Genomic DNA, 460,081 nt, shown 5'->3' with positions numbered 1-460,081 from the left:
CGCCATTTCATAATTAACGTCGGCAATATCCAAACCAATGACCAGCCGTGACTTATCTGCTCCCATCTTTTTTGGCTGACGGAAGTTTTGATACCAATCGCAAGGACACGGTCATGCCTTCCAATTGGTAATGCGGGCGCAAATAGAAATGTGCGCGGTAATAACCCGGATCGTCTTCAACATCCTCAACGCGAACTTCGGCGGCGGCCAATGGGCGGCGCGCTTTCGTCGCTTCCGTCGACACGGAAGGATCGCCATCCACGTAATTCATCAGCCAGTCATTCAGCCACAGCTGCATATCGTCTCTGGAACGGAAAGAACCGATTTTGTCGCGTACGATACATTTCAAATAGTGCGCAAAGCGGCACGTGGCGAAAATATACGGCAACCGGGAGGAAAGCTTGGCGTTGGCCGTCGCATCCGGATCTTCATATTTCGCCGGGGCATGCATGGTGCAAGAACCGATAAAGGCAGCGAAATCAGAATGTTTGCGATACACCAAAGGCAAGAACCCGGCGTCTGACAGCTCTTGCTCGCGCCGATCGGAAATGGCGACCTCCGTCGGGCACGTCAGCTCATAACCGCCCTCATCGGAAGGGAACGCATAGGCGGGCAGTTCCTCCACCGAGCCGCCGGATTCGATGCCGCGGATTTTCGAACACCAGCCGTACTCATGGAAGGCGCGGTTGATGTTGACGCCCATCGCATACGCCGAGTTGGCCCAGGAGAAATCATCATCCATATCCGGCCTGACGGCCTCCTCGAAAGCGAACTCTTCGATCGGGTTGGTCTTTGCGCCGTAAGGCAAACGCGACAGGAAACGCGGCATGGTCAGCACCAGATAACGCGAATCGTTGCTTTCGCGCAGGCGGCGCCAGGAAGCGTATTCCGGCGTGGTGAAAATCTTGCCGATATCCCGCGGGTTGCCCAGTTCGTTCCACTTGCTCATTTGCAGCAGCGACGGCGAAGCGGCGGAGATGAACGGACAGTGCGAGGCGGCGGAAATTTTCGCCAGCTCCGTCAGCAGCGTCACGCTCATCGGGCTGTGATCAAACTCAAAATCGCCGATGATGCAGCCGAACGGCTCGCCACCAAACTGGCCATACTCTTGTTCATAAATTTGTTTGAACACCGGGCTTTGATCCCAGGCCGATCCTCGATAGCGTCGCAAATTGCGCGTCAGCTCATCCTGACTGATGTTCAATACCCGAATCTTCAGCGTTTCGCTGACGTTGGTATTGTCGACCAAATAACTCAGACCTTGCCAGGCGGACTCCAACTTCTGGAACTCCTTATGGTGCAAGATATTGTTCATCTGCTGCGAAAGCTGCTCATCGATCTGGGCGATCAGCGATTCAATGGTCAATACGACATCCTGGCTGACCTTGACCTTGCCCTGGTTGGCATATTCGGACAGCGTGCCGATGGCCCGACGAACCGCTTCTGAGGCCTCGTTCGTTCTGGGCCGGAACGAACGCTTGAGCAGACCGTCAAGCTCGTTTTCCGTTTCCTGCGTTTCAACTTCAGCGACTGCCGTTGCCTGCTGTTTAGCTGAATAGCGTCGTTGCCTCGCTCTCATTCCTCATCTCCTTTATTGCCCGAATCCTGCACATCCTGTTCCGCATCCGCGACCGTTTTACGTGCATCCGTCACCAAACGATGCAGAAAATCGGGCTTCTCCAGCAGATTCTTCACCACCTCTTCCGCGCTGGATTTACCGTCCATATACGTGATGAGTTCCGTGAGATGTTCCCGGGCCTCCAGCAGGCGTTGCATCTGCGGAACCCGTTTGGCGATGGCGCCGGGCGAAAAATCCTCCATCGATTCAAACTCTAATTCCACATCCAACAGCGCATCGTCCTCACTCAGCGTATTCTCCACGTAAAATTGAAGACGAGGTTTAATGGCGCGCATGCGGTCGTTGAAATTGTCCTGATCAAACGTCAGGAATTTCCGCTCTTCGATCGGCAGCAAAGGCTTTTTCCGATGCCCAGAGAGATCGGACATGACCCCCGTGACGAAAGGTAACTCTACTTTCTTTTGTGAACCGTAGAGCTCTACGTCATATTCAATTTGCACGCGGGGCGCGTTATTTTTACCGATAAATTTCTGAGAGCTTGAGTCCTTAGCCATTGGAAAACTCCTTTGTGAGAAAAATTACTTCCCGGACAATTGATTTAACGAGGCCAGAGATTCCGGCAAAAGCTCCTCAACAATCGTCGCGAAGTCCATACCGATCATTTTTTGCGAACGTCGAATAAGAATGGGGGCCGGATGGCTGGGCTCATAGTTTTGGAAGTAGTCCAAAACCTGGTCCAACAGCAAGATGACATCCTGCCGGGAACGGATATATTTGCCAGGCAGCGTGGCCGGCGCCTCCGCCGCTTCCGCGTCGGCCGGCGCAGCGCCGATCTCCTCCGGCAATTCCTGCTGTTCGAGAGAGAGCAATTGGCGGCTGAAGAGCGCTAAATAGTCGCGTACCTGGCGGCAGTCCAGCCGGTAATCTTCAGCCTGCAGGTTGGCGTAGTTTTCCACGCGCTCCAGGGCGTCGATTCCCTGCGACAGCTGTTCTTTTAATGACGGCATATTTCTGCCGGCAAAATAGCTGTCAGCCTGCCCCAACACCTTCACCACTTCCGAAAAGTGCAGGCTTTTGCCTTCCTGCTCGTCAATTCGCATATTGAGCAGTTCATCGGTGGTTAACGGCGTGTCGGGGAAGATCTTGCTGTTTTTGATTTCGTGCAGGCAGGACGAGGTGGCGAGCCAGCCTAATGCGGCAGCGTGAAAACTGTCCGCCGCCGGCTCCATATCGGCCTGAGGGAATATAGTGCTCCCCTCTTCGGCATATTTGCCGTCGATAGTCGTGATGCCTTGATAGACAGCCGAAAAACCATCGATATGAAGATTAGCGCGCATAAACCACAGCACGACATGCAAATCGAAGCACTGTTCAAGCAAGGCGGCAGATTGCTCGCGAATAGCATGCCAATTGATATCGCGTGCATTGTCCACGGCATTCAGCGGATCGGTTTGGCTATCGAATTCCGATAACGTGAATTCAATTTCACTGTATCGAGGGTCAAATTCGACGCCGTTAACTGCTATTGAGATGACTTCATTCATGGCCTGATATCCTTTTCATCAGCACTACAAACATAAAGCCTATAAACATGGGCTTTTACATTCGCCAGTCTTTCCCAGAGTCCTTTTAGCGTAATTAGTCGTCACCAAGCCCGCAAATTGTTTAGATGTATTAATATTAACAACAATAATAGATTAAACCTATCAATAAAAACCCAGTGATCGGTTTAAACTATTTTACATTTACATATTTATTTTTTCATTTTAAAATCAATAACTTGCAAACAATAATTATGCAAGCTAATAATAGGAAAAAAATCAAAAAATGCCGTAAAAACAACGTTTCTCTGTTGGTAGGACAATTCCAATAAAACACCCGAATATAAATAATTTATTAAACAAATGATAACTACAGTAAATAGTGAAATTTTTTCATAAAACCATGACAGTCATTCGTTTCTTGCGAGCGGGCAGCACGCAATGATCATGAGAACACGATGACAGTGTGACTTTCATTTCCAGCACTCAGTACTTACAAATGCGAAACCTGGTGTGAAAATAAACAATTTGGCGAGAGTTTTGATTATTAATTTTAAAGCTTAGGTTCTGCGTTAACATTCCGCCGTGGCGCACCTAACGCGGTATTGACGCGCAAACAGCTGGGTTGATAAAGCACATTTTTTATAGTTAACCCAGGGTAATGATCAGATTAACTTAAGATTCATCCCCCCCATTCACCGACGTATTCTTTTACGTCCGGCCAGCACTGAGTCAGCATCTAAAAAATCGCTGGGTTCGATAAAGTGGTATAAATAATATCACTTCACCTGCCGGCAAAATAACCACTTCAACCTTACGGCAGCGACAACCCCGTTATGGCCAGCGATCCACTCCATGCTCAAAGGATGTTTTCCTAACTGATAAGACCACTAATTTGATACTAGCAAAGCCAAAACCAATATCAAGGTAAATTATTATTTTTTTAATAAAAAATTAACAAATTAATATACAAACACCAAACAATTCAGCAACTTGAAAAATCAGTAATTCTATTATTTTTGGTCTGATAAAAATAGTTCACCAAAGTTTACAGCCGATCATAATGCCACTCATAAAATCAGTCGGAATCTCTTCACCGTTGAATTCACATCAAAAAAAAAGGGAAAAACCGGAAATAAAAGCAGCATGCGGCATTCCTTCCCACAGGATCAACTTTCGCAAAACAAAATAAGCAAGATAATTCCCAATAAGATGGCGAAAAAGAACCGCTAATTAGTTAGCGGTTCAAAATAAAAACAACATTAACCCTATAGAGTTACACCACACGCGCGTCGTCGATTTTTATTAAGGAAAAAAACCTTATTGATCTTTATGTTGCCGCCATCCTCACACAGTGATGCAGCCGCAACTCCGGGGGCAAAAACAGGCATAAAAGGAATGTGCAGCAGCATAACCAGGTAACGCATGAAAACGACCCAGAGACTTTTTTTACCCTACGTTCAGCCGGTGTGAGAATGTTATTCCGGGTGAAAAAGCTGAACGCAACCTCCCCTCCCTCCTTGAACGTGCGTTCCCTGAGAGAGCCGCCGCCTTTCAGCTATGCCTCCACCTCACGCGAAAAGTCGGTGCGAAGCCCACCGTTTTACTGATCCAGGACATCTTTCGCATTCACCTGGCTGGTACATTGATTGAAAATCATTCCTATTCAGGAGAAAAGGCCATGGTTAAGTCACTGAATGCGGCATTCATTCGTCTTTTTGATCGCCCGGACGCCGGCAAGTTGGCGCTCAGATTGACCTTCGGCGGGCTGATGTTGTTTCACGGCGTAGCGAAAATTCAGCATGGCGTCGGCTGGATCGCCGACGCGCTGCAGGAACAGGGGCTGCCCGCCTTTATCGCCTATGGCGTGTATGTGGGCGAGATCCTGGCGCCGATACTGATCATTTTGGGGCTGTTCACCCGCCCCGCCGCACTGGTTTACGCCATTACGCTGGTGGTGGCATTCCTGATGGTGGGCACCGGCAAGGTATTCACCGTCACCGACGTCGGCGCCTGGGGCATTGAAAACGAACTGGTGTTCTTTATGGGGGGGCTCGCTATCCTGCTGCTGGGCAGCGGGAAATACGCGATTGCGCGCAATGAAGCCTATCGATAAGCGGTAGCATTAATAAGGAGGTTCTTGGTTTGAACCTCCTCGGTGCGGAAACGGCGTTTAACTCTCGGCCAGGCGGTACACCGGAACCTTGCGCGTCGTGCCGGTCAGGGTGTCGAAGATCTCCGTTTCCGCCGTCACGATCGCCATGCCGGATTTTCTTAGCCTGCGCACCTCGGCGGCAATGCGCTGGATGCCGAACCAGAACAGACCGTCCAGCGCCGTGATCCGCAGCCCTTGCTCCAGCGCCAGCTTAAGCCGCTCCCGCGGTGCCTTGAGCGTTTTGGCGATTTCCCGGTAAGGCAGCGCATCCACGCCCGACGCAGATGTTCGGTGAATACGGGTCGACATGCTGTACTGAAAGGCCTCCGGCACGCCGCTCAAATCGCTTTTCAAGCTGTAGACGCAGCCGAAACGCTTGCCGTTGAACACCACATTCTTCTGGCTGAGCGGCAGCTCATCCCGAATTCCGGCGATCAGCTGCGGCGCCCTGACCAACAATAACCGGAAAGGCAATTCGAAACTGGTTACGTAGTCTACGTTGAGCAGCGCAATGCGCAGCCGCTCCTCCGCCCCGGCCTGCGTCTCGCGGCACTCGTTCAGCACCTCGCTCCACTGGTGCGCGAGCCGCGGGGCCTCATCCAGCGGCGCGAAATGGTATTTCTCGATGTGATAGTCGATTTTTTCGTTCATGTCCGTTGGCCCCCGCGTCAGTCATCATTGCCATCAGCAAATTACCTTACCTGCGGGCAACAGTACACTATCACCGCATTCACTTTCCTGAGGAAAGCCGGGGCGAATCATCAAGCATGAGGGAAAAAAGCCAAATATCGTGCTGGGTGAAAACGATGAGCATCATGACGGCACGCCACGCGTCGATGGGACCACCTGCCCCGATTCCAGCTTGATGATGCGATCCGCCAGGTAGAAATAGCGATCGTCGTGAGTAATCGCGATGACCGTTTTGCCTTCGGCCTTCAGCATCGGCAAGAGTTCAAGGTAAAACACCGCCTTAAACTCAGGATCCTGATCGGCGGCCCACTCATCAAACAGATAAACCGGGCGCTCTTCCAACCACGCCTGCAGTAAAGCCAGCCGTTTTCGCTGCCCCTGAGAGAGCGCGATTGTTGAAAAACGGCCGTGGGCAAAACTGACTTTATGGCTTAACTTCAGCAGGCGCAGCAGATGTTCGACCTGCTTTTGCGTGCGCTCAGTGACGAACGCCACATCGTCAAAAAGAAAGAAGTCGTTGAACACCACCGAAAAATGCCGACGGTATATTTCCAGAAGATCGTCGCTGACCGGCTCGCCGTTAAGCAAAATCGCGCCGTTATCAGGCGGGTAAATTCCCACCAGCAGATTCGCCAACGTCGTCTTGCCGCTGCCGTTGCCACCGACGATAAAAATGAGTTCACCGGGCGCAATGTGCATATTCAGCGGGCCAAGGGTGAAATGCTCCCCTTCTTCGTTCTGATATTGGTAACGGACATTATCCAACGCCAACGAAGCAAAAGGGGGTGGCGTAAAATGGCGCTGTGGAACTTCGGGCCTGAGTTGCGCGCGCAGCGACTGTACCCGCTGCATGGCCACCCGCGCGCCGGCCAGGGTGGGCAGCGCGGATAACAGCCCTTCGACCGGCACAATCATATACAGAAACACCATGATATAGCCGGTAAGCGCCCGTTCGTCCAAAGCCAGCCCGTCACGCAAGCTGAACAACACCAGGCCGATGAAAGCGAAAAACAGCGCGCTTCCCCAACTGCTCGCCAAACCGTACAACACGTAACCGCGGGTTCTCTCCCGGCGAACCGCGTCAATATTCTGCGCCAGTTCACCGCTGACGAATTGACGACGGCGCACCGCGTTCAGCCGAAACTCCCTCGCACCGTCAAACAATTTTTTGCATTGCTGAATCAGCGTATCTTCGCGCTGACGCGATCGGCGCAACAAACGCATCGCGGGGCCGTGCGCGGCGCGGTAGCCCAGGCTGCCGCAGACAATCACCGCCAATGCCAGCGCCAGTACGCTCAATGACAGGCTGCCAAGGTAAACCAGGCAGCCAACGATAACGGCGCCGAAAATCAGCAGATTGGGCAGATTGACGAAAAACACCACCAGCGTATCGAGATCCTGTGTCAGCACCGACAGCGTTCTTGCCATCCCCGCTTTCTCCAACAGCAGCCAGCGCGTTTCGCTGACGTCTTGCACCAGCTCGCTGCGCAAGCGCGCCTTCACCTTTTGTCCCAGCGCCATAAACGTGGTTTGAGAAACCACGCGCGTCGCCAGCATCAACAGCGTCAGTAACGCAAAATCGCCTCCCGGACTCAGCCATGACGCCTCATTGGATTGCGTCAGACCATGATTGATCATCGCCAGCAAAGAGGCATTGCACAGCCCGCTGACGACACCGGCGACCACGGCGAGCAGTAGCCAACCGCGCACCATACGAAACAACATCATTAATACCGACATGCCGAATTCCTTGCTCATACTCACACTTTTTATGGTTTTGACCGGGCTGTCTTATTACGAATTAACGGCCATACCAGCAGAGGGACACCGATCAGCGACGCCACCAACCCGACCGGCAGCTGGCGCGGGTAGAGCGCATTGCGCCCCAGCCAGTCGGCAACGGTCATGATGGCGGATGACAACAGCGCGGCGGTGTAGAGCTGCATCAGCGGCCCTTTCGCGCCCATCTTGCGCGCCAGATGCGGCCCCAGTAGGCCGATGAAAGACACCGGGCCGACCAGTAACGTCGCCAGCCCGGTCATGACGGCCGCCATAGCCAGCACGCTGAAACGTGCGCGCGGCAAGGGCACACCGAGCGCGCCGGCGACGTTGCCCATCGGCAACAGCACCAGCCAGCGGCGGAACAGCGGCATCAGCGCCAGGAGAACCAGCGTGATGACAAACACGCCTTCGGCCAACGACGCGCCGACGTAATAGGTACTGCCCGTCATCAGCGGCAACAACACCGCACTTGCGGCAAGATTGTTGAGCATCACGATGCTGACCGCTGCCTGGCATAGCGCATTCAGCGCCAAACCATTGAGCAATACCCGCTGCGGATTAAAGTCACTTCGACGGCTGTTCCACAACGTCAGCAACAGGCTTATCAACGCGCCCCCCAGGCTACTCACCAACAGCCAGCCACTGCCGCCAGCGGGAAGCAAAAACACAAAGGCCGTAACGCCCATGGCCGCGCCACCGCCAATACCCAGCACTTCTGGGCTGGCGAGCGGGTTCCCGCTCACCCGCTGCATCAACACGCCGGCCCCCGCCAGCAGCGCACCGGCGCTCATCGCCGCCAGCAGTCGTGGCAACCGCAATGGCAGCAGGTTCGCCAGCTCCCCTCTTTCCGCCCAGTGCCAATGCTGCAGTCCATGACCGAAACATAAAGAGACCCCGATCCCCGCAGCCAGAATGCCGGCCGACAACCAGATGAACCGTTGTTGATGCGAGGTCTGCGACACCGGCAACGGCGGCGCAAGATCGATGCTTTGCTGTCGTGCAAAACGCGCCAGCAGCATCAGCAACGGGCCGCCGGTAAGGGCGGTCAGCATGCCGACGGGCAGCAGCTGGCCGCTCTCCAGCGACACGCGAGAGACGCAAAGATCGGTCAGCCACAGGAGACCCGCACCGATGAGCGCCGTATGCAACACCATTTGCCGGGATGTTCGCGCGCCGCCAAAGCGCGCCAGATGAGGCGCTGCGAGCCCCAAAAAACCGATGACGCCGACTGCGTTAATGATGAGGGCGCTCATGGTCAGCGCCAGCAGCACCGCGGCGGCGCGGATGCGCACCGGCGATGCGCCGAGGCTGCTGACCACGGTTTCCGGCAGTTGCAGCAGTTCAAGCGGGCGTAGCAAGAACAACAGGCCCACTACGCAGACGGCGAGCCACGGCAACATCCGCAGCAGAATTTGCCCGTCTTCCACCGCCAGCGAACCGCCTCCCCACATCAGCACCTGAAGTAAAAAGCGATCGTTGATAATGGCGATCAGCAAGGTCAGCGCCCCGCACCACAAATTGATCATGATGCCCGCCTGCACCATCGCCAGCGGCGACATACGCTGACGCCAGCTGAGCGCCAGCACGCACGCCAGCGCCGCAATCTCACCGGCAATCACCACGGCGGTGCGCGCGCCGACCAGCAGCGACGGCAACCACAACGACGCCAGCCCCATCGCCAACGTCGCCCCGGCGGTCATGCCGAGCGTCATCGGCTCCGCCAACGGGTTGCGCAACGCACGCTGCATTAACCAGCCGCACAGCCCCAGCGTCGCGCCCCCCACCATCGCCATACCCTGACGCGGCAACCACATGCTATGCAGGATAATGGCCGTCGGATCGAGATTATGCTCGGAGAACAACGCGACAATGCCGCCCTGCCGATGAATATCGGCCAGCGCCAACGGCAACGACATCAGCCACAACGCGGCGATTACCCCCCAGGAAAGACGGCGGGAAAAAGATTCATGCATCACGCCACCTCATCATCATCCCGGTAAAAATATCGGCAAAGCGCCCGGCGGTAATCAGGGCGCCGGCATCGCTGATGTTTTCTTCTATCAGGTTCAGGTTGCGCGCAGAGGTCAGCGGCAGACGTTGCCACAGCGGGCTTTGGCGCCATTGAGACACCAACTCCCGCTGTTCGTCAGGCGTCAACAGCATCAGCCGCGCATTCAGATCGGCGATGCGGGTCAGCTCCACCAGCACGCTACCTTCGGCTCCCGCGCCGCCCTGCCATCCGTTGCGCAGCCCGCAGGCGGCCAATACGTCACCGGGAAGGCTGCCTGCGGTGTATACCCGCAGGTGCAGCGCATCTACCGGGGCGGCGAGCAGCGCCGGACGTTCAACCTGCCGCGCCAGCAGCGAGGCGCGGCTCAGCTTGTCGTTCAGGCTGGCCAATATCTGCGCGGCCTGAGGCTGCCGCTGAAGCCGTTCGCCCAATTGCCGGGCGGCGCTGATGAGTTCCGCCAGCCCATGAGCCGGTAGCGCGATCGTCGGCGCGATGCGTTCAAGCGCCGGCTTCAGCAACGCATGCTGCGGCGTGATGACAATCGCGTCCGGCCGCAGTGCGTACAGCGTTTCCAGATTGGGCTGGAACAGCAGGCCAAGATCCAACGCCGATGCAGGCAGCGCAGGCGTCGGGATCAGCTTGCGATACCAATCCGGCGCCGAGACGCCCGCCGGAGTCACCCCCAGCGCCAACAGAATTTCCGTCAGTCCCCAATCCAACACGGCCAGCTTTTGCGGCGGCCGGCCGGCGTCGGCCCGCGCATAAAGCGGGGCCAACAGGAGAGCGGTCAACAACCTGCGTCGTGACAGCATCGGTCACCACTTATAGCTGAGGGTCGCGATGTACTGGCGTTTCAGCGCATACTCGCAGCCATTGTTGGAGCAGGAAGCCAGGTAGGTTTTGTTGCCGAGATTGGCGGCATTCAGCGCCAGCTGCCATTGGCGCCACTGATAGCCGACGCGCGCATCGTAGACCGTGGCCGCCGGCACCTTCAGGCCGTTGTCCGTGGTGGCGTAGCTGGTGCCGACATAGCGCACGCCGCCGCCCAGCGTCACACCGTCAAGCGCACCGTCGAAGGCATACTGGCTCCAGAGCTTGGCGGTATTGCGCGCAATGCCCACCGGACGCTTGCCCTGCGTATCGTCGTTGGCACTCAGTACTTTCGGATCGGTCAGGTTGTACGACGCCAGCACCGACCACGCCGGCGTGATATTGATGCGGCCATCAAGCTCAACCCCGCGCGAGCGCACTTCGCCGGTCTGCACGCTGAAGTTCGGGTGATCGGGATCGGCGGTCGCCACGTTGGTTTCCCGCAGGTCGTACAACGCCAGGGTAAACAAGGCATCCAGCCCGACCGGATCGTATTTCAACCCCACTTCCGTCTGCTTGCCTTCGGTCGGTTTAAAGGCGTGGCCGTAAAAGTCATTGCTGCTGCTCGGCACAAACGACGTGGAATAGCTGATGTAAGGCGCCAATCCGTTATCGAAGTGGTACAGCAGCCCGGCGCGCCCGGTCGTTGCATAGTCATTGCGCTCGGTACGAGCGTCGTTCAGCAGATCGATACTTTTGGTTTTCGCCGCGTCGTAACGGCCGGCCAGGTTCAGGATCCAGCTCCCCAGTTCGAGTTGGTCCTGGAGATAGAGCCCGGTTTGATCGAGCGTATTGTGCGTACTGCTATCGAGCGGCGGTATGGCCACCGGCACGCTATAGTCCGGGTTGAGGAAGTTAATCGGGCTGGCGTCGCCGTAGCCCGACTGGCTGCGCACCGAGGTATGCATGCGATCAATCCCGGTCAGCAACGTATGTTTCACCCGACCGGTATCAAAGTGGAATTCAGCCTGGTTATCCACCGCGAAGTTGGTCATGCTCTCCTTCAGGTTCATCGAATAGCGATCGATGAGCGGCGCATCCGCATGCACACCCCATGGATAGACCATCAGATAGTCGCCGGTGCTGCTGAGGTAACGCAGATTCTGGCGGAAAGTCACCGTATCGTTGAAATCGTGCCGGAACTGGTAACCAATGCTGCCCTGCTGGCGTTCGTACTTGTCGAAGCCCGGCTGGCCACCATAAAAACGGGTCGAGATGTGGCCGTACGGGTTGGGCGTCAAGGTGCCGGAAAGCGGCATCTGGTTGTAGAATCCGCTGTCCGGATCTTTGCGCAGCTGCGAAATAATCGTCAGGCTGGTGTGCGCATCCGGCTGCCACGTCAGCGACGGCGCGATGTCATAATGCTGATAGCGGGTGTGATCGACCTGGGTTTCGGTATCAAAAAAGGTCCCCGCCACGCGCCCCAACAGCGTGCCGTTATCGTTCAGCGGCCCGGTGGCGTCGACGCCGGCGCCAAACTGGTTTTCGTTGCCCGCGCTGACATACACCTCACCGGACGGGGTCGCCTGCGGCGTTTTGCTGACCAGGTTGACGATCCCGCCGGGATTCGCCTGGCCATACAGTACCGAGGAAGGGCCTTTGACCACTTCGATACGCGACAGCAGGAACGGATCCCACGCCGGACGGCTCCACCACGCTTCGCGCGGCAGCCGCAGGCCATCAAGGTATTCGTCGGCTTCAAAACCGCGCACGATGATGGTGTCGAAACGGGTATCCGGTCCGGCGCTCTCCGAGTTGACGCCGGAAACATAGCGCAGCGCTTGCGGGACGTTTTTCGCCGCTTGCGCGTCAATCTCCGCTTGCGTCACCACCGAGATGCTCTGTGAAGTGCGGCTAATTGGCTGGTTTGACTTCGTCGCGGAGGCGGCGCCGTGCGCCACCAGCGTGCTCTCGTCATCCTGATCCTGAGACGCCGCCGCGCTCACCACCAGCGTCTCTTCTTTTGTGGTATGCTGCCCGCCATCCGCGGTAAAGGCTTGCCCGCTATAGCCTGCGATTATCGTATATACCAGCACTTTCAACGGTTTTTCCCTGAAAAATTTGCCCATCTGTCTCATCGCCTTTCCGACTGTTAGTAGAATTTGATGGAAATGATAATTATTCAACTTTAAAAGAGAAGCCCGTTCATGGCAGAATGGCGCTACCGACAGTCAGGATGTCGCCAGACGGACAAACGTTGTCCGTTATCGCAGCAATAGGCACAAATGGTGAGAACCGGACAGAGGCAGGTAAACATGACATCCCATCACGCTATTGAAGGCCTGCGTCAGCTGCGCTACAGCCCCGGCAGCCAAGAGCCCGTCCATCAGCATGAGCAGGGGCAGCTGATTTTGCCGCTGCGCGGCGTGGCGAAAATCGCCACCGCGCAGCATATCTGGCTGCTCTCGCCGGGCCGCGCCATTTGGCTCCCCAGCGGCACGCCGCACGGTCTGGAAGCCATCAATGACGTCGTGACGTACAACATCTACTTTACGCCGCCCTTTTCTCGCCGCTATGGCGCACGGCCTCAGGGGCTGAGCGCCACTCCCCTGTTGTATCCCCTGATTGCCGCCGGGCTTGAAAACGCCATTTCCGCCGAACGGCTTACGCTCATTCAAAATCTGCTGAGCGATGAGTTTCAACGCATGCAAAGTGGCCAACTGTGTCACGTGGCCCTGCCGAACGACCGGCGCCTGCGCCAGGTATGCGATGCTTTATGCCGCGAGTTGGGTCATGGCGAGACGCTCGCCTGGTGGGGAAAAAAGGTCGGCGCCAGCGAACGCACCCTGGCACGGCTGTTCCGCGAAGAGACCGCGTTGAGTTTTTCCGAATGGCGCCAGCAAATTCGCCTGTTGGAGGCGGTATGCAATCTGGCGCGCGGCGTGGCCGTGGGTCAACTGGCCCACGAACTGGGTTATGCCAGCCCTAGCGCGTTCATCGCCATGTTTCGCAAAAAACTGGGCGTGTCGCCGCAACGCTATATTCAAAGCGCGCTGGAAGTATGAGAGTCAGGGGAACTTCAGGTGACGGAATACCACTATGGCGCGCGAATACGCGGAGAAAATCGGCATCAGGCAATGGATTGTGGTTCAGTGATTTGGCGCCAGGCCAGCGCTATCTGTGATGGGGATCGTTGAAAGATTTATTCGTAAGTGATTGAATAGTGGCGGAGAGAGGGGGATTTGAACCCCCGGTAGAGTTGCCCCTACTCCAGTTTTCGAGACTGGTCCGTTCAGCCGCTCCGGCATCTCTCCTAACAACGCTTGCTATCATGCCCGCTTTTACGGCATTTTTACAGCATTAGCACACCGCTGAACGTTCAAGTGACGACTTTACGAGCAACCTGATGATTAAATGGCCGTGGAAAGCGACTCAACCCTCTCAACCCCAGGCAGACACTCAGGCCCAGTGGCAGGACGCGTTGGCGATCCCGCTGCTCTCGCCGCTGAATGAGCAGGAGCAGCAGCGGCTGGTGGCCGTTGCCGGGCAGATCTTGCAGCAAAAGCGCATCGTGCCGCTGCAGGGGCTGCAGCTCACCTCGCAAATGCAGGCGCGCATCGCCCTGCTGTTCGCCTTACCGGTGCTGGAACTCGGCGCGGAGTGCCTCGACGGCTTCAACGAAATTCTGCTCTACCCCACCCCGTTCGTGGTGGAAGACGAATGGCAGGACGAAATTGGCCTGGTGCACTCGGGGCCGGTGGTGCAGTCCGGCCAGAGCTGGGAACAGGGGCCCATCGTGCTCAACTGGCAAGACGTGCAGGACTCTTTCGATCTTTCCGGTTTCAATCTGGTGATCCACGAAGCGGTGCACAAGCTGGATATGCGCAACGGCGGCGTCGCCACCGGCGTGCCGCCGATCCCGCTGCGCGAAGTGGCCGCCTGGGAGCACGATCTGCACGCCGCGATGGAAAGCCTGCAGGACGAGATAGACATGGTCGGTGATGAGGCCGCCAGCATGGATGCCTACGCCGCCACCGATGCGGCCGAGTGCTTCGCCGTGCTGTCGGAGTATTTTTTCAGTGCCCCCGAGCTGCTGGCCGAACGCTTTCCGGCGCTGTATCAGCACTTTTGCCGCTTCTACCGCCAGGATCCGCTGGCGCGCCTGCTGCGCGCCCAGGCGGAAAACGACGCGCAATGGGCTGATTGACGGGCGCATTGCTCAGATACCGAGCAGTCGCACCACTCCAGGCAATTTAGCGTTGACACACCCGGGGCCGCTGGATATCATGCGCCCCGTTCACACGATTCCTCTGTAGTTCAGTCGGTAGAACGGCGGACTGTTAATCCGTATGTCACTGGTTCGAGTCCAGTCAGAGGAGCCATATTTAGAGAAGCCCGCTTAAGGAAACTTAAGCGGGCTTTTTGCTATGGGGCGTTTACAGCCCGCGTTTTTCCATCAGCAGCGCCAGATCGACCAACCGATTGGAGAAGCCCCATTCGTTGTCATACCAGGCGAGCACTTTCACCAGGTTGCCGCCGATGACCAGCGTAGACAAACCGTCGATAATCGACGAACGCGCATCGCCCCGGTAGTCGCTCGACACCAGCGGTTCATCGCTGTAGCCCAGGATCCCTTTCAGCGGGCCGGACGCCGCCGCCGCGCGGAAAGCGGCGTTGATTTCCTCCACCGTCGCCGGGCGTTTCAGCGTCACCGTCAGATCGACGATCGAGACGACCGGCACCGGCACTCGCAGCGAGTAACCGGTCAACCTGCCGTCCAGATCCGGGATCACCTTGCCGAGCGCCTTGGCCGCGCCGCTGGAATAAGGCACGATCGATTCCGCCGCCGCCCGCGCGCCGCGCAGATCTTTTTCCGGCTGATCGTGCAGCGCCTGGCTGTTGGTATAGGCGTGAGTAGTGTTCATCAGCCCGTATTCGATGCCGAACGCCTGATGCAGCACCTGCGCGGCGGGCGCCAACCCGTTAGTGGTACAGCTGCCGTTGCTGACCACTTTATGCAGCGCCGGATCGTAGAGCTGGTCGTTAACCCCCATGACGATAGTGATGTCGTCATTCTTGGCCGGCGCCGAGATAATCACCCGCTTGGCGCCGCCGTGCGTGATGTGCACTTCCGCCTTGGCCTTGTCGGTAAAGAAGCCCGTCGCTTCGATCACCACGTCTACGCCCACGCTGCTCCAGGGGATCTCGGCGGGATCGCGCTGCGAAAACACCTGAATCGGCCGGCCGTCCAGCAGCAGCTGGTTGTCGCCGGCTTCCACCCTGGCCGCCAACGTGCCGGAAAGCGTGTCGTATTTCAGCAGGTGCGCCAGCGTTTTGCTGTCCGTCAGATCGTTGATCGCCACCACTTCAAAATCGCTGCGCCCCAGCGCCGCGCGCAGCACGTTGCGTCCGATCCTGCCAAATCCATTAATGCCTACTCTCACCATGATGCACTCCTCGTTTTGGGCTTTGCCTCAAATCTAGCCCTGCCCCGAGGCGGCGTAAATGACGTTTACCGATCAATTTACGCCAAATTGCGCGCATGAAAGCGTTCGCGGTATTCGCTCGGGGTCAGCTGCAGTTTGCGCTCAAACACCCGCCGCAGGTTAAGGCCGTTGCCAAAGCCGGTGGCCAGGGCGATCTGCTCGATGCCTTCCACACTTTGCTCCAGACGCTGTCTGGCGGTATGCAACCGCCCTTCTTCGACGAATTTGGCGGGAGAAATGCCCGTCTCGCGGGTGAACACGCGGGTAAAGTTGCGCGGACTCATCGCCACGCGTTCGGCCAACCGATCGACGCTGAGATCGTCGGCGAGGTTTTCCAGGATCCAGGATTGCAGGTCGCGGATCGGGCCCGGCGATTTGGCCTGGTTGAGCGGGTAGCGGCTGAACTGCGCCTGCCCGCCGGGGCGACGCAGAAACATAACCAGATCCTGCGCCACTTCGCGCGCCTGCACGAAGCCGTAATCGTCCTCCACCAGCGCCAGCGTCAGATCAAAGCCGGAACTGACGCCGCCGGAGGTCCAAATCGGCCCGTCCTGCACGTAGATCGGGCCGTTTTCGACCTGCACCCGCGGGAAGCGTGCCTGCAGCGTTTCCGCCAGCCGCCAGTGAGTGGTCGCCCGCCGCCCGTCCAGCAATCCGGCTTCGGCCAGCAGCAGAGCCCCGCCGCAAACGGAAGCGATACGGCGCGTCTGTGGCGCCGCGCGGCGCAGCCAATCCGCCACCAGGGCGCCCTCTTCTTCCGTCGCCCCCTTGCCGGCAACAATGACGGTATCGCGCGGCAGGGCCGGATCGAGATCCACCAGGCGATGATCGGCCAACAGGCTCAGCCCGGACAGGCCGTGCACCACCCGATGGGATTGCGTGGTGGCGACCGCGATCTGATACAGCGGCGTCTCGGCAGGGCTCAGACGGTTAGCCTGCATCAGGATATCCGCGATGCCCGCCGCTTCGAACAGCATGCCCCCTTCAGGGACGATAATCAGGAATGTGTGCATGGCAAAAATAGAGAAAACAGTCAAAACAGGCCAGACAACCACTGTATAAGAAAAGCGCCGCGGGTTCACCCTGCGGGCATAAAAAAGCCCGCCGATAACCTCGACGGGCCAGGAAGGAATAACCATTCAAACCTGCGGCAAGCTCACCCCGCCAGCGCGCGCCAATTGCGCCAACAGCGCCGTTTGAAACGCCTCGTCGTGTACCGCCGCGTGGGGTTCGAGGCGCTGCTGATGGTGCCAATAACCGCCGGACGCCAGAGCCTGCGGTTCATCGCTGCTCACCAGCCACGCCTGCGTCACATGCCCCAGCGCCAGATCGTCGGGCGCGTCCGCGCCGCCCATTTTTGTCGGCACCCAACCGGGATCGACCGCGCTGCTGATCACGTCAGGCCACAGGCGCGCCACGGCGGCGGCCAGCGCGGTGACGAACAGTTTGCTGTCCGAATAAGAGCCTGCGGCGCCGCCAAGCCAATCCACGCCGTTCAGTTCCGCCACGCCGTCAAAGTGCATGCTGCTGCTCAGGTAGACGATACGCGTGGGGCGTTCGATCAGGGCCGTCAGCAGATAGGGCGCTATGACGTTCACCGGCATCACCTGCGGCCCGGTAAACATGCCGGCATTGTGGATCACCGCGTCCGGGCGACCGAGGCGATTGACCAGCTCGGCAAGCTGCCGGATCTGCTGTACATCGGACAGATCGCCGATCGTCGCCTGAGCGCCGCGATCCAACAGATCGCGCACCGCGTCCAGACGGCCGGGCTCACGCGCATGCAGAATCACCTGATGCCCTTCGTCCAACAGCGTTTGTGCGGCGGCGCGGCCCAGCCCGTCTACCGAACCGGTAATGAAAATGCGTGACATGTCACTCCTCCGTTTAGCGCCAGCCGAGCGCCGGCGCGACATGGGTTAAAATCGATTCGATGACGTGGGCGTTGTAATCCACGCCCAGCTGGTTAGGCACGGTCAGCAGCAGCGTATCCGCTTCGGCGATGGCCTCGTCCTGTGCCAGTTGCTTGATCAGCACGTCCGGCTCGGCGGCATAGCTGCGGCCGAAAATCGCTCGGGTCTGCGCGTCGATATACCCCAGTTGATCGCCCTCCTTGCCACCGCCGCCGAAGTAGTTGCGATCCCGCTGGTCCACCAGCGCGAAGATGCTGCGGCTCACGGAAACCCGTGGCTCGTGCGCGTGGCCGGCCTCTTGCCAGGCGGCGCGGTAGGCGCGGATCTGCTTGGCCTGCTGGATGTGGAAGGGTTCGCCGGTCTCGTCGTTCTTGAGCGTCGAGCTTTGCAGGTGCATGCCGAGCTTCGCCGCCCAGACGGCGGTGGCATTGGAACCGGCGCCCCACCAGATGCGGTCGCGCAGCCCGGCGGAAAACGGCTCCGGCCGCAGCAGCCCGGGCGGATTCGGGAACATCGGCTGCGGATTGGGTTCGGCGAACCCTTCGCCGCGCAGCGCTTCCAGGAACACTTCGGTATGGCGGCGGGCCATGTCTGCGTCGGTCTCGCCGTCGGCCGGGGCATAGCCGAAATAGCGCCAGCCATCGATCACCTGCTCCGGCGAGCCGCGGCTGATGCCGAGCTGCAGCCGCCCGCCGGCGATCAGATCCGCCGCGCCGGCGTCTTCCACCATGTACAGCGGATTTTCATAACGCATGTCGATCACGCCGGTGCCGATCTCGATGCGTTGGGTTTTGGCGCCGATGGCGGCCAGCAGTGGGAACGGCGACCCCAGCTGGCGCGCGAAGTGGTGTACGCGAAAATAGGCGCCGTCCGCCCCCAGATCTTCGGCGGCGACCGCCAGATCGATAGACTGCAGCAGCGCATCCGCCGCGGAACGGGTGCCGGACTGGGCGGAAGGCGACCAGTGGCCAAACGAGAGAAAACCAATTTTTTTCATCGGGAATCGTCCTCAAAGGCAAAATCATCGGCCTACAGTGACAAAAATCGCGCGCTCTGCGCCAGCAAAATCGCCCCCGATCGCACTAAACGAACCGATTGCCGCCGCGCCGCCCGGCGATTGTAATCAAAAAACAAATGTCGTATAACAAGCAGCTCCGAGGGGTGTCCTGTTACGGGCTGAGATGGCGCAAGCCGAACCCTTTGAACCTGATCTGGGTCATGCCAGCGAAGGGACGGTTAGGCAACAACGCTCTCACCCGTTGCCTGTTCATACCCCAGCGTGCCCGGATCTCCACTGACTCAAGGAGGTCCCATGTCCATCACTACCCTGTTCGAAAGCGGTCTTTACGGCCGGCTGCGCCACCATGCCGGCAGCCACTGGCAAGATTACGTCGATCACCCGTTTCTGCAGCAGCTGGCCGCCGGCACCTTGCCTGAACGCGCTTTTCGCCGCTACCTGACGCAGGACTATCTGTTCCTGCTGCACTTCGCCCGCGCCTACGCGCTGCTGGTCAGCAAGCTGCGCACCCTGCCGGAGATGCGCGCCGCCACCGCCTCGCTCAACGGCATCGTCGCCGAACTGCCGCTGCACGTGGCCTACTGCGCCGAATGGGGGTTGAGCGAAGCGCAGATCGCCGCCCAGCCGGAAGCGGCGGAGACCATGAACTACACCCGTTACGTGCTGGATATCGGCCATGCCGGCGACGCCCTCGACCTGCTGGCCGGCCTGCTGCCCTGCGTGGCCGGCTATGCCGAAATCGGCCTGCGGCTGCTGCACGATCCCGCCACCAAGATGGAGGGCAATCCTTACGCCTCCTGGATCCGCAACTACGGCGACGAGGGCTATCTGGCCGGCGTGCGTGCCGCCATCGAGCTGCTCGAGACCGTCGGCCACCAGCGCGGCGCGCAAAGCCGCCTCACCGAGCTGGCGCAGATTTTCACCACCGCCACCCAGCTGGAATCGGCATTTTGGCAGATGGGGCTGAACGCTTCATGACCTCCCCGCTTCTCCCGCCCGGCATCCAGGTGCGGGATCTCAGCCTGCGTTTCGGTCAGCAAATCGTCTTCGACCGGCTGAGCTTCGACATCGCCGGCGGCAGCTTCGTCGCCCTGCTCGGCGCCAGCGGCGCCGGCAAAACCAGCCTGCTGAAGATCATCGCCGGCCTGGCGCAGGCCAGTTCGGGCACGGTGACCGGCAGCGACGGTTTGCCGATCGCCGGGCGCATCGCCTACATGGGGCAAAAAGACCTGCTCTACCCGTGGCTGACCGTCGAAGAGAACGTCGCCCTCGGCTCGCGGCTGCGCGGCGAAGTGACGGATCGGGCGTGGGTGGCGCATCTGCTGGAGCGCGTAGGCCTGGTCGCGCATGGCCGCAGCCTGCCCGCCGCGCTGTCCGGCGGCATGCGCCAGCGCGCCGCCATCGCCCGCACGCTCTACGAACGCCAGCCGATCGTGCTGATGGACGAACCCTTTTCCGCGCTGGACGCCATTACCCGCGCCGAGATCCAAAGCCTGGCCGCCGAGCTGCTGGCGCAAAACACCGTACTGCTGATCACCCACGACCCGATGGAAGCCTGCCGCCTGAGCCACCGGCTGCTGGTGCTGTCGCCCTGGCCGCTGGGCCTCGACGATACCCACCGCATCAGCGGGCAACCGCCACGCGCGCCGGATGACGCCGACCTGCTGAAAAGCCAGGCCGAGCTGCTGCAACAGCTGGTGAGGGCCGCGCAATGAAGATTGCCAAAGAGCGTGGGCTTACCCGCCTGCGGCGTGGGCTGACGGTGTTTGCCGGGCTGCTGCTGCTGTGGTGGCTGGCGGCGCAAAGCGGCATTCCGGCCTTTCTGCTGCCCACGCCGAGCGCGGTGGCGCAGGCGCTGTGGGACGGGCGCGGCTATCTCGCCTGGCACACGCTGGTCACGGCTTCGGAGATCGTCAGCGGGCTGGTGCTGGGCGTGATGCTCGGCGCGGCGCTGGCGCTGTGCATGATCTTCTCGCCGCGGCTGCAGCGCTGGCTGATGCCGCTGGTGCTCACCAGCCAGGCGATACCGGTGTTCGCCCTGGCGCCGCTGCTGGTGCTGTGGTTCGGCTTCGGCATGAGCGCCAAGGTGGCGATGGCGGTGCTGGTGATTTTCTTCCCGGTGGTGTCGGCCTTTTTCGACGGGCTGCGCCGGGTCAACAACGACTATCTCGATCTGGCGCGCACGATGCGCGCTTCGCGCTGGGCGCAGCTGCGGCACGTGCGGCTGATGGCGGCGCTGCCGGCCTTCGGCTCCGGCCTGCGCATGGCCGCCGCCGTCGCGCCGATCGGCGCCATCATCGGCGAATGGGTCGGCTCGGCCGAAGGTCTGGGCTACGTGATGCTGAACGCCAACGCGCGCATGCAGACCGACGTCTGCTTCGCCGCGCTGTTTATTTTGGTGCTGATGACCGTGCTGCTGTGGGCCGCGGTGGATGCGCTGCTGCGGCGCCTGATCGCCTGGGCGCCGGAAAACGACTGATGATTGCAACCATAACCAGGGATAAAGGAACGACCATGATCAAACAAACCCTCTGCGGGCTGCTGCTGGGCGCCGCCATCACCGGCCAGGCCGGCGCGGCCGAAAAGCTGACGCTGGTGCTCGACTGGTACATCAACCCCGATCACGCGCCGATTATGGTGGCCGAGCAGATCGGCGCCTTCAAGGCCGCAGGGCTGGACGTCAAGATCGTGCCGCCGTCCGATCCGGCGCTGCCGCCGCGGCTGGTGGCCGCCAAACAGGCCGACCTCGCCATCACCTATCAGCCGCAGCTGCATTTCTTCGCCGATCAGGGCCTGCCGCTGATGCGCGTCGGCACGCTGATCAACACGCCGTTGAATACGGTGATCGCGCTGGATAAAAACATCACGTCGCCGGCGGATCTCAAGGGCAAAACGGTGGGTTACTCGGTCAGCGGCATCGAACAGGCGACGCTGGCCACCATGGTCGAACACGAGCACCTCAAGCCGCAGGACATCAAGCTCATCAACGTCAACTTCCAGCTGACCAGCGCCCTGCTGGCGGGCCAGGTCGATGCGGTGATCGGCGGCTACCGCAACATCGAAGCGCTGGAGCTGAAACTGCAGGGCAAGACGCCGGTGGTGTTCAACGTCGAAGATTACGGCGTGCCGGCCTACGACGAGCTGATCATCGTCGCCAACCGCGATGCGGTGAACGAGCCGAAAATCCGCAAGTTCCTCGCCGCGTTGAAGCAAGGCAGCGACTACCTGCATGCGCACCCGCAGGACACCTGGCTGGCGTTCGCCAAAGCGCACCCGGAGCTGAATACCGAGTTGAACAAACAGGCGTGGCAAGCCAGCCTGCCGCTGTTCGCCCGCGATCCGGCCAAGTTGGATCGCGCGCGCTACCAGGCTTACGAACAGTTCCTGTTCGACAACAAGCTGATCAAGAAAATCACCCCGCTCGAGGCATACGCCGTCGAATTACGTTGAGATTGTCACCGCCGGCGCGCGCTGCCCGCCGGCGGTGACCCCATCGCTCCGCGAAAATCGAGCGACGGGGCCAGGCGCCCGTAAAACGCCGTTTCACGGCCACATGCGCTCACCTGAAAATACCCGCCTCGAAAAATGATTCTCTCAGCATTCGACGATTAAACGTTATCGTCAAAACGGTATCCGTTAAAATAATTACCCGCAAAAAACCATCCACGCTAATAATTAATTTCGATTAAAAAACCACGATTGTTTTATCTACTAATAATATCCCTCAGAGAAACCACACTCTTATATACCAAAATATAATACCCGCTAACATTGAATAAACTCGCACCGACAATTAATACTTAGTGTCCGAGCAAGGAGATTTCACGTCATTATTTCAACGCCCGCAGAGATATACGCGGCACGGTTTTCGCGCTTATGCGCAACAATAATTATTTCATAACGCCATCTCCCGCTCCGATGCTGAAAAATCAATAAATCCGTGAAGTTGAAAATAGAGAGTATCCGTTTCACGAAATATTTCGTGAAACCATCAACCCTATACGAGAGGAAATCAACATGTTGGATAAAAAGAAAGCCTCAATCAGCAGCCCGGTAATAACCAAAAACCTGTTTATTCGGTTGGTTGCCGATGATAATAATTTCGACAATATCATTTCAATTACCGACCCGTCCGTTTTAATTCTGGCATTGAAAACGGCGGCCCTTTTCCAGGGCGCGCTGGTTCCCGCCGAAAACAACTCGCTACGATTCGATGTGCAGAAAGCCATGGAGCTGGTCAACCAAAACCCAGAGCTTTCAGTCACTAATTATACCGACATTAAAAAAGAAACGTCTGACTCAAGAACCTCCGTCATGACCGACATGGTGCTGTCGACGATCAAAACGGTTCTGGGCATCGTATTGGCTCCCGCCCCGGCCCAACAGCTTCAATCAGCCATTGAGGGCGCCTACGTCGGGCTGGACGAAACCAAAGACAGCGCCTGGATCTTCTGGGAGAAGAAAAAAGACACGAAAACCACTTACCAATACAATATTACTTTCTCTGTCGAAGCCGGCCCGACCGGGCTGGTGCTGTTAACCTGCCCGATGGGGTTAACCATTGAAGTCAATAAAGAATATGAGCGGGTGCTCTTTATCACCTTAACAGACAAAGAATCCTACTCCTGCCGCATCCAGGCGCTGACGACGGCCCAGTTGGCCAAACCCGCCGCTAAAAACGCCGAAGCCGCAGAAGTGCTCAGCGTCCTGATCGGCGACGGCCCGCGCCGCGTCTAATAAAATCGCACTCGCCGCCTTTACCTTCGTAAAGCGGCCGCCAGCCCGCAGAGCACGCTCTGGCGGGCTTTTCGCTTTTTTTACCCCGCGAAGCCTCTATAATGGGGGCAATGTCACAATATCGTCATAGAGCAAGGCATTCCCGGCGCATATCGCGGCGTCGTCGCATTGACCCTGTCGCATTCAACACGCTATATAGCGTTATCTGACGGTGCAAGCCGTCATGACGGTCACGTTTTTCTCCCCTCCAGACAAGGTTCGACGGATGGTTTCTGCAGTAGTGTCGTTTGTGCTTTTCTTCGCATCGATTTTGATTTATCGCACCCGGGCCGCCGCCAACCGCTGGTGGTTCGCCATTTTGCTGACGCTGCTCGGCAGCTATCTGGTGCTGAACGTCATCCTGATCGCCAGCAACTACTTCACCGGCGACGGCATCACCGACGCGGTGATTTACACCGTCACCAGCAGCCTCAAAGGTGCGGGCATCAGCAAATACGTGCTGCCGTTTATCGGCCTGCTGGCGGGGTTGGGGCTTATCTTCGCGGTGCTGGCCCGCAGCCTGCTGCGCCGCAAGGCCAAAGGCAGCAGCGTGGCCTACAGCGTCGTCGCCGTGCTGCTGGCGCTGTTTTCGGTCGGCACCACCCCGGCGTTTCAGGACATCTCGCTGCTGGTCAAGAGCCAGATCGTCGGCGATACCGCCGATTTCACCACCTACTACAAGGCGCCGAAAAAGACCGTGCAGGGCAAACGGCCGAACCTGGTGTACATCTATGCCGAGAGCCTGGAGCGCACCTACTTCAACACCGAGCTGTTTCCCGGCCTGGCCGACGAGCTGAACGCCCTGCGCACGGACAGCATCGATTTCAGCAACACCCAGCAGTTGCCGGGCACCGGGTACACCATCGCCGGCATGGTCGCCTCGCAGTGCGGCATTCCGCTGTTCGCCCCCTTCGACGGCAACGCCTCCAGCGCGGTCTCCACCTTCTACCCGGAGAACGTCTGCCTGGGCGACGTGCTGAAGGCCGCCGGCTACAGCAACTATTTCTATCAGGGCGCCGAGCTGGCGTTCGCCGGTAAAGACACCTTCCTGAAATCCCACGGCTTCGACCACGTTTATGGCTTCAAAGAGCTGCGCGATCGGGTCGCCGATCCGAGCTACAAAAACGACTGGGGCTGGTACGACGACAGCGTGCTGGACGTGGTATACGGCAAGTTCGTCGAGCTGTCCAAACAGCGCCAACCCTTCTCGCTGTTTACCCTGACCGTCGATACCCATCACCCGGACGGCTTTATCTCCGCCGGCTGCAGCAAGAGAAGTTACGCCTGGCAGAACAAGGAAAACCGCTCGCTGAGCGCGGTGGCCTGCAGCCAGCAACACATCGCCGCGCTGATCGACAAGATCAAACGCTCGCCCTATTTCAACAACACCGTGATCGTGGTGTCCTCCGATCATCTGGCGATGAACAACACCGCCTACGATATCCTGACCAAACAGAAGCGCCGCAACCTGTTCTTTATCATCGACGGCACCCGGCCACTGGCGGAACAGCGCAACGAGAAACGCAGCACGCTGGACAACGGCGCCACGGTGCTGGACGTGATGGGCGGCGACAACTACATCGGCCTCGGCCGCAGCAGCCTGTCGGCGCCGTCGCTGTCTACGGTGTTCCTGAACATCGAAGAGAAAATCAACGGCTGGAAACCGGCGGTGATCAACCAGTGGGGCCTGCCGAACCGCATCAGCGACTACAGCGTGGATACGCGCCAGCGTAGCTTCAGCTTCTCCGGCGTCACCTACAAGGTGCCGTTCATCCTGCGGGTGGGCGATAACCGTATCGAACCGATGTTCAACGTCTACCTCTCCACCCCGCTGCGCAAGCAGCTGGCCGGACTGGGGGCGGGAGAGAAATTCGTCTGGGTCGATAAATGCTACGAGATCGGCCGGGTCTGGGCGCCGAAACTGGCGCTGAGCACCGACATCTGCGTGGCCTCCGGCACCCTGGCCTCGCCGCCGCAGATCGTGCAGGCCAGCGGCGAACGCTTCCGCGGTAAGGTGAACTTTACCGCCCCGGCGGCGGACAGCGTCGCCGATTACCAAAACGCCGTCGCTCGCCTGCAGGTGGACGACGCGGCGATGAAGTACCAGGCGGACAGCATCGAGTTCATGCTGCCCGGCCTGCCGGAGCAGGTGAAGGCCATCACCGGCGTTTCCGGCGTCGAGGAGTGGGGCCGCTGGTCCGACGCCAACCTGGCGCCGGCGGTCGACATCGATTACGTCGACCCGCTGCCGAAGACCTTCGTTCTGGTGCTGCGCGCCCGCGCCTACGGCAACAACGTCGGCGAACCGATTTCGGTGCGCGTCGGCGACGAAGAGCGTTTCGTGTCGCTCGGCGAACAGGACAGCACCGTCACCCTGCGCTTCGACAACCCGCACGGCGCGCAGAAGATCAGCATTACCCCGCCGGCCCCCACCGAGCCGAAAGAGAGCGCCAGCGGCGGCTTCACGCCGAAGAAGCTGGGCATCGGGCTGGTGTCGCTGAAGGTCGAAGCGGCAAGCCCCGCCTCCTGACCCCCGGCACGCTACGGGCGCGGCGTTTTCTTTGCCGCGCCCGTCATTTCGACCAAGCTTTTACGCCCTTCTTCGGCTAACCTGTGACGGTAAAACGCCGCAGCCCCGCCACAGAGCCGGGACATCCAAGGAGAAAGTATGAGCTATGCCCCACCTCGCAGCGGCCTCAGCGCCGATCAGGCACTCGATCAACTGGAAGCCCTGTATGACGCCGCGGTAGACGCGCTGCGTCAGGCGGTCAGCGACTTTATCAGCCACGGCACGTTGCCGGATGCGCAGGCGCGCGCCGCCGGGCTGTTCGTGTATCCCGAGCTGCGTGTCAGCTGGGACGGGCAGCAATCCGGCCCGAACAAAACCCGCGCCTTCGGCCGCTTTACCCATCCCGGCAGCTACAGCACCACCGTGACCCGGCCGCAGCTGTTCCGCCACTATCTGGCCGAACAGCTGGCGATGCTGGAGCACGATTACGCCGCCCATATCGAAGTGGCGCCGTCGCAGCAGGAGATCCCGTTCCCTTACGTGATCGACGGTTCCAGCCTGGCGCTCGATCGCTCAATGAGCGCCGGCATCGCGCAGCATTTCCCCACCACCGAGCTGGCGCAGATCGGTGACGAGACCGCCGACGGCCTGTATCACGCCACCGACAACCATTTCCCGCTGTCGCATTTCGATGCGCTGCGCGCGGATTTCTCGCTGGCGCGTCTGCGGCACTACACCGGCACGCCGGTGGAGCATTTCCAGCCGTTCGTGCTGTTCACCAACTACACCCGCTATGTGGATGAGTTCGTGCGCTGGGCCTGCGCGCAGATCGCCGATCCGGCCAGCCCGTATATCGCACTCTCCAGCGCCGGCGGCACCTACATCACGCCGGAAACCAGCGCGCCCGAGCAGGCGGTGTCCGATCTGGCGTGGAAAAACCACCAGATGCCGGCCTATCACCTGATCTCGCGTACCGGCCAGGGCATCACGCTGATTAACATCGGCGTCGGCCCGTCCAACGCCAAAACCATCTGCGATCACCTGGCGGTGCTGCGCCCGAGCGCCTGGCTGATGATCGGCCACTGCGGCGGCCTGCGCGAAAGCCAGAAGATCGGCGACTATGTGCTGGCCCACGCCTATCTGCGCGACGATCACGTGCTGGATGCGGTGCTGCCGCCGGATATCCCGATCCCGAGCATCGCCGAGGTGCAGCGCGCCCTGTACGACGCCACCAAGATGGTCAGCGGCATGCCTGGTGAAGAAGTCAAACAGCGTTTGCGCACCGGCACCGTGGTCACCACCGACGATCGCAACTGGGAGCTGCGCTATTCCGCTTCGGCGCGGCGTTTCAACCTTAGCCGCGCGGTGGCGGTCGACATGGAGAGCGCCACCATCGCCGCCCAGGGTTACCGCTTCCGGGTGCCGTACGGCACGCTGCTGTGCGTCTCCGACAAACCGCTGCACGGCGAAATAAAACTGCCGGGCCAGGCCAACCGCTTCTACGAAGGGGCGATCTCCGAGCACCTGCAGATCGGCATCTGCGCCATCGATCTGCTGCGCGCCGAGGGCGATCGCCTGCACTCGCGCAAGCTGCGCACCTTCAACGAACCGCCGTTCCGGTAACGGTGCTCAGGCCCGCTGCGGCGGGCCGTTTTTTCCTCAACGCACCAGCGCCAGCGCGCGTTTCTCCTGGCTGCGGCCGCCGGCGATCGACAGCAGCAGGTCTTTCACCAGCAGCGCCGGGGCGGACAGCGCCTGTTGGCCCGACATGCACAGCGCCAGCGGCACCGACATCGTCGGCGCATTGATGCGCGCCATCCAGGCCTTGGCCGGGCCGATCATCGCGCGCGCCACCGACTCCGGCAGCACGGTCGCCCCCAGCCCGCCGGCGATCGCGGCGCTCAGCGCGCCCGAGGATTCGATCTCTCCCACCACGTTGACAGCCAGCTTGCGCAGCGCCATCGCCTCCTCCAGCTGGTTACGCACTGCATCGCCCTCGCGCGGCAGGAACAGGTTCAGCCGCGCCACGTCCAGCAGATCGACGCTGTTGCCGGGATGCGGCACCGCGCGCGTCGCCACCAGATAGAGATCTTCCCGCATCAATGCGATGGCGTGTAGACCGGCGGGCATTTTGGCGCCGTAGACCATCGCCATGTCCAGCGTCTGGTTAGCCACCTGCCCGGCCAGCGCCGCACCGCTGTTTTCATGCAGGCTAAGCAGGATGCCCGGTTGCTGATCGCGCAGGCTCTGCAGCAGCGGCAGCGCCAGCTGCGCCGCGGTGCTGCCCGACGCCAGCCCGAGAGACACCTGGCCACTCATCGCCTGCCCGGCACTGTTGACCGCGCTCTGCGCCTGCTCGCACTGGCGCAGAATGGTCTGCGCGTGGGCATAGAGAATATTGCCGGCCTCGGTCGGCTGTACGCCGCGCTTGGTGCGGATCAGCAGCTGTTGTTTCAGCTCCCCCTCCAGCGTCGCCAGCTGCTGGCTGAGCGCCGGCTGGGCGATGTGCAACACCTCCGCCGCCTGGGTCAGGCTGCCGATATCGACGATTTTCACGAAGTACTTCAGACGTCTGAAATTCATAGTGCCTCCAGCGAGCCGCTAAATTGAGAATGCCGAAATCCGGTCATGCAATCACAGCAAGATCCAGGCCAGAGTCGGTAAACGGCCGTGGAAGCGGGGTACAAGGCGGTAAATGGCCGTTCGCCGGGCGGCGCGCGCCACCGTGCAGGGCAGGCGTTGCACCATCGGCAGGCAAATGCGCCAAACAACGGGCCATCCGGGGGCGCTGCGCGCGGGATAAGCGACAAAAGCGAGAAAAAGCAGCAGGTTGGGCAATCTTGCAGCAAACGGACGCGTCGGGCGTTTTCGCGCTTTACAAGCCGCAACCGCCCCGCTATTATTCGCCCCGTTCACACGATTCCTCTGTAGTTCAGTCGGTAGAACGGCGGACTGTTAATCCGTATGTCACTGGTTCGAGTCCAGTCAGAGGAGCCATATTTATGTTTTCATGCATCTTCACGAATCTTTATACGATTTAGATTCAACAAGTTAGCGTGAAAAGTCTTCCCGATGCATTTTCATTTCCCCCTCCGCATCGGGCAAGATTGGTGGTCTGATTTGGGGTCATTTCAGTTCGATTATGGAGTGACCACCATATGTCTCTGAACGACACTAAAATCCGTAGTTTAAAACCATCCGCTAAACCTTTCAAAGTTTCCGATTCTCATGGACTGTACCTTTTAGTCAATCCAGGCGGTTCACGTCTCTGGTATCTCAAATATCGTTTCAATGGTAAAGAATCCCGCCTCGGCTTAGGTGCCTATCCCGATGTTTCTCTGGCTTACGCTCGTCAGCAACGTGATGGTATACGCAAGCTGCTAACGCAGAATATCAATCCATCACAGCAACGTATCGCAGAGAAAGCTGCCCGCTCACCGGAAAAAACACTTAAGCACGTTGCAATGAGCTGGCATATAAGCAACAGAACATGGTCAGAGAACCACGCCTCCCGTCTGCTTGCCAGCATGAACAATCATATTTTTCCTGTGATTGGACACTTGCCAGTAGCTGAACTGAAACCTCGTCACTTTATCGACCTGCTGAAAGGCAAATTGTCATGGTTTTTTCTCCGTCAGTGTGTTTTTTTCGTCTTCGTATCGCCTGACGGTTCGCTTTCCCGGCATCGTTCTGTCCTGCAAGGGCGCAGCATGCGTGCCATTTACCCTTGCGGGACGGGTTGTGTTGGGAAACGATTAACCGGAAGCCGATACAGGAAAGAAAAACTCACAGGAGAAAAATCCTATGACCAGCTCCTGCATAGCCGGGCGTAGCGCCCCTTACTTCGCAGTGGTAAGTAGATTGGTGGTGTTGAATGGGGATTTGCACTGGTGTAGGTGTGCGTATGCTCTATTGGTGGACGAGACGTTACTCCGGCCCTGTTATTTCAACTATATTTATACAAATTGAACACAAGGAAGAGATAGTATCTCCTTATTGAAAATAACCTGCTAATAGCAAATTAATTCATTGCCAGTTACATCCACCCAAAAAACTTAATACAACAGAGTAATTAAACAGGCTAAGCTATATTCAATCACATCTCGTTAACTAATTCTGGCTTGTTACTTACTGGCATGTTTTTTAATTTAAAGCAAACTTATTTTTTGCACTCTGCAGCCTAAAAAATCCTCTTAAGATACATGTTTAATGTAAAATGACTTTCTTTTTTCAAACACCCATATAATAGGGGTGCGCATCAACAAATTGGCAAAGATTGAGATCAAAGAATCTAGAAAAAATCTTCTACACGGTAAGTAAAGGTAGCACCAGTTAAGATATCCTGAACATTAGCCATTACTTTTGTAGCTTGAAGAATACCGCCAAATTCAAATGACTTAGTCAGTATTTCATAATGAATTTCGTGTAATTTAATTGACACATCTGAATTGATTCGAATATAAGCATCGTCTATCACTTTGCTTACCCACCCTTCACCTTCGTGACAGGAAGTAACCTCCCTAACAAATTCATCAACCGTACTAATATAATCACCATTCGCTTGATGTAGTATTAAATCACCAGCTTGCCCATTCTTTAAAATATATTTCCACTCACGTAATTGCTCATCCGTTGTGATGACAGGATCAGGACAAATCAGAATATCATTAACTCGAGTAATACCAAACTCAAGTGTTTCCCCAGGTGATGCTTCAAACGTGACTTTTAATAATTTCACATCTGGTCTACTTTTTGCAGCTTCAATTACTCCGGACTGGAAGCCTACAGTTGTTACAAGTACTCCCCTTGCTTTTAAAGCATCCATATTATAAACAAGTTGCCTGAAACAATTTAAGTCTGCTGCCTTATTATAGTTCTTACATTCAACTAGAGTTAGAAAACTCACACCAGCAACATTATGCCTCCAGCAAACGTCAATCTGATTCCCACAAATGGTTTGGTTATGCAACACCTCTACATTTGGGTATGCTTTAGTTAAAGTTTGATAGAGCCTTTGCGTATACAATTCGTATTGTTTATCTTTATTCATATAAAATATGTCGATTTTAAAAAAAATTAATCACTATTCTCGCATAGAATCTCACATTTTTTCGAACTTTTCACACAAAAAATGAAGCATTTTAAGACAAAATACGTTGATCAATACGTTCCAAGTCAGTTGTTGGATAGCCTTAGAAGCGATATAGCCTCTGACGATCCAAAGGCATCAACACCGTGCTGTTTTTGTCCAGCCCGACAATTCTTTTGCGTAAGGGGAGACCTTCACTCTGCGGCAAACAATGCACGAGCTATATCTTCGATATTTCTCCCATAGCTTTGGCAGGATAATCTGCTTGTGACCCTGACCCAAAATCCTGCTCCATTCAGAAACAGAATTCCGGCATGATAATGACTCCCCTGAACGGAGGATGTACCGATGAAAAAGTCACGATTCACCGAAGAGCAGATTGTTTTTGCCCTGAGGCAGGCTGAACTGGGTACGTCAGTGCCGGACGTCTGTCGCAAGCTGGGCATTTCGGATGCCACTTTCTATACGTGGCGTAAAAATACGGCGGCATTTCTCCTTCTGAACTGAAGCATATGCGGCAACTGGAAGAGGAAAATCTACGACTGAAGAGGCTGGTTGCCGATCTGAGCCTCGGCAAGGCGATGCTGCAGGACGTGCTGGCAAAAAAGAGCTGACGCTGGCACGCCTGCGCGAATGGGTCAGGGATTTGCAAGCCCGCTACGGGGCCAGTGAGAGACAGGTCTGTTTTGCGCTGCGGGTCAGCCGCAGCTCGTTTCGATATCGTTCTGTGGCCGCCGACGACAGCGCACTGCGGCTACACATCCGTGAGATAACCGAAATCCGGGTTCATTACGGGTACCGCCGGGTACATGTGATGCTCAGGCGGGAAGGCTGGCGCGATAATCACAAAAGAATCTACCGCCTCTACTGTGAGCAGGGTCTGTCGCTGCGCCTCAAACGGCCAGGCCGCAATAAATCGGCCCAGCGCCGACAACCGCAGCCTCAGGGTCTGTATCCGAATCACGTCTGGGGCATGGATTTTGTCTCTGATGCGTTGTTTGACGGGCGACGGCTGCGCCTGCTGACGGTCATCGACCTGTACACCCGCGAATGCCTGGGGATCTGCGTGGGGCAGAATTTGCGTTCAACAGAAGTGGCAGAAATGCTGAACAGCATAGCGCTCAGACGTCCTTTACCTCAGTTGCTGAAAACCGATAATGGTTCTGAATTTGCAGGGAAAATGCTGGACAGATGGGTGTACGAAAGAGGCATCAGAATCGACTTCTCACGCCGGGAACACCGACGGACAATGCGACGGTGGAGTCCTTCAACGGCAGGTTACGGCAGGAATGCCTGAACGAAAACTGGTTCATGTCCCTGGAGGATGCACGGTGCAAAATCGAGGCCTGGCGCATACACTATAACCAGAGACGTCCCCATTCTGCACTGGGCTGGATGACGCCATCTGAATTTGCTGAAAAGTCTGCCGGTTGCCTGAATATGCAGCCAACATGAAGCCGGTTATTCATGATTATGACTGGAGCATATTCGGGGTCAGGGTCACCAACCGACATTACTAACTGAAGGTAATATCTAATCCTAGGGGCAGGTCACCTCACAATCCTTTATTCCACAGAGAATATAGATCGTCCTGTACAGCTCCTTACCCAGCTTATCTTTCAAGATCCTGAATCGGTACTTGGGCGTCCAGACTATGTGGTATTTGCAACGCCAATATACATGTGATGAACTCCTGTAAAGTACCATGTCAGTTTGTCTCCTTTTACTTGTGGAGAGTAAGCAGAGATATTCCGACATGGGCATTCTTCAGGCTATAGCCTTACAGGATCAATCACCACATCCCTAGGAGGTGGTTTAGGGATGACAATCAAAAAAGCATTCTGCTTTTTCTTAACACGATCCGTCGCCAGGAGCTAAGGTAGATTGAGAGTAGCATTGTAGCAAAACTAAGATTTACGAGATGGAAGAAAGACTCTAATTGCACTAATATTTGTTCGAATGGGCTGGTAACTCCGTTATTCCCCAGAAATTTCTGACATAATGAGTGACCGACTGAGGTCACTCATTTAATTTTATTTCCAATCCTTTAATTGTTGGTTTCGATGCTATTTCTATAGATGTATCTATTACTTGGAATGTATTCTTTTCTCTGCATTAGATTGACAATTTTAACACTTTCACCATGTTTAAGATATTTGTAAGCAAAGTATCTTGACACTTTATCTTCATGAGTGGAAAGTACTAACTGTTTCCCTTTGAAGTCATTCCTTAGCAACTCTATTAATGATGTCATATTTATATCATCCATTGTTTGAACTGGATCATCAATAAATATACTAGATAGCCTATTACAGTATACTTTATTTAGCGCTAAGGTTAGGGATATTACAATAGCAGATATTTGGCCAGAACTCATTGTGTTAAGAACATCATGATCACTTTTCCAATTAGACACTAACCTAACATTCTTCAGTTCATCTACTCCGGTTGGGTCTTTAATAAATATCCCCTTACCAAGGCCAGCCTGATGTGTTTGTAATATTTTCCCCGAATATATATAAAAAGGAATTTCGATATCTGTAATTAATTTCTTCCTATAACGTCTTATTTGTGTTCTTACAACATCAATAATATTACCAGTAGCATGCAATGCACGCTCTAACTTTTTCTCTTTTACTTTCAGTATTCCAAGTTCATCTATAACATTTCGTAATGAATCAAAGTACAAACCTTTTATATAGTTTTCTTTTTTCTCTAAATCATCCATTTTTATCTGATTCAAAAGATCTTGGTTACCGTTAAAATAGTCTACAAACATCCTTTCAAAAACTTTAGCAGCATCTGCTTCATAATAACCTTCAGGTACATTTCCAGTGGCTGAGATTATCCGTGATATCAAATTTTCTGCAGAGGATGAAACATGAGCTGTTCCTGTTTCAACAGGAAAATCTGTTATTAAAAGATCATTATACTCTATTCCCTCTGAATCAAACCAGTTTCTAAGTTTTTCTAATCGATCCTTTGCTAAGAATGCCTTATGAAGATTATGCATTTCCTCCTGTGTATAATATTTTTGCTTCGAAATATAATCTCTGCATGCATAAATTAATGGATCCAAATATGTTTTATTGAATACATCACGAGATTCCATGAGATCCTTTTCATTCCCGGAAAGCTCCATTCTAATTAACTGGGCATGTTCTGAGATGGCATGAATAAGAGAGTCATGGATTAGATAGTCATGCCCGCATAATGGGCATGCGCTTTCACTAGGAATTCTAATTATGTCTCTATACATAAGATCATGGTGTTTAATAATCTCAGAGTAAACAGTATTTATACCGACTACCTTAGACAATTTCGTTTCCAGTGAGGATAATGCCTCCAGAAATAAATTATGATTTTCCATTGATAAATTTGAATAAAGAGTTTTGATATCAACAAATTCTTTTATTTTTAAGACATCATAACTACTTAATATATCTAAACATCCTCTTACCTGTTCATGAATTTTATATTTTTCAGTTAGTTTTTCATAGTTTTTTTGCGAATGATAATACCCTATATATAAATTTATCAAATCTTTTTGATGTGCAGTATTTTCGATTGAACGACTTCTTGCAAAAAAAACTCGATACTTAGCTAAATTCTTTATGTTATTTACTTCTCGCAAAATGCTATTGAGTTTTTCTTCGGTTAGATCTGGAATTGTGCTCGCATCCCAGAATGGGGTTTTAGACTCATTGACTAACCATGGAAAAATTTCGAAATAGGGTTCAGCATTTCCAATCAATGCACTCGTACCATCATCAATTTTGTATAGTTCTTTAATACTAGATATTTTTGCTGAAACCTCCCTCTTCACAGAGCTTAGCTTATTCGAAACTTCATTCAACCTTTCTAAATGCTGATCTGACTCTCTTGTATCTCCAAATAATCTCGACAACTCTTCAGCTCTTTGTACCTCATTGTTATTTTTGAGAAAACTAGAGCTTTCCTCTTGCTGTACATAATGAAATAGCAGAAAATCTCGAGAAAAATCAATACTATCAAAATAATCATTTAAAATTGTTTCAGAAATCGGAGTTAATTCTCCATTTATGATTTCGTGCAACTCCCATAGTTCAGTAAACCTTGATATTTTCTTTGAGCCATTTAAAATTTTATTTTTAAGCTTTCTTTGGAAAGTTCTTATAATCCCATTAGAATCAATAAACTCAAGAATAATCTCAACAGCATGAGCTCCATTATGAGCAACAACAACATCATTAGGATTCTGTCTGTTTTCTAGAGAAATTAATCTAGAAATATTACCCGTTAATCCAAGTTCAATGGCATCAAATACAGATGTTTTTCCATATCCATTTGGGCCATCAAGTAAAACTAGATTACTATCGTTAAAATTAATAACGTATGGACTATGATCGAATATTTTAAAATTCTTAAGTGTTAACTTATTCAATTTGATCATTATCTTTATCCCATAGTTTGGAAAAAAAATCATAAAGATTATCACTTGTCCATTCTTCAACAGAAACCAATTTATCAAATAAAAGTTGCTGATCCGGAGAAAGATTTGTTTCAATTTCCTTCCTTAAATTAACCAATTCCTTTTCTTCAGTGCTATACGTTAGAAATGGTAGTTTAAGAAAAACTTTCATTAAAAGAGAGTAATAGCTATGGTTGTTTACACTCTCATTTTTAAACTTTATAAACGACTCACCATTGTTCTCATTGATTATACTTTTCAATGAGGCATTTGTCAGTTTCTCGATACCATTACCAGAGAGGTGCCTTTTTAATTCATTCAATTCATTATCTGAATAAATAATCATATTTTTTTTAAAATTATAAAGATCCTCTTCAATAGTCAGAGCGGTCAATCGATCAATGCCCTTTTCATTTTGACAAATAATTAAAGTACAATTTTTTTCAAAGTATTGTTCTACTTTTCCAGAGTTGTTAATTTCATCAAAAATAAATTGTGCTTTTTCTTCTAAATTTTGGTGTGTTTTTTCCATCAACTGTTCCGTTGATTGAAGTACGACAAAATATTCTTCTTTTTCAGTTGGACGTTCAGGATAAAATACGTAACAAAGCTCTCTTTCCAGAAGAGGCTTCATCTCTAACTTTATAAATCTATTGCTTTCGAAAATATTACCTATGATATCAATAATCATAATAAAGAATCCTTCGCTATTGAAATTGGTACTAAATTTATTATCCGCAAAGTTTCATTTTGCTTTCCTCTTGGGTCATCTCCTACTTCTACTGGTGCTTCGGCATTAGAACTCAATACTGGAGAGAATTGATGGTGTTTATTTCCATGGTATATCACGTTTCCAACTTCATAAAGCAGTTCATTCACGCCCGGATTTTTAATTATCTGATTCGCTATTTTTTCGGGAGACGTTATATCGAATATTGTTGTAGGCAAATAATTACCTTCAGGCGCAGCGGATATTCTATACGTAAATTTATGCCTTTCGATATCATGAACTGCGCGAGTGTGATCTATCAAATAAAATATTTTAGTTAAAACATTGCGAATCCCTTGGCCATCTACATCAAATGCATTTTCAATATTAGACGCATGCTCTAAATATGTATGTGGGGAAAAACTTCTATAATATGACCATAAATCCATAGCAGTTAATGAAAGCAAGTAGTCACGTGCAACAATAAGATTACAAACTTTATCCTCCGATGGGGATTTATAATCATCTTCATCAGCTATGAATTCATCTATTTTACTTGAGAAATAATTTTTAAATTTAAAGGCCAAATATCGCTTACTTATATTCTCACGGTCTTCAAGGATTAATTGAATAACATTTGAAAATGGAATGAATATTTTTTCATCTTCTTGTTTTTGTTCGTGACGCTTGATAACATACTCATCTATCATCCCAAGAAGGTAATGAAAAGTTCTGTCAGTCTGCACATCCGTGGTTGCTCTTCCCCGAGATTCCAAAAAAATTTTTATTTCATTTTTAATTTTAACACCTATTGAATCTAAGTCACAAAAATCGTTTCCATCATCATATAAATATGTTTCGAGCCTTACTAGAGCGTTATTTGTTCCATTATATATAGAGTCAATAATTGAATGAATTTCATCAGCTGTTTTATTACTTAAGGCTTCACGTAGGATAGAGGCAACCTTTGGAATACCACTATCCCCTGACACTGCTTTCTCAATCAATGAATTTCCGTTTCGAGGCATAGGTTCATATTGAGACAACAATATACAAAGATCATCTTTTATCGAGTCAATTAAAGTGGTGAATGACTTTTTGAAGCCTATTTTTTTCCATGTGTGAATAAAACCTTTCGAATCATGTTTTTTGTACAATGCTAAAGTGATTTCTAAAAGCGCATTGGAATAATTACTATAACTTGCCGAATTGTATGCTTTCACTTGATGTAAAGACTGATATACTCCAGCATTGAGAATTTCAAAATCCTCTATATTTTCAAGCATTAGGCGTCTACCAGAATGGTCAGTATCCGCGGGATGTTCATTTATAACTTTTAAAGTATGATAGAGAGCAACCTTTCCTTGATAGTTGAAGCCACTCCAAGAGGGGGACGCATCAAAAGCCATTTAAAGCTCCTTTAAGCCAAGTCTGTTTTTTTATATCTTACCAAAATAATCTTGATTTATTGTCTTAATCTATGGGATTTAATGTCCTACTTTGCCAGTTCCCAGTATTAGATACGATACTCAGATAGCAGTGTTGAACCTGACCCGCTCCTCATATGTGATCCATACATAATCAGTAATAACCAGCTTCTTAGACGAGCATTAAACCTAGTAGTAGATAGCATCAAAATTACTTGCGAGTACGGTTACTCTTTCCAAGGAACACGCCAAGTACTGCCATCTTGCTTGTCTATATATGGCCTACCGCCATTCTCATGTTCATCTGTCCGGAAACATCTTTTACCATCTTCGCAGAAGGCCCATTTCAGACTGGAATTATGGATCTGCTCATTAAGAGATGACAGTTCTGCCCGGCGTTGCTGAATCTCGTCCAGCGAAGGCATCAGAAATAAAAATGATGCGATAAAAACCAGTATCAATATGCACTGAGTGCCAAGAATATAGCACCAACATTTTAAATTGATGTTTTCTGCCGCTTTCTGATACTGTTCTGTTGCAATTTTAGCCGCATTATTTGCCTGTTGAAATTTGACACTCAGCAGATCGGCCGCTCGGTTGGCGGTTGTTTCCGCTGAAATATTTATTTTGTGGGAAACATCGTCTTCCAGCTTCTGTAGACGGGCGCTAATCTTGTTAGCAAAAGAAGCCAAAACCATTGTTGCTTCTCTAGCTTTCTCACCATCACGCTCTGCTGCCTCGCGCAGTTTTTCTGCTGCGTCAAAGAACAACTGAACATCACGATCCGTCAAGCGTATGTCCACGTTATCTCTCATATTCCCATCCTCGCTCCCTTCGCTGCTCTTTTTTCTCAAGCTCGCGTTCCAGTACTCTTTCCATTTTCAATTCCCTTTCCTGTCTGTAAGATATCCATTTTTGATAGGACATGTTCAGCGCCATTAGATCCTCCAAAGCAACAAATTCCATGTCACCACCTGTGCTCACAACCACGACAAGCGCGCCAGAACCTGTTTCTCCCGAACCCTGACACCAGCGCACAAGCTTCAGATAATCCTTCTCCAGTATATCCCGTTCATCGCTTCTCGACGAAATAACATTATCCGCCACGGATTCAATGAACCCCTCTAGAGCAAATGGCTTTTTCGCAGGTTTCTCTGCGTCGAATGCATCAATATAAGGAGAAAAAAATGCTTCTATCCCTTTCAAAGGAAGTGGTGTCGTTTCCACGTACCAGTGAACTCTGCGGGAGATAGCCAGCATTCCCTGCTGCTCTTGTATAGTCGGTAATAGTTTCCTGTACCGAGTAAGTTCCTTTTTAGAACGGTTCCCCTGTGCCTTGAACTCGATTAGACGCAATGTCCCTGGAAAATCGAGCAGAACATCACCTAGCGCCTTATCTTCCGGAGTCTGCTGCAACAAACTGACAGCCCCAGGAATATATCCTGATTTGAGCCGCCCCCCTATAGAAACGCCCAATCCATAAAGGAAATTACCAATGACCACGTTTTCATAAAGTTTCACGATCGTCCTTCCGCTGCTCATTAACCACGTAACATTTTTTCTCTCATGCATCTTTCCTATGAACAACTACACCCCTAAAGTTCTCTGCCTCATGGTGCCATATATTATTCAATTTTATCAAAGCATTATCGTAGAACTACAAAAGCAGCACTAGGGTTAACCCCCTAGTTACTCGTTCTGACGGCGCTTACTACTATATGAAACATCATTACCATGATCACTCCATGCAGTAGACTACTTAATACCAGATTTATGTAACCTACAACTATTGGTGGTCATTCTGGTGGTCTTGACAGGATGAATATTCAGGTTTAGCTTACTTATTAGCCAGTTACTGGCAAAGGCGATCCCAGTCAGAGGAGCCATATTTAGAGAAGCCCGCTCAGGGAAACCCGAGCGGGCTTTTTGCATTTCAGCCGTCGTCAAAAGCTGCGTTTCGCCACCAGATAGGCGCCCGCCACCAGCAGTAGGGCGCCGAACAGCGCCGGCAGATTCTCGCGCAGCGCCGCCGGGCCGGCGCGGTAGACGTCCACCAGCAGCCCCATGCACAGCTGGCTGGCGACCAGGATCGAGATGGTGGCCGCCGCGCCCAGTTTTTGGTAGCCCAGGATGCCGGCGAACACGAACAGCGATCCCAGCAGCCCCGGCAACAGCATCCACCACCTGGCGGCGCCGGTCACTTCCGCCACCGCGCCGAGGCCGTTTTTGGCCAGCAGCAACCCCACCAGCAACAGCAAACCGACGCTGGAGTTGATCACCAGCGTGATAAGGATGGTCGAGACGCTTTCGGTAATGCGCACCATCAGCAGATTCTGCACCACCAACCCCATCCCCGCCGCGATCAGCAGCAATAGCATATTCATCGCTCTGTCTCCCGGGATCAGCGCGCCGGCGGCGCCGCCCGCTCGTCGAGCGTCAGCTGCAGGAAAGTCAGATCCAGCCATTGGCCAAATTTGGCGCCCACCTGCTCCATGCGCCCCACCTCGCGGAACCCGAGCGCCAGGTGCAGCTGAATGGAGGCCTGATTGCCGGATTCGATGCCGGCCACCATCACATGCTTGCCGATCTCCCGCGCCCGTGCAATCAAGGCGATCAACAGCGCCTTGCCAATCCCGGCGCCGCGATGCGCCTGATGGACATACACCGAGTGTTCTACGGTATGGCGATAGCCGTCCCAGGCGCGCCAGTCGCCGAACGACGCGTAGCCGATCGCCTCGTCCGCGCCGTTCACCGCCACCAGCACCGGGTAGCCCGCCGCCTGCCGTTCGCCGATCCACGCCGCGCGATTGGCCGCATCCACGGTTTGTTCATTCCAGATGGCGGTGCTGTTCAACACCGCGTCGTTATAGATGGCGGCAATCGCCGCGCTATCGTTGAGCGTCGCATTTCGTATAATCATGGTTTACCCCAGCCAATTGTCCACTATAATACTACGATATGAATATTAAATTAGACAATCTAAATCAGCTGATCGGCGCACGCATTCGCATTGAACGCGAGGCGCGCCACTGGTCGCTGTCCGATCTGGCCGAACGGGCGGGCGTTTCACGGGCGATGGTGCACAAAATCGAGCGCGGCGAGAGCAGCCCGACGGCGATGCTGCTGGGCAGGCTGGCGGGAGCGTTCGGTCTCAGCATGTCCAAGCTGATCGCCCGGGCGGAAACGCAGGAAGGCCGGCTGCTGCGCCGGGAAGATCAACCGGTCTGGGTCGATCCGGAGAGCGGCTACGTGCGGCGCCACGTGTCGCCGCGCACCGATCTGCCGCTCGATCTGGTGCGTATCGAACTGCCGGCCGGCGCGACGATCCCGATGCCGGCTTCGGTGTATGCCTTTAAGCGCCAGCTGATCTGGGTGTTATCCGGTGAGCTGGTCTTTCTTGAGGGTGAGGCGCGCCATGAGATGGCCGAGGGAGACTGTCTGGAGCTCGGCCCACCGGCGGACTGCCGCTTTGAAAACCAGAGCGACCAACCGTGCGTGTATATGGTGGCGGTGCTGAGCGCCGCCTGACGCCCCGCCCGCGCTAGCCCTGCGCCGGTCGGTTATAGCCGGCGCGGAAAAACTTCTCCGCCAGCCGGCTGTCGCCGCCGGAAAAGAACTCGCTCATCGGCTCACTGCCAAGGCCATAGGCGCGGCTCAGCTGCCCGGCCTCGAACGCCGCCCGGTTCTCGTCGCCGCAGCGCTGCGCCAAATGGTGCGCATAGCCGAGCACAAAGCCTCGTTTGTAGTCGGAGCAAAAGCGCGACAGCTCCGCCTCCGGCTTCAGGTTCTCCGCCTTTAACCCCGCCAACAGCCCTTTGCCAAAATGATCCCCCACGGTTTTCTCCTCATCACGCAATCGCTATATAACAAAATATACAGCGAATGAGCGAACGAGAACATACTCCCTAAGTTTTACTCGCCGCATTAAAAAGGCCCGCCAAGCGGGCCTGAGGGAAAGCGGGCAATCACAGCGTGAAATTCAGCCCTTCGCTGACGGTCTTGCCCAGCGGCAGGCGGCCCGACGGCGCCTCTTTTTCCTGCAGGAAATCCGGCAGGCGGGCTTTGTCGCCCGGCTTGCCGATCGCCACCATGGCGTGCACCGCATAGTCGTCCGGCAGCTGCAGCGCCGCTTTGATCTTGTCGTGGTGAATGCCGCTCATGCAGTGGGTCAACCAGCCTTTCAGGTGCGCCTGATGCGCCAGGCTGGCCCAGGCAGCGCCGGTGTCGAACGCATGGGTCGGGTTGTCCACCAGCCGCTCGCCGTTCAGGCTGGTGGTTTTGGAGACGATCACCACCAGCGCCGAGGCGTGCTGTGCCCAGCCGCGGTTGAAGTCGATCAGGAATTCCAGGTAGTTCTCCCAGCTGTCGGAACCGTGCTTGCTGTAGGCAAAGCGCCACGGCTGAATGTTGTAGGCCGATGGCGACCAGCGCGCCGCTTCAAAAAAGCTCAGCAGCGTTTGATCGTCGATGGCGTCGTTGGCCATCGCGCGCGGCGACCAGCGTTCGATAAATTGCGCATCAATCGGGTAATCGGAGGTTCTTGGCTGGCTCATGATAGGTTCTCGCAGTGAAGTAAAAACAAAAGTTCGCTGATATTCCCACAGCTTAGGACGGTAAAACTTTTATTTCGTGCCATTGCCCTGCGGCAGCTCCTGCTGCAGCCAGGCGAGGAATGCCCTGACCGGCGGATGCCGTTCGCGCCCCGGCGCGCACAGCACGCTGTACGCGGCGCCCGGTACGCGCACCTCCGGCCGATACGCAACCAACAGACCGTTGTCCACCATATCGGACACCATCACCGAACTGGCGAGCACCAGCCCCTGCCCGGCCACCGCCGCCTGCAGGGCGTAATGCTCCTCATGATAGCTGCGCATCGCCGCATGACTCTGCCACCAGTCTACGCCGGCAGCCTGGCACCAGTCATGCCAGCCGCTGTCGTACAGCGCCGAATCTCCCCATTTGACGGTGATCAGCACCGGATTTTCCGGTTCGGCGGCGGCCAGCTCCGGCGCGGCGTAAACGCCAAAGCTTTCCTCCAGCCGCGCCGTCTGATGCAGCGCGGGATAGTGTGCGCGGCTGTAACGCACCGCCACGTCCACGCTGGCGTCCTGCTGCAGGTCGATCACCTCGGCGCAGGCCTCCAGGCGCACCAGATAGTGCGGGTACGCCTGGTAGAAACGCCCCAGGCGCGGCACCAGCCACAGCGCCGCGAAAGAGTGCGTGACCGAGACGCACAGCGATCCGGTGCTGGGCTGCGGCCGCAGACCCTCGAGCGTGGCGGCGACGTCCAGCAGCGCGCCGTGCACCCCGGCGAACAGCGTTTCTCCCTTCGGTGTCAGCCGCACGCCGCGCGGCACCCGCTCGAACAGCGCAAACCCCAACTGTTGCTCCAGCGCTTTGATCTGGTGCGAAATCGCCGTCGGCGTCACCGCCAGTTCGGCCGCCGCCAGCTTGAAACTGCGCAGGCGAGCGGCGGATTCAAAGGTGCGCAGTGCGTTGACGGGCAGCGTGGCGAACATGGCGAAACCTCTTGAGATGAGTTGAGTTCATCCTGGCAGAAAAGCCGTCATTTGTCGCCTGCCGGTGCTTGTTTCTAGAGTAGGACTGAATCCACTTCACACCGAGGAATATGACATGAATGCAACTCATCAATCCAAACGTCTGGTGGTGCTGGTCGGCAGCCCGCGCCGCGACGGCAACAGCGCCACGCTGGCGCAGGCGATCCTGGCGGGCGCCGCCGAAACCGGCACGTCCGCCAGCCTGCACTTTCTCGATGATTACCTGAGCGGTTTTCTGAGCGATGAACGCCATACGCCGCCACCGGGCGATCGCTACGCCGAGCTGTTCCTGGAGCACTTCCTGCCGGCCGACGGCGCGGTCTTTTGCACGCCAATTTACTGGTACGGCATGTCGGCGCAAACCAAGGCCTTTTTCGATCGCTCGTTCAGCTTCTATTCCAACGCCTACCCTCAGGCGGAACAGGTGCACCAGCGCATGAGCGGCAAGCGCATCGGGCTGGCGGTGGCGTCGGAAGAAACCTACCCCGGCGCGGCGCTGGGCATCGTGCATCAGCTCCAGGAGTTCAGCCGCTACACCCATTCCGCCTTCGTCGGCGTGGTGCACGGCGCCGGCAACCAGCGCGGCGAGATCGCCCGTGATCCGCGCAATCCGCTGCAGGCCGCCCGCGCGCTGGGGCGCGAGTTCTTCACTCGCCCCTATTCGGATTATCAGATGGACAGCCCGCGCAGTACGCAGGTCTGGGAGGAGTAAGCGCGGCGCCCGAAGGCAATTGCAAGCATAACGTTAGCATCTGTCGCAATCTGTTGCGGGCCATTGGCCTGCCGTGGCCGCGCTTGTATGATACGACGCGGCGCCAGACGGTGGCCACCGAACTCAAGCGGAAGCGAACGGCAATGTCTAAACAGTGGAAAATAGCGGCGGCCAACGCCGGTTTGCGTCTCTATACCCGCATCGCGGGCAATTTCCGGCCCGCAGCGAGCTTCGATCCGCAGCAATCCTTTGAACGCATCGTGATTTTCTCCACCAGCGCCCTCGGCGATCTGATGTTCAATACGCCCGCCATCCGCGCACTGTGTGAGCGCTATCCCGGCGCGCAAATCACGTTGGTCTCCAGCCACAAAAACCGGCAGCTGGTCGAAGGCAGCCCCTGCTTTCATGACGTGATTTACTGGGATCACAAGGCTAAAGACATGTTGGGCGTTATCCGGCGCCTGCGAAAAAACCGGCCACAGCTGGCGGTCATCCTGCACTCGAAGGCCCCTTACGACGTGCTGGTCGCCATCGCCGCCGATTGCCAATACCTGTTCAAAGACGTTTATGGCAACAAACCGAGCGGCATGGAGCGCTGGCTGACCGGCGTCAGCCACAGCAGCGACGGCCATTTGATTCAGCGCAAGCTGGATATGGTGGGGCAATTGGGGTGCCGTACCGACAATCCTGACATGTTCATCCCGGTCGCTTTTCCCGCGCTTGAGAAACCGGCGGGCAAGATCCCGATCGGCTTTCAGATGGGCGCCTCCGAAACGCTGCGCCGCTGGCCGGTCGACCGCTTTGTTGAGCTGGCACAACGGCTGCTGGCGCACTCCCCCGACTGTCAGATCGAGTTGATTGGCAGCAAGGCGGAGCGCAGCCTCGAGCGGGAATTTATGGCGGGTTTGAGCGAGGAACAGCAACAGCGGGTGGTAAGCCATATCGGCGCGACCACGTTACCGCAACTGCTGGCGACGATCGCCAATCTGCAGGTGCTGGTGACCGGCGATACCGGGCCGCTTCACCTCGCCGTGGCGTTGAAAACCGCCACCGTCAGCCTGTTCGTCACCGCTAACCCGCGGCATACCGGCCCCTATCAGGACAGCGAACGACATCAGGTGATGCACGTGCCGGTTGACAGCGCCGCGCTGAGTGCCGCTGAGCGCCGCCAGCCGCTTAGTATTATCGCGGCGGAACAGGTGCTGGAGAAGACGCTGGCGGCGCTGTCGTCTGCACAGTCCCGATCGGCCGCCGTTTAGGCTGCGACAGCAGCAGCGCCAGCGGCAGCCAAAACAGGTACCAAAACTCCGCCGGATTGGCGATCACAAACATGCCCTGCGAACTGTAGAACACCAGCATAAACAGAAACAGGCCCGCCTCCCAGCGCCGCCCTGCGCGCCAGTGTGCGATGGCGAGCCGCACGCCATATCCCAGCAGCGCGAGCAACAGCAGGAAACCCACGCAACCGCCCTTCAGCAACGCGCCAAGGTACAGGCTGTGCGTAGTGTGGTTCAGCTCGCCGGTGTAATTGAGAAAGTTAAGCTGCTTATCAAAACCGTAGCCGAAGAAAGGTGCCTGCTCAATCAACGCCAGGCTATGCTGCCAGATGCTGATGCGAACAAAGCTCTGTTGATACAGCTCGCCAAAGCGGGTGAGCAACATCTCGCCGACTGCGCTGTAAACGACGGCGAAAAACACAGTCAGCACGCCTGGGAGCAAGATCCACAGCCACCGTCTCGGTCGCTGTCGATAAGGCATCGCCACCACCACCGCAAGCGCCAGCGCGATCAGCGGGCCGCGGCTTTGCGTCAGCACCATGAAAGCCAGCAGCGGCGGGATAAAGCACAGCGCCACTTTTTGCCCGGTATCGCGGAAAATCATCAGGCTCAACAAAATGGCGAGGGCGGCGTAACCGGCCAGATCGATCACGTTGCTCGGCCCCGGGTTGCGGGCGGTGGTCTCCCGCAGATGATAAATCGATGGGGTGTCGACCAGCGTCAGATACAGGCACAGCGCCGTCATACCGCTCAGCATCGCCCACTGCAGCTGGTGACGCCGCTCACCGTCGAGCAGCGTCACCAGCCAGGCGAGATAGAGCAGGATATAGGCGCTGTGGGTCAGGGCCGACGGCAGATCACCAGGCGTCTCGCCCCACAGTGCGCTGAGGGAATAATAAAGTAGAAACATCAGCGCCAATCCGGCGCCCCACAGCGCCTTGCGGTTGCTCAGCAACTGCCGCCGCAGCGGCGGCCAGGTGAACACGGCGGCCAGCCACAGCAGCGCCGCCAGATGAAACAGGTTGTTGACGCGGGTCTGCCCGCAAAAGATCGCGCTGAAAAACGCGAAGGCTAAAAACAGCGCGCTGCCGAAGCGATAACACCGCTCAGGCTTGCTGAAAGTAAACATTGCCGTCCACCTTCTCGAAGATGTCGCTGCCGATAGCGCTGTGCAGGGAAAGGTTTCTTATCGCGATCTGCTGCTTTTTCATGATCGCACCGGCGTGCCGGAAAGCGGGGATCACCAGCGACGCCACCTTGTCCGCCAGGAACGTCGGCAACCGATCCTGCTCGGTCTCGTAAAAACGCGGCTGGTGGAAGTTGTTCATGTCCAGCCCGGCGATAAACAGCTGCTTGAAGCCGAGATAGGCGATGATTTGCAGCGCCCAGTAGACCACGGTACCGGCATCGAAAATGCCGCAGCGGATATCCTGGCTGAAGCCGAGCGTGCGGCACATGGCGGCAAAGACCACGCCGTTTTCCCGGCAGTAATGATCCCACAGCGCGCCGCTGTCAATCCGGGGGCGGTAAATCTTGCAGGCCGCGTCTTCGACGATCGCCAAACTGCAGCCGACCGCCGCCTGGCCAAATCGGTCAAGGATCCGCGCCACGCCGTGCACGGTGGTGAACAGCGTCAGCTCAGGCCGTTGAATGACGTCGCGCACGATCTCTGGGCGGCTGTCGATAAAGCCCATGTCCACGATGACGTAGAAGCGAAAATCCACTTGCCGATGCAGAAAATAGGCGCCGTTGACTCCGATGGCGGGCATGGCGGGAATATTTTCGAAGCGCAGCGTCTTCACCGACGGGCCGGAGGCCGTCAACAGCACCTCACCCCGGCAGCTGTTGCGCAGTTCGCTCAGCGGGACGATCGGCACCGGCCGGTGCTTGTACCATAAGGCGGTGATTTCACCGCCTTCGCCGCGCGCGATCTTCACGTAGGGCCAGAGATTTTCGTTATGCCGATAAGGGCGCGCGTGGGAATAGCGATAGACCTGCTTAAAAAAAGAGCCCATGTGGCGGTGTCCTGTCCAGAGTGCGTGGCGATACCTACCGAGGCATCTTTCTGTATGCTCAGAATTTAAAAACATGTCAGCACTGGCCAGGCCGTACAGCGAGTATCTAAATATTCGTTTAGTGAGGCAATTTTTGTAATTTGAATTATTCGTCAACATATCACCAAGAGATATGTCCAAACGTTAATCAGGTGAAAAAATGTTGCAGTGCGTAAGTATCATAAAAAAGAAAAGCTCACTGCGTTTCCCGCCGTTTCGTCGGCAAAGCATGACATTCACGCCATGATGACCCGGTAACGCCTGCCGGATTTTGGCACGAGCAGAATAGCCATTGACTGCCAGCCTGAAGCAAAAGGCGATATCCGACCAGGGAGAACTCCGCGAACACATTTTTAGGTAAAATATACAGCCGCCGTCAGTGCTAGGATTAACTCGCTATCATTTTATGTGCACTTTCAATTAACGTTACCCTGTTATTTTCGCATTCGCCGATCTTCACGATCGGCTTTTTTATTCCCCGCGCACGCCATCCAAAATATCACTTTTTGGTAAGAAGCTTTGGAGCCGTTAGGGTTACATACCCACTGCATGCCTTTATTCTTCTGTGCATAGGTGTGCGTCCCAGAGAGATTATTGATGTTTCATTCGCCGGTGCCCAAGCCGGCTTTTTTTTAATTTCATCATCGGTATCAACAACGGCGAAAAATACCCGATTTTATACCGTGTCAGCCTCCCGATGTCGTACGCTGAATCTTTTACTTGATGGCGCCACCGTGTGACATGCCCCCACCGCCTTATCGCAAGATAAGGCATCCACATTTTTACCTATTCGTGAGGGTAGAGAACACTTTTCGGTAAAGAAGAAAGGCAAACACCCGCTATTATTCCAACTGTAGTTCTGTCATACCTATTGAATACCCCATGCTTACCGGCCCTCGCGGTCGGTTTTTTTTCTTTCTCGCCAGCCGACGAACCGGGCTCCTTCCATTCGCTTATGAAAGAGAGCCTGCGGTTGTCGTTAAACTAAATATTTATCAATCACATAGAAAAGCCACAGGCGTACTTTTACCTCTGATAAGGCCAATGAGAAAGGGTTATTTAATCGGAATAAAATACCACATGCTGATGTCTTCCTTTTCTCCTGGAGCAGGATCATGGATTTTAAACATCACATTTTCAACAATGGCAATATCCTGTGAAGCCAAAATCCCTTCATAAACTGACAGGATAAACTCGCTTTCATCCATCTTTTCTTCATTGCGCCTGATCGCCATGTATTTTGCCGATGAATTGTACAGTCCACAACTCAGTGGACTCTTAGCGATTATCTTTATTTGTCCCCGGCTCATTACCGGGGAAAGCAGTTGCACCCGCCTTTTTTTCTCATAATACTCATGCAAATTCAGGTATACCATGCTGCTGGGAAAAGGCGCTTTGTCGAAGCCAATAATCGGTTGATAATTTAAAAAAGGCCAATGGCTCAGGGTTCTAAATGTTCTCGGAGGGCAGCCAAATTGATTTGAAAAAGCACGGCTAAATGATTGCTGAGAACTGAATCCAGACAGTAAAGCAATTTCATAAATCTTCATATCCGTACGTTTCAGCAACAACGTCGAACGACTCAGCCTTCGCTTTCTGATATAGGTCCCTATCTTCATCCCTTGATACAGATAGAACATCCGCTGTAAATGCCCGATGGAATACCCTGACTTGATGGATAACGCTCTTATTGAAACATTACTTTGGGTATCAATAGCCTTTTCAATGATACAGATTATCTCATCTAAAATATTGCGTCTGAACTCGTTAGAACAATCCATAGTAAAGCCTGTCATCTTGCTATCTTTATTATTGAATGCACTTCTCTTCTTCATATAAAAAGCCGTTCAACTTGCTTTATATTGAAAATAGCATTCACATACCCATTAAAGCACCAAACTGTACAAAACCCTTTTCAGGGTAAAGGGTGTCGATTCACCTCTCGCACAAGATGAGACTCACAGAAAAGCCGTGTGGAAAAACGCTGATAAAGCGCAGGCGAACAGAAACACTCTCAGCGTTTATTTGTCATCAAAAATAAATCCTCCGGTCAGAGGGTAAATAGCTCGCTATTTTTTGCGAAAATGAAGCCCCCATACGCCTCCCTGAATGTCATTAGCCTGGATACACCATTTGGATTAGCCATTCTTTTATTGTGCAATCATCCGTGTATTTGCACCTTAACCATCCACCCTTAAACATAGAATAGTTAATTATTTCGATTCGAAAAGATGTTACTGTCAATAAATTGGAAGGCATATAAAGTTTTTATCTATCAATGAGTAAAAATTGCGCACCTCCCCGCTTTGCATCCCCTGTTGAAAATTTCAACAAATCAAATGAAAATCAATAAATTAAACACAAAGTAGATCATCACATCATGTTACGGCCGCGCGCCTGGTGCTGTTATTTTGCAAATGACACTTTTGAATACATTTTTTTTAATTCACCACGTTAATATGGCGCGCGTTCTATACTCAGGATATTGCCTAAAAGATCGGATCAATCAGGTCATTATCGTTGACTATCGATAGTGCGTTATTTTACCTGACGCAACCATTAGGCAGATAACTAAAAGGGAGCTCCTGCATGTTTATAACAAAAGTCATTGAGGAGCTGCTCGCCTGGGTCGAGGAAAGTGGGTTCAATGAGAAGCTCACTATTGAGATGCTTTCAGAAAAAAGCGGATATTCGCGTGGGCATATCCAGAAAGCATTTAAAGATGAAACAGGAATGACTTTCGGCAACTATGTGAGAGGCAGAAAACTCACTCGCGCCGCATTTATGTTGAAAGCGACGAGCCTCTCCATTTCCCATATCGTCAAAGAGCTAAAATTCCAGTCATACCAATCATTTGGTCGAGCATTTCGCAAGCAGTTCAGAACGTCGCCGATGCAGTATCGCAAGAGTAAATCGTGGGACGTGTCCTCTTCCATCCCCTTACTGTTTCTCGATGGCATACCCGAACATCGCTATGTACACCTGCCGAAATTTTTTGACGAATCAGGTGATTGTGTTGATGCCGAGATCTATCACTTCCACCCTGCTGCCTCGGCGCTACGGTTGGCGGCAATTGGTGGCATGCAAAAAACAGACGGCGGCATAATTAATTTTTTCAATTTTAAAGCCAGCGTCAAGAAAGAGAACCACGTTAGCATATATTTAAAGACAATCTATGTTTCTGAAGACGCTGACATTAGCACTGTTCTTGCCTCGCTGGCCGATGATGCGCAGGGAAAAAAAGACATGCAACTGTTTGCAGAATTCAGTTTTGATGGCGCAAGCGATGAGGCACAAAAATTCACACAAAGCATTTACACCAAATCCTTCCCTATCAATAAAGTGGGTATGGTCGACCGCTTTCTCATCGAAATAGTCACGCCAAAAGGTGACAATAGAGTAGAGATGAAAACCTACATCCCTATCGTGTTCCCGATCAAGAAGAGAGAGAAATGAGGCGTAAGCACCAGAATGAGAGCCATGCACACATCGGCATTACTATTTATTGAAGAAGGAAATAACTTCTATTAATCAATAAGCATCCATGATAGCTCAGCGATCAAAGTCACTCATTATCCACTCACCCATAAAACATCTACTTTGAGATTTATCCAATTGGAAAACCCCATAATGATTCCTGAAAAATCGAGTCCGGGTGGCGTCGGCAGAGCCGCCGAGAGGAGAGTCGCTTAGCCACTGATCGGCCGCATCAATATGATTAACGTACCAATACCTTACATATCAATGAGTTATGATAATTTGCTTTTTGTGCGATTATTCTTTTAACTATTTGTTTTTATTTGGTTTATTTAAACCCCCCTTATCTGGTCATACCTGCCGATTTTCTCTTTATCCCACCCGCCATCCGGTAGACATCCCCAGATAGTGACGATATTTTATTTCCATGAGATTTATTTCTACGGGTGCTATCAACATGCCTTAAACGTGAATGAAATCTGTCAGGAAAATGGAACCATGAGCATTCAAGTATGGTCAAAAAACTTAAAAAAACATTACCCAGACGTTAATGTGGAAAAGGTCACCGTCGGCGATCGCGGAAAAGGGTATATAGTCTATGTCGATGGAGAAAGAATGGCGTTGAACCATTTTTTTCGCCGTTTTTATCGACACCGACTTGATAAAGAATGACGTTACCCCTGACCCCAAGGGGTGTGAAACCCTGTTATTTAAAAAAATAACCCCGAATCATGTTATCACTCTAAATAATTAGCCTGGAGCGGCGCCCTCATTAATCGCACACATCACCGAAAGAGAGTATTTAGATTCTTTTTCATGCTAAAACTATAACGAGAAGAGACTGTTACAACCCAATATTTAATGAAGCGGTGATGAATATCTTATATCACGCACGCTCTGTCATTACTCAATACAAGGCTTTTATCTTGATTGGGTAACCGATCCCGCCCCCCACCCTATGAAATGGAAATTAAAACGGCAACCCCATGCCCTTAAAGCGTTAAAGAATGGCAAGTCTCAAGGCGGAGAAAGGCATGCCTTTCAGGCCGACAATTTCGCGCTTGGGTAACGATGGACAGCGATCCTCATCGGATTTAAAAGTCAAAGGAAAACATATGATTAAAACATCGTTTGGCAAGAGAGCCTCAGTAATCACGTTCTTCTGCTTGCTGGTTTTTTCTGGCGTGGCGTTAGCCGTGGGCGGCATTTGGCTTATCGCCCTCGGAGGATCGTTTTACTATGCCCTTGCCGGGATAGGCTATATCGCTGCCGCGCTACTGGTGCTCAAGCGCAGCAAATGTGCTTATTACTTAACCGGCCTATTGTTTCTCATGACGGCACTGTGGGCGCTTTGGGAATCAGGACTTAACTACTGGGCATTGTTCCCCCGCCTGCTGGTTCCCGCTGGCCTCGCTATCATTGCCGCGTTTTTACTCCCCGCATACCTGCACAGCGCCAAGAGTATAAAAAGGGCTTACATTGCAGGTACGGTATTATCTTTGGCGTTTGTGGTTTTCTTTATCGGCGCCTTCTTTCCCCATGGCGAAATTACACCTTCTGGCAACGCAACCTTTATCGAGAGCAAAAGCGATAATGCCCCTGCCGATTGGAGCGCCTATGGCCGCACGACGGAAGGAACGCGCTACGCGCCGTTCAATCAGGTGAACCGCTCAACCATCAAAGACCTGAGACTCGCCTGGGTTTATCGAACCGGCGATTTCAGGCCGGGCGTGGATCAAAACACCCCGCTCGCGATTGATGATTTGGTGTATAACTGCACCCCCAACGGTCTTATCACCGCCCTCGATGCCGATACGGGCAAAGCGCGCTGGGCATTTGACTCGCATTCCACTTCCCCCGTTTGGCAACGCTGCCGCGGTCTGGGTTACTACAAGAATGATGATGTCGCACCAGGCTCTTTGTGCGAAAAAGCGATCATTCACACCACGATCGATGCCCGCATCATTGCGCTGGATGCCAAAACGGGCCAGAAATGCCCCGCGTTCGGTCAAAACGGCGAGGTAAACCTTGGCCAGCATATGGGGGAGGTCAAACCAGGTTATTACTTCCAAACCTCAGCGCCCACTATTGCCAGAGGGAAAATTATCGTCGGCGGTTGGGTCATCGATAATGTGATGACCGGTGAACCCTCTGGCGTTATCAGGGCCTTTGACGCCAAAACCGGCGAGCTGGACTGGGCGTGGGATTTAGGCAACCCGGGCATCACCAAAGCCCCGCCGGCCGGAAGCACCTATACCCGCGGCACGCCTAATATGTGGACTACCGCCGCCTATGATGACCAATTAGGCCTGCTGTATGCGCCGCTGGGCAATGCCACGCCCGACTATTACGGCATGAATCGCCCTAAAAACTCGGACGACTACAACTCTTCCCTGGTCGCCATTGATATTGAAACCGGCCGCGAACGCTGGAAGTTCCAAACCACGCACCACGACATCTGGGATTATGACCTTGCCTCCCAACCCGCCCTGGTGGACGGTTTCGATGAGCAACACAACCCGGTGCCCGCCCTCTTGCTCGCCACCAAACGCGGGCAAATTTTTTACCTGAACCGTGAGACAGGCAAACCGCTGGCGCAGGTTGAAGAAAAAGCCGTACCGACCCAGGGCGCAGCGGTGGAAGAAAAGCTCTCGCCCACCCAACCATTTTCCGTCGGCATGCCGACCATCGGCGCCGAGCGCCTGACCGAAGCCAAAATGTGGGGAACCACCCTGTTTGACCAAATGGCATGCCGGATCCTGTTCAAAAAGCTGAACTATCAAGGCGACATGACGCCGATCGGTACGCGCCCCACGCTCGAACAGCCCGGCAATTTAGGCGGCCTCAACTGGGGGAGCCTATCGATTGATCCCGTGAACCATATGGCTTACATGAACGATGTGCGGATCCCGAATGTCTTCTGGTTAGTGGCACGAGACAACTATGAGCGCGTCGCGAAACGGTATCCGCAAAAGGTGATTGATGGCCATGGGCCTTCGCCCATGATCGGCACGCCATACGGCATGATCACGTTGATGTGGATGTCGCCGCTCGACGTGCCTTGCAACCAACCACCTTACGGCACGATCACCGCCGTCGATTACAAAAACAAAAAAATAGCCTGGCAGATCCCTGCCGGCACCGCCGAAAAAATGGGGCCGTTGGGCATCAGATCGCACCTGCCGATGCCGGTTGGCATGCCCACCTACGCGGGCACCATGACGACGTCCGGCGGCCTGGTCTTCTTCGCCGGCTTCCAGGACTACTATCTGCGAGCCTACAACAGCAGCACCGGCAAGGAGGTCTGGAAATATGCGCTGCCGGTCGGCGCAAGCGCGACGCCGATGAGTTACGTTTCACCTAAAACCGGCAAGCAATACATCGTCATTGTGGTCGGCGGCGCGGCGCATTCATCAGAAACCGGCGATTACGTCATGGCGTTTGCGCTCCCTTGACCACCAAGCTTAGCCCCCTGGCCTTTCAAACCGGTCAGAGGGCGGCATGCGGTAATGTTGACGGCGGCCGCCCATGGCCGCCGTCGCGTCAAGGAGATGAAGATGGGGAGAGCCCCAGTCACGATCCTGCGCCTTCCTTTTCATCACCCGATAAGCTTTCCAGGTGACGCTTGGCAGCGCACTCATTCTGTTATAATGTATCATGAGTTAACGTAAGGAAGACGACGATGAAAATCCAGCTGTCGCTGCTGTTTCTCAGCCTGTTGGCCGGCAAGGCCGCGGCGTTTCAGTCGAAAGTGCCCGAACCGCGCCCGGAACAGGCGCGCGCGGCGGAACAAAACATCGAAAATCTGTTTTACGGCTTTCACGCCATGGACGCCCAGCCGGTGAACATCGGCAGCTGCGCGGCAGTGCCGGTAGCGGGATGCCAATGCGCATTCTGCACCCAGCTGCGACAGGCCGGGCGTTGAGCCGCTCCCCCTTATTCAACCCAGCTCATACTGCACGCTCAGCTGCCCTTTCTTCATTTTTAGGCCGGTGATAACGATCGCGCCCACCTCGCCCAGCGTGGCCACATGGGTGCCGCCGCAGCCGTAAGCGGGCAGCTCGCCGAAACCGACCTGGCGCATACCGTCCACCGCCTGCTGGCGGCGCGGTAAATCGGCGGCTATCAAGCGCGCCAGCTCCGCCTGCAAAAAGTCCGCTTCTATCGTCTGCGCATCCGGTCCCGGCGCGAAAGTGACGCGCCCTTCCCCCGGCCAATGATGCGCCTTGACCGGCCGCCACCCCCGGGTTTCGCCCAGCCAGCCGATCAGATGCCCGCCGGAGTGCCAGCGGGCATGCAGCCGACGCTGCGCTTCATCGATTTGCATCGTGACCGGCCCGATCGGCAGCGGCGCGGCGGTAAAATGCACCACGGAATCCCCCTGCTGTTGCACCCGCAGCACGGCGACGCCGCCTAACACCCCTAAGTCGAACGGCTGGCCACCGCCCTGTGGATGAAACAGCGTAGCGTCCAACTCCACGGCGTAAGCGCCCGCCTCTGCCGGCACGCAGCTCAACACCTGCGCCTGGCCCTGTAAATCGTCGCTGTAGTAATAACGTCGTTCGGTCATCATTTTTCTCCTCGGTTCGAAGAGCCATTATATTCATGTCATAATCGGAGCATAATCCGCCACCATCACAATGGACCTTTGCGTCATGAGCACAAATCTTTCTTACGCGCTGTTGCCCGAAATGGCCATTTTCGTTCAGGTGGTAGAGAGCGGCAGCTTTTCCGCCGCCGCCCGGAAGCTGGGCGCTTCGCCTTCCGCCGTCAGCCGCAGCGTGGCGAAGCTCGAACAGGCGCTGGCGCTGCAGCTGCTGCACCGCACCACCCGCAAACTGCGGCTGAGCGAAAGCGGCGAAGAGGCGTTTGCGCACTGCCGCACCCTGCTGGCGGCGGCCGACGCGGTCATGGCGATCGGCGGGCGCGGCGCCGCGGAGCCCGAAGGACTGGTCAGCGTCAGCGTGCCCAAGGCGGTGGGCCGCTTCGTGCTGCATCCGCACATACCGGAGTTCCTGCGCCGCTACCCGAAGGTGGACGTGAGGCTGCGGCTGGAAGATCGCTACATGGATTTGATCGACGATCGGGTCGATCTGGCGCTGCGCATTACCGATCGCCCGTCGCCCGGATTGATCGGCCGCCAGTTGATGAGAATAGACCATCTGCTGTGCGCCACGCCGCACTACCTGGCGCAGCACGGCACACCGCAGCACCCGCACGATCTGGCGGCGCACAGCTGCATCTATCTGGGAGAAACGCCGAGCGACGCGCAATGGAAGTTCCGCCGCAGCGGCAAAACGGTGACGGTCAACGTGCGCGGCCGCTACGCCGCCAACCACACCGGCGTGCGGCTGGACGCGGTGAAACAGCATATCGGCATCGGCAGCCTGCCGTATTTTACCGCCCGCCAGGCGCTCGACGACGGCGAGATCGTGCAGGTATTGCCGGAATGGGATTTCCTCAGCAGCTATCACGGTGGCCTGTGGTTGCTTTACGCGCCTAACCAGTATCTGCCGCCCAAACTGCGGGTGTTTATCGACTATCTCGTCGCCTGCCTGGCGCAAGAGCCGCAGCTAAAGCGCCTTGCGTAGCGTGATGTTGATGCGGTGCGGCCCCACCAGCGAGTGGTAGCCTTCTTTGACCGGCAGGATGCCGTGAAAACAGAGCCGCGATGGGCCGCCCCACACCACCACGTCGCCGTGCGCCAAGGGGATGCGCCGCGCCCGGTCGCTGCGTTGCAGCCCGCCGAACTGAAATACCGCCGGCAGCCCGAGCGACACCGAGACGATCGGCGCACCGAAGTCGTGTTCGTCTTTATCCTGATGCAGCGACAGCTTGCTGCCCGGATCGTAACGGTTCATCAGGCAAGAGTCCGGCACGAAGGGGCCGAAGCCCGCCTGCTGCGCGGCTTCGTCCGCCAGCGCCATCAGGATAGGCGGGATCGGCGGCCAGCGTTTGCCGCTGCGCGCGTCGCGTTCCGAGTAACGGTAGCCGCGGCTGTCGCTGGTCCAGCCGTTGCCGCACCAGCTCATCGCCACCGACATCACGTGCCCACCGGGCGTGGTCAAATGCTGCCACGGCACCTGGGCCACGACGCCCTGCACCGCCGCCAGCAGCTCCGGCCCGTGATCGCGCACAAAACCGTGCATCACCACCGCGCCGGGGGCGATCTCTTCGCGCCACGGCGGCGGCAGCGCGTCTTCAAAAAGATCGATTGTCATCGCCATAACCTGTATGAATACACAGTAGTCATTGTAACCCGCCGCCGCCGATTGTCCAGCGCCCGGCAACGCCATTGTCGTTGGCGGCAAATTTCTCTACAGTAGCCGCCATAAAATCAATCACTCACCAGGAATGCGTGTGATTAAGGGCATTACTCTTTCGGTCGTCGCCTCCATCTTGTTCGGCGCGATGTATTACTTCACCTCTACCCTCACCCCGCTGAACGGCGAGCAGGTCTACGGCTGGCGCACGCTGCTGACGCTGCCGTTCCTGACGCTGTTCATGGCGCTGTCCGGCGATTGGCGCAAAGTGGGCGACACGCTGGCCTGGATCGGCCAACGGCCGCAGCGCCTGCTGGGCCTCCTGCTCACCTCGGCGCTGCTGGGGGTGCAGCTGTGGCTGTTCCTGTGGGCGCCACTGCACGGCAAGGCGCTCGACGTGTCGCTCGGCTATTTTCTGCTGCCGCTGACCATGGTGCTGGCGGGCCGTTTGATCTACCGCGATCGGCTGTCGCTGCTGCAAACGCTGGCGGTGGCGTGCGCCATGGTGGGGGTAGGCAATGAGCTGTATCAGGCGGGCGGCGTCTCGTGGCCGACGCTGGTGGTGGCGCTGGGCTATCCGCTCTACTTTATTTTGCGGCGGCGTTTCGGCACCGACAATCTCGGCGGGCTGTGGTGCGAACTGGCGCTGATGCTGCCGGCGGCGGCCTGGTTCGCCTTCGGCGACGGCGGCGCGGCGGCGCTGTCGATCAATGCCGAGCTGTATTGGCGCATTCCGCTGCTCGGCGTCATCAGCGCCGTGGCGCTGGTGTGTTACATCCTCGCCAGCCGCCTGCTGCCGTTCAGCCTGTTCGGCCTGCTGAGCTATGTGGAGCCGGTGCTGCTGGTGATCGTCGCGCTGCTGCTCGGCGAGAGCATCAGCCAAAGCGAATGGCCAACCTATCTGGCGATCTGGCTGGCGGTGCTGCTGCTGGCGGCGGAAGGCGCGCAGCACCTGCTGCGCCGCCAGCGGGTCTGACTCAGGCGGCCAGCGTCGCGCCGCCGTCGATCACGATGTCCTGCATGGTGATGTGGCTGGCCAGGTCGGAGGCCAGGAACAACACCGCGTTGGCAATCTCGTCCGGACGGGCGATTTTGCCCAGCGGGATCCCCAGCTTGAACATCTCGGGGAAGCCGGCGATGGTGCGTTGCTGCGCATCGTCGGTCTGCCACATGCCGCGCTGCATCGGCGTGTCGGTCGAGCCCGGCGACACCAGATTGCACCGCACGCCGAACGGCGCCATTTCCAGCCCCACGCAGTGGTTCAGGCTGGTCAGCGCCGCCTTGGAGGCGCAGTAGGCCGCCATCTGCGCGCGCGGTACATGCGCGGCGTTGGAGCCGATGCTGACGATCGCCCCGCTGCGCTGCGCCTTGAAGTGCGGCAGCACGGCGCGGAACAGGTAAAACGCCCCCGAAGCGTTGACGTTGATGCACTGATGCCAGTCATCCACGCTCAGATCTTCGGTATTGCCCATGCGCAGAATGCCGGCGGCGTTGACCAACACGTCCAGTCGCGGGTTCTCCGCCAGCTGTTGGCGGCACACCGCCTCCACCTGCTCCGGCCGGCTGATGTCCAGCGTCACGCAAGGGTAAGGCAGATCCGGATTGGCGAACTCGCGATCAAACCCCACCACCTCGGCGCCCTGCGTCAAAAAATGCCGGGCGATCTGCTCGCCGATGCCGCGCGCCGCGCCGGTCACCCACACGCGTTTGCCGGTGAAATCCATCTGAATGCTCATGCGCACACCGCCATCCGGGCGCACAGCCGGGTCATGTTGTTGTTCATCGTTATCTCCTGCGAAAAGGATAGGATGCGGCGCGCACTGCGCCGCAAAGAGGCCCTACAGCGCGCCGCTGTTCAGGCCGAAAGCGTTGAGCATGGTGCCCAGTTTGGCGGCGGTTTCCATCCACTCGGACTGCGGCGTCGAGGCGGCGACGATACCCGCGCCGGCGAACAGCTGCACCCGGTTGCCGCGCAGCAGGCCGCTGCGGATGACGATCGCCCACTCGCCGTCGCCGTTGACGTCGCACCAACCGACGATACCGCTGAACAGGCCGCGATCGTGCGGTTCCAGATCGGCGATCAGCTGGCGGGCACTCTCGGTCGGGAAGCCGCACAGCGCCGGCGTCGGATGCAGCAGGCAGGCCAGCTGCATCACGTTGAGATTCGGGTTCAGCAGCTCGCCGCGAATGCGGGTGGACAGGTGCCACATGGTGCCGGTGCTGAGCAGCGACGGGCCGCTGGGCACGCTCAGGCTGGCGCACAGCGGCGCCAGGTGGCGGCGAATGTCGTCGATCACCAGCTTGTGTTCGTATTTGTCTTTGGTCGAGCGCATCAGGCGTTCGCTGCCGAGGCGATCCTGCTGCGGATCGTCCTGACGGCGTGCCGAACCCGCCAGCGGGTTGGTGTGGATCTCGCCGCCCTGCTTGCGGATCAGCAGCTCCGGGCTGGCGCCGATCAGCACGCCGCCATCGGCCAGCGGCAGGGAAAAGTGGTAACCGGTCGGGTTCTGCACCATCAGGTTATTGAGGATCTGGTGGCCCGCCACCGGCTGCTCCAGCTCGATGTCGAGGACGCGCGACAGCACCGCCTTGTCCAGCTTGCCCTGTTTAAAGCGGCTGACCGCTTCCGCCACCGCATGCTTGAAGCGCGGCTCGTCCGGAATGCTGGTGCAGGCGGCCAGGCGATGCGGCTGTTGCAGTATCGGGCGCGCGGCGCGGGTAAAGCTGTCGTTGGCGACAAACTGGCAGTTTTCAGGCACGTACAGGCTGGAAGGCCGGCGCGTATCGAACGGAATGGCGCCCACCACCACCGGCGTCTCCTGGCCGGCGGCTTTGGCGCGCGCCAGCGCCTGGCGGATATGCTGCGCCAGCGCGCTATCTTCCTGCTCGCCGCCGAACGCCGGCGTCTCGATACGCTCGAACACGCCGCTGGCGGAGAGGGAACGGAATTCGGACCGGTACAAAAAGGTCGATTGTTCGGCGTACACAAACCCGGGGAAGGTTTGGTTTTCTGTCGTCAGTGTCGCCACTAGACCACTCCTTTGTTGCGCCTTACCAATGATAATGTTTATGCGAATAATTATCATTAGCTATAAAAGGAGGATAAATTACACCGGATCCCCACCGTGGGTCAATCTCCGATGAATGAATCTTTCCGCCCGCTGCGGCAAATCCGCGTTACGGCAAAGTAAGAAATAACACACTGTTATTATTGTGTTTTAGCAGAAAATAAAAGTCGTGACGTCGTCACCTTCACGCCAAAAACGCCCGTTAAACCGGCGGCCGGCGGGGCAATTTGGCGTCAAGGTCTTAAGCAACGCTAATACAAACGTCTGCCGCTGCGTATCCACGGCGACCATGCGCGCATCGAGAAAATCGAAGTAACAGCGCACCTGCGGATAAAGCGCCTTGAACAGGCTCTCTTTGGCGGAAAACGTCAGCGTCAGCAGCTCATTGAACGGCAGCGCCTCGCGCAGCAATGTCTCGCGCTCCGCCGGGGAAACGATCGCCCCCCACAGCTCCTCCGCCCGCACGTCGGAGAGCAGCGTCTCCACATCCAGCCCAACGCCGCCCAGCCCGCTCTCGCGGTGCACGGCGCACAGCGCGGTATCCGAATTATGGCTCAGCGCCCCGGCGATGCCCGGCGGCCACTGCGGCGCGCGATCTTCGCCGCGCGCCAGGGTGAAATCGGCAAAACCGAGCGGCGCCAACAGCTGCCGCGCCAGAACACGCCCGGCCAGATACTCCGCGCGGCGCTTCGGCACCGCGCGCGCCAGATGCTCCGGCAGCGCAAAGCCCGCCTCGGGAAAATTCTCGTCGCGATACTCCGCCAGCGCAAACTGGCAGCGCGCCACCTGGCCCGGATAGCCGTCCGGCGTGAAAAATTCGATATTGCGGATAAAAGTGGGCAACGGCGATATCCATGATAAGCAGGCAGGCTGATGATGTTAGCCCCCGAAACGGCCTGCAACAATGACCCTGGGCAAAATAAATGGCGTTAAGACCGGCACGGCGGCGCGTTAGCCGGGATGGGGAGAGGCCTCTCCCCCGCGCACGGGAGAGAGGGTGGGCATTACAAGATGCCTTTCATGGTCTTCTCGAAATCGCTCCAGGCGCAGAAGCCGTCTTTGTCGATCGGGCAGCCTTTCAGCGCCAGCGTCACCCGCTGCGGCGGGGTTTGCAGCGTCAGCGGCGTCGCCTTGCGCAGCTGTTCGGTGGACTGATAGACGTACTCGATCTTCAGCAATTCACGGTCGTTCTGCGCGTCGCGCCAGCGCTGGAACACCAGTTTGCCGCCGATCGGCGTTTTCTCATACTGCTGCGGCAGCTGATAAGGCTGGAACTGCATGGCCGACAGCAACGAGGCAATATTGGAATCGTGGCCGACCAGCACCGTCAGCTTCGGCGCGTCCGGTTTGCGCTCGCCGAGCAGCGCGTTGTTGATGTAGGTCAGCAGCGGTTTGGCGACGTTCTGCGCCACCACCTGCGAGGTGAACAGCGAGTCCTGATAGCCGTCTTTCAGCTGCGCCAGCTGCTGCCACTGGTGCGGGGTGGCGATTTTGCCCCAGGCCACCTCTTTCATCGGGAAACCTTCGTAATACTGCAGCATAAAGGCGTCCACCAGCGAGTTGCCCACCCGCAGCGGGCCGGAGACGCCCGGCTCTTTGCCCGGCACCGCGCTCATCACGCTGGCTTCTTTGGTCAGGTCGCAGTGTTTGTCGGTCTTGCAGGCGGCGGAATCCTTGTAGTCGATGATCTTCGCCAGCTGTTGGTAAGCCGCGTCCAGCTTCAGCGAGCCCAGCGCGGCGTTCATCGCCGCCAGCGCCTGCTGGTTGAAGGCTTCGCTGGTGTCGGTGATGATCGGGTTGAAGGTCGGATCCATCTCGCCCATCTTGTCCTGATGGTGCACGCTGACGTCGCAGCCAGGGAACGCGCCGTTGCTGAAGAACTGCGCGGTGGCGACCGTGCGCTGCAGGCTGTTGGCATAGACGTACACGCTGCCGGCGGTCGGGCAGCCCTCTTGCGGCAACAGGCCCGTCTGCTTCAGCCAGGCGTTGAAATAGTGCCCCATATACACTTCCAGCACCCCGCCCTTGGTGGTCAGCTGGCCGCCCGGCGTTTCCCAGGCCGGCCAGGCCTTCGGCGTGGACTGCGCCAGCACGCTGCCGTTGTTGGCCAGCGGCGCACGCAGGTTATGGCGGCTCATCACCAGCACCTGCTCCAGCTGATAACCGCCGGCGTCCGCCAGCGCGTTCCCGGTGAATAACAAAGGCAGGCACAGCAATAACGTTTTTTTTCTCATCCGCAGAGGCTCCCGGAAAATGATTATTTTTAAGGTGTTAGCGTTTGCCTGCGTATGATGGCGGGGTTAGTGTGACAAGTGTGTGACAGGGTTCACGGGAAAGGATCGTAACCGCGGCCACCGGGCGGTGGCCGCGTGGCTTCAACTCAGTACCACAGGCTCATGATCGGCCAGCCGATCAGCAGCAGCGCGGCGATGTACACCACGCCGAGAATGCCGCCCAGGCGCCAGTAGTCTTTCGACTTCACATAGCCGCAGCCGTAGATGATCACCCCCGGCCCGGTGGCGTACGGCGTCAGCACGCCCATGATACCGATCGACAGCACCAGCAGCATAGACAGTTGCTCCATCGGCACGCCCGGCAGCCCTTTGCCGACCGCCAGGATCACCGGCAGCATGGTGGCGGTGTGCGCCGACAGGCTGGCGAACAGGTAGTGGGCGAAGTAGAACACCAGCACCAGCGCCACCACCGTCATGTTCGGCGAGAAGCCGTCCAGGTGGGTGCTCATGGTCTGGGCGAACCAGTCGATAAAGCCGGAGCGCGTCAGGCCGTTGGCCATCACCACCAGCGTCGCCAGGTTAACCAGCGTGTTCCAGGCGCTGGAATATTTGGTGATCTCTTTCCACGACACCACGTGCAGCGCCAGCATCAGCGACACCGCCAGCAGACACACTGCGGTGGCGTCCAGCATTTTGCCGCCGAACACCCACAGGCACAGGCTGAGCAGCACCAGGCCGATCAGGGTGTATTCCTTGCGCGTCAGCTTGCCCATTTCCCCCAGCGCGGTATCCGCCCAGGCGGCCACTTCGCTGCTGTGGGTCACACCCGGTTTGTACAGGTAGTAGGAGATCAGCGGCGCGATGATCAGCAGCAGCAGGCCGACCGGCAGGAACGCCAGGAACCACTGCATCCAGCTGATGTGCACCCCGGCAATCTTGCCGACGAACTCGATGCCCAGCACGTTCGGCGCGGCGCCGGTGACGAACATCGAGGAGCTGATGCTGGTGCCGACCACCATCATCCACATCAGGTAACCGCCGATGCGGCGTGAAGAGGGGTCGTTAGGGAAAGAATCGAACAGCGGCGGCAGGTTTTTCACCACCGGGAACACCGTGCCGCCAGTGCGCGCGGTGTTGGACGGCGTGAACGGCGCCAGCAGGATATCGATGATCACCACCGCATAGCCCAGCGTCAGCGTGCGCTTGCCCATGAACTTCACCAGGAACAGCGCGATGCGCCGCCCCAGCCCGGTGGCCTCATAGCCCAGCGCGAAGATAAAGGCGCCGAACACCAGCCAGACGGTGGTGCTGGAGAAGCCCGCCAGCCCCCATTTCAGCGCCTCTTTACCGGCCTTGAAGCCCGGTTCCGCCAGCTCCTGCGCGCCGAACAGCACCCAGTTGGCGCTGAGCACGCTGACGGTCACCGCGATAAAGCTGATGGCGGTGGCCGGGATCGGCTCCAGAATCATGCCGACGATCATCGCCACGAAGATGGCGAAGTAGTGCCAGGCCTGCGGCGGCATGCCGTCGGGCACCGGTATCAATAACAGGATCGCGAGCACCGCCAGTGGCGCTATCGCTTTCCAGACCTTTTCCTGGGTTTGGGACATTGGGACTCTCCTGAAGGCTTGGTTATTATTCTTGGGCACCCAGCTGCGCCAGCAGCCAGGTCACTATCAACAGGTCGGCGCTGCCGCCGGGGCTGAGGTTACGGGCGATGCAGTCGGCATCGAAGCGTTGCAGACGCGCCAGGCCCGCTTCCCCGGCCGAGCCGCCCTGCGCCAGCAGCCAGGCCGCCCGGCGCCGCAGCCAGCGCAGCCCGTGCAGGCCGCCGCGCGAGGCGACGTTGGTGTCGTCGTTGTGGGCCATCAGCCACAGCAGGCTGTCCAGCAGCGCCCGCTGTTCGTCGCCATCGGCGGCCAGCCGTTGCCGATACAGCGGCAGCGCGCCGTCAATGACCAGCCGGAAACCCGCCTCCGCCTCGCCGCGTGCGCCGCTCAGCTCGTGCGCGGCGAACAGCCGCTGGCCGGCGGTCTGCCCGGCGTTGTTGCGCCGCAGCTCGCGCTCCACCAGCCCCCGGCACATCGCCGCCACCTCGGCGCACAGCGCTTCGGCGCCGATGGCGCGGCCCTGCTGCTGCAGGCGGCCGAAGGCGGTGCACAGCAAGCCGAGCGAGAACACGCTGCCCTTGTGGGTGTTAATGCCGCCGGTGGCGCGAAACATCTGGTTTTCGCAGGCCAGGCCAAGCGGCCGCAGCCGCGCCAGCTGCTGCTCTGCCGGCAAAACGGCGTCTTCGCGCCCGCGTTGGATAAAGCGCGGCAGCCACACGCCGATGGCGCGGGCGCTGCGGTAGAAGTGCCCGAGATCCATGTCGCGGTGTGCGCCGGTATTATGGCGATCCACCAGCCCCGGTTTGGGCGTGAGGTTGACCTCCACCAGCAGCGCGCGGAAAGCGGCGCGGGCGAAGTCGCAGGCCGGCTCGGTGCGGCGGGCAGGCAGATTAATCGGCAGAGATCGCATCGTTGAACATCCTTTCCATTTCATGCAGCAGCTGCTCGCTGCTGTGCCTCCGTTGGCGGGCGCAGATCTTGGCCGGTTGGCCGCACAGCAGGCAGCGCCGTTCCGGCAGGCCGATGTCGCGGCGCGACAAAATGCGCCCCCGCGTATCCAGCACGTCGATATCCCACAGCCGGCCGATCGGGCGGCTCACCTCCAGCTGCATGGCGCAGTCTTTCACCCGCTGGGCATCGGCGCGCAGCGCCACAAACCCTTCGCAGCCGGTGGCGAGCGCCAGCGCCTCGGCCTGCGGGCTGGGCCAACCCTGTTCGGCGCACAGCCGCAGCAGCGCCGCCCACCCCAGGTTGAAGATGCCGCGCGTCAACGCGCTGTCCTTCACCGGACCGGGCACCACCAGCGTCAGCACCAGCAGCGTGCACTCGTGCTGCGCCAGCCACGCCTGCTGGCGCGCCTGGCGGCATTCGCGGCTGGTGAGCAGCTCCGGCAGACTGACCGCACGTTCGGCGGCCAGCTGGGGATCGACGGCGGCCATCGTTTACTCCGCCACCTGATGCACCACGTCGATCACCGAGCCGTCGCGGTAGCGCACCACCGCCACCACCTTGTCGGTAAAGGCGATCGGCTGCGGTTCGCCGGTCAGCTGCAGCGCACGGGCGCGCAGCCAGTCGATGCTCACCACCTCGAGCCCGGCCTCGCGCAGGCGCTGCGCCAGATCCGGCCGCGCCGGATTGACGGCGATGCCGTGGTCGGTCACCAGAATGTCGATGCTGGAGCCCGGCGTGACGCAGGTAGTCACCTGCTCCACCAGCGTCGGGATGCGCCCGCGCACCAACGGCGCAACGATGATCGCCAGCCGCGCGGCGGCGGCGGTGTCGCAGTGGCCGCCGGACGCGCCGCGCAGCACGCCGTCGGAGCCGGTCAGCACGTTAACGTTGAAGCCGGTGTCGATTTCCAGCGCGCTCAGCACCACCACGTCGAGCCGATCGACCGACGCGCCCTTGGAGCTGAAGTTGGCGTACTGGTTGGCGCTGATTTCGATATGGCGCGGGTTGCGCGCCAGCGAGGTCGCCGCCGCCCGATCGAAGCTCTGCACGTCCAGCAGCTTGCCGATCAGCCCTTTCTCGTGCAGATCCACCATGGTCGAAGTGATGCCGCCGAGGGCGAACGCGGCGCGAATGCCGCGGGCGCGCATCTTGTCTTCCAGGAACCGGGTCACCGCCAACGAGGCGCCGCCGGTGCCGGTTTGCAGCGAGAACCCTTCGGTGAAGTAGCCGGAACCGGCGATCACCTCGGCGGCGCGGCGGGCGATCAGCAGCTCGCGCGGGTTCGAGGTCATGCGCGTGGCGTCGGCGCCGATCTTGTCGGCGTCGCCCACCCGCTCCAGCTGCACGATCAGATCCACCCGATCCTGCGCCAGGCTGGCGGGATGATGCGGATACGGCACCAGCTGCTCGGTCAGCAGCACCACGGTGCCCGCCGCTTCGGCGTCCACCCGCGCATAGCCGAGCGAGCCGCAGCAGGCTTCACCGCTGTAGCCGTTGGCGTTGCCGAACTCATCGCAGGCCGGCACGCCGAGGAAGGCCACGTCTATCTTCAGCTCGCCGGATTCGATCAGGTTGACCCGGCCGCCGTGCGAGTGAATTTGCACCGGCTCCGCCAGCAGGCCGCGCGAAACCGCGTCCGCCAGCGGGCCGCGCAGCCCGGAGGTGTAAATGCGGCTCACCACACCGTGGCGGATATGCTCAACCAGCGGCGCATGGCAGTCGGTCAGCGAGCTGGACGCCAGCGTCAGGTTGCGGAACCCCATCGCCGCCAGCGTCTCCATCACCTGATTGAGGGTCAAATCGCCACCGCGAAACGCATGGTGGAAGGAAATGGTCATGCCGTCCTGCAGCCCGCTGCGGCGCACCGCTTCCTGCAAGGAGTCGCACAGCTTGAGATCGCGCGGTTTGCGCGCCTGCAGGTTGGCTTTGGACACGTCCTGATAGCCCGGCAGATCCGCCGGGTTGGCGAAGGTCATCAATCGTTGTTGGCGGTTCATCATGCTTCCTCCCCGTGCTGCGCCGGTTCTTCCCGTAAGCCGGACAGCGCGGCGCGCTCCAGCACCAGCCGGGCGCGTTCAATCACCGGGCTGTCGACCATTTTTCCGTTGAGCGACACCACGCCGCGCCCTTCCCGCTCCGCCGCTTCGGCGGCGTCCACCACCCGCTGCGCGTGCGCCACCTCTTTGGCGCTCGGCGCGTACAGGTTGTGCAGCAGCTCAATCTGGCGCGGGTTGATCAGCGATTTGCCGTCGAAGCCGAGCTGTTTGATCAGCGCCGCTTCCTGCAGGAAGCCGGCTTCGTTGTTGGCGTCGGAGTAGACGGTGTCGAACGCCTGAATGCCGGCGGCGCGCGCCGCCTGCAGCAGCGAGCAGCGGGCGAACAGCAGCTCGATGCCCTCCGGCGAGCGCTCGGTGCGCAGGTTGCGCACGTAGTCTTCCGCCCCCAGCGCGATGCCGATAAGCCGCGGCGAAGCGTGCGCGATCGCCACCGCGTGGGTGATGCCCTGCGCCGATTCGATCGCCGCCAGCAGCCCGGTGCTGCCGACCGCCCGCCCGCAGGCCGCCTCGATGGCGGCGATCTCGCGCTCCATGTCGACAACGTCCTGCGCGCTGTCGGTCTTCGGCAGGCGCACGATGTCCGCGCCGCCGCGCACCACCGCCTGCAGGTCCGCCAGGCCGTAGGCGGAGTCGAGCGCATTGACGCGCACGATGGTTTCCACCTCCTGGTACAGCGGATGCTGCAGCGCGTGGTACACCAGCCGGCGCGCCGCGTCTTTTTCACGCAGGATCACCGAGTCTTCCAGATCGAACATCAGGGCATCGGCCTGGTAGATAAAGGCGTTGCTGACCATCGCCGCGTTGGCGCCGGGAACGAACAGCATGCTGCGGCGCAGCCGGGTTTTATTCAGCGTCTTCATCTTTCGCCTCCCACGGCAGTTGGCCGCCCTCGCAGGCGCGCATCAGCGCGGTTTCCAGCCGGGCGCGCAGCACGCAGTCCAGCGCCCCCTTGTCGTCGACGATCACCTGCACCGGCTCCACCTCATAGCGCTGCAGCACCTCCAGCAGGGTGTGGCGGATCGCCGTGCCGAACTGTTTTTCCACGCTGCTGGCGATCAACAGATCGTGCTGCGGCCCCTCAGCGGGCGCGATGCGCACCATGACATCGCTGGATTCCAGCGTGCCGGCCATTGCTTCTCGGATAATTTTCATCATTCACCTGATTGTGCGGACTCAAAAGGATGCGGGGCCGCCTTGGCCCGGCGCTGCGTTTGCAGATCCTGCAGGTAGTACAGGGTGTCCGGCGGCACCAGCGGCGCGGCGGCGTGGAAGTCCCCCGCCGCCAGCAGCTTGCGCACCCAGGAGGCGGAGATCGCCGTGCCCTGATATTGCAAACGCTCGATTTCCACCAGCGCGATCGGCGGGCTGGGCAGCGCCGGCGTTTCCAGCCAGTAACGCATGTCGCGGTTGTATTTCGCGGTTACCGCGCAGAACGGCTCGTTGCCGACGAAGCGGTGGGTAATGCCCAGCGCGGGCGCCAGATACTGGCGGAAGATCTTCAGATCGATTTCGGTGTAACAGTCGTCGGCCACGCCCTGATCCTTGATGAAGTAACAGGGGAAGGTGGCGCGCGAGATCACGTACTGCGAGCCTTCGTGTACCGTAAGGTTGGGGATATCGGCGGTGCCGGCCAGCACCAGCCGGCGCCGGTCTTCATAGCTGAAGCGCGAGGTGTTTTCCTTCACCAGAAACAGGTGCAGCCAGTCGCAGCGTTTGGCCGCCTGACGCACCAGATACTGATGCCCGCGGGTGAAGGGGTTGGCGTTCATCACGATACTGCCGATGGTCTCGCCCGGCCGGCGCTGGCTCGCCAGCTGGGCGGCGTAGCGCTTCAGGCGGCACGGGCTGTTTTCCATCAGCACCACGATGCCCGGCACGGTGGCGATCGGGTAGAAACCGCACTGGCGGAACAGCGGCTCGTTCTGCACCTTGGTGTAAATAAACAGCTGGGTGTGATGGCGCTCGTAGGCCAGGTTCACCAGCTCGGTCGCCAGCGCCAGCGCCAACCCTTCGCCGCGCATCAGCGGACTGATGGCGACGCATTTGATAATATTGTCGGCGATGCCGCCGCAGGCGACCAATTTGTCGTGCTGGGTAACGGTAATAAATATTTCAACCGTGGTGTCGATATTCAGATCGTTACTGCGCAAGAAGGCGCTTATTTCCGAAATCGCTTTATGATCCGATCGCTTTACCCGATTAAATACGGCATCGCCTAACATAACACGCTCTCTGGGTTAACTGACAAACAACAAATTAAATACAAAAAAGCATTTTAATTAACATCAACAAGGATAATTAAAACCTTAAAAACCATGGAGATAAACGCCATCTCGCGTTCGATAAATCAATGGTAAACAGAAAAAAAACGCCGATTATTGACCTATTTCACAAACCGTTCCCGGTTAATAAGTTATTTAATGTTCTTTATTTGCTTAATTAATCTTATGGTGTTTATTATTGAGATAATCTTTATTTGTCGCCGCAATTTACTTACATTCATTTAGCATCTTGATTGCAATAGTAGGTTTCATTATGGAATGGCTGAACATCCTGATCGTTGAAGACGAAACGCCGCTGGCGGAAATGCACGCGGAGTTTATCCGCCAGAACGGCGGCTGCCGCCAGATTTGGCTGGCCGGCACTCTGGCGCAGGCGCGCGCCATGACCGAGCGCTTCAAGCCGGACCTGATCCTGCTGGACAACTTTCTGCCCGACGGCCAGGGCATCACCCTGCTGCGCGAACTGACGCTGAGCGGGTATCGCGGCGGCATCGTGTTCATCACCGCCGCCAGCGACATGGCCACCGTGGCCGAGGCGTTGCGTTACGGCGTGTTCGACTACCTGATCAAACCGCTGGCCTATGACCGGTTGAGCCAGACCCTGCAGCGCTTCAGCCAGCGCCGCGAAGCGCTGAAGGACAAAGCGCGCCTCAACCAGCGCCGCATCGACGAGATGTTCAACACCTACGCCCGCGGCGAACAGCAGGCGGCACTGCCCGCCGGCATCGACGAGCTGACGCTGGGCAAGGTCCGCGCACTGTTTGCCGAACCCGCCGCGCGCCACACCGCTGAAAGCGTTGCGCAAAAAATGGGGCTCAGCCGCACCACCGCGCGCCGTTACCTGGAGTTTTGCACCGCCGCGCAGCAGCTGCGCGCCGAGATCATTTACGGCAAGGTCGGCCGCCCACAGCGGATCTACCGCGCTGGCGAACCGCATTAACGGTTATTTGATCGCCCTTGCAAGGTTGCGTGTAACCGCTTTACTTTTTATGCGCCGGTCAGCATCTTGGTGAGCATCACCTAGCCGACTGGACGATCGCCGATGCCCGCTGTGCCCCTTGCTTCCCTGACCGAGATCCTCGCCCGCCGTGACTGGCAAAACCCGGCCTGCACCCACTACCGCCGGCTGGACGCTCACCCGCCGTTCGCCAGCTGGCGCACGGTGGAAGACGCGCGCGACGATGCCCCCAGCGCCAGCCGCCGGTCTCTGAACGGCGAGTGGCGCTTCAGCTATTTCCCGCGCCCAGACGCGGCGCCGGAAGGCTGGCTGCAGCAGGATCTGCCGGACGCCGCCCCGCTGGCGGTGCCGGGCAACTGGCAGCTCGCCGGCTACGATGCGCCGATCTACACCAATGTGCGCTACCCGTTCCCGGTCGATCCGCCGCGCGTGCCGGCAGACAACCCCACCGGCTGCTATTCACGCACCTTCAGCGTCGATCCGGCCTGGCTGGCCGCCGGCCAGACGCGCGTCATCTTCGACGGCGTTAACTCGGCATTCTATTTGTGGTGCAACGGCCACTGGGTCGGCTATTCGCAGGACAGCCGCCTGCCGGCAGAGTTCGATCTCAGCCCGTGGCTGCAGCCGGGAGAAAACCGGCTGGCGGTGATGGTGCTGCGCTGGTGCGACGGCAGCTATCTGGAAGATCAGGACATGTGGCGCATGAGCGGCATCTTCCGCGACGTCAGCCTGCTGCACAAACCCGCCGCGCACCTGAGCGATGTGCACATCACCACACCGCTGCATGACAGCTTTACCCGCGGCGAACTGGTGGTGACCGCGCGCGCCAATCGGCCCGGCCCGCTGCAGGTGCAGGTTCAGCTGTGGCGCGATGGCGCGCGGGTGGCCGAACGCATCCAGCCGCTCGGCAGCGAGATCGTGGACGAGCGCGGCGCCTATAACGATCGCGTCACGCTTCGCCTGCCGGTGGAACGCCCGGCGCTGTGGAGCGCCGAAACGCCCACGCTGTATCGCGCCACCGTCGCCCTGCTCTCGCCCGAGGGGGAGATTATCGAGGTGGAGGCCTATGACGTCGGCTTCCGCCAGGTGGAGATCAGCGGCGGGTTGCTGAAGCTCAACGGGCAGCCGCTGCTGATCCGCGGCGTTAACCGCCACGAGCATCACCCGCGCCACGGCCAGGTGATGGACGAGGCGACGATGCGCCACGACATCCTGTTGATGAAACAGCACAACTTCAACGCGGTGCGCTGCTCGCATTACCCCAATCACCCGCTGTGGTACCGGCTGTGCGACCGTTACGGGCTGTACGTGGTGGACGAAGCCAATATCGAGACCCACGGCATGCAGCCGATGAACCGCCTGGCTGACGATCCGCTGTGGCTGCCGGCGATGAGCGAGCGCGTCACCCGCATGGTGCAGCGCGATCGCAACCACCCCTGCATCATTATCTGGTCGCTGGGCAACGAGTCCGGCCACAGCGTGAACCACGATGCGCTGTACCGCTGGGTGAAAAGCCAGGATCCGACCCGCCCGGTGCAATATGAAGGCGGCGGCGCTGACACCGCCGCTACCGACATCATCTGCCCGATGTATGCCAGAGTGGATCAGGATCAGCCGTTCCCGGCGGTGCCCAAATGGGCGCTCGGCAAGTGGATCGGCCTGCCGGAGGAACAGCGCCCGCTGATCCTGTGCGAATACGCCCATGCGATGGGCAACAGTTTCGGCGGTTTCGAGCGCTACTGGCGCGCATTCCACCACTATCCGCGCCTGCAGGGCGGCTTTATCTGGGACTGGGTCGATCAGGCGCTGATCAAACGCGACGAGCGCGGCGAAGAGTTCTGGGCCTACGGCGGCGACTTCGGCGACACCCCCAACGATCGCCAATTCTGCCTGAACGGGCTGGTGTTCGCGGATCGCACCCCGCACCCAGCGCTGTTCGAAGCGCAGCGGGCGCAGCAGCTGTTCCGCTTCGCCTTCGACGCCGCCTCGCTGAAGCTGACCGTCACCAGCGATTACCTGTTCCGCCACACCGACAACGAGCAGCTCAACTGGCGGCTGGAGCTGGACGGCGTGGAGCGCGCCAGCGGCAGCTTCGATCTGGCGCTGCCGCCGCAGGGCAGCGCTAGCTTCACCCTGCTCGATCGCCTGCCGATGCTGCATCAGCCCGGCGAGCTGTGGCTGAACGTGGAGGTGGTACAACCGCAGGCCACCGACTGGTCCGAAGCGCACCACCGCTGCGCCTGGGATCAGTGGCGGGTGCCGCGCGCGCTGCATCCCGCACCGCCGCCGGCGCAGGGCGTGCCGCCCACGCTGACTGAAGACGATCAGGGGCTGACGCTCACCCACGGCGACCAGCGCTGGCGCTTCGAGCGTAGCAGCGGCCACCTGACGCAGTGGTGGCAGAATGAGCAGCCGCAGCTGCTGACGCCGCTGCGCGACGGCTTTGCGCGCGCGCCGATCGATAACGACATCGGCGTCAGCGAGGCGGACCATATCGATCCCAACGCCTGGGTCGAACGCTGGAAGCTGGCGGGCCTGTACCGGCTGGAGGAACGCTGCACGCGGCTGCAGGCCGATGCGCTGCAAAACGGCGTGCGGGTGGTGAGCGAACACCAGTTCGGCGTGGACGGGCAGATTTTACTGCTCAGCCGCAAACAGTGGCTGTTCGATGCGCTGGGCGCGGTGAACGTGAGCGTGGAGGTCGAGGTGGCCGACGTCCTGCCGCCGCCGGCGCGCATCGGCCTGCACTGCCAATTGGCGACGGTGCAGCCGCAGGCGGAATGGCTGGGCCTGGGCCCGCACGAGAACTACCCCGATCGCCGCCTGGCCGCGCAGCAAGGGCGCTGGCGCCTGCCGCTGGCGGAACTGCACACGCCGTATATTTTCCCCGGCGAGAACGGCCTGCGCTGCGACGCCCGCAGCTTGCGCTACGGCGGCTGGCGCATCGACGGCCGCTTCCACTTCTCGCTCAGCCGCTACGGCCTGCAACAGCTGATGGCCTGCAGCCACCAGCACCTGCTGCAGCCGGAAACAGGCACCTGGCTGCATCTGGACGGCTTCCACATGGGGGTGGGCGGCGACGATTCCTGGAGCCCGAGCGTGCACCGGGATTACCTGCTCACCGCCGGCGTTTACCGCTATCAGCTGCGCCTGCAGCGGGCGCCCGAGGGCTAAATCTGCCAAAAAACTCAACGGGTTGCGCATTCTGTAAGCAAACAGTCACAGAATGTGTAATCCGCCTTTGACATGCCGACGGCGCCTCGCTATTATTCGCCCCGTTCAAACGATTCCTCTGTAGTTCAGTCGGTAGAACGGCGGACTGTTAATCCGTATGTCACTGGTTCGAGTCCAGTCAGAGGAGCCATATTTAGAGAAGCCCGCTCAGGGAAACCTGAGCGGGCTTTTTGCTGTTAGGCGGATCATAATCGGTGATCCCCTGCACTCTCCCTACCCCAAACCGTTCAGCCATCCGTTGAACGGGTGAGCTTCTCCCATTGTTCAATTTCCTGACCTAACGCCTCGAGCTTTTGCCGCACCAAACTTAATGCGTCACTGCCTAACAACAGATGCGTGGGTGGGTTCCCGCTCTCGATCAATGCCAGCATGGCGTGAGCCGCCTTAACCGGATCGCCGAGTTGCTTGCCGCTTTTTTCCTGACGCGCCTGACGAACAGGTTCAAATAACGCGTCATAGTCCGGAAGACGACGAGGGCTGCGCACCATTGAACGCCCGGCCCAGTCCGTTCGAAACGAGCCGGGCGCCACGGCGGTCACGTGTAGGTTGAACGGGGCAAGCTCTTTACTTAAGGTTTCTGATATTCCTTCCAGTGCAAATTTGCTGCCGCAGTAATAGCTGATACCGGGCAAGGTAATGAAACTGCCCATTGAGGTGATATTGATAATGTGGCCCCGACGGCGCTGGCGCATGCCCGGTAGCACGGCTTTGATCATCGCCACCGCGCCAAACACATTGACGTCAAACTGGCGGCGCAGCTCTGCAAGCGGGGATTCTTCCAGAATGCCTTCATGGCCGTAACCGGCATTGTTCACCAGCACATCTATCGGACCGACGGCGGACTCTATCTCTCCAACCACCTCATCAATACGTTCATCGTCCGTGACATCAAGCAGATAGCCAAAAGCCCGCTGCGTATCGAGCGCGGCGAAAGCCTGCAGTGCTTCGCTGTTGCGCACTGTCCCTACAACCCGATGCCCTACGGCGAGGGCTTCTCGCGCCAGCGCCTGACCAAAGCCACTGCTGACGCCGGTAATTAAAATCGTTTTTGCAGATGCCATAAAAAGAACTCCCATGAACCAAGAAGGTTGCATGGTATTCTCTGTTCTGCCGCATTTTTAGGCCGTATTTTCTCTTTTTCTTGCCTGATTTTATGAGGTGGTGGGATGTCCGACATGATTGCCCTGATGAATAGACTTGCGGTGCAAGAGGGATACAACCTCACTGCCCTACCTGATGTGCGAATTTTGCGTTCCGATCGCCCGCTTGCCAGAACGCCGGTGCTTTACGATCCGGGGATCGTGATCGTCTGCCAGGGCAGCAAACGCGGCTATTTCGGTCAACAGACCTATTTATATGATGAGCAGCACTACCTGGCGGTTTCGGTGCCGGTGCCGTTTGTGATGGAAACCGACGCGTCGGCAGCACATCCGCTGCTGGCGATTTATATGCATCTGGATTTTCAGCTTGCCGCGGAACTGATGTTGCAGATTGAACAGCATGGCGCCCCGCATCCTCCCGTCGCGCCACAAAGCATGATGTCGAGCCCCATGGACGGCGCGATAAAAATGGCCGTACTTCGCTTACTTGAAATCCTGGCTAACCCGCTTGAGGCGGCGATCCTCGGCCCGGCGCGGGTGCGTGAGCTTTATTTCCGCGTGCTGACAGGCGCACAGGGCAACGCAATGCGTGCCGCGTTGGCCTTGCAGGGCCAGTTTGGCAAAATCGGTAAAGCGTTGCAGCACATCCATGCCGCTTACGCGGAGCCGTTAACGCTGACGCAGCTGGCGATGATGGCCGGCATGAGCGTGCCGACCTTTCATAGCCATTTCAAGGCGATAACGCAGATGCCGCCAATGCAGTATGTGAAATCGGTACGCCTGCACCAGGCACGGATGCTGATGGTGCGCCAACAAATCACCGCCGCCGCCGCGAGTTACGCCGTTGGCTATGAAAGCCCATCGCAATTTAACCGCGAATTCAAGCGTCTGTTTGGCCTGCCACCGGCAGAGGAGATAAAACGCATGCAGCGTCACTTCGCCATTCCGCCCGCGCAGCCTGCCTCGGCATTTGTTTCATCGCACTGAGGCTTAGTTGGTAAGGCGAAACGATAGTTCGCTATGAGCGAAGTGCAGACTTCGGCGTGAGCAAAATTACGCTCAGTTGACAAAGCTATATGATATAATTTTATCATGCTAAATCGGCGGATAATTCGGTAGAGTAGTACTAAGTATGCGTTACGTTGCTATTAAGAATGAGACAGTAAATTGAAAACAAAACAGTCAAAAATCCCCAAATCAATTTATAGGCCCATGCATGACGACGAGTTTGACCTCTGGGGGGGCCTCTCTTTAAATGACTATGTTGAAGACCTGATGGCAAATCATCGGTACAGTTGTAAAAAAGCCCAGATAGAGGCGTCGAAATCATTTAAAGCAGCCTTGCCAGCGGGTATCAATACTCAAAATAACCATTTTAGAACTTATGAACATGACAGTCAGGCTGCGGGATATCTGTGGTTCAGCCTGGAAGATAACTCAGCCTTTTTGTCAGATATAATGCTTCTCCCAGAATTTCAGGGTAAGGGAATGGGTCGGGATTTTATCCGTGCATTCCTGAATGAGCTGACTCAACAGGGCGCATATGAGGTGGAACTCAGAGTGTCACCGGACAATCAAAGGGCTTTGAAATTATATAAAGAGTTTGGTTTTCGGATAACTGGTTTTGATATGAGTCTTTTGCTAGGATCCGACTGATCAGCAATCCGTTAATCATAATTTTCGGAGACAATCTCGGGTAATATCAACTATCGATAGGCAATCTACCACTATATATCCTCACATCATCAATGTCCGTTTCTGGCACGCAACGGACAGGCTACGTGGTCATTGGGCCTGCTTTGAGCGAGTAGCGGGTACTGAAAGGGCTATTATCGGGCTAACCGCGCATATCGAAGCCCGATTTTTGAAAATCTCTATAGACTTCTGGATTGTTGAAGGCTGGAAATTTGGCTTTATGGGCTGCTGACTTTATCGCTTCGCAATAGGCTGTATTGCCATTGCTGGTTGATACGTTTAAAGCCGTGCCATCCTGAGCAAATTCAATATGCAACCTGCATTTTTTCCCCTTCCAGTTTTGCGGCTCATCAAGTTCAGCATTTATTGCCGCCCTGATTGCCCTCGCTTGCACGCCCCATTCATCCTGATCATCCCAACGTCCTGAACTGCAACTACCCGTTGCCGTGGTCTTATGACAGCCGGAAGGATGTAACGGTGCGCAACCCGCAGTAAGACTAGCCAAAATGGCCAGCATAACGATTTTCTTTACTGTTTCAGGCGAGCCCACTTTTTGCCCCTCAACCCATTTAAACTCAGCAATATAGGCCTATTCTTCCGTCATTCCTGGCACCTTTCAACCACTAATTATCTACATCAACTAGATGTTTCGAATGATCTTTCTGAATATGTAGAAGCGGGGAAGAGACTGCAATTTATTACCTAATAATTAGTACAAGCAGTTTATACGTCCGCTCCTGGCACAAAACCGACCGCCAGAGTCCCCACTCCGGCATTTCCTCACCCCATTCCACACCCCAGCAGCGTTGGAGCGCCCCCCTGCGTTGCCTTCGGTGTGAATCCGCAAAGCGGCAGCCACAACCACCACCATAACGCCAACGCTTGGCCAACCCCTACCAGCGAAACCCGCTCTTTTATCTAAGAAGATTCCTAACCCAGCTGACGGATATCCCTTCCTGACGCCAATACGCAGGTTAACCCGCAGATTTACAGAAATAATCCTGTAAAAACAATCGATAAGAGAATTGTTCGCACTCGGTAAGTTGCGTCTATCCTTTCGTATGGGCGCCTGCCGCCCATCGTTCGCTGCGGCTCGCGGCATGCGCGTTTCTGGCTGTACGGGTTTCGGTTTATTCCATCGCGCGCCTCCATTCATCATGTTGAATTTCACAGCAATCTCTCAGCAACAAGGAGTGTTTATATGGCTTACGTCATTACCGACCGAGAAAAACTGCAAGCGATTTGGGAGGCCGCCAAAGCCGGCGACTGGCCGGCCGTGTATGCCGCATCCGTCAATGCGCTCACCGATCCCAACCATGCCAACCAACCTATTCAAGGCGTGGATATCGCGGTCTATACCTGGATCAAAGGCGCCTATGGCGTGAACTCGAATCAGGGGGCGTTTGCCCATTACATTCGCGACCAAACCAAGCTGCAGTATGAGCTGCGCACCGGGCATGTTCCCGATGACTGGGAAACGCGCATTCAAAATGCCTCCGACAACATCGCCAAAAACTTTGCCAAGACGCTGTTTGGCGTCGATCTGAGCAGCGATCCCAACGCGCCGCTGCCGGATGCCCCGCCCACCAGCGCCAAAGTGCCGGACATTCACGAGGTCGGCCTGATCGACGCGGGCGCGGCGGCATCCGAGGTGTTCACCGATGCCTCCTCGACCGGCGCCCCCAACTATTCCCCCTGGGCCGGCACCACGCTGTTCTCTTATTTAGGCGATACCTCGTTCTTTACCGAATGGGTGGCCACCAACGACACCTCGCCTTTTAAGGTCGAAAGCGGCACCTACGATTTGATTGCGGCGGCGCAGGTCTCCATGCAGATGAAAAACCTCAGCTACGTGGTTGAAACGCTGCTGGCGGGCGAAGTGCCCACCTATTTGACCACCCTCGGCATTGGCCACGAGACCATCCGCCTCGCCGCCGAAGCGGCGCGTGATTTCTACACCGAATCCTACGGCAGCAGCGTGACCGGCGGCGGCAGCCTCATTCCCGGCAAGCTGGATATCGGCTCGGCGATTTTCAACGACATTGCCGACGTGCTGTCCACGCCGAATCTGTACCGCGTCGGTACGCTGTATGACGATGATTTCACGCTGGCGTTCGGCAATATCGCCGTTAACACCGGCAGCGGCGACGACACCATCAGCGTGCCGCGCGGCTGGCAAAACAACGCCGGCAACTACGGCTGGACGGTCATCGACGGCGGCAGCGGTCATGATACGGTCGATTATTCCAGCCTGTCGCACGGGGTAAACCTGAAGTTTGACGCCCAGGGCAGCTACGGCGGGCGCGGGGTGGTCGAGAAAAACGGCATCGGGCTGTACGGTTTTAAGGACGGGCTGTACAACATCGAGGCGGTGAAGCTGACGGACTTTAAGGATAACGTCACCTTTAACGATCGGGTGCTGACGCCGGCCAACGGCCTGGAGGTTAACCTGGGCAAAGGCTCCAGCGAGATTCGCTTCGAGCACGGCTATACCACTGCGCCGGGTGGGAGTGCGCCGCAGGATTATCTCGGCGTGAACCTGAGCATGTTGTCCAACGATGTGCCTTTCCCCAACAGCCTGCTGAATATTCCCGTGAAGCAGACCCACAATATCTACATCGACGACAGCTTCGAGCTGGGCTTTTTACAGGCCTCTTCCCTGTCTATCGATAATCACCTGCTGGCCTTCGGCGCCGAAGGCTCAAACAGCAGCTTCTCGCTGAACTACAACGCGCAAACCCATACGCAGGATCTGTCGATATTCATGCAAGGCGAAAGCGCGCTCAATCAGCACATCGTCAATATCTACAATTGGGATCAAGGCGACTTCGGCATCACGCTGGAGCAGCCGGCCATTCAGCTCGTCGGCTTGCAAACCGTTACGCCGCAAGAGCTGGCGGCCGCCTAAGCGAAGCCCGCCCGTTCCCCCGGGCGGGCTGTTTATCTTCAACGTGGTGACTCACTCCCTGTCCCGCTCCGCAATCCGCGCCATCAACGCCCCCAGCAACGCCAAATCGACCAGCAGCGCCAGCGCGAAACAGGCTCCCTTTATCCCCGGCGCGGCATAGGTTTGCACCAGCGAAACGGCAACCACTACGGCCACGATAGTCACCACCGTCGTCAGCCCGCACGCCACGGCGAACGCCGCTTTCTCTCCCACCGCCGTGCGGTAGGCGACGCCTTGGCCCAGGCCGCCGAGGGCAATGCCCGCCAGCAAGGCCGGCCAATCATGGCCGCCGAACAGCATCAGCAGCGTCAATAGCCACCCCGCCGCCGCCAGCAAAAAACCGTAGCGGAGCATAGCCAGCGCAGGCCGGTTCCGCAGCGGCTGCCGGCGGGCCAGCGCGGCGCCGCCGAGAAACGCCAGCGCCAATGCCGTTAGCAGCATCAGCGTTGCGCCGATGCCCTGCAGGCTCTCCGCCCCCAGCAGCAAAGCGCCCGCCGCGACCGGCACGCTGAGCGCCAGGGCGCTCGCCGCCGTTACCGTGTGTTCCATGGCGCCCAGGGCACCGTTGTTGATATAAAGGCTCATCGTTCACTCCCGACATGATGGAAATGATGAAATAAATTCATTTCCCTGTTCACATGCCAGTAGCCTATCTCTTGTATAATCGGTCAGACAAACTCATAGTTTTCAGCCTTAGATGAGAATAACTCAGCCATGAGAAAACCCCGTTTGCCGCCGCTGGGCGCGCTGCGCGCCTTCCACGCCGTGGCCGGCTGCCGTAGCTTCAAGCTGGCCGCCGAAGAGTTGGGCGTCAGCGCAACGGCGATCAGCCATCAGATCAAGCTGCTGGAATCGGTGTTGGAATGCCGGGTGTGCGAGCGCAGCGCGCAGGGCGTCAGCCTGACCGAGACCGGCGAGATCCTGTATGCCGGCACCCAGCGCGCCTTCGCCGCTCTGGAGCAGTCCGTCGCCCAAATCACCCGCGCCCAGCAGCCGCCGGCGCTGACCGTCACCACCACCTCCAATTTTCTCACCCACTGGCTGGTACCGCGCCTGGCGGATTTCAAGGCGGAGTTTCCCACCATCGATCTGCGCCTGCACACCAGCGTCGAGCGCGTCGATCTCAGCCAGCGCACCGTGGACGTCGCCATTCGCTACCGCGAAACGCCGGAAAGCGATCTGCACTGCACCTTGCTGCATGAGGATCGTTTTATCGTGGTGGCCAGCCCGGCGCTGGCGCTGGAGCGCATCGAAGATTTGCAGCGGGTAACGCTGTTTCACGTGGAACATCGGCAGGTGCCCGCCGACGCGCCGACCTGGGAAAACTGGCGACGGCGCTACGGGCCGGAAGGGTTGAACGTGGAAGCCGGGCTGACCTTCAGCGACGAAACCCATGCGCTGCAGGCGGCGGTGGCGGGCCAGGGGGTGGTGATCGCCAGCCGGCTGCTGGCGCGCGATTTGTTGCAGCGCGGCGTGCTGGCCGCGCCGTTCGAGATGTCGTTACCCGGCGCCAACTACTATCTGGTGGCCACCGAAGAAACTGCGCAGCGCCCCGATATCATTGCGCTGCGCGAGTGGCTGCTGCGGCAAATGGCGGCGGGCTAACGGCGCTTGGGGGCGATCTCCCCCAGGCGAATCGCCACGCTGATCGCCTGCGCGGTGGTGGCGGCGCCGAGGCGTTGGCGAATGCGGCGCAGGTGGTTTTCCACCGTGCGTTCAGACAGGCCGAGCATCGCAGCGATATCCGCCTGCCGCCGGCCGATGGCGGTCCAGCTTAGCACCTCGCGCTCGCGCGCCGACAGCCGGCCCTCTCCCTCGCCAGCCGCCGGTTCAAACAACCGCCGCGCCGCCAGAAAGGCCGCCGTGCCCACCAGCGACAGCGCCAGCCGCACCGGCGGCGAGGCATCGATGCGCTCGCCCCCCAGGCTGACGGCCCCCTCCAAACCGGCCGGGCCAAACACCGGGATCTGCACGCCGTGCAGGCCGGCGCCGCGCGGCGTGCGCACAATCCGGTAGCGCTCGCCCTGCTGCGCCCGGGTTTTAGTCCAGAAGAACGGCTCGCTGGCCCGCAGCATGTGCCGGGTCACCGGGCAGTGCCGCACGTAGGTCAACGCATCGACGGCCTCGCCGTCGCCGAACCAGTCGCCCTCGACCCAATAGATATGCTCGATCCCCGCCTCCGCCGTGGCGGAAGCGGAAAACAGCACAAAGCGATCGAAGCCGAACGGCGCGGCGAAGGCGCGAACCCGCCCCTGAATGGCGGACAGGGTTCGCTCGTGGTCCATCGCCAGCGCCGTCTGGAAAGCGCGCTGCGCGATCTCGTCGCTCATCGCGCGGCGACGTCGGCCAGCAGCGTCTCTGCCGCCAGTTTGCCGAGGTTGTTGGAAGCCAGCGGGCTGTCGCCGGTCAGCAAGCGCCGATCTTTATGCACCTTGCCGGTGATGTCGGCGTTGACGATCTTAACGCCCCGCTCGCGCAGGCGTTCGCCCACCAGCCAAGGCATCGGGCCGGGGATATAGCCGATGTCGATGTTGGCGCCGGTATCGAGCGAGTCCGGGAACACGCACATCTCATAGCCGCGATAGAGGAAATCCTCTTTGTTCTCGCCAATGCCCGCCGCCAGCAAACCGGCCGGCCCGTGGCACAGCGAAATCACATAGCGATCGTTGTCATGCGCCCAGTGCAGGGTCTTTTTCACCTCTTCGCTGAACGGGATATCATTGAGCACGCCGTGGCCGCCGGGAATGAAAACGCCGAGGTAGTTGCCGCCATCCAGATCCTTCACCACTTCCGTCAGCTTTTTCGGCTGCTTGAGCTGGCTGCGGTACTTCTCGTAGGTGGCCTTGACTGCTTCATCTTCATGCGGGAACGCCCACATCTCCAGCTTCACCGGATCGCCGGACGGCGTGGCGATGTCGATCTCGAAACCGGCCAGATCCAGGTGATACATCGGCAACAGCATCTCGACCGGGTGGTTGCCGGTCGAGAAGAACTTGCCGTTTTGCATCAGCAGGTAGCGCTCCTGCGAGGCGATCATCAGCACCTTCCACTTGCCGCCGCGATAGGCGTTCGGGTAGCTGGCGCCCGTAAAGTCGGTTTTGGATGAGGTGTACTGGCTGAGGGAGTAAGGCGATGGGAAGAACGCGTTGTCTTCCGCCACATCCGGGGTGGGATTACGATCGTTGGACACTGAATCAGTCATGATTATCTCCATATTCACCGTTACATTGCCCTTTCAGCTTAAATAACCGCCGGCGGGGCCGCAATGAGGGATATCCCTCAATCACCCTCGCGACGTCGGCACTCAAGCATGATGCCGTAGCGCGACAATGAACGTTTCTTCGCTGACGCCGGCATATTCATACCGGCACTTTCTCACCGGCACCTGGAAATAACGCTCCAGGATGTCCTCTTGCAGCAGTGCATTTTTATCGCCAAACATGCACTGCCGCTGGTTCATCAGCAGGCACTTGTCAGAGATGCGATCGGCGTAGTGCAGAAAATGCGTATTCAGCACGATCGTCATCTGCCGCTCTTTGGCGAGGCGCCAAAGCATCTCGATCATTTTAGCCTGATTGTAAAAATCCAGATTCGATTCCGGTTCGTCGAGGATCATGACGTCGGGATCCGCCGCCAGGGCCTTGGCGAAATAACACATCTGCAGTTCTCCACCGCTGATCTGGTTGATATTTTTCTGCGCCAGCGGCGCGATCTCCAGCGCATGCAACACCGCCTGCGCCCTGGCGACATCTTGCCGCCGCGGCCTGGCGAACCATCCCGCCTGGCGAGCACAGCCGAAAGTGACAAAATCGAGTACCCCATAAGCGAAATGCGGCGTTTTCGCCTGCGGCACATAGGCCAACCGGGCGGGCCGATTGTCGACCAGGCCGATCTTGCACCCGCCAGACAGGGGCCGGCACAGGCCCGCGATGTGTCTCAGCAACGTGGTTTTACCGGCGCCGTTCGGCCCGAGCACGCTAAGGATCTCGCCCCGCGCCAGATGAAAACTGACGTTGTCGAGAAGGGGTTCTCGCCCCTTGAAACCCAGGGTCAGCTGGTTAACTGTGATCATGTTTGCTGCTCATAATAAAAAGGAGAGCGAAAAGCGGCGCGCCGATCAGCGCGGTCAGGATGCCGATCGGGATTTCAGCATAGGTGGCACCTCTGGCGATATTGTCGATCGCCAGCAAAAACAGCGCCCCGCTCAGCGCCGAAGCCGGGATCAGGCGGCCGTGGTTATATCCCAGCACGCTTCTCACCAAATGCGGGATCACCAAGCCGACCCACCCCACCACGCCGGCCAAGCTCACCGAGGCGGAAACCAGCAGGGAGGCGGCGATCAGCAGCAGGATCTTCAGCCGGGGTGGATTCAGGCCGGCGATGCGCGCCTCGTCGTCCCCCAGCGAAAGAATGTTCATGTTCCACCTGAGCCGGTAGATAGTCAGGTAACACGTCGCAAACAGTGGGATAAGCCAATAAACCTGCGCTTTCGCTACCGAAGCGAAGCTGCCCATCAGCCAGAAGACGATCGCCGGCAAGGTATCCTGCGGATCGGCGACATATTTTATGACCGAGACAAACGCGATAAACAGCGACGCGATAATCATGCCGGACAAAATCGTGGTGAGCGCATCCTGTCGGCGTTTGAGGCGGCAAATGCCCAGCACCAGCAACAAACTCACCACGCCGAAAAGAAACGACAGCAGGGAACTCAGGGCAAAAGGCAAACTCAAGAGAATGCCCAGCGCCGCGCCAAAGGCGGAGGCGGAAGAGGTGCCCAGCACGTCCGGACTGGCCAACGCGTTTTTCAGCACCGCCTGAAAGGTCGCGCCGGCGACCGCCAACCCGCCGCCCACCAGCATCACCGCCACCACCCGCGGCGCGCGCAGGTTAAAAATCACCGAATAGCGGGCCTGGTTTTCCCCCGCCATGTTCCCCCGCCATAAAATCTGCACCACATCATGGGCCGACAAGGCATAGCGGCCGGCAAACAGTGATGCGAAGGCGACCACACAGAGCGAAATAAACAATCCCGCCATGATCGCCACATATTTTCCTCTGCCCGGCATCCCCAAGCTCCTCCAACGAACTCACGCTATTCAACCGTGGCACTAGCGCTGTGCCAGCACCTCATCCAGCAACCGGTCCGGGATCGCATAAGAGAACATCGTCTGATAATAGCGGCGCGTCTCCTCCCGCAGCGTTTTGTCGCTAATGTCTTCAGGGGCATACCGGTTGATCATAAACAGCGGCAGCAGTGACGTTTCCGCCGACAGGCCCCCCCAGTTATGAATGCCCACCGGCGTCGAGAAAACCTTGCCGTTTTTTACCGCCCTGAGCGTCTCCCACGCCTGGCCGGGGATCCCCCCGTGCAGCAGCGCTTTGGCGCTGCCGAACACCACGAAAATCACATCCGGGTCCCAGGCCATGATCTGCTCCATCGAAACGTTGATGTACCTGCCGGCATCCCCCTTCACCGGCAAATCCCCGGCGACGTTGTCCATGCCGGCCATTTTCAGGTAGGTGTCGCCGTAGGTATGCGGGCCGCTCACCTTCAGCTGCCTGCCGTCGCTTTCTTCGAGATACAACGCCCTGACGTGCTGCGCGCGGATGGCGGCGGCATAGGGGCGGATCTGCTTCAGGGTCTTTTCCCAGGCGTCTTTGAATTTATGCGTGCGCGGCAGGCCGAGGGTGTCGGCGAAGGTATTTTCCCAATACACCTGGGTGACCATCGGCTGGTATTTGGTCTTCCCACCGGCATCCAGATCGACGGTCATCACGCCCGCCCTTTCCAGCCGATCGTCCTGGCTTTTGCCGTAGTAATAAATGATGTCGGGCCGGAGATTCATTAACGACTCCATGTTGACCCGATAGTCCTTATTGATGAAATCGGACGTGATCCTGCCGATATCCGGCTTCATGTCCTTCAACACATGCCTATCGGCATGCATGAACGCCCAGGGCCCCACGCCGACGACATGCCGATAGGCCGCCTCGTTCGCCAGGATCACGCCGAAGGGGCAGTTGCCGGTGATGACGATCCGCGGGTAGCTGCCGGGCAGGGTTTGCGTCGCCGCGCTTTGCAACGGCTCGGCCGCCGCCGGCAGGCTGGCGCCGGCGCAAGGCGCGGTCGGCAAGGCGAATAGAGCCAGCAGCGCGGTGGCGATAAATTTCACTGTGACGCACATGGTGCCTCCTGTGCGCACGCTCGGCGGCGTGCGTCGATGGGCTGTATTAGGCCGACGCGGCGATGCCTGCTGCCATAATGGTGATCCCGGCCACAAACACGATTGCCGTGGTGGCGACCGCGCCGCCACCAACCAACGCGGCGGTTTTTCCCGTGGAAAGGTCTTTGCGTTGCAGGAAAGAAAGCTCTGCCAGGGGAATGATTTTTCCGCTGTCGGCGACGATGTCTTTAGGTTCAACCTTCGCCACCGTCAGCTCGCCGCCGCTGCCGTCCTTCAGGCCATATTTCAACTGGTCGCCGACATAGACCGGCGGCTGCAGCAGGTAATACGGGCTATTGAGCCCCGCCTCTTGTTGTTGCAACGCCACGTCGTGGTAGGTCGTGCAGCCGGCAAGGGAAAACGCCGCCATCCCGATAACCAACGGCACTAATGGGATAAATCGCATGGGAAACCTCGTGCTTCTATTTGCTGGTTTTTAACGTAACGGCGGACTTGAAGCGCATATAGCTCACGACCAGAGAAAGGAACGAGAATGCCGCCCCCGCCATTAAACTGATATTCGTCGCTTGCGCGCCGCGCATATTGAAGAAAATCGCCACTAACGCCGAACCGACGATTTGCCCGATCAATCGGGAGCTGCCCAACAGGCCGCTGGCGATGCTGCTGTTTTCATGGGACACAGAGGTCATGATCAGCAGGTTGTTCGGTGATTGAAACAGGCCGAAACCGATGCCGCACAGCGCCACGCGCCATACGATCGCCCCATTCGACGGATCGCTCGGCAAATTGGCCATCAGCAGCATGCCTGCCAGCAGACAGGCGAGGCCCGAGAGGGCAACAAGATTGGGATCGTATTTCTTGGCCAAATCGCCGGAAATCAGCGAAGACGCCATGGTGGCCAGCGGCCAGGCGGTCAGCAGCAGGCCGATGTCCACCACGTTTCTTTGCAGGACATTGTGGAAATAGAAAGGCAGCGATACAAAAGCCAAAAGCTGGGTGCTGTAGGACAGCATCGACATCAGCAAAGACAATGACAGCGTCGGGTTATGCAGCATCGCGATCGGGATCAGCGCAGCGTTGGCCTTTCTTTTCTGATTGATGTACAGCAACCCGGCCAGCCCGGCGAATACCACAAAGCTGAGCGCCGCCGCCGGCAGATGGTGGGTGGTCATACTCATCGTGCTGAGCGAGAAAGCGATGAACAGCACAAACACCAACAGAGCCCCGCCGCTGTCGAATCCACCGCTGCGCCGCTCGCGGGGGGCCAGGAAGATCAGGCTCAGCAGCAGCGACAGGCAGGCGATGGGAACATTGATGGTAAACAGCCAGTTCCAGCTCGTCTGAGAAAGTATCGCCGAGGCGATGGACGGCCCGGCGGCGGCGGAAACCGACACCACCATCACATTAATCCCCAGACCGCGCCCCAGCAGCCTTTCCGGGTATATCTCCTTGATCAGCGCCGCATTGACGCTGAGCACCGCCGCCGCGCCGAAGCCCTGTATCACCCTGAATGCCGTCAGCATCGACAACGTCGTGGACAGCGCGCAGCCCAAGGATGAAAAAGCGAACAGCACCACCCCGGCTATAAAGATCTTTTTATTGCCCACCGCGCGGCCCAGCGCCGCGAAGGGCATCAAAGAGGCGACAACGGCAAACTGGTAAGCATTAATAATCATGATGGAGGCCGATTCGGAAACGCCGAAATCTTTGGCGATCACCGGCAGCGCCACGTTGGCGATAGTACTGTCGAGCATGGCGATGACCGTGCTTAACGAGACGGCGAGAACGGCGAATACATTAAGCGTCTCTTTTTGCTGGTGTTTAAAAGTCATGTTAACTCTCCAAAAACGTGAGTCGTTTCATGCCGGCGGCAAAGACCCCGTTTTTTATCCGTTTAATAATTACGTTATAACATATCAATTAAAGATGGTAATAAATCTCATTTGAAATATTGGATTACATAGTGTGTCAAAATAAGAATTAACAAACACAAAACAAATTAATATCAATACAAACATTCAATAAACAAAATAAATGCAGTATAAAAAACCAGTGAATTTAAGGAATGACATTAAAAGTAACAGCCGCTAACAGACAACCCCGCCGGTGAGTGAAATTGTTATGTTATAACAAAAACACCCTTTCCTTTTATGCTGGTTACCCTTATGGCTAAGACGGACCTTTTGAACACCCGGTTATCTCGCCGCAGAATGATGTTGGCAGGGTTGGCGGCCCTGGCGCTGAACGGCGCCGTTTCCCCGCTGGCTCACGCGCACGGCCTGCCACGTCCCAAAAAGCAGAACGGCCCTCACGGGGCGCGAAAAAGATTCCTGGTCATGTTGGATCCCGGTCATGGCGGCATCGACTCCGGCGCCATTGGCCACACCGGTTCGCTGGAAAAACATGTCGTTCTGGAGATCGCCAGAAATGTGCGTGCACAGCTTGATCGACACGGCATCGATGCCCGCCTGACGCGCGACAGCGACGTTTTTATCCCGCTTTACGATCGGGTGGAGATCGCGCACCGGCATGGCGCGGATCTTTTCATGTCCATCCACGCCGACGGCTTTACCTGCCCCAGCGCCTGCGGCGCGTCGGTCTTTGCGCTTTCCAATAAAGGCGCCAGCAGCGCGATGGCGAAATACTTATCGAACAGTGAAAACGCGGCGGACGATCTCGCCGGCCCTAACGTCATCAAGAAAGACCGCTATTTGCAGAAGATACTGTTTGATTTGGAGCAGACGGAAACGATCAAAGAGAGCCTGGCGCTGGGCTCGCACCTGATTCAGCATATTGCGCCCATCCATCACTTGCATGCCAAAAATACCGAACAGGCGGCCTTCGTGGTCTTGAAGTCCCCGTATATTCCTTCCGTCTTGGTGGAAACCTCTTTCATCACCAACCCTGAGGAAGAAAGGCTGCTCGGCACCCCCGCCTTCCGAAATAAAATTGCCACGGCGATCGCTCAGGGGATCGTCAGTTACTTTAAACGCGAAACGTACGCTTAAGCTTCGCCAGGGCGGCAAGCTCACGGGCTTGCCGCGCACAGGGATGGTGCCATCATGATAAAACGCAATCCTCGTTATTTTTCGGCGGGCATGCTTTTCCCTCTGCTGGCTCTGTTGCCGCGCGGCGCCTTCGCCGTGTCGTTGACGGGATCGCAGCAAAACAGCCTGAATTTCTACGGCACGATTATCGCCAGACGCTACAGCGGCCAAAACGAACGCGACGACGGCGACCGCAGCTACCTCTATTTCGGCCTGATAGGCAAAAAAAAGATCGCGCCGTGCTGGCAGGCCTACGCCCACTGGGAATATACCGTCAGCTTCGCCGACGCGACTCGCAACAGCACCCGGCTCGCCTATATCGGCGTGCAAAACGCCACCCTGGGCAGCCTCGATATCGGCCGCAACTGGGGCGTGCTTTATGATGTGACCGCCCTGACCGATCGCTCCCCGCTGTTTAGGGAAATGGCCTACAACTACATCGATAACTTTATGCGCGGCCGGGCGCATAACCTGCTCACTTACCGCCAAACTTTCAGCCTGTTTCAGCGGCGCGCCGCCCTCGCGTTGCAATATCAGTTCAAAGACGGCGACGATCGGCAAGCGCCGGGCAAACAAAACGGCAACGGCTTCGGCGCCTCGTTCCGTTATGCGCTGACGCCGACGCTCAGCCTCATCGCCGCCGCCTCGGCGTCTCAAACCACGCAGCGGCAGCAACACGCCGCCGGCTATCGCCGACGCATCGATACGCTGGCCGAAGGGGTTCTCTATGCGTCGAAAAAAATCTATCTTGCGGCCGTGTTCACCCAAAGCGATAACGCCATCAGCCCGCAACAAACCGCTAACCGCGGCTCGGCGTCAAGTTATGAAGCGCTCGTCAAATACCGGCTGACGGACCATATTCAGCCCAACATCGGCTATACCCGCTTGATACAGGCCCGGGCAGGCCGCAACACCGACTTATTGAACTACGAGGAGCTGGGGGTGACCTGGTTGCTCAATAGCAACATGCAGGTGTTTATTAACTATGAATTCAATAACCTTTCCCAGCACGCGGCCGGCGTCGATGCGTCGGACAAGCTCGATATGGGCATCAGCTATCACTGGTGATCCGCTTTCCCGCAGCCAATAAAAAGCCCCGCCCGGTGAGGGGCGAGGCTCGCTTAATGGCTCGAGTGGGCCTGCAGCCCAGCGTAACGCGCTATGGCTAGCCCTGGCGCGGCGGGCATCTTAACGCCGCGCTTGCGCGTTCTTCCACTCCCGCCAAATCGTTTCCAGCCCCGCGCGATACGTCGTGACGGCGAAGTCGGGAAAGCGCTGCTTGAACTTGGTCGAGTCGAACAGGTTGTCGTGCTCGTAGCGCGGCAGCAGCTCGCGCATCTCACGCGCGCCGGATGAAACCAGCCCTGCGGCGATCAACGCCCATTTGCCGATGACGGAATATGAAATGTCCTTACCAAACACCTCGCAGGCCAAGGCGGCGAACTGCGCGTAGGTGAGCCGTTCGTCGCAGCACGGCAAATGCCACGTCTGGCCGAACGCGTCGGGCGTATTGCCAAGCCGGGCTAACCCACGGCTGGCGTCGGGCGTCCAGATCAGCGTGCGCAGTCTGTCATCGCGAACCGGCACGCGCGGTTTTTCCCCCGCTTTCAACCTGTCGACGATCAGCGCATTGGTGAAGCTCTGCGTTTTTCCCGGCCCATAAAACTCGGGCGCACGGCCGATCAGCACGGGGATCTGCTTGCGCTTCATCTCGTCGAGTACCTTATCGGCCATCAGGGCGCGTACCCGTCCCTTGCGCCCCTGCGGCGCGAACGGCGTCGATTCCGTCTGCGGTTCGCCGTTCTGCGGATACATGTACGTATTGTCGAAATAGACGAAGGGCACGCCTGCGGTACGGCTGGCGTCCAGCGCATTCTGCAGCATGGTCGGAAATTGCCGCTCCCACAGCGCCGAATCCGGCGGCAGGCCGGCGGCGAAATACACCACGTCGCTGCCCTTCACCGCCGCCAGGGTCTGCTGCGCGTCGAGCAGGTTGGCCGCAACCAGCGTATCGCTGTCGTTGACCTTCTTTGGGTTGCGGCTGACCAATCTTAAATCATCGGTGTACGCGCGCTTCAGTTCACGCGCCAGCTCTTGGGCGATCTGGCCACTGGCGCCCAGGATCGTTTGCATTTCCGTTCCTCATCGTAATGAAAAGAGGCCCCGCCCAACCGGGCGGAGCAAGCACCTATTTCTCGCGCTTAGCTGTTCACGAACGCCAGCAGATCGGCGTTGACCTGCTCGGCATGGGTGGTCGGTATGCCGTGCGGCGCGCCCTTATAGGTATGGAGCGTGCCGTTTTGCACCAGCTTGGCCGAGAGCACGCCGGAGTCCTGATAAGGCACCACCTGATCGTCGTCGCCGTGGATCACCAGCACCGGAATGGCGATCTTCTTGAGATCCTCGGTGAAATCGGTCTGCGAGAAGGCGACGATGCCATCGTAGTGCGCCTTGGCGCCGCCCATCATGCCCTGCCGCCACCAGTTCCAGATAATCGCCTCCGACGGTTTGGCACCCGGGCGGTTATAGCCATAGAACGGGCCGGCCGGCACGTCGTAATAGAACTGCGCCCGGTTGGCGGCCAGCTGCGCCTGGAAATCATCGAATACCGCTTTGGGGGTGCCCTGCGGATTGGCGTCGGTTTTTACCATCAGCGGCGGCACTGCGCTGATCAGCACCGCTTTGGATACTTTGTCCTCGCCGTGACGCACGATGTAGCGCACCACCTCACCGCCGCCCGTCGAGTGGCCCACGTGCATGGCGCCCTGTACGCCGAGGTGTTTTACCACCGCGGCGACGTCATCGGCGTAGTGATCCATGTCGTGCCCTTCCCAAACCTGGCTGGAGCGGCCGTGGCCACGGCGATCGTGCGCCACCACGCGGAACCCTTGGTTCACGAAGAACAGCATCTGGGCATCCCAGTCATCGCTGGACAGCGGCCAGCCGTGGTGGAAATAGATAACCTTGCCGTTTTTGGGGCCCCAATCCTTGTAGAAAATCTCGACGCCATCGCTGGTCGTTACATAACCCATGTCGTTTCTCCCGTTTACACTATGGTTAAAAAAGAAGGTTTATACTGCGCGCGGCGCCGGGATCTCTGGCTCCCTCATCCCGGTTGGCCGACGATCTTGCGTTGATCGTTTAACGAGTATAGGTTTAAAGTTCACTTTAAGGTCAATGGCGGCCCGGCAAGCGGTATTTCCCTCAGTAACGCGTTCGGCATCAGGAGTATTCAAGTGCAAGGAAATGACACCGCCACAATGATGGAGCAACGGCTTGCCGCCCAGCGCCACGCCTTCCTGCGCGACGGCGCGCCGACGATGGATCAGCGCAAGGCCGCCCTGCGCCGCCTGCGGAGCGCCATTCTGGCCCAGCGCGGTGCGCTGGCGGCGGCCGTCAGCGCGGACTTCGGCCACCGCTCGCCTTACGAAACCGACATCCTGGAGATCCTGGTCACCGTGCAGGCGATCGATTACCTGCTGCGCAATCTGAAACGCTTCATGCAGCCGGAACGCCGCCACGTCGCCCTGCCGTACCAGGCCGGGCGCGCCTACGTGCAATACCAACCTAAGGGTGTGATTGGCGTCATGGCGCCGTGGAACTACCCGTTTTCGTTGACCTTCATCCCGCTGGCCACCGCCCTGGCCGCCGGCAACCGCGTGATGCTGAAACCTTCGGAGCTCACGCCGCATACCAGTCAGCTCATCGACACGATGCTGGCGGCGCTGTTTCCCGCCGATGAAGTCGCGGTGGTGACCGGCGGGCCGGACGTCGGGGCCGGGTTCAGCGCACTGGCGTTCGACCATCTGGTGTTCACCGGCAGCACGGCGATCGGCCGTCAGGTCATGCAGGCGGCCGGCAAACATCTGGTGCCCTTGACGCTCGAGCTGGGCGGCAAAAGCCCCGCCGTCGTGGCGCCCGGCGCGCTCACCGCCAGAACCGTTAACAGCCTGGCGTTCGGCAAGCTGTCGAACGCGGGCCAAACCTGCATCGCGCCCGATTACCTGTTGATCCATCAGGACGATGTGGAAAACTTCATCACGCTCTACGATGCGGCGGTCAAAGCGTTTTACCCCGACGGGCCGACGAGCCATGACTACGGCGCCATCATCAACGACAGGCACTACCACCGCTTGCAGGATCTGCTCACCGACGCACAGGCGCGCGGCGCGCAAATCCATCCGGTCGGCCATCGCCCGAACTCGGCGGCGGAACGGCCGAAAACCCTCGCCCCCACGCTGATCGTCGGCGCCCCCGACGACAGCCGGATCATGCACGAGGAGATCTTCGGGCCGCTGCTGCCGATACGCACCTACGCCGCCTTTGATGAAGCGATCGACGTTATCAACGCCGGGCCGCGCCCGCTGGCGCTGTACTACTTTGGCCCAGGCGGCACGCTGCAGGACAGACTGCTGGCGCGCACCACCTCCGGCAACGTCAGCGTCAACGCCACCCTACTGCATTTTGCCCAGGACGATCTGCCGTTCGGCGGCATCGGCCCCAGCGGCATGGGGGCCTATCACGGCATTGAAGGATTCCGGGCGCTGAGCCACGCCAAGGGCGTCTTCATCCAAAGCCGCTGGCACTTCACCGATCTGCTGCGCGCACCGTTCGGCAAGCTGGCAGACGCGGTGCTCAAGGTGATGCTGCGGCGTCGATAAGGCGGCGTGCCGGCTATCAATAACACAGCCATGAATCGCCGCAAGCTATCGCAATATTCACTCATTCCTATTTTATCTCTCCGCCGCCGCTGACTAAGCTTAGCCATGAGTCGCCCTGTGCCCGTTAGCGGCCAGGGCGATGTGATTCCATTGAGTTCAGTTATTTAGCGCAACACCCGACGCAAGCCTGACCCGCATGCCTTGTTAACCGCTCCACGCCCGGCGGCTGGAGCACCCTTACGGAAGCAGAGAGCGCATTATGACAACTGAAAGCAAATGCCCGTTTTCGGGCGGCAAGCAGCCCGCACCGCAAGACGGCCCCACCAATCAGGATTGGTGGCCTAATCAGCTCAGCCTGAAACCGCTGCATCAGCACTCCCCCCTGTCCGATCCGATGGACAAAGACTTCAACTACGCCGATGCCTTCAACAGCCTCGATCTGGCGGCGGTCAAACAGGATCTGCACGCCCTGATGACCGACTCGCAGGCATGGTGGCCGGCGGACTTCGGCCACTACGGCGGCCTGTTCATCCGCATGGCCTGGCACAGCGCCGGCACCTACCGCATCGGCGACGGCCGCGGCGGCGCGGGCGAAGGCCAGCAGCGCTTCGCCCCGCTCAACAGCTGGCCGGACAACGTCAGCCTCGACAAGGCGCGCCGCCTGCTGTGGCCAATCAAACAGAAATACGGCCGCAATATCTCCTGGGCCGACCTGATTATCCTGACCGGCAACGTGGCGCTGGAATCGATGGGCTTCAAAACCTTCGGCTATGCCGGCGGCCGCGCCGACACCTGGGAGCCGGACGACGTCTACTGGGGTTCGGAGAAGATCTGGCTGGAGCTGAGCGGCGGGCCAAACAGCCGTTACTCGGGCGACCGCGATCTGGAGGACCCGCTGGCGGCGGTGCAGATGGGCCTGATCTACGTCAACCCGGAAGGCCCGGACGGTAATCCCGATCCGGTGGCCGCCGCGCGCGACATCCGTGAAACCTTCGCCCGCATGGCGATGAACGACGAAGAAACCGTGGCGTTGATCGCCGGCGGTCACACCTTCGGCAAGACCCACGGCGCCGGCCCGGCGTCTAACGTCGGCGCCGATCCGGAAGCCGCCGGACTGGAAGCGCAGGGCCTCGGCTGGCACAGCACCTTCGGCACCGGCGTCGGCAAAGACGCCATCACCAGCGGCCTGGAAGTCACCTGGACCACCACCCCAACCCAGTGGAACCACGACTTCTTCCGCCACCTGTTCGAATACGAATGGGAGCTGAGCCAAAGCCCGGCCGGCGCGCATCAGTGGGTGGCGAAAGACATCGGTGAAACCATTCCCGACGCCTTCGATCCGAACAAAAAACGCCGCCCGACCATGCTGACCACCGATCTGTCGCTGCGCTTCGATCCGGCCTACGAGAAGATTTCGCGCCGCTTCTATGAGCACCCGGAGGAGCTGGCCGACGCCTTCGCCCGCGCCTGGTTCAAGCTGACCCACCGCGACATGGGGCCGCGTGCGCGCTACCTCGGCCCGGAAGTGCCGCAGGAAGAGCTGATTTGGCAGGATCCGATCCCGGCGGTCGATCATCCGCTGATCGACGAGCAGGATATCGCCGCGCTGAAAAACGCCGTGCTGGCTTCCGGCCTGCCGGTGTCGGCGCTGGTCTCCACCGCCTGGGCTTCCGCTTCGAGCTTCCGCGGTTCCGACAAACGCGGCGGCGCCAACGGCGCGCGCATTCGCCTGGCGCCGCAAAAAGACTGGGCGGTCAACCAGCCTGCGCAGCTCGCCACGACGCTGGCCAAGCTGGAGAGCATCCAACGCACCTTCAACGATGCCCAGACCGGCGGCAAGCGCGTCTCGCTGGCAGATCTGATCGTACTGGCCGGCGCCGCGGGCGTGGAACAGGCGGCGAAGAACGCCGGTTTGGCCCTGACGGTGCCGTTCGCGCCGGGCCGCATGGACGCTTCGCAGGAACAGACCGACGTGGACTCTTTCGAGGCGATGGAACCGCTCGCCGACGGTTTCCGCAACTTCCTGAAGGGCAAATACCGCGTGCCGGCCGAAACGCTGCTGGTCGACAAGGCGCAGCTGCTGACCCTGACCGCACCGGAAATGACGGTGCTGGTCGGCGGGCTGCGGGTGCTCGGCGCCAACGTCGGCGGCACGCAGCACGGCGTGTTCACCCAGCGGCCGCAGGCGCTGACCAACGACTTCTTCGTCAACCTGCTCGACATGGGCACCACCTGGCACCCGGTCGGTGAAGACGGCCTGTTCGAAGGGCGCGATCGCCGCAGCGGCGCGGTCAAATGGACCGGCAGCCGCGTCGATCTGGTGTTCGGTTCACACGCGCAGCTGCGCGCGCTGACCGAAGTCTACGGCAGCGCCGACGCGCAGGAGAAGTTCGCCCACGACTTCGTCGCCGCCTGGAACAAAGTGATGAACCTCGATCGTTTCGATCTGGCGTAAACTCCCCCCAACGGCCTGCTTTGGCAGGCCGTTTTTTCTCCCGAGATCAACACCGCCTCCACTCAACGCCAGCCGCAACGCCCGTCGTTATATTTCATTTACCCGCTTATTCGTATTTACTCAACAAGTCATATAAAAATTTGATGGGCGGCAATTCTTTTAATGCTGTATTTATATTTAGACGGCAATGAAGACCGTAAACTCAGCTGGCTAATGCGATATATCCCATCAAGGAGAACACCATTATGGATTATCCTCAATTCACCTCAACACGCGGCGAGGCAGGCCTCATGACCATCGCCATGCCTTAGCGGCAGCGGGCTGAGCCGGCAAAGGCGCCCCACCTTTCCAAGCCCATAAAAAGAGATATTTTGCACCTGCGCGATATTCGCTTAGGCGCCAGGACCTCGCCCTTATTTAATGTTTCACGACGCGCATTGCGTTTTTCGTTTTTATTTTTCAGCCGACGGGAAAGCTCATAGGAAATTACGCATCACTCAGGACAATAACCGCTACCTGGAGGTCAACATGCAACATATTATCGGCATTTCTTCTCGTCGGCTGAGGATATCGGCCCTTGCGCTGCTGCTCCCGGCGATGTCATGGGCGGCCGATACGGCGTCTCTCGCCGTGGGGCTGCAATATGACACCACCCATGTCTACGTCGAACGCGGCAAGATGGATGCCTTTGTCGACAGCATCCTGAAAACCTTCGGCGGCACCAGCACCGAACGCGTGCTGGTCAACGTCACGCCCACGCCGAGCGAAACCTACTCCCAGCTGATACTGACGCCGGCCGGCAGCTTCTCGGTGTTCGATTTCAAAACGCCGATCCCGCATCCGTTTGGCACCGAGCGCAACGGTTTTCTGGTCAGGGATATGGACGCCGCCATCCGCCAGGCCAGGGCCGCCGGTGCCGATGTGCAGGTTGCGCCTTTCGACGATCCGATCGGCCGCGACGCGGTGATCCAGTGGCCCGGCGGCGTCAACATGCAGCTCTATTGGCACACCAAGGCGCCCAACTACAAGCCGCTGCTGAGCGTGCCGGAAAACCGCCTGTATCTCTCCGCCTACCGCGTCGACGATTTCCTGAAAAGCTACCAGGCGTTCTCGCACGGCAAGGTCGTGAGCGACGAACTGGTCAGCGATACGGCGATCGGCCGCAGCGACAACGGCAAGATCCGCCAGATCGCGCTGGATTCCCACTTCGGCAAAACGCGCATTTTCGTCACCGACGGGCATCTGCCTTATCCGTTCGGCCATGAGCGCACCGGCTATGGCGTCGACGATCTGCCGGCCACGCTGGCCAAAGCGACGGCCAGCGGCGCGCAGGTGCTGTGGCGTTCGACGGCGGCGGAACGCCGCGCCTCGGCGCTGGTGCGTTTCCCCGGCGGCTACATCGCCGAAATTCACCAGACGGCTAAATAAACCCAAGGCGCGCTGCGGCGCGCTTTTTTCTTCGGATATCCATGATGAAACGCACGCTTCCCGCACTGTTGCTGTTCTCCACGCTCCCCGCGCTGGCGGCGGAGCCTGCCGCGTCCCCCTGGAAAAACATCCCGTTGGGCGATGCGGCCACCCTGTCTTTCGACGGTTCACTGCGCGAGCGCTATGAATGGACGGATCAACGGGATCTGAGCGGCGGACGCGACGACACCTTCATGCAGCGCCTGCTGATTGGCGCGCGCCTCGACTATGGCGACAACTTTGGCGCCTATGTTCAGTTGGGATCGTCGCTGGCCACCCCACGCGATCGCGGGCGCAAGCCGACCGACGAAGATCATGCCTATCTCGGCCAGGGCTATGTGGATATGAAACTGCCCACCGCCTACGGCCTCGGCACCCTGCGGGTCGGCCGCCAGGAAATTGCGCTGGGCTCGCTGCACCTGCTGGGCACCCGCGACGGCCCCAACGTGCGCCGTTCCTTCGATGCCATCCGCGCCAGCTGGGCCAAGGATAAAAACCGCCTCGACGCCTTTATCGGCCATCCCGTCACCCTCAAAACCGGCAGTTTCGACGACGATACCGACAACAGCCAAAAGGTGTGGGGGCTGTACGGCACCACGCCGCTGGCCGCGCTGGCTTCCGCGCTCGATCTCTACACCTTCGGCTTTGAGGATAGCGACGCCCACTACGCGCAGCTCAGCGGGCAAGAGCGGCGCTATACCGTCGGCGCGCGCATTTTCGGCGCGACGCAGGGGTTCGACTGGGATAATGAAGCCGCCTGGCAGTTCGGCAGCGCAGGACAGCGCGACATCCGCGCCTGGTCGGCGTCGGCGCACGCCGGCTATACGGTGAGCGACTGGCGCTGGCAACCGCGCTTCGGCGGCAAGATTGGCATCGCCAGCGGCGATAAAAACGGTCACGATGGGCAGCTCAACACCTTTAACGCCATGTACCCCAAGCTGCCCTACCTGACCGAGAACGGGCTGGTGGCGCCGGCTAACCTGATCGCCATCCACCCTTCGGTCACGATGACGCCGTGGCAAACCCTGACCATCGATTTCAGCTGGGACGCGTTGTGGCGGCAACGCCGCGAGGATGCCTTCTACCTCGGGCCGATGCGCCCGGTGAAAGGCAGCGAGCAAGGCTCGCGCTTTATCGGCAATCAGTATCAGGTCGAAACCACCTGGACGCCACGCAGCGATCTCCAGTTCAAAGTGGCCTATGTCTACTTCGACGTCGGCCACAGCCTGCAGCAGCATGCCGGGCTTAAAAACATGAACTTCGTGCTGGCGCAGGGCACCTACAGTTTTTAACGCCAGGCCAAGAAAAAGGGCGCCAAATCTGGCGCCCCGTCTGCCTTACAGCGCTTCCAGCTCCGCCGCCAGGGTGGCGACCAGCTCCGCCGCCGGCATCGGCCGCGCCAGGCCCACGCCTTGCCCGGCCCACAGCGACATAAATTCCCCGCGCCCGGCCTTGGCCGCCGCCTGGCGGATATCGCCGGTGAGCGCGTTCTGCACCGGATAAGGCAGGATCTGCGCCTCTTCCGCGCGCATCTGCCGCATGAAATCATTGACGATGCCGCGCGCCGGGCGGCCGCTGAAGGCGCGCGTCAGGCGCGTGCTGTCATCGCCGGCGTTACGCAGCGCCGCCCGCCAAGCTTCGGCGATGCCCGACTCCGGGCTGCACAGGAACGCGGTGCCCAACTGCGCCGCCTGTGCGCCCAACAAGCGCGCCGCCGCGATGCCGCGCCCGTTCATGATGCCGCCCGCGGCGATCACCGGGATCTTCACCGCCGCCACCACCTGCGGCAGCAGGGCCATCAGGCCGACGCAGGATTGCTCAATGTCGCCGAGGAAGGTCGGGCGGTGGCCGCCCGCCTCCGAGCCCGAGACGCAAACGAAGTCGGCGCCCGCCTCTTCCCAGGTGCGGGCTTCCGCCACCGTGGTGGCGGTGCCGATCACCCGCGAGCCGGCCTTCTTGAACTGTGTGACCGTGGCGCGCGGCAGCACGCCGAAGGTGAAGCTGGCCACCGGCGGCGCCGCCTCCAGCAAGGCCGCGATCTGGTCGCGGTTGTTTTCGGCGAATTGGGTGGGGATCGGCGGCTCGCTCAGCCCCAGCGCTTCGCGGAACGGCCGCAGCAGGTGCTGGGCGCGCTTGAGCTCGGCGAGATCCGGGTGCTGCTCATCGAGCAGAAACAGATTGATGTTGAACGGCGCGGCGGTCTGCGCGCGGATCTGCTGCACGCGCTCGAGGATCACCGCCGGTGAAAACAGCGCCGCCGCGCACGAGCCCAGCGCCCCGGCGTTGCTCACCGCCACCGCCAACGCCGGCGGCGACGCGCCGTTCATCGGCCCCTGAACGATCGGATAGCGCAGCCCAAGCTCGCGGGCAAAAGCAGAAGGTGCCGTCATCAATGTGTCTCCCTGTGCTGACTACATTCGTCTTACGGCGGCCGCGCCGCCGAACCGACCAAAAGCATAGCACCTTCTCGCCGCCTGGCCGTGCAGTTAATGCTTCACCTGATGCCGGTCGAGCGACAGGAAGTGATGCACCACCGGTTTCTCCGGGCCGATGTGGAAGCGCAGCGCCTCCTGCTGCAGATCGGCGTCGGCGTGCGACACCCGCTGGTGCTGCCGCAGGTGCTCCGCCCAGGATTCCACCAGGAACCACTCCATGATGCATTCCGGATCGCCGGTATGCTCGGTGATGCCCCAGGCGTAAGCGCCATCGCGGCGACGCGCGCGCTCCAGCATCAGCAGCGTGCGCAAGAACTGCGGCCGATCCTGTTCGCGGATGCGGTACTCCACCTGAATCATCACCGGGCCGCGATCGTTTTCAACTGGCGTGTTGACCAACGGCTCCGGCCAATGGTTCGACGGCTGCAGATCGGCTTCGCCGGTCGGCAGACGCAGGCGGTGGAACAGCAGCCCCGCCGCCAACAGGCCGACGCCGCCGACCAGCAGCGTGGCGGCCACGCCCAGCTCCTGCGCCACCAGCCCCCACAGCAGGCTGCCCGCCGCCATCGCGCCGTTGAACACCATCAGGTAGATGGCCAGGCCGCGGCCGCGCACCCAGTTGGGCAGCACGCCCTGCGCCGCGCCGTTGAGCGTGGTCAACGCGATAATCCAGCCGGCGCCCAGCACCAGCAGCAGCACCACCGCCAGCCACTGCGGCGGCGCCAGAGACAGGGCCGCCATCACCACGGCGGTGAGCACCGCCGCCAGCAGCACCAGCCCGTCGGCATTCAGCCGCTGGCGCAGGCGCGGCAGCGCAATCGCCCCGAGGATCGCCCCGGCGCCTACCGCCCCCAGCAGCACGCCATAAAAACCGGCGCTGCCGCCCAGCATGCGGCGCGCCACCAGCGGCAGCAGCGCCCAGACCGAGCTGGAGAAGGCGAAGAACACCGCCGCCCGCAGCAGCACCACGTGCAGCTCGCGGCTGGAACGGGCATAGCGCAGGCCGGCGCGGAAGGCGCCGAAGAAGTGTTCCGACAGGCCGCTGTCCTCGGCCTTCGGCCGCTTCCACCACAGCAGCGCCGCGATCACCAGCACATAGCTCATCACGTCCGCGCCGTAGGCCGCGCCGGCGCCGAAGCTGGCCAGCAGCAGGCCGCCGGCCGCCGGGCCGATGGAACGGGCGATGTTGATGCCCAGCGAGTTCAGCGCCACGGCGTTTTTCAGCTCGGTGCGCGGTACCAGCTCCGGCACGATCGCCTGCCAGGTCGGCCCCATCAGCGCCGCGCCGATGCCGCCGACGAAGGTCAGCGCCAGCAGGTATTCCACCGTCAGCGCGCCGGTCTGCGACAGCACCAGCAGGCTGCCGCTGACGCAGGCCAGCAGAATTTGCACGAAGATCAGAAAGCGTCGCCGATCGAGGATGTCCGACAATACCCCGGCCGGGATCGCCAGCAGGAACACCGGCAGCGTGGCGGCGGTCTGCATCAGCGCCACCGCCGAAGGGTTGCTCGACAGGTCGGTGATCAGCCACGAGCTGGCGACGTCGCGCATAAAGCTGCCGACGTTGCCGAGCACCGTGGCACCCCACAGCACCGCAAATAATGGGATTTTCAGCGGCGCGAAGCCGCCCGCCGCCGCCTTGTTTTCCGTCTGTTCAGCCATCCGTTCGCTCCTTCAAATCGTTAAATGCCACCAGCAACAGCGCGCCGGCCAGCCCGAGGTGTTCAAAAAATCCGTTCATCATCTGGCCGCGCTCCGCCCCGTCGAACTGCCAGAACGGATTGGCCATCAGCGTCGCCATCAGGGTAAAACCGGCCAGCGCCAACGCGCCGAGCCAGCGATAAAAGCCGCTCAGGATCAGCGCCGACGCCGCCAGTTCCAGCAGCGTCACCAGCACGGCGAACAGCGCCGCCGGCTGCAGGCCGAAGTGGGTCATCTCAGCAACCGCGCCTTCGACGTTCAGCGCCTTGACCAACCCGCCCTGGATGTAGGCGGCGCAAATGGCGAGCAGCAGCAGCCAGCGCAGCATGGGCGCATGCAGCCGCTGCGCGCAGCGGGCGGCGATAACAGTCAGGTTCATCGCGCCCCCTTAGAACGGCGAATTCTGGATAAAGGCCAGCAAATCGGCGTTGAAGCGATCGGGATCGACCTGCGCCAAGCCGTGAGCACCGCCAGCGTATACGTTCAGCTCCGCCTGTTGCATAAGCTTAGCGGCTTTCAGCGCCGAGGCACCGATCGGCACGATCTGATCGGCGTCGCCGTGCACCAGCAGCGTCGGCTTGTCGATCGCCAGCAAATCGGCGGTGTAATCCACTTCGGAGAACGCGCGCACGCCGTCGTACTGCCCTTTCACGCCGCCCTGCATGCCCATCAGCCAGAAGTGGTCGATCAGCCCCGCATTGCTCTCCACCTCGTCGCAGTGGAAGCCGTAGAAGGGCACCGCCAAATCTTTGAAGAACTGCGAACGGTTGCCCGCCACGCCGCTGCGAATGCCGTCGAAGGCCGCCATCGGCGAGCCCTCAGGGTTGACCGGCGTTTGCAGCATCAGCGGCGGTACGGCCCCCACCAGCACCACCTTCGCCACCCGCTCGCTGCCGTGACGGCCGATATAGCGCGCCACTTCGCCGCCGCCGGTGGAATGGCCGACCAGGATCAGATCGCGCAGATCCAGCGTTTCGATCAGCAAGGCCAGATCGTCGGCGTATTGGTTGATGTCGTTGCCGTGCCAAGTCTGATCCGAACGGCCGTGGCCGCGACGATCGTGGGCAATCACGCGGAACCCGCTCTGGCCGAAAAACAGCAGCTGGTTGTCCCAGGCGTCGGCGGACAGCGGCCAACCGTGGGAGAACAGGATCGGCTGGCCGCGGCCCCAATCCTTATAGAAAATGCGCGCGCCATCGGGCGCGGTGAGGATGCTCATGACGTGTTCCCCGCTCGGTATTGAATTGGATTTTGTACCGGGTAACAGTACGGCAGGCGCAAAGGCAGTGATAACGGAATAATTTTCGCATGATCGCGAGTTTTTTTGCTGAAGAGGCCGGCGTCGCCGCCGGCGCAAAACGTCAGATGTTTTCCAGATCGATGCCGCGCGTTTTCGGGCCGAACAGCCCGATCACCAGCATCACGATCAGCATGCTGGCGACGATAAACGCGATCACCCCCAGCGAGCCGCCGTACTGCAAGATAATGCCGATAATGATGCTGCTGAATACCGTCGACAGCCGGCTAAAGGAGTAACAGAAACCGACGGCGCGGGCGCGGATATGGGTCGGGAAGATCTCGGATTGATAGGAGTGGTAGCTGTAGGTCAGCCAGGCGTTGGACCAGGTGATGAAGAAGCCGCACAGGATCAGCCACAGCGGGTTGTTCTGCAGCGCGAACAGCGAGCCGAAGATCACCGTCACCAGGCAAGACAACACGATCTGCCACTTGTTCTCCATCTTGTCGGCGTAGAAGCTGCACAGCAGCGAGCCGAGCGGGTAGGCCAGCGTGATGAAGAAAGCGTACAGCAGGCTGTGGGTAACCGAGGCGCCCTTGCCCGACAGCAGCGCCGGCAGCCAGTTGCCGAAGCCGAAGAAGCCGATGGCCTGAAAGAAATTCATCACCACCAGCATCAGCGTGCGATCGCGGTACTGCGGCGCCCAGATGTCGCGAAAGCGGCCGCGCGGCGGCGCCCCCTCGGCATCGTCTACCGGGCGCGACGGGAAGTCCGTGGCCGCCACGCCGCAGCGCCGTTCCATATCCCGCATCACCTGCCGGGCCTGCGCATAGCGCCGCTGCTGCACCAGCCAGCGCGGCGACTCCGGCAGCCCCTTGCGCACCAGCCAGATCACCAGCGAAGCCAGCGCGCCGGCGATCACCACGTAGCGCCAGCCGCTCAGGCCCCAAATCGTCTTCGGCACCAGCCACCAGGACATCAGCGCCACCGCCGGTACCGACAGGAACTGCACGAAGAACGCGAAGGCAAAAGCCCGGGTACGCAGATGCGCGGGCACCCACTCCGTCAGGTAGGTGTCGATGGTCACCAGCTCGATGCCGAGCCCGACGCCCACCAGAAAGCGCAGAAAGATCACCCATTCCGCCTGCTGTTGAAACGCCAACAGCAGCGAGAAGGCGCCGTACCAGATCAGGGCGAACATAAAGGTGGCACGCCGGCCGAAGCGATCGGCGTACGGGCTCAGCAGGCTGGCGCCGACGAACAGGCCGAGAAAGGTGGCGGAGGCGAAGGCCGCCTGATCCGACACGCCGAAGACACCCAGCGCGCCGGTGTGGAAAATGCCGTCGGCGATAAGGCCGGTGCTGATATAGCCGGTCTGGAACAGATCGTAGAGTTCGAAAAAGCCGCCCAGCGACAGCAGAATGATAAAGCACCACAGGCCGGCCGACGCGGGCAAGGCGTCGATTCTGGCCGCCAAATCCCGCGCATGGATCGGCGACGCCGCTACAGAGTCACTCACCGTTAACCTCGCATTAACATTTTTGATGACTTTCTATGCTAGCGAAGCGGCGTCGGAGTTAAATTTTTAATTAGCAGACTATGAAAAAAAGTTAAGCATAAAACGCTGCAGCAGCCTGTTTTATAGCAGGAAAATGCAACCTGGGATGCCGCAGCGGCATCCCGAATCGGTGGCTTAACGGCTGGGGTGCTGCTGCAGCCGTTCGCTGCGGTAGACGCTCAGCAGGCACCAGCCGAGGGCGATCAGCGCCAGCGGCGCGGCGACGAAGCCGATATTGCCCATGCCCAGATGCAGGCTCACCTGGTTGCCCAGCAGCGCCCCGCTGCCGATGCCGAAGTTGTACAGGCCGGAGAAGATCGCCATCGCCACGTCGGTGGCGTCCGGCGCCAGGCTCAGCACTTTGGCCTGCATCGACAGGCCGATGGCCATGATCGCCATACCCCAGAAGATGCACAGCACGGTCAGGTGGCTTTCACTGCCGGCGGCCGGCAACAGCAGCAGCAGGCTCAACGTCAGCAGCGCGATGGCGCCGATAAAGAAGCCGGAAGGGAAACGCTCGCTGTAGCGGCTGAACAGCAGGCTGCCGACGATGCCGGCGGCGCCGAACAGCAGCAGCATCAGCGTGGTGAAGTTCTCCGAGAGCCCGGCCACGGTCTGGATAAACGGCTCGATGTAGCTGTAGGCGGTGAAGTGCGCCGTCACCACGATGACGGTCAGCATGTACAGCGCCAGCAGCGCCGGGCGTTTGAACAGCAGCGGCACGCTGGCCAGCGAACCGGAGTGCTCGCTTTTCAGCACCGGCAGCAGGCGCCACAGCAGCACCAGCGCCAGGGTGGCGCACACCGCGATGCCGATAAAGGTCATGCGCCAACCGAGCAGCTGCCCCACCACCCGCCCAAGCGGCAGCCCGAGCACCATCGCCAGCGCGGTGCCGCCCGCCAGCAGGCTCAACGCCTGGGCTTTCTTGCCCGGCGGCGCCACGCGGATCGCCAGCGAGGCGGTGATCGACCAGAACACCGAGTGCGCCAGCGCCACGCCGGCGCGCGAGATAACCAGCGTGGTGAAGTTCCAGGCCACGGCGGTCAGGATGTGACTGGCGATAAACAGCATGAACACGCCGATCAGCAGCTTGCGGCGCTCGATTTTGCTGGTCAGCAGCATGCACGCCAACGAGGCGGCGGCGACAATCCAGGCGTAAATGGTGATGATCAGGCCGACCTGTTCGGTTTGCATCGAGAAGCTGGCGGCGATATCGCTCAGCAGGCCGACCGGGATAAATTCGGTGGTGTTGAAGATAAAGGCCGAGACGGCGAGGATAACCACGCGCAACCAGGCGGTTGAGCGCGAAACGGGAGCGTGTTCCATGGTAAACAAAATCCGGACAGGTGCGGGCAAGTAGCGATATTTTAACCAACCGGCCAGCTAAATGCGATACGCGTCACACTTTAATTGTGTGGTTTTTTTCGCCGCATTTCGACACATTCGCAGACACACGGTTGCACAAATGCTGTGCTAATCTCTTGAAGCGTACCAATTTTTCCTGCCGCTCTTCCCTTCCGGCCCCCGCAGACGACGCGCCACGCCGAAGAACCGCGCGCAGTGTCCATTTGGCGTTTTCTGAGGCGAGGTCATTATGTCCGCGATTTATGATTGGTCCGTGCTCGCATTGCGCAATGTTTACGATCGCCGCATTCAGGGCAAACCGGTGCTCGACAGCGCCGCGCTGTTCCCCGACGCCGAACGTTTCACCGCCCAATGGCGGCAGATCCGCGAAGAGGCGCTGACCGTCGCCCACGATCTGCACAATATTCCGCGCTTCCACGAGATCATGATCCAGCAGGCGTCGATCTCCGCCAACGACGCGCGCGACTGGCGCATGTTCATCATGAAGGCCTACGGCCAGCCGATCGCCCGCAACCTGGCGCGTTGCCCGACGCTGGCGGCGCTGATCGCTTCGTCGCCGGACGTGCTGTCCGCCTCGCTCTCCTTCCTGGCGCCCGGCAAACAGGTGCCACCCCACCGCGGGCCGTTCCGCGGCATTCTGCGCGGCTATCTGGTGCTGGACATGCCCAAACGCGCCGACGGCGTGCCGGCGGCGGTGCTGAAAGTGGACGGCCGCGAATACCGGCTGCACGAGGGGGAGTTCATGCTGTGGGACGATACCTTCGAACACGAGGTGTGGAACGACAGCGCGCAGGTGCGCACCGTGCTGCTGCTGGACATCCGCCGCCGCGATATGCCCGGCGGGTTGCGGCTGCTCTCCAGCGCCATCATCGCCCTGGTGCGGCTGAACGTGCGCTGGATGCAGCGCCAGTTCTGAACACGGGCATCCCTGCCCAAGGGCGGCGCTCAGCCGCCGCCCAGATAGGCCTTTCTCACCTCCGGATCGTTCAACAGTTCCTGGCCGCTGCCGCTGAGGCGGATCTGGCCGTTGACCATCACATAGCCGCGATCGGACAGCTTCAGCGCGTGGTTAGCGTTCTGCTCCACCAGAAACAGCGTCATGCCGCTGCGGGTCAGCTCACGTAGTACGCCGAAGATCTGCCGCACCACGATCGGCGCCAGTCCCAGGCTCGGCTCGTCCAACAGTAGCAGCTTCGGCCGGCTCATCAGCGCGCGGGCGATCGCCAGCATCTGCTGCTCGCCGCCGGACAGGGTCATCGCCCGCTGATTGCGCCGCTCCTTGAGGCGCGGAAACAGCTCGAACATGCGCGGCAAATCCTCGTCCAGGTAGCGATTGCCGACGGTGATGGTGCCCATCAGCAGGTTCTCCTCCACGCTCATGTCCGGAAAGATGCGCCGCCCTTCCGGCGCCTGCGCGATGCCGCCGGCCGCCACGTAGTGCGTGGAGCGGCGGCTGATGTCCTCGCCGCTAAACAGGATCTGCCCGCCGGCGATACGCGGCTGGCCGAAGATCGACATCAACAGCGTGGATTTGCCCGCGCCGTTGGCGCCGATCAGCGCCACCGTCTCCCCGGCGTTAACCTGCAGCGACACCTGACGCAGCGCCTGGATCGGCCCGTAAAACACGTCCACTTCGCGAAATTCCAGCATCGCCTCGCTCATCCCGCCAGCTCCTCTTCGTCCGCGCCCAGGTAGGCGGCGATCACCGCCTCGTTGTGCTGGATCTCCTGCGGCGTGCCGCGGGCGATCACGTCGCCGTGATCGAGCACGATCACCCGATCGGAGATCTCCATCACCATGCCCATGTCATGCTCGATCAGCAGCACCGTGATGCCGTGATGCTGGCGCAGAAAACGGATGATGCGGCTCAGCGTGGCCGTCTCCACCGGGTTCAGCCCGGCGGCCGGCTCGTCGAGGCAGATCATTTCCGGCGCGGTGCACATGGCGCGAGCGATCTCCAGCCGCCGCTGCTGGCCGTAGGACATCTCCCCCGCCAGCCGGTTGGCGCAGTCCACCAGATCCACCACCTCCAGCCAGTAGAAGGCGTGATCCAGCACGGCGCTTTCCGCACGGCGGTAGCCCGGCGTATTCAGCACCCCGGCGATCAGGTTGCGGTTGCTCTGCATGTGCTGCGCCACCAGCAGGTTCTCCACCACCGACATTTCGCGGAACAGACGGATATTCTGGAAGGTGCGCGCCAGCCCGGCGCGGTTGACCAGGTGGGTGCCGCCGAACATCTTGTAATAGAGGCGCGAGCCGAGCCGCTTCGGGCGAATCCAATCGCCGGCGCGAAACTTCTGCCCCAGCACCTGGATCACGTCGGTCGGCCGCTTGTGGGTATTGAGCAGGATCGCGCCGCCGGTGGCGCGGTAAAAACCAGTCAGGCAGTTGAACACCGTGGTCTTGCCGGCGCCGTTGGGGCCAATCAGGGCAGTGATGGAGCCGCGCTCCACCTCCAGATTGACGTCGTTCAGCGCTTTGATGCCGCCAAAGCGCATCATCAGGTGCTCCACCCGCAAAATGGCGTCGCTCATGGCGCCACCCCCTTGCGTTCGGCGAAGCTGGCGCGGCTGATGCGCACCAGCCCGCGCGGCCGCCAGATCATCATCGCCACCATTAGCACGCCAAACAGCAGCACCCGGTATTCCGCGAAGCTGCGCAGCAGCTCCGGCGCCACCGTCAGCACGAAGGCCGCCAGCACCACGCCGAGGGTGGAGCCCATGCCGCCCAGCACCACGATCGCCAGGATCAGCGCCGACTCGAAGAAGGTGAACGAGGTCGGATTGACGAAGCCCTGATAGGTGGCGAAAAACACCCCCGCCAGCCCGGCGGTGGAGGCGCCCAGCATAAACGCCGACAGCTTCACCAGCACGTGATTCAGCCCGAGAGAGCGGCAGGCGATCTCATCCTCGCGCAGCGCCTCCCAGGCGCGGCCGATCGGCATGCGCGTCAGCCGGTGCTTGATATACAGCACCAGCAGCACCACCAAAAACAACACCGCGTAGATGAAAATGAACTTGAGATTCGGGTTGTAATCGATGCCGAGAAACTCGTGGATCGGCACGCCGCCCTCTTTGGCGCGGCGGCCGAATTCCAGGCCGAACACCGTCGGCGCCGGCACCGAGACGCCGTTCGGCCCGCCGGTAAGCGACATCCAGTTGTTAAGCACCAGCCGGATGATCTCGCCGAATCCCAGCGTGACGATCGCCAGGTAGTCGCCGTGCATGCGCAGCACCGGAAAACCCAGCAGTGCACCGGCCAGCGCCGCCATCAGCGCCCCCAGCGGCAACATCGCCCAAAACCCCAGACCGAGGTACTGATAGCCCAGCGCCAATCCGTAGGCGCCGATGGCGTAAAACGCCACGTACCCCAGATCGAGCAGCCCCGCCAGCCCAACCACGATGTTCAGCCCCAGGCCGAGCAACACATAGATCAGGCCGAGGATCGCCACCGTCAGCAGGTATTTGGTGGCGACGAACGGAAACAGCAGCGCGATCGCCGCCATCAGCGGCAAGATCCAGCGCAGGTTGGATTTATAACCCAGCGGCCGTACGTAGACGCCGTCGTTGCCGCCGTCGAAGCGCGCCAACACCCTGCGCCCCGGCGCGGTTTGCAGGAACAGGCTCAGCAGCAGCCGCCCGACCATCACCGCGACGATAATCCACACCAGCCGGTGCGGTTCGAAGTTGAAACTGTAGCCGTTCAGCACGATGCCGACGATCGGCCCGAACACGATCAGGGCGATCAGCCCGGCCAAGACGGCGTCCAGCAGGCTGCGTTTAACGTCCAGCCCGCCGTTGATCACGGATTGCGACATGGCGTTCTCCTTAAACCTTGGCGATCAGCGGCCGGCCGAGCAGGCCCTGCGGACGGAAGATCAGGATCGCCACCAGCAACCCGAAGGAGAACACGTCCTTGTAATCCGAGTTCACCATGCCGGCGAACTGCGCCTCCGCCACCCCGAGCAGCAGCCCGCCCAGCATGGCGCCCGGCAGCGAGCCGATGCCGCCCAGCACCGCGGCGGTGAAGGCCTTGATGCCGATGATAAAGCCGACGTAAAAATCGAAGGTACCGTAGTTCATGGTGATCAGCACTCCGGCCAGCCCGGCCATGGCGGCGCCGATCACAAACACCAGCGAGATCACCCGATCGGTATTGATGCCGAGAATCGAGGCCATTTTACGATCCTGCTGGGTGGCGCGGCAGATGCGCCCCAGCCGGGTACGCTGAATGATGTAGGTGAGGATCGCCATGCCGAGCAGTGACGCCACCAGAATGAACACCTTGGTGTAGGTGATCTGCACCACGCCGCCGTCGAACTCCAGGCGGAACACGCCGCTCAGCAGCGTCGGGATGCCCTGCTGGCGCGGCCCTTGGCTTATCTGCGCGTAGTTTTGCAGGATTAACGACATGCCGATGGCGGAGATCAGCGGTGCCAGGCGGGTAGAGTTGCGCAGCGGCTTGTAGGCGATGCGCTCGATCACCCAGCCGTACACCCCGGTGATAACGATGGTGAACACCAGCGTGCCCAAGATCAGCAGCGGGAACGAGTGCAGCCCGAAGAACGACAGCAGCGCCAAACCGATGGCGCACAGGTAGGCGGAGATCATGTACACCTCGCCGTGGGCGAAGTTGATCATGCCGATGATGCCGTAAACCATGGTGTAGCCGATGGCGATCAGGCCATACACCGCACCGAGGGTCAGGCCGTTGATCAGCTGTTGCAGAAAGAATACATCCATAATGAGCAGTCTCGCCTGGTAAGGCCGCCAACGCAGTCCGACGCGGCCCAAAGGTCATCGCGGAACGGGCACGCCAGGGCGGCGAGCCCGTCTGTCATAAAGTCACAACGTCAGTATTGGGTTGTTCAAAGCTGGTGATATTTGCCCTTGTCATCCCACTGATAGACCACGTAGTCCGACACCTTCAGGTCGCCCTTCTGGTCCCAGGCTTTCTTGCCCATCACGGTGTCGACGTCGTGCGACTTCAGCCATTCGGCGGCCTTGGCGCTGTCTTTGCCGCCGGTGGCGTTGAAGGCGGCGGCGATCGCCTGGATCGAGGCGTAGGAGTAGAGGGTGTACCCTTCCGGCTCAAAGCCGCTGGCGCGGAACTTGGCGATCACCGCCTTGCCTTCCGGGATCAGGCGCGGATCGTTGCCGAAGGTCATCAGCACGCCGTTGGTGTACTGCGGCCCGCCGGCGGCGGTCACCAGCTCTTCGGTCACCACGCAGTCGCCGGAGAAGAACTTGGCGGTCACGCCCTGTTCGCGCATCTGGCGCACCAGCGGCCCGGCTTCCGGATGGCAGCCGCCGAAGTAGACCACGTCCGGCTTGACCGAGGCGATCTTGGTCACCAGCGCGTTAAAGTCTTTCTCGCCGCGCGACAGCCCCTCATACAGCACTTCCTTGACCCCGCGCTTGTTCATCGCCGCCTTCGCTGCATCCGCCAGCCCTTGGCCGTAGGTGTCTTTATCGTGGATCACCGCGATGCGTTTGGCCTTCAGGGTATCCAGCATGTAGTTGGTGGCGATCACCCCCTGCTGATCGTCGCGCCCGCACATGCGGAACATGGTCTTCATGCCGCGCTCGGTGATCTGCGGGTTGGTGGAGCCAGGGGTGATGGCGATGATGCCGGCCTCGTCATACACCTCGGAGGCCGGCATGGTGGAAGAGGAGCAGAAGTGGCCGACCACCGCCGAGACCTTGTCCTGATCCACCAGCCGGTTGGCGACCGCGACCGCCTGTTTCGGTTCGCAGGCGTCATCCCCCTGCACCAGCTTGATTTTTTCCCCTTTGATGCCGCCGGCGGCGTTGATGTCCGCCGCCGCCTGAGAAGCACCGCGCCAATACTGATCGCCGTAGGTGGCGTTCGGCCCGGAGAACGGCCCGGCGACGCCAATGACGATATCGGCCTGCGCGGAAAACGCCGTACCTAAACAACCGATGAGCAAAGCAGCGAGCGGACTTTTTATCAATTTCGATGACATTGTTATCTTCCTCAGCACTGTTTTCATACCCTAGATAATTGGCGTTGCATCCAGGCGGCAAGAGCATGAGCCCCGAGAGCTGACTCAAGGTCAGTGACCGGGGTAAATGCTCGCAGCCAACACCGAGGCAGCGTCAAGTATGACGGGTATAGCGGAACGCCCGGGGGCGCGGAACTTTCACTTTATGTGTAGACGGGGAAAATAATTTTCTTGAGAGCGCAGTCGCATTCCCCAAAAATGGGTAAGCAAAAATCCAGCCATTGTGACGACGAATACATATTGTTTGCTTATTCATCCTACATATCAGTTGCGGCACGGCGTGTGGCGGGGATAACGGGGGTGAGCCGTACGGCTAAGATGGGAAGGTGCAGGATAGCGAGAGTGACCCTGCACCATCGCTGTGCAAGGGCATGTGCAAGCGACGCGATAACGAGACCGGCGGCAAACATCACCGCCTGGCGATGTAAAATGCCGAAAAACAGCGCAAGGTGCTCATTCCCTCAGCAAACGCACTTTTTTTGCAGTTTAGCGCTTTGACAAACCCCAGGCGCCCCGCTATTATTCGCCCCGTTCACACGATTCCTCTGTAGTTCAGTCGGTAGAACGGCGGACTGTTAATCCGTATGTCACTGGTTCGAGTCCAGTCAGAGGAGCCATATTTAGAGAAGCCCGCTCAGGGAAACCCGAGCGGGCTTTTTGCTTTCTGCCGTTAACCGGGCAACGGCGTCTACAGCACCACTTCGTAGTGAGAGCCGTCCGGCAGTTCAACATCCAGCCGCAGTTTGCCACCGGCCGCCTCAACATAACGTTTGAGCGAAGACAGTTTCAGATCGCGGCCCGGTTTTTCCATCACGGCCACGGTCGGCTGCCGGATCCCCAGCGCCTGCGCCATTTCAACCTGCGTTTTCTGTACTTTTTCGCGCAGCTCGGCAAGGTGAATGTTCAGCATGATGTCCGCCGCCAGCGCCTGCGCGTTGGCCACGACCTCGGGCTTTTCATCCGCAATAAGCTGTTCCAGCGTTCTGCCCATCGCGTCACTCCTTCTCGTTTAATGTGTTCAGCCAACAGGTGAATTCCCGATCGGCAATCTGAAGCATTCGATCGTAAAAGCGTTTTTCATTGCCGGCTTTATTGTCCGCGCAAAGCACAATGCCAATACGGTACGGATCGAAGGCGAAGAATGCCCGCAACGGTTCGCCTCGGCACTGAATGCGCAGCTCTTGCATATTGCTGTAACGTGAGCCTTTCACCGTATCGGCATAGGGTCTGGGCAGACCCGGCCCCTTTTCCCGCAGGACCATCAAAGCGGCAAGCACGCCGGCCCGATCGGCATCGCTGAGTGATCTGAACCCATGATCAAATGCATCCGTTGTTTTAATTTCCCACACGGGACCTCCCTGAAATATAGATCAAAAACTATATAGATTTAAAGCTATAGAAGAGAGGTGCAGGGATGACATGCAAAGGCATGCGTTGTTACTGCAAGGCTGAACGTACATCCGAGCATTTTGCAAACGCAGTACGAGGCATTCACCTTTTTACGAGCGGTATCGAACAATCGTTCAGAGCCACGGAGCGTTTCCCTGCCGCCCCTTTATGAACCCTGTCACAAAACGCGCATGCCGTTTTCGACGCCCGCCGCCGCAGGCGATACCCCTCATACTTGTTAACAGCGCGTTACAACCGGTCGCGCAAAGTTGTTAACGCAGATTGATGCGCCACACGCATCGCGCCATGCGTTTATTGCGCTTATTTACTTTATTTTCCTGAGCGAATCTTCAGCAACAGGCGCGGCGTCAGGCGCCAATAGCAAACTGGAGATAAAGATGCATTCCTCTTCCTCACCCATGACCATCCGGGCCAGATCCGGCGCGATCCTGCGCGTCACATCCGGCAACTTTCTGGAACAGTTCGACTTCTTTCTGTTCGGCTTTTACGCCACCTACATCGCACACACCTTTTTCCCGGCCAGCAGCGAATTTGCCTCGCTGATGATGACCTTCGCGGTATTCGGCGCCGGTTTTCTGATGCGCCCCATTGGCGCCATCGTGCTGGGCGCTTACATCGATAAAGTCGGCCGCCGCAAAGGGCTGATCGTGACCCTGTCGATTATGGCTACGGGCACCTTCCTGATCGTATTGATCCCCTCTTACCAGAGCATCGGGCTTTGGGCGCCGCTGCTGGTGCTGTGCGGACGCCTGTTGCAAGGCTTCTCGGCGGGCGCGGAGCTGGGCGGCGTGTCCGTCTATCTGGCCGAGATCGCCACGCCGGGCCGTAAGGGCTTCTACACCAGCTGGCAGTCCGGCAGCCAGCAGGTGGCTATCATGGTGGCGGCGGCCATGGGCTTCGCGCTCAATGCGGCGCTGGAAGAAGGCGCCATTCGCGAATGGGGCTGGCGCCTGCCTTTCCTGTTCGGCTGCCTGATCGTTCCCTTCATCTTCCTCCTGCGCCACAAGCTGGAAGAGACGCAGGAATTTACCGCCCGACGTCACCACCTGGCGATGCACGACGTGTTTAAAACCCTGCTGAAAAACTGGCCGGTGGTGATCGCCGGCATGCTGATGGTCGCCATGACCACCACCGCGTTTTACCTGATCACCGTCTATGCGCCGACCTTCGGCAAAAAGGTGCTGTTGCTCAGCGCTTCCGACAGCTTGCTGGTCACTCTGCTGGTGGCGATCTCCAACTTCATCTGGCTGCCCATCGGCGGCGCGCTGTCGGACCGTTTCGGCCGCAAACCGGTGCTGGTCACCATGGCGCTGCTGACGCTGGCCAGCGCCTACCCGGCGCTGAGCCTGCTCGCCGCCGCCCCCAGCTTCAGCATGATGCTGGCCGTGCTGCTGTGGTTGTCCTTCATTTACGGCCTCTACAACGGCGCGATGATCCCGGCCTTAACCGAGATCATGCCAACGGAAGTGCGGGTCGCCGGCTTCTCGCTGGCCTACAGCCTAGCGACGGCGGTGTTCGGCGGCTTTACGCCGGTGATCTCCACTGCCCTGATCGAATACACCGGCGATAAGGCTTCACCGGGCTACTGGATGAGCTTCGCCGCGCTGTGCGCCCTGCTGGCAACGCTGTATCTGTATCGCCGCATCGCCATACCGCTGCAAACCGCACGCTAACCCGTAATCGCAATAGGGAATCATGTCATGCAGAAACTCACTCGTTCGATCCTCGCCACGCTGGTGTGCGCCTCCTTCAGTACGGCGGCACTGGCCAAAGACGTGACCGTGATGATCTCCGGCGGCTTCAAAGCCGCGCTGGAGAAGCTGGCCCCGGAATATGAAGCCCAAAGCGGCGATAACATCATTCTGGTGTCCGGCCCCTCCATGGGGAAAACGCCGCAGGCGATCCCCGCGCGGCTGGCGCGCGGAGAGAAAGCCGATGTGGTGATCATGGTAGGCGACGCGCTGTCCCAACTGGACAAAAGTGGCTGGACCCAGCCGGGCTCACGCGTGGAGCTGGCCGATTCGCCGATCGGCATGGTGGTGAAACAGGGCGCGCCCAAACCGGCGATAAAAACGGATGCCGAGCTGCGCAATGTTTTGCTGCAAGCCGACTCTTTCGCCTATTCCGACAGTGCCAGCGGCCGCTACGTCAGCGGCCAACTGTTCAAAAAGCTGGGCATCGAGGAACAGGTGAAAGGAAAGGCGCATAAGATTGAGCGCATCCCGGTGGCCTCTGAAGTGGCGCAAGGGAAATACGCGCTGGGCTTCCAGCAGGTCAGCGAATTGCTGCCCGTGGCGGGCGTCACCTTTATCGGCGAGCTGCCGGAAAACGTGCAGTACATCACCCGCTTCGCCGGCGCGGTGACCGCCAAGGCGGAGCACCGCCGCGAAGGCAAAGCGCTGCTGGACTTCCTCGCCTCCTCTCAGGCGCAGCCGACCATTCGCGCGACCGGTATGCGAACCGTGCCGGCACAGCAGCCGGTCAGTCAGAGTGATACCGTTCAGTAATCAGCTTTTCCAGCTCGGCGGCGACGAAAGACTGCATGCGGCCGCCGCGTCTGATGAGGCCTACGGTGCGTTTTACCACCGGATCGACCAGCGGCACCGACGTCAGCACCGAATGCTCTGAAGCAGGCATCGACATGGCGGGCACGGCGGCAATGCCGATGCCCGCCTCAACCATGCCCAGCATGGTCGTCACATGGCGAGTTTCGCACACGCTGGGGCGTTCCGGCACGAGGTGTTCCAGGCGTTGATCGAGCAGATTACGATTGCCGGAGGTTTTATCCAGCGACACGTAGTCCTGCTGATAAAATTCCCGCCAGGTAAGGCTCTTTTTACCGGCGAGCGGGTGGTCGCGCCGACAGGCGGCCACGTAGACGTCCCCCACCAACGGCACAAACTCAAGATTAGGCTGCAGCCGCCCGGCGAAGCAGATGCCAAAATCGGCCTGGCCGCCGGTGACCGCCTCGATGACATTGCCGGCGCTGCCGTCGATCAGCTTAACGCGCACGCGGGGATAGCGAAGCCGGAAACGGCGTATCACGTCGGGCATGAAATAGTAGGCCGCCGACGGCACCGTGGCGACGGTGATCAACCCCACCCGCTCTTGGCTGACCTTATCGATATCGGCCATCACCGCTTCGACGTTCATCAGCAGCTGATCCGAACGTTCGGCAAAGGCCTGCCCGTACAGCGTCAAAGTCACGCGCCGGGTGGTGCGATCGAACAGTTTGATGCCCAGCGCGTTTTCCAGCTTCTCAATCCTGCGGCTCAGCGCCGATTGCGACAGGCAGATAGACTCTGCGGCCAGCCGAAAATTGCCGTACTCCACCAGCGCGCGAAACGCATAGAGATCGTTGAGATCAAAATTCACGGGCATAACGGCCAACTCTCCTTGCTGAAAGGGCAGAAAACGCAAAACAACGATGATAACCGCCGATATCGCCACGGTAACCGGCTTGGTGGTTCAGCCACCAAAGCCCCTATCGCCCCAGCAGCACCGTTGCCCAAACCACAATGGTCAGCACCACGGCCACCAGCTGCGCTGCGCCGCCCAGATCTTTGGCGCGTTTGGATAACGGATGCAATTCCAGCGAAATGCGATCGACCACGGTTTCAATCGCCGTATTAAGCAGTTCTACCACCAATAGCAGAAAACTGCAGATGATTAATAACAGTCGCTCCATTTTTGTAATATCTAAACCAAATGTAACAACCAGTAAAATGGCGTTAATAACCAATAATTGGCGAAACGCATCTTCGGTCAGCACGGCATCAATAACACCGGCCCAGGAATTCCTTATGCTATACGTTAATCGGCTTATTCCCTTTTTCTTTTTTTCAGGCATACCTTCTGCTCTCATCAACATGACGACACCCCCTTCAAATAAATCACGCGCCGTGAATTTATCTCGGGTTTATTAATTAAAGACCTTAACCGTTCGCCCTCAGGAGAGGATTCATTCGCTTACGCGGCGCCCGCACAACCGTGAAGCGACCAGCGAGAAAAATGCCCCGGCGGGATGATTATCCTGAGGACGTTAAAAGACGATACGTTATCAGCCGGTTAAAGCGTTTTCTCGTACAAGCGGTAGCGCTTATAAGGGACCGCCCCGATGCGTTCTAAAATCGTCCGCATGCCGGTATTGGTTTCCAGGATCCACGACATTTCCAGCGCGTCGATATTGCGCTTGGCGAAAGGCTCGCGCAGCGCCTCAATCAGCAGCAGCGCAATAATCGGCCCGATGCGGCTGAATTGATATTCCTGGCGCACGCCCATCAACGGCACGCGCGCGGTGCGCACGCCGCTGACCTTCAGCCGCCACAATAACTTCGCCCAGCCGAACGGCAATAGCCGCCCCTGCAGATCGGCAATGGCTTCGTTAATGTTCGGCAAGCCGACGATAAAGGCGCAGGGTGCGCCATCCACCTCGGCGATATGGATCATATCGTCGGGCACCAGGAACTTCAGCTGATCCCCCATGGTGGCGAACTCGTGCTCGGTGAACGGGACAAACCCCCAGTTATGCTGCCATCCGGAATTGAACACCTCGCGCAGCACCTGCATCTCCTCGCGAAAGCGCTTGCGGTTGAGGCGGCGAACGGTCACCTTTTTGCGTACCTGGTCCATCATCCGGGTTAACGACGGCGAAAAGTGCAGGTCGGTTCTCTTCATCCAATAGGCAAGTAAATCAATGCCTTCGGTATAACCCTGCTGCGCTATCTGGGGCGCGTAATAAGGCTTGGCGTGCGTCATCAGCGCCGACGGCGGGGTGTCGAACCCTTCGACCAGCATGCCGCTTTCCTGATTGATATTGAGACTGAATGGCCCGGTGATTTTGCGCGCGCCTTTCGCCCTCAACCACTCCTCCGCTACCGTGAATAACGCGCTGAACACGGCAGGATCGTCAACGGCATCAATCATGCCGAAGTGGCCGGTATCCTCGCCGTGCAGCTCGCGGTGCAGGGAATCAATTTGTGCGGTGATGCGCCCAACGACCTTCCCCTGTTTTTTGGCCACCCACGCCTGCCATTCAATATGGTCGGTGCCGGGATTCTTCTTTGACAGGTGCTCTTCGCGCTCTAAATACAGCGGCTCAATCCAGTTCGGATCATCGCGAAACAGTAACGAGGGGAAAGCAATAAATTCTTTAAGCTCGCGTTTATCCAGAACTTTCTCAACACGGATCATAAATAGCCTTAGGTTTTAATAAAATAATTAACTATGCGCGCGACAATGCCTTTAGCATTTTTTATGCTGTTCTCTTTTATTGGATTAGTGTATTGCCTCCGGTTTAACGATAAGAAAAACCGAATATTACCCCCTATGAATCAGCGCATTATTGGCTCGACATTCACCCTGTGATTTTCGTGATTGCTCAAAAAAGAAAAACAAAAAGCGGCGCAGGCATGCTACGCTAATGGTGCTCTTTTATTATTTCGTGCTGTTCAGGCAAAAGAAACCCGCCGCTTTTAGTGTACCGACTTTAATCAGGAGGTGCGCCGCCATTTTTACCACTTAATGCTCTTTTTAAGATTCAGGTTAAATCAGGCATTCACTTTTTGATTTCTTGCGGCATACTGTTTAGGAAGTGTTTAAGTTCCAAGATTGCCATGCATGAGGTCATAACCTATGAGCCGACAGTTATTTCCTGCTCAACATATGCAGATGAAAGAACGGCAAAACCCGGGTATTACCCTAGCCTCTCGTATATCTCCAGGGCGCTGTTCAAGGCTGATAACGCGAGTCAATAACGCGCTATCCGGTTAATAACCTGCGTGCTACTCAAGCACGACAATATACGCTGTTCGCGGAATGAAGATGGTTGAATAACAAACTTATTCGAAACCTATTCATAGTAAAACATCAATTACCTCGCCAAGAGTGATTTATCTCTTTTGGTGATTTTTAATCTATGGCTAAGTTTGTCTATGTCTGAAACAAGTTCCGTTCATTCTCTTCCCATGCGCTATGCGGACTTCCCCACTTTAGTGGACGCGTTGGATTACGCGGCACTCGGTAATACGGGAATGAATTTTTACGACCGTCGCAATCAACTCGTGACCGTTCTCGAATATCGCACGCTGCAGCAAAAAGCGATCTCGGGCGCGCGGCGTTTATTGTCCCTGAAGCTCAAGAAAGGCGATCGCGTGGCGCTGATCGCTGAAACCAGCGCGGGATTCGTTGAAGCCTTTTTCGCCTGCCAATATGCCGGCCTGGTGGCGGTGCCGTTGGCGATCCCGATGGGCGTGGGCCAGCGCGACTCTTACACCGCCAAGCTGAAGGGGCTGATTGCCAGCTGCAACCCCGCGGCAATCATCAGTAGCGAAGAATGGACGCCGCTGATCGCGTCGGCCACGGAAAAGGCGCCGTCGCTGCACATCCTCAGCGACGAGGATTTTAACGCCTTGCCGGAGCCGGAAATCGCGTTGCCGGCGCCCTCGCCCGACGACATCGCCTATCTGCAATACACCTCGGGCAGCACCCGCTTCCCGCGCGGCGTGATCATTACCCAGCGGGCGGCCATGGCGAACCTGAACGCGATCAGTCGCGACGGCATCAAGCTGCGCGCGGGCGACCGCTGCGTCTCCTGGCTGCCCTTCTATCACGATATGGGCCTGGTCGGTTTCCTGCTGACCCCGGTAGCGACCCAGCTGTCCGTCGATTACCTGCGCACGCAAGATTTCGCCATGCGTCCGATGCAGTGGCTGAAACTGATCGCCAAGAATCGCGGCACGGTCTCCGTCGCCCCGCCGTTCGGCTACGATCTGTGCCTGCGCCGCAGCAACGCCAAAGAGCTGGCCGATCTGGATCTCTCCAGCTGGCGGGTCGCGGGCGTGGGCGCCGAGCCGATCCCGGCCGAGCTGCTCGGCCAGTTCGGCGACCACTTCAGCAGCATCAACTTCGACAGTAAAGCCTTCATGCCCTGCTACGGCCTGGCCGAGAACACTCTGGCGGTCAGTTTTTCCGACCCTTGCTCCGGCCCGCAAACCAACGCCGTCGACCGCGATATTTTGGAGTACGAGGGTAAGGCGGTCGCGCCCGGCAAGAAGACCCGCGCCGTCTCGACCTTCGTCAACTGCGGCCGAGCGCTGCCCGGCCACCGCATCGAGATCCGCAGCGAAACCGGGCAACCGCTGCCGGAACGCCAGGTCGGCCACATCACGATTTCCGGCCCCAGCCTGATGAACGGCTATTTCTGCGACGATGAATCTCAGAAGCAAATTCAGGTGACCGGCTGGATGGATACCGGCGATCTGGGCTACCTGCTGGACGGTTATCTGTACGTCACCGGCCGCAAGAAGGATTTGATCATCATTCGTGGCCGCAATATCTGGCCGCAGGATATCGAGTACGTCGCGGAATCCGAACCGGAAATCCGTTCCGGCGATGCGATCGCCTTCGTGACCGAAGAACACGACGAAGCGGCCAGGATCATTTTGCAAATCCAGTGCCGAGTCAGTTCGGAAGAACGCCGGGAACAAATCGTGCATTCGCTGAGCGCGCGCATTCAAAGCGAGTTCGGCATTGCGGTGGACATCGAGCTGCTGCCGCCGCACAGCATTCCCCGTACGTCGTCGGGCAAACCCGCCCGTGCCGAGGCCAAAAAACGCTGGCTGAGCGCTTCGCTCTACCCGCAAATGCCGCAGCTGGCCGGTTTCGCGCAATGAGCGGCACCGTGGCGGTGACGGGCGCGACCGGCTTTATCGGCCGGCACATCGTCCAGGAACTGCTGGCGCAAGGATTTAGCGTGCGCGCCCTGACGCGGCGCGCCGGAAAAGCCGCCGCCGACAACCTGCAATGGATCCCCGGCGAGCTGGAAGATCGGCCCTCGCTCACCGAACTGGTGCGCGGCGCGGAATGCGTGGTGCATTGTGCGGGCCAGGTGCGCGGGCATGCGGAAACGGTTTTTACCCGCTGCAACGTCACCGGCAGCCTGAATTTGATGCAGGCGGCCAGGCAAAACGGCCGCTGTCATCGCTTCCTGTTCATGTCGTCGCTGGCGGCCCGCCATCCGACGCTGTCCTGGTACGCTCATTCAAAACAGGCCGCCGAACAGCAACTCATCGCCGCCAGCGGCGATGTCGCGCTGGGGATTTTCCGCCCCACGGCGGTTTACGGGCCCGGCGATAAAGAGCTGAAACCGCTGTTCAACGGTCTGCTGCGCGGCGTACTGCCCCGGCTGGGCGCGCCTGACGCCAGGCTCTCTTTTCTGCACGTGAGCGATTTGGCCAAGGCGGTCAGCCAATGGGTGCAGGCCGAACCCGCGCAGCCGAATATTTACGAACTGTGCGACGGCGTGGCCGAAGGCTATAACTGGCTGCGCCTGCGGGACATCGGCGCCGCCGTTCGGCACGGGCCGGTACGTCTGGTGGGCATTCCGCTGCCGCTGCTGAAAGCCATGGCGGATATCAGCGTGGTGTGGAACCGCCTGGTCAAACAAGAGCCGATGCTGACGCGCAGCAAAATACGCGAATTAACGCATCACGACTGGTCCGCCAGTAATCACGCGCTGTCGCAACAGATTAATTGGTTTCCACAGGTGAGTTTGGAGCGCGCACTGCGTGAAGGGCTGTTTTAATTATTCCAAATAGAGGTGTGTCAACATTCTTATGCTAAATCGCGATGCTGTAATGGATTATATCCTGACGTGTTTGCAAGGTATCGTCGAAGGCGGAGTGGAAATAAAACCTGATAGCGATCTCGTCAATGATCTTGGCCTGGAATCCATCAGAGTCTTGGATCTGCTGATGATGCTGGAAGATGAATTAGATATCTCCATTCCTATCAATATATTGCTTGATGTCAGAACGCCTGAGCAACTGCTTGATGCGCTGCGCCCTTATCTGGAGAAAAGCCATGGGACTGTATGATAAGTTTGCGCGGCTCGCCAATGACCGTGAACAATTTCAAACGTCCGGTCTAAATCCGTTCGGCACCTGTATCGACGAAGTCTATTCCGCCACCCAGGGCCGCATCGGCAATCAAAAGATTGTCCTCGCCGGCACCAATAACTACCTTGGCCTGACGTTCGATGCGCAGGCGATCGCCGCCGGCCAGGCAGCCCTGGCGGCGCTCGGCACCGGCACCACCGGCTCGCGCATGGCAAACGGCAGTTACGGATCGCACCTGACGCTGGAACGGGAGCTGGCGGAATTCTTCGATCGCCCCAGCGCCATCGTGTTCTCCACCGGCTATACCGCCAACCTGGGCGTCATCAGCACGCTGGCGGGGCCGGGCTCCGTGGTGTTGATCGACGCGGACAGCCACGCGAGCATTTACGACGCCTGCGCCCTCGGCGGCGCGGAGATTATTCGCTTCCGCCACAATGACGCCGCCGATCTGGAGCGCCGCATGGTGCGCCTGGGCGAACGCGCCCGCGAGGCGATCATTATCGTGGAAGGCATCTACAGCATGCTGGGCGACGTCGCCCCGCTGGTGGAAATCGTCGACATCAAGCGGCGGCTGGGCGGCTATCTGCTGGTCGACGAAGCGCACTCCTTCGGCGTGATGGGCGAGCACGGCCGCGGCCTGGCCGAAGCGCTGGGCGTCGAGCAAGACGTGGATATTATCCTGGGCACCTTCAGCAAAAGCCTGGCTTCGATCGGCGGTTTCGCCGTCGGTGGCAAGGGGATGGACGTGCTGCGCTACAGCAGCCGGCCGTATATCTTTACCGCTTCGCCGTCGCCGTCCAGCATCGCGTCGGTGCGCACGGCGCTGCAAAAAATCGCGCGCCATCCCGAGCTGCGGGAAAAGCTGTGGAGCAACGCGCACCGTCTGTACCACGGCCTCGCTGAACTGGGGTATACCCTGGGGCCGCGCATCAGCCCGGTGGTGCCGGTGATGATCGGTTCGAAGGAAGAAGGATTGCGTTTCTGGCGCGAGCTGATCGCCCACGGCGTATATGTAAACCTGGTGCTGCCACCGGCCGCGCCGGCGGGCGTCACCCTGTTGCGCTGCAGCGTCAATGCCGCGCACAGCGATGAAGAGATCGACGCCATCGTGCGCGCCTTTGCGGCGCTGAAAAAATAAAGTCTTTCCCTCTCGGCCGCGGCGACGGTGCCAAAACAGCATCGCCGCCCTGCCGAATCGCTGCGCGCCTCAGTGCGCAGCCGTTGATGCCCCATCAGCCGAATAGCGATAGCCCTGCGCCGTCATAAATTCCGCGATGGCTTTTTCCGCCGCCGAAAGCACCTCCTCGATCGGTCGATCGGCATCGAGATCCACGATGTCGGCGCCTTCAAACGTCAATAACGGCGTGGCGGCGATCTTCTTCTCCAGCGCCGCTTTGCGGTGATCGGGTTTGCGCGCGCAGGCCACGTCCAGACTGACATTCAGCTTGAGCACCAGATCCGGTTTTTGCCCCGCCATCCATTGGAACGCCGCCCGCTCGCGCGCCGCCAGCCAACGGACGAAACGGCTCCCTTCAACGTCGACGGGAAAAACCGTACCGTCGTAAGCGCCGGGGATTTGCGCCTGCGGAAAACGGTCGGTCAACACGATGAGCCCTTGCCGACGATACGCCAGCATGCGGCGAAACCGCAGCAGCCGCCGCCCGACGAAGGCGATGATCACCGCCGACGGCAACAGGCCGATCCGGGATTTTTTCGTTTTGACTTTTTTGGTATTGCTCTCGATAGCCTTGCCCACCGAGCGCCCGAGCAGCGGCAGTTTCGCCGCCGCGCGCCCGACGTTGCCCGCCTGTTTGCCCAGATGCACCTGCACCGCCGGGCCATAATGTTTCACATATTCGATCAGATGTTCACAAACGGTGGACTTACCCGATCCGTCGCTGCCGATAACCGCAATCAGCGGCGGAAGTTTTGCACTCATAATCAGACTCTCTTTCAATACACCAGAAATGGCGTGCCAGGCTTGTAGCGAAATATCACTCAACGCCGCATCAAACAGCACAAAAGATTAAGCGAAAATTGAAAACCTCTGCTCTTTTTTCGCCGTGCCACATGCCGGAATTAACATAAAAAGCGAAACCGGCACACGCACAGCCAATTAGCACAAAATAACAAGAACGAGCGCCATAAATATCAATTCAAATAACGAAAAGAAATACAGCCATCATTATTTTATCGCAGCAAAGCACAATAAATATCTTGAACCCAAGGCGTATTGGAATACAATAGTTTTTTTCGCATTGGATCAATTATTGTGAGTCAGCAGATAAGATCTTCGTCTGATCGCTCGCCCGTGCGCGTCATAGCGATAACCGGCTGTGACGGCTCGGGAAAATCCACCTTGGCCGCCAGCCTGGTCAACGCCTTATCGGCAAAAGAACCTGCCGAACTGCTTTATCTCGGCCAGTCTTCCGGGCGTATCGGTGAATGGATCAGTTCGCTGCCGATTATTGGCGCCCCCTTCGGGCGTTATTTGCTGAAGAAGTCGGAGCGCGTGCACGATCGCCCTTCCACGCCGCCGGATAATGCCACGGCGCTGGTGATTTTCTTACTCTCCTATTGGCGCGTTTATAAATTCCGCCGCATGCTGAAGAAAAGTCGCCGTGGCGCATTGCTAATTACCGATCGTTATCCGCAGGCCGAAGTGGCGGGATTTCGTTTTGATGGCCCGCAGCTGGCAAAAACCGCCGGCGGCAATCGCTGGGTACGCTGGCTAAGAAAGCGCGAACAACACCTGTACCAGTGGATGGCGTCTTATCAGCCCTTATTATTAATTCGGCTGGATATTGACGAGCAAACGGCCTATTCACGCAAACCCGACCACTCGCTGGCGGCGTTGCGTGAAAAGATCGCCGTTATCCCGCACCTGACGTTTAACGGCGCTAACATATTGGATTTAGACGGCCGCGAACCGGCCAACCGTATTTTCGATGAATCGCTGCGCGCCGTTAAAATATCGCTGAGGGCCGCCAATGCCTAGCCGACAAATAACCCTTTCGTACCGAAACAGATGAAAAAAAATAAACTCACCGCCGAACAGGATACCTCTTCCGCCTGCATCACCGGGCTGATTGCCGTAGTGGGCAGCGACGGCACGGGCAAGTCCACGCTGACCGCCGATCTGGTGAAAAATCTGCAGCAACATCGCCCCACGGAGCGGCGCTATTTGGGGCTGATCTCCGGCGAAGACGGCGACAAAATCAAGAAATTGCCGTTCATCGGCGTGTGGCTGGAACGGCGCCTGGCGGCCAAATCCGATAAAACCCAGCGCATGAGCAACAGGCCGCCGGCGCTGTGGGCGGCGCTGATCATGTACGGCTTTTCGCTGTGGCGCGCTGCCAACCTGCGCAAGGTGCGGCAGCTGGCGCAGAGCGGCGTGCTGGTGATCAGCGATCGCTACCCGCAGGCGGAAATTTCAGGTTTTTACTACGATGGGCCCGGCATCGGCGTAGAACGCGCAAAAGGCTGGCTATTGAGCCGCCTGGCGGCGCGCGAACGCCGTTTATATCAACGCATGGCCGTCTATCGGCCGGAGTTGATCATTCGCCTTGATATCGACGTCGATACGGCGTTTTCGCGCAAGCCCGATCACAGCTATGAAGAGCTGAAAGACAAGATTTCCGCCATGGTGCGCCTGCAATATAACGGCACGCGCATCATCGAGCTTGACGCCAGAGCCCCTTACGACGAGGTGCTGAGCAACGCGCTCAACGCCATTTCCGCCGTGGTGAACCCCGCGAAGCGCCCACAGAGCGACATCGGGCAACCCGGCGAAAACGCCGGCAAAGAAACTCAGGTTTATTAAACGCATACAGGGCAAGCGCATGACAGCGGAACACAAGATGCAGAAAAATAACGATAACGGCTGGTTTGGGTTATGAAACGGTGGTTTTCCGATGGTGCGTTTCGCTCCATTTTACGTAATGCCGCCTACTTAGGCTCCGGCAGCGTCGCCAGCGCGCTGCTTGGCCTGCTGGCGCTCTCCTGCGCCGGTAAAGGCATGTCGCCTGAAATGTTCGGCGTGCTGGTGGTGATCCAGGCCTACACCAAAGCGGTCAGCGATTTCATCAAATTCCAGACCTGGCAGTTTGTGGTGCAATTCGGCACCCCGGCGCTGGAGCATCAAAACACCGGGCGCTTCCGCGACGTCGTCGCCTTCTCCTTCGGGCTGGATATCGCCAGCGGCGTCATCGCCGTGCTGGGCGGCATGATCATGCTGCCGTTCTTGTCTCACGCCCTGGGGCTGGACAGCGAAAGCTTCTGGCTCGCCATGCTGTACTGCACCCTGATCCCGTCGATGACCTCGTCCACGCCGACCGGCGTGCTGCGCGCCTTCAACCGTTTCGATCTCATCGCCATCCAGCAGGCGATCAAGCCGTTCCTGCAGGCGGTGGGCAGCGTCATCTCCTATTATTTCGATCTGGGGTTCCCCGGCTTTATCGTCACCTGGTACGCCTCTAACCTGATCGGCGGCACGCTGTTTTGGTGGTTCACCGCGCGCGAACTGCGCCGCCGCGATATCCACGGCGCGCTGAGGCCGCGCCTGTTCAACGTCGCGCGCCGCATCGAGGGCGCCTGGAACTTCGTCTGGACCACCAACATCGCCCATACCATCTGGGCCGCGCGCAACTCCTGCACCACCGTGCTGGTGGGCGTGGTGCTCGGGCCGGCCGCCGCCGGGCTGTTCAAGATCGCCATGACCTTCTTCGATGCGACGGGCACCCCGGCCAAGCTGCTGGAGAAAAGCTTCTATCCCGAGATCATGCGCCTGGATCCGCGCACCAAGACCCCGTGGCTGCTGGGCCTGCGCTCCTCGCTGCTGGCCGGCGGCATCGGCCTGGCCGTCGCGGTGTTGATGTTGCTGGTGGGCAAACCGCTTATTTCCGCGGTGTTCGGGCAGCAATACCTGGAAGCCTATGACCTGATTCAAATCATGCTGGGCGCGATCATCGTTTCCATGATGGGCTTCCCGCAGGAATCTTTACTGTTTATGGCAGGCAAGCAGCGCGCTTTCCTGATCGCGCAGGCGACGGCCTCGGCGGCCTACATTGCGCTGCTGGTGTCGATGGCGTATGCCTTCGGCGTGCAGGGCGCCGCCTTCGCTTATTTACTGGGGCAATGTTTAGACGTTCTGTTATCCCTGATACCGACGATCGGCGCCTACCGCAATCGCTTTATGTTGGGGCTGAATGTGCCCAAAGAGAGTAATCAATGACCGCTAACACGAATTGGAAGAAGTTCTCCGCCGAAACCACCCAGGCGCTGTTTGTCGCGGTGGAAGAGGACGACCTGGTTGAGGCGAATATCAGCCTGCCGCAGCAGATCGATCTGGAATGCTCTCCCGAGAGCATTCGGGACAACTACGCGCTGTGCCTGCAGTTTTGGGAAGACGGCTTTTCCCGCCGCGAGCTGCTGCAGTTGGTGAACGGTTTCCTGCAAGACCCGCAGTTGGCGGCGGCTACCCGCATGCGCTACAAATATATCCGCGCCCGCTATAAGCACCTGCGCTTCGCCCAGCAGCTGTACGGCGCGCCCCATCGCGCTAACCGCCTGTTCCACATCACCACCGTGGTGCTCGGCCATTTTCAGGACGCGTTTCGCAACGGCAACCAGAAGAACCTGACGCTGTACGGCAACCTGCTGCGGCTGCTGCTCAGCAAGCCGGTGTGGTCATCTGTGCGCTATGCGCTGCGCCACACCCGGCTGGAAAGCGCACAGGGCTTTATCACCTACCGCCAGGAGCAGATGCGCCAGCTGCAGACGCTGATCGCCAGCCCGGCGCTGACCGGACATCAGTTCCACGACGTGCGCAAAATCGTCAGCCGCCAGGTGTCGTTTTACGACACGCTGAGATCGATCGATCCCGACAACCGCGAGGCCCGGCAGATCTCGCGCTTCCTGGCGGCGATTAACGGCCTGATGGGCGACCGACACGACGTGATGGTGGCGGACAAGCTGGCCGGCGGCGATATCTATGATAGGCCGGCGATCCTGGATATCGACATCCGCCAGCGCCTGGAGCTGCTGCTGGCGCGCTTTCCGCTGTCGTATTCCCAGCCGGCCATCGCGGCGGGCAGATAAGCGCGTTGCGCGTAGCCATGATGACGTTACGTCGCTTGCTGACCCTCGCCCTGCTGCTGTCGCCGCTGGCGGCATCCGCGCATAACTTCATGCATGGCCGGCCGGTGGCGCCAATAGCCATCGCCGATCGCGGCGAGCTGCTGCTGCGCAACGGCGATTTCAGCTACCGGCCGTGGAACAGCGCAAAACTGGCGGGCAAGGTGCGGGTGATCCAGTACATCGCCGGGCGCACCTCCGCCAAAAAGAAGAACTCGTTGCTGATCAACGCCGTCAAGGACGCTAACCTGCCGGGCGATCGCTTCCAGCCGACCACCATCGTCAACACCGACGACGCGATACCGGGCTCCGGCTTCTTCGTGCGCGGCAAGATCGAGAAAAACAAGCGGCATTACCCCTGGGCGCAGTTCATCGTCGACAGCGACGGGCTGGGGCGCATGGCCTGGCGGCTGCCGGAGGAGAGCTCCACCATCGTGGTGCTGGATAAGGCCGGGCGCGTGCAGTGGGCGAAGGACGGCGCACTCACCCCGCAGGAAGTTGACCAGGTGATCGCCCTGCTGCGCACCCTGATCGACCGGGAGACGCCATGACGCGCACGCCGCCGGGAGCCGATGACGCATGTCTTTGATTGAACGCTATATCACGGTTGAGATCCGACGCCTGGTGATGATGATCGCCGGGTTTCTGATCTTTATGTTCGCCAGCTACTCCGCCCAGCGCTACCTGACCGACGCCGCCAACGGCACGCTGGCGCTGCGGGTGGTGGCCGAGGTGGTTTTCTATAAATCGCTGATCGCGCTGGAGATGATATTGCCCGTCGCGCTGTATGTCTCGGTGGCGGTGGCGCTGAGCCAGCTGTACAGCGATGCGGAGATCACCGCCATGCTGGCCGCCGGCGCCAGCCCGCTGCGGCTGTACAAAGCGGTGCTGATACTGGCCGTGCCGCTGGCGATCGCGGTCACGCTGCTGTCGCTGTATGGCAGGCCCTGGGCGTACGCCAATATTTATCAGCTGCAGCAAGAGTCGCAGTCGGTGCTGGACGTGAGCCACCTGCAGGCCGACAAATTCAACGTCAGCGGCAACGGCCGCATGATCCTCGCCAATCACGTCGACAAAACGGCCAACCACCTGACGGACGCCCTGATTTATGTGCGCGGCGGCCATCACACCAACCTGTACCGCGCGCAGTCGGTGGAGGTGCTCGACGCCTCTCCCGCCAGCCCCGCCGTGCGGCTGAAAACCGGCACCGCCTATGTGCTGGATCGCCAGGGCACCGACGACAACGGGCAGAACTACGACAACTTTGACATCGCGCTTAAACCGTTCGTGCCCAGCGCCGAGAGCCGGCACAAATCGGCCTCGCCGGCGGAGCTGGCGCGCTCCGCCGATCCGGGTGACGCCGCCGAACTGCAATGGCGCGAAAGCCGCGGGCTGACCACCGTGCTGATGGTGCTGCTGGCGATCCCCTTTAGCCGCATCAAGCCGCGACAGGGACGCTACGCCGCGCTGCTGCCCCTGACGGTGCTGTTTACCGTGATTTTCTACGGCGGCAACATTTGCCGCACGCTGGTGGCCAACGGCTCTCTGCCGACGATCCCCGGCGTTTGGCTGGTGCCGCTGGCGATGGCTGTCGGCATCGCCCTGCTGCTGGCGCGCGACTTATCCCTGCTGCGGACACCCTCCCGATGACTATTTTTAGCCGTTACCTGATCCGCAACGTGTTCATCGGCTTCGCCGCCGCGGCCGGGCTGCTCATCCCGCTGTTCACCACCTTCACGCTGATCAACGAGCTGGAGGACGTGACCCCGGGCGGCTACCGCTGGCAGCAGGCGCTGCTGGTGACCGTGCTGACCCTGCCGCGCAGCCTGGTCGATCTGGGGCCGTTTATCGCGCTGCTCGGCGGCATCGTCGGGCTGGGGCAGCTGTCTAAAACCCTGGAGCTGACCGCGATCCGCTCCGCCGGGATGTCGATATTCCGCATTGCGCTGGTGATGCTCGCCGCCGGGCTGCTGATGAACCTCTCGCTCGGCGCCCTCGATGAATGGGCCGCCTCGCCGCTGCAGCAACGCGCGCTGCAAATGAAGAACAACGCCCTGGCGCAGTCGAACGATAACGACGTCACCGTGAACCCGCTGTGGGCGCGGCGCGGCAACGAGTTTGCGACGGTAAAAACCGTCGATGAGAACGACCAGCCCCACGGCATTGAGATCTTCCGTTATCAGGCCAACCGCGCGCTGGAATCTTACCTTTACGCCGAAAGCGCCAGCACCGCCGCCGACGGCAGCTGGCTGCTGCACAACGTGATGCAGAAAAGTTGGCAAGGCGGCAAGGAGACGATTGAGCGGCAGAGCAGCCTGCCGTGGCGCTCGCTGTTCACCGTGCCGAGCCTGAAAGAGCTGACCCTGCCGGCCGGCAGCTTCTCGCTCCAACAGCTGGATCGCTATATCGATTACCTGCAGGGCTCGGGCCAGCCCAGCACCGAATACCGCCTGGCGCTGTGGAAAAAACTCGGCCAGCCCCTGCTGGTGCTGGCGATGATTTTGCTGGCCATCCCGTTTACCTTCACCGCCCCGCGTGCGCCCGGCATGGGCAGCCGGTTAGCGCTCGGCGTGATCGTCGGGCTGTTGACCTACATCGCTTATCAGATTGTCCTCAACCTGGGGTTGCTGTTCGCCCTCAATGCGCCTTTCACCGCCCTCGCCCCGCCGCTTTTGATCCTGGCGCTGGCGTTGGCGCTGGTTTATCGGTTTGATCGGCGGGGTTAGGGAAAGCGCTGATGCAGAGGCGTGCCTGGCATGCTTGCGGACAACGGAGAGAGTATCAAGCGGAACAATGCCATCACATACAGGGGCAAGGTTCCGCTTTGCGTGCTGAGACTCATCTGATTGGCCGCCTGGCATCAATCTTGCTGGTGCATCTCAATGTTATAGCCAAGGCTGGCAAACTTATTTATCAGCTTTTGAATAGAGCCAATACTCCATTGATTAGTCACTAGCACTATCTCACCGGAGGCAAGCTCAATGGTTTCATCATGAAATCGCTTACGCCGTGACGCAATCACATCCTGTTCAGCTTTAATAAGGCTGCGATGGATATCATCGCCAAACACGGACGCTATCGCCTGCATACCATACGGATTAGTATCCATAATCCATTCGTTCATCAGCTCATAGGCCAGATTTCTTTTATTATAAACCACACCCTTATAGATAAATTTCGAGTAATCTCTCTCTCCTTTTTCTTTGGCATCCCTGGCCTCCGTTTCTTTTCGTTTCTGTCTAACCAAGAAATCTTTTGCTTCGGGCAGTGGTATTATCTGTTCAAAATTGACCAATATCTTATCAAGGTGTAGATAAGGGCTTAACTTGAAACAGCTGACATTTAACCCGTTGTTGTTCAGCCAAAGTACCGTATTAGTCACTTCCGTAGAGAAATCAGCCGAGATCAGAACGATCCTTACCTGAGTATTGAAGTCAGCAATCTCACTTTCGTCTCGCTCACAAAACTTGAGTATCTCCTGCTCTGCGTTCTTAGCAACACCTTCTTTATCAAGATGTTTTTGGTAGCACTCCGCAGCATCATTAAACGTCATTTGTGAAACCATGGCGGCATACCTTACCGCCTGAAGCTCCATATGCGCACCTTGTTCATCCCGCTTCAGCTCAACGACAACCAGATTAAATGCCTTGTCGATACAGAGTAAATCAATTCTACGTTGACTATTTTCCCAATTGTTAAACTCTTCCTGGATTACCAGGCAATCGGGCAAAAAATCGCTCATATTCTTGGCTATTGCTGACTGAATATCCCTGCGTTCAAGGATCGATTCGCGCATAAATGTGGTTTTAGCAACCTTTTTGAATTCTTGATCTTCCAAAGTGAATAAACCCATGACTCCCTCATTATTAAATCTTAAATAGTTTAAGTTTGAAAACAATATTTCATGAATTTAATCTATCACGACGGAAGGAATTTTTCTCTTGGAAAAACAGTTGGTAGGCCTTCTGATATTAATGCAAACATGAGAAAGTTGATTATTGTTTAAATAATCAACATCAGCTCATGCGACCGCCACTGGTCAATATCTGGTTCTGGATTAATGGCCAAGTACTTACTTCTTCCGCCCTCTGGATTTTATCGCTATGCCTCATTCCAATAAGGCGCCCTGAAATTTCACACCTTGCCGGACTTTATGATAGAGAACCATTTGAAGACTTGAGCAAAATGAATGGCCGTTCTGGTACCCAACAATAAGGCGCTGCCCGTACCGTCCCCTAACCGGCTAGGGTTTATGAACGACTATGAGTGCCTGCGCCGCCACTCATCGACGACATCACCTAACGTCTTTGGCATGTCATTGCGTATCCATGCCATAAACTCACGATCGAAGCGAAAATCTTCTCCGCACGCCTCAACCATGAAACGACGAACGTTTTGCGTATTTTTGTAGCTTTTGTCCACGATCGTGGCGCGTGTTAGCAATGCGCTATGCCAATCGATTTTCAATTTAGCCACTCCTGTGAAGAGCCGTTCGATATAGAGCTTCAACCTGGCCTGACATGTCGCACTTTTGTCACGCCCGTTTGGCGCAAAGTGGATGTGGTGAAAAGCATAGCCCAGATCGCCGTTTCCGCGCTGTTATATGCACGGGCACATTTATAACAGGGGCGGAATGGCAACCGCCCCTGCTTGCTACATAGAGTTAACGCAGTTCCTTCGCTATCGCGCTAAACATCAGCGACGCCTCCAGCGGTTGCGCGCTGAAAGAAGGCTCCGCCTGCGGCCAGGTGGACCACTGGACGATCACCAGATTCTCCGCCTGATTGACCATAATCATCTGGCCGAAGATCCCCAGCGCCCACAGGGAATGCTTGAGGGAGGCCTGCGGAACAGGCTCAACGTTGGTCGCATTCACCGGCACTTCGTTGTTCCACCATTGGAATCCGTAAATGCCGTTGGGATGCGCCGCCGACACCGAGCCCACCGCCTGAGTCCAATTGGACGACTGGGCTACCCAATCTTCCGGCAAGATCTGTTTGCCGTTCGGCAACGTCCCATTATGCAGAATGAACTCGCCGAAGCGCCCCCAATCTTCCAGCGTGGCGTTGAAGCCGTGCGCGCCCACGTCGTGCTGGCCTTTGGCGTAGGCATGCCACACGCCGTCGCTCGCCATGCCGTACGGCTGCCAGATGCTTTGCTGCAGATAGGCCGCCAGCGGCATGCCGGTGGCGCGCTCCAGCACGTCGCCCAGCAGCCACGCGCCGCCGGAGGAGTAAGACCAGTTCTGCCCGGCAGGGTGCGCACGCTGCAAGCCGGCCACCAGCTTGCGCACGCAGGCGTAGGTGCCGGGCCTGGCTTCACACTCGGTCAGCTGCGCGAAGTCCGATTTCGGGTTGGTGTAATCCTCATTCCACGCCACGCCGGAGGTGTGGGTGATCAGCTGCCTGAGGGTCACGCCGTCCCACGCGGTGCCTTTCAGATCGGGTTCGTATTGCGTGATGAGATCGTCGAGCGAGCGGATTTTGCCCTGTTTAATCGCCACGCCCACCAGCGTGGCGACCACGGATTTGCCCACCGAGCGCGACGTCCACAGCGTGGCGTCGGTATTGCCCTCCCCAAGATATTTCCAGGCGATTTTGCCGTCTTTCAATACCAGCATGCCGCTGACGTTCTGGCGCTGCAGATAGTCCTGCAGGCTGTAGGTTTTGCCATTCACCCGATAACTGGCGTCCTTTAACGGTTTAGCGGCCGCCGGCAGCGGCGTGGCATTACCGTGGTGAAATACATCCCCGGCATAGTTGCGGTAGTCGTTACGAAAACCGACCACCCGATCGCTCTGGCTCCAGGTGAGCATCTTGTGCGTATCCGGCAATTGCGCATCGAAAGGCGCGGGACAGACGCTGAGTTCGGTGCCCGCACAGGCGGCCAGCGCGGCGGGCGCCAACAGGCCGCTGCAGAGACTGATGACAACGCCCGCCAGCAGGCTGCGGTTAAACACTTTGCTTTTCATATTTTTTCTCGCTTAGCTCAGGAAGGCGTTCAGCTTAAAAAAACGCGGCCTATAATAAAAAACGCCTGATGGGGGAAAATCCCCCGAAAAATCGACGGGGGAACCGCGTGCCGAGCCTGATTTATTCCTTTGCCCAACTGGAAGCCTTCACCGCCGTGGCCGAGCACGGCAGCCTGGCGAAAGCCGCGCTCAAGCTGGGCAAAGACCGCACGACGCTGCGCGATTTGATTGATTTTCTCGAGGATGGCTTGGGCTATGCGCTGTTCCTGCGCGAGGGACGCAGCCTGCACCTGACGCCGGAGGGCGAACAGCTGCAACGCCAGGCGCACCTGCTGATGCGCCAGGTGAAAGCGTTTGAGGCGTTTGCCAAAGACGTGCCCAAGAGCGCGGTGCAGGAAATCTCACTGGTCTACGATCCCTTCACGCCCCGCGCGCTGCTGCAAGCGCTGATAGCCGCCATGGCCCAGCGCAATACGCGCCTGAGCCTGATTAATGCCTCGCGCGAAGAAGCGGAAAGCCTGCTGGCAAACGGCCAGGCCGATCTGGGCATCTGCCAGGCGCGCCATCGCAGCGTGGGCGACGCCATGGAGTGGCGCGCCTTAGGGGCGATAGAGATGGATTTCTACGCCGCCAAAGCGCTTTTCCCCAGCGCGGAACAGCCGCTCTCGCTGCTGGAACTTTCGCTCACGCCGCAAGTGATCATGCACCCGGATTCTGACGAACCCGTGGCGCGCCGCCTGCAAATTTCAGGGCATACCATTTTCACCAACGAGCTGGAGATGCTGCGCGCCCTGCTCGAACAGGGCTGCGGCTGGGGATTCTTGCCGACGCACATGCATGCGGAACAGTGGAAAAACGTCAACACGCTGCGCACCGAAGTGGGTAGCCAGGGGATCAGCCAAACCATGGTGACTATCTGGAAACCGGGCAATGACCGACGGGCGCTGATTGATGAGACGCTGGGGTTGTTGCCGGGGTTGTGGCGAGGGGTTGGGGGGTGACAGTGGGTTATCTTTGCCAAAAGTTGGGTTAGATGAGCGATATCTTAGCGGTAAATGAAAAGGAGTTGATAGGGTTAGCTGTGCTGTATCGAGAGCAAAGCGTGGGACTACACATCTGGGTTGATTATCAGGTCATTCTCGCCCACCGCTGCTGACTCTGGTTTATCACTTTGAAGACAGTATTAGTTGATGGGCAACTATTAGCGAGAAGCGGAAGTTAGAATCTTTGAGCGTATAGACACTGTTTCGGCATAACATATATTTTACCGATGCTAGGCCCTTCTGCAGTAGGGAATCCGAACAAAATCATCTACTGGCATGATGCAAATTGACTATGAGTAAAAGTTGCAACCAAAATGAGACAGACGCTCACTTTACTAATGAACCATGATTATGGAATAATAACACCATCATTTCAGATGCAATTAATTTATGAGAAAAATCAACATGTATAACTCAGGAAAGGAATATGAAGAGCTAGTGCGAGATATTCAACGTTCATTGTTCGCAGCAGAGAACATTTCGAGTCTAAGTAACATTAACATCGAGAAAAACAAGAAAATTAAAGATCGTTCGGGCATTGAGCGAGAGTTTGACATTTATTGGGAGTTCGAAATAGGAGGCAGTATCTATCGCTCCGTCATTGAGTGCAAAGACTACTCAACCCCTATATCTATTGAGAAAATAGATGCATTTATTGGTAAAACATCAGATATACCGGGCCTTAAATTAATTTACGCTACGCGAACAGGTTATCAGAATGGCGCAAAGATAAAAGCCGAACAACACAACATTCAATTACTCATAATTCGCGGACAGCAAGAATCCGATTGGGTTAATGAAGATGGTGAACCATTATTAAAAACAATTCATTTTAACATAGTAGCTCATACACTGCCGAAAATTACCGAATTTAATGTCAATGTTGATTCTGCATGGTTTCAATCTCAGAACGAATACACAGAAGATGATTTCTCTGAGTTGTTTAAGAAAAATTTGAACAATGAAGTTATTATCAATGACATCCATAATAATTTTAAATATACAATTTATGACATACCTCAACTAATCCTTAGTAAGAATTCCAGTTTAGAATATGGAACAGGGACACTCACAGAAGAACTCAAAGATGGTTGGTTAGAGAGCGTCGATCAGAAAGTACGAATAAAAATTAACAACTATAATTGCAGTTATATTTACAACAAACCCATAGAAAGCACTTCAATAATAGACTTCTCCAAGCAAATTAAAGCTATTGTTGAAGATTTCCAATCCGGAAAGAAAAAATGGATTATGAATGATGGTAGCATAAGATAGGCTTTTATTTATATTATTGAAATTGATTTAATAAATCACCAACCACAATGAGACCATAGGGAACCACAGAGTTATTTTCTAGCACAGGGTTGTCTCAACGACCCTGACAGGCTCAGATTTCAATTACCCAGAATACCTCCAAAGAATGTTCAACCTAAATAGAAATTTAACAAACTACGCTCTTCAAATTTTACAAATGAGAATAAGTTGCAACATATTAAAACTCTCGCTCATCGTATATAGTGATATAAGGAACCTTTTCCTTCCTATGAAAATAATATTTCAGATAAATTACTAAGCCACGTATTACTATCCCCCACGAAAAATGCGGCTGTAGTTTAGTGTCTGATAGGGATATACAATGACAAACCTACCAGTAACTGAAATAAACTTATCGAACCATTCGTCAATAGCAATAAAACCACATCAAATGATTTAATTGAAAACTAATACACAAATTACATTATTAACTATGTTCCATTTTTACTCCCCCCCCCAACTCCCCCCTAGCACCGGCCCCGCCCTTTCCCTACAATAAGGGATCTGTTGAGGCATAACGCAAGGAAAGACGGTGTCGAAAGCCAATCCCAATGCCACTATCGTGGATATCGCCCGCCGCGCCAGGGTGACCAATATCACCGTTTCCCGCGCCTTCAATAAGCCCGAGCTGGTCAAGCCGGAAACCCGCGAGCGCATTCACGCCATCGCCAAAGAGCTGAACTATGTACCCAACGCGTTCGCGCAGGGGCTGAAAAGCAGCAGCAGCCAGATTATCGGCATCGTCACCAGCAGCATGTACAACCCGTTCTATTCCGGCCTGATCAAGACCGTGTCGCGCATTGCGCGTCAGCAGGGCTACCAGATCATGCTGTTCGACACCGACGGCAGCGAAGAGGCGGAAATGCGCGCCATTCAGGCGCTGTTCGGCTACAAGGCGCGCGGCATCTTGCTGTCGGCGGTGCGCGACGACAAGCGCTACCGCCCCGCCTATCTCGAGCTGGCCGAGGTGTACGGCGTGCCGCTGATCCTTATCGACCGCGATCTTTACGATCAGCAGCTGAGCGGCGTGTTCCTCGATAACCGCGAGATTGGCGTTTTGGCCGGGCGTTATCTGGCGGAGCAGCCGGAGCAGAAGCTGCTGATTATCGGCGGCCCGGCGGATTCGGAGATCACCTTAACGCGCACTGCCGGCATCGTCGCGGCGCTGCAGGGCAGCGGCCGTGAGATTCATATCATCAACGGCGACTATGATTTCACCTCGCAAGAGAGCGAAGTGCGCGCCTATCTGGCGCAACCGGAGAACCGCCCGGATTACATCATCGGCCTGAACGGCATCATCACGCTGGGCGCCATCGCCATTTGCCACGAGATGGGGCTTTATCAGCAGGTGAAGTTCTTCTCGATAGACGAGCCGCCGCGCGCCGGCGCTTACGGCCTGCACATTCCGGGGGTGTATCACGATACGCAGAAACTGGGGGAGATCGCCGCGGAGCTGCTGTTCAGCGCCATTCACAGCCCGCGCGGCGAGTTGCCGGTGCGCAGAGAATTCTTCACCGGCTCGCTGTTGAATCGCTGACGGGCGCTATTGCCCGTAGTAGGCGTGTTTACCGTGCTTGCGCAGGAAATGTTTGTCCAATAGCTCCGGCTGCATCGGGGCGATGGCCGGCGCCAGCTGGCGCGTCGCCATCGCCATGATCGCCACCTCTTCCAGCACCACCGCGTTGTGCACCGCATCCGCCGCGTCCTTGCCCCAGGCGAACGGGCCGTGGGAATAGACCAGCACTCCCGGTACCTGCTGCGGATCGCGCCCCGCCTGATTGAAGGTCTCGATAATCACCTTGCCGGTTTCCCCCTCGTAATCGCCGGCGATCTCCGCCTCGCTCATCGGCCGGGTGCAGGGAATGTCGCCGTAAAAGTAGTCGGCGTGGGTGGTGCCCAGCGCCGGGATCGGCTGTCCGGCCTGCGCCCAGATGGTGGCGTTGCGGCTGTGGGTGTGCACCACGCCGCCGATATCGGCGAAGGCGCGGTACAGCGCCAGGTGGGTGGCGGTGTCGGATGAAGGTTTGCGGTGCCCTTCGCGCACCTTGCCCTCCAGATCCACCACCACCAGATCCTCCAGCGTCATCGCCTCGTAGGCGATGCCCGAAGGCTTGATCACCACCAGCCCGCTCTGGCGGTCGATCGCCGAGACGTTGCCCCAGGTAAAGGTCACCAGCCCGTATGCCGGCAGGCTGAGGTTGGCGGCCAGCACCTGCCGCTTGAGTTCGTTCAGCATGCGATGCCTCCCTCATTCATCTGTTGTTCGATCCAGGCCTTGGCCTGGGCGATGCGTTGCTTGTCCTGCCCGTCTTCGCGCGCCCACATCTCCAGCAGGTAGGGGCCGCGATAGCCGAGCGCGTTGAGCACGGAAAAGGCGTGGGCGAAATCCACGCAGCCCTCGCCGAACGGCACGTCGCGGAACTGCCCGGCGCTGCCCGGCCCCACTGCGACGGTGTCTTTTAGGTGCACGGCGGTGATGCTGCCGATGCCCAGCGCCAGCTCGGCGGCGACGTCGTTGCCCCAGGCGCTGAGGTTGCCGAGATCGGGATACACCGTGAACCACGGGCTGTTGACGTGGCGGGCGATGTCGCGCCATTTGCTGATGCTGTTGATGAACGGCGTGTCCATCACCTCCACCGACAGCATCACCTGCGCCCTGGCGGCCTGCGCCGCCGCCCACTGCATGCCCTCGATAAAGCGCTCGCGGCTGTGGCGATCGGCCGGTTCGTAATAGACGTCGTAGCCCGCCAGCTGGATGTTGCGGATGCCGAGATCCGTCGCCAGTTCCAGCGCCTTGCTCATCAGCACCCGCGCCCGTTCGCGGGTGGCGGCGTCGGCGCTGCCGAACGGATCGCGCCGGTGCGCCGACAGGCACAGGCTCGGCACCGTCACCCCGCTGTCGAGCCGCGCCTGGATAAACGCCAGCCGCTGGCGGCGATCCCAGTCCAGCCGCTGCTGGCGCGCCGGCTGCTCGTCTATAGACATCTCCACGAACTCAAAGCCCAGCTCGGCGGCGGTGGCCAGCCGCTGCGGCCAGCTCAGATCGGCGGGCAGCGCCTTTTCATACAGCCCCAGACAGGCGGCGTTAGTCGTTTGCATCAGTCACCTCACTCAAAGCCTGGGCGACCGCCAGATAGCGTGCCTGCTGGGCGCGCAGGCGCCGGTGGGCGGCGGTCGCGGGATAATAACAGCGCAGCTTGGGCGGCGCGGCGGCGATCGCTTCGGCGAACCCGGCGTACTCCCCGGCGCCGACGGCGGCGCACAGGGCGGCGGCACGGCAGCCGCTTTGGCGCGTTTCCACCACCTCGAGCGGCAGGTTGCCGGCGTCGGCGTACATCTGCATCCAGACCTCGGACTGCGTCGGCCCGCCGGTCATGCGCACCCGCTCGATGCGCGGATTCAGCTGCACCATGCGCTCCTGATGGATCAGGTGCGAGAACACGATGCCCTGGTAGATCGCCTGCACCACGTCCGCCATCTCGTGGTGGGCGCTCAAGCCGATCAGCCCGCCCGGCGTGTTGCCGCCGAGGTTGGAACCGTACAGATAAGGCAGGAACAGCAGCCCGCTCGGCTGCTCGCGGCGCTCCGCCACCCAGGCGTTGAACTGGGCGTAGCGCTGCCGGTCGTCGGCGCAGAACTGGCGCAGAAACCAGGCCAGGTTGCCGGCCGAGGTCGGGCTGCCTTCGTGCACGAAATAGCGGCCGTCGATGCAGTAGCGCCCCCAGGCATAGGGGTAATCGGCGGGAATGATGCGCTCGGTCACGCAGGTGGCGATCGACCAGGTGCCCGCCACCGCGCTGAGCGTGCGAGCGTCGGCCACGCCGGAGCTGAGCGCCGCGCCCACCACGTCGAACAGGCCGCCGTACACCGCAGTGCCCGCGCGCAGGCCACACTGCGCCGCCGCAGCGGCCGTCACCCGCCCGGCCAGCTGCGCCGAGCCGATCGTTGGCGCGGCCTTCTCCTGCGCCTCTTCGATGCCGAAGGCCGCCATCAGCGCCGGATCGTAAGCGCCGCTGTGCTGATTGAACAGGTTGCTGCCGGAGATGTTGGTCACCTCGGCCGCCGCCTCGCCGGTGAGGCGAAAGCGCAGGTAGTCGTGCGCCATCAGGATGCGATCGACAGCGGCATACTGCGCCGGTTGCCGCTGCTTCAGCCAGCGCAGCAGCAGCGCCGGGTGGCTGGGCCACAGCGGCTGCAGGCTGCGCGGGTAGGTCTGCGCGTCCACGCCGGCGCGGCGCAGCTCAGCCACTGTTGCCGCCGCGCGGTTGTCCGAAGAGAGGATGCCGTTGCCGACCGGTTTGCCGTGGCGATCGATGGCGTACAGCCCTTTGCCGTGCGCCGAGAAGCTGACGCCGCGCACCTGCCCGGCCTCCAGCCCCGCCGCGTGCAGCGTCTGGCGGATCGCCGCGCAGACGTCATCCCACAGCGCGTCCATATTGCGTTCGCTGAAGCCCGGCTGGGCGGCAATCGCCGCGCCGTCGCGCTCGGCGATCGCCAACTCTTCACCACTTGCCCGGTACAGCCCGGCCTTGATCACCGTGCCGCCGACGTCTATGCCAAGAAAGACTGACATCGCGCCTCCTATTTGCGCCGCACGGAGCTGAGGTAGATGGCGGCCAGGATGATGCCGCCCTTCACCACGTTCTGGATATATGGCGACACGTTCATCAGATTGAGGCCGTTGTTGAGCACCCCGAGCATCATCGCCCCCACCAGCGTGCCGACGATGGCGCCGCGCCCGCCGGAGATCGCCGCCCCGCCCAGCACCACCGCGGCGATGGCATCCAGCTCGAAGCCTTCGCCGGCGTTGGGCTGCCCGCTCATCAGGCGCGAGGTCAGCACCAGCCCGGCCAGCGCGGCGGTCAGGCCGCTGATCACGTACACCAGCATCTTGTAGCGCGGCACGCGGATGCCGCTCAGGCGCGCCGCCTCTTCGTTGCCGCCCATTGCGTAGACGTAGCGGCCGAACGGCAGCTGGTTGAGCATCAGCCAGGCCAGCACATACACGCCGAGCATGATCAGGATCGGCACCTGAATGCCCAGCACCGTGCCGCGGCCGAAGAAGGAGAAGACGTCGGGCAGGCCGGAGATCGGGTAGCCGCCGGTATAGAGCAGCGCCAGGCCGCGGGCGATGCCCATCGACGCCAGGGTGACGATGATCGGCGGCATGCGCAGGTAGGCGATGCAGGCGCCGTTGGCCAGGCCGAACAGCGCGCCGACCGCCAGCGCCGCCACCATCGCCAGCGGGATCGGCACCGCTGCCAGCATCAGCCCGGCGGCGACCGAGCCGGCCAGCGCCATCACCGGCCCCACCGAGAGATCGATGCCGCCGGTCAGGATGGCGCAGGTCATGCCCACCGCGATGATGGCATTGATCGACACCTGGCGCGCCACGTTGGTCAGGTTGTTGACGCTGAGGAAGCTGTCGTTCAGCAGGCTCATCAATACGAACAAAATTACGAAGCCGATAAACGGCAAGACCGCCGGGTGATGCAGCAGTTTTTCCCAGCGCTTGCCGAGGCTGGGGCCGGCGGCGCGGCGCGCCACGGCGGGTTGTTCAATTCCGATCATAAGGCACTCCCGGTCGCGTGAAGCATGATGTGGTTGGATTCGATGTCGTCGCCGGTCAGCTCGGCAACGATGTGGCCGCCGCGAAACACCAGCACGCGGTCGCACACGCCGATGATCTCCGGCAGTTCGGAAGAAATCATGATGATGGAGATGCCCTGCTGGGTCAGTTGCTGCATCAGCTGGTAGATCTCGGCCTTGGCGCCCACGTCGATGCCGCGCGTCGGCTCGTCGAAGATCAGGATGTTGCAGTCGTTGTTGAGCCAGCGGGCGATCACCACCTTCTGCTGGTTGCCGCCGCTCAGGGTGCTGACGGCGGTCTCGGCGTCCGGGGTTTTCACCCCCACGGCGCGAATCAGCCGCTGCACCACGTCGCGATCCTTGCGGGCGCTGACGAAGATCTTGCCGCGCCGGTGGTGCCGGTTGAGGGTGATGTTCTGCGCCACCGAGAACGGCAGCACCAGGCCCTCGGTTTTGCGGCTCTCCGGCAGCAGGCCGATACCCTGCGCCAGCGCCTGCGCCGGAGAGCGCAGCGCCGCCGGTTGGCCGCCGAGGCTGACGCGTTTGCGGTGGCAGCGGCTGGCGCCGATCAGCGCGGAGACGGTCTCGGTGCGCCCGGAGCCTACCAGCCCGGCGAAGCCGAGGATCTCGCCCTTGTGCAGCCGGAAACGGTCCGTCGTGCCGTGCTTCTCGCGCTGGATCTCCGCCTCCAGCAGCACCGTCGCGGTATCGACCGGGTGCTGTTTCACCGGGAAGGCGTTTTCGATTTTGCGCCCGACCATCAGCCGCACCAGCTCTTCCACGTTGGTGTCGCCGGTGGCCAGCGTTTCGATGTAGGTGCCGTCGCGCAGCACGGTGATGCGATCGCAGATGGTGAAGATCTCGTCCAGGTGGTGCGAGATAAACACCATGCCGACGCCCAGCAGCCGCAGATCGTTCATCACGCTGAACAGGTGCTCGGCCTCGCCCGGCGTCAGCGTGGCGGTCGGCTCATCCAACACCAGCACCCGCGCCTCCAGCGACAGCGCCTTGGCGATCTCAACGAACTGCTGCTGCGCCACGCTCAGCTGCTCCACCGGGCAATCGAGATCGATAGCCACCGTCAGCCGCTTGAAAATCGCCTCGGCCTTGCGCCGCATCGCACGCCGATCCAGCAGGCCCCAGCGGTTCCTGATCTCCCGGTTGAGGAAGATGTTGTCGATGGCGCTCATGTAGGGAATCAACGAGAATTCCTGAAAAATAATGCCGACCCCGGCCTCGATCGCCTGGCGATAGTTGTTAAAGCGGCGCTGCTCGCCGTCGATAAAAATATCGCCCTCGTCCGGCTGATAGATACCGCACATGATTTTCACCAGCGTCGATTTGCCGGCGCCGTTTTCGCCCAGCAGGGCGTGCACCTCGCCGCGTTGAATGGCCAGATCGATGCCGTCCAGCGCCTTCACGCCGGGAAAGCTCTTTTTTATTCGCTTCAGTTCCAGTAAAGGTGTCACCGCATTGCCCTCCGCGCCGAACGCCCCGCCGCAGCGGGGCGAACCCGGCCGCTGTTACCAGCTAAAGCCGGCCGCATTGCTGCGGTCGATCAGCTTCACTTTGACCGGCACGGTTTTCGGCACCGTGGCGCCCCAGTAGCGGGCCAGCGCAATGCCGAGCGCGATGCGCAGCTGGTCGCGCGGGAACTGCGCCGAGGTGGCGATGAACGGCGAATTCGGCTTGAGGATCTCTTTGATGGCTTCCGGCTGGCCATCGACGCTCACCAGCTTGACCTTGGCGCCGTTGCTTTCGATCGCCGCCAGGGCGCCGAGCGCGCCGACGTCGTTGACGCTGAAGATGCCCGCCAGATCCGGCGCCGACTGCAGCATGTTTTCGGTCACGGTCAGCGCGGTGTCACGCTCCTGCTTGCCGTTTTGCTTGGTGACGATCTTGATGTCGGGGTATTTCTTCATCGCCGCTTCAAAGCCGCGCACGCGCTCCAGGATCGGCACCACCGGGATGCCGTCGAGGATCGCCACCTTGCCTTTGCCGCCCAGCGCTTTCGCCAAGTACTCGCCAGCCTGGAAGCCGGCGTCGTAGTTTTCCGAGCCGACGAACGAATCGAGCGGCCCTTCGGCCTGGGCGTCGATCGCCACCACCACCGCGCCGGCCTTATGGGCGGAGATCACCGCCGACTGTACCCCCACCGAGTCGGTCGGGTTGATCAGCAGGATATCCACCTTCTTCTGCAGCATGTCTTCCACGTCGCCGATCTGTTTGGCGACGTCATGGCGCGCATCGGCCACGTACACCTTGGCGCTGATATCCGCCGCCGCCTGATCCAGCGCCTGCTTCATGGTGACGAAGTAGTCGTTGTTCATTTCCTGGAACGACATGCCGATAGTGATTTGCTTGGCCAGCGCCACATGGCTGGCCGCCAACATTCCACCGGCGACGATAAAAGGCAGGGTCTTTTTGAATAATGAAAACATAGCCAATTCTCCTGTAGGGAAGCTTCTTGTTGTGGTTATCAGAGCAACAGCATGTCTTTACGTTTGGCCGACCGGGCGGCCCCCCCGTTGCGGATGGGCCGGCGGTCGTGACTGCAACAGCGGTACGGCGGGAGGGTCAGGGAACCAGGATCACCTTGATGGAGTCGGTCGAGTCCGCCAGGGCGAAGGCTTCGTCCCAGTCGTTCAATGAATAGCTGTGGGTGACCACGCCGTTGGAAGTCACCAGCCCGCGTTCGAACAGATCGATGGCGATTTCATAGCTGTAGGGCGCCAGGTGCGCGCCGCGAATGTCCAGCTCCTTGCGATCGCCGATGATGGACCAATCGACGGTGGTTTCCTTGCCGAACACGCTGAACTCCACGAAGCGGCCCAGCTTGCGGATCATCTGCAGCCCCTGGGTGACGCCGATCGGCGCGCCGGTGGCCTCGATGTACACGTCGCAGCCGTAGCCGCCGGTCAGCGATTTGACGATCTGGTCGGCGTCTTCCTTCAGCGGGTTGATCACCACGTCGGCGCCAAATTCCTTCGCCAGCGCCAGCCGCTCGTCGATCGCGTCGATCACGATCAGTTTCTTCGGCGTTTTCAGGCGCGCCACCTGCACCATGCACAGCCCCAGCGGCCCGGCGCCGGCCAACACCACCACGTCGTCCAGCTGGATGTCGCCGCGCGCCACGGTGTGAATGGCGCAGGCCATCGGCTCAATCAATACCGCGTCTTCATGGCTCAGGCTTTCCGGGATCTTGTGCACGATGGCGTTCTCGGAAAAACGCATGTACTCCGCCATGCCGCCCTCCGCCACGTCTTTCTGGAAGCCGTAAATGTTATGCGTCTCACACATCCAGTAGCTGCCGGATTTGCAGTAGCGGCACTCCCAGCACGGCACGATCTGCTCGGCGATCACCCGCTCGCCGAGCCGGTATTTGCCTTCCGCGCCCTCGCCCAGCGCGGCGATGCGGCCGTAGAACTCATGCCCCGGCACCACCGGCGGTTTGACCCACGGGTTCTCCCCCCAAAACATCTGCGCGCCGTTCTTGCATTTGCAGTCGCCGGCGCAGATGCCGCAGCCTTCCACCTTGATCACCAGCTCGCGTGCCTTCGGCAGCGGCGTGGGCACCTGTTCGAAACGATAATCCTGCGGGCCATGGCAAACGACCGCGCGCATTTTTTCCGGCAACTGGCTCATCTCTTCCTCCAATACACTCGTTAAACGCTTGAATTCTCTTAATGTTGACGTTGTCATTTTTGTCTAATAAAAAACAACCAGCGTTATAAAATGATACATTTCAATAAATTAACCATTAAACACCCAGGAAAACTCAAAATGACAACGTGAACATAGAGCGACATATAACCAAAGCTGCAAAAATAATTATTTGAGCAAAATCACAGTTCGTTAACATTGCGGCTAAAAATGCTACAAATGCGGATCGCGATCCCATTTACGGGATCGGCGATCCGGGGGGATCCGCTAAATCAGCAGCCTCACGCGATCGTAGATCTGACGATCTTCCGGCCGCGACGATCGCACCTGCTGGCGCAGGGTGCGCACCAGCGTATCGATAAACGTATGGGCGGCGGCGCTCAGAATGCTGTTGCGCCGGGTGACGATATTCAGCTGCGCCGGTTGGCAACCCTCCCGCAGCGCCAGCGGCTGCACGCGGGAGGCGAACTGCGGCAGCGCGGCGATCGGCCGCGGGCACCAGGTGCACATCTCGGCGGACTCCACCAGCGCCTGCAGCATGCCGAACGAATGCGCCTGGATAATGCGCTGGCGCGGCAGGCACGCGCCGTGGCGGTGGAACACCTCGTCGAGCAGCGCATCGAAACTTTCCTGGGTATAGCTCATCACCCAATCCTGCTCCAGCAGCTGATGCAGCGAGGTGCTGTGCGCCAGCGGGTGGCCGCGCCGCACCATGTACGCCGTTTCATACTCCAGCAGCGGCTCGCAGTGGAACTCCTGCGGCGCCGACGACGCCGGCAGCGGCGTAATGGCAAAGTCCATTGTGCCCTCGCGCAGCTGCGACTGGGCATTGGCCATCAGGCTTTCAGACAGTTCCAGCCGCACCGCCGGCACCTTGCTGCGAAACGCTATCACCGCCGGCGGCAGCACCGTCAACATCAGCCACGGGGTGATCGCCGCCTTGACCAGATCCGCCGTTCGCCCGCGCAGCGCCGCCATTTCGCCCTGCGCCTGCTCCAGCTGGTTCAACACCAGCCGGGCGTGCGCCAACAGGGTTTTGCCGTAGGGGGTAAAGCCCAGCCCGGTCGGGGTGCGGATCAGCAGCGGCAGCGCCTGCTCCTGCTCCAGTTCGCGCAGCGCGCGGGTCACCGCCGCCTGCGACAGCCCCAGATGCCGCGCCGCCGCGCGAATGCTGCCGCTGTCGGCGCTGGCCACCAGCGCCTGCAGTTGGTGCAGTTTCATGTTCACCTCCTGACAATCATCGGTTGTCAGCATAACCGAACGGCGGCTACCCGGCAAAAACGGAGTTTGCTAGTCTCGATGCCTACCCCTCTGCCCCGTTCCGTGCCCGTTAGCCGGGGCCCTTTGCCGGAGATCGTGATGATGCATTCACTGGTACTGCCTGATATCGCCGCCGTTCATGATGAGATGGTCGCCCTTCGCCGCCACCTTCACGCCCATCCGGAATTGGGCTTCCAAGAGTTCGCCACCTCGGATCTGGTGGCGCGGCGGCTGGAGGAATGGGGTTACCGCGTCACGCGCGGCGTAGGACAAACCGGTGTTGTCGCTACATTGCAACGTGGGCCGGGAAAATCGCTCGGCATTCGCGCCGACATGGACGCCCTACCGATTGCCGAAACAACCGGCTTGCCGCACGCCAGCACCCATGCCGGGGTGATGCACGCCTGCGGCCACGACGGGCACACCGCCATGCTGTTGGCGGCGGCGCGCTATCTGGCGCGGCAGCCGAACTTCAGCGGCACCCTGCACCTGATCTTTCAGCCAGCGGAAGAAGGCGGCGGCGGCGGCGGCGGCAGAGTGATGATCGAAGACGGCCTGTTTGAGCGCTTCCCCTGCGATGCGGTGTTCGCCATGCACAACGTGCCCGGTTTCCCTACCGGCCACCTGGGCTTCGCCAGCGGCCCCTTTATGTGCTCGGCCGATACGGTACACATCACCCTGCACGGCCACGGCGGCCACGGCGCGGTGCCGCAGAGCACCGTCGATCCGGTGGTGGCCTGCGCGGCCATCGTCATGAGCCTGCAAACCATCGTGGCGCGCAATATCGATCCGCAGGAAACGGCGATCGTCACCGTGGGGGCGATGCAGGCCGGCCAGGCCGCCAACGTGATCCCAGCGACCGCCACCCTGACGCTCAGCGTGCGCGCGCTGACGGCGGCTGTGCGTGAGCGGCTGGAGCAGCGCATTACCGAGCTGGTCACGGCTCAGGCCGCCAGCTTCGGCGCCCGCGCGGAGATCGACTATCAGCACGGCTACCCGGTGCTGGTGAACCACCCGGCAGAAACCGAGCTGGCGCGCGCCGTAGCCCTGGAATGGGCCGGAGAGAGCCGGGTTATCCCCACGCTGCGGCCGTTTACCGCCAGCGAAGATTTCGCCTTTATGCTGGAAAAGTGCCCGGGCAGCTACATCTCGATCGGCAACGGCCCCGCTACGCCGGGCAATTCCCTGCACAACCCCGGTTATGACTTCAATGACGACAGTCTGTCGCTGGGCGCCACCTACTGGGTCAAATTGGTCGAGCGTTTTTTGGCTCGCCCCGCGGTTTAATCGCCAACGCTGAGGAAATGACATGAAAACCATCAAAGGGCTGTTGTTGTTGCTGCCGCTGGCCGCGAGTTTTCCCGCGCTGAGCGGTGAATTTAGCGGCAAAATGATCAAGCTGGGCATCGATCCCACCTTTCCGCCGCTGGAGTATAAAAACCCGCAGGGCAAGCTGACCGGCTTCGGCGTCGATATCGCCCAGGCGCTGTGCGACCAGATGCAGGCCAAATGCGTGTGGGTGGAAAGCAGTTGGGACGGCATGATCCCCGGCCTACAGGCGAAGAAGTTCGACGCCATCGCCTCGTCGATGACCATCACGCCGCAGCGCCGGCAGCAGATCGCTTTCTCCAGCAAGGTCTCCAACGCCCCGGCGCGGCTGGTGGCGCATAAGGGCAGCAGCCTGCAACCGACCGCCGCCTCGCTGAAGGGCAAATCGGTCGGCGTGCAGCAAGGCTCCAGCCAGGAGGCCTACGCCAACGCGCTGTGGCGCCCGGCCGGCGTTAACGTGGTCGCCTACCAAAGCCAGCAGGAAGTGAATGAGGATTTGGCCAACGGCCGGCTGGATGCGTCGCTGCTGGCCAGCGTCAGCGCCAGCGAGTTTTTCAAAACGCCCGGCGGCAAAGACTTTGCCTTTATCGGCGCCGAACTGACCGACAGCAAATACTTCGGCGTCGGCGACGGTATCGGGGTGCGCAAAGAGGATACCGCGCTGCTTAACGCCTTCAACGACGCGCTGCAGGCGATCCGTGCCAACGGCACTTACAAGAAAATCAACGACAGGTATTTCGACTTCGACATGTACGGCGCGGAGCAGTAACAAGCGTACCCCGGCGGTCACCTGCAGACCGGGCAGGATGGGGAGGCGCCTTCGGCCGCCGGGGAACGCCCCAACGGAAACGGCAGTGTCAGCAAGAACGGGAAATCAGGCGGGATAAGGAGACGGGCCAGGCAGGACGCCCGGCCCGATAAAGCGGGTTACTTCACTTCGCCCATCGCCTTCAGCTTTTTGGACAGCTCGCGGCGCTCTTTGGACAGATCGGCATTTTTGATGATGTAGTCATCAACGCGATCTTCGTAGTCGCTGCGCATGTTGGCGATGATGCCCTGAATGTCTTCAATGCTCATGCCGGGTTTGATGTACTCGCTCAGGTTGTCGAGCAGCAGCACGCGCTTCTGGTTATCACGAATTTTCTTTTCGTTGTCGACGATCTCGCGTTGCAGCTTGTTCTTGCGGCGGAACATACGCACAAACTCCAGCACGTCCTGGAAACTTGGCTTATTTGCATTATCCATCTTTATACCCTTGCTTTAGTAATACACAGATTCATTTGCTTACGGCCACATGGCACCAAGATACAGGTTTGTGGCGGTCCGGCACAACAGTGATTGCCTTATCTTACCCACTTTGCCCCGGCGGCCAAAACCCAAAGCGCCGCCTTCATGATCTGACCCCTTATTCACGCCCGGCGGCGGTGCACACCTGGAGCAAATCCCCCAACTCCTCCAGCTGTTGCGCCAGCTCCATGCTGAGCCAGACATAGCCGTAAATCGGCGCTTCGCCGTGCTGGCCGAGGCTCACCTCCTGCATCAGCGTTTTCAGCTCGCCGGCGATCTCCACCAGCTGCCCCGCCGCCGCCTGCCGCTGCGCCTGCGGCCCTTCGCGCATCAGCACCGCCAGCGATTCCAGCGAGCTCAGCGTCAGCAGCTGGGTACTGCGCAGCGTGCGGGCGTTCAACATGATGAAGTGCGTTTCGCGCGAGGCCCAGTAGGCGTCGGCCATCAGCTCCAGCGTACACACCAGATTGCGGCTGAGGGTTTGCACCGCTTCGAACACCGCTTTGGGAATGCGGGTTTCCTTGCTGGCGGGCACGATCAGGCTGCGCAGCTTCACCACCTGATTCAACAGATCCTTGAGCTGCGGCTCCAGCCGCGGCCGCTCAATGACGTTCGGCGAAAAATAGGCGCCGTAGAGGCGGGCGGCGGTTTGCAGGCAGTCCGCCATGTGCATGCGCCACAGAATATAGGCGCGCTGTGGGTAGATGCTGGTGAACAGCAGCGCCAGCAACGAGCCGAAGATCACGTCGCCGCTGCGCCACAGCGCGGTATGCATGTCACCGGCGCCCGCGCCGCACACCACCGCCAGCGTGATCCCCACCAGCAGCGCCATATACGGCCGTTTGCCGAGCGTCAGGTAGCCGCAGACGAACATTACCACGCCGCACCAGACCAACATCAACGGCAGCGAATAGAGCTCCAGATACAGGGCAATCAGGCCGGACGCGGCGCCGAAAACCGTGCCGGCAATGCGTTGCAGCGCCCGCTGCAGCACGTTGCCCCAAAACGAGATCGGCCCCATCACCACCACCAGGGTGATCAGCGGCCAGGTGCCTTCGGGCACCGCCAGCAAGCGGATCAGCAGAAAGGTCAGAATAAACGCCAGCCCAATACGCACGCCGTGAACGATGCGATAGTGGCGATAGGTCAGCAATTCAAGGGAAGAGATTTTTCGATCGAGGCGCACGATGCCTCCGATAAAGACCATCCAGGCCGCCATTTTAGCGGAGGAAGCCCGGCAAGGAAAAGGCGAATGAGGCGTCCCCCATTCGCGGTCAGGCTCAGGCGGCGTACTTGTCGACCAGCGCGCGCAGAACGGCGGCGGTTTCGACATCCATCACGCCGTCATACTTCTGCTGACGGAAGTGCAGCTGGAACGCGCGCACCAGTTGGCGATAGCCCTCTGCGGTGTTCGCCGCCGAGGTGTCGTAGCCGTATTGGGCGAACAGCTTCAGCAGCTCGGCCTGCGCCGGCAGACCCTGGCTGCAGTATTCCTGCTGGCGCTGCTGCTTGGTCGTTTCGTCATACCAGGCGCCGACGCCGGCCTGATACAGCTGCTGCCACGGGAACTGCGGGCCCGGATCGCTCTTGCGGCCCGGCGCAATGTCGGAGTGCGCCACCACGTTCACCGGCGAGATGTCCGGATAACGCTGCAGGATATTCTGCGCCAGCTGGGTGACCGCCTCGATCTGCTGCGGATTGAACGGCGGGAAGGTGATGTTTTCACCGTCACCGCTCGCCAGGTTAACGATCTCGATGCCGATCGAGGTGTCGTTGATATTGCTGCGGGTGCCCCATTGGCTGGTGCCGGCATGCCAGGCGCGCTCGTTCTCGTCCACCAGGTTGAAAATGCGCACGCCGCTGAAGCCGGCGGCCTGATAGGTGGCCTCGGTCGGATCCGGCACCAGATAGTGCGCGCTGACCGATTTTCCGGTCAACGACTTCACCGAGTCGGCGAAGTTTTGTGCCGTGTAGTGCAGCACCAGAAAACGCACGCGGTGGCCGAAGCTGGCGACCGATCGGTAGCTATTGTAATCAATCTTGTACATCGTAAAGTCCCTCTCTCGTTTGATTTCACTGAGCGGCCCCTCATCATGACAGGCCGCCCCGCACAGGTGAACCCTTGGCTCACCCTTTTTGTTTTAGCTAATTGCTAAATCATGCGCAAGTGTTTTTTAGCAAAATCGTTATTTACCTTTTTGCTAAAGAGTGCGATCATTGCACGATGGAAACTAAAGAAATCAGGCGCAACAATCTGCGCGAATTGATGGCCCGCTACGCCCGGCAAGGCGTCAACCAGAATGAGTTCGCCACGCTGGTTGAGTCTTCCGCGCCAACGCTGAGCCAAATCATCGGGGAAAAATCCTCCCGCAATCTTGGCGACAATCTGGCCAGGCGGATCGAGGCCAGGCTGAATTTGCCCAAGGGCTGGTTCGACGTGTTTCATGAAAAGCAGCTGGTGCGCCCGTTTGACAACGTGGCGGCGGAGTCGGACTTCCAGCCCGCCCGTTTAAAACCGGTGGTATGGGAAGATACCGAACAGGACAAGGAAGAGTTTGTGGAGATCCCGCTGCTGGATATTGATTTTTCCGCCGGCGACGGCTGCTACGAAATCGTCGATCGCGAGGAATTTTCGCTGATCTTCCGCCGTTACTATCTGCACAAGATGGGGGTGGCGGTCAACGCCGCGCGCATTATTCGCATCTCCGGCTCCAGCATGGAGCCGCGTCTGCAGGACGGCGACGTGGTCGGCATCAACACCGACGACACGCGCATCCGCGAAGGCAAGACCTATGCCATCCGCCACGGCAATTTGCTGCGGGTGAAGGTGCTGATCGAGCAGCCGGACGGCGGCGTCATCATCCGCTCCCTCAACCGGGAAGAGTACCAGGACGAGCACCTCAGCTATCAGCAGCGCAAAGAGCAACTGGTGGTGCTCGGCCGCGTCTTCTGGTCCTCTTCGTCCTGGTAACGGACGACAACGTCGGGCGCCCGCTGCGCCCGGCGGTTATTTGAAGTCCACCACCATCTGCTGCTGGATAGACAGCCCGCGGGTCGACTGCACGCAACCGGCGATGTAGTCGGTGAAACGCGGCGGCTTCGGCATGCCCAGCTTGAGGATTTTCTCGTTGCTGAAACGCACGTTGAGCATGGCGAACGATCCGTACAGGCGCATCGCCTTCAGCATCAGCCGCTCGTTGCACGGGCCGAAAATGTCTTTCAGCTGACGGCGCATTTTGACCAGCGCGTCATAGGTTACCTGCGCATACTCATCACCCACCGGCGCCTTTTCCAGGGCCACCGCCATGGCGTTGTCAATTTCAGCAAAGCTGACGCTGCTCTCCTCACCGGCAGAGATGTGATAAACGTCGTTCTCCAGCGTTTCGCTGTTCATCAGCATTACCAGCGCATCCGCGCAGTAATCCACCGGGATCACGTCGATATTGTCCTGCAGCGAGCACATAAACTTGCGCAGCATCAGCGCCATGCCAAACACCCAGAAAATGCTGCTCGAAGGCTGGCAGCCCAGGCGGGTGTGCCCCACCACGATCGACGGACGAGCGATGGTCAGCGGCATTTGCGGGCAGCGTTGGCGCATCAGTTGTTCGATGGTGGATTTGGAACGCGTATATTCCACCAGGTGCTCGGCATCTTCCTCAAACTCGCCGCTCTCAGCCACCAGCGAACCCGGTTCCGGCGAACAGGACATGGCGGTACCGACGTGCAGGAAGCGTTTTAATCCCGGCACCTGCGCCATTCTTTCGGCAAAGGCCAGGGTGCCTTCTACGTTTACCTTCCAAATGAGCGGGTTATTACCAAATGAAGCAACGGCCGCGCAGTTAATAACGTGCGTGACATTGTTAATACGTGCGTCAGTTAAAAAGTCGGCCGGCTCGGAAAGGTCGCCCAACAATATATTTTCTATCGTAATTTTAGACAGCAGGTTCGCGTCGATATTAAACTTTTCCATATTCGTGCGAATACGGGCCAACCCTTGCTGTGCATCATCGGCGCGCACCAGTAAAAGATAATTAATAGACTGATTTTCAATCAGTAATTTTTCAAGAACTGCACCACCGAGAAAGCCGGTAGCGCCGGTCAACAGTAGCGTTTTCATAATTGTCACCCACATTGGTATTGAATGTGGAAGATTGTATCTGCGGATAATTAAACAAATATTAAATAGAATTACGGCACCTTGATTCACTTTTCTTAATATTATCTTAAGGAATCTTTTGAAACATCCATCATGGATTTAGTAACAAAAGAGTCGGGCACGCTTTGCGATTAATCCCTACTGTTTAAATACCATTGATGTAACCCCTGATTTAATTAAACGGTCAATGTTATTTCTCTTCTCGTCCGTGGAGGACTTATGACCTATAACCAAAAAGCCTGGTTGGGGGTTTTACTGCTGTGCACCCTGTTTTGGGTGGCGGTGATCGGCGGCGCCTGCTCGCTGTATAACCGGGCGGATCGCCTCAATACCCATACGCAGGAGAGCGAGTTCGCCGCCCGCCACAGTCTGGCCCCCTGCTCGCAGCAAGGCGCTCAGGCATCCACCGCCCCCCGGAATGGGTAGGGACAAGACCCGCTAACGATCCTATTATGCCCTAAGGTTCACAGGGAGATAACGATGGCTCGAAAGCTGGATAGCTTACCGCAGGCACAACGCGAGAAAATAGAAACCGATTTGCTGGCCATCAGCGTGATCTACAACGAACGCTACGGCATCGCCTCGACCCAGGCGGAAACGGAACAACAGGTCCCCGACCACCTGCTCCCCTACTTTCATCAACGGCTGGATTATTATCGCCGTGCGTAATTGCGCGCATTTCGCTAACCGCCGCTTGGCATCGCTCCCCACGCCGTTACAATAGGGGCATATTGTATCCGCCACTGAAGAGACGCGATTTTGAGCAGCAAGGCAACGGCCACATTTTATATTCACGATTACGAAACCTTCGGCAAGAGCCCGTCGCTGGATCGCCCGGCGCAGTTCGCCGGCGTGCGCACCGATATGGATTTCAACATTATCGAAGAGCCGCTGGTCATCTACTGCGCCCCGGCCGACGATTACCTGCCGGAACCCGAGGCGGTGATGATCACCGGCATCACGCCGCAGGTGGCACGTGCCAAAGGGGTTAACGAAGCCGAGTTCACCCGCCAAATCCATCAGGCCTTCAGCGTGGCCGGCACCTGCATTCTCGGTTACAACAACATCCGCTTCGATGACGAAGTGAGCCGCAATATCTTCTATCGCAACTTCTACGATCCCTATGCCTACAGCTGGCAAAACGGCAACTCGCGCTGGGATCTGCTGGATGTGATGCGCGCCTGCTATGCCCTGCGCCCGGACGGCATCGTCTGGCCGGAAAACGAAGACGGCTTCCCCAGCTTCCGCCTGGAACATCTGACGCGCGCCAACGGCGTCGAGCACACGCAGGCTCACGATGCGATGTCGGACGTTTACGCCACCATCGCGATGGCCAAACTGGTCAAACAGGCACAGCCGCGGCTGTTCGATTTCCTGTTGCAGCACCGCAATAAGCACAAGCTGAACGCCCTGATCGACGTCGCCGACATGGCGCCGCTGGTGCACGTCTCCGGCATGTTCGGCGCGGCGCGCGGTAACACCAGCTGGGTGTCGCCGCTGGCCTGGCACCCGGACAACAAGAATGCGGTGATCATGTGCGATCTCGCCGGCGATATGACGCCGCTGCTGACGCTGAGCGCCGAGCAGCTGCGTGAACGGCTGTATACGCGCCGCGACGACCTGGCGCCGGATCAGGCACCGGTGCCGATCAAGCTGGTGCACATCAACAAATGCCCGGTGCTGGCACCGGCCAAAACCCTGCTGCCGGAGAACGCCGAGCGGCTGGGCATCGATCGCCAGGCCTGCCTGCAGAACCTGCAGCTGCTGAAACAGCACCCGGAAGTGCGCGAGAAAGTGGTGGCGCTGTTCGCCGAAGCCGCACCGTTCAAAGGCTCCGACGACGTCGACGCCCGGTTGTACGACGGTTTCTTCAGCGACGCCGACAAAGCGGCGATGAGGATTATCCAGCAGACCAAGCCACAGAACCTGCCGGCGCTGGATCTGGCCTTCAGTGACGGCCGCATGAAAGAGCTGCTGTTCCGCTTCCGCGCGCGCAACTACCCGAATACGCTGGACGATGCCGAGCAGCGCCGCTGGCTGCAACACCGTCAGGAAGCGTTGAGCGCTGAACGCGTGCAGAGTTATCTGCTGCAGCTCGAATCGCTGTATAACCTGCACGAAGGCGACAAAGAGAAAACGGCCCTGCTGAAAGCGCTGTTCGATTACGGCAAAGAGTTGGTGGGATAAAACCCGCAGCAGCAGAAAAGGAAAAGGCCGCGAAAGCGGCCTTTTTTGTGGCTGAGGAGACGGCTCGCGCTTAGGCGGCGTCTTCGCTCGCTTGCGGCACCGGCAGGCGGAAGCTGCGGGTGACGACGGCCAGGTAGATCAGGCCGATGGTCGCCCAAACCAGGCCCAGCGTCATCGAGCTGGCTTCCAGGTTGATCCACAGCGCGCCGACGGTCAGTGCGCCCATCACCGGCAGGATCAGGTAGTTAAACGTATCCTTCACGGTGCGGTTCATCTTGTCGCGAATATAGAACTGCGAAATTACCGACAGGTTGACGAAGGTGAAGGCCACCAACGCACCGAAGTTGATTAGCGCGGTCGCGGTCACCAGGTCAAACGACACCGCGGACAGCGCGATGGCGCCAACCAGCAGCACGTTCAGCGCCGGGGTACGCCACTTCGGATGCACATAGCCGAAGAAGCGAGTCGGGAACACGCCGTCGCGGCCCATCACGTACATCAGGCGCGAAACGCCCGCGTGCGCCGCCATGCCTGACGCCAATACCGTCACGCAGGAGAACACCAGGATCACCGACTGGAAGAATTTGCCCGCCACGTACAGCATGATTTCAGGCTGCGACGCGTCAGGATCCTTGAAGCGCGAGATGTCCGGGAAGTACAGCTGCACGAAGTAAGACACCACGATAAAGATGATGCCGCCGATCAGCGCCGTCAGGAAAATGGCTTTCGGGATCACTTTCTCTGCGTCTTTGGTCTCTTCGGACAGCGAGCTGATGCCGTCGAAGCCCAGGAACGAGAAGCACAGGATGGTCGCGCCGGTAATCATCGGCACCACGTGGGCGTTATCGGACCAGAACGGGCGGCTGCTGACCAGCGTACCGGCGCCTTCGCCGTGGTAAATGCCGTTGATCACCAGGCCGAGGAACACGATCATGATCGCCACCTGCACCACCACGATGATGGAGTTCAGGTTGGCCACCAGCTTGATGCCGCGCAGGTTGAAAATCGTCATCAAACCGACCAGCACCGCCACGAAGATCCAGGACGGTACGCCCGGGAAGATCGCTTCCAGGTAAATCTTGGCCAGCAAAATGTTGATCATCGGCATGAACAGGTAGTCCAGCAGCGATGACCAGCCCACCATAAAGCCGACGTGCGGGCTGATGGCTTTCTGGGCGTAGGTGTAGGCGGAACCGGCGGAAGGGAATTTCTTCACCAGCTTGCCATAGCTCAGGGCGGTAAACAGGATCGCCAGCAGAGCGAAGGCGTACGCGGTCGCGACGTGACCATCGGTCAGGCCGGATACGATGCCGAAGGTATCGAAAATGGTCATTGGCTGCAGGTAAGCCAAGCCCATCATCACTACCGGAACTAATGTCAGGGTTTTACGCAGCTGAGTGCGCTGAGCCGGAGCGGCGTTGATGGTGTTATCGGACATTGGTCAGCCCCCCCTTACCTTGAGCCTTGCGGATGGCGGACACGCCAAGACTTAAGGTTGCGGGGAAACTTCGCAACGAGCGACTTAATTCTAAAAGAAGGGGATTGTAAGCTGGATAACGGGTCGAGGTAACCTCGGCTGCTCCATAGTCGCTGCGGCCACAGCGGAAACCGGCGGGCACCGGTGCTAAAGTGAAAAATTGCCCCATCTTTCTAATCCTCATGAGTCACGACCATAAAGTTTTGTTTGATCGTGCACGAAACTATTTATCTATCCGGATCGGTGTCCGGCCTCGCTTGGTGTATGAAACGCTACGTTGGTAAAACTTAATGCAAAAAAAATAACCGACGCTTTCAAAACGTCGGCTATCTGCATTTGAGATATTTTGCACCAGAATGCCTCCGGATGACAAGATCCGGAAACCCTCAAATACAAATTCTTTTTGTCGATCGCGCGGAAAACCAGCCCGGCAGGCGAATTAATCCGCTACCGGCAGGCCCGTCACCCGCACATACCTCTTACTTTATACGCCCATTCAGGCATTTTTCAACATCCAGTCGATCTCGGTTTCCGTCACCCGCCGTTCAAACTGCAGCAGCTCGTCCGTCTTGCAGGCGTGATACACCTGGGTGAAACGCTCGCCCAGATAGTGCGTCAGCGCGTGCTGATGTTCAAACTCGTACAACGCGTCGCTCTGGCGGATCGGCAGCGGCAGCCCCTCCTGCTCCAGCCCGTTGCCGGTCACCGCCTCAGGCAGCGGCAGCACGTTGTCCAGCCCGTACAGCATGCCGGCCAGGATCGCCGCCATCACCAGATACGGATTGGCGTCGGCGCCGGCCACGCGGTACTCCACCCGGTGGTTCTCCGGTTCGCCGCAGGGAATACGCAGCGCCACGGTGCGGTTGTTGTGGCCCCAGGCGGCCTGGATCGGCACATACATCCCCGGCTGGAAGCGCCGGTAGGCGTTGACGTTCGGCGCCAGCAGCGCCATCGACGCCGGCATCAGGGTGATCATCCCGGCCAATGCCTGTTTCAATAGCGGCGAATCCTCGCCTTCGGCGTCGGCGAACAGGTTGTTGCCCGCCCCGTCCTGCATGCTGACATGCACATGCATGCCGCTGCCGGCGTAATCCTCATAGGGTTTGGCCATAAAGGTGGCGTGCATGTCGTGGTTCTCGGCCACCAGCCGCACCAGCCGCTTCAGCGCCAGCGCGTGGTCGCAGGCCAGCAGGATGTCGTCGGTATGACGCAGGTTGACCTCGAACTGCCCCGGCGACGCCTCCGCCACCGCGCCGTCCGCCGGCAGCCCCTGCAGCTTCGCCAGCGCGTCGATATCGTTCAGCACCTCGGCGAAATGGTTCAGATTATCGACGGAATACACCTGGCTTTGGGTGTTGCGCTCCTGAGTGCCGGGCGCACACGGCGGCTGCAGATCGCCTTCCGCATCGCGCAGCCTATCGATGAGATAAAACTCCAGCTCTACCGCTGCCACCGGGAACAAACCGCGCTGGCGCAGCGCCTGCCACACGCGGTTCAGCACATTACGGGGTTCAACGTCAAAGGGAGTGCCATCTTCATCCAGCATGGTCAGCAACACCTGGCCGATATGCTCCGGATCGGCGGCCGACGGCGTCAGCGAACCGGGCACCGGCAGGCATACGCGGTCCGGTTCGCCGAGCTCCTGCCCAAGGCCGGTCTCCTCCACCACGTTGCCGAGGATGTCCATGGCGAATACCGACGCGGGGAAGTAGCTGCCTTTTTCCAGTTTTTTCAACCCAGAGACGGGTATGCGTTTGCCGCGGAAGGAACCATTAAGATCGGTGAGAAGGATATCGACATACTGCGTGGCGGGATGGCGTTCCAAATAATGAGCGACCTCATTTTGGAACGCGCTACTTCGCCTCTCTTCATGATGCTGTGCAAAATGTTCAACTGCTGCGCTATTGGTTTGCATACGTCACCCGCCATTATGCTCTGAAGGCGCGTTGGCGCCCGTCCGCCGTTCGATTCAACACATGATTGGATTTCTCGTCAGGCCGCGCCGCTGCAGGGCGCTCAAAATAACATCCACAATATGAAACATAGTATTAACAGAATGGGTTTGCAAATGTTACAATCCTGTTTGATTATTCGCCACTGGCTGCTAAATTGATAAAATATTGACCGAAAAGGCCTTGCTGCCATTTTCACGTCAACTATTTTGTCCAACGCACCGAGAGTGAACATGGGCAATATATTTTCCAAACCCACCCTAACTACCGATATCATGCAGCATCGTTATCGACCAGACAGGCACCCGATAGCGATCTTCATTTCTGCCTGTCGCCCTTACCAGAAGGAAGTACCGCTATGAGCGAAGTCAGCTTGGCACCGGGCAAACGCCTGTCGCAGATCCGTCAGCAATTGGGTTTGTCGCAGCGCCGGGTCGCCGAACTGTCCGGGTTAACCCACAGTGCGATCAGCACCATCGAACAGGACAAGGTCAGCCCGGCCATCAGCACGCTGCAAAAGCTGCTGAAGGTGTATGGCCTGTCGCTGTCTGAATTCTTTGCCGAACCGGAAGCCGCCGACGAACCGCGCGTGGTGATCGACGCCGAGGACCTGATTGAGATCGGCAGCCAGGGGGTGTCGATGAAGCTGGTGCACAACGGCAGCCCCACGCGCAACCTGGCGATGATGCTGGAAACCTACCAGCCCGGCACCACCACCGGTGAAAAGATCAAGCACCAGGGCGAAGAGATCGGCACCCTGCTGGAGGGCGAGATCGTGTTGACCATCAACGGCCAGAGCTACTGCCTGACCGCCGGCCAGAGTTACGCCATCAACACCGGCATCCCGCACAGCTTCAGCAATACTTCGGCGCGCATCTGCCGCATCGTCAGCGCACATACCCCCACCACCTTCTGACCGCTTATCGCTCCGGCGCAGCCTGACAGGGTTGCGCCCCCTGCCTCTCGACGTTTTTCATCGCCGTTATGCCATTTTGTTGGTTGCCAACGGCGTAATCTGTGTTACAACAGAACAAAACAGCCATCTAAACATCTAAACGGCCTTACTACGCAATGTCAACCGCAACGCCTTCGCGCCTCGAGATGCGCAATATCTCGATCGCCTTCGCCGGCTTCAACGCGCTGCAGGACGTGGACTTCACGCTGCAGGGCGGCTCAATCCACGCGCTGGTCGGCGCCAACGGCGCGGGCAAGTCGACGCTGATGGCGATCCTCTCCGGCGCCCACGACCATTATCGCGGCGAGATCCTGATCGACGGCCAGGCGGTGGCGATCCACTCCCCGCTGCAGGCGCGCCGCCACGGTATTCACGTGGTGCAACAAGAGGTGGACGTCGCGCTGATCCCCACGCTGTCGGTGGCGGAAAACATCATGCTGGACTGGCTGAACGAGCCGGGCCACTGGCTGAACTGGGCGGAGCTGCACCGCCGCGCCGCGCAGCTGCTGCAGCAATGGGCGCTGCCGCTCAATCCGCGCAGACGCCTGGCGGACTGCACTCTGGCGGAAAAACAGCAGGTGCTGCTGGCGCGCGCGCTGTCGCACCGCTGCCGTTTTCTGGTGCTCGACGAACCGACCGCGCCGCTCGATCGCGCCGAGAGCGAGCGCCTGTTTAACGTGGTGCGCCGCCTGCAATCCGAAGGCATCGGCATTGTGTTCATTTCTCACCGCATCCACGAACTGAGCGACATTTGCGATCGGCTGACGGTGCTGCGCGACGGCCGGCGCGTCAGCGAAGACGCCATGCGCGGGCTGAGCGGCGAACAGATCGTCGAGAAGATGCTCGGCCATCGGCTGGACGACATTTTCCCGCCGCCGCGCCCGCCGCACCCTGAGCGAACGCTGCTGCAGGTGCAAGGCTTGCGCGATCGCCACAAGCTGCGCGACGTTTCGCTGCGGCTGCATGAAGGCGAAATCCTCGGCATCGCCGGGCTGGCCGGGGCGGGCAAAACCGAACTGTGTAAGGCATTGTTCGGCGCCGGCCCCGTGCAGCTTGAGCGCGGCGAACTCCGCGGGCAGCTCTGGGCGCCACGCGCGCCGCACCTGTCGGTTGAACAGGGATTGGCGCTGGTGCCGGAAGAGCGCCGCAAAGAGGGCATTTTCATCGACGAGGCGATCCCAATGAACCTGAGCGTCAGCGCCGACGACAGCTTCTCGCGCTGGAGCCTGTTCAACCGGCGGCAAGAGCTGCGTTGGGCGCGCGAGATCATGCAGCGTCTGAACATTCGCGCCTCCGGCCCGCAACAGCGGCTGGCGCGCCTGTCCGGCGGCAATCAACAAAAAGTGGCGATCGGGAAGTGGCTGCGCGGCGACGCCGAGGTGCTGATCTTCGATGAGCCGACCAAGGGCGTGGACATCAAGGCCAAGCAGGAGCTGTTCAGCCTGATCGACGGCCTGGCCCGCGCCGGTAAAGGCGTGATTTACGCCTCCGGCGAGTTCGCCGAGCTGATTGGCCTGTGCGATCGTATCTGCGTACTGTGGGACGGCCGCATCGTGGCAGAGTTGAACGCCGCCGACATCGACGAAGAAACCTTATTGTTCTATTCCACCGGAGGAACCCCTGCGTGAGTAAAGAATTTGCCCTGCGGCCTGCGCTGCCCTGGCGCCAACAGCTGTTTGATTTCCTCTACAAATGGGGCATGTTGCTGACCGTCGCGGCGCTGATCGCCCTGTTTGGCCTGGCGTCGGACAACTTTCTCGATGCCAATAACATCATCAACATCCTGCGTTCGATCGCCATCGTGACGGTGATCGCCATCGGCGTCTCCATCTCGCTGTCGGTCGGCGGTTTCGATCTGTCGGTCGGCTCGACCGCCTCGCTGGCCAACACGCTGGTGATTTCACTGTTCGTCTGGCACGGGTTCGGCACCACCGGCGCCATCGTGGTAACGCTGCTGCTCTGCACGCTGGTCGGCCTGTTCAACGCCCTGCTGATCGTGGTGCTCAAAATCCCCGACATGCTGGCGACGCTGGCCAGCCTGTTCGTGATCCAGGGCGTGGCGATGACCTACAGCTACGGCGGTTCCATCACCCAAAACATGGTGCTGCCGAATGGCGACATGGCGGAAGGCCTGATCCCGGAGGTGTTTTCCGCCCTCGGCCAGGTGCCGGTGATCGTGCTGATCATGCTGGCGGTCACCGTGGCGGTGCAGCTGTTCCTGTCGTTGACCAAGCATGGCCGCCGCATGTATGCCATCGGCGGCAACCCCGAAGCGGCGCGTCTGTCGGGTATCCGCACCGTACGTTACAGGGTTGCCGCTTACGTTATTTCTTCCTGGCTGGCGGCGCTTGGCGGCATCCTGCTGGCGTCACGTATCGGCTCTTCGCAGGTCAACGCCGGCGGCGGTTATCTGATGGACGCGGTGGCGGCGGCCTATATCGGCTTCTCGCTGGCGGGCTCCGGCAAACCCAATGCGCTCGGCACCCTGATCGGCGCGGTGATCCTCGGCGTGCTGCAAAACGGCCTGGTGATGCTGTCGGTGCCCTACTACGCCATGGACATTATCAAAGGCCTGGTGCTGGCGCTGGCGCTGGCCATCACCTACATCCAGAAACGCTGATCCTCCCCGGCGCACGCCCGCTGCGCCGCTTTTCCCCTTTAATTCATCCGGTTACTCTTTTCCGTCAGCAGAACCCGCATACAAATGATATGAATTATCATTAGCGTTTACATTCAGTAAAAAATCCTTACAATACCCTCACGCAACGCTGATGAAGCGAAGTATTTCTCAGCGAACGATGAATAATTTCATTAGAAATTCAATTGGTTAATTACTTTCACTTCAACCCAGGAAAGGTTCACCTCATGGAAACGCCACGTTACAGCAAGCTCGCCGCTCTGGTTGTCGCCTCACTCAGCGCCACCGCCGCGCTGGCCGCGCCGCAGAACGACACCCAGGACACCATGGTCGTCACCGCCTCCGGCTTCCAGCAAAAAATTCAGGACTCCGCCGCGTCCATCTCGGTGATCCCGCGCCAGCAGATCGAAGATAAGGCCTATCGCGACGTGACCGATGCACTGAAAGACGTGCCGGGCGTGGTGGTCACCGGCGGCGCCAGCAGCAGTGACATCAGCATCCGCGGCATGTCCTCCAAGTACACGCTGATCCTGGTGGACGGCAAGCGCGTCGACACCCGCAGCACCCGCCCGAACAGCGACAACGCCGGCATCGAACAGGGCTGGCTGCCGCCGCTGGAAGCCATCGAACGCATCGAAGTGGTGCGCGGGCCGATGTCTTCGCTGTACGGTTCCGACGCCATGGGCGGCGTGATCAACGTCATCACCCGCAAAACCTCACGCACCGAGTGGAAAGGCTCGCTGCACGGTGACGCCACCGTTCAGGAAAACCGCGATTCCGGCGATCTGTTCCAGACCAACGCCTACGCCTCCGGCCCGCTGGTTGAAGGCCTGCTCGGCCTGCGGGTCAACGGCCTGCTGTCGCGCCGCGCGGAAGATAAAATCGTCAACGGTTACAACGAACAGCGCATGCGCAGCGGCACCGCGGTGTTCACCCTGACGCCGGACGAGAAAAACGAATTCGATTTCGAAATCGGCCGCTCGCTGCAGGATCGCAACAGCACGCCGGGCAAATCGGTAGTGGCGGAGCGCTGCAGCAAAGGCAAGTGCACACCAACCGAGGTCAGCGAAAGCCTATACACTCGCACCAACTACGCGCTGACCCACAACGGCTATTACGACTTCGGCAACTCCACCAGCTACGTGCAGCGCGAAGAAACCGGTAACCCGGGCCGTAACATGAAGGCCTACAACACCATCTTCAACACCCAGAACCAGTTCGAGCTGGGTTCCCACATGCTGAACCTCGGCGGCCAATACCGCTATGAAAAACTGGGCGACGGCGGCAACCAGCTTGAATCGGCTCAAGGTCTCAGCAAGCTGACGCGCTGGAGCTGGGCATTGTTCGCTGAAGACGAATGGGCGCTGACCAACGACTTTAGTCTGACCAGCGGCATCCGTATGGACCGTGATGAAAACTTCGGCAGCCACTGGACCCCACGCATGTACGGTGTCTGGCACCTGACCGAACAGTGGACGCTGAAAGGCGGCGTCTCCGCCGGTTACAAATCGCCGGATCTGCGCCAATCCTCCCCTAACTGGGGGCAGGTCACCGGCGGCGGCGTGCGTAAAGGCATCATCGTCGGCAACCCGGATCTGCAGCCAGAGAAGAGCCTGAGCGAAGAAATCGGCCTGATGTGGGATAGCCTGAAAGGCGTTAACGCCGGCGTGACGGTCTTCAACACCGACTTTAAAGACAAAATCACCGAAGTGCGCCGCTGTGAAGACACGCCGGATTGCACCATCGGCGGCACGTCCTACGACTTTATCAGCGATCGCGTCAACGTCGACAAAGCCAATATGCGCGGCGTAGAGGCCACCTTCGGCTGGCAGATCAACAAAGACTGGAAGTGGAACACCAACTACACCTACACCTCTTCCGAGCAGAAGAGCGGCGAGTTCCAGGGCAAGGCGCTCAACCAGATGCCTAAGCACATGCTGAATACCGTGCTGGACTGGCGTGCCACGCAGGACCTCAGCCTGTGGTCGCGCGTTAACTTCCGCAGCAAAACCTCACAATATCTGAGCCGCACCTCGATGGCGACCAGCACGCCATCCTACACCTTCGTCGATGCGGGCCTGAGCTACCAGGCGGCGAAAAACCTGCAGCTGACCGGCGGGGTTTACAACATCCTCGACAAAACCGTGGATTACGATCACTACCGTACCACGCTGGACGGCCGCCGTTACACCGTCGGCATGACCTACAACTTCTGATGCCCCTGGGCGCGCGCTGCGCGCCCTTTTCATTCCATCACCGTGAGGAAGCTCCATGAGATTACGCCGCTCCCCCCTGATGATCGCCCTGCTGGCCGCAATGGCGCTGGCGGGTTGCCACAGCAAAACCGATACGCCGGTAGCCGCTACCCCGGCCACCGTCAACGTCCAGCACCTGAACGGCAGCACCGAGGTGAAGAAGCACCCGCAGCGCATCGTGGTGCTGGATTACGCGTCGTTGGAAACGCTGCAGCTGCTGGGCGTCGAACCGCTGGCGCTGCCCGGCAACCGCAAGAACTTGCCGGATAGCCTGAAGCGCTATCAGGATGACAAATACCTCAATGCCGGCACCCTGTTCGAGCCGGATATGGCCGTGCTGCGCGCCGCCAAGCCGGATCTGATCCTGATCGCCGGCCGGGCGTCCAAAGCCTATGACGAGCTGAACGCGCTGGCGCCGACGCTGAACATGTCCGTCGATCCGCAGGATCAGTTGGGCAGTCTGAAGCAGCGCACCCTGCAGCTGGGCGAGCTGTTCGATAAGCAGCAACAGGCGCAGGCGGCGGTCGATAAGCTGGATGCGCAGATCGCCGTGGTCAAACCGCAGGCCGCCCAAGCCGGACGCGGGCTGGTTGTGCTGTTCTCCGGCGGCAAGATCAGCGCTTACGCGCCCAAGAGCCGTTTCAGCTTCGTCTATGACGCCCTCGGCTTCTCGTCCGCGCTGCAGTCCGACGAAAAAGACGTGCGCGGCAACAAGCTGACGCCTGAGCAGGTCGCCAAACTGAATCCGGACTGGCTGTTCGTCATCGACAGAGACGCCGCGACCGGGCGGCCGAACGCGGTGGCACCGCAGAAAATCCTCACCGGCACCGCGCTGAAGAAAACCACGGCGGTGAAAAAAGGCCAGGTGGTTTACCTGCCGGCGGCCGAGGTGTATCTGTCCGGCGGCATCGTCACCGCCCAGCACGTCGTCGAACGCGTGAGCGAGGCCCTGAACCACGCTGCACGATAAAAAAAGCCCGGCGATGCCGCAATGCTGATCAGTTAGCGTTTTTCTGCAGGCGTTAGTGACATTTTCGGTCGATAAAAGTGAGATGCCCCATGTGGCTCACGCACCTCGACCGAGCCTGGGGCCGAAGGCGCGCCCCCTGGCAACCCGCGCCTTTGCCCTATCAGACGGTTGGCTTTGCCAACTCCCCTCCCTCCGCCATACCGCATTGAGGCCGGTTGCGACAGGCGTCCCTGCCTGTCTCACCTGAAACCGCCGTCCATGGCGGTTTCGCCTAATGCGCTATGTCTGCGTTCGGCGTCTTCAAGGGCGCCCAGCACCGCGCTCATCTCCAACTTCTCTACCAGAAGCTCATAAGCGACAGATTTCCCGGTAGCAGCCAGCTCAGGTGTTGACCTTTAGCGCGCATCACCGGCTGCCGAGCAAGACGACGTTGTCAGGGGCAACCGGCCAGGGAAGGCCGGTTGAGGCGAGACTAACAGGTACGTTTGTCGCAGCCGACCCGCCCGACAACGCAGACGCGGCGAGGACAAATCTGCCGGGAGCAGATTTGAACGCTGCTTGCAGCGGCCCCGAAGGGGCGAGGCCCAGGATGGGCCGAGTAATTTCCGCGTAGCGGACAGATGGTGTTAAGCGAAGGCGCGGGTGGAGGGGCCGCGCCATCGGCCCCTCCAATTGCCGTTCATATTGGCCGCAGAGAAATGCGGGACATTTACGGCAATTCCCCCTGCACAGAACGCCCAGAGGCTGGATAAAAAAATGCCACTCAGGCTTAAGTGAGCGGCATTGCGGCGATGCCGGGCTTTTTCTTGGGTTAAATCGTCGGCTGGTTTACCAGGCCGTCTATCAGCACCTGCGGCGTGCCCTGCGAGCAGCGTTCGATGCGCCCGCGCACGCCGTAGACCCGCGCCAGGCTCTGCGGCGTAATCACCTGATCCGGCGCGCCGTCGGCGATCAGATCGCCATCCTGCAGCATCAGCACGTGGTCGCCGTGGCGCAGCGCGATGTTGATGTCATGCACCACCACCACCGTCACGATATTGCGCTTGCGGGTTTCGCGGCGCACCAAATCCATCACGTGGAACTGATAGTTGAGATCGAGCGCGCTCAGCGGTTCATCCAGCAGCAGCAGCGAGGGCTGACGGATCAGCGACTGCGCCAATCCCACCAGCTGTTTCTGGCCGCCGGACAGTTGATCGAGGTAGCTCAGCGCCAGGTGGGCGATGCCCAGCTGTTCCAGCAAGGCCATCACTTCCGCTTCGCTGCCGGCGTTACTGCGGCCGCCCGAAGCGCGCTGCGCCACGATAATCGACTCCAGCACGTGCAGATGCACCCCGGCGGGCAGCGACTGCGGCAGATACACCACTTTCTCCGCCCGACGGGCGAACGGCATCTGCATCAGATCGCCGTCGTCCAGCCACAGCTTGCCCTGCGCCGGGTTCAGCCCGGCCAGCGAGCGCAGCAGCGTCGATTTGCCGCTGCCGTTCGGCCCCAGCAGTACGGTAATTTGCCCGCGCGGCAACATCGGCACCGAGAGATCGTCGATCACCTGGCGCTTCGGGTAGCCCGCCGAGAAGTTTTCTATCCGTAATCCCTGGGTCATACGTTCCCCCGATGGCGCAGAATAATGCTCAGGAAGAACGGCACCCCGACCAGCGACGTGACGATGCCCACCGGAATAATCACCCCAGGCACCAGGTTTTTCGAGGCCACCGAGGCCATCGACAGCACCAGCGCACCGATCAGCGCACTGGCCGGCAGATAGAAACGGTGATCTTCGCCGAAGATCATGCGGGCGATGTGCGGCGCCACCAGGCCGATAAAGCCGATCGGCCCGACGAACGCCACCGCCAGCGCCGAGAGTATGCTGATGCGCAGCAGCGTGGTCAGCCGCAAGCGGCGCACGTCGATGCCGAAGCTCACCGCCCGGTCTTCGCCCAGGCGCAGCGCGGTCAGTTTCCACGAGCTCATCATCGACAGCGGCAGCAGCACGGCGAACACCCCGAACAGAATGCCCAGCTTGTCCCACGAGGCGCGCGCCAGGCTGCCCATGGTCCAGAACACCAACCCCTGCAGCGTGTCCTCGCTGGCGATGAACTGCATCATCGATACCAGCGCATTGAAGGTAAACACCAGCGCGATGCCGAACAGCACCACGCCGGAGGTGGCGACCCGCGTCCAGCGCGTGATGCCGTCGAGCATCAGCGCGGCGAACAGCGCGAAGATAAAAGCGTTGGCGGAGATGAACCACTGATCGGGAATGCCCGGAATGCCGATGCCGAGCACGATAGCCAGCGCGGCGCCAAAGGCCGCGGCGGAAGACACCCCGAGAGTAAAGGGGCTGGCCAGCGGATTATTCAGGATGGTCTGCATTTCTGCCCCGGCCAGGCCGAGCGCAAAGCCCACCACCACCGCCATCAGCGCGTAAGGCAAGCGGATGTCCCAGACGATCACCCGCGTGCCGGCATCGGCCGCGGCGGGGTCAAGCAGCGTTTGCCATAAGGATGACAACGACAGGCCGGACGGCCCCATGGTGAAATCCAGCAGCAGCGAGCCCAGGATTGCCAGTGCCAACACGCCCATCATCAACAGGCGATGGCGAAGAATATGCTGATAGCGCCCCATCACGCCGGCGTCGGGTTTCCCCTTGGCTTCAGTCATGGGATCGGTGGATACGCTCATTAGTTAAGATACCTGTTGCAACCATCATGACAGCGGCGCGAAAGCGGCCGCCGTGAACCGGAAAGTGTGCGGCAGCAGCCTGCGCACAGCCGTTAACAATAAAACAAACGATAATACTTATCAATCATATCAATAGGTGAAAACGGCGTTGTCGAAATGTAATAATTTGTTTTTTATCGCCATTTTTCAAACCGCCGCGTTCCCCCCGCCAACGGCCATTAGGTTAATTATTCTGAAAATTATTCCTGATCCGACCAGACTCTGACAAATAACGGCAAAACCACATAGAATCCAAAATCACAGCACCGCGCGTGCAAAAAAAACTTCAGGCCGCCGCAAGAGCGGCCTTATTGACGAGGCAGTAATGAGAAGTCCATCTCCGGCGGTAACGCCCAAACGCCCGGCGCTGCTGAACTGGCTGTTATACAGCCCGCTGCAGGCCGATGACGAGCCGTTTCAACGCCAGCTGCGTCTCACGCTGACGCCCTCTCCTCTCACCCCCTGGCTGAATGCCGCAGGGCCGGCCGCGCTGTTGGTGGGGTACGCCTGGCTGGGCCAGCGGCCGCTCGGCATCGGTCTGTTGTTGCTCCTGCTGCTGTTGACCGCCGGGCGAGCCTGGCTGGCGCGCCGGCGTCAACCCGCCTGGCCGGACGCCATGCTGGTGGCTGTGTTGCTGTGGACGCTGCTGGTCGGCGCCAGCGCCGCGCTGGCGATGCTGTCGGGCCGCTTCGTTTTAATCCTGTTCGCCGGCCTCACCATCACCGCCCTGGCCTGCTGGCTGATGCAGCGCCACGCCGCCGCGCCGCGCTTCGCGCTGCTTGAGGTGATCGCGCTGACGCTGCCTTACCTGCTGGCGGCACCGCTGTCGCGCGTGCAAAATCTGTTTGTCCTGGCGGACCTCGCGCCGCTGTGGCTGGTGCTGGCCCATGGCATGATCGCGCGCTACCACCGTCAGCGGGTACAGCACGTCACGCTGGCTTGGGAGAAGCAGCAGGCGTCGCACCGCGATCGCCTGACCGGCTTTCTCAACCGAGCGGGCGGCGAGGTGGTGATGCGCAGCATCTGCCGCCCCGCAGCGGCGCAGACGATCTCGCACCTGTTCATTCTTGAGTTCGGTCCGTTGGCAGCGCTCTACCAAAGCCACGGCGTCCAGATTGGCGATGACGTGCTGCGCACCGTCGGCGAACGCCTCAAGACGCTGATCCGCCCCAGCGACTACGTCTGCCGCTACACCGGCGGCCTGTTTTTGATTCTGGTGCACGATCTGCCCTACGGCGCGGAAAGCGAGTTCCTGGCGCGCATCGTGCCGCCGCTGGAGGCGCCCTACGATTTTGGCGCGTTCGGCGAGGTGAACATGCAGCTCAACGCCGGCATTTTGGCGCTGACGCAAGATTATGCGACGGTGGAAGATTTGATGAGCTCGGCGCAGCAGGCGCTGGCGGAAGCCAAAGGCGGGAAAAAGTAAAACCACACGCGGCGGGAACCCCCGCCGCGTCTCACTCACCGAAAATTACTTCACGTCCATCTTCGGGAATTCCATTTCGCTGTACTTCACGACGCGGGTGCCGCGCGACAGCTTGTAACCGAACCAGATCAGCAGGAACAGCGGAATGCCGATGTAGGTCGCGGTCACGCCGTACCAGTCGATCTTGTCTTGCAGGAAGGCCTGGTAGTTCTGGCCCAGGGTAATGATCAGGCACAGCACGAAGGCGAAGATCGGCCCCAGCGGGAAGAACCCGGAACGGTACGGCAAGTCATTCAGATCGCGCCCCTGCAGCATGTAACCGCGACGGAAGCGATAGTGGCTGATGGCGATGCCCAACCAGGCGATGAAACCGGTCATGCCCGAGGTATTCAGCAGCCACAGGTAAACCGACTGGTTGCCGAACATCGAGGTCAGGAAGCACAGCCCGGCCACCACGCAGGTCGCATACAGCGCGTTACGCGGCACGCCGCCTTTCGACAGCTTGGCGAAAATGCGCGGCGCCTTGCCTTCCGACGCCAGGGTGTACAACATGCGGGTCGATGCGTACATGCCCGAGTTACCGGCCGACAGCACCGCCGTCAGGATCACCGCGTTCATGACCGCCGCCGCCGACAACAGCCCGGCGTGCTGGAACACCAGGGTGAACGGGCTGACGCTGATGTCTTTCACGTCGTTGCGCAGCAGGCTCGGATCGGTGTACGGAATGATCAGGCTGATGATCAGAATGGCGAAGATATAGAACAGCAGGATACGCCAGAACACCTGACGCACTGCGCGCGGGATGTTTTTACCCGGATTCTCCGATTCGCCGGCAGCGATGCCGATGAGCTCAGTGCCCTGGAACGAGAAGCCGACGATCATGGCCACGCCGATCATCGCCGAGAAGCCTCCGGCAAACGGCGCGTCTCCTACCGTCCAGTTCTGCCAGCCGGCGTGCTCGCCGCCCTTCAGAATGCCGACGATCATCAACACGCCGACGGCGATGAAGATAATCACGGTGCTGACCTTGATCAACGCGAACCAGTATTCCGCCTCGCCGAACCCTTTCACCGAAATGTAGTTCAGCAGGAACATCAGACCGAGGAACAGGGCGCTCCAGATCCAACCTGGGGTGTCCGGGAACCAATAGTTCATCACCAACTGCGAGGCCACCAGGTCAACGGCGATGGTCACCGCCCAGTTGTACCAGTAGTTCCAGCCCAGCGCGAAGCCGAAGCCTTCTTCCACGTATTTGGCGCCGTAAGTGGAGAATGAACCGGAGACCGGCATAAAGGCCGCCAGCTCGCCCAGGCTGGTCATCAGGAAGTACACCATCAAACCGATCAGAGCGTAAGACAACAGCGCCCCGCCGGGGCCTGCCTGAGAAACCGTGGCCCCCGAGGCCACGAACAGGCCGGTGCCGATGGAGCCGCCGATGGCGATCATGGTCAAATGCCGGGCTTTCAGCTCGCGGCGCAATCCGGGTGCTTGCTGCCCCGATGTTTTTATATCCTGCTGAGCCATTCGTACCCTATCTGCTCTTTGAAAAAATGAGGGCGGATTGTAACAAATACCCGCCGGTGAACTAGCAACATTGCACTGATATAAGATAGCTTCATAATTCAGAGGCAATTATTAGCCGCGGCCCTTATGGCCTTACTTACTCTCATTAATGTGAGCGCGCGCAGGTTTTTATGCTTTTTCGGGCCTGCGCGGCAGCAGAGGGTGTGACGCGCTGTCGATTACAGCGCGCAATAGCTGAGAAAACGCTGCAATGCGTTGGAAATGTGCTTTTGCCGATGGCGGATCAGGTACAGGGTGCGCCGCAGCGGCGGCAGCGGTACCGGCAGTTCCACCAGTGCGCCGCTGGCCAACTGTTCCGCTACCACCCGCCGCGACAGGCAGCTGATGCCGATGCCGTGCCGCACCGCGTGCTTGATCGCCTCCGAGTTGCCGAGCTCCATCACCAGCTGGAAGTGCGGCAGGTGCGCCAACAGCAGATGATCCAGCACCTCGCGGGTGCCCGAACCGCGCTCGCGCAGGATCCACGAGGCATTGGCCAACGCCTCCAGCGTCGGCGGCTGGCGGGTCAAAGGATTGTCCGGCGCGGCGAACACCACCAGCTCATCCTCCAGCCACGGCTGCGTCACCAGCTCCGGCATATGGCAAGGCCCTTCGATCAGCCCCAGATCGACGCGGAAATCCGCCACCGCCACGATCACGTCCTGGCTGTTGCCAACGTTCAGCTCCAGCGGCGTGGCCGGAAAGTCCCGGCGGTAACGGGCGATCATCTCCGGTAGCATGTAGTTGCCGATGGTGCTGCTGGCGGCGATGCGCAACGCCCCGCCGTCATGACGAAACAGCTGCTCGATCTCCCCCGCCTGCTCCAGCAGCGCCAGCGCCTTGGGATACAACAATCGGCCGTGCTCGTTGATCACCAGTCGTTTGCCGACGCGGTCAAACAGCTGCACGCCCAGCTGCCCCTCCAGATCCGCCAGCGCCGCGCTGACCGCCGACTGCGACAGCGCCAGCACCACCGAGGCCTGAGTGGTCGAACCGCTTTTCAGCACTTCGGTGAAGACTTCCAGTTGACGCAACGTGATATGCATAGCCGTCCCGGTATTGAAAAAGGGTTCTGCAAGAGAACCACAAAATGAAGTGGGTAGCCCGGCGAGGCTACCCTGTTTGCGGCCAATTCGGCGCGCTACCTGCCCAAGGCGACCAGCTGCGCCGCCGCGGCCAGCACCGCCTCGCGCGGCGTGCCGGTTTCGTCCCGCTGTATTAATTGCAGCATCGCCACCAGGTGATCGCGATCGACCGCCTTGTTTTCTTCAATCAAACGCCGCACCGCGCGCCCCACTTCTTGATCTATCTGCTCTCTGCGTTGATCGTCGGTATCCATCGCCTGCTCCTGTTCAGTTGGAAAGTTGACGGCGGCTTGCCGCTCCTCCTCACCCTAGCCGCAATGCGGCTTTATGCCAATGCCTGGCTCAATACCACTTATTCAGATAGGTTATAAATATATAATCAATTTCTCTTTTATTCAGCCCAAACGTACTCTTAGCAGCAAGAAACAGACTGAAGGACTGACTTTTATGGCGACTGATACCACTCACACTTATCCCGAGCGACGCTTTCCGCTGTTCGGCCTGCCGCGCCTGGTGCCGGGGCTGGTACTGACCGGCGCGCTCACTGCGCTGGCCGTCTGGGCCGGCGACATTCCCTGGGTGGCGGAGCTGGGGCTGGGAGCGCTGACGCTGGCGATCCTGCTCGGCATTCTGGTGGGCAACACGCTATACCCCCGCTGGCAAACCGTTTGTCACAGCGGCGTGCAGTTAGCCAAACAGCGCCTGCTGCGTTTGGGGATTATCCTTTACGGCTTCCGGCTGACCTTTCAGCAGATCGCCGACGTGGGCGCCAGCGGCATCATCATCGACGCGCTGACCCTGATCACCACCTTCCTGCTGGCCTGTTGGCTCGGCAAGAAAGTGTTCGGCATCGACAGCCAGACCGCGATACTGATCGGCGCCGGCAGCAGCATTTGCGGCGCGGCGGCGGTAATGGCCACCGAGCCGGTGCTCAAGGCCGATTCCAGCAAAGTGGCGGTAGCGGTCTCGACCGTGGTGGTATTCGGCACCCTGGCTATCTTCGTTTACCCCTGGCTGTATCAGTTGAATGAACACTTCCAGTGGCTGCCGTTCAGCCAGGAAACCTTCGGCATCTACGCCGGCTCCACCATCCACGAAGTGGCTCAGGTGGTCGCCGCCGGGCACGCCATCGGGCCTGACGCCGAAAATGCGGCAGTGATCGCCAAGATGATCCGCGTGATGATGCTGGCGCCGTTCCTGCTGCTGCTGTCGGGCTACATCAGCCGCGGCAGCGCAGGCAAGGCGGAAAAATCTGCCATCACCATTCCGTGGTTTGCCGTGCTGTTTATCGCCGTCGCCGGGCTGAACTCTTTCAACCTGCTGCCGGCCACGCTGGTGCGCCATCTGATCACCGCCGACACCTGGATGCTGGCGATGGCGATGGCGGCACTGGGGCTGACCACTCACATCAGCGCCGTGCGTCAGGCCGGGATGAAACCGATTCTGTTGGCCACGCTGCTGTTCGTCTGGCTGCTGGTCGGCGGCGGCGCGATAAACCAACTGGTGCAACACCTGCTGTAATCCCCCTCGGCGGCCCGCTTCGGCGGGCCGCCGCTTTTCGCCATTCAATCCGCCCGCCATCAATGCCATAATGTCACCGATAACACAGGAGAATGAAGATGAAGTTTGTCGGTGCACATGTCAGCGCGTCAGGCGGCGTGGATCAGGCGGTTATCCGCGCGCACGAATTGGAGGCGACCGCGTTCGCCCTGTTCACCAAAAATCAGCGTCAATGGAAGGCCGCACCGCTGGCCGCCGACGTGATCGATAAGTTCAAGAGCGCATGTGCCCAGTACGGCTTCGGGCCGGGGCAGATCCTGCCGCACGACAGCTACCTGATCAATCTGGGCCACCCGGTGGCCGAAGCATTGGAAAAATCACGCGAGGCGTTTATCGACGAGCTGCAGCGCTGCGAACAGCTGGGGCTGACGCTGCTGAACTTCCATCCCGGCAGCCACCTGCTGCAAATCGATGAAGACAAGTGCCTGGCGCGCATCGCCGAATCGATCAACATCGCGCTGGATAAAACCGCCGGCGTGACGGCGGTGATCGAGAACACCGCCGGCCAGGGCAGCAACCTGGGCTTCAAATTCGAACACCTGGCGGCGATCATCGACGGCGTGGAAGATAAGAGCCGCGTCGGCGTTTGCATCGACACCTGCCACGCCTTCGCCGCCGGGTACGACCTGCGTACCGAAGAAGAATGCGAGCGCACTTTCAAGCAGTTGGGCGACATCGTCGGCTTCAACTACCTGCGCGGCATGCACCTGAACGACGCCAAGAGCGAGTTCAACAGCCGCGTCGACCGCCACCACAGCCTGGGGGAAGGCAACATCGGCAAAACGGTGTTCAGCTACATCATGCGCGATCCGCGCTTCGACAATATTCCGCTGATTCTGGAAACGGTAAACCCGGATATCTGGGCGGAAGAGATCGCCTGGCTGAAAGCACAGCAGTAACCCTCCCTTGGCCGCTCGCCTATGCGCGAGCGGTTTCCCCCACCGTGTGCTCCGCCGCCAGCATGGCGCTGAACTGGCGCAGCGTCTCTTCATCCAGGCCCGCCGCCCTAAACACCGCGGTGGTAAAGCTGACCGGCGCCGAGCCCGGTGCCGTAATGACACGGTCATCCACGACGGCGGCGGCGCTCGTCGCGAAATGGCGCTGCCCGGTGTAGCCCTCAACATGGCGCGTCAAGAACTCGGCAGCGTTGGAAGTATGTGTCCTGCCGTTCAACAGGCCGGCCCGCGCCAACGCCAATGTCCCGCCGCAAATGCCCGCCAGGGTTGCGCCGCGTTGAAACTGCTCGTTGAGCAACGCGCTGATATCCGGTGCCCGTTCGGTTTCCCAAAGGGTGCCGCCGACCACCACCAGCACCTCGGGGCGCCAATCCGCCAATTCAGCCACGCCTTTTTCAACCTCTACCGTCAGCCCGCCCTGTGAGCGAAACGTTCCGGCCTGCGGCGCAAAAAACGCCACCTCCAGCCCATAAAACGGGCCGCCAACGCCGGCAATCAGCGCGTATTCCCAATCGGCGAAACCGGATGCCAGTACGATCGCCACTTTTTTAGCCACGGATGAATCTCCTTGAGTCATTTCTTGTTCGCATGAACAAAGTCGCGCCATCAGCTTAGAAAGCGTTGTGACTTTTGGCTAGGGGTAAATCGTGCTAACTGCCTAAGGCACAAACAAAAACGCGCAGCTCGAGGCTGCGCGTTTTGCGTTATCGACGAGGCTTACGCCGCGGCGGTAACCGGTACCTCAGCACGTTTCAGCAGGGCATAAGCTACGCCCGCCAGCAGCGTACCGGCGGCGATCGCCACCAGGTACAGCAACACCGGCGAAATCGCGCCCGGGATCAGCAACACGAACAGCCCGCCGTGCGGTGCCATCAGCTTGGCGCCGAAGGCCATCGACAGCGCGCCGGTCAGCGCCCCGCCGGCAATGCAGCACGGTAGCACGCGCATCGGGTCGCGGGCGGCGAACGGAATCGCCCCTTCGGTGATGAAGCACAGCCCCAGCACCAACGCCGCCTTGCCGCCTTCCTGTTCGGATTTCGGGAACTTGCGGCGCGCCAGCAGCGTCGCCAGACCCATCGCCAGCGGTGGTACCATGCCCGCCGCCATGATCGCCGCCATCGGCGCATACACCGAGGAACTGAGCAGCGCGACGCCGAACGCGTAGGCCGCTTTGTTCACCGGGCCGCCCATGTCGGTACACATCATGCCGCCGAGGATTGCCCCCAGCAGTACGGCGTTGGCGGTGCCCAGCGATTGCAGCCAATGGGTCAGACCTTCCATGATTTTCGCCACCGGCGTGCCGACCACGTAAATCATGATGAGGCCGGTGATCAAGCTGGCGACCAGCGGAATGATCAGGATTGGCTTCAGCGCTTCCATACTTTGCGGCAGGCGCAGCTTGCCGCTGATCGCCTTGGCGACATAACCCGCCAGGAAGCCGGCGATGATGCCGCCGAGGAACCCGGCGCCGGTGCTCACCGCCAACATGCCGCCGATCAGGCCCGGCGTCAGGCCCGGACGATCCGCGATGGAGAAGGCGATGAAACCGGCCAACACCGGCACCATCAGTGCAAAGGCGGAGCCGCCGCCGATCTGCATCAGCGCCGCCGCCAACGTACCTTTGACTTCAAACGCCTTGATGCCGAACACGAACGACAGCGCGATGCACAGACCGCCGGCCACCACCATCGGCAGCATGTAGGACACGCCGGTCAGCAGGTGGCGATACGGGCCGCTGCCCTCTTTCTTTTTCGCCGCCGGCGCCGCGCTACCTCGCTGCTGCGGCTGGAACACCTCCGCCTCGGCCAGCGCCTTGTCCAGTTCCTGGGCGGTTTTCTTCAGCGCCAGACCGGTGGAAGTACGATACATCGGCTTACCGGCAAACTTGTCCAGATCCACCTCGATGTCCGCCGCGACGATCACCAGATCCGCCGCCGCCACTTCTTCCGGGGTGATGGCATTGCCGGCGCCGACGGAGCCGCGCGTTTCCACTTTCACCCACCAGCCGCGTTTTTTGGCTTCGCTTTCAATGGCTTCGGCCGCCATAAAGGTGTGCGCCACGCCGGTTGGGCAAGCGGTGATCGCCACGATGCGTTTTTGCCCATCGGCTTTCACCGGCGCCGCCGCCTGCGGCGCCTGATAGGTTTCAGCTTCGGCCTTGGCGCGCGCCAGAAAAGCCTCCGGTTCACGCACCGCCTGCTCTACGTCGCCCACATACACCAATTTGCCGTTCAGCCCGGCGTCAGCAGGGGCAGACTGCCCCGCCACCGCCACCAGTTCGGCGTCCTGCAGCGACTCGACCAGCGTCAGGCCGGTTTTGGCCGCGGCAGCCTCCAGCATGCGTTTCGCCAGGTGGCCACGGGCCTGCCCCAGCGAACTGTCTACCATCAGCAGCGTTTTCATTCTGCCTCCTGCTATTGATTGAAAGGTTTCAGATCGACGCGCGCCATCATCGCGGCCAACTGGGGACGATCGGTCACGCCGACGTTGCTCTGGCTGACCGCCAGCGCCGCTACCGCCGTGGCCAGACGCAGGGTGTGTTCGCTGGATTCGCGCATCAGCAGGCCGTAAATCAGGCCCCCGACCATCGAATCGCCGGCGCCCACGGTGCTGACCACCTCACAGGACGGCGGTTTGGCGATCCAGGCGCCGGACGCGTTAACCCACAGCGCGCCTTCCGCGCCGAGGGAGATCACCACGTGGGCGATGCCCTGTTCACGCAGCGCATGCGCGGCGTCGACCACGTCCGCCAGCGTCGGCAGCGGGCGGCCGGCCCAGATTTCCAGCTCGCGGCGGTTCGGCTTCACCAGCCACGGCGAGGCCTTCAGCCCGGCGACCAGCGCTTCGCGGCTGCTGTCGAAAATGATGCACGGGCACTTGGCGCGCAGCTGGGTCATCCAGTCGGTAAAGGCATCGGGATCGACGCCGGCCGGCAGGCTGCCGCTCACCGCCACCATGTCGAACTGGCCCAGCCAGCTCAGCGAGTCGCTGACGAAGCGATCCCAGTCCTGCGGCGTCACTTCAAAACCGGAGAAGTTGAAGTCGGTCACTTCACCGTCTTTTTCCGTCAGCTTGACGTTGATGCGGGTGCGGCCCGGCACCACCTGGAAGCGGTTGGCGATCCCCAGATCGCTGAACAGCAGCTGGAAACCGTCCTGATTGTCTTTGCCCAGGAAACCGCCGACGGTGACGTCGATGCCCAAATCCTTCAACACTTTGGCGACGTTGATGCCCTTACCGGCGGCGTGCAGGCCGGCGGTTTTTACCCGGTTGACTTCCCCGCGCTCGATCTGCGGGCAGAAACCCACCAGATCGTACGCCGGGTTCAGGGTGATTGTTGCTACTCTTCTGCTCATGCTGCGCCCTCGCCCAGTCCTTCATTAATCGCTTCGCCAATCGCCTTCAGCGCGGCTTCAGCATCTTCTCCATTGGCGGTAAAGCGCAGGTGATGCCCTTTCTTCACGCCCAGCGCCACCACCTTCATCAGGCTGCGCCCGTTGGCCGGCTTGCCGCTGCCGTCCAGGTTAGTGACGGTGATGTCGCTGTTGAAACTTTTGATCACGTTGACCAACGCCGTGCCCGGCCGCGCGTGCAGACCATGCTCGTTGCGGATCACGAATTCGGCGCTCAGCACGCTGCTCTCCTCGGCCACTTCGCTGGTCAGCAGCGCCAGCACCCCGGCGGCATCCGCTTTCAGCAAGCGTTCAGCTTTGTTGGTCAGCAGCAGGTCGCTGAGGTAGTTGAGCACCGCCAGCGGCTGCGCGTCGGCAACCGACACCGTCAGCAGCAGCGCCACCGGCTCGCCGTCTTCCACGAAAGCCTGCGCCGGGCGGCTGACGGTAGCCGCGCTGGCCAGGTTGCCTTCGACGCTGTCGCTCAGCCAGATGCCCTGCCCCAGGTTCAGCGGCTTGCGGGTGATGACATCGCTGACGAACTGCGCGTTGACCGCGCCGGCCTTTTGCAACCGGCCGGCGTTCAGCGCCTGCAGCGTCATCAGGCTGTCGGCCGCGACGTCGAGCGTAATCAGCGAAACGTCGAACTGGAATTCGGCGCTCTGCTGTTCGCCCATCAGCAAGCTGCGCAGCTCTTCCGCGGAGGTGGTTTTCGCCAGCAGCTCCGCCACGCTGTCATCACTCAGCACGTGCGTGAGCTGGCGCAGCAGCGCCAAATGCTCGTCGGAACGGGCGGCAATGCCGATCGCCACATAGGCGGTTTGGCCTTCGCCCCACGCAATGCCCTGCGGGAACTGGAACACCTGCACGCCGGTTTTCAACACCAGATCGCGGGTATCGGTGGTGCCGTGCGGAATGGCGATGCCGTTGCCCAGGTAGGTGGACGTCTGCAGTTCGCGCTGCAACATGCCGTCCACGTAACCGGCGCTGACGCAGCCGGCGTCGGTCAGGGCGGCGGCCACCTGACGGATGGCCTCCTGCTTACCGGCGGCAGCGGCGCCCAGATGAATGTCTTGCGGTGACAACTGGAACATGATTCTCCTCTCCTGCTGAATTGAATCGTTTCAGCCTCATTGGGAAAAAGGAGCGCTACCCGCTGGCCACAAACGGCCGGATAACGCTGAAACGTTTCAAGGAGTGTGTAAGCAGCGCAAGGTGAAAGCAAGTTTTCTCCCTTTCGCCATTGCAGATTTTTGAGCTTACGCACACTTTTGCCGGCGCATTGGTCAGCGCCAGGGCAAAATGACATACTGTGCTGAAACTTTGCTGACGGAGAAAAGCATGAACGTAGTGACGGGCGTCGGGGTGATCATCGTCAACCCACAAGGTGAGATTTTGTTGGGCAAACGCTGCGGCTCACATGCGCCCTTTTGGTCTATCCCCGGCGGGCATCTGGATGCCGGCGAAACCTTCGAGCAGTGCGCCCAGCGCGAAATCGCCGAAGAAACCGGGTTGCTCATCGCTCCGCCGCGCTTCGTTGGCGTCAGCAACAATCTGCAAACCTGGCGCGCCGAAGGCAAACACACGGTGTCCATCTGCCTGCAGGTGGATCACCCCGGTGGCAACGCCGAGCTGAAAGAACCCGAAAAATGCGCCGAGTGGCGCTGGTGCGCGCCGGACGCCCTGCCGGAACCGCATTTCGAAGCCAGCCTCACCGCCATCCGCCTGTGGTTGAGCGGCCAGGCCTATCTGCCCACGGCCTGACCCATCGCGAGCGCGTGCTGCGCTCGCTTTCCCTGCTGCACCGCCCCACCGCTATATAATTTAGAATATAACGCTATTTTTTGCGATATACGCCATTTTTTTGACTACGGATAACCCTATGGGGTTAACCCTCTTCTATTATTACCCCTGCAATCGACGTGGCATTCTGACCTTCGGTCGGTGGCCTTTTGGCAAGATTTTATTTTAAATTCATAATTATAAGCGGGTTTACCATGAGCAAAAAACTGACTGGCTTTGAAAAAAAGCGCCGGTGGGGATGGCTATGGCTTTTGCTGCTGGGGATTATCCTCGGCGCGGCGCTGTTGGCCGGGACCGCCACCGTATTCCATAAAACCAGCGATACCGCCTTCTGCGTTTCCTGCCACACCATGCAACAACCGCTGGCCGAATATCAGGGCAGCGTCCACTTCCAGAACACCAAAGGCATCCGCGCCGAGTGCGCCGACTGCCACGTCCCCCATCAGCCGATCGATTACCTGTGGACCAAAATCCGCGCGGTGAAAGACATTTACGGCGAAATGGTCGGCACCATCGACACACCGGAAAAATACGAAGCGCACAAGCTGGCGATGGCGCAATCGGTCTGGAAGACGCTGAAAGAGAACGACTCGGCCACCTGCCGCTCCTGCCACAGCTACGACGCCATGGAGATCACCGCCCAGCGCCCTGAGGCGCGCCTGCAGCACCCGGTGGCGATCAAACAGGGCGAGACCTGCATCGACTGCCATAAGGGCGTGGCCCACATCCTGCCGGACATGAGCGGCGAAACCCAGGCCGGCGCCGCCGAGCTGGCGAAGGCCGCGGCGTTGACCGCCCCGGACGCCACCACCCTCTACACCATCGCCACCGAGCCGTTCTTCCTCAGCGCGGACGACAGCCATAACGCCGGCAACCTGATGCCATCCACCGAAGTGCAGGTGGTGAAGCAGGAGGGCGACAAGGTGCTGGCCACCGTGAGCGGCTGGCAGCAGGACGGGGTCAGCGAAGTGTTCTACGCCGCGCAGGGCAAACGCATCCTCAGCGTGCTGCTGGGTGAAGACGCGCGCAAACAGCTGAAGACCGCATCCACCCAGACCGATGCGGAAACCGGTCTGGTCTGGCATCAGGTCTCTTTGCAAGTGTGGTTGCCGCGTAAACAGTTGATCGACGACCAGCAAAAAATCTGGCGTTACGCCGCGGACATGATGTCGGCCAACTGTACCGGCTGCCACGGGCTGACCGCGCTCGATCGCTTCAACGCCAACCAATGGATCGGCGTCATCAAAGGCATGGCGCCGCGCACCTCGCTGACGCAGGAACAGCTGCGCGTGCTGACACAATACGTACAAAAACACGCCAGCGACATGCCACCTGCCGCACCGGCCAAGCTTTAAGGGAGAAGCGCAATGAGCAACCAACAACCGTTAACAATGAGCCGCCGCCGCTTCCTGACCGGCGCCGCCGCGCTGGCCACCGCCCCGCTGCTGGCAGGCTTATGGCCCAAAGCGGCGCTGGCGCAGGCCATCAGCGAAGCGCTGCCGCAGTTCATCGTCTTGCGTCAGGCGCAAAAAGGCATCCTGACCGGCGCCCACTGGGGCGCGTTTGAGGCCATCGTGCAGGACGGCAAGATGGTCGGCGTGCAGCCGGTGCAGGACGATCCGTATCCCAATGAGCTGATCACCATGGCGCCTTATCAGGTGCACGCCGAGAACCGCATCAAATACCCGATGGTGCGTAAAAGCTGGCTGGAAGGCGGCCCCGGCAGCCGCACCGAGCTGCGCGGCCGTGACGAGTGGGTGCGCGTCAGCTGGGACAAAGCGACCGAGCTGGTGTGCAATGAGATCACTCGCCTGCAAAAAGATTACGGGCCGCAGTCGATCTACGCCGGTTCCTACGGCTGGAAAAGCGTCGGCATGCTGCACAACAGCCGCACGCTGCTGCAGCGCCTGATGAACCTGACCGGCGGTTTCCTCGGCTACGCCGGCGACTACTCCACCGGCGCGGCACAGGTGATCATGTCGCACGTGGTCGGCTCAATGGAGGTCTACGAACAGCAGACCGCCTGGCCGAACGTGATCGAGAACAGCGAGCTGGTGATCCTGTGGGGCTGCAACCCGATGGTCACGCTGAAAAACAGCTGGAACGTGCCGGATCACGTCGGCCAGACCGGCTTCGAGGCGCTGAAGAAGAAAGGCACCCGGGTGATCAGCATCGATCCGGTGCACAGCGACAGCGCCAAGTTCGTCAATGCGCAGTGGATCGCCCCGCGTCCTTATACCGACGGCGCCATGCTGATCGGCATCGCCCACACGCTGCTGACCGAGAAGCTGCATAACCCGGACTTCCTGAAAACCTACACCGTCGGCTTCGACAAGTTCCAGGCCTACCTGCTGGGCGAGAGCGACGGCGTGGCGAAAACCGCCGAATGGGCGGCCGACATCAGCGGCGTCGATGCCGACACGCTGCGCGGTCTGGCGCGCGAGATGGCGAAGCATCGCACCATGATCATGGGCGGCTGGGGCATTCAGCGCCAGCACCACGGCGAACAGCAGCACTGGCTGCTGGTGACGGTGGCGGCGATGCTCGGCCAGATCGGCCTGCCGGGCGGCGGCTTCGGCTTCAGCTACCACTATTCCTCCGGCGGCAGCCCGACCGCCAAGGGCGGCATCATCGCCGGCATCTCCGCCGGCAACGCGCCGAAGAACTCCCCGGCGCCGATCCCGGTGGCGCGCATCGCCGAATGCCTGAGCAACCCGGGCAAAACCATCGACTTCAACGGAGCCAAGGTCACCTACCCTGAGGTGAAAATGGTGTATGTGGCGGGCGGCAACACCTTCCACCAGCATCAGGACACCAATAACCTGGTCAAAGCCTGGCAGCGGCCGGACACCATCGTGGTCAACGAGCCTTACTGGACCGCCACCGCCAAGCATGCCGACATCGTGCTGCCGGCCACCACCAGCTACGAGCGCAACGATCTGGAGATGGGGGGCGACTATTCGCAGCTCTACGTGTTCCCGATGCATCAATGCGTGCCGCCGCAGCACGAGTCGCGCAGCGACTTCGACATCTTCTCGGCGATGGCGGCCAGGCTGGGCGTACAGGAAGCCTTTACCGAGGGCAAGGACGAAACCCAGTGGCTGAAAGGCATGTACGACGACATGAAGAACCAGGCGCGCGCCGCGCGGGTGGCGCTGCCGCCGTTCGACATGTTCTGGCAATCCAACAACTACGTGCGCTTCCCGGTGCCGGAGGCCAACACGCAGTGGGTGCGCTTCGCCGATTATCGTGACAACCCGCTGCTGAACCCGCTGGGCACGCCGTCGGGCAAGATTGAAATCTACTCCGATGCGATTGCCAAAATGCATTATGCGGATTGCCCCGGCATCCCGACCTGGATGCCACCGCACGAGTGGTACCGCGGACCGGAAGCGGCCAAATATCCGCTGTCGCTCAATACCGCCCACCCGACCAACCGGCTGCATTCTCAGCTCGACAACACGCCGCTGCGCGAGAAATACGCGGTAGCGGATCGTGAAGCGATCCTGATCCACCCGCAGGACGCGCAGCCGCGCGGCATCAGCGGCGGCGATCTGGTGCGGGCGTTCAACGATCGCGGCCAGATCCTGGTGGGCGCGGTGGTCAGCGAAGACGTGCGGCCTGGCGTGGTGCGCATCAGTGAAGGCGCCTGGTTCGATCCGGCCGATCCGGCGCAGCCCGGCTCGCTGTGCAAGAACGGCAACGTCAACTGCCTGACCTTCGATATCGGCTCTTCCAGCCTGGCGCAGGGCAACTGCGGGCAGATGGCGCAGCTGCAGATCGAGAAATATCAGGGGCCGGCGCTGAAAAATACCGCGCACGCGGTGCCGCAAGGCGCCTGATTTACCGGCAAGCAAGGGGGGCGCAACGCGCCCCTTTTTTCACGTCGCCGCGCGACATATTCGCTTACCCTGCGCCAATGGATAGCGGTTTGCGTTTCTTTTCAACGGGCGTATGATGCGCGCGACCTCCCTTTTTCGACGAATTCTCAACCGCCATGCCGACTTCATCCGCAGTAACGCGACGCACGCCCGATCTCACTTCGCTGGCCTTTTTGGCGGTGGCGTTCCTGACCGGCATCGCCGGTGCGTTGCAAACCCCGACGCTGAGCCTGTTTTTGGAAACCGAAGTCAAGGTGCGGCCGGCGCTGGTTGGGCTGTTCTTTACCGGCAGCGCGGTGATCGGCATTCTGGTCAGCCAGTTTCTCGCCGGCCGCTCGGATAAAAAAGGCGACCGCAAATCACTGATCTTCCTCTGCTGTATGCTGGGGGCGCTGGGGTTCACGCTGTTCGCCTGGAGCCGCAACTATTACCTGCTGCTGCTCGTCGGCGTACTGCTCACCAGCTTCGGTTCCACCGCTAACCCGCAAATGTTCGCTCTGGCGCGCGAACACGCCGATCGCACCGGCCGCGAGGCGGTCATGTTCACCTCCATCATGCGCGCCCAGGTCTCGCTCGCCTGGGTCATTGGCCCGCCGATCGCCTTCGCGCTGGCGCTGGGCTTCGGCTTCAAGGCCATGTACCTGGCGGGCGCGGCGGCCTTTGTGCTGTGCGGCCTGCTGGTGTGGAAACGGCTGCCTTCCATGCCGAAAACCGCGGCAGCGAGTGCGCCCCTGGCCGCACCGCGCCAGCATCGCCGTGATGCGCTGCTGCTGTTTGGCGCCAGCACCTTGATGTGGACCGCCAACAGTATGTACCTGATCAATATGCCGCTGTATATGGTGCACGAACTGCGGCTGCCGGAGCGGCTGGTCGGCGTGCTGATGGGCACCGCCGCCGGGCTGGAAATCCCGATCATGCTGATCGCCGGTCTGGTGGCGAAACGCTGCGGCAAGCGTTGCTTGATGCGCGGCGCCGCCGTCGCCGGCGCGTTGTTCTATTGCGGCCTGCTGTTTATCACCGGCAGTGGCCAACTCATCGCCCTGCAGCTGCTGAATGCGGCGTTTATCGGCGTGCTGGCGGGGATCGGCATGCTCTACTTCCAGGATTTGATGCCCGGCCAGGCCGGCACGGCCACCACGCTGTTCACCAACACCATTCGGGTCGGCTGGGTCATCGCCGGCGCCATCGCCGGTGCGGTGGCGGAAATCTGGAACTACCATGCGGTATTTTACGCCGCGCTGGCGATGGCGGCAGGTGCGACGCTGTGTCTGTGGAAGCTGAGGGAAGTTTAGGGCGCGGTGTCCGCTTCCAGTCTGGCGAGGTAGATCAGCGCCTGATCGCGGTGATCGTGGCACATATCGCGGCTCGGCTGCAGGCTGCCGCACACTTTCGGCCGCAGCGGCGAATGAAACAGGCCGCAGCGCAGTTGTTCATCCAGATGAATGCAGCGGGTATTGGCGGGCTTGCCGTTCGGCATGCCGGGGATCGGGCTGGATATTGACGGCGCGATACAGCAGGCGCCGCAGTCGCTGCGACAGTCCATCAGCGCTACTCCTGGTGGGCTGGGGAAAAGAAGCGCGACAATAGCAGCCGCGCGCGGTGGCCGCCAGCAGAATCCCTGCGCCCCGGCGATCTTTACACTCATCGCCCTGCGCCGGCCGGCTCATCCATGGCGAATAAACGCTCAATAAACCTTTATTTAAACGCGAAAATGCGTGAAACGTGCAATTACCCCACTTTACATGCGCCATACACCCATGTACCATTGAGCTAGTACAAAAGAACCTCTTCCATCAGGAGCACGCATGTCTACGGACACCATCCAGAAGCTGGCCCGCCCTTCCGTCCTCGGCGGCGCGATGATCATTGCCGGAACCGCCGTTGGCGCCGGCATGTTTTCCATTCCGATCGTCACTTCCGGTGTCTGGTTCAGCGGCTCCGTCGCGCTGCTGGTGTATACCTGGGCCTGCATGTTGCTTTCTGGCTTGATGATCCTCGAAGCCACGCTGCACTACCCGAGCGGCGCCAGCTTCAACACCATGGTCAAAGATCTGCTGGGTAAGGGCTGGAACGCCGTGAACGGCCTGTCGGTGGCGTTCGTACTCTACATCCTGACCTACGCCTATATCTCCGCCGGCGGCTCGATTATCGCGCATACGCTGGAGGGCATCGTCGGCGTCGGCCAGACCACCGCCGGCCTGGTATTCGCACTGGTCGTGGCGTTTATCGTCTGGCTCTCCACCCGCGCGGTCGACCGCCTGAGCACCATTCTGATCGGCGGCATGGTGATCACCTTCGTGATGTCCGTGGGCGACATGTTCACCCACGTGCAGCCCGCGGTGCTGTTCAACACCGGCGATGACCAGGCCAGCTATCTGCCTTACGCCCTGGCGGCGCTGCCTTACCTGCTGACCTCGTTCGGCTACCACGGCAACATTCCCGGGCTGGTGAAGTACTACCACAAGGACAGCAGCTCCGTGGTGCGCAGCCTGGTGTACGGCACCCTGCTGGCATTGGCTATCTACATCCTGTGGCAGTATGTGATTCAGGGCAATATCGCGCGCGACGCCTTTAAGCAGGTGATCGCCGAAGGCGGCAATATCGGCAGCCTGCTCAAGCAAATGGGCAACGTCTCCAGCAGCCAGACCGTCAGCCAACTGCTGAACGCCTTCTCCTATATGGCGCTGGCCAGCTCGTTCCTCGGCGTGTCGCTGGGCCTGTTCGACTACCTGGCGGACTTCTGCAAGTTCAAGGACGACGCCGTCGGGCGCAGCAAGACCGCGCTGGTGACCTTTGTGCCGCCGACCCTGGCCGCGCTGCTGTTCCCGAACGGTTTCCTGTACGCCATCGGCTTCGCCGGGCTGGCGGCCACCATTTGGGCAGTGATCGTGCCGGCGCTGATGGCGCGCGCCAGCCGCCGCCGCTATCCGCAGGCGGGTTACCGCGCACCGGGCGGCAACGGCGTGATCCTGTTCGTCATCCTGTTCGGCTTGATCAACGCCGCCGCACATATCCTGTCGCTGTTCGGTCTGCTGCCGGTCTTCCACTAATCCGCGAAGGGAGAGCGCCTGCTCTCCCTTTCCCGCACTGTTTTTACGCCGGGCTATTGCCTGAAATCGGCGGCGCGAGTACCTTGTCGCAACTTCTCTAATACTCTTCATTGCGGATGAATTGAAATGGCAAGAGCTAACGAAATTAAGCGCGGCATGGCGATCAGCTACAACGGCAAGCTGCTGCTGGTAAAAGATATCGACGTGCAGAGCCCGAGCGCCCGCGGCGCCAGCACCCTGTACAAAATGCGCTTCTCCGACGTGCGCACCGGCCTGAAAGTGGAAGAACGCTTCAAGGGCGACGATATCCTGGACACCATTTCCCTGTCGCGCCGCAAGGTGAACTTCTCCTATATCGACGGCGAAGAATACGTGTTCATGGATGACGAGGATTACACGCCGTACATCTTCAAGAAAGACCAGATCGAAGACGAGCTGCTGTTCATTCCGGAAGGCGGCCTGCCGGGCATGCAGGTGCTGACGCTGGATGGTCAGGTGCTGGCGCTGGAGCTGCCGCAGACCGTAGATATGGAAATCGTCGAGACCGCGCCGGGCATCAAAGGCGCCTCCGCCAGCGCCCGCAACAAACCGGCCACCATGGCGACCGGTCTGGTGATCCACGTGCCGGAATACCTCAGCGCCGGCGAAAAAATTCGCATTCATATCGCCGAACGCCGCTACATGAGCCGCGCCGACTAGTCGACGCCAACGGGGCCGATGCTCGGCCCCGTTTCATTTTCCGCTACGGCAACGCCGGGAAAAAGCGCCGCTTGAGCGCCAGCTCGACGCCGCGCAACTCCGCCAGCCCTTTCAACCGCCCGATGGCCGAATAGCCCGGATTGGTTTTCTTTTTCAAGTCGTCCAGCATCTGATGCCCATGATCGGGGCGCATCGGGATCGGCCGCCGATCGCCGGCCCGCTGCCGACGCAGCTCTTCGGTCAGGATCGCTTCGATCACCGCCACCATGTCCACATCGCCCTGCAGGTGCGCCCCCTCGTGGAAGCTTTTCGGGTTCTCCTCGCGGCAGGTGGCGCGCAGGTGGGTAAAGTGAATGCGATCGCCGAAGGTTTCAATCATCCGCACCAGATCGTTGTCGGCGCGCACGCCGTATGAACCGGTGCACAGGGTGAAACCGTTATAAATGCTGTCGACGGTCTGCTTCAGCCACTGCATGTCTTCAATCGTGGAGACGATGCGCGGCAGGCCGAGGATCGGCCGCGGCGGATCGTCCGGGTGCACCGCCAGCCGGATGCCGGCCTCTTCCGCCACCGGCACGATGGCACGCAGAAAGACCGCCATGTTTTCGCGCAGTTGCGCCTTATCGATGCCGTCATATTCCGCCAAGCGGCGGCGGAACTGCTCCAGCGTGTAGCCCTCTTCCGCTCCCGGCAGCCCGGCGATGATATTGCCGGTCAGCGTGGCCTTCTCCTCCTCGCTCATGGCGGCGAAATAGGCCGCCGCCTGGCTGCGCTCTTGCGGCGTATAGTCCGCCTCAGCGCCGGCGCGCTGCAGGATATGCAGCTCGAACGCGGCGAAGGCGATCTGATCGAAACGCAGCGCCTTGGCGCCGTCCGGCAGCAAATAGGTCAGATCGGTACGCGTCCAGTCGAGGATCGGCATGAAGTTGTAGCAGACGGTATCGATGCCGCAGGCCGCCAGGTTGCGCAGCGTCTGCTGGTAATGGGCGATATGCCGCTGCCAGTCCCCGCTGTGGGTTTTGATCTCCTCATGCACCGGCACGCTCTCCACCACCGACCACACCAGCCCCTTTTCCGCCAATAGCGCCTGCCGCGCGCGGATTTCGTCGATCGGCCAGACTTCGCCGTTCGCGATATGATGCAGCGCCGTCACGACTCCGGTCGCCCCAGCCTGACGCACATCATCCAAAGAAACCGGATCGTTCGGGCCATACCAACGCCATGTTTGTTCCATGTTTTGTCCTTATGCCTGTCTCGCACCGCGATGCTGTTATACCAGTTTAATTTAGATGTCAGTTATCTTTAAGGTACTCTTTCGCCCTGCGCTGTCAAAACCGAACCCCTCATTGGTTGATCCACTTCACGATTCTGGCTTATTTTGGACTGACCAATTCCTTTGGCTGGCCGACATCCTTACACTGGTCGCAGTTTTTTATCACCGGTGCCACCCTGCCTGCGCGGCGGAAAACTGGTCTGCTAACTTGGCGCAAGTGGCCCGCCAGCTGTCTTACCCGTTTTGGAGATGAGATGAAAACGATCGCCAACACCCCGCTGCCGAGCACCGTCCGGCAGCCGGACTATGACCGCCGGGCCCTGCGCAGCCGCATCGTGCACCTTGGCTTCGGCGCGTTTCACCGCGCGCATCAGGCGCTGCTGACCGATCGGGTGCTGAACGCCCACGGCGGCGATTGGGGCATTTGCGAAATCAGTCTTTCCGGCGGCGTGCCGCTGTTTGAGGCGCTACGGCAGCAGGATCATCTGTACAGCGTGCTGGAGAAAGGCGCAGACGGCCATCAGGCCATCGTGGTCGGTGCGGTGCATGAAAGCCTGCATCGCAAGCTGGAAGGCATTGCCGCGGTGCTGGAGAAACTGGCCGAGCCGCAGGTGGCGATCGTCTCGATGACCATCACCGAAAAAGGCTATTGCATCGAGCCCGGCAGCGGACGGCTGGATCGACAGCATTCGGGGATCGTCGCCGATCTGGCGTGGCCGCACCAGCCGCAGACCGTGCCCGGCATTTTGGTGGAAGCGCTGCGGCTGCGGCGCGAACGCGGCCTGCCCGCCTTCTCCCTGCTCTCCTGCGATAATATTCCGGAGAACGGCCACGTGCTGCGCCGGGCGGTGCTCGATCTGGCGCAGGTGCGGGATCCGGCGCTCGCCGACTGGATCGCCACCGCCGCCACCTTCCCCTGCACCATGGTGGATCGCATCGTGCCGGCCGCCACGCCGGCCACGCTGGATGAGATTGCCGCCGCGCTGGGCGGCGTGCGCGACGAATGCGCCATCGCCTGCGAGCCCTTCATCCAATGGGTGGTGGAAGACAACTTCGCCGCCGGACGCCCAGCGTGGGAGCAGGCCGGCGTCCAACTGGTCAGCGATGTGCTGCCGTTTGAACACATGAAGCTGCGCATGCTGAACGGCAGCCACTCATTCCTGGCTTACCTCGGCTACCTGGGCGGCTACCGTTACATCAACGAGTGCATGGCGGATGAGCACTACCGCCGCGCCGCCCTGCGGTTAATGCTGGACGAACAGGCCCCGACGCTGAGCGTCACCGGCATCAGCCTGCCCGACTACGCCGCACAGCTTATCGCACGCTTCAGCAACCCCGCGCTGCAACACCTCACCTGGCAGATCGCCATGGACGGCTCGCAGAAGCTGCCGCAGCGCCTGCTGGACGCCGTTCGCTGGCATCTGCGGCACGGCGGCGACTATAGCGGGCTGGCGCTGGGCGTGGCGGGCTGGATGCGTTACGTCGGCGGCGTCGATGACGCCGGTCAGCCGATCGACATTCGCGATCCGCTGGCAGACGTGCTGCAACAGACTATCGCCGCCACGCCGGACGATCGGCAGCGCGTAACGGCGCTGTTGGCGCTGAAATCGGTGTTCGGCGAAACGCTGGCGGCGCATGCGGCGTTTATAGAAACGGTGACGCAAGCCTATTTGTCGCTGCGCGATCGCGGGGCGCGTGAAACGGTGAAGGAGTGGGTGATGCGGTGAGGAGCCTGCAGGAGTGAGAATAACCATGCCGGCGTAACGTTACGCCGGCATGGCGGAACGACTTAACGATAAACGACCGTCATAACAGCAAGTTTTTTCTGTTGGTCTACCCACTTCATTTCGGTTGTGCCTAGATTTAGCGGAAGTTCTTTGCGTGTAGCATCAAAACCTGACAACGCTTGCTGGGCCTGATAACGCTGGCCGTTGCGGTAACATTGCGTATTCGCCTTAGAATCTGCAATCTTGACCGTGCAAGGACTTTCAACGATAGAACCGACGAAGCGAATTACCCCGCCGGCCACTCCTGCATGACTCACTGCCGTCCATGAAAACAACATTCCTACGATCAAAAATAACCGAAAGGTATTCATGGCAACCTCATTTTTAGTTAAGCCAATTTAACCATAGAGGATCTTGTTAGGAATAATCGCAAGGAAAGGGACAGGATTTGATCGTTAATCGCGTCATTAACAATGTAAAAACAAGCTACTAACAAAAGTTAACCGCATCTAATACAGGGTTTTATCTAAGAATTTTCTTGCAAAGAAAGGTGGATTTTACCGGTTGAAAAGCGCAGGGTGACGTGCAAAATTTGCGAGATAGAGCACAAATTAAATCGCCGCCCCGGCAGCCTAACTCATTTATTAAGCAAGTTAATTTTTGCACCAGGAATGATTAATGACCAAAACCAATTTGATTACCGGCTTTCTCGGCAGCGGTAAAACCACCACCATCCGCCATTTGCTGGCTCATAAGCCCGAACAGGAACGCTGGGCGGTATTGGTCAATGAATTCGGCGAAATAGGCATCGACGGCGCGCTGCTGGCGGACAGCGGCGCGGTGCTCAAAGAGATCCCCGGCGGCTGCATGTGCTGCGTCAACGGCCTGCCGATGCAGGTGGGCTTGAATATGCTGCTGCAGCAGGCCAAACCGGATCGGCTGCTGATTGAGCCGACCGGGCTCGGACACCCGAAGCAAATCCTGTCGCTGCTGACCCAGGAGAGCTATGCCGGCTGGATCGATCTGCAGGCCACGCTGTGCCTGCTGGATGCCCGCCAGCTCAGCCAACCCCGCTACCGCGACAACGAAAACTTCCGCGATCAGCTGGCCGCGGCCGACGTTATTCTGGCCAGCAAAAGCGATACCTATCAGCCGGAAGATCGATTGGCGCTGGAAGCCTGGAGGGCACAAGATCCGCTGCAGCGGCCCTGCTACGCCATCGAGCAAGGCGAGGCGGATGTCGCGTTGTTGTCACTTCCTCGCACGAATCGTGCAGAATTACCGGACGCGCAGCATCATCATGGTCAGGCGAAAACGCAGGGGCTGGCGGCGCTGCGATTGCCGGAGCACGCCCGCTGGCGGCGAGCGTTGAACGAGGGACAAGGTTTCACCAGCTGCGGCTGGATTTTTGACGCCGACACCCAGTTCGACACCGTCGGCTTTATGGAGTGGGTGCGGCTGGCGCCGGTCGAACGCGCCAAAGGCGTGGTACGCATCCCCGAAGGCACATTGCTGATCAATCGTCAGGGGCAGGATCTCAACATCGAAACCCGCCCGCTCGCGCCGCTCGATAGCCGGATTGAACTGATCCACAGCGAAAATACCGACTGGAACGCCCTGCAATCCGCCTTGTTTAAGATTCGTTTAAGTTAAACCCCGTACCGTTGCCCCCCCGGTTTCCGCAGGGCGGCCGGGTTTGGTTTCGTTTTCATTTTTCCAACAGGTTTATGTCATGACACGCCGCAATTTACCCTTCATTCTCTTCTTTAACTTACTGGGCGTTGCGCTGTTTCTGTCCTGGTTCTTGCCGGCCAATCACGGCGGCTGGTTTACCCTGGATTCGGCGATCTTCTTCTTCTTTAATCGCCATCTGGCCACCGACCCGACATTTTTGCATCTGGTCGCCATCACCAATAACCGCGCGTTTGATGTCATTTCGCTGCTCGCCATGGGTCTGCTGTATCTGTACTTCTACCTGAAGCAGGACGCCGCCGGCCGACGCCGCCTGGTGATCACCGGCGTGGTGATGCTGCTGACCGCCGTGGTGCTGAACCAGTTTGGTCACCTGCTGCCGGTGAAACATCCGAGCCCAACCCTGACCTTCGACAATATCAATCGCGTCAGCGCATTGACCGGCATCCCCACCAAGGACGCCTCCGGCGACAGCTTCCCCGGCGACCACGGCATGATGCTGATTATTTTTTCCTGCTTTATGCTGCGCTATTTCGGCCGCGGCGCCTTCGCCATCGCCCTGCTGATTACGCTGGTCTTCTCATTGCCACGCGTGATGATTGGCGCCCACTGGTTTACCGATATCGCCGTCGGCTCGCTGTCCGTGGTGCTGGTTGGCGCCAGTTGGGTGCTGATGACGCCATGCAGCGACTGGATTATTGAACGGTTGAATCGCCTGTTGCCCGGCAAGCACCGCGCCAGCCAACCATAACTTGTATCTATGACTCATACCGGGAGGCCCGCGTCTCCCGTGCTCTCCCCCCGCGCAGCGCGCAAAATGTCTCCGCCGTCCGTTAACGGTTTGCAACCTGATTTCACGCCAGATTCATACATCGGACAATTGGCGTTTTTTATATGAAGATTTACATTATGTTACATCACAAATTCATATAAAAAAGACGGGAAAAAGGCTCGCAATCCCCTATTTGTTCCGGTAATCTCAGATGCGTTTGTGCCTGGTTTAAGTCGAATCAGTATGGAATCCGATAAAAATGTGCGTTCCCGCACGTTTTCAGCGGTAACTGATTGTCGATGCAGCAGGTGCGGACTAGGCTCGTTCCGTTTGGCATTTTTCAGGTAGCGACTTTCGTCGTTAAGGACTTCAAGGGAAAACAACAACAATGGTCAAATCTCAACCGTTTCTGAGATATTTTTTGCGGGTAGTCCCTGCAATTGCCGCTGCGGTTATGCTGTCAGCGTGCAGCTCGACTCACACTTCGAACTTGAATAACGCACAAACTGAGATGCGTGCAGTTAATGACAAAGACGGTCTTTTACTGCAAGCCTCTCAGGATGAATTCGAAGCGATGGTCCGCAACGTTGACGTCAAGTCAAAGATTATGGATCAGTACGCGGATTGGAAAGGCGTTCGCTACCGCTTAGGCGGTGACACCAAGCGCGGCATCGATTGCTCGGCGTTTGTGCAGCGCACCTTCCGCGAACAATTCGGTATGGATTTACCGCGCTCTACCTATGAACAGGAAGATCTCGGCAAGAAAATCCAGCGCACTAAGCTGCGTGCCGGCGATTTGGTGCTGTTCCGCGCCGGCTCTACCGGGCGCCATGTCGGCATCTATTTAGGCAACGATCAGTTCGTTCACGCCTCCACCAGCAGTGGTGTCATGATTTCCAAGCTGACCGATAACTATTGGGACAAACGTTATCGAGAAGCGCGCCGGGTGCTGACCAGCGGCTGACGGCGCATCGCCTTGAAGATTCTGAATACCAAACGAGCGATAAGCGCCGCCTACGGGCGGCGTTTTTTTTTGGCGGTCAAACAGGTGCCATCGAAATTGATCCCTGGGTTATCGTCACCTCTCCCCCTTAACTCCGCCGCACGCCATTATTTTGATAAACTGTTGGCAGGAAATCGCGCCGTCGAGGAAAAACTCGCCTATTATCGTCAGATGACGGTAACGGCACCCCGGCGTTATTTAAAACGTTTCCGCTTAAAATAAGCGCACTCTATTTATGTCGGCGACGCCGCGTATTTAAACGGCGCCGCCGGTTGGTACGGGATAAAAAGGCAAAAATGAAAAAAAAGCCCTTGGTACAATCCATTAACTGGCAGTGCGCCCCCCCTGACGCCCTGTTGCAGAGGACTCGGTTATGGGCTTGAAACGGGCTTTCGCCCGCAGCGTATCTCACCGACAGCGCAGCCTGGCTAAAAGCGGCGTCGCCGCTCTGGTATTTTTTACGCTATTCACCGCGGTCACGCTTTCTTTGATCAACCACCAGCGCACGCAATATCAACATAAAGTCGAAGCGCGTACGCAAAAGTTCACGCTGGGTTATATCTCACACCTGACTGCAGTGATGCAGCAAATGATGCCGCTGCTGGACAAGCCTTGCCTCTCCAGCCAGTCGGACATTACCTACCAGGCGGCCTTTACCAGCGGCGTGCGCACCTTCCTGTTAGTGAAGGAGGGCTACGCCTATTGCTCCTCCGCCACCGGCGACATGATGTTGCCGATGAAAAGCCTTTATCAGGAAATCGACTGGAATCTGCCCCTGGACCTGAAGCTGCAGCAGGGCACGCCGATCGTGCCAAACAAGCCGGCGGTTGCGGTTTGGCTGCGGCATCCCGGCAAGCAGGCGACCGGCATCCTCGCTACGCTGGACATCGATCTGATGCCCTATCTGCTGTTCACCTCGCACGATGAACAGGCGCCGGGCATCGCCATCGTGATGGGCAACCGCGCGCTGACCACTTTTAGCCCAAACCTGATGCCGGTCGATCAGCTACCGAAAGGCAAGGCGGATACCCTGCCGCTGCCCAATCTGCCGCTGACCATCCTGTTCTACAACGAGAAGCTGACGCCCAACGACATTCGCCTGACGCTGCTGGGCAGCCTGGTGCTGTCATTGATGATCGGCGTACTCTGCTACTACATGCTGTTGCTGCGGCAAAGCCCGGAGCGCGCGCTGCTGCGCGGCATCAAGCGCAACGAGTTCTTTATCGAATACCAGCCGGTATTCCATACCGACAGCAACAGCATCGGCGGGCTGGAAGCGCTGATCCGCTGGCAGCATCCGATCGAGGGCCGCATCCCGCCCGATGTCTTTATCCCCTACGCCGAAAGCAACGGGCTGATCGTGCCGCTTACCCGCCATCTGTTCAGGCTGATCGCCGAAGATGCACCGCAGCTCGCCAAAGCGCTGCCACGGGGAGGCAAAGTCGGTCTCAATATTTCCCCCGCCCACCTTAGCGCGCCGTCGTTCCATCAGGACGTGTATGAACTGTTGGCGCAGCTGCCGGGCGATTACTTTACGCTGGTGTTTGAAATCACCGAGCGCGGCATGGTGGAAGAAGAGAGCGCGCTGGCGGAGTTTGACTGGCTGCACAAACAGGGCATCGAGATCGCGGTAGACGATTTTGGCACCGGCCACAGCGCGTTGATCTATCTTGAGCGCTTCACCATGGATTACCTGAAGATCGACCGTGGCTTCGTCAACACCATCGGCCAGGACACGGTCACCGCGCCGGTGCTGGATGCGGTGATCTCGCTGGCGAAAAAGCTGAAAATGCTGACGGTGGCCGAAGGCGTCGAAACCGCCGAGCAGATGCAGTTCCTGCAAGAACACGGCGTCAACTTCATGCAGGGATACTACTTCAGCAAGCCGCTGAGCATCGATGATTTCGTCGCCTACTGCAATGCTCATCAGGTCTTTGATTATCAGGCAAAAAAATAGTTAATCTTTAAGCATCTTTACCCTGCGCCCGCCCGAAGAATGTTATGCTGGGCGCAGGTTGTACTTTATTCCACAGCAGGAGCTTACCGTCCGATGTCCGTGCGCATTTTCGCTGCTCTGGTGCTCTCGGCACTGAGCTTCGGTCTGCAGGCCGAAGCCCTCAACGAAAGCTACGCTTTCGCCCTTCTCGGTGAACCGAAATACGCCACCGACTTCAGCCATTTCGACTACGTCAACCCGGCGGCGCCCAAGGGCGGAGACGTACGGCTGGCGGCCATCGGCACCTACGACAACTTCAACCGCTTCGCCACCCGCGGCGTGCCCGGCGAGCGCACGATGGAGCTGTACGATACGCTGTTCACCAACTCCGACGACGAACCCGGCAGCTATTACCCGTTGATTGCCGAATCGGCCCGTTTCCCGGCCGACATGCGCTGGATGGAATTGGATATCAACGCCCGCGCCCGCTTCCAGGACGGCAGCCCGATCACCGCCGCCGACGTGGCCTTCACCTTCAATAAATTCATGACCGAAGGCGTGCCGCAGTTTCGCTCCTATTACAAAGGCGTCACGGTCAAGGCCATTTCCCGGTTGACCGTGCGCATCGAACTGCCTAAGGCGAATCGGGATCAAATCCTCAGCCTGCTCAGCCTGCGCGTATTGCCGGAAAGCTTCTGGAAGAACCATAAGCTCAATGAACCGCTCAACACGCCGCCACTCGCCAGCGGCCCGTATAAAATCAGCGATTACCGCCTCGGTCAGTACATCACCTATCAGCGAGTACGCGACTACTGGGCCGCCAACCTGCCGGTGAATCGCGGCCGTTATAACTTCGACAGCATTCGCTACGATTATTACCTGGACGATAAAGTGGCGCTGGAAGCCTTCAAGGCCGGGGCTTACGATTTCCGCATCGAGCCGTCGCCCAAAAGCTGGGCCACCCAGTATCAGGGCGGCAACTTCGCGCGCAACTACATCATCAAGCAGGACGAGACCAACCAGGCGGCGCAGAATACCCGTTGGCTGGCGTTCAACCTGCAAAAACCGCTGTTCGCCGATCGTCGGGTACGGGAAGCGATCGGCCTGGCTTTCGACTTCAACTGGATGAACAAGGCGTTGTATTACAACGCCTATCAGCGCGCCGACAGCTATTTCCAAAACACCGCCTACGCCGCCCGTAGCTACCCGGACGCCGCCGAACTGGCCTTGCTGGCACCGCTCAAAGGCCAGGTGCCGCCGGAGGTGTTCACCAGCATCTACCAGCCGCCCTCCTCCGACGGCAGCGGCAACGATCGGCAAAATCTGCTGAAAGCGACCCAACTGCTGAAAGAAGCCGGTTGGGTGGTCAAAAATCAAAAGTTAGTCAACGCCAAAACCGGCCAGCCGTTCACCTTTGAATTGATGCTGCTGAGCGGCAGCAACTTCCAATATGTGCTGCCGTTCCGCCACAACCTGCAGCGGTTGGGCATCGAGATGCAAATCCGCGAGGTCGACGCCTCGCAATATACGCGCCGCATGCGCGAGCGCGATTTCGACATGATGTCGACGGTGTACATGGCGATGCCGTTCCCCAGCGCCGATCTGCAAATCCTGTGGGATTCGCAGTACATCGATTCCAGTTACAACACGGCCGGCGTCAAAGACCCGGCGGTCGACAGCCTGGTGAGACAAATCGCCGCCCATCAAGGCGACGAAAAAGCCCTGCTGCCGCTCGGCCGCGCGCTGGACCGGGTGCTGATCTGGAACAACTACATGCTGCCGATGTGGTACTCCAACCACGATCGCTACGCCTATTGGGACAAATTCTCCACGCCGCCAATCCGCCCGGCCTATGCGATTGGCTTCGACAACTGGTGGTACGACGTCAACAAGGCGGCGCGTTTACCGGCTCAGCGGCAATAAGGAGTCGGAATGGCAGCCTATCTGATACGCAGACTGTTATTGGTGATCCCCACGCTGTGGGCGATCATCACCATCAACTTTTTTATCGTGCAAATCGCCCCTGGCGGCCCGGTCGATCAGGCCATCGCCGCCATTGAACTCGGGCACGGCAGCGGGTTTGGCAGCGGCGGTGTCGGCGAAGGCCTGGGCCATGCCCGGGCGGGCATCGCGGCAGGCGACGGCCAGTATCGCGGTTCACGCGGCCTGGATCCGGAGGTGATCGCCGAGATCACCCAACGTTACGGCTTCGACAAACCGCTGCACGAACGCTACTTCACCATGCTGTGGAACTATATGCGCTTCGACTTCGGCGACAGCCTGTTTCGCGGCGCTTCGGTGATGCAGCTGATCGGCCAGAGCCTGCCGGTCTCCATCACGCTGGGCCTTTGGAGCACGCTGATCATCTACCTGGTGTCGATTCCGCTCGGCATCCGCAAAGCCGTCCACAACGGCAGCGCGTTCGATACCTGGAGCAGCACGCTGATCATCATCGGCTACGCCATTCCGGCTTTCCTGTTCGCCATCCTGATGATCGTGCTGTTCGCCGGCGGCAGCTACCTCGACTGGTTCCCGCTGCGCGGCCTGGTGTCCAGCAACTTCGACACCCTCTCGTGGCCGGCGAAGATCGCCGACTATCTGTGGCACATCACTCTACCGGTGCTGGCGACGGTGATCGGCGGCTTCGCTACCCTGACCATGCTGACCAAGAACTCGTTCCTCGACGAGATCCGCAAGCAGTACGTCACCACCGCCCGCGCCAAGGGGTTGGATGAGAAAAAGATCCTGTACCGCCACGTGTTCCGCAACGCCATGCTGTTGGTGATCGCCGGTTTTCCGGCCACCTTTATCAGCATGTTCTTCACCGGCTCGCTGCTGATTGAGGTGATGTTCTCGCTCAACGGCCTGGGGCTGCTGGGCTACGACGCCACGCTGCAGCGCGACTACCCGGTGATGTTCGGCACGCTGTATATCTTCACCCTGATCGGCCTGCTGTTGAATATCCTCAGCGATATCACTTACACCCTGGTCGATCCGCGCATTGACTTCGAGGCCCGCCAATGAGCTGCCTTAGCCCGATCAACCAGGCGCGCTGGGCGCGTTTTCGCCGCAATCGCCGCGGCTACTGGTCGTTGTGGATCTTTTTGGTGCTGTTCACGCTGAGCCTGGCCGCCGATCTGATCGCCAACGACAAACCGCTGTTGGTGCGTTATGAAGGCCGCTTGTACCTGCCGTTTATGATTAACTACAGCGAAACCGCCTTCGGCGGCGAGCTGAACACCGAAGCCGACTATCAGGATCCGTTCGTCCAACGGCAGATCGAACGGCACGGCTGGGCGGTTTGGGCACCGATCCGTTTCAGCTACGACACCATCAACTTCGCCACCGAGGTGCCCTTCCCCTCGCCGCCTTCGCGCCACAACCTGCTCGGCACCGACAGCAACGGCGGCGACGTGCTCGCTCGTGTTCTGTACGGTTTTCGCATCTCGATGCTGTTCGGCCTGGCGTTGACGCTGTTTTCCAGCCTGATCGGCGTGTGCGTCGGCGCGACCCAGGGGTATTACGGCGGGCGTTTCGATCTGTGGGGGCAGCGCTTTATCGAAGTGTGGTCGGGCATGCCGACGCTGTTTCTGATCATTCTGCTGTCGAGCATCGTCCAACCCAATTTCTGGTGGCTGCTCGGCATCACCATCCTGTTCGGCTGGATGAGCCTGGTCGGCGTGGTGCGCGCCGAATTCCTGCGCACCCACAATTTTGACTACATCCGCGCCGCGCGCGCCATGGGCGTGCCGGATCGGGTGATCATGTCCCGCCATATGCTGCCCAACGCCATGGTGGCGACGCTGACCTTCCTGCCGTTTATCCTCTGCGGCTCGATCACCACCCTGACGTCGCTCGACTTCCTCGGTTTCGGTCTGCCGATCGGTTCGCCATCGCTCGGCGAATTACTGCTGCAGGGCAAAAACAATCTGCAGGCGCCGTGGCTCGGCATCACCGCCTTCCTGGTCTTGGCGGTGCTGCTGTCGTTATTAATCTTTATCGGCGAAGCGGTGCGCGACGCCTTTGACCCCAGCAAGGCGCATTGATATGGCCACTCCTTTGCTCGCTATTCAGGATCTCAGCATCGCCTTCCGCCAGGGCGACACCGTCACGCCGGTGGTCAACGCACTCTCGCTGCAAATCGCGCCGGCGGAAACGCTGGCGCTGGTAGGAGAATCCGGCTCCGGCAAAAGCGTCACCGCCCTGTCGATACTGCGCCTGCTGCCCGCGCCGCCGGTGGTTTACCCTGCCGGCGATATCCTGTTCAACGGCGACTCGTTGCTGCATGCGCCGGAAGCGGCGCTGCGCAAGGTGCGCGGCAATCAGATCGCGATGATCTTTCAGGAACCGATGGTGTCGCTTAACCCGCTGCACACCATCGAAAAACAGCTGGCGGAAGTGCTGATGCTGCACCGCGGCCTGCGGCGCGATGCCGCGCGCGCAGAGATCGTCGAATGCCTGGAGCGCGTCGGCATCCGTCAGGCCAAGAGCCGGCTGCAGGATTACCCGCATCAGCTGTCCGGCGGCGAACGCCAGCGGGTGATGATCGCCATGGCGGTGCTGACCCGCCCGAAACTGCTGATCGCCGACGAGCCCACCACCGCGCTCGACGTCACTATCCAGGCGCAGATCTTGACGCTGCTGCAAGAACTGAAGCAAGAGATGGGCATGGGGCTGCTGTTTATCACCCATAACCTGAATATCGTGCGCCGCCTGGCGGATAACGTGGCGGTAATGCGTCAGGGGCGCTGCGTAGAGCAAAACGCCCGCGCGCAGCTGTTCAGCCGGCCGCAACATCCTTACACGCAGCAGCTGCTGGCCGCCGAGGACGTCGGTGAACCGCTGCCGCTGCCTGCCGCAGCCAACGGGCGCCCCGGCGACGAGCGGCCGCTGCTCAAGGTGGAAAATCTGCAGGTGCGCTTCCCCATTCGCCGCGGCCTGCTGCGCCGCACGGTGGATTATCACTATGCCTTGAAATCATTGAGTTTCGAGCTGCGCGCCGGGGAAAGCGTGGGGCTGGTGGGGGAATCCGGCTCGGGCAAAAGCACCACCGGGCTGGCGCTCCTGCGCCTGCTGGCCTCACAAGGCGCCATCTGGTTCGACGGCGAACCGCTGCACCCGCTCACGATGAAGCAGATGCTGCCCTACCGCAGCCGGATGCAAATCGTCTTCCAGGATCCCTATTCCGCCCTGAACCCGCGCCTGAACGTACAGCAAATCATCGCCGAAGGGCTGGAAGTGCACCAGCGGCTTAGCGCCGAGCAACGGGAACAGCGCGTGATCGCGGTGTTGCAGGAAGTCGGCCTGGATCCGCAGCTGCGCCACCGCTATCCCACCGAGTTTTCCGGCGGGCAACGCCAGCGTATCGCCATCGCGCGCGCGCTGATCCTGCAGCCGCAGCTGCTGATCCTCGACGAGCCGACCTCTTCGCTGGATAAATCGGTGCAGGCGCAGATCCTGACGCTGCTGAAATCGCTGCAGCAACGCCACCGGCTGGCTTATCTGTTCATCAGCCATGACCTGCAGGTGGTGCGTTCGCTATGCCACCAGGTCATCGTGTTGCGACAGGGAGAAGTGGTTGAACAGGGAGACTGCCGGGCGATTTTCGCGGCGCCCGCCGCCGACTATACCCGTCAACTGCTGCAGTTGGCGGATTAGCGGCGAATTCTAGAAGGGGTACTGCGCGCTGAGCGGTTCGGCGATCGCGGCGCCGACGTTTTTCAGGCGGCACATGGTGGCGCTCTCGTCGCTGCGCTGCACGAACAGGCAAGGCTCGCCTTCCCATTCGACGATCGCGCAATCGACCTGAATCTCCTGCAGCGACAGATTGAGCTGTTGCATTACCTGCCAGGCCTCGGCCCCTTCATGGCTGAGTAACTTCAGCCCAATCAGGTTGTTATCTTCGTCTATTCCGTTAAACGGAATCGGTTCAACCTTCACGCCGGTGAAACCAGATAGCCAACGATAACTTTGCGGCAAGCGATGCACTACCGAAAGTTGGATACTCTCCACATGAAATCCCTAGATTGAAAAGGTGAAACACTTTTACCTGACAGGGTTACTAAGTTATAGCCGCTGACTCCCGACTCTGCCGCGCACAAATGTTATTTAAATGTAAATTTTGCCGCTAGCCATTAACTTGACCCCGTGCTTGCCGATGCCGTGCCATTTTTTGGCGCGCCGTGCGGTGTTATTTCACGGCATTTTGCGACTCAGCTCGCATTTTTGCGTTATATGTAACCCTTTCCCGCAGCGATCTCAACTCTTTTTTCTTGCAATGCGACTACTTTTCCGTCGCCATATTTTTACAATGAAGAAACATTTAGCCCACCACGTTAGCGCAGCCTCCCCTGCTAATGCCTTGATTTACATCAATCCTAATCCAAACCCTCCGCAGCGCTCAGCCGGCAGAACGCTGCGCCTCCCGAGGAATATTAGGCGATGCGGCGGTGGAATTTTTTAACAAAAAACACACAGAGGGGAAAACGGCCAGTTGATTAGCTTGCGTATATTTAGCAACAAAATTTCTATTGCCAGTTGCACCCTGAAATGGCAAGGCGCAACCCCATGACGATGCGGGGCGACACGCCCCGAATCGGGAGAACGTCAGGCCGCGCGATTGCGCGGCCGGCTGGCGTAAAAATAAAATAGCACCGCCACGATGCTGCACAGCGCCATTGAGGTGACCATGGGCCACGCGCTTTTGCCCGGCGCCATCGACAGGACCGCCCCCACCAGCGCGCCGATGCTGAAGCGCAACGTGCCGGCCAGGGAAGACGCAGTGCCCGCCATATGTGGGAAATCATCCAGGATCACCGCCATGGCGTTGGAGGAGATCATCGCGATGCACCCCAAATAGACCGCAACACCGATCACCAGCGCCCAGAAGCCCAGGCCGACGGCGCTCACAGCCACCAGCCACAGCCCCATTGCCAGCTGCACCAGCAGCCCCAGTTTGAACATCTTGACCGCACCGAACCGCCGCACGTTGCGGCTGTTGATCAGCGTCGTCAGGAACAGAAAGACGATGTTCAGCGCAAAATAGTAGCCGAAGTGCTGCGGCGAAACGTGGTTCAGTTCGATGTAGACGAACGGCCCGGCGCTGAGGAACGAAAACATGCCCGCAAACGAGAAGGCGCTGGCCAGCATGTAGCTCAGCACCCGTTTGTGGCGGAACAGCGAACCGAAGTTGCCCAGCGTGGTGCGCAGGTGGAACCGCTGTCGCCGCTCTTTCGGCAGCGTCTCCTTGATGAACAGGGCCACCAGCAGTGAACCGATCAGCGCCGCGGCGCCCATGGTCCAAAAGATGGCGTGCCAGCTGAACCACAGCAGCAACGCACCGCCGATCATCGGCGCCAGCAGCGGCGCGATGGTCATCACCAGAATGACGAACGACATCATGCGCGAGAACTCATCCTTGGTGAACATATCGCGCATCAGGGCATTGATCACCACGCTAGCGGCGGCCGCCGCCAGGCCGTGCAGGAAACGCAGTCCGATCAGCTGATCGATCGATTGCGCCATGGCGCAGGCGCAGCCGGCGATGGCGAAGATCAGCGTTCCCCACAGGATCACCGGCTTGCGGCCGATGCTGTCCGACATCGGCCCATAGAACAGCTGCCCGAAGGCAAAGCCGAGCATATAGGCGCTGAGGGTCATCTGCACGCTGCCGGACTCGACGCCAAACTGGGCGGCGATCACCGGCATGCTGGGCAGGTACATGTCGATGGCCAACGGCATCAACATGGACAGCAGGCCCAGAATGAAAATCAAACCGAGATGAGAGGTTCGGTTCTGTTGCACGTTCCACGACTCCTTAATCGGCCGCAATCAATGATCGGTTTTCAGTCCTGCAGGTGCGGCGCGCCCACGCTGGCGATCTCTTCTTCGGTCAATGGGCGGTATTCGCCCGGCGCCAGATCGTCATCCAGCACGATGGCGCCGATGCGCTCACGGTGCAGCTCGATCACCCGGTTGCCGACGGCAGCGAACATCCGCTTCACCTGGTGGTAGCGCCCTTCGCTGAGGGTCAGGCGTACCAGGCGCTCGTCAACCTGCTCCAGCGTCGCCGGGCGCGTCAGGTCTTTCTCGTTGTGCAGTTGCACCCCTTCGGCGAAACGCTGCGCGGTGTCTTCCGCCAACGGATGCTCCAGCGTCACCAGATAGGTTTTCTCGCAGTGGTGGCGCGGCGACGTGACGCGGTGCGACCACTGGCCGTCGTCGGTCATCAACACCAGCCCGGTGGTGTCGATATCCAGCCGCCCGGCGGCGTGCAGCTTGTACGCGACCGGCTCATCGAGAAAATACAGCACCGTCGGATGATCGGGGTCGTCGGTAGAGCAAACGTAGCCCTGCGGTTTGTTGAGCATGAAATAGCGCGGGCCGTTCTGCTGCTGCAGCGGATTGCCGTCGAACGCCACTTCTTGCTCCGGGGTCAGTTTGATCGCCCCGCTCTTCACTACCTCACCGTCCACGGTGACGCGTTTAGCCCGAAGTTCGCGCGCAACCAGCGCACGGCTAATGCCTAACTGCTGAGATAAAAACTTGTCCAATCGCATGGGATCTGCTTTGCCTGTCGTTGTTATGATCGCATTGATCGTATTGCCAAAATATGACGCCCGCCGTTGCACCGGGTGCAAATGGCAGGTTCAGGGGGGGAATCGCGTGGGGGAACAGCGATTGCTGTCACACGAGTATAGCGGCACAACGCGTTGCCCGACAGAGGTAATTTTCACGCTCCTCGCACCGCGCGCGCTCAGAAGGCATAATAATAGAAATTTTTCGGCTGTCCGGGGAGCAGAGTGTCACGGTTTCTGTGGGAACCGAGGTGACACAACCGCTTCCCGACGGCCCATCTCAACCCACGGCGTTCATTTATGGCCTTTACCCTACGCCCCTACCAACTGGAAGCGGTCGAAGCCACCATCAACCATTTCCGGCGGCATCCCGAACCGGCGCTGATCGTGCTGCCGACCGGCGCCGGCAAAAGCCTGGTGATTGCCGAACTGGCGAAGCGCGCCCGCGGGCGGGTGCTGGTGTTGGCGCACGTCAAGGAACTGGTGGCGCAAAACCACGCCAAGTACTGCGCCTACGGCCTGGAAGCGGACATCTTCGCCGCCGGCCTGCAGCAGAAAGAGAGCGCCGGCAAGGTGGTGTTCGGCAGCGTGCAATCGGTGGCGCGCAACCTGCCGCTGTTCGACGGCGCCTTTTCGCTGCTGATCGTCGATGAATGCCACCGTATCAGCGATGACGACGACAGCCAGTACCAGCAAATCATCCAGCATTTGCAGAAAACCAACCCGCAGCTGCGGCTGCTGGGGCTGACCGCCACGCCCTATCGCCTGGGCAAGGGCTGGATTTACCAGTATCACTACTATGGCTTTACCCGCGGCGACGGCGCCAGCCTGTTTCGCGACTGCATCTACGAGCTGCCGCTGCGCTATATGATTAAGAACGGCTTCCTGGTACCGCCTGAGCGGCTGGATATGCCGATCGTGCAGTACGATTTCAGCCGGTTGGAAGCCAGAAGCAACGGCCTGTTCAGCGAAGCGGATCTGAACCGCGAGCTGAAGCGGCAAAACCGCGTCACGCCACATATCATCAGCCAGATCGTGGAATACGCAGAGGATCGCAAAGGCGTGATGATCTTCGCCGCCACCGTGGAGCACGCCCGCGAGATCCACGGCCTGTTGCCGAACGGCGAAGCCGCGCTGGTCAGCGCCGAAACGCCGCCCGCCGAGCGCGATGCGCTGATCGACGCGTTCAAACAGCAGCGGCTGCGCTATCTGGTCAACGTCGCGGTATTGACCACCGGCTTCGATGCGCCGCACGTCGATCTGATCGCTATCCTGCGCCCGACCGAGTCCGTCAGCCTGTATCAGCAGATCGTCGGGCGCGGGCTGCGACTGGCGCCCGGCAAGGAGGATTGCCTGATCCTCGACTACGCCGGCAACCCGCACGACCTGTTTACGCCGGAGGTCGGCGTCAGCAAGCCGCACGGCGACAGCCAGCCGGTGCAGGTGTTCTGCCCGGCCTGCGGCTTCGCCAACCTGTTCTGGGGCAAGTGCACCGAAAATGGCGACATCATCGAGCACTACGGCCGCCGCTGTCAGGGCTGGCTGGAGGACGACGACGGCCACCGCGAGCAGTGCGATTACCGCTTCCGGTTCAAGAGCTGCCCGCACTGCGGCGCGGAGAACGATATCGCCGCGCGCCGCTGCCATCAGTGCCAGGAAGTGCTGGTCGATCCCGACGACATGCTGAAGGCGGCGCTGAAGCTGAAAGACGCGCTGGTGCTGCGCTGCGGCGGCATGGAACTGCAGAGCGGCCGCGATGACAAGGGCGAATGGCTGAAGGCCACCTATTACGACGAGGACGGCACCAGCACCAGCGAGCGCTTCCGCCTGCAGACGCCGGCGCAGCGCAAAGCGTTCGAGATGCTGTTCCTGCGCCCGCATCAGCGCGCGCCGGGCGTGCCGTTCGCCTGGCACACCGCCGCCGACGTGCTGGCGCAACAGCAGGCGCTGCGCCATCCGGATTTCGTGGTGGCACGCAAACGCGGGCAGTTTTGGCAGGTGCGCGAGAAAGTGTTCGATTATCAAGGCCGTTTCCGCCGCGCCAATCAATTGGCCTGAGCGAGCGGCCCCCAATCTGGGCAGGTTTTCGTTGCCCTGCGGGCGGCTTTCCGTTAAAATGCCGCGCGCTTTACCTGGGTCAGCCCAGCGTTAAAGCGGGTTTCCGAACTTGCTACTTGGGTCGCCTGTAGCAGGGTAAATTTTCTTTTAAGAGAAAAAACAATGTTCACTATCAATGTAGAAGTACGTAAAGATCAGGGTAAAGGTGCGAGCCGCCGCCTGCGTGCAGCAAACAAATTCCCAGCTATCGTTTACGGTGGCAAAGAAGCTGCAGTTTCCATCGAATTGGACCATGATTCTGTTAAGAACATGGAAGCTAAACCAGAATTCTACAGCGAAGCAGTAACTCTGGTTATCGACGGTAAAGAAACCAAAGTTAAGGTTCAGGCTGTACAGCGTCACCCGTTCAAGCCAAAACTGGCTCACATCGACTTCGTTCGCGTTTAATCGCTACGTTTTCGAACCTTTCGGGACGCCGAAATAAAGAACGCCGCAATTGCGGCGTTTTTTATTGTCTGCACTTCGGCACGCTTACTTGCCGCCGCCGGTCCGGCGCTGCAGCTGATCGCGCAGGTTCGGCGGCGTGCCTTTGATGGTCAGCGTGTCGGTGGCCGCATCCCAGAAAATGCGCTCGCCCAGCAGCATGGCGTCGAAGTTCAGGCTGATGCCGCCGCCGCTGCCGGCGAATTTGGTCAGCTGACGCAGCGTGCCGCGATCCGCCGGGAAGCTCTCTTCCAGCTCATACCCTTGCTCGCTGGAGAACTGCATGAAGTCTTTCTCGCCGACCGGCGACAGCTCCTGCGACAGCGCCTGCAGTTCAATCTCTTCGCCCGCCTGCAGCTGTTCGTTGCAGTAGCTGTACACCTGCTGGCGCACCGACTGGCGCTCGTTCTTGTCCAGCTGCGCATCGGCGCAATAGTCGTCTACCGCCTGCAGCAGCCCGCGGTTTTGCGCCTTGGTGTCCAACCCTTCGGACGCCGCCAGGAAGTCCATGAAGAAGTCGGCGACCTTGCGGCCCACGCGCCCGCGCAGGAAGGTCAGGTAGCGGGTCGATTCCGGGTTGGTTTCCCACTCGGTCAGATCGATGCGCGCAACGATATCGGCGTTGTTGATGTCCAGATAGTGCGTGGTGTTGATATCCAGCTCTTCGTTGACGCGCATGCTGTTACGGCTGTTCAACACAGCGATCAGCAGGTACTCCACCGCCAGATAGCGGTATTGGCCGAACAGTACCACGCCGCCTTCGGCGAACGGATACTTCGCCAGTTCGTCGCGCAGGCGACCGGTGGCCGCGCGGCTGAAGGCCAGAAAGTCTTTATCGTCCTTGCGGCAGGTGCGCAGCGCTTCCGCCAGTTCGCTGCCTTCGTTGAACAGGCCTAAGGCCTTGCTCTTGGCGCTGTAGACGCGATGCAGTTCCGCCATCATTTCTTCCACCGCCGAGTTGGTGGGAAGCAAGGAATCGCGCAGCACCACGTCCAGCGTTTGCTCGTCGCGTTTCACCAACTGGTGCAGAGCAATCTGGTCGATATCCAGACTCATGGTAAATCCTCCTGTTCTTTAGGCGCGTATTCAAACACTGAAGGCCCCGCCCTGCAATACTAAAAAACCGCGGGAAACCGCAAAGGCGCAGCGAGGGCCTGCCCCGGCGCAGGTGAACAATTTCCCGAATGACAGGAAGTGATAAAAGAGCGGAAAATCACTGCCCTATACGGTAAGATAGGGCACTTTGCAGATTACTAAGCGCAATTTTATGCCACAATCATCCCGTTACAGTGACGAACACGTTGAACAACTGCTCTCAGAGCTGGTCAATGTTCTGGAAAAACACCATACCCCCACCGATCTTTCCCTGATGGTGCTGGGCAACATGGTCACTAATTTGATCAACACCAGCGTTGCCCCCGCGCAGCGGAAAACCCTGGCGAGATCGTTCGCGGAAGCCCTTCAGGCTTCTGTCCGTGAAGATAAAGCGCATTAATATTTACTTATGGTGACAAACCGTCAGCGTTATCGTGAAAAAGTCTCCCAGATGATCAGTTGGGGGCACTGGTTCGCCTTGTTCAACATTCTGCTCGCCCTTGGGCTGGGCAGCCGCTACCTGTTTGTCACCGACTGGCCCGCTTCCCTGCTGGGCCGGGTTTATGCCCTGGTCAGCCTGCTGGGGCATTTCAGCTTTATCGTGTTCGCCGGCTATTTGCTGGTGATCTTCCCGCTCACCTTCGTGGTGATGTCGCAGCGGCTGCTGCGATTTATTTCCGCCGCGCTGGCCACCGCCGGGCTCACGCTGTTGCTGGTCGACAGCGAAGTGTTCTCTCATTTCCACCTGCACCTCAATCCGGTGGTGTGGGATCTGGTGGTCAACCCGGACCAAAGCGAGCTTTCGCGCGACTGGCAGCTGATGTTTATCTGCGTGCCGGTGATCTTCCTGGTGGAGATGCTGTTCGGCACCTGGAGCTGGCAGAAGCTGCGCAGCCTGAACCGCCGCCGCTTCGGCAAACCGCTGGCGGCGCTGTTTATCAGCGCCTTTTTCGCGTCGCACCTGATTTACATTTGGGCTGACGCCAACTTCTATCGCCCAATCACCATGCAGCGGGCCAACCTGCCGCTCTCGTACCCGATGACCGCGCGCAAGTTCCTCGAAAAACACGGCCTGCTCGACCAGCAAGAGTATGAGCGCCGCCTGGTGCAACAGGGCAATCCGGAAGCGGTCGCGGTGGAATATCCGCTCAGCGATCTCAGCTACGGCGACAAAGGCAGCGGCTATAACCTGCTGATGATCGTGGTGGATGGCATTCGCGCCAAAGACGTGGCGCAGGACATGCCGGCGCTGACGCGCTTCGCCCAGGAAAACGTGCGTTTCAACGATCACTACAGCTCGGGCAACCATGCCGATACCGGGCTGTTCGGCCTGTTCTACGGCATTTCCCCGACCTATCTGGACAGCGTGCTCGCCGGGCGCAAGCCGTCGGCGCTGATCAATGCGCTCAGCGATCAGGGCTACCAATTGGGGCTGTTCTCTTCCGACGGCTTCAATGCCAGCCTGTATCGTCAGGCCCTGCTGACCGACTTCTCGCTGCCGACGCCGGCGCCGCAAAACGACGCGCAAACCACGCAGCAATGGCAGCGCTGGCTGACGGATCAGGGCGGCAAAGAGCCGTGGTTCTCCTATATCAACTTCAGCGGCGCCGAGTCGGCCGAAGGCGACAAAAACCCGGCGCCGGCCGACTTTATCCAACGCTATCGCACCGGCGCGCAAGACGTGGATGCCCAGATAGCCCAGGTACTGGATACCCTGAAACAGCGTGGCCTGCTGGACAAAACCGTGGTGGTGATCACCGCCGAACACGGCGTCGAATTCAACGACAGCGGCAAAGGCCAATGGGGCGCCGGCACTGCCTTCAACCAGGCGCAACTGCAGGTGCCATTGGTGATCCACTGGCCGGGCACCCCGGCGCAGACCATCAGCAAGCTGACCGGCCATAACGACGTGATGCGCACCTTGATGCAACGGTTGCTGCACGTGAAAACCGCGCCGAAAGACTATTCGCAGGGCGAAGATCTGTTCACCGCCCAGCGCCGCAACGACTGGATCGCCACCGGCGATGGCAATCAGCTGGTGATCACCACGCCAACGCAAACGCTGATGCTGGACAACAGCGGTAACTATCGCGTCTACGATCAGAACGGCGATGAAATAAAAGACGAGAAACCGCAGCTTGCTCTGCTGCTGCAGGTGCTGACCGATGTAAAACGCTTTATCGCCAACTAACTGCTTAAAACTAAAGCAATCAAGTGGCGAGGCGCTTGCATTAACATCGGGAATCGGTAGTATGATTTTTCATAGCGTCGGCATGTAGCGCAGCCTGGTAGCGCACCGTCATGGGGTGTCGGGGGTCGGAGGTTCGAATCCTCTCATGCCGACCAAATTTAAGAAAACCTGCTGTTACAGCAGGTTTTTTTTCGTCTGCATATTGAGAGGATTAGGCCGCACCGGTTTGGCCCATGCGCTAGCGGAGGCCTGGGCAGGGCCTCTATCTCAGCGCGGCTGCAGGCAGTTTTCTTCTTTCCAGCCGTACAGCCATTCCATTCCGCGATAAAATTCCGCCTGAGATTTGCCTTTCCATAACAGATTACGCACCTGGCGCTCAACGCCTGCGGCGTGATAAACACGGCCCATCTCACGGGTTGACCAGACGATGCGCGCCGTGCGCGGAATACGTACCGACTCGTACAGGGCAAGCGCTTTTGCCGCATCCCCTCCATGCTCTTCCAGCGCTTTACCCAGCGTTACCGCATCCTCCAGCGCCATGCAGGCTCCCTGCGCCATATACTGTGCCACCGGGTGCGCTGCGTCTCCCACCAGCGTGATACGGTCGTTGCCCCATTTCTCCACCGGTTCACGATCGGCGGTTGACCAGCGGCGCCACGAGGTCGGCTTATCCAGCATCTGGCGCGGACGCGGGTGAATACCGGAAAAATAGGAAAGCACCTCCTCTTTACTGCCCTCCTTCACACCCCATTCCTCCTGCTGACGGCTATGGAACGTCACCACCAGGTTATACTGCTTCCCGCCGCGCAGCGGGTAATGCACCAGATGGCAGTGCGGCCCCGCCCACAGTACCGGCGCGTTAATGCGTAAATCCTCCGGCATCTCATCGCAATTAATCACGGCGCGGTAAACCACATGTCCGGTCACCCGCGGCGCATCGCCCAGCAGGTACTGCCGCACCACCGACCTCACGCCATCGCAGCCGATAAGAATATCCGCCGTCCAGCGATTACCCTGCTCATCAAATACCGTCACATCGTCCACCGTTTGGCTGATACCCGCCACCTGCGTTGAGGTACGGTATTCCACATCCGGATGGGTCAATACCGCTTCCCAAACAGAGGCGTGGATATCCGCCCGATGGATAACCGCATAGGGACCGCCAAAGTGATCGCGAAATGCTTGCCCGGTCTCAATATGCACCACCTCCTGGGCATTGACCGCATCCATCAGGGTAATGTGATCGGTAAAGACGGCGCGCTGACGCGCTACGCCGCCCACACCCAGGCTATCCAGCGCGGAAAAGGCGTTGGGGCCGAGCTGAATACCCGCCCCAATCTCACCAATCTCGTGCGCCTTTTCCAACAACATCACTTTAATGCCCTGGCGAGCCAGCGAGAGCGCAGTCGCTGCGCCGCCAATGCCTCCCCCGACGATAATTGCGCGCATCACTTTAGCCATTGTTTTCCTCCTTTCGGGCTCAGGCTGAGATTTTGTCTTGTTGGTTTTCGGGCGCCGCGGCGATGAACGCCGGGAGACGAGTACAGGCGTCGTAAACCGCTTTACAGCGCGGGTACCCGCTCAGATCGCACCCCATCCGCAGGGCATTCGCCCACTGAGGGATCAGGCAGCAATCCGCCAACGTCGGGGTATCGCCAACGCAGAAGGGTCCTGACGGCCTCTGGAGCAACAGCTGTTCTACGGCGCTCAGCCCTTGCCGGATCCAGTGCGCATACCAGCGTTTTTTCTCTTCCTCACTCACCTTCAGCTCTTCACTCAGGTAGCGTAAAACCCGCAGGTTATTTACCGGATGAATATCGCAGGCAATAACATAAACGATTTCCAGTATCCGGCTGCGTGCCGGATCGGCCGTCGGTAACAGCGGCGACTGAGGAAAATGGCGATCCAGCCAGTCGATAATCGCCAGCGACTGGCTGAGAGACTCACCGTCGTCCGTAAGCAGCGTCGGCACCAGCCCGACCGGGTTCATTCGCCGATATGCCAGCTCATTCTGCTGCCCGATACGAATATTGACCCCCACCGTCTGGTAATGGATGCCTTTCAGCGCCAGCGCAATGCGCACGCGGTAGGATGCTGAGCTATTAAAGAAACTGTACAGCTTCATCATTCACCTCTGAATCGGCTCAGACAATCTTCACGGCGATAGGGGTTAGCCCCTCTACATTGCCGGTAATCACATCGCCTTTCACCACCGCGCCCACCCCTTCCGGCGTCCCGGTAAAAATCAGATCGCCGGGCTGCAGCTCAAAAAAGCCGGACAGATAGCTGATGGTTTCATTTACCGACCAGATCAGATGGCGGATGTCGCTGCGCTGGCGATCGCTGCCGTTGACCTGCAGCCAGATAGGCGCGTTGTTCACGTCTGCGCTGTCGCCGGCTTTATGCAATGGCGCGATGGGCGCAGAAAGATCGAACGACTTACCGATTTCCCATGGGCGCCCCATCTGACGCATGTCCATCTGCCGATCGCGGCGGGTCATGTCCAGGCCCGTGGCATATCCCCAGATGTATTCATGCGCCTTGTCCAACGGAATATCGCTCCCCCGTTTACCAATCGCCACCACCAGTTCGATTTCGTAGTGATAGTTATCCGTTTGCGACGGATACGGCAACGCCAGCGTTTCTCCGGCCGCCACCGGCACCACCGCATCGGCAGGCTTGCAGAAGAAGAACGGTGGCTCACGATCCGGGTCAAAGCCCATTTCACGAGCATGCGCAGCATAGTTACGCCCGACGCAGTAGACACGGCGCACGGGAAACTGTTTATCACTCCCCACAACAGGAACCGTCACAGGGGCTTGCGGTGCAAATACGTATTGCGTCATTTTGTCTCTCCCAAATTAATAACGTGCTTCGCGGAACAGTCCCAGGGCTTCCTGAACCGGCCTGTCCGAAAAACTGAATAACACGGTGTCTTCGTCCGCCTGAAACGACACGTCGAACCAGGTCGGCGCCACGAAGATATCTTTTGCTGAAAAGTGGATGGTTTCGCTGCCGATGCTGACCTGGCCGCGCCCTTCCACCACGTGGTAAATGGTGCTGTCCGTGGTGCGCGCCTTCCGTGAGGAAAAGCCTTTCGGCAGCAGCTGCAGGAAGGCGCCCATCGAGGGCATGGGATAGCCGCCGGTCACCGGGTTGGCGTAGCGCATCTTGTAGCCGTCCCACTCGTCGGCGTCCCTCATGCGGGTGAGGTCGTGCAGCGCTTCCCGGCTGCGATCGTAGCGGTAGTTGAAAATGGGCGATGAGTTGCCTTTCTGATGACGCAGCGGCAGCATATTGGCCGCATAGCGCGGTAAATAATCCCCCTCCTGGCGCGTCACGGGCTGCTGCTCTTGCGGATAGTCCTCCGCGAAACCGCAACCCAGCAGGTTCACCAGCGGCAGATCCAGCCCGTCCAGCCATACCACCGGCTCCTCGCCGGGATTACCGTGATCGTGCCAGCGCCACTGCGGCGTCAAAATGAAGTCGCCTTCATGCATTTGCGTACGTTCACCGTCAACGGCGGTAAATGCCCCTTTCCCTTCGACGATAAAACGCAATGCCGACTGATTATGGCGATGGCTCGGCGCGACTTCGCCCGGCATGATCAACTGCAATCCGGCATACAGCGTCGGGGTGATGGAGGAGTGTCCGCGCAGCATCGGGTTTTCCAGCACCAGCACGCGGCGAACCGCCTCTTTGGCGCCAATCAACTCGCCGCTGGCCAGCAGGTGCGGGCGAATCGCCTGATAGTTCCAGTAAGCCGGAGCGCAGTTTGCATTCGGCGTTTGCGGCACCAAATGGTGCAGCGACTCCCACAATGGGGTCAGGTTCTGCCCGGAAATATGCCGGTAGAACTGCTGGCGGCTGGGATTAACATCCTGATTGCGTTCAGGCATAGGGATTCTCCTTTTCATTCACGACGCTGCGCGAGGCAACGTATCAGGGGCTGGAGCAGACTGGCGAACAACAGCCGTCAGCAGAATTAACATCACCGTACTGATCGCCGCCGGCACGGCAATAATGAAAAATAGCGTATCGAATGAGAAATTCATCGCCATCATCACGCCGCCGGCAAGCGAGCCGACAATCGCGCCGCAGCGGCCAATGGCATTGGACCAGCTGACGCCGGTCGCCCGGCTTTGCGTCGGATAGAGCGTGGCGGTCAAGGCATTCAGCCCAACCTGCGAACCGCTGATGCCGATGCCGGTGCCGAAGATGGCCAGCGCCATCAGCCACAGGCCGTTCTCACTCAGACCAATCATGACGATACACGCGGCGCCCAGGGCGTAGCTCGCCGCCAACACCCGGAAGGGATTGTATTTGTCCATCAACGCGCCCAGCCCCAGCGCCCCCAGCGTTCCGCCCATCTGGAAAGCGGCGGTCACCCAAGAGGCATGCTGCAGATCTATACCGCGATGGTTAAGCAGCGTCGGCATCCAACTGGAGAGCAGATAGATAATCAACAGGCTCATAAAAAAAACCGCCCAGAGCATGAGAGTAATGCGCAGCTGGCGGCCGGCAAACAGCGGGCTGATGCTCCCTTTGGCCGCCGTAGCGGCTTCGTTGAGGTAAAAATGGGTCTCTTCATCGCACTCTCGGGTAATGCCGCTGACCGTTTTGGCAATCACCTTGTGCGGCAGTTGGCGGCGGACCTGCCAGCGCGGGGATTCCGGCAGGGCAAACAGCAGCACCACAAAGAGCATCAGCGGCAAAACGCCTCCGAGCACCAAAATGCCGTGCCACCCCATCACCGGCACCAGTTGGGCGCTGACGATCCCGCCCAGGGCTGAACCGAGCGTGAAACCGCAGAACATCAGCGTGACCAGCGCACCACGGCGGCGAGCAGGCAGATATTCAGAGGTCATCGTGATGGTGTTCGGCATCGCGCCCCCCAACCCAAGGCCGGTGAGAAAACGTAAAATGACCAGCGTTGGCATATCGGGGGAGAAGGCCGAAATCAGGCTCAGCGCGCCAAACAGCGCCACGCAAAGTTCGATGACGCGCTTGCGGCCAAAGCGGTCAGAAAGCGGGCCGCAAAGCAGTGCGCCCGCCGTCAATCCCAACAACCCCGCGCCAAACAGCGGTGCCAGTTCGCCGGCGGTCAGTTGCCATTGGGTACGGATGTCGGGTGCGATGAAACCAATGGCAGCGGTGTCAAAACCATCGAACATCACCACCAAAAAGCAGCAGATGATAACGCGCCACTGCGTCTTACCGATGGGAGCAGCATCGATCAGTGCTTGTAAATCACGCCGTTGAGTCATAGTGAGCGCCTCGGTGCAGGTAGGGAGATGTCTGTCTTGTTTTAGGTATGTTACGAATTTGTATCCTTAGCGATAAAATGTACAATGGCTTTTCAGGCAGAGACATAACCGGAGGGTTATAACAAATGGCGAACTGGGCGCAGAAAATGAAGCTGCACCATCTGCAAATGTTGGTGGCACTGGGCGAACAGGGAAATCTGACCCACGTTGCCCGGATGATGAACATCTCCCAACCCGCTCTGTCAAAATGGTTGTCACAGCTCGAAGATGAGATTGGGATCACGCTGTTTGAGCGGCATAGCAAAGGGCTGCGCCCCTCCGAGGGGGGGAAACTACTGCTTCAGCATGCGCAGCGCTTGGTCAATGATCTGGAACGTTCGCAGTCTGAAATCGCCCGCTTTAAGCAAGGTGGGCTGGTGGGGAGCCTGAAAATCGGCTGTTCGCCGGTCGCGACCGACTGCGTTTCGCAGGCCATATTGAGCCTGCTGCAGGAAATGCCGACGCTGCATCTCAATATTGAGGAAAAAGTGATGACCCCGCTGCTGCACGATCTGCTCGCGGGCTCCGTGGATGTCGTCGTGGGCCGCGTTGGCGGGCGGGCGCTGCAACTGCCGCTCAACTATCAAGTGCTCTACACCGAACCGGTGTGCTTTGTTGCCCGCCCTCACCATCCGCTGGCAAAATCTGCCTCCCTCACCTGGCACGATCTCACCCACTGGCGCTGGATTGTCTGGCCGACCGGCACGCCAATCCGCATCAGCATTGATAATGCGCTGGCAGATAACGGCGTGATGCTGCCTGAAAACACGATCGAATCGGCATCCATGAACGTCAGTACCAACCTGCTGCAAAGCAGCGATATGATCTCCATTCTTTCCCTACGGCTGGCGCAGCGTTATGCCAGCCAGGGGCAGTTGGCGATCCTGAATCTGCCGAAGATTGAGCAGAAAGGCAGCGTGGGCGTCTTCTGGCGCAACAGCGAACCCCCTTTTGCCGCGCTGAGCCGCTTTTTGCACCTGCTGACGCAGGCTTAACCCCCCGCGCCGTAAACCTGCTGCCACAGCAGGCCATTACGGCTGCGCCGACGCGGAAAGCTTGACGATGGTCGCCGGAATTCCCTGACGCACCGCCGCACCGGTCACCCAATCCAGCCAGGTATTCGGCACTTCACGCGTCGGATCGGCAAAGCCCAAATCGTTGAGGTTGATGCCGGCGGCGATGCGCTCATCCATCGCCAACGGTTCGCCGTCCAGGTAGTGCTGACTGGCCCCCATCTCCCGGTGGCCGTAGCCGTGTTCCACCGCGATCACGCCGGGCATCACGCCCGCCAGTAAACTGATCTGCACCTCTCGGCTGCCGCCCGGCGTGCTGATGCGCACCCGGTCGCCGTGTTGAATGCCGAAACGCGCTCCGTCTGCCGGGTTTAGCGCCACCAGGTTCACCGGTTTCACGTCGTGCAGGCGCCGAATCACCGCGGTGGAGCTGCTCATCACATTGGATTTGAAGGACATCAGCCGCAGCGGCCACTGCCGCTCAGGGTAGAGCTCTTCCACCGCGCGGCCATCCGACAAACGCGCCGGGTAGCAGGTGGGGCAGCCGCTGAAACGCTCGCCGGTGATCGCATGCCGGTGCTTCGCCACTTCCGCATTCCAGATCTGCAGCGGTTTCTCCCAACGGTTGCCCACGCTGCCGTCGCGGCGGCCGCTGTCATGATCGGCGAACCGGCCGCCGCGGCTGTAGATAAACGCCACGCGGTCGATTTCATCGGCGCGCAGCGTCTGAGCAAGCTGCGGCAACAAGCGATCGACGCCGCTCAGCGTCAGTTCGTCCGCCCTCGCAGCCGGCACCGGCGCCTTGCCGGCAAACGCCACGTTGGCGGCGGCGCGTAGATAATAATCCTCAGCTCGGTTGAGCGGCAGTAGCCCGCCCTGGCCGTCGCCGATAGCGCGATCGCCGAACCCCGGCAGCGCCAGGCGTTTGGCGACGGCGATGCAAAATGCCTCCATGGAGATCGGCTGCCCTAGCGCCGTTTGCGCGGTCGCCGGCGTCACTATCGGCCAGCGTGCGGTAGTGGCCTTGCTGGCGACGCCGCCCCAGGGGGCGCTGAATCCCCAACTCTCAAAGTTATGGGTGTCCGGGACGATATAGTCGGCCAGCGCCGTCGTTTCGTTGATAAACGCATCGATAGCGATAAACAGCGGCAAACGCGCCGGATCCTTCAATCGCTCCTCCGCCACGCCGCGTAACCCGGCGATACCGTACAGGGGGTTGGTCATGTTCGAGATCCAGGCTTTCAGCCCGTACGGATACCCCGCCAGTGCCGATGTCAGCAGTTCGGTCAGTTGCCCGGCGACGAACGGATACCAGGGCGCCCTGGCCGGCCAGGGGGAAACACCCGCCGCCACTTTTTCGCGGTATTCGTCGGAGGCTTCATAGGCGGCCTTGCTGCGCGCGATATTCAGCCCCTTCGGTTTTACCAGGCCGGGAAACTCGACCAGGTTATAGCGCGGCCCCTCGGCGAAGCCGTTGAATTTTCCGCCGCCGACGAACACGCCCCCCGCCAGGCTCAGGTTGCCGATCAACACGTTGAGCATCATCACCGACCAGGTATTGTAAAACCCGTTCGCCGCCATCATCCCGCCATGGGCGATCACCGCCGCCTTGCGCCCGTGGGCGGTAAAAGCCTCGGCCAGCGCTGCGATGCGTGCCACCGGCACGCCGCATTGCCGGCTGTACGCCTCCGGCGACAGCTTGTCGGCGGCCTCTTTCAAACACTGGAAGCCGCTTTTCACCGCTACCTGCGCACCGTCGTGCAGCGTCACCGTACGGGTTACCCACAGCTCGGCGCTGTCGCACGTCTCGGCCGCCACCAGCTCACCCGCGCCGTTGACCACCAGCGGCGACGCCGACTCGGCGCCGTTCAGATCGGCCAGCGTCAGATGCTGCCCCGCCCGCGGATGCTCGCTCTCGGCGATCACCAGATGCGTGGCGTTGGTCCAGCTCTTCTCGCCGGCGCGTTGCATGGCAGCCTCCGACGGGATGGCGAGATAACCGGCCTGATAACGCCGGTGGTCGAGGATCCAACGGATCATCGCCATCGCCAGCGCCGAGTCGGTACCCGGCAATATCGGGATCCAATGACCATGATCGTCCGCCAATGTGGTAGTCAGCGGCAGCGCCGGCGCCACTACCGCGTAGCGGAACTCGCTGCGCAATCTGGCGCTGGCCAGCTGCCGGGCCTGCCGCTTGAACGGGTTGCCGGACTGCGCCGGCGAGGTCCCCATAAACAGCGCGAATTCGACCTGTTCCCAGTCGGGTTTTACGTGCGGATTCTTGTCCAGATCGTTCATCAACGCGCCGGAACCGGCACGGTAGGCCAGCCCGCAGTATGCGCCGTGCGCGCCGAAGTTTTTGCTGCCGAAACTGTTCTGGGCGAAGCGCCGCAGGAAGCCGTCGCGCCCGTCGTCACCGGCGTTGGTCACCAACAGCTGATTGGCTTTCGGCCCCAGCCCCGGCTGCCGGGCATCGATCGGCGTCTCCAGATCGCGGATCGCCCGCAGGCCCTCCACATACCCCTCGCCGAACAGATCGCCGCCCTCGACCACTTCGGCGATCAGCTGCTCAAAGCTGATGCGCTGCCACTTGCCCTCGCCGCGTTTGCCGACGCGCTTCATCGGCTCCAGCACGCGCAGCGGGCTGTAAAGCCCCTCCAACAGCGTGGCGCCGCGGGCGCAGGCGGTGGAACGGGCATCGAGGCCGCTTTCGCCACCCAGCTGCGCCAACGCCTCCTGCAGCGGCAAGGCCGAGTCGACGTGCCGTTCCTGAGATAACGGATGATAAGGGTTGCCGGCAATGCGCAATACCCGGTCGGTCTGCCTGTCCACCCGAACCCGCACGCCGCATTGCGTCCAGCAGCCGAAACACTGGGTCATCGAGATGGCCTGCTGCGGATTGCCTTGCCATTCCGGCATTGCCCGCCCTTCGGGTGGCAGGGAGTTGCCGTTGATGCGATCCAGGGTCACCCGCCCTGAGGTGCCGTTAATCAAGCCGTCGATCGCCCGTTTGGCGACCTCGCGATAGCTCAGGCCAAAGGCGGACAATCCGCCGAAGGCCAGGCCCACTTTCAACCACTGACGCCGGGTGAGTTTAGCCATGTTGTTTTCTCCGCAGTAAAAACGCCTGTGCTTCACGCACCATGATCATTAACGCCAGCCACAACCCGAAAGTGCCGACGATCGCCAGCAAGCCATCGGTGCCGAGCGGCAGGCTATAGGGGGAATAAGACGCGTTGTATTTCGGGATGGTTTGCACCTCGATCAACAGCGTCCAGCGCATCAGCCAGCTCAGCCCCAGTGCGCCGGCCACCAACAGCGGTGCACCGCCGCGCGGCAAGCGCCGATAGCCGGCCCAGGCGGCGCACGCCAGCGTCAGCCCCCACAGCACAACCCATCCTGCGGCATACCGGCGCGCCATCGCCTGCGTCTGCAGCCAGTGGCGTACCGCCGCGCCAGATAACGTATCGCCGCATACCCACAACAGGATCGCCCCGCCGAGCAGCAGTAACGTCAGCAGCATCCCGCGCGCCAGCGGCGCTTGCAGGCCGGGCCGTTCGCGCAATGTCAGCAGCAGCAAGGCCAAGAGCGCCTGCAGCGCGCTGAGGAACATCACGATCGGAAATGCGTAGCTAAACCAGATGGGGCGGGCGCGCACCACGGAAACCTCACGCCCGGTGTACAACAGCAGGCCGATAGCCACCAGCGCGCAGGCGGGCGCAATCCCACGCAGCAGCGCAACCGGTCTGCCCGTCAGCCGCGTAAATTCGAGTGCGAGAAACCACAGGCCGATCAGCAGGGTAAACAGCGGCAAGAACAGCGCGCCCCACGGCATCCACGACCAGGGCGTCGGGTAGGCGTAGAAATGCCAGAAGCGGGCGGTTTGATGCAGGTCGGCGGTCAGCGCCAGCGGCGCGGTGATGGCGCACGTCAGCCCGATAAACAGCGCCATGCGCTCCAGATGCGCGGCGTTATCTCCACCGCGCCAGCGCCACACGCAGGCCAGCAGCGCGGCGCAGGCGGCGATGCCGATAAAGAAGAAATATTGTACGGCCCACGGCAGCCAGCTCACCGCCTGCGGTTGGCTCAGCACTTCTGCGATCATCAGTTGGCGACTCATCGTCCCTCCCCCCATAAGGCGACCTGCGCCCGCCCCGGCAGCGGCGTGACGAAGGCGTCATCCAGCCCCAGATAGAACACATGGGGCGCGGTTTGGTTCTCCGGCTTGAGGACTTTGATCTCGGCCTCATGGCGCCGCAGCATTTTGCTCAGCGTGCTGTGCGGATCGCGCATGTCACCAATGATGCGCGCCCCGCCCACGCACGACTCCACGCACGCCGGCAACAATCCCGCCTCCAGCCGGTGTACGCAGAAGGTACATTTGTCCGCCGTTTGGGTGGCGTGATTGATAAAGCGGGCATCGTACGGGCAGGCCTGCACGCAATAGGCACATCCCACGCAGCGCGTGTTGTCGACCACTACGATCCCGTCCTCGCGTTGGAAGGTGGCCTGCACCGGGCACACCGGCACGCAGGGTGGATTGTCGCAGTGGTTACACAGCCTGGGCAGCAGTACGTTGGTCGCGATCGCTTCGCCTTCGAGGCTGACCTGATACTGGTTTACCGTGGTGCGAAACTCGCCGTGCGGCGTCTGGTTTTCAATGGCACAGCTCACGGTACAGGCCTGGCACCCGACGCAGCGCCGCAGATCGATCAGCATCGCGTAGCGGCGGCGAGCATCCCCCTCGCGCCGCGTCGGCGCTAACGTCAGCCCGGCTTCCGCCACGGGGATCAGCGAAGCCCCCGCCGTCAACACGCCCAGCCGCTGCAAAAATTGCCGTTTACTGAAGTCCATGCGCCTCTCCCACGCCCTGGGCATCACCCCGATCACGCTATCGATGCCCGTTAGATGAATAAACAATGTCGATGATTTACAGTGTAAAAATGGCATCGATGGCGCTCTATTGTGGTTAACCACATACCGGACCTAACGTTGATCTAAAACAAGTGACAACAGGCAAATTTCCCATCAGGAGGGGCCGTGAGGGTCGTGTTATTACTGCTGTTCAGTCTCGGTTGGGGGATGGCGGCACAGGCAGGCGAGTGGTCGGTCGGCGTGCTGGCGATGCGCGGCGATGCGGCGACCGCGCGTGACTGGCAGCCGCTGATCGACAGTCTCAACGGCAGCCTCAGCGGTGAACGCTTCCGCCTGCAGCCGCTCGATCTGGCGCAGATGCGCGAGGCGGTCAATCGGGGCAGCGTGCAGTTCGTGGTCACTAATCCGGCGCAGTTCGTGCAGTTGAACAGCCACTATCATCTGCGCTGGCTGGCGTCGTTGCGCGCCGCCAACGGCGATCGGGCAACGGGCAACATCATCGGCAGCGTGATTCTGGTGCGGCGCGACAGCGGCATCACGACGCCGCAGGCGCTGATGGGCAAAACGGTGGGCGCCATCGATCCGCAGGCCTTCGGCGGCTATCTGACCGGCTATAAGGCGCTCAGCGACGCCGGCATACGGCCTGAGCGCGATTTTCACCTGCGCTTTACCGGCTTTCCTGCCGATGCCCTGCTCTATCTGTTGCGCGAGCGCGCCATTCAGGCCGCCATCGTCCCCGTCTGTCTGCTGGAGAAAATGGATCGGGAAGGTCTGATCAACCCGGCGGATTTTCGCCCGCTGCTGCAACAGGCCACGTCGGTACCCTGCGTCACCAGCACGCCGCTTTACCCCAACTGGTCGTTCGCCGCCCTGCCCGGCCTGGAGAACTCACTGGTGGATGCGGTGGCAAGAGCCTTGCTGACCGCGCCGCCGCAGTCGCCCTTCCTGTGGGGCGCACCGGCCTCGACCAGCGAGGTGGAAGCGCTGCTGCGCGCCGTCAATCAGCACCCGGAACAGCGGCGGCTGTGGCTGGATATCAAGAGCTGGCTGATCCAGCATCAGACGGCCGTCGGCCTGTCGCTGGCGGTACTGGCGCTGTTGATCGTCAACCATATCTGGATCGCGCTGCTGGTACGCCGGCGCGGGCGACAGCTGCTCCACGCCGAAGAGCAACTGCGGCGGCAGGAGCAGGCGCTGGAGAACGCCAGGCAGCTGAACGTGCTGGGGGAAATGGCCTCCGGCTTCGCGCACGAGCTCAATCAACCGCTGGCGGCGATTCGCCTCTATGCGCAAGGATGCCTGATCCAACTGCGCAAAACGGACGCCGGGCATCCGTTGCTGGGGCCGTTGGAAAATATCGACCGACAGGCGCAGCGCGGCGGCGAGACGATTCATAACCTGCGCCAGTGGGTGCAGCCCACCGTTGAGGCGATAGACCAAACGCGCTGGCAACCCACGGCGGTAAGCGAAACCGCCGAGCGGGTGTGGACGCTGCTGCGCCTGACGCAGCGCTATCCCGACCTGAAACTGTTCAACAACGTGGCGCCTTCGCTGACGCTAACCCTGCCGCCGGCGCTGCTGGAACAGCTGCTGGCGAACCTGCTGCTGAACGCGGCGCAGGCCGGGGCCAATGCCGTCTGGCTTTCCGCGGTCCAGAGTGAACGGGCGATCGAGTTGCATCTGCAGGACAACGCGGGCGGCATGACAACGGCCGGGCTGGAACAGGCTTTTCGCCCCTTCAACACCACCAAAGCCGGCGGCATGGGGCTGGGGTTAGCCATTTGCCGGCGCCTGGCCCGCTACGGCGGCGGCGAAATCCGCCTGGCGAACCGCCCCGCCCCCGACAGCCGCAATGGGCTGTGCATAACGCTGCATTTCATATTGAACGATGAGGAAAACCATGTCGCTAATTCATCTGGTGGACGATGACGCCGCCGTCACCGACGCCTGCCATTTTTTGCTGACCAGCCTCGGCCACGACGTGCAGTGCTGGAATGACAGCGCCGACTTTTTGGCGCAGGCCGACCTGTTTCAGACCGGGATCGTCTTGCTGGACATGAGGATGCCGAAACTCGATGGGCACCAGGCCTACGCTGAGCTGCGCCGCCTCGGCAGCACGCTGGCGGTGGTGTTCCTGTCCGGCCATGGCGACGTGCCGATGGCGGTGGAGCAGATGAAGTACGGCGCGGTGGACTTCCTGCAAAAACCGATCGCCACTGAACCGCTGATCGCCGCCCTCGAACGCGCGCACCGGGTTTCGGCCGCAGCCTGGCAACGCCATGAAACCCTCGGCCGTTACCGCACGCTCACGCCGAAAGAACGCGACATCGCACAGCTGGTAGTGCGAGGCATGATGAATCGGGAAATGGCGGAGCGGCTGAATATCGCGCTGCGCACCGTGGAGGTTCACCGGGCGAAAGTGATGGAGAAAATGCAGGCCGCTAGCCTGGCGGAATTGGTGATTCAGCTGCAGGCTCTGCCGCCCACGCCCCAGGAGTGAACACATAAGACCCTCATCAAGCTAACGTCCCGTATTCCTCTTCCCATGATTGACACAGCGCGATCCAGGTAATATATTCATTAGAAATATTAATGAATTACGGTAAGATCATCTTTTCTCAATCAACAGGCCATCAGCATTCTCCGCAAAACCCAGCGTAGCGCTTTCGCCTTCAGGAACCCCGTGTGGGAAAGAAGGGGCGTTGCCTTGAATGAAGAGAAATGATGACCATGCAACATGGCTCGAGCATCATTACGCCACTATCTGGCCGCCCGTTTGACGTTTTAAATAAGTATGGATTATGAATAACAGAAGAACACGGACTAAATAAGGAATAAAAATGCAAGGAAATCTCAAGCTCTATGGCCTTTTTGTTGGCCTGACGGTGACCATTATGATCACCTGCGACACGTTGGTTTATAAGGTCTTTGATATCTATGGTTTTAAAATAACGGCCAGCGGCATTGTATTCTCCCTATGTTTCTTGATATCCACATTGCTGACTGAGGTTTACGGCTATAAATTGTCGGTAAGAGCAATATGGATCATGGTGTTCTGCCAAAGCTTATATGTCATAATACTTAATCTCTCAGCTGTTATTCAGCCAGAAAACAATGATATCGCCACGCACTATTATTCTTTATACCATGAATTCTGGCGAGTCATGATCGGCACCTGGGTGTCCGTTCCGGTCGCTTATTTCGTCAATGGTTTTATTATTTCAAAGATGAAGATTATCTTCTCCGGAAAATACTTCTTTATCCGATATATTGTTGGCTCCATGTCTACACAGGCCGCCCTGTTGCTGACAGCCTATCCGATCAGTCTTTCAGGAAAATATACCTTCATGGAGTTGGTTAACATCATAGGCACGACGTGGTCTTATAAAGTTGTCGTCTCTATTGTCTTGCTGCCGCTCGCCATCGCCTTAGTCGAGTGGGTGAAGAAGATAGAAAACACCGATCATTATGATTGGGGCACCTCATACAATCCATTTAAGTAATATCAACAGGGTCTCGCATGAAAGTAATTCAGATTAGCGACATACATATTATGCCTAATGAAAGCGCGCTGGCTTCGAAGCATCTTGCTAATTTCGACAGGGCCATTGACTTCATTAATGCCAATGCCGATAAAATCAATGCCGACTTAATCATTGTGACGGGAGACATCTCTCATGATGGCGATATCCCCTCTTATGAGCGCTTCTTTAAGATAATGAACCGCACTTCCTTACCTTTCTATTTTTTCCCAGGCAACCACGACAACAAAAAGAACCTGGACGATGCAGCCAGTAAGCAGGGCGGAAGCTATGATATAAACTCGTTTGAAGATGACGAATGGCGCATGCTCAGCATCGACTCGGTGGTCGATAACGAAGATTTCGGCAGGATCTCAACGCAATCGCTCGACACGCTTGAAAAAGCCATCGTCGCAAGTGACAATAAAAAGGTCGCCGTCTTCTTGCATCATCACCCTATTCCTGTAGGCACCCCGATTGTTGATAGCTGTATGTTAAACAATGCCGAGGAGCTTTTGAGCCTCTGCCAACGATTAAACGTTAAGTTTATCGGCTCAGGCCATGCACATACGTTATTCCAAAGAAAGCTGGGGGAAACCTTAATCTCTGTTTCTCCGGCAATTTGTTCGCAATGGAAAAACGGCACAAGCGATGTCAGCAGCATAGACAACTCGGCTTTCAGCGTAATTACGTTCGATGAGCATATTCACGTCGAACCCTGGTTTATTTAATCAACGTCAGTATTGTTTTTTTAGGCTTGTCGCTTTTCTTTGCATTTTTCAAAGAGGCAGAGAGTGCTCTGCCTTCTTTTACCCCGGCATAAAAGGCTATTTTCGTCGCATCCAAGGACTCGGTTTTGTCGACAAGATCGCGATCCTTTAGGAAATCCGCCCCTGATATTGATATCGAGTCAACGTCATTTTTCAACGTCCACATACAGTTTCGTTTTTCTTCATGAATCGACAGTTTGGCCGAGGCAATTTTTATTTTAGACTCGGTCTCGGCGATAAAAGCGATGTCTTTCGGGTTAACGTGCCTGAGAAAATCGCCCTCGATGAGTTGCCCCCAGTTTTTTTTCACGAAAGTATGGGTGCCAAACTCTTTGAAAAGCCAATATCCATCCGCCGTTCGGATCACGCTGCGATCTAACGTATAGAGGTAACTGGGAGAGTATATTTTTCTTAGCCTTCTCATTATGTTAAATAAATCCATTTATTTCAGCCTCTTTATCGTTTTCACCAGAACACCGACGATCGCATAATCGCTATAGGACTTCACGCTGCTATCTGCATCTAATGAGATGTTTGTAAACAACAAGTCGTCGTCGGAAACAAAAACTCGCCTTAAGCATATTGGGTAATTTTTCAGCTTAACCAGGACGATATCGCCATCGCAAAATGGCTCCTTGAGGGAGATCACACAATACGTTCCACGGTCTAATTCAGGCGACAGTGAATTATTCGTTATCTCTACCACAAACAGCGAATCGTCCGTCATGTCATCGACTTCTGTCGTATAGGTATCTGCCGTTCTGATCGTGTTGGCCAGAAAACGCTCTACATCGCTGTAGCTAATGAGCGGCAGCGACCTCACATTGTGCTTAGCCTCTCCCGTGACGCTTAAATCCTTGTCAGTCAGCTCCCCTACTTTTACGCTGAAAAATTCACCAATGGACGCAAGCGTGGCGATCGTGGGATTCCCCACGCCTTTCCTCAGATTATTGATCGTGGCAATACCTATCCCTGTTTCGCTGCTCAACCGACTGGCGTCAATCCCGTGCATGCGCATGAGGTAAGTGAGGTTTTCACCTATCATTTTCAATGACATACCATTTTCTTCTGATATTTTAATGTTGTTTGGTTGCATTATAATGTTTTAAACCTATACTTTAGCGTCATTAAAGTGAATCAAAAACATTAAACCACTTACAGGGTGGACATGACAATGGCTCGGGGCCTTTGGTATACGAAATATAAATATAATGCATTGTAATATAACTATTTTATCGTTAATCGCCGTTATTACCGAACGTGATTGGTTGCTTTTTAAATGATTCAATTTACTTATAAAATGGCTGTCTGAGCAGGCTAACTCATATCCCGTTCATCAAACATCAAAGGCGCTTTACAACGCCCGGGATAACTTCATCGCATTCACGCCATAGCTGACGCGGGAGAAACCCAAAATGCTGATCATTAACCCCGCAGCAATTTAACGTACAGAAGCCAACCTGGAGAGCAAACCGCATCCCGGTTTAATAATTTTAAAGGAAATAAGATGAATGCTTTATTCAGCGCTCATAGAGCGACCATTGCCCAACACTCGGGATTTTTTCTCTGTCAGAACGCGAAGAAGCTGCGTCAGCACCCGTAGCGCCGAGTTCCGACGTGTACCTGCGTTGATCGATATTATGCCAAGAACGGCGACCAGAAAGGTGGCGCCGGGCCCCCAACACCAGGGAGCCCCAGCCCGACGCCACCGCCTTACGTACTGATTTGTAAGGGAGAAAAATGTAGACTGCGGGGGATAATCGTGCCCTTTGAATATTCACGCCCGAAGTGAGCGGGGAAAATGCAGACCACTGGCCAGACGTAAAGAAATGATGCCGTGGCAGGCTTGGCCGCCCGCTGCGCAAGTAAGAATAAACGCCTTATGCAAAATTGTGCCCCCCTCTTGCCAACCCGCCTTCCTCAGGCCAAAATACTGTACATTAAATCAGTGTTTACAGGTGAGTCATGTTTGTAGAATTAGTGTACGACAAGCGCAACGTCGCTGGGCTGCCCAACGCCGCCGAGATTATTCGCAACGAGCTGGAAAAACGCGTGCATGCGCTGTTCCCGGAGGCGGAGGTGCGCGTGAAGCCGATGCAGGCCAACGGCCTGAACTCCGACGCCAGCAAAAGCGATCGTGAGAAGCTGAACCGAATGTTGGAAGAGATGTTCGAAGAAGTGGATCAGTGGCTGGTCACTGATATTTTATAAATGCTCTTAACCCTAACTCCCGACTAAAAACCCAACCTGAGCCTAGCACCAGCAGGATTTTATACGAGCAAGGCAGTATGGTGACACCTTCTCTGCTGGTGCTACCGCCCTGCTCCCTCCGGGAAATAAAAACTTTCAAGATTCGCGGCTTACTGCTGCGTATGCAACTCTCATATATGCCGCACGACGACTTTCGCTCGCCTAATTAAAGAATTTCAGAGCTTATGATATAGCAAAAAACTAGAGTCTATGCGGTTTACATTCAGAATTTGCCAACTAACCTCATAAGATATCCCATGCTATACTGTCGAAAAATCGTCAACTCATTGGAATAATTAATGAAAAATCACTTAGAGGTATCTCTTTATGCAACCCGCTAAAAAGTGGTCACAGGAACTTGAGGGGTTACGCGGCCTGGCATCACTTTGGGTTGTTTTAGGTCATATCTGCATTCTAACCCGCTTCCGCCCCCCCATTCTTTCTGATCCTGCAATCGGTGTAGATCTTTTCATCCTGCTTTCTGGCTACTTAATGGCCAAAAATTATGTTGAGCGTAAGGAACAGGAACCCTGGACCGACGCGTCGACTTTCAAAAAGTTTTGGACTCGGCGGTTCTTTCGCATCGCGCCGCTTTACTACGTCTTATTGGCTGTGGCAATTGTATTTGGTAGCTACTTCGGTGAGGCCAGAGACATCATTGGCCACTTCTACAGCGAAACGCAAACCAACAGCTCACGCTATAGCGATCATTCATTCTTGAATGTATTTACGCACGTCACCTTTATGTTTGGCTTTCTGCCTGATTATTCCTTCAATACGGTGCTCCCCGACTGGAGCATCGGTTTGGAAATGCAGTTCTATTTACTTTTCCCATTCATCATGTTGACAGTCTTGAAACTGGGATTTGCCCGAGCATGCCTCGCGGTTGTCTTGCTCTGCGGGCTCGCCAAATTTTTAGTACCGAACTACTTTGCTGCATTCCCCATGCCCTCCATGATCCTCATAAAGCTGAACTTATTTATTGGTGGCATGCTGATGGCTGAATCAATCCGCAGAAAGAGTGTTCGCTATGTCGTTTTTGCTTTATTGACCGTACTGGGTAGCGCGTATCTGCCAAACGAATTGAATAAATACCATTTGCTCGCTCAAATAGGTCTGATCTTAATGATGGTCACGATGCTTTGGGCTAGGAGTGAAGAGAGCAAGTGGTCGCGCGTGCTGTGCTTGCCGCGCTGGTGCCTGACAAACCGTTTCAGCGTATTTCTGGGAGATGTCTCATACTCAGTTTATTTGCTCCACCTATTGATAGTCCTACCGGTCATCGCCTATTTGCTCTCGACCACATCATTTGCTGAACTTTCTTCAGTGATGCGGTTCATTGTTGCATCAGGAATCATTCTCCCGATCACTTATGGTATCGCAACGTTGCTGTACCACTTTGTTGAGAAACCAGGTATCAAACTCGGCAAAATGCTTATTAGTCGCAGCCAAACGAAAGCTGTCGCGCTAAGGTAATTGCCTATCGACACTCAATCTGATAGCTGCTTATCGGTTAACTTCAGCGCCACCTGAGAAACTCCTTCTCGTGGCGCTCCCAGTAAAAAATCCATAACAAAAAGCCCCAGCATCGCTGCTGGGGCCTCTGTCATGGTGCCGGCTACCGGAATCGAACTGGTGACCTACTGATTACAAGTCAGTTGCTCTACCTACTGAGCTAAGCCGGCTGAATTTGGCGGAAGGACAGAGATTCGAACTCTGGGAGCTGTTACACTCGACGGTTTTCAAGACCGTTGCCTTAAACCACTCGGCCATCCTTCCAATGGGCGCTGATATTAGCGATACCGTTATGAAATGTCTATCGTTTTGATGCAAAAAAATGGCACAACCGACGCAGTTGCCTAAACTTCAGGCCTTAAACGCTTAAAAAATGAAAAGCCCCGCGCAAGCGAGGCTTTTTTGGTCGGCCGAAACGCGATTATTTCGGCTGAGAATCGTAGTCTGAACAGGTTTGATAGCCCTTGTTCATGACATGGCCCGTGTCGTTGTAGCTGACAAAATAGGTTTGCACCTTGCCGTCGCGCGGCGCCACCGCATAGGTGTCGCAGGTGCCCTGCGCATGAACCAGCGTGGCGGTGGTCGACGGCGGACCCGCGATAGCCCGCACCTGTTGCTTGGTCATCCCTACTTTGACATCGCTGACCACCGGCTCATTGACATAGCTGGCTGCACGATCATAGGTGGTACAGCCGGCAAGAATGGAAAATACCGCCGCAGTGCCGACGGCCAAAACCAACTTCTTCGTCATAGCTTGTCCTCTTGGAGTGCGTTTGTTGTCCCCTAAGTCTAGAAGTGGAAAGGCTTTTCTACAAATTCCCCTTTGTCGATCGGTGCGCTTTTTCTCACGAGCGACCATCGCGGGTGCAACGTCAGATTCAGAAACCGAAATCGCTCAGGGCCGGGACATCGTCCGGGCGCCGGCCGAGCGGCCAATGAAAACGCCGATCCTGTTCGCGGATCGGCATGTCGTTGATGCAAGCATGGCGATTGATCATCAGCCCCTCCTGATTGAACTCCCAGTTTTCGTTGCCGAAACTGCGATACCAGTTGCCGGAATCGTCGCGCCATTCATAGGCAAAACGCACCGCGATGCGCGCCCCATCAAACGCCCACAGCTCCTTAATCAATCGATACTCCAGTTCTTTCGCCCATTTGCGTTGTAAAAAACCAACCACCGCTGCGCGGCCGTCGACAAACTCCGCGCGGTTACGCCAATGGGTATCGAGGGAATATACCTGCGATACGCGTTCGGGATCGCGGCTGTTCCAGGCATCCTCCGCCAGCCGCACCTTCTCGATGGCGGATTCGCGGGTAAAAGGCGGCAATGGGGGTTTAATGCTCATGTTCATCTCCTGAGTGAAGGCATGTAGACAACTCTGTCTACATCATTACGCTAGCGCATGTAGACAGAGTTGTCTACAATCACTCGAAAATAGCCCGGGAGAAAATGATGACCGCCGATCTCAACGCCTTGCCCGCCCGCCAGCGCATCCTGCTGACGGCACACGATCTGTTTTATCAGGAGGGGATCCGCGCCACCGGTATCGATCGCATCATCAAGGAATCTGGCGTAACCAAGGTGACGTTTTATCGCCACTTTCCCAGCAAGAACGACCTGATTACGGCGTTTTTGGCCTATCGCCACCAGCAGTGGCTAGCCTGGTTCAGCACAGCGTTGGCCAGGCATGTGGCGCAAACCGGCGGGTTGCTGGCGGCGCTGGCGCCCTGCCTGGCGGAATGGTTCGACGACCCGCGCTTTCGCGGCTGCGCGTTTATCAATACGGCGGTGGAGCTTGCCGACCTGCTGCCGGAAAGCCTGCATATCGCCGGCCAGCATAAGCGGCAGATGGCGGACGAGCTGGCGCGCCACCTGCCCGCCGGCCCACAGCGGGAACAGCATGCAGCGATGTTGGCGATGCTGATCGACGGCGCCACCGTCAGAGTGCAGATAGAGCGGCAACCGCAGGCCGCGCTGCAGGTGCTGAATGCCGCGTTGGGCATGTTGGCGCAAGGCGGGTTCGATCAGTAATTGGCCCAGATGCCCGGCGTCACCAACTCCAGCAGGTGAGCGTCGGGATCGCGAAAATAAATGCTCTCCCCACCGTGTTCCCAGCGCATCCGCCCCTCTATCTCCACACCGTTGGCCATCAGATGCCGTTCCCAATGCGGCAGTTGGTCTTTCGCTACCGCCAGCCCGATATGCGCCGGCCCCACGCCATCGTGCGCGGGAATAAACCCGGTCGGATAGTGCGCCCCGCGCAGCGAATCGCCCTCAATAAACAGCAACAATACGCTTCGATCGCCGACGTTATAGGCGCGAAACCGTTCGTTGGCGACCATCGCCGACAGTTGCAGCACCTCTCGATAAAAAGCGTCCGCGCGTTCAATATCGCTGACGTACAGCACCGTTTCGATCACCTTGCCGATCTTGAGCTCCATATCACCTCCGCTCTGTTTGCTGTACTGACAGCGTAGGCCGAGCGAGGGCGAGCCGAAGCGCTTCCCGTGCCGACAACGGATCAATCCGTGCTTTACAGGCAAAAAAAACGCGGCCCGAAGGCCGCGCGATGACGTTCACACTGAGGTGCTTAGAACTGGTAAACCAGGCCCACGGCAACCACGTTGTCGGTGTTGATACCGGCAGCTTGGGTGAAGTCGTTGTTGTCCAGCAGGTTGATTTTGTAGTCAACATAGGTGGACATGTTTTTGTTGAAGAAGTAGGTCGCACCCAGGTCGACGAATTTGACCAGATCTTCATCGCCGTAGTCCTTGCCGTTACCGGCGAGGCCCAGGTCTTTACCTTTGGTCTGGTTATAGCCTACGAACGGACGCAGACCGAAGTCGAACTGGTAGTGCGCGTAGGCTTCGAAGCTCTGCGCCTTGTTGGCGTAACCGAAAGCATCGCTGGTAGAACTACCGAAGCGCGCCGCATTGTAGGACTGGGTGAACATCACGGCCAGATAGGTGTCGTTGGCGTCATATTTCAGGCCGCCGGAATACCCTTCTGCTTTATCGCCGCGGCCCATTATGTTCTGGTAGCCGCCACCGCCGTTCTGCTCGCTGGTACGACGAGAGTTGAAGAAGGCACCGGCGGCACTGATACCGTAGCCCAGGTCGTAGCTCATCGACATGCCATAGCCTTCGCCGTTCTGACCCAGAACGTCACGGCCGTTGTTGGTTTCTTCTGGGCTGCCGTTCTTACCCTGGTACTGCAGGGCAAAGTTCAGGCCGTCTACCAGGCCGAAGAAACCGTTGTTACGGTAGGTCGCCAGGCCGCTGGAACGCTGGAACATGAACTGGTCAGCGCCGTAGGTCGAGCCGTCGAACTCAGGCTGCAAGTCGGTGTAAGCCGCGACGTCGTACAGCACGCCGGTGTTACGACCGTAGTCGAAGGAACCGTAGTCGCCGAATTTCAGACCGGCGAAGCCGTAACGGGTGAAGTTCTTGTTGTCCTGGTTTTCAGCGTGGTTCAGGTTGGCCTGATATTCCCACTGGCCGTAACCGGTCAGCTGATCGCTGATTTGCGTTTCGCCGCGCAGGCCAAAACGCATATAAGACTGATCGCCGTCCGCGCCATCATTGCCGGAGAAATAGTGAAGACCGTCGACTTTACCGTACAAATCCAGTTTATTACCGTCTTTGTTGTAGATTTCCGCCGCGCCTGCTGTGCCTGCAACCAGCAGTGCGGGTACCATCAGAGAGAGTACTCGAAGTTTCATCGTTATTATCCTCGTTAATTATGTCGAGCTACGGCCACTGCCCTTTTCGAGCATTATTAGCACGACTGTGCATTACCATTCTGGTAACAAGGGTTATATTAATCCAGAAAGAAAATGATACCAAGTATCCGATAGTGTTTCATTGTAATTAATAAAGGTTTCAAAATGTAAGTACGCGCGAACTTTCACAAAACCTTACAGACAAACAAAATAAAGCACTTAAAGACAAAGAATAGATTAATTGATAAAAAATCATGTAGTTATACATATCTTTAAGAAAAAAAAGGCAACCATACAATTGAACCGGGCAATAAGCACATTGTGCCAAAACGCTGTCCGCACTCAGTCGCTATAATCACCTCGCTATCATCATTATTTTCATTATTACCTTCATTATCCGAAGATAATTTCAGCATTCCTTTAACCGGCTTATGGCCGGTTTTTTATTTTTCTTCACACTCTCCTCACAATTTCAACTCGTACAAATAGCACACAAATAAATAACCTCATGATATAGTTTCACTAATTCACTTCCGCACTAATTGCTAATCTTTTTCCTTATTTTAGTCTACAAATTGAGCTTGTTTTTCATTTCGTGCTTTATCCCATCCGTTATTTCTTGCCGCAGGCATAATTAGCCGTGGAGTTTCACTTCTGGTAGCCTGAAAAAAAGCTCATCTTCAGCGAGTAAAGTCATGATGCCATTTCACCCTGACGCGCTCTGGCGGCGGCTGCAAAGCTCCCCCTTCCGCGCCCGCTTCCGTTTGAATCCCAAAGACCAAACCTATCTCGATGACAAAGGCCTGCCGCTGATCCTCAGCCATGCCCGCGATTTCATCGACCGCCGCCTGGCCGCCGCCCATCCCAAGAATGACGGCAAGCAAACGCCGATGCGCGGCCACCCGGTGTTCGTCGCCCAGCACGCCACCGCCACCTGCTGCCGCGGCTGTCTGGAAAAATGGCACGACATACCGCAGGGTATCGCGCTCGACCAGCAACAAAAGGCCTATATAGTCCAGGCGATCGCCCTATGGCTGGTGCGCAGAGGCGGTGCCAGGGAGGAGCCAGGCGCGAATCTTTTCGACCCGGATCGCGGATTGTGATAAAAACTGTCAGTAACTTTCACCACTCTTTTGACCCAAGATCCTGACGCTTACATGACAGCCACCTTGTGCAATGAACAGCAAACGCCCGGCGTTCCTCAACAGATCGCCACCCGCCTGGCCTTTTTCGTCGCCGGCCTCGGCATGGCCGCCTGGGCGCCGCTGGTCCCCTTCGCCAAAACGCGCATCGGTATCGATGACGGCTCGCTCGGCCTGTTGCTGCTCTGTATCGGCGCCGGTTCCATGCTGGCGATGCCGCTGACCGGTTTCCTGACCGGCAAATTGGGCTGCCGCGCGGTGATCCTGATGGCGGGGCTCGGGTTATGCATCGATCTGCCGCTGCTGGCGCTGATGGATTCCCTCGGCGGCATGGCCGTGGCGCTGCTGCTGTTCGGGGCGGCGATCGGCATGATCGACGTGGCGATGAACGTTCAGGCGGTGATCGTCGAACGCGCCAGCGGCAAGGCGATGATGTCCGGTTTTCACGGTTTCTTCAGCATCGGCGGCATTGCCGGCGCAGGTGGCGTCAGCGCGCTGCTGTGGCTGGGGCTGACGCCGCTGCAATCCATCCTGCTCACCGTACTGGCGGTGATGGCGCTGCTGGCGCTCGCCAGCCGCCATCTGCTGCGTGAGAGCGGCGCCGACGACGGCGGGCCGATGTTCGTCTTGCCGCGCGGCTGGGTGATGTTCATCGGCATCCTGTGCTTTATCATGTTTCTGGCGGAAGGATCGATGCTCGACTGGAGCGCGCTGTTCCTCACCACGCTGCGCGGCGTCGAGCATAGCCAGGCCGGCCTGGGCTATGCGCTGTTTTCCATCACCATGACGCTCGGCCGGCTCAATGGCGATCGGGTGGTGAACTCGCTGGGCCGCTACCGGGTGCTGCTGCTGGGCAGCCTGTGCGCCGCTCTCGGTCTGAGCCTGGCCATCGCCTTCAATCACGCCACCGTGTCGCTGGTCGGTTTCATGCTGGTCGGCCTGGGCGCCTCGAACGTCGTGCCGATCCTGTTCAGCGCGGCGGGCAACCAGCGCGACATGCCGGCCAATTTGGCGATTGCTTCCGTCACCACCGTCGGCTATGCCGGTATTCTGGCCGGCCCGGCGCTGATCGGCTTTATCGCTCAGTTTTCCAGCCTGACGGTGGCTTTCGCCTGCGTAGCCGCTCTGCTGTTGGCGGTAACCGCCAGCGCCAAGGCCGTCACTCGCTGATTCAGGAATGTGCAGCCACTATGCAAAATAAACAACTGACCATCAGCTCCAGCAACATTACCCGCTGCTTCCTGCTGTTTATCGTGCTGCTGACGATCGGCATTGGCCTGTATGGTTACAACTACACCAACGCCTGGCTGGCGGAAAAGAAGTACACGCTGAACAGCATTGCCGGTTCGCTGCAAAAGCGTATCGATACCTACCGCTATATGACCTACCAGGTCTATGACAAATTCGGCAATGCGCCGGCGCAGAATGGCGATCCCAGCTTGCAGGAAACCCGCCTGCGGCCCGACGTCTATTATGTCGAGAAGCCGCACAAGAAAACCGACGCGGTGATCTTCGGCAGCCATGACGAGAACACGCTGGCGATGATCGCCAACATCTCGGATTATCTGGACACCCGCTGGGGTGCCAAGACCGAGAACTACGCCATGTATTACCTCAATGGTCAGGACAACAGCCTCAGTCTGATCACCACCCAGCCGCTCAAAGAGCTGGCTTCGCGCTTTCGAGAGAGCTACCTGACCACCTCGGCGGACGAACGCCGCGCAGAGATGCTGCAACAGGCCAACATGCTCGACGAGCGCGAAAGCTTTTCCGATCTGCGCAAGCAGCGTTTCCAGAACGCCTATTCGTTCTCGATTCGCACCACCTTTAATCAACCGGGGCATCTGGCGACGGTGATCGCCTTCGACTTACCGATCAACGACATCATTCCGGCCAATCTGGCCCGCGCCAATTTCCTGCTGCTGCCGGACGATGTCGATCTCGACGACAGCGCCATCCCGGCGGAAACGGCTCTCGGTACCCATGCGACGATGAGCGGCGGTTGGGTCGAGTTCAGCGCCGCCCTGCCCAATGCGCCTCTGAAAGTGGTATATCGCGTTTCGGCCATCAATCTGGCTATCGATCTGCTGCGCAACAACATCTGGCTGATCGCGATCAACCTGCTACTGCTGGCGCTGTCGATGCTGAGCATCTACTTTATCCGCCGCCAGTACATTCGCCCGAGCGAGAACATGGCGGTGGAGCTGGAAGCCGAGCGCGCGCTGAATCAGGAGATCGTCTCCAGCCTGCCTTCCGGCCTGCTGGTCTATAGCTTCGCCAACAATACGGTGATCGCCAGCAACAAAATCGCCGAGCACCTGCTGCCGCACCTCAGCCTGCAAAAGATCGCCCATATGGCCGAACAGCACCACGGTGTCATCCAGGCAACGGTCAACAACGAGGTGTATGAAATTCGCATTTTCCGCAGCCAGCTGTCGCCGGACACCTATCTGTTCCTGATGCACGATCAGGATAAAGAAGTGATGGTGAACAAACGGTTGCAGCAGGCTCGGCGCGAATACGACAAGAACGTTCAGGCGCGCAAACTGATGCTGCACAATTTGGGCATCGAGCTCAATCAGCCGGTGCGTCAGATGCACGATCTGGTCGATCGCCTGCGCAACCGGCCGGATGAGGAGCAGCAACAGGCACTGCTGGGCCAGTTGACCGCGGAGTCGGCTTCGGTGCTGGGTTTGATCGATAACATTACCCTGCTGACCCGGCTGGAAACCCAGGACTGGCAGCCTACGCGCGAACCGTTCAACCCGGCGGCGATGGTCGACGAGTTGCTGCTGGAGGCCCTGCCTGCCCTTAACCAGAAGGGGCTGGCGCTGTTCAAGCATTTCCAGCTGGACGTCGAGCAGAACTATATCGGCGACGCCAACGCGCTGCGCAAAGTGATCGCGCTGCTGGTGCATTACGCCATTATCACCACCGCCTGCGGCAAGATTTCCCTGGTTGTCGACCACGAGCCCGAACATCCGGACCGCCTGATTTTCCAAATCAACGACACCGGTTCAGGTATCTCCAACGAAGAGATCAGCAACCTCAATTATCCGTTCCTCAGCCAGACGCTGGTGGACCGCTTCAACCACGGTTCCGGGCTCACTTTCTTCCTGTGCAATCAGCTGTGCAAGAAGCTTAACGGCCAGTTGGACATTCGCAGCAAGGTGGATATCGGCACTCGCTATACCATTCGCGTCGCCATGGAGATGGAGAAAAAAGAGCCGCAGGAGCAGGAAAAGTTGCTCGACGGCGTCACCGCCCTGTTGGACGTCACGTCGGATGAAGTGCGCGGCATCGTGACCCGTTTGCTGCAGGCCTACGGCGCCGACTGTCTCGTCGCCGAAGATCGCGCGGTCAACCGCGATTATGACGTGCTGCTGACCGATAACCCGCAGCGCGCCGATGATTATACCCTGTTGCTGGCGACCGATGAGCCGGGCTGGCAAGCGCTGGATAAACGCTACATTCGGGTGAACTATAATCTGAACGGCGCATTAATCGACGCCGTGCTGATGCTGATCGAACAGCAAATGGCCGCACTGGAACAGGAAGAAAGCCCGCTTTCATTGAGCTCAGAAGATATCCAACTCTATGAAAAACAATTGAAATCAAGTGATTACTATGGGCTGTTTGTCGATACAGTACCCGACGATGTCAAAAAACTGTATACTGAGGCGGGCAGCAGTGATTTCAATGCGCTGTCACAAACCGCACACCGCCTGAAAGGCGTGTTTGCCATGTTAAATCTGCTTCCCGGCAAGCAGCTGTGCGAATCGTTAGAACAGCGCATCGCAGAAGGTGATGCGCCCGAGATCGAGAATAACATCAGTCAGATTGATTTTTTCGTCAGCAGACTGCTGAAGCAAGGTAGCCAACAACATGAATAACCTGAACGTAATTATTGCTGATGACCATCCTATCGTACTGTTTGGCATCCGGAAGTCACTTGAGCAAATTGAATGGGTGAATGTCGTTGGGGAGTTCGAAGACTCAACCGCACTGATCAACAATCTGTCCAAGCTGGACGCCAACGTACTGATCACCGATCTGTCGATGCCGGGTGACAAGTATGGCGACGGCATCACGCTGATTAAGTACATCAAGCGCCACTATCCGCAGTTGTCGATCATCGTGCTGACCATGAACAACAACCCGGCGATCCTGAGCGCGGTATTGGATCTGGATATCGAAGGCATCGTGCTGAAACAAGGCGCGCCGACCGATCTGCCGAAGGCGCTGGCCGCCCTGCAGAAAGGCAAGAAGTTCACGCCGGAAAGCGTCTCTAAACTGCTGGAAAAAATCAGCGCCAGCGGCTATGGCGACAAACGTCTGTCGCCGAAAGAGAGCGAAGTGCTGCGTCTGTTCGCCGAAGGTTTCCTGGTGACCGAAATCGCCAAGAAGCTCAACCGTAGCATCAAAACCATCAGCAGCCAGAAAAAATCGGCGATGATGAAGCTGGGCGTCGAGAACGACATCGCCCTGCTCAACTATCTCTCGTCCGTCAGCATGACCCCGTTGGACAAAGACTAAAGCCCGCCTCACGGCAGGTTAACGCCAAACAGGCACGGCATCCGCCGTGCCTGTTTGCTTTTCAGGCCTCGCTGCGGTTGTAGCGGACCTGTTGGCTGTAATAAGCCAGCGTCTGCTCCAGCGTCTCCAGCGTAACCGGTTTCGACAGGCAGTTATCCATACCCGCCTCGAGACAGCGCTGCTTCTCTTCCGCCAGCGCGTTCGCCGTCACGCCGATTACCGGCGCGCTGAACTGCATCTGTCGCAGTTCCTGCGTCAGGCGATAACCGTCCATGTTCGGCATATTGACGTCGGTCAGCACAATATCGACGTGATGCTGTTTCAGTACGCCGAGCGCGTCGACGCCGTCGTTGGCGGTCACCACCTGATACCCCAACGACCCCAGCTGATCGGACAACAGGCGACGGTTGATCGGATGATCGTCAACCACCAGCAGATGAATATCGCCGTTGTCCGCCGCGCTGGCCTTGGCGGGCACCGGCAGTTGCACCAGCGCCTCTGCCGCGCCGTTGCCGACGCCGAACAAGCGGTTGAGCAAGGTCAGCGTTTCTCGCGGCGTGGAAGTGCTGTGCATCCAATAACCCGGCCGGGTTTCCAGCGATGGGCCGATATGCTCGGTGGAGAATTGGATCTGAGCCAGCAGCGGCGTGTCCAGCATCAGCGGATGATCGCTGAGCATCACCTCGCCGGCGGCGGTCTCTTGGCCGTCATAGCGCTGGATATCGGCGCCATAGCCACCCAGAATCGCCATCAGGTAACTTTCCAGCCGCTGATTGCGAATATCCAGCCACAGCCGACGCCCCTGCCAGGTATCGCTGGCCTGCGGGATGGGGAACTGAGCGTTGAACAGCGGGATGCGGATGCTGAACAAGCTACCCAGCCCTGGTTCAGACTCGACGGCGATATCACCGTCCATCAGGTTGATCAGTTTTTCACAGATCGCCAACCCCAGTCCGGTTCCCTGGAAATGACGCTGCACGCCGGTGCCCACCTGGAAGAACGGATCGAACAGGCGCGAAATTTCCTTCTCCGGAATACCGACGCCGGTATCGCGTACGCTGAACTCCAGATAGCTGCCGCGGGTGCAGACCTGCAGCACGATACAGCCGGTATCGGTGAACTTGATGGCGTTGTTCACCAGGTTGGAGAGCACCTGCTGCAGCCGCACCGGATCGCCAAAGATACGCTCTGGCACATTCTGTTCGATAAAGCAGTACAGCCCCAGACGTTTCTTCACCACCAACGGCAAATAGTTGCCGGCGATATGGGTGATTACCTCCAGGCAGGAGAACTCGCGCGGTTCTATCTTCAACTGCTCGGACTCGATTTTGGAGAAATCGAGAATATCGCTGATGATTTTCAGCAGCAGGCCGGAAGAGTTGTTCATCGCGTTGACCAACCGGTCGACCCCTTGCGGCAGCGCCTTGGTTTGCAGCAAATCGAGGTTGCCGATAATGCCGTACAGCGGCGTGCGCAGCTCATGGCTGACGGTGGCCAGGAACATCGATTTGGACTGGCTGGCCTGCTCCGCCGCCGCCGCCATCTCTTGCAGCGACTCTTCCATCTTCACGCGTGCGCTGACGTCCACCAGCACGCAAATCGCCACCTCTTCGTTACGGTAGCGCGAGTGGACAAAGCTGATCTGCAGGTTGTTGTTATTGCTGGTCATCACATCGACGAAATTTGCCTGCTGCTCGCAAATGATGCGCGTAATGCGATCGCGATCTTCGTGGGTCAACAAATTGATATAGTTGTGCGCCAGCTCGTTACTCAGAATATTGGTGCCGTCGCTGATGCGCAGGATACAGATGCCCACCGGCGCCGAGGCGACAATCTTGCGGTTGAACTGCTCGTGCTCTTCCAGGCGGAAAGCGTTGTCCTCCGCCGGCAGGAACATCTTGCGCTCAAACAGCCATGCCAGCGTGAACAGCACGATAGCCGACAGCAGATTCAGCAACAGCGCATTGAGGATCAGCATCTTGAAGCGTTCCACCACGCTTTTCACCGGCAGCGCATAAACGATGCTCAGCGAAGACGGCGGCAGCGCTTTCTTCAGGATCAGATCGCGGTAGTTGTCGACATAACCGAAGTAGGCATGCTCTTCGGGGTAGCTGTTGAGCGAAGCGGCATAGCGATCGCCGTCCGCCAGGCGCAGCACCGGCTCGTTGTTTTCATCCAGCAGCGTGACGCCGATCGGCAGGTTGCCGGCGGTGACGAAATCTTCCAGCCGGACGGTTTGCTCGATCCCCAACAGCGCCTCCAGCTTGTTGCCGATATAGATAGGCGCCAGCACATACAGATAACCGACGTCCGGCCGCTGCGCGCTGGGGCTGATCCAATACAGGTTGTTGTCTTTATCCAGGCTCTTGGCATTGCGGTATTTCAGAATGCGCTCGTGCAGCAACTTCAGCATGTTTTCCCGATTGGCGACCGCGTTGCCGCCGCCGAACTCAGCCAGACACAGGCTGTCGCCGCCGATGAAGAACACCCGGTTGAGATCGTAGGCCGCCACGAAGTTCTCTTTCCAATACTGGATCAGGCCACTCAGTGAATCGAGCGAACTGCGGTAGGTGGTGCTCAGCGCACAGTTGGACTCCGGGTACAGCGGGAAGAATTGCGGTGGGCTGCCTTTGCCGGGAAACACGCCGCTGAACATGTCCAGGCTGCTGACCGACCCGTTGAGGCGGTTCTCCGCCATATACTTGATATCGCGGATAATGTCGGCCGAATGGCGGATATAGCCCTGCGCCTGATCAAAATTGAGGTTGTACTCCTGCCGGATGTCCGATTCTTTCTGATGCAGAATATTCAGAATATAAAAGGTGGTGAGCAGCGCTCCCAACGACCACAGCAAAATCGCCAGCACCCGGAACAGATAGCGGGATATCTTCAGCGTAGTTCGAAAAGAGGCTAAGTATTTCAATCGGATACCATACGAAAGTCAGTGACTGCGCGCGTTGTCGCCGGCGCGACGGCCGGCGGCTCGGTGCGCCAATTAAACCATATAACTGAAAAAGGGCCTAGCATCGCTGCCAGGCCCTTTTGTCTCAGTGCATTACGGTGTCGGTATGCCGACGCCCTCACCTTGCTTAAACGTTGTCGTCGTCCATCGGCTCAGCCGCGTCGTCGCCATCGTCCAGCGGCGTGGTGTCTTCTTCCACCGCTTCCGCGCCCGGTTCCAGGCTATCCAGCTCTTCGTCTTCCACCGGCTCAGCCACCCGCTGCAGGCCGACGACGTTTTCGTCTTCCGCCGTGCGGATCAACGTCACGCCCTGGGTGTTACGGCCCACCACGCTGACTTCCGAAACGCGGGTACGCACCAGCGTGCCGGCATCGGTGATCATCATGATCTGGTCGCTGGTTTCCACCTGCACGGCACCAACCACCTGGCCGTTACGCTCGCTCACCTTGATGGAGATAACCCCCTGGGTGGCGCGTGACTTGGTCGGGTACTCGGTCACTGCAGTACGTTTACCGAAGCCGTTTTGCGTGACGGTCAGAATGTCGCCTTCGCCGCGCGGCACGATCAGCGAGATCACGCTGTCGCCTTCGCCGAGGTTGATGCCGCGTACGCCGGTCGCGGTACGGCCCATCGAACGCACCTGCGTTTCCGGGAATCGCACCACTTTACCGTTAGCCGAGAACAGCATGACTTCGTTGCTGCCGTCGGTCAGATCGACACCGATCAGCTCGTCGCCCTCGTTGAGGTTGACGGCGATGATGCCGGCGCTGCGCGGACGGCTGAACTCGGTCAACGCGGTTTTCTTCACGGTACCGCTGGCGGTGGCCATGAACACATGGCGCCCTTCTTCATACTCGCGCACCGGCAGGATGGCGGTGATACGCTCATCGGCTTCCAGCGGCAGCAGGTTGACGATTGGGCGACCACGCGCGCCACGGCTGGCTTCAGGCAGTTGGTACACCTTCATCCAGTACAGGCGGCCACGGCTGGAGAAGCACAGGATCGTATCGTGGGTGTTGGCCACCAGCAGGCGATCGATAAAGTCTTCTTCTTTAATACGCGCGGCGGACTTGCCTTTGCCGCCGCGGCGCTGCGCCTCATAGTCGGACAGCGGCTGGTACTTCACGTAGCCCTGGTGAGACAGGGTCACCACCACGTCTTCCTGGTTGATCAAGTCTTCGATGTTGATGTCGGAAGTATTGGCGGTGATCTCGGTGCGACGGCCGTCGTTGTACAGCTCTTTGACCGCCACCAGCTCTTCGCGGATCACTTCCATCAGGCGCTCTGGGCTTTCCAGAATAAAGATCAGCTCGGCGATGAAGTTGAGCAGCTCTTTATATTCTTCCAGCAGCTTTTCGTGCTCCAGGCCGGTCAGTTTCTGCAGACGCAGATCCAGAATCGCCTGAGCCTGCTGCTCGGTCAGGTAGTACTTGCCATCGCGGATGCCGAACTCCGGCTCCAGCCACTCAGGGCGGGCGGCGTCGTCACCGGCGCGTTCCAGCATGGCGCTGACGTTGCCCAGATCCCACGGCTGAGCCACCAACGCGACTTTCGCTTCCGCCGGGGTCGGCGCACGGCGAATCAGCTCGATGATCGGGTCGATGTTGGCGAGCGCGATAGCCAGCGCTTCCAGGATATGGGCGCGGTCGCGGGCCTTGCGCAGTTCGAAGATGGTGCGGCGGGTAACCACTTCGCGACGGTGGCGCACGAAGGCTACGAGGATGTCTTTCAGGTTCAGCAGTTTAGGCTGGCCCTGATGCAGCGCGACCATGTTGATGCCGAAGGTGACCTGCAGTTGCGTCAGCGCATACAGGTTGTTCAGCACCACTTCGCCGACCGCGTCGCGTTTGACTTCGATGACGATGCGCATGCCGTCTTTATCGGACTCGTCGCGCAGCGCGCTGATGCCTTCCACGCGTTTTTCTTTCACCAGCTCGGCGATCTTCTCGATCAAACGCGCCTTGTTCACCTGATACGGGATCTCGTGAACGATGATGGTTTCGCGGCCGGTTTTAGCGTCGGCTTCCACTTCCGCGCGCGCGCGCAGGTAGATTTTGCCGCGCCCGGTGCGGTAGGCCTCTTCAATGCCGCGACGGCCGTTGATGATCGCCGCCGTCGGGAAGTCCGGCCCCGGAATGTGCTCCATCAGCCCTTCGATACTGATGTTTTCATCGTCGATATAGGCCAGGCAGCCGTTGACGACTTCCGCCAGGTTGTGCGGCGGAATATTGGTGGCCATGCCCACGGCAATGCCCGATGCGCCGTTGACCAGCAGGTTCGGGATCTTGGTCGGCATGACGGCCGGGATCTGCTCGGTGCCATCATAGTTAGGCACGAAATCGACGGTTTCTTTTTCCAGATCCGCCAACAGTTCGTGAGCAATCTTGGACATGCGCACTTCGGTATAACGCATCGCCGCGGCGGAGTCGCCGTCGACGGAACCGAAGTTACCCTGACCGTCCACCAGCATGTAGCGCAGTGAAAACGGCTGAGCCATACGCACGATAGTGTCATAAACCGCGCTGTCACCGTGCGGGTGATATTTACCGATCACGTCCCCGACGACACGGGCCGATTTCTTGTATGGTTTATTCCAGTCGTTACCCAATACGCTCATCGCGTACAGAACGCGGCGGTGAACCGGCTTCAGTCCATCACGAACATCTGGCAGCGCACGTCCGACAATAACGGACATCGCATAGTCCAGATACGAGTTTTTCAACTCGTCTTCGATGTTTACCGGTGTGATTTCTCTGGCAAGGTCGCTCATGGAGCTGCTATCCCTCTACTAATGATTCATCTGCCCGCTGCCATAGTGGCAAAGGTGTAAAACTATATCACAAAGCACGCTTTACGGGAAAATAACCGCCGCTGTTTCACGGAAATTGTGCAGATAAGTGCGCTAAAAACGCATCGGCGCAGACGATGCCGCGCCGGAACATGTATAATCCGCGCAACGAGAACAAGGAGCCAGACCCGCCCATGAACGCAGAATCATCCAGCCGAGTGCAAAACGTTGACCACCAGGAAATCGCCAAGTTCGAGGCCGTCGCCTCCCGCTGGTGGGATCTGGAAGGCGAGTTCAAACCGCTGCACCGCATCAACCCGCTGCGCCTGAACTACATCATGCAGCGCGCCGGCGGCATTTTTGACAAGCAGGTGCTCGACGTGGGCTGCGGCGGCGGCATTCTGGCGGAAAGCATGGCGCGCGAAGGGGCGCAGGTGACCGGCCTCGACATGGGTGCGGAGCCGCTGCAGGTCGCCCGGCTGCACGCGCTGGAAAGCGGCGTCAATGTGACTTACGTGCAGGAAACGGTGGAAAGCCACGCTCAGGCCAATCCACAGCGCTACGACGTGGTCACCTGTATGGAGATGCTGGAGCACGTGCCCGATCCGGCCTCGGTGGTGCGCGCCTGCGCTCATCTGGTGAAACCGGGCGGCCACGTGTTCTTCTCCACCATCAACCGCAATACCAAAGCCTGGCTGATGGCGGTGATCGGCGCAGAGTACGTATTGAAAATGGTGCCGCAGGGCACCCACGATCATAAGAAGTTCATTCGCCCGTCCGAACTGATCGGCTGGGTCGACGGCACGCCGCTGCGCGAAAAGCATATGATCGGCCTGCATTACAACCCGATCACCGATCATTTCAAGCTTGGGCGCAACGTTGACGTGAACTACATGGTACACACCCAGCACGAAGGCTAAGCGCTGTAAACCGCGCCGCCCCTGCATTATCGGGGTGCGGCGCCCACGCGGCATTAGGAAAAATACCTAATTTCCGCGACTTCGATCAAAATAGCCGTTGTAAACAGTTTTTTAGAATATTAAATCAGATCAATATGCCGTTTTTTTCTAACGTTTAATAAAGCGCCAAACGATCGGTTTTTTCAGTTTTTCAGTAAAATCTGATCGCGCTTATTGACAAGCTTGTCGCACCAGTCACGGCGCGCACTGCGAACGGCAAGTGACATTTCACCCCCAAGTTATCCACAAATTAGGCCGGTTTTGTTCACTTGCAAACGCCGTTTTTTCTCACTATCTTGTTACCTCACCGACATATAACCCCTATATATAGTGTTTACATACTGAGCAGAGCGACTACACTTCTGCTTAGGGGCACCATACGGACAGGTAAAACACCACATGAACCAAAGTCTGCTTGTAACTAAACGCGATGGCCGTAAAGAGCGCATCAATCTCGACAAAATCCACCGGGTCATCGATTGGGCCGCAGAGGGATTACACAACGTCTCGGTTTCTCAAGTAGAGTTGCGTTCACACATTCAGTTTTATGACGGCATCAAAACCGCCGACATTCACGAAACCATCATCAAAGCCGCAGCCGATCTGATCTCCCGCGACGCGCCGGACTATCAGTACCTGGCCGCTCGCCTAGCGATCTTCCACCTGCGTAAAAAGGCCTATGGCCAATTCGAGCCGCCGAAGCTGCTCGCGCACGTGAGCCGCATGGTCGAGATGGGCAAATACGATAAACATCTGCTGGAAGACTACAGCGCTGAAGAGTTCGAGCAGATGGATTCCTTTATCGATCATTGGCGCGACATGAACTTCTCTTATGCCGCCGTCAAGCAGCTGGAAGGCAAGTATCTGGTGCAGAACCGCGTCAGCGGCGAGATCTACGAAAGCGCCCAGTTTCTGTACATGCTGGTGTCCGCGTGCCTGTTTTCCAACTACCCACGTGAAACCCGTCTGGACTACGTCAAACGCTTCTACGACGCGATTTCCACCTTCAAGATTTCGCTGCCTACGCCAATCATGTCCGGCGTGCGCACCCCAACCCGCCAGTTCAGCTCCTGCGTGCTGATCGAGTGCGGTGACAGCCTGGACTCCATCAACGCCACCTCCAGCGCCATTGTGAAATACGTTTCGCAACGCGCCGGCATCGGCATCAACGCCGGCCGCATCCGCGCGCTGGGCAGCCCGATCCGTGGCGGTGAAGCCTTCCATACCGGCTGTATCCCGTTCTACAAACACTTCCAGACCGCCGTCAAATCCTGCTCGCAGGGCGGCGTGCGCGGTGGCGCGGCAACGCTGTTCTACCCGATGTGGCACCTGGAAGTGGAAAGCCTGCTGGTGTTGAAAAACAACCGTGGCGTTGAAGGCAACCGCGTGCGTCACATGGACTACGGCGTGCAGCTGAACCGTCTGATGTACCAGCGTCTGATCAAGGGCGAAGACATCACCCTGTTCAGCCCGTCCGACGTGCCGGGGCTGTATGACGCGTTCTTCGCCGATCAGGACGAATTCGAGCGTCTGTACACCCAGTACGAGAAAGACGACAGCATTCGCCAGAAGCGTGTGAAAGCGGTTGAGCTGTTCTCTCTGATGATGCAAGAGCGCGCCTCTACCGGTCGTATCTACATCCAGAACGTCGACCACTGCAACACCCACAGCCCGTTCGACCCGCAGATCGCGCCGGTTCGCCAGTCCAACCTGTGCCTGGAAATCGCCCTGCCGACCAAGCCGCTGGAAGACGTCAACGACGAAAACGGCGAGATTGCGCTGTGCACCCTGTCCGCCTTCAACCTGGGCGCGATCGACAGCCTGGACGATCTGGAAGAGTTGGCAACCCTGGCGGTGCGTTCACTCGATGCCCTGCTGGATTACCAGGATTATCCGATCAAGGCTGCGCACCGTGGCGCGATGGGCCGCCGCACCCTGGGCATCGGCGTCATCAACTTCGCTTATTACCTGGCGAAGAACGGCGTACGCTACTCCGACGGCAGCGCCAACAACCTGACGCACAAAACGTTCGAAGCCATTCAGTACTACCTGCTGAAAGCCTCCAACCGTCTGGCTCAGGAACAAGGCGCTTGCCCGTGGTTCAAAGAGACCACTTATTCGCAGGGTATCCTGCCGATCGACACCTATAAGAAAGACCTGGATGCTGTCTGCAACGAGCCGCTGCACTACGACTGGGAAACCCTGCGTAAAGAGATCCAGGAAACCGGTCTGCGCAACTCGACGCTATCTGCCCTGATGCCATCGGAAACCTCTTCGCAGATTTCCAACGCCACCAACGGCATTGAGCCGCCGCGCGGCCACATCAGCATCAAGGCGTCGAAAGACGGCATCCTGCGCCAGGTGGTGCCGGAGTATGAGCGTCTGAAAGACAACTACGAGCTGCTGTGGGAAATGCCGAGCAACGATGGCTATCTGCAGCTGGTGGGGTTGATGCAGAAATTCATCGACCAGTCGATTTCGGCCAACACCAACTACGATCCGACCCGCTTCCCGGGCGGCAAGGTGCCGATGAAGCAGCTGTTGAAAGACCTGCTCACCACCTACAAGTTCGGTGTGAAAACGCTGTACTACCAAAACACCCGCGACGGTGCGGAAGACGCCCAGGAAGATTTGCAGCCTGCCAAGGCCGGCGATGACGACTGCGAAAGCGGCGCCTGCAAGATCTAAAGTTTGACCTAGCGGGCCGGAATTTTCCGGCCCCTTCATTTAGCCACGTTACGATGGATTCAGGCTTATGGCTTACACCACTTTTTCTCAGACCAAAAACGACCAGCTGCAAGAGCCGATGTTCTTCGGCCAGTCGGTAAACGTTGCGCGTTTCGACCAGCAAAAGCATGAAATCTTCGAAAAGCTGATCGAAAAACAGCTCTCCTTCTTCTGGCGCCCGGAAGAAGTTGACGTCTCCCGCGATCGCATCGATTACCAGGCGCTGCCGGAGCACGAGAAGCACATCTTCATCAGCAACCTGAAGTATCAGACGCTGCTGGATTCCATCCAGGGTCGCAGCCCGAACGTCGCCCTGCTGCCGCTGATCTCGATCCCTGAGCTGGAAACCTGGGTGGAAACCTGGTCGTTCTCCGAGACCATCCACTCCCGTTCCTACACTCACATCATCCGCAATATCGTCAACGATCCGGCGCTGGTGTTCGACGACATCGTCACCAACGAAGAGATCAAGAAGCGCGCGAAAGACATTTCCGGCTACTACGACGATCTGATCGAGATGACCAGCTACTATCACCTGCTGGGTGAAGGCACCCACCAGGTGAACGGTAAAACCGTCACCGTCAATCTGCGTGCGCTGAAAAAGCAGCTGTACCTGTGCCTGATGAGCGTGAACGCGCTGGAAGCGATCCGCTTCTACGTCAGCTTTGCCTGCTCCTTCGCGTTCGCCGAGCGCGAACTGATGGAAGGCAACGCCAAAATCATCAAGCTGATCGCCCGCGACGAAGCGCTGCACCTGACCGGCACCCAGCACATGCTGAACCTGATGCGTTCCGGCGCCGACGATCCGGAAATGGCGGAGATCGCCGAAGAATGTCAGCAGCAGTGCTACGATCTGTTCGTGCTGGCCGCCCAGCAGGAAAAAGAGTGGGCGGAATACCTGTTCCGCGACGGCTCGATGATCGGCCTGAACAAAGACATCCTGTGCCAGTATGTGGAATACATCACCAATATCCGCATGCAGGCGGTCGGCCTCGGTCTGCCGTTCGAAACTCGTTCCAACCCGATCCCGTGGATCAATGCCTGGTTGGTGTCCGACAACGTGCAGGTGGCGCCGCAGGAAGTGGAAGTGAGCTCCTACCTGGTTGGCCAGATCGACTCGGAGATCAACGCCGACGACCTGAGCGACTTCGAACTGTAAGCGATGGCGACGCCAATCGTAACGCTGCGCGCCGCCGGCACGCAGCTCTCCTGCCCCAACAGTGAAAACTGCCTGCTCGACGTGCTGGAACTGCACGACGTGCAGGTGGAGTACCAATGCCGCTCCGGCTATTGCGGCGCCTGCCGCCTGAAGCTGGTGAAAGGTGAAGTGACCTACCGCCAGCAGCCGCTGGCGTTTATCAACGCCGGCGAGATCCTGCCCTGCTGCTGCATGCCGCTGACGGATATCGAGCTGGAAATGTAAAGTCGGGTGCCGGAAACCGCGCCTGGAGACCAGAAGGCGGGGTTGCCCCCGCCCTATGATTACCGCTTCACCTCACACGCCAACCTGATCAGGATAGTGATATTTTCCTGGTAGATTTTTAGCTCGCACAGCGAGTCTCTTATCATCCAGATAAATAACAAAACCGTAATACATACAACGGTTAGCGAGTGGAACACATGCCTTAAGCGCATGCTTGCCTCCTTGCTGTGAAGGGGCTACCATACCGGTGTCTAGGCGGTATGTGCAGCCCCATTCTGATTGAGAGTCAGTCTGGGGCTTTCATCTATCCGCCTTGTCACACAATGCCCAAGACGAACAGTCTCAAGCACCCGCCAAAAGAGTAACAGCATTCCCTCGTCGCGAATATCCCCTATAACCTTATGATTAATTAGGAATATATAACTATCCTCAAAGTATTTCGCTTAGCGCCCCTTGCCTGCCGATGCGGAAAAATAACGTGCCGGAGAATCGCCAAAGGCTTTGCGAAACATGGCGATAAAATTACTCGGCGAGGCATATCCCAGCGTTTCCGCGATCTGCAGCACCGTCTCGCCTTCGGCCAGCTTCGCTAACGCATACGACAACCGGGCCTGCTGGCGCCACTGGGCAAAACTCAACCCCGTCTCGCCGATCATCAGCCGCCGCAGGGTACGCGGCGACATCGCCCCCCATTCAGCCCACGCCTCCAGCGAACGCTCGCTCCCCGGCTGCGCCAGCAAGGCCTGCAGAACGCCGGCCAGGCGCGGATGGGACGACATCGGCAAATGCAGTGGTTCCGTCGGCGCCAAACGTATCTCGTCCCGCATCACCTGCGCCATGCGATCCTGCTCCAGGGTGAGCGCGCTGCGCTTGTCCCAGCCTTCTGCTCGCTGAGCCAGCGCCTGCAGCACGGCGCTAATGCCGATGACGCAGGGTACATTCGACAGATCGTTGCAGGCCTCCGGCGCCAGCAGCAAACTCCAGCCGCTCAGCGCGCCGCAGACCTGCACCCGGTGCTGCGTCGCCGGTGGGATCCAACCCGCCCGCTGCGGCGGCAGCACCCAATCGCCGTGCGCCGTGCGTACATGCAGCAAGCCGCTTTCGACGCACAGCAGCTGCCCGCGCACATGCTGATGCCAGTCGTATTCGCGCGTGCCCAACCGATACTCCCGGCCTGCCGCGTCGCGGCCGCCAAGGGCGATCAGCCAGGGGCCCGCCCGCCATTCGCTGCAGTCAGCATCGGCGAAGTGAGGGTTATCGTTCATATTGGCCACTTATCACTATTTTTAGTCCAGATACCGTTATATCAACCTTTTCCTGCGCCGACATAATGAAATGCTTCCGGCCGCTCCCGTTTGTGGCCACTGACTCACGAGGGAACATGATGACAACACTCAGCATTGGCATTATCGGCGCCGGCCCCGGCGGTCTGTGTCTGGCTCAGGGGCTGCGCCGCTTCGGCATCCACGCCACGGTGTTTGAACGCGACACCACACCGCAAGCGCGCGATCAGGGCTACCGGCTACGCATCGATCCGACGGGCCAGCAGGCGCTGGCCGCCTGTCAGCCGCCGGCGCACTTCCGGTTGCTCTGCGCCGGCAGCGCGCAAAACAGCGGTGAGAGCAATCTCTGGGATCCGCAGCTTGCCCCGCTCAACGCCCGACGCCCTGAGCACTGGCTGCCCTCCAGCCCGCGGCAGGCACAGGAGCCAAGCGGCGATCTCGGCGTTCATCGGCAAACGCTGCGCGAAATCCTGCTCGCCGGTCTGCAAGATCGGGTGCGCTTCGGCTATACCCTGCGTGAGTTTGCACAAACGTCACAGGGTGTGGAACTTCAGTTCGCCAACGGCGAGCAAGTGCAGGTCGATGTGCTGATCGCCGCCGACGGCGTCAACTCGCTGGTGCGGCGGCGCTGCCTGCCCGAGGCGGGGCCCGAAGACAGCGGCGCGGTCACCCTCTACGGCAAAACGCCGCTCGACGCGGCGACCCGGGCCCAATTGGCCCCCGAATTGCTGCGCGGCGTGTCGGTCGTCTTCGCCGACGGCTTGTCGCTGGTGATTGAACCGATGCGCTTTCAGGCGCCCATGGCGCAGTTGGCGGCCGACTACGCGCCCGATTGCCGCCTCACCCCGGTCGACGACTATCTCTATTGGGCCTGTATTGGATCGGCTGAACGGCTCGGCGGGCCGGCACGGGCGGAGGGCAGCGCTGCGCTGCAGACGCGTGTACGGCATATCTCGCAGGGATGGGCGCCCGCCTTGCAAACGGCGTTAGCGCTGGCGGATCCCCAGTCACTCAGCGTGCGGGCGGTGCAGGTCACGAAGGCGATGCCGGTGTGGCACAGCGAACGCATCGCCTTTCTCGGCGACGCCGTGCACGCCATGAGCCCGGCGGGCGGGCTTGGCGCCAACACCGCCTTGGCGGACGCCGCCAGCCTGGCGACGCATCTGGCGCAAGCCGGCAGCGCCGCGCAGGCGCTCAGGGACTACGGTCTGGAACTGCACGTGCGGGGCGCCGCGGCGATACGCCTGTCACGGCTGGCGTCCGAACGGCTGCAGCAAAGCCGTGACGCCGGCAACTCGGCGCCATGACCGTCACTCGATAATTTCCACTACCTCCAGCCAGGCGTTTTTACCGCACGCCTGGCCCCCATTCAGCCAGCGGCGCAGCATATCCAGCGCCAGCATCGCCACCGACTCCTGACGCAGCCACAGGCCGTGGCGCGACGCACGATAACGCACGGTCTGGCCAATACCGCCGCGCGGCGTGTGCAGCGCAATGCTCACCTGCTCATCGCGCATGGCGCTGACCGCCAACGCCAACGGCGCACCGGTCAACTCCGCCAGCGAGCGGGCGCGGGCCAGCGTCGTTTCCAGCGTTTCGATACAGTGCGCCGGCAGCAGCTCGCCCCCCGCCAGTGGCGCGCCCTCGCTTTGCAGCTGCAGATTGATCAACCCGCCGCTGAATTGCTCGCTCAACGCCAGCTTCAGCCCTTGCTGACTCAGCCGCTGCGTTAACAACGCCGGCAACCCGACGGTGCCTTCAAAAATGCAGTTGTCCCCCGCCACTTCGCGCACGCGCCGCCATGCCTGCTCCATTTCCGCACGCCGGCTTTCCGGCCCGGTCAGCTTCAGTTCGATAATCGGGCTGGATGAGCGGTAACCCAGCACCACTTCCGGCGGCAGCGGCATGCCATCCAGTTCGGCGGCCAGATCGCTCTCGGAGGTGCCGAACGTCGTCAGGCGCAGGCACAGCGGCGGCGGCGGTAAAGTGAAGCGCTGGCGCAGGCGCGGCACGATCTGCTGTTCGACCATCACTTTGAATTCCGACGGCACGCCGGGGGTGAAGAACATCTGACATTTGTTCAGTTGCAATGCGAAACCGCAGGCGGTACCCACCGGGTTATCCAGCATTTCCGCGTTGGCCGGGATCTGCGCCTGCTTGCGATTGGAAGGGGCCATCGGCCGCCCACGCTCGGCGAAATAGGCTTCCATGCGCGCCAGCCAGTCGGCCCGTTCGACCAGCTCTACGCCACAGGCTTTCGCGGCGGCCAGCGCGCTGAGATCGTCACTGGTCGGCCCCAGGCCGCCGTTGACGATCAGCACATCGGCAATATGGCTTCGTTCCTGCAGGATCTCGATCAACGCAGAGAGGCTGTCCCCGACCGTTTCACGCCCGCTCATCGGCACCCCCTGCTGGAACAGGTAGTCCGCCAGCCAGGCGGCGTTGGTATCAATAATTTGCCCGTGCAGCACCTCATCGCCGGTGCTGAGCATCTCCACCCTTAACATTGATCTCTCCCACATTTTTTGGTCATTCCACTATAGAAGCCCGTAAATAACTTTTCACTAGCCGCCTGCGGATAATTTCAGCCATGGCTCCGTTTCTCATGTGCCATGCCGGTCCGCGAGATGTAAACATTAGTGTACGGCGCGCGTAACGTCGGTTTGACACAAATTAGGGCTTCCACTATCCTGCCATCCTCATAAATCGTTACCTATAATTTTCAAAATCTTTCGGCTGGTAGAGAAAAAACGTGAAGAATCGCACTCTTGGCAGTGTTTTTATCGTGGCGGGCACCACCATTGGCGCCGGAATGCTGGCGATGCCGCTGGCGGCAGCCGGCGTCGGTTTCGGCGTCACGCTGGCCTTACTGGTCGGGCTGTGGCTGTTGATGTGTTACACCGCGCTGTTGCTGGTGGAGGTTTACCAGCATGAGCAGGCGGATACCGGTCTGGGCACGCTCGCCAAACGTTATCTCGGCGGCGGCGGCCAGTGGCTGACCAGCTTTAGCATGATGTTCCTGATGTATGCCCTCACCGCCGCCTATATCAGCGGCGCCGGCGAATTGCTCGCCACCAGCATCAGCCAATGGACGTCGCAGGACTTCCCGGTGTCGCTCGGCGTCCTGCTGTTCACCCTGGTGGCCGGCGGCGTGGTGTGCATCGGCACCCACTCGGTCGATTTGTTCAACCGCATCCTGTTCAGCGCCAAAGTGGTGTTTCTGGTAGTGATGCTCGGCCTGATGTTGCCGAATATCCACCAGACCAATCTGATGACGTTGCCGCTGGAGCAAGGCCTGGCGCTGTCGGCCATTCCGGTGATCTTCACCTCCTTCGGCTTCCACGGCAGCGTGCCGAGCATCGTCAACTACATGGGCGGCAACATTCGCAAACTGCGTTGGGTGTTTATCATCGGCAGCGCGATCCCACTGATCGCCTATATCTTCTGGCAGCTGGCGACGTTGGGCAGCATCAGCTCCGACACCTTCGTCGGCATCCTGGCTCAGCAGGCCGGGCTAAACGGCCTGTTGCAGGCGGTGCGTGATGCAGTAGCTTCACCGCACGTTGAACTGGCGGTGCACCTGTTCGCCGATCTGGCGCTGGCGACCTCGTTCCTCGGCGTCGCGCTCGGGCTGTTCGATTTCCTGGCCGACCTGTTCAAGCGTCAAGATAACGTGCGTGGCCGCCTGCAAACCGGCGCCATCACCTTCCTGCCGCCGCTGGCCTTCGCGCTGTTCTACCCGCGCGGTTTCGTGCTGGCGCTGGGTTTCGCCGCCATCGCCCTGTCGGTGCTGGCGCTGCTGCTGCCTTCCTTGCTGGTGTGGAAAACCCGCCAAAAACATCAGGCGCAGTACCGTGTCTGGGGCGGTACGCCGGCGCTGGCGTTGGTGTTTGTCTGCGGGGTAACGGTGATCGCCATTCAACTGGGCATCGCCAGCGGCATGCTGCCGGCGGTGGGGTAACAGATTCGGGGGCCGTTTCGGCCCCCGAATCTGTTCAAGCGGGTGGATTAAGAATAGCGTCAATCTGCGCCGCAGTGAGCGACAGACCGAAAAAGTCCCGATAAAAACCTCTCGTCTCTTCCCGCATGTCAATGTCGGCAAAACGCGCCGGGTACAGCGTTTTCGCCAACCATAAAAACTGCAGCGCCTCTTCGCTGGTCTCGCGACACCACCAGAACATCCCCTTGGGATTGACCACGACCCGATGCCGCAAAACGGCATCGATGCCCTGCCATTGCGCAGACGTGCGTATCTCTTCGGCATCGCGCCTGTTCATCGCCACGATCACCTGCGGATTGGCGGCCACGATCTGCTCCAGCGCCACTTCGCCCGCCCCCTCTTTTTTCAGGCCAAACCACGTTTCCGCCACGTTAGCGGCGCCGGCCAGATCCATCCAATCCTGGTTAAGTGACGGCCGCCCTGAGGTGGTCAGCGGATTGCCCATGCTGTGATAAACGCGAATGCGCTGCCCTGGCGGCAAATCCTTCAGCCGCTCGGCGACGCGCGCCACATTACGAGAAAAATAGCGCTCGTAAGCCAACGCTTTTTCCTGCGCATCCGGCCCCAGCGCGGCCCCCGTTTTTAACACTCGTTCGCGCAGCGCCGCCATCGAATTGGCTTTAAACGCCAATACGCGCACCCCAGCCCGCTCGAGTAAATCCAATTGCGGCACTTTCATGCTGTCAGGCACAAACAGCAGCCGAGTGCCAAACGCGATGATTTGTTCCGGATTCAACGCTTGCCCACTATTCACACTCACTACCGGAACGGCGTCAATGCGCGGCAGGCTTTGGCGAAACAGCGGGATCTGTTTCGCGACATTCGAGGTGCCGACGATGTTATCGCCATAACCCAGCATCGCGATGATGGCGTTTTGCGCGGGCCACGGCGAGGCAATGCGCATTTCGCTCGCAGGCGGCGCAGCCCACAAACTGCCGTGCAACAACACGCCAACCAACAGTGCCCATGCAGACAACGATACGATCCTCATAGCGCCCTCAGAAGTCGAACGTGACAGATGCGCGCACTTCACGGCCGTTGCCGAGAAAGGCGCTCGACGAACCGCCATTGCCATCCGTGCCCGACGGGAAAATAGAGGCCCAGTAATGTTCGTTAGTGACGTTATTGACCGCCAGCCGCCAGGTCGCAGGCACAGAATGAATCCGGGTAACGTAGCGGGCCCCCAGGTCCAGCGTGGTGTAACTGTCAGCCCAGGTGCTGTTGGTGTCGTTCGCCGCTCGCTTGCCGGTATAGTGCACGTTGGCGCTATAGACCCATTGCGGCATCGACGGCAAGTTGTACTCCACCAGCATATTGGCCTGCACCTTCGGCACACCGACCACGCGTTTGTCGCGTGTGCTGTCGGAAACCGTCTCTTTCAGTTGCGGATCGAGCAGAGTGACGCCGCCAAAAAGGCTCAGCCCGTCACCCACGCGCCCAGCGGCCGTCAGCTCCAGGCCATTGTTCACCTGTTCGCCTTGCTCCTTGTACACACGGTCTTCGGCGTCAACATAAGCGAACGGCCGCTTGAGGCGGAACAACGCGGCGCCGAGGTTCATTTCCCCGACGTCGGCTTTCAGGCCAACCTCATACTGCCGGCTGCGGTAGGGTTTGAGCGTCTGCCCTTCGTTCTTCACGCCTTCCCCCAACGGGGCCGTACCGCCTTGCTCCAACGAGTCGGCATAGCTGACATAGGCCATCAGCGTCGGGGTGATTTTATACATCAACGCCGCATTCGGGCTCAAACCCTGCTGATTGTCTTCTTCGATTTTCTTGCCGTCAGCGCTGTAATTCCGCGTTTGCAACCAGCTTTCGCTTAAATACAGCATCGCCGACCACTGCGGATTGAATGTCAGCGTATCGCCGAACATCACGCTCTGCTGGCTGTTCTCGCTGGATTTATAGCGCGCGCCGTTCTTGGGGATTTTTCCGTCGCCCGGCTCATGCAGCGCCGACGGATGGTACATATTGTCGATGCCCAAATCGTAGCGTCGGCTGGCCCCCTTGCCGCTGTAGATAGACCAGACGTAGCCCGTCGTAGCGAGCGCCAACTCATGCCCCACCGAACCGGTATCGACATGGCCGTTCAGCGCCAGCGTATTGCTCAACACCCGAAATCGCCCCGAGGCGCTGGAGTCGCTCATCGACCGTTTGATATCGCCGCTGCCGTTGAGCAGAGTGCTGGATACCGAACGCATGGCGCGATCTGCCTGTTGCCACCCTATGCCGCCCGTGACTGACCAATCGTCATTGAAGTAATGAATCAGGCGCGTACTGAGGGTGTCGGTGGTTAAATCGTTGCCCGCCGTCTCGAGCGCCAGGTGTTTATTTTGCGGATTAGGGGCGGAGGGCAACGGAACATTCGGCCCATAGCTGAAGCCGCCGGGGTAGCCCTTTTGCAGGAACTCGTAATGGCTGGCGTCCAGCTGCAGCTGCGTGCCCGGCTTGATATTCCAGTCGAACGCCACGGCCAACAGCCGTCGGCGCAGGGTACTGTCGTCAACGCTGCCTTCGCCCTCTTCGTTGAGGGCATTGATGCGATAGCCAAACGTATTGTCGTCGTCGAGATGGCCGCCGAGATCGACGTGGCCGCTGAAGGCGCTGCGGCTCTGATACCCGAGCGTCACCTCGCGTAACGGTTGCGGCGTCGGGCGTTTCGCCACAAAGTTGAACTGCCCGGCCGGGCTCGCAGGGCCATACAACGCACCGGTCAAGCTGTTGAGCACGTCCAGCCGTTCCAGCATTTCAACGGGAAAGGCCGTGGTGGAGACAATGTTCAACCCATCCAGGCGGCTGTTCGCCACCACACTGCCCTGCATACCGCGGCTTTGAGGCCGCCCGACGTCCATGCCGCCGCGAGCCTGCATCTGCGTGCTCGGTGAATATTTCAGCAATTCGGCGACGCTTTTCGCCTGCTGATTTTTGATCATCGGTTGGGTCACGGTGGTGGAAGAATAAGGCGTATCGATCCACGCCCTGGTGCCCAGCGGCCCAAGTTCAATCTCCGGCGTTTTAAAACCGGCGCCGGATGCGCTTTCCGTCGCGGGGGTTAACGCGCTGCCGGTGACGGTCAACACCTCGTCACGATCGGCCTGCGCCGCAGCGGTATAAGGAAAGAGTGAGGCAAGCAGCGGCATCAGCGCCGCCAGTGGATTTCGGTAAGTCATGACGTCCATATCGTTATATAAATATTTATATTACGCATTTTACGGCATGTGCTCGCCTATGGCGATGCCGATCGTCGAGTCTTTAAATTATTTAATCTTTTGCCATTCAGAGTCCGGATGGATTTCCCGTTGATGGCGCAAATAAAAATCCCCCGGCCAATGACCGAGGGATTCGGAAAACGCGATGGGCCGCAGCCCGTCAGCCGGCCTTAGAAGCTCAGGCCGACACCGACATAAGGGCCATCGGCCAGCGTATTGTCGCGACGCCCGTCTTTGCCTTCCATCTTCATGTAACGGTAGCCCACGTCCACGCTCAGCGGACGGAACTTCCAGCGCAGGCCGCCGCTGGCTTCGTTATAGGCTTTCACGCCGCTGGTGAAAGAGTCAGGCGCAAAGTACCCTTCGCCGTGCAGGCTGAAGTAACGGTTAATTTCCCACTCCAGGCCGCCGCCCAGCGCGACCGCCCCGCCGCTCTTCCCGTCTTTCGGGCTGAGGTACAGCGCTTTGGCGCCCACGGTCGCCGTCAACGGCCCCAGCGGCACGCCGAAGTTCAGGCCCACGCTACCGACGTTGCCGTCGTGGTCGCTGCGCGCCCAGTTGCCGGTCAGGCCCAGACCTGAAGAGCCGGTGCTCATGCCGACGCCCAGGTTGGTGTAGTGTTGCCCGGCTTCGCCCGACACGCTGATGGCGTTCGCCGCGCCGGTCACAAACAGCAATCCTGCCGCGCACGCGACCCAAGTCTTTTTCATCATCTTTCCCTCTGGTTTGTCATCCGTACCGAATGATCGAATCAACGCATAATAATAACGTCCCGAGTCTATACCAAAGCGCAATGAGTATTTAAGGGATAAAAGCGAAAAAATTCTTCAATAATCAAATAAATGTAAATGTTTGCAAACAAGGCTCTATATTCGTCAAGGCGATGCCAACGATAACCGAGACCTATTTGCCGCCGCTCGGCAATAGAGCTACAACTAGTAGTGGCTTTGACCAAGGTCAGGGGAAGAAGCCCCGCCAAAGGACTATGCTGATGAACGCTTAAACCGCCCGAGTCTTTACTTAACTGCACTACGATAAGGAGCAAGTGATGAGCAAGAAAGGACTGACCACCGCAGCCGGCGCCCCGGTTGTCGATAACAATAACGTGATCACCGCAGGCAAACGCGGCCCAATGCTGTTGCAGGACGTGTGGTTCCTGGAAAAACTGGCCCACTTCGACCGTGAAGTTATCCCCGAACGCCGCATGCATGCCAAAGGATCCGGCGCCTACGGCACCTTTACCGTTACCCACGACATCACCCGCTACACGCGCGCCAAAATCTTCTCCGAGGTCGGCAAACAGACCGACATGTTTATCCGCTTCTCCACCGTCGCCGGTGAGCGCGGCGCCGCCGACGCCGAGCGCGATATTCGCGGCTTCGCCATGAAGTTCTATACCGAAGAAGGCAACTGGGATTTGGTGGGTAACGATACGCCGGTGTTTTATCTGCGCGATCCGCTGAAATTCCCCGATCTCAACCACGTGGTGAAACGCGATCCGCATACCAACCTGCGCAACCCAGTCTACAAGTGGGACTTCTTCTCCCACCTGCCGGAGTCGCTGCACCAGCTGACCATCGACTTCAGCGATCGCGGCATTCCGAAATCCTACCGTCACATGCACGGTTTCGGCAGCCACACCTTCAGCTTTATCAATGCCGCCAACGAACGTTTCTGGGTGAAATTCCACTTCCGCTGCGAACAAGGCATTGAAAACCTGATGGATGAAGAAGCGGAAGCGATCATCGCCAAGGATCGCGAAAGCTCACAGCGCGATCTGTTCGACGCGATCAAACGCGGCGACTTCCCGCGCTGGAAGCTGCAAATTCAAATCATGCCGGAACACGAAGCCTCGCAGACGCCGTATAACCCGTTCGATCTGACCAAGGTGTGGCCGCACGGCGACTACCCGCTGATCGACGTCGGCTATTTCGAGCTGAACCGCAACCCCGACAACTACTTCTCAGAAGTTGAGCAGGTGGCGATGAACCCCGCCAACGTAGTGCCGGGCATCAGTTTCTCGCCGGATAAAATGCTGCAGGGCCGCCTGTTCTCCTATGGCGATGCGCACCGCTACCGCCTGGGCGTCAACCACCACCAAATCCCGGTTAACGGCGCCAAATGCCCGTTCCACAACTACCATCGCGACGGCGCGATGCGCGTGGACGGCAACAGCGGCAACGGCGCCACCTACGAACCGAACAGCTTCGGCCTGTTCCAGGAGCAGCCGGACTTCAGCGAGCCGCCGCTGAGCATTGAGGGCGCGGCCGACCACTGGAATCATCGTGAAGACGACGATTACTACAGCCAGCCGCGCGCGCTGTTCAACCTGCTGAGCGCCGAAGAGCACCAGCGCATGTTCACCCGCATCGCCGGCGAACTGTCGCAGGTGCCGGAACACATCCAGCGCCGTCAGGTCGAGCTGTTCACCAAGGTGCACCCGGACTACGGCGCCGGCGTCGCCAAGGCGTTGGGGCTGAAATAATCCCCCTGCCATCATTCACTCAGCCGCCCTTACGGGCGGCTTTTTTATGCCTCAGAGAGACGCTGCGCCACCCACTGCTGCAACTGGCGGCGCGAAATCTTGATGCCGCCGTTTTTCAGCTCGTCAGGCAGCGGGAGCAACGCCGCCGGGCGTTGGAAATTGGCCAGCTTATCCTGCGACCAGGCAAGCAACGCCGCCAACGACAGCGAAGGATCGCCATCGATTACCGCCACCGGCCGCTGGCCGAACTCGGCGTCCGCCACCGGCACCACAAACGCCTGCGATATCTGCGGGTGCGCCGCCAGCACGCGTTCGATATCCTCCGGCTGCACCCCTTCACCGCCGCTGAAAAACAGGTTGTCCAGCCGGCCGAGAATACGCAGTTCCCCCTCGGCCATCGCGCCGCGATCGCGGGTCGCAAACCAGCCCTGTTCATCGGCCAGCGGCTGTAGATGACCATGACGCCAGTAGCCGAGTGCCAGGCTGTCGGCGCGGATCCAGACCTCTTCATCCACCAGTTTTACCTCACGGCCGCCGAGCGGCAGGCCGACGCCCGGCCGCGCATCGGCGCGCTTGGCGCAGACTGTGGAGGCCAATTCGGTCAGCCCGTAGCCGCACCAGCAGCGGATCCCCGCCGCTTCAGCCCGTTCGGTCAGCGCCACCGGGATCATCGCGCCGCCGAGCAGCACCTCTTTCAGCGTCATGCCCGTCAGCGGTTGCGCCAACAGCCGCCAGAGCTGCGTCGGCACCAGCGAGGCGTGCGTGCAGCCTACCAATGCCTCGGCCAGCGGGTGCATCTCGCGCACCGCCAATCGGGCGCCCGCTGCCAGCCAGCGCCAGACGATGCCCTGGCCGGAGACGTGAAACAGCGGCAGTGACAGCAGCCAGCAATCTTCGCGCTGAAAATCCATCAGCCGCAACACCCCGGCGGCGCTGGCCAGATGGTTGGCGTAGCTGTGTGCGGCCGCCTTCGGCATGCCGCTGGAGCCCGAGGTCAGCGTCAGCGTCGCCAGACGCTGCACATCCCACGCAGGCAGGTTCGGCCAGCGCGGCTCGGTCGAGGGCGGCGTCAATCGAATCACCTCTTCCGGCAGCGCCGGCAAAGGATCCGGGCCGAAGGCAAAGGTGATGTCCAATTCGGGCACCAGCTGCGCCAGCAGCGGCGTCGGTAAGGCGGGATTGAGCGGCAACAGGCGCGCGCCGCATTGCAGCAGCGCCAGATAGCCCAACAACAGCGGATAGCTGTTTCTGCCGCACAGCACCACACCGCAGCCCGGCTCCACGCCCTGGTGCTGAAAATCCGCCGCCAGCTCATCCACCTGCTCTTGCAACGCCAGCCAGCTCAGCGGCCGTTCGCCGAGCAGCAGCGCCGTCGCCTGCGGCTGAAGGCGCGCCCAGTGTCGCCACGGCCAATCGCTTAACGGCGCCACAGGCACTCCAGCGCCGAAACATCCAGCAGCGGCAACGCGCTGCCCGGCCAAGGCCGCAGCACCTGCGCCTGCATCAACCCCAGCGTATCCAGCCCCGGCACGGTGTCCGGCGTCAGCCAGCGGGCGATGCGCGCCAGCTGGGTCAACCCCAGGCTGGACTCGATGCTGGAACTGATCACCGCCGTCAGCCCCGCCGCGTGCGCCTGTGCCACCAGCGCCCGACAGCGCGCCAGGCTGCCGACCAGCGTCGGCTTGATCACGATGGCCGCCACGCCCGGCTCGGCCTGCACCACAAAGTCCGCCTCACGCACGCTCTCATCCCAGGCGATAGCAATGCCGGTCGCCCGGGCGAAATCGCGCGATTCATCACGGGTCTTGCAGGGCTCTTCCAAAAAGGCGATGCGATCGCGCCAAGCGGGGTTGACGTATTTGGCGAAGCCGTCGGCTTTGGCGCGGGTCCAGCTGCGGTTGGCGTCCAGCCGCAGCCGCAGATCCGGCAGCGCCTCCAGCAGCACGTTGACGATCATGCCGTCGCGCACCGCTTCATACAGCCCCACCTTCACTTTCGCGACTTTCTCGCCCGGCAAGGCGCTCAATATCTCGAACAGCTCGTCCGGATCGCCGGTGCACAGCGGCGCCTTGCGAAAATCCGCCTGCGTCGGCAAGCGCTGATCCAACTCGGCCTGCGCGCAGCTGAGCCCAAAGGCCACCGAGGGCAGCGAGCTGTCATCCGGTTCGTTGCCCGCCAACCACGCCTGCAGCCACGCCAGCGCGGCCTGTTCGGCCTGCTCCAGCGTTTCCCGGCTGAATTCCGGCAGCGGCGCGATCTCGCCCCAGCCTTCACGCTCGCCCTGACGCAGCTGCACCACCCATCCGTCACGCGTTTTCAACCGCTGATTGCGCAGCACCACGCCCGCCTCCATCGGCAGGCTGTAACGGTAAAGTGCCGCGCTGCGGTTTACCCCGCTCATTACGGGTTACGCTTGAATTTGCTGAAGTCCGGCTGGCGCTTCTCGTTAAACGCGTTACGCCCTTCCTGCCCTTCGTCGGTCATGTAGAACAGCATGGTGGCGTTGCCCGCCAGCTCCTGCAAACCGGCCTGACCGTCGCAGTCTGCGTTCAGCGCCGCCTTCAGGCAGCGCAGCGCCATCGGGCTGTTCTGCAGCATTTCGCGGCACCAGCGCACCGTCTCTTTTTCCAGATCGGCCAGCGGCACCACGGTATTAACCAGCCCCATGTCCAGCGCGGCGGCTGCGTCGTACTGGCGGCACAGGAACCAGATTTCGCGCGCCTTCTTCTGGCCAACGATGCGCGCCATGTAAGACGCGCCCCAGCCGCCGTCGAACGAGCCTACTTTCGGGCCGGTCTGGCCGAAGATGGCGTTATCCGCCGCGATGGTCAGATCGCACATCATGTGCAACACGTGGCCGCCGCCGATCGAATAGCCCGCCACCATCGCCACCACCGGTTTCGGGCAGGTGCGGATCTGGCGCTGGAAGTCCAGCACGTTGAGGTGATGCACGCCGCTGTCGTCGCGATAGCCGCCGTAGTCGCCGCGCACTTTCTGATCGCCGCCGGAGCAAAAGGCCTTATCGCCGGCGCCGGTCAGAATAATGACGCCGATGCCGTCGTCGTAACGGGCGTTGGCCAGCGCGTCGATCATCTCTTTGACCGTTTGCGGGCGAAACGCATTGCGCACCTGCGGCCGGTTAATGGTGATTTTGGCGATGCCGTCGGCGGACTTGTGATACAGAATGTCTTCGAAATCGCCGGTGCAATCCTGCCAGGCAATGGCGGCATACAGGTGTTCTTCATTCGGATAAAGCATGTTCGGTTCCTTTAACCAGGGTTAACGAGAAAGGTCTGCAGCTCGGCGACGAAATCCTGCGGATTGGCCAGATGCGCGTTATGACCGGCCTGCGGCACGATGCGCAACGGCAACCCGGCGTCGCGCGCCAGCCGTTGAAATTTGGGGTCGTTCTCACCGCACAGCACCTGCAGCGGCACAGTCAGTTGGCTCAGCTGCGGCGCCAGATAAGGCTGCCGCCCGAGCGACGTGGCTTCGAGCATGTCGGCGATCGCCGGGCCGCTGTTGACCGAGCGCGCGGCGATCAGCGCCTGACGGTGCACGTGGCTGAGTTCTTTGAATACCGGCTGCTGATACCAGTCCGCCAGGACTTCGGCGATCGGCTCACTGCGAAAACGCGCCGCCCACAGCGCATCCTGCTCGCAGCGTCGGCGGCGCTGTTCTTCGTCCTCCAGCCCCGGGTTGCCACCCTCGACGATCACCCCTTGCAGTCCGGCATGGCGGCCGTAGCAAGCGTGATACATGGCGATGCGCCCGCCAAGCGAGTAGCCCACCAGCCAATAACGTTCGATATTGCGCAGCTGCAGCGTAGCGGCGATTTGCGCGCTGATGTCGTCGAAGCCGCGGCAGGTCACCGCCACGGAGTCGCCGTGGCCGGGCAGATCGATGGCCAGCGATGGCCATTCCGGGCAGCGCGCGGCGATCACCCGCCATTCATTGTTGTTGCCGAGCAGGCCGTGCAGCCACACCAGCCACGGGCGGCCCGCTTCGCCCTGTTGCAAAATTCGCGTCGCCAGCATCATTGCACCGCCATCTGTTGCACCAGGAATTGCAGACTCTCTGCTCCTGCGCTCGGCGGCACCTGCAGTTCTATCAGCGTGGCGCCGCCGCGCCGCCAGCCTTGCTCAACCGCCTGTTGCAGCTGGCTCCAGTTTTCCGGCCGCGCGTAGCCCAGTTGGAACATCGCCGCCGCGTGGCTGAACTCGACGTTCTGCGGCATGCAGTAAAAGCGCTGACGATCTTCTTCCGGCGTCGGCAACAGCGAGAAAATTTGGCCGCCGTTGTTATTGACGACGATCAACACCGTCGGCGCCGAGCTCTGGCGCAGCAGCGCCAGCGCATTGAGGTCATACAGTGCGGAAAGGTCGCCCACCACCGCCAACGTTGGCCTGGCGGTGGCACGCTGTACGCCGGCAGCAGTGGAGATCAAGCCGTCGATACCGCTGGCGCCGCGGTTGCTGAATACCGGGTAGGCGACGGGCAATGGCGTTAACGCGTCGATCAGTCGCACCACCAGGCTGTTGCCGAGAAACAGCTGGCCGTTCTCCGGCAGCAGTTCCGGCAGACGGTGCGCCAGCTGCGCTTCGCCAAAGTTATCGTGCAGATGCGTGGATGCCGCCGTCAGCGCCTTATCCGCCAACGCCGCCAGCCCGGCGGCCCACGGCGCGCGCGGCTGCGCCGGGTGCTGCGCCAACCACTGCGCCACGCTAGCGCGCAGGCGCCGCCCCCGGTGCTGGGCCGGATCGAGCCGCCCCGGCAGCTCGTCGATGACCCAATACTCTTCCGGCCGGCACTGTGCCTGCCACTGCAGCAGGCGCTTGCCGGTCAGGCTGCCGCCGAACTGCACCACCAGTTGCGCATCTTGCAGTACGCGCTGCGCCTGCGGATGCGCGAGCCACAAATCGGCGCAGGGCAGCGGTTGCCCGGTCTGCGACAGCACGTCGCCAATCAGCGGCCAGCCCAGCATTGCGGCCCATTCAGCCACCTGTGCGCCCTCTTGCGCGCTCATGCGCCCGGCCAGCACCACGCCGCGCTTTTGCCGCCAGAAGAACCAGTCCGGCTGCGGCACTGGCGCCGCATGCGTCTCGCTTTCCTGCAGCCACGGACGATCGCTCTGCCACCAGTCGCCCAGCGCGGCGGACCAATCGGCATAGTGACGTTCGTCGCCGCCATACAGCGGTTCGGCGAACGGGCAGTTGATATGCAAAGCGCCGTGCTGCAGGCGCGCCATCGCGCTGTCGACGCTGGAGGCCAGCCACGCGGCCGGAATATCCGGCGTAGGACGCGGCAGATCGATCGCCAGCGTCGGGTGGCTGCTGTAGAGGCCGTTTTGACGGATCGCCTGATTGGCGCCGCAGTCGATCAGTTCCGGCGGCCGATCGGCGGTGAGAAACACCAGCCGCTCACCGGTCAGGCCGGCTTCGATCAACGCGGGATAAAGGTTCGCCGCCGCGGTGCCGGACGTGACGATCACCGCCACCGGCTCACGCGCCGCCTTCGCCAGCCCGAGTGCCAGATGGCCGAGCCCGCGCTCATCAAAATGGGTATGGCAGATAAACGATCGGTTGGCCGCGGCGGCCAGCGTCAGCGGCGTGGAGCGCGATCCCGGAGCGATACAAACATGCCGCACCCCATGGCGGGCCAGCGCCTCGAGCAGCACAGCCGCCCACCGGCGATTAAAAACACTTGTCGACATAGTTCGCTCACAAGTCAGTTAGCAGAGATCGTCCCCGACGCAGCCGACGGACGCCGCGCCTGTAGTTACGCTCTGTATTATATGAGGTGTTATTTTCACGGCTTTTGCGCCAGCGCAAGAACGCCGTATATCCCTGGGTGTTTACACCAGATAATTATTTGATTTATAACAAAAAATAAACAATAAACACACAAATACTTTACACTTGCGGCGGCGCCGGCTCAATCCGCCCATATAAAAACAAGGGAAATAGAGGCGCTCCGACGACGGCTAGCGGGAAGTATAGGCGGGATAAGGAAAAGCCAGCGGGGAAACAGCGAGAGGAACAACACAGTCTGCAGAAAAGCACGAGGCGGCCTGCGCCGCCCCGATGCCGTGATTTACTTGCGGGCCAGCAGCAGCCCCAGCACCAACCCGACGGTGGCGCCGATGCCTACGCTGTGCCAGGGTTTATCCCGCACGTAGTCGTCGGTGCGGTGCACCGCGTCTTTGGCGCGCGCGTAGTAGGATTCACCAGTGTTCGCCCAGCGCGCCTTGACCTCACTCAGCGCCTGCTCGGCGTGCGACTTGATGTCGACGTAAGCCTGATCTGCGCGGTCGCCGGTGTATTGCAGCACTTCTTCCAGCGTCTCGGTCAGCATTCTCAGATCGTCATCCAGGGTAGTTTGCTCAGCATCCGTATGTCTTGCCATCGTGAGATCTCCGTGGTTGAAAAATTAAGCGTTCCTACACTATAGACAAGGATCGCCGCCTGCGGCCATCGGACTTTTACCCTAAAACACCAATTGCACCTTGGCGGCCTGGCGCTTATCGCCGGCAAACTCCAGCGCCTGCGCCAGCTGCCCGCTGGCGAACTCCGCCGACAGCAACGGCAGCGGATCGACCACGCCGTCGGCCAGCCACGCCACCGCCAGCGCAAACTCCGCCACGAAGCGGAAGGATCCGAGCAGGTTCAACTCCTTGGCGATCAACAACATCAGCGGGAAATCGGGGAAGCTGCCGCCCATGCCCACCTGCACCACGGTGCCTTTGGCGCGGGTGATCTCCAGGCAGCGCTGCAGCGACTGCGGGTGCCCCGCCACTTCGAAGGCGACGTCGAAATACCCCTTGTCCTGCTGATAATCGCTAACATCGTCGTCCGCGGCATACAGGCACCGACCGGCCCCCATTTGCCTGGCGATCGCCAGGCAGCGCGGGCTGAGATCGGCACAGACAATCTCGGCGGCGCCCAGCGCTTTCAGCGCCGCCACCAGCAGGCAGCCGATCGGGCCAACGCCGGACACGAAGACCTTTTTTCCCGTCACGTCGCCGGGCTGTTTCGCTGCGTGTATCGCCACCGCCAGCGGTTCGGCGAACACCATCACCCTGTCGTCGCGATCGGCGCCGTAAGGGACACACTGCGCGCTATCCACCACTTTGTATTGGGTAAAAGCGCCGTCAACGTGCGGAAAATACATCGCGCTGCCGAAAAAACGCATCTCGACGCATTGATTGCTTTGCTGCGCCAGACAGTATTTGCACTGCCCGCAGGGTTTGCTGGGATTGAGCGCCACCTTCTGCCCGACCGGCAGCCGCGGTGAATCGCTGGCGACCACCTCGCCGATCACCTCATGGCCCAGCACCATCGGCTGACGCACCTGAAAATTGCCGACCTTGCCTTCCTGAAAGTAATGCAGATCCGAGCCGCAGATACCGCCACGGCTGATTTTCACCAGCGTTCCCTGCCCCCGGTAATCCACTTTTTGCGCGATCACCGCCACGTCTCGTTTGCCATTGACCACGCAGGACTGGGTTTGAATTTTCATCTCAAGACTCCACGAAAAAAGGTTACACCGCCGCCGACATGCCGCCATCGACAAACAGCAGCTGCCCGTTGACGAAGGCGGAGGCGTCGGCGGCCAGGAACACCGCCGCGCCGATCAGCTCCTGCGGATCGCCCCAGCGCGCGGCGGGTGTGCGTTGTGTCAGCCAGGCGGTGAAGGCCGGATCGTCGGCCAGCGCCTGCGTCATCTCGGTTTTGAAATAGCCGGGGGCAATGCCGTTGACCTGAATGTTGTAGCGTGCCAGCTCCACGCACATGCCGCGCGTCAGCATTTTCACCGCCCCTTTGGACGCCGCATAAGGGGTGATGGTGTCCCGCCCCAGCTCGCTTTGCATCGAGCCGATGTTGACTATCTTGCCGCGCCGGCGCGGCACCATGTAACGCGCCACGGTTTGCGACACAATGAAGACCGCCTTCTGGTTGACGGCGATGATGTCGTCCCAGTCTTGCTCCGGAAACTCGGTGAACGGGTGGCGGCGCTGGATGCCGGCGTTGTTGATCAAGACGTCAATCGCACCGATATCCGCTTCGATACGGTCGATGGCGGCATGCACCGCCTGGGAATCGGTGACGTCGAACGCCGCCGCATCGGCACGCAGGCCCTCTTCGCGCAGGCGCTCGGCGGCGTGCCGGGCATGTTCTTCGGTGGTGGCGTTGACCAGAATATGTGCGCCTTGCTGCGCCAGGCCGCGTGCCAGCAGAAAACCGATGCCGCGCGAGGCGCCGGTGATCAAGACGATTTTATTATCCAGTGAAAACAGATTGTTCATGGTGATTCCCGGCCATCAGGCCTCCAATCGGACAGGCCTCTATCTCAGCCGATTGTTACCGGTAAAAACGTGATGGAAATCACTGAAAATCATGTTACGAAACCCTGTTACCCTTAACGTGATCTCACGCAGGCAGCACGCGGGTAAAAATCAGCTATCCGATTGAAAAATGGCTATTTTCAATAGAGGTGCATTCATTGTTATCGCCAAATCGATTTGTTAACATACCGCTATCCGCCCTTGCCGCGCCGCCCGTGAAGGCCACCGAATGAAACACCCCCGCGTTACGCTACAGGACATCGCACAATTGGCCGGCGTGACCAAAATGACCGTCAGCCGCTTCCTGCGCACGCCGGAAAAAGTGGCGGCCGGCACCGCCGAACGCATTGCGCAGGTCATGCGGGAGCTGAACGTCACCGGCGCCGATGCCGCACAGGCCGGCAGAAAACCGCGTCTCGGCGTGCTGGTCCCCTCCTTCAACAACCAGATCTTCGCCGATCTGCTGGCCGGCATCGAATCCGTTACCCAAGCGCGGGGTTACCAAACGCTGGTGATGAACTACGATTACAGCCCACAACGGGAAGAAGAGCAGATCGCACAGCTGTTGAGCTACCCGATCGCCGGGCTGATCCTCACCGATTCTGCGCATACCTTGCGCGCAGAGACCTACCTCGGCGCCGCCAAAATCCCCCTCGCGCAGGTGATGGATCTCGACGCGCCGCCGGGGCGGATTGCGGTGGGGTTCGATAATGAACAGGCGGGATATGACATGACCGAAGCGCTGCTCGCCAGCGGCAAACGGCATATCGTTTACTTTGGCGCCATGTCGGACGCCCGCGACAATAAACGCTATCGGGGGTACTGCCGCGCCATGGCGGCTCAGGGGCAAACGCCGCGTCAGATCGCGCCGCATCGGGTCTCTTCGGTTTCGATCGGCGCCGACATGCTGGCGATGGCGCGCGAACGCTACCCGCAGCTCGACGGTATCCTGTGCACCAACGACGATCTGGCGGTGGGCGTGTTGCAGGCCTGCCTGCGTCTCGGCGTGCGCGTGCCGCAGGAGGTTGCGTTATCGGGATTTCACGGCCTGGATATTGGCCAGGCGACCACGCCGAGCATCGCCAGCGTGATCACGCCGCGCTTTGACATGGGGAAAACCGCCGCCGAAATGCTGCTGTTGCGGATCGCGGGCGAACCTTGCGCCGAGCGCCACGATCTGCATTACCGCCTCTCACTCGGCGGCACCGTTTGAGCCGGCATTCGGGCCCATCGGCGGCGTAGCGCGGGCTTTTTCGCTGCGCGCCGCCCACCATAGACCGCTGTTTTTCATCGTATAGCCGAACAGCAGGCCCACCAGCAGGGAAAGCGTCACCAGCGGCCAATCGCCGCCGCCGGCGAAGGTCGCACAGGCGCCGATAAAGGTGCCGGGCACAAACCCCAGCCACCGTTGTTTAGCCTGAATGCACATCAGGAACGCCACGATGCCGGTCAGCAGATACCCCAGCAGATTCCACTGCGGCGCCAGTTCGCTGCCGTGGATGATCGCCATTGCCCAGAAGACGCCGCTGCAGCAGGTCAACGCGCCGATCAGCAGCCCTTTCAGCCCGCCCTGCGGGCAGGCGAAATACGCCGTGCAGCCGAGAAAACCGGCCCAACCGATCAGCCCCAGGCTGACGGCAACCCAGCCCCAAACGCCGGAGAGGATCCCGGTAGTAACGGCAATGGCGAAAAGAACGTTCATAAAGTGACCCGCGGCAAAAAGAAAGCGCGCAGTTTACCCGAAAGGCGGTCATTTCATGTGATTAAAATCACAATATAAATGCAATTAAAGAATAATTAATTAAATAAAAGAGACTTCAATCACAAAATCATTAACGTGGGAACCCTACACGAGCCGTCTTCCATGCCAACAACAGGCACACCACGGTGCTGCCCAGGAACAGCAAATGGGTTGCCTGACGCAGATCGACGCGATCGACCACCACGCCCAGCACGATAGGCACCCAGTTGGCGATATAAGCGATAACGTAAAACAGCGAAAGCAAACGCGCATGGCTGGCCGGCGGTGAAATCAGGTTTACCAGGGTCGCGCTGCCGACGAAAATGGCGCCGTAAGCATAGCCGGCCACCACCAGCCCCACAGCCGCCAGCCACAGTGAATGCCATTGGATCGCTGTGGCGAATACCACCGCCGCCAGCACCTGCGCCAGGCAACCGAACAACAGCGAATGGCGGGCGTTAAGGCGGCGGCTAAGGATCTGGCTGATACCGGCGATCAACAGATACACCGCAATCGCATAGCCAAAGACGCCACGAGCGTGCAGGCCTAACAGCGTTTCCGCCACGCTGGGACCGATAGCCAAAATGCTGGCGGCCAGGGCCCAACAGATAAATAAAGCCCCTGCACACACAAAGAATTTACCGCCGGTGGTGCGCAAGCCATCGAGCAGCGAGCTTTTTTCTGTCTCGACCGACGCAACATGGCTCGGCGCCGTAACCACGCCACGCGGCCACGAGAACATCACGCCCAACGCACCCACGGCGGCAATGACCATGATGAAAACGAATGGCAGCGTCGTGGGATGGAAGCCGGTCTGCAAGGCGATGCCGCTGAAGATCGGGCCCAGCGCCAACCCTGTGGTAAAGGACAGCGTCGCGATCAACGCCGCATTTTTGCCGCCTTCCCGCGGCCCATACCGCACCAACGCAATGTTCGCCGCACCGGTCAGCGCCCCGGTACCTACCCCGGCCAGCAGCCGCGCCATGAGCATCATGACAAAGGTATCGGCCCGCGCGAACAGCAGCGCACCGCTCAACACCACCAGCAATGCCGGCACGATCATGCTGCGCAAATCCTTCACTTTGCCGACCAGATTACCGACGCCGAACAAAGAGATCAGCACGCCGGCGGCGTAGGCGCCGTAAACGACGGTCAGGCTGACGGAGCTCAGCGCAAACTGCTGCTGATACAGCGGATAAAGCGGCGTCGGCGCGCTGCTGTTCAGCAATGCCGACATCAAAGCCAGCGCCAGGAACCATAAAATGGCCCTGTGCGACGCCTGAGCATTTTGCGGCGCCGCGATCTGGCTGCCGGTATTTTCTGACATGTTTCAACTCCCAAAGTCGGCAGACGGTAGCCTGCCATCGACATCTTTCCTCACCCGGCGGACCGGGAACGGCGCTTATCATAGCGTTACGGCGACGAGCGAAGTATCGTCAAGAATGAATCACCCTGATGCATTCTTGCATCACCGGAGAAATAACCGCCGATGGCTAGGTCGTTAACCGTCTTTCTCTCCCCCCAGGCTGAACAACGCTTTATGATAGAAGCCGTTATTGTTCGCCTGGCTCGGCCTGTGCCCCACGGCGCCGACAAATCTGCAGAGAGGAAATGGCATGATGAATTGGGACGACGCGCGCTTCTTTTTGGCCGTTGCGCGCTGTGGCACGCTACGCAAAGCCGCCAGCCAGCTGAATGTCGATCAGGCGACCGTCGGTCGACGGCTCTCCGCTTTCGAAGATGCGCTCGGCTCCAAGCTGTTTATCCGCACGCCGAAATCCTTCGCACTCAGCCCGTTGGGGGAAGAAATGCTGGCGGACGTGATGAGGATGGAAAATGCGGTGCAGGCGATCAACCGTAAAGCCGCCAGCGGCGATGACAGCCTGCACGGCCACGTGCGCATCGCCACCACCGATACCCTGGCTGAAGCCTTCGTGATGCCCGCACTGCAAGATCTGCGGGAACGCTATCCGGCCATCACCGTCACGCTGCTGACGGCACTGGACATCACCGATATCGCTTACCACAGTGCGGATCTGGCGATCCGCGGCGCCCGCCCCGATGACGATGCGCTGATCATCAAACGCTTAGCCACCATCGAAATGGGCCTGTACGCCACCCGGCACTATTTGGCGCGGCGCGGCATGCCGGTCAGGGGCGAGCAGCTGCGCGGCCACGATCTGTTGATGTTCCCGCGCGAACTGGTGCCGCGCCACTGGAGTAATTTCTGCGGCGAGACTCTGCACGAGCCCAATGTCGTGCTGCAATGCAATTCGCAGCTGTTGTTACGTTCCGCCACCCGCAGCGGGCTGGGCATCGGCCTGCTCTCCGTTTTTTTGGCGGACAAAGACCCGGAGCTGGTGCGCCTGTTCCCGGAGAACAAAGACTGGGTGGATATCTGGCTGGTGTTGCACCCCGATTTGCAACGCGCCGCCCGCGTGCGCGCGGTGGTGCAGGCGCTGGAAACATCGTTTAGCGCCCATTACGGCTGAGTGCCGCTTCCCCATAAAAAAAGGTCGCCGAAGCGACCTTTTTACCGTCTGAAGCGTTATCAGAACGTCGGCTGTGCCATCTGCACCAGCGAAATCAGCGGCTGCGGATAGACACCCAACAGCAGCACCAGCGCGGCGGAAATCAGCACAACGACGCCACCGGCGGTCAACGCCCAGTTGTTCGGGGTATCGCGCTGCAGCGATTCCGGCGCGCTGAGGAACAGGCTGACGGTCACGCGCAGGTAGTAGTACAGGCCGATGGCGCTGCCTACCACGACTGCGCCGGTCAGCCACCACAGGTGTGCGCTGACGCCCATCGCGATCACGAAGAACTTACCGATAAAGCCCAGCGTCATCGGGATACCGGCCAGCGACAGCATCATCACCGTCATCACCGCGGACAAGATTGGCTTGTGCCAGAACAGACCACGGTAAGAGAACAGCGAATCCGCATCCGGGCCGCGGTACGGGCTGGACATCAGGCTGACCACGCCGAAGGCGCCCAGGCTGCTGAACAGGTAACCGGCCAGGTAAACGCCGGCGGTTTCCAGCGACAGCTGATGGGTTTGCACCGCAATCAGCGCCACCAGCAGGTAGCCCAGGTGAGCGATTGACGAGTAGCCCAGCAGACGCTTGATGTTGGTCTGGCTGATGGCCATCAGGTTACCGAACAAGATAGAGCAGAACGCGATGATCGACAGCACCATGCGCAGCGCTTCGTTGTCGGCGGCCGGGGCATACAGGAACAGACGCATCACGACCGCGAAGATCGCGATCTTGCTGGCGGTCGCCAGGAAGGTCGAGACCGGCGCAGGCGCGCCCTGATACACGTCCGGCGTCCACAGTTGGAACGGCACCAGCGACAGCTTGAAGCCCAGACCGACGATCATCATGCCCATACCGGCCAGGATCAGCGGCTGGTGCATCATGTTTTCCTGCAGGCTCTTGCCGAGGCCGGCCAGCGACAGATCGCCGGATTCAGCGTACAGCAGCGCCATGCCGAACAGCAGGAACGACGACGCGGCGGCGGACAGCAGCATGTACTTGATGGCGGCTTCCAGCGGGCGCTTCTGGCGGTAGGCGTAGCCCACCAGGCCGAACAGCGGCAGCGAGATCAGCTCGATACCGATGAACAGCGAAGCCAGATGGTTGGCGCTCGCCAGCAGGATGCCCCCCATGGCGGCGATCAGCACCAGCAGGTAGAACTCTTCGCGGTTATCCGGATAGCCGACCAGCCACGGATAGGCGAAGGTGCAGGTCGCCAGGCTCGCCAGCAGCACCAGCCCGGTGTAGAACATCGAGTAACCGTCAACCCGCAGCAGCGGGGTGACGTCCATTGGGCCTGCCTGGCCGACAAAGTACAGCGAAAGCAGCGCCAGGTTGAGACCGATCACGGTCAGGGTGGCGTTGATAAAGTGGTCGCGTCGCCACGCAATGCCTAGCATCACAACCACCACCGTCAATCCGACGATCAACAGCGGCAGCAGTGCGATCAGTTGTTGAGGAGTTATTGTCATGGCGAATTACGGCCTTGTTGTTGAAATTGCTGAAACTGACGAACCAAACCAGTGTTGCACGTTGCTCATCGCCGCGTTGGAAGTATCCAGAATCGGCTGCGGGTAAACCCCCAGCAGAACCAGCAACACCACCAGCAGCAGAATGATGAACAGCTCGCGCGCGGTCATGCCCTGCAGCGGCTGGTCGGATTTAGGCGCACCGTAGTAAGCGCGCTGCATCATGATCAGCGAGTAAACCGAAGCGAACACCAGACCGAAGGTGGAGATCACGGTGATCACCGGTACCACCTGGTAGCTGCCGAACAGAATCATGAATTCGCCGACGAAGTTACCGGTACCCGGCATCCCCAGCGTAGCCACGGCGAAGAACAGCGACAGCGCAGGAATGAACTTGATCCGCCCCCACAGGCCGCCCATCTGACGCATGTCACGGGTATGCAGACGCTCATACAGCTGGCCGCAGATGATAAACATACCGGCGGCGGACAGGCCGTGCGCGATCATCTGGATCACCGCACCCTGGTAAGCCAGCTGGCTGCCGGTGTAGATGGCGATCAGCACGAAGCCCATGTGCGATACCGAGGTGTAGGCGATAAGACGCTTGATGTCGGTCTGCGCGAACGCCATCCAGGCGCCGTAGAAGATGCCGATCACGCCCAGCCACATGGCGATTGGCGCAAACTCGTGCGAAGCCTCAGGGAACAGCGGCAGGCTGAAACGCAGCAGGCCGTAGGCCGCGGTTTTCAGCAAGATGCCCGCCAGGTCGACGGAACCTGCTGTCGGTGCCTGGCTGTGCGCATCCGGCAACCAGCCGTGCAGCGGCACCACCGGCATTTTCACCGCGAAGGCGATGAAGAAGCCCAGCATCAGCAGATATTGCACGTTGTGGGACATCGGCGTTTGCAGCAGGTCTTCGTAATCGAAGGTCCACACGCCGGTGGCGTTGTAGTGCACGAACACCAGGCCCAGGATCGCAATCAGCATCACCAGACCGCTGGCCTGGGTGTAGATGAAGAACTTGGTCGCCGCGGTGATACGGGTTTTACCGTCCGATGCTTTGTGCCCCCACAGCGCGATCAGGAAGTACATCGGCACCAACATCATTTCCCAGAAGAAGAAGAACAGGAACATGTCGATGGCGAGGAACACGCCGATAACGCCGCCCAGGATCCACAGCAGGTTGAGGTGGAAGAAGCCCTGATACTTCTGGATTTCACGCCAGGAACAGAGGATCGCCAGCACGCCCAGCAGACCGGTCAACACCACCATCAGCAGCGACAGACCGTCCAGCGCCAGGTGGATGGAGATGCCGAAGCGCGGGATCCACGGCAGCAGGAATTCGCTCTGCCACTGCGGAATGCCTTTCGGCGTGGTCAATGTATAGCCGCCCTGCATCCACAGCTGCAGAGAGAGCGCCAACGTCAGCCCCATTGCGATCAGCGCTATCCAGCGCGGCACCTTAGTACCGAAGCGCTCAAGCTGCCAGCACAGCAGACCGCCGATAAAGGGGATAAGAATTAGCCAAGGTAATAGCATGGCGTTTTGTGTCCCTTATACGAATAATTTCAAACTTTGTACGTAGCGCCTGCCCGGCGCTACGCCCGAAAAATGCGTCTGTTTAAATTATTCAATTAAACCAAAATCAACAGAGCCAATACGACCACTGCACCCACACCCATAGACGCTATATACCAACGCACCTGACCGTTCTCGCTCACCGTCAGACCGCGGTTCCCCCAGCGGGAGAAGACGGCCGGCAGGTTCATCAGCGAGTTCAGCGGATCGCGCTGCAGCAGCTTCGCAATGCCCAGGTACGGCTTGACGAATACTTTGTCATACAGCCAGTCGAAGCCCCAGGCATGGAACCACCAGGTCGAGAAGAAACGACCCGGCGCGCTGTTGGCGATGCTGTTGACCAGGCTGCGTTTGCCCAGCCACAGCGCGGCCGCCAGCAGAATGCCGACGATAGCCACCACGCCGGAGGTGATTTCAAGCGTCAGCACGCTGCCGTGCGCCAATTCGGTCGTATCCGGCAGCACGCCCTGCAACGGCGGCACGATCATCGCCCCGACGAAGGTGGACAGCACCAGCAGAACCAGCAGTGGCAGGTGGTGAGTGATGCCTTTACCGGCATGCGCTTTGATTTTCTCTTCGCCATGGAACACGATGAAAATCATACGGAAGGTGTACAGCGAGGTCATGAACGCACCGACCAGGCCCGCAACCATCAGGTTGATGTGGCCGTTGGCCATCGCGCCCGCCAGGATCTCGTCCTTACTGAAGAAGCCGGCCGTGACCAGCGGCAACGCAGACAGCGCAGCGCCACCCACCAGGAAGCAGACGTACACCAGCGGGATGCTCTTGCGCAGGCCGCCCATCTTGAAGATGTTTTGCTCGTGGTGGCAAGCCAGGATCACCGAACCAGACGACAGGAACAACAGCGCCTTGAAGAACGCGTGGGTCATCAGGTGGAAGATCGCCGCGTCCCATGCCTGCACGCCCAGCGCCAGGAACATGTAACCGATCTGGCTCATGGTGGAGTAAGCGAGCACGCGCTTGATGTCGGTCTGCACCAGCGCGGCGAAGCCGGCCAGCAGCAGAGTGACCGCACCGACGATGCCCACCAGGTGCAGCACTTCCGGCGCCATCAGGAACAGGCCGTGCGTACGGGCGATCAGATAGACGCCCGCGGTCACCATGGTCGCCGCGTGGATCAGTGCGGAAACCGGGGTTGGGCCCGCCATCGCGTCCGCCAACCAGGTTTGCAACGGCAGCTGCGCCGATTTACCGACCGCGCCGCCCAGCAGCATCAGGGTCGCCCAGGTGATGGCCGTGTCGCCCACCGCCAGTTTCTGCGGCGCCAGGATCATCAGCTCGCGGATATTCAGCGTGCCCAGCTCGTTGTAGAGGATGAACAGCGCGAACGCCAGGAACACGTCGCCCACGCGGGTGACGATAAAGGCTTTCATCGCCGCCGCCCCGTTGGCCGGATCTTTGTAGTAGAAACCGATCAACAGGTAGCTGCACAGGCCCACGCCTTCCCAACCCAGATACATCAGCAGCAGGTTGTCCGCCAGCACCAATACCACCATGCTGGCGATAAACAGGTTGGTGTAAGCGAAGAAGCGCGAATAGCCCTCTTCACCGCGCATGTACCAGGAAGCGAACATGTGGATGAAGAAGCCGACGCCGGTGACCACCGACAGCATGGTCAGCGACAGGCCGTCCAGCACCAGGGTCACGCCGATATTGAAGTTGCCGACGGCCATCCAGGTCCACAGGCTTTGCTCGAACAGCTGCACGCCGGCGGCTTTCTGGGCGAGGAAATCCATCGCCACATACACCGTGACCAGCGCAGCCAGGCCGATAGAGCCCACGCCGACGGTGGCCGCCGTGTTCTCAGACCAACGACCGCGGGAAAATGCCAACAGCAGGAACCCGATCAGCGGTAGCAGAATTGTTAAATATAATAGGTTCATCCGCGCATCTCACTGACAGTATCAATATTCAGGGTATGACGACGACGGTAGAGCTGCAGCAGCAGCGCCAGGCCGATACTGGCCTCGGCTGCCGCCAGGCTGATCGCCAGGATGTACATCACCTGCCCGTCCGCCTGGCCCCAGTAGCTTCCCGCCACGATAAACGCCAACGCCGCAGCGTTGATCATCACTTCCAGGCTGATCAGCATAAACAGCAGGTTGCGGCGCACCAGCAGCCCGGTCAGCCCGAGCACAAACAGGATAGCCGCCAGGATCAGGCCGTGTTGAAGAGGGATCATGCTTGCTCCTCCGATTTTCTTCTCGCCATTTCGCCACTCGCCGGCGCGTTGCTCAGCACCTCGCCAGGCTTGTGCTCGCGGCCGATATGGAAGGCGACAACCAGACCCGCCAACAGCAGCATTGAGGCCAGCTCAACCGCCAGTACGTAAGGCCCGAACAGGCTGATGCCCACCGCCTTCGCGTCGACCATCTCGCCGCTGATACCCTGGTCGGATACGCTGCGGATCGCGACGATCAATACCACCAGCAGCGCCAGCGATAACAGGCCAGGTCCGATCCACACCGTCGGCTTCATCCAGTCGCGCTCTTGCTGCTGCACGTTGCCGAGGTTCAGCATCATCACCACGAATACGAACAGCACCATGATGGCGCCCGCATAGACGATGATTTCCAACGCGGCGGCAAAGTAGGCGCCGAGAGAGAAGAAGACTGCCGAGATCGCCAATAACGAGACGATCAGATACAGCAGCGCATGCACAGGGTTGGTATGGGTGATCACGCGAATCGTCGCGGCCACCGCAATCAAACCTGCCAGGTAAAATGCAATTTCCATGCTTGCTGGCTCCTTAGGGCAACAGACCTTTGACGTCGATCGGTTTGGCTTCGTTTTCGGCTTCGCCTTTGGCTTTGCCGTCAATCGCCATACCGGCCATCCGGTAGAAGTTATATTCCGGATATTTACCCGGCCCCGAGATCAACAGATCTTCTTTTTCGTACACCAGATCCTGACGCTTGTACTCACCCAGTTCGAAATCCGGCGTCAGCTGGATAGCGGTAGTCGGGCAAGCCTCTTCGCACAGGCCACAGAAAATGCAGCGCGAGAAGTTGATGCGGAAGAACTCCGGATACCAACGGCCGTCTTTCTGCTCTGCTTTTTGCAGCGAGATACAGCCGACCGGGCAGGCAACCGCACACAGGTTACAGGCGACGCAGCGCTCTTCGCCGTCCGGATCGCGCGTCAGCACGATGCGGCCGCGGTAGCGCGGCGGCAGGTAAACCGGTTCTTCCGGATACATCTGGGTTTCGCGCTTGGCGAAGGCATGCATGCCAATCATCCAAATGCTGCGCACCTGGGTGCCGAAACCAACCACTAACTCTTTCAATGTCATGGTTTATTCACCCCTTATTGAGCGTTGTACAAAATGACCGCGGCGGTTGCCAGCAGGTTCAGCAGCGTCAACGGCAGGCACACTTTCCAGCCGAAGGACATCACCTGGTCATAACGCGGGCGCGGCAGCGCGGCACGGATCAGGATGAACATCATCATGAAGAAGGCCGTTTTCAACGCGAACCAGATGAATGGCGGCAGGAACGGACCCTGCCAACCGCCGAAGAACAACGTCACAATCAGGGCGGACACGGTGACGATACCGATGTATTCCCCCACGAAGAACAGACCGAACTTCATGCCGGAATATTCGATGTGGTAACCGTCGGCCAGTTCCTGCTCGGCTTCCGGCTGGTCGAACGGGTGACGGTGACACACCGCCACGCCGGCGATCGCGAAGGTCACGAAGCCGAAGAACTGCGGAATGACGTTCCAGACGTGCGCCTGGGATTCAACGATGGCCTGCATGTTGAACGAGTCCGCCTGCATCACCACGCCCATCAGCGACAGGCCAATGAACACTTCGTAGCTCAGGGTTTGCGCGGAGGCGCGCATCGCGCCCAACAGCGAGTATTTGTTGTTGCTCGACCATCCGGCGAACAGCACGGCGTACACCGCCAGGCCGGCCATCATCAGGAAGAACAGAATACCGATGTTGAGATCGGACACCGCCCAGGTCGGGCTGACCGGAACGATGGCAAATGCCAGCAACAGGGAAGTAAAGGCGATCATCGGCGCCAGGGTGAAGATCACCCGGTCGGAGAATCTCGGTACCCAGTCTTCCTTGAAGAACATTTTGATCATGTCGGCGACCAGCTGCAGCGAGCCGCCCCAGCCTACGCGGTTCGGTCCGTAGCGGTTCTGGAACAGGCCGAGCAGGCGGCGTTCGCCGAAGCTCATGAATGCCCCGCACGCCACGACCACCAACAGGATCACGACCGCTTTAAGAATGGCGATCAGAATGTCGATCACCTCAGGGGTAAACCAGCTCATCGTGCCGCCTCCCGCAGATTGTCTACCTTAGCACCCACCAAGATCGGCGGGATCCCTGGCAAGCCGAGCGGCAAACCAACCTGGCCTTGGGTCAGGGTTTCACTCAGACGCACCGGCAGACGCAGGGTCTGGCCCGCACAGCTGAACTCCACCAGGCTGCCCGCGTTGACGCCAAGCGTCGCCGCGTCGGCCGGGTTGACCATCACGTAAGCTTCCGGCATGCGCTGCTGGATCACGTGAGAGCGCTGCGACATTTCATCGCTGCCGAACAGGTGGTAGTACGGCGCGACACGCCAGCCGTCGACCGGGTTGAACGCGGCCGGCACGCGGTCGAAGTAACCGAGGCTGCCCTCCCCCGCTTCGATCAGGCGCACACCCGGATCGCCGTGGCGCAGTTTGCCGCCCACTTCGGCCTGGAACTTGTTCCATGCCTGCGGTGAGTTCCAGCCTGGCGCCCAAGCGAACGGGATCTGCTGACGATCGGCCAGCGGGCTGTTGTTCCCTTCCATCGAGAAGGCGAACATGGTGTCTTTATCCTGCGGCTGACGCGGCTCGTGCACGCTGATGTTGGCGCGCATGGCGGTACGGCCGCTGGAGCGGTGCGGCGAACGCGCCAGCTTCTGACCGCGGATGCGGAAAGTCGCGTCCGGCGCGGCGTCGACGATGCCCTGCAGCTGCGGCAACGCGGCAACGCAAGCGGCGATCACGTCATCGAGCTGGGTCCAGTCCACGTGGCGGCTGGTGTAGGTAGAGTGCAGCGAGTGCATCCAGCGCCAGCTTTCCAGCATCACGGTGAACTGATTCTTCTTGGCGTCGTCGTAGTAAGCCGGATCGTACACCTGGAAGAAGCGCTGCGCGCGGCCTTCCTGGTTGATCAGCGTACCGTCGCTCTCGGCGAAGCTGGCCGAGGAGAGGATCAGGTTGGCTTTGTCCATGATCGCGGTGCGCTGGTGGTCGGCGACGATCAGGTTATTGACCTTGGCCAACGCTGCATCCACCTGCGCCGCCGGCGCATGACGATAGAGATCGTTTTCCATCACGATGGCGGTGTCGGCTGCGCCGCTCGCCAGCTGTTCCAGCGCCTGATCGAGCGAACCGCCGCCGATCATCGCCAGGCCCATGCTGTTGGCGGCCCCCGCCACAAAGGTGATGCCGACATCGGAACCGCGGCCCTTCAACGCTTTGGCGATGTTGGCCGCCGCTTCGATGATGGCTTCGCTGCCGGCGTTGCTGCCGGTCACGATCAGCGGTTTGCGTGCGCCGGTCAGCGCCTGCACGATGATATCGACTTTCTTGTTCAGGCCGTCGGCCAGATCGTTCACCGCCGGCGCTGCGCTATCCAGCGCGTGCGCGATGGCAAAGCCGAAGCGTGCCTGCTCATCTACCGGCGCGCGGTAGTTCCAGGCGGCGATGTCGTCCAGGCGGGTGTTATCGACGTTGGTGGTGAACAGCGGGTACTTGGCGTGCTGACCGATGTTCTGCACCGCCGCGATCTGCCAGTCGGCCACGCGTTGCGCCGCCGCCATCGCGCGAGCTTTCCCCTTGACGGCCTGGCGCACGGACAGCGCGATACGCGCACCGGTTTGCGTCAGGTCTTCGCCCAGCACCAGCACTGCGTCGTAATCTTCGATCTCACGCAGCGCCGGCGTATGGACGCCGCCGTTTTTCAGCACGTTCAGCATCAGCGCCAGGCGTGATTGCTCTGCCTGAGCGATACCGGTGTAGTAGTTCTCGGCGCCGACCAGCTCGCGCAGTGCGAAGTTGCTTTCCAGGCTGGCGCGCGGGGAGCCGATGCCGATGGTTTTCTTCGCCTGACGCAGGATGTCCGCCGCGCCCTGCATCGCCTGCTCGGCGTTCAGGGTGATCCAGTCATCGCCGCGCAGCTGCTGCGGTTGACGCGGACGATCTTTCTGGTTGACGTAGCCGTAACCGAAACGACCGCGGTCGCACAGGAAGTAGTGGTTCACGCTGCCGTTGTAACGGTTTTCGATACGGCGCAGCTCGCCATAGCGTTCGCCCGGGCTGGTGTTACAGCCGATGCTGCACTGCTGGCAAATGCTCGGCGCGAACTGCATGTCCCATTTACGGTTGTAGCGTTCGGAGTGCGTTTTGTCGGTGAATACGCCGGTCGGGCACACTTCCACCAGGTTGCCGGAGAACTCGCTTTCCAGCGTGCCGCTTTCCGGGCGACCGAAGTAGACGTTGTCGTGCGCGCCGTACACGCCGAAGTCGGTGCCGTCCGCATAGTCTTTGTAGTAACGCACGCAGCGGTAGCAGGCGATGCAGCGGTTCATCTCGTGCGAGATAAACGGCCCCAGCTCCTGGTTGTTGTGGGTACGCTTGGTGAAGCGGTAGCGGCGGAAGCTGTGGCCGGTCATTACCGTCATATCCTGCAGGTGACAGTTACCGCCTTCTTCACAAACCGGGCAGTCGTGCGGGTGGTTGGTCATCAACCACTCGACCACGCTTTCACGGAACTGCTTCGCTTCGCCGTCATCGATGGAGATGAAGGTGCCATCGGATGCCGGGGTCATACAGGACATCACCAAACGGCCGCGCGTATCTTCCGCGTTTTGGTATTGCTTTACCGCACATTGGCGGCAAGCGCCGACGCTTCCCAGCGCCGGATGCCAGCAAAAGTAAGGAATATCAAGCCCGAGGGAAAGACAAGCCTGCAGCAGGTTGTCCGCTCCGTCTACCTCATACTCTTTGCCGTCTACATGAATCGTAGCCATAGTCAGCATGCTTCCAAGTGGCCTGCCTTGCGGCAGGCGTTAATCAAAAATTCTGGCCGTGTTCGGGCGAGTTCGGCTTACCAGCGCTGCTTCAGCAGATTGTTCGGCTGAATGCCGCCAATCGCATGGGCGTTGCCGAAGTGCTGCACGGCGATACCCGCCTCGAACTCTTCACGGAAATATTTAATCGCGCTTTGCAGTGGCTCTACGGCACCTGGCGCGTGGGCGCAGAAGGTTTTGCCCGGGCCGAGGGAACGGCACAGCTGTTCGAGGGTTTCGATATCCCCCGGCTGCCCTTCGCCGTTCTCCAACGCACGCAGGATCTTCACGCTCCACGGCAGGCCGTCGCGGCATGGCGTACACCAGCCGCAGGACTCGCGAGCGAAGAACTCTTCCAGGTTGCGCACCAGCGGCACCATGCCAATCTCGTGGTCTACCGCCATCGCCAGCGCGGTGCCGAGACGGCTGCCGGCTTTGCCGATCGCGCCGTATTCCATCGGCAGGTCGAGGTGATCGGCGGTCAGGAAGTCGGTCCCCGCACCGCCCGGCTGCCAGGCTTTGAAACGCAGACCGTCGCGCATGCCGCCGGCGTAGTCTTCCAGGATCTCGCGCGCGGTGGTGCCGAATGGCAGTTCCCAGACGCCCGGATTTTTCACCCGGCCGGAGAAGCCCATCAGCTTGGTGCCTTTGTCTTCACTGCCGGAGATGCCGGTGTACCACTCCACGCCGTTCGCCAGAATGGCCGGCACGTTGCACAGGGTTTCGACGTTGTTAACGCAGGTCGGCTTGCCCCAGACGCCGGCGCTGGCCGGGAATGGCGGCTTGGAACGCGGGTTGGCGCGGCGGCCTTCCAGCGAGTTGATCAGCGCAGTTTCTTCGCCGCAGATGTAACGGCCAGCGCCGGTGTGCACGATCAGCTCGAAATCAAATCCGGTGCCGAGAATGTTCTTGCCCAGATAGCCGGCTTCGGTGGCTTCCGCGATGGCGCGACGCAGGTGCGCTGCCGCTTCGATGTACTCGCCGCGCAGGAAGATGTAGCCGCGGTAGGCTTTCAGCGCGAACGCGGAGATCAGCATGCCTTCCACCAGCAGGTGCGGCAGCTGCTCCATCAGCAGACGGTCTTTATAGGTGCCCGGCTCCATCTCATCGGCGTTACACAGCAGGTAACGGATGTTCATGGATTCGTCCTTCGGCATCAGGCTCCACTTCAAACCGGTGGAGAAGCCCGCGCCGCCGCGGCCCTTCAGCCCGGAGTCTTTCACCAGGCCGACGATCTCGTCCGGGGCCAGGCCTTTGAGGGCCTTTTCTGCGCCGGCATAGCCGTTTTTACTGCGGTATTCGTCCAGCCACAGCGGCTGCTTGTCATCGCGCAGACGCCAGGTCAGCGGATGCGTTTCGGGAGTGCGTACAATGTGCTTGGTCATTGATACTGCTCCAGTAGCGTCTCGATATCTTCAGGCTTCAGCTGACTGTGAGTGTCCTCATCAATCATCATGGTCGGCCCTTTATCGCAGTTGCCCAGACAGCAGGTCGGCAGCAGCGTGAAGCGGCCATCAAAGGTGGTTTGACCCGGTTTGATGTTCAGCTTCTTCTCGATAGCGGCCTGAATGCCCTGGTAACCGGTGATGTGACAAACAACGCTGTCACAATAACGGATCACGTGACGTCCTACTGGCTGACGGAAAATCTGGCTGTAGAACGTGGCCACGCCTTCTACGTCGCTGGCGGGGATGCCCAGCACTTCCGCGATGGCGTAAATCGCACCGTCCGGAACCCAGCCGCGCTGCTTCTGCACAATTTTCAGTGCTTCGATGGAAGCGGCGCGCGGATCCTCGTAATGGTGCTTTTCGTGCTCGATCGCATCACGTTCTTCCGCGCTCAGAACAAATGCATCAACGCCGCTCTGAGGAGCGGCTGCATTGATGGGCTCGAGCGCATCATTGACTGCGTGATTGTCTTTTTGAGAGTGCATAGTTAGCGGTCCACATCTGACATTACAAAATCGATACTACCCAGATAGACGATCAGGTCGGAAACCAGGCTGCCTCGGATGACCGATGGGATCTGCTGCAGGTGCGCAAAGCTCGGCGTACGTACCCGTGTGCGGTAGCTCATGGTGCTGCCGTCGCTGGTCAGGTAGTAGCTGTTGATCCCTTTGGTGGCTTCAATCATCTGGAATGATTCGTTGGCTGGCATCACCGGGCCCCAGGAAACCTGCAGGAAGTGGGTGATCAGCGTTTCAATGTGCTGCAGCGTACGCTCTTTCGGCGGCGGCGTGGTCAGCGGGTGATCGGCCTTGAACGGGCCTTCCGGCATGTTGTTCAGGCACTGTTCGAGGATGCGCAGGCTCTGGCGCAGCTCTTCCACCTTCAGCATCACGCGGGTGTAGCAGTCGCTGTTGCCATCGCCCACCGGCACTTCGAAGTCGAAGTTCTCATAGCCGGAGTAAGGACGCCATTTACGCACATCGAACTCGACGCCGGTGGCACGCAAGCCGGCACCGGTCACGCCCCACTCCAGCGCTTCTTTGGCGTTGTAAGACGCTACGCCGATGGAACGGCCTTTCAGGATGCTGTTCTTCAGCGCCGCTTTCACGTAGGAGTCCAGACGCTTCGGCATCCAGTCGAGGAATTCACGCAGCAGACGATCCCAGCCGCGCGGCAGATCGTGCGCGACGCCGCCGATGCGGAACCAGGCCGGGTGCATACGGAAACCGGTGATCGCTTCCACCAGATCGTAGATTTTCTGACGGTCGGTAAAGGCGAAGAACACCGGGGTCATCGCGCCGACGTCCTGAATGAAGGTGGAGATGTACAGCAGGTGGCTGTTGATGCGGAACAACTCGGACAGCATCACGCGGATGGTGTCGACGCGCTCAGGCACCTTGATGCCGGCCAGCTTCTCGACCGCCAGCACGTAAGGCATTTCGTTCACACAGCCGCCGAGGTACTCGATACGGTCGGTGTACGGAATGTAGCTGTGCCAGGATTGACGCTCGCCCATCTTCTCGGCGCCACGGTGGTGATAGCCTATATCCGGCACGCAGTCGACGATCTCTTCGCCGTCCAGCTGCAGAATGATGCGGAACGCACCGTGCGCGGACGGGTGGTTCGGGCCGAGGTTGAGGAACATGAAGTCTTCGTTCTCGGTGCCGCGCTTCATGCCCCAGTCTTCCGGCTTGAAGGTCAGCGCTTCCATCTCCAGATCTTCTTTCTGCTTGGTCAGCACGAAAGGATCGAATTCGGTGGCACGCGCCGGGTAGTCCTTGCGCAGCGGGTGCCCTTCCCAGGTCTGCGGCATCATGATGCGCGACAGGTGCGGGTGGCCGTCGAAGGTGATGCCGAACATCTCCCAGGTTTCGCGCTCATACCAGTTGGCGTTAGGGAACACCTTGGTCGCCGTCGGCACGTGCAGGTCTTTTTCAGACAGCGCCACCTTCAGCATGATGTCGCGGTTGCGTTCGATGGAAATCAGATGGTAGAAAACGGAGAAATCCGCAGCGGGCAGGCCGTCGCGGTGGGTGCGAAGACGTTCGTCCACGCCATGCAGATCGAACAGCATGACATACGGCTTCGGCTGTTTTCTCAGGAACGTCATTACTTCCAGCAACTGGTCAGGTTTAACCCATACCACGGGCATGCCGGTACGGGTAGCCTGAACAGTAAAGGCTTCCGGCCCAAAACGGTTGCGCAGTTCGCCGATCACCGGGTCGTCAAGGTGATCTCGGGTCTGCCAGGCAGGCAAGGCGTCGTGCGTCGTCAAATCTGTCATAATTTTTTTTCACCACACTAAAGGGTTATTCGCCGCAAGTTTCACTTTTCGCTGTGTTAACCAATAGCGCACTAAGATGGACGTTAAATGAACGTCTTAAATCTCGTCAGGCGTCCGGAGGTTGGTCACCGCGATGCGCTCGCCGTGTTTACGCTCTCTTTCAGACTGCATATTGGCGCGGTAAACGCCCTGATCGCCGACAACCCACGACAGCGGGCGACGTTCTTTGCCGATGGATTCCTGCAGCAGCATCAGCGCTTGCATGTAGGCTTCCGGACGCGGCGGACAGCCGGGAATGTACACATCGACCGGCAGGAACTTGTCCACGCCCTGCACCACGGAATAGATGTCGTACATGCCGCCGGAGTTGGCGCAGGCGCCCATCGAGATCACCCACTTAGGCTCCAGCATCTGCTCGTACAGGCGTTGGATGACCGGGGCCATCTTGGTGAAACAGGTACCGGCCACCACCATCAGGTCAGCCTGACGCGGGGAGGCGCGCAGTACTTCCGCACCGAAACGCGCCACGTCGTGAACGGCGGTAAACGACGTCACCATCTCCACGTAACAGCACGAAAGGCCGAAGTTATACGGCCAAATAGAGTTTTTACGCCCCCAGTTCACCATGTCATGCAGCGCATGTTCGAGTTTACCCATGTAAACCGTGCGGTGGACCTGTTGTTCCAGGGGATCGGCGACGATCTCCTGTTTTTGCAGGGGATAACGGTCGTTCTCACCGTTCGGGTCTATGCGGGTGAGCGTATAGTCCATCTTAATGCCTCGCTGTTACTGCGGATGACTGTTGGTGTTAGTGATCGTGCTCGGTTTGCTGCGGCGTTGGGAACGCGCCGGAGTCCAATCCAACGCGCCGATGCGCACCAGATAAACCAGACCGGCCAATAGCACCAAAATGAAAATGGCGGCTTCGATAAAGCCTACCCAACCGCTCTCGCGAACCGAGACCGACCAGGCATACAGGTATAAGGCTTCAACGTCGAAAATAACGAAGAACATGGCCACCAGGTAGAACTTGGCGGACAAGCGCATGCGCGCCGTACCGACCGAGTCGATGCCTGATTCAAACGGGGTGTGTTTGGCGCGCGCCCGGGCTCTCCCGCCCAAGAAGAACGCACCCAGCAGCATTAAGCCGCAGAGCCCGATAGCCACGACGAGAAATACGGCGAGCGCCCAGTGATGAGCGATAACTTCAGTGGTTGTTGACATACTCTATGCTTACTCATCAAAAGTGGCGTCGATCGCACTGCTCTTGTCACCGGCAGTTAGTGCGCCACATCGATTTAAGGGAAGGATAAATAACCACACAAACAAACTGCTTTTACAGCGAGTTAGGCAGCGTTTTTCTGTGGGCTTTTTACTCCTTTCTATAACCTTTTGTCAACTTTGACAAAAGTATCTACACACTAGTTTACATACGTATCATTTGATTAACATTTGATGCGCCAGGGACAGGCTAAATCGTGTCAGTTAATTTTTGTGTAGAAACAGATAGATATAAACCAACATGCACATTTCAGTTTTACTATACCATTGTCTCAGGAATTCCCTGTTCTTCCACTCACTACCTAGGGGTATTTTTTTGATCCAGGACACGTTTTCAGCATAAATCCTCAAAAAAAGTGTGGCCCTTTAACAATTTTCCTCAAATTAAGCCGCAAAAACGGCCGCTATAAGCTATCAAAATACCCATACCATTACCATGCCTTTAACCCATTCAATCTTATTGCTCAAAAAATAAACGCAGCGTATTAAACCCGGCCAAACTCTCTTTTCAGTAACGCTTAAAAGTTATCAAAACAGCCAACTCATAACAAAATTGTCATTAAACCCCTATAACAGTAAAAACAGTCAAAAAAAGGGCAAAAAAAACCTCCGCCGAAGCAGAGGTTTTCATCAGATCTAACGCCGCGGCGTTATTCTTCTTCGTCCACCAGGCTGGCGTCATCCTGATCGCCCTGGAGACCGGTTTCCGCGCCGTTGAAGCCATAACCGTCATTGCCGCCCTGCATTGCGCTGAAGATGGCCATCGCCAGCTCATTGCTGCACTGCGCGTTTTTGCACAGCGCATACTGGGTATCCGGCAGCGGCGGCAAACCTTCCACCGCCCCCAGCACTCGCAGATCGGGGCTCATCATCTCGATCGGCCGCGCGGTCACGCCCAGGCCGGCCTTACAGGCCGCCCGCACCGCGGACAGCGTGGAGGCGACGTAGGCGATGCGCCACGGGATACCGGCTTCGTCCAACTGTTTGATCGCCAGCGCGCGGAACGGGCTTGGCTCATCCATCACCACCAACGGGATCGGTTCGCCCGCCTGATAGTGGTAATCGGCGGCGCAGTACCACAGCGTCGGCGATGTGCGCAGCACGATATGAGGATGTCCGGCCGGATCGGCCGTGGTCACCGCCAGATCGATCTCGCCCTCTTCCAGCAGATCGACCATCGTCGAGCTGCGCTTTACGCGCACGTCAATGGCCAACTTTGGATAGATGGCGGTCACGCGGTTCAACAGGAAAGGCAGAATGGTATCGGCGGTGTCGTCGGAAGCGCCGATGGTCAGAACACCTTTAATATTGTTGTACATCAGCGAGGTACAGGCTTCGTCGTTAAAGCGCAGGATCTTCCTGGCATAACCGAGAAGCTGAATACCATGCTCAGTCAGGAGTTTGTTACGCCCATGGCGGGCAAACAGTTCTTTGCCGACCAGTTGCTCTAATCGCTGCATTTGTTGACTGACGGCTGATTGAGTACGGCATACGGCGACAGCCGCCGCCGCAAAGGTATTCAAATCAGCAACCGCAACAAAGGTTCTTAGCAGATCGAGGTCGAGATTAAGTATCGGACGATTTGCAGTTGTCATAGTGTATTCTTCACTTTTTTAAATTCTAATTTACGAACTACTACCCTGGTGTGTTTCTCAGACGCCGTTGAAAAGGACGGAGCCTGTTATGACAGTACCCCACTCATAAGTGGAGGGCAAAAAAATTACTTATGATTCGTTACCTCTATCGCTTTTTAAAATGCGATCTATCGATGCTGCTTATAGAACGCGGGGGACTGAATACCGGTGAAAAGGGAAAACCCCCACCGAACCTGAGATTTTACTCATTCATACTGCCTAATTTCCACTCCATTCGTGCTACTGAGAACCCTTATCAACCGGCCTTCAGACTGCATTCCAGAGCAAAAAAGATAAATAATTAACGGTACCGACTTCGTGTTACCACTCAATGAATTTAATAAATTCAATCAGTAAGATTTTTGCTTTAAATAATAATCTTATAACCACATAAACAATGCTTAAGGTAAAATATAAAGTAAAGCTAATGTAAATATGTCATTTTCCTTAGTGTGGTGCGCGAACCGGCACCCCGCTATCAGACTACTCCGGTATTATCGTTCCTTTACAGTTTATTGAAGCCTATTCTCCCTTTCGGCTTATCAGTTCACTGCTGCCGGCCGCGATCGCCGGCACGTCGCGTTTATCGATGCGGGATTTATCAGAACAAAACCCTAGTAAAATTATAGTTCATGAAATTATGAACCACAAAATAACTTTACCTTTGCTTATCATAACTAAAATCCCCCGTTACGACATACATTTGCACCAAAGGCGTGCAAAACCCTTCAAAAGCAACTACGCCAGGAGTACATTGGGCGAGTTGCGGCGTCCCACGGTAGGAGCGCCCCTATCCCAGCAAAAGGCTCAACTTTTTATGTCCCCCATTGAGAAATCCAGCAAACTGGACAACGTCTGCTATGACATTCGCGGCCCGGTGCTTAAAGAAGCTAAACGTCTTGAAGAAGAAGGCAACAAAGTCCTGAAACTGAACATCGGCAACCCTGCCCCGTTCGGTTTCGACGCCCCGGACGAAATCCTGGTCGACGTGATCCGCAATCTGCCCACGGCGCAAGGCTACTCCGATTCCAAAGGCCTCTTCTCGGCGCGTAAAGCGATCATGCAGCACTACCAGGCGCGCAACATGCGTGACGTGACCGTTGAGGATATCTACATTGGCAACGGCGTCTCGGAGCTGATCGTCCAATCCATGCAGGCGTTGCTCAACAGCGGCGACGAAATGCTGGTGCCGGCGCCGGACTACCCGCTGTGGACCGCCGCGGTATCGCTGTCCGGCGGCAAGGCCGTGCACTACCTGTGCGATGAGCAGGCCGGCTGGTTCCCGGATCTGGACGACATCATCAGCAAGATCACCCCGCGCACTCGCGGCATCGTGATCATCAACCCGAACAACCCGACCGGCGCGGTTTACAGCAAAGCGTTGCTGGAACAGATCGTCGAGATCGCCCGTCAACACAACCTGATCATCTTCGCCGACGAGATCTACGACAAGATCCTGTACGACGACGCCGAGCACCACTCGATCGCCGCACTGGCGCCGGATCTGCTGACCGTGACCTTCAACGGCCTATCGAAAACCTACCGCGTGGCGGGCTTCCGTCAGGGCTGGATGGTGCTGAACGGGCCGAAGAAGCACGCCAAAGGCTATATCGAAGGGCTGGAGATGCTGGCTTCGATGCGCCTGTGCGCCAACGTGCCGATGCAGCACGCCATTCAAACCGCGCTGGGCGGTTATCAGAGCATCAGCGAATTCATTCAGCCCGGCGGCCGTTTGTACGAACAGCGCAATCGCACCTGGGAACTGCTCAACGATATCCCGGGCGTCTCTTGCGTGAAGCCACAGGGCGCGCTGTATATGTTCCCGCGCATCGACGCCAAGCGCTTCAACATCCACGACGACCAGAAGCTGGTGCTGGATCTGCTGCTGCAGGAAAAAGTGCTGCTGGTGCAAGGCTCCGCGTTCAACTGGCCTTACCCGGATCACGTGCGTATCGTCACCCTGCCGCGCGTAGACGAACTGGAAATGGCGGTCGGCAAGCTGGGCCGCTTCCTGGAAGGTTACCACCAGTAATCGCCTGGGGCGCAGCGCCTTGCTGCGCCCTTCTCTCATTGCCCGGTTGCAAAATTCGCCGTCACTGCTTCACAATGGGGCCCTCACTTGCCGTTAAAGAGAGCACCATGAGCCAGAGCCATTTCTTCGCCCATCTGTCCCGCCTGAAACTGATCAACCGCTGGCCACTGATGCGCAACGTGCGTACCGAGAACGTCTCCGAACACAGTCTGCAGGTGGCCTTTGTCGCCCATGCGTTGGCAGTGATCAAGAACCGCAAATTCAACGGCAACCTCAATGCCGACCGCGTTGCGCTGTTGGCGATGTATCACGACGCCAGCGAAGTGATCACCGGCGACATGCCGACGCCGATCAAGTACTACAATCCGCAGATCGCCCACGAATACAAGAAGATCGAAAAGATCGCCCAGCAAAAGCTGCTGGACATGATCCCTGCGGAGCTGCGCAACGATTTTCGCACCATTCTCGATGAGCACTACTACAGTGAAGATGAAAAGCAGGTGGTCAAGCAGGCGGACGCGCTGTGTGCCTACCTGAAATGCCTGGAGGAACTCTCTGCCGGCAACAACGAATTCACCCTGGCCAAGGCGCGGCTGGATAAAACCCTGGAACAGCGCCGCAGCCCGGAAATGGACTACTTCATGGACGTGTTCATTCCCAGCTTCAGCCTGTCATTGGACGAAATCAGCCTCGACAGCTCGCTGTAACCCCGCGGGCGCAGCCTCGCTGCGCCGCTAAAAGCCGTAGAGCCATGGCACCACAATCACGCTGACCGCCATCACCAACAGGGTGAACGGCACGCCGAGACGCACGAAATCGCCGAACTTGTAATTGCCCGGCCCCAGCACCAGCGTGTTGACCGGTGAAGAGACCGGCGTCATAAAGGCGGCGGACGCAGCGATGGCGATGATCATCGCGAACGGGTATGGCGAGACGCCCATTTCGCGCGCGGCGGCAATGGCGATCGGCGCCATCAGCACCGCCGTCGCGGTATTGGAAATAAACAGGCCAATGGTGGCGCACAAGACAAACAGGCACAGCAGCATCACGCGCGGCCCCGCGCCGCCGGCGACGTCCATCAGCCCGCGGACGATCAGATCCACGCCGCCGGTCTTTTGCAGCGCCTGCGCGAACGGCATCATGCCGACGATCAAAATGATGCTCGGCCAATGGATCGACTTATAGGCGCTCTCCATGTCGATACAGCGGAACTTGCCCATCAGCAGGCAGGCGATCAGCGCCGCGATCGGGTTGGGAATTTCGTCGGTCAGCATCATCGCCACCATCAACGCCAGGCAAAACAGTGCGTGCGGCGCCTGGGTGATCGCCGGCGCCACTTCGTCCACTTCGGCCGGCAGGTTGAGCACGATAAAGTCGTGGGTTTTGGCCTGCAGCTGACGAATCGCCTTCCAGTCGCCGATCACCAGCAAAATGTCGCCCAGCTCCAGCGGCTCGTCCACCAGCTTGCCGCTCAGGGTCTCGCCGTGGCGGCGGATGCCCACCACATTCAGATCGTAGCGGCTGCGGAACGCCGCTTCGCGCAGGCTTTTGCCCAGCAGCGCCGAGTCCGGGATCAGCGACACTTCGGCCATGCCGACGTTGCGCGACTGTTCAGAGAAGTAATCACCGCGCAGCACCATCGGCTCCAGCCGCTGCTCGCCGCAGAATTCGCGCAGATCGACCTGGCTGTCCGACATGTCGATCAAGAGGACGTCGCCCTCGCGCAGCTCGGTGCTGCCGGAGGCGCTGACCATCACCCGCCGGAAGCGTTTCCAGCGCTCGATGCCCACCACGTTGGCGCCATAGCGCGCACGCAGGTGCAGTTCATCCAGCGAACGCCCGATCAGCGGCGAAGCGCTGCGGACAGCCAGCCGCCGCGCGCGGCCGGTCAGCTTGTAGTCGCGGATCAAATCGCGGAAGGTGCGGCGCTGCCAATCATCGCCGGCTTTGCCCGTGTCGCCGCTGCCCAGCCAACGCCGGGCGATCAGCATGTAGCCGACGCCCAGCGCCAACACCACCAGGCCAATGGGCGTCACGCTGAAGAAACCGAAACCATGGATGCCTTCCCGCACCAGTTCGCTGTTGACCACCATGTTGGGCGGCGTGGCCACCAGCGTCATCATGCCGCTGATAAGCCCAGCGAAGCTGAGCGGCATCATCAGCCGCCCCGGCGCAATCTTCATTCTGGCCGTCACGCTGAGCACCACCGGGATAAAGATCGCCACCACGCCGGTCGAGCTCATGAACGCGCCCAGCCCGGCGACCGTGACCATCAGCAGCATCAACATTTTGGTTTCGCTGCTGCCGGCCACTTTCACCAGCCAGTCGCCCACCTGATAGGCCACGCCGGTACGCACCAACCCTTCGCCGATCACGAACAGCGCGGCGATCAAAATCACGTTGGGATCGCTGAAACCGACCGTCGCTTCTTGCAGGCTGAGCGTGCCGCTCAGCACGAAGGCGATGATCACCAACAGCGCCACCACATCCATCCGCAGCTTGTTGGTGGTAAACAGCACGATGGCAATCAGCAGTAAACTCAGCACCCACAGTAATTCGCTGTTCAAAACGGCCTCATCCGACAAATGTCCAAGGGTCTAAAAAATAGCATAAAAAAACCCCGCCGAAGCGGGGTCTAATCAATTAGGGTGAAGATAATGCCGCTCAGGCCAGCCGGCGAACGATCGCACCCTGCGCCGTTTTATCAACGGCAATCTGCGCCAGCGAATCCAGCCGCAGGTCGACCTGCTCCAGCTTCGGCGCATCCGCCGGCGCGTTGACCGCAATCACCTGGCAGCCCGCCGCCAGGCCGGAGAGAATGCCGGCCGGCGCGTCTTCAACCACCACGCACTCGTGCGGCGCGAGCCCCAGGCGCTCGGCGCCCAGCAGATAGGCATCGGGCTGTGGCTTACCGTGTTTAACCTGTTCGGCGGTGATGAACACCGCCGGCAATGGCAAACCACCGGCCTGGCGGCGAGCGCCGGCCACCGGGACCGAACCGGAGGTGACGATCGCCCAAGGGATGCCGAGCGCGTTCAGGCGCTCCAGCAGCGCGATGGCGCCCGGCAGCGCGCGAACGCCGTCGGTATCCTGCGCTTCGGCCTGCTCCAGCAACTCGAACTCGCGCTGAATTTCCGCTTCGCTTTCGCCCGGCATAAAGTGGCGCAGAGAAGTAATGGCCTGTTTACCGTGAATGAAGTCCAGCACCGCGTGCGGATCGACGCCGCGGCGCTCGGCCCAGTGCGTCCAGGCGCGCTCTACCGCCGGCAATGAATCCACCAGGGTGCCATCAAGATCGAACAGAAAACCCTTACACTCCACAGAAAACCTCTTCTTAATCAAGCATTGATGATTTGCGCTATCTCAACGGCGCTCAAGTGATACTGGCGCGGACAGGCCAGCCAGATCGCCAGCATACGCTGGTACTTTTCCCACATTTTGGTCTGGGCGTTGAAACCGTGGCTGCCGGAATCGAAGTGAGTATAACGCCCCTCGGTGCTGACCAGGAAACGCACGTAGCTCAGGTAGCGCGCTTCGGTGGCGGCGTCGAAGCCGAGAAACGCCAGGCGGCGCTCGTCCAGATCCTGCTTCTCTTTCAGGTTGCCCCAGGAAACCTGCAGCGCATGGTGCATCTCCATCACGTTGATGATGGTGCGGCACACCTCTTCGCTCAGTTCGCCGAAGTCGCGATCCAGTTCGCGCATTTGCAAACCGAAGCCGCGTTCGACGATGGTTTGCAACCGGCGATAACGGTCGCCGTTGTCCGGATCGAGCAGGGTCATCATCTTGTACTGGTTCGACAGGATCAGCCGCTGGGCGTTGGTCATTTCCATCAGGATTTCCTCATTTCTGTGTGATGGCGGGAGCATCGCACAGCGCAAGAACGCAGGAAATCACAACTCGACCGTTCTTTGATTTAAACCGGGGTTATTGGCGCTTTGACGAGAAAGGCCGCATCAGCGCGGCCTTTTTTCATTTACAGATCGTCGAGGAAGGTTTTGTCCAGCTGCTTGAAAGCACGCTTGAGCAGATCGGCCAACGTCTGATAGGTCGGCGTGCCTTCGAGCGGCGCCACCGCCTGCCCGGCTTCCGTCAGCTTGTTGCGCACCTCATGGAACCATTGCAGCAGCGTCGGCGGCAGCGGCGTGACCGAACGGCGCCCCAGCCACCACAAGCCCTGCATCGGCAGGCTGCAGGCGAACAGCGCGGTGGCGATCGCCGGGCCAAGCTGGCCGCCGAGCGCGATCTGCCAGGTCAGCGTGAAAATCGCCAACGGCGGCATAAAACGGATAGCGAAACGGGTGGCACGCGCAACGCGGTTCTCCGGAAAGACCGGTGCCAGACGTTTGTCCGACGGCCAGGTTTTCATATAATGCTGCCCGCGCTGGAAGACCTGAAACCAGCTTACGGAACCGGACGGTTTGCTCGTCATTGCGTACCTCAACGTCACGTAAAGAAACTAAAAGCGTGCTGCCAGAGACCATACTAAAAAATTTGAAGCTTTAAATTTATTTTGTGTTTGCACCGGGCTATCGGTATCCTAAGCCGGCCTTGTGGCCGGTAGAAGATGACGCAAATTTTGTCAACTTTTAGCCCTATAAAAATCAAGATTATTTAAACCGCAGAGAAATCATCGGTTTTTCCATCATCCTGTGATTTGTGCACTTCACATGATGTTAATCATAAATGTCATCGGCACTATGCGCTACGCTTGTTGTCTGATTGACGATTAATTCACCACGTGTTTTCGATTTTCTTTTAACAACACGACTATTTAAGTAGGTACTTCCATGTCGAGTAAGCTAGTACTGGTTCTTAACTGCGGCAGTTCTTCTCTGAAATTCGCCATCATCGATGCCGTTAACGGCGACGAATTCCTCTCCGGTTTGGCCGAGTGTTTCCACCTGCCTGAAGCCCGCATCAAGTGGAAAATGGACGGCGCCAAACACGAAGCTGCCCTGGGGGCCGGCGCTGCACACAGCGAAGCGCTGAATTTCATTGTTAATACTATTCTGGCACAAAAACCAGAGCTTTCTGCGCAGCTGACCGCTATCGGCCACCGCATCGTGCACGGCGGCGAGAAGTTTACCGCTTCCGCCGTGATCAACGACGAAGTTCTGCAGGGTATCAAAGATTCCGTGCCGTTTGCACCACTGCACAACCCAGCTCACCTGATCGGCATCGCGGAAGCGCTGAAATCCTTCCCTAACCTGGCTGACAAGAACGTTGCCGTGTTCGACACCGCGTTCCACCAGACCATGCCGGAAGAATCTTACCTGTACGCCCTGCCGTACAGCCTGTACCGCGACCACGGCGTTCGCCGCTACGGCGCGCACGGCACCAGCCACTTCTACGTGACTCAAGAAGCCGCGAAGATGCTGAACAAGCCGGTAGAAGAAGTGAACGTGATCACTTGCCACCTGGGCAACGGCGGCTCCGTTACCGCAGTGCGCAACGGCCAGTGCGTTGATACCTCCATGGGTCTGACCCCGCTGGAAGGCCTGGTGATGGGCACCCGCAGCGGTGACATCGATCCGGCTATCATCTTCCACCTGCACGATTCTCTGGGCATGAGCGTTGACCAGATCAACAAGATGCTGACCAAAGAATCCGGCCTGCTGGGCCTGACCGAAGTCACCAGCGACTGCCGTTACGTTGAAGACAACTACGACAGCAAAGCCGACGCCAAACGCGCCATGGACGTGTTCTGCCACCGTCTGGCCAAATACGTCGGCGCCTACAGCGCGCTGATGGAAGGCCGTCTGGACGCGGTGATCTTCACCGGCGGCATCGGCGAGAACGCCGGCATGGTGCGTGAGCTGACCCTGAACAAACTGGGCCTGCTGGGCTTCGAAATCGACCACGACCGCAACATGGCCGCTCGCTTCGGCAAATCCGGCGCCATCACCAAAGACGGCAGCCGCCTGGCGCTGGTGATCCCGACCAACGAAGAGTTGGTCATCGCGCAGGACGCATCCCGCCTGACCGCGTAATGCTCTCAAAACACCGTCAGCCCAGGCTGACGGTGTTGTTTTAGCCTCATGTTAATCGTGAAGAGGACTATTCTGTGTCACGTACTATTATGTTGATCCCCACCGGCACCAGCGTCGGCCTGACCAGCGTCAGCCTGGGTGTCATCCGCTCCATGGAGCAAAAAGGCGTTCGTCTGAGCGTGTTCAAACCTATCGCTCAACCGCGCACCGGCGACAACGCGCTCGACCAGACCACCACCATCATCCGCAGCAGCAACTCCACCATTACGGCGGCCGAACCGCTGCGCATGGACTACGTTGAGGGCCTGCTGAGCTCCAACCAGCAAGACGTGCTGATGGAAGAGATCGTGGCGCGTTACCACGAGAACACCAAAGACGCGGAAGTGGTGCTGATCGAAGGCCTGGTGCCGACTCGCAAACACCAGTTCGCCAACGCGCTGAACTACGAGATCGCCAAAACCCTGAACGCCGAGATCGTCTTCGTGCTGGCGCTGGGCAACGACTCCCCGGCGCAGCTGAAAGAGCGCATCGAACTGGCGCGCACCAGCTTCGGCGGCAGCAAGAACAAAAACATCACCGGCGTTATCATCAACAAGCTGAACGCACCGGTCGACGATCAGGGCCGTACCCGTCCTGACCTGTCCGAAATCTTCGACGACTCCACCAAAGCCAGCATCGCCCACGTCGATCCTGCGCAGCTGTTCGCCAACAGCCCGCTGCCAGTTCTGGGCTGCGTGCCGTGGAGCTTCGATCTGATCGCCACCCGCGCCATCGACATGGCTCGCCACCTGAAGGCCCGCGTGGTCAACGAAGGCGACATCATGACTCGCCGCGTGAAGTCCGTGACCTTCTGTGCGCGCAGCATCCCGCACATGCTGGAACACTTCCGCCCAGGCTCTCTGCTGGTGACCTCCGCAGACCGTCCTGACGTGCTGGTCTCCGCCTGCCTGGCGGCGATGAACGGCGTGGAAATCGGCGCTATCCTGCTGACCGGCGGCTATGCTATCGACGAACCGATCAGAAAGCTGTGCGAACGTGCCTTCCAGACCGGCCTGCCGGTGTTCATGGTCGACACCAACACCTGGCAGACCTCGCTGAGCCTGCAGAGCTTCAACCTCGAAGTGCCGGCGGACGACCACCAGCGCATCGAGAAAGTGCAGAACTACGTGGCCAGCCACATCAACACCGAGTGGATCGACTCGCTGACCGCCACCTCCGAGCGTTCACGCCGCCTGTCTCCACCGGCGTTCCGTTACGAGCTGACCGAGCTGGCGCGTAAAGCCGGCAAACGCATCGTGCTGCCGGAAGGCGACGAGCCGCGTACCGTGAAAGCGGCGGCCATCTGTGCCGAACGCGGCATCGCGGAATGCGTGCTGCTCGGCAACCCGGACGAGATCCAGCGCGTAGCGGCAGCACAGGGCGTTGAGTTGGGCAAAGGCATCGAAATCGTCGATCCGGTCGCCGTACGTGAAAACTACGTGCCGCGTCTGGTTGAGCTGCGCAAGAGCAAGGGCATGACCGAAGTGGTCGCGCGCGAGCAGCTGGAAGACAACGTGGTGCTCGGCACCCTGATGCTGGAACAGGGCGAAGTCGACGGCCTGGTCTCCGGCGCGGTTCACACCACCGCCAACACCATTCGTCCGCCGTTGCAGCTGATCAAAACCGCGCCGGGCAGCTCGCTGGTGTCCTCCGTGTTCTTCATGCTGCTGCCTGACCAGGTACTGGTCTACGGCGACTGCGCGATCAACCCGGATCCGACCGCCGAGCAGCTGTCTGAAATCGCCATCCAGTCTGCGGATTCCGCCGCGGCCTTCGGCATCGAGCCGCGCGTAGCGATGATCTCCTACTCCACCGGTAACTCCGGTGCGGGCAGCGACGTTGAGAAAGTGCGCGAAGCGACCCGTCTGGCGCAGGAAAAACGCCCGGATCTGATCATCGACGGCCCGCTGCAGTACGACGCCGCCATCATGGCCGACGTTGCCAAGTCCAAGGCGCCGAACTCACCGGTGGCCGGCCAGGCGACCGTGTTCATCTTCCCGGATTTGAACACCGGCAACACCACCTACAAAGCGGTACAGCGCTCCGCTGACCTGGTTTCCATCGGCCCGATGCTGCAAGGCATGCGCAAGCCGGTGAACGACCTGTCGCGCGGCGCACTGGTTGACGATATCGTCTACACCGTCGCGCTGACGGCGATCCAGTCTTCCCAGGCTGACGCTGCCGCCAAGGCGTAATAAACCGTTAAAAAAAGCCAGTCAGGATTACCTGACTGGCTTTTTTATGCCTGATATTCTTGTGATTATGCTGTTTTAGACAATACCCGCCAAATCAGCTGCGCCCATCATCATCGCCAGGCACTGACACCCCTTGCAGAAAAATCAATGGTAGGCATGATGGGTGTTTGGCTGTTCGTGGCATAGAAAAATGCCGAATTCGTAAAGGAATACACCTTCCCGGAAAAATTGATGGTGATGCGGTTACCCTCACCAAGGATAGTTGCATCAGCCCGATCTGCCGTCAAAATTGGCGCGCTTTGACTCAGCACGTTGATAGGGTCCCCATCCAGGCTTCTGTTCAAATAGTAACGATACACATCCGTGTCAGTGGCCCCCGCATTCTGGTACTCGGTGACATAGAGCCAAATCTCGTCGGTCAACTGCTTTTTGCTGTAGAGCTTATCGTCATAAGTATCGCGGGTGGCATACCAATACCCCGCAAAGCCAACGACAATAACCAACAAAACCGTCGTCAATAGCCGATGAGCCCATTTAGTAACCATGCCGAGTTGCATAATCAATTCCTTGTTTGATCCAATATTGATCCTGAGGGTCATCACCATACGGCGGACGTTGATACCAATGACTCCATTCTGACCGCGATGTTCCTGCCCGTGACTGAGCAAATCCAGCGCCCATCAACAAAATATCTGCGGGAATTCCAGCCGCGGTACCGGTTGCACCATAATTGAAATTACCAAAGTTAGCCAATGCGCGATTTTGCTGTTTGTAATCCCAAGGGCCCCGATTTTTTACCTGATGGTAGAACCAATAGTAAGTACCAGGCAACGCCATGTTACGCGGTTGCCCCTGCCTGCGCGCCTCGCGCAAGTTTCTGGCAAGAACAGTAAAACCGCCTGGCGGCAGTAATGGAACTACGGCCATAATCTCCTCCTTGAGAGTTGGATGTCATTCACGAAATAAATATAACTAATTGTATTTATTGATCTATTTTTCAATTATCATGTTTTATTCCTATATTGGCCAGTTATTATCAATAAAAAAAGAAAAAGTCCCCTAGGGGACTTTGCAATGGGTAACATGTTGATCAACGTCTCAGGGCAGAACACCTCGCGGGTAATAACCGATTCGATTACCGAAGAGAATGCAGGTAATTCCTATTCTGCTTTACAACAGCTGCCCGGCGGCCTCCAGAATATGCTCGGCGGTCAGGCCGTACTCCTGCTGTAAAAACGCCTGGGTGCCCACCTGGCCGTAACGCTCCTTCACCCCCACGCGCCGCATCGGCGTCGGGCACTCTTCGGCCAGCACCTCCGCCACTGCGGATCCCAGCCCGTTATGAATGCTGTGGTTTTCACAGGTGACGATGCGTCCGGTCTTGGCCGCGTAGGTTTTGATCAGTTCACGGTCGATAGGCTTGAGGGTGAACATATCGATCACCGCCGCGCTGACGCCCTGCTGCGCCAGCATCTGCGCCGCCTTCAGCGCCTCCGCCACCATGATGCCGTTGGCGATCAGCGTGACGTCTTCGCCGTCGCGCAGCAGGTTGCCCTTGCCGATGGTAAAGCGTGAGCCTTCCTGGTAGATGCGCGTCGCCTGCTTGCGGATGGTGCGCACCCAGTAGAAACCGCGCAGATCCATCAACTGGCGCAGAATGTCGGCGAACATGGTGGCGTCGGTCACTTCCAGCACCACCGAATGCGCCAGCCCGCGTACGATGCCCATGTCCTCGAACGACATGTGGGTACCGCCGTTGTGGCAGGCGCTCACCCCCGCATCGGAGGCGATCACCTTGACGTTGTTGCGCTGATAATCCAGCGACATGAACAGCTGATCGAAACAGCGGCGGCTGGCGAAAGCGGTAAAGGTATGCACGAACGGCACCCGGCCGGTGAGCGACAGCCCGGCGGCGACGCCAATCACGTTGGCCTCCATGATGCCGCAGTTGATCACGTGCTGCGGGTGATCCTTGTGTACGCCGTCCATCGCCATCGAGCTCATCAAATCCGCCTCCAGCGCGATGATCGGCGCGCCCGCTTCAATCTGCCGACGCACCGCGCCGGCATAGACTTTGCGCATTTCGACGGCGTCGTTTTCCAACTGCGTCACTACGTTAAACATGGGCAGCCTCCAGTTCGGCGATGGCTTTTTCGATTTCCAGCTGCACGTCCGGCGTCAGGCGCAGGTGGTGTGAGTTCGACAGGTTTTCCAGATAGGTCACCCCCTGTCCCTTGATGCTGTCGAGCACGATCGCCAGCGGCCGCTGTTCACCGCCGCGCGCCGGCGCCACCGCCGCCAGCAGCGCCGCGATGTCGTCGCCCTTGATGGTCTGCACCTCAAAGCCGAAAGCGCGGAACTTGGCGGCCAGATCGAACGGTTGGATCACCTCGTCCAGCGCGCCGTCCAGCTGTTGCTTGTTGTAATCGATGAACAGCGTCAGGTTGTTCAGGTTGTGGTGGGCGATAAACTGGAACGCCTCCCAGCACTGCCCTTCGTTCAACTCACCGTCGCCGAGGATGCTGAACACCCGGTTACGACGCCCCGCCAGCCGATGGGATAACGCCATGCCGGCGGCGATCGACACGCCCTGCCCCAGCGAGCCGGTGGTGGCGTCCACGCCGCGCGTGCGCAATCGGTCCGGGTGGCTAGGCAGACGCGTGCCGTTCTGGTTGAGGGTCTTCAGCTCCGCCACCGGGAAGTAGCCCTTGATCGCCAGCGTGCTGTACAGCGCCGGGCCGGCGTGCCCTTTCGACAGCACGAAGTCATCGCGCTCCGGCCAGTCCGGATCCGCCGGATCGATACGCATCACGCTGCCGTACAGTACCGCCAGCGTCTCCACCACCGACATGCAGCCGCCGTAGTGACCGAAGCCCAGCCCGGTCAGCGCTTTCAGCGTTTCCAAGCGGATCGCCCGCGCCAGGGCGTGCAGCTCTTCAATTTCCGTTTCGCTCGTTATGTAGTTCATCAGTCTGCCCTCGTTATTTCTCGACGCGGTCAGCGGCCGGTGCGCCTTTGCGTTTTCCCAGGAAGTTATGCGCCACCAGCAGCGCGAACACGGCGACGATCGCCAGCATGATCATCTCCTTCGACATAAAGCGCGCCATGTTGCCCAGCAAGATGCCGATCGCGCCGAAGTCGGCGTCGGAGAAGGTGGTGTTGGCAAAGCCCAGCGCCCCCAGCACCGGCAGCAGCAATACCGGCAGGAAGGTGATCAGCAGCCCGTTGGCGAAGGCGCCCAGCATTGCGCCGCGCCGCCCGCCGGTGGCGTTGCCGAACACCCCGGCGGTAGCGCCGGTGAAGAAGTGCGGCACCACGCCAGGCAGGATCAGCACCATCTTCAGCTGTCCCAGCAGGAACAGCCCGGCCAATCCGCCGAGGAAGCTGAACAGGAAGCCGATCAGCACCGCGTTGGGGGCATAGGGATAGACCACCGGGCAATCCAGCGCCGGCCGCGCGTTAGGCACCAGTTTTTCCGAGAAGCCGGTGAACGCCGGCACGATTTCCGCCAGAATCAGGCGCACGCCCTGCAGGATGATGAACACCCCGGCGGCGAAGGTGATGGCCTGAATGATCGAATACACCAGGTAATTCTGGCCGCCGCTGAGCTCGCTCTCCACATAGGCCCGCCCGGCGCAGATCGCCAGGATCAGGTAGATGACGATCATGGTCATCGAGATCGAAATGGAACTGTCGCGCAGGAAGCTGAGGTTTTTCGGCAGGTTCATCTCCTCGGTCGAGCGCGAATTTTTACCCACCTTCGAGCCGATCCAGCCGGACAGCACGTAGCCCAGGGTGCCAAAGTGGCCGAAGGCGATATCGTCGTTGCCGGTGATGCGACGCATATAACGCTGGGCGATCGCCGGGAAGAACGCCATCACCAGCCCCAGGGTCAGCGCACCGGTAAACACCAGCTGCACGCCCTCAAAGCCCGCCACCGTCAGGATGATGCCGATCATGCAGGCCATGTAGAAGGTGTGGTGGCCGGTGAGAAAGATGTATTTCAGCCGGGTAAAGCGCGCCACCACGATATTCGCCACCATGCCGAACGCCATGATCAGCGCAGTGGAGGCGCCATATTTCTCCAGCGCGATGGAGACGATCGCCTCGTTGTTCGGAATGATGCCTTGAATATTAAACGCATGTTCGAACATGCCGCCCAGCGGATTGAGCGACCCGACCAATACCGTGGCGCCACCGCCCAAGACGATAAAGCCGAGAATGGTTTTTACCGTGCCTTTCACCACGTCGGAAAACGATTTCTTTTGCGCCAGCAAACCGATCAGCGCAATAAGCCCGACCAGTACCGAAGGCACCTTTAATATATCCACCACAAACTTAAGCGTTTCCTGGATAAACATATCCACCTCGCCAATCGTTTTATTCAGATGATTGAGTGGGCTTCGAAGTAAGCGCGCAGCTTGGCTTCCAGCTCATTGATGTCGATGATGTTGCTGATCACTACCAGCTGCTCGGCCGGTACGCTGGCGCTGTCGGCGATGTCTTTCGCCATTACGAACACGTCAGCAGCGCCGGGGGTAGCAGACGACAGATCGGAGTGTTCGACCTCGGCCTCCACCCCCATCTTTTTCAGCACTTTTTTAATGTTCATTTCCACCATAAAACTGCTGCCGAGACCGGAACCGCAAATCGCCATGATTTTCATAATATCCACCTGTTGAATTTAGCGTGTAGGGTAGCGCCGCCGGTCATATTCCCGGCGTTGTTAGCATTAATCGTGTTCCTGGTGATTAAACGTTAATAGCGGGCGATAATATCCTCAATTTGCCGTTTATCTGTGGCGTGAAATAACGCCTCCATCGCCGAGTTATCTGAAAATAATTCCGCCAATTGCGAAATCATTTCAATGTGGCTGTTGCCGTCGGGCGCCGAAAGCATCACCACCACCTGAACCGGATCGTTATCCGCGGAATGGAAATTCACGCCCTGATGGATCTTCAACAGCGACAGCCCCAGCGCGTTGGCGCCCTCCTCCGGCCTGGCGTGCGGCATCGCGATGCCCGGCGCCAGGACGAAGTAAGGGCCGAGCTTCTCCTGCTGATGAAAGATAGCCGTCAGGTAATTCGGCGTAATCACGCCGCCTTGCAGCAGCGGCTGCGCGCTCAGCGTGACCGCCTGGCGCCAGTCCTCCACCCGTTCGCACAGCTGTATATGATCGGCGGTCAGCCACTCTTTCAGCACATTACCCTCTCAAACGTTGATGGTTTCGGCCGGTGATTAATTCACCGACGACGGTAAAACTTTAATCAACCCCTCTCGGCGACACAGTGATGGATATCACAAAGATAGCGCTACCAAAGCGCTATCATGCGGATCTGTGATAGCGCTATCAAAACACCGCGTGGCGGCATGGCGTTAACCACAATTTTTTCTCGCTCTTTCGGGTAACGGGGTAGAATGTGCCGCATACGGGGATCGTCGAAGCCGCGCCGTCGGCTTCCCACCCTCACCATTTTTATGCGCCGCTCGCGCATTTCAGTCGGGATTAGGCATGTCGATCGGTAAAAAACGACGCAGCACAGGCAGGGTGACGTTGGCTGACGTAGCGCAGCTGGCGGGCGTCGGCACCATGACGGTGTCGCGCGCGCTGCGCACGCCGGAGCAGGTTTCAGACAAACTGCGCGAGAAGATCGACGCGGCGGTAAACGAACTGGGTTACCTGCCCAATCTGGCCGCCAGCTCGCTGGCGTCAGCGTCCTCTTACACCATCGCCATGGTGGTGCCCAGCCTGTCCGAATCCGGCTGCGCCGAGATGTTCGCCGGCCTGCAGAAAGTGCTGCAGCCGGCCGGTTATCACATCATGCTGGCGGAATCGCAGCATCACCTCGAACGCGAAGAAAAACTGCTGGAGACCCTGCTTTCTTACAACCTGGCGGCGGCGGTGCTGCTCAGCGTCGAGCATTCGCAAAATGCCCGCAACGCGCTCATCGCCGCCAACATTCCGGTGGTGGAGATCGGTGCCGTGCGCGCCGATCCGATCGACATGAGCATCGGCATCGATTACGTGGCGGCGATGTATCAGCTGACGCAAACGGTGATCGCCAGCGGCTACCAGAATATCGGGCTGCTGTGCGCCAACCAGGAACAGTGGATTTTCCAGCAGCACCTGCAGGGCTGGCACAAAGCGCTGCTGCGCAACCATATGTCGCCGCATCGGGTCATCAACGCCGCGCAGACCGCCAGCTTCAGCACCGGCGCGCAGCAGCTGCCGGAATTCTTGCTCGCCTGGCCGGAGCTGGACGCGCTGGTGTGCGCCTCGGACGAACTGGCCGGCGGCGCGCTGTATGAATGCCAGCGGCGGCGCATCAAGGTGCCGGACAATCTGGCGGTGGTGGGGTTCGGCAACAGCGAGTTCAGCCGGGTGTGCCAGCCGCCGCTGACCACCATGACCATTCCGCATCGCGATATCGGCATTCAGGCCGGCCAGGCGCTGCTGGCGCGCCTGAACGAGCAGCCCTGGCTGCCGGAAGGCACCCTGCCCGCCACGCTGTGCCGCCGCGACAGCTGCTGAATCCGCGCCATAAAAAAAGCCGGTCAATGACCGGCTTTCTCACGCGTTGGCGTCTCAGTGGTTATCGAGCGGCTTACCGTAATCCTGTTCGTTGTTGCGCGTCAGCCACAGCGACAGCGCCTTCAGCGAATCCGGGGTAAACTCGTCGCAACGCGCAGTGATCTCTTCCGGCGTCAGCCAGCATACCTCGGCCACTTCTTCTTCCTGCAGCGCGAACGGGCCGTGCGATACGCAGCTGAACAGCGCCCCCCACACCCGGCACTGATCTTCTTCGAAGTAGAACAGACCGTGCTCGGCGAAAGGCACGCCGGCGATGCCCAGCTCCTCTTCCGCCTCGCGACGCGCCGAATCCAGCACGTTTTCACCGCTTTGCACTACGCCACCCGCCGTCGCGTCCAGCCAGCCCGGGTAGAAGTCCTTGATCTCGGTGCGACGCTGCACCAGAATTTTTCCCATCCCATCATGCACCACAATATAGGTAGCACGATGGCGCAGCCGCTCCGCCCGCATCTGTTGACGACTGGATTGAGCAATCACCTCGTTTTGCTCGTCGACGATATCAACCCATTCGGTATCTGCAGCCTGACCCTGTTCCGCCATCCTCTAAAACCTTCTATTTTGGCGCGATGCATCCCGCGCGCTGGTTAATCAATGAGTGTTTTTCAAAGATTTTTATTGTGTGTGTATAAATTAGTGCGTTTAGCGTGTTAACGCCACCTCCGCGACGACCTTGCCGTCGTCGAGCGTCAGCACGCTCAAAGTGCCCCTATCCAACATGCCGTAGCTGGCCGGAAAGCCCCCTTTGGGGATGCTGACCGAGCCCGGATTGAAGCAATAGATCTCACCCTGCCGCTCCGCCTGCGGCAGATGCGTATGGCCGTAGGCCAGGACGTCACCGCGGGATAACGGCGGCAGTGCCGAGGGATGATAAAGGTGACCGTGGGTCAAAAACAATCGTCTTTTTTGCAGTAAAACCTGTTGCCAGGGCGCCTCGATGGGAAACGTCAACAGCATCTGATCGACCTCGCTGTCGCAATTGCCGCGAACGGCGATGATCTTGTCGCTATAGCGATTCAATCGTTCGGCAACCTGAGCGGGCTGATACCCGGCCGGCAGCGCGTTGCGCGGGCCGTGATTCAGCAAATCACCCAGAAGAATCAACCAGTCGGCGCCGTTTTGTGCGAACAATTCCAGCACGCGTTCGGTAGCAGGCAGCGATCCGTGAATATCTGAGGCGAACATCAGCTTCATAACCTTGTCCTATAGAGGGAAATAAGCGCCATTTTACCGCGCCGACGCCGTGCGGCAAACCGCCGCCCGCCCCGGTGGAGAATTGTGATCCAACCGAGCAGATAGCATCGGACGAATCCCACATAGCCTGCTATCCTTAGCTGCTATTGTTGGATCTCTGATATACCTTTGTGCGCGGCGAAGACCGCAGCAACGTGTAATGAATTACAGATCACCTTACCGCAGGAGGCAACATGATTGACCTGTATTACGCGCCTACTCCCAATGGTCACAAGATCACCTTGTTTTTGGAAGAGGTCGGCTTACCCTACCGTATCCATCGCGTAAACATCAGCGCCGGCGAGCAGTTCAAACCGGACTTTCTGAGCATTTCTCCCAACAACAAAATCCCGGCGATCGTCGATCAGCAACCGGTGGACGGCGGCGCGCCAATCAGCCTGTTCGAGTCCGGGGAAATTCTGCTGTATCTGGCGGAGAAAACCGGCAAGCTGTTGAGCAAGGGCCTGCGCGAACGCGCCGCCACCCTGCAGTGGCTGTTCTGGCAGGTGGCCGGTTTCGGGCCGATGCTCGGGCAGAATCACCACTTTAACCACTACGCGCCGCAGCCGGTGCCTTACGCCATCGAGCGTTACCATCTGGAAACCAAGCGGCTGTACGGCGTGCTGGAAGCTGAACTGCAAAAACACCCGTACCTGGGCGGCGACAACTACAGCATCGCCGATATCGCCACCTACCCGTGGGTGGTGTCACATCCGCGCCAACGCATCGATCTGGCAGATTACCCGGCGGTGCGCAACTGGTTCGAGCGTATCAGCAACCGCCCGGCGACCGAGCGCGCCTACAAAGTGGCCGAACAAGGCTAAGCGCCTTCCCCGACTCCCCGTCGGCCGGGGAGTCACATCGTCCCCACGTTATCTTTTCCTTACTTTCCGTGTATTCTGAACGCTAATAATCAGACCTATGGAGAATCTCTGATGTCTTTCAGTCAACCCGACGCCGTTATTCGCATTAAAAATCTGCGGCTGCGCACGTTCATCGGTATCAAGGAAGAAGAAATCAACAACCGACAGGACGTTCTGATCAACGTGGCGATCCATTACCCGGCGGACAAGGCGCGCAACAGCGAAGACATCGCCGATGCCCTCAACTACCGCACTATCACCAAAGCGATCATCCGCCATGTGGAAGATAACCGTTTCGCGTTGCTGGAAAAATTAACGCAGGATGTGCTCGACATCGTAAAAGAACACGCCTGGGTGACCTATGCTGAAGTGGAGATAGATAAACTTCTGGCCCTGCGCTACGCCGACTCGGTTTCCATGACCATGAGCTACCGCCGGGACTAACTCAGGGAGGTCGACCATGCGGATCCTGATCACCGGCGCAACGGGATTGATAGGCAGCAGCCTGACGGCCAGGCTGCTGGCGCTTTCTCACCACATTACGGTGCTGACGCGAGACGAACGGCGAGCCCGGGCCAGGCTGGGCGACCAGCCAAGCTATTGGCAAACCCTGGACGACCGGCAGTCGCTGGATGACTTCGATGCGGTGATCAATTTGGCCGGCGAACCTATCGCCGACAAGCGCTGGAGCGCGCAGCAGAAAGAGCGCCTGTGCCGCAGCCGTTTGGATCTGACCGAACGGTTGGCGCAGCTTATCAAGGCCGGCAGTACGCCGCCCGGCGTGCTGATTTCCGGTTCCGCCGTCGGCTACTACGGCGATCAGGGACAGGCGGTGGTCACCGAAGAGGAGCCGCCGCATGACGAATTCACCCACCAGCTGTGCCAACGCTGGGAAGCGCTGGCGCTGCAGGCGCAGAGCGATGCCACCCGCGTCTGCCTGCTGCGCACCGGCGTGGTGCTGGCGCCACAAGGCGGCGCACTGGCCAAAATGCTGCCGCCGTTCCGCTTCGGGCTGGGCGGCCCGATCGGCGACGGCCGCCAATATCTGCCGTGGATCCATCTCGACGACATGGTCAACGGCATTATTTATCTGCTGGATCACGCCACGCTGACCGGCCCGTTCAACATGGTCGCTCCCTACCCGGTGCATAACGAGCAGTTCGCCGCCCAATTGGCCAACGTGCTCGATCGCCCGGCGTTTCTGCGGGTGCCGGCGTTCGTCATGCGTTTGTTGATGGGGGAAGCGGCGGTGCTGGTGCTCGGCGGCCAGCGGGCAGTGCCGAAGCGGCTGGAAGAAGCCGGCTTCCACTTCCGCTATCTGGAATTGGAACAGGCGCTGGATGACGTGATTAATCAGCGGGCCGAAGCCCGCTGATCTGACGTTACTTCAACGCGCCGGACAGGAACTGCTGCAGGCGCGGGCTTTTGGGGTTGCCGAACAGCTCGGCCGGCGGCCCCTGCTCTTCGATCAACCCTTTGTGCAGGAAGATCACGTGGTTGGAAACGTGGCGCGCAAATTCCATTTCATGCGTCACCACCACCATGGTTTTTCCCTCTTCCGCCAGCTTCTGCATGATGCGCAGCACCTCGCCCACCAGCTCGGGATCCAGCGCCGACGTCGGTTCGTCAAACAGCAGCACTTCCGGCTCCATCGCCAGCGCGCGGGCAATGGAGACGCGCTGCTGCTGCCCGCCCGACAGGTGCACCGGGTATTTGCCGCGCGCCCGCTCATCGATGCCCACCTTATCCAGATAGCGCACCGCGCGATCGTGCGCTTCGGCCTTGCTCAGCCCCAGCACCTGCACCGGCGCCTCCATCACGTTCTCCAGCACCGTCATGTGGCTCCACAGGTTGAAATGCTGGAACACCATGGTCAGGCGGGTGCGCAGCAGCTGCAGCTGCTTCTTGTCGAACACCTTCAGCTGGCCGTCTTTGTCACGCACCATGCGAATGTCTTCGTTGTTCAGGCTGATCGAACCTTCGCTCGGCTTCTCGAGGAAGTTGATGCAGCGCAGAAAGGTGCTTTTGCCGGAGCCGGAGGAGCCGATGATGCTGATCACATCCCCGGCGTTGGCCGCCAGCGAGACGCCCTTCAGCACTTCGTGGTCGCCATAGCGTTTGTGCAGTTCCGTGACGGCTAATTTATTCTCAGACATGGTTTTTCTTCCCGTCATTTATCAGTGACTAACGTGTGCCATCCAGCGTCTTTCAGCCTTGCGGAACAGGCTGATTAACACGTAGGAGATGATCAGGTACAGCACCGCCGCGATGCCGAAGGCGTAGAAAGGCTGATAGGTCGCGGCGTTGATGTCGCGTGCGATTTTCAGCAGATCCGGCACGGTGGCGGTAAACGCCAGCGCGGTGGAGTGCAACATCAGGATCACTTCGTTGCTGTAAGCCGGCAGCGCGGTGCGCAGCGCCGAAGGTAAAATGATGCAGCGATACATCTTGAAGCGCGAGAAACCGTAGGCGTTGGCGGCCTCAATTTCACCGTGCGGCACCGAGCGGATGGCCCCGGCGAAGATCTCGGTGGTGTAGGCGCAGGTGTTGAGCGTCAGCGCCAGGATGGTGCAGTTGAGCCCGCTGCGGAAAAACGCGTTGAGAAACTCGCTGCCGCGCACGATCTCAAGGCTGTACATGCCGGAGTAGAACACCAGCAGCTGCACGTACAGCGGCGTACCGCGAAACACGTAGGTATAGAGCCACACCGGGAAACGCACCCAACGAATGGAAGAGACGCGTGCCACCGCCATCGGGATCGCCAGCAGCCCGCCCATCACCACCGAGGCGATCAGCAGCCACAGCGTGACCGCCACGCCGGTGAAACGGTAGCCGTCGCTCCACAGCAGCGACTGCCAATACTGTTGCAGGATATCGATCATAACTCAGCCCTCTTGACGCCCAGCGAGTAACGCCGTTCGAGCCACAGCAGCACGCCGTTGGAAACGGTAGTGAAGATCAGGTACACCACGCCGGCCACAATGGCGAAGAAGAACGGCTGATAGGTGCCTTTCCCCGCCAACTGCGTGGCTTTCACCACGTCGTTCAGGCCAAGGATCGACACCAGCGCCGTCGCCTTCAGGATCACCTGCCAGTTATTGCCGATACCCGGCAAGGCAAAGCGCATCATCGCCGGGAACAGAATGCGCCGGAAGATCTGCGCGCCGCTGAAGCCATAGGCCGTTGCCGCTTCGATCTGCCCTTTCGGCACCGCCAGATAGGCGCCGCGGAAGGTCTCAGTGAAGTAAGCGCCGTAGATAAAGCCAAGGGTCATGATACCGGCGCCGAGCGGATCGATATCAATCTGCGAGAAGCCCAGCAGCGTGGTGATGTTGTTCAGCGCGATTTGCAGGCCGTAAAAGATGAGCAGCATCAGCACCAGATCGGGCACGCCGCGGATCAGCGTGGTATAAGCGCCGAACAGACCGGAGATAAAGGGGTTATGAGACAGTTTGCCACCGGCGCCGATCAAACCGATCACCACCGCCAGCACCACGGAACTGAGGGCCAGCTCCAGCGTCACCAGAGCCCCCTCGAAAATCAGTTGGGAATAGCCTTGCAGCATCTACTTCACCCTGTGGTCTAGGATCCGAACCATCGGGGCCGGCGCACCGGCCCCGCAGTCACAACATGGAACGGGAAGCGGATTACCCGCCGTAGACGTCAAAGTCGAAGTACTTTTTCGCGTATTTATCGTAGGTGCCGTCTTTACGCATCTCGGCGAAGGCCTTGTCCAGCGCCGCTTTCAGCTCGGTATCGGTCTTGCGCAGCCCCATGCCGGTGCCGACGCCGAAGAACTTGTCATCCTTCACCGATTCGCCGGCGAACGCATAGTCTTTGCCCGGCGGCTGTTTCAGGAAGCCGTCGCTGCCCGCCACTTCATCCTGGAAAGCGGCGTCGATGCGGCCGGAGGCCAGGTCAGCATAGGCCAGATCCTGGTTCTGGTAAGGCACGACGGTGACCCCCTTCGGCTGCCACATAGCGTTGGCATAGGCTTCCTGAGTGGTGCCCTGCAGCACGCCCACGCTCTTGCCTTTCAGCGCTTCGGCGGTCGGCAACAGCTTGGAGCCCTTCGGTGCGATCAGACGCGCGTTGGCGGCATACAGCTTGTCGGTAAAAGCAATTTCCTGCTGGCGTTTGTCAGTGATGGACAGCGAAGAGATGATGGCGTCGATTTTCTTCGCCTTGAGGGATGGGATCAGCGCGTCGAAGTCGCTCTCCACGAAGGTGCATTGGGTATTGATGCGTTTGCACAGCTCTTTGGCCAAATCGATGTCAAAGCCGACCAATTCGCCTTTGGCATTTTTAGATTCAAACGGTGCGTATGTCGGATCGGTGCCAATCTTCAGCGTGGAAGGAATGGCGGCAAAGGCGCTGCTGGCGGCGCTCAAAGCCAGAACTAACGGCAAAATCAAAACCCGCTTTTTCATAAATTACCCTCAAATTGATTTTTTTGATGCCACTACGGGCATTACTTTCCCCACCAAATCAATTTGCAGTAATCGTGCCACATTAGGTGCTACGGGCGGAGGGAACGGCTCCGGCCTTCACAATACTGTTTCCTGGGACGATAACCGCAAAATTAAATCGGCCGATCGGGGCCGCGCCACTGGCTGCCGCAACAGGACGGCGCCATGAAACAGTGAACGTGATGAAGTGGGATCATTATGGCGCATACACCGCCCCAATTCAGTGCGGTGTTGCACAAATGTACCAATTTAGGGATAAAACTGTTAATTAGCACCCTGCCAACGGGTGAACAGATCGGTAGGCAGCTCGATATCAAACTGGTCGATCACCCGATTGACGGTTTGATCGATGATGTCTTCCACGCTTTTCGGTTGGTGGTAAAACGCCGGCACCGGCGGCATGATCACCGCGCCCATCTCCGCCGCCTGCGTCATCAGCCGCAAATGACCAAGATGCAACGGCGTTTCACGCACGCACAAGACCAAACGGCGGCGCTCTTTGAGCACCACATCGGCGGCGCGGGTCAGCAATCCGTCACTGTAGCTGTTAACGATGCCGGACAGGGTTTTGATCGAACAAGGCAGGATCGCCATGCCCAACGTTTTGAAGGAGCCCGAGGAGATGCCGGCGGCGATGTCGCGCGCATCGTGTACCACGTCGGCCAGCGCCTGCACTTCCCGTAGGCTGTACGGCGTTTCCAGCGCCAGCGTCTGTCTTGCAGCATTACTCATCACCAGATGGGTTTCCACCTCTGCGACGTCGCGCAAAACCTGTAACAGGCGCACGCCGTAGATGGCGCCGCTGGCGCCGGAAATGCCGATGATGAGTCGTTTCATGAAGAATGGCCTCTGCCGTAAAAAGTAAGATCAGGCAGACTTTGCCGCAATGGCGAGGGATAAGCAAGTCAGAGGAACAAGGTGCACCGCCGCAGACGCGGCGATGCACCTTGAGGGATCAACGCAGACCGTTAGCCTTCGTTGTGCAGTTCCAGATTTTCCGCTTCGGTTTGCACCCGCATCGCCTTGGCATCGTCGCTGCGCAACGACTCCAGGTATTCCAGATAGCTTTGGTCGACGTCTTTGGTCACGTAGATGCCGTTGAATACCGAGCATTCGAACTGGACGATGTCCGGGTTCTCTTCGCGCACCGCCTCGATCAGATCGTCCAGGTCCTGGAAAATCAGCCCGTCGGCGCCGATGATCTGACGGATTTCATCCACTTCACGCCCGTGGGCGATCAGTTCGTTGGCGCTCGGCATGTCGATGCCGTAGACGTTAGGGAAACGCACTTCCGGCGCGGCAGAAGCCAGATACACACGTTTGGCGCCCGCTTCGCGCGCCATCTCGACGATTTGCTCAGAGGTCGTGCCGCGCACGATGGAGTCATCCACCAGCAACACGTTCTTGTCGCGGAACTCGGCACGGTTGGCGTTCAGCTTGCGACGTACCGACTGACGACGCGCCTGCTGGCCCGGCATGATAAAGGTGCGGCCAACGTAGCGGTTTTTCACGAAGCCCTGGCGGTATGGCTTCTCGAGAATACGCGCGATCTCCAGCGCGATATCGCAGGAGGTTTCAGGAATCGGGATCACCACGTCGATGTCCAGATCTTCCCACTCGCGGGCGATCTTCTCGCCCAGCTTCTGGCCCATGCGCACGCGGGCGCTGTAGACCGAGATTTTGTCCATAAAGGAGTCCGGGCGCGCGAAATAAACGTATTCGAACAGGCACGGGTTGGTTTTCGGGTTCTCTGCGCACTGGCGGGTGAACAGCTGGCCCTTGGTGGTGATGTACACCGCTTCGCCCGGCGCCACGTCGCGCAGGAACTCAAAGCCCAGGGTATCCAGCGCCACGCTCTCGGAAGCCACCATGTACTCGCTGCGGCCATCCTCCAGCGTGCGCTTGCCGATCACCAGCGGGCGAATGCCGTTCGGGTCGCGGAACGCCAGCAGGCCGTGGCCGATGATCATCGCCACGCAGGCGTAAGCGCCGCGCAGTTGCTGATGCATGGCAGCGACCGCGGTAAAGATGTTGTCGGCCTCCAGCGGATAGTGCGGGAAGCGATCCAGTTCGCTGGCCAGCACGTTCAGCAGGATTTCCGAGTCGGAGGTGGTGTTGACATGGCGACGGCCGCTTTCGAACAGATTTTGGCGCAGCTCATGGGCGTTGGTCAGGTTACCGTTGTGGGCCAGCGTAATGCCGAACGGCGAGTTGACGTAGAACGGCTGGGCCTCAGAGGCGCTCGAGCTGCCGGCCGTCGGGTAACGCACATGGCCAATGCCCATGTTGCCCTGCAAGCGTTGCATATGGCGCGCCTCAAACACATCTTTCACCAGGCCGTTGGCTTTACGCAAACGGAACCCGTTGTGGGCGTCAATGGTGACGATGCCTGCGGCATCCTGGCCACGGTGCTGAAGCACCGTCAGCGCATCATAAATCGACTGGTTTACCGGCATGAAACCGGCGATACCGACAATACCGCACATGTTGTCTTTTCCTCATCAGCGCTACCGCCCCGGCAATTGGGTCGGCAAGAAACTCGACGTGCTCTGCAGGTAGTCAAAGAACCACCTGATGACGTAACTGAACTGGGGAATGAGCTGCGACTGTTTCCAGTCGGCGCTTTGTGAGAAGCCGGTAAAGGTGTCCAGGAAGAACAGGATCGCCGCGACGATCAACACGCCGCGCAGCGCGCCGAAGCAGATGCCCAACACGCGGTCGGTACCCGACAACCCGGTTTTCTCTACCAGTGAGCTAATCACATAGTTAACAATAGCCCCTACGATCAAGGTCGCGATGAACAAAATCGCGATCGCGATGCCATTTCGCACCAGTTCATCTTCAAAACGAGTGAAATAGACCGCAAGGTAAGAGTAGAAATGGCTGGCAACAAAAAACGCACATCCCCATGTCACAAGTGACAATGCTTCGCGAACAAACCCTCGGATCAGGCTCACCAGAGCCGAAAATCCAATCACCGCTATAATGACGTAATCAATCCAGACCATGAACTATTCCAATGATGAATCGCCCCTGCATCCAATTCGCGGCGAATTCTAACAGAAAAAGAAAACGTTTGCGTAGGGGATTTCCTACCACGTTACAAATAAAAAGCGGCGATTAAAAAATTCCCAATCGCCGCGCCTACATAGGTGATTTAGCCTGTAAAAGGCGCGGTTTTTCTCGCTTTCTCTCCACCACTCCTTAATTCAGGGGCGCATCCTGCTGCGCCCCTGCGGGGTTTAACGGCCGTACGGCTTCACCTGCCCGCTCAGCCCGCTGATCGAGTTCAGCGACGGCAGCGCCGCCTGCAGCTTCTGCTTGGACGCGTCCGGGCCGACGTAGATGCGGGTGATCTGCCCCTGCACCGGCGTTGACGGCACGGTAAAGGCGCGATAGCCCGAGAGGCGCAGCGAGGCGACAATCTCATTCGCCTTGGCGGCGTTTTTCAACGCCCCGAGCTGCACGACATAAGCTTGCCCGGCCGGCGCTTTTTCTTCCGCCGGTTTCGGCTGCGGTGCCGGTTCAGGTTTCGGCGTCGGTTCCGGTTTCGGCTCTGGCTTCGGCACCGGTTTCACTTCCACTGGCTTCGGCTGCGGTGCCGGTTTCGGTTTTACTTCTGCCGGTTTGGTTTCCACCGGTTTCGGCTTGGGCTGCGGCACCGGCTGAGGACGCGTTTCAACCGGCGGCGGTGCCACCTGCGTCGGTTGCTGAGCAGTCTGCTGCACCGCCTGTTGCGCTGCCGCTTCGTTGGCCGCCTGCTGCTCGACCAGCGCGCCCGCCCCTTCCGGCGGCTGCGCCGGCAACGGCTGCGTCACCGGTGGCAGCACGTCGTTCTCTTCGACGTCGCCCGCCTTTGGCACCAAAGGAATGGCCGCGAATTCATCCTCGTAATGCTTCTTTTTGCCGTCCAGCAGCCCTGGCAGGATGATTACCCCCAGCGCCACCAGAATCACGGTTCCGACCAGTCGGTTCTGAAATTTACTCGCCACTCACACTCCCCGCATCTCGTCTAACGCCGCCATCACCTGCGCCACGGTGTGGAACGATCCACAGACGATCACAATATCCTGTTTATCAGCATCCTGCATAGCCTGCCGCCAGGCAGTTTCGACATCATTAAAGCGGCGCGGTTCCGTCAGATGCTGCGCCAGCTGTTCGACGCTGGCGCCGCGCGGCCCGTCAAGCGGCGCACAGTACCATTCATCCACCTGCTCGCTGAGGCAGGCCAGCGTACCGGCGATGTCCTTGTCCGACAGCATGCCCACCACCGCGCGCACCTTGCCGCCGTCGCGCGGCAGCCTGGCCAGACGCCCGGCCAGATAGCCGGCGGCGTGTGGGTTGTGCGCTACGTCGAGGATCAGCGTCGGCTCCCGCCGCACGATCTGGAAGCGCCCCGGCAGCGTCGCCTGCTGCAGCCCGGTGAAGATCGCGCGTTCGTCAATCTCCAGCGGGGAGCAGTTCAGCGCCGCCAACGCGGTAGCGGCATTGGCCAGCGGTACGTTCGGCGTCGGCAGATCGGTCAGCAGCGTGTCGCCGCCCTGCCACTGCCAGCGATCGCCCTGCTCGCTGAAGCTCCAGACTTCGCCGCGGCGATACAGCGGCGCGCCCAGCGTTTCGGCGACCTGGCGAATGCTGTCCGGCATGTCGGGTTCGCCCACCACCGCCGGCTTGCCGCTGCGGAAAATGCCGGCCTTTTCACGGCCGATGCTTTCGCGATCGTTACCCAGCCAGTCGGTGTGATCGAGCGCGATGCTGGTGATCACCGCCACGCTCGGCTCGACGATGTTGGTAGCGTCAAGACGCCCGCCCAGCCCCACTTCCAGGATCACCACGTCGAGCCGCGCCTGTTTAAACAGCTGCAGCGCCGACAGGGTGCCAAATTCGAAATAGGTCAGCGACGTTTCGCCGCGGCCGGCTTCAATGGCAGCGAACGAGCGGCTGTGCTCCGCTTCGCTCAGTTCTTCCCCCTGAATGCGTACGCGTTCGGTGTAGCGCACCAGATGCGGCGAACTGTAGACACCGACGCGCAGGCCGGCGGCCAGCAGAATGGCTTCGAGGGTGCGACAGGTGGTGCCTTTGCCGTTGGTGCCGGCAACGGTGAACACCGTGGGAGCGGGGGTCAGTAAATCCAGATGCGCCGCGACGCGCTGTACGCGCTCAAGGCCGAGTTCGATCGCCTGGCTGTGCAGACGTTCCAGATAGTAAAGCCACGAGCTCAATGGCGACGTGGCTTGGGGAATTTGGTGGTTTTGCATGAGTCCCATCACTGAACTTGGGTTCATTAATCCATCAGGGCACCACCCTCACCGCGGTAAAGGCGATGCGCTTCGTTACCGCCGCCAGCCTGCAAACCGCAGCGAGATAGGCTACGGCTGGCAGGGAACGGGCATCAGCCGTCACTTAGCCACAAAGTGGCGGCTGAACCCGGGCGGGATCTGTCTTTGCCTCAGGCGTCGGCCTGCTGCTCCGGCTCAATGACCGGCGCGACCTCATCGAAATGCGGCTGCGGCTGGTTGGTCAGCTTGGACAGAATGCTCGCCAACGTCTGGCGCATTTCCGGACGGCGAACGATCATGTCGATCGCGCCTTTTTCGATCAGGAACTCGCTGCGCTGGAAGCCCGGTGGCAATTTCTCGCGCACGGTCTGCTCGATGACGCGCGGGCCGGCAAAGCCGATCAGCGCTTTCGGCTCGGCGATGTTGATGTCGCCCAGCATCGCCAGGCTGGCGGAGACGCCGCCCATGGTCGGATCGGTCAGCACGGAGATGTACGGCAAGCCGCGCTCCTGCATCTTAGCCAACGCCGCGCTGGTTTTCGCCATCTGCATCAGCGACATCAGCGCTTCCTGCATGCGTGCGCCGCCGCTGGCGGAGAAGCACACCAGCGGACAGTTGTCCTCCAGCGCCTGCTCAACCGCACGCACGAAACGTGCGCCGACCACGGAAGACATCGAGCCGCCGATGAAAGCGAATTCGAAGGAGGCCGCGACGATCGGCATGCCGTACAGCGTGCCCTTCATCACCACCAGCGCATCTTTCTCGCCGGTCGCTTTCTGTGCGGCGACCAGGCGATCTTTATAGCGCTTGGAATCCTTGAATTTCAGAACGTCCTTCGGCTCCAGATCGCTGCCCAGCTCCACTTCGCTGCCTTCGTCCAGCAGGGTATGCAGACGCGCGCGCGCGCCCATACGCATGTGGTGGTCGCACTTCGGACACACTTCCAGATTACGCTCCAGCTCGGCGCGGTAGAGAACCTGGCCGCAGCTGTCGCATTTGGTCCAGACCCCTTCAGGAATGCTCGCCTTACGGGTTTGTGTGATATTGCTCTTGTTAAGAATTCGTTCAATCCAGCTCATCGATGACCTTTCTGTTTGAACCTGGCACACGCCAGTCCGCTGTTCATGCTTTAACAATCCCCCCGAAAACACCCCAATGAAAAAATGCCCGTTCGCGGCGCGGCAAGCGCGGCGACTGAGGCATCGGCTTCAGGGTTGTTCGCAGGAACAGACCATAATGTCGCTCATTAAACCATATCGGCCCGACGCTGTGGACAAAAAACTGGTCGAACCGACAGGTTAAGCGATGTTTTTACTGTTTTTGCTGGCGGGCAGCCGCGCGCTTGTGGCGCCAAATTTCAATCACACCCGGCAGAATCGAAACGATGATGATCCCGACGATCAGCAGTTTCAGGTTCTCCTGCACCACCGGCAGATCGCCGAACAGGTAGCCAGCATAAGTGAAGAGCAGCACCCAAACCAGTGCGCCAATCACGTTGTAGGCGGCGAAGTGGCGATAGGACATATGCCCCATACCGGCGACGAACGGCGCAAAAGTACGCACGATCGGCACGAATCGCGCCAGAATAATCGTTTTCCCACCGTGTTTCTCATAGAACTGGTGCGTCTTGTCCAGATAGCTGCGGCGGAAAATTTTCGAATTCGGGTTGCTGAACAGCTTTTCGCCGAACAACCGCCCGATAGTATAGTTCACCGCATCGCCGAGGATCGCTGCCACCACCATCAACGCCACCATGGTATGCACGTTCAGATCGTTGGTCGGCAACGCCGCCAGCGCACCGGCGACAAACAGCAAAGAATCCCCCGGCAGGAACGGCGTCACCACCAGACCGGTTTCGCAAAACAGGATCAGGAACAGAATAGCGTAGACCCACATGCCGTATTGTGCGACCAGTTCGGCCAGGTGCACATCAATATGCAGAATGAAATCAATAATAAACTTGATGATGTCCATAAATTCTCTCATTGATGCCGGGTGTTTCAATCACCCGGCAGAAGCACAAGGGAGCGACGCTTTCAGGCGTGCCGGCGTTTAATCGTCGGGCAAAAACAGCGGCCCCATCGGCGGCCGCGGCAGACCAAAGTGGTCGGGATAATCCACGGCAACCAGATACAGCCCCTCGGCTCGCGCCGTCGCCGCCGCCAGATTGCGATCTTTCAGCGCCAGCAACTCGGCCATCCAGTTCTCATCCTGATTGCCGCAGCCGATCTCCATCAGGCTGCCGACGATGTTGCGAACCATGTGATGCACGAAGGCATTCGCCTTGATATCTACCACAATATATTCGCCGTAGCGCGTAACCTTAACGTGTTTTACGCAGCGCCACGGGGTGCGCGACTGACATTGCACCGCGCGGAACGAAGTGAAGTCATTCTCGCCCAGCAGCGCCTGCGCCGCCCGATGCATGCGTTCGGCGTCCAGCGGGTGATAAAAGTGCGTCACCCCCTGTTGCAGCACCGCCGGCCGGTAGCGATGGTTGAAAATAATATAGCGATAACGGCGCGCGGTGGCGCTGAAACGCGCGTGAAAATCGTCGGCGACGGGGCTCACCCAGCGCACCGCGATGTCCGGCGGCAGATGGGTGTTCACCCCCATCGTCCAGGCGGCGTCCTTGCGGCGCGCGGTGGTTTCGAAATGCACCACCTGCCCGGTGGCGTGGACGCCGGCGTCGGTGCGCCCGGCGCACAGCACGGTAATCGGCGCATCCGCCACCTTGCTCAACGCCTGCTCCAGGCGTTCCTGCACGCTGGCCACTTCTTGCTGCCGCTGCCAGCCGTAGTACCGGCTGCCGTCATATTCGATGCCCAGCGCGATCTTCAGCGTCGGCTGAGCGGGCGAGACCACCTCAGACATCAGTACATCTGCTCCTGCACCAGACGCTCGGCGGTTTCGATAGCCATCAGCGCGCCGCCGAAGCGCACGTTGTCCGCCACCGTCCAGAACTGCAGCAGCTCAGGGATGCCGTAATCGTTACGCAGACACCCGATGCTGAGCACATCGCTGCCGGAGGCTTCGGTGACCTGAGTCGGGTAATCGTCCTCTTCGCTCAGCTGAATGTCCTCGGCCTCTTCGAGCTCGCTGCGCGCCTCTTCGGCGGATAGCGGGCGCAGCGCTTCCAGGTGCACCACCTGCGCGTGGCCGTAAAACACCGGCGACTGAACGCAGCTCACCGAAATCGGCAGCCCTTCATCCTGCAGCACCTTGCGCACCTGATCGACGATCAGGCGTTCTTCGCGCACGCTGCCCTGCTCGTCGGCGACAAGCGGCAACAGGTTGAACGCCAGCTGCTTGCCGAAAACGCCCTCCTCGGCCGGGATGCCGTTCAGCAGACGCGCGCTCTGGCCGGCCAAGTCGTCCACCGCCACCTTGCCGCGCGACGATACCGACATCAGCGTGGTGACGTGCAGGCGCGACAGCCCCGCCTGTTCGGTCAGCGGTTTGATCGCCGTCAGCAGCTGGCTGACCATGCTGTCAGCCACCGCCACGATATTGCGGTTGCGGTAATCCGCCAGCACCTGCGGGTTAACGCCCGGTACCACCAGCGGCACATCCGGCTCCATGGCGAGCAGGCCGCTGGTGTCGATCACCAGGCAGCCCATGTTGCCGGCCTCTTCGGCATAGCGTGCGGAAGCTTCGCTGCCGGCGACGAAGAAGGCCAGCTGCGCCTGCGACCAGTCGAACTCTTCGGCGTTTTGCACCAGAAGAGACTTGCCGTTGAAGCGCACATTGGCACCCGCGCTGCGTTCGCTTGCCAGAGGATAGAGCTCACCCACCGGGAACTGGCGTTCCTGCAACAATTCCAGCAACGCTTCACCTACCGCGCCAGTGGCGCCGAGCAGCGCGATATTCCAGCCGTCAGACATTGGGTTTTCTCCAGAGTATTTCATTCATAAAAGCAGACGGGCAGTGCAGCCACCGCCCGATAATCTTTGCCGCTCACTGTAGCGACGTTGGCTTAAGACAACCTTACGCGCTACGCCAGGCTGAAGCCCAGTTTGCCGAGCAGCTCGGCGCTGGCACTGTCATCGCATTGCACGGCCAGCGAAGACCACTCGCGGCGTTCCTGGTAGTGCTTGCGCAGGCGATCGAATTCGCCCGGTTGCCCGGCGACTTTGCGCAGCGGCGCATCATCGCGGCGCACATCATACACCAAGTGCATCAATCGTTTTAACCGCGCTTCATCCAGCGGTCCGTTGAGGCGAATCTGGCTGAACTCCGGCACCGGCAGCAGCGAGGCCAACGCCACCTGCTGCGGCTGCCCCAGATGGCGGCTGAACGCTTCGAACACCTGAGTGGTGCCGCGCGCCTTGCCTTCCAGCGTATACCCGGCGATGTGCGCGGTACCGATATCCACCCGCGCCAGCAGCGGCAAGGAGAGATCCGGCTCCGGTTCCCACACGTCCAGCACCGTGCTCAGCTTTTTGCCCTTTTCCAGCGCCTGCAGCAAGGCGGCGTTATCCACCACCGGCCCGCGGCAGGCGTTGATCAGAATGCGGTTGTCCGGCAGCGCCGCCAACAGCTCGGCGTCCGCCAGATGCAGCGAATGGTATGGGCCGGATTTATTCAACGGCGTATGGAAGGTCAGCACGTCGGCCTCGGCCACCAGCTTCTCCAAAGGCCAGAACTCCCCGGCGTCGCCGCGATCGGCGCGCGGCGGATCGCACAGCAGCGTGCGCACACCCAGCGCTTTGAGGCGCGCGTCCAGGCGGGAACCGACGTTGCCCACGCCGATGATGCCGACGGTTTTATCCCGCAGATGGAAGCCATCGCGTTCGGCCAGCAGCATCAAGGCAGAGAACACATACTCGACCACCGCAATGGCGTTGCAGCCCGGCGCGGCGGAAAAGCCAATGCCCTGCCGTTGAAGCCAGGCGTCATCGACGTGATCGGTGCCGGCGGTGGCGGTACCGACAAAGCCGATGCGGCTGCCGGCCAGCAACGCTTCATTGACCTTGGTGACCGAACGCACCATCAGCGCATCGGCATCCGCCAGCGCCTCACGCGGGATCGGGCGGCCCGGCACCGCCTGCACGTCGCCCAGGCGGCTGAACAGCTCGGCCGCGTACGGCATATTTTCATCAACCAGAATTTTCACTGCGTTCTCCGACGGTTTACGGCTATTTGTCTGCGAAATAGTGTGCCACTGAATCAGGCACGGCGAAAGCGCTCAGGGGTGGTGCCGGCGATCTGCTGGAACATGACGATAAACGCCGACGCGGAGCTGTAGCCGACGTCCAGCGCCACGTCCTGCACGGTCTTGCCCTGCTCGAGCAGCGACACGGCATGCAGAAAACGCAGGCGCTGGCGCCATTCGCTGAACGACATGCCCAGATCCTGCTGACAGCGGCGCGACAGCGTGCGCTCGGTGGTGTAGACCCGAGCCGCCCACGCCGCCAGCGAGGTGTTGTCCGCCGGGCAGTGCTCCAGCGCTTCCAGCACCGGCGCCAAAAATTTGTCGTCCGACGACGGCAGATAGGTTTGCTGGCGCGGCGACAGGCGCAGCTGGTCGATCAGCACCTGACACAGACGCAAATCCTCCTCCGCCTGCGGAATGTACTGCTTGCGCGCATAGAAATCCTCGGCGATGGCGCGGAAGATCGGCGTTACGCTCACCAGACAGGGGTCGGCCGGCATGCCGGTGCACAGCGCCGGCGTGATGTCCACCATGCGGCACTGCGCCAGCCGCTGGTTATAACAGGAGTGTTCGATGCCGGCCGGCGCCCACAGCACGAACTCCGGCGGCGCCAGAAAGCGCTGCCCGCCGATGCGCAGCACCATCACCCCGGCTTTGACCCACATCAACTGGCCCCAGGTGTGGCTGTGCGGCTGAAATTCGGTGCGCGCGTTGAACTCCTCGCAGCGGAACTGCACCGGGTTGGGCGCCGGGATCAACGACTCAGGGAAATGGCGGATTTCTGGCATGGTTTCGTCCCGTGATTTGTCTTGTTTACGCCGATTTTTGTCTGGATATCGCTATATATGATAAACCGGACACGCGTAGACTAGCCAGCATGTTGGACGTTATTGAGAATAATTATCATGAATATGCTCTTCCCACTGTTGGCCGTGCTGATTTGGTCGATTAACGCCGTCGTCAGCAAACTCTCCGCCACCGCCATCGATCCGGCGGCCATCTCGCTCTACCGCTGGCTGTTGGCGCTGATTGCCCTCACGCCGTTCGTGCTGCCGGGCGTGCTGCGCAACTGGGCGCAGGTGCGCGCCAACTGGTGGAAATTGATGATCCTCGGTTTGCTGGGCATGGTGCTGTACCAAAGCCTGGCGTATTACGCCGCGCACAGCGTCAGCGCGCTGTTTATGGGCATCATCGTGTCGCTGATCCCGCTGCTGACCATCCTGATCAGCATCGTACTGCTGCGCATTGCGCCGACCGTCGGCGTGCTGCTCGGCAGCATACTCTCCTTCTGCGGCCTGATCTGGCTGGTCAGCGGCGGTCAGCCCGGCGTGCTGCTGCAGCATGGTATTGGCAAGGGGGAATTGATGATGCTGCTCGCCACTGCCTCTTACGCGCTGTATGGCGTGTTGACCAAACGCTGGGCCATCGCGCTGCCGAACTGGCAATCGCTGTATGTGCAGATCCTGTTCGGCGTGCTGTTGCTGCTGCCTAATTTCCTGATGGCGGAGGATGTCGGATTGAACGGCCATAACCTGCCGCTGGTGCTGTTCGCCGGCATTCCGGCTTCGATCATCGCCCCGTTCCTGTGGATCCAGGGCGTGATGCGCCTGGGTGCCAACACCGCCTCGATCTTCATGAACCTGGCGCCGGTGTTTACCGCCGCTATCGCCGTGCTGTTCCTGCATGAACAGCTGCACGGTTACCACCTGATCGGCGGCGGCATCACCTTGCTGGGCGTGATCCTGTCGCAGCGGCTGCGCACGCCGCTGACGCGTAAAGCCAAAGCCCCGGCGGCCAACGCAGAGTCCTGCAAAGAACAGGCTTAAGGCAGCAGCCTGAAACGCACCCGCACCAACAGGCCGCCCAGCGCGGCGGAGCTCAGCAGCTCCGGGCGGGTGCCGTGATACGCGGTGATGTCTTTCACCAACGCCAGTCCCAATCCGGCGCCCGGCTGATCGCCCACGTTGTCCAGGCGGTGAAACGGCTGCAGCGCCAGCGCCTTGTCCTGCAAGGCGATGCCGGGGCCGCTGTCTTCTATCTCCAGCACGCCTTCCCCTGCCGCCTTATCCTGAGTGAGGCGCGCGGTCACCACGCCCTGACGCGGCGTGTATTTTAGCGCGTTGTCCAGCAGGTTGGCGCACAGCTCGGCCAACAGCAGCGGCTCCCCTGCCACCTGACACGCCGCCTCGCCTTCGAACCCGAGATCGATCTGTTTACTGCGCGCCTGCGGCAAGCGGGAAAAGCAGGCATCGCGCAGCACCTGCGTCAGGTTGACCGGTTGCAACTTACGATCGGCCTGGTGCTCGCTGGCCTTCAGGCGTGAAAGATGCAGCAGGCGGTCGGTCAACGCCACGGTATTATCCAGCGTCGCGCTCATCGCCTGCAGGCTTTCGCGCCACTGCTGTGGCCGGTCACTGGCCAGCGCTACCCCAACCTGAGTCTTCAACACCGCCAGCGGCGTGCGCAGTTGGTGCGAAGCGTCGGCGCTGAAGCGCTCCTGACGCGCCACCATCAGCCGCAGCCGTTCGATATAGCGATTGAACGCCACCAGCAGCGGCTGCATCTCCGACCATGGCAATACCCGCGGCAAGGGCGTCAGCTCGCCCGGATCGCGCCGCAGCATGATGCCGGAGAGCTTACGCATCGGCTTCAACACCCGCTTGAGCAATGCGAACGCCAGGATCAGGGTTAACGCCACCACCGTGCCCTGACTCAGCAGCGCCGCGATCATCATCTGCCGCGCCAGGTAACGGCGCGACTCCAGGGTTTCCGCCACCAGAATGGTCGCCATGCCGCTCACGCCCGACTCGTTGACCGGTTGAAACAGCGCCGCCACGCGGATCGGCCTGCCGAGGTATTCCGCATCGTAAAAATGCACCAGCGCCGGGTAGAGCGTGGAACGCGGGATATGGGGCGGCAAAGGCGGCAAATCGTCATAGCCCGAGATGCTTTTCCCCTGCGGCGAGATCACCTCGTAATAGAGCTGATCGTTCATGTTGCGCTCGAAGCTGTCGAGCACCACATAGGGCACATCGACCGCCAACTTGCCTTCACGCACCACCAGCCGCTCCGCTACGGTGCGCGCCGACGCCAGCAGCGTGCGATCGTAAGCCAGGGTAGCGGCGCTCATGGCGCTAAAATAGTGGGTGTAGATCGAGATGCCGCCCAACGCCACCAGCGGCAGGCCAAAAAACAGCAGCAGTTGATAGAACAACGAACGCGGCGCGTTAAACCACCGCATTGCACAGCTCCAGGCTGTAACCCAGACCGCGCAGCGTGATGATTGCCACGTCGCTGCCCTGCAGCTTTTTCCGCAAACGGTGTACGTAAAGCTCGATGCTCTCCGGATTGGCCTCGTCAGACAGCGTAAACACCTGCTCAAACAGCTGCTGCTTGGCCACCGGGCGGCCGCGCCGGTGCATCAACGCGGTCAACACCGCCAGCTCGCGCGGCGTCAGCGCCAGCGGCTTGCCCTCCAGCAGGAAATAGCCTTCGTCGTGATAGGTCAACGCACCGTACTGCAACGCCGGCTGCGCGGCGCCGACGCTGCGGCGCAGCAGCGCCCGAATGCGCGCTTCCAGCTCGTCCAGTTCGAACGGCTTGGTGAGGTAATCGTCCGCCCCCAAATTCAGGCCCTTCACCCGATCGGCCACGTCGGTGCGCGCCGTCAGCAGCAGTACCGGCAGATCCTGCCCGCGCTTGCGCAGGCGCGCCAGCAAATCCAGGCCGTTCAAACGTGGCAGCGCCACATCCAACACCGCCAGCGCATAGCGTTCGTTGAGCAACAGATGATCGGCCGCCACGCCGTCCGGGGCGACGTCGACGGCAAAGCCGGCGCCGGTCAGCGCCTTTTGCAACCAGTGAGACAGCTCGGGGTGATCTTCAACCAATAACAGTCGCATGTTTCCATTCCATTGATTTACCTGAACAACCTGGCGCCAACAGCGCGCTTGTTAACAGGTCGATAACAGAGAATGGCATGGAAAATAAGGGGATAAAAGAGCGCCGCGCCGCCAGTTTTGGGAGCTGGCACACAATTATGCGTATGGAGCGCGATCGCAGGACGGTATCAGATCAGCGGAATGGGGCTATCGGCAACGGCAATGTCCAGCACCGGGCGCAGCTGGTCGGCGGTAAACGGCGAAGAAACCAGCACGGAGCGATTGTTGGCGGCAAACATCAGATCGATGCCGGTCACGCAGGCGGTCATCTGGCAAGCATACTTTTCACCGTCGGCGTTAACGAAATGCAGCTCAAACACGCCAATATCGGCACGCAGCCGCTTTAAACGGCACTGCCCGGTTTCACCGGTCATCTCTGCATAGACCTTTGGCAGCCGTTTAATCGCGCACACTTTGGCGCTGTCCCTGCCACCAAACAATTTCCCTAACGAAAACATATTGCTGCGTCTCTATTCATTTCATTGCTCATGATTTTATCGCGAAAGCAGAACCGCAAACCTGATATTACGCAGGATTTTTGCCGGTTTTGCCCCCTGTTCTTCTCTTCCTTTCTATGGTAGCGCACCCGTGATTCGCTGGCGACAAGCGACCCCAATCACAGACTGGAAACTTTTCCGGCCGCTGAAAGGTAAATGAAAGGTTGTTGTTTTAACAATCCTGCAACCGCATCCAGCGGGATTTCACAACCAGAACAATACCGAGGGCAAATCACAATGAAAAAAATAATGACCCGTACCTTTACCGCCGCCGCCCTGCTGCTGGCGGCCAATCAGGCCTTTGCCGTGGAAGCGCCCAAACGCACCGAATGTATCGCGCCGGCCAAGCCCGGCGGCGGCTTCGATCTGACCTGCAAGCTGATTCAGGTGTCACTACAGGACACCAAGGCCATCGATAAGCCGATGCGCGTCACCTATATGCCCGGCGGCGTCGGTGCGGTGGCCTATAACGCCATCGTCGCGCAGCGGCCGGCGGAGTTCGGCACCGTGGTGGCCTTCTCCGGCGGCTCGCTGCTCAACCTGGCCCAGGGCAAGTTCGGCCGCTACAACGTGGACGACGTGAAATGGCTGGCGGCGGTCGGTACCGACTACGGCATGATCGCGGTGCGCGCCGATTCGCCTTACAAGACCCTGAAAGACCTGATGGACGCCTTCCAAAAAGATCCCAACAGCGTAGTGTTCGGCGCCGGCGCCTCCATCGGCAGCCAGGACTGGATGAAAACTGCGCTGCTGGCGCGCGAAGTCGGCGTGGATCCACGCAAGATGCGCTATGTGGCATTCGAAGGCGGCGGCGAACCGGTAACCGCGCTGCTGGGCAACCATATCCAGGCGGTCTCCGGTGACCTGAGCGAGATGGTGCCTTATTTGCAGGGCGACAAGATCCGCGTGCTGGCGGTATATGCCGAGCAACGTCTGCCGGGTCAGTTGGCCGATATTCCCACCGCCAAAGAGCAGGGATACAGCCTGGTGTGGCCGATCATTCGCGGCTTCTACGTCGGGCCGAAAGTCAGCGATGAAGAGTATCAGTGGTGGATCGACACCTTCCAGAAAATGATGGCGACCGACGAATTCAAGCAGCAGCGCGATCTGCGCGGCCTGTTCGAGTTCAACATGACCGGCAAAGAGCTGGACGCCTACGTGAAGAATCAGGTTGCCCAATACCGTGAGCAGGCGAAAGTGTTCGGCCTGGCCAAATAACCGCAGGGGAAAACCATGAGCGATCGTATTTTTGCCGGCTTCTGGCTGCTGCTGTGTATCGGCGGGCTGTTCATCGGCTGGGGCATCCAAAGTGAATACAGCTATGAACCGCTGGGGCCGCGCCCGTTCCCGCTGGCGATCCTCAGCCTGATGGCGCTGTGCGCGGCCCTGCTGTTGCTGCGCCGCCCGCAGGCGGTGGAGTGGCCGCACAACAAGGTGCTGCAGCGGCTGCTGGTGCTGGTGATCACCCTGGTGCTGTATGCCTGGGGCTTTGAATGGCTGGGCTTCCCGCTGGCGACCGCGCTGCTGACGTTCAGCATCGGCCTGCTGTTTCAGGCCAGCCTGCCGGCGGCGGCCATTTCCGGCGTCGTCATGGGCGCAGCGCTGTATTACGCCTTTGACCAACTTCTCGATGTCACACTGCCGCTCGGCGCCTGGCTGAGCTAACGGGAGCGATGATGGATACCTGGATGTATTTGACCCAAGGGTTCGAAGTGGCACTGGTGCCGCAGAACCTGATTATCGCCCTGATCGGCTGCTTCGTCGGCACCATCGTCGGCCTGCTGCCGGGCCTCGGGCCGATCAACGGCGTAGCGATCCTGCTGCCGCTGGCGTTTGCCCTCAAGCTGCCAGCCGAATCGGCGCTGATCCTGCTGGCGACGGTGTATATCGGCTGCGAGTACGGCGGGCGCATCTCATCGATTCTGCTCAACGTGCCGGGCGACGCGGCGGCGATCATGACCGCGCTGGACGGCTACCCGATGGCACAGCAGGGGCGCGCCGGCGTGGCACTGTCCATCTCGGCGGTCAGTTCGTTCGTCGGATCGATGATCGCCATCGGCGGCATCATCCTGTTCGCGCCGCTGCTGGCCCGCTGGTCGCTGGCCTTCGGCCCGGCGGAGTATTTCGCCCTGATGGTGTTCGCCATCGCCTGCCTCGGCAGCATGATGAGCCAAAACCCGCTGAAATCCCTGCTGGCGGCGCTGATCGGCCTGGGGCTGGCGACGGTGGGCGTCGACGCCAACACCGGCGTTTACCGCTTTACTTTTGACAGCGTGCACCTCTCCGACGGCGTGCAGTTTATCGTGGTGGTGATCGGCCTGTTCTCGGTCAGCGAGATCCTGCTGATGCTGGAAAGCACCAGCGCCGGGCAAAAGCTGGTGCGTAAAACCGGCCGGTTGCTGTTCAACCGCAAAGAGGCGGCGCAGTGCGCAGGCCCTACTCTGCGCTCGTCGGTGATCGGCTTCTTCGTCGGCATTCTGCCAGGCGCCGGCGCCACTATCGCCAGTGCGCTGACCTACATGACCGAGAAGAAAATCAGCGGCAACAGCGACACCTTCGGCAAGGGCGACATCCGCGGCGTAGCGGCGCCGGAAGCGGCCAACAATGCCTCGGCCTGCGGCTCGTTCATTCCGATGCTGACGCTGGGGGTGCCGGGTTCCGGCACCACGGCGGTGATGATGGGCGCGCTGACGCTGTACAACATCACCCCTGGCCCGGCGATGTTCACCGAACAGCCGGATATCGTCTGGGGGCTGATCGCCGCGTTGCTGATCGCCAACGTCATTTTGCTGATCATGAACCTGCCGCTGGTCGGCCTGTTCACCCGCATGCTGACCATCCCGCTGTGGTTCCTGGTGCCGGCGATCGCCGCGGTATCGGCGGTGGGGGTTTATGCGGTGCACAGCACCACCTTCGACCTGCTGCTGATGGTCGGGTTGGGCGTGTTCGGCTACATCCTGCGCAAAATGCACTTCCCGATGTCGCCGCTGATTCTGGGCTTTGTGCTGGGTGAGATGCTGGAGCAGAATCTGCGTCGCGCGCTGTCGATCAGCAACGGCGAATTCGGCATTCTGTGGAGCAGCAGCATCGCGCAAACGCTGCTGGTGCTGGCGGTCGCGGTACTGGCGCTGCCGCCGCTGCTGCGCCTGATGCGCAAACGCCGCCAACCGGCGGCCGAGGCCAAGGCCGAGTAACGCAAAACGGGCGGGGAGTTCCCGCCCGTTTATTTTTAACGGCGTAGCGCCGCCACTCCCTTTTCCAGCGCCCCGATATCGTCATCGGCGAGCAGAGGTTGAATCACCGCAAAGTCCGCCTCGGACAAGTCATAGAGGCGCAGGGCAAGCAAACGCGCGATGATTTCCGGCGCGAATCGCCAACGGATAAACTTCGCCGGATTACCGCCGACGATAGCATAGGGTTCAACATCGCCGGCCACCACGCTGCCGGCGGCGACGATCGCCCCCTCGCCTATCGAGACCCCTGGCATCAACATCGCCCGCATGCCAATCCAACAACCGTCGCCCAGCCGGGTATCGCCTTTGGGGCGGTACGCCTGTTTGATGGTTGCCATAAACGGATACAGGCTCAGCCAGTCGATGCGATGGGTATGGTTGCCGCCCATCAGGATCACCGCTTCGGCCGCGATGCACACGTAATCGCCGATCAGCAGGCGGTCTATTTCGCCCAGCGGCTGCCATTGCCGGCTGACCGCGTCGCCGTGCAGATAGCGCACTACCGAGCGTTCGAAGCCGTTATCCCAGCAGTCGCTGTAGTAGCTGTGGGTGCCTTTGACGATGATATTCGGGTTGGTCACCGTCTGATGCAGCAGCTCGGTTTTGGACCAGTGTTTTTCGGACATGGCGTATTCTCTTGTTACGGGAATAAAGCCACGGAACGGAATGTCTGTGGCCGTGTTGTCGTTCACTCAACACGGCCATTCAAGCGATAAGCGCTCGTTTCAATCTCGGGTTATTCATCATTACGACCTCTCTTGCGAGGCGTAATGGTAGCCGATCACGCCTCGGCGGTCTTGCTTTTCAACAGCAGCACCCCGCCCATCACCAGCGCGCTGCCCAGCAGCTGCAGCTGATTCATGCTCTCCCCCAGCAGGAAATAGGCGATCACCGCGGTGAACACCAGTTCCAGCGACAGGATCAGGTTGGCCACCGCCAGCGGCAGCGTTTTCAGGCTGATATTGTACAGCCCGAAGCCCAGCAGCGTCGGCCCGGCGGCCAGCGCCAGCAGCAACAGCCAGCCGCTCCACTGGATGCCCTGTGCGCCGTGCGACAGGAACCACAGAGAGCCGGCCATGCCGTGGAACGCCGCCAGCGGGAACGCCGTCAGCGCCGCGTTGAACACCAGCTGGTACAGCGCCGAAAACCCGAACACGTACAGGATGGTGTTCCACACCGGATAGCCGCGTTCGCTGGCCACCCGCCCGCCGAGGGTATACAGGGTATAACCGATGCCCGACAGCATCCCGACCAGCAGCCCCAGCAGGTCGAAGTGGCTGTTCCCCATGCTGTCGCCGTTGCTGACCAGGAAGCAGCCGCCCAGGCTGATGGCGATCACCAGCAATTGGCGCAGCGTCAGGCGTTCGCTGTACATCACCCAGCCGAGGAACACGGTAAAGCCCACCGAGCAGTAGGTCAGAATGGTCGCCACCGACGCGCCGTTCAGCGCCACCGACAGCGTCCACAGGCTGTTGAACAGCGCCAGCAGCAGCCCGTAAAGCGCGTAGAACACCACCTGTTCACGGCGCAGGCGCGCCCACTGCGGTTTCACCAGCAACAGCAGCGGCAACAGCACCAGCGCCACCAGCGCCGCGCGCCAGAACGCCAGCACGAAGGTCGGCAGGTGATAGTACTCGGTCAGCGCGCGGATGATGATGGCGGTAAAGGCCAGCAGCATGGCGCTGATCATGGCGATGACGTACCCCTGGTGGCTGCCCTGAAAGAGGCGCGCGCCGGGCAGCGCCGGCCGGGCGGAAACGCCTGACGGTAATGACATGAGATCCTCGGAAAAATGGCGACGTAAATGCTCAGGCGGACAGTGTAACGCGGCTATTTTTTCTCACTATAGCCACTTTGCGGCGTTGTCATGCAGGCCACTTTTCTGCGCTTGAAGCCCTGTTGACATGGGGTATAGTAAAAATCTCTCTCCATAACCGGGCCAATTTCGCATGCATATCCCGTTGGATCGCGAGCAGGACGTTCCGCTCTATTTACAGATCGAAGAAGCGCTGCGGCGCGCCATCCTCACCGGCGTGTTCGTCGATGGCGACAAACTGCCCTCGACGCGCACGCTGGCGGCCGAACTGGCGGTCAGCCGTTTAACGGTGGACAACGCCTACGCCGAACTGGCGGCCAAGGGCTTTTTGCATCAGCGGCGCGGCAGCGGCGCCTATGTTGCGCACCCGCAGGCGCAAACGCGCCCGGCCCGGCCGAGCAGCGATGCCCCATTCCCGCTGGAGAGCTTCACCACCCTCACCTCGCGGCTGGACGGCTACGCCGACGCCCCGCTGCCGGAGGGGCTGATCAACTTCGCCGCCGGCGTCGGCAGCCCTAAGGTGTTTCCGCTGGAGGCGTTTCGCAAAGTGCTGCTGTCGGTGCTCAGCCGCCATGCGGAAGAGGCCTTCAGCTACGGGGAATACTGCGGCTACTACCCGCTGCGCGATACGCTGAGCCGCATTCTCAGCGCGCAGGGCATCCCCACGCAGGCGGAACAGGTGCTGATCACCAACGGCTCGCAGCATGCCATCAGCCTGGTGGTGCAAAGCCTGCTGGCGCCGGGCGATACGGTGATCGTCGAAGAACCGACCTACGCCGAAGTGCTGGGCCTGCTGCGCCAGCACCGCATCAATATCGTCACCGTACCGGGCGACCGCCACGGCATGCGGGTGGATTTGCTGCCGGAATTGTTAGAACGCCACCGCCCCAAACTGATCTACACCATCCCCAATTTCCACAACCCGACCGGCCGCTGCCTGAGCGAGGCGCGTCGGCGACGCCTGCTGGCGATCGCCCAACAGGCCGGCGTGGTGATCCTGGAGGACGATTTCGTCGGCGATCTGCGTTACCAGGGCAAGCAGCTGCCGTCGCTGCGCGCGCTGGCACAGCCGGGCGCGGTGATCTACGTCAGCACCTTCTCCAAGATGCTGCTGCCCAGCATGCGCATCGGCTATCTGGTGGCGGACAGCGAACACTATCAGCGTTTCGCCAGGCTGAAACACGTCGACAGCTTCACCAGCTCCAGTCTGATCCAGCGCGCGCTGGACGCGTTCGTCACCGTCGGCCGTTACGACAAGCAGCTGCGGCGCGCCGGGCGCGTCTACCGCCGCCATCTGGAAGTGATGATCGACGCGTTGCAACGGCGGTTGCCGCCGGGGTGCCGTTTCGAAACGCCACAAGGCGGCTTGTTTATCTGGCTGACGCTGCCCGCGACGGTAACCACCACCGAACTGATGCCGGTGGCCTGGCGACACGGCGTCACTTTCGCGCGCGGCGAATGCTTTTATGCGCAGGAACAGCTGGGCGCGCACGGCCTGCGGCTGAACTTCGCCGCCAACTCGCCGCCGCAGATTGAAGAAGGTATCGCCCGGCTATGCCGGGCGATTGAGGAGGTGATAACGGAGAAAAACGCCGGTTAGACGGCGGCCCACCACAGCCGCAGCTTCATCCCCCAGTAGCTGGTCCAGCCGGTGGTGCTCTGCACCACCTTGCCCTGCGAGACCACCACGAAGGTCGGCGTCACGCCAATCTGCCACTGCGCCGAGAGCGTACCAGCCGGATCGTTGACCACCGGCAGCGCCAGCCGTTTGCGCGCCAGCCAGTGTTTCACCTGGGTATCGTCGCCCGAACGCAGCGCGACGGTCAGCACGTTGCCGCCCGCCGCCTGCAAACGGGCGACGTCCGGCGTAGTGAAGCGGCAGACGCCGCACCAGCTGGCCCAGAAGTAAACCAGCAGCGGCCGCTCATGGCTGAGCTGCGCCAACGACACCTGCTCGCCGTCCAACGTGGCCAGTGTCTGGGCATCGAAGGCCGGCGGCGCCTGCGGCGCGTTCAGCCAATCCATCACCGTCACCACCGCCAGCGCGATCAGCGCCAGCAACAACAACTCGCGCCCCCAGCGCTTGAGCTTAGCCATGGTTGGCCTTCGCCAGCTGCTGTTTTACCATCGCTTCCAGCTCTTCATACGACACCGCCCCCGGCAGCATCCGATCGCCGATCAGCGTCGCCGGCGTCCCCTGCACGCCCAGCTGTTCCGCCAGCTCCATATTGGTGCGCAGCGTGCTCATGCTCTGTTCGCTGGGCGCCACCGCCTTGACGCCGGTTTTTTCTTGCGCGGCGGCGATGCTGGCGTTGTCGTGGAAGCCCTTTTTCGCCATCAGCCGCTGGTGCAGGGCCCAGAATTGATCCGGGTGCTGTTGCCAGGTGGTGAGCGCTACGCGCGCCGAACTGACCGAGCTTTCGCCCTTGAACGGCAGCAGCTTCACCACCAGCGCCACGTCCGGGTATTGCTTGACGATCTTCTCCAGCATCGGATCAAAACGTTTGCAGTACGGGCAGTTATAGTCGGTAAAGGTCACCAGCGTCAGTTTGGCGTTGGCGGCGCCCAGGCGCGGGCTGGCCGGATCCTGGTACAGCGTTTTGGCGTTCTGCTTGATAGCCTGGCTGATTTGCTGGCCGGCGGTTTGCTGCTGCCAGGCGTCCACCGCCTGCGCCAGAATGTCCGGGTTGGACACCAGCGTTTCGCGGATCATCTCTTTGATACGCGCCTCTTGTGCCGGGGTGAAAGGCTCGGCGGCCCACACCGGGGCGGCGATGATCATCAGTAAAATCAGTAGCTTTTTCATTGTTCGGTTCCTTTGGCATGGGAAAGCGTTTGCAGCACGGCGTCACGGGTCAACAGCGGGGATAACACCTCGCCGTCCGGGCTGCCGGGGCCATAGATTTGGTTGAAAGGCACGGCGACGCTGCCGCGCTTTTGCAGGAAGGCGCTGATGTCGGCCGACGGGCGGCTCCAGTCGCCGCGCAGCGCGACCACGTCGTCGGCGCTCAGCGCGCGCTGTACGTCATCGCGCAGCAGCACATTGAATTTGTTGGCTTTACAGGTCACGCACCAGTCTGCGGTCACGTCGACGAACACCCGCTTATGCTGGGCCAGCGCCTCGGCAATCGCCTGTTCGCTCAGCGGTTGCCACTGCACCCGATCCTGTAACGGTTGGCGCCACAGGCCGGCGGTCAGCGAGCCGGCCAACAAGGCCACGCCTGCCAGCACCAACGTGCCCGCCGCCAGCTTGGCCGCTAACCGTGCTCCCTGCTGACGCCATACTGCCAGCAGCAACGCCAGCAGCGCCAGCGCCCCCAGCCACAGCGTGGCCTGCACGCCGATATGATTGCTCAGCAGGCTCAGCAGCCACAGCGACGACGCCAGCATCAACAACCCCATCGCCAGCTTGACGGTATTCATCCAGCGGCCGGGGCGCGGCAAGCGCAGCGCCAGCGAAGGCCAGGCGGCGATCAGCAGCCACGGCAGGCTCATGCCGATGCCGAGTGCGATGAACATGCCCCACAGCACCGGCAGCGACGCCGCCAGCGCGAAGGCCACCGCCGTGCCGAGAAACGGCGCCGAGCACGGCGTCGCCAGCAGCGTGGCGAACGCGCCCTGCCAGAAATGGCCGCTCAGCCCGTGCCCGTTATGGGTGGCCAGCGACGTGTTCAGATCGGACGAGAGGCGCAGGTGGAACAGGCCGAACAGGTTGGCGCTGAACAGCAGCGTCACCAACACCATAAAGCCGATAAACCACGGATTCTGGAACTGAATGCCCCAGCCGAGCGCGTGATTGCCGAGGCGCAGCAGCGTCATCAACAGGGCCAACGCCATAAACGAGGCGACGATACCCAGCGACGATGCCAGGAACTGCAGCCGTACGCTGCGCCGATCGCGCCGCTCCACCTGCAGGATGGAGCCGAGCTTGATACCCAATACCGGCAGGACGCACGGCATCAGGTTGAGGATCAACCCGCCCGCCAGCGCCATCAATACCGCCTGCCATAACGGGAACGCCGCACCGGCGGGCGCGGCCAGCGGATCGCCAATCGGTAGCGTAATCTGCTGCGCCATGCCGCCGTCGTCGATCACCAGCGTCAGCGTTTTGCCGCGCAGATCCGGCGCTGCATCGCCCCAGCCATCGCTGACCGGCACTCGCGCCAGCAGCTGAGCACCGTCGGTCTCGACCTGCGGTTTGCCGAGATCGGCATCCGCCAGCGTATCGAAGAACAGCGCGGGCTGTTGCCAGCCATCGGCGCGTTCGGCGGCAATCTGCAGCTCGCCGTTGCGGTAACCGGCCTTGACGCTCTCCGCCACCCCGGCGGCGATCGGCACCTGCCCCATCGCCTGCGCGAAGTCGTGGTTAAACTGCGGATCGTTCGGCGTCGTCAGATCCAGGCTGAACGGATAGTCGGTCAGAATGCAGACGTTGCTGCAGGTGGATAGCGTCAGGGTGCCCGCCAGCGGGCCGGATACCTGGCCTGGCATCACGATCGGCAGCGTGACCCGATCGTGATAGCCCTGGGTGGAAATACCGGCCACCTCGAAACGCTGCGGCGTCGGCCAGTGCCAGGTCGCCGGCGGCGGGTTGCCCTGCCAGACGATAGCCGGCGCGATGCCGCCTTCGCCTGGGGAACGCCAGTAGGTTTTCCAGCCCTTTTGCAGCTCGACCGACAGCAGCAAGCGGGTCTCCCCCGGCTGTGACGTGTCGGCACGCAGCCGCACCTTGGCATGATCGTTGGCCGGATTTTGCAGCCAGCCGCTGTCCGCCGCCTGCAAGGCAGGCAGCCACAGCATAAACAGGCAAGCGCAGGCCAGCCTGATAATTTTCAACATGTTAATTCTCCATAAATGATTAATTCACCGCGAAAAACGGGCGATTAACTCATTCACGGAAAACGCATAATCGAAGGTGCACCCTGAGGGTGGGCGGTGAAATGGCACGAGGAGGAGGGATGCGCAGGCGCGCGGCGATGGTCGGCGCCAACAGCGCCAGCAGCAGACCCAGCCCGAACAGCGCGGTTTCGAACATCACCGGCGGCGCGGCCAGCAATGATTTGGCGCTCAGTTCACAGGGCGTCGGCTGCGCTTCGGCGGCGACGTCACCGGATTGAACGGCGATGGCCGCCGGGATCCCCAGCGTTTGCTGCAGCGCATGCAGGCCCGCCATGCGCTGGGTCATGCACGTCAGCACCACCAGGCAAGCCAGGCATAAAAACCATTTTGCAATCCGCTGCCGTTTAACCATGCCATCCTCATGTTCGGGTCTGGGGTTATCTTAGCGACGCGGGCGCGATTAGCAACGTTTTGTCGGTAAAGAAATGTCTGAGCGGCGGTATTGATGGCGGCGATTTACAGGTATCATAGTGGGTAAACCTGCGCTTTTCGCCGGGTACGATGACGATTCTCTCCTCCAGGCACACTGCGGGGATACACAGCGAAGGACAGGTGATATGCAACCTTTGAGTGGGCCGGGCACCCCAATCGCCGGCGAACGCCCTCCCTCCCCGGGCAAAACGGCGGCCACTGACGATCAACCCCTCTCTCCAGCGCAGCGCACGACGCTGGAAAAACTGATCGTGAAAATCATGACGCTCAGCCCGGCAAAATCGGCGGAGATCTGGGCGTCTCTGCGTCACGATCTCGGCGCCGACAACGGCGGTGAACTGCTGGCGCGTCATTTTCAACCGGCGGAACAGCTGCTGCAAACGCGCCTGACGCAGGCCCAGCAAAACCACGCCGGGCGCCAACTGTTGCAACAGCTGGCCGAATTGCTGCCGCAGGGCAACAACCGCCAGGCGGTCAGCGACTTTATTCGCCAGCAGTTCGGCCACACGGTACTGAGCCAGCTGAGCCCACCGCAGCTGCAGCAGGTGCTCAATCTGTTGCAGACCGGCGGCCTGACCATTCCTCAGCCGCAGCAAACCGCCACCAGCGATCGCCCGCTGCTGCCCGCAGAGCATCAAAGCCTGCAGCAGCAGGTTACCAAACTCAGCGCTGCCACCGGCGAAGCGCCGGCTAAAATCTGGCAAACGCTGTTTGATCTGGCGGGCGTGAAAACCAACGATCCGCTGCCGGCGCGCCACTTCCAGCTGCTGAACCAGTTTTTACAGGTGAAGGTGGCGCTCAGCCCACAGAGCGCGCCGACGCTGAACAACCTACTGGCGACGCTCAAACAACCGGCGGACGAGCAAGAGCTGCAGCAGATGAACGACTACTGCCAGGCGCGCTTCAACTGCGGCGCCAATGCGCCGCTGACGCATCCGCAAATGAGCGACGCCATTCATCAGCTGTTTGCCCGCCGCCTGGAAAAAGCCGGCCAGGCCCAGCCTATCGTCAGCCACGCTGTCGAGCCGCAGCCGCTGCTCAACCCGCTGATCGCCGCCCTGCCTCTGACGCTGCAGAAAGCGCTCAGCAAGCCGGCCGTGGCGCTGATCCTGTTGCTGTTGGCGCTGGCGGTCGTGCTGGCGCTGGTGTTTTAACGCCTCAGGCGCAGCCGCAGTCCACCACAGCCGCCCGATCGCGCAGCGATCCCGGCTGTTCGCCGATGGCCAACGGATGGCCGTCGCGCAGCCAGAAGTCCAGCCCGCCAATCAGCTCCTTCACCCTGAATCCCAGCTTCGCCAGCTTGTAAGCGCCTTTGGTAGAACCGTTGCAGCCGATGCCGTCGCAGTAGGTCACATACACCTTTTGGCGATCCAGCTGCGCCGTGCCGGCTTCATCCATCAGGCGATGCGGCAAACTGAGCGCACCGGGAATATGCCCGGCGGCGTACAGCGCCTCCGCGCGGGTGTCGATCACTACCATCCCGTCCACGCCATTGCGCAGATCTTCCGCCACGTCCCAGGCATCCGCATAGCGGCTCAGTTTGGCCGCCAGGTAGGCCAGGCTCTCTTCCGGTGCCGCCGGAGGAAAAGCCAGCACCAATGATTCTTTCGACATACCGCCCACTCCCGTGCATCAAGACAGATGACAATAGTGCCCCATTTTGGTCTTATGATTGATACCCATTTCCCAACCGTAATAAGGCCCATTATGCGGCACTCGCTGGTCACGTTGTTTCAGCAATCGCCCCACGCCCTCGGCACGCTGCGCGATCGCCTGTGCGGTGCATTGCGGCAGGCCATTCACCAAGGTGCATTGAGCGTTGGGCAACGCCTGCCTTCCAGCCGGGTGCTAGCCAGCGATCTGGGCCTCTCGCGGGTGACCGTCGAAGCGGCCTACGGTCGGCTGGAGTCAGAGGGATATTTGCAGCGCCGCGTCGGCCAGGGCACGTTTGTGGCGATTACCATCGCCAAATCACCGCCGCCGGCGACCAGCTCCGGCATGCCGCGTCTTTCGCAGCGCGGCCAACAGATCGTGCAAACGGGCGGCTGCCGCGATCCGCAGCAGCCACAGGCGTTTGCCGCCGGCTCGCCGGATCTGCGGGCGTTTCCGCTGGCCTTGTGGAAGCAACTGACCGCACAGCGCCTGCGGCTACAGGGAGAAAGCCTGCTGCGCTACGGCGATCCGCAGGGCTATTTACCGCTGCGTGAAGCGATTGCCGCCCACGTCAATCAAACGCGCGGCGTGATCTGCGATGCACGGCAGGTTATCGTGCTGACCAGTTCGCAGCAGGCGCTGCAGCTGATCGCCACGCTGCTGCTGGACGGCGGCGACAGCGTCTGGATGGAAGAACCGGGTTACACGGGGGCAAGAAACGCCTTTATCAGCGCCGGTGCCGCCCTGACGCCGGTCGCAGTGGACGGCGACGGCCTGCGTGCTCGCCCCTCCTTGCCCGACCCACGTTTGATTTATCTGACCCCCTCGCACCAATATCCGACCGGCGCAGCACTCAGCCTGGCACGCCGATTGGCGTTGCTGGCGCTGGCGGAAAGGCAGCAGGCCTGGATCATCGAGGACGATTACGACAGCGAGTTTCATTACGACGGCCTGCCGATACCGGCGATGCAGGGCCTGGATCGCCGTGGCCGGGTGCTGTACCTCGGCACCTTCTCCAAATCGCTGTTCCCCTCGCTGCGGTTAGCGTACCTGATCGTCCCGCCCACGCTGGTTGACGCGTTCGTCACCGCGCGCACGGTCTATGACGGCCACAGCGCGCAGCTGATGCAGGCGGTCACCGCCGAATTCATCCACCAGGGGCACTTCGCCGCACATATTCGCTACATGCGCCAGCTCTACCGCAGCCGGCGCGATGTGTTGCTGACGGAAGTACGCGAAAAACTCGGCCACTTCGCCACGCCCGCTCCCGCCGCCGGCGGCCTGCAGCTCAGCGTCTGGCTGCCGACCGGCCAGGAGGCGGCGCTCAGCCGGCAGGCGCGGCGGCTCGGCATCCTCACGCCCGGATTGACGGCGCAATACCAGACGGCGCAGGCGCAGCGCGACGGCTGGCTGCTGGGCTTTTCGGCCCTGACGCCGGGCGAGATCCGCAGCGCTGTAGAGCGGCTGGCGCAGATTGTGGCGGCTTAACCCGGCCCCAATGGGATGCCGATCGATTTATTGCTCGGTCAGGCGCATCTCCGCCACCAGCGGCAGGTGGTCGCTCACCGCCGGCCAATGCACACCGTTCCACTCGCCGCTGGCGTTCGGCACCGTCAGGCTGTCCAGATGCCAGCGCTGCGCGTTGCCGGTGAAGATGTAATCCACCTTGATCTCGGCGTTTTCCGCCGGCCAGCTGCGGCCATCTTGCCCGTTAGGCATGATGTCGTTCCAATAGCGGCTCAGCTCCAGCCAGGTCACGCTGCCCGGCACGTCGTTCATGTCGCCGAACAGCAGCTTGATGCCCCGCACTTCGATGGCGCGATCGTTCAGCTCCCGCACCTGATCCAGACGCATCGTCGGATCTTCCTTGGTATCGAGGTGAGCGTTGAACAGGGTGATCGGTGCCGGGAACTCCGGCACGTCGACCTTGGCGCTAAAGGCGATGCGCTGTTCACGCTGGCCGGACGGCAGCGGATAGATCACCGCATCGTGCAGCGGATATTTCGAGAGAAACGCCAGGCCATATTCACCGCCGTCGAAATCGATCGCCCGGCCGAACACCGCCTGCATGCCGGTCAGCTTCGCCAGCTCTGCCGCCTGATCGACCCGGCCGCTGCGGGCGGTGAGTTTATCCACCTCTTGCAGCGCCACCACGTCGACGTTCATCGCGCGAATCGCCTTGGCGATGGCGGTCATGTCGCTGACCTTGCCGGCGGCGATATTGAAGCTGGCGACGCGGATCTTCGGCGCCTGCTCCAGCTCGTAGGTTTTGTTTTTCAGGCCGCCCAGCGCGCTGGCCACTTCGCGGCTGTTGGCGTTGCTGTTGGCATGCCCGGTATCGGCAGACGCCCAGGCGCTGTGAGAAAGGCCAAGGGACAATAAGGTGATAAGCAGAGCGTGACCGGTGTGCATGAATTCTCCTTGAGGGACAGATAAGTGTTATGCGGGCGCTTCCCGGCCCACAGCTAACACCGATTTTGCCGCAGAAACCTGCGACGATTTCCTAGTTTCACCGCTATTTTTCGTTTCTGCGCGATGCTTCGCATTCTGGCGGTTTACGCATTGCATCGTTGGACAAACGGCTGATTTCGTTTTAAAACCGGTAGATTGCCAACCGCGAGGAGTTCCGATGACCAGCCCGATTGCCGAACAGCTCACCGAACGTTTCTTCCGCTACCTGGCGGTCACCAGCCAGAGCGACGCCGCCGCAACCACCCTGCCCAGCACGCCGGGGCAGCATGAGATGGCGCAACTGCTGGCGGAAGAGCTGCGCCGGCTCGGCCTGGCCGAGGTGCAGATAGACGAACACGCCACCGTCACCGCCCGCAAGCCCGGCACCCAACCCGGCGCGCCGCGCATCGGCTTTATCACCCATATCGACACCGTGGACGTCGGCCTGTCGCCCGAGATTCGCCCGCAGCGCCTGCGCTTCACCGGCGAAGATTTATGTCTGAACGCCGAGCAAGACATCTGGCTGCGCACCGCCGAGCACCCGGAGATCCTGCCCTACCGCAACGAAGAGATCCTGTTCAGCGACGGCACCAGCGTGCTGGGTGCCGACAACAAGGCGGCGGTCACCGTGGTGATGACGCTGCTGGCCAACCTGACCGCGGCCGATCGCCACGGTGATATCGTGGTGGCGTTCGTGCCGGATGAAGAGATCGGCCTGCGCGGCGCCAAGGCGCTGGATCTGCAGCGTTTCGCCGTCGATTTCGCCTACACCATCGACTGCTGCGAGCTGGGCGAAGTGGTGTACGAGAATTTCAACGCGGCGTCGGCGGAGATCCGCATCGAGGGGGTGACTGCCCACCCGATGTCGGCGAAAAACGTGTTAATCAACCCGATACGCATCGCCAACGACATCATCAACCGATTCGACGTGCAGGATACTCCGGAACACACCGACGGGCGCGAGGGCTATTTCTGGTTCACGGATCTGGCCGCCAATGCCAATCAGGCGACGCTGAAGGTGTCGATTCGCGACTTCGATAGCGCAACCTTCGAGGCGCGTAAAGCTCGCCTTGAGGAGACGGTGCGTCAGGTGGCGGCCAACTATCCGCGCGCCAACGTCAGCTGCAGCATCAGCGACATTTACAGCAACATCAGCAACGCCATCGGCGAAGATCGGCGCGCCATCGATCTGATCTTCGGCGCCCTTGCCGCCCACGGCATCCCGCCGAAGGTGATCCCGATGCGCGGCGGCACCGACGGCGCGGCGCTCTCCAGCCGCGGCATCCTGACGCCCAATTACTTCACCGGCGCGCATAACTTCCACTCGCGCTTCGAGTTTTTACCCGTCAGCGCCTTCGTGAAATCCTACCAGGTGACCCGCAGCATTTGCCTGTTGGCCGCCCGGCAGAGCGGTAATCAGAGTTAGCTCAACAGCCAGCCGACCAGCGCGGCCCACGCCAGCAGCGGCAGCGAGTAATAGTGGAAGCGCAACCAGATCTTGCGCTCCCCCGCCATGCGCAGCGCAATCAGGTTGGCGAGCGATCCGATGGCCAACCCGAAGCCACCGGCGTTAACCGCATACGCCAGCTGTGCGCTGGAGGGCACATAGTTGAGCAGCAAAATGGTGGCCGGCACGTTGCTGACGATCTGCGACAGCCCGACGCCCAGCGCATACACCCCGCCGTCGCTCAGCCCGGTTATGGCGGCAAACGCCGGCTGAAGCGGCGGCAGGCGGGTAAACAGGCCAACATCGATAAACATGGCGGCGAACACGAAAATCAGGCTCCAGTCGATCTGCAGCAGTACCCGGCGCGCCAGCAACAAAAAGCCGGCGAACACCACCAGCAGCCCATACAGCGGCAGACCGATATCCAGGCACAGCAGGAAAATCGCATACAGCCCTACGCAGCTCAGCAACAGCGGCCGTTGATAGGGGTAGCCCTCAGTATTCGGCGTTTTCACGATGTCGCGCGCCGGGAAGCTGAACCAGGTCAACGCCAACAGGCTCAGCATCATCGCGGCGCCAAACGGCGCCATCTGGCCGATGAAGCCGAGGAAAGAAAGGCCGGAGCGGCTCCACAGCAGGATATTTTGCGGGTTGCCGATCGGCGTCAGCAGCGAGCCGGCGTTCACCGCCAGCGCCTGAAAGATGATCAAACGGCCAACCGGCAGCGACGACAGCTTTTTCAGCGTGATGGTGAGCGGAATGACGATAAACAGCGCCACGTCGTTGGTCAGAAACGACGACAGCAGCGCGGCGGAAAACACCAGGAACAGCGCCAGCCGCCGTTCGCTGTGCAACCGGTTGATAATCTTGCGGCCAACGAAGTCGAAGTAGCCGCTGACCTCAACGCCTTTGGTCAGCAGCATCAGCCCCAGCAGGGTAATGAGAGTGCGGCCGTCAATAAAGCCGCCCAACGCCGCCAATGGCTGCGGATGAAAGACGAACATCGCCACGCCGGCCAGCAGCAATACATGCAGGAAACGGTCTTTGACAAAGGGATGGATAAGCCGGGAAATGGCGGTTGCACTCATGGTGGCAGCTTGAAACCTCAGCGAAAAGCATGAGCGAGACGTTAGCTCAGGCACAGCCGCAACGCCAGCAAAATGCTATTTTACCTTTATCCGCTTTCCATTTGCCGCGCTTTACTTTATTTGTAGCGGCTTTCTCGTTTTCAAAGGACATGTTATGGCTTCCCTGTTCGCCAAAGGGGCGTTGCTCAGCGCCTTATGCGCCCTGCTCGCCGCCTGCGACGATGCCTCCTCCCGCCCGCAAATCGATATCGACGGCAAGACCATGGGCACCTTCTACAGCGTTAAAGTCAGCGGTGATGTCGCGATCGGCAAGCAAGAACTGCAGCGGCAGATCGACGCGGTGCTCGAACGGGCCAACGACGATATCTCAACCTACCGCGCCGACTCGGTGCTGTCGCAGTTTAACCGTAGCGCCAGCCTCGAACCGCAGCCGATCCCGCGCGGCATGGCGGATATCGTGCTGATGGCCCAGCGCATCGGCCGCGATACCGGCGGTGCCATGGACATCACCGTCGGCCCACTGGTGAACCTGTGGGGATTCGGCCCCGACAAGCATCCGGTCAAGGTGCCGGAACAGGCGCAGATCGACGCGGCGAAGCAGCGCATCGGCCTGCAGCACCTGAAGCTGATCAGCGACAATCGCGGAGAGTGGCTGCAAAAAGATCTGCCGGACATGTATGTCGATCTCTCGACGCTGGGCGAAGGCTACGGCGCCGACGAGCTGGTGCGCCTGATGAACCGCAACGGCATTACCAACTACCTGGTCTCGGTCGGTGGCGCAGTCTCTTCACGCGGCGTCAACGGCCAGGGCAAACCCTGGCGGGTGGCAATCCAAAAGCCGACCGACCGTGAAAATGCGGTGCAGGCGCTGGTGGATCTGCACGGTTACGGCATCAGCACCGCCGGCAGCTACCGCAACTACTTTGAACAAAACGGCCAGCGCTACTCCCATGTCATCGATCCGACCACCGGCAGGCCGATCAATCACCGGTTGGTTTCCGCCACGGTGATCGCCCCCACCGCACTCGAGGCCGACGGCTGGGATACCGGCCTGATGGTGCTGGGCACGGAGAAAGCGTTGAAGCTCGCCGAAGAGAAAGGGCTGGCGGTCTACCTGATCAGCAAAACCGACGAGGGCTTTAGCGCCGTGATGACGCCGCAGTTCAAGGCGTTTTTGGTGCAGTGAGATAAAAAAAGCCCGGCGCACAGCGGCCGGGCTGGTTGCATGCGCCCACAGGCGCCGCGCCGATCACTTGGTCAGCGCGATTATACCGAGGGTCAGACCGGCAACCGCCGCCGCACCGCCGGCGATCGCGCCCGCGGTTTCCCAGTTATCCTGAGTGGTGCCCTTCATACAGGTGTTGGTGTGCACCAGACGCCCCTGGTCATCGTAGACCGGAACGCAGGGAGAATCGGTGGCGCATCCGGCCAACACGGCCGACAGTAACCCAACCGCAATTAACTTTTTCATACTTCTTGCCTCAATGTTCGATCACTTTAAAAAGCCACACCGAGCGCTGATCACGCTACCTGGCTATTGTATGCCCAACGCGTGTAATGGCGAGGTAATGATGTGTCAGGGGATGTGATTTGGGAAAACTCCGAGCGCTCGCCCAGCGGGCTTTGAGCAGTAAAAAGCCCGCGAAAACGCGGGCTTGATGGCGAGATGAAGCTCAGGCGGAATTATTTCGCCAGTTTGCGCATCACCAGGGTGGCGTTGGTGCCGCCGAAGCCGAAGCTGTTGGACATCACGGTGGTCAGCTCACGCTGAGTCGGCTGAGTCACGATGTTCATGCCGGCCGCCTGCTCATCCAGGGTTTCAATGTTGATGCTCGGCGCGATAAAGCCGTGCTCCAGCATCAGCAGGCTGTAGATCGCTTCCTGCACGCCCGCGGCGCCCAGCGAGTGACCGGTCATCGCCTTGGTGGAGGAGATAGCCGGGGTATTGTCGCCGAACACTTCGCGAATAGCGCCCAGTTCTTTCACATCGCCCACCGGCGTAGAAGTGCCGTGCACGTTGATGTAGTCGATCGGCGCATCCAGATCCTGCATCGCCATCTTCATGCAGCGTACTGCGCCTTCGCCCGAAGGGGCAACCATGTCGGCACCGTCTGAAGTCGCGCCGTAGCCAACGATTTCTGCATAGATGTGCGCACCGCGCGCCAGCGCGTGCTCCAGTTCTTCAACCACCACCATGCCGCCGCCGCCGGCGATGACGAAACCGTCACGATCGGCGTCGTAGGTGCGGGAGGCTTTTTCCGGCGTGTCGTTGTACTTGGTGGACAGCGCGCCCATCGCGTCGAACTCGCAGGCCATTTCCCAGCATAGCTCTTCACCGCCGCCGGCGAACACGATGTCCTGTTTGCCCAACTGAATTTGCTCAACCGCGTTGCCGATGCAGTGCGCGGAGGTCGCGCAAGCGGAGCTGATGGAGTAGTTTACGCCGTGGATTTTGAACGGCGTTGCCAGGCAGGCGGAAACGCCGGAAGCCATGGCTTTGGTCACCACGTACGGGCCAACCGCTTTCAGGCCGCGCGGGCTGCGCATCGCATCGGCGCCGAATACCTGGAAGCGCGGAGAACCACCGCCGGAACCGGCAATCAGGCCCACACGCGGGTTGTTTTGATACTCTTCGTCCTTCAGGCCGGAAGAAGCGATCGCTTCTTGCATCGCCAGGAAGGCATAAATGGAAGCATCGCTCATGAAACGCACCGCCTTGCGGTCGATCAGGCCGGTCGTGTCGAGCTTAACTTGCCCCCATACGTGACTACGCATGCCGGAATCTTTCAGTTCCTGGGAGAAAGTGATCCCAGAACGTCCTTCCTGCAGGCTTGCCAGGACCTCCTGCTGGTTATTACCAATGCTGGAGACAACTCCCAGGCCAGTAATCACTGCACGTTTCATTCAATACCTCTTCCACTATTTACCTACGGGATTTTGCATCGCACTTTAGCGTACAGATGTAAGCCGAACAAGTCCGATCAGCGTTTTTCAGCTTTATTGTTGTCCAGTTTGCGCCGGGGCGCCAGCGCCGTTAGAATTCGCGGCATCCCTTGAATTTCGAGCCATTGACCGTGAACCACGCCCCCATCCAAACCGCAACGCTAACCTGGAACGAACAGGGTACACCTGTTTCGAAACAGTTTGATGACGTCTATTTTTCCAATCAGGATGGGCTGGAAGAAACCCGCTACGTCTTCCTGCAGGGCAACCAACTGCCGCAGCGTTTCGCCACCCATCCGCGCCCGTTGTTGGTGGTGGCGGAAACCGGATTCGGCACCGGGCTCAATTTCCTCACGCTGTGGCAGGCCTTCGCCGGCTTCCGCCAGGCCGAGCCGGACGCCGCGCTGCAACGCCTGCACTTTATCAGCTTCGAAAAATTCCCCCTGCAGCAGGCCGATCTGGCGGCGGCGCATGCGCGCTGGCCGGAGCTGGCGCCTTATGCCGACGAACTGCGCGCTCAATGGCCGCTGCCGCTGCCGGGCTGCCATCGCCTGCTGCTGGCCGAAGGCCGCATTACGCTCGATCTGTGGTTCGGCGACGTCAACGACCTGCTGCCGCAGTTTGACGCCAGCATGAATAACCAGGTCGATGCCTGGTTCCTCGACGGCTTTGCGCCGGCAAAAAATCCCGACATGTGGACCGATCAACTGTTCGCCGCCATGGCGCGTTTCGCCCGGCCGGGAGGCAGCTTCGCCACCTTTACCGCCGCCGGCTTTGTGCGCCGCGGCTTGCAACAGGCCGGTTTTCAGGTCAACCGTTGCAAAGGCTTCGGCCAAAAGCGTGAGATGCTCGCCGGCGAGCTCCCGGCCGATGCGCAGCCCGCTCCCCACCCGGCCCCCTGGTATCGACGTCCGGCGGCGGACAACACCGCCGACATCGCCCTGATCGGCGGCGGCGTCGCCAGCGCGCTCACCGCGCTGGCCTTGCTGCGGCGCGGTGCTACCGTCACGCTCTACTGCGCCGATGAGCAGGCGGCGGAGGGGGCATCCGGCAATCGCCAGGGGGCGATTTATCCTCTGCTGAACGGCAGCGGCGACGCGCTGGAGAGCTTCTTCAGCGCCGCGTTTCCCTTCGCCCGTCGCCAGTACGACGCGCTGTTGCAACAAGGCATCGCCTTTGATCACCAGTGGTGCGGCGTCAGCCAGTTAGCCTACGACGAAAAGAGTGGCGCCAAGATCGCCAATATGCTGAAAACCGACTGGCCACCGGCGCTGGCGATGGCGGCCGACCGGGAGACGCTCAGTGAACTGTGCGGCGTCGATACCGGCTTTGGCGGCATCACCTATCCGCAGGGCGGCTGGCTCTGCCCGGCCGAGCTGACGCGCGGCGCGATTGCGCTGGCGCAGCGTCAGGGCCTGATTTGCCGCTACCGGCACGATGCGTTGGCGCTGGCGCGTGAAGAAAACGGCTGGCGCATCGATTTCGCCAACGGTGAAAGCCACCGCCATGCGACGGTGATCCTGGCCAACGGCCACCGGTTGGCCGAACTGGCGCCGACGGAAGCCCTGCCGCTGTACTCGGTGCGCGGGCAGGTGTCGCATATCCCAAGCTCGCCGGCCCTCGGTCAGTTGAAACAGGTGTTGTGTTACGACGGCTACCTGACGCCGATCAACGCCAACAACGGCCAACACTGCATCGGCGCCAGCTACCAGCGCGGCGACATCGCCACCGACTACCGCGAGCAGGAGCAACAGGAGAACCGCGAGCGCCTGCTGCGCTGCCTGCCGGAACAGGCCTGGCCGCAGCAGGTGGACGTCAGCGCTCATCAGGCGCGCTGCGGCGTGCGCAGCGCCACCCGCGATCATCTGCCCATGGTCGGCGCGCTGCCAGACTATCAGGCCACGCTGGCGCAGTATCAGGATTTGCAGCGGCAGCATCAGCGCGGCGAAACCGTTGCCGATGCGCCGGTCTATCCCGGCCTGTTCGCTATCGGTGGGTTGGGATCGCGTGGCCTGTGTTCGGCGCCGTTGGCGGCGGAAATTCTGGCGGCGCAGCTGTTCGGCGAACCGTTGCCGGGCGACGCGCGCCTGCTGGCGGCGTTGAATCCGAATCGGATGTGGGTGCGGAAGTTACTGAAAGGGCGTGCGGTTTAATTCATGAATGAGGGGCGCGGTGACGCGCCCCGGCATGGCGGTCAGGCAGCAGGCGTTGCGGCCTGATAGAGGTTTTCCCACATGCCGCGTACCAGGATCTGATCCGGCGGCGAGAGTTCCCCTGCGGCGATTGCCTTGTGCAAGCTCTCTTCCACCCGCGCTTTCAGCGCTTCGGCAGTATGCTCGCCCTGTTCTTCCGCTTCGGCTACCGCCAGCGTCAAATGACCGCGCAGGTAGCCACCGGCAAACAGTTCATCATCGCTGGCGTGCTCTACCATGTCATCAATCAGCGCCAAAATGCGCGCTTCAAATTCTGCGATCATCAAATTTCCTCATTAAATAGCGGGCTGTGGCGTCAGTTGAGATCTTCCGGATACGGAAAATGCTCGGCCGCCAACGGTGGCGTATTGTAGAACGATTGCAACGCCTGAATAAAGCGCGCAGGCCGTGTGGGTATTCTCTGCTCCAGCAGCATCAATACCCGGGCACGCACCTTGCGCTGGAACGCGATGCGATCCGGTTCGCAGTCGCCGTTCAGGTTGTCGCAGCTGACGTTGAACGGGAAACCGGCCGCCACGCAGAACATCCATTCCAGCGCCTGCGGTTTGATCTCCACCGCTTCGAATTCACTCTGGGTTTGCGCGTCGCGCCCGTCCGGGCAATACCAGTAACCGAAGTCCACCAGTTGGCGGCGCGCTTCGCCGGCGATGCACCAGTGCGAGATTTCATGCAGGCCGCTGGCGTAGAAGCCGTGGGCGAACACGATGCGGTGATACGGCAATTCGTCGTCGGCCGGCAGGTAGATAGGTTCGTCATCGCCTTTCACCAGGCGGGTGTTGTAGTCATCGCTGAAGCACTGATTGAAGATCTCGATCAACTGTTCATAGCGATGACGGGTCTGCATGTCTGACATAAAAACTCTATAACCACAAAAATAAAGAGGCCATTATACCCGATAAGACAGGGCGCGTAAGCAACGCCCCCTCTTCATCTTTAACCGTGCACCAGGGCGGTCAACCACTGCTGAATTTCCGCGCCGTGATTGTCGTACAGCAGCTTGAGGCTCATCACCAGTGAAACGATCACGATCATCGGCCGAATCAGCTTCTGCCCGCGGGTCAGCACCATGTGCGCGCCCAAACGCGCCCCCAGTACCTGCCCCACCAGCATCACCAGACCGATGCTCCACACCACCTTGCCGCCGATGATGAACAGCGCCAATCCGCCGACGTTGGAGGTGAAGTTCAGCACCTTGGCGTGCGCCGTAGACTTGGCGAGGTTGAAACCGCACAGCGTCACATAGGCCAGCGCGTAGAACGATCCAGCGCCGGGGCCGAAGAAACCGTCGTAAAACCCGACGCAACCGCCGGCCACCAACCCGAACGGCAAGGCACCGAGGCGACGTTGACGATCTTCCTCACCCAATCGTGGCATCAGCAAGAAATAGAGACCGATGCCGATCACTAGCAGCGGCAGCATCTGCCGCAGCAAATCGGCGCGCATATGCTGCACCAGAATGGCGCCGGCGATCGAGCCGATCAGCGTCAGAAAGATCGTCAGCTTCTGGTCGTTGAGATTCACCGCACGCCGACGAATAAAGTACAGGCTGGCGGAGAAGGAACCCCCTACCGACTGTAGTTTATTGGTCGCCAGCGCCTGCGCCGGGGGAACCCCCACCGCCAGCAAGGCCGGCACCGTCAGCAACCCACCGCCGCCGGCAATGGAGTCGATAAACCCCGCCAGCAGCGCTACCGCAAACAACACCCCGAGCATCTCGGGGCCAAGGACGAACCAATCCATGTGTTATTCCGCTGAGAAATGGTGATCCAGCAATGCCTGACAGGTCGGCGGTAACGGCGGCGGCACAGATTTGCCCGGTTTCGCGTTAGGCTGATGCGGTACGAACCAGCTCGCCAGTTCGGCGCCGCAACCGTCGCCCGGCGGCGGCGTATCCTGCTCCTGGCACTCCAGGCTGCCGGCCGGACAACGCAGGCGCACGTGCATATGCGCACGGTGGCCGAACCACGGCCGCACCTTGTGCAACCAGGCGCGATCGGCACCGGCGTCCAGGCACAGGCGCTGCTTGATCGCCGGGTTGACGAAGATGCGCGTCACGTCCGCGTCCTGCGCCGCCAGTTTGATCAGCGACTCAATTTGCGGCTGCCATTGGCTCGCCACCACCTGCTTGCCATCCCCTGACACCAGGTCGATCGGCTGCGGTTTCAGCAATTGCTGCGCGCTCCAGCGTTGGCGCGGCAACTGCAGCCAGATGTCGACGTCCAGTCCCGACTGGTGGCTGGCGTGGCCGCTGCTGAAGCGCCCACCGGCCGGCATCGCCATATCGCCGATCAGCACCGTGCCCAGCGCTTTCTGGTTCGCTTGGCTGCTGAGGCGCTGAATGAACGCCAGCAGATCCGGGTGGCCGAAATAGCGGCGCTGGTCGGTACGCATCACCTGGTAGTTCGGTGAATTCAGCGGCAACGGCTGGGCGCCAATGACGCAGCCGTTGGCAAAACCGCCCACCGCCTGTGGCGCGCCGGCCACCGGATGGTCGATTTTCTGCCACGGCGTCAGCGCCATGGCGGAAGCGGAGGCCGTCAGGGCCACCAGGCCCAACATCCAGTTTTTCATGGCGATTACCAGCGAGGCACGTCGGAAACCACATCACCGTTTTGCGCACGCTGGCGCAGCAGGTGATCCATCAACACGATTGCCATCATCGCTTCGGCGATCGGCACGGCGCGGATGCCCACGCATGGATCGTGGCGACCGCGGGTGACCATCTCCACCGCTTCGCCCTGGCGATTGATGGTGCGCCCCGGCACCATAATGCTGGAGGTCGGCTTCAGCGCCAGATGCGCGATCACCGGTTGGCCGCTGCTGATGCCGCCGAGAATGCCGCCGGCATGGTTGCTTTGGAAGCCTTCCGGGGTGATTTCATCGCGGTTTTCGCTGCCGCGCTTGGTCACGACAGCAAATCCGTCACCGATCTCCACGCCTTTCACCGCGTTGATGCTCATCAGCGCGTGCGCCAGATCGGCGTCGAGGCGATCAAACACCGGCTCGCCCAGGCCAACCGGCACGTTTTCAGCGATCACGCTGACCTTGGCGCCAATGGAGTCGCCCTCTTTTTTCAGCGCGCGCATCAGTTCGTCCAGCGCTTCCAGCTTGTCCGGATCCGGGCAGAAGAACGGGTTCTGCTCGACCTGATCCCAATCTTTCAGCTCACAGGTCACGTCGCCGATCTGCGCCAGATAGCCGCGCACCTGCACACCGAACTTCTGCTGCAGGTATTTCTTGGCGATGGCGCCCGCCGCAACGCGCATGGCGGTTTCACGCGCCGAAGAACGGCCGCCGCCGCGATAGTCGCGCAGCCCGTATTTCTGTTCGTAGGTGTAGTCTGCATGCCCCGGACGGAACACGTCTTTGATGGCGCTGTAGTCTTGCGAACGCTGATCGGTGTTCTCAATGATCAAACCGATGCTGGTGCCGGTGGTCACGCCTTCGAATACGCCGGAGAGAATGCGCACCTGATCCGGTTCACGACGCTGGGTGGTGTAACGCGAGGTGCCCGGACGACGGCGGTCCAGATCGTGTTGCAAATCGGCTTCGGTGAGCGGAATGCCGGGCGGCACGCCGTCGACGATACAACCCAGCGCCACCCCGTGAGATTCACCGAAGGTGGTGACGCGGAAAATCTGCCCAATACTGTTTCCTGCCATCACGGCTCCTTACCGTTAGTCTTTTATCGTTATCAGGCCCGCCGTGCGGGCCCTGGAAATGCGGTTTAGCTGCGATAGAGGCTGAAGTGTTCCTTGCAATCCACCAGCTGCTGTTTGGTCAGCATGAACACGCCGTCACCGCCGTTTTCGAACTCCAGCCAGGTGAACGGAATATCCGGATATTGTTCCATCAGGTGTACCATGCTGTTACCCACTTCACAAATCAGCACGCCGTCGTCGGTCAGGTAGTCCGGCGCGCAGGCCAGGATGCGGCGCACCAGCTTCAGGCCGTCGCTGCCCGCCGCCAGGCCCAGTTCCGGCTCAAAGCGGAACTCCTGCGGCAGATCGGACATGTCTTCCGCATCGACGTACGGCGGGTTGGTGACGATCAGATCGTACTGGATCGCGGGAACGTCGCGGAACAGATCGGAACGGATCGGGATCACCTGGTGTTCGACGCCGTGCGCCTGAATATTGCGCTCGGTTACCGCCAGCACTTCGCTGGAGATGTCCACCGCGTCCACTTCCGCTTCCGGGAAAGCGTAGCCGCAGGCGATGGCGATGCAGCCGCTGCCGGTGCACATGTCGAGGATATGACGAGGCGGGTGTGGGATCAGCGCGCTGAAGCGATCGTTGATCAACTCGCCGATCGGCGAACGCGGCACCAGCACGCGCTCGTCGACGTAGAATTCCATGCCGCAGAACCAGGCCTTGTTGGTCAGGTAAGCGACCGGGATGCGTTCGTTGACGCGGCGGATCACGCGCTCAACGATGCGATGACGCTCGCTGGAGGTCAGACGGGCGGTGTGCATGTCCTCCGGAATGTCCAACGGCAGGAACAGGCTTGGCAGCACCAATTGCACCGCTTCGTCCCACGGATTATCGGTTCCGTGACCATAGTAGATATTGGCAGCGTTGAAGCGGCTTACCGTCCAGCGCAGCATATCTTGAATGGTGTGCAGTTCGTTCACTGCTTCGTCGACGAAAATTTTGTCCAATTTGCCCTCCGGCAGGCGCTGTGTTTCATGATTTAGCCGCATAGTTTGCCATGAAGCCCGCGACAAATCACGCTTGCCCCTCGCGCTTTTCACTCTGGCCCGAGTTTTGCGTCGACAGCGCTCATTCACAAGGTAAACTAGCGAAATAAACGATTTCCGGTGAATGAAGCATGAAGAACAAGCCTCCTCTGAGCAAAGACGAACAACAGCTCTTCAGAGAGTCGGTGGCGGGCGCGAAAAAGCTGCGCCAGGACACCATCGTCCACCGCCCGCCGAAGCCCAAGGTCAAACAGATTGCGCCGCAGCGGCTGCTGCAGGAGCAGGTCGATGCCAGCTATTATTTTTCAGATGAGTACCAGCCGCAGCTGGAAGAGGAAGGCCCGACGCGCTACGTGCGCCCCGGCAGCAGCCCGTATGAGTTGAAGAAGCTGCGACGCGGCGATTATTCGCCGGAGCTGTTTCTCGATTTGCACGGCCTGACCCAGCTGCAGGCCAAGCAAGAGCTGGGAGCGCTGATCGCCGCCTGCAAACGCGAGCACGTGCACTGCGCCTGCGTGATGCACGGACACGGCAAGCACATTCTCAAACAGCAAACCCCGCTGTGGCTGGCACAGCATCCCGACGTGCTGGCGTTCCACCAGGCGCCGAAGGAATGGGGCGGCAACGCCGCCATCCTGCTGTTGGTGGAGCTGGCCGAGTAACCCTGCAGAAACGACTCAGGGCGATGTCAGACATCGCCCTGAGTTTATTCCGCACCGCATCCGCGGCTCACACTTTGGCCATCACCTGCGACGGGCTGACCTGCCATTCAAACTTGCCGTAGCTGCCGTCCGCCGGCAGATCGACGTTGGCAATCGCCGAGGTCGCGAACATCGGCGGGCACTCGCCCGGGCACAGTTCGGCCACCAGATAGCCTACCAGCGGCAGGTGTGACACGATCAGCACCGAGCTCACCCCTTGCATCGCCAGCGCCTGCAGATAGCTGCCGACCTGTTCGGCGTTGCCGCCCGGCGTCAGCTCGGGCAGCACTTCTTCGCCCTCCGGCAGCGTCAAGGCTTCACGCACCGTCGCCAGCGTCTGTTCTGCCCGCAGATAAGGGCTGACCAGCACGCGTTCAATATCCACAGACTTGGTGTTCAACCAGGCCGCCATCTGACGGGACTCATCGCGGCCGCATAGGGTAAGGGGCCTTACCGCATCGCTGGCTGCCTCGAGCGCCGCCTCTCCGTGACGCATAATCAAAACTTGCATATTGCACCGCTGTTGTTGACAAAGTAACGCTATACAGAAACGCCGTGCGTGCTGTACCGCCGAGTTTTACAACCCAAAGCCAAAGCTTTAAAACGATAACGCGCCGTCTCTTTATGGCGGCCGGGCATTTTGCCTGAAAGTTTGCCTAAAGAAAACGCTGTTTTTTACAGCAACCCTCCCCGGGCAAACCTCGATTGCTCACAGAACAATCAATTCAACGGGTTAAATTTTAACCTTGCCGCCATGAAATTTATTGATGGCGGTCAAGCTAACTTACCGCTGCCTGCGCCTTGCTGTACAGCCTCACCGGCTGACGCTGTTGCAAGGAGTGATGGCGATCACAACGCGGCCCTGTTGCAACTATAGTGCAAATCGGGCCGCCCTGCGCTCAGCTCCCCAGCGGGTAAAAGCGCTCGCCCTGCTGCGCCATGCGCTGCAAGCGTTCGCACGGCGCGAAGTGCTCGCCGTGCTGCTGGCGCAGGTAGTCCAGCGTCTTCACCACTTTCTCGGCGCCGAGTTCGTCCATATAGCGGAACGGGCCGCCGAGGAACGGCGGGAAGCCGATGCCGAACACCGCGCCGATGTCGCCGTCGCGCGCGCTGCGGATTACGCCTTCATCCAGGCAGCGCGCCGCTTCGTTCAGCATCATCATCACGCAGCGCTGGGCGATGGTCGCCGGCAGCATGTGCGCCTTCGGCGTGACGCCGAGCAACGTATACAATGAGGTATCCGCACGTTTACGCCGCTGCCGCTGCTGGCCTTCACTCGGGTAGAGATAGAAGCCGCGGCCGTTCTTACGCCCTTTGCGCCCGTCTTTCAGCACCGCATCGAACGCGGCCGGCGCGGCGAAGCGCGGCCCCAGCGCCTCGACCAGTACCGGGATGATTTTGGTGCCGACGTCGATGCCCACTTCATCCAGTAGGGTGATCGGACCGACCGGGAAACCGAAGTCCACCAGCGCCTTGTCCAGCGACTCCATCGGCTCGCCTTCCAGCAGGCAACGGGCCGCTTCGTTGATGTACGGCGCCAGGATGCGGTTGACATAAAAACCGGCGCTGTCGCCCACCACGATGGCGGTCTTGCCCTGCTTGTGCGCCAGCGCCACGGTGGTGGCGATGGTCTCTTCGCTGGTGCCGGCGTGCGGGATCACTTCCACCAGCGGCATCTTGTCCACCGGGCTAAAGTAGTGCAGGCCGATCACCTGCTGCGGCCGCTGGGCTTTTTCGGCGATGTGACCGATAGGCAACGAGGAAGTATTGGAGGCAAAAACGGTATGCGGCGCACAGTTCGCTTCGACCTCGGCCACCATCTTCTGCTTCAGCGCCAGATCCTCAAACACCGCCTCGACCACGATATCCACCTGCTCAAAGCCGGTGTAATCGGTAGAGCCGGAGATCAGCATCATCTGTTTTTGCCGTTCCGCCGGGCGCATGCGCTTGCTGCGTACCCGTTTGCCAAGCACGTCCCAGCTGTATTTCAGCGCGTGATTGATGCCGGTTTCATTAATATCTTTGATACGAACCGGCAAACCGCCGCGCGTGGCGGTGACGCAGGCGATGCCGCCGCCCATCAGGCCGCCGCCGAGAATGCCGACGCGGTGCAGGGCATGCGGCTTGGCATTGCCGCCCCGCTCTTTTTTCAGCGCGGTGGAGGCGAAGAACAGACTGCGCAGCGCCGCCGACTGCGGCGTCATCGCCAGTTCGCCAAAGGCGCGCGCTTCAGCCTCATAGCCGCTGGCGCTGCCGTGATCCAGCCCGGTGCGCACGACCTGAATGATGCGTTCCGCCGCCGGGTAGTTGCCGTGCGTTTTCGCCATCGTTTTCTTGCGCACGATGCTGAACAGCAGATTTCTGCCCAGCGGGCCGTTGAGCAGGCGATCCTGCCACGGCAGCTCGCGCTGATGCTTCCAGCCCTGCTTCACCCGCTCAATGGCGGTCTGCAACAGGATCGGCTGCGGCACGGCGTCATCCACCAGCCCCATGCGCAGCGCCTGGCGGGCGCGAATATGCTTGCCGGTCAGGATCATGTCCAGCGCCTTGGCGGCGCCGATCAGGCGCGGCAGGCGCTGAGTGCCGCCGGAGCCCGGCAGCAGGCCCAGTTGCACTTCCGGCAGACCGAGCGCGGTTTTGTCATCCAATGAACAGACGCGGCCGTGGCAGGCCAGCGCCAATTCCAGGCCGCCGCCGAGGCAGGCGCCATGGATGGCGGCCACCACCGGCACCGGGAAGGCGGCGATCTGCGCCAGCGTGCTCTGCCCTTTTTTGGCCAGCGTTTCCGCCTCTTTGGCACTGGTACAGGCGGCAATCATAGTGATGTCGGCACCGGCGATAAACGAGTCCGGCTTGCCGGAAACGATCACCAGCCCTTCCAGCGCGGTATGCTGCTGCGCCCGGATTAGCACATCGTTCACCTGTTCGACGAACTCGGCCTTGAGCGTATTGACCTTGTCGCCCGGTACGTCGATGGTGATCACGCCGATGTTGTCGGGGCGAATCGTCAGCTGAAAGGCCGACGGTTTGGCACGCTGTTCGTGCAATGCGTTTTCGGCACTCATCATTCCACCTCCACGATCATCGCGGCCCCTAACCCGCCGGCGGCGCAGGCGGTGGTCAGGCCCAGCCCGCCACCGCGGCGTTTCAGCTCACGCAGCGTCTGGGTGATCATGCGCGCGCCGGTGGCGGCAAACGGGTGGCCATAGGCGATGGAACCGCCCAGGACGTTGAATTTTGCCATGTCCACCTCGCCGATCGCCTGGCTGCGGCCAAGCTTCTCGCGGGCGAACTCTTCGCTGGCGAACATCTTCAGGTTAGCCAGCGTTTGCGCGGCGAAGGCTTCATGCATGTCGATGAGCGTCAGATCGGCCAGACCGATGCCGGCGCGATCCAGCGCCAGCGGCGTCGCGTAGGAAGGCCCCAGCAGCATGTCTTCCCACACGTCGATGGCGGCGAAGGCAAAGCTGCGCAAATAGCCCAGCGGCTGCAGCCCCAGCTCTTTGGCGCGCGACTCGCTCATCATCAATACCGCCGCCGCGCCGTCGGTCAACGGCGTGCTGTTGGCCGCGGTGACGCTGCCGTGCTTGCGATCGAACGCCGGTTTCAGCTTGGCATAGGAAGCCAGGCTGGAGTCTTTGCGGATGTTGTTGTCTTCAGAAAGCTGTGCACGGTACGGTGGTACGTAGGCGGTCATCACCTCATCGCGCAGCCACCCCTCCTGCCAGGCCTTGGCCGCCAACTCGTGGGAACGGTGCGCCAGCGCATCCTGCGCCTCACGGGTGATGCCGTGGCTTTTCGCCATCTGTTCGGCCGTATCGCCCATGCGCAAACCGGTGGAATACTCCGCCACCGCCGGTGGCACCGGCATCAGATCGCGGAATTTCAGCCGGCTGAACAATTTGAGACGCTGCGACAGCGTACGCGCCTTGTTGACGTCCACCAGCGTGCGTGCCAGCGCCTTGCTGACGCCGATCGGCAAGACGGAAGAAGAGTCCGCCCCGCCGGCGATGCCGACGCTGATGCTGCCGGCCATGATGCTCTCCGCCACGTTGGCGATCGCCTGGAAGCTGGTGGCGCAGGCGCGCGACACGCTGTAGGCGTCGGTATGGACGCTCATGCCGGTGCCGAGCACGATTTCACGCGCAATGTTCGGCGCCTCGGGCATTTGCACCACCTGGCCAAACACCAGTTGTTCGATAAGCTGCGGATCGATGCCGCTACGCGCCAACAGCTCGCTCACCGCCGTTTTCCCTAAATCCACCGCCGGAATGCCGTGATAGGCAGTCGCCTGTTTGGCAAAGGGGGTACGCAGTCCATTCACAATCGCAATGCGGTCACCATGACGGGTCACCAACGGCAGTGCCTTACTCATAAATGCTCCTGAAGAAAATAACGTCAGCGCAATGGGCAGAAAGAGGTCTGACCTGATGAGGTCATTGTTAACCAAACGGTTACATTTGGCAAACCGGCAGAGATCAAAACTGCGAGCAGGCGCACTTTCTATCGGGGCGGCACGGGGAAGGAAATCCCCGGCGCGCAGCAGGCAGCGCCGGGGGTAAAGCGGGGATTAACGCAGGCCGAGCTGGAAGATCAGGGTTTCCGCCTGGCAGGCGAAGGTGAAATCGGCCTCCAACTGCACGCCGCCGTCAACCGGTTTAATGCTACTGCTGATGTCACAAGGGTCGGATTCTACCGCGCGCGCCTTTTCGCTCAGGGCGGCCAGCATGGCTTCCGCATCTTGTTGATTGCTGAACACCTGGCTGTAGGACGCGGTGCAATCGGTGTTATCCATCACGGTGCCGACATCCACGCAGCAACACGCGGCGGTTTCCTGGGCGCTGCATTTATTAATTGCATCTGACATGATTGGTTCTCCTCAAGGGCCTCGGTTATCAGCCCAAATTGCCGTTTCACTCACCGGCACAAAGCCACAAAATTCTGCAGGTATTTTACGCTTCCGCGCCGGCAATCACTAGCACTTACTTTTACTGTGTGTTTTAAGTGATGGAAATCACAAATAAAAATGAGCGCCTGCTAAGGAATGGTAAGAATTTTGTTATTTACCGCTGGCTTTTTGTTAAGCAGATCTCTTTTTTGATATCAGGTTGGAAATATTTCAAAAACAAACTTGCAACATTTTCACAGGTCAGACCTATACTTCAGCCACTGGTCTGATTTGTCTGAATGATAACGGACCCTACAATCCCGCGCTCCTTGTTACCTTGCGTAACATAGTTTAAATAATAAACACATAATGAGGTTTTGGTCATGAGCCAGAAAAACCTATTGACTAAATCAGCTCTCGCAGCTGCAGTGGCAATTATTTCATCAAACGTGTCTGCCGCAGGATTCCAGCTGAATGAGTTCTCAGCAGCTGGTTTAGGACGTTCGTATTCTGGCGAAGGCGCCATGGCGGATACGGCGGCCTCCGCGAGCCGCAACCCGGCATTGTTGATGATGTACACCCGCCCGGAACTTTCCATCGGCGCGGTCTTTATCGACCCGGATGTAGACATCACCGGCAAATCCCCTTCCGGCGCCAGCCTGGATGCGAAAAACATCGCGCCAACCGCCTGGGTGCCGAACCTGCATTATGTTCACCCGATTAACGATCAGTTCGCCGTAGGCGGATCGGTCACCAGCAACTACGGTCTGGCGACCGAATTCAACGACGGCTACACCGCAGGCGCTTATGGCGGCAAAACCGATCTGGAAACCCTGAACCTGAATCTGAGCGGCGCTTACCGCCTGGATCAACACTTCAGCTTCGGTCTGGGCTTCGACGCCGTATACGCCAGAGCCAAACTGGAACGCTACGCCGGCGAATTGCCGAAGCTGCTTGCCGGTCAAGGCCTGCAAACCGGTCAATTAACGCCTCAGCAAGCCGGGATGATCGCTCAAATTCCTGGCGATACTCAGATTTCTCACCTGAAAGGCGATAAGTGGGGCTTCGGTTGGAATGCCGGCCTGCTGTACGAAGTGGACGAAAACAACCGTTACGGCTTCACCTACCGTTCTGAAGTGAAAATCAAGTTCGACGGCGACTACAAAAGCAGCCTGCCTGCACAGTACAACCCAATTACCCAGGCGCTGGGCGTTGGTCTGCCGTGGGGCACCAGCGGCAGCACCATCCCGGGCTCTCTGGATCTGAACCTGCCGGAAATGTGGGAACTGTCCGGCTACAACAAAGTGGCGCCGCAGTGGGCCATCCACTACAGCCTGGCGTACACCAGCTGGAGTCAGTTCCAGGAGCTGAGAGCCACCGGCAGCAACGGCCAGACCCTGTTCCAGAAGCATGAAGGCTTCCGCGATGCCTACCGCATTGCGCTGGGTACCACTTACTTCTACGACGACAACTGGACCTTCCGCGGCGGTGTCGCCTTCGATGACAGCCCGGTGCCGGCACAGAACCGCTCTATCTCCATTCCTGATCAGGACCGCTTCTGGGTCAGCGCAGGTACCTCTTACGCGTTCAACAAAGACGCGTCGGTCGACGTCGGTGTGTCCTACATGCACGGCCAGAAAGTCACCATCAACGAAGGCCCTTACACCTTCAACTCGGTGGGCAAGGCCTGGCTGTACGGTGCCAACTTCAACTACCGCTTCTAATCTCGCTTGAGAAAGAAGCCAAAGCGCCCCTCGGGGCGCTTTTTTTGCCCGGCGCTTGCCGCCGGCATAAAAAAACCCGCCTGACGGCGGGTTTTCATTGGCGTAACGCCCGTGATTACTGCGAGTCGATCTCGTCCAATTCGCCCTGAATCGCCTTGGCGTTCGGGTTCTCTTCCGGCTTGAGCGAGCCGCCGTTGGCGATGAAATCGTGGCGCTGGAAGTAGGCCTCGCGCACCATGACATAAGGATCGGACGAGTTGCGCAGCAGGCCGTCGGAATCCAGCAGCTGAGCGCGGGTTTCGATACCCTCGACCACCCATTTGCCCGCCGACATCCAGAAGGTCAGGTAACTCAGCATCGGATACAGCGTATCCGCAAAGTCGCCGCCGTCTTCACGCAGGGTAAAGCTGCCGTAGCCCGGCAGCATCACGTACGGGCCGTAACCCACATCGTAATGCCCCAATGTGCTGCCGAAGCGATTCGGTTCTTCGCGCGCCAGTTTCGGGTTGGCCATACCGGCCACGTCGATTAGGCCGCCCATCCCGAGCAGGGTGTTCAGGAAGAAACGGTTAAAGTGGATCATCCCGCGGTAAGGATCGCCCTTCAGGAAGGCGTTGACCATGCTGGCCGGTTCTTCCAGGTTGGAGGTGAAGTTGCTGATGCCGTTACGCGCCGGCATCGGCACGTAGTCGCGCCAGGCCACCGCGACCGGGCGCAGGATATAAGGATCCAGGACGTTGTAGTTGAAATCGAACATCGTCCGGTTAAATCCCTCCAGAGGATCGGAACGCCCTTGCGGATCATTGTCTGGCGCGCTGGCACAGCCCACCAGTAATACCGTTGCGAATGCCACCCCAGTCAGGCGAAAGTTCATATTTTTCTCCATAAAAACACGTTCGGTCTTATTTTTCAGTGACCTGCTTGTTTATCTGAACGCTAACCTGCTCTTTACCGCTGAATGTCTGCAGCGAGCTTTCGCCGAACCAGTCCCCCGGCTGCGGCGTGGCCAATCCGTCCTGTGAGAGGCGCACACGCACCTGCACCTGATGCTGTGCCGAGAGTAAACGCTCGGGCATCATGGCGTTGCTGTCATCCAGCGAGAAAGACAGCGGAAAACGGCTCAGCGGCAATTGTTTTACCGCCACCGGCACCGGGCTGGCGCCGTCGGTGACCGAGATGACCAGCGTCCCCTGCGGCGGCAGGGCTTTCGCCGCCTGCGGTGACAGCGAAACGGTCACATTGAGTTTAACAGTTTCTCCGCCGGCCTGGGCTTTTGCTTGTGCAATGCTGCGCTTTATCACTTCCGCACGCGGATCGTTGGCCGGCAAAAGTTGCAACATCACCTGCCAGGCGCCGATCGCCTGCTTGAAATCGCCCTGTTCGAAGGCATTGAACGCCAGCAGGCTCAGCACCCGCGGATCGCCGTGATTTTCCGCGATCATGCGCCGCAACAGCTGCGTCGCCTGCTTGTTATCCTCCGGATCGTTGGAGCGCGTCAAGACCTCGGCATAGCCGAGCCGCACTTCCAGACTATTCGGATCCAATTGATAAGCATGAGCAAACGCCTGCGTGGCGGTAGTGGCATTGTTCAACGCCATGCCGACGCGCCCCAACATCATCCAGTCGTTGATATTGCGATCGTCCTGCTGCAGCGCGGTACGCAGCCCCAGCCCGAGACGGGCGATCTCTTCCATACTCAGCGGTTTGGCGCGCTCATTGGCGACGCGCTCGCGCAATTCCGGCATTTGCGCCTGCACCAGACGCCAATCCAGCACCTGCGCCAGCCCGCCGGTTTTCAGATAAAAGCCAACGGTCACCGCCAGCAATAACAGCACGCCCGGCACCAGCGCCCAGCGGTTGATCGGCTTCGCCTGCGCCGCCTGCTCGACGGGAATGTCGTTCAGCAGGTTCTGTTGCAGCTCTTTCACCAGCTCGGGGCGCTCGGCCACCACGCCTTGTTGTTCGTCCTGCTCCAGCTCGCTGAGGCGATCCTGATAAAAAGCCTTGTTCAACGCATCGCGCGTGGCGGCGCTCTGCTTGCCGTGGCGCATCGCCGGCACCACCAGCAACGCGGCGGCGCCGGCCAGCAACATGCAAATAATCAGCCAAAAAGCCATTAGGGTTTCTTCCTGTCAGTCTCTTGCAACAGCGCCGCCAGGCGCTGCCGTTCCCGTTCGGAGAATTCATCATCCGCCGCCGCATCGGGCCGCCGACGGGTACGCAGGATCACCACCGCCCCGCCGATCAGCACGAACAGCAGCGGGCCGATCCACAAGATCAGCGTCGCCGGCGTTACCGGCGGCTCGTAGGTGACGAAGTTGCCGTAACGCGCCACCATGTAATCGATGATCTGCTGCTTGCTTTGCCCCTGCATCATCAGCTCGTACACCTTGGTGCGCATGTCGGCGGCGATGATGGCGTTGGAATCGGCAATGCTGTCGTTTTGGCATTTCGGGCAGCGCAGCTGTTCGGTCAACTCGCGATACTGCTGCTCCTGCTCGACGGAGTTGAAGCGATAGGTATCGATCGCCGCGGCGGCGCTCCAGCTCAGCAGCGCGGCGCACAGCAGGACAATCAGCCTCATGCCTCACCCCCGTACTTTTTATACAGCGGCAGCACTTCCTGCTGCCAGACCCGCTCATTCATGTCGCCGGCGTGGCGATAGCGGATAATCCCCTGGCCGTCGATAAGGAAGGTCTCGGGCGCGCCGTAGACCCCGAGATCCAACCCCAGCATGCCGTCGCCGTCGTACAGGCTGAGGGCATAGGGATTGCCGAGGGAATTGAGCCAGGTCACCGCCTTGGCGCGATCGTCTTTATAGTTCAGGCCAACCACCCGCACGCCGCGTGCCGCCAGCGTATTGAGATACTGGTGTTCCGCGCGGCAGGTCGGGCACCAGGTGGCCCAGACGTTGAGCAAGATCGGCTTGCCGTCGCGCAGCACCGCCTGATCGTAGGTTTTGCCGGGCTGATCCAGCGATTCCAGCCTGAAGGTCGGCACCGGTTTGCCGATCAGCGCCGACTCCAGCATGGTCGGATCTTCGCCGCCGGCGTTGCGCGTCAGTTGCACCATCAGCGCCGCCACCAGCAGCAGGAAGAGGACCAACGGGATAAACAGCAGTTTACGCTTCATGGTTGCGCCTCCAGCTTGCCTTCGCGCTTGAGTTTTTTGCTCATGCGGTAACGCGGGTCGAGGATGCACAGCAGGCCGCCGATCGCCATAAAGACGCCGCCGAACCAAATCCAGCGCACGAAGGGTTTGTAATACAGGCGCACCGCCCAGGAGCCGTCCTCCAGCTCCTCGCCCAGCGCCGCGTACAGATCGCGGCTGAACCCGCCGTCGATCGCCGCTTCGGTCATCATGCTGCGCGCCACGCTGTAGTAGCGTTTCTCCGCGTGCAGCGTCGCCTCCGGCTTGCCGTTGCGCGTGACGTCGATGATGCCGACGCCGCCGCTGTAGTTCGGGCCGCGGATGTCGTGCACGTCGCGGAACACGAAATGATAGTTGTGGATATCCACGCTGTCGCCGGCCTTCATCCGCACGTCGCGCTCCACGCTGTAGTTCTGGCTGAAGGCGATGCCGATCACCGTCACCGCCACGCCGAGGTGGCCGAGCACCATGCCCCAGTGGCTGCGGGACAGCTGTCGCAGGCCGCGCCAGAAGCCGTGCCGGTGGGTGGCGCGCTCATGCAACTCCATCAGCGTCAGGATGATCACCCACAGCGCCATGATCAGGCCCACCACCGTCATGCCGGCGATGCTGTCCTGCAGCAACCACGGCAGCAGAATCGACAGCACCAGCGTCGCCAGCAGCGCCACGCCGAGGCGCCGCCACAGCTTGCTCGGCTCATCGCGGCGCCAGCGCACCAGCGGCCCGATGCCCAACAGCAGCGCCAGCGGCGCCATCAGCCAGGTGAACATGGTATTGAAGAACGGCTCGCCGATCGAGATGCTGCCCAGCCCCAGCTGTTTGTGCACCAGCGGCAGCAGCGTGCCCAACAGCACCACCAGCATGGCGGCGATCAGCAACACGTTGTTGCCGAGCAGGAAGGTCTCGCGCGAGAAGGTTTCGTGCTGCACCCGGCTGCGCACCTGGCCGCCCTTGACCGCGTACAGCAGCAGCGAACCGCCGATCACGATCACCAGATAGGCGAGAATAAACATGCCGCGCGCCGGATCGGAGGCGAAGGAGTGCACCGAGACCAGCACGCCGGAGCGCACCAGGAAGGTGCCGAGCAGGCAAAGCGAGAAGGCGGTGATCGCCAGCAGCACCGTCCAGGCTTTGAACGTGCCGCGTTTCTCGGTCACCGCCAGCGAATGCATCAGCGCGGTGCCGGCCAACCACGGCATAAAGGAGGCGTTTTCTACCGGATCCCAGAACCACCAACCGCCCCAGCCTAACTCATAGTAGGCCCAGGCCGATCCGAGCACGATGCCGAGCGTGAGGAACACCCAGGCGGCGGTGGTCCACGGGCGTGACCAGCGCGCCCAGGCGGTGTCGAGCCGGCCGGCCATCAGCGAGGCAATGGCGAACGCAAAGGCGACCGAGAAGCCGACGTAGCCCATATACAGCAGCGGCGGGTGGAAGATCAGGCCGATATCCTGCAACAGCGGGTTGAGATCGCTGCCGTCGATCGGGAAATTCGGCAGCGTGCGGGTGAACGGGTTGGAGGTCATGATGATGAACAGCAGGAAACCGGCGGTGATCATGCCCATCACCGACAGCACCCGCGCCACCGCATCCTGCGGCATCGCCCGGCTGCACAACGCCACCGCCAGCGACCAACAGCTCAGCAGCAGCACCCACAGCAGCAGCGACCCCTCATGCGCGCCCCAGGTGGCGGCGATGCGGTAATACACCGGCAGTTGGGTATTGGAGTTGGTGGCCACGTAGGCGACGGTAAAGTCGTTGACCACGAAGGCATGCACCAGGCACAGGAACGCCAGCGCAATCGCGGCGAACATGCCGTAGGTCAGCGGCCGGGCCACCGCCATCATGCGGCTGTCCTGCCGCGCCGCGCCCCACTGCGGGTAAATGCTCAGCAGCAGCGCAATCGCCAGCGCCAGGCACAGCAAAAAACTGCCCAGTTCCGGCATCATGACTTGGCGCCCTCCGCCTGCGGCGCGTTATACGCTTCCGCCGGCCCTTGGTGATTCTCTTTCATCGCGTCGGCCACTTCCGGCGGCGTGTATTTCTCGTCGTGTTTGGCCAGCACTTCGCGCGCATTGACCACGTTGCCCTCGCCCAGCACGCCCTGCGCTACCACGCCCTGCCCTTCGCGGAACAGGTCCGGCAGAATGCCGGTGTAGGTCACGCCGATCGCGCCGCGCGCGTCGTAAATCTTGAAGCTGACCTGCAGCGTATTGGGATCGCGTTTCACCGAGCCGGGCATCACCATGCCGCCGATGCGCAGCCGCTGGCCGACCTCGGGCTTCTCATGATTTTCGCCCTTGCCCTGCAGGATTTCACCCGGGGTATAGAACAGATCGATGTTGGAGCGCAGCGCGTACAGCATCAGAGTCGCGGTCAGCGCGATGCCGATCAGCACAACGATCGCCAGATAAAGGCGGCTTTTACGACGTGGATTCACAATGATTTCTCCCGCGGTGCGGCGGATTTTTGTTTTGATTGTTGCGCATGGCGAATGCGCCGCTCGCGCGCCTGACGGCGGCCGATCTCGGCGAGCAACTGCCGCCGCTGCCAGACGGTGTGCGCCACCAGCCCCAACAGCGAAATCAGCGTGGCGGCGACCGCCAGCCAAACATAGAAGGCGTAACCGCCCATGGCGAAAAACGCCGTCCAGGAATCGAAGGCGGCATTCATGACTGACGCTCCTTATTCACCAGCCCGGCGACCCACGGGCGCTGGCGCTCCTGGAACAGGATCAGATTGCGCAGGCGCATCAGCGTCAGCGTGACGAACAGCAGCAGGTAACCGAGGATCGCCCAGCGCAGCGGGGTGCGCATGCTGGGCGCGATAGACTGCTGCATATTGGTCGAGCCCTGATGCAGCGTATTCCACCATTCAACGGAGAAATGGATGATCGGGATATTCACCACGCCCACCAGCACCAGAATCCCGGCGGCGCGGCCCGCCAGGCGGCGGTCTTCAAAGGCGTTATACAGCGCGATGACGCCCATATAGAGGAACAGCAGCACCAACTCGGAGGTCAGACGCGCATCCCACACCCACCAGGTGCCCCACATCGGCTTGCCCCAGGCGGAGCCGGTCACCAGCGCGATAAAGGTGAACACCGCGCCGATCGGCGCCATCGCCGCCACCACGGTATCGGACATTTTCATCTGCCACACCAGGCCGATAAACGCCGCCACCGCCATCGAGGCATAGATGCCCATCGACCACATGGCCGCCGGCACGTGAATATAAATGATGCGGAAGCTGTCGCCCTGCTGATAATCCTTCGGTGCGAAACCAAAGCCCCATGCCCAGCCAAGCAGCAGGCAGACCGCCGCCGCCAGCCCCAGCCAGGGGATAAAGCGGCCGCAGACGTGATACAGCCGTTCAGGCCGCGCCAGTTGATGTAACCATTTCCACATTGTCGTCAGTGCTCACGGTAATTTTTATGCGTCGGCCACTCCGAGCGATCGAAACGGCGCAAATCTTCTACGGGGTACGCTCTTGTCGGCCTTGCCCCGTCGGTTCATTCAATACGTTAGCTAGTGCACGCTCACCCGCAGCGCCGCTGCGGTGGCAAACGGCGCCAATGTCACGCTGCCCGCCAGCATCGCGCCGAGTATCGCCAGGTAGCCGTCGATCGGCATGCCCATCGAGGCAGCGTCGATCGCGCCGGTGGCAAAGATCAGCACCGGGATATACAGCGGCAGCACCAACAGGCTGAGCAGCACGCCCCCTTTGCGCAGGCCGACGGTCAACCCCACGCCGATGGCGCCGATCAGGCTCAGCGTCGGCGTACCGAGCAGCAGCGTCCCCGCCACCGCCAGCCAGGTTGGCATATCGAGCGACAGCAGCAGCGCCACCAGCGGCGACAGGATCAGCAGCGGCAATCCCGTCACGACCCAGTGAGCACACACTTTGCCCAGCACCGTCATCGGCAGCGGCGTCGGCAGCAGCAACAGCTGCTCCAGCGAACCATCGAGGAAGTCGTCGCGAAACAGCCGCTCCAGCGACAGCAGCGAGGCCAACAGCGCCGCCACCCACACGATGCCCGGCGCAATGCGCGCCAGCAACTGCGGCTCCGGGCCAATCCCCAACGGGAACAGCGTGATCACAATCAGGAAAAACCACAGCGGGTTGACGATCTCCGAACCTTTACGGCAGGCGATCTTCAGTTCGCGGCGCACCAGGGTCAAAAACATCACAGGCTCCCCGCGTCATGTTCCGCCAAACGAACTTTCCCCACCGTTTGGCTGACGCCGGCCAAATCCTGATGGGTGGTCAACAATACCATGCCGCCTCGCTGTGCATGTTGTTCAAAAAGGCTAATCAACTCGGCTACGCCCTGTTTGTCGATCGCCGTCAGCGGCTCATCGAGGATCCACAGCGGCGCCGCGCTGAGCCACAGCCGCGCCAGCGCCACGCGCCGCTGCTGCCCGGCGGAAAGCTGCGCCACCGGCAGATCTTCGTAACCCACCAGCCCCACTTGCTCCAGGGCGCGCCAGATGGCCGGATGATCGGTTGTACCGCGCACCGCTTGATAAAACTGCAGATTTTCGAAGGGCGTCAATACGGCTTTGATGCCGGGCTGATGGCCGATAAACAACAAATCTTGCTGGTAACCCGCACGATCGCGCAGCGTGTTGCGCCCGTGCCAGGACACCTCGCCGCCGTCCGGCCGCGCCAGGCCGGCGAGAATGCGCAGCAAACTGGTCTTGCCCGCACCGTTCGGCCCTTCTACCTGAATGATATCGCCCGGCTGAACTGAAAAGCTTAGCTCGCTAAACAGGATGCGCTCATCGCGCACGCAACTCAGACTTTTGGCTTCCAGCATCGGGGAACTCATATTTTTCTTTGGGATAGCGAATCATAGCATAAGCCTTTCCCCACACGCAGCCCGCGGCGGGCGCGCCGGGGGGCCAATATGGCGAGCAGGATCAAGAATGCGTGGAAAAAATCGGCGGATTTTAACTCTTGTTACCTTTTTCTGTATTTCGCCGCATTTAGGCCGGGCAACTACGCTTAATGACGTGACCTCACCCTTATTAAGCAGGAGCGACAGCATGAACGAACAGCAGCACCAGGATCACGAGCCGGATGAGACGATGCGGGTAGAGAGCGAGGAGCAGGAACAGGGCAAACGCGAAATCGAAGTCAGGGAAGAGAATCTGCCGTCGCGCGCGGCGGCGGTGCATGAACAGATCCGGATGGAAGGCGAAAAAGAGCTGGAGCGCGACGGGCTGGCGCTGCTGTGGTCGGCGATCGCCGCCGGGCTGTCGATGGGTGCCTCGCTGGCGGCGAAAGGCATTTTCCACGCCCGCCTGCCGGACGATCCCAGCCGTTTTTTCATCGAGAACCTCGGCTACACCTTCGGTTTCATCATTGTCATCATGGCGCGCCAGCAGCTGTTTACCGAAAACACCGTCACGGCGGTATTGCCTATCATGCATAAACCCACGCCGCGCAATCTGCTGATCCTGCTTCGCCTGTGGGGCGTGGTGCTGCTCGGTAACCTGATCGGCACCGGGCTGGCCGCGCTGGCGTTTACCCATATGCCGCTGTTTGACGCCGAAACGCGCCGCGCCTTCATCAGCCTGGGCGAAGAGGTCATACGCCATACGCCGGGCGAAATGTTCGCCAACGGCATCCTGGCCGGCTGGATCATCGCCACCATGGTGTGGATGATCCCGGCCGCCGGCGCGGCAAAAATCTGGGTGATCGTGCTGATGACCTACCTGGTGGCGATTTGCGATCTGACCCATATCGTGGTCGGTTCGGTAGAGATCCTGTATTTGGTGTTCAACGGCGCGATTGGGTGGCAGGAATTCTTTTATCCTTTCGCCCTGCCGACGCTGGCGGGCAACATCATCGGCGGCACCTTTATCTTTGCGCTGATCAGCCACGCGCAGATCCGCAACGATTTGAGCGCCAAAAACCGGGCGGCGCACCGGCAAGAGGAAAAACGGCGCCACGGCGGGGAAAAACCGTGATCGCCGTCGGTTAGCCGAGGAAATTTCGGCGCGAACTGGCGAGGTATTGAGCAAACGCGCCGCTAAGCGCTTATTCTGCGGGTAAAAAAAGGTATAATGCGCCGGCAGCTTCGGTTGCCGGTCCGCAGCGTCCCCGTAGTTAAACGGATATAACAAGCCCCTCCTAAGGGCTAGTTACTGGTTCGATTCCAGTCGGGGACACCATTCTTTCTCATCAAGCCATTCCCCATCATCTGCACCCGCAATTCCCCTTTTCCCCTGTTCAGACCCGGTTTCTCCCGCGCCTTATGATGGGCACTAATTAAAAAACTTAATATCCGTCGGCGTTGAAATCGCCGCCGCTTCACCTCTGGCCTGCAATTCGCCCTTCTCATCATCGAAATCGAACAGCATAACGGTGTTGGTGAACACATTCGTGACATAGAGGTAGCGGCCGCCGCCATCGAAAGCGAGCGCACGCGGCTCAATGCCGCCGGCCTCATAACGCGTAGGCACGCCTGGCAGACCGTCCCTGCCTATTTTTAATACCAGCAGGTGGTTATCGGTACCGCGATGGGTGGCAATAAGATATCTGCCGCTCGGGCTCAGGATAATGGCCCCACCGCTTTTCGCCTCCGCCGAATCGAGGCCGCCGTTCAGTTTCACTTTCCCTCTCAGAGTCAATCGATTGTCGTTAACGGCAAACGCCTCGATCTCACCCGCCATTTCAGTGATGACATACGCATATTCGCCTTCTGGCGAGAACACCATGTGCCGTGGACCGGTGCCGGGCGCAAAGCCAACATCGCGCGAAGCATCCGCCTGCAGCGGCTGCGCGTTATCCGGGCGATAACGGTAGGCGTGCAGCTTATCGCCGCCGAGATCCGCCGCGTACAGGTATTGGCCATCGCGGCTGAAGGTGGTGGAGTGCGCATGCCCGCCTTCCTGGCGCCCCTGCACGATGCCGGAGCCGGGTATAAACGGGTAATGCTGCACGCGTTCACCCAGTTTGCCGTCGCTGCGAATCGGCAATACCGTCACCCCCGCGCCGCCTTTAGCAACGGAGTAGTTGGCGACAAACAGAAACTTGCCGTCCGGGCTGAGTGTGGCATGCGTCGGCTGCCGACCCGCGCTGATCACCGTATTCAGCACCCGCAGGCTGCCGTCTTTGTCTATCGCCAACGCAGTGACCGTTCCCGCATCCTCTTCATTGGTGACATAGGCGAAACGGCCATCGCGGGATGTTACGACCCATGACGGGCTTTTCATCTTAATCACATTGAGCAACGTTAACGTGCCGTCGCCATTTACCCTCAGACGATAGAGCCCTTCACTGGGGTGCGCCGGTTTCTGCACCGCAGGCGCATCCGGAATATGGGTCCAGGTGCCGACTAACGCTATTTGATGAGGTTCCCGATTATTTGCCATCGCATTTCCTGAAAACATGAGGAGCGTTAATGCCAGCGCTAATTGAATAGCCTGCCTGCCTAAACCTTTAACGTTCACTCTGCCAAAGGCAGGCAACGTTAAAGGTAGCATAAAGAGCGCACGGTGGTGTTTATTAATCGAGCCAGAGGGTTTATCTATACTCATGATGCCTCCTTTCCTCAACACTACGCCACAGGAATAAGTATATCGACATTGATGATCTTACTGTTTAAATGCTCGGGCCTGTATAATTCGATAAAAAAGCTCTCCCTCATTTTGACATTAATAGCCGGCAGATGGGCGTCATAGATACCCTCAAAAAAGGCAATATACTCAGGAAGCTCCCCTATAAAGGGAATAACAATATACTTCCCCATAGGTATATAGAAGTTAAATATGGAATGAAAAACCTCTTGCTCCTTGCTGGAGGCATATGCTCTCCCTCCTTTTCTTTTTTCTACGCTATAAGCCCTTCCATTTTTGCCTAGCCATTTATCATTCGTCTGGGTAATGTCACTGGCATCTCTGTACTTCCTTACGGAGTGGAAAATCAATGCTTTGTACTGCTTCAACATCTCGATATCATCCGGCATGACCGTATGATAAAAATAGGGTTTATTGTCGCTGCCATACGGTGGGATCTGGGTGGAGAAATCCCATCCCCGGCTGTTTCTAAAGCTGTTGGGCGTTTCGCCAAAAAAACGTTTGAATGCCCGCGTGTAGCACTGCTGAGAAGCAAAGCCCGATGCCAGAGCGACATCCAATATGTTACCTTGATGCTGTTTGAGCAAGACAGCGGACCGGCTCAGTTTTCTATTCCTGATATACGTCCCTAACGTAATGCCAAAATAGTGTTTAAACAACCGTTGCAAATGCCATTTAGAGTAACCTGAGATTATGGAAACCTTCTCAACGGAAAGCCCCTCTATAATATTTTTCTCCATATACTCCAAGACCTGTACAAGAATATCTTTTCTATAATCCATGAGCGCTCCCTGTCTTTATAAAAGTCGTGTCCTTTTTATTAAAATCGGCAACCTCTCAAATCAAGTCATTAAGATTAATCCTAAAAAAAACCACCTTGTCAATGCAATTTTTTCGGCATAGGAAAAGTCATCATATAAATAACTGAAAATGATCATGTTATATAAATGCGCTTGCGAAAAACCCGTAAATAAAAAATGCCTCATGCAAAGTGCATCCATTAAAGATGCACTTGCTCGGCCAAGGCGAATCACACTTTATGTTAATTGTTTTATCTTAAAGTGTTTTTTCACACCCCCGCGGCATGACCAAATAGGAATTTCATCATTACAAATTAAAATGCATTTTATAATCAGACCGATTGATGAAATTTATTGAGACTAATGAGTAAAAACATGCGCCGTGGTTGAAAAAAGATAGAGGTAGACCCATTGCCTGAACATCAGGCCAGATAATCACAGTTCGTAATGGCGCGTTGCTTTTATCTCTTTTCCAACACTGCGAGGGACCGATATTTTAACATATCTTGCTCAATGCCCTATTTTACCCTCCACGCCAATTGGGAGCGCCACTTATGCCCCGCTCTTCCCTCGTAACAGTGCCGTGTCTGATTGCGCTGTGCTTTGTTGCCACAGCACAGCAAAAAGCCCGGCTCGTAAAGCCGGGCTTTTCATCAACGGACTGATTAATCCGCCAGGTTGTCGATCTCTGCGGACCTGTGCTTACGCAACAGATACAGCAGCAAAGACACCCGCCGCTCGGTGCGTTCCGGGGTATCCGGCGGCAGGTTGTAGCGCAGGGTATAGCGCTCGTTGTTCTCATTGCAAAAATCGATGACGAGCACGGGAGCAGAGGCTCCCGCCACTTTTCGATAATTCAGCGAGATACACGACAGATTTTTTTTCATCTCAACTCACCGCGACAGTGCGGCGGGTTGATTCGGCAATCCGCCCCACGCCGGCGCTCAGCGCGGCGCCCAACAGCAGCACCAACAGTGAACCCCACGCGGCGCGAGACAGCTGTCTGGCCGCTTCATCGGCCGCTTCACGCGCTTTCTGCTCGGCCTCGGCCTTGAGTTTTTCCACTTTCTGCACCGCCTGCTGGTAAGCCTGAGCGTAGTTATCGACGATTTGGCTCGCTTCATCGCGGCTCTTGCCGGTACGCGCCGCAACGATATTCACCAACGCATCCTTGTCGGCCGCGCTCAGCGTCGGCTCACCGGACTGCTTGACGCGGTCGAACCACTGCTTAAGCTCGGAGGCGGCCTGCACCGGATCGGCAGCCGCGTCCATGGCTGATTGTTTGCCGTCGGCGGTCGCTCTATCGGCCTTCTGTTCTAACCGAGCCGGATCCAGTTCCGGCTTACCGGTCTGCTTGAGCGTGGCGTTCAACTGATTTTCCAGGCTTTCCCAGTCAAGGCTAATGCCCTTTTTATCCAGCTGTTGCTTGAGGCCTTCACCCACGTTTGGCGCTGCCGCCGCCAGGCCGCTGCCCGCCAGCGAAAGCCCTTTGCCCACCGCGCTGCCCGCCAGCCCCACCACACCACTCGCCAATGAAACCATCAGCCAGGTGGTCAGCAAGGTGGTGATCGCCCAGCTCAACAGGCCATGCAAACCGCCGCGGTTCGGCGCGGTGCGTCCGGCGACGAACGCGCCGGCGGCCAGCGATGCCAACGAGGAAACCAGCAGCCAGATCCCGGTGCCGGTGCCAAAGCCGCTCAGCGGATTGCCCTTTTGCATCATATCCACGGCCTGGGCGCCAATAGCCGTGCCCAGCACGCTGAAGATCAGATAAGTCACCAGCGCCACGGCACTCCCGGCCAATATCGAGCCCCATGACACCTGAAACGCAAAGCGATTTGATTCATAGACAGTGGTCATCGTTGTTCCTTATATTTTCTGGACAAGTGATTGCACGCACGGTGGATCACCGCGCAGACAAATTCAGTCTGCCGCGCGGCGTCATCGGCCGTCCCGGTTCATTTGCGCCAGAATGACTAGTGCATTCACACCCTGCGAATACGCACGTTATGCACTAAGCTGCTCAGCGAGTAGCGTAACCCGCGGCCCCGTCAGAGGTCGCTCCCCTTCTGTCTAGCGGAGAGCACATGAACCCATCCGTCCTGGCCAGCGAAACCCACCGCGGCCACCTGCAGCAAATCATCTCCGGCTTGTCCGACGGCGTGATCCTGACGGATACCGATCAAACGCTGCTCTGGGCCAACGAGGCCGCGTTGGCGATGCACGGCGTGAGCCACCAGAAAGCCCTGGGGGCCAATGCCGACGAGTACGCGGCGCGTTTTGCCCTGCGTTATCGCAACAATCACCCGCTGGCGCTGAAACAGTACCCGCTGAACCGGGTTGCCGATGGCGAAACCTTCACCGACGTGGTGGTGGAGGTTCGGCAGGTCGACGATCCGGAGAGTTTCTGGGTGCACCGCCTGCGGAGCCTGATTATCACCGATGCGCAGGGGCAGCCGGAGCTGCTGGCGCTGATCCTGAGCGACGCGACGGAGTGGGCCAGCGCCGAACAGCGCTTTGAAAAAACCTTCAACGCCAATCCGGCGCCGGCGGTCATTTGTCGGCTCAGCGATCTGCGTTACGTCAAGGTCAACCAAGGGTTCCTTGATATGACCGGTTACCAGCGTGAACAGGTTATGGGACGTTCGGTTTATGAACTCGACGTTTTGGAACAGGCAGAGCGCAAAGAGCTGGCGGTTCAGCGCCTGGGGGAAGGCGCCACCATCCCGCAGATGGAGGCCGAGCTGAAACTGCCCGGCGGAGGAAGCAAGCTGGTGGTGGTTGCCGGTCAACCGCTGGATATCAATGAAGACGACTGCATGCTGTTCACTTTTACCGATCTCGAGCCCCGGCGCCTGGCGGAATCGGCGCTGCGAGAAAGTGAAGAGCGGTTCGCCAAGGCATTTCGCCTGAGCCCGGTGCCGACGCTGGTGTGTACCGCGCACGAGCGGCGCGTGCTGGACGTCAACGAAGCATTCACCCGCACTACCGAGTACGACGCCGAAGCGTTAATCGGCAAAACGGTCGATGAGATCCAGTTTATTGACGATCCCGAGGCGAACCGCCGTTTGTTTGCCGCACTGGAAAAAAGCGGCAACGTTGAAGGGCTGGACATCCAGGTGCGAAAGAAAGGGAACGAGTTAATCGACTGCGTGGCCTCGGCGGATGCCGTCAGTATCCATAATGCGCCCTGCTACCTGCTGGTGCTCATGGACATTACCGAACGCAAACGCTCGGAGCTGGAGCTGGTCAATGCCATCGAAGAAGTGATGCAGGATGCCTCGTGGTTCAGCCAAACCCTGATCGAAAAACTGGCCAACGTGAAAAGCATCAACCGGCCCGACCAGGCCGGGTTTGCCGCCAGCGATCTCACGCCGCGCGAGCGCGATGTGCTGGAATTGATTTGCGAGGGGCTGCCGGACAAGAAAATCGCGGCGCGTCTCAATCTGGCGCTCAACACCATCCGCAATCATGTCGCGACGGTCTATTCCAAACTCGGCGTGCACAGCCGCAGCGAAGCCATCGTCTGGGCCAGAGAGCGCGGGCTGTTTACCGGCGGAGCGGCCTCCAGGAACGGCAAATAACCTGCAAATGCACTATCCGCACCAATGCAAACGCCCCTTATGAGCGCAGAGTGAAGTGCATAACATGGAGGTGCAAATGCAGGCTTTCGCCCTGTGCGAGAGCCAAACGGATCGAACCTTAGGAGCGCATCATAATGAACAGCGAAAAAGCCAATGGCATGATGGAAAAAGTGGCAGGCAAAGCGCAGGAAATGGCGGGCGATGTCACCGGAAACGAACGTTTGCAGGCCGAAGGCGCCACGCGCTATGCAGCGGGCGCGCTGCAAGAAAAATTCGGTGACGCCCTGGGCTGCGCCGGCAGCATGATGAAGAAAAACCCCCTCGCCGCATTAGCCCTCATTGCCGGCGCAGGTCTGTTGACCGGCCTGCTGCTGCGCCGCCGTTGATGCGCGCCGACCAGCACACCGCTTTTCACTGAATGTCGCGCCCGGCAGGTCACCACCGGGCGCGGTTCTTTTCGGCCAAAGAGCGAACATGCGATCTTATCGATTTATTCATCCGTTGCGCCGGCAATGATGACTAACGGGTACTCCGCGTCGTCACGACGGAGAATTATTGTGACTAAGCCGTTATATCCCTTATTAAATACGAGCCTTTATCGTTCAGGCTGTCGCATACCGTCATTACTCGCCGTTTAACAACGCGTCATTTTATTATATTCATCCTATTCCTGATTATCATCAGCGTCTCAATCAAAGCGCCCACCGGCTGTTATTTCCGGTTTTTATACGCTTCATCGGCCTATCATCAACATCGCTAAAACCGTCAGTTTAAAAACCGACTCTATCAGTCAATCTGGGTTTATCCCTCTCTTCATTAGATGTTAATATTGGCGCATTGCGCGCACGGAGAAATAGCATGTTCCCCAGTAAAAAACATTCACAGCGGGCCACCCCGCTCACCAGCTATCAATTTTCCCGGCTGCATACTTTCGAATGCGTCGCCCGCCATTTATCTTTTGCGCTGGCGGCGCAAGAATTGTCGATCACCCCGAGCGCCGTAAGCCACCGCATTAATTTGCTCGAAAAAGAATTGGGCTTTCTGCTATTCCAGCGCTTTCATCGCAGAATTACCCTGACGCCGGAGGGCGAGCGCATGCAATGGGCGCTGAACAGCTCGTTCAACACCTTGAACCAGGAAATTCTGGACATCAAAAATCGCGAGTTGACGGGGACATTGACCCTCTACTCGCACCCGTCTCTGGTGCAATGTCTGTTGTTGCCGCGCATCGGCGACTTTATCGCCCAGCACCCCACCATTCACCTCAACATTTTGACCGGGCAGGAAATCATCAACCTGGCCAACCGCGGCGTGGATCTGGCGATGTACTTCGGCAAACTGCCCTCGGGGCGGCATCTGGACGAGGCCTTTATGCAGGAATCGATGGTGCCGATTTGCACGCCGCAGTACGCCGCCGCACATAACCTGTACGATGCGCCGGAAAACCTGGTCCACTGCACGCTGCTGCACGATCGCTACAACTCCGGCGAAGATGAGTGGCAAACCTGGTCGCAACACTTTGCGCTGGGGCTGGATACCGACAGTAAAAGCATGGAGTTCGACCGTTCCGATCTCGCGGTGCTGGCCGCCACGCGGCACCTTGGCGTCGCCATGGGGCGGCTTAATCTGGTGCAGGACTGGATCAAAAGCGGCGAGCTGATCATTCCGTTCACCGATATGACCGTGCCCTGCGAGCACTGCTATTTTACCTCGACCATTTCCGAGCGGCAGTGGCCCAAGATCCTCGCATTTAAGCAGTGGATCATGAAAATCTCCCCTCTGGTCTGATGGCCAGAGGGTTAGCGCTCTACTTTGGGGGAATAAGAAAAATGCAGCGCGCAGGCGTAGAGCCGGCCGGCCTTTGAATAAGAGATGTATTTGCGGCTTTTATCCCAAGCCAGCAGGGAGTTATTGGCAAAATAATAAACCTCCAATTGCATCCCATTCGCCAACCTCGACCAGCCTCGGCTTCTTATCACGGTAAAATCACCGTTATCGCTGAGCGTAATCAGCGGCACGCCCCAGGCATAGCGGGATATTTGCAACTGAATAATGAATTGGCTTTCGCAGCTTATTTGGTAGTTCTGTACATCAACATCCATAATTTATATTTTTGGTGCCACCCTTCGGTCAAAATAAATAAGATATGAACAACTCACCACGATTAACCCCAGCACGATCAGCACGGCCCCCAATACAAACTCAATTTGCAGCGGTTCGCCGAGAATGACGACCCCCGCCAGGATGCCGAATACCGGCGTCATAAAGGTGAGAATGCCCAGCGAGGAGGCCTGATAACGGCGCAGCAGTGAAAACCAGATCAGGTAGCTGAAAAACGACACGATCACCGTTTGGAACAGCAGGCTGCTCCAGGCCACCGGGCTCAGGACGACGTGCAAATTGTCCGTCGCTATCGCCAACAGCGACAGCAGTACACTGGCGCCCATCAACTGGAACAGCAGCGTCTGTTTGGCCGGGCACTCCGCCAGGCGCGTGGTACGGATCACCAGGGTAGAACCACCCCAGGCGATCCCCGCCAACAGGCCATAGAAATCGCCTTTCAGCCGATCGGCTCCGCCGCTTCCCTCAGCCATGCCCGATATGGCCAGCACCACGCCGCCAAAGGCGATGAGCATGCCCAGCCACTGCACCGGTGACAGGCGCTCCTGAGGAAGGCGAAAATGCAGGCCGAGGGCAGAAAACAGCGGCGCGGTGTACAAAAACACCGCCATATGCGAGGCGCTGGTGTAGCGCAGCCCTTCGGAGACAAAAAAGAACTCCAGCGCGAACAATGCCCCTACGCTCAAACCGGCGCTCAGCGTGGCGCGATCCCAGGTGAAACACTCACCGCGGCAACGCGCCAACAGGTATACCCCCAGCGCGGCAAGGCCCGAGCGAATGGCAATTTGCAGCACCGCCGACACATCCTGCTCGGCGGCCTTGATCGCCACCTGCTGCATCCCCCAGATGGCGCAAAGCATCACCATGGCGGCGGCGGCCCTGCCGTCAATACCGACTCTTGCATTCATAATAGGATTCTCGCCGTCGTTGAAATAATAACAGGCTACCGTCGAATTATTCTTTATACACCACGATTTCCTGATAAAGCTTAATAACCTCACCATCGCTGTCTACGGAGTCGGTATATTCAGTTTGCTGCGCTAAATGAATCACCCTCCATCCTTTACGCGCCAGTTCCGGCATCGTCAGGCGCCCCACGCCGCGGCAGGTAAACAGGGTGTCGTCAGATAGCCTGAGTTTACTAACCTCCGCATAATCATAGGCTTGAGAATGGCAAACGTGCGACTCCGCCGCCATCGCCGGCAGTGAAAATAGCCCCACTAACAACATTAACAGGTTTCTCATGGCGACCTCCCAATCGCTTATTCCTGCCGGCCGATTACGCAGAAATGGCTAACGTTAATACGGTGGTGACAGGTTGAAATTAATTATCTCTTGCAAGACTGAAATTACAGGCAGGTGCCGGTGACTGACAAATGAAAAATATAAACCTTGGCGTTAAATGAATTCATCCGAATCGAAAGACATAAATAATGCCCCTTTTCACCGCACGAAATGGTCAAAAACCGGCCAATAATTAGCAAGAAAAGTAATTATTTATCTCACCGTTTATGTTACAAATGCCGCCCGCCGCTAAAACACCAAAAAAAACCGTCAAAATGCGTGAAAACGCAGCGTTCTGCGCAAAACATCGGCATGGCGGCGCTGATGGGACGGTCATACATAAAACAGGGATAACATATGGCAATGAAATTGCGCGTAGTGACTCAAGCGGTGGCGCTGGGTCTGGCGATCGGCAGCGCGTCGTTCGCCGCTCAGGCAGAAATCACTCTGCTGAAGCAAGATCCACAGGCCGGCGATCCGCTCAGCCGCCTGAACTTCACCGTTGGCGGCAGCATCCGTCCGCAGTTCAACAACATGACGGGCGACGGTGACAAGGGCTCCTACAAGCGTAACGGCTTCGATGGCGGCACCCGTTTCCGTTTCGCAGCGGACTACTACCTGTTCGACGATATCAGCTGGATCAGCTACTACGAGCTGGGTGTGAACATTCCGGCGCTGTTTGACTGGGATCACCACTATGCCGACGGCGCGAGAAACACCAGCCGCCGTATGCTGTATACCGGCCTGAAAAGCAACACCTGGGGCCAGATGACCTTCGGTCAGCAAAACAGCGTTTACTATGACGTGGTTGGCGCCAAGACCGATATCTGGGACTACGACATGCTGGCCCAGGCACCGGGCAACGGCATCAACGGCGACTACGACGGCTCTTACCGTTCACGCAAAATGCTGAAGTACAAGAACCGCTTCGGCGATGCGGACGTTTACGCCTCGTACCTGTTCAGCGACAGCGACTACCTGCCGGGCAACGGCCTGCGTTATAAGCGCAAAGGCGGCGGCTCACTGGGCGTGGATTACCACATTACGCAGGATCTGACCTGGGGTACCGCCTGGAACTACACCCGCGCCGAAATGCGCAACCCGTCCACCAGCGGCAGCAAGAGTTATGACCAGAACATTTTCGGTACCGCCATCAGCTGGAAACCGGACAACTGGACGCTCACCTTCGGCGGCGGTTACTACAACGACTTCCTGACCACCAAGAAAGCCGACGTCAATAATTACTTCGCCGGCGATGCGTGGGGTATCGAATACCTGGCCGGTTATACCGTGCCGGTGGGTCAGTATGCCGTGAAATCGGTGATGCCGTACTTCATGGGCGACCGCCTAGAATACATCAGCGGCCGCAACTATCAGCGCATCGACAACGGCCTCGGGGTTACCGTACAGTTTGACTACGGCTTCCGCGTTGACGTAGAGCACGTGCTGACATCGAGCACCGACAACCTCGGTGATATGACCGTGGTGCGTCTGCGTTACGATTTCTGATTGCTCAGAACGTAAAAAAGGCCGCGTAAGCGGCCTTTTTCGTTGATTGAAGCAGCGTCAGAAGCCGCCGCGCGCCGAGCGCCCTACCGCTTCGCCCAGTTGCCACACCGCCATGGCGTAGTGGGTACTGTGGTTGTAGCGGGTGATGGTGTAGAAGTTCGGCAGGCCGTACCAATACTGGTAGCCGGTGCCGACGTCCAGCCGCAGCAGACTGGCTTCCTGATTATCACCGAGCGATCCCTGCGGGCTTAGGCCGGCTTCAGCCAGTGCGGCGACCGAGTAGCGAGTCTTGAAGCCGTTTTCCAATCCCGGCGCCTGGCCGTTGGCCTGAATGGCGACCGGCTCGCCTTTAGACCAGCCGTGCGCCTTGAAGTAATTGGCCACGCTGCCGATGGCATCGACCGGATCCCACAGGTTGATATGCCCATCGCCGTTGAAGTCTACCGCATAGCTTTTGAAGGAAGAAGGCATGAACTGCCCATAGCCCATTGCACCGGCGAAAGAGCCGCGCAGCTCGAGCGGATCGTCACCTTCGGTGCGCGACATCAGCAGGAAGGTTTCCAGCTCACCGGCGAAGTAATCGGCGCGGCGCGGGTAGTCGAAGGCCAGCGTCGCCAATGCGTCGATAATACGGGTTTTACCCATTACGCGGCCCCAGCGGGTCTCCACGCCGATAATCCCCACAATGATCTCCGGCGGCACGCCGTACACCTGCCAGGCACGCTGCAGCGCATCCTGATATTGATTCCAGAACACCACGCCGTTTTGCACGTTATCCGGGGTGATGAACTTGTTGCGGTAGCGCAGCCAGGAGCCGTTCGGCCCGGTTGGCCCCTGGGTAGACGGCGTCGGCGCCTGCCTGTCCATCAGCCGCAGCACCGAATCCAATCGCCGAGCCTGCGCCAGCACGTCGTGCAGCTGCTGCCGGTCAAACCCGTGTTCCTGCACCATCTTATCGATAAAGCGTGCGGTATTCGGGTTATTGGCGAAATCCCCTCCCAGCGGCGCGCCGCTGTGCGCCGGGCTCAGCAAAAAGCCGCCCTTTACCGAGGTGCCCTGCGGCGTAGCGGTGGGACTGGGTTTCGGCGTGCTGCTACAGGCAGCAAGCAAGGTAATCAGCGGTAAAAGCGCAACCAGGTGACGCATCGGATATCCATATAGCCATGCAAGAGATAAGTGGGAGTTATGTTAATGCATTGTTCAATGCGAACAAACAGGATTATGCCGCCAATTACCGCGTCAGGTAGCCAAACGTGCCAAATTGTGACGTTTTGCACGGTGAAAGGACGCCCGGTGCGGCCACGCGGAATCTTAACCGCAACTAAATGAGAAAAATTATCACCTTGACGCCCCCGTTTACCCCGCTAAAATGCCCGGCTGCTTGCCATTCGGCCACCGCCGGGCGGCCAATGATGACGACAACGGACTGTGATGGAATCTCTCGGACAACTCGCCAAAGACCTATACCATGGGCGCATCTCGCGCAAACCCTTTGTTTTCTCGCTGGCGATCTTCGCCGTCGGCATCGTGTTGCTGTCGTTTCTGTCGACCTACCTGGATAAAAACCATTTTCGCGCCCATGCGCACGGCGATACCGAAGAATTCGTCTCGGTGTTGCTGTACCTGCTGTGCATCATGGTGTGGGCGCTGTTCTGTTTTGGCCTGGTGACGTGGTTTATGGCCAAAACCGCGTTTCGGCTCAACGATATCGGTCTGCCCGGTTGGGCGCTGGCCGTGGCGTGCTATGTGTGCTCGGTGCTCAACAACTACTCCCCCGGCCCGGTGGCGCGCTGGCTGCCGCTGTTCAGCCTGGCCGTCATGATCTGCGCCCTGCTGTTGCCGCCGGGCGGGCTGCGCCGCAAGCCGGACGGCAACGCTGGCGATTAACGCAGCTGCACCACCTTGTTCGCTGCCGGTTCGGCCGCCGTCAGCCTGCCGCTGACCTGGCTGATGCCGCCGCCGCTGTTATGGGACACCACGGCGATCGGCAAACGCCGCAGCTGCCGGGTCAGCTCCGGTGTGATATAGCCGATGTGGGTGTTCTGTTGCTGTTTCCGCCAGCGGCCGGCCGCCCTGCGGCGGGAGAAATACTGGTTGTATTTGGCCCAGGCGATCAACGTGACGGCATTGAACAACGCCACAATGATATACAGCGAGATCACCTCCAGCAGCGACAGGGCGGAACCCACCCCGTGCTGATCCAGCACCGACATCAAGCCGCGGCTGAACAGATAAAGGAAGCCGCACCAGGCGAAAAGCGTCAGCAGGCTGTCTACCACGCGCGGCAGCAGGCCGCGTTCGGAATAAATCAGGACGTCCGTCATTCTTTGATCCTCCCAATGCCCCGATCGGGGCTGATCCAGCGCGCACGCCCGCGCCGAGCTTTCAACATCACTTTGGAAAACGCCACCAGCGTGGTCAGCAGGCTGAGCAGCCAATACACCAGCGGATACCAGATGATCCAGAACAGCGAGCGGCCGAAGCCCTTCTCATAACGCTTCTCCAGCAGCAGGCTGACGGTGAACTGCAGCAAGCACACCACGCCCAGCACCAGGCCGGTAAACGCCGGCGTCAGCAACGAGTGAATGCGGATGCCCTCCGGCAGCGGCACCGCCAGCCCGACCAGGAAAATAAGCACGCTGACCAGGTAAGTGAACGCCCACAACGTGGAGAGGCAATACTCGGCGAACAGCAGCCACATATGCCGGTGCTCCCAGGCCCACAGGTTGCGCAGATTCTTTAAAAACACCTCGGCGCCGCCCTGCGCCCAGCGCAGGCGCTGCTTCCACAACCCGCGCAGGGTCTCCGGCATCAGGATCCAGCACAGCGCCCGCGGTTCGAAGAAAATAGCCCAGTGCTTGAGCTGCAGCTTCCAGCTGATGTCGATGTCTTCGGTGATCATGTCCTGGCTCCAGTAGCCGACATCGGTAAGCGCTTGCTTACGAAACGCGGCCACCACGCCGGAGATGGTGAACAGGCGCCCATAGACGCGCTGCGTGCGCTTGATAAGGCCGATGATCGACGAGAACTCACCGACCTGGATGCGGCCGATCAGCGTGGAGCGCGTGCGGATGCGCGGGTTGCCGGTCACGGCGCCGACGTGCGGATTGGCCAACAGCGGCGCCACCAAATAGGCTGCCGCATCGCGATCCAGCAGCGCATCGCCGTCGATGCACACCAGATACTCGCTGCGCGCCGCCGCCGCGCCCGCCTGCAGCGCGATCGCCTTGCCCTGATTTTGCGCCAGATGGATCACCCGCAGACGGGGGAACTCCAGCGTCAACTGGTCCAGCACCTCGGCGGTGTCATCGCTGGAGCCGTCATTGATGGCGATCACTTCGATATTTTCATAGCGCTGCGCCATCGCCGCCGAAATGGTTTCACGCGCGTTCAACCCTTCGTTGAAACAGGGGATCAGCACGCTGATCGACGGGTTGCCCGGCAGCGCCGGCGCGGGCATGTCCGGGCTCCAGCGCCAGTGGCGCTCGCGGTGCAGCCAGAAATAGATGCCGCCGGCGATCCAGATACCGGACATGAACAGCGGCCAGAAGAACACAAAGTTGAGCAGCATTTCGCCGGTAAACAGCAGGACGATGCCGAAAGGCACGCTCAACACCAGACACAGGATAAATAAGGCAATTAAACGATCGGTCATGGCAGTGGGAACCAGGCTGAGGACAACACCGGGCGAACGGCATCCAGCTTAGGCCGATCGTCGAGGAAGTTGTCGGGGTAATAACCAAAGCTCTGAGCGCCATTGCGCTGCAGGCGACGCATCCATTCGGCCAGCAGTTGACCGTCATCCAGGCTGATCCGGCGCTCCTTGCGCCAGTCGACAGCCTGCAACTCAAACACCGTTTTATCGAGCGCGCCGGGGTAAGCGGCCACTTTACCCACCAGTTGATCCAGCCAGCGACCGCTGTCGGCGCGCGGCACGTTTTCCATCAGCGGCATCGCCATCGGTGCTACCCAGTCGTAGGCCTGCAGGAAATCCGCTAAATTCTGGCCGAACCAGGCTTCGCTGGCGGGATCGAGGACCGGCATCGCATAGATGTTGCGCGCGGTTTGCACCTGCGGGCCGCGGATCGCCCGCACTCGCTCGGTCAGCGACTGGGTAAACGCGATCAGTGCCCGGCTCTTGAAGCGTGTCCAGCGCGCCATCGCCTGCGGATCCTGACGTATCGCCGCCACCGAATCGGCGAAGCCGGCCTGGCGGTAGGCCGCAACGGCGTCGGGGCCGGCGTCTTCGAAGTCCGACAGCAGGGCATCGTCGTGGAACAGGATCCCTTTGAAGGTGGCGTGGGCCGCCAGATCCTCGTAGATCTCACCGATGCGCTGGCGCGCCACCGGGCTGAACGGCGACAGGCGGCGGTACTGCTTGTCGTCTATCGACAGCTGCCCGCTTTGCGGATCGAGGCGCTGTACGCGCGGCACGTCAGATCCCAGTTCGAACGCCAGCACCGGCATCCAGGCATATACGGCCACGCCGGTGCGCGAAGAGAGCTGCCAGGAGACCCGGTTAAACAGATCGGCCTTCATCGGCAGCCAGCGGTTGGGGAAATAGAGCTCACGCACGTTGCCGTCGCCTTTTGGATCGGCGAACGCCTGCAAGAAAACGGTATTGATGCGCAGGTCGTAGATGCGCTGGATCAGCTTGTCGAGGTTTTTGGCCTGCTGCTGCGGATCGGGATCGTAGAGGTAGTCGAGATCGACGTGCGCCACCCGCATGATCTGCCGATTCTGTATTTGCGTCAGTTGCTGAGCGAAGCTCGTCAACGACGGGTTGCCGGCCACCAGCATGCGCGGCACGTTCTCAGGCGCGTTGACGTCTCCCAGCCCGTTCTCCAGCGTCAGCGCCATGCGGTAACCGTGCTTGCGCGCGATGTCCAGCGCCACACCGCCGGCCGCACCGTACGGCCAGACCCACACGCGCGGCGCCTTGCCGGTGGTGGCGGTGATGCGCTGGGTGATCAGCGCCACGTCTTTCTCGATGCGTTGGCGGTATTCCGCCTCACTTTCGTAGCGGCCCTGTTTGGCGTCGTACAGCCGATTGGCGACCGCCGGTTCGGTATTGCCCTGCGGGTTGGCGATGCCGCCGTAATGCGAAGCGTAGGTGTGCGCGCCGATCTCCACCAATCCGGAGTCCGACACTTCCCGCACCTGCTGCCAAGTGAGGAAGCGATCGCGAGGCGTCATCAGGCCGCCGAAATCGACCGGCTTGCCGGCCGGTGCATCCAGCCAGACGCCGACCGGCGCCAGCACCGCCGGCCAGTTGTAAGCCTTCAGCAGCGGGAAGACCCGGCTGTAGAAGCTGCGGTAGCCGTCGTCGAAGGTCAGCAGCACCGCCTTGTTCGGCAACGCCGGTCCGCCGTTTTGCGCCTGCAGGATCTGCTCGACCGACACCGGCTGGTAGCCGTTTTGCTTCAGCCAGGCGAACTGTTCGTTAAGCGCGCTGGTGCGCACCGACATGTAGCGCTGGTCCGCCGCGCCGTCTTCCACGTCGTGATACGCCAGCACCGCGTAACGGTTGGCCGGCCACGGGCGTTCCATCGGCCCCACGGGGCGCTCCGCCGGTGGCGTGAAGCGCGGCACATCCGCCTGGCTGCAGGCGGTGGTCAGCAACGCGGCCAGCACTAAAAGCGAGGATCGAATAAGCATGATGATTCCTTTAAAAACGATAATTCAGATCAAACGTCACGCCGATGTTTCGCTCGCGTTTGCCGTCGTAAGGATGCTTCTCAAACTGCAGCATCGCGCCGGCGTCCAACACCCCGTTCCAGCTGACACGCTGGCCGTAACCCAGCTGAGTGATCGGCTTGCGCGCATAGTCCCGCTGCCAATAGCTGCCGGCACCGGCCTGAAACTGCTGGCTCCACTCGGTCTGATAATGGCGATACAGGGTGTGATCGAGCGTTAACGATGGCAGCAGCGTGAAGTCGCGCTTCGGGTTGTAATACGGCACGTTCTCCTGGCTGTTGCGGCTGCCGGACAGCGTCAGGTTCATGTCCAGCCGATAACGGGCGCCGGCGAGCAGCCGCTGCCGCCCTTCCAGGCCGTATTCCAGCCGGTTGTTGCCGTCCGAAAAGTGGGAAGGCGCCACGCTGGCGCGCAGCTCGCGGCTTTCGTTCTGCTGCCAACGCAGCCACAGGTTGCCGCCGTTGGCGCTGATGCCGTTGGTCAACGCACGCAGCGGCGTCTCGGCCGACAGCCGCGCCACCGAACCGCCGAGGCGCCATTGATCATTCAGGTCATACCAGGATGAGAGGCGCAGGCCGAGCTCATTGCCGTGGCCGTAGTTGCGGTTGGCCACCTCGGCCTCCAGCCACAGATCGCGCGACCGCCACTCGGCGCCGGCGCTGAGATCGCGGTTGATGCCCTTGCCCTCCTCGAACTGGCCGGTGCTGAATCCCCAGCCGGTGAACAGTCGCCAGTTGTCGTCGATCGGCGGTGAATAAAGCGCGGTGTGGATACCGAAATCGTGGCTGCCACTGACCGGCCCGTCGGAGTCGATGCCCTGATTGCCGCTGATGCGCAGTTCAGACATGTGGTGAATGCGGCGCGAACGTTCAAGCTGCTGAGCGGCGACGCTTTCCGGCGCGCGCTGGATGACGTCGTCGGCCAGCAAATCCAGCTGACGCCACTCCTGCAACTCCTGCGCGACATAGCCCTGTTGGATCTCCAACGGCAGGCTGCGCGGCTCCAGCCCTTCCACCTGCTTCAACTCATCCTCGGCACGGCGCGGCCAGCCACGCGCCAAATAAACGCTGGCCAAGGAGATGCGCAGCCCCTGATTGCCCGGCGCCGTGCGCGCCAGAGGGGTCAGTTGCCGTTCGGCCTCGGCCAGATCGCGTTGATAAACCCGCGACTGCGCCAACAGCGATTGGCCGACCAGCCAGTCATCGTTGTAGGCCAGCGTCGGCAGCTGGTACAGGCGGGTCGCGTAGGGATAGCGCTGGCTGACGCGCTGCGCCAGCAACGCCGCCTGATCGATGCGTTCGTTCTCCGCCTGCGCGTAAAACAGATCGGTTTCGTCTTCGGCAGTCACCGCTTTCGGCGCGGCGGCGTTCAGCCGGCCGAAAATGGCCTGCGCCTTGTCCGGCTGCTGCAGATAGAGGTAGGCGGACGCCGCCCAGCGCTGGGCATAATCCGGCACCGTACGCCCTTCCGCCTGCAAGGTTTGATACTCGCTCACCACGTCGGCCATTCGATAACGCGCCAGCAGCGCACCCAGGCGATCGATACGTGCCTGTTGGTAGCTGTCCTGCGCCTCCGGCAGCGGCCGCCACTGCGTCAGCAGTTGGTCATAGCGCGCCAGCGCGCGGTCGGCAATGACGAAGCGTTCCTGTTCGCCGCGAGCATCGATAAACGACAGCCGCACCAGCTCGGCGGCTTCATCCGCCTGCAGGCGCCGCTGCTGCGCGGGCGGCAATGCCAGCCCTTGGCTTTCACGCAGCGCCGGATCCGCGACCCGATTCGCCGCCAGCAGCGTCACGTAATAAGCCTGAATACCGGTGTCAGACGGCGCCAGCGCACGGGCGTGGGTAACGTTTTCCAGCGCCGCCCAGCTGCGGCCGGCGGCCTGGTCCACATAGGCGCGCGTCAGATACCACGTCGCCGGCTCCAGCAGCTTCTCCGCTTTGGCCACTTCCGTTTGCGCCTGCGCATCCCGTCCGGCATCCGCCAGCGTCATCACATAGCCGCGCTGCAGACCGCCGTCGGCGGGAGCGAGCTGCAACGCCGCACGCCACAGGCGCAGCGATGGCTGCCACTGTTTCAGGTTGCGATAGGCGCGAGCCGCCGTCGCCAGACTGGCGCTATCCCGCTGCAGCGCGGCGCCGTCAGCACGCCAAAGCGCGACCACCTCTTCGTCGTGGCCGGCCCAACCGGCCACCTGGATATAATCGGCTCGCTGCTGCAGGCTCAACCCCTCCTGAGCACGCCGCTGCGATAAATACGCCAGCACCGGCGCGGTATCGCCCGATCTGGCCTGACGGATCAGCGCGTCATAGCGTTCATCCGCCAGCGCGGCGGCCGGCAGGGATAAACCGATAAGCAGCAATGACGCTGCATATTTGATAGCGCGGCGTTCGGTAAAGCGTAATGAACGCGAGTTAACTTTAGGCACGAGGTATTCCTTTAATCCGTGAGCAGCTGTCCTGGCAAAGTGGAAATGCGAGCAGGCACCCGAAAAATCGGCTAAGGCCGTCGGGTAATAAGCATGGAGTAATGAATATTTCAGTCTGGCGCACGCTTAAATAGAATCGAATGCGCCTTTGCCTAAAAAGAGTATTTTATAAAGCTGACAATGAATACCGCAGCCAGGTGATATCTGCCTAAAACTGTAATTTCACAATTGTTAATAAGTGAAATAACAAAAATTAAATCAATAAAAATCAATTATATGCATTTTTATCATGATCAATATTCTTATCCCTCCCCTTCCATGTGAAATTGTATAAAAACCGGGGTGATATTTGATTTTAATTCTCATTATCACCCATCAACAGAGATATTAATCCAAGCGCCTAATTAAATAATCTTTCTTCCCGGAAAAAATAATAAGAATATTGCTCACAATAAAATTAAATTTGCCTGCTAATAATTATTACTTTCAATTTAAATTCCCCCACGGCTACGTTCATGCTGGCTATCTCTCGGGCATGCCGTCACAATAGCGCCTCATTCAGGTTTCAATCAGGGATTGCCATGTACAGCCACTACCCCGCCCATTACACCTTCGACAGCGACAGCGACGCCTGGCAGATCGGTTTCCACGACTTCCCCGAGTGGCAATCTGCCTGCTATAAACGCGAAGACATCGAGCTGGAAGCGCAGGAAAGCCTGCTGGCCGCCATCGCCGCCACGATGGATGAAGGTCTGCCTTTGCCCGCCCCTTCTCCTGCGCAAACCGATGACTTGAAAGTACACCTGCCGGCGCTGGTGGCGCTGAAGATCGAGCTGCACAACGCCATGCTGCGCAAAAACACCGGCAAAGCAGAGCTGGCACGCAAGCTGGGATTCAACGGCGGGCAAATGGAGCGGTTGCTGGATATCGGCTACGCCTCGAAGGTTGAAGCGTTGGAGCAGGCGCTGTATCTGCTGGGCTACGAAGTGCGCGTGACAATAAGTGAAGTTTGCCAATAAGTTAGCGGCAGGTAAGCGAAATATTATCCGATGGGGCTAAATCTTCCCCATTTTGCGCCGATATGATCGTTACCTAATCACTTGTCGCAACAACGAAGGCTAAAAATGGAGTGGAGTCGCCGTCATATCTGGGCCGTTATTCTGCTGTCTTGTCTCGTTTTTTGGGTCATTTTGGCGACCGGCATCAACGCCGTCGCTTGAGCGCCGGCACCGCATTGAATACCCCGATTTTAAAACCCCGCAGCGGCAGGCTCCTTCCTGTCGCTTGCCCATAAAAAGCGTTATAAAACAGTCCGCGCTGTGCAAAAAACAGCCGAAAATTGTGATCAAAAACACAGTATTGAAATCAGACCAGTATTGAGAGTACATTAGCGCCGATCCTGTCGCGGTTCGGATTTTACCTCACGGAGCATGAGGCGCGACAACCGGACAACCCGTACGTAGGGCCGTTGTTCTTTCATTTGGAAGAATCCGCCCGACAAGCAGGTTGCCCATAAAATACTCAGCACAACAATCGGGATCATTGCTGGCGAGGACTCCAGACAGGAGTTGTTCAGTGAAATATTTTTTGATGGGCGTGTCATTCATGCTGGTTGCCTGGGTTGGCACCTTCATGTTGATGGTTGCCTGACGGTAGCCAGACCAGGAACACAGCCAAAGGGACGCGCAAGCGTCCCTTTGTCGTTTCTGCTGACGATCATTTGCCCGGCATCATGCGGCGCAGGGTGTCGTCTTTACGCAGGTAGTGATGATACAGCGCCGCCAGCGCATGTGCGCCAATGATAAAGTAGCCGATGTTCGCCAGCGTCTCATGAACCGTTTTAACCAGCTTGCGCATCACCGGATCCGGCGTCACCCATTGCGGCACCGGCCAGCCCAGCAAAGACCACGATTTCCCGCCGTAGGCCAGGGTTAACATGCCCAGCAGCGGCAACATCAGGAAGACCACGTACAGCAGCCAATGGAAGATCTTGGCGCCTACCTCCTGCCACTCCTCCAGCGACGGCGTGGTCGGCGGCGTCGCGTGGAAAGCGCGCACCGCCAACCGAATCAGCATCAGGGCAAAAACCGAAGCCCCAAAATTAAAGTGCAGATTTTTGACCATCGGCGCCCACGCTTCCGGCACCGAATCTTTCAGCAACATCGCCGCATAGGTGAGGATCACCATCAGCAAAGTCAGCCAATGTAAAACGATTTGCGATCGCGCGTAGCGGTTGCTCATACACTCTATCCAAAAAATAAAATTCAGCGTAATTGAGCATAATGGGGAAATGATGAAGAAAACCTTGGGACGGAAAAAATAAGGCCGGGCGAACGCCCGGCCTGACAGGATTATTTGGCGCTGCCGGCCTTGCCCGGTTTCAGCAGCCCGTCCGCGCGGAACATCGCCTTGATGCCGCGCACCGCCTGGCGGATGCGATCCTGATTCTCGATCAGCGCGAAACGCACATGGGTATCGCCGTAGTCGCCGAAGCCGATGCCCGGCGAGACGCAGACCTTGGCTTCCGCCAGCAGGCGTTTGGCAAACTCCAGCGAACCGAGGTGGGCATAAGGCTCAGGAATTTTCGCCCATACGTACATCGACGCCTTCGGGTTTTCCACCATCCAGCCGGCCTCGTGCAGCCCCTTCACCAACACGTTGCGGCGCTGCCGATACTGCTCGGCGATATCGCGCACGCACTGCTGATCGCCTTCCAGCGCGGCGATGGCCGCCACCTGCAGCGGCGTAAAGGTGCCGTAATCGTGATAACTCTTGATGCGCGCCAGCGCGCTGACCAGTTCAGGGTTACCGACCATGAAACCGATGCGCCAGCCGGCCATGTTGTAGCTTTTCGACAGGGTGAAGAACTCCACTGCAATGTCTTTCGCCCCCGGCACCTGCATGATCGACGGCGCTTTCCAGCCGTCATAGACGATATCGGCATAGGCCAGATCGTGGATCACCAGCACGTTGTACTGCTTGGCCAGTGCCACTACCCGCTCGAAGAAGTCCAGCTCTACGCACTGGGCGGTCGGGTTGGACGGGAAGCCGAGGATCATCATTTTCGGACGCGGAATGGTTTCCCGAATGGCGCGCTCCAGCTCACCGAAGAAATCCACGCCGTCCACCAGCGGCACCGAGCGCACCTGGGCGCCGGCGATCACCGCGCCGTAAATGTGGATCGGGTAGCTGGGGTTCGGCACCAACACGGTGTCGCCGTGATCGAGGGTCGCCAGCATCAGATGCGCCAGCCCCTCTTTCGAACCGATAGTGACGATGGCTTCGCTTTCCGGATCGATATCCACCTGATAACGATCGGCATACCAGCGCGAAATCGCGCGGCGCAGGCGCGGAATGCCGCGCGAGGTGGAGTAACCGTGGGTGTCGTCGCGCTGGGCGACGGCGCACAGTTTTTCCACGATGTGCGGCGGCGTCGGGCCGTCGGGGTTACCCATGCTGAAGTCGATAATATCCTCGCCGCGACGACGTGCGGCCATCTTCAGTTCGGCGGTGATGTTGAATACATAAGGGGGAAGGCGTTCAATGCGCGTGAAACGGCGCTGTGGACTGTTATCAGCCATAGGGGATTCCTCGATAGACGTTAGCGCCCGGACCGTCCGAGCGACGCTGGCCAGCGAACTGACCGAATATCGAACATAGCGCAGCGCCGACGAGCTTGTCGATACCCGGCGCGATATTTTTATTTGCCGCCCTGAAACTCCGCCGCCAATAGCCCGAACAGCCAGTCGTCGCACCACTGCCCCGCCAGACGGTAGTTGTCGCGCAGCGTGCCTTCCAGCTGAAAGCCGCACGATTCCAGCAGCCCGCGCGAAGCGAGGTTACCCGCGGTCACGGTGGCGGTCAGCTTATGAAAGCCGCAGGCGTTCACCGCAAAATCCAGCACCGCCCGCAGCGACTCCTTGCCATAGCCCTTGCCCTGCCCGGCAGGCAGACTCCCGTATCCCACTTCCGCCTGCCGATACGGCACCCACTGCGGGCGAAAACCGGTAATGCCCACCGCCTCTCCGCTGTGCTTCTCACGCATCACCAGACACAACCACTGCTCGCCGTGTTTGTCCCAGGCCGGCAGCCGAGCCTCAAACCGCTCGCGGATCGCCGCTTCGCTGAGCGGATCGGCGATATAGCGGATCACATCAGGATCCTGGTAAAGGCGCAGAAACATCGGCCAGTCCTCGGCGGTTATCGACTGCAAGATCAGGCATTCAGTGACCAGCTTCATAAAATCTCCGAAAAACGAAAAAGAGGAACTTACGAATGAAAGATATCTCTTTATTTTCCCCGATGGGTTGCCGATAATCATTCACGTTAAAACCACAAAACCATAACGTCTTGCCCGATTCCCTACAACTGCCCGCCGCCGTTATCCACGCGGCACCAGGAGAACACCATGGCCTCTTTAGTCATCGACGATATTCCGCAGGCGATCGTTAACGTCAAACGCCAGCTGCGCCAGGCATTGCCGAACTACCGCGACGTATTTCTGGCGCTGGAAGAGAACATCCGCGGCCAGGTCGAACAGATCCGCCGCGAGCTGGCCGCCGGCCACAATCCGGTGCCGCAGATCGACGCGGAAGATATCCTGCAGCAGCGCGTCAGCGAACAGCAAATAGCGCTGATCAAACAGCGCGGCGCCTGCGCCATTCGCGGCGTGTTTCCCCGCGCCAAGGCCGAGGACTGGAACCGGGAAATCGGCGACTACCTTGAGCGTAACAACTTCGTCGAGCGGTTGAAAAACGCCGCTGAAGACAACTATTTCGGCAAGCTGGCCGCCAGCAAACCGCAGATCTACGGCATCTATTGGTCGAAACCGCAGGTCGAGGCGCGGCAGGATGCGCGCATGCATGCGGTACAGGTGTTCCTCAACAGCCTGTGGGCCACCGAGAGCAACGGCAAACAGCATTTCGATCCGACCCGCGTCGCCACCTACGCCGATCGGACCCGCCGCCGCCCGCCGAACTCCTCGTCGCTGGGCCTGTCGCCGCACGTCGACAGCGGCACCATCGAGCGCTGGCTGGACGAAAACTTCCGCTATGTGTATCGCCACGTTTTCTCCGGCGACTGGCAGCAGTACGATCCCTTTGCCGCCGACGGCCGCACCGAGGTGCGTGAGATAGCCTCCCCGGCGGTCTGCTCGATGTTCCGCACCTTCCAGGGCTGGACGGCGCTGACGCCGCAGCGCACCAACGCCGGCACGCTGAACCTGGTGCCGATCGCCAACGCCATGGCCTATGTGCTGCTGCGCGCGCTGCAGGACGACGTCGCCGACGACGATCTGTGCGATGCGGCGCCGGGCCGCGCGCTGTCGATCTCAGAAAAGTGGCATCCCCTTTTATTAAGTGGGATTTCCCCTATTCCCGATCTGGAGCCGGGCGACACGGTCTTTTGGCACTGCGACGTGATCCACGCGGTGGAGAACGAGCATAACGGCGAGTTCGACAGCAACGTGATGTACATCGCCGCCGCACCGGGCTGCGCGAAAAACGACGCCTATCTGCAGCGCCAGCTGCCGAGCTTTATCGACGGCAGAACGCCGCCGGACTTCGCCCCCGACGACTTCGAGGTGGATTTCGACGGCCGCGCCACCGTCGACCTGCTGACGCCGCTGGGCAAAGCGCAGCTCGGCATAGGCTGATCCCCCGCCCGTGGCGCACGCCACGGGCCCCTTTCGCTGTGGTATACTGCCGCCATCCGTAGGCCGCAGCGAGAACCCGTCGTGCACCCTTTTTTTGAAATGCTGTTGGCGGTGTTTGATCGCGCCGCGCTGATGTTGATCTGTCTGTTTTTCCTGACCCGCACCCGGCTGTTCCGCCAACTGCTGCAAAAAGAAGACCATACGCCGCTCGAGCTCGGCATCGTCACGGCGATCTTCTCGCTGTTCGCGCTGTTCAGCACCTACTCCGGCATCAACGTCGAAGGATCGCTGGTTAACGTGCGCGTCATCGCCATCATGGCCGGCGGCATCCTGTTCGGCCCCTGGGTGGGGATCGTCACCGGCATCGTCGCCGGCGTGCACCGCTATCTGATCGATATCGGCGGCATCACGTCGGTGCCCTGTCTTATCACCAGCATCATCGCCGGCATCAGCGCCGGTTACATCAACCTCAAGGTGAAAAAAGAGCAGCGCTGGCGTGCCGGCATCGTCGGCGGCATGCTGTGCGAATCCCTCACCATGCTGCTGATCGTGCTGTGGGCCAAGCCGACCGAGCTTGGGCTGGACATCGTGTCGCAGATCGCCCTGCCGATGATCCTCGGCACGGTGTGCATCGGCCTGATCGTGCTGCTGGTGCAGAGCGTCGAGGATGAGAAAGAAGTGATCGCCGCGCGCCAGGCCAAGCTGGCGCTGGATATCGCCCACAAGACGCTGCCCTATTTCCGCAACATCAACAGCGAATCGCTGGCCACCATCTGCGATATCATTCGCCAAGACATCCGCGCCGACGCGGTAGCGATCACCGATACCCATCAGGTGCTGGCCTACGTCGGCGTAGGGCGCGAAGCCTACCCGATCGGCCGCGAAGGGCTGAGCCGCGTCACCCGCGAAAGCATTCGCCACGGCAAAATCATCATCAAGAACAACCTGGAAAACCCGGCGGCGCCGCAGATCCATTCGCAGCTGGTGGTGCCGCTGTGGGAAAAAGGCGAAGTGACCGGCGCGCTGAAAATCTACTACTGCCACGCCCACCAGATCACCAACACGCTGAAGGTGATGGCGGTCGGGCTGTCGCAGATCATCTCCACGCAGATGGAGGTGTCCCGCATCGAGCACCTGCGCCAGATGGCGGACAAGGCCGAAATGCGCGCGCTGCAGAGCAAGATTAACCCGCACTTCCTGTTCAACGCGCTGAACGCCATCTCTTCCTCTATTCGCCTGAATCCGGACACCGCGCGCCAGCTGATCATTAACCTGTCACGCTACCTGCGCTACAACCTGGAGCTGAACGACGAACTGATCGATATCCGCAAGGAGTTACATCAGATTCAGGACTATATCGCCATCGAACAGGCCCGCTTCGGCGCCAAGCTGACGGTGATCTACGACATCGACGACGATGTCTCGGTGCGCATTCCGAGCCTGCTGATCCAGCCGCTGGTGGAGAACGCCATCGTGCACGGCATCCAGCCCTGTAAGGGGAAAGGGGTGGTGGTGATCGCGGTGAAGGATCAGGGTGATCGGGTGAAAATTTCGGTGAAGGATACCGGTAACGGCATCAACCAGGACACCATCGACCGGGTGGCGCGCAACGAAATGCCGGGCCACAATATCGGCCTGCTCAACGTGCATCACCGCGTGTCGCTGCTGTACGGTGAGGGGTTGCATATCCGCCGCCTAGAGCCGGGCACCGAAATCGCGTTCTACATCAGCAAAAACGGCGGCAAACTGCATCAGGAACCGAGCGCGCCGCCGGTCGGGGAGGCCTCATGAAAGCCATCATCGTGGAAGACGAATTCCTCGCGCAGGAAGAACTCAGCTACCTGATCAAGAAACACAGCAATATCGATATCGTCGCCACCTTCGAGGACGGTCTCGACGTCCTGAAATACCTGCAAACCCACCAGGTCGACGCCATTTTCCTCGACATCAACATCCCGTCGTTGGACGGCGTGCTGCTGGCGCAAAACATCAGCAAGTTTGCGCATCGCCCGTCGATCGTGTTCATCACCGCCTATAAAGAGCACGCGGTGGAAGCGTTCGAGATCGAGGCGTTCGACTATATCCTCAAGCCCTATCACGAGGCGCGCATCGTCACCATGCTGCAAAAGCTGGAGGCGCTGCATCAGCGTCCCGCCGGCGCGGCGGAACCGACCAGCGCGCCGAGCCGCGGCAGCCACAGCATCAACCTGATCAAAGACGAGCGGATCATCGTTACCGACATCAACGACATCTACTACGCCGCCGCCGATGAAAAGGTGACGCGGGTCTATACCCGCCGGGAAGAGTTCGTGATGCCGATGAACATCACCGAGTTTTACGGCCGGCTGCCGGAAGCGCACTTCTTCCGCTGCCACCGCTCTTACTGCGTAAACCTGGCGAAGATCCGCGAGATCGTGCCCTGGTTCAACAATACCTACATTCTGCGGCTGAGCGATCTTGAGTTTGAAGTGCCGGTCAGCCGCAGCAAGGTGAAAGAGTTTCGCCAGCTGATGCGCCTGTAAGCACTTACCAGCGCGGGCCTGGACGGTAGTAATAGCCGGGCGGCGGCGGTGGCGGCATACGGTAATGCGGCCGGTCGCGCCAGTCGCGCGGCGGTGGCCCGTAGTAAATCACCCGTGGCGGCGGGCCGTAGTAGTACCCGCGCGGGCGTTCATACCGGTGGTGATCGGCCCACCAGCGCGGATCGCGCCAGCGATAGCCGTCCCAGTAGTGGCCGCGATTGTCGCGATCGCCGATATGCAACGACAGGCCCGGCACGTTCACGCCGATGGACACGTCGGCCTGGCTCGCCAGCGGCAGCGCCAGCAGCGCGGCCAGTAACAACAGCGTTTTTTTCATTTCATGGACTCCTGCAGAGCGGACCTCGTCCGATCGCAGATAACATAGTCCCGCGCTCATCGCCGCTCTATAGGCGCAATGCCGATTTACGCCTTTCAGACGCATCCTTCACAATTTCACCACAATCGTTCACCGCCGATTAACAATAAATCGTTGATATCTTTGATGTAGATCACGTATCACCCCCGGCATTTCACGCGCTTTTCGGCGCAAAAACGGCAACTCACGCCGCATAACATGCATTTCATTCCTTCCGTCGTGCAACTCATTCCCGATCCGCCGCCCGCCGGGGGTGCCGGCCATATAATAAGCCCATACCGCGGGAACACAGATTCACCCCGCAAATTTCAGCCAGCGGCTCACGCCCGGCAACGCACACACAGGAAGGAGACCGGCCATGAACACCAAACCGGCAAATCGCAGCTTAGTCGTTCTCGGCACCATCATCTGCCAGATGGGTCTGGGCACCATCTACACCTGGAGCCTGTTCAACCAGCCGCTGGTCGACAAGTTCCACTGGGGGCTGGCGGACGTTGCCACCACCTTCTCCATCACCAGCTTCTTCCTGGCCTTCGCCACGCTGTTCGCCGGCAAGCTGCAAGAACGCTTCGGCATCCGCAATCTGACGCTGTGTTCCGGCATCCTGGTCGGCCTGGGTCTCATCGCCAGCGCCCACGTCAGCTCGCTCGACATGATCTACCTGCTGGCCGGCGTGGTGGTGGGCTTTGCGGTCGGTATCGCCTACATCTCCACCCTGTCCAACCTGATTAAGTGGTTCCCCGCCAACAAAGGCCTGATTTCCGGCATCTCCGTCGGCGCCTTCGGCAGCGGCAGCCTGCTGTTCAAATACGTCAACGCCGCCCTGATCGCCGACGTCGGCGTTTCCGGCGCCTTCTTCTACTGGGGTGCCATCGTGATGGGTCTGATCGTCGTCGGCTCCCTGTTGCTGAAAGAGCCGGTGCTGGCGACCAACGCCGCGCAGCAAGGCGCCAACGGTCTGGGCAACGACTACAGCGTGCGTCAGATGCTGGCCACCAAAGAAGCCTACCTGCTGTTCACCATCTTCTTCGCTGCCTGCATGAGCGGTCTGTACCTGATTGGCATCGTGAAAGACATGGGCGTTCAACTGGCCGGGATGGATTTGGCCACCGCCGCCAACACCGTGTCCGCCGTCGCCATCTTCAACACCGCCGGCCGCATCATCCTGGGTACGCTGTCCGATAAAGTGGGCCGCATGCGCGTCATCAGCTTCACCATGCTGGTTACCGTGCTGGCGATTGTCGCCCTGAGCTTCATGACTCTGAACCACACGCTGTTCTTCATCTGCGTCGGTGCGGTGGCCTTCTGCTTCGGCGGTAACATCACCGTGTTCCCGGCGATTGTCGGCGACTTCTTCGGCCTGAAAAACCACAGCAAGAACTACGGCATCATCTACCAGGGTTTCGGCCTGGGCGCGCTGGCCGGTTCGTTCGTCGCCAAATACTTCGGCGGCTTCCACGCCACCTTCATGGTGATTGGCGTCCTGTCCGCCGCCTCTCTGCTGATTACGCTGTTCATCAAAGCGCCGAAAGCGGTGGAAGCGGAAACGGCGGAAACCGCCCAGACGGCGGAGCTGGCCAAAGCCTGATACCCCGCGGAAACGACAAGGGGCGCAACCTGCGGGTTGCGCCCCTTTTTTATTGCCCCGCCACTGAGCTTACAGATGCATGCCCAGCGTCTGGCGCAGATGCGCGCCGGCCCCCAACAGGCCCGGTTGGCCATGGGTTATCATGAATACCGGGATTTCGCGCACATAGTCGCGGAAGCGCCCCTTGTCTTCGAAAGCGGCGCGGAAGCCCGAGGCTTTGAAGAATTCCATAAAGCGCGGCACGATGCCGCCGGCGATGTACACGCCGCCGAAGGTGCCCAGATTCAACGCCAGGTTACCGCCGAAGCGCCCCATGATCACGCAAAACAGCGACAGCGCGCGGCGGCAATCGATGCAGCTGTCAGCCAGCGCCCGCTCGGTGATGTCCTTCGGCTCCCATTTCTCCGGCAGGCGATTGTCCGCCTTGACGATAGCGCGATACAGGTTGACCAGGCCCGGCCCGGACAGCACGCGCTCGGCGGAAACGTGCCCCACTTCACCGCGCAGCACCTCCAGAATAATGTCCTCTTCTTCGCTGTTCGGCGCGAAATCGACATGGCCGCCCTCGCCCGGCAGGCTGACCCAGCGGCGATCGACGTGCACCAGGTGGGCGACGCCCAGCCCGGTGCCGGCGCCGTACACCGCGATCGGCTTGCCCGGTTGCGCATCGCCGCCGCCAAACTGCAGCACGTCTTCCGGCGAGAGCATCGGGATCGCCATCGATACGGCGGTGAAATCGTTGATCACTTCCAGATGGCTCAGCCCCAGGCTGGCCTTCATTTCTTTGATCGAGAACGCCCAGCTGTGGTTGGTCATCGCCACCCAGTCTTCGGTCACCGGGCAGGCGATCGCGATACAGGCGTCCTGCACCTCGATATCGCACGCTTTCAGGTAGTGGCGGATCACCGCCTCCAGGCTGTCGAACTCCAGGCCGGAATAGGTTTTCGCCTGGGTAATCTCACCCGTCGCAACAGTGCACAACGCCAGGCGGGCATTGGTGCCGCCAACATCACCCACGAGGGCATAGGTCATTGATTTCGTCTCCGCAAAATGAAAAATAAAACGCTGCCCACACTGTAAAATCCTGCTGCAAAAACAACAATCACCCGCCTCGTATCTGCACCCCAATAGCGATCCGGATCACAAAAAACGTTTCAGCTGGCCCGCGACGCCGCGCTTTGAAACAAATTGCGGCAAAAAACGCCCCTCGGCGACTGTTAACCGTCATCGACGCCGGGCAATATCAATGCGTGCCTGCGCGCCGATAGTCTGGCAAGCTGTGGCCACTGTCCAACCACCCGCTCTCCCTGCCCTGCCGGGAGGCATCGACAAGGGATTATCCATGCTGCATCCGCGCGCCAATGCCATGTTGGCCTTTGCTTTGCCTGCGCTGATTATCGGTTCCGCCTCCAGTCTGGTGCTGTTGTTGGTGATGAAAATCGCCGCCGCACTGCAGCAGTTACTGTGGGTAACGCTGCCCGATGCGCTGAGCCTGGACGCCCAGTCGCCCTGGTGGCCGGTCGCGATGCTGACGCTGACCGGTGTGACGGTTGGCCTTATCGTGCGCTATATGCCGGGCCATGCCGGGCCGGATCCGGCGACGGAATCGCTGATCGGCATGCCCCTGCCGCTCTCCGCCCTGCCGGGGCTGGGGTTGGCGCTGATCGTCGGCCTGGCCGGCGGCGTCAGCCTGGGGCCGGAAAACCCGATCACCGCCATCAATATCGCGCTGGTAGCGGCGGCTGGGGCTCGCCTGCTGCCGAAAGTGCCGCGCATGGACTGGATTATCCTGGCGGCGGCGGGCACCATCGGCGCGATGTTCGGCACACCGGTCGCCGCCGCGCTGATCTTCTCGCAAACCCTGGCAGGCAATAACGAAACGCCGTTGTGGGATCGGCTGTTCGCCCCGCTGGTGGCCGCCGCTGCCGGCGCGGTCACCACCCAGATATTCTTCGTGCCCAACTTCGCCCTGCAGCTCGACGCCTATGACGTGACGCGGCTGCCGGACATCTTCAGCGGCGCCATTGTGGCGCTGATCGCCATCGCGCTCGGCATGGTGGCGCTGTGGTGCTTCCCGCACGTTCACCGCCTGTTCCATTCGATGAAGAATCCGGTGTTGATGCTAGGACTGGGGGGCTTTGTACTGGGCCTGCTGGCGCTGGTGGGCGGAGAGATTACCCTGTTCAATGGGTTGGATGAAATGAAGCGCCTCGCGGCAGACGGCAGCTATTCGGTGCCCGCGCTGTTGACCATTACCCTGTCCAAGCTGGCAGCGCTGGTGATCGCCGCCGCCAGCGGCTTTCGCGGCGGGCGCATCTTCCCGGCAGTGTTCGTCGGCGTGGCGCTGGGGCTGATGCTGCACCAGCACGTTCCGGCGGTGCCGGCAGCGATCACCGTCTCCTGCGCCATCATGGGGCTGGTGCTGGTGGTCACGCGCGACGGCTGGCTCAGCCTGTTCATGGCGGTAGCGGTAGTGCCGGATCTGCACCTGCTGCCGGTGCTGTGCATCGTGATGCTGCCCGCCTGGCTGACGCTGGCGGGCAAACCGCTGATGCTGGTGAACCGCCGGCAACCGCCGCACGACGATTAGGCCAGCGCGAACGCCGCAGCGGCGCGGGCGTGGATCGCGGTGGTGTCGAACACCGGCACCGACGCATCCCGCTCGCTCACCAGCAAGCCTATCTCGGTGCAGCCGAAAATAATCCCCTGCGCTCCCTGCTGCTCCAGATCGCTGATGATCCGGCGATACTCATCGCGCGAGGCGTCGCGAATGTTACCGAGGCACAGTTCATCATAGATGATGCGGTGTACGATGTCGCGATCGGCGCTGACCGGCGTCACCACGTCGATGCCGTGCAATTCCTGCAGGCGGCCGCGATAGAAGGTCTGCTCCATGGTAAAGCGCGTGCCCAGCAGCCCGACGCGGCGAATGTTTTTTTCCCGCACCTGCAGCGCCGTGGCGTCGGCGATGTGAATCAACGGCAGGCCGCTGGCCTGCTCGACCGCCTCCGCCACCTTGTGCATGGTGTTGGTGCAGATCACGATAGCTTCGGCGCCGGCGGCGCGCAAAGCCACCGCGGCGGCGGCCAGCAGCCGGCCGGCGCCGTCCCAATCGCCCTGGTGCTGCAAGCGTTCAACCTCCTGAAAATCGACGCTGTAGAGCACGATTTTGGCCGAATGTAGCCCGCCGAGGCGCGCCTTTACCTGCTCGTTGATGGTGCGGTAATACGGAATGGTGGATTCCCAACTCATGCCGCCCAGCAAACCCAACACTTTCATCCTTCGTTCCTCAGCATTTCCGACGATCCTCTGACATTACCTGAGAATCGCCGGGCTGACGACGCCTTATTTGGCGCCGGAGTTGATCGGCTGGCGCGCTTCGAACCAGCGCTGGCGCAGCGTGTCGTACAGCCAGTTATAGGCCATGGTGTACGGCAGGAAGAACAGGAAGAAACCGATTTCCAGCATAAACGCCTGCGCCCAGGAAATGCTCAGCATCCAGGCGGCGATCGGCACGCCGATCAGGATAAAACCGGCTTCAAAGCCGACGGCGTGCAGCGCACGCACTTTCAGGTTACGCACCACCCGGCTGACCGGCCACAGGCGGTCGAACACCGTGTTATAAACCATGTTCCACAGCATCGCGACGGTGGAGAGCATCACCGCCAACGCACCGACCTGCACCATTGAGCGGTTCAACAACCACGCGCCCAGCGGGGCGCAAACCATCACGGCGATGGCCTCGAAACCGACGGCGTGGACGATACGTTCAATGAGAGACTTGTTTTGCAGTTGCATACATCACCTTTTTTTCAACAGTTGTTGCGAAAGCCAGGTGATTATCATCGTTTTTTTGGGTAGATTAAAAATAGGTTCCATCGATAAAGTAGATACATATGCACTATTCACCGGAAGCGTTACAGGCGTTCGTGGAAGCCGCCGCCCTCGGCTCATTTTCCGCCGCCGCGCGCAAGCTGCGTAAAAGCCAATCCACCGTCAGCACCGCCATCGCCAATCTGGAGGCCGACCTGGCATTGACGCTGTTCGATCGCAGTGCGCGCCAGCCGGTGCTCACCGCCGCCGGCCGCAAAGTGCTGGGGCATGTACAGGCGATCCTCGCGGCCAGCGAACGGCTCGACGCCCTGAGCATTCAACTGGCGGGCGAGGTTGAACCGCGCCTGAGCATGGTGTTTTCCGATACCTACCAGCCCAAACATCACGATCGGTTGATGCAACTGTTCGAACAGCGCTACCCGGAAATTGAGCTGGAATGGATGATCGCCGAGGAAGGCGACGTTATCGATCTGCTGCAAAGCGGCCGCGCGCATTTGGGCATGGTGGAAGTGCAAAAAAGTTATCCGCCGGATATCGCCTTCTCCCGGCTGCCTGAGCAGACCGAAATGGGGCTGTTCGTCGCCCATCAGCATCCGCTGGCGCAGGTCGCCGCGCCGACGCCGGAGCAGTTGTCCAGCACCCGCCAGCTGATCCTGAATACCTACACCGGCGCCGAAGCGGCCAGACAGGGTGGCCTGGTCTGGTCGGCGCCCAGCTATCTGCTGTTGCTGGAGATGGCGGAACAAGGATTCGGTTGGGCGGTGTTGCCGCACTGGCTGGTGCAGCAATACGGCCACGGCAGACTCACCCAGCTGCGCCCGCGCGGCTGGCCAAAACTGATTTCGGTGGATGCGGTATGGTCCAAACTGACCCCGCCGGGCCCGGCGGGGTTCTGGATGCTGGAGCGCCTGCTGGGCGATACCCTGCCTTAAGCGGCGGCGTTGCGTGCCTGAATGGCGCGTGAGACGGTATCGAGCAGTTCCGGCATGTCCATCTTCGGCAGCATCACTTCAATAAAGGCCAGCCGATCATCGTCCGCTACCTCACGCAGCGCCTGGCGCAATCCGTCCGGATCGCTAACCCGCAACGCCTTCACCGGCCGCTCACCGGCCAGCGCCGGCGGCAACTGCGTCCAGTTCCAGTGCGCGATGTCGTTATAACTTTGCTCCGGCCCGTGGATCGCACGCTCGATCGTGTAGCCCTGATTATTCAGCACGAAGATCACCGGCTTAAGCCCGTCGCGCAGCATCGATCCCAATTCCTGTACGGTCAGCTGCGCGGCGCCGTCGCCGATCAGCAATACTGCCCGCCGCTGCGGTTCGGCGATCTGTACGCCAAACGTCGCCGGCAGGGTATAGCCGATCGATCCCCAGAGCGCCTGCACGATCAGGCGGCAGCCACGCGGCAACGTCAGCGCCGCCGCGCCGAAACAGGCGGTGCCCTGATCGGCCAGCACGATATCCCCGGGCCGCAGGAAATCCTGTATCTGCCGCCAGAAGGCGTGCTGAACCAGCCCTTCCCCATCGGCTTCCGGCAGCGTTGGGCGGACGATCGGCGGCAACGGCCAGCGTGACGCCAGCGACAGGCTCAGGCGGTGCAGCGCCTGCACCGCCTCGCGCATTGGAATGCGGCTAAAGCGCTGCCGCCCAACCCAGGCTTCGAACGGCTGAATATCGATGCATTTTTCCACCGGCAAATGATGCGTGAAACCGGCAGTGATGGTGTCGGTCAAACGCACGCCGACGTTGATCACCACATCGGCGTTTTCGATAAGCTGTTTCACCGCCGGATCGCTGGCGCCGCCGCAGTAAGTCCCGACAAATCCGGCTCGGTTCTCATCCAGCACGCCTTTGCCGAGCAGCAGCGTAGCATGCGGAATGTCGACCTCCTGCATCCACTCGTCCAGCGCCGCTTCGGCGCCGAAGCGATCGGCCAGGAAGTCCGCCAGCAGCGATACCCGCCGCGCCGACAGCAGCTTTTCGCGCGCTGCGGCGATAAATGCCTGCAATGCGCTGCGCGACAGTCTGGCCTGACGCAACATCAACGGCGCCGGTTTGGCCGACAGCGGCGCTTGTGCGACGTCGCTGGGCAACATCAGGTAAACCGGGCGATGTTCCAGCAAGGCGACGCCCATCAGGCGGTCTATCTCCACGGCGGCGTTATCGGCGGTCAGGTTAGCCTGTGCGACGGTCACCTCTTTGGCTATCCGGGCGAAGTGGGTAAAGTCGCCATCCCCCAATGAATGGTGCAGCAAATCACCGGCGCGCTGGGCTCGCTGCGCCGGCGTGCCGACCACGTGGATCACCGGCAGGTATTCGGCGTAGCTGCCGGCCACCCCATTCAACGCGCTCAGTTCCCCCACGCCAAAGGTGGTGAGCAGCGCCGCCGCCGGTTTGCAGCGCGCATAGCCGTCGGCGGCGTAGGCGGCGTTCAGCTCGTTGGCGCAGCCTACCCAGGTGATTTGCGGATGAGCGAGGACGTGGTCGAGGAATTGCAGGTTGTAATCCCCCGGCACACCGAAGAAATGACGGATGCCGATTTGGGCCAGACGATCGAGCAGATAATCGGCCACCGTATAGGTCTGAGTCATGATCATCACCTGTCTGCACTGGAGCGATTATCTTAAGTATCGAAGATGCCGTTCAAATTTCGAACAAATGCTTCTGCATCGATCGGCAACCTGGCGTTACATGCCGGCGCTGTGATCGCTCCCCCGGCAGCACGGTGTGGAAACGTATACACTCAAAGCACTTCACCTCTCGCCGACAAGGATAACTATGTCCTACCAAGCCTCTCCTACGCGTTATCAAGATATGGAATACCGGCGCTGTGGCCGCAGCGGGCTGAAGCTGCCCGCCGTCTCGCTCGGGCTGTGGCACAACTTCGGCGACGCCACGCTGTACGACAACGCCCGCGGCCTGATCCGCTGCGCCTTCGATCGCGGCATAACCCATTTCGATTTGGCCAACAACTACGGCCCACCGCCCGGCGCCGCCGAGGAGAACTTTGGCCGCATTCTCAACGCCGATCTGCGGGCCTGGCGCGATGAGCTGATCGTCTCATCCAAAGCCGGTTACACCATGTGGCCCGGCCCCTATGGTGACTGGGGTTCGAAAAAGTACCTGGTCGCCAGCCTCGATCAGAGCCTGAAGCGCATGGGGTTGGAGTATGTGGATATCTTTTATCACCACCGGCCGGATCCGGATACGCCGCTGGAAGAAACCATGGCGGCGCTGGATTTGTTGGTGCGCCAGGGCAAAGCGCTGTATGTCGGCCTGTCCAACTACCCGGCCGAGCGCGCGCGGCAGGCGTTCGACATTCTGCAGCGGCTCGGTACGCCGTGCGTGATCCACCAGCCCAAGTATTCGATGTTGGAACGCACGCCGGAGGCGGGATTGCTGGATACATTGGCGGAGCATGGCGTGGGGTCGATCGCCTTCTCGCCGCTGGCGGGCGGCCTGCTGACCGACCGCTACCTGCACGGCGTTCCGCAAGATTCCCGCGCCGCCAGCGGCAGCCGCTTCCTGCAGCCGGAGCAACTGACCGACGAGCGGCTGGACAAGGTGCGCCGCCTCGATGCGCTGGCGCGGCAACGCGGGCAGAAGCTGTCGCAGATGGCGCTGGCCTGGGTGCTGCGCGGCGATCGCGTTACCTCGGTGCTGATCGGCGCCAGCAAGAATGCGCAGATAGAAGACGCGGTGGGCATGCTGGCCAATCGTCACTTCAGTGAAGAAGAACTCGCGCAGATCGAGAAAATCTTATTGTAATCGTTTACAAATTCCGCCGCTCAATCGAGCGGCGATACTCCAGAAAAATCTCAAATCTTGAACTCCCGCACCGTTTTCAGAATGGCTCTCAGATTCAACCCTATGCGCCGGCGCTATGATGCCGATATTGCAGCAAAAATAACGATAAGGCCGCTTTTTAAACTGATGAACGCGCTTCATAAAGTGATCAACGGCCAGGCCGCGCAAGCGGAAAGGAGAAGTCATGTTTAAACCTCTGCTCTTGGCCGCCATCTTGGCGGCGACGGTGCTGCCCGCCGCACAGCAGGCTCACGCCGAAGGGCTCAGCATCGATCTGATGCCGGGCGTTTCATTGCGCATCGGCGATCAGGACAATCGCGGCCGTTACTGGGACGGTTACGACTGGCGCGATCGCGACTGGTGGCAAGGCCATCAGGGCCGCTATCTCGGCGACCGCAGCCCGCGTGGTTATTACTGGGACGGCTATCGCTGGCGCGACCGCGACTATTGGCGCAAATACTACTACTCGCGCGATGGCCGTTATTACAAGTGCGACCGCCGTTGCGACAAGCATTACTGGAAGAAAGAGAAAAAGCACCACCACGATCATGATCGCGATCGCTGGCGCCGCCACGGCGATGACGACCGCGATTAACGACGACGGGCCGGCACCATGCCGGCCCGCGTTTTTTTTGCCTACAGCACGCTGCCGATCAGCAGGTAGCCGTTCAATCCCACCACCACCAGCACGATCAGCTTGCCCAGGTTTTGCACCACAGGGCCGTTAACCATCTCCCCCATCAGCGCCCGATTGCCGGTGAAAGCCAGCAGCGGCACCAGCGCCAACGCAATGCCGAAGCTGAGCAGCACCTGGCTCAACACCAGAATCCGCGTCGCGTCCATCCCGAGCATGATGACGATAAACGACGGCAGCATGGTCACCGCGCGCCGCAGCCACAGCGGAATATGGAAATGCACGAACCCCTGCATCACCACCTGCCCCGCCAGCGTGCCCACGACGGTAGAAGAGAGGCCGGCGGCCACCAGGCTCAGACCAAACACGGTGGCGGCGGCTTGCCCGAGCAGCGGTTGCAGCGTCAGGTAAGCCACGTCGAGATCGGCGATGCCGCTGTGGCCGCTGAAATGAAACGCGGCGGCGGCGGTGGCCATCATCGCCAGGTTGACGAAGCCGGCGATGGTCATGGCCACGGCGACATCGACTTTGGTGGCGGCATAGCGCTCCGCCTTGTCGTGCTCGCCGCCGATTTGGGTGAGCGACGAATGCAGGTAGATCACGTGCGGCATGATGGTGGCGCCCAATACCCCGGCGGCGAGAAATACCGCATCGCCGTTAGGCAGATCGGGCAGCGCCATGCCCTTCAGCAGCGGCGCGAGCTGCGGCTGGGAGAATGCCAACTCGACGATATAAGCGGCGGCGACGAACAGCAGCAGGCCACCAATCACCAGTTCCAGCGGCTTTTGCCCGCGTTTTTGCAGCATCAAAATTAAAAAGGTGGCGATGCCGGTCAGCACCGCGCCCTGCAACAGGGACACGCCGAGCAGCAGCTTGAAGCCGATCGCCGCGCCGATAAATTCGGCCAGATCGGTCGCCATGGCGATGATCTCCGCCTGCACCCAATAGGCCCATACCGCCGGCCGCGGGAAACGATCGCGAATATGCTCGGCCAGGTTTTTCCCGGTGGCGATGCCCAGCTTGGCAGACAGCAGTTGGATCAGCATCGCCATCACGTTGGCCCAGACCACGACCCACAGCAAACTGTAGCCGAACGAGGCGCCGGCCTGGATGTTGGTGGCGAAGTTGCCGGGGTCGATATAGCCGATAGCGGCGATGAAGGCGGGCCCCATCAGCGAGAGTTTGATTTTTCTGGCGGAGCGACCGGAGGTGGTTTCAACCACGCGACTGTTCAGCATATGTTGAACCCTTACTGAAATTACGTTTATCTCCACTCTATATAAATGATAATAATTATCAAGCGCATTTAGAGCGGTAAAACTTATCTCTGTAATAGCCAACATTAATGGTTTTATCGAAGGGTTCAGCGCGGAGCTTGCCGATTTCCGTGCTTTTCTGATGGGATTTTGGCTGCAATACCCCTGAAAGAAAGGTTAGCACAAGAATACGAATTTCCTATTTCTGCTTTAACATCTTGATTTTTTATGCTTTTGCGCAACACTTTAGGAGAATTCCCGCTATGATTTTCCATATTTGCAATAGAAGTCTCGTTTTTAAACGTAGCGTTACATAAAATGACAGCCGAAATTCAGCCTGCCTCAAATTTGGAGCAAACATGTCCCATATTGCGCACTTTGCGTTGGCGATAGTGGTGGTGGCGATCCTGGCCCTGTTGGTGTGCCGCGATCGTAAAAGCATCCGCATTCGCTATGTTATTCAACTACTGGTTATCGAAGTACTGCTGGCCTACTTTTTCCTGCATTCGGAAGCGGGTTTGGGCTTCGTAAAAGGATTTGCCGCGCTGTTTGACAAACTGCTCGGGTTTGCGGGACAAGGGACTGATTTCGTATTCGGCGGCATGGGCGACAAAGGCCTGGCGTTCTTCTTCCTGAAGGTGCTGTGCCCGATCGTCTTCATTTCGGCGCTGATCGGTATTCTGCAGTACATCAAGGTGCTGCCGTTCATCATCCGCATTATCGGTACCGTGCTGTCGAAAGTGAACGGCATGGGCAAGCTGGAGTCGTTCAACGCCGTCAGCTCGCTGATCCTGGGCCAATCCGAAAACTTCATCGCCTACAAGGATATCCTGGGCAAGATGTCGGAAAAGCGTATGTACACCATGGCGGCGACCGCGATGTCTACGGTCTCCATGTCCATCGTCGGCGCCTACATGACCATGCTGGACGCCAAGTTCGTGGTGGCGGCGCTGGTATTGAACATGTTCAGCACCTTTATCGTGCTGTCGCTGGTCAACCCGTACGACACCAATAAAGAAGAAGAGCTGCACCTCGGCAACCTGCACGAAGGCCAGAGCTTCTTCGAAATGCTGGGTGAATATATCCTGGCCGGCTTCAAAGTAGCGATTATCGTCGCCGCGATGCTGATTGGCTTCATCGCCCTGATCGCCGCGCTCAACGGTGTGTTCAGCGCTATCTTCGGCCTGAGCTTCCAGGAAATCCTTGGCTACTTCTTCTATCCGTTCGCCTGGATCATGGGCATTCCTAAGCACGAAGCCCTGCAGGTCGGCAGCATCATGGCCACCAAGCTGGTTTCCAACGAGTTCGTGGCAATGATGGAGCTGCAGAAAGTGTCTGCCGAACTGTCGCCGCGCAGCCTGGGGATCCTGTCGGTGTTCCTGGTGTCCTTCGCCAACTTCTCTTCCATCGGCATCGTGGCCGGTGCCATCAAGGGCCTGAACGAACACCAGGGCAACGTGGTGTCGCGCTTTGGTCTGAAGCTGGTGTACGGCTCTACGCTGGTCAGCATCCTGTCCGCTTCCATCGCGGGTCTGGTGCTGGGCTAAGTTCAGCGCCGCCATACACAGACAAAGGCGCCTGCGGGCGCCTTTTTTATGACTGCATTCTGGCCGCCGACAATGGCGCATGCTGACAGAAAACAAGCCCGCGCCGCTCGGCTAACCCTCCCCCTGCCATAATGCTTCGGCATACAATGGAATGGTGGAGGCAACCCTCTGCTTAGCCAGGACAGGGCGATGCTGTCCTGATAACAGAACGTTTTTGCCACGCCATACGGCGCTGCATTCAACTGCGCAAGCCGTTACCCTTAGAACAAACAATCAGTTGATAATCAGCGTTAACAGTGTCGTGATCTCTTCCGCAACGGCGGGCGAGGCATTGTAGTAAGAGTCCACACTTTCAACGACGACTATCTTTTTATTGTCATCACTGACTGTCCAGCATGGAATCACCGATTTGGCATCTTCAGAAGAGACGCCACGTGAACCAATTGAGAATATCGAACTGGACATTACGTCAATTTTACTTCTTGATAAATAAGCATCAATGTTTAAGTTTCTCGCCAATACCTCTACCGATTGGGGAAAGTGAACATCCATGCCAACCCTGATAACACGCCCATCGACAGAGGGTGTCAGCCATATATTGAACTCATTTTCAGAAATCCATATGGGCTGCGTTAAGTGGCTGATAGTGTCTGACAGGTAAAAGTCTTTAAAAACCGTTTTCGCCTCGACATCCACGGCATTAAATGAAAATATTTGATTGATTTTAAAATCATTTGTAAACTTAACCACGATATCATACAGATGTTTTTTTTCGTCAACAAAAATCACACCGTCTTCAATCCTGCCTAATCCCCCAATATTTTTATTTCTAAAAACATTCACTCGCGTGAAAAACGCCAGCTCATCACTAAAATATGAAAATATTTCAGCGACGTTAAGCAAAATAGAGTCGTAACTTACAAAGACAAATTTATTTTTATAATCAAGGAAAGGCGGCAATACAATCGATTCGTCATCACCACAGTTTTTCACTTCATAAGGCAAATTATACAGCTCATACAGCTTTATCAGCTGGTTGAGTTCCGCACGCTCAACCACACGTACCACCCTTTCTTTGCGGCCAAACTCACCGCTAGAGGCCAGAATAAATTTTTCCCATATCCATTGAGACTGGGCAGCAAATCGACTCAGGCGCGGGTTATCTTCATGCACGCTTCGCCATAGACAATGGCTCCCCAGAGAGGTCTTGAACTCATCGTAATCCAAGTCATCGAGAAAAAAATCAACGGAGATCCCTTTCCTCGCACAGGCCAACGCCGTCATCACCGCCGTTACCCCACCGCCACCAACAATTGCGATATTTTTATTTTTTTTCATGGATAACCTCATCCGATGATGCTGAAACAATGACAATAGTTTCATCAAGAAAACAATATCAATGTCAACACATAACCATCACTAACATTAATTAGCACATTAACAATCACAAGATTAATCAGAGGATAAAACTATTAGGATTGCTGAAATTTAGGATGCACGCACAAATTAACAGCATAAAAAACCACAAGCATAGAATTTTACTCTGAAAATATCACTTTTTATGACCTTTGACACTGAGGAATTTTTTTTCATATAGACTAAATTTCGTTAACAAATTGCGGCCGAAGAGAAATTATTTGGCAGCATTAAAAACCAGTAAAAGTGAGAATTTCAGCTTTCAAATTTAAACTAACACACATTCAAAAGCATCAATCACCTGAAAAATGGCGTTTTATCGCGTATTCAAGAACCATAGGGGTTGATTTAAAAAACTATGATTTACATACAGTTATAAAAGGATAGAGAATATGAAATTACGCATCCAGAAAACCATGCTACTGGCCGGAGCTTCTCTAGTCATATCGTCTACAGCCTTCGCCGCAGACGGTACGATAAACTTTACTGGCACGGTGACCGACCAAACCTGCACGGTTGAAGCGGGCAGCGCCAGCCAGACAATCCCCATGGGCAATGTGAGCGCCAAAGCGTTTAGAAGCGTTGGCGATACTGCGCTACCGACAAAATTCAATATCGCCTTAGTCAGTTGCCCGGACACGGTCAAAAAAGCGTCTATCAAGTTTGATGGCATTTACGCCGACGGCAACACAACCCTGCTGTCGCTCAATAAAGAGGCTGGCGCCGCTACAGGCATCGGCGTTGCGCTCTATGAGGCCGATGGCACAACACAAATCCCGATGGCGTCATTCTCTAATGCGCAAAGCGTGCAAAAAGACATCAGGAACGTCTTTACTTATGTCGCTAAATATATGTCTACATCCGGCACGGTTACCGTCGGGCCGGCAAATGCCACGACGCAATTCAGCATCTCATATAATTAATCAGGTTCTCTTATCTGGCCGGTAACAGCGCCGGCCGGATAGTTAAAGCCGCCTCGGGAATAACTATGAATAAAAAAAGCAGCTTTTACTTTCTGCTACTATTTGCTTTTTCTTTCAATACTGCCGCCAGCGTAATACTGGGAGGAACGCGAGTTATTTATGAAGAAAGCAAAAAAGAATCAAATATTTCAGTAAGTAATCAGGACAGCAGCTCGCCGGTACTCATTCAAACCTGGGCCGAAAATTTCCTTCCCGGAGACAACGGTGAAGTCCCATTCATTGTTACCCCACCATTGTTCAGGTTGGAGCCAGAGCAGGATAATATTATTAGAATCATCCATGCCGGAAAAATTTTGCCTCAGCATGAAGAATCCGTATATTGGCTCAGCGTAAGATCGATACCATCAACAAAAAAAACCAGGGAAAACAAACTACTCATTACCGTACAAAACAGAATAAAAATAATCTATCGCCCCAGTTCCCTGTCAAAAAAAGAGGCGAGTGACGCATACAAGAAAATAAAGTTTTCGCAAGAAAAAAACATGTTGATTGTGAGTAATCCAACGCCGTTTTATGTCTCTTTTTATTCTCTCTCTGTTGGCGAAAAAGAGCTTAAAGAAGCCGACATGGTCGCACCAAAAAGTAAAAAACAATGGGCCATGCCAAACGGAACGCGCAGCTCTGAAATAAAATGGCAAGCCATCAACGACTATGGAGGCGTAACCCAGGAAGTGAAGGCATCGTTATAACAACATGTAAAGGGATGCAAAAATGATTATGCCAAGTATCGCCAACAACAAAAAGTCGGTGCTGTTTTTCTGTTTTTTATCCTCGCCGGTTGCACTGGCAGAGGACTACTTTGAGCCTTCTGCATTAAACAGAAATTATCAAGACGTTGCTGACTTGTCCCATTTCAACAATCCGAGCGATCAATTGCCCGGTGAGTATTGGGTGGATATCTATCTAAACAACGCTTTTTTTGCTAATCAAAAAGTGGAGTTTTTCCGCGTTGCCGGTGCTTTGCAGCCTCGCCTCCATCGAAATGATCTTGAAAATTTCGGCATCCAACTAGACGCATTGAAAGCAACGACGAGCGAAAACAGCATAGCCACCCGTCCCATCAATGAGATTATTCCTGGCAGCTATGCAAAGTTTGACTTCAATCGCCAACGCCTAGACTTCAACATTCCTCAGGCTTATCTTAAAAACCAGCCGCGGGATTGGGTAAACCCGACGCTTTGGGATGATGGCATCAACGCCTTCCTGATGGATTACAGCTTCAGCGGCACCGAGTCACGGCAACATAGGAAGGCGAAAACGGGTGACAATCAATATTTGAACCTGCGCAGCGGCGCAAACTTCGGCGCCTGGCGATTGAGAAACTACGCCACCTACTCAAGCCAAAACAGCACCAAATGGAAAAGCATCAATTCCTATGCTGAGCGCAGCTTTCGGGACAGCCAAAATGTGCTGGTGATGGGCGACAGCTCGACCTCTGGCGACGTCTTTGACAGCTTTCAATTTCGCGGCCTGAAACTTGCGAGCGATCCCTCCATGATCCCTGACAGCCAGCGGGGCTTCGCCCCCACGGTGCGAGGGGTGGCGCAAAGCAGTGCCGAAGTCATTGTAAAGCAGAATGGCTACATCATTTACCAAACTCACGTGCCCGCAGGCAATTTTGAAATCACAGACATCTATCCCACCACCTCCAGCGGTGGGCTACAAGTCATCATCAAGGAGGCAGATGGTTCAGAACGCAGCTTCTATCAACCCTTTTCCGCTGTACCCATCATGCTGCGGGAAGGCATGAAAAAAAATGAATTAACGCTGGGTGAATATCGTGCGGCACAAAACGATCGCAAAAAATATAAATTTCTCCAACAATCATTAATTTATGGCCTACGGGACGATAAAACGCTCTACGGTGGCGCCATTCTTTCAGAACAACACCAGGGGATCTCTTTCGGCATCGGCAGCAGCCTGAACCATCTCGGTTCGTTTTCTGCCGATGTCACCCATACTAAAAGCCGGCTCATTACGGGTAACGATCGTACGGGCCAGCAATACCGTATTCAGTACGCTAAAAACCTTGAAACCACGGGCACTAACTTCACGCTGGCCGGGTATCGATACTCGACATCGGGCTATTTAAATTTTTCAGAATTGAACGATATGAACGCCAACCTGGAGAAAAAATGGCTGGCGCGCGACGTGAAAAGAAGCAAGCTGGTACTTAATATTAACCAGCCCGTTCGCGATCTCGGCAGTTTCTACCTCAACGGTTATCAGCAGAACTACTGGCATAACAGCAGCGTTGAGAGAAATTTTCTGCTGGGGTTCTCAACCAACCAGCATGGCATCAGCTATAACCTTGCACTGAGCTACAATAGCGGCCCCTATACGGATAAACCCGACAAGATCGCCACGCTTAACGTTCAAATTCCGTTGAGCAAATGGCAATCGAACAGCTGGGCTAACTACACCGCCAGCAAGAACAGCAAAGGCAAGTTCAATCAGCAGTTAGGTCTGAGCGGAACGGCGCTGGAAAATAACCAGCTCAGTTACAACGTCTCTGCCTCACAAAGCGGTACCAGATCCGGGCCATCCGGCAACGGCTCCGCTTATTATCGCGGTGGGTATGGCGAGATCGGCGCCGGATACAGCTTTGATCAAAATCTGCAGCGGGTTAATTACAGCCTACGCGGCAGTGCCATCGCCCATGGCAACGGCATTACATTATCGCAATCGCTGGGTGATACCGTCGCTTTAGTTAAAGTACCCAATGCCCGCAATATTGAAGTGATTAACAGTACCGGCGTCAAAACCGACTCTCGAGGCTATGCGGTAGTACCTTACATCAACAGCTATCATAAGAACCGGATTACCTTGAACCCGCAAAGCTTTGGCGATGACGTTGAAATAGCCAAAAACAGCAAGATCGTCATCCCGACCAAAGGCGCCGTTGTCACCGTTCACTTTAAGTCTAACATCGGCAACAGGATCATCTTAAAGCTGCAACACAGCACCAATGCAATCCCATTCGGCGCTGTCGCTACGTTGCAGGGTGAAAGCGAAACAACGGGGATCGTCGGAAATGATAATAGCGTTTATATGAGCGGCATGCCTGACTCAGGAACAGTGTTGGTTCATTGGGAGGGGAAGCAACGCTGCCAAGGAAATTATGCTATTAAAGCTAAAGAGTCTGAATCAAAAATAAAAATGCTCAATATGATATGTAAATAACATTGAATTATCGATAAAAGCACATTGCGTAACATGCAGGATAAAAATCGCAGAGTTTTTCCGGCCAATACCGCCATATAACATGGTAAAAATAACACTATGCAAAGTTCGAGCAATATCTAATAGGAAAAGTGAATATGCCAACGCTATTTAAAACAACAGCTATAGCCAGGATCGCTGGCATCCTGGCCTTATTATTTTCCTTTTCCGCCCAAAGTGAGGGCGATTGCTATGCGATATGGCATAATCCGCTAAGAATTGAGCAATCCAGCATCACCGTCCCGGCAGGCGCTAAAGTCGGCGATCTTATCGGCCATGGTGAATCTTATTTTTCCGTCAGGCTGTTGGCTAATGCCATACAGTTCTCCTTTGGCGAGCCCGGCGATCTGGTGTTGCAAGCCTACACCCGATTGGCAGCAACAGCGTTAAGATACTATAACATCCCCGTCTATCAGACCGGCTGGCAGGGGGTCGGCATCGCCATGTCGCTCAATGATCAACCGGGGCTTTGGGATATTTATGCGCCGCGTAGTACCCCCGTGGGCTATGTTCTTGGCGGCAACTTCAAATATTATCTGATCAAGACCGGTGACATACCGCCTGGCGCCATGCCCGCATTTTCCCCTTTCACCTATAACTACACCTGTTTGAGAGCAACCAACGCCAGGCGGCTGGGTGATACCTATTTTCCTGCCGTCAACATCGCGGTGGAAGGTTGCCGCCTCAGCACGCCGTCGAAACAGGTTTTTCTGGGAAAAATCAATCGGCGGGCGCTCACGGGAATAGGGAGCGTGTCGGGGAATACCCCTTTTAGCATCGCGATGGAATGTAATGCCAATACCAAGGTCGATCTGGAAATACGTGGTGAAATGGCTAACGGCAATCGCCAGGTATTGGCGACTACGCCATCGAAAGATGCGGCCACCGGCGTCGGCCTGCAGATACTGCGCAACGGCATTCCCTTTGAACTGGGTTCTAAGGCCGGTATGTTGAACCAGACATTAGTGGGCATCAATGAGATCCCACTCAGCGTGCAATACTATCAAACGAGAGAAAACGTCACGCCGGGTGAAGTCAATGCCGTCGCACAGTTCACCGTTTCTTATCGCTAGTCTTGATAAACCGGAAGCATAACCTATGGAAAGCCAGAGCCACTCGGCCTCTGGTTAATCCAGACGACAGGCGGGCATTCGCCGCGTTAAAAGCAAAAAGCCGACCCTAAGGTCGGCTTTTTAAATGGTGGTGGAGCTAGACGGGATCGAACCGTCGACCTCTTGCATGCCATGCAAGCGCTCTCCCAGCTGAGCTATAGCCCCACAAAAGTGGCACGCGTTGACCGGCGTTACGGTATTCCCCAACCGCTCTGAGAAGAAGGTTGGTGGAGCTAGACGGGATCGAACCGTCGACCTCTTGCATGCCATGCAAGCGCTCTCCCAGCTGAGCTATAGCCCCGTTCCACAATCACTTTGTGCTGTGAACGGGGCGCATAATATGAAACCCGCTCAAAGCTGTCAACGGCTAAATTGAATTCCTGAATCAAGCGTTGAAAAAGCCGCCAAATCAGCATGTTTGGCGCCAAAAAATCATCACTTTGTGCAGAGTTCATCCATTTTGCGCGCTACATCTCAAAATGGCAAAAGACCCTGCATATCACGTTGATTTTTAATTAACAGAATGTTAGCGAAATGCGCTTGAGTCGGACTCCCGAGCGGCATAGACTGCCCGCGCCATAAACTTCACTACTATAAACCGAGTCCGTCATGTCTTTGCATTCACCAAAAGAAATCGCCACCCTCGCCGTTCAGGCCGGGGTAAACAAAAGCCGCGCCCCTCTCGCTAATCTGTTGATTCTGGGCTTTCTCGCCGGCGCTTTTATTGCCACCGGCTTTCTGCTGGATATTCACGTCATCGGCACCCTGCCGGCCGAATGGGGCTCTTTCGGCGCCCTGTTGGGTGCCGCGGTCTTTCCTATCGGTTTGATCCTGACTATTTTGGCCGGCGGTGAACTGCTGACCGGCAACATGATGACCTTGCCGATGGCCTGGTTTGCCCGCGAAATCCCCGCCATCGCCGTGCTGCGTAACTGGTTTTGGGTCACCCTGGCCAACCTGGCCGGCAGCCTGGCCGTCGCCTACTTCTTCGGTCATTTGCTGGGCCTGACCGAAGGTGCGTTCTTGCATAAGACGCTGGCGATCGCGCAGGCCAAAGTGGATGCGGACTTCCTGCACACCTTCATTTCCGGCGTCGGCTGCAACTGGCTGGTGTGCCTGGCGGTGTGGTTAGCCTTCGCCAGCAAGGATGTGCCGGGTAAAGTGATCGGCATGTGGTTCCCGGTCATGGCTTTTGTCGCCATCGGCTTCCAGCACGTGGTGGCAAATATGTTCATCATTCCGGCGGCTATCTTTGCCGGCGGCATGGGCTGGGAGCACTACCTGCCCAACTTCGTTGCGGTATTTCTCGGCAACGCGCTGGGCGGCGCCGGCTTTGTCGGGTTGATGTATTTCCTCGCCTATCGCCCAGGTTTGCCGGCCGGTGAGCAAGCCTGACAGCAAGCAATAAAAAAAGCCCCGGGATCGCTCCACGGGGCTTTTTCATTTATGGCGTATCAGGCTTGCGCTTCGCGCTCGGCGATGTAAGCCAGCGCCATGTCGATACGCTGCAGCGAACGCTTCTGGCCGATCGCATGCACGGTCACGTCCATGCCCGGTGACTGGCCGGCGCCGGTCACCGCGACGCGCAGCGGCATGCCGACTTTGCCCATGCCGACACCCAGCTCATCCGCCGTGCCTTGAATGGCATCGTGCACATTTTCCGGCGTCCAGACGGTGATGGCGGCCAGCTTGGCGCGCACCGCTTCCAGCGGCTGACGCGCGACCGGGCGCAGGTGCTTCTTGGCGGCATCGGCGTCGAACTCGCTGAAATCTGCGTAGAAGTAACGGCAAGACTCCGCCATCTCTTTCAGCGTTTTGCAACGCTCGCCCAGCAGCTTGACGATGTCTTTCAGTTCCGGGCCGTTGCGGGTTTCAATGCCCAGTTGCTCAACGTGCCATGCCAGATGCACCGCCACTTCTTCCGCCGGCATATGGTTGATGTAGTGGTGGTTCAGCCACTGCAGCTTCTCGGTGTTGAACGCGCTGGCAGATTTGTTGATCGCTTCCAGCGTGAAGAACTCTTTCATCTCATCGATGGAGAAGATCTCCTGATCGCCGTGGGACCAGCCCAGACGCACCAGGTAGTTCAGCAGCGCCTGCGGCAGATAGCCGTCGTCGCGGTACTGCATAACGCCCACGGCGCCGTGACGCTTGGACAGCTTTTTACCGTCGTCGCCGAGGATCATCGACACGTGCGCGTATTCCGGCACCGGCGCGCCCAGCGCTTTGAGAATGTTGATCTGGCGCGGGGTGTTGTTGATGTGGTCTTCGCCGCGGATCACATGGGTGATTTCCATGTCCCAGTCATCGACGACGACGCAGAAGTTATAGGTTGGCGAACCGTCGGTGCGGCGGATGATCAGATCGTCCAGCTCCTGGTTGCTGAATTCGATCGGGCCGCGAATTTTGTCGTCGAAGATCACCGAGCCTTCCTGCGGGTTGCGGAAGCGCACCACGTGCGGCTCGTCGTCGGTGTGGCTGCACTGGCTGTCGCGGCAGTGGCCGTCGTAACGCGGCTTCTCGCCGTTTTCCATCTGCTTCTCGCGCAGCGCTTCCAGACGTTCCTTGGAGCAATAGCATTTATAGGCCGTGCCCTGCTCCAGCATCTCGTCGATGACCGCGTTGTAACGATCGAAACGCTTGGTCTGGAAATACGGGCCTTCATCCCAATCCAGGTTCAACCAGTTCATGCCATCCATAATTGCGTCGATCGCGTCCTGGGTAGAACGTTCCAGATCGGTATCTTCGATACGCAGAACGAACTCACCGCCCGCATGGCGGCTGAACAGCCAGGAGTAAAGTGCGGTACGCGCGCCGCCGACGTGGAGATAGCCGGTCGGGCTCGGTGCAAAACGGGTTTTGATTTTCATTGGGTTCACTGCCTTATTACGCAACGCGTGTCGGCGATGGCCGACGATTGCTCGGAATTGAAAAAAGAGTGGACGACATTGTATCACCACGCGCTAATTCCTCAACGCCGACACGATATTGCGCCGGTCGATTTCGCGCGTTTTGCGGCGAGTTTCGCAGAGCGTTGCGCAAAGAATCGGCGCCATTGGCGATAATTATCGCGCCCTGCCTAAATTTGCGGCGAACGATTGAAATCATTTTAAAAACCGTTGACTCACTTTGAACTATCCCTATAATGCGACTCCAACAAGACGGGGCGATTAGCTCAGTTGGTAGAGCATCTCCTTTACACGGAGGGGGTCGGCGGTTCGAGCCCGTCATCGCCCACCATCTTGTTGAGAAAAATGAGAACGAATGAGGGTGATTAGCTCAGTTGGTAGAGCATCTCCTTTACACGGAGGGGGTCGGCGGTTCGAGCCCGTCATCACCCACCATCATTCTCTCGTTTAGCAGTACCTGGAAGTCCTGAAGTGGGTGATTAGCTCAGTTGGTAGAGCATCTCCTTTACACGGAGGGGGTCGGCGGTTCGAGCCCGTCATCACCCACCACTTCTGCGGGTCGTTAGCTCAGTTGGTAGAGCAGTTGACTTTTAATCAATTGGTCGCAGGTTCGAATCCTGCACGACCCACCAATTCAGGAAAAAGCGCCTTTTGGCGCTTTTTTCGTTTCTGCGCCACCTGACTCTGCCTTTATCTTCTTACTGACATGGCCCACTGAGTCGTGCGGGTGAGATCCTGCGTTCAGGTTCGAGCATCGCGCAGCGTTGCCCGCAGGGTGAGGCCACAGGCCGAATCAATCCTGCACGACCCACCCATTCAGAAAAAAGCGCCTTTTGGCGCTTTTTTCGTTTCTGTCCCACCCACTTCCCTTTTCTTCGTATTCTTTCTTTATTCACCACGCGCTGAGATACGAATGGTTATCATTTTGCCGGCTTGAATGGTAAATTAGCGGGCATCCACCACGCAGCCAATCCGCCGCCGGATTGATACGCCTTAGTTCAAGGAAAGAAAGAGCCCGCTCATGACCCTATCCTTACGCCAGCTGTTCATTGCATTTATCGCCACTTCCAGCCTGTTGCTCAGCGGCTGCGGCCCGGACGACAAGAGCGACGAGAAAAAACCGTCCGCCCCTGCAGCCGACAGCAGTTGGCCGCGCACCATCGACAGCGCCAAAGGGAAATTCACGCTGGAAAAACCGCCGCTGCGCATCGTGTCCACCAGCGTCACCATCACCGGTACGCTGCTGGCGATCGACGCCCCGGTGGTCGCCAGCGCCGCCACCAGCCCAAATCCCCTGGTGGCCGATAAACAAGGCTTCTTTACCCAGTGGAGCGAAGTGGCCAAACAGCGCCACGTCGAACGGTTGTATCAGGTGGAGCCCAATGCCGAAGCCGTCGCCGCCGCCGCGCCGGATTTGATCGTCGTCGCCGCCACCGGCGGGGATTCAGCGCTGAAGCTGTACGATCAGCTGTCCGCCATTGCGCCGACGCTGGTGCTCGATTATGGCGACAAAAGCTGGCAACAGCTGGCCAGCGAGCTCGGTGAGATCACCGGTCACGAAGCCGGCGCCAAACAGGCGGAAGATCGTTTCGAACAGCGCGTGGAGCAAGTGAAGCAGGCGATCGCGCTGCCGCCACAGCCGACCACGCCGCTGGTGTATGCCGACAACGGCCGCGAGGCCATGCTGTGGACACCGGGCTCCGCCCAGGGCAAGCTGCTCACCCAGCTTGGCTTCCAATTGGCCATCCCGCCGGAAAGCGCCAAAGGCAACGCCAGCATGGGTAAACGCCATGACATCATCCAGATCTCCGGCGAAAAAATGGCCGAAGGCCTGAACGGCAAAACCCTGATCCTGTTCGCCACCAATGAGCGCAAAGTGCAAGAGGTGCTGACCAACCCGTTCCTTAAACATCTGGAGCCGGTGGAACAGCGGCACGTCTACGCCGTCGGCAACGACACCTTCCGCCTCGATTATTACAGTGCCACCAACATGCTGAACCAAATCGAACGGCTGTTCAAAAAGCCCTGAACCACGCCGTCGGCAGGCCGGGCTCCTGCCGACGCTTTCCGCAAGCGGGGCGACCGTTCACATTCAATCAATTGAAATATCAATAGTTATTAACATCGTCAACGCACCTTTGCCACCAACCGGCGGGTGCATGCGGGCGTAAACTCGTGCTACTATTGCCACCCCGCATGAACGCAAATAACAATGAGAATAAAAATCATACAGGAGTTACCGGTGTGAACGTACCCACTCCGACTGAGCGGACGCTTTCGTCCGCACCGCACGCAGCTTACGCCAGTGGCTTCAAACGCATCGCCGGGTTCGGTATCGGTTTGGTGCTGTTGCTGCTGTGCATCATTGCCAGCCTGATGCTGGGTTCCAAGGCCATCCCCTTCCATACCGTCTGGCTCAGCCTGCAGGGCGCCGCGAGCGGTTCCGACAGCACCATCATTCTCAACGCCCGGGTGCCCCGTACGCTGGCGGGCATTTTAGCCGGCATGGCGCTCGGCGCCGCCGGCGCGCTGATTCAGGCGTTGACGCGCAATCCGCTGGCCGATCCTGGCGTGCTCGGCATCAACGCCGGCGCCAGCTTCGCCGTGGTCATCGGCATCATGTTTTTCGGCGCCGCCACCACTGAAAGCTATATGGCCTATGCCTTCGTCGGCGCTGCCCTCACCACCCTGCTGGTCTACCTGATCGGCACGCTGGCAGGCGGGCGCATCAACCCGGTGCGGCTGACGCTGGCCGGCGTGGCGATCGGCGCGGTTTTGATCGGCATCACCACCGGGCTGTCGCTGATCGATCCGCAAACCTTCGACCAACTGCGCTTCTGGCAGGCCGGCACGCTGGATATCCGCACGCTGTCCACGCTGCCGGTCACCGCCCCCGCCATTTTGCTCGGCTGCCTGCTGACGCTGCTCATCGCCCGGCCGCTGAATACCATCGGCATGGGGGAAGATTTGGCTATCGCGCTCGGCGCGCGCGTCGTGCTGACTCAGATTGTCGCGGTGGTCGCCATCACGCTGCTGTGCGGCGCGGCGACCGCCACCGTCGGCCCAATCAGTTTCATCGGCCTGATGGTGCCGCATATCGCCCGCTGGTGGGTCGGCCCCGACCAGCGCTGGATCCTGCCCTACTCCATGCTGCTGGCGCCGATTTTACTGCTGTGCGCCGACGTGGTCGGCCGCTTGCTGGCGGCCGGTGAACTGCGGGTTTCCATCGTGGCGGCCTTCATCGGCGCGCCGGTGCTGATCTGGCTGGTGCGCCGCAAGAAAACGCTGGGGGGTCTGTGATGAGTCTGCCCCACACGTTGCATATCGGCCGCCCGGACGGCGTCATCAACTGGCGCATGCCGCTGCGCCTGCTGCTGGTCAATCTTTCGCTGCTGGCGTTGTGTCTGGCGATGGCCGTTGCCGCGCTGTGCTACGGCACGCTGCAGCTTTCGCTGGAACAGGTCTTTGCCGCGCTCAGCGGCGAGGCGCCGAAAAATCTGGTCACCGTGGTCACCCAATGGCGCTTGCCGCGTATCGCCATGGCGCTGCTGTTAGGCGGCGCACTCGGCATGAGCGGCGCCATCTTCCAGTCGATTATCCGCAACCCGCTCGGCAGCCCGGACGTGATTGGCTTTAACATGGGGGCTTACACTGGCGCGCTGATCGCCATCACCCTGTTCAACGGCGGCTATTACTACATCGCCGGCGGTGCGCTGGCCGGCGGCATTCTCTCCGCGCTGGCCATCTACCTGCTGGCCTGGCGCCAGGGTATCGCCGGCTTCCGGCTGATCATCGTCGGCATCGCCATCAGCGCGGTGCTGGTCTCCACCAATACCTGGCTGATCATCACCGCCTCGCTGGAGCGCGCCATGGACGCCGCCATGTGGCAGGCCGGTTCACTCAACGGCATGACCTGGCAGAAAGCCCAGCCCGCTACGGCGTTCATCGTGTTGGCGGCCGCGGCCGCGCTGCTGATGGGCAAACGGCTGCAGCTGCTGGAAATGGGCGACGACACGGCGCGCGCGCTGGGCGTGAACGCCGAAGGCAGCCGGCTGTGGCTGATGTTGTTCGGCGTCACCCTCACCGCCGCCGTCACCGCCACCGCCGGGCCGATTTCCTTTATCGCGCTGGCGGCGCCGCAGATCGCCCGCCGCCTGGCCGGACAATCCTCGGTCACCCTGACGTCCTCGGCGCTGATGGGCGCGACGCTGCTACTCGGCGCCGACGTGGTGTCCCAACATCTTTTTGCGCCGATCCAACTGCCGGTCGGGGTCGTGACCGTCTGCATCGGCGGCCTGTACCTGATTTGGCTGCTCATCCGTGAGGCCCGCAGATAATGAAAAGTGATAACACCATGAGCCACCGCCTGCACGCCTCGCACCTGAAGCTGGGCTACGACAATAAAATCATCGCTGACGATCTGAGCGTGGCGATCCCCGACGGCGCCTTCACGGTGATCGTCGGGCCGAACGCCTGCGGCAAATCGACGCTGCTGCGCGCCCTGTGCCGTCTGCTGAAACCCAGTGCCGGCGAGGTGATGTTGGACGGCAAAAACATCAGCAGTTTCGCCACCAAGGCACTGGCGCGCGAACTTGGCCTGCTGCCGCAAACCTCGATCGCACCGGACAGCATTACCGTGGCGGATCTGGTGTCGCGCGGCCGCTATCCGCACCAGAGCCTGCTGAAACAGTGGACGCAGGCCGACAAGCAGGCGGTGGAAGCCGCCATGGCGGCCACCAACGTCAGCCAGTTGGCGGACCGCAGCGTCGACGAGCTGTCCGGCGGGCAGCGCCAGCGCGTCTGGGTGGCGATGGCGTTGGCGCAGCAAACGCCGCTGCTGCTGCTGGATGAACCGACCACCTATCTGGACATCGCGCACCAAATCGAGCTGCTGGATCTATTCCGTCAGCTCAACCGCGAGCACGGCCAAACCCTCATCGCGGTGCTGCACGATCTCAACCACGCCTGTCGCTATGCCGATCACATCATCGCCATGCGCGACGGCAAGATCGTGGCGGAGGGGAACCCGGCGGAAATCATCACCGCCGAGCTGGTGGAACGGGTGTTCGGCATGCCGTGCATGATCATCGACGATCCGCTGTCCCACACGCCGCTGGTGATCCCGCGCGGCCGCTACCACTGCGACGCGCCGCAGGCATGAAAAAGGCCGGGTTACCCCGGCCTTCGCTTAGCCATGACAGGGGGCCAACAGCACCCGCAGCCCATCGATCAAACCGCCGCGCCAGCAGACGGCGTCATGTCCGCCGGCGAACACGCGATAATCGACCCGATGTCCCGCCTCCACCAGCGCCCGATGCATTTGGCGATTGACCTGATGGATGTCCCTCTCCCCTTCACCAGCCTCTTGAAAGACGCGCAGCGGCGTTGCGGCGCACAAGCCCCCACGCACCTGCTCAGTCAGCCAACCGACGTCCGCGGTATATTCCTCGGCAGGGTTCATCATCGCTTCGATATGCGGCCACCAAAAAGAGCCTGACTGGGTCAATACGCAGCCGAAACGCTGCGGCCAATGCAACCCGGCATACAATGCCGCCAACCCGCCGTAACTCTGCCCCACCACCACCGTACGCTGCGGATCGTCGCTGTAAGACTCACGCGTCGCCACCTGCGGCAGCAGCTCCTCTTGCACCGCCCGCCAAAAAGCCGCATTGCAGGCCAATTCTTCCGCACGCCGCGCCATGTCTATCACGTCGATAAACAGATAAAGCGCAGGCGGCAGCCTTCCGTTGAGTGTCTCGGCGTCCAGTGCGGAAAAAATCGGTATGCCATGCAGCCAAAATTGCCCGTCCAGCAGTACGACTAACGGGCGATCTTCCCCTGCGCCGGTGGCGTACAGCCAGATGTTGCGTCGGTTAGCCAATCGTTCGCTGTGCCAAAAGAAGTGCTGCAAACGCTCAGACGCGGCGGGCAATACTTGCCCGGCGTCCAACGCCCGCCACGCTGATTGATCCGGCGCCGCCGGCAAATGTATCGCAGACAACGGGAAACCGCGGCTGCTGCAGTGCGGCGCCACTGGATTGAGCGGATCATGGCGCATCAACGGAAACAACGAACACCACCACTGACGCTGTTGCTGCCGGCGCTGAGCTGCATCGCCGGTAAAAGCGGGCGGCAGTTGCGCCGTCTCAATGGGTATAAAACTGTAACTGCCTCGCCAATCTCCGCGAATAGTGAACTGCCACCACCAAATATCGCTACCCGGCCAGCGTTCCAGACTCTGTGGCGAGGGGCTGTGATGGTCGGTCACGCAGTTGATATCGACATACACCTTTTTAATCGGCGAGCGCCGTTCATCGCCCCATGGGTCGCGCCAGAAAAAGGTAACGCGCACCTGAGCTGCAGGCAGCGGTTCAACGAGAGGTGTTCCCAACTCCGCGACCTGACGCCACCAATCTTCCCCGCCGAGATCGGGCCTTTGCAGCAGGTTGAGCACCAGGCCATCAGCATGAAGCGAATGCATTTTTCCTTTTTCCCTGTTTACCGCACCCGGCGGTTTTTGCTTTCTTGACAATGCAAATGGCATTGAGAATCATTTGTATTTTCAATAAAATGTAACCAATTATAAATCAACGCGCCTGAGGTCAACAAGGCCACTTCGAAGCGTGGCTCTGCAAAACGGTAAGCCATTCGCCCACCGTTCATTATGGCAAGGAACTGCGCAGCCCTTCTCGGCGGCGCCAAATGAGAAAAAGACAGCAATAGCTTGATATAAAATTGTTTTTTAAGGGATGAAAAATGTCAGAACAACCCAAAAATACCGCTAATCAACCTCTGCGTCACCCAGCCAAGGCACATGCATCCACACTCTTGCTGACCTCAGCCATGCTGTTGGTGCCGGGCGCACAGGCCGAAACCGACAACGTTGAGCGTGATATCACCGTCGTCGCCGGCGTACAGGAAAGCGTCACCGCGCCGCTGCAGGGCATCGTCGCCAAAGAAAGCGCGGCGGGAACCAAAAGCGCCGCGCCGTTGGTAAAAACGCCGCAGGCCATCACCGTCGTCACGCGCGATCAAATGGATCAACAGGATGCGGCTTCCGTTGCTCAGGCGCTGCGATACTCCAGCGGCGTCGTGGCGGAATACCGCGGCACCTCTAACCGCAGCGACGAAGTGATCGTACGCGGCTTTCGTTACGCCCCAAAATATCTGGACGGCCTGAGCTATCAAAGCGGCCAGATCGATCCCTGGTTGCTTGAACGCGTTGAGGTGGTGCGCGGCCCGGCTTCTGTGCTGTACGGCCAGGCTAACCCGGGTGGGCTGGTGGCGATGACCAGCAAGCGCCCCGTCGTCCAGGCTATTCGCAAACTTCAATTGAGCGCGGGCAATCTGCATCAAGGAGAGGCCGCTTTCGACTTCGGCGGCGCATTGGACGAGGACGCCAAACTGCTGTACCGCCTTAACGGCATCGCCGGCACCAAAGAGACCGGTATCAAAGATCACAAGGAAAAACGCTTCGCCATCGCACCGGCGCTGACCTATATCGCCAATGAAGACACGACGTTCACCCTGTTGACCAGCTACCAGAAAGAACCGGAGAACGGCTACCGCAACTTCCTGCCGACCTCCGGCGTGGCGATCAAAAGCAGCGCCGGCTATCTGCCGTATGATTTCAACGTCAGCGATCCCGGTTTCAATCAGGCTCGCCGCGAACAAACCTCGTTCGGCTATATCTTCGAGCACTATATCAACGACGTTTTCTCTTTCCAGCAGAACATGCGTTACACCACGGTGGATGAACGTTACAAATATCTGGTGTTCATGTCGCAAGCCAAAAACAGCACGCTGCTGCAGCGCCGTCCGCAAAAAGATATCGTCAAATCCCATGAGCTGGGGTTGGATAACCAACTGAAAGCGCAATTCAGCACCGGCGACGTCGAGCACAGCGTGTTGACCGGCCTTGACTACAAGTGGAGCAAGGTCAATACCCAAAACTGGCGCGGCGACAGCGCTGGCTATTTCCTCGACTGGACTCGGCCGGTTTACGGCATGCCGGTCAACGAAAGCGCATTGCCGAAGGTCACCGATAACCGCAAGGTGCTGGATCAACTCGGCGTTTATCTGCAGGATCAGATGAGCTACGGCGGTTGGAATTTATTGTTGTCGCTGCGCAATGATTGGACCGAGCTACGCACTCAGGACATGTTGAGATCCAGCGACAGTCAGCAAAACGACACCAAGCTGACTGGCCGCAGCGGCCTGCTGTACGCCTTTGACAACGGCATTGCCCCGTACATCAGCTACAGCACATCGTTTGAACCCAACCTCGATACCGGCGCGCCGGGCACCGATCCGTTCAAGCCCACCACCGGTGAACAAACCGAAATCGGCGTGAAATTCCAGCCGAAAAACGGCAACACGCTGGTGACACTGGCGCTGTTCGATCTGACGCAGAAAAACGTCAGCTCCACCAACCCGGTCACCAAGTATAAGGAGCAGATCGGCAAGGTGCGCTCCAAAGGACTGGAAGCCGAAGTACATTCACAGCTCACCCCGGCCATTGAGCTCATGGCGGCCTATACCTATACCGACATCGTTACCAAAGAAACCTATGTCGACGATCAGCGCGGCAAGACGCTGGTGATGGTGCCGACGCACGCCGCCTCCGCCTGGGGAACCTACAGCTTCCTGCAAGGGCCGCTGAAAGGCCTCTCCACCGGCGCTGGGGTACGCTACAGCGGCGCCAGCCAAGGCGATGCGACCAACACCTACAAAGTGCCGGCCTTTACGCTGTATGACTGGATGGCGCGATACGAATTGGGAGAAGTGGCTCCGAGCCTGGCAGGCGCCGCGCTGCAGGTTAACGTCAACAACCTGACCGACAAGCATTACGTTTCGTCCTGTGGCGGCGTGGACGCTTGTTTCTACGGCAGTGGCCGTACCGTCACCGCGACGGTCAGCTACAGCTGGTAACGTTTTGGGCGCCGCGGCAATGCGGCGCCCCGCTTTATTTCTCCAGCGACACCTGCTTGAAGATGTGTTTGCCGAACGGGTCTATTTCGTAGCCTTTCACTTCCTTGCGCACCGGTTCGAAGATGGTCGAGTGCGCGATCATCAGCGCCGGCATCTGATCGTGCATCATCACCTGCGCCTGTTGGTACATCGCCACCCGCTTGGCATGATCGTTCTCTTCGCGCGCCTGCAGGATCAGCTGGTCGAACGGTTTGTAGCACCATTTCGCCGAGTTGGAGCCGCCGAGCGACGCGCAGGTGAACAGCGGGCCGAAGAAGTTGTCCGGATCGCCGTTGGCGGTGGTCCAGCCCATCAGCGCGGCCTGGTGCTCGCCGTTTTTAATCCGCAGCAAATATTCGCCCCACTCGAAGGTGACGATTTTGGCGCGCACACCGATTTTAGCCCAGTCGGCCTGGATCATCTCCGCCATGCGCTTGGCGTTGGGGTTGTAGGGCCGCTGCACCGGCATCGCCCACAGATCGATGTCAAACCCCTGCCCCAGCCCGGCCTCCTGCAACAGCTGCTTCGCCCGCTCCGGCGAATACGGGTAGTCTTCAAGCTGCGCGTTGCTGCCCCATTGGGCCGGCGGCAGCAGGTTCTTGGCCGGTTGGCCGGCGCCGTGGAACACCGCCTCGATGATCGCCGGCTTGTTGACCGCCAGCGCCAATGCCTGGCGTACCTTGACGTTATCCAACGGTTTCTTCTGGGTGTTGAACGCCAGGAAGCCGATATTTAGGCCGGATTTTTCCATCACCTGAAGGTTGCCGTCCTGCCGCATGCGCGCCAGATCCGCCGGGTTGGGGAACGGCATCACCTGGCACTCGTTCTTTTGCAGCTTAGCGTAACGCACCGTCGCATCCGGCGTGATCGAAAACACCAGCCGGTCGATCTTCGGTTTGCCTTCCCAGTAACGATCGAACGCCTTGTAGAGGATTTTCGCGTCTTTCTGGTACTGCACCAGCTGGAACGGCCCGGTGCCGATCGGATCGTTGTCCACCCGCTGCGGCGTGCCGGCCTTCAGCATCGCGTCGGCATATTCCGCCGATAATATGGTGGCGAAGTACATGCCCAGATCGGCGACGAACGGCGCCTCGGCGCGGGAGAGTTCAAAGCGCACGGTCTGATCGTCCACCTTGACGATCCGGTCGATCAGCGTGCCGAACTCCATCGACTCGAAGTTGGTGTAGGCACCGTTGGAGACCTTGTGATACGGGTTGTCGGCGTCCTTCTGGCGCATAAACGAGAAGATGACGTCATCGGCGTTGAAATCGCGGGTGGGCGTGAAATATTTATTGCTCTGGAATGCCACGCCCTTGCGCAGGTGGAAGGTATAGCGCTTGCCGTCTTCGCTCACTTCCCAGCTCTCCGCTAGGCTGGGTTGCAGCTCGACGGTGCCGGGTTTGAAATCCACCAGCCGGTTGTAGATCGCCGCCGAACTGGCGTCTACCGTGGTGCCGGAGGTGAACAGCTGCGGGTTGAAGCCTTCCGGCGATCCTTCGGAACAGTAGACCAGCGTATTGGCTCGCGCGCCGCCGGCAATCGCCAACGCCAGCAGCCCGATCGTTATTGCTTTTCTTTTCATTGCGCTATCCCCAGTGGTGAAAAAACAGCCCAACGGATAGCAATAAATCATGCAGTTAGCGAAGTAAAGGACAAATTCCGCGCATAAAAACGGGCAGGCGCGCAAGCGGCCTGCCCCGGTGAAACGGCACGATGATGATGAAATTAAATCATCTGGCTGAAGTTCATCTGCGCCATCAGCTTATAGTTGTCGGCATAGTCGACCGGGATGGCCACCACTACCGGCCCCTGGATCGCCATCGCCTTGCGCAGCATCGGCCGCAGATCGTCCACCGACTGCACGGCGAAACCGACCGCGCCGCAGGATTCCGCGTAGGCCTTGAAGTCAATCGGCCCGAACTCCACGCCGGACTTGCGCTGGTATTTGTTCACTTCCTGCATTTCCACCATGTTGTAGGCGTTATCGACCCAGATGACGTGCACGATGTTGTTTTTCAGCCGCACCGCGGTCTCCAGCTCCATGCTCGACTGCATGAAGCCACCGTCACCGGAGATAGACACCACCTTGTCGCCGGGGCGCACCAGCGCCGCACCGATGGCCCACGGCAATGCCACCCCCATGGTTTGCTGGCCGTTGGAGATCAACAGCTGACGGGCACGGAAGCTGTAAAGATAGCGGGCGATCCAGATATGGAAACTGCCCATGTCCACGCACAGCGTCACGTCGTCGCTGACGATGTCCTGCAGCTCCTTGACGATGCGCAGCGGGTGGATCGGCATGCCGCCGCGGCGGGCGGCGCGCTCCGCCAGCTCAGTGCGCTGGCGGCCGAGATCGGAGAGGATCAGCTCCACCTCCGGCGGCACACAGACCGCCTCATTGAATGCTTCGGTCATCATGTTCAGCGTGGCGCTGATATTGCCCACCAGCTCGACGTCCGGCCGATAGCAGGTATCGATATCCGCCGGCAGCACGTCGATGTGCACCAACTTCAGTCGCCCGTGGCTGTTCCACATGCAGGGATCGTATTCGATCGGATCATAGCCGACGCTCACCACCAGATCGGCCTTCTGCAGCAGCTGATCGGCCGGCTGGTTGTTGAACAGGCCGACGCGGCCGGCGAAACGGGCGAAGTGGTTGACGTCGATCACCCCCGCCGCCTGATAGGTGCCGACCACCGGCATATGGGTGCGGTACAGCAGATGGCGCACCGCCTCGCTGTTCTCCGGCCGGCTGGCCTGCAGGCCGAGCAGCAAGACCGGGCATTTGGCCTGGCGGATCAGTTTCACCGCCGCCTGAATGTCGTCTGCCGCGGCGGCTCCCATGCGTGGCAAGCGGCAGCCGGCCAGCACCGGCGCGCTGACCGGTTCATTGACGATATCCATCGGCAGGCTGACGAACGACGCCCCCGGCCGGCCGAACTCGGCGCGTCGAAAGGCGTTGGCGATCACCTCGGAAATCGCCGAACCGGCATGCACTTCGGCGCAATACTTGGTCACCGGCCGGAACATGCTGACGGTATCCATGCTCTGGTGCGTCTGCTTCAGGCTGTCGGCGCGCTTCACCGCCCCGCCGAAGGCCACCACCGCGTCCCCTTCCGAGGTGGCGGTAGCCAGCCCGGTGATCAGGTTGGAGCTGCCCGGCCCGGAGGTGACCAGCGCCACCCCGGCCTTGCCGGTCAGGCGGCCGACCGCCGCCGCCATAAAGGCCGCGTTGGCCTCATGCCGCACCACCACCGTTTCGATCGATGGCGCGTCCTCCAGCGAGTCGAACACCCGGTCGATCTTGGCGCCCGGAATGCCGAAAACGTGTTTGACGCCCTGCGCTTCCAGGTTTTTCACCACCAAATCGGCGCCGCATTGCCAGTCATTGCCTGTTTTTTCCTGTGCCATGGTTCCACCTCCTAAGAAAACAATCGCCGGGGTTAGCCCTCGGCGGAACGAATCGCGCGGTCCAAATCCTCTGGGCAGAGGTTGGCGCGCAAGAAATCCGCATCATGCGGCAACTGAAGATTGAGACGCGTGATGACGCCGAACTGCAAACGGCCATGATCGAGCTGGTAGTCCAGTACGTGGCCGCCGCCGCTGCGGTCGTCAGTAACGAAGTGTTCGTGATAGCCGGCCACGCCGATGCCCTGCATGTAATCCGGCGAGCGGAAGCCGACCAGCGTGCCGCGCCGCTGGTGGAACGAGAAGGTCGGCTGCTCTTCTATCGCTTCCAGCATCGGGCGGTAGGGCCGCTCCTGGCGCGGCACGGTGCGGGTTTCCACATGGCTGAACTCGCCGTCAACCCGTACCGCGCAAAACAGGTTCGGCGAGGCGACCTGTTCGTCGATGCACTGGTGCAGCTGTGCCTTGGTGATCGGCCGGTCGAATTGCTGGCTGACGCTGGGCTGGAAAAAGGTGACGACGGCAAAGGGGGTTTTCTGTTGCAGGCCGGCCGGCCGGGCGCTGCCGTCGGCGCGCAGCTGGTGTATTTCCCGATCGAAAGCGATCAGTTCACCGTCCAGATGATTGAAGGTGCCGAGGCCGAAGTTGCCGTGTTTGAGCAACTCGGCAATGGTGGTTTCGCCCTCGTAGACCCCGTCGATGAGCGCGCTCATCAGCGAGATTTGATAGATTTCGCCCTCCCCGGCGTTGATCGACTGCCTGGCAAAACCCTGCGCCAAATGGCGCGCACAGGAACACCCGTGTTTTTCGTTCATGACTAACTCCTCCACCAGCGCGGGATCGCGGTTCCGCGCGTTCAAAAGACCCACCGACGGCGGGCCAAGATGCCCCCCAAGGCACGTTCATCAGTTGGAACGATTCAGCCTGAGGCGACAAAAAAACCGGCACGGCTGGCCGGCCGATATCCAGAGTCAACAGCATGATGAGCAAAAGTAAAGACTCACTAATCATTAATGCTGGGTCGGATATCAAATTGAACGGTTAATCTGGTGTTGGAGCGACAATCAACTCCGCAGGCGGCTCGCGCAGCCTGGGAAAAACATCTGTTATTTAGTGCTAAGCGCCGCGAGGTTTATGCGTTTTCTCTCTATACGGCCGGGATAAGGCGGCGTTGAAGCCCGTCGTCAACCCGCAGCCAGAGTAGCCGCCGCGCCGTCGGCAGAGAAGCGGGTATTCATAAGAAACGCTTTTGCATATAATGCAAAAATGAATGACGCCCGCTATGTAGAACATCTGCCAATTTTTCTCGACGTGGCCCGCCTGGGCAGCTTTTCCGCCGCCGCGCGCCGGCTGGGCATGGTGCCCTCCTCGCTGGTGCGCCACATCGACGCCTTGGAAAGCGCGCTCGGCGCCGCACTGTTCGTGCGCTCCACCCGTGGCCTGCTGCTGACCGACGCCGGCGAGCTGCTGCTGACGCGCGCCACCGCGCTGATGACGGACATTACCGGCCTTCGCGCCGAGCTGAGCGCGCTGAACGAAACGCCGCAGGGCACGCTGCGCATCAGCTGCCTGCCAACGTTCGGCAAAACCTATGTGCTGCCGCTGCTGCCGACGCTGGCAGAACGCTATCCGCAGCTGTGGGTCGACCTCGATCTGACCGAACGCCTGACCGATCCGACGCAGGAACGGCTCGACGCCGCCATCCGCATCGGCGAGCAGAAGGACAGTGCGCTGTACGCCAGCCGCATCGCCACCCAACGCTGGGTAATGTGCGCCAGCCCCGCCTACGTCGCCCGCTATGGCCTGCCGGCCGATCTGGAAGCGCTGCCACAGCATCGGCTGATCGCCCGCTACCACAAGCAGCAGCCGGCCTGCTGGGCGCAAATCCTCGACGCGGCGCTGATGAGCCGCTGCACCATGGCGCTGCGCTGCGACGACTTCACCGCGCAGCGTCAGGCCGCGCTGCTCGGGCTCGGCATCGCCTTTCTGCCCAACTGGGTAGTGGGGCCGGACGTGCAGCACGGGCAGCTAGTGCAGATGCTGGAAGATCCGCGCCATGAGCAGCAAGGCATCTATCTGCTGCGCCCGATGGCGAAGGTGTCCGCCCGGCTGGCGGCCTTCACCGCCCTGCTGCAGCAAACCATCGGTCAGCCGCCCAACTGGGGGTAAAGCGGCGTCACCCGGCCGTGCAGGGCCGGGTTGTCGCTCTCGTCCTTCAGCTCGATGCCGCTCAGCCGCCGCTGGAACGCCTGTTCCAGCAGCCAGGCCAGGCGGAACGCTGCCTGCGGGTAATCCAGCCCCTCGGGCCGCACGTTGGAAATACAGTTGCGCTCGGCGTCCGTTCTGCGCGCGTTCGGTCCCCAGGTCAAATAGACGCCCAGGCTGTCCGGCGACGACAGCCCCGGCCGTTCGCCGATCAGAACTGCCACCGCCCGAGCCTGCAGGCATTCACCGATCTCATCCCCCAGCGCCACCCGCGCCTGATGCGCCAGCACCACCGGTGCCACGGTCAGCCCCAGCGCATCGAGATAGGGCCGCAGCGCCTGCAGCAGCGGCAGCGCCTGGCGGTGCACCGCCTTGGAGGAGAGGCCGTCCGCCACCGCCAGCAGCAGATCGACGCGGCGCGGCGGTAAACCAAGCAGCAGGCTGCGGCTATCCGGCGCCAATCGCCGCCCCAAATCCGGTCGACGCAGGTAGGCGGCGCGGTCGGCGGCCTGGCTGTGTACCGCCAGCGTGGGCCAACCGGCATCGTGCAGATCCGCCGCCAGCCGCTCGCTGTCGAAAGGCTGATGCACCGCGTCGCGCGCCTGGGCGTGAGCCAGGCCGAAGCGCAGCAGCTCGTCGGTCGGCAGGCTGGCGCCGGTGCGCCCCAGCGCGATGCGCGCATCGGTAAAGGCGCGCAGCGCGTCCCAGCTGTTGACGTGAACCGATTTGCTCATGTGCGTTCTCCCTGCAGCGCCAGCAACAGCGGATGATTGGCGGCAGCGTCGCGCAGCCGCCCGCGTTCGTCGGTAATGTTCATCGCCGCCAGCCAGGCGGCGAACTCCGGCGCATGCTTCAGCCCCAGCAGCTCGCGGATATAGAGCGCGTCATGGAACGAGGTGCTTTGGTAGTTGAGCATGATGTCGTCCGCGCCCGGCACGCCGATCAGGAACGTCAACCCGGCGGCGGCCAACAGCGTCAGCAGCGTGTCCATATCGTCCTGATCGGCTTCGGCATGGTTGGTGTAGCAGACGTCGCAACCCAGCGGCAGGCCAAGCAGCTTGCCGCAGAAGTGGTCCTCCAGCCCGGCGCGGATAATTTGTTTGCCGTCATACAGGTATTCGGGGCCGATAAACCCCACCACGGTGTTGATCAGCAGCGGTGAAAAATGGCGCGCCACCGCATAAGCGCGCGCCTCGCAGGTTTGCTGATCGACGCCGTGATGGGCGTTGGCCGACAGGCAGCTGCCCTGCCCGGTTTCGAAATACATCACGTTGTCGCCCAGCGTGCCGCGCTTGAGGCTCAGCGCCGCCTGCTGCGCCTCCGTCAGCAGCGCCAGATTAATGCCGAAACCGCGATTGGCCGCTTCAGTGCCGGCGATCGACTGAAACACCAGATCCACCGGCGCGCCGCGCTCCATCAGCCGCAGCGTGTTGGTCACGTGGGTCAGCACGCAGGATTGAGTGGGAATGGCGAAACGCTGGATCACGTCGTCCAGCATGTAGTTGAGCTTTTCCAGCAGCGGCAAGCTGTCGCTGGCCGGGTTGATGCCGACCACCGCGTCGCCGCTGCCGTACAGCAGACCGTCCAGCATGCTGGCGGCGATACCCTGCAGACTGTCGGTCGGGTGATTGGGCTGCAGCCGCACGCTGAGGTGGCCCGGCAGACCAATCGTATTACGAAAGCGCGTCACTACCCGGCACTTCTTCGCCACCAGGATCAGATCCTGATTGCGCATGATCTTGCTCACCGCCGCCGCCATCTCCGGCGTGATGCCGGCCGCCACCTGCGCCAGCATGGCGCTGTCGGCCTGCTCGCTCAGCAGCCAGTCGCGAAAATCGCCGACCGTGAGGTGCGAGATGGGCTCAAAAGCGGCGGCATCGTGGCCGTCGATAATCAGGCGCGTCACCTCGTCCTGCTCATACGGCACCAGCGCCTGCTGCAGGAACGCCTTGAGCGGCAAATCCGCCAGCGCGATGCGCGCCGCCATACGCTCTTCGGCGCTTTGCGCCGCCACCTCCGCCAGATAATCGCCGGAACGCGCAGGCGAAGCCTTCGCCATCAGCTGACGCAGATCGCCAAAGCGATAGCCGCGTTGGCCCACCGTTGCCTGATACATAGCCCCCTCCCTTGCCCCGAGTGACGAGATAACAGCCCTGCATCAAGTGTAGTCAGTGGGAAAAGAAAATTATTTTGCACGCGATCGCCGCCATCACGCCTCTCCCCATTTCACCCGCCGTCGCTTCGGGTTACAGTAGCCGCGAAAACAGGAGGGGTGATGGATCCGCAACGGCAAATTATCGACTGGCTGCAACAAGATAACGCGCGCATGGCCGCCCTGCGCACCGTGCGCCGGCTCGGCCTGAATGACTGGTGCCTCGGCGCCGGCTTCGTACGCAACCTGGTGTGGGATCGGCGCCACGGCTATAGGGAGCCCACGCCGCTCAACGATATCGACGTGATCCACTTCGATGCGCAGCGCGCGGACGCCGAACGCGATCGCATGCTGGAGGCGCGGCTGCAACAGTGGCTGCCGCAGCCGTGGTCGGTCAAGAACCAGGCGCGTATGCACCTGCGCGGCGGCCGGGCGCCCTACCGCAACAGCGAAGAGGCCATCAGCTTCTGGACCGAAGTGGAAACGGCGATCGGCGCGCGCCTGAACGCCGACGACAGCATCACCCTGGTGGCCCCCTTCGGGCTCGCGGCGCTGTTCGACGACACCATTACCTTCAACGTGAAGAACGGCGATCGCGCGGCCTATGCCCAGCGCGTGCTCGACAAAGGCTGGCTGTTGCGCTGGCCGCGTCTGCGGCAGGTAAAGATTTAGCCGCCGCTGCCGATACCCTGATCAGCGATATACCGACTCAGGGAGAGCATCCATGTCGACCACCATCACCATGATAGTACCGATCAAAAATACCGTTCCCGGCGTAAGCAACGTCTTCAGCGCGCCGGGCCATCAGGGCGAATTGCTGATGGCCAAACCGGTCAACAACCAGCCGCAAGGCGGCAAGATGGAGAAAAACGAACGCGCCAACGGCAATGAAGAACCGGCTAACCTCAACGAAAGCCGCGCCTCGGTGCGCATCAAGGCGCTGAACCGGCAGATTCAGGCGCTGCAGCAAAAGCTGGTGGAGCTGAAGGACTCCAGCGCCGACCCCAAAGAGATCGAAAAACAGAAACAGCTGATCGAAGCGCAGATCAAGATGTTGCAGGCCGAGATCGCGCGCATCCAGAAAGAAGAAATGGAAAAGCAGCAGCAGGAGCAGATGGCAAAAGCCGCAGCGCAAGCCGGCGACGGCGTAAACCGCCCAACGCCGCTCAACGCGGTGGACGTCTATATCTGACTCAATATTCCGCGTTTTCCTGCCGGCGCTGGTGCAGCAGCGCCGCCTGCTGACGCGCCACCTGCCAGATGGCCTCCGCCGCCGGCGTCAGCGAGCGATTCTTGCGCCGTACCAGCATCAGTGCGCGGTTGATCTCCGGCACCAGCCGCCGTACCCGAAGCCGCCCCCCTTCCGGCAACGGCAGCGCCAACGCCGGGAAAATGCTGATGCCGATCCCCTCCGCCACCATCGGGAACAGCGTCGCCGGATGGCCGATTTCCTGCACCACCTGCGCCTCGACGCCCTGCTGTCTCAGCGCGCTGTCGATCAGCGGCCGGCTGCCCGACGCGTAATCCTGCAACACCAGACGGCAGCCGTTTAACGCCGACCAACGCACCTCTTGCTGCGCAGCAAACGGGTGATCGTCGCGGCACAGCAGCAGGAACGGTTCATGCAGCACCGCTTCGCACTCCAGATCCACCGCCTGCACCGGATCGACCACGATGCCGAAATCCACCTCGGCGTTGCGCACGCTGTGCAACACCTGCTGCTGCGCCTGATCGCGCAGCATGATGCGGATCTCCGGGTATTCGCGTTCGCCGGCGGCGATGCACTGCGGCATCAGATGGGCGGAAATGGTCTGGCTCGTCGCCACCCGCACCGTGCCGCTGCGCTGTACGCCAAAGCTGCGCGCATCCAGCAAAGCGGCCTGCAGCTCGTCCAGCAGCCGTTCGACCCGGTTGGCCAGCCGCAGGCCGGCGTCGGTCAACACCACTTCACGCGTGGTGCGATCCAGCAGGCGCACGCCGACCTCCGCCTCCAGCTCTTTCACGCTGTGGCTGACCGCCGATTGCGTCAGGCCGATCGCCTCGCCGGCGCGGCTGAAGCTGCCGTGGCGGGCGATGGCGACGAACACCCGCAGCTGTTTGAGTGAGTAATTCATGTGTTTTATTCATAGATGAATTAAATAAATCAATTTAATTATTATATGCTCACGCGGGAGAATAGCCCCATCGATTTTCTACCCGAGCGCATCGCCATGAGATTCCTGCCCGATCGTTTTACCCTGACGCTGATCGCCACCGTGCTGCTGGCGTCGTTCCTGCCGGCTCGCGGCGAGTTCGTCGGCTGGCTCAACGCCCTGACCATCGCCGCCATCGCCCTGCTGTTTTTCATGCACGGCGCCAAGCTGTCGCGCGAGGCCATCCTGGCCGGCAGCAATAACTGGCGGCTGCATCTGTGGGTGATGTTCAGCACCTTCATCATTTTTCCGGCGCTGGGGATGCTGTTCGCCTGGTGGGCGCCGATCGACGTCAGCCCCGAGCTGTACGCCGGTTTCATCTACCTGTGCATCCTGCCCGCCACCGTGCAGTCGGCCATCGCCTTCACCTCGCTGGCGGGCGGCAACGTGGCGGCAGCGGTGTGCAGCGCGTCTGCATCCAGCCTGCTGGGGATCTTCGTGTCGCCGCTGTTGGTCGGCCTGCTGATGAACGTGCACGGCGATACCGGTAGCCTGCGGCAGGTGGGCTCGATCGTGCTGCAGCTGCTGGTGCCGTTCGTCGCCGGCCACCTGCTGCGGCCGCTGATCGGCGGCTGGATCGAGCGCCATCGCCCGCTGATCGGCAAAACCGACCAGACCTCGATTCTGCTGGTGGTGTACGCCGCCTTCAGCGAGGCGGTCACGCACGGCATCTGGCATCAGGTGGGGATCGGTTCGCTGGCGTTTATCGTCGGCGGCAGCATCGTGCTGCTGGCGATCGTGCTGGTGGTGAACACCTACATGGCGCGCTGGCTGGGGTTCAGCAAGGCGGACGAGATCACCATCGTGTTCTGCGGTTCGAAGAAAAGCCTGGCGAACGGCATTCCGATGGCCAATATCCTGTTCCCGGCGGCGACGGTAGGGATCATGGTGCTGCCGCTGATGGTGTTCCATCAGGTGCAACTGATGACCTGTGCGGTGCTGGCGAAAAGGTATCAGCGTAAGCAGCGGGCGCAACAGGCGGTGCCCAACGCCAACGCGCAGGCGTCGCGCGGGTAAAAAAAAGACGGGCCAAGGCCCGTCAGTTCAGCTTTTCTTCAGCGGCTTGACCAGGTGGTCAAGCCCTTCGATTTTAATCGCCAGCGTCATCTCCATCAGCATGCCGAGCTTGCCTTTGGGGAATTCGCCCTTGCGGGCGAACCACAGCAGGTACTCTTCGGGCAGATCGATCAGCACCCGCCCCTGGTACTTGCCGAACGGCATCACGGTATTGGCGATCTCCAGCAGGTTTTCCTTTTCCATCAGTCACCCAGCAGGCGGATCATTTCCGCTTCGTCGATCACGGCGATACCCAGCTCCTGCGCCTTCACCAGCTTGGAGCCGGCCGCTTCGCCGGCGATCACCAAATCGGTTTTCTTCGACACGCTGCCGCTGACCTTGGCGCCCAGCGCCGTCAGGCGATCTTTGGCCTCGTCGCGCGACAGCTGACTCAGCGAGCCGGTCAGTACCACGGTTTTGCCGGCGAACGGGCTGTCTATCTCTTCGGCGACCACCACCACCGGCGCCGGCCAGTGGATGCCGATCTCGGCGCCCACCAGCTCGTTGATCACCTGCTGATTGAGCGCTTCATCGAGGAAATTGCGGGTGTGTTTGGCCACCACTTCGCCGACGTCCGGCACCTCTTTCAGCGCTTCGATATCGGCGGCGAACAGCTTCTCGAGCGATCCGAAATGCGCCGCCAGGTTGGCGGCGGTCGCCTCGCCGACCTCGCGAATGCCGAGCGCATACAGGAAACGGGCAAAGGTGGTCTGCTTGGATTTCTCCAGCGCGTTGACCAGGTTCTGCGCCGATTTCGGCCCCATGCGATCCAGACCGGTCAGCATGCCGGCGGACAAGCGGAACAGATCGGCCGGATTCTTCACGTACTCTTTGTCCACCAACTGCTCGATGATCTTGTCGCCCATGCCTTCGACGTCCAGCGCGCGGCGGGAAACGAAGTGCTTCAACGCCTCTTTGCGCTGCGCGCCGCAGATAAGACCGCCGGTGCAGCGCGCTACCGCCTCGCCTTCCACGCGCTCAACGTCGGAGCCGCACACCGGGCAGTGCAGCGGGAACACCACTTCGCGCGCATCCTGTGGCCGGCGGTCTTCCAGCACCCCCACCACCTGCGGGATGACGTCGCCGGCGCGGCGCACGATCACCGTATCGCCGATGCGCAGCCCCAGACGCTCAATTTCATCGGCGTTGTGCAAGGTGGCGTTGCTGACGGTCACCCCGGCTACCAGCACCGGCTCAAGGCGCGCCACCGGGGTAATCGCGCCGGTGCGGCCAACCTGAAACTCTACTTCGCGCACCACGGTGATCTGCTCCTGCGCCGGGAATTTGAATGCCGTCGCCCAACGCGGCGCACGCGCCACAAAGCCCAGCGTTTCCTGCAGATCGATGTCGTCAATCTTGATCACCACGCCGTCGATGTCGAAGCCGAGCTGTGCCCGGTCCTGCTCGACCTGGCGATAAAACGCCAGCACTTCTTCGCTGCCGGTGCGGCGCTGGGCGCGATCGCTGACCGGCAGGCCCCAGGCCTTGAACTGCATCAGGCGCTCAAAATGGCTGCGCGGCAACTCACCGCCTTCCAGCAGGCCGACGCCGTAACAGAAGAAGGTCAGCGGGCGTTTGGCGGCAATGCGCGGATCGAGCTGGCGCAGCGAACCGGCGGCGGCGTTGCGCGGGTTGGCGAACACCTTGCCGTCTTTGCGCCTCGCCTCTTCGTTCATCTGTTCAAAACCGGCCTGCGGCATGAACACTTCACCGCGCACTTCCAGCCGGCGCGGGATGTTGTCGCCGGTCAGGCGCAGCGGGATGGCGCGAATGGTGCGCACGTTGGTGGTGATGTTCTCGCCGGTGGTACCGTCGCCGCGCGTCGCCGCGCGCACCAGCTCGCCGTCTTCGTACAGCAGGCTGACCGCCAGGCCGTCCAGCTTCAGCTCGCAGCAGAAGATCAGCGGATCGCTGCTCTTGAGCCGATCCTGCACGCGCTTGTAAAACGCCAGGAAGCTTTCTTCGTCGAACACGTTATCCAGCGACAGCATCGGCACTTCGTGACGCACCTGGTCGAACGCCGCCAGCGGCGCCGCGCCCACTCGCTGGGTCGGTGAATCGGCGGTGACCCACTCCGGATGCGCGCTCTCCAGCTCGCGCAGTTCGCGCATCAGGCGGTCATATTCCGCATCCGGCACTTCCGGCGCATCCAGCACATGATACTGGTATTCATGATGGCGCAGTGTGGCTCGTAGTTGATTGATTTGTTGGATTATCGATTCCATGGCTCACCATCAAAGATAAAAAACCCCCGGCTAGCGGGGGCTTTGTTGTTACGGATGTTCAGTGCGCGCGGCAACCCGGTCAGGCGTTGTTTTCCAACACTTCACGGATACGCGCTTTGTAGGTTTCCAGCTTCTGCGGCGTCATCATGCGGCGCTCGTCGTCCAGCACCACGCCGCCCACGTCGTCGGCGATACGCTGTGCCGACTGCAGCATCAGCTTGAAGTTCTGATTGGCGTCGCCGTAAGACGGCACCATCATGAACATCGACACGCCCGGCGTGGAGAAATCGGACATCATGTCAGGATCGAACGATCCCGGCTTGACCATGTTCGCCAGGCTGAACAGCACCGGGCCGCTGCCGGCCGGGCTGATATGACGGTGGAAGATGCCCATCTCGCCAAACTGGAAGCCGGCCTGCAACACGCTCTGCAGCAGCACTTCGCCGCCGATCACGCCGCCCTGGTGGGCCGTGACGTGCAGCACCAGCACAGTCTCTTTCAGTTTAGCCTGAATTGGCGCGGCCGCCGGCTGCGGTGCAGGTTCCGGCGCAGGCTTCACTTCCGGCGTTTGCTGCACTGGGGCTGGCTCGGCGTGGAATGCCGGTTCCGCCCCCTGCGGCGCCTCATGTTCATGCGGCAGATCGTCGACGCGCGGCTCACGGCGCACGGCCGGTTGCGGTTGCTGCGGTTCGGCCTGTTCTTCGTCCGGCGCGTAGTTGTTCAGCAGGATGTCATCATACTCCGGCCGCTGAGACAGCGGAGGCGGCGTCTGATGGGCAGCCGGCTGAACGGCGTGGGGCGCTGGCGCAGCCGCCGGAGCGGGCTTCGGCGCGGCCACGGGTTCTTCGCGTGCGGCATCGAAATGGCCGAATGACGGCTCGTCTTGCGGGTGAGCGGCGCGTACGCGCACCTCACCGACGCCTTCTTCGAGATCGTCGATCGGAGTTTGTTCACGTTCCTTTTGGGAACGTTTGGCTGGGCGATCGCGGAAGAGCGCTGACCGTTCTTTGCGACTGGTCCACAGACCGTGCAATAACAGCGCTATTATGGCGATCGCGCCAACAACGATTAATATCAGACGCAAATCCTGCATCATTGCTATCTCTGTTGTTCCAATACATTGCCACCGCGGCAAACATTCACTCTTTAACTCTATTTGCCCGCGCACACAAGTGCAAGTCCGTGCTGAACTTTATGCCAATAAAGATGATTATACTGCCTTTTTCTGCTGGTTTTTCAGCCAACCCTACCCTAGCCAGTGGAAAATCATCCCTATATGATAATGATGCCTGTTCAGACAACGAGATAACTTAAGATATGTCCTATACGCAGCCCCCTGCCCGCTCAACCAGCGGCATTCACTATTTCGCCGAAGGCTGGCGCCTGATTTCGCGCCCGGGGATTAAACGCTATGTGGTCCTGCCGTTGCTGGTCAACGTGCTGCTGATGGGTTCCGCTTTCTGGTGGCTGTTCAGCCGGCTCGGCGATTGGATCCCGGCGATGATGAGCCACGTTCCCGACTGGCTGCAATGGTTGAGCTACCTGCTGTGGCCGCTGGCGGTCATTTCGGTGCTGCTGGTGTTCAGCTATCTGTTCAGCACCCTCACCAACCTCATCGCCGCGCCGTTCTGCGGCCTGCTGGCCGAGCAGCTCGAAGGCAGCCTGACCGGCAAACCGCTGCCGGACACCGGCCTGCTCGGCATCGCCAAAGATCTGCCGCGCATCATGGCGCGCGAATGGCGCAAGCTGATGTATTACCTGCCGCGCGCGCTGCTGCTGCTGGCGCTGTACTTCGTGCCCGGCATCGGCCAAACGGTGGCGCCGGTGCTGTGGTTCCTGTTCAGCGCCTGGATGCTGGCGATCCAGTATTGCGACTACCCGTTCGACAACCACAAGGTGAGCTTTGCCGACATGCGCCGCGCCTTGCGCCAGCACAAAACCGACAACCTGCAGTTCGGCGCGCTGGTCAGCCTGTTCACCATGATCCCGATCCTCAATCTGGTGATCCTGCCGGTCGCCGTCTGCGGCGCCACCGCGATGTGGGTCGATCGCTACCGCTCGCAATTCGTCCGATAACCGCCGTTTTTTACCGCTGATAGCGCGGGAATTTTCGACAGGGCGCGCATTTCGCGCCCTTATCATTGTGCTTAAAACTTATTTCCTAATAACATATAGATATACCAATTCTTTACTTCCCTGCCGGTACTGTTAGCGTATGCTTTCGATGTTCCCCACATTTTCATAGAGTTAAAGGACGGGCTATGAGCAAGATATATGAAGACAACTCATTAACAATCGGCCATACGCCGCTGGTTCGTCTGAACCGTATCGGCAACGGACGCATTCTGGCCAAGGTTGAATCACGCAACCCGAGCTTCAGCGTCAAATGTCGCATCGGTGCCAATATGATTTGGGATGCGGAACAACGCGGCGTGCTGACCGCCGGCAAAGAACTGGTGGAGCCGACCAGCGGCAACACCGGCATCGCGCTGGCCTTCGTTGCCGCCGCGCGCGGTTACAAGCTGACGCTGACCATGCCGGAAACCATGAGCATCGAGCGCCGCAAGCTGCTCAAGGCGCTGGGCGCCAATCTGGTGCTGACCGAAGGGGCGAAAGGCATGAAAGGCGCCATCGCCAAAGCCGAAGAGATCGTCGCCACCGATCCGAACCGTTATCTGATCCTGCAGCAGTTCAGCAACCCGGCCAACCCGGCCATCCATGAAAAAACCACCGGCCCGGAAATCTGGGAAGACACCGACGGCGACGTCGACGTGTTCATCTCCGGCGTTGGCACCGGCGGCACCCTGACCGGGGTCAGCCGCTACATCAAGAACACCAAAGGCAAGGCCATCACCACCGTGGCGGTCGAGCCGACCGACTCGCCGGTCATCAGCCAGGCGCTGGCCGGTGAAGAGCTGAAACCGGGTCCGCACAAGATCCAGGGCATCGGCGCCGGCTTCATTCCAGGCAACCTCGATCTGGACCTGGTGGATCGCGTCGAGAAAGTGTCCAACGACGAAGCCATCAGCATGGCGCGTCGCCTGATGGACGAAGAAGGCATCCTGGCAGGCATCTCCTCCGGCGCTGCGGTCGTGGCGGCGGTGAAACTGGCCGAAGAACCGGCGTTCGCCGACAAGACCATCGTGGTGATCCTGCCCTCTTCCGGTGAGCGTTATCTGAGCACCGCGCTGTTCGCGGATCTGTTCACTGAGCAAGAATTGCAGCAGTAATTCCGCCACTGCACAAATCGCTAAAAAAGCACCCTGCGGGGTGCTTTTTTGTGGACTGGATCAAACTTTATAGCAGTCCAAGATTGCTTTTGCCCGTCGGCTTTAGTATTTAACGGTGCATTATTTCGATGCGCAAAATTAATAACCCCCCGAGCCCGGTCAAGGCTGAATCGATTTACTCATCTGTCGCCGACGCGTCGAATCGGGCATAATGGGGAGCGGATTGGAACGACGTCTAAAGCCGAGTTTTTTGATCTGAAGTGCCTAACGCGTCGTTTTCTGTTGCATCAACGTTCGCCCCTGTCCATAGTCAGGCGCTATAACCAGACAAGCTAAAGTCAGGCCCCTGGGCTAAACTTTAGCTCCACAACATTAATCCAATAAGTTGGGGAAACATCAATGTTCCAGCAAGAAGTTACTATTACCGCTCCGAATGGTCTGCATACTCGCCCTGCCGCTCAGTTCGTTAAAGAAGCCAAAGGCTTCACGTCTGACATCACCGTGACCTCCAACGGCAAAAGCGCCAGCGCTAAAAGCCTGTTCAAACTGCAAACTCTGGGGCTGACTCAAGGGACCGTAGTGACCATCTCAGCTGAAGGTGAAGACGAGCAGAAAGCCGTTGAGCACTTGGTAAAACTGATGGCAGAGCTTGAGTAATCGGCCCGTCTTTTTAGTTAACACCAGTCAAGAGTAAGGTAGGGTTATGATTTCAGGCATTTTAGTATCACCGGGCATCGCTTTTGGTAAGGCTCTCTTGCTGAAAGAAGACGACATCGTCATCAACCGGAAAAAAATCTCTGCTGATCAAGTAGAGCAGGAAGTCTCGCGTTTTCTGGCCGGCCGCGCGAAAGCGTCCGAACAGCTGGAAGCGATCAAGACCAAAGCTGGCGAAACCTTCGGCGAAGAGAAGGAAGCTATCTTCGAAGGCCACATCATGTTGCTGGAAGACGAAGAGCTTGAGCAGGAAATCATAGCCCTAATCAAAGACGATCTGGCCTCCGCAGACGCCGCCGCCTACACCGTGATCGAAGGTCAGGCGAAAGCGCTGGAAGAGCTGGACGACGAATACCTGAAAGAGCGCGCCGCCGACGTGCGCGACATCGGCAAGCGCCTGCTGCAGAACATTCTGGGCATGCCGATCGTCGATCTGGGCTCCATTCAGGACGAAGTGATCCTGGTGGCCACCGATCTGACCCCGTCAGAGACCGCGCAGCTGAACCTGGACAAAGTGCTGGGCTTCATTACCGATCTCGGCGGCCGCACCTCCCACACCTCTATCATGGCGCGCTCCCTGGAGCTGCCGGCGATCGTCGGTACCAGCGACGTGACCAAGCAGGTGAAAAACGACGACTACCTGATTCTGGATGCGGTTAACAACAAAATTTACGTTAACCCGACCGCTGACGTTATCGATCAGCTGAAAGCCGCCCAGAACCAATACATCACCGAGAAAAACGATCTGGCCAAGCTGAAGGACCTGCCGGCGATTACGCTGGACGGCCATCAGGTTGAAGTCTGCGCCAACATCGGCACCGTGCGCGACGTCGCGGGTGCAGAGCGCAACGGCGCGGAAGGCGTCGGCCTGTATCGTACCGAATTCCTGTTCATGGACCGTGACTCGCTGCCGACCGAAGACGAGCAGTTCCAGGCTTATAAAGCCGTGGCGGAAGCCATGGGCTCGCAGGCCGTGATCGTCCGCACCATGGACATCGGCGGCGACAAAGACCTGCCGTACATGAACCTGCCGAAGGAAGAGAACCCGTTCCTCGGCTGGCGCGCCATCCGCATCGCGATGGACCGCCGTGAAATCCTGCACGCCCAGCTGCGCGCCATCCTGCGCGCCTCGGCGTTCGGCAAACTGCGCATCATGTTCCCGATGATCATCTCCGTGGAAGAAGTGCGCGATCTGAAAGGCGAAATCGAGACGCTGAAGGCGCAGCTGCGCGAAGAAGGCAAAGCGTTTGACGAGAGCATCGAGGTGGGCGTGATGGTGGAAACACCGGCTGCGGCGGTCATCGCTCACCACCTGGCGAAAGAAGTCGACTTCTTTAGTATTGGGACAAACGATCTAACCCAGTATACTCTGGCGGTAGATCGCGGCAACGAGCTGATTTCTCATCTCTATAACCCGATGTCCCCATCAGTACTTAGCCTGATCAAACAGGTTATTGATGCATCTCACGCAGAAGGCAAGTGGACCGGCATGTGCGGCGAACTGGCTGGCGATGAGCGTGCTACACTGTTGTTATTGGGCATGGGGCTGGATGAGTTCAGCATGAGTGCGATTTCAATCCCGCGCATCAAGAAAATTATTCGTAACACGAATTTCGAAGATGTGAAGGCGTTGGCAGCGCAAGCCTTGGCACAGCCAACGGCACAAGACCTGATGAATTGCGTCAATAAATTCATCGAAGAAAAAACGCTCTGCTAAACTTCCACGACACTGGAACGCCGCCCAATTTAATGCTTAGGAGAAGATCATGGGTTTGTTCGATAAACTGAAATCTCTGGTTTCTGATGACAAGAAAGACACGGGCACTATCGAGATCGTCGCTCCCCTTTCTGGCGAAATCGTCAATATCGAAGATGTGCCGGACGTAGTGTTCGCTGAAAAAATCGTTGGCGACGGTATCGCCATCAAACCGGCCGGCAACAAAATGGTTGCTCCGGTTGACGGCACCATCGGCAAGATTTTCGAAACCAACCATGCATTCTCTATCGAATCCGACAGCGGCATTGAGCTGTTCGTCCACTTCGGCATCGATACCGTAGAACTGAAAGGCGAAGGCTTCAAACGCATCGCCGAAGAAGGTCAGCGCGTCAAGAAAGGCGACGTCGTTATCGAGTTCAACCTGCCACTGCTGGAAGAGAAAGCCAAGTCTACCCTGACGCCGGTCGTTATCTCCAACATGGACGAGATCAAAGAGCTGATCAAACTGTCCGGCAGCGTGACCGTTGGCGAAACCCCGATCATCCGCATCAAGAAGTAAGCGCGGATGAGCAAGAAAAACGGCGCCCTCGGCGCCGTTTTTTTATCCCCTTCGTCTTTCGAACCGCAGCGTTGTTGGCCGCACGTGCTCACCCCGGTCACTTACCGGAGTAAGCTCCCGGAGATTCCCCCGCTTGCCGCCTAGCTGCAATTCGAAATCCTTTGGGTATGCCGCGGATAATAGACGTTATCGGCGCAGGCAGTTTGAACATGGACAGCGCGCAACCTTCGGAACGTACACACAGTACGTGACGAAGGCGAGCACTGCCCTAGTTCAAAATGGCAAGTAAGATAGTCTATTATTGCCAGCGCGGGATGCGCAGGGTAATGACCAGCCCCTCTTTGTCGCCATTGCGCGCCTCAACCTGGCCGCCGTGCGCCAGCACCACCTTGCGGGTAATCGCCAGCCCCAGGCCGTAACCCTTGCCCGACAGGGCCGACTTCACGCGTACGAACGGATCGAAAATGCTCGACAGCTTCGCCTCCTCAACCCCCGGCCCCTGATCGCTGACCGCGATCTGGAACTGGTTATCGACGCGCGTCAATGCCACCGTCACCCGCTGGCCGTGGCTGGAAAAGCGCAGCGCATTGCGCACGATGTTGTCCACCGCTCGCCGCATCAGCTCCGCATTGCCTTTGACGGTGTACTCCACGTCCGACTCGGCCTGCAGCACGATATCCACGCCGGGCACCTGCGCCTCGTAGCGTGCATCGCTCACCACCGCGTCCACCAGGCCGTACAGATCGAAATACTCTTCGTCAGGTAGGCTACTGTGTTCGGCGCGCGACAGCGCCAGTAGCTCACCGATCATTTTGTCCAGCCGCCCCGACTCGTGTTCGATGCGCTTGAGCGAGGTTTCGACATTGCCGGCATTCTGCCGCGCCAGGCCGATCGCCAGCTGCAGGCGCGCCAGCGGCGAACGCAGCTCGTGCGAAACGTCATGCAGCAACTGCTCGCGGGCGCTGACCAGCAGCTCCAGCCGCTCGGCCATGGTGTCAAAATCGCGCGCCACGTCGGACAGTTCGTCATGGCGCCGCCGCATCTTCGGGTACAGCCGCACCGACAGATCGCCCTGCGCCACCCGATCCAGGCCGCCGCGCAGCTGACGCATCGGCCGGGTCAGGTTCCAGGCCAGCACGGCGCTGAACAGCAAACCGCCCAGCCCGCCGACCCACAGCATCGGCGCAGGAATGTTGAAGAAATGGGAGCGCCGCTCCGGCCGATACTCTTCCCGCAGCCCGCGCACGTCATAGCTCAGCCAGTAACCCTGCCCTTCGCCGGTCTGTACCCAGGCGGAAATCTCTTTCGGCATGCGCCGCCCTTCAAACACCGGTTCTTCCGGCGCGGGCGGCGGCGGTTGGGTCATCGGCGTGACGGACAGCAGGCGCCTGTCGTCCTCGGGCCAGTCGCGCATCAGGGCTTCCAGCGCCGGCATGCCGCCGCTACGCAATTGGGTGGCGGCGGAGGTTAGCTGCAGGCCTATCACCCGCCGCGCCATGGCGTTCTCCGGCGGCACATAACGATCGCCATATAAAGAAAACGCCACCCACAGGGCCTGCGTCATGATGATGAAGGTCAGCCAAAAGCCGAGCAAAATTTTCCAGAACAGTCTTCCGCGCATGTCAGGTTACCGAATGCGATAGCCGATGCTGCGCACCGTCTCGATGCTCAGCGTATTGCCGGCCAGCGCGCTCAGCTTCTGGCGGATATTGCTGATATGCACGTCCACGCTGCGATCATAGGCCTCGCGCGGGCGCCCCAGCCCCTTCTCGGACAATTCATCCTTCGACACCACGCGATCCGGCGCGCGCAGCAACAGCTCCAGCAGATTGAATTCCGAAGCGGTCAGATCAAACGCCTTACCGCGCCATTCGCTGCTGCGGGTTGAAGGATTCAGCGTCAGCTCGCCGAAGCTGATGGCGGCTTCGTCGTCCGCCTCTTGCGGCCGCTCTTCGAAACGACGCAGCACCGCGCGCAGGCGCGCCACCAATTCGCGCGGGTAGCACGGTTTGGGCATGTAATCGTCAGCGCCCATCTCCAGGCCAATCACCCGATCGATGTTGTCACCTTTGGCGGTCAGCATGATGATCGGCAGCCGGCTCTTTTTACGCACATCGCGCAGCACGTCGATGCCGCTCATGTCCGGCAGCATGATGTCGAGGATCATCGCGGTATAGTCGCCCGACAGCGCGCCCTCAACCCCCGCCTTGCCGGTCAGCACCAGCGTGGCGTCGAAGCCTTCGCCGGTCAGGTATTCGCTCAGCATGGTGCCAAGCTCCAGGTCATCGTCGACCAGTAAAATTTTCATGCCTTGCTCCTTCACCGATTTTCGTTATTTTCCCGCCAATTCCGCCGGCCCGCAGCCGGTTTTACTCAATCCTTACACATCGCGGTTCGCATCTCGCCACCGTTATTGTGGCTGCTGTCGCGCGATTTCTCTACTTCAGTCATGGCATTGGCGCACGAGCAAGCGGCAGCCACCACGTAAGCGGGGCCGCCGTCTGTCGAAAGGAAAGTGGGAAAGGTTCTCCCGACGGCACACACCGCCGGGAAGGAACGATCAGTCGAACACGCCGGTGGAGAGGTAACGGTCGCCACGATCGCAGACGATCGCCACCACGACGCTGCCGGGATTAGCCGCCGCGACGCGCAAGGCACCGGCTACCGCGCCGCCGGAGCTGACGCCGCAGAAAATGCCTTCACGCTGCGCCAGCTGGCGCATGGTCTGCTCGGCATCGCGCTGCTCGATGTCCAGCACCTGATCCACCAGCTCCGGGCGGAAAATACCCGGCAGATAAGCGGGCGACCAACGGCGAATGCCGGGGATGCTGCTGCCCTCCGCCGGCTGCAGGCCGATGATCTGCACCTGCGGATTCTGGCTTTTCAGATAACCGCCCACGCCGGTAATGGTACCGGTGGTGCCCATGCTGGAAACGAAGTGCGTGATGTGCCCTTCGGTCTGGCGCCAGATCTCCGGGCCGGTGGTGGTGAAATGGGCATAGGGATTATCCAGGTTGTTGAACTGATCCAACACTTTACCCTGCCCCTGGCGCTGCATCTCCAGCGCCAGATCGCGCGCCCCTTCCATTCCCTGCTCACGGCTGACCAGGATCAGTTCCGCACCGTAGGCGCGCATCGCCGCCTGCCGCTCCAGGCTCATGTTCTCCGGCATCAGCAGCCTCAGCGTATAGCCTTTCAATGCAGCGATCATCGCCAGCGCAATGCCGGTGTTGCCGCTGGTGGCCTCAATCAGCACGTCGCCGGGCTTGATCTCACCGCGCAGCTCCGCCTGCTGGATCATCGCCAACGCGGCGCGATCCTTCACCGATCCCGCCGGGTTATTGCCTTCCAGTTTGACCCATACTTCGCTGCCCGCCTGGGCGGCCAGCCGTTGCAGTTTTACCAGCGGGGTATTCCCGATGCATTGTTCGAGCGTTGTCACGATCTTTGCCTGTGTGTTGGTGTGCGTAAAGTAAAAAGGCAACCCTGGGGTTGCCTTGAAGAAAAGGGCTGCTAAAACCTATCAGGCGCTTTTGGCTAACGCAACAGGTTGCAGCAGTTGATCGCCGGCATACAGCCGCGCATTGAGGCTGCCGACGTAATAACGGCCGCCGCGCACCGGCGTGGCGTTGCCTTCCGGCAGCACTATGCTTATCGGTTCCTGATGCCAGCCGATCGGCTGCACCGTCAGCTGCCAGAAATGGCCGCGCGGGCTGACTTCCAACACCTGAACCGGCAGCGGACAGCGCTCGCTGCTCTCGGTCGCCACTTCCATTTCCCACGGGCGCAGGAACAGATCGACGCTACCCTGGTGCATCGGCTGGAACGACAACGGCCACTGGTGCGCGCCGACGAACAGCTGGGATCCGCGAATTTCGCCGTTCAGGCGGTTCACTTCCCCCATGAATTCCAGCACGAAGCGGCTCGCCGGTTCGCGCATGATGTCGACCGGCGACCCGACCTGTTCGATATTGCCCTGGCTCATCACCACGATGCGGTCGGCCACTTCCATCGCCTCTTCCTGATCGTGGGTGACGAACACGCTGGTGAATTTCAGTTCTTCATGCAGCTGACGCAGCCAGCGGCGCAGCTCTTTGCGCACCTGCGCATCCAGCGCGCCGAACGGTTCGTCCAGCAGCAGAATTTGCGGCTCCACCGCCAGGGCGCGCGCCAGCGCCACGCGCTGTTTCTGCCCGCCGGACAGCTGCGATGGATAGCGGTTGGCCAGGTGACCCAGCTGCACCATTTCCAGCAGCTGGGTGACTTTCTGTTTGATCGCCGCGGCGTTCGGGCGCTCGCGGCGCGGCAGCACGGTCAGGCCGAAGGCGATGTTGTCGAATACCGTCATGTGGCGGAACAGTGCATAGTGCTGAAACACGAAGCCCACGCGCCTGTCGCGCGCGTGCATGTGGCTGACGTCGGTGCCGTGGAAGCCCAGCTTGCCGCCGCTCTGGCTTTCCAGCCCGGCGATGATGCGCAGCAGCGTGGTCTTGCCGGAACCGGACGGCCCGAGCAGCGCCACCATCTCGCCGGAAGCAATATCGAGCGAGATATCGTTCAATACCTTGGTGCGACCGAAGTACTTGTTGATGCCGTTAATCTCAATGCTCATGATTTTCCTCCCGCTCGAGACGCGCGTTTTGACGTTCCAGACGCCACTGCAGCGCGCTCTTCAAAAATAGGGTAACGATCGCCATCAGGGTCAACAGCGCGGCGGCGGTAAAGGAGCCGACGGTGTTGTAATCCTGCTGCAACAGCTCGACCTGCAGCGGCAGGCTGTAGGTTTCGCCGCGAATCGAACCGGACACCACTGACACCGCGCCGAACTCGCCGATGGCGCGCGCGTTGGTCAGCACCACGCCGTACAGCAGCGCCCAGCGAATGTTGGGCAGCGTCACGCGGCGGAACATCTGCCAGCCGGACGCCCCCAGCAGAATAGCGGCCTCGTCTTCCTGGCTGCCCTGGCTGAGCATCATCGGCACCAGCTCGCGCACCACGAAGGGGCAGGTAACGAAAATGGTCACCAACACCATGCCCGGCCAGGAGAACATGATCTGGATGTTATGCGCATCCAGCCAGCCGCCCAGCAGGCCGTTGCTGCCGTAAAACAGCAGGTAAATCAGCCCCGCCACCACCGGTGAAACGGCGAACGGGATATCGATCAGCGTCAGCAGCAGCTGGCGGCCGCGGAAGGTGAAGCGCGTCACCAACCACGCCAGCAACGTGCCGAACACCAGGTTGAACGGCACGGTGATCAGCGCGATCAAAACCGTCAGCCAAATGGCGTGCAGCATGTCCGGATCGAGCAAGTTGCTCCACATCGCGCCGAATCCTTTGGAAAAGGCCTCGGCGAAAATCGACATCATCGGCACCACCAGCAGCAGCACCGAGAACAGCGCGCCGATGGCGATCAGCGTCCACTTGCCCCAGTTGACGCGCGGGCGCTCGGCGCCGTTGAAGGCGGAAACATCAGCCATCAGTGCCCTCCTCCCAAACGCCTGCCGAAGCGGCTTTGCAATACGTTAATGCTGAACAGCAGCAGCAGCGACGCCGCCAGGATCACCGAGGCGATGGCGCTGGCCGCCGGGTAATCGAACTCCTGCAAACGCACAAAAATCATCAGCGAGGTCACTTCCGTCTTCCAGGCGATGTTACCGGCGATGAAAATCACCGCGCCGAACTCGCCCAGGCTGCGGGTAAAGGAGATGGCGGTGCCGGCCAGCAGTGCCGGCGCCACCTCGGGCAGCACCACGCGGCGAAAACTCTGCCAGCGCGTAGCGCCCAGCGTCTCGGCCGCCTCTTCGTATTCCGGCCCCAGCTCTTCCAGCACCGGCTGCACGGTGCGCACCACAAACGGCAGGCTGGTGAACGCCATCGCTACCGCGATCCCAAGCCAGGTAAAGGTAACCTTGATGTCGAAGTGCGCCAGCCACTGACCGTACCAGCCAGTGGTGGAAAACAGCCCCGCCAGCGTCAGGCCGGCCACTGCGGTCGGCAGTGCGAACGGCAGATCGATCAGGCCATCCAGCAGCGAACGGCCGGGAAAACGGTAGCGCGTCAGGATCCAGGCCATCAGCATGCCGAACACCGCGTTGAACAGGCTGGCGACACCGGCCGCCAGCAGCGTCACTTTATACGCCGCCACCACCTGCGGGTTGGAAATCACTTCCCAGTATTGCGCCAGGCTCATCTGTGCCAGCTGCATCACCAGCGCGGTGAGCGGCAGCAGCAGGATCAAACAGGTATAAAACAGGCTGCTGCCGAGGCTGAGGCCAAATCCGGGCAGCACCCGCTTACTGGACGACAACGCCAACATTTACTTGCGCCCTGCCGCTAACAGCTGATCCAGCTCGCCGCCGGTGGCGAAGTGGGTTTTCATCACCTGCGGCCAGCCGCCGAATTGATCTTCCACGCGGAACAGTTGGGTGTCCGGGAATTGCCCCTTCGCCGCCGCCATCGCTTTCTGGTCATACACCCGGTAGTAGAAGCTGGTGATCACCTGCTGCGCCGCCGGGCTGTAGAGATAGTTCAGATAGGCTTTGGCCGCCTGTTCGGTACCGTTGCGCTCGACGTTTTTGTCGACCCAGGCCACCGGGAACTCCGCCAGAATATCGACCGGCGGCACGATCACGTCGTACTTGTCCTCACCGTACTGCTTGCGGATGTTGTTCACTTCGGACTCGAAGCTGATCAGCACGTCGCCCAAGCCGCGCTCGACGAAGGTGGTGGTCGCGCCGCGGCCGCCGGTATCGAACACCAGCACGTTTTTCAGGAAGCGGGTCATGAAGGCGCGGGTCTTGGCCGGATCGTTGCCGTCGGCCTGATTGGCGGCGCCCCAGGCGGCCAGATAGGTGTAACGGCCGTTACCGGAGGTTTTCGGGTTCGGGAACACCAGCTTCACGTCGTCGCGCACCAGATCGTTCCAGGTGTGGATCCCCTTCGGGTTGTCCTTGCGCACCAGAAACGCCATGGTGGAATAGAACGGCGAGCTGTTGTTCGGCAGACGCGCCTGCCAGTCCGCCGGGATCAGCTGCCCGCGATCGTGCAGGATCTGCACGTCGGTCACCTGGTTGTACGTCACCACGTCGGCACGCAGGCCCTGCAGGATCGCCAGCGCCTGCTTCGACGAGCCGGCGTGCGATTGTTTGATGGTCAGCTTGTCGTTCGGATGCTGCTGATTCCACTGCTGTTCAAAGCCGGGATTCAGCGCGACGAACAATTCACGGGAAACGTCATAAGAGCTGTTCAGCAATTCCGCCGCCGACGCGGCGCCGTTCGCCAACAGCGCAGCCGCCAGCCAACCTTTCAGCACGAGATTTTTAACCCGGTTTTGTTTCATTCTGCACCTTATCACTGAGTCATTCCTTCAGGCTTTCGCCTTATTGACGACCAGTGTATTTATAACTCGGTGCGGAGCTGTAACGCTTTTATATACCGTTTAGTGATTTACAAGCATCAAACGCTATAAGGCAGGGAATGCGAGGCGTTTTAGGGGCGGAAAAACGGGCCGAAGCCGGGCGCACCGGCTTCAGCAACGGCGTCAAAGTGACAGCAGGCGCGTCAGCGATGGCGCAAAGTAGTAGCTGCCGGTGACCGCACGGCTGAAACGCAGCATCGCGTCGCGTTTACCGTCCAGATCGCCGAACATGCTCAACAGCTGCTGCTCGATATTGTGCAGGCGCGCGCAATAGGCAATGAAGAACAGGCCATGCTTGCCGCTGGCGGTGCCGTAAGGCAGGCTCTGGCGCAGAATTTTCAGGCCCTTGCCATTCTCTTTCAGATCGACGCGGCTGACGTGCGAAGTATCCGGGCGCTGATCGGCCGGCAGTTCTTCGCTGTCGTGCTTGGTACGGCCGATGATCTGCTCCTGTTGCTCGGTGGTAAAACGCTGCCACTGGCGCAGATTGTGCTCGTAGCGTTGCACCAGCACGTAGCTGCCGCCTGCGTCCTCTTCGCCTTCGGCGATCGTCGCCACTGCCGGGCGCTGCTCGCCCTGCGGGTTTTCGGTGCCGTCGATGAAGCCGCTCAGATCGCGCTCTTCCACCCAACGGAAACCGTGGGTTTCCTCTTCAATCTTGATGGCGTTGCCGAACGCCGCCAACGCAGCCTGCGCCAGCGTGAAGTTGACGTCGTGACGCAGCGACTGGATGTGGATCAGCATATCGCGTTGGGTGGCCGGCGCCAGCCCTTTGCCGAGCGGCGTGAACGGCTTCAGCTCTTTCGCCCCCTGGCCGCTGGAGAGATCGTGCCAAACGTCGTAGCCGAAAGCGATCACCGCGCCGAGGGGCGCATCGGGAAACTGCTGCTGCAGCTCGCTCAGCGTCTGACAAAACTGCTTGCAGCCCTGGCGCAAGTCGGCGAATTCGCCCTGTACGGTGGCTTCCATAAAAATGGCGAAACGGCAATGCTCCAGCAGAATACCGCTCTGAACCTGTGTCATGTTGTTATCCTCAATACCAGAATCCGGCAACAGGTAAGGTATGGCGGTTGACGCGCGGGTTCCCTGTTACAAACGCGCGCTATCATACCGCAAGCACGGGCGATTGCCTTGCAGCAGCGCAAAGAAAATAGGGGTAATGGCTTGAAAAGGCAGGCGCCGCGAACCGGCGCCCGTTGAACATATTACTGCTGCGGCTTGGCGTGCCAGATGATTTTGCTGACCGTCCAACTTTTCAGGGTGTCGTCCGGCGGAATGATATCCTGCGCCCCGGCCCACTTGCCGCTGAAGATGTAGGTAACGTACTTGCTCTGCTCCGCCACGCACTCCACTTTACCGGCGTCTTCGCCGCTGCCCGGTTTACAGGAGCCGAACGCCTTGCTGTACATATCGCCGAACGGTGTGCCGAGCTTGTTGCCCCACTCCGTCGCCACTTTCGGATCCAGCACGTCCACCCGCTGCAGACGCCCCTTCGGTTCGCCGGTGATCACCAGCTTCACCTCGTCGCCGGACAGCGCCTGGTAGTAAGAGACGATCTGGCCGTTGTTGGTCGCCATGCCGCCGCGCAGGCGATAGTTGCCGTCCAGCCCGTCGTTGATGGCGCTTTCCGACATCGGCGTGCCGGCGTTGAGCTTGCCGACGCCCTTGGCGCCGACCTCCAGGCTGCTGCCGAACCAGTTGAACGGCGACAGGCTGGACCAGGAGAAATTGGACATGCTCGAACAGCCGGTCAATAACAGCGGAAGCCCTAACAGCAGGGGGCGAATATTCATCTCTAGCTCCTTAAACATCAATGGCACGGGGCGGTAACCCGCCCCTGCCGCACTCGGCGTTTTGCTGCGTGCCAGCCTCTCACAACGG

Annotated in this window: 413 protein-coding genes, 15 tRNA genes, 1 other RNA gene, 3 pseudogenes and 1 riboswitch; of the genes and pseudogenes, 172 read left to right on the top strand and 260 right to left on the bottom strand. The window is 59.4% G+C overall.

Going from position 1 to position 460,081, the window contains the following annotated elements; genetic code table 11:
- Window positions 1–52 precede the first annotated feature (52 nt).
- The 3 genes from tssC to FHU12_RS05445 are packed head-to-tail and all read right to left on the bottom strand — an operon-like array spanning window position 53 to window position 3,123.
- On the bottom strand, window positions 53–1,579 hold the full coding sequence (tssC, locus tag FHU12_RS05455; RefSeq protein WP_019456177.1) for a type VI secretion system contractile sheath large subunit: 1,527 nt from the start codon (window positions 1,577–1,579) through the stop codon (window positions 53–55).
- Window positions 1,576–2,133: a type VI secretion system contractile sheath small subunit gene (gene tssB, locus FHU12_RS05450; RefSeq protein WP_038872309.1), complete on the bottom strand. Its 558-nt coding sequence runs from the start codon at window positions 2,131–2,133 to the stop codon at window positions 1,576–1,578. Before tssB ends, tssC begins: the two co-directional genes overlap by 4 nt.
- 24 nt (window positions 2,134–2,157) lie before the next feature.
- Entirely contained in the window at window positions 2,158–3,123 is a 966-nt protein-coding gene (locus tag FHU12_RS05445; protein WP_141967908.1) for a type VI secretion system protein TssA, read from the bottom strand.
- A 1,678-nt stretch (window positions 3,124–4,801) separates the two neighbouring features.
- Here FHU12_RS05445 and FHU12_RS05440 point away from each other — a divergent pair.
- Window positions 4,802–5,236, top strand: coding sequence for a DoxX family protein (locus tag FHU12_RS05440; RefSeq protein WP_141967906.1), 435 nt, complete (start codon window positions 4,802–4,804; stop codon window positions 5,234–5,236).
- Between the two features lie 57 nt (window positions 5,237–5,293).
- Here FHU12_RS05440 and FHU12_RS05435 read toward each other — a convergent pair whose 3' ends face one another.
- From FHU12_RS05435 to FHU12_RS05415, 5 genes are all read right to left on the bottom strand, one after another.
- Window positions 5,294–5,926, bottom strand: coding sequence for an ECs1377 family protein (locus FHU12_RS05435; protein ID WP_141967904.1), 633 nt, complete (start codon window positions 5,924–5,926; stop codon window positions 5,294–5,296).
- Between the two features lie 162 nt (window positions 5,927–6,088).
- Window positions 6,089–7,723, bottom strand: coding sequence for a cyclic peptide export ABC transporter (locus tag FHU12_RS05430; protein ID WP_237730917.1), 1,635 nt, complete (start codon window positions 7,721–7,723; stop codon window positions 6,089–6,091).
- An 11-nt stretch (window positions 7,724–7,734) separates the two neighbouring features.
- Complete coding sequence (gene fhuB / locus FHU12_RS05425) at window positions 7,735–9,720, bottom strand: Fe(3+)-hydroxamate ABC transporter permease FhuB (RefSeq protein WP_141967902.1); 1,986 nt, start codon at window positions 9,718–9,720, stop codon at window positions 7,735–7,737.
- Window positions 9,713–10,552 (bottom strand): iron-siderophore ABC transporter substrate-binding protein, encoded by an 840-nt coding sequence (locus FHU12_RS05420; protein WP_260440697.1) that lies wholly within the window; start codon window positions 10,550–10,552, stop codon window positions 9,713–9,715. The genes fhuB and FHU12_RS05420 overlap by 8 nt, the downstream gene beginning before the upstream one ends.
- A 21-nt stretch (window positions 10,553–10,573) precedes the next feature.
- Window positions 10,574–12,697, bottom strand: coding sequence for a TonB-dependent siderophore receptor (locus FHU12_RS05415; RefSeq protein ID WP_141967898.1), 2,124 nt, complete (start codon window positions 12,695–12,697; stop codon window positions 10,574–10,576).
- 186 nt (window positions 12,698–12,883) lie between these two features.
- Here FHU12_RS05415 and FHU12_RS05410 point away from each other — a divergent pair, with 186 nt between their 5' ends.
- Entirely contained in the window at window positions 12,884–13,633 is a 750-nt protein-coding gene (locus FHU12_RS05410) for an AraC family transcriptional regulator (protein WP_141967896.1), read from the top strand.
- Between the two features lie 159 nt (window positions 13,634–13,792).
- Here the strand turns inward: FHU12_RS05410 and FHU12_RS05405 are convergent.
- A tRNA-Ser gene (locus FHU12_RS05405) sits at window positions 13,793–13,882 on the bottom strand.
- 92 nt (window positions 13,883–13,974) lie between these two features.
- Between FHU12_RS05405 and mtfA the strand changes: the two genes are divergently transcribed.
- A complete protein-coding gene (gene mtfA / locus FHU12_RS05400; RefSeq protein ID WP_141967894.1) occupies window positions 13,975–14,775 on the top strand; it encodes a DgsA anti-repressor MtfA in 801 nt (266 codons plus the stop codon).
- Window positions 14,776–14,874: 99 nt separating this feature from the next.
- A tRNA-Asn gene (locus FHU12_RS05395) sits at window positions 14,875–14,950 on the top strand.
- Window positions 14,951–15,004: 54 nt separating this feature from the next.
- On the opposite strand, the gene gap is transcribed toward FHU12_RS05395, so the two are convergent.
- The 4 genes from gap to FHU12_RS05375 all read right to left on the bottom strand — a co-directional run bounded on the left by gap (window position 15,005) and on the right by FHU12_RS05375 (window position 18,964).
- Window positions 15,005–16,015, bottom strand: coding sequence for a type I glyceraldehyde-3-phosphate dehydrogenase (gene gap / locus FHU12_RS05390; RefSeq protein WP_025303396.1), 1,011 nt, complete (start codon window positions 16,013–16,015; stop codon window positions 15,005–15,007).
- A gap of 77 nt (window positions 16,016–16,092) precedes the next feature.
- The gene (locus FHU12_RS05385) at window positions 16,093–17,067 is read right to left on the bottom strand and encodes a GlxA family transcriptional regulator (protein ID WP_141967892.1); all 975 of its coding nucleotides are present in this window, start codon (window positions 17,065–17,067) and stop codon (window positions 16,093–16,095) included.
- Window positions 17,068–17,193: 126 nt separating this feature from the next.
- A complete protein-coding gene (locus FHU12_RS05380) occupies window positions 17,194–17,928 on the bottom strand; it encodes an SDR family NAD(P)-dependent oxidoreductase (RefSeq protein WP_141967890.1) in 735 nt (244 codons plus the stop codon).
- A gap of 13 nt (window positions 17,929–17,941) precedes the next feature.
- The gene (locus FHU12_RS05375) at window positions 17,942–18,964 is read right to left on the bottom strand and encodes an LLM class flavin-dependent oxidoreductase (RefSeq protein ID WP_141967888.1); all 1,023 of its coding nucleotides are present in this window, start codon (window positions 18,962–18,964) and stop codon (window positions 17,942–17,944) included.
- Between the two features lie 150 nt (window positions 18,965–19,114).
- A riboswitch (TPP riboswitch) is annotated at window positions 19,115–19,217 on the top strand.
- Window positions 19,218–19,279: 62 nt separating this feature from the next.
- Between FHU12_RS05375 and tenA the strand changes: the two genes are divergently transcribed.
- The 7 genes from tenA (at window position 19,280) to FHU12_RS05340 (ending at window position 27,893) form a co-directional block, all read left to right on the top strand.
- Window positions 19,280–19,963, top strand: coding sequence for a thiaminase II (gene tenA / locus FHU12_RS05370; RefSeq protein ID WP_141967886.1), 684 nt, complete (start codon window positions 19,280–19,282; stop codon window positions 19,961–19,963).
- Window positions 19,960–20,700: an ABC transporter ATP-binding protein gene (locus FHU12_RS05365; protein WP_141967884.1), complete on the top strand. Its 741-nt coding sequence runs from the start codon at window positions 19,960–19,962 to the stop codon at window positions 20,698–20,700. Before tenA ends, FHU12_RS05365 begins: the two co-directional genes overlap by 4 nt.
- On the top strand, window positions 20,697–21,464 hold the full coding sequence (locus FHU12_RS05360; RefSeq protein ID WP_141967882.1) for an ABC transporter permease: 768 nt from the start codon (window positions 20,697–20,699) through the stop codon (window positions 21,462–21,464). Before FHU12_RS05365 ends, FHU12_RS05360 begins: the two co-directional genes overlap by 4 nt.
- 35 nt (window positions 21,465–21,499) lie before the next feature.
- Window positions 21,500–22,435 (top strand): ABC transporter substrate-binding protein, encoded by a 936-nt coding sequence (locus tag FHU12_RS05355; RefSeq protein ID WP_141967880.1) that lies wholly within the window; start codon window positions 21,500–21,502, stop codon window positions 22,433–22,435.
- 567 nt (window positions 22,436–23,002) lie between these two features.
- On the top strand, window positions 23,003–23,722 hold the full coding sequence (locus FHU12_RS05350) for a cytolytic delta-endotoxin (insecticidal protein) (protein ID WP_141967878.1): 720 nt from the start codon (window positions 23,003–23,005) through the stop codon (window positions 23,720–23,722).
- 265 nt (window positions 23,723–23,987) lie between these two features.
- A complete protein-coding gene (gene opgB / locus FHU12_RS05345) occupies window positions 23,988–26,291 on the top strand; it encodes a phosphatidylglycerol--membrane-oligosaccharide glycerophosphotransferase (protein WP_141967876.1) in 2,304 nt (767 codons plus the stop codon).
- Between the two features lie 138 nt (window positions 26,292–26,429).
- Window positions 26,430–27,893: an AMP nucleosidase gene (locus tag FHU12_RS05340; RefSeq protein ID WP_141967874.1), complete on the top strand. Its 1,464-nt coding sequence runs from the start codon at window positions 26,430–26,432 to the stop codon at window positions 27,891–27,893.
- A 36-nt stretch (window positions 27,894–27,929) separates the two neighbouring features.
- Here the strand turns inward: FHU12_RS05340 and nac are convergent, their stop codons facing one another.
- The gene (gene nac, locus FHU12_RS05335; RefSeq protein ID WP_141967872.1) at window positions 27,930–28,853 is read right to left on the bottom strand and encodes a nitrogen assimilation transcriptional regulator NAC; all 924 of its coding nucleotides are present in this window, start codon (window positions 28,851–28,853) and stop codon (window positions 27,930–27,932) included.
- A gap of 338 nt (window positions 28,854–29,191) precedes the next feature.
- On the opposite strand from nac, the gene FHU12_RS05330 reads away from it, so the two are divergent.
- Both FHU12_RS05330 and FHU12_RS05325 read left to right on the top strand, forming a co-directional pair.
- Window positions 29,192–29,267, top strand: a tRNA-Asn gene (locus FHU12_RS05330).
- A gap of 161 nt (window positions 29,268–29,428) precedes the next feature.
- Window positions 29,429–29,881, top strand: a pseudogene (locus tag FHU12_RS05325) (tyrosine-type recombinase/integrase); the annotation flags it as partial.
- Between the two features lie 680 nt (window positions 29,882–30,561).
- Here the strand turns inward: FHU12_RS05325 and FHU12_RS05320 are convergent.
- The gene (locus tag FHU12_RS05320; protein WP_141967870.1) at window positions 30,562–31,320 is read right to left on the bottom strand and encodes a restriction endonuclease; all 759 of its coding nucleotides are present in this window, start codon (window positions 31,318–31,320) and stop codon (window positions 30,562–30,564) included.
- Between the two features lie 387 nt (window positions 31,321–31,707).
- Here FHU12_RS05320 and FHU12_RS05315 point away from each other — a divergent pair.
- Window positions 31,708–32,814: pseudogene (locus FHU12_RS05315) on the top strand (IS3 family transposase).
- A 96-nt stretch (window positions 32,815–32,910) separates the two neighbouring features.
- Here FHU12_RS05315 and FHU12_RS05310 read toward each other — a convergent pair.
- The 8 genes and pseudogenes from FHU12_RS05310 to FHU12_RS05270 all read right to left on the bottom strand — a co-directional run.
- Window positions 32,911–33,066, bottom strand: a pseudogene (locus tag FHU12_RS05310) (transposase); the annotation flags it as partial.
- Window positions 33,067–33,406: 340 nt separating this feature from the next.
- Complete coding sequence (locus FHU12_RS05305; protein ID WP_141967868.1) at window positions 33,407–35,791, bottom strand: AAA family ATPase; 2,385 nt, start codon at window positions 35,789–35,791, stop codon at window positions 33,407–33,409.
- Complete coding sequence (locus FHU12_RS05300) at window positions 35,775–36,500, bottom strand: ABC-three component system middle component 1 (RefSeq protein WP_141967866.1); 726 nt, start codon at window positions 36,498–36,500, stop codon at window positions 35,775–35,777. Before FHU12_RS05300 ends, FHU12_RS05305 begins: the two co-directional genes overlap by 17 nt.
- The gene (locus FHU12_RS05295; protein WP_141967865.1) at window positions 36,497–37,927 is read right to left on the bottom strand and encodes an ABC-three component system protein; all 1,431 of its coding nucleotides are present in this window, start codon (window positions 37,925–37,927) and stop codon (window positions 36,497–36,499) included. Before FHU12_RS05295 ends, FHU12_RS05300 begins: the two co-directional genes overlap by 4 nt.
- 245 nt (window positions 37,928–38,172) lie before the next feature.
- On the bottom strand, window positions 38,173–38,760 hold the full coding sequence (locus tag FHU12_RS05290; RefSeq protein ID WP_141967863.1) for a hypothetical protein: 588 nt from the start codon (window positions 38,758–38,760) through the stop codon (window positions 38,173–38,175).
- The gene (locus FHU12_RS05285; protein WP_141967861.1) at window positions 38,750–39,466 is read right to left on the bottom strand and encodes a hypothetical protein; all 717 of its coding nucleotides are present in this window, start codon (window positions 39,464–39,466) and stop codon (window positions 38,750–38,752) included. The genes FHU12_RS05290 and FHU12_RS05285 overlap by 11 nt, the downstream gene beginning before the upstream one ends.
- A gap of 422 nt (window positions 39,467–39,888) precedes the next feature.
- On the bottom strand, window positions 39,889–40,329 hold the full coding sequence (locus FHU12_RS05275) for a DMT family transporter (RefSeq protein WP_043143187.1): 441 nt from the start codon (window positions 40,327–40,329) through the stop codon (window positions 39,889–39,891).
- 17 nt (window positions 40,330–40,346) lie between these two features.
- Window positions 40,347–40,865 (bottom strand): GNAT family N-acetyltransferase, encoded by a 519-nt coding sequence (locus tag FHU12_RS05270; protein ID WP_049207143.1) that lies wholly within the window; start codon window positions 40,863–40,865, stop codon window positions 40,347–40,349.
- Between the two features lie 38 nt (window positions 40,866–40,903).
- Between FHU12_RS05270 and FHU12_RS05265 the strand changes: the two genes are divergently transcribed.
- Entirely contained in the window at window positions 40,904–41,473 is a 570-nt protein-coding gene (locus FHU12_RS05265) for a helix-turn-helix domain-containing protein (RefSeq protein ID WP_141967859.1), read from the top strand.
- Window positions 41,474–41,486: 13 nt separating this feature from the next.
- On the opposite strand, the gene FHU12_RS05260 is transcribed toward FHU12_RS05265, so the two are convergent.
- The 3 genes from FHU12_RS05260 to FHU12_RS05250 all read right to left on the bottom strand — a co-directional run bounded on the left by FHU12_RS05260 (window position 41,487) and on the right by FHU12_RS05250 (window position 43,464).
- Window positions 41,487–41,780 (bottom strand): DUF2623 family protein, encoded by a 294-nt coding sequence (locus FHU12_RS05260; protein WP_025303414.1) that lies wholly within the window; start codon window positions 41,778–41,780, stop codon window positions 41,487–41,489.
- Window positions 41,781–41,910: 130 nt separating this feature from the next.
- Complete coding sequence (locus tag FHU12_RS05255; RefSeq protein WP_033635168.1) at window positions 41,911–42,498, bottom strand: nitroreductase family protein; 588 nt, start codon at window positions 42,496–42,498, stop codon at window positions 41,911–41,913.
- A gap of 69 nt (window positions 42,499–42,567) precedes the next feature.
- Window positions 42,568–43,464 carry a LysR substrate-binding domain-containing protein gene (locus FHU12_RS05250; protein WP_141967857.1) on the bottom strand — a complete coding sequence of 299 codons (897 nt, stop codon included), beginning with the start codon at window positions 43,462–43,464 and terminating at the stop codon, window positions 42,568–42,570.
- A 115-nt stretch (window positions 43,465–43,579) separates the two neighbouring features.
- Here FHU12_RS05250 and FHU12_RS05245 point away from each other — a divergent pair, with 115 nt between their 5' ends.
- Both FHU12_RS05245 and FHU12_RS05240 read left to right on the top strand, forming a co-directional pair.
- Window positions 43,580–44,215: a flavodoxin family protein gene (locus FHU12_RS05245; RefSeq protein ID WP_141967855.1), complete on the top strand. Its 636-nt coding sequence runs from the start codon at window positions 43,580–43,582 to the stop codon at window positions 44,213–44,215.
- A 143-nt stretch (window positions 44,216–44,358) separates the two neighbouring features.
- Window positions 44,359–45,474, top strand: a complete 1,116-nt coding sequence (locus FHU12_RS05240; protein WP_141967853.1) for a glycosyltransferase family 9 protein — start codon at window positions 44,359–44,361, stop codon at window positions 45,472–45,474.
- On the opposite strand, the gene FHU12_RS05235 is transcribed toward FHU12_RS05240, so the two are convergent.
- From FHU12_RS05235 to FHU12_RS05225, 3 genes are all read right to left on the bottom strand, one after another.
- Window positions 45,398–46,621 carry an O-antigen ligase family protein gene (locus tag FHU12_RS05235; protein WP_141967851.1) on the bottom strand — a complete coding sequence of 408 codons (1,224 nt, stop codon included), beginning with the start codon at window positions 46,619–46,621 and terminating at the stop codon, window positions 45,398–45,400. The two genes, FHU12_RS05240 and FHU12_RS05235, sit on opposite strands and share 77 nt — an antisense overlap.
- Window positions 46,599–47,507 carry a WaaZ-like lipopolysaccharide core biosynthesis protein gene (locus FHU12_RS05230; RefSeq protein WP_141967849.1) on the bottom strand — a complete coding sequence of 303 codons (909 nt, stop codon included), beginning with the start codon at window positions 47,505–47,507 and terminating at the stop codon, window positions 46,599–46,601. Before FHU12_RS05230 ends, FHU12_RS05235 begins: the two co-directional genes overlap by 23 nt.
- 1,094 nt (window positions 47,508–48,601) lie before the next feature.
- The gene (locus FHU12_RS05225; protein ID WP_260440696.1) at window positions 48,602–49,381 is read right to left on the bottom strand and encodes a helix-turn-helix domain-containing protein; all 780 of its coding nucleotides are present in this window, start codon (window positions 49,379–49,381) and stop codon (window positions 48,602–48,604) included.
- Between the two features lie 754 nt (window positions 49,382–50,135).
- Between FHU12_RS05225 and FHU12_RS05220 the strand changes: the two genes are divergently transcribed.
- The 4 genes from FHU12_RS05220 to FHU12_RS05210 all read left to right on the top strand — a co-directional run bounded on the left by FHU12_RS05220 (window position 50,136) and on the right by FHU12_RS05210 (window position 54,948).
- A complete protein-coding gene (locus FHU12_RS05220) occupies window positions 50,136–51,002 on the top strand; it encodes a helix-turn-helix domain-containing protein (RefSeq protein WP_141967847.1) in 867 nt (288 codons plus the stop codon).
- A gap of 519 nt (window positions 51,003–51,521) precedes the next feature.
- Window positions 51,522–51,695 carry a hypothetical protein gene (locus FHU12_RS27085; protein WP_185742278.1) on the top strand — a complete coding sequence of 58 codons (174 nt, stop codon included), beginning with the start codon at window positions 51,522–51,524 and terminating at the stop codon, window positions 51,693–51,695.
- Between the two features lie 443 nt (window positions 51,696–52,138).
- Window positions 52,139–54,478, top strand: a complete 2,340-nt coding sequence (locus FHU12_RS05215) for a membrane-bound PQQ-dependent dehydrogenase, glucose/quinate/shikimate family (protein WP_141967845.1) — start codon at window positions 52,139–52,141, stop codon at window positions 54,476–54,478.
- Window positions 54,479–54,705: 227 nt separating this feature from the next.
- Window positions 54,706–54,948, top strand: a complete 243-nt coding sequence (locus tag FHU12_RS05210; protein WP_025303447.1) for a hypothetical protein — start codon at window positions 54,706–54,708, stop codon at window positions 54,946–54,948.
- 15 nt (window positions 54,949–54,963) lie between these two features.
- On the opposite strand, the gene FHU12_RS05205 is transcribed toward FHU12_RS05210, so the two are convergent.
- Window positions 54,964–55,593, bottom strand: a complete 630-nt coding sequence (locus tag FHU12_RS05205; RefSeq protein ID WP_141972864.1) for an alanyl-tRNA editing protein — start codon at window positions 55,591–55,593, stop codon at window positions 54,964–54,966.
- A gap of 85 nt (window positions 55,594–55,678) precedes the next feature.
- Between FHU12_RS05205 and FHU12_RS05200 the strand changes: the two genes are divergently transcribed.
- Complete coding sequence (locus FHU12_RS05200; protein ID WP_141967843.1) at window positions 55,679–56,614, top strand: LysR family transcriptional regulator; 936 nt, start codon at window positions 55,679–55,681, stop codon at window positions 56,612–56,614.
- Here the strand turns inward: FHU12_RS05200 and alkB are convergent.
- On the bottom strand, window positions 56,597–57,244 hold the full coding sequence (gene alkB, locus FHU12_RS05195) for a DNA oxidative demethylase AlkB (RefSeq protein ID WP_099817435.1): 648 nt from the start codon (window positions 57,242–57,244) through the stop codon (window positions 56,597–56,599). The genes FHU12_RS05200 and alkB overlap by 18 nt on opposite strands.
- A gap of 139 nt (window positions 57,245–57,383) precedes the next feature.
- Between alkB and rarD the strand changes: the two genes are divergently transcribed.
- Complete coding sequence (gene rarD, locus FHU12_RS05190; RefSeq protein WP_141967841.1) at window positions 57,384–58,262, top strand: EamA family transporter RarD; 879 nt, start codon at window positions 57,384–57,386, stop codon at window positions 58,260–58,262.
- 1 nt (window position 58,263) lies between these two features.
- On the opposite strand, the gene dhbA is transcribed toward rarD, so the two are convergent.
- The 11 genes from dhbA to citC all read right to left on the bottom strand — a co-directional run bounded on the left by dhbA (window position 58,264) and on the right by citC (window position 69,428).
- Window positions 58,264–59,022, bottom strand: a complete 759-nt coding sequence (dhbA, locus tag FHU12_RS05185) for a 2,3-dihydro-2,3-dihydroxybenzoate dehydrogenase (protein ID WP_039565253.1) — start codon at window positions 59,020–59,022, stop codon at window positions 58,264–58,266.
- A 102-nt stretch (window positions 59,023–59,124) separates the two neighbouring features.
- Window positions 59,125–60,315, bottom strand: coding sequence for an isochorismate synthase (locus FHU12_RS05180; RefSeq protein WP_141967839.1), 1,191 nt, complete (start codon window positions 60,313–60,315; stop codon window positions 59,125–59,127).
- A gap of 189 nt (window positions 60,316–60,504) precedes the next feature.
- Complete coding sequence (locus FHU12_RS05175) at window positions 60,505–61,197, bottom strand: 4'-phosphopantetheinyl transferase family protein (protein ID WP_141967837.1); 693 nt, start codon at window positions 61,195–61,197, stop codon at window positions 60,505–60,507.
- A 161-nt stretch (window positions 61,198–61,358) separates the two neighbouring features.
- A complete protein-coding gene (gene agp / locus FHU12_RS05170) occupies window positions 61,359–62,588 on the bottom strand; it encodes a bifunctional glucose-1-phosphatase/inositol phosphatase (RefSeq protein WP_141967835.1) in 1,230 nt (409 codons plus the stop codon).
- Between the two features lie 146 nt (window positions 62,589–62,734).
- Complete coding sequence (locus tag FHU12_RS05165) at window positions 62,735–64,198, bottom strand: anion permease (protein WP_141967833.1); 1,464 nt, start codon at window positions 64,196–64,198, stop codon at window positions 62,735–62,737.
- 25 nt (window positions 64,199–64,223) lie between these two features.
- A complete protein-coding gene (gene citG, locus FHU12_RS05160; protein WP_141967831.1) occupies window positions 64,224–65,108 on the bottom strand; it encodes a triphosphoribosyl-dephospho-CoA synthase CitG in 885 nt (294 codons plus the stop codon).
- Entirely contained in the window at window positions 65,089–65,637 is a 549-nt protein-coding gene (gene citX / locus FHU12_RS05155) for a citrate lyase holo-[acyl-carrier protein] synthase (RefSeq protein WP_025303457.1), read from the bottom strand. Before citX ends, citG begins: the two co-directional genes overlap by 20 nt.
- A 3-nt stretch (window positions 65,638–65,640) precedes the next feature.
- Window positions 65,641–67,146: a citrate lyase subunit alpha gene (citF, locus tag FHU12_RS05150; protein ID WP_141972862.1), complete on the bottom strand. Its 1,506-nt coding sequence runs from the start codon at window positions 67,144–67,146 to the stop codon at window positions 65,641–65,643.
- Window positions 67,146–68,066, bottom strand: a complete 921-nt coding sequence (locus FHU12_RS05145) for an aldolase/citrate lyase family protein (RefSeq protein ID WP_141967829.1) — start codon at window positions 68,064–68,066, stop codon at window positions 67,146–67,148. Before FHU12_RS05145 ends, citF begins: the two co-directional genes overlap by 1 nt.
- Window positions 68,050–68,358 (bottom strand): citrate lyase acyl carrier protein, encoded by a 309-nt coding sequence (citD, locus tag FHU12_RS05140; RefSeq protein WP_141967827.1) that lies wholly within the window; start codon window positions 68,356–68,358, stop codon window positions 68,050–68,052. Before citD ends, FHU12_RS05145 begins: the two co-directional genes overlap by 17 nt.
- Window positions 68,358–69,428 (bottom strand): [citrate (pro-3S)-lyase] ligase, encoded by a 1,071-nt coding sequence (citC, locus tag FHU12_RS05135; protein ID WP_028127715.1) that lies wholly within the window; start codon window positions 69,426–69,428, stop codon window positions 68,358–68,360. The genes citD and citC overlap by 1 nt, the downstream gene beginning before the upstream one ends.
- Before the next feature lie 313 nt (window positions 69,429–69,741).
- On the opposite strand from citC, the gene dpiA reads away from it, so the two are divergent.
- The 3 genes from dpiA to FHU12_RS05120 all read left to right on the top strand — a co-directional run bounded on the left by dpiA (window position 69,742) and on the right by FHU12_RS05120 (window position 73,810).
- A complete protein-coding gene (gene dpiA / locus FHU12_RS05130; RefSeq protein WP_021505854.1) occupies window positions 69,742–70,428 on the top strand; it encodes a two-component response regulator DpiA in 687 nt (228 codons plus the stop codon).
- A 102-nt stretch (window positions 70,429–70,530) separates the two neighbouring features.
- A complete protein-coding gene (locus FHU12_RS05125; RefSeq protein WP_141967825.1) occupies window positions 70,531–73,620 on the top strand; it encodes a beta-galactosidase in 3,090 nt (1,029 codons plus the stop codon).
- A gap of 114 nt (window positions 73,621–73,734) precedes the next feature.
- A tRNA-Asn gene (locus tag FHU12_RS05120) sits at window positions 73,735–73,810 on the top strand.
- A gap of 97 nt (window positions 73,811–73,907) precedes the next feature.
- On the opposite strand, the gene FHU12_RS05115 is transcribed toward FHU12_RS05120, so the two are convergent.
- Window positions 73,908–74,741, bottom strand: coding sequence for an oxidoreductase (locus FHU12_RS05115; RefSeq protein ID WP_033644318.1), 834 nt, complete (start codon window positions 74,739–74,741; stop codon window positions 73,908–73,910).
- A gap of 105 nt (window positions 74,742–74,846) precedes the next feature.
- Between FHU12_RS05115 and FHU12_RS05110 the strand changes: the two genes are divergently transcribed.
- Together FHU12_RS05110 and FHU12_RS05105 are read left to right on the top strand one after the other, a co-directional pair.
- Window positions 74,847–75,767 carry an AraC family transcriptional regulator gene (locus FHU12_RS05110; protein ID WP_141967823.1) on the top strand — a complete coding sequence of 307 codons (921 nt, stop codon included), beginning with the start codon at window positions 74,847–74,849 and terminating at the stop codon, window positions 75,765–75,767.
- Window positions 75,768–75,947: 180 nt separating this feature from the next.
- Window positions 75,948–76,436, top strand: coding sequence for a GNAT family N-acetyltransferase (locus FHU12_RS05105; RefSeq protein WP_141967821.1), 489 nt, complete (start codon window positions 75,948–75,950; stop codon window positions 76,434–76,436).
- Window positions 76,437–76,617: 181 nt separating this feature from the next.
- Here the strand turns inward: FHU12_RS05105 and FHU12_RS05100 are convergent, their stop codons facing one another.
- Window positions 76,618–76,992, bottom strand: a complete 375-nt coding sequence (locus tag FHU12_RS05100; RefSeq protein WP_071883825.1) for a cell envelope integrity TolA C-terminal domain-containing protein — start codon at window positions 76,990–76,992, stop codon at window positions 76,618–76,620.
- Window positions 76,993–77,676: 684 nt separating this feature from the next.
- Between FHU12_RS05100 and FHU12_RS05095 the strand changes: the two genes are divergently transcribed.
- On the top strand, window positions 77,677–79,383 hold the full coding sequence (locus FHU12_RS05095) for a hemolysin (RefSeq protein ID WP_141967819.1): 1,707 nt from the start codon (window positions 77,677–77,679) through the stop codon (window positions 79,381–79,383).
- Between the two features lie 51 nt (window positions 79,384–79,434).
- Here the strand turns inward: FHU12_RS05095 and FHU12_RS05090 are convergent, their stop codons facing one another.
- On the bottom strand, window positions 79,435–80,007 hold the full coding sequence (locus FHU12_RS05090; RefSeq protein ID WP_141967817.1) for a hypothetical protein: 573 nt from the start codon (window positions 80,005–80,007) through the stop codon (window positions 79,435–79,437).
- A gap of 129 nt (window positions 80,008–80,136) precedes the next feature.
- Here FHU12_RS05090 and FHU12_RS05085 point away from each other — a divergent pair, with 129 nt between their 5' ends.
- A complete protein-coding gene (locus tag FHU12_RS05085) occupies window positions 80,137–81,027 on the top strand; it encodes a LysR substrate-binding domain-containing protein (protein WP_141967815.1) in 891 nt (296 codons plus the stop codon).
- On the opposite strand, the gene FHU12_RS05080 is transcribed toward FHU12_RS05085, so the two are convergent.
- The 7 genes from FHU12_RS05080 to FHU12_RS05050 form a co-directional block, all read right to left on the bottom strand.
- A complete protein-coding gene (locus FHU12_RS05080; protein WP_141967813.1) occupies window positions 81,024–81,752 on the bottom strand; it encodes a PA1136 family autoinducer-binding transcriptional regulator in 729 nt (242 codons plus the stop codon). The genes FHU12_RS05085 and FHU12_RS05080 overlap by 4 nt on opposite strands.
- Entirely contained in the window at window positions 81,749–82,624 is an 876-nt protein-coding gene (gene hchA, locus FHU12_RS05075) for a glyoxalase III HchA (protein WP_089184789.1), read from the bottom strand. Before hchA ends, FHU12_RS05080 begins: the two co-directional genes overlap by 4 nt.
- Window positions 82,625–82,726: 102 nt before the next feature.
- Window positions 82,727–83,494 carry an ABC transporter ATP-binding protein gene (locus FHU12_RS05070; protein WP_141967811.1) on the bottom strand — a complete coding sequence of 256 codons (768 nt, stop codon included), beginning with the start codon at window positions 83,492–83,494 and terminating at the stop codon, window positions 82,727–82,729.
- Window positions 83,481–84,491, bottom strand: coding sequence for a FecCD family ABC transporter permease (locus tag FHU12_RS05065; protein WP_141967809.1), 1,011 nt, complete (start codon window positions 84,489–84,491; stop codon window positions 83,481–83,483). Before FHU12_RS05065 ends, FHU12_RS05070 begins: the two co-directional genes overlap by 14 nt.
- Window positions 84,492–84,533: 42 nt before the next feature.
- Window positions 84,534–85,610, bottom strand: a complete 1,077-nt coding sequence (locus FHU12_RS05060) for an ABC transporter substrate-binding protein (RefSeq protein WP_230203396.1) — start codon at window positions 85,608–85,610, stop codon at window positions 84,534–84,536.
- Between the two features lie 46 nt (window positions 85,611–85,656).
- Window positions 85,657–86,055, bottom strand: a complete 399-nt coding sequence (locus FHU12_RS05055) for a hypothetical protein (protein ID WP_260440695.1) — start codon at window positions 86,053–86,055, stop codon at window positions 85,657–85,659.
- A 16-nt stretch (window positions 86,056–86,071) separates the two neighbouring features.
- Window positions 86,072–87,442 (bottom strand): MFS transporter, encoded by a 1,371-nt coding sequence (locus tag FHU12_RS05050; protein ID WP_141967807.1) that lies wholly within the window; start codon window positions 87,440–87,442, stop codon window positions 86,072–86,074.
- A gap of 333 nt (window positions 87,443–87,775) precedes the next feature.
- Between FHU12_RS05050 and amiA the strand changes: the two genes are divergently transcribed.
- Window positions 87,776–88,618: an N-acetylmuramoyl-L-alanine amidase AmiA gene (gene amiA, locus FHU12_RS05045; protein WP_141967805.1), complete on the top strand. Its 843-nt coding sequence runs from the start codon at window positions 87,776–87,778 to the stop codon at window positions 88,616–88,618.
- 54 nt (window positions 88,619–88,672) lie between these two features.
- Window positions 88,673–89,725 carry a porin gene (locus tag FHU12_RS05040; RefSeq protein ID WP_141967803.1) on the top strand — a complete coding sequence of 351 codons (1,053 nt, stop codon included), beginning with the start codon at window positions 88,673–88,675 and terminating at the stop codon, window positions 89,723–89,725.
- 120 nt (window positions 89,726–89,845) lie between these two features.
- Here FHU12_RS05040 and FHU12_RS05035 read toward each other — a convergent pair whose 3' ends face one another.
- Window positions 89,846–90,790: an NAD-dependent epimerase/dehydratase family protein gene (locus FHU12_RS05035; RefSeq protein ID WP_141967801.1), complete on the bottom strand. Its 945-nt coding sequence runs from the start codon at window positions 90,788–90,790 to the stop codon at window positions 89,846–89,848.
- Window positions 90,791–90,858: 68 nt separating this feature from the next.
- Entirely contained in the window at window positions 90,859–91,689 is an 831-nt protein-coding gene (locus FHU12_RS05030) for an alpha/beta fold hydrolase (RefSeq protein WP_004928647.1), read from the bottom strand.
- Window positions 91,690–91,893: 204 nt separating this feature from the next.
- On the opposite strand from FHU12_RS05030, the gene FHU12_RS05025 reads away from it, so the two are divergent.
- The 4 genes from FHU12_RS05025 (at window position 91,894) to FHU12_RS05010 (ending at window position 98,532) form a co-directional block, all read left to right on the top strand.
- Window positions 91,894–93,318 (top strand): coniferyl aldehyde dehydrogenase, encoded by a 1,425-nt coding sequence (locus FHU12_RS05025; RefSeq protein ID WP_260440694.1) that lies wholly within the window; start codon window positions 91,894–91,896, stop codon window positions 93,316–93,318.
- Between the two features lie 259 nt (window positions 93,319–93,577).
- A complete protein-coding gene (gene katG / locus FHU12_RS05020; protein WP_141967799.1) occupies window positions 93,578–95,773 on the top strand; it encodes a catalase/peroxidase HPI in 2,196 nt (731 codons plus the stop codon).
- Window positions 95,774–96,301: 528 nt separating this feature from the next.
- The gene (locus FHU12_RS05015; protein WP_185742277.1) at window positions 96,302–97,201 is read left to right on the top strand and encodes a VOC family protein; all 900 of its coding nucleotides are present in this window, start codon (window positions 96,302–96,304) and stop codon (window positions 97,199–97,201) included.
- Window positions 97,202–97,242: 41 nt separating this feature from the next.
- Window positions 97,243–98,532 carry an alginate export family protein gene (locus tag FHU12_RS05010; protein WP_141967797.1) on the top strand — a complete coding sequence of 430 codons (1,290 nt, stop codon included), beginning with the start codon at window positions 97,243–97,245 and terminating at the stop codon, window positions 98,530–98,532.
- Window positions 98,533–98,577: 45 nt separating this feature from the next.
- Here FHU12_RS05010 and FHU12_RS05005 read toward each other — a convergent pair whose 3' ends face one another.
- The 6 genes from FHU12_RS05005 to FHU12_RS04980 form a co-directional block, all read right to left on the bottom strand.
- Window positions 98,578–99,630, bottom strand: a complete 1,053-nt coding sequence (locus FHU12_RS05005) for an NAD(P)H-dependent flavin oxidoreductase (RefSeq protein ID WP_141967795.1) — start codon at window positions 99,628–99,630, stop codon at window positions 98,578–98,580.
- Window positions 99,631–99,726: 96 nt separating this feature from the next.
- Window positions 99,727–101,337: an MFS transporter gene (locus FHU12_RS05000; RefSeq protein WP_025303481.1), complete on the bottom strand. Its 1,611-nt coding sequence runs from the start codon at window positions 101,335–101,337 to the stop codon at window positions 99,727–99,729.
- The gene (locus tag FHU12_RS04995; protein ID WP_141967793.1) at window positions 101,330–101,755 is read right to left on the bottom strand and encodes a DoxX family protein; all 426 of its coding nucleotides are present in this window, start codon (window positions 101,753–101,755) and stop codon (window positions 101,330–101,332) included. Before FHU12_RS04995 ends, FHU12_RS05000 begins: the two co-directional genes overlap by 8 nt.
- 9 nt (window positions 101,756–101,764) lie before the next feature.
- The gene (locus FHU12_RS04990) at window positions 101,765–102,595 is read right to left on the bottom strand and encodes an alpha/beta fold hydrolase (protein ID WP_141967791.1); all 831 of its coding nucleotides are present in this window, start codon (window positions 102,593–102,595) and stop codon (window positions 101,765–101,767) included.
- A 142-nt stretch (window positions 102,596–102,737) separates the two neighbouring features.
- A complete protein-coding gene (locus tag FHU12_RS04985; RefSeq protein WP_185742276.1) occupies window positions 102,738–104,132 on the bottom strand; it encodes an MFS transporter in 1,395 nt (464 codons plus the stop codon).
- A gap of 174 nt (window positions 104,133–104,306) precedes the next feature.
- Window positions 104,307–105,497, bottom strand: coding sequence for a sugar transporter (locus FHU12_RS04980; protein WP_141967790.1), 1,191 nt, complete (start codon window positions 105,495–105,497; stop codon window positions 104,307–104,309).
- Window positions 105,498–105,765: 268 nt separating this feature from the next.
- On the opposite strand from FHU12_RS04980, the gene FHU12_RS04975 reads away from it, so the two are divergent.
- On the top strand, window positions 105,766–106,452 hold the full coding sequence (locus tag FHU12_RS04975) for an aspartyl/asparaginyl beta-hydroxylase domain-containing protein (protein ID WP_060433575.1): 687 nt from the start codon (window positions 105,766–105,768) through the stop codon (window positions 106,450–106,452).
- 29 nt (window positions 106,453–106,481) lie between these two features.
- Here the strand turns inward: FHU12_RS04975 and FHU12_RS04970 are convergent, their stop codons facing one another.
- From FHU12_RS04970 to FHU12_RS04950, 5 genes are all read right to left on the bottom strand, one after another.
- On the bottom strand, window positions 106,482–107,198 hold the full coding sequence (locus FHU12_RS04970) for an ABC transporter ATP-binding protein (RefSeq protein ID WP_141967788.1): 717 nt from the start codon (window positions 107,196–107,198) through the stop codon (window positions 106,482–106,484).
- Window positions 107,195–108,070 carry an ABC transporter ATP-binding protein gene (locus FHU12_RS04965; protein WP_141967786.1) on the bottom strand — a complete coding sequence of 292 codons (876 nt, stop codon included), beginning with the start codon at window positions 108,068–108,070 and terminating at the stop codon, window positions 107,195–107,197. The genes FHU12_RS04970 and FHU12_RS04965 overlap by 4 nt, the downstream gene beginning before the upstream one ends.
- Window positions 108,067–109,353, bottom strand: a complete 1,287-nt coding sequence (gene livM / locus FHU12_RS04960) for a high-affinity branched-chain amino acid ABC transporter permease LivM (protein WP_141967784.1) — start codon at window positions 109,351–109,353, stop codon at window positions 108,067–108,069. The genes FHU12_RS04965 and livM overlap by 4 nt, the downstream gene beginning before the upstream one ends.
- 10 nt (window positions 109,354–109,363) lie before the next feature.
- Window positions 109,364–110,278: an ABC transporter permease subunit gene (locus FHU12_RS04955; RefSeq protein WP_004928592.1), complete on the bottom strand. Its 915-nt coding sequence runs from the start codon at window positions 110,276–110,278 to the stop codon at window positions 109,364–109,366.
- 125 nt (window positions 110,279–110,403) lie between these two features.
- Entirely contained in the window at window positions 110,404–111,522 is a 1,119-nt protein-coding gene (locus FHU12_RS04950) for a branched-chain amino acid ABC transporter substrate-binding protein (RefSeq protein WP_015378469.1), read from the bottom strand.
- Between the two features lie 580 nt (window positions 111,523–112,102).
- On the opposite strand from FHU12_RS04950, the gene FHU12_RS04945 reads away from it, so the two are divergent.
- Window positions 112,103–112,178: transfer RNA gene (locus FHU12_RS04945), tRNA-Asn, on the top strand.
- A 71-nt stretch (window positions 112,179–112,249) separates the two neighbouring features.
- Here the strand turns inward: FHU12_RS04945 and proR are convergent.
- Window positions 112,250–112,552: a transcriptional regulator ProR gene (gene proR, locus FHU12_RS04940; RefSeq protein ID WP_049200011.1), complete on the bottom strand. Its 303-nt coding sequence runs from the start codon at window positions 112,550–112,552 to the stop codon at window positions 112,250–112,252.
- A gap of 4 nt (window positions 112,553–112,556) precedes the next feature.
- Window positions 112,557–112,910: a type II toxin-antitoxin system RelE/ParE family toxin gene (locus tag FHU12_RS04935; RefSeq protein WP_141967782.1), complete on the bottom strand. Its 354-nt coding sequence runs from the start codon at window positions 112,908–112,910 to the stop codon at window positions 112,557–112,559.
- Between the two features lie 438 nt (window positions 112,911–113,348).
- Here FHU12_RS04935 and FHU12_RS04930 point away from each other — a divergent pair, with 438 nt between their 5' ends.
- Together FHU12_RS04930 and FHU12_RS04925 are read left to right on the top strand one after the other, a co-directional pair.
- On the top strand, window positions 113,349–114,644 hold the full coding sequence (locus tag FHU12_RS04930; RefSeq protein ID WP_141967779.1) for an MFS transporter: 1,296 nt from the start codon (window positions 113,349–113,351) through the stop codon (window positions 114,642–114,644).
- 27 nt (window positions 114,645–114,671) lie between these two features.
- Window positions 114,672–115,478, top strand: a complete 807-nt coding sequence (locus FHU12_RS04925) for a substrate-binding domain-containing protein (protein ID WP_141967778.1) — start codon at window positions 114,672–114,674, stop codon at window positions 115,476–115,478.
- Here the strand turns inward: FHU12_RS04925 and psrA are convergent.
- The 3 genes from psrA to FHU12_RS04910 form a co-directional block, all read right to left on the bottom strand.
- Window positions 115,453–116,352 carry an L-proline-binding transcription factor PsrA gene (psrA, locus tag FHU12_RS04920; protein WP_141967776.1) on the bottom strand — a complete coding sequence of 300 codons (900 nt, stop codon included), beginning with the start codon at window positions 116,350–116,352 and terminating at the stop codon, window positions 115,453–115,455. The two genes, FHU12_RS04925 and psrA, sit on opposite strands and share 26 nt — an antisense overlap.
- A gap of 103 nt (window positions 116,353–116,455) precedes the next feature.
- Window positions 116,456–116,842: a diacylglycerol kinase gene (locus tag FHU12_RS04915; RefSeq protein ID WP_237730925.1), complete on the bottom strand. Its 387-nt coding sequence runs from the start codon at window positions 116,840–116,842 to the stop codon at window positions 116,456–116,458.
- Window positions 116,843–117,039: 197 nt separating this feature from the next.
- Complete coding sequence (locus tag FHU12_RS04910) at window positions 117,040–118,164, bottom strand: N-acetyltransferase (RefSeq protein WP_141967774.1); 1,125 nt, start codon at window positions 118,162–118,164, stop codon at window positions 117,040–117,042.
- Window positions 118,165–118,904: 740 nt separating this feature from the next.
- Between FHU12_RS04910 and FHU12_RS04905 the strand changes: the two genes are divergently transcribed.
- The 4 genes from FHU12_RS04905 to spt are packed head-to-tail and all read left to right on the top strand — an operon-like array spanning window position 118,905 to window position 123,006.
- Window positions 118,905–120,644, top strand: coding sequence for a fatty acyl-AMP ligase (locus FHU12_RS04905; RefSeq protein WP_141967772.1), 1,740 nt, complete (start codon window positions 118,905–118,907; stop codon window positions 120,642–120,644).
- Entirely contained in the window at window positions 120,641–121,555 is a 915-nt protein-coding gene (locus tag FHU12_RS04900; RefSeq protein ID WP_141967770.1) for an NAD-dependent epimerase/dehydratase family protein, read from the top strand. The genes FHU12_RS04905 and FHU12_RS04900 overlap by 4 nt, the downstream gene beginning before the upstream one ends.
- A gap of 31 nt (window positions 121,556–121,586) precedes the next feature.
- Window positions 121,587–121,847, top strand: a complete 261-nt coding sequence (locus tag FHU12_RS04895; RefSeq protein ID WP_019453571.1) for an acyl carrier protein — start codon at window positions 121,587–121,589, stop codon at window positions 121,845–121,847.
- Window positions 121,834–123,006 (top strand): serine palmitoyltransferase, encoded by a 1,173-nt coding sequence (gene spt / locus FHU12_RS04890; RefSeq protein ID WP_129992850.1) that lies wholly within the window; start codon window positions 121,834–121,836, stop codon window positions 123,004–123,006. The genes FHU12_RS04895 and spt overlap by 14 nt, the downstream gene beginning before the upstream one ends.
- A gap of 69 nt (window positions 123,007–123,075) precedes the next feature.
- Here spt and FHU12_RS04885 read toward each other — a convergent pair whose 3' ends face one another.
- Window positions 123,076–123,807 (bottom strand): nucleoside/nucleotide kinase family protein, encoded by a 732-nt coding sequence (locus FHU12_RS04885; RefSeq protein WP_141967768.1) that lies wholly within the window; start codon window positions 123,805–123,807, stop codon window positions 123,076–123,078.
- Between the two features lie 333 nt (window positions 123,808–124,140).
- On the opposite strand from FHU12_RS04885, the gene FHU12_RS04880 reads away from it, so the two are divergent.
- The 7 genes from FHU12_RS04880 (at window position 124,141) to lptG (ending at window position 130,729) form a co-directional block, all read left to right on the top strand.
- The gene (locus FHU12_RS04880) at window positions 124,141–124,866 is read left to right on the top strand and encodes a nucleoside/nucleotide kinase family protein (protein WP_185742355.1); all 726 of its coding nucleotides are present in this window, start codon (window positions 124,141–124,143) and stop codon (window positions 124,864–124,866) included.
- Between the two features lie 30 nt (window positions 124,867–124,896).
- Complete coding sequence (locus FHU12_RS04875; protein WP_141967766.1) at window positions 124,897–125,691, top strand: nucleoside/nucleotide kinase family protein; 795 nt, start codon at window positions 124,897–124,899, stop codon at window positions 125,689–125,691.
- A 72-nt stretch (window positions 125,692–125,763) separates the two neighbouring features.
- Window positions 125,764–127,101, top strand: a complete 1,338-nt coding sequence (locus tag FHU12_RS04870) for a lipopolysaccharide biosynthesis protein (protein ID WP_004935553.1) — start codon at window positions 125,764–125,766, stop codon at window positions 127,099–127,101.
- Window positions 127,098–127,967, top strand: a complete 870-nt coding sequence (locus FHU12_RS04865) for a hypothetical protein (RefSeq protein ID WP_141967764.1) — start codon at window positions 127,098–127,100, stop codon at window positions 127,965–127,967. The genes FHU12_RS04870 and FHU12_RS04865 overlap by 4 nt, the downstream gene beginning before the upstream one ends.
- Before the next feature lie 20 nt (window positions 127,968–127,987).
- A complete protein-coding gene (locus FHU12_RS04860) occupies window positions 127,988–128,554 on the top strand; it encodes a YtfJ family protein (protein ID WP_141972848.1) in 567 nt (188 codons plus the stop codon).
- Window positions 128,555–128,582: 28 nt separating this feature from the next.
- Window positions 128,583–129,653: an LPS export ABC transporter permease LptF gene (gene lptF / locus FHU12_RS04855; protein WP_141967762.1), complete on the top strand. Its 1,071-nt coding sequence runs from the start codon at window positions 128,583–128,585 to the stop codon at window positions 129,651–129,653.
- A complete protein-coding gene (gene lptG / locus FHU12_RS04850; protein WP_141967760.1) occupies window positions 129,650–130,729 on the top strand; it encodes an LPS export ABC transporter permease LptG in 1,080 nt (359 codons plus the stop codon). Before lptF ends, lptG begins: the two co-directional genes overlap by 4 nt.
- Before the next feature lie 134 nt (window positions 130,730–130,863).
- Here the strand turns inward: lptG and FHU12_RS04845 are convergent, their stop codons facing one another.
- The 3 genes from FHU12_RS04845 to FHU12_RS04835 all read right to left on the bottom strand — a co-directional run bounded on the left by FHU12_RS04845 (window position 130,864) and on the right by FHU12_RS04835 (window position 133,974).
- Window positions 130,864–131,856, bottom strand: coding sequence for a PDDEXK family nuclease (locus FHU12_RS04845; protein ID WP_141967758.1), 993 nt, complete (start codon window positions 131,854–131,856; stop codon window positions 130,864–130,866).
- A gap of 407 nt (window positions 131,857–132,263) precedes the next feature.
- Window positions 132,264–132,470: a DUF6434 domain-containing protein gene (locus tag FHU12_RS04840; protein WP_141967756.1), complete on the bottom strand. Its 207-nt coding sequence runs from the start codon at window positions 132,468–132,470 to the stop codon at window positions 132,264–132,266.
- A gap of 196 nt (window positions 132,471–132,666) precedes the next feature.
- A complete protein-coding gene (locus FHU12_RS04835; RefSeq protein ID WP_141967754.1) occupies window positions 132,667–133,974 on the bottom strand; it encodes a serine hydrolase domain-containing protein in 1,308 nt (435 codons plus the stop codon).
- 107 nt (window positions 133,975–134,081) lie between these two features.
- Here FHU12_RS04835 and FHU12_RS04830 point away from each other — a divergent pair, with 107 nt between their 5' ends.
- The 3 genes from FHU12_RS04830 to FHU12_RS04820 all read left to right on the top strand — a co-directional run bounded on the left by FHU12_RS04830 (window position 134,082) and on the right by FHU12_RS04820 (window position 137,868).
- Window positions 134,082–134,975 (top strand): LysR family transcriptional regulator, encoded by an 894-nt coding sequence (locus FHU12_RS04830; RefSeq protein ID WP_141967752.1) that lies wholly within the window; start codon window positions 134,082–134,084, stop codon window positions 134,973–134,975.
- 432 nt (window positions 134,976–135,407) lie between these two features.
- On the top strand, window positions 135,408–136,292 hold the full coding sequence (locus tag FHU12_RS04825; protein WP_227255662.1) for a restriction endonuclease: 885 nt from the start codon (window positions 135,408–135,410) through the stop codon (window positions 136,290–136,292).
- Window positions 136,293–136,863: 571 nt separating this feature from the next.
- On the top strand, window positions 136,864–137,868 hold the full coding sequence (locus FHU12_RS04820) for a LacI family DNA-binding transcriptional regulator (RefSeq protein WP_021505897.1): 1,005 nt from the start codon (window positions 136,864–136,866) through the stop codon (window positions 137,866–137,868).
- Between the two features lie 6 nt (window positions 137,869–137,874).
- Here FHU12_RS04820 and araD read toward each other — a convergent pair whose 3' ends face one another.
- The 8 genes from araD to FHU12_RS04780 form a co-directional block, all read right to left on the bottom strand.
- Window positions 137,875–138,567 carry an L-ribulose-5-phosphate 4-epimerase gene (gene araD, locus FHU12_RS04815; protein WP_033632583.1) on the bottom strand — a complete coding sequence of 231 codons (693 nt, stop codon included), beginning with the start codon at window positions 138,565–138,567 and terminating at the stop codon, window positions 137,875–137,877.
- Window positions 138,561–139,430, bottom strand: a complete 870-nt coding sequence (locus FHU12_RS04810) for an L-ribulose-5-phosphate 3-epimerase (protein WP_099784130.1) — start codon at window positions 139,428–139,430, stop codon at window positions 138,561–138,563. Before FHU12_RS04810 ends, araD begins: the two co-directional genes overlap by 7 nt.
- Window positions 139,417–140,904 (bottom strand): FGGY-family carbohydrate kinase, encoded by a 1,488-nt coding sequence (locus FHU12_RS04805; RefSeq protein WP_141967750.1) that lies wholly within the window; start codon window positions 140,902–140,904, stop codon window positions 139,417–139,419. The genes FHU12_RS04810 and FHU12_RS04805 overlap by 14 nt, the downstream gene beginning before the upstream one ends.
- Window positions 140,905–140,912: 8 nt before the next feature.
- Entirely contained in the window at window positions 140,913–141,902 is a 990-nt protein-coding gene (locus FHU12_RS04800) for an ABC transporter permease (protein ID WP_033655114.1), read from the bottom strand.
- Window positions 141,899–143,389 (bottom strand): sugar ABC transporter ATP-binding protein, encoded by a 1,491-nt coding sequence (locus FHU12_RS04795; protein WP_141967748.1) that lies wholly within the window; start codon window positions 143,387–143,389, stop codon window positions 141,899–141,901. The genes FHU12_RS04800 and FHU12_RS04795 overlap by 4 nt, the downstream gene beginning before the upstream one ends.
- 54 nt (window positions 143,390–143,443) lie before the next feature.
- A complete protein-coding gene (locus tag FHU12_RS04790) occupies window positions 143,444–144,361 on the bottom strand; it encodes an ABC transporter substrate-binding protein (RefSeq protein WP_141967746.1) in 918 nt (305 codons plus the stop codon).
- Window positions 144,362–144,497: 136 nt separating this feature from the next.
- Window positions 144,498–145,565 carry a zinc-binding dehydrogenase gene (locus FHU12_RS04785; protein ID WP_033643780.1) on the bottom strand — a complete coding sequence of 356 codons (1,068 nt, stop codon included), beginning with the start codon at window positions 145,563–145,565 and terminating at the stop codon, window positions 144,498–144,500.
- Between the two features lie 285 nt (window positions 145,566–145,850).
- On the bottom strand, window positions 145,851–146,804 hold the full coding sequence (locus tag FHU12_RS04780) for a LysR family transcriptional regulator (RefSeq protein ID WP_141967744.1): 954 nt from the start codon (window positions 146,802–146,804) through the stop codon (window positions 145,851–145,853).
- Between the two features lie 138 nt (window positions 146,805–146,942).
- Here FHU12_RS04780 and FHU12_RS04775 point away from each other — a divergent pair, with 138 nt between their 5' ends.
- The gene (locus FHU12_RS04775; protein ID WP_141967742.1) at window positions 146,943–148,130 is read left to right on the top strand and encodes a M20 aminoacylase family protein; all 1,188 of its coding nucleotides are present in this window, start codon (window positions 146,943–146,945) and stop codon (window positions 148,128–148,130) included.
- A gap of 22 nt (window positions 148,131–148,152) precedes the next feature.
- Window positions 148,153–148,941, top strand: coding sequence for an ABC transporter substrate-binding protein (locus FHU12_RS04770; RefSeq protein ID WP_141967740.1), 789 nt, complete (start codon window positions 148,153–148,155; stop codon window positions 148,939–148,941).
- Window positions 148,942–149,099: 158 nt separating this feature from the next.
- Here FHU12_RS04770 and tmaR read toward each other — a convergent pair whose 3' ends face one another.
- The 3 genes from tmaR to FHU12_RS04755 form a co-directional block, all read right to left on the bottom strand.
- Window positions 149,100–149,417 (bottom strand): PTS system regulator TmaR, encoded by a 318-nt coding sequence (tmaR, locus tag FHU12_RS04765; protein WP_004935612.1) that lies wholly within the window; start codon window positions 149,415–149,417, stop codon window positions 149,100–149,102.
- Between the two features lie 160 nt (window positions 149,418–149,577).
- Window positions 149,578–150,645: an FUSC family protein gene (locus tag FHU12_RS04760; protein WP_141972844.1), complete on the bottom strand. Its 1,068-nt coding sequence runs from the start codon at window positions 150,643–150,645 to the stop codon at window positions 149,578–149,580.
- A gap of 94 nt (window positions 150,646–150,739) precedes the next feature.
- Window positions 150,740–151,507, bottom strand: coding sequence for an N-acetylmuramoyl-L-alanine amidase (locus FHU12_RS04755; RefSeq protein WP_141967738.1), 768 nt, complete (start codon window positions 151,505–151,507; stop codon window positions 150,740–150,742).
- Between the two features lie 176 nt (window positions 151,508–151,683).
- Between FHU12_RS04755 and FHU12_RS04750 the strand changes: the two genes are divergently transcribed.
- On the top strand, window positions 151,684–152,430 hold the full coding sequence (locus FHU12_RS04750) for a S24 family peptidase (protein ID WP_019453597.1): 747 nt from the start codon (window positions 151,684–151,686) through the stop codon (window positions 152,428–152,430).
- A 36-nt stretch (window positions 152,431–152,466) separates the two neighbouring features.
- Here the strand turns inward: FHU12_RS04750 and FHU12_RS04745 are convergent, their stop codons facing one another.
- On the bottom strand, window positions 152,467–153,576 hold the full coding sequence (locus tag FHU12_RS04745) for an SDR family oxidoreductase (protein WP_141967737.1): 1,110 nt from the start codon (window positions 153,574–153,576) through the stop codon (window positions 152,467–152,469).
- Window positions 153,577–153,834: 258 nt separating this feature from the next.
- On the opposite strand from FHU12_RS04745, the gene FHU12_RS04740 reads away from it, so the two are divergent.
- From FHU12_RS04740 to sbcB, 3 genes are all read left to right on the top strand, one after another.
- A complete protein-coding gene (locus FHU12_RS04740; RefSeq protein WP_141967735.1) occupies window positions 153,835–154,041 on the top strand; it encodes a hypothetical protein in 207 nt (68 codons plus the stop codon).
- A 54-nt stretch (window positions 154,042–154,095) separates the two neighbouring features.
- The gene (locus FHU12_RS04735; RefSeq protein WP_141967733.1) at window positions 154,096–154,284 is read left to right on the top strand and encodes a DNA polymerase III subunit theta; all 189 of its coding nucleotides are present in this window, start codon (window positions 154,096–154,098) and stop codon (window positions 154,282–154,284) included.
- 90 nt (window positions 154,285–154,374) lie between these two features.
- On the top strand, window positions 154,375–155,802 hold the full coding sequence (gene sbcB / locus FHU12_RS04730) for an exodeoxyribonuclease I (protein WP_141967731.1): 1,428 nt from the start codon (window positions 154,375–154,377) through the stop codon (window positions 155,800–155,802).
- 70 nt (window positions 155,803–155,872) lie between these two features.
- On the opposite strand, the gene FHU12_RS04725 is transcribed toward sbcB, so the two are convergent.
- On the bottom strand, window positions 155,873–157,240 hold the full coding sequence (locus FHU12_RS04725; RefSeq protein WP_019453602.1) for an APC family permease: 1,368 nt from the start codon (window positions 157,238–157,240) through the stop codon (window positions 155,873–155,875).
- A 535-nt stretch (window positions 157,241–157,775) separates the two neighbouring features.
- Entirely contained in the window at window positions 157,776–159,194 is a 1,419-nt protein-coding gene (locus FHU12_RS04715) for a glutamine synthetase family protein (RefSeq protein WP_141967729.1), read from the bottom strand.
- 395 nt (window positions 159,195–159,589) lie between these two features.
- Between FHU12_RS04715 and puuR the strand changes: the two genes are divergently transcribed.
- The 5 genes from puuR (at window position 159,590) to FHU12_RS04690 (ending at window position 166,049) form a co-directional block, all read left to right on the top strand.
- Complete coding sequence (puuR, locus tag FHU12_RS04710; protein ID WP_025303528.1) at window positions 159,590–160,147, top strand: HTH-type transcriptional regulator PuuR; 558 nt, start codon at window positions 159,590–159,592, stop codon at window positions 160,145–160,147.
- Between the two features lie 155 nt (window positions 160,148–160,302).
- Window positions 160,303–161,814 carry a sugar ABC transporter ATP-binding protein gene (locus FHU12_RS04705; protein WP_141967727.1) on the top strand — a complete coding sequence of 504 codons (1,512 nt, stop codon included), beginning with the start codon at window positions 160,303–160,305 and terminating at the stop codon, window positions 161,812–161,814.
- Entirely contained in the window at window positions 161,811–162,806 is a 996-nt protein-coding gene (locus FHU12_RS04700; RefSeq protein ID WP_141967725.1) for an ABC transporter permease, read from the top strand. The genes FHU12_RS04705 and FHU12_RS04700 overlap by 4 nt, the downstream gene beginning before the upstream one ends.
- A 245-nt stretch (window positions 162,807–163,051) precedes the next feature.
- Window positions 163,052–165,040, top strand: a complete 1,989-nt coding sequence (locus FHU12_RS04695; RefSeq protein WP_141967723.1) for a ligand-gated channel protein — start codon at window positions 163,052–163,054, stop codon at window positions 165,038–165,040.
- Window positions 165,041–165,095: 55 nt separating this feature from the next.
- Window positions 165,096–166,049 (top strand): siderophore ABC transporter substrate-binding protein, encoded by a 954-nt coding sequence (locus FHU12_RS04690; protein ID WP_141967721.1) that lies wholly within the window; start codon window positions 165,096–165,098, stop codon window positions 166,047–166,049.
- Between the two features lie 811 nt (window positions 166,050–166,860).
- On the opposite strand, the gene FHU12_RS04685 is transcribed toward FHU12_RS04690, so the two are convergent.
- Together FHU12_RS04685 and FHU12_RS04680 are read right to left on the bottom strand one after the other, a co-directional pair.
- Window positions 166,861–167,649 (bottom strand): ABC transporter ATP-binding protein, encoded by a 789-nt coding sequence (locus tag FHU12_RS04685; RefSeq protein ID WP_141967719.1) that lies wholly within the window; start codon window positions 167,647–167,649, stop codon window positions 166,861–166,863.
- On the bottom strand, window positions 167,646–168,728 hold the full coding sequence (locus tag FHU12_RS04680; protein WP_141967717.1) for a FecCD family ABC transporter permease: 1,083 nt from the start codon (window positions 168,726–168,728) through the stop codon (window positions 167,646–167,648). Before FHU12_RS04680 ends, FHU12_RS04685 begins: the two co-directional genes overlap by 4 nt.
- Window positions 168,729–169,092: 364 nt before the next feature.
- On the opposite strand from FHU12_RS04680, the gene FHU12_RS04675 reads away from it, so the two are divergent.
- On the top strand, window positions 169,093–170,193 hold the full coding sequence (locus FHU12_RS04675; protein ID WP_141967715.1) for a GGDEF domain-containing protein: 1,101 nt from the start codon (window positions 169,093–169,095) through the stop codon (window positions 170,191–170,193).
- A gap of 45 nt (window positions 170,194–170,238) precedes the next feature.
- Here the strand turns inward: FHU12_RS04675 and FHU12_RS04670 are convergent, their stop codons facing one another.
- The 3 genes from FHU12_RS04670 to FHU12_RS04660 all read right to left on the bottom strand — a co-directional run bounded on the left by FHU12_RS04670 (window position 170,239) and on the right by FHU12_RS04660 (window position 173,095).
- Window positions 170,239–171,717 carry an amino acid permease gene (locus FHU12_RS04670; RefSeq protein WP_063989303.1) on the bottom strand — a complete coding sequence of 493 codons (1,479 nt, stop codon included), beginning with the start codon at window positions 171,715–171,717 and terminating at the stop codon, window positions 170,239–170,241.
- A 218-nt stretch (window positions 171,718–171,935) separates the two neighbouring features.
- Window positions 171,936–172,802 carry a DNA-binding transcriptional regulator YeiE gene (gene yieE, locus FHU12_RS04665; RefSeq protein ID WP_060439430.1) on the bottom strand — a complete coding sequence of 289 codons (867 nt, stop codon included), beginning with the start codon at window positions 172,800–172,802 and terminating at the stop codon, window positions 171,936–171,938.
- 95 nt (window positions 172,803–172,897) lie between these two features.
- The gene (locus tag FHU12_RS04660; RefSeq protein WP_025303537.1) at window positions 172,898–173,095 is read right to left on the bottom strand and encodes a hypothetical protein; all 198 of its coding nucleotides are present in this window, start codon (window positions 173,093–173,095) and stop codon (window positions 172,898–172,900) included.
- Window positions 173,096–173,288: 193 nt separating this feature from the next.
- On the opposite strand from FHU12_RS04660, the gene FHU12_RS04655 reads away from it, so the two are divergent.
- The gene (locus tag FHU12_RS04655; protein WP_025303538.1) at window positions 173,289–174,362 is read left to right on the top strand and encodes a YeiH family protein; all 1,074 of its coding nucleotides are present in this window, start codon (window positions 173,289–173,291) and stop codon (window positions 174,360–174,362) included.
- Between the two features lie 98 nt (window positions 174,363–174,460).
- Window positions 174,461–175,300: a deoxyribonuclease IV gene (gene nfo / locus FHU12_RS04650; protein WP_016926988.1), complete on the top strand. Its 840-nt coding sequence runs from the start codon at window positions 174,461–174,463 to the stop codon at window positions 175,298–175,300.
- A gap of 19 nt (window positions 175,301–175,319) precedes the next feature.
- On the opposite strand, the gene FHU12_RS04645 is transcribed toward nfo, so the two are convergent.
- The 4 genes from FHU12_RS04645 to fruB all read right to left on the bottom strand — a co-directional run bounded on the left by FHU12_RS04645 (window position 175,320) and on the right by fruB (window position 179,843).
- Window positions 175,320–175,913, bottom strand: coding sequence for a DJ-1/PfpI family protein (locus FHU12_RS04645; RefSeq protein ID WP_141967713.1), 594 nt, complete (start codon window positions 175,911–175,913; stop codon window positions 175,320–175,322).
- Window positions 175,914–176,074: 161 nt separating this feature from the next.
- Window positions 176,075–177,760, bottom strand: coding sequence for a PTS fructose transporter subunit IIBC (fruA, locus tag FHU12_RS04640; RefSeq protein ID WP_141967711.1), 1,686 nt, complete (start codon window positions 177,758–177,760; stop codon window positions 176,075–176,077).
- Between the two features lie 11 nt (window positions 177,761–177,771).
- Window positions 177,772–178,713 (bottom strand): 1-phosphofructokinase, encoded by a 942-nt coding sequence (gene fruK / locus FHU12_RS04635; RefSeq protein WP_141967709.1) that lies wholly within the window; start codon window positions 178,711–178,713, stop codon window positions 177,772–177,774.
- A complete protein-coding gene (fruB, locus tag FHU12_RS04630; RefSeq protein WP_141967707.1) occupies window positions 178,710–179,843 on the bottom strand; it encodes a fused PTS fructose transporter subunit IIA/HPr protein in 1,134 nt (377 codons plus the stop codon). The genes fruK and fruB overlap by 4 nt, the downstream gene beginning before the upstream one ends.
- Window positions 179,844–180,090: 247 nt before the next feature.
- Between fruB and FHU12_RS04625 the strand changes: the two genes are divergently transcribed.
- The 4 genes from FHU12_RS04625 (at window position 180,091) to FHU12_RS04610 (ending at window position 185,725) form a co-directional block, all read left to right on the top strand.
- Complete coding sequence (locus FHU12_RS04625) at window positions 180,091–180,513, top strand: nucleotide triphosphate diphosphatase NUDT15 (RefSeq protein WP_033643806.1); 423 nt, start codon at window positions 180,091–180,093, stop codon at window positions 180,511–180,513.
- 233 nt (window positions 180,514–180,746) lie between these two features.
- Window positions 180,747–181,907, top strand: coding sequence for a NapC/NirT family cytochrome c (locus FHU12_RS04620; protein ID WP_141967705.1), 1,161 nt, complete (start codon window positions 180,747–180,749; stop codon window positions 181,905–181,907).
- Between the two features lie 12 nt (window positions 181,908–181,919).
- Window positions 181,920–184,394, top strand: a complete 2,475-nt coding sequence (gene torA, locus FHU12_RS04615) for a trimethylamine-N-oxide reductase TorA (protein WP_141967703.1) — start codon at window positions 181,920–181,922, stop codon at window positions 184,392–184,394.
- Between the two features lie 155 nt (window positions 184,395–184,549).
- Window positions 184,550–185,725 carry a sugar efflux transporter gene (locus FHU12_RS04610; RefSeq protein ID WP_141967701.1) on the top strand — a complete coding sequence of 392 codons (1,176 nt, stop codon included), beginning with the start codon at window positions 184,550–184,552 and terminating at the stop codon, window positions 185,723–185,725.
- Here the strand turns inward: FHU12_RS04610 and FHU12_RS04605 are convergent.
- A complete protein-coding gene (locus FHU12_RS04605; RefSeq protein ID WP_019453627.1) occupies window positions 185,722–185,976 on the bottom strand; it encodes a YkgJ family cysteine cluster protein in 255 nt (84 codons plus the stop codon). The genes FHU12_RS04610 and FHU12_RS04605 overlap by 4 nt on opposite strands.
- Window positions 185,977–186,238: 262 nt before the next feature.
- On the opposite strand from FHU12_RS04605, the gene mtr reads away from it, so the two are divergent.
- Together mtr and yeiP are read left to right on the top strand one after the other, a co-directional pair.
- Window positions 186,239–187,483, top strand: coding sequence for a tryptophan permease (gene mtr / locus FHU12_RS04600; protein WP_025303548.1), 1,245 nt, complete (start codon window positions 186,239–186,241; stop codon window positions 187,481–187,483).
- A gap of 126 nt (window positions 187,484–187,609) precedes the next feature.
- Window positions 187,610–188,182, top strand: coding sequence for an elongation factor P-like protein YeiP (gene yeiP, locus FHU12_RS04595; RefSeq protein ID WP_141967699.1), 573 nt, complete (start codon window positions 187,610–187,612; stop codon window positions 188,180–188,182).
- A 43-nt stretch (window positions 188,183–188,225) separates the two neighbouring features.
- On the opposite strand, the gene uxuA is transcribed toward yeiP, so the two are convergent.
- Entirely contained in the window at window positions 188,226–189,416 is a 1,191-nt protein-coding gene (gene uxuA / locus FHU12_RS04590; protein ID WP_141967697.1) for a mannonate dehydratase, read from the bottom strand.
- Between the two features lie 293 nt (window positions 189,417–189,709).
- Here uxuA and FHU12_RS04580 point away from each other — a divergent pair, with 293 nt between their 5' ends.
- The gene (locus FHU12_RS04580; RefSeq protein ID WP_141967693.1) at window positions 189,710–191,182 is read left to right on the top strand and encodes a mannitol dehydrogenase family protein; all 1,473 of its coding nucleotides are present in this window, start codon (window positions 189,710–189,712) and stop codon (window positions 191,180–191,182) included.
- Window positions 191,183–191,244: 62 nt separating this feature from the next.
- Here the strand turns inward: FHU12_RS04580 and FHU12_RS04575 are convergent, their stop codons facing one another.
- Window positions 191,245–191,553: a YmdA family protein gene (locus tag FHU12_RS04575; protein ID WP_141967690.1), complete on the bottom strand. Its 309-nt coding sequence runs from the start codon at window positions 191,551–191,553 to the stop codon at window positions 191,245–191,247.
- 307 nt (window positions 191,554–191,860) lie between these two features.
- On the opposite strand from FHU12_RS04575, the gene FHU12_RS04570 reads away from it, so the two are divergent.
- The 9 genes from FHU12_RS04570 to yejF all read left to right on the top strand — a co-directional run bounded on the left by FHU12_RS04570 (window position 191,861) and on the right by yejF (window position 202,243).
- Window positions 191,861–192,835, top strand: coding sequence for a CobW family GTP-binding protein (locus FHU12_RS04570; RefSeq protein WP_141967688.1), 975 nt, complete (start codon window positions 191,861–191,863; stop codon window positions 192,833–192,835).
- Between the two features lie 79 nt (window positions 192,836–192,914).
- Window positions 192,915–193,625, top strand: a complete 711-nt coding sequence (locus FHU12_RS04565; RefSeq protein ID WP_141967686.1) for a phosphatase PAP2 family protein — start codon at window positions 192,915–192,917, stop codon at window positions 193,623–193,625.
- A 409-nt stretch (window positions 193,626–194,034) separates the two neighbouring features.
- Window positions 194,035–194,610, top strand: coding sequence for a bifunctional murein DD-endopeptidase/murein LD-carboxypeptidase (mepS, locus tag FHU12_RS04555; protein WP_038876300.1), 576 nt, complete (start codon window positions 194,035–194,037; stop codon window positions 194,608–194,610).
- A gap of 12 nt (window positions 194,611–194,622) precedes the next feature.
- The gene (locus FHU12_RS04550; protein WP_141967684.1) at window positions 194,623–194,871 is read left to right on the top strand and encodes a hypothetical protein; all 249 of its coding nucleotides are present in this window, start codon (window positions 194,623–194,625) and stop codon (window positions 194,869–194,871) included.
- A 151-nt stretch (window positions 194,872–195,022) separates the two neighbouring features.
- Window positions 195,023–196,606 (top strand): cyclic di-3',5'-guanosine monophosphate phosphodiesterase PdeN, encoded by a 1,584-nt coding sequence (gene pdeN, locus FHU12_RS04545; protein ID WP_141967683.1) that lies wholly within the window; start codon window positions 195,023–195,025, stop codon window positions 196,604–196,606.
- A gap of 93 nt (window positions 196,607–196,699) precedes the next feature.
- Window positions 196,700–198,508, top strand: coding sequence for an extracellular solute-binding protein (locus FHU12_RS04540; RefSeq protein WP_141967681.1), 1,809 nt, complete (start codon window positions 196,700–196,702; stop codon window positions 198,506–198,508).
- Between the two features lie 9 nt (window positions 198,509–198,517).
- Window positions 198,518–199,609, top strand: a complete 1,092-nt coding sequence (locus FHU12_RS04535; RefSeq protein WP_141967679.1) for a microcin C ABC transporter permease YejB — start codon at window positions 198,518–198,520, stop codon at window positions 199,607–199,609.
- Complete coding sequence (locus tag FHU12_RS04530; RefSeq protein ID WP_141967677.1) at window positions 199,606–200,631, top strand: ABC transporter permease; 1,026 nt, start codon at window positions 199,606–199,608, stop codon at window positions 200,629–200,631. Before FHU12_RS04535 ends, FHU12_RS04530 begins: the two co-directional genes overlap by 4 nt.
- Window position 200,632: 1 nt before the next feature.
- Complete coding sequence (gene yejF, locus FHU12_RS04525) at window positions 200,633–202,243, top strand: microcin C ABC transporter ATP-binding protein YejF (RefSeq protein WP_141967675.1); 1,611 nt, start codon at window positions 200,633–200,635, stop codon at window positions 202,241–202,243.
- A 9-nt stretch (window positions 202,244–202,252) separates the two neighbouring features.
- Here the strand turns inward: yejF and FHU12_RS04520 are convergent, their stop codons facing one another.
- The 3 genes from FHU12_RS04520 to rsuA all read right to left on the bottom strand — a co-directional run bounded on the left by FHU12_RS04520 (window position 202,253) and on the right by rsuA (window position 205,143).
- Complete coding sequence (locus FHU12_RS04520) at window positions 202,253–202,597, bottom strand: YejG family protein (protein ID WP_004935763.1); 345 nt, start codon at window positions 202,595–202,597, stop codon at window positions 202,253–202,255.
- A 594-nt stretch (window positions 202,598–203,191) separates the two neighbouring features.
- Window positions 203,192–204,388: a Bcr/CflA family multidrug efflux MFS transporter gene (locus FHU12_RS04515; RefSeq protein WP_141967673.1), complete on the bottom strand. Its 1,197-nt coding sequence runs from the start codon at window positions 204,386–204,388 to the stop codon at window positions 203,192–203,194.
- Window positions 204,389–204,429: 41 nt separating this feature from the next.
- Complete coding sequence (gene rsuA / locus FHU12_RS04510) at window positions 204,430–205,143, bottom strand: 16S rRNA pseudouridine(516) synthase RsuA (RefSeq protein WP_141967671.1); 714 nt, start codon at window positions 205,141–205,143, stop codon at window positions 204,430–204,432.
- Window positions 205,144–205,461: 318 nt separating this feature from the next.
- On the opposite strand from rsuA, the gene radD reads away from it, so the two are divergent.
- Window positions 205,462–207,219, top strand: a complete 1,758-nt coding sequence (gene radD, locus FHU12_RS04505) for a DNA repair helicase RadD (protein WP_141967669.1) — start codon at window positions 205,462–205,464, stop codon at window positions 207,217–207,219.
- A 162-nt stretch (window positions 207,220–207,381) separates the two neighbouring features.
- Entirely contained in the window at window positions 207,382–207,666 is a 285-nt protein-coding gene (rplY, locus tag FHU12_RS04500; protein ID WP_019453645.1) for a 50S ribosomal protein L25, read from the top strand.
- 84 nt (window positions 207,667–207,750) lie between these two features.
- Here the strand turns inward: rplY and yejK are convergent, their stop codons facing one another.
- Complete coding sequence (yejK, locus tag FHU12_RS04495) at window positions 207,751–208,758, bottom strand: nucleoid-associated protein YejK (RefSeq protein WP_141967667.1); 1,008 nt, start codon at window positions 208,756–208,758, stop codon at window positions 207,751–207,753.
- Window positions 208,759–208,969: 211 nt separating this feature from the next.
- On the opposite strand from yejK, the gene FHU12_RS04490 reads away from it, so the two are divergent.
- From FHU12_RS04490 to FHU12_RS04480, 3 genes are all read left to right on the top strand, one after another.
- Window positions 208,970–209,197, top strand: a complete 228-nt coding sequence (locus FHU12_RS04490) for a YejL family protein (protein ID WP_004935782.1) — start codon at window positions 208,970–208,972, stop codon at window positions 209,195–209,197.
- A gap of 9 nt (window positions 209,198–209,206) precedes the next feature.
- On the top strand, window positions 209,207–210,988 hold the full coding sequence (gene yejM, locus FHU12_RS04485; RefSeq protein ID WP_141967665.1) for an LPS biosynthesis-modulating metalloenzyme YejM: 1,782 nt from the start codon (window positions 209,207–209,209) through the stop codon (window positions 210,986–210,988).
- A 78-nt stretch (window positions 210,989–211,066) separates the two neighbouring features.
- A tRNA-Pro gene (locus FHU12_RS04480) sits at window positions 211,067–211,143 on the top strand.
- 112 nt (window positions 211,144–211,255) lie between these two features.
- On the opposite strand, the gene FHU12_RS04475 is transcribed toward FHU12_RS04480, so the two are convergent.
- Genes FHU12_RS04475 through mhbT form a run of 5 tightly spaced genes read right to left on the bottom strand, consistent with a single transcriptional unit; the run spans window position 211,256 to window position 216,255 of the window.
- Complete coding sequence (locus FHU12_RS04475) at window positions 211,256–212,449, bottom strand: 3-hydroxybenzoate 6-monooxygenase (RefSeq protein WP_043136451.1); 1,194 nt, start codon at window positions 212,447–212,449, stop codon at window positions 211,256–211,258.
- A gap of 19 nt (window positions 212,450–212,468) precedes the next feature.
- Window positions 212,469–213,113 carry a maleylacetoacetate isomerase gene (gene maiA / locus FHU12_RS04470; RefSeq protein ID WP_141967663.1) on the bottom strand — a complete coding sequence of 215 codons (645 nt, stop codon included), beginning with the start codon at window positions 213,111–213,113 and terminating at the stop codon, window positions 212,469–212,471.
- Between the two features lie 19 nt (window positions 213,114–213,132).
- Complete coding sequence (locus FHU12_RS04465) at window positions 213,133–213,834, bottom strand: fumarylacetoacetate hydrolase family protein (RefSeq protein WP_060447936.1); 702 nt, start codon at window positions 213,832–213,834, stop codon at window positions 213,133–213,135.
- Window positions 213,835–213,849: 15 nt separating this feature from the next.
- Complete coding sequence (gtdA, locus tag FHU12_RS04460; protein WP_141967661.1) at window positions 213,850–214,887, bottom strand: gentisate 1,2-dioxygenase; 1,038 nt, start codon at window positions 214,885–214,887, stop codon at window positions 213,850–213,852.
- An 18-nt stretch (window positions 214,888–214,905) separates the two neighbouring features.
- Window positions 214,906–216,255 (bottom strand): 3-hydroxybenzoate transporter MhbT, encoded by a 1,350-nt coding sequence (gene mhbT, locus FHU12_RS04455; protein WP_141967659.1) that lies wholly within the window; start codon window positions 216,253–216,255, stop codon window positions 214,906–214,908.
- Window positions 216,256–216,380: 125 nt separating this feature from the next.
- Between mhbT and FHU12_RS04450 the strand changes: the two genes are divergently transcribed.
- Window positions 216,381–217,289, top strand: a complete 909-nt coding sequence (locus FHU12_RS04450; protein ID WP_141967657.1) for a LysR family transcriptional regulator — start codon at window positions 216,381–216,383, stop codon at window positions 217,287–217,289.
- 36 nt (window positions 217,290–217,325) lie between these two features.
- Here FHU12_RS04450 and ttrA read toward each other — a convergent pair whose 3' ends face one another.
- From ttrA to ttrB, 3 genes are read right to left on the bottom strand one after another with little or no spacing between them, the layout of a single operon-like run.
- Window positions 217,326–220,409 carry a tetrathionate reductase subunit TtrA gene (gene ttrA, locus FHU12_RS04445; RefSeq protein ID WP_141967655.1) on the bottom strand — a complete coding sequence of 1,028 codons (3,084 nt, stop codon included), beginning with the start codon at window positions 220,407–220,409 and terminating at the stop codon, window positions 217,326–217,328.
- Window positions 220,402–221,427 carry a tetrathionate reductase subunit TtrC gene (gene ttrC / locus FHU12_RS04440; RefSeq protein ID WP_141967653.1) on the bottom strand — a complete coding sequence of 342 codons (1,026 nt, stop codon included), beginning with the start codon at window positions 221,425–221,427 and terminating at the stop codon, window positions 220,402–220,404. The genes ttrA and ttrC overlap by 8 nt, the downstream gene beginning before the upstream one ends.
- On the bottom strand, window positions 221,424–222,161 hold the full coding sequence (gene ttrB, locus FHU12_RS04435; RefSeq protein ID WP_141967651.1) for a tetrathionate reductase subunit TtrB: 738 nt from the start codon (window positions 222,159–222,161) through the stop codon (window positions 221,424–221,426). The genes ttrC and ttrB overlap by 4 nt, the downstream gene beginning before the upstream one ends.
- Window positions 222,162–222,389: 228 nt before the next feature.
- Here ttrB and ttrS point away from each other — a divergent pair, with 228 nt between their 5' ends.
- The 4 genes from ttrS to FHU12_RS04415 all read left to right on the top strand — a co-directional run bounded on the left by ttrS (window position 222,390) and on the right by FHU12_RS04415 (window position 226,434).
- Window positions 222,390–224,111 (top strand): tetrathionate respiration histidine kinase TtrS, encoded by a 1,722-nt coding sequence (gene ttrS / locus FHU12_RS04430; protein ID WP_260440772.1) that lies wholly within the window; start codon window positions 222,390–222,392, stop codon window positions 224,109–224,111.
- Window positions 224,083–224,682, top strand: coding sequence for a tetrathionate respiration response regulator TtrR (gene ttrR / locus FHU12_RS04425; RefSeq protein WP_141967649.1), 600 nt, complete (start codon window positions 224,083–224,085; stop codon window positions 224,680–224,682). The genes ttrS and ttrR overlap by 29 nt, the downstream gene beginning before the upstream one ends.
- Before the next feature lie 340 nt (window positions 224,683–225,022).
- Window positions 225,023–225,685 carry a VUT family protein gene (locus tag FHU12_RS04420; protein WP_141967647.1) on the top strand — a complete coding sequence of 221 codons (663 nt, stop codon included), beginning with the start codon at window positions 225,023–225,025 and terminating at the stop codon, window positions 225,683–225,685.
- Between the two features lie 17 nt (window positions 225,686–225,702).
- Window positions 225,703–226,434, top strand: a complete 732-nt coding sequence (locus FHU12_RS04415; RefSeq protein ID WP_141967645.1) for a metallophosphoesterase family protein — start codon at window positions 225,703–225,705, stop codon at window positions 226,432–226,434.
- On the opposite strand, the gene FHU12_RS04410 is transcribed toward FHU12_RS04415, so the two are convergent.
- Both FHU12_RS04410 and FHU12_RS04405 read right to left on the bottom strand, forming a co-directional pair.
- Window positions 226,427–226,915 (bottom strand): ATP synthase subunit B family protein, encoded by a 489-nt coding sequence (locus FHU12_RS04410; protein ID WP_141967643.1) that lies wholly within the window; start codon window positions 226,913–226,915, stop codon window positions 226,427–226,429. The genes FHU12_RS04415 and FHU12_RS04410 overlap by 8 nt on opposite strands.
- Window positions 226,916–227,569, bottom strand: a complete 654-nt coding sequence (locus FHU12_RS04405) for a helix-turn-helix domain-containing protein (RefSeq protein ID WP_141967641.1) — start codon at window positions 227,567–227,569, stop codon at window positions 226,916–226,918.
- A gap of 869 nt (window positions 227,570–228,438) precedes the next feature.
- Between FHU12_RS04405 and FHU12_RS04400 the strand changes: the two genes are divergently transcribed.
- Together FHU12_RS04400 and FHU12_RS04395 are read left to right on the top strand one after the other, a co-directional pair.
- Window positions 228,439–228,684, top strand: coding sequence for a DinI family protein (locus FHU12_RS04400; RefSeq protein WP_141967639.1), 246 nt, complete (start codon window positions 228,439–228,441; stop codon window positions 228,682–228,684).
- Window positions 228,685–229,050: 366 nt separating this feature from the next.
- Window positions 229,051–230,199 carry an acyltransferase family protein gene (locus FHU12_RS04395; RefSeq protein ID WP_141967637.1) on the top strand — a complete coding sequence of 383 codons (1,149 nt, stop codon included), beginning with the start codon at window positions 229,051–229,053 and terminating at the stop codon, window positions 230,197–230,199.
- Window positions 230,200–230,332: 133 nt separating this feature from the next.
- Here the strand turns inward: FHU12_RS04395 and FHU12_RS04390 are convergent.
- The 4 genes from FHU12_RS04390 to FHU12_RS04375 form a co-directional block, all read right to left on the bottom strand.
- Window positions 230,333–230,408, bottom strand: a tRNA-Thr gene (locus FHU12_RS04390).
- Between the two features lie 6 nt (window positions 230,409–230,414).
- Window positions 230,415–230,502 (bottom strand) — tRNA-Ser (locus FHU12_RS04385).
- A gap of 157 nt (window positions 230,503–230,659) precedes the next feature.
- Window positions 230,660–230,989, bottom strand: a complete 330-nt coding sequence (gene osmE, locus FHU12_RS04380; RefSeq protein ID WP_025303630.1) for an osmotically-inducible lipoprotein OsmE — start codon at window positions 230,987–230,989, stop codon at window positions 230,660–230,662.
- A gap of 127 nt (window positions 230,990–231,116) precedes the next feature.
- Entirely contained in the window at window positions 231,117–231,584 is a 468-nt protein-coding gene (locus tag FHU12_RS04375) for a nuclear transport factor 2 family protein (RefSeq protein WP_025303631.1), read from the bottom strand.
- Between the two features lie 107 nt (window positions 231,585–231,691).
- Between FHU12_RS04375 and FHU12_RS04370 the strand changes: the two genes are divergently transcribed.
- Window positions 231,692–232,270 (top strand): TetR/AcrR family transcriptional regulator, encoded by a 579-nt coding sequence (locus tag FHU12_RS04370; protein WP_141972839.1) that lies wholly within the window; start codon window positions 231,692–231,694, stop codon window positions 232,268–232,270.
- Here FHU12_RS04370 and FHU12_RS04365 read toward each other — a convergent pair.
- Together FHU12_RS04365 and ompC are read right to left on the bottom strand one after the other, a co-directional pair.
- Window positions 232,264–232,680, bottom strand: coding sequence for a VOC family protein (locus FHU12_RS04365; protein ID WP_141967635.1), 417 nt, complete (start codon window positions 232,678–232,680; stop codon window positions 232,264–232,266). The two genes, FHU12_RS04370 and FHU12_RS04365, sit on opposite strands and share 7 nt — an antisense overlap.
- A gap of 149 nt (window positions 232,681–232,829) precedes the next feature.
- The gene (gene ompC, locus FHU12_RS04360; protein WP_141967633.1) at window positions 232,830–233,960 is read right to left on the bottom strand and encodes a porin OmpC; all 1,131 of its coding nucleotides are present in this window, start codon (window positions 233,958–233,960) and stop codon (window positions 232,830–232,832) included.
- A 695-nt stretch (window positions 233,961–234,655) separates the two neighbouring features.
- Between ompC and FHU12_RS04355 the strand changes: the two genes are divergently transcribed.
- The 4 genes from FHU12_RS04355 to rcsB are packed head-to-tail and all read left to right on the top strand — an operon-like array spanning window position 234,656 to window position 239,638.
- Window positions 234,656–235,063: a DUF4186 domain-containing protein gene (locus FHU12_RS04355; RefSeq protein ID WP_141967630.1), complete on the top strand. Its 408-nt coding sequence runs from the start codon at window positions 234,656–234,658 to the stop codon at window positions 235,061–235,063.
- A 54-nt stretch (window positions 235,064–235,117) separates the two neighbouring features.
- A complete protein-coding gene (locus tag FHU12_RS04350) occupies window positions 235,118–236,272 on the top strand; it encodes an MFS transporter (protein ID WP_141967628.1) in 1,155 nt (384 codons plus the stop codon).
- A gap of 20 nt (window positions 236,273–236,292) precedes the next feature.
- Window positions 236,293–238,995 carry a phosphotransferase RcsD gene (gene rcsD / locus FHU12_RS04345; RefSeq protein ID WP_141967626.1) on the top strand — a complete coding sequence of 901 codons (2,703 nt, stop codon included), beginning with the start codon at window positions 236,293–236,295 and terminating at the stop codon, window positions 238,993–238,995.
- Window positions 238,988–239,638 (top strand): response regulator transcription factor RcsB, encoded by a 651-nt coding sequence (gene rcsB, locus FHU12_RS04340; RefSeq protein ID WP_004935900.1) that lies wholly within the window; start codon window positions 238,988–238,990, stop codon window positions 239,636–239,638. Before rcsD ends, rcsB begins: the two co-directional genes overlap by 8 nt.
- 61 nt (window positions 239,639–239,699) lie before the next feature.
- On the opposite strand, the gene rcsC is transcribed toward rcsB, so the two are convergent.
- Together rcsC and gyrA are read right to left on the bottom strand one after the other, a co-directional pair.
- Entirely contained in the window at window positions 239,700–242,561 is a 2,862-nt protein-coding gene (gene rcsC, locus FHU12_RS04335; protein WP_141967624.1) for a two-component system sensor histidine kinase RcsC, read from the bottom strand.
- A gap of 166 nt (window positions 242,562–242,727) precedes the next feature.
- Window positions 242,728–245,370 (bottom strand): DNA topoisomerase (ATP-hydrolyzing) subunit A, encoded by a 2,643-nt coding sequence (gyrA, locus tag FHU12_RS04330; RefSeq protein WP_141967622.1) that lies wholly within the window; start codon window positions 245,368–245,370, stop codon window positions 242,728–242,730.
- Between the two features lie 212 nt (window positions 245,371–245,582).
- On the opposite strand from gyrA, the gene ubiG reads away from it, so the two are divergent.
- From ubiG to yfaE, 4 genes are all read left to right on the top strand, one after another.
- Entirely contained in the window at window positions 245,583–246,308 is a 726-nt protein-coding gene (gene ubiG, locus FHU12_RS04325; protein ID WP_043136511.1) for a bifunctional 2-polyprenyl-6-hydroxyphenol methylase/3-demethylubiquinol 3-O-methyltransferase UbiG, read from the top strand.
- A gap of 438 nt (window positions 246,309–246,746) precedes the next feature.
- Window positions 246,747–249,035, top strand: coding sequence for a class 1a ribonucleoside-diphosphate reductase subunit alpha (gene nrdA / locus FHU12_RS04320; protein ID WP_141967620.1), 2,289 nt, complete (start codon window positions 246,747–246,749; stop codon window positions 249,033–249,035).
- 67 nt (window positions 249,036–249,102) lie between these two features.
- Window positions 249,103–250,233: a class Ia ribonucleoside-diphosphate reductase subunit beta gene (gene nrdB / locus FHU12_RS04315; RefSeq protein ID WP_019453694.1), complete on the top strand. Its 1,131-nt coding sequence runs from the start codon at window positions 249,103–249,105 to the stop codon at window positions 250,231–250,233.
- 3 nt (window positions 250,234–250,236) lie between these two features.
- Window positions 250,237–250,497, top strand: coding sequence for a class I ribonucleotide reductase maintenance protein YfaE (gene yfaE, locus FHU12_RS04310; RefSeq protein WP_025303642.1), 261 nt, complete (start codon window positions 250,237–250,239; stop codon window positions 250,495–250,497).
- Window positions 250,498–250,556: 59 nt separating this feature from the next.
- Here yfaE and FHU12_RS04305 read toward each other — a convergent pair whose 3' ends face one another.
- Both FHU12_RS04305 and FHU12_RS04300 read right to left on the bottom strand, forming a co-directional pair.
- The gene (locus FHU12_RS04305; protein WP_004935921.1) at window positions 250,557–250,709 is read right to left on the bottom strand and encodes a Hok/Gef family protein; all 153 of its coding nucleotides are present in this window, start codon (window positions 250,707–250,709) and stop codon (window positions 250,557–250,559) included.
- A gap of 231 nt (window positions 250,710–250,940) precedes the next feature.
- Window positions 250,941–251,762: an AraC family transcriptional regulator gene (locus FHU12_RS04300; RefSeq protein WP_141967618.1), complete on the bottom strand. Its 822-nt coding sequence runs from the start codon at window positions 251,760–251,762 to the stop codon at window positions 250,941–250,943.
- Window positions 251,763–251,878: 116 nt separating this feature from the next.
- On the opposite strand from FHU12_RS04300, the gene FHU12_RS04295 reads away from it, so the two are divergent.
- Window positions 251,879–253,087 carry an FAD-dependent oxidoreductase gene (locus tag FHU12_RS04295; protein WP_260440692.1) on the top strand — a complete coding sequence of 403 codons (1,209 nt, stop codon included), beginning with the start codon at window positions 251,879–251,881 and terminating at the stop codon, window positions 253,085–253,087.
- Between the two features lie 3 nt (window positions 253,088–253,090).
- Here the strand turns inward: FHU12_RS04295 and FHU12_RS04290 are convergent, their stop codons facing one another.
- Window positions 253,091–254,287 carry a nicotinamide mononucleotide deamidase-related protein YfaY gene (locus tag FHU12_RS04290; RefSeq protein ID WP_141967616.1) on the bottom strand — a complete coding sequence of 399 codons (1,197 nt, stop codon included), beginning with the start codon at window positions 254,285–254,287 and terminating at the stop codon, window positions 253,091–253,093.
- Window positions 254,288–254,532: 245 nt separating this feature from the next.
- Between FHU12_RS04290 and tyrP the strand changes: the two genes are divergently transcribed.
- Window positions 254,533–255,741: a tyrosine transporter TyrP gene (gene tyrP, locus FHU12_RS04285; RefSeq protein ID WP_004935940.1), complete on the top strand. Its 1,209-nt coding sequence runs from the start codon at window positions 254,533–254,535 to the stop codon at window positions 255,739–255,741.
- Between the two features lie 34 nt (window positions 255,742–255,775).
- Here the strand turns inward: tyrP and FHU12_RS04280 are convergent, their stop codons facing one another.
- The 3 genes from FHU12_RS04280 to FHU12_RS04270 form a co-directional block, all read right to left on the bottom strand.
- Entirely contained in the window at window positions 255,776–256,771 is a 996-nt protein-coding gene (locus FHU12_RS04280) for an ABC transporter substrate-binding protein (protein ID WP_141967614.1), read from the bottom strand.
- A gap of 7 nt (window positions 256,772–256,778) precedes the next feature.
- Complete coding sequence (locus tag FHU12_RS04275) at window positions 256,779–258,956, bottom strand: TonB-dependent receptor (protein ID WP_141967612.1); 2,178 nt, start codon at window positions 258,954–258,956, stop codon at window positions 256,779–256,781.
- Between the two features lie 200 nt (window positions 258,957–259,156).
- Window positions 259,157–259,696 carry a YfaZ family outer membrane protein gene (locus FHU12_RS04270; protein WP_141967611.1) on the bottom strand — a complete coding sequence of 180 codons (540 nt, stop codon included), beginning with the start codon at window positions 259,694–259,696 and terminating at the stop codon, window positions 259,157–259,159.
- Between the two features lie 338 nt (window positions 259,697–260,034).
- Between FHU12_RS04270 and katA the strand changes: the two genes are divergently transcribed.
- Window positions 260,035–261,471 (top strand): catalase KatA, encoded by a 1,437-nt coding sequence (katA, locus tag FHU12_RS04265; protein ID WP_060420075.1) that lies wholly within the window; start codon window positions 260,035–260,037, stop codon window positions 261,469–261,471.
- A 44-nt stretch (window positions 261,472–261,515) separates the two neighbouring features.
- Here katA and menE read toward each other — a convergent pair whose 3' ends face one another.
- The 8 genes from menE to idnO all read right to left on the bottom strand — a co-directional run bounded on the left by menE (window position 261,516) and on the right by idnO (window position 269,776).
- A complete protein-coding gene (gene menE / locus FHU12_RS04260; RefSeq protein WP_141967609.1) occupies window positions 261,516–262,901 on the bottom strand; it encodes an o-succinylbenzoate--CoA ligase in 1,386 nt (461 codons plus the stop codon).
- Window positions 262,889–263,872 carry an o-succinylbenzoate synthase gene (gene menC, locus FHU12_RS04255; RefSeq protein WP_141967607.1) on the bottom strand — a complete coding sequence of 328 codons (984 nt, stop codon included), beginning with the start codon at window positions 263,870–263,872 and terminating at the stop codon, window positions 262,889–262,891. The genes menE and menC overlap by 13 nt, the downstream gene beginning before the upstream one ends.
- Window positions 263,872–264,729, bottom strand: coding sequence for a 1,4-dihydroxy-2-naphthoyl-CoA synthase (gene menB, locus FHU12_RS04250; protein WP_033639797.1), 858 nt, complete (start codon window positions 264,727–264,729; stop codon window positions 263,872–263,874). Before menB ends, menC begins: the two co-directional genes overlap by 1 nt.
- Before the next feature lie 11 nt (window positions 264,730–264,740).
- Window positions 264,741–265,511 (bottom strand): 2-succinyl-6-hydroxy-2,4-cyclohexadiene-1-carboxylate synthase, encoded by a 771-nt coding sequence (menH, locus tag FHU12_RS04245; RefSeq protein ID WP_141967605.1) that lies wholly within the window; start codon window positions 265,509–265,511, stop codon window positions 264,741–264,743.
- Window positions 265,508–267,184: a 2-succinyl-5-enolpyruvyl-6-hydroxy-3-cyclohexene-1-carboxylic-acid synthase gene (gene menD / locus FHU12_RS04240; RefSeq protein ID WP_141967603.1), complete on the bottom strand. Its 1,677-nt coding sequence runs from the start codon at window positions 267,182–267,184 to the stop codon at window positions 265,508–265,510. Before menD ends, menH begins: the two co-directional genes overlap by 4 nt.
- A 380-nt stretch (window positions 267,185–267,564) precedes the next feature.
- Window positions 267,565–267,876: a stress response protein ElaB gene (gene elaB / locus FHU12_RS04235; protein WP_141967601.1), complete on the bottom strand. Its 312-nt coding sequence runs from the start codon at window positions 267,874–267,876 to the stop codon at window positions 267,565–267,567.
- Between the two features lie 81 nt (window positions 267,877–267,957).
- Entirely contained in the window at window positions 267,958–268,989 is a 1,032-nt protein-coding gene (idnD, locus tag FHU12_RS04230; RefSeq protein ID WP_141967599.1) for an L-idonate 5-dehydrogenase, read from the bottom strand.
- Between the two features lie 22 nt (window positions 268,990–269,011).
- Complete coding sequence (gene idnO / locus FHU12_RS04225; RefSeq protein ID WP_033635314.1) at window positions 269,012–269,776, bottom strand: gluconate 5-dehydrogenase; 765 nt, start codon at window positions 269,774–269,776, stop codon at window positions 269,012–269,014.
- A 268-nt stretch (window positions 269,777–270,044) separates the two neighbouring features.
- Between idnO and FHU12_RS04220 the strand changes: the two genes are divergently transcribed.
- Complete coding sequence (locus FHU12_RS04220; protein ID WP_141967597.1) at window positions 270,045–271,028, top strand: LacI family DNA-binding transcriptional regulator; 984 nt, start codon at window positions 270,045–270,047, stop codon at window positions 271,026–271,028.
- On the opposite strand, the gene FHU12_RS04215 is transcribed toward FHU12_RS04220, so the two are convergent.
- Window positions 271,008–271,517, bottom strand: coding sequence for a DUF1097 domain-containing protein (locus FHU12_RS04215; protein ID WP_141967595.1), 510 nt, complete (start codon window positions 271,515–271,517; stop codon window positions 271,008–271,010). The two genes, FHU12_RS04220 and FHU12_RS04215, sit on opposite strands and share 21 nt — an antisense overlap.
- Before the next feature lie 130 nt (window positions 271,518–271,647).
- Window positions 271,648–272,883, bottom strand: coding sequence for an MFS transporter (locus tag FHU12_RS04210; protein WP_141967593.1), 1,236 nt, complete (start codon window positions 272,881–272,883; stop codon window positions 271,648–271,650).
- A gap of 289 nt (window positions 272,884–273,172) precedes the next feature.
- Here FHU12_RS04210 and FHU12_RS04205 point away from each other — a divergent pair, with 289 nt between their 5' ends.
- Complete coding sequence (locus tag FHU12_RS04205; protein WP_141967592.1) at window positions 273,173–274,048, top strand: LysR family transcriptional regulator; 876 nt, start codon at window positions 273,173–273,175, stop codon at window positions 274,046–274,048.
- Window positions 274,049–274,107: 59 nt separating this feature from the next.
- On the opposite strand, the gene nuoN is transcribed toward FHU12_RS04205, so the two are convergent.
- From nuoN to lrhA, 14 genes are all read right to left on the bottom strand, one after another.
- On the bottom strand, window positions 274,108–275,565 hold the full coding sequence (gene nuoN / locus FHU12_RS04200; RefSeq protein ID WP_033635324.1) for an NADH-quinone oxidoreductase subunit NuoN: 1,458 nt from the start codon (window positions 275,563–275,565) through the stop codon (window positions 274,108–274,110).
- 6 nt (window positions 275,566–275,571) lie between these two features.
- A complete protein-coding gene (nuoM, locus tag FHU12_RS04195) occupies window positions 275,572–277,101 on the bottom strand; it encodes an NADH-quinone oxidoreductase subunit M (RefSeq protein WP_025303660.1) in 1,530 nt (509 codons plus the stop codon).
- A gap of 95 nt (window positions 277,102–277,196) precedes the next feature.
- Window positions 277,197–279,044 (bottom strand): NADH-quinone oxidoreductase subunit L, encoded by a 1,848-nt coding sequence (gene nuoL, locus FHU12_RS04190; protein ID WP_043140059.1) that lies wholly within the window; start codon window positions 279,042–279,044, stop codon window positions 277,197–277,199.
- Window positions 279,041–279,343: an NADH-quinone oxidoreductase subunit NuoK gene (gene nuoK / locus FHU12_RS04185; RefSeq protein WP_004936014.1), complete on the bottom strand. Its 303-nt coding sequence runs from the start codon at window positions 279,341–279,343 to the stop codon at window positions 279,041–279,043. The genes nuoL and nuoK overlap by 4 nt, the downstream gene beginning before the upstream one ends.
- Entirely contained in the window at window positions 279,340–279,897 is a 558-nt protein-coding gene (gene nuoJ, locus FHU12_RS04180) for an NADH-quinone oxidoreductase subunit J (RefSeq protein ID WP_019453717.1), read from the bottom strand. Before nuoJ ends, nuoK begins: the two co-directional genes overlap by 4 nt.
- 13 nt (window positions 279,898–279,910) lie before the next feature.
- Entirely contained in the window at window positions 279,911–280,453 is a 543-nt protein-coding gene (gene nuoI / locus FHU12_RS04175) for an NADH-quinone oxidoreductase subunit NuoI (protein WP_025160170.1), read from the bottom strand.
- Window positions 280,454–280,467: 14 nt separating this feature from the next.
- Window positions 280,468–281,445: an NADH-quinone oxidoreductase subunit NuoH gene (gene nuoH, locus FHU12_RS04170; protein WP_004936022.1), complete on the bottom strand. Its 978-nt coding sequence runs from the start codon at window positions 281,443–281,445 to the stop codon at window positions 280,468–280,470.
- Window positions 281,442–284,180: an NADH-quinone oxidoreductase subunit NuoG gene (gene nuoG, locus FHU12_RS04165; RefSeq protein ID WP_130017836.1), complete on the bottom strand. Its 2,739-nt coding sequence runs from the start codon at window positions 284,178–284,180 to the stop codon at window positions 281,442–281,444. Before nuoG ends, nuoH begins: the two co-directional genes overlap by 4 nt.
- Before the next feature lie 77 nt (window positions 284,181–284,257).
- Window positions 284,258–285,604, bottom strand: coding sequence for an NADH-quinone oxidoreductase subunit NuoF (nuoF, locus tag FHU12_RS04160; protein ID WP_015378579.1), 1,347 nt, complete (start codon window positions 285,602–285,604; stop codon window positions 284,258–284,260).
- Window positions 285,601–286,152 (bottom strand): NADH-quinone oxidoreductase subunit NuoE, encoded by a 552-nt coding sequence (nuoE, locus tag FHU12_RS04155; RefSeq protein ID WP_141967590.1) that lies wholly within the window; start codon window positions 286,150–286,152, stop codon window positions 285,601–285,603. Before nuoE ends, nuoF begins: the two co-directional genes overlap by 4 nt.
- Window positions 286,153–286,154: 2 nt before the next feature.
- The gene (gene nuoC / locus FHU12_RS04150; RefSeq protein ID WP_025303662.1) at window positions 286,155–287,951 is read right to left on the bottom strand and encodes an NADH-quinone oxidoreductase subunit C/D; all 1,797 of its coding nucleotides are present in this window, start codon (window positions 287,949–287,951) and stop codon (window positions 286,155–286,157) included.
- A 96-nt stretch (window positions 287,952–288,047) separates the two neighbouring features.
- Window positions 288,048–288,722 carry a NuoB/complex I 20 kDa subunit family protein gene (locus FHU12_RS04145; protein WP_004936039.1) on the bottom strand — a complete coding sequence of 225 codons (675 nt, stop codon included), beginning with the start codon at window positions 288,720–288,722 and terminating at the stop codon, window positions 288,048–288,050.
- Between the two features lie 15 nt (window positions 288,723–288,737).
- Window positions 288,738–289,175 (bottom strand): NADH-quinone oxidoreductase subunit NuoA, encoded by a 438-nt coding sequence (gene nuoA, locus FHU12_RS04140; protein ID WP_025303663.1) that lies wholly within the window; start codon window positions 289,173–289,175, stop codon window positions 288,738–288,740.
- A 707-nt stretch (window positions 289,176–289,882) separates the two neighbouring features.
- On the bottom strand, window positions 289,883–290,827 hold the full coding sequence (gene lrhA, locus FHU12_RS04135; RefSeq protein WP_141967588.1) for a transcriptional regulator LrhA: 945 nt from the start codon (window positions 290,825–290,827) through the stop codon (window positions 289,883–289,885).
- A gap of 856 nt (window positions 290,828–291,683) precedes the next feature.
- Here lrhA and FHU12_RS04130 point away from each other — a divergent pair.
- Both FHU12_RS04130 and yfbR read left to right on the top strand, forming a co-directional pair.
- Entirely contained in the window at window positions 291,684–292,898 is a 1,215-nt protein-coding gene (locus tag FHU12_RS04130) for a pyridoxal phosphate-dependent aminotransferase (protein ID WP_025303665.1), read from the top strand.
- A 107-nt stretch (window positions 292,899–293,005) separates the two neighbouring features.
- Window positions 293,006–293,605, top strand: a complete 600-nt coding sequence (gene yfbR / locus FHU12_RS04125) for a 5'-deoxynucleotidase (protein WP_025303666.1) — start codon at window positions 293,006–293,008, stop codon at window positions 293,603–293,605.
- 27 nt (window positions 293,606–293,632) lie between these two features.
- Here yfbR and FHU12_RS04120 read toward each other — a convergent pair whose 3' ends face one another.
- The 4 genes from FHU12_RS04120 to yfbV all read right to left on the bottom strand — a co-directional run bounded on the left by FHU12_RS04120 (window position 293,633) and on the right by yfbV (window position 297,330).
- A complete protein-coding gene (locus tag FHU12_RS04120) occupies window positions 293,633–295,465 on the bottom strand; it encodes an SLC13 family permease (RefSeq protein WP_043140070.1) in 1,833 nt (610 codons plus the stop codon).
- Between the two features lie 97 nt (window positions 295,466–295,562).
- A complete protein-coding gene (locus tag FHU12_RS04115) occupies window positions 295,563–296,219 on the bottom strand; it encodes a sugar phosphatase (protein ID WP_141967586.1) in 657 nt (218 codons plus the stop codon).
- Between the two features lie 17 nt (window positions 296,220–296,236).
- Window positions 296,237–296,731 (bottom strand): YfbU family protein, encoded by a 495-nt coding sequence (locus FHU12_RS04110; RefSeq protein ID WP_016926898.1) that lies wholly within the window; start codon window positions 296,729–296,731, stop codon window positions 296,237–296,239.
- A 143-nt stretch (window positions 296,732–296,874) separates the two neighbouring features.
- Entirely contained in the window at window positions 296,875–297,330 is a 456-nt protein-coding gene (yfbV, locus tag FHU12_RS04105) for a terminus macrodomain insulation protein YfbV (protein ID WP_004936061.1), read from the bottom strand.
- Window positions 297,331–297,688: 358 nt separating this feature from the next.
- Here yfbV and ackA point away from each other — a divergent pair, with 358 nt between their 5' ends.
- Entirely contained in the window at window positions 297,689–298,891 is a 1,203-nt protein-coding gene (ackA, locus tag FHU12_RS04100; RefSeq protein ID WP_025303669.1) for an acetate kinase, read from the top strand.
- A gap of 74 nt (window positions 298,892–298,965) precedes the next feature.
- Complete coding sequence (gene pta / locus FHU12_RS04095) at window positions 298,966–301,125, top strand: phosphate acetyltransferase (RefSeq protein WP_141967583.1); 2,160 nt, start codon at window positions 298,966–298,968, stop codon at window positions 301,123–301,125.
- Between the two features lie 110 nt (window positions 301,126–301,235).
- Here the strand turns inward: pta and FHU12_RS04090 are convergent, their stop codons facing one another.
- From FHU12_RS04090 to FHU12_RS04060, 7 genes are all read right to left on the bottom strand, one after another.
- Window positions 301,236–301,682, bottom strand: a complete 447-nt coding sequence (locus FHU12_RS04090; RefSeq protein WP_185742273.1) for a hypothetical protein — start codon at window positions 301,680–301,682, stop codon at window positions 301,236–301,238.
- On the bottom strand, window positions 301,660–302,052 hold the full coding sequence (locus FHU12_RS04085; protein ID WP_141967581.1) for a polymorphic toxin type 44 domain-containing protein: 393 nt from the start codon (window positions 302,050–302,052) through the stop codon (window positions 301,660–301,662). The genes FHU12_RS04090 and FHU12_RS04085 overlap by 23 nt, the downstream gene beginning before the upstream one ends.
- 243 nt (window positions 302,053–302,295) lie before the next feature.
- Window positions 302,296–303,249 carry a transketolase family protein gene (locus tag FHU12_RS04080; RefSeq protein ID WP_141967579.1) on the bottom strand — a complete coding sequence of 318 codons (954 nt, stop codon included), beginning with the start codon at window positions 303,247–303,249 and terminating at the stop codon, window positions 302,296–302,298.
- Window positions 303,242–304,093, bottom strand: a complete 852-nt coding sequence (locus FHU12_RS04075) for a transketolase (protein WP_141967577.1) — start codon at window positions 304,091–304,093, stop codon at window positions 303,242–303,244. The genes FHU12_RS04080 and FHU12_RS04075 overlap by 8 nt, the downstream gene beginning before the upstream one ends.
- A gap of 13 nt (window positions 304,094–304,106) precedes the next feature.
- Complete coding sequence (locus tag FHU12_RS04070) at window positions 304,107–305,486, bottom strand: PTS ascorbate transporter subunit IIC (RefSeq protein ID WP_004936074.1); 1,380 nt, start codon at window positions 305,484–305,486, stop codon at window positions 304,107–304,109.
- 23 nt (window positions 305,487–305,509) lie between these two features.
- The gene (locus tag FHU12_RS04065) at window positions 305,510–305,791 is read right to left on the bottom strand and encodes a PTS sugar transporter subunit IIB (RefSeq protein WP_025303676.1); all 282 of its coding nucleotides are present in this window, start codon (window positions 305,789–305,791) and stop codon (window positions 305,510–305,512) included.
- A 92-nt stretch (window positions 305,792–305,883) separates the two neighbouring features.
- Entirely contained in the window at window positions 305,884–306,327 is a 444-nt protein-coding gene (locus tag FHU12_RS04060; RefSeq protein WP_025303677.1) for a PTS sugar transporter subunit IIA, read from the bottom strand.
- A gap of 310 nt (window positions 306,328–306,637) precedes the next feature.
- Between FHU12_RS04060 and FHU12_RS04055 the strand changes: the two genes are divergently transcribed.
- The gene (locus FHU12_RS04055) at window positions 306,638–307,657 is read left to right on the top strand and encodes a LacI family DNA-binding transcriptional regulator (protein ID WP_141967575.1); all 1,020 of its coding nucleotides are present in this window, start codon (window positions 306,638–306,640) and stop codon (window positions 307,655–307,657) included.
- A gap of 54 nt (window positions 307,658–307,711) precedes the next feature.
- Here the strand turns inward: FHU12_RS04055 and yfcD are convergent, their stop codons facing one another.
- Both yfcD and yfcE read right to left on the bottom strand, forming a co-directional pair.
- A complete protein-coding gene (gene yfcD / locus FHU12_RS04050; RefSeq protein WP_025303679.1) occupies window positions 307,712–308,257 on the bottom strand; it encodes an NUDIX hydrolase YfcD in 546 nt (181 codons plus the stop codon).
- A 99-nt stretch (window positions 308,258–308,356) separates the two neighbouring features.
- Complete coding sequence (gene yfcE, locus FHU12_RS04045; protein ID WP_033653755.1) at window positions 308,357–308,908, bottom strand: phosphodiesterase; 552 nt, start codon at window positions 308,906–308,908, stop codon at window positions 308,357–308,359.
- Window positions 308,909–309,141: 233 nt separating this feature from the next.
- On the opposite strand from yfcE, the gene yfcG reads away from it, so the two are divergent.
- The 3 genes from yfcG to FHU12_RS04030 all read left to right on the top strand — a co-directional run bounded on the left by yfcG (window position 309,142) and on the right by FHU12_RS04030 (window position 311,185).
- The gene (gene yfcG / locus FHU12_RS04040; protein ID WP_141967573.1) at window positions 309,142–309,771 is read left to right on the top strand and encodes a GSH-dependent disulfide bond oxidoreductase; all 630 of its coding nucleotides are present in this window, start codon (window positions 309,142–309,144) and stop codon (window positions 309,769–309,771) included.
- A gap of 111 nt (window positions 309,772–309,882) precedes the next feature.
- Window positions 309,883–310,254 carry a dihydroneopterin triphosphate 2'-epimerase gene (folX, locus tag FHU12_RS04035; RefSeq protein ID WP_063988979.1) on the top strand — a complete coding sequence of 124 codons (372 nt, stop codon included), beginning with the start codon at window positions 309,883–309,885 and terminating at the stop codon, window positions 310,252–310,254.
- A gap of 16 nt (window positions 310,255–310,270) precedes the next feature.
- Complete coding sequence (locus FHU12_RS04030) at window positions 310,271–311,185, top strand: TIGR01777 family oxidoreductase (protein WP_141967572.1); 915 nt, start codon at window positions 310,271–310,273, stop codon at window positions 311,183–311,185.
- 7 nt (window positions 311,186–311,192) lie between these two features.
- Here FHU12_RS04030 and hisP read toward each other — a convergent pair whose 3' ends face one another.
- The 15 genes from hisP to FHU12_RS03955 form a co-directional block, all read right to left on the bottom strand.
- Window positions 311,193–311,966, bottom strand: coding sequence for a histidine ABC transporter ATP-binding protein HisP (hisP, locus tag FHU12_RS04025; protein ID WP_049200168.1), 774 nt, complete (start codon window positions 311,964–311,966; stop codon window positions 311,193–311,195).
- Between the two features lie 21 nt (window positions 311,967–311,987).
- On the bottom strand, window positions 311,988–312,692 hold the full coding sequence (locus FHU12_RS04020) for an ABC transporter permease (protein WP_087763411.1): 705 nt from the start codon (window positions 312,690–312,692) through the stop codon (window positions 311,988–311,990).
- Window positions 312,689–313,375, bottom strand: a complete 687-nt coding sequence (locus FHU12_RS04015) for a histidine ABC transporter permease HisQ (protein WP_141967570.1) — start codon at window positions 313,373–313,375, stop codon at window positions 312,689–312,691. The genes FHU12_RS04020 and FHU12_RS04015 overlap by 4 nt, the downstream gene beginning before the upstream one ends.
- Before the next feature lie 82 nt (window positions 313,376–313,457).
- On the bottom strand, window positions 313,458–314,240 hold the full coding sequence (gene hisJ / locus FHU12_RS04010; protein WP_141967568.1) for a histidine ABC transporter substrate-binding protein HisJ: 783 nt from the start codon (window positions 314,238–314,240) through the stop codon (window positions 313,458–313,460).
- Between the two features lie 303 nt (window positions 314,241–314,543).
- Window positions 314,544–315,116, bottom strand: a complete 573-nt coding sequence (locus FHU12_RS04005) for a UbiX family flavin prenyltransferase (protein WP_019453741.1) — start codon at window positions 315,114–315,116, stop codon at window positions 314,544–314,546.
- Window positions 315,117–315,247: 131 nt separating this feature from the next.
- A complete protein-coding gene (purF, locus tag FHU12_RS04000; protein ID WP_141967566.1) occupies window positions 315,248–316,765 on the bottom strand; it encodes an amidophosphoribosyltransferase in 1,518 nt (505 codons plus the stop codon).
- A 21-nt stretch (window positions 316,766–316,786) separates the two neighbouring features.
- On the bottom strand, window positions 316,787–317,287 hold the full coding sequence (gene cvpA, locus FHU12_RS03995; RefSeq protein WP_004936119.1) for a colicin V production protein: 501 nt from the start codon (window positions 317,285–317,287) through the stop codon (window positions 316,787–316,789).
- Between the two features lie 234 nt (window positions 317,288–317,521).
- Window positions 317,522–318,271: a cell division protein DedD gene (gene dedD, locus FHU12_RS03990; RefSeq protein ID WP_141967564.1), complete on the bottom strand. Its 750-nt coding sequence runs from the start codon at window positions 318,269–318,271 to the stop codon at window positions 317,522–317,524.
- The gene (folC, locus tag FHU12_RS03985) at window positions 318,272–319,537 is read right to left on the bottom strand and encodes a bifunctional tetrahydrofolate synthase/dihydrofolate synthase (protein WP_141967562.1); all 1,266 of its coding nucleotides are present in this window, start codon (window positions 319,535–319,537) and stop codon (window positions 318,272–318,274) included. It lies immediately after the preceding gene.
- Window positions 319,538–319,728: 191 nt separating this feature from the next.
- Window positions 319,729–320,637: an acetyl-CoA carboxylase, carboxyltransferase subunit beta gene (gene accD / locus FHU12_RS03980; protein ID WP_141967560.1), complete on the bottom strand. Its 909-nt coding sequence runs from the start codon at window positions 320,635–320,637 to the stop codon at window positions 319,729–319,731.
- Between the two features lie 232 nt (window positions 320,638–320,869).
- The gene (locus FHU12_RS03975; RefSeq protein ID WP_019453745.1) at window positions 320,870–321,532 is read right to left on the bottom strand and encodes a DedA family protein; all 663 of its coding nucleotides are present in this window, start codon (window positions 321,530–321,532) and stop codon (window positions 320,870–320,872) included.
- Window positions 321,533–321,610: 78 nt separating this feature from the next.
- Window positions 321,611–322,432 (bottom strand): tRNA pseudouridine(38-40) synthase TruA, encoded by an 822-nt coding sequence (gene truA / locus FHU12_RS03970; protein ID WP_141967558.1) that lies wholly within the window; start codon window positions 322,430–322,432, stop codon window positions 321,611–321,613.
- A complete protein-coding gene (locus tag FHU12_RS03965; RefSeq protein WP_141967556.1) occupies window positions 322,432–323,442 on the bottom strand; it encodes an aspartate-semialdehyde dehydrogenase in 1,011 nt (336 codons plus the stop codon). The genes truA and FHU12_RS03965 overlap by 1 nt, the downstream gene beginning before the upstream one ends.
- Window positions 323,443–323,552: 110 nt before the next feature.
- Window positions 323,553–324,674: a 4-phosphoerythronate dehydrogenase PdxB gene (gene pdxB, locus FHU12_RS03960; RefSeq protein ID WP_141967554.1), complete on the bottom strand. Its 1,122-nt coding sequence runs from the start codon at window positions 324,672–324,674 to the stop codon at window positions 323,553–323,555.
- Between the two features lie 53 nt (window positions 324,675–324,727).
- Window positions 324,728–325,501: an AraC family transcriptional regulator gene (locus FHU12_RS03955; RefSeq protein WP_141967552.1), complete on the bottom strand. Its 774-nt coding sequence runs from the start codon at window positions 325,499–325,501 to the stop codon at window positions 324,728–324,730.
- 117 nt (window positions 325,502–325,618) lie between these two features.
- Here FHU12_RS03955 and FHU12_RS03950 point away from each other — a divergent pair, with 117 nt between their 5' ends.
- Entirely contained in the window at window positions 325,619–326,539 is a 921-nt protein-coding gene (locus FHU12_RS03950; protein WP_049207333.1) for a DMT family transporter, read from the top strand.
- Here FHU12_RS03950 and FHU12_RS03945 read toward each other — a convergent pair.
- The 3 genes from FHU12_RS03945 to FHU12_RS03935 all read right to left on the bottom strand — a co-directional run bounded on the left by FHU12_RS03945 (window position 326,536) and on the right by FHU12_RS03935 (window position 329,028).
- Window positions 326,536–327,954 carry a sensor histidine kinase gene (locus tag FHU12_RS03945; RefSeq protein ID WP_141967550.1) on the bottom strand — a complete coding sequence of 473 codons (1,419 nt, stop codon included), beginning with the start codon at window positions 327,952–327,954 and terminating at the stop codon, window positions 326,536–326,538. The genes FHU12_RS03950 and FHU12_RS03945 overlap by 4 nt on opposite strands.
- On the bottom strand, window positions 327,941–328,615 hold the full coding sequence (tctD, locus tag FHU12_RS03940) for a transcriptional regulator TctD (protein ID WP_123892214.1): 675 nt from the start codon (window positions 328,613–328,615) through the stop codon (window positions 327,941–327,943). The genes FHU12_RS03945 and tctD overlap by 14 nt, the downstream gene beginning before the upstream one ends.
- A gap of 167 nt (window positions 328,616–328,782) precedes the next feature.
- Window positions 328,783–329,028 carry a hypothetical protein gene (locus FHU12_RS03935; protein WP_260440691.1) on the bottom strand — a complete coding sequence of 82 codons (246 nt, stop codon included), beginning with the start codon at window positions 329,026–329,028 and terminating at the stop codon, window positions 328,783–328,785.
- Between the two features lie 360 nt (window positions 329,029–329,388).
- Between FHU12_RS03935 and FHU12_RS03930 the strand changes: the two genes are divergently transcribed.
- Genes FHU12_RS03930 through FHU12_RS03920 form a run of 3 tightly spaced genes read left to right on the top strand, consistent with a single transcriptional unit; the run spans window position 329,389 to window position 332,345 of the window.
- On the top strand, window positions 329,389–330,369 hold the full coding sequence (locus FHU12_RS03930) for a Bug family tripartite tricarboxylate transporter substrate binding protein (RefSeq protein ID WP_033635359.1): 981 nt from the start codon (window positions 329,389–329,391) through the stop codon (window positions 330,367–330,369).
- Between the two features lie 15 nt (window positions 330,370–330,384).
- A complete protein-coding gene (locus tag FHU12_RS03925; protein WP_019453755.1) occupies window positions 330,385–330,816 on the top strand; it encodes a tripartite tricarboxylate transporter TctB family protein in 432 nt (143 codons plus the stop codon).
- Window positions 330,817–330,827: 11 nt separating this feature from the next.
- Entirely contained in the window at window positions 330,828–332,345 is a 1,518-nt protein-coding gene (locus tag FHU12_RS03920) for a tripartite tricarboxylate transporter permease (RefSeq protein ID WP_016926872.1), read from the top strand.
- Window positions 332,346–332,380: 35 nt separating this feature from the next.
- Here the strand turns inward: FHU12_RS03920 and FHU12_RS03915 are convergent, their stop codons facing one another.
- Both FHU12_RS03915 and FHU12_RS03910 read right to left on the bottom strand, forming a co-directional pair.
- A complete protein-coding gene (locus FHU12_RS03915; RefSeq protein ID WP_141967546.1) occupies window positions 332,381–333,010 on the bottom strand; it encodes a CatB-related O-acetyltransferase in 630 nt (209 codons plus the stop codon).
- 155 nt (window positions 333,011–333,165) lie between these two features.
- On the bottom strand, window positions 333,166–334,161 hold the full coding sequence (locus FHU12_RS03910) for a DMT family transporter (protein ID WP_141967543.1): 996 nt from the start codon (window positions 334,159–334,161) through the stop codon (window positions 333,166–333,168).
- A gap of 172 nt (window positions 334,162–334,333) precedes the next feature.
- Between FHU12_RS03910 and pdxR (FHU12_RS03905) the strand changes: the two genes are divergently transcribed.
- Window positions 334,334–335,800: a MocR-like pyridoxine biosynthesis transcription factor PdxR gene (pdxR, locus tag FHU12_RS03905; protein ID WP_141967541.1), complete on the top strand. Its 1,467-nt coding sequence runs from the start codon at window positions 334,334–334,336 to the stop codon at window positions 335,798–335,800.
- Here the strand turns inward: pdxR (FHU12_RS03905) and FHU12_RS03900 are convergent.
- From FHU12_RS03900 to FHU12_RS03885, 4 genes are read right to left on the bottom strand one after another with little or no spacing between them, the layout of a single operon-like run.
- Window positions 335,797–336,297, bottom strand: coding sequence for a protein disulfide oxidoreductase (locus FHU12_RS03900; protein ID WP_141967539.1), 501 nt, complete (start codon window positions 336,295–336,297; stop codon window positions 335,797–335,799). The genes pdxR (FHU12_RS03905) and FHU12_RS03900 overlap by 4 nt on opposite strands.
- Complete coding sequence (locus tag FHU12_RS03895) at window positions 336,290–337,006, bottom strand: DsbA family protein (protein ID WP_141967537.1); 717 nt, start codon at window positions 337,004–337,006, stop codon at window positions 336,290–336,292. Before FHU12_RS03895 ends, FHU12_RS03900 begins: the two co-directional genes overlap by 8 nt.
- Window positions 337,003–339,039, bottom strand: a complete 2,037-nt coding sequence (locus FHU12_RS03890; protein ID WP_141967534.1) for a protein-disulfide reductase DsbD family protein — start codon at window positions 339,037–339,039, stop codon at window positions 337,003–337,005. Before FHU12_RS03890 ends, FHU12_RS03895 begins: the two co-directional genes overlap by 4 nt.
- Before the next feature lie 49 nt (window positions 339,040–339,088).
- A complete protein-coding gene (locus FHU12_RS03885) occupies window positions 339,089–339,451 on the bottom strand; it encodes a copper resistance protein (RefSeq protein ID WP_141967532.1) in 363 nt (120 codons plus the stop codon).
- Window positions 339,452–339,656: 205 nt separating this feature from the next.
- Between FHU12_RS03885 and flk the strand changes: the two genes are divergently transcribed.
- The gene (flk, locus tag FHU12_RS03880) at window positions 339,657–340,685 is read left to right on the top strand and encodes a flagella biosynthesis regulator Flk (RefSeq protein ID WP_141967530.1); all 1,029 of its coding nucleotides are present in this window, start codon (window positions 339,657–339,659) and stop codon (window positions 340,683–340,685) included.
- Between the two features lie 4 nt (window positions 340,686–340,689).
- On the opposite strand, the gene FHU12_RS03875 is transcribed toward flk, so the two are convergent.
- Complete coding sequence (locus FHU12_RS03875) at window positions 340,690–341,145, bottom strand: rhodanese-like domain-containing protein (RefSeq protein ID WP_141967528.1); 456 nt, start codon at window positions 341,143–341,145, stop codon at window positions 340,690–340,692.
- 93 nt (window positions 341,146–341,238) lie between these two features.
- Between FHU12_RS03875 and pdxR (FHU12_RS03870) the strand changes: the two genes are divergently transcribed.
- On the top strand, window positions 341,239–342,672 hold the full coding sequence (pdxR, locus tag FHU12_RS03870) for a MocR-like pyridoxine biosynthesis transcription factor PdxR (protein ID WP_185742272.1): 1,434 nt from the start codon (window positions 341,239–341,241) through the stop codon (window positions 342,670–342,672).
- Window positions 342,673–342,699: 27 nt separating this feature from the next.
- Here the strand turns inward: pdxR (FHU12_RS03870) and FHU12_RS03865 are convergent, their stop codons facing one another.
- Complete coding sequence (locus tag FHU12_RS03865; RefSeq protein ID WP_141967524.1) at window positions 342,700–343,596, bottom strand: endonuclease/exonuclease/phosphatase family protein; 897 nt, start codon at window positions 343,594–343,596, stop codon at window positions 342,700–342,702.
- Window positions 343,597–343,813: 217 nt separating this feature from the next.
- Between FHU12_RS03865 and pepT the strand changes: the two genes are divergently transcribed.
- Window positions 343,814–345,061 (top strand): peptidase T, encoded by a 1,248-nt coding sequence (gene pepT / locus FHU12_RS03860; protein ID WP_141967523.1) that lies wholly within the window; start codon window positions 343,814–343,816, stop codon window positions 345,059–345,061.
- Here pepT and FHU12_RS03855 read toward each other — a convergent pair.
- Entirely contained in the window at window positions 345,058–346,170 is a 1,113-nt protein-coding gene (locus tag FHU12_RS03855; protein ID WP_141967521.1) for an SLC13 family permease, read from the bottom strand. The genes pepT and FHU12_RS03855 overlap by 4 nt on opposite strands.
- 154 nt (window positions 346,171–346,324) lie before the next feature.
- Between FHU12_RS03855 and apbE the strand changes: the two genes are divergently transcribed.
- Window positions 346,325–347,356 (top strand): FAD:protein FMN transferase ApbE, encoded by a 1,032-nt coding sequence (gene apbE, locus FHU12_RS03850; RefSeq protein WP_141967519.1) that lies wholly within the window; start codon window positions 346,325–346,327, stop codon window positions 347,354–347,356.
- Window positions 347,357–347,419: 63 nt separating this feature from the next.
- Here apbE and FHU12_RS03845 read toward each other — a convergent pair whose 3' ends face one another.
- Window positions 347,420–347,641 (bottom strand): putative periplasmic lipoprotein, encoded by a 222-nt coding sequence (locus tag FHU12_RS03845; RefSeq protein WP_004936201.1) that lies wholly within the window; start codon window positions 347,639–347,641, stop codon window positions 347,420–347,422.
- 212 nt (window positions 347,642–347,853) lie between these two features.
- Window positions 347,854–349,074, bottom strand: coding sequence for a beta-ketoacyl-ACP synthase I (gene fabB / locus FHU12_RS03840; protein ID WP_060447962.1), 1,221 nt, complete (start codon window positions 349,072–349,074; stop codon window positions 347,854–347,856).
- 170 nt (window positions 349,075–349,244) lie between these two features.
- Between fabB and mnmC the strand changes: the two genes are divergently transcribed.
- Entirely contained in the window at window positions 349,245–351,266 is a 2,022-nt protein-coding gene (mnmC, locus tag FHU12_RS03835) for a bifunctional tRNA (5-methylaminomethyl-2-thiouridine)(34)-methyltransferase MnmC2/FAD-dependent 5-carboxymethylaminomethyl-2-thiouridine(34) oxidoreductase MnmC1 (protein ID WP_141967517.1), read from the top strand.
- A 41-nt stretch (window positions 351,267–351,307) separates the two neighbouring features.
- On the opposite strand, the gene FHU12_RS03830 is transcribed toward mnmC, so the two are convergent.
- From FHU12_RS03830 to prmB, 6 genes are all read right to left on the bottom strand, one after another.
- Window positions 351,308–351,589 (bottom strand): YfcL family protein, encoded by a 282-nt coding sequence (locus tag FHU12_RS03830; RefSeq protein ID WP_016926855.1) that lies wholly within the window; start codon window positions 351,587–351,589, stop codon window positions 351,308–351,310.
- 32 nt (window positions 351,590–351,621) lie between these two features.
- Entirely contained in the window at window positions 351,622–352,179 is a 558-nt protein-coding gene (locus FHU12_RS03825; protein WP_141967515.1) for an elongation factor P hydroxylase, read from the bottom strand.
- A gap of 80 nt (window positions 352,180–352,259) precedes the next feature.
- Complete coding sequence (locus FHU12_RS03820; RefSeq protein WP_141967513.1) at window positions 352,260–353,066, bottom strand: sulfite exporter TauE/SafE family protein; 807 nt, start codon at window positions 353,064–353,066, stop codon at window positions 352,260–352,262.
- 3 nt (window positions 353,067–353,069) lie between these two features.
- Entirely contained in the window at window positions 353,070–353,897 is an 828-nt protein-coding gene (gene mepA, locus FHU12_RS03815) for a penicillin-insensitive murein endopeptidase (RefSeq protein WP_141967511.1), read from the bottom strand.
- Window positions 353,898–353,902: 5 nt separating this feature from the next.
- Window positions 353,903–354,988 (bottom strand): chorismate synthase, encoded by a 1,086-nt coding sequence (aroC, locus tag FHU12_RS03810; protein WP_004936219.1) that lies wholly within the window; start codon window positions 354,986–354,988, stop codon window positions 353,903–353,905.
- Between the two features lie 65 nt (window positions 354,989–355,053).
- Window positions 355,054–355,986: a 50S ribosomal protein L3 N(5)-glutamine methyltransferase gene (gene prmB / locus FHU12_RS03805; protein ID WP_028127753.1), complete on the bottom strand. Its 933-nt coding sequence runs from the start codon at window positions 355,984–355,986 to the stop codon at window positions 355,054–355,056.
- A 170-nt stretch (window positions 355,987–356,156) separates the two neighbouring features.
- On the opposite strand from prmB, the gene smrB reads away from it, so the two are divergent.
- Window positions 356,157–356,687, top strand: a complete 531-nt coding sequence (gene smrB / locus FHU12_RS03800; protein WP_004936226.1) for an endonuclease SmrB — start codon at window positions 356,157–356,159, stop codon at window positions 356,685–356,687.
- Between the two features lie 67 nt (window positions 356,688–356,754).
- On the opposite strand, the gene sixA is transcribed toward smrB, so the two are convergent.
- The 4 genes from sixA to FHU12_RS03780 form a co-directional block, all read right to left on the bottom strand.
- Window positions 356,755–357,237 (bottom strand): phosphohistidine phosphatase SixA, encoded by a 483-nt coding sequence (gene sixA, locus FHU12_RS03795; protein WP_004936230.1) that lies wholly within the window; start codon window positions 357,235–357,237, stop codon window positions 356,755–356,757.
- 388 nt (window positions 357,238–357,625) lie between these two features.
- The gene (gene fadJ / locus FHU12_RS03790) at window positions 357,626–359,791 is read right to left on the bottom strand and encodes a fatty acid oxidation complex subunit alpha FadJ (protein ID WP_141972835.1); all 2,166 of its coding nucleotides are present in this window, start codon (window positions 359,789–359,791) and stop codon (window positions 357,626–357,628) included.
- On the bottom strand, window positions 359,791–361,101 hold the full coding sequence (fadI, locus tag FHU12_RS03785; RefSeq protein WP_141967509.1) for an acetyl-CoA C-acyltransferase FadI: 1,311 nt from the start codon (window positions 361,099–361,101) through the stop codon (window positions 359,791–359,793). The genes fadJ and fadI overlap by 1 nt, the downstream gene beginning before the upstream one ends.
- Before the next feature lie 195 nt (window positions 361,102–361,296).
- Window positions 361,297–361,593 carry a YfcZ/YiiS family protein gene (locus FHU12_RS03780; RefSeq protein WP_072145088.1) on the bottom strand — a complete coding sequence of 99 codons (297 nt, stop codon included), beginning with the start codon at window positions 361,591–361,593 and terminating at the stop codon, window positions 361,297–361,299.
- Between the two features lie 404 nt (window positions 361,594–361,997).
- Here FHU12_RS03780 and fadL point away from each other — a divergent pair, with 404 nt between their 5' ends.
- Window positions 361,998–363,338 (top strand): long-chain fatty acid transporter FadL, encoded by a 1,341-nt coding sequence (gene fadL, locus FHU12_RS03775; protein WP_087763423.1) that lies wholly within the window; start codon window positions 361,998–362,000, stop codon window positions 363,336–363,338.
- A gap of 115 nt (window positions 363,339–363,453) precedes the next feature.
- Here fadL and mlaA read toward each other — a convergent pair whose 3' ends face one another.
- The 10 genes from mlaA to ccmA form a co-directional block, all read right to left on the bottom strand.
- A complete protein-coding gene (mlaA, locus tag FHU12_RS03770) occupies window positions 363,454–364,212 on the bottom strand; it encodes a phospholipid-binding lipoprotein MlaA (protein WP_086580243.1) in 759 nt (252 codons plus the stop codon).
- 28 nt (window positions 364,213–364,240) lie between these two features.
- Window positions 364,241–365,455, bottom strand: coding sequence for a c-type cytochrome biogenesis protein CcmI (gene ccmI / locus FHU12_RS03765; RefSeq protein WP_141967507.1), 1,215 nt, complete (start codon window positions 365,453–365,455; stop codon window positions 364,241–364,243).
- On the bottom strand, window positions 365,455–365,922 hold the full coding sequence (locus FHU12_RS03760) for a cytochrome c-type biogenesis protein (RefSeq protein WP_141967505.1): 468 nt from the start codon (window positions 365,920–365,922) through the stop codon (window positions 365,455–365,457). Before FHU12_RS03760 ends, ccmI begins: the two co-directional genes overlap by 1 nt.
- Complete coding sequence (locus tag FHU12_RS03755) at window positions 365,919–366,470, bottom strand: DsbE family thiol:disulfide interchange protein (RefSeq protein WP_015378623.1); 552 nt, start codon at window positions 366,468–366,470, stop codon at window positions 365,919–365,921. The genes FHU12_RS03760 and FHU12_RS03755 overlap by 4 nt, the downstream gene beginning before the upstream one ends.
- Entirely contained in the window at window positions 366,467–368,437 is a 1,971-nt protein-coding gene (locus tag FHU12_RS03750; protein ID WP_039564915.1) for a heme lyase CcmF/NrfE family subunit, read from the bottom strand. Before FHU12_RS03750 ends, FHU12_RS03755 begins: the two co-directional genes overlap by 4 nt.
- Window positions 368,434–368,928: a cytochrome c maturation protein CcmE gene (gene ccmE, locus FHU12_RS03745; RefSeq protein ID WP_046687569.1), complete on the bottom strand. Its 495-nt coding sequence runs from the start codon at window positions 368,926–368,928 to the stop codon at window positions 368,434–368,436. The genes FHU12_RS03750 and ccmE overlap by 4 nt, the downstream gene beginning before the upstream one ends.
- Complete coding sequence (gene ccmD, locus FHU12_RS03740) at window positions 368,925–369,161, bottom strand: heme exporter protein CcmD (RefSeq protein ID WP_141967503.1); 237 nt, start codon at window positions 369,159–369,161, stop codon at window positions 368,925–368,927. The genes ccmE and ccmD overlap by 4 nt, the downstream gene beginning before the upstream one ends.
- The gene (locus FHU12_RS03735) at window positions 369,158–369,895 is read right to left on the bottom strand and encodes a heme ABC transporter permease (protein WP_019453789.1); all 738 of its coding nucleotides are present in this window, start codon (window positions 369,893–369,895) and stop codon (window positions 369,158–369,160) included. The genes ccmD and FHU12_RS03735 overlap by 4 nt, the downstream gene beginning before the upstream one ends.
- 120 nt (window positions 369,896–370,015) lie before the next feature.
- Window positions 370,016–370,675, bottom strand: coding sequence for a heme exporter protein CcmB (gene ccmB / locus FHU12_RS03730; RefSeq protein WP_103682053.1), 660 nt, complete (start codon window positions 370,673–370,675; stop codon window positions 370,016–370,018).
- A complete protein-coding gene (gene ccmA, locus FHU12_RS03725; RefSeq protein ID WP_141967501.1) occupies window positions 370,675–371,307 on the bottom strand; it encodes a cytochrome c biogenesis heme-transporting ATPase CcmA in 633 nt (210 codons plus the stop codon). Before ccmA ends, ccmB begins: the two co-directional genes overlap by 1 nt.
- Before the next feature lie 229 nt (window positions 371,308–371,536).
- Here ccmA and FHU12_RS03720 point away from each other — a divergent pair, with 229 nt between their 5' ends.
- Window positions 371,537–372,463, top strand: coding sequence for a formate/nitrite transporter family protein (locus tag FHU12_RS03720; protein ID WP_141967499.1), 927 nt, complete (start codon window positions 371,537–371,539; stop codon window positions 372,461–372,463).
- A gap of 129 nt (window positions 372,464–372,592) precedes the next feature.
- A tRNA-Arg gene (locus FHU12_RS03715) sits at window positions 372,593–372,667 on the top strand.
- Window positions 372,668–372,760: 93 nt separating this feature from the next.
- Here FHU12_RS03715 and FHU12_RS03710 read toward each other — a convergent pair.
- The 4 genes from FHU12_RS03710 to FHU12_RS03695 all read right to left on the bottom strand — a co-directional run bounded on the left by FHU12_RS03710 (window position 372,761) and on the right by FHU12_RS03695 (window position 376,734).
- Window positions 372,761–374,035 (bottom strand): lactonase family protein, encoded by a 1,275-nt coding sequence (locus tag FHU12_RS03710; RefSeq protein ID WP_230490626.1) that lies wholly within the window; start codon window positions 374,033–374,035, stop codon window positions 372,761–372,763.
- A 20-nt stretch (window positions 374,036–374,055) separates the two neighbouring features.
- Window positions 374,056–374,856 carry a helix-turn-helix domain-containing protein gene (locus tag FHU12_RS03705; RefSeq protein ID WP_141967497.1) on the bottom strand — a complete coding sequence of 267 codons (801 nt, stop codon included), beginning with the start codon at window positions 374,854–374,856 and terminating at the stop codon, window positions 374,056–374,058.
- Window positions 374,857–375,539: 683 nt separating this feature from the next.
- The gene (locus tag FHU12_RS03700; protein WP_230201404.1) at window positions 375,540–375,698 is read right to left on the bottom strand and encodes a hypothetical protein; all 159 of its coding nucleotides are present in this window, start codon (window positions 375,696–375,698) and stop codon (window positions 375,540–375,542) included.
- Between the two features lie 64 nt (window positions 375,699–375,762).
- A complete protein-coding gene (locus FHU12_RS03695; RefSeq protein WP_141967495.1) occupies window positions 375,763–376,734 on the bottom strand; it encodes a TIGR04086 family membrane protein in 972 nt (323 codons plus the stop codon).
- A gap of 227 nt (window positions 376,735–376,961) precedes the next feature.
- Between FHU12_RS03695 and FHU12_RS03690 the strand changes: the two genes are divergently transcribed.
- From FHU12_RS03690 to dsdC, 3 genes are all read left to right on the top strand, one after another.
- Window positions 376,962–378,458, top strand: coding sequence for a helix-turn-helix transcriptional regulator (locus FHU12_RS03690; RefSeq protein WP_141967492.1), 1,497 nt, complete (start codon window positions 376,962–376,964; stop codon window positions 378,456–378,458).
- A gap of 134 nt (window positions 378,459–378,592) precedes the next feature.
- A complete protein-coding gene (locus tag FHU12_RS03685) occupies window positions 378,593–378,844 on the top strand; it encodes a CsbD family protein (RefSeq protein WP_141967490.1) in 252 nt (83 codons plus the stop codon).
- 472 nt (window positions 378,845–379,316) lie between these two features.
- Window positions 379,317–380,246, top strand: coding sequence for a DNA-binding transcriptional regulator DsdC (dsdC, locus tag FHU12_RS03680; RefSeq protein ID WP_141967488.1), 930 nt, complete (start codon window positions 379,317–379,319; stop codon window positions 380,244–380,246).
- A gap of 11 nt (window positions 380,247–380,257) precedes the next feature.
- Here the strand turns inward: dsdC and FHU12_RS03675 are convergent, their stop codons facing one another.
- From FHU12_RS03675 to FHU12_RS03665, 3 genes are read right to left on the bottom strand one after another with little or no spacing between them, the layout of a single operon-like run.
- Window positions 380,258–380,560 carry a hypothetical protein gene (locus FHU12_RS03675; protein WP_141967486.1) on the bottom strand — a complete coding sequence of 101 codons (303 nt, stop codon included), beginning with the start codon at window positions 380,558–380,560 and terminating at the stop codon, window positions 380,258–380,260.
- 3 nt (window positions 380,561–380,563) lie between these two features.
- Complete coding sequence (locus FHU12_RS03670) at window positions 380,564–381,487, bottom strand: DMT family transporter (protein ID WP_141967484.1); 924 nt, start codon at window positions 381,485–381,487, stop codon at window positions 380,564–380,566.
- Between the two features lie 46 nt (window positions 381,488–381,533).
- The gene (locus tag FHU12_RS03665; RefSeq protein WP_141967482.1) at window positions 381,534–381,824 is read right to left on the bottom strand and encodes a hypothetical protein; all 291 of its coding nucleotides are present in this window, start codon (window positions 381,822–381,824) and stop codon (window positions 381,534–381,536) included.
- Between the two features lie 396 nt (window positions 381,825–382,220).
- On the opposite strand from FHU12_RS03665, the gene FHU12_RS03660 reads away from it, so the two are divergent.
- Entirely contained in the window at window positions 382,221–383,372 is a 1,152-nt protein-coding gene (locus FHU12_RS03660) for a porin (RefSeq protein ID WP_025303743.1), read from the top strand.
- 57 nt (window positions 383,373–383,429) lie between these two features.
- Here FHU12_RS03660 and mltB read toward each other — a convergent pair whose 3' ends face one another.
- On the bottom strand, window positions 383,430–384,518 hold the full coding sequence (gene mltB / locus FHU12_RS03655; protein WP_141967480.1) for a lytic murein transglycosylase B: 1,089 nt from the start codon (window positions 384,516–384,518) through the stop codon (window positions 383,430–383,432).
- A gap of 285 nt (window positions 384,519–384,803) precedes the next feature.
- Between mltB and FHU12_RS03650 the strand changes: the two genes are divergently transcribed.
- Window positions 384,804–385,259 carry a DUF805 domain-containing protein gene (locus FHU12_RS03650; protein ID WP_141967478.1) on the top strand — a complete coding sequence of 152 codons (456 nt, stop codon included), beginning with the start codon at window positions 384,804–384,806 and terminating at the stop codon, window positions 385,257–385,259.
- On the opposite strand, the gene pgaD is transcribed toward FHU12_RS03650, so the two are convergent.
- Genes pgaD through pgaA form a run of 4 tightly spaced genes read right to left on the bottom strand, consistent with a single transcriptional unit; the run spans window position 385,256 to window position 391,497 of the window.
- Window positions 385,256–385,696: a poly-beta-1,6-N-acetyl-D-glucosamine biosynthesis protein PgaD gene (gene pgaD, locus FHU12_RS03645; RefSeq protein WP_141967476.1), complete on the bottom strand. Its 441-nt coding sequence runs from the start codon at window positions 385,694–385,696 to the stop codon at window positions 385,256–385,258. The genes FHU12_RS03650 and pgaD overlap by 4 nt on opposite strands.
- Complete coding sequence (gene pgaC, locus FHU12_RS03640; RefSeq protein WP_141967474.1) at window positions 385,693–387,027, bottom strand: poly-beta-1,6-N-acetyl-D-glucosamine synthase; 1,335 nt, start codon at window positions 387,025–387,027, stop codon at window positions 385,693–385,695. Before pgaC ends, pgaD begins: the two co-directional genes overlap by 4 nt.
- The gene (pgaB, locus tag FHU12_RS03635; protein WP_141967472.1) at window positions 387,024–389,030 is read right to left on the bottom strand and encodes a poly-beta-1,6-N-acetyl-D-glucosamine N-deacetylase PgaB; all 2,007 of its coding nucleotides are present in this window, start codon (window positions 389,028–389,030) and stop codon (window positions 387,024–387,026) included. The genes pgaC and pgaB overlap by 4 nt, the downstream gene beginning before the upstream one ends.
- A gap of 10 nt (window positions 389,031–389,040) precedes the next feature.
- Complete coding sequence (gene pgaA / locus FHU12_RS03630; protein WP_141967470.1) at window positions 389,041–391,497, bottom strand: poly-beta-1,6 N-acetyl-D-glucosamine export porin PgaA; 2,457 nt, start codon at window positions 391,495–391,497, stop codon at window positions 389,041–389,043.
- Window positions 391,498–392,078: 581 nt separating this feature from the next.
- Here pgaA and FHU12_RS03625 point away from each other — a divergent pair.
- Complete coding sequence (locus tag FHU12_RS03625; RefSeq protein ID WP_141967468.1) at window positions 392,079–392,516, top strand: type II toxin-antitoxin system HicB family antitoxin; 438 nt, start codon at window positions 392,079–392,081, stop codon at window positions 392,514–392,516.
- A gap of 402 nt (window positions 392,517–392,918) precedes the next feature.
- Here the strand turns inward: FHU12_RS03625 and FHU12_RS27080 are convergent, their stop codons facing one another.
- Window positions 392,919–393,104: a hypothetical protein gene (locus FHU12_RS27080; protein ID WP_185742376.1), complete on the bottom strand. Its 186-nt coding sequence runs from the start codon at window positions 393,102–393,104 to the stop codon at window positions 392,919–392,921.
- Between FHU12_RS27080 and ypdK the strand changes: the two genes are divergently transcribed.
- Window positions 393,073–393,147 (top strand): membrane protein YpdK, encoded by a 75-nt coding sequence (gene ypdK, locus FHU12_RS03620; protein WP_099782600.1) that lies wholly within the window; start codon window positions 393,073–393,075, stop codon window positions 393,145–393,147. The genes FHU12_RS27080 and ypdK overlap by 32 nt on opposite strands.
- Before the next feature lie 66 nt (window positions 393,148–393,213).
- Here ypdK and FHU12_RS03615 read toward each other — a convergent pair whose 3' ends face one another.
- From FHU12_RS03615 to FHU12_RS03605, 3 genes are all read right to left on the bottom strand, one after another.
- Window positions 393,214–393,738 carry a cytochrome b gene (locus tag FHU12_RS03615; RefSeq protein WP_141967466.1) on the bottom strand — a complete coding sequence of 175 codons (525 nt, stop codon included), beginning with the start codon at window positions 393,736–393,738 and terminating at the stop codon, window positions 393,214–393,216.
- 110 nt (window positions 393,739–393,848) lie between these two features.
- A complete protein-coding gene (alaC, locus tag FHU12_RS03610) occupies window positions 393,849–395,078 on the bottom strand; it encodes an alanine transaminase (protein ID WP_016926818.1) in 1,230 nt (409 codons plus the stop codon).
- A gap of 119 nt (window positions 395,079–395,197) precedes the next feature.
- Entirely contained in the window at window positions 395,198–395,737 is a 540-nt protein-coding gene (locus tag FHU12_RS03605) for a GNAT family N-acetyltransferase (protein ID WP_141967464.1), read from the bottom strand.
- Window positions 395,738–395,905: 168 nt separating this feature from the next.
- Between FHU12_RS03605 and FHU12_RS03600 the strand changes: the two genes are divergently transcribed.
- The 3 genes from FHU12_RS03600 to FHU12_RS03590 all read left to right on the top strand — a co-directional run bounded on the left by FHU12_RS03600 (window position 395,906) and on the right by FHU12_RS03590 (window position 399,672).
- The gene (locus FHU12_RS03600) at window positions 395,906–397,150 is read left to right on the top strand and encodes a DUF1479 domain-containing protein (RefSeq protein ID WP_141967462.1); all 1,245 of its coding nucleotides are present in this window, start codon (window positions 395,906–395,908) and stop codon (window positions 397,148–397,150) included.
- A 99-nt stretch (window positions 397,151–397,249) separates the two neighbouring features.
- Window positions 397,250–398,941 carry a sensor histidine kinase gene (locus tag FHU12_RS03595; protein ID WP_141972831.1) on the top strand — a complete coding sequence of 564 codons (1,692 nt, stop codon included), beginning with the start codon at window positions 397,250–397,252 and terminating at the stop codon, window positions 398,939–398,941.
- Window positions 398,938–399,672, top strand: coding sequence for a LytR/AlgR family response regulator transcription factor (locus FHU12_RS03590; RefSeq protein WP_141967460.1), 735 nt, complete (start codon window positions 398,938–398,940; stop codon window positions 399,670–399,672). Before FHU12_RS03595 ends, FHU12_RS03590 begins: the two co-directional genes overlap by 4 nt.
- A gap of 4 nt (window positions 399,673–399,676) precedes the next feature.
- Here FHU12_RS03590 and FHU12_RS03585 read toward each other — a convergent pair whose 3' ends face one another.
- The gene (locus tag FHU12_RS03585; RefSeq protein WP_019453817.1) at window positions 399,677–400,009 is read right to left on the bottom strand and encodes a DUF2502 domain-containing protein; all 333 of its coding nucleotides are present in this window, start codon (window positions 400,007–400,009) and stop codon (window positions 399,677–399,679) included.
- Window positions 400,010–400,406: 397 nt separating this feature from the next.
- Between FHU12_RS03585 and FHU12_RS03580 the strand changes: the two genes are divergently transcribed.
- Complete coding sequence (locus FHU12_RS03580; protein WP_141967458.1) at window positions 400,407–401,636, top strand: L-lactate MFS transporter; 1,230 nt, start codon at window positions 400,407–400,409, stop codon at window positions 401,634–401,636.
- Between the two features lie 69 nt (window positions 401,637–401,705).
- Here the strand turns inward: FHU12_RS03580 and glk are convergent, their stop codons facing one another.
- Complete coding sequence (gene glk / locus FHU12_RS03575) at window positions 401,706–402,668, bottom strand: glucokinase (RefSeq protein WP_141967455.1); 963 nt, start codon at window positions 402,666–402,668, stop codon at window positions 401,706–401,708.
- 310 nt (window positions 402,669–402,978) lie between these two features.
- Between glk and FHU12_RS03570 the strand changes: the two genes are divergently transcribed.
- Window positions 402,979–404,226 (top strand): ion channel protein, encoded by a 1,248-nt coding sequence (locus FHU12_RS03570; RefSeq protein ID WP_141967453.1) that lies wholly within the window; start codon window positions 402,979–402,981, stop codon window positions 404,224–404,226.
- Here the strand turns inward: FHU12_RS03570 and FHU12_RS03565 are convergent.
- Window positions 404,223–404,915, bottom strand: coding sequence for an aspartate/glutamate racemase family protein (locus FHU12_RS03565; protein WP_141967451.1), 693 nt, complete (start codon window positions 404,913–404,915; stop codon window positions 404,223–404,225). The two genes, FHU12_RS03570 and FHU12_RS03565, sit on opposite strands and share 4 nt — an antisense overlap.
- A 66-nt stretch (window positions 404,916–404,981) precedes the next feature.
- Window positions 404,982–405,434 (bottom strand): multidrug/biocide efflux PACE transporter, encoded by a 453-nt coding sequence (locus FHU12_RS03560; RefSeq protein ID WP_016926809.1) that lies wholly within the window; start codon window positions 405,432–405,434, stop codon window positions 404,982–404,984.
- 98 nt (window positions 405,435–405,532) lie between these two features.
- Between FHU12_RS03560 and FHU12_RS03555 the strand changes: the two genes are divergently transcribed.
- Window positions 405,533–406,402, top strand: coding sequence for a LysR family transcriptional regulator (locus tag FHU12_RS03555; protein WP_016926808.1), 870 nt, complete (start codon window positions 405,533–405,535; stop codon window positions 406,400–406,402).
- Here the strand turns inward: FHU12_RS03555 and FHU12_RS03550 are convergent.
- The gene (locus tag FHU12_RS03550; RefSeq protein ID WP_141967449.1) at window positions 406,399–408,060 is read right to left on the bottom strand and encodes an alpha-keto acid decarboxylase family protein; all 1,662 of its coding nucleotides are present in this window, start codon (window positions 408,058–408,060) and stop codon (window positions 406,399–406,401) included. The genes FHU12_RS03555 and FHU12_RS03550 overlap by 4 nt on opposite strands.
- Window positions 408,061–408,247: 187 nt before the next feature.
- Between FHU12_RS03550 and mgrA the strand changes: the two genes are divergently transcribed.
- Window positions 408,248–409,237, top strand: coding sequence for an L-glyceraldehyde 3-phosphate reductase (mgrA, locus tag FHU12_RS03545; RefSeq protein WP_141967447.1), 990 nt, complete (start codon window positions 408,248–408,250; stop codon window positions 409,235–409,237).
- Here the strand turns inward: mgrA and FHU12_RS03540 are convergent.
- A complete protein-coding gene (locus FHU12_RS03540) occupies window positions 409,229–409,462 on the bottom strand; it encodes a hypothetical protein (RefSeq protein WP_129992796.1) in 234 nt (77 codons plus the stop codon). The two genes, mgrA and FHU12_RS03540, sit on opposite strands and share 9 nt — an antisense overlap.
- Here FHU12_RS03540 and FHU12_RS03535 point away from each other — a divergent pair.
- A complete protein-coding gene (locus tag FHU12_RS03535; protein WP_046687581.1) occupies window positions 409,461–409,871 on the top strand; it encodes a DUF2502 domain-containing protein in 411 nt (136 codons plus the stop codon). The two genes, FHU12_RS03540 and FHU12_RS03535, sit on opposite strands and share 2 nt — an antisense overlap.
- A 41-nt stretch (window positions 409,872–409,912) precedes the next feature.
- On the opposite strand, the gene FHU12_RS03530 is transcribed toward FHU12_RS03535, so the two are convergent.
- On the bottom strand, window positions 409,913–411,148 hold the full coding sequence (locus FHU12_RS03530; RefSeq protein ID WP_033635427.1) for an Nramp family divalent metal transporter: 1,236 nt from the start codon (window positions 411,146–411,148) through the stop codon (window positions 409,913–409,915).
- Window positions 411,149–411,525: 377 nt separating this feature from the next.
- Here FHU12_RS03530 and FHU12_RS03525 point away from each other — a divergent pair, with 377 nt between their 5' ends.
- Window positions 411,526–412,713: a NupC/NupG family nucleoside CNT transporter gene (locus FHU12_RS03525; RefSeq protein ID WP_004936373.1), complete on the top strand. Its 1,188-nt coding sequence runs from the start codon at window positions 411,526–411,528 to the stop codon at window positions 412,711–412,713.
- Between the two features lie 273 nt (window positions 412,714–412,986).
- Here the strand turns inward: FHU12_RS03525 and FHU12_RS03520 are convergent, their stop codons facing one another.
- Window positions 412,987–414,051, bottom strand: a complete 1,065-nt coding sequence (locus FHU12_RS03520; RefSeq protein WP_141967445.1) for a hypothetical protein — start codon at window positions 414,049–414,051, stop codon at window positions 412,987–412,989.
- Between the two features lie 470 nt (window positions 414,052–414,521).
- Here FHU12_RS03520 and FHU12_RS03515 point away from each other — a divergent pair, with 470 nt between their 5' ends.
- The 4 genes from FHU12_RS03515 (at window position 414,522) to FHU12_RS03500 (ending at window position 419,407) form a co-directional block, all read left to right on the top strand.
- Window positions 414,522–415,052, top strand: coding sequence for a fimbrial protein (locus FHU12_RS03515; protein ID WP_141967443.1), 531 nt, complete (start codon window positions 414,522–414,524; stop codon window positions 415,050–415,052).
- Window positions 415,053–415,117: 65 nt separating this feature from the next.
- Window positions 415,118–415,801, top strand: a complete 684-nt coding sequence (locus tag FHU12_RS03510; RefSeq protein ID WP_141967441.1) for a fimbrial biogenesis chaperone — start codon at window positions 415,118–415,120, stop codon at window positions 415,799–415,801.
- A 22-nt stretch (window positions 415,802–415,823) separates the two neighbouring features.
- Complete coding sequence (locus FHU12_RS03505) at window positions 415,824–418,295, top strand: fimbria/pilus outer membrane usher protein (RefSeq protein WP_141967439.1); 2,472 nt, start codon at window positions 415,824–415,826, stop codon at window positions 418,293–418,295.
- Window positions 418,296–418,432: 137 nt separating this feature from the next.
- The gene (locus tag FHU12_RS03500; protein ID WP_141967437.1) at window positions 418,433–419,407 is read left to right on the top strand and encodes a fimbrial protein; all 975 of its coding nucleotides are present in this window, start codon (window positions 418,433–418,435) and stop codon (window positions 419,405–419,407) included.
- A gap of 128 nt (window positions 419,408–419,535) precedes the next feature.
- On the opposite strand, the gene FHU12_RS03495 is transcribed toward FHU12_RS03500, so the two are convergent.
- Window positions 419,536–419,611: transfer RNA gene (locus tag FHU12_RS03495), tRNA-Ala, on the bottom strand.
- A gap of 60 nt (window positions 419,612–419,671) precedes the next feature.
- Window positions 419,672–419,747: transfer RNA gene (locus FHU12_RS03490), tRNA-Ala, on the bottom strand.
- A 308-nt stretch (window positions 419,748–420,055) separates the two neighbouring features.
- Between FHU12_RS03490 and FHU12_RS03485 the strand changes: the two genes are divergently transcribed.
- Window positions 420,056–420,841, top strand: a complete 786-nt coding sequence (locus tag FHU12_RS03485) for a formate/nitrite transporter family protein (RefSeq protein ID WP_141967435.1) — start codon at window positions 420,056–420,058, stop codon at window positions 420,839–420,841.
- Window positions 420,842–420,900: 59 nt separating this feature from the next.
- Here FHU12_RS03485 and gltX read toward each other — a convergent pair whose 3' ends face one another.
- Window positions 420,901–422,316: a glutamate--tRNA ligase gene (gene gltX, locus FHU12_RS03480; protein ID WP_016926803.1), complete on the bottom strand. Its 1,416-nt coding sequence runs from the start codon at window positions 422,314–422,316 to the stop codon at window positions 420,901–420,903.
- Window positions 422,317–422,610: 294 nt separating this feature from the next.
- Between gltX and FHU12_RS03475 the strand changes: the two genes are divergently transcribed.
- From FHU12_RS03475 to FHU12_RS03435, 9 genes are all read left to right on the top strand, one after another.
- Window positions 422,611–422,686, top strand: a tRNA-Val gene (locus tag FHU12_RS03475).
- Window positions 422,687–422,714: 28 nt separating this feature from the next.
- Window positions 422,715–422,790 (top strand) — tRNA-Val (locus tag FHU12_RS03470).
- A gap of 38 nt (window positions 422,791–422,828) precedes the next feature.
- Window positions 422,829–422,904, top strand: a tRNA-Val gene (locus FHU12_RS03465).
- Between the two features lie 7 nt (window positions 422,905–422,911).
- Window positions 422,912–422,987 (top strand) — tRNA-Lys (locus FHU12_RS03460).
- Window positions 422,988–423,062: 75 nt separating this feature from the next.
- Window positions 423,063–423,169, top strand: a non-coding RNA gene (locus tag FHU12_RS03455) — RtT sRNA.
- Between the two features lie 207 nt (window positions 423,170–423,376).
- Window positions 423,377–424,384, top strand: coding sequence for a Fe2+-enterobactin ABC transporter substrate-binding protein (fepB, locus tag FHU12_RS03450; protein WP_141967433.1), 1,008 nt, complete (start codon window positions 423,377–423,379; stop codon window positions 424,382–424,384).
- Between the two features lie 215 nt (window positions 424,385–424,599).
- Window positions 424,600–425,655: a Fe(3+)-siderophore ABC transporter permease gene (fepD, locus tag FHU12_RS03445; RefSeq protein WP_141967430.1), complete on the top strand. Its 1,056-nt coding sequence runs from the start codon at window positions 424,600–424,602 to the stop codon at window positions 425,653–425,655.
- The gene (gene fepG, locus FHU12_RS03440) at window positions 425,655–426,692 is read left to right on the top strand and encodes an iron-enterobactin ABC transporter permease (RefSeq protein ID WP_060419869.1); all 1,038 of its coding nucleotides are present in this window, start codon (window positions 425,655–425,657) and stop codon (window positions 426,690–426,692) included. The genes fepD and fepG overlap by 1 nt, the downstream gene beginning before the upstream one ends.
- Before the next feature lie 17 nt (window positions 426,693–426,709).
- On the top strand, window positions 426,710–427,516 hold the full coding sequence (locus FHU12_RS03435; RefSeq protein WP_049272132.1) for an ABC transporter ATP-binding protein: 807 nt from the start codon (window positions 426,710–426,712) through the stop codon (window positions 427,514–427,516).
- 27 nt (window positions 427,517–427,543) lie between these two features.
- Here FHU12_RS03435 and fes read toward each other — a convergent pair whose 3' ends face one another.
- Window positions 427,544–428,836, bottom strand: coding sequence for an enterochelin esterase (gene fes, locus FHU12_RS03430; RefSeq protein ID WP_060433789.1), 1,293 nt, complete (start codon window positions 428,834–428,836; stop codon window positions 427,544–427,546).
- A gap of 275 nt (window positions 428,837–429,111) precedes the next feature.
- Here fes and FHU12_RS03425 point away from each other — a divergent pair, with 275 nt between their 5' ends.
- Window positions 429,112–431,286, top strand: coding sequence for a TonB-dependent siderophore receptor (locus tag FHU12_RS03425; RefSeq protein ID WP_141967428.1), 2,175 nt, complete (start codon window positions 429,112–429,114; stop codon window positions 431,284–431,286).
- 34 nt (window positions 431,287–431,320) lie between these two features.
- On the opposite strand, the gene FHU12_RS03420 is transcribed toward FHU12_RS03425, so the two are convergent.
- The 3 genes from FHU12_RS03420 to budA form a co-directional block, all read right to left on the bottom strand.
- Entirely contained in the window at window positions 431,321–432,907 is a 1,587-nt protein-coding gene (locus FHU12_RS03420; RefSeq protein WP_141967426.1) for an ABC transporter substrate-binding protein, read from the bottom strand.
- Window positions 432,908–433,050: 143 nt separating this feature from the next.
- Entirely contained in the window at window positions 433,051–434,736 is a 1,686-nt protein-coding gene (alsS, locus tag FHU12_RS03415) for an acetolactate synthase AlsS (RefSeq protein ID WP_049299534.1), read from the bottom strand.
- Window positions 434,737–434,768: 32 nt separating this feature from the next.
- Complete coding sequence (budA, locus tag FHU12_RS03410; protein ID WP_049205414.1) at window positions 434,769–435,548, bottom strand: acetolactate decarboxylase; 780 nt, start codon at window positions 435,546–435,548, stop codon at window positions 434,769–434,771.
- A gap of 451 nt (window positions 435,549–435,999) precedes the next feature.
- Between budA and FHU12_RS03405 the strand changes: the two genes are divergently transcribed.
- Entirely contained in the window at window positions 436,000–436,902 is a 903-nt protein-coding gene (locus FHU12_RS03405; protein ID WP_141967423.1) for a LysR family transcriptional regulator, read from the top strand.
- Here FHU12_RS03405 and eutC read toward each other — a convergent pair.
- Window positions 436,881–437,672 (bottom strand): ethanolamine ammonia-lyase subunit EutC, encoded by a 792-nt coding sequence (gene eutC / locus FHU12_RS03400; protein ID WP_099816962.1) that lies wholly within the window; start codon window positions 437,670–437,672, stop codon window positions 436,881–436,883. The two genes, FHU12_RS03405 and eutC, sit on opposite strands and share 22 nt — an antisense overlap.
- The gene (locus FHU12_RS03395) at window positions 437,669–439,054 is read right to left on the bottom strand and encodes an ethanolamine ammonia-lyase subunit EutB (protein ID WP_141967421.1); all 1,386 of its coding nucleotides are present in this window, start codon (window positions 439,052–439,054) and stop codon (window positions 437,669–437,671) included. Before FHU12_RS03395 ends, eutC begins: the two co-directional genes overlap by 4 nt.
- A gap of 159 nt (window positions 439,055–439,213) precedes the next feature.
- Here FHU12_RS03395 and FHU12_RS03390 point away from each other — a divergent pair, with 159 nt between their 5' ends.
- On the top strand, window positions 439,214–439,762 hold the full coding sequence (locus FHU12_RS03390) for a nucleotidyltransferase family protein (protein ID WP_127146826.1): 549 nt from the start codon (window positions 439,214–439,216) through the stop codon (window positions 439,760–439,762).
- A gap of 52 nt (window positions 439,763–439,814) precedes the next feature.
- Window positions 439,815–440,282: a FlxA-like family protein gene (locus tag FHU12_RS03385; protein WP_025303776.1), complete on the top strand. Its 468-nt coding sequence runs from the start codon at window positions 439,815–439,817 to the stop codon at window positions 440,280–440,282.
- Between the two features lies 1 nt (window position 440,283).
- On the opposite strand, the gene FHU12_RS03380 is transcribed toward FHU12_RS03385, so the two are convergent.
- Window positions 440,284–441,204 carry a LysR family transcriptional regulator gene (locus FHU12_RS03380; protein ID WP_141967420.1) on the bottom strand — a complete coding sequence of 307 codons (921 nt, stop codon included), beginning with the start codon at window positions 441,202–441,204 and terminating at the stop codon, window positions 440,284–440,286.
- Window positions 441,205–441,300: 96 nt separating this feature from the next.
- Here FHU12_RS03380 and FHU12_RS03375 point away from each other — a divergent pair, with 96 nt between their 5' ends.
- Window positions 441,301–442,299, top strand: a complete 999-nt coding sequence (locus FHU12_RS03375) for a bile acid:sodium symporter family protein (RefSeq protein ID WP_049198403.1) — start codon at window positions 441,301–441,303, stop codon at window positions 442,297–442,299.
- A 27-nt stretch (window positions 442,300–442,326) separates the two neighbouring features.
- Here the strand turns inward: FHU12_RS03375 and FHU12_RS03370 are convergent, their stop codons facing one another.
- The 3 genes from FHU12_RS03370 to zipA all read right to left on the bottom strand — a co-directional run bounded on the left by FHU12_RS03370 (window position 442,327) and on the right by zipA (window position 445,659).
- Complete coding sequence (locus FHU12_RS03370; RefSeq protein WP_004936441.1) at window positions 442,327–442,542, bottom strand: DUF3820 family protein; 216 nt, start codon at window positions 442,540–442,542, stop codon at window positions 442,327–442,329.
- Window positions 442,542–444,563 (bottom strand): NAD-dependent DNA ligase LigA, encoded by a 2,022-nt coding sequence (gene ligA, locus FHU12_RS03365; RefSeq protein WP_141967418.1) that lies wholly within the window; start codon window positions 444,561–444,563, stop codon window positions 442,542–442,544. The genes FHU12_RS03370 and ligA overlap by 1 nt, the downstream gene beginning before the upstream one ends.
- 79 nt (window positions 444,564–444,642) lie before the next feature.
- Window positions 444,643–445,659, bottom strand: a complete 1,017-nt coding sequence (gene zipA, locus FHU12_RS03360; protein ID WP_141967416.1) for a cell division protein ZipA — start codon at window positions 445,657–445,659, stop codon at window positions 444,643–444,645.
- Between the two features lie 221 nt (window positions 445,660–445,880).
- Here zipA and cysZ point away from each other — a divergent pair, with 221 nt between their 5' ends.
- From cysZ to crr, 5 genes are all read left to right on the top strand, one after another.
- The gene (gene cysZ / locus FHU12_RS03355; protein WP_038881306.1) at window positions 445,881–446,639 is read left to right on the top strand and encodes a sulfate transporter CysZ; all 759 of its coding nucleotides are present in this window, start codon (window positions 445,881–445,883) and stop codon (window positions 446,637–446,639) included.
- A 185-nt stretch (window positions 446,640–446,824) separates the two neighbouring features.
- Window positions 446,825–447,793, top strand: coding sequence for a cysteine synthase A (cysK, locus tag FHU12_RS03350; protein ID WP_141967414.1), 969 nt, complete (start codon window positions 446,825–446,827; stop codon window positions 447,791–447,793).
- A 399-nt stretch (window positions 447,794–448,192) separates the two neighbouring features.
- On the top strand, window positions 448,193–448,450 hold the full coding sequence (gene ptsH, locus FHU12_RS03345; protein ID WP_004936458.1) for a phosphocarrier protein Hpr: 258 nt from the start codon (window positions 448,193–448,195) through the stop codon (window positions 448,448–448,450).
- 46 nt (window positions 448,451–448,496) lie between these two features.
- A complete protein-coding gene (gene ptsI / locus FHU12_RS03340) occupies window positions 448,497–450,224 on the top strand; it encodes a phosphoenolpyruvate-protein phosphotransferase PtsI (protein WP_025303782.1) in 1,728 nt (575 codons plus the stop codon).
- A gap of 49 nt (window positions 450,225–450,273) precedes the next feature.
- A complete protein-coding gene (gene crr / locus FHU12_RS03335; RefSeq protein WP_004936467.1) occupies window positions 450,274–450,783 on the top strand; it encodes a PTS glucose transporter subunit IIA in 510 nt (169 codons plus the stop codon).
- 298 nt (window positions 450,784–451,081) lie between these two features.
- Here the strand turns inward: crr and FHU12_RS03330 are convergent, their stop codons facing one another.
- The 9 genes from FHU12_RS03330 to FHU12_RS03290 form a co-directional block, all read right to left on the bottom strand.
- Entirely contained in the window at window positions 451,082–452,404 is a 1,323-nt protein-coding gene (locus FHU12_RS03330) for an ATP-binding protein (RefSeq protein WP_141967411.1), read from the bottom strand.
- A 6-nt stretch (window positions 452,405–452,410) separates the two neighbouring features.
- Window positions 452,411–453,091, bottom strand: a complete 681-nt coding sequence (locus tag FHU12_RS03325) for a response regulator transcription factor (protein ID WP_038881296.1) — start codon at window positions 453,089–453,091, stop codon at window positions 452,411–452,413.
- Between the two features lie 252 nt (window positions 453,092–453,343).
- The gene (cysM, locus tag FHU12_RS03320) at window positions 453,344–454,225 is read right to left on the bottom strand and encodes a cysteine synthase CysM (RefSeq protein WP_141967409.1); all 882 of its coding nucleotides are present in this window, start codon (window positions 454,223–454,225) and stop codon (window positions 453,344–453,346) included.
- Between the two features lie 81 nt (window positions 454,226–454,306).
- Window positions 454,307–455,395 (bottom strand): sulfate/thiosulfate ABC transporter ATP-binding protein CysA, encoded by a 1,089-nt coding sequence (cysA, locus tag FHU12_RS03315; RefSeq protein WP_141967407.1) that lies wholly within the window; start codon window positions 455,393–455,395, stop codon window positions 454,307–454,309.
- Complete coding sequence (gene cysW, locus FHU12_RS03310; protein WP_141967404.1) at window positions 455,385–456,260, bottom strand: sulfate/thiosulfate ABC transporter permease CysW; 876 nt, start codon at window positions 456,258–456,260, stop codon at window positions 455,385–455,387. The genes cysA and cysW overlap by 11 nt, the downstream gene beginning before the upstream one ends.
- Window positions 456,260–457,099: a sulfate/thiosulfate ABC transporter permease CysT gene (cysT, locus tag FHU12_RS03305; protein WP_019453852.1), complete on the bottom strand. Its 840-nt coding sequence runs from the start codon at window positions 457,097–457,099 to the stop codon at window positions 456,260–456,262. The genes cysW and cysT overlap by 1 nt, the downstream gene beginning before the upstream one ends.
- Entirely contained in the window at window positions 457,100–458,122 is a 1,023-nt protein-coding gene (locus FHU12_RS03300) for a sulfate ABC transporter substrate-binding protein (protein WP_141967402.1), read from the bottom strand. It abuts the gene before it with no gap.
- 201 nt (window positions 458,123–458,323) lie between these two features.
- Entirely contained in the window at window positions 458,324–459,223 is a 900-nt protein-coding gene (locus FHU12_RS03295) for a Dyp-type peroxidase (protein ID WP_141967401.1), read from the bottom strand.
- A gap of 182 nt (window positions 459,224–459,405) precedes the next feature.
- Window positions 459,406–459,993, bottom strand: coding sequence for an RpoE-regulated lipoprotein (locus tag FHU12_RS03290; RefSeq protein ID WP_004936494.1), 588 nt, complete (start codon window positions 459,991–459,993; stop codon window positions 459,406–459,408).
- Between the last annotated feature and the right edge of the window lie 88 nt (window positions 459,994–460,081).

Source organism: Serratia marcescens (assembly GCF_006715005.1).
In the GTDB taxonomy this organism is placed as follows: Bacteria; Pseudomonadota; Gammaproteobacteria; order Enterobacterales; family Enterobacteriaceae; genus Serratia; species Serratia montpellierensis.
Note: the sequence above shows the minus strand (reverse complement) of the source record. Positions and strands in the feature narration are given on the sequence as shown.

Bases quoted from the DNA above. Each gene is read 5' to 3' on its own strand.
- tssC (WP_019456177.1), bottom strand. From the start codon at position 1,579: ATGAGAGCGAGGCAACGACGCTATTCAGCTAAACAGCAGGCAACGGCA.
- tssB (WP_038872309.1), bottom strand. From the start codon at position 2,133: ATGGCTAAGGACTCAAGCTCTCAGAAATTTATCGGTAAAAATAACGCG.
- FHU12_RS05445 (WP_141967908.1), bottom strand. From the start codon at position 3,123: ATGAATGAAGTCATCTCAATAGCAGTTAACGGCGTCGAATTTGACCCT.
- FHU12_RS05440 (WP_141967906.1), top strand. From the start codon at position 4,802: ATGGTTAAGTCACTGAATGCGGCATTCATTCGTCTTTTTGATCGCCCG.
- FHU12_RS05435 (WP_141967904.1), bottom strand. From the start codon at position 5,926: ATGAACGAAAAAATCGACTATCACATCGAGAAATACCATTTCGCGCCG.
- FHU12_RS05430 (WP_237730917.1), bottom strand. From the start codon at position 7,723: ATGAGCAAGGAATTCGGCATGTCGGTATTAATGATGTTGTTTCGTATG.
- fhuB (WP_141967902.1), bottom strand. From the start codon at position 9,720: ATGCATGAATCTTTTTCCCGCCGTCTTTCCTGGGGGGTAATCGCCGCG.
- FHU12_RS05415 (WP_141967898.1), bottom strand. From the start codon at position 12,697: ATGGGCAAATTTTTCAGGGAAAAACCGTTGAAAGTGCTGGTATATACG.
- FHU12_RS05410 (WP_141967896.1), top strand. From the start codon at position 12,884: ATGACATCCCATCACGCTATTGAAGGCCTGCGTCAGCTGCGCTACAGC.
- mtfA (WP_141967894.1), top strand. From the start codon at position 13,975: ATGATTAAATGGCCGTGGAAAGCGACTCAACCCTCTCAACCCCAGGCA.
- gap (WP_025303396.1), bottom strand. From the start codon at position 16,015: ATGGTGAGAGTAGGCATTAATGGATTTGGCAGGATCGGACGCAACGTG.
- FHU12_RS05385 (WP_141967892.1), bottom strand. From the start codon at position 17,067: ATGCACACATTCCTGATTATCGTCCCTGAAGGGGGCATGCTGTTCGAA.
- FHU12_RS05380 (WP_141967890.1), bottom strand. From the start codon at position 17,928: ATGTCACGCATTTTCATTACCGGTTCGGTAGACGGGCTGGGCCGCGCC.
- FHU12_RS05375 (WP_141967888.1), bottom strand. From the start codon at position 18,964: ATGAAAAAAATTGGTTTTCTCTCGTTTGGCCACTGGTCGCCTTCCGCC.
- tenA (WP_141967886.1), top strand. From the start codon at position 19,280: ATGTCCATCACTACCCTGTTCGAAAGCGGTCTTTACGGCCGGCTGCGC.
- FHU12_RS05365 (WP_141967884.1), top strand. From the start codon at position 19,960: ATGACCTCCCCGCTTCTCCCGCCCGGCATCCAGGTGCGGGATCTCAGC.
- FHU12_RS05360 (WP_141967882.1), top strand. From the start codon at position 20,697: ATGAAGATTGCCAAAGAGCGTGGGCTTACCCGCCTGCGGCGTGGGCTG.
- FHU12_RS05355 (WP_141967880.1), top strand. From the start codon at position 21,500: ATGATCAAACAAACCCTCTGCGGGCTGCTGCTGGGCGCCGCCATCACC.
- FHU12_RS05350 (WP_141967878.1), top strand. From the start codon at position 23,003: ATGTTGGATAAAAAGAAAGCCTCAATCAGCAGCCCGGTAATAACCAAA.
- opgB (WP_141967876.1), top strand. From the start codon at position 23,988: ATGGTTTCTGCAGTAGTGTCGTTTGTGCTTTTCTTCGCATCGATTTTG.
- FHU12_RS05340 (WP_141967874.1), top strand. From the start codon at position 26,430: ATGAGCTATGCCCCACCTCGCAGCGGCCTCAGCGCCGATCAGGCACTC.
- nac (WP_141967872.1), bottom strand. From the start codon at position 28,853: ATGAATTTCAGACGTCTGAAGTACTTCGTGAAAATCGTCGATATCGGC.
- FHU12_RS05320 (WP_141967870.1), bottom strand. From the start codon at position 31,320: ATGAATAAAGATAAACAATACGAATTGTATACGCAAAGGCTCTATCAA.
- FHU12_RS05305 (WP_141967868.1), bottom strand. From the start codon at position 35,791: ATGATCAAATTGAATAAGTTAACACTTAAGAATTTTAAAATATTCGAT.
- FHU12_RS05300 (WP_141967866.1), bottom strand. From the start codon at position 36,500: ATGATTATTGATATCATAGGTAATATTTTCGAAAGCAATAGATTTATA.
- FHU12_RS05295 (WP_141967865.1), bottom strand. From the start codon at position 37,927: ATGGCTTTTGATGCGTCCCCCTCTTGGAGTGGCTTCAACTATCAAGGA.
- FHU12_RS05290 (WP_141967863.1), bottom strand. From the start codon at position 38,760: ATGAGAGATAACGTGGACATACGCTTGACGGATCGTGATGTTCAGTTG.
- FHU12_RS05275 (WP_043143187.1), bottom strand. From the start codon at position 40,329: ATGAATATGCTATTGCTGCTGATCGCGGCGGGGATGGGGTTGGTGGTG.
- FHU12_RS05270 (WP_049207143.1), bottom strand. From the start codon at position 40,865: ATGATTATACGAAATGCGACGCTCAACGATAGCGCGGCGATTGCCGCC.
- FHU12_RS05265 (WP_141967859.1), top strand. From the start codon at position 40,904: ATGAATATTAAATTAGACAATCTAAATCAGCTGATCGGCGCACGCATT.
- FHU12_RS05255 (WP_033635168.1), bottom strand. From the start codon at position 42,498: ATGAGCCAGCCAAGAACCTCCGATTACCCGATTGATGCGCAATTTATC.
- FHU12_RS05250 (WP_141967857.1), bottom strand. From the start codon at position 43,464: ATGTTCGCCACGCTGCCCGTCAACGCACTGCGCACCTTTGAATCCGCC.
- FHU12_RS05245 (WP_141967855.1), top strand. From the start codon at position 43,580: ATGAATGCAACTCATCAATCCAAACGTCTGGTGGTGCTGGTCGGCAGC.
- FHU12_RS05240 (WP_141967853.1), top strand. From the start codon at position 44,359: ATGTCTAAACAGTGGAAAATAGCGGCGGCCAACGCCGGTTTGCGTCTC.
- FHU12_RS05235 (WP_141967851.1), bottom strand. From the start codon at position 46,621: ATGTTTACTTTCAGCAAGCCTGAGCGGTGTTATCGCTTCGGCAGCGCG.
- FHU12_RS05230 (WP_141967849.1), bottom strand. From the start codon at position 47,507: ATGGGCTCTTTTTTTAAGCAGGTCTATCGCTATTCCCACGCGCGCCCT.
- FHU12_RS05225 (WP_260440696.1), bottom strand. From the start codon at position 49,381: ATGAAGAAGAGAAGTGCATTCAATAATAAAGATAGCAAGATGACAGGC.
- FHU12_RS05220 (WP_141967847.1), top strand. From the start codon at position 50,136: ATGTTTATAACAAAAGTCATTGAGGAGCTGCTCGCCTGGGTCGAGGAA.
- FHU12_RS27085 (WP_185742278.1), top strand. From the start codon at position 51,522: ATGAGCATTCAAGTATGGTCAAAAAACTTAAAAAAACATTACCCAGAC.
- FHU12_RS05215 (WP_141967845.1), top strand. From the start codon at position 52,139: ATGATTAAAACATCGTTTGGCAAGAGAGCCTCAGTAATCACGTTCTTC.
- FHU12_RS05210 (WP_025303447.1), top strand. From the start codon at position 54,706: ATGAAAATCCAGCTGTCGCTGCTGTTTCTCAGCCTGTTGGCCGGCAAG.
- FHU12_RS05205 (WP_141972864.1), bottom strand. From the start codon at position 55,593: ATGACCGAACGACGTTATTACTACAGCGACGATTTACAGGGCCAGGCG.
- FHU12_RS05200 (WP_141967843.1), top strand. From the start codon at position 55,679: ATGAGCACAAATCTTTCTTACGCGCTGTTGCCCGAAATGGCCATTTTC.
- alkB (WP_099817435.1), bottom strand. From the start codon at position 57,244: ATGACAATCGATCTTTTTGAAGACGCGCTGCCGCCGCCGTGGCGCGAA.
- dhbA (WP_039565253.1), bottom strand. From the start codon at position 59,022: ATGAGCATTCAGATGGATTTCACCGGCAAACGCGTGTGGGTGACCGGC.
- agp (WP_141967835.1), bottom strand. From the start codon at position 62,588: ATGAGAAAAAAAACGTTATTGCTGTGCCTGCCTTTGTTATTCACCGGG.
- FHU12_RS05165 (WP_141967833.1), bottom strand. From the start codon at position 64,198: ATGTCCCAAACCCAGGAAAAGGTCTGGAAAGCGATAGCGCCACTGGCG.
- citG (WP_141967831.1), bottom strand. From the start codon at position 65,108: ATGCGATCTCTGCCGATTAATCTGCCTGCCCGCCGCACCGAGCCGGCC.
- citX (WP_025303457.1), bottom strand. From the start codon at position 65,637: ATGGCCGCCGTCGATCCCCAGCTGGCCGCCGAACGTGCGGTCAGTCTG.
- citF (WP_141972862.1), bottom strand. From the start codon at position 67,146: ATGAACCGCCAACAACGATTGATGACCTTCGCCAACCCGGCGGATCTG.
- FHU12_RS05145 (WP_141967829.1), bottom strand. From the start codon at position 68,066: ATGAAGACGCTGAATAAAACCCGGCTGCGCCGCAGCATGCTGTTCGTT.
- citD (WP_141967827.1), bottom strand. From the start codon at position 68,358: ATGAAAATTATCCGAGAAGCAATGGCCGGCACGCTGGAATCCAGCGAT.
- citC (WP_028127715.1), bottom strand. From the start codon at position 69,428: ATGTTAGGCGATGCCGTATTTAATCGGGTAAAGCGATCGGATCATAAA.
- dpiA (WP_021505854.1), top strand. From the start codon at position 69,742: ATGGAATGGCTGAACATCCTGATCGTTGAAGACGAAACGCCGCTGGCG.
- FHU12_RS05125 (WP_141967825.1), top strand. From the start codon at position 70,531: ATGCCCGCTGTGCCCCTTGCTTCCCTGACCGAGATCCTCGCCCGCCGT.
- FHU12_RS05115 (WP_033644318.1), bottom strand. From the start codon at position 74,741: ATGGCATCTGCAAAAACGATTTTAATTACCGGCGTCAGCAGTGGCTTT.
- FHU12_RS05110 (WP_141967823.1), top strand. From the start codon at position 74,847: ATGTCCGACATGATTGCCCTGATGAATAGACTTGCGGTGCAAGAGGGA.
- FHU12_RS05100 (WP_071883825.1), bottom strand. From the start codon at position 76,992: ATGCTGGCCATTTTGGCTAGTCTTACTGCGGGTTGCGCACCGTTACAT.
- FHU12_RS05095 (WP_141967819.1), top strand. From the start codon at position 77,677: ATGGCTTACGTCATTACCGACCGAGAAAAACTGCAAGCGATTTGGGAG.
- FHU12_RS05090 (WP_141967817.1), bottom strand. From the start codon at position 80,007: ATGAGCCTTTATATCAACAACGGTGCCCTGGGCGCCATGGAACACACG.
- FHU12_RS05085 (WP_141967815.1), top strand. From the start codon at position 80,137: ATGAGAAAACCCCGTTTGCCGCCGCTGGGCGCGCTGCGCGCCTTCCAC.
- FHU12_RS05080 (WP_141967813.1), bottom strand. From the start codon at position 81,752: ATGAGCGACGAGATCGCGCAGCGCGCTTTCCAGACGGCGCTGGCGATG.
- hchA (WP_089184789.1), bottom strand. From the start codon at position 82,624: ATGACTGATTCAGTGTCCAACGATCGTAATCCCACCCCGGATGTGGCG.
- FHU12_RS05070 (WP_141967811.1), bottom strand. From the start codon at position 83,494: ATGATCACAGTTAACCAGCTGACCCTGGGTTTCAAGGGGCGAGAACCC.
- FHU12_RS05065 (WP_141967809.1), bottom strand. From the start codon at position 84,491: ATGCCGGGCAGAGGAAAATATGTGGCGATCATGGCGGGATTGTTTATT.
- FHU12_RS05060 (WP_230203396.1), bottom strand. From the start codon at position 85,610: ATGTGCGTCACAGTGAAATTTATCGCCACCGCGCTGCTGGCTCTATTC.
- FHU12_RS05055 (WP_260440695.1), bottom strand. From the start codon at position 86,055: ATGCGATTTATCCCATTAGTGCCGTTGGTTATCGGGATGGCGGCGTTT.
- FHU12_RS05050 (WP_141967807.1), bottom strand. From the start codon at position 87,442: ATGACTTTTAAACACCAGCAAAAAGAGACGCTTAATGTATTCGCCGTT.
- amiA (WP_141967805.1), top strand. From the start codon at position 87,776: ATGGCTAAGACGGACCTTTTGAACACCCGGTTATCTCGCCGCAGAATG.
- FHU12_RS05040 (WP_141967803.1), top strand. From the start codon at position 88,673: ATGATAAAACGCAATCCTCGTTATTTTTCGGCGGGCATGCTTTTCCCT.
- FHU12_RS05035 (WP_141967801.1), bottom strand. From the start codon at position 90,790: ATGCAAACGATCCTGGGCGCCAGTGGCCAGATCGCCCAAGAGCTGGCG.
- FHU12_RS05030 (WP_004928647.1), bottom strand. From the start codon at position 91,689: ATGGGTTATGTAACGACCAGCGATGGCGTCGAGATTTTCTACAAGGAT.
- katG (WP_141967799.1), top strand. From the start codon at position 93,578: ATGACAACTGAAAGCAAATGCCCGTTTTCGGGCGGCAAGCAGCCCGCA.
- FHU12_RS05015 (WP_185742277.1), top strand. From the start codon at position 96,302: ATGCAACATATTATCGGCATTTCTTCTCGTCGGCTGAGGATATCGGCC.
- FHU12_RS05010 (WP_141967797.1), top strand. From the start codon at position 97,243: ATGATGAAACGCACGCTTCCCGCACTGTTGCTGTTCTCCACGCTCCCC.
- FHU12_RS05005 (WP_141967795.1), bottom strand. From the start codon at position 99,630: ATGACGGCACCTTCTGCTTTTGCCCGCGAGCTTGGGCTGCGCTATCCG.
- FHU12_RS05000 (WP_025303481.1), bottom strand. From the start codon at position 101,337: ATGGCTGAACAGACGGAAAACAAGGCGGCGGCGGGCGGCTTCGCGCCG.
- FHU12_RS04995 (WP_141967793.1), bottom strand. From the start codon at position 101,755: ATGAACCTGACTGTTATCGCCGCCCGCTGCGCGCAGCGGCTGCATGCG.
- FHU12_RS04990 (WP_141967791.1), bottom strand. From the start codon at position 102,595: ATGAGCATCCTCACCGCGCCCGATGGCGCGCGCATTTTCTATAAGGAT.
- FHU12_RS04980 (WP_141967790.1), bottom strand. From the start codon at position 105,497: ATGGAACACGCTCCCGTTTCGCGCTCAACCGCCTGGTTGCGCGTGGTT.
- FHU12_RS04975 (WP_060433575.1), top strand. From the start codon at position 105,766: ATGTCCGCGATTTATGATTGGTCCGTGCTCGCATTGCGCAATGTTTAC.
- FHU12_RS04970 (WP_141967788.1), bottom strand. From the start codon at position 107,198: ATGAGCGAGGCGATGCTGGAATTTCGCGAAGTGGACGTGTTTTACGGG.
- FHU12_RS04965 (WP_141967786.1), bottom strand. From the start codon at position 108,070: ATGAGCGACGCCATTTTGCGGGTGGAGCACCTGATGATGCGCTTTGGC.
- livM (WP_141967784.1), bottom strand. From the start codon at position 109,353: ATGTCGCAATCCGTGATCAACGGCGGGCTGGACGTTAAACGCAGCCTG.
- FHU12_RS04955 (WP_004928592.1), bottom strand. From the start codon at position 110,278: ATGGATGTATTCTTTCTGCAACAGCTGATCAACGGCCTGACCCTCGGT.
- FHU12_RS04950 (WP_015378469.1), bottom strand. From the start codon at position 111,522: ATGTCATCGAAATTGATAAAAAGTCCGCTCGCTGCTTTGCTCATCGGT.
- proR (WP_049200011.1), bottom strand. From the start codon at position 112,552: ATGGGCAGAACGCTGGAACAGCTTATTGCGGATGAAAAGCCCGAGGTC.
- FHU12_RS04930 (WP_141967779.1), top strand. From the start codon at position 113,349: ATGCATTCCTCTTCCTCACCCATGACCATCCGGGCCAGATCCGGCGCG.
- FHU12_RS04925 (WP_141967778.1), top strand. From the start codon at position 114,672: ATGCAGAAACTCACTCGTTCGATCCTCGCCACGCTGGTGTGCGCCTCC.
- psrA (WP_141967776.1), bottom strand. From the start codon at position 116,352: ATGCCCGTGAATTTTGATCTCAACGATCTCTATGCGTTTCGCGCGCTG.
- FHU12_RS04915 (WP_237730925.1), bottom strand. From the start codon at position 116,842: ATGTTGATGAGAGCAGAAGGTATGCCTGAAAAAAAGAAAAAGGGAATA.
- FHU12_RS04910 (WP_141967774.1), bottom strand. From the start codon at position 118,164: ATGATCCGTGTTGAGAAAGTTCTGGATAAACGCGAGCTTAAAGAATTT.
- FHU12_RS04905 (WP_141967772.1), top strand. From the start codon at position 118,905: ATGTCTGAAACAAGTTCCGTTCATTCTCTTCCCATGCGCTATGCGGAC.
- FHU12_RS04900 (WP_141967770.1), top strand. From the start codon at position 120,641: ATGAGCGGCACCGTGGCGGTGACGGGCGCGACCGGCTTTATCGGCCGG.
- FHU12_RS04895 (WP_019453571.1), top strand. From the start codon at position 121,587: ATGCTAAATCGCGATGCTGTAATGGATTATATCCTGACGTGTTTGCAA.
- spt (WP_129992850.1), top strand. From the start codon at position 121,834: ATGGGACTGTATGATAAGTTTGCGCGGCTCGCCAATGACCGTGAACAA.
- FHU12_RS04885 (WP_141967768.1), bottom strand. From the start codon at position 123,807: ATGAGTGCAAAACTTCCGCCGCTGATTGCGGTTATCGGCAGCGACGGA.
- FHU12_RS04875 (WP_141967766.1), top strand. From the start codon at position 124,897: ATGAAAAAAAATAAACTCACCGCCGAACAGGATACCTCTTCCGCCTGC.
- FHU12_RS04870 (WP_004935553.1), top strand. From the start codon at position 125,764: ATGAAACGGTGGTTTTCCGATGGTGCGTTTCGCTCCATTTTACGTAAT.
- FHU12_RS04865 (WP_141967764.1), top strand. From the start codon at position 127,098: ATGACCGCTAACACGAATTGGAAGAAGTTCTCCGCCGAAACCACCCAG.
- FHU12_RS04860 (WP_141972848.1), top strand. From the start codon at position 127,988: ATGACGTTACGTCGCTTGCTGACCCTCGCCCTGCTGCTGTCGCCGCTG.
- lptF (WP_141967762.1), top strand. From the start codon at position 128,583: ATGTCTTTGATTGAACGCTATATCACGGTTGAGATCCGACGCCTGGTG.
- lptG (WP_141967760.1), top strand. From the start codon at position 129,650: ATGACTATTTTTAGCCGTTACCTGATCCGCAACGTGTTCATCGGCTTC.
- FHU12_RS04845 (WP_141967758.1), bottom strand. From the start codon at position 131,856: ATGGGTTTATTCACTTTGGAAGATCAAGAATTCAAAAAGGTTGCTAAA.
- FHU12_RS04835 (WP_141967754.1), bottom strand. From the start codon at position 133,974: ATGAAAAGCAAAGTGTTTAACCGCAGCCTGCTGGCGGGCGTTGTCATC.
- FHU12_RS04825 (WP_227255662.1), top strand. From the start codon at position 135,408: ATGAGAAAAATCAACATGTATAACTCAGGAAAGGAATATGAAGAGCTA.
- araD (WP_033632583.1), bottom strand. From the start codon at position 138,567: ATGCTGAACGAACTCAAGCGGCAGGTGCTGGCCGCCAACCTCAGCCTG.
- FHU12_RS04810 (WP_099784130.1), bottom strand. From the start codon at position 139,430: ATGCAAACGACTAACGCCGCCTGTCTGGGGCTGTATGAAAAGGCGCTG.
- FHU12_RS04805 (WP_141967750.1), bottom strand. From the start codon at position 140,904: ATGTCAGTCTTTCTTGGCATAGACGTCGGCGGCACGGTGATCAAGGCC.
- FHU12_RS04800 (WP_033655114.1), bottom strand. From the start codon at position 141,902: ATGATCGGAATTGAACAACCCGCCGTGGCGCGCCGCGCCGCCGGCCCC.
- FHU12_RS04790 (WP_141967746.1), bottom strand. From the start codon at position 144,361: ATGTTTTCATTATTCAAAAAGACCCTGCCTTTTATCGTCGCCGGTGGA.
- FHU12_RS04785 (WP_033643780.1), bottom strand. From the start codon at position 145,565: ATGAGCCAGTTGCCGGAAAAAATGCGCGCGGTCGTTTGCCATGGCCCG.
- FHU12_RS04780 (WP_141967744.1), bottom strand. From the start codon at position 146,804: ATGAAACTGCACCAACTGCAGGCGCTGGTGGCCAGCGCCGACAGCGGC.
- FHU12_RS04775 (WP_141967742.1), top strand. From the start codon at position 146,943: ATGATGCATTCACTGGTACTGCCTGATATCGCCGCCGTTCATGATGAG.
- FHU12_RS04770 (WP_141967740.1), top strand. From the start codon at position 148,153: ATGAAAACCATCAAAGGGCTGTTGTTGTTGCTGCCGCTGGCCGCGAGT.
- tmaR (WP_004935612.1), bottom strand. From the start codon at position 149,417: ATGGATAATGCAAATAAGCCAAGTTTCCAGGACGTGCTGGAGTTTGTG.
- FHU12_RS04755 (WP_141967738.1), bottom strand. From the start codon at position 151,507: ATGTACAAGATTGATTACAATAGCTACCGATCGGTCGCCAGCTTCGGC.
- FHU12_RS04750 (WP_019453597.1), top strand. From the start codon at position 151,684: ATGGAAACTAAAGAAATCAGGCGCAACAATCTGCGCGAATTGATGGCC.
- FHU12_RS04745 (WP_141967737.1), bottom strand. From the start codon at position 153,576: ATGAAAACGCTACTGTTGACCGGCGCTACCGGCTTTCTCGGTGGTGCA.
- FHU12_RS04740 (WP_141967735.1), top strand. From the start codon at position 153,835: ATGACCTATAACCAAAAAGCCTGGTTGGGGGTTTTACTGCTGTGCACC.
- FHU12_RS04735 (WP_141967733.1), top strand. From the start codon at position 154,096: ATGGCTCGAAAGCTGGATAGCTTACCGCAGGCACAACGCGAGAAAATA.
- FHU12_RS04725 (WP_019453602.1), bottom strand. From the start codon at position 157,240: ATGTCCGATAACACCATCAACGCCGCTCCGGCTCAGCGCACTCAGCTG.
- FHU12_RS04715 (WP_141967729.1), bottom strand. From the start codon at position 159,194: ATGCAAACCAATAGCGCAGCAGTTGAACATTTTGCACAGCATCATGAA.
- puuR (WP_025303528.1), top strand. From the start codon at position 159,590: ATGAGCGAAGTCAGCTTGGCACCGGGCAAACGCCTGTCGCAGATCCGT.
- FHU12_RS04705 (WP_141967727.1), top strand. From the start codon at position 160,303: ATGTCAACCGCAACGCCTTCGCGCCTCGAGATGCGCAATATCTCGATC.
- FHU12_RS04695 (WP_141967723.1), top strand. From the start codon at position 163,052: ATGGAAACGCCACGTTACAGCAAGCTCGCCGCTCTGGTTGTCGCCTCA.
- FHU12_RS04690 (WP_141967721.1), top strand. From the start codon at position 165,096: ATGAGATTACGCCGCTCCCCCCTGATGATCGCCCTGCTGGCCGCAATG.
- FHU12_RS04685 (WP_141967719.1), bottom strand. From the start codon at position 167,649: ATGACCCAGGGATTACGGATAGAAAACTTCTCGGCGGGCTACCCGAAG.
- FHU12_RS04680 (WP_141967717.1), bottom strand. From the start codon at position 168,728: ATGAGCGTATCCACCGATCCCATGACTGAAGCCAAGGGGAAACCCGAC.
- FHU12_RS04675 (WP_141967715.1), top strand. From the start codon at position 169,093: ATGAGAAGTCCATCTCCGGCGGTAACGCCCAAACGCCCGGCGCTGCTG.
- FHU12_RS04670 (WP_063989303.1), bottom strand. From the start codon at position 171,717: ATGGCTCAGCAGGATATAAAAACATCGGGGCAGCAAGCACCCGGATTG.
- yieE (WP_060439430.1), bottom strand. From the start codon at position 172,802: ATGCATATCACGTTGCGTCAACTGGAAGTCTTCACCGAAGTGCTGAAA.
- FHU12_RS04660 (WP_025303537.1), bottom strand. From the start codon at position 173,095: ATGGATACCGACGATCAACGCAGAGAGCAGATAGATCAAGAAGTGGGG.
- FHU12_RS04655 (WP_025303538.1), top strand. From the start codon at position 173,289: ATGGCGACTGATACCACTCACACTTATCCCGAGCGACGCTTTCCGCTG.
- nfo (WP_016926988.1), top strand. From the start codon at position 174,461: ATGAAGTTTGTCGGTGCACATGTCAGCGCGTCAGGCGGCGTGGATCAG.
- fruA (WP_141967711.1), bottom strand. From the start codon at position 177,760: ATGAAAACGCTGCTGATGGTAGACAGTTCGCTGGGGCAGGCCCGTGGC.
- fruK (WP_141967709.1), bottom strand. From the start codon at position 178,713: ATGAGCAGAAGAGTAGCAACAATCACCCTGAACCCGGCGTACGATCTG.
- fruB (WP_141967707.1), bottom strand. From the start codon at position 179,843: ATGTTCCAGTTGTCACCGCAAGACATTCATCTGGGCGCCGCTGCCGCC.
- FHU12_RS04625 (WP_033643806.1), top strand. From the start codon at position 180,091: ATGAACGTAGTGACGGGCGTCGGGGTGATCATCGTCAACCCACAAGGT.
- FHU12_RS04620 (WP_141967705.1), top strand. From the start codon at position 180,747: ATGAGCAAAAAACTGACTGGCTTTGAAAAAAAGCGCCGGTGGGGATGG.
- torA (WP_141967703.1), top strand. From the start codon at position 181,920: ATGAGCAACCAACAACCGTTAACAATGAGCCGCCGCCGCTTCCTGACC.
- FHU12_RS04610 (WP_141967701.1), top strand. From the start codon at position 184,550: ATGCCGACTTCATCCGCAGTAACGCGACGCACGCCCGATCTCACTTCG.
- FHU12_RS04605 (WP_019453627.1), bottom strand. From the start codon at position 185,976: ATGGACTGTCGCAGCGACTGCGGCGCCTGCTGTATCGCGCCGTCAATA.
- mtr (WP_025303548.1), top strand. From the start codon at position 186,239: ATGTCTACGGACACCATCCAGAAGCTGGCCCGCCCTTCCGTCCTCGGC.
- yeiP (WP_141967699.1), top strand. From the start codon at position 187,610: ATGGCAAGAGCTAACGAAATTAAGCGCGGCATGGCGATCAGCTACAAC.
- uxuA (WP_141967697.1), bottom strand. From the start codon at position 189,416: ATGGAACAAACATGGCGTTGGTATGGCCCGAACGATCCGGTTTCTTTG.
- FHU12_RS04580 (WP_141967693.1), top strand. From the start codon at position 189,710: ATGAAAACGATCGCCAACACCCCGCTGCCGAGCACCGTCCGGCAGCCG.
- FHU12_RS04575 (WP_141967690.1), bottom strand. From the start codon at position 191,553: ATGAATACCTTTCGGTTATTTTTGATCGTAGGAATGTTGTTTTCATGG.
- FHU12_RS04570 (WP_141967688.1), top strand. From the start codon at position 191,861: ATGACCAAAACCAATTTGATTACCGGCTTTCTCGGCAGCGGTAAAACC.
- FHU12_RS04565 (WP_141967686.1), top strand. From the start codon at position 192,915: ATGACACGCCGCAATTTACCCTTCATTCTCTTCTTTAACTTACTGGGC.
- mepS (WP_038876300.1), top strand. From the start codon at position 194,035: ATGGTCAAATCTCAACCGTTTCTGAGATATTTTTTGCGGGTAGTCCCT.
- pdeN (WP_141967683.1), top strand. From the start codon at position 195,023: ATGGGCTTGAAACGGGCTTTCGCCCGCAGCGTATCTCACCGACAGCGC.
- FHU12_RS04540 (WP_141967681.1), top strand. From the start codon at position 196,700: ATGTCCGTGCGCATTTTCGCTGCTCTGGTGCTCTCGGCACTGAGCTTC.
- FHU12_RS04535 (WP_141967679.1), top strand. From the start codon at position 198,518: ATGGCAGCCTATCTGATACGCAGACTGTTATTGGTGATCCCCACGCTG.
- FHU12_RS04530 (WP_141967677.1), top strand. From the start codon at position 199,606: ATGAGCTGCCTTAGCCCGATCAACCAGGCGCGCTGGGCGCGTTTTCGC.
- yejF (WP_141967675.1), top strand. From the start codon at position 200,633: ATGGCCACTCCTTTGCTCGCTATTCAGGATCTCAGCATCGCCTTCCGC.
- rsuA (WP_141967671.1), bottom strand. From the start codon at position 205,143: ATGCGATTGGACAAGTTTTTATCTCAGCAGTTAGGCATTAGCCGTGCG.
- radD (WP_141967669.1), top strand. From the start codon at position 205,462: ATGGCCTTTACCCTACGCCCCTACCAACTGGAAGCGGTCGAAGCCACC.
- rplY (WP_019453645.1), top strand. From the start codon at position 207,382: ATGTTCACTATCAATGTAGAAGTACGTAAAGATCAGGGTAAAGGTGCG.
- yejK (WP_141967667.1), bottom strand. From the start codon at position 208,758: ATGAGTCTGGATATCGACCAGATTGCTCTGCACCAGTTGGTGAAACGC.
- FHU12_RS04490 (WP_004935782.1), top strand. From the start codon at position 208,970: ATGCCACAATCATCCCGTTACAGTGACGAACACGTTGAACAACTGCTC.
- yejM (WP_141967665.1), top strand. From the start codon at position 209,207: ATGGTGACAAACCGTCAGCGTTATCGTGAAAAAGTCTCCCAGATGATC.
- FHU12_RS04475 (WP_043136451.1), bottom strand. From the start codon at position 212,449: ATGGCTAAAGTGATGCGCGCAATTATCGTCGGGGGAGGCATTGGCGGC.
- maiA (WP_141967663.1), bottom strand. From the start codon at position 213,113: ATGAAGCTGTACAGTTTCTTTAATAGCTCAGCATCCTACCGCGTGCGC.
- FHU12_RS04465 (WP_060447936.1), bottom strand. From the start codon at position 213,834: ATGACGCAATACGTATTTGCACCGCAAGCCCCTGTGACGGTTCCTGTT.
- gtdA (WP_141967661.1), bottom strand. From the start codon at position 214,887: ATGCCTGAACGCAATCAGGATGTTAATCCCAGCCGCCAGCAGTTCTAC.
- mhbT (WP_141967659.1), bottom strand. From the start codon at position 216,255: ATGACTCAACGGCGTGATTTACAAGCACTGATCGATGCTGCTCCCATC.
- FHU12_RS04450 (WP_141967657.1), top strand. From the start codon at position 216,381: ATGGCGAACTGGGCGCAGAAAATGAAGCTGCACCATCTGCAAATGTTG.
- ttrA (WP_141967655.1), bottom strand. From the start codon at position 220,409: ATGGCTAAACTCACCCGGCGTCAGTGGTTGAAAGTGGGCCTGGCCTTC.
- ttrC (WP_141967653.1), bottom strand. From the start codon at position 221,427: ATGAGTCGCCAACTGATGATCGCAGAAGTGCTGAGCCAACCGCAGGCG.
- ttrB (WP_141967651.1), bottom strand. From the start codon at position 222,161: ATGGACTTCAGTAAACGGCAATTTTTGCAGCGGCTGGGCGTGTTGACG.
- ttrS (WP_260440772.1), top strand. From the start codon at position 222,390: ATGGCGGCACAGGCAGGCGAGTGGTCGGTCGGCGTGCTGGCGATGCGC.
- ttrR (WP_141967649.1), top strand. From the start codon at position 224,083: ATGTCGCTAATTCATCTGGTGGACGATGACGCCGCCGTCACCGACGCC.
- FHU12_RS04420 (WP_141967647.1), top strand. From the start codon at position 225,023: ATGCAAGGAAATCTCAAGCTCTATGGCCTTTTTGTTGGCCTGACGGTG.
- FHU12_RS04415 (WP_141967645.1), top strand. From the start codon at position 225,703: ATGAAAGTAATTCAGATTAGCGACATACATATTATGCCTAATGAAAGC.
- FHU12_RS04410 (WP_141967643.1), bottom strand. From the start codon at position 226,915: ATGGATTTATTTAACATAATGAGAAGGCTAAGAAAAATATACTCTCCC.
- FHU12_RS04405 (WP_141967641.1), bottom strand. From the start codon at position 227,569: ATGCAACCAAACAACATTAAAATATCAGAAGAAAATGGTATGTCATTG.
- FHU12_RS04400 (WP_141967639.1), top strand. From the start codon at position 228,439: ATGTTTGTAGAATTAGTGTACGACAAGCGCAACGTCGCTGGGCTGCCC.
- FHU12_RS04395 (WP_141967637.1), top strand. From the start codon at position 229,051: ATGCAACCCGCTAAAAAGTGGTCACAGGAACTTGAGGGGTTACGCGGC.
- osmE (WP_025303630.1), bottom strand. From the start codon at position 230,989: ATGACGAAGAAGTTGGTTTTGGCCGTCGGCACTGCGGCGGTATTTTCC.
- FHU12_RS04375 (WP_025303631.1), bottom strand. From the start codon at position 231,584: ATGAGCATTAAACCCCCATTGCCGCCTTTTACCCGCGAATCCGCCATC.
- FHU12_RS04370 (WP_141972839.1), top strand. From the start codon at position 231,692: ATGACCGCCGATCTCAACGCCTTGCCCGCCCGCCAGCGCATCCTGCTG.
- FHU12_RS04365 (WP_141967635.1), bottom strand. From the start codon at position 232,680: ATGGAGCTCAAGATCGGCAAGGTGATCGAAACGGTGCTGTACGTCAGC.
- ompC (WP_141967633.1), bottom strand. From the start codon at position 233,960: ATGAAACTTCGAGTACTCTCTCTGATGGTACCCGCACTGCTGGTTGCA.
- FHU12_RS04355 (WP_141967630.1), top strand. From the start codon at position 234,656: ATGATGCCATTTCACCCTGACGCGCTCTGGCGGCGGCTGCAAAGCTCC.
- FHU12_RS04350 (WP_141967628.1), top strand. From the start codon at position 235,118: ATGACAGCCACCTTGTGCAATGAACAGCAAACGCCCGGCGTTCCTCAA.
- rcsD (WP_141967626.1), top strand. From the start codon at position 236,293: ATGCAAAATAAACAACTGACCATCAGCTCCAGCAACATTACCCGCTGC.
- rcsB (WP_004935900.1), top strand. From the start codon at position 238,988: ATGAATAACCTGAACGTAATTATTGCTGATGACCATCCTATCGTACTG.
- gyrA (WP_141967622.1), bottom strand. From the start codon at position 245,370: ATGAGCGACCTTGCCAGAGAAATCACACCGGTAAACATCGAAGACGAG.
- ubiG (WP_043136511.1), top strand. From the start codon at position 245,583: ATGAACGCAGAATCATCCAGCCGAGTGCAAAACGTTGACCACCAGGAA.
- nrdA (WP_141967620.1), top strand. From the start codon at position 246,747: ATGAACCAAAGTCTGCTTGTAACTAAACGCGATGGCCGTAAAGAGCGC.
- nrdB (WP_019453694.1), top strand. From the start codon at position 249,103: ATGGCTTACACCACTTTTTCTCAGACCAAAAACGACCAGCTGCAAGAG.
- yfaE (WP_025303642.1), top strand. From the start codon at position 250,237: ATGGCGACGCCAATCGTAACGCTGCGCGCCGCCGGCACGCAGCTCTCC.
- FHU12_RS04305 (WP_004935921.1), bottom strand. From the start codon at position 250,709: ATGCGCTTAAGGCATGTGTTCCACTCGCTAACCGTTGTATGTATTACG.
- FHU12_RS04300 (WP_141967618.1), bottom strand. From the start codon at position 251,762: ATGAACGATAACCCTCACTTCGCCGATGCTGACTGCAGCGAATGGCGG.
- FHU12_RS04295 (WP_260440692.1), top strand. From the start codon at position 251,879: ATGATGACAACACTCAGCATTGGCATTATCGGCGCCGGCCCCGGCGGT.
- FHU12_RS04290 (WP_141967616.1), bottom strand. From the start codon at position 254,287: ATGTTAAGGGTGGAGATGCTCAGCACCGGCGATGAGGTGCTGCACGGG.
- FHU12_RS04280 (WP_141967614.1), bottom strand. From the start codon at position 256,771: ATGAGGATCGTATCGTTGTCTGCATGGGCACTGTTGGTTGGCGTGTTG.
- FHU12_RS04275 (WP_141967612.1), bottom strand. From the start codon at position 258,956: ATGGACGTCATGACTTACCGAAATCCACTGGCGGCGCTGATGCCGCTG.
- FHU12_RS04270 (WP_141967611.1), bottom strand. From the start codon at position 259,696: ATGAAAAAGACTTGGGTCGCGTGCGCGGCAGGATTGCTGTTTGTGACC.
- katA (WP_060420075.1), top strand. From the start codon at position 260,035: ATGAGCAAGAAAGGACTGACCACCGCAGCCGGCGCCCCGGTTGTCGAT.
- menC (WP_141967607.1), bottom strand. From the start codon at position 263,872: ATGAGCGGGGTAAACCGCAGCGCGGCACTTTACCGTTACAGCCTGCCG.
- menB (WP_033639797.1), bottom strand. From the start codon at position 264,729: ATGCTTTATCCGAATGAAGAACACCTGTATGCCGCCATTGCCTGGCAG.
- menH (WP_141967605.1), bottom strand. From the start codon at position 265,511: ATGATGCTGGCGACGCGAATTTTGCAACAGGGCGAAGCGGGCCGCCCG.
- menD (WP_141967603.1), bottom strand. From the start codon at position 267,184: ATGTCGACAAGTGTTTTTAATCGCCGGTGGGCGGCTGTGCTGCTCGAG.
- elaB (WP_141967601.1), bottom strand. From the start codon at position 267,876: ATGGCAAGACATACGGATGCTGAGCAAACTACCCTGGATGACGATCTG.
- idnD (WP_141967599.1), bottom strand. From the start codon at position 268,989: ATGAAAATTCAAACCCAGTCCTGCGTGGTCAATGGCAAACGAGACGTG.
- idnO (WP_033635314.1), bottom strand. From the start codon at position 269,776: ATGAACAATCTGTTTTCACTGGATAATAAAATCGTCTTGATCACCGGC.
- FHU12_RS04220 (WP_141967597.1), top strand. From the start codon at position 270,045: ATGAAACACCCCCGCGTTACGCTACAGGACATCGCACAATTGGCCGGC.
- FHU12_RS04215 (WP_141967595.1), bottom strand. From the start codon at position 271,517: ATGAACGTTCTTTTCGCCATTGCCGTTACTACCGGGATCCTCTCCGGC.
- FHU12_RS04210 (WP_141967593.1), bottom strand. From the start codon at position 272,883: ATGTCAGAAAATACCGGCAGCCAGATCGCGGCGCCGCAAAATGCTCAG.
- FHU12_RS04205 (WP_141967592.1), top strand. From the start codon at position 273,173: ATGATGAATTGGGACGACGCGCGCTTCTTTTTGGCCGTTGCGCGCTGT.
- nuoN (WP_033635324.1), bottom strand. From the start codon at position 275,565: ATGACAATAACTCCTCAACAACTGATCGCACTGCTGCCGCTGTTGATC.
- nuoM (WP_025303660.1), bottom strand. From the start codon at position 277,101: ATGCTATTACCTTGGCTAATTCTTATCCCCTTTATCGGCGGTCTGCTG.
- nuoL (WP_043140059.1), bottom strand. From the start codon at position 279,044: ATGAACCTATTATATTTAACAATTCTGCTACCGCTGATCGGGTTCCTG.
- nuoK (WP_004936014.1), bottom strand. From the start codon at position 279,343: ATGATCCCTCTTCAACACGGCCTGATCCTGGCGGCTATCCTGTTTGTG.
- nuoJ (WP_019453717.1), bottom strand. From the start codon at position 279,897: ATGGAAATTGCATTTTACCTGGCAGGTTTGATTGCGGTGGCCGCGACG.
- nuoI (WP_025160170.1), bottom strand. From the start codon at position 280,453: ATGACATTGAAAGAGTTAGTGGTTGGTTTCGGCACCCAGGTGCGCAGC.
- nuoH (WP_004936022.1), bottom strand. From the start codon at position 281,445: ATGAGCTGGTTTACCCCTGAGGTGATCGACATTCTGATCGCCATTCTT.
- nuoG (WP_130017836.1), bottom strand. From the start codon at position 284,180: ATGGCTACGATTCATGTAGACGGCAAAGAGTATGAGGTAGACGGAGCG.
- nuoF (WP_015378579.1), bottom strand. From the start codon at position 285,604: ATGACCAAGCACATTGTACGCACTCCCGAAACGCATCCGCTGACCTGG.
- nuoE (WP_141967590.1), bottom strand. From the start codon at position 286,152: ATGCACTCTCAAAAAGACAATCACGCAGTCAATGATGCGCTCGAGCCC.
- nuoC (WP_025303662.1), bottom strand. From the start codon at position 287,951: ATGACAGATTTGACGACGCACGACGCCTTGCCTGCCTGGCAGACCCGA.
- FHU12_RS04145 (WP_004936039.1), bottom strand. From the start codon at position 288,722: ATGGACTATACGCTCACCCGCATAGACCCGAACGGTGAGAACGACCGT.
- nuoA (WP_025303663.1), bottom strand. From the start codon at position 289,175: ATGTCAACAACCACTGAAGTTATCGCTCATCACTGGGCGCTCGCCGTA.
- lrhA (WP_141967588.1), bottom strand. From the start codon at position 290,827: ATGACAACTGCAAATCGTCCGATACTTAATCTCGACCTCGATCTGCTA.
- FHU12_RS04130 (WP_025303665.1), top strand. From the start codon at position 291,684: ATGTCCCCCATTGAGAAATCCAGCAAACTGGACAACGTCTGCTATGAC.
- yfbR (WP_025303666.1), top strand. From the start codon at position 293,006: ATGAGCCAGAGCCATTTCTTCGCCCATCTGTCCCGCCTGAAACTGATC.
- FHU12_RS04110 (WP_016926898.1), bottom strand. From the start codon at position 296,731: ATGGAAATGACCAACGCCCAGCGGCTGATCCTGTCGAACCAGTACAAG.
- yfbV (WP_004936061.1), bottom strand. From the start codon at position 297,330: ATGACGAGCAAACCGTCCGGTTCCGTAAGCTGGTTTCAGGTCTTCCAG.
- ackA (WP_025303669.1), top strand. From the start codon at position 297,689: ATGTCGAGTAAGCTAGTACTGGTTCTTAACTGCGGCAGTTCTTCTCTG.
- FHU12_RS04090 (WP_185742273.1), bottom strand. From the start codon at position 301,682: ATGCAACTCGGCATGGTTACTAAATGGGCTCATCGGCTATTGACGACG.
- FHU12_RS04085 (WP_141967581.1), bottom strand. From the start codon at position 302,052: ATGGCCGTAGTTCCATTACTGCCGCCAGGCGGTTTTACTGTTCTTGCC.
- FHU12_RS04080 (WP_141967579.1), bottom strand. From the start codon at position 303,249: ATGTTTAACGTAGTGACGCAGTTGGAAAACGACGCCGTCGAAATGCGC.
- FHU12_RS04075 (WP_141967577.1), bottom strand. From the start codon at position 304,093: ATGAACTACATAACGAGCGAAACGGAAATTGAAGAGCTGCACGCCCTG.
- FHU12_RS04070 (WP_004936074.1), bottom strand. From the start codon at position 305,486: ATGTTTATCCAGGAAACGCTTAAGTTTGTGGTGGATATATTAAAGGTG.
- FHU12_RS04065 (WP_025303676.1), bottom strand. From the start codon at position 305,791: ATGAAAATCATGGCGATTTGCGGTTCCGGTCTCGGCAGCAGTTTTATG.
- FHU12_RS04055 (WP_141967575.1), top strand. From the start codon at position 306,638: ATGTCGATCGGTAAAAAACGACGCAGCACAGGCAGGGTGACGTTGGCT.
- yfcD (WP_025303679.1), bottom strand. From the start codon at position 308,257: ATGGCGGAACAGGGTCAGGCTGCAGATACCGAATGGGTTGATATCGTC.
- yfcE (WP_033653755.1), bottom strand. From the start codon at position 308,908: ATGAAGCTGATGTTCGCCTCAGATATTCACGGATCGCTGCCTGCTACC.
- yfcG (WP_141967573.1), top strand. From the start codon at position 309,142: ATGATTGACCTGTATTACGCGCCTACTCCCAATGGTCACAAGATCACC.
- folX (WP_063988979.1), top strand. From the start codon at position 309,883: ATGTCTTTCAGTCAACCCGACGCCGTTATTCGCATTAAAAATCTGCGG.
- FHU12_RS04030 (WP_141967572.1), top strand. From the start codon at position 310,271: ATGCGGATCCTGATCACCGGCGCAACGGGATTGATAGGCAGCAGCCTG.
- hisP (WP_049200168.1), bottom strand. From the start codon at position 311,966: ATGTCTGAGAATAAATTAGCCGTCACGGAACTGCACAAACGCTATGGC.
- FHU12_RS04020 (WP_087763411.1), bottom strand. From the start codon at position 312,692: ATGATCGATATCCTGCAACAGTATTGGCAGTCGCTGCTGTGGAGCGAC.
- FHU12_RS04015 (WP_141967570.1), bottom strand. From the start codon at position 313,375: ATGCTGCAAGGCTATTCCCAACTGATTTTCGAGGGGGCTCTGGTGACG.
- hisJ (WP_141967568.1), bottom strand. From the start codon at position 314,240: ATGAAAAAGCGGGTTTTGATTTTGCCGTTAGTTCTGGCTTTGAGCGCC.
- FHU12_RS04005 (WP_019453741.1), bottom strand. From the start codon at position 315,116: ATGAAACGACTCATCATCGGCATTTCCGGCGCCAGCGGCGCCATCTAC.
- purF (WP_141967566.1), bottom strand. From the start codon at position 316,765: ATGTGCGGTATTGTCGGTATCGCCGGTTTCATGCCGGTAAACCAGTCG.
- cvpA (WP_004936119.1), bottom strand. From the start codon at position 317,287: ATGGTCTGGATTGATTACGTCATTATAGCGGTGATTGGATTTTCGGCT.
- folC (WP_141967562.1), bottom strand. From the start codon at position 319,537: ATGCAAAACCACCAAATTCCCCAAGCCACGTCGCCATTGAGCTCGTGG.
- accD (WP_141967560.1), bottom strand. From the start codon at position 320,637: ATGAGCTGGATTGAACGAATTCTTAACAAGAGCAATATCACACAAACC.
- FHU12_RS03975 (WP_019453745.1), bottom strand. From the start codon at position 321,532: ATGGACATCATCAAGTTTATTATTGATTTCATTCTGCATATTGATGTG.
- truA (WP_141967558.1), bottom strand. From the start codon at position 322,432: ATGTCTGAGGTGGTCTCGCCCGCTCAGCCGACGCTGAAGATCGCGCTG.
- FHU12_RS03965 (WP_141967556.1), bottom strand. From the start codon at position 323,442: ATGTCTGACGGCTGGAATATCGCGCTGCTCGGCGCCACTGGCGCGGTA.
- FHU12_RS03955 (WP_141967552.1), bottom strand. From the start codon at position 325,501: ATGCCAGAAATCCGCCATTTCCCTGAGTCGTTGATCCCGGCGCCCAAC.
- FHU12_RS03950 (WP_049207333.1), top strand. From the start codon at position 325,619: ATGAATATGCTCTTCCCACTGTTGGCCGTGCTGATTTGGTCGATTAAC.
- FHU12_RS03945 (WP_141967550.1), bottom strand. From the start codon at position 327,954: ATGCGGTGGTTTAACGCGCCGCGTTCGTTGTTCTATCAACTGCTGCTG.
- tctD (WP_123892214.1), bottom strand. From the start codon at position 328,615: ATGCGACTGTTATTGGTTGAAGATCACCCCGAGCTGTCTCACTGGTTG.
- FHU12_RS03935 (WP_260440691.1), bottom strand. From the start codon at position 329,028: ATGACCGGTGAAACCGGGCAGTGCCGTTTAAAGCGGCTGCGTGCCGAT.
- FHU12_RS03930 (WP_033635359.1), top strand. From the start codon at position 329,389: ATGAAAAAAATAATGACCCGTACCTTTACCGCCGCCGCCCTGCTGCTG.
- FHU12_RS03925 (WP_019453755.1), top strand. From the start codon at position 330,385: ATGAGCGATCGTATTTTTGCCGGCTTCTGGCTGCTGCTGTGTATCGGC.
- FHU12_RS03920 (WP_016926872.1), top strand. From the start codon at position 330,828: ATGGATACCTGGATGTATTTGACCCAAGGGTTCGAAGTGGCACTGGTG.
- FHU12_RS03915 (WP_141967546.1), bottom strand. From the start codon at position 333,010: ATGTCCGAAAAACACTGGTCCAAAACCGAGCTGCTGCATCAGACGGTG.
- FHU12_RS03910 (WP_141967543.1), bottom strand. From the start codon at position 334,161: ATGTCATTACCGTCAGGCGTTTCCGCCCGGCCGGCGCTGCCCGGCGCG.
- pdxR (WP_141967541.1), top strand. From the start codon at position 334,334: ATGCATATCCCGTTGGATCGCGAGCAGGACGTTCCGCTCTATTTACAG.
- FHU12_RS03900 (WP_141967539.1), bottom strand. From the start codon at position 336,297: ATGGCTAAGCTCAAGCGCTGGGGGCGCGAGTTGTTGTTGCTGGCGCTG.
- FHU12_RS03895 (WP_141967537.1), bottom strand. From the start codon at position 337,006: ATGAAAAAGCTACTGATTTTACTGATGATCATCGCCGCCCCGGTGTGG.
- FHU12_RS03890 (WP_141967534.1), bottom strand. From the start codon at position 339,039: ATGTTGAAAATTATCAGGCTGGCCTGCGCTTGCCTGTTTATGCTGTGG.
- FHU12_RS03885 (WP_141967532.1), bottom strand. From the start codon at position 339,451: ATGGTTAAACGGCAGCGGATTGCAAAATGGTTTTTATGCCTGGCTTGC.
- flk (WP_141967530.1), top strand. From the start codon at position 339,657: ATGCAACCTTTGAGTGGGCCGGGCACCCCAATCGCCGGCGAACGCCCT.
- FHU12_RS03875 (WP_141967528.1), bottom strand. From the start codon at position 341,145: ATGTCGAAAGAATCATTGGTGCTGGCTTTTCCTCCGGCGGCACCGGAA.
- pdxR (WP_185742272.1), top strand. From the start codon at position 341,239: ATGCGGCACTCGCTGGTCACGTTGTTTCAGCAATCGCCCCACGCCCTC.
- FHU12_RS03865 (WP_141967524.1), bottom strand. From the start codon at position 343,596: ATGCACACCGGTCACGCTCTGCTTATCACCTTATTGTCCCTTGGCCTT.
- pepT (WP_141967523.1), top strand. From the start codon at position 343,814: ATGACCAGCCCGATTGCCGAACAGCTCACCGAACGTTTCTTCCGCTAC.
- FHU12_RS03855 (WP_141967521.1), bottom strand. From the start codon at position 346,170: ATGAGTGCAACCGCCATTTCCCGGCTTATCCATCCCTTTGTCAAAGAC.
- apbE (WP_141967519.1), top strand. From the start codon at position 346,325: ATGGCTTCCCTGTTCGCCAAAGGGGCGTTGCTCAGCGCCTTATGCGCC.
- FHU12_RS03845 (WP_004936201.1), bottom strand. From the start codon at position 347,641: ATGAAAAAGTTAATTGCGGTTGGGTTACTGTCGGCCGTGTTGGCCGGA.
- fabB (WP_060447962.1), bottom strand. From the start codon at position 349,074: ATGAAACGTGCAGTGATTACTGGCCTGGGAGTTGTCTCCAGCATTGGT.
- FHU12_RS03830 (WP_016926855.1), bottom strand. From the start codon at position 351,589: ATGATCGCAGAATTTGAAGCGCGCATTTTGGCGCTGATTGATGACATG.
- FHU12_RS03825 (WP_141967515.1), bottom strand. From the start codon at position 352,179: ATGTCAGACATGCAGACCCGTCATCGCTATGAACAGTTGATCGAGATC.
- FHU12_RS03820 (WP_141967513.1), bottom strand. From the start codon at position 353,066: ATGGATTGGTTCGTCCTTGGCCCCGAGATGCTCGGGGTGTTGTTTGCG.
- mepA (WP_141967511.1), bottom strand. From the start codon at position 353,897: ATGAAAAACTGGATGTTGGGCCTGGTGGCCCTGACGGCCTCCGCTTCC.
- aroC (WP_004936219.1), bottom strand. From the start codon at position 354,988: ATGGCAGGAAACAGTATTGGGCAGATTTTCCGCGTCACCACCTTCGGT.
- smrB (WP_004936226.1), top strand. From the start codon at position 356,157: ATGAAGAACAAGCCTCCTCTGAGCAAAGACGAACAACAGCTCTTCAGA.
- sixA (WP_004936230.1), bottom strand. From the start codon at position 357,237: ATGCAAGTTTTGATTATGCGTCACGGAGAGGCGGCGCTCGAGGCAGCC.
- fadJ (WP_141972835.1), bottom strand. From the start codon at position 359,791: ATGAGTGCCGAAAACGCATTGCACGAACAGCGTGCCAAACCGTCGGCC.
- fadI (WP_141967509.1), bottom strand. From the start codon at position 361,101: ATGAGTAAGGCACTGCCGTTGGTGACCCGTCATGGTGACCGCATTGCG.
- FHU12_RS03780 (WP_072145088.1), bottom strand. From the start codon at position 361,593: ATGTCAGATGCAATTAATAAATGCAGCGCCCAGGAAACCGCCGCGTGT.
- fadL (WP_087763423.1), top strand. From the start codon at position 361,998: ATGAGCCAGAAAAACCTATTGACTAAATCAGCTCTCGCAGCTGCAGTG.
- mlaA (WP_086580243.1), bottom strand. From the start codon at position 364,212: ATGAACTTTCGCCTGACTGGGGTGGCATTCGCAACGGTATTACTGGTG.
- ccmI (WP_141967507.1), bottom strand. From the start codon at position 365,455: ATGGCTTTTTGGCTGATTATTTGCATGTTGCTGGCCGGCGCCGCCGCG.
- FHU12_RS03760 (WP_141967505.1), bottom strand. From the start codon at position 365,922: ATGAGGCTGATTGTCCTGCTGTGCGCCGCGCTGCTGAGCTGGAGCGCC.
- FHU12_RS03755 (WP_015378623.1), bottom strand. From the start codon at position 366,470: ATGAAGCGTAAACTGCTGTTTATCCCGTTGGTCCTCTTCCTGCTGCTG.
- FHU12_RS03750 (WP_039564915.1), bottom strand. From the start codon at position 368,437: ATGATGCCGGAACTGGGCAGTTTTTTGCTGTGCCTGGCGCTGGCGATT.
- ccmD (WP_141967503.1), bottom strand. From the start codon at position 369,161: ATGAATGCCGCCTTCGATTCCTGGACGGCGTTTTTCGCCATGGGCGGT.
- FHU12_RS03735 (WP_019453789.1), bottom strand. From the start codon at position 369,895: ATGTGGAAATGGTTACATCAACTGGCGCGGCCTGAACGGCTGTATCAC.
- ccmB (WP_103682053.1), bottom strand. From the start codon at position 370,675: ATGTTTTTGACCCTGGTGCGCCGCGAACTGAAGATCGCCTGCCGTAAA.
- ccmA (WP_141967501.1), bottom strand. From the start codon at position 371,307: ATGCTGGAAGCCAAAAGTCTGAGTTGCGTGCGCGATGAGCGCATCCTG.
- FHU12_RS03720 (WP_141967499.1), top strand. From the start codon at position 371,537: ATGAACGAACAGCAGCACCAGGATCACGAGCCGGATGAGACGATGCGG.
- FHU12_RS03710 (WP_230490626.1), bottom strand. From the start codon at position 374,035: ATGAGTATAGATAAACCCTCTGGCTCGATTAATAAACACCACCGTGCG.
- FHU12_RS03705 (WP_141967497.1), bottom strand. From the start codon at position 374,856: ATGGATTATAGAAAAGATATTCTTGTACAGGTCTTGGAGTATATGGAG.
- FHU12_RS03695 (WP_141967495.1), bottom strand. From the start codon at position 376,734: ATGACCACTGTCTATGAATCAAATCGCTTTGCGTTTCAGGTGTCATGG.
- FHU12_RS03690 (WP_141967492.1), top strand. From the start codon at position 376,962: ATGAACCCATCCGTCCTGGCCAGCGAAACCCACCGCGGCCACCTGCAG.
- FHU12_RS03685 (WP_141967490.1), top strand. From the start codon at position 378,593: ATGAACAGCGAAAAAGCCAATGGCATGATGGAAAAAGTGGCAGGCAAA.
- dsdC (WP_141967488.1), top strand. From the start codon at position 379,317: ATGTTCCCCAGTAAAAAACATTCACAGCGGGCCACCCCGCTCACCAGC.
- FHU12_RS03675 (WP_141967486.1), bottom strand. From the start codon at position 380,560: ATGGATGTTGATGTACAGAACTACCAAATAAGCTGCGAAAGCCAATTC.
- FHU12_RS03670 (WP_141967484.1), bottom strand. From the start codon at position 381,487: ATGAATGCAAGAGTCGGTATTGACGGCAGGGCCGCCGCCGCCATGGTG.
- FHU12_RS03665 (WP_141967482.1), bottom strand. From the start codon at position 381,824: ATGAGAAACCTGTTAATGTTGTTAGTGGGGCTATTTTCACTGCCGGCG.
- FHU12_RS03660 (WP_025303743.1), top strand. From the start codon at position 382,221: ATGGCAATGAAATTGCGCGTAGTGACTCAAGCGGTGGCGCTGGGTCTG.
- mltB (WP_141967480.1), bottom strand. From the start codon at position 384,518: ATGCGTCACCTGGTTGCGCTTTTACCGCTGATTACCTTGCTTGCTGCC.
- FHU12_RS03650 (WP_141967478.1), top strand. From the start codon at position 384,804: ATGGAATCTCTCGGACAACTCGCCAAAGACCTATACCATGGGCGCATC.
- pgaD (WP_141967476.1), bottom strand. From the start codon at position 385,696: ATGACGGACGTCCTGATTTATTCCGAACGCGGCCTGCTGCCGCGCGTG.
- pgaC (WP_141967474.1), bottom strand. From the start codon at position 387,027: ATGACCGATCGTTTAATTGCCTTATTTATCCTGTGTCTGGTGTTGAGC.
- pgaB (WP_141967472.1), bottom strand. From the start codon at position 389,030: ATGCTTATTCGATCCTCGCTTTTAGTGCTGGCCGCGTTGCTGACCACC.
- FHU12_RS03625 (WP_141967468.1), top strand. From the start codon at position 392,079: ATGTACAGCCACTACCCCGCCCATTACACCTTCGACAGCGACAGCGAC.
- FHU12_RS27080 (WP_185742376.1), bottom strand. From the start codon at position 393,104: ATGAATGACACGCCCATCAAAAAATATTTCACTGAACAACTCCTGTCT.
- FHU12_RS03615 (WP_141967466.1), bottom strand. From the start codon at position 393,738: ATGAGCAACCGCTACGCGCGATCGCAAATCGTTTTACATTGGCTGACT.
- alaC (WP_016926818.1), bottom strand. From the start codon at position 395,078: ATGGCTGATAACAGTCCACAGCGCCGTTTCACGCGCATTGAACGCCTT.
- FHU12_RS03605 (WP_141967464.1), bottom strand. From the start codon at position 395,737: ATGAAGCTGGTCACTGAATGCCTGATCTTGCAGTCGATAACCGCCGAG.
- FHU12_RS03600 (WP_141967462.1), top strand. From the start codon at position 395,906: ATGGCCTCTTTAGTCATCGACGATATTCCGCAGGCGATCGTTAACGTC.
- FHU12_RS03595 (WP_141972831.1), top strand. From the start codon at position 397,250: ATGCTGTTGGCGGTGTTTGATCGCGCCGCGCTGATGTTGATCTGTCTG.
- FHU12_RS03590 (WP_141967460.1), top strand. From the start codon at position 398,938: ATGAAAGCCATCATCGTGGAAGACGAATTCCTCGCGCAGGAAGAACTC.
- FHU12_RS03585 (WP_019453817.1), bottom strand. From the start codon at position 400,009: ATGAAAAAAACGCTGTTGTTACTGGCCGCGCTGCTGGCGCTGCCGCTG.
- FHU12_RS03580 (WP_141967458.1), top strand. From the start codon at position 400,407: ATGAACACCAAACCGGCAAATCGCAGCTTAGTCGTTCTCGGCACCATC.
- glk (WP_141967455.1), bottom strand. From the start codon at position 402,668: ATGACCTATGCCCTCGTGGGTGATGTTGGCGGCACCAATGCCCGCCTG.
- FHU12_RS03570 (WP_141967453.1), top strand. From the start codon at position 402,979: ATGCTGCATCCGCGCGCCAATGCCATGTTGGCCTTTGCTTTGCCTGCG.
- FHU12_RS03565 (WP_141967451.1), bottom strand. From the start codon at position 404,915: ATGAAAGTGTTGGGTTTGCTGGGCGGCATGAGTTGGGAATCCACCATT.
- FHU12_RS03560 (WP_016926809.1), bottom strand. From the start codon at position 405,434: ATGCAACTGCAAAACAAGTCTCTCATTGAACGTATCGTCCACGCCGTC.
- FHU12_RS03555 (WP_016926808.1), top strand. From the start codon at position 405,533: ATGCACTATTCACCGGAAGCGTTACAGGCGTTCGTGGAAGCCGCCGCC.
- FHU12_RS03550 (WP_141967449.1), bottom strand. From the start codon at position 408,060: ATGACTCAGACCTATACGGTGGCCGATTATCTGCTCGATCGTCTGGCC.
- mgrA (WP_141967447.1), top strand. From the start codon at position 408,248: ATGTCCTACCAAGCCTCTCCTACGCGTTATCAAGATATGGAATACCGG.
- FHU12_RS03535 (WP_046687581.1), top strand. From the start codon at position 409,461: ATGTTTAAACCTCTGCTCTTGGCCGCCATCTTGGCGGCGACGGTGCTG.
- FHU12_RS03540 (WP_129992796.1), bottom strand. From the start codon at position 409,462: ATGACTTCTCCTTTCCGCTTGCGCGGCCTGGCCGTTGATCACTTTATG.
- FHU12_RS03530 (WP_033635427.1), bottom strand. From the start codon at position 411,148: ATGCTGAACAGTCGCGTGGTTGAAACCACCTCCGGTCGCTCCGCCAGA.
- FHU12_RS03525 (WP_004936373.1), top strand. From the start codon at position 411,526: ATGTCCCATATTGCGCACTTTGCGTTGGCGATAGTGGTGGTGGCGATC.
- FHU12_RS03520 (WP_141967445.1), bottom strand. From the start codon at position 414,051: ATGAAAAAAAATAAAAATATCGCAATTGTTGGTGGCGGTGGGGTAACG.
- FHU12_RS03515 (WP_141967443.1), top strand. From the start codon at position 414,522: ATGAAATTACGCATCCAGAAAACCATGCTACTGGCCGGAGCTTCTCTA.
- FHU12_RS03510 (WP_141967441.1), top strand. From the start codon at position 415,118: ATGAATAAAAAAAGCAGCTTTTACTTTCTGCTACTATTTGCTTTTTCT.
- FHU12_RS03505 (WP_141967439.1), top strand. From the start codon at position 415,824: ATGATTATGCCAAGTATCGCCAACAACAAAAAGTCGGTGCTGTTTTTC.
- FHU12_RS03500 (WP_141967437.1), top strand. From the start codon at position 418,433: ATGCCAACGCTATTTAAAACAACAGCTATAGCCAGGATCGCTGGCATC.
- FHU12_RS03485 (WP_141967435.1), top strand. From the start codon at position 420,056: ATGTCTTTGCATTCACCAAAAGAAATCGCCACCCTCGCCGTTCAGGCC.
- gltX (WP_016926803.1), bottom strand. From the start codon at position 422,316: ATGAAAATCAAAACCCGTTTTGCACCGAGCCCGACCGGCTATCTCCAC.
- fepB (WP_141967433.1), top strand. From the start codon at position 423,377: ATGACCCTATCCTTACGCCAGCTGTTCATTGCATTTATCGCCACTTCC.
- fepG (WP_060419869.1), top strand. From the start codon at position 425,655: ATGAGTCTGCCCCACACGTTGCATATCGGCCGCCCGGACGGCGTCATC.
- FHU12_RS03435 (WP_049272132.1), top strand. From the start codon at position 426,710: ATGAGCCACCGCCTGCACGCCTCGCACCTGAAGCTGGGCTACGACAAT.
- fes (WP_060433789.1), bottom strand. From the start codon at position 428,836: ATGCATTCGCTTCATGCTGATGGCCTGGTGCTCAACCTGCTGCAAAGG.
- FHU12_RS03425 (WP_141967428.1), top strand. From the start codon at position 429,112: ATGTCAGAACAACCCAAAAATACCGCTAATCAACCTCTGCGTCACCCA.
- FHU12_RS03420 (WP_141967426.1), bottom strand. From the start codon at position 432,907: ATGAAAAGAAAAGCAATAACGATCGGGCTGCTGGCGTTGGCGATTGCC.
- alsS (WP_049299534.1), bottom strand. From the start codon at position 434,736: ATGGCACAGGAAAAAACAGGCAATGACTGGCAATGCGGCGCCGATTTG.
- budA (WP_049205414.1), bottom strand. From the start codon at position 435,548: ATGAACGAAAAACACGGGTGTTCCTGTGCGCGCCATTTGGCGCAGGGT.
- FHU12_RS03405 (WP_141967423.1), top strand. From the start codon at position 436,000: ATGAATGACGCCCGCTATGTAGAACATCTGCCAATTTTTCTCGACGTG.
- eutC (WP_099816962.1), bottom strand. From the start codon at position 437,672: ATGAGCAAATCGGTTCACGTCAACAGCTGGGACGCGCTGCGCGCCTTT.
- FHU12_RS03395 (WP_141967421.1), bottom strand. From the start codon at position 439,054: ATGTATCAGGCAACGGTGGGCCAACGCGGCTATCGCTTTGGCGATCTG.
- FHU12_RS03390 (WP_127146826.1), top strand. From the start codon at position 439,214: ATGGATCCGCAACGGCAAATTATCGACTGGCTGCAACAAGATAACGCG.
- FHU12_RS03385 (WP_025303776.1), top strand. From the start codon at position 439,815: ATGTCGACCACCATCACCATGATAGTACCGATCAAAAATACCGTTCCC.
- FHU12_RS03380 (WP_141967420.1), bottom strand. From the start codon at position 441,204: ATGAATTACTCACTCAAACAGCTGCGGGTGTTCGTCGCCATCGCCCGC.
- FHU12_RS03375 (WP_049198403.1), top strand. From the start codon at position 441,301: ATGAGATTCCTGCCCGATCGTTTTACCCTGACGCTGATCGCCACCGTG.
- FHU12_RS03370 (WP_004936441.1), bottom strand. From the start codon at position 442,542: ATGGAAAAGGAAAACCTGCTGGAGATCGCCAATACCGTGATGCCGTTC.
- ligA (WP_141967418.1), bottom strand. From the start codon at position 444,563: ATGGAATCGATAATCCAACAAATCAATCAACTACGAGCCACACTGCGC.
- zipA (WP_141967416.1), bottom strand. From the start codon at position 445,659: ATGATGCAGGATTTGCGTCTGATATTAATCGTTGTTGGCGCGATCGCC.
- cysZ (WP_038881306.1), top strand. From the start codon at position 445,881: ATGTCCTATACGCAGCCCCCTGCCCGCTCAACCAGCGGCATTCACTAT.
- cysK (WP_141967414.1), top strand. From the start codon at position 446,825: ATGAGCAAGATATATGAAGACAACTCATTAACAATCGGCCATACGCCG.
- ptsH (WP_004936458.1), top strand. From the start codon at position 448,193: ATGTTCCAGCAAGAAGTTACTATTACCGCTCCGAATGGTCTGCATACT.
- ptsI (WP_025303782.1), top strand. From the start codon at position 448,497: ATGATTTCAGGCATTTTAGTATCACCGGGCATCGCTTTTGGTAAGGCT.
- crr (WP_004936467.1), top strand. From the start codon at position 450,274: ATGGGTTTGTTCGATAAACTGAAATCTCTGGTTTCTGATGACAAGAAA.
- FHU12_RS03330 (WP_141967411.1), bottom strand. From the start codon at position 452,404: ATGCGCGGAAGACTGTTCTGGAAAATTTTGCTCGGCTTTTGGCTGACC.
- FHU12_RS03325 (WP_038881296.1), bottom strand. From the start codon at position 453,091: ATGAAAATTTTACTGGTCGACGATGACCTGGAGCTTGGCACCATGCTG.
- cysA (WP_141967407.1), bottom strand. From the start codon at position 455,395: ATGAGCATTGAGATTAACGGCATCAACAAGTACTTCGGTCGCACCAAG.
- cysW (WP_141967404.1), bottom strand. From the start codon at position 456,260: ATGGCTGATGTTTCCGCCTTCAACGGCGCCGAGCGCCCGCGCGTCAAC.
- cysT (WP_019453852.1), bottom strand. From the start codon at position 457,099: ATGTTGGCGTTGTCGTCCAGTAAGCGGGTGCTGCCCGGATTTGGCCTC.
- FHU12_RS03300 (WP_141967402.1), bottom strand. From the start codon at position 458,122: ATGAAACAAAACCGGGTTAAAAATCTCGTGCTGAAAGGTTGGCTGGCG.
- FHU12_RS03295 (WP_141967401.1), bottom strand. From the start codon at position 459,223: ATGACACAGGTTCAGAGCGGTATTCTGCTGGAGCATTGCCGTTTCGCC.
- FHU12_RS03290 (WP_004936494.1), bottom strand. From the start codon at position 459,993: ATGAATATTCGCCCCCTGCTGTTAGGGCTTCCGCTGTTATTGACCGGC.